421 protein-coding genes, 2 pseudogenes and 2 riboswitches (2 of these 425 cut by a window edge) are annotated in these 461,373 nt (G+C 47.7%); of the genes and pseudogenes, 316 read left to right on the top strand and 107 right to left on the bottom strand.

Going from position 1 to position 461,373, the window contains the following annotated elements; genetic code table 11:
* The 3 genes from ABTV53_RS27935 to ABTV53_RS27925 form a co-directional block, all read left to right on the top strand.
* Positions 1–292, top strand: the 3' portion of a protein-coding gene (locus ABTV53_RS27935) for a winged helix-turn-helix transcriptional regulator (protein WP_017691613.1). Its footprint begins 104 nt before the window's first position; only the last 292 of its 396 coding nucleotides appear in the window; its start codon lies off the left edge, out of view; its stop codon occupies positions 290–292.
* Complete coding sequence (locus ABTV53_RS27930; RefSeq protein ID WP_017691614.1) at positions 289–966, top strand: TIGR00266 family protein; 678 nt, start codon at positions 289–291, stop codon at positions 964–966. The genes ABTV53_RS27935 and ABTV53_RS27930 overlap by 4 nt, the downstream gene beginning before the upstream one ends.
* A 131-nt stretch (positions 967–1,097) precedes the next feature.
* Positions 1,098–1,559: a MarR family winged helix-turn-helix transcriptional regulator gene (locus ABTV53_RS27925; protein ID WP_433748822.1), complete on the top strand. Its 462-nt coding sequence runs from the start codon at positions 1,098–1,100 to the stop codon at positions 1,557–1,559.
* A 147-nt stretch (positions 1,560–1,706) separates the two neighbouring features.
* On the opposite strand, the gene ABTV53_RS27920 is transcribed toward ABTV53_RS27925, so the two are convergent.
* A complete protein-coding gene (locus ABTV53_RS27920) occupies positions 1,707–2,681 on the bottom strand; it encodes an aldo/keto reductase (RefSeq protein ID WP_433748819.1) in 975 nt (324 codons plus the stop codon).
* A 111-nt stretch (positions 2,682–2,792) separates the two neighbouring features.
* On the opposite strand from ABTV53_RS27920, the gene ABTV53_RS27915 reads away from it, so the two are divergent.
* Positions 2,793–3,836, top strand: coding sequence for an LCP family protein (locus ABTV53_RS27915; protein WP_433748817.1), 1,044 nt, complete (start codon positions 2,793–2,795; stop codon positions 3,834–3,836).
* 263 nt (positions 3,837–4,099) lie between these two features.
* Positions 4,100–6,688, top strand: coding sequence for a DUF2339 domain-containing protein (locus ABTV53_RS27910; RefSeq protein ID WP_433748814.1), 2,589 nt, complete (start codon positions 4,100–4,102; stop codon positions 6,686–6,688).
* A 138-nt stretch (positions 6,689–6,826) separates the two neighbouring features.
* On the opposite strand, the gene ABTV53_RS27905 is transcribed toward ABTV53_RS27910, so the two are convergent.
* Both ABTV53_RS27905 and ABTV53_RS27900 read right to left on the bottom strand, forming a co-directional pair.
* Positions 6,827–7,153, bottom strand: coding sequence for a hypothetical protein (locus ABTV53_RS27905; RefSeq protein WP_433748811.1), 327 nt, complete (start codon positions 7,151–7,153; stop codon positions 6,827–6,829).
* A 46-nt stretch (positions 7,154–7,199) separates the two neighbouring features.
* A complete protein-coding gene (locus tag ABTV53_RS27900; protein WP_433748808.1) occupies positions 7,200–7,736 on the bottom strand; it encodes an SMI1/KNR4 family protein in 537 nt (178 codons plus the stop codon).
* Positions 7,737–8,475: 739 nt separating this feature from the next.
* Between ABTV53_RS27900 and ABTV53_RS27895 the strand changes: the two genes are divergently transcribed.
* The 4 genes from ABTV53_RS27895 (at position 8,476) to ABTV53_RS27880 (ending at position 9,962) form a co-directional block, all read left to right on the top strand.
* Positions 8,476–8,871, top strand: a complete 396-nt coding sequence (locus tag ABTV53_RS27895) for a sigma-70 family RNA polymerase sigma factor (RefSeq protein WP_433748805.1) — start codon at positions 8,476–8,478, stop codon at positions 8,869–8,871.
* A gap of 3 nt (positions 8,872–8,874) precedes the next feature.
* Complete coding sequence (locus ABTV53_RS27890; protein WP_433748802.1) at positions 8,875–9,030, top strand: YvrJ family protein; 156 nt, start codon at positions 8,875–8,877, stop codon at positions 9,028–9,030.
* Positions 9,031–9,034: 4 nt separating this feature from the next.
* Positions 9,035–9,232: a helix-turn-helix domain-containing protein gene (locus ABTV53_RS27885; protein WP_433748800.1), complete on the top strand. Its 198-nt coding sequence runs from the start codon at positions 9,035–9,037 to the stop codon at positions 9,230–9,232.
* A gap of 97 nt (positions 9,233–9,329) precedes the next feature.
* A complete protein-coding gene (locus ABTV53_RS27880; protein ID WP_433748798.1) occupies positions 9,330–9,962 on the top strand; it encodes a hypothetical protein in 633 nt (210 codons plus the stop codon).
* A 50-nt stretch (positions 9,963–10,012) separates the two neighbouring features.
* On the opposite strand, the gene ABTV53_RS27875 is transcribed toward ABTV53_RS27880, so the two are convergent.
* Positions 10,013–10,396, bottom strand: coding sequence for a hypothetical protein (locus ABTV53_RS27875; RefSeq protein ID WP_433748795.1), 384 nt, complete (start codon positions 10,394–10,396; stop codon positions 10,013–10,015).
* 488 nt (positions 10,397–10,884) lie between these two features.
* On the opposite strand from ABTV53_RS27875, the gene ABTV53_RS27870 reads away from it, so the two are divergent.
* The gene (locus tag ABTV53_RS27870) at positions 10,885–11,145 is read left to right on the top strand and encodes a hypothetical protein (RefSeq protein ID WP_433748792.1); all 261 of its coding nucleotides are present in this window, start codon (positions 10,885–10,887) and stop codon (positions 11,143–11,145) included.
* A 404-nt stretch (positions 11,146–11,549) separates the two neighbouring features.
* Here ABTV53_RS27870 and ABTV53_RS27865 read toward each other — a convergent pair whose 3' ends face one another.
* Both ABTV53_RS27865 and ABTV53_RS27860 read right to left on the bottom strand, forming a co-directional pair.
* Positions 11,550–12,293, bottom strand: a complete 744-nt coding sequence (locus tag ABTV53_RS27865; protein ID WP_433748789.1) for a hypothetical protein — start codon at positions 12,291–12,293, stop codon at positions 11,550–11,552.
* Between the two features lie 359 nt (positions 12,294–12,652).
* Complete coding sequence (locus tag ABTV53_RS27860) at positions 12,653–12,808, bottom strand: hypothetical protein (RefSeq protein WP_017691624.1); 156 nt, start codon at positions 12,806–12,808, stop codon at positions 12,653–12,655.
* Between the two features lie 231 nt (positions 12,809–13,039).
* On the opposite strand from ABTV53_RS27860, the gene ABTV53_RS27855 reads away from it, so the two are divergent.
* The gene (locus ABTV53_RS27855; protein ID WP_433748785.1) at positions 13,040–13,711 is read left to right on the top strand and encodes an FHA domain-containing protein; all 672 of its coding nucleotides are present in this window, start codon (positions 13,040–13,042) and stop codon (positions 13,709–13,711) included.
* A gap of 26 nt (positions 13,712–13,737) precedes the next feature.
* The gene (locus ABTV53_RS27850; RefSeq protein WP_433748782.1) at positions 13,738–14,316 is read left to right on the top strand and encodes a class I SAM-dependent methyltransferase; all 579 of its coding nucleotides are present in this window, start codon (positions 13,738–13,740) and stop codon (positions 14,314–14,316) included.
* Positions 14,317–14,452: 136 nt separating this feature from the next.
* Here ABTV53_RS27850 and ABTV53_RS27845 read toward each other — a convergent pair whose 3' ends face one another.
* The 4 genes from ABTV53_RS27845 to ABTV53_RS27830 form a co-directional block, all read right to left on the bottom strand.
* Positions 14,453–18,460, bottom strand: a complete 4,008-nt coding sequence (locus ABTV53_RS27845) for an S-layer homology domain-containing protein (protein ID WP_433748780.1) — start codon at positions 18,458–18,460, stop codon at positions 14,453–14,455.
* A 340-nt stretch (positions 18,461–18,800) separates the two neighbouring features.
* A complete protein-coding gene (locus ABTV53_RS27840) occupies positions 18,801–21,110 on the bottom strand; it encodes a carbohydrate-binding domain-containing protein (RefSeq protein WP_433748777.1) in 2,310 nt (769 codons plus the stop codon).
* Positions 21,111–21,137: 27 nt separating this feature from the next.
* Complete coding sequence (locus ABTV53_RS27835; RefSeq protein WP_100528189.1) at positions 21,138–21,818, bottom strand: DUF4956 domain-containing protein; 681 nt, start codon at positions 21,816–21,818, stop codon at positions 21,138–21,140.
* On the bottom strand, positions 21,811–22,629 hold the full coding sequence (locus tag ABTV53_RS27830; protein WP_433748774.1) for a polyphosphate polymerase domain-containing protein: 819 nt from the start codon (positions 22,627–22,629) through the stop codon (positions 21,811–21,813). Before ABTV53_RS27830 ends, ABTV53_RS27835 begins: the two co-directional genes overlap by 8 nt.
* Before the next feature lie 254 nt (positions 22,630–22,883).
* On the opposite strand from ABTV53_RS27830, the gene ABTV53_RS27825 reads away from it, so the two are divergent.
* The 3 genes from ABTV53_RS27825 (at position 22,884) to ABTV53_RS27815 (ending at position 25,390) form a co-directional block, all read left to right on the top strand.
* A complete protein-coding gene (locus ABTV53_RS27825; protein ID WP_150365220.1) occupies positions 22,884–23,561 on the top strand; it encodes a response regulator transcription factor in 678 nt (225 codons plus the stop codon).
* Positions 23,561–24,919, top strand: coding sequence for a sensor histidine kinase (locus ABTV53_RS27820; protein WP_433748771.1), 1,359 nt, complete (start codon positions 23,561–23,563; stop codon positions 24,917–24,919). Before ABTV53_RS27825 ends, ABTV53_RS27820 begins: the two co-directional genes overlap by 1 nt.
* A 216-nt stretch (positions 24,920–25,135) precedes the next feature.
* Positions 25,136–25,390, top strand: coding sequence for a hypothetical protein (locus ABTV53_RS27815; protein WP_124116914.1), 255 nt, complete (start codon positions 25,136–25,138; stop codon positions 25,388–25,390).
* 255 nt (positions 25,391–25,645) lie between these two features.
* Here ABTV53_RS27815 and ABTV53_RS27810 read toward each other — a convergent pair whose 3' ends face one another.
* Positions 25,646–26,413, bottom strand: coding sequence for an SDR family NAD(P)-dependent oxidoreductase (locus ABTV53_RS27810; protein ID WP_076332059.1), 768 nt, complete (start codon positions 26,411–26,413; stop codon positions 25,646–25,648).
* A gap of 195 nt (positions 26,414–26,608) precedes the next feature.
* On the opposite strand from ABTV53_RS27810, the gene ABTV53_RS27805 reads away from it, so the two are divergent.
* On the top strand, positions 26,609–27,247 hold the full coding sequence (locus ABTV53_RS27805; RefSeq protein WP_433748767.1) for a TetR/AcrR family transcriptional regulator: 639 nt from the start codon (positions 26,609–26,611) through the stop codon (positions 27,245–27,247).
* Positions 27,248–27,256: 9 nt separating this feature from the next.
* Here ABTV53_RS27805 and cobA read toward each other — a convergent pair whose 3' ends face one another.
* Genes cobA through nirB form a run of 4 tightly spaced genes read right to left on the bottom strand, consistent with a single transcriptional unit; the run spans position 27,257 to position 31,718 of the window.
* A complete protein-coding gene (gene cobA, locus ABTV53_RS27800; RefSeq protein WP_433748764.1) occupies positions 27,257–28,027 on the bottom strand; it encodes a uroporphyrinogen-III C-methyltransferase in 771 nt (256 codons plus the stop codon).
* Positions 28,024–28,905, bottom strand: coding sequence for a formate/nitrite transporter family protein (locus tag ABTV53_RS27795; RefSeq protein ID WP_433748762.1), 882 nt, complete (start codon positions 28,903–28,905; stop codon positions 28,024–28,026). The genes cobA and ABTV53_RS27795 overlap by 4 nt, the downstream gene beginning before the upstream one ends.
* Before the next feature lie 37 nt (positions 28,906–28,942).
* The gene (gene nirD / locus ABTV53_RS27790) at positions 28,943–29,260 is read right to left on the bottom strand and encodes a nitrite reductase small subunit NirD (protein ID WP_433748760.1); all 318 of its coding nucleotides are present in this window, start codon (positions 29,258–29,260) and stop codon (positions 28,943–28,945) included.
* A gap of 16 nt (positions 29,261–29,276) precedes the next feature.
* Positions 29,277–31,718 carry a nitrite reductase large subunit NirB gene (gene nirB / locus ABTV53_RS27785; protein WP_433748757.1) on the bottom strand — a complete coding sequence of 814 codons (2,442 nt, stop codon included), beginning with the start codon at positions 31,716–31,718 and terminating at the stop codon, positions 29,277–29,279.
* A gap of 587 nt (positions 31,719–32,305) precedes the next feature.
* On the opposite strand from nirB, the gene ABTV53_RS27780 reads away from it, so the two are divergent.
* Positions 32,306–32,899, top strand: coding sequence for an ANTAR domain-containing response regulator (locus ABTV53_RS27780; RefSeq protein ID WP_433748754.1), 594 nt, complete (start codon positions 32,306–32,308; stop codon positions 32,897–32,899).
* An 18-nt stretch (positions 32,900–32,917) separates the two neighbouring features.
* On the top strand, positions 32,918–33,994 hold the full coding sequence (locus ABTV53_RS27775) for an anthranilate phosphoribosyltransferase (protein WP_433748751.1): 1,077 nt from the start codon (positions 32,918–32,920) through the stop codon (positions 33,992–33,994).
* Between the two features lie 35 nt (positions 33,995–34,029).
* Here ABTV53_RS27775 and ABTV53_RS27770 read toward each other — a convergent pair whose 3' ends face one another.
* A complete protein-coding gene (locus tag ABTV53_RS27770) occupies positions 34,030–34,542 on the bottom strand; it encodes an acyl-CoA thioesterase (protein ID WP_124116913.1) in 513 nt (170 codons plus the stop codon).
* A gap of 135 nt (positions 34,543–34,677) precedes the next feature.
* Positions 34,678–35,301: an acetate uptake transporter gene (locus ABTV53_RS27765; protein ID WP_221819949.1), complete on the bottom strand. Its 624-nt coding sequence runs from the start codon at positions 35,299–35,301 to the stop codon at positions 34,678–34,680.
* Between the two features lie 435 nt (positions 35,302–35,736).
* Here ABTV53_RS27765 and ABTV53_RS27760 point away from each other — a divergent pair, with 435 nt between their 5' ends.
* Entirely contained in the window at positions 35,737–35,913 is a 177-nt protein-coding gene (locus ABTV53_RS27760; protein ID WP_433748748.1) for an aspartyl-phosphate phosphatase Spo0E family protein, read from the top strand.
* Positions 35,914–36,086: 173 nt separating this feature from the next.
* Here ABTV53_RS27760 and ABTV53_RS27755 read toward each other — a convergent pair whose 3' ends face one another.
* Positions 36,087–37,016 (bottom strand): response regulator, encoded by a 930-nt coding sequence (locus ABTV53_RS27755; protein WP_433754358.1) that lies wholly within the window; start codon positions 37,014–37,016, stop codon positions 36,087–36,089.
* A 331-nt stretch (positions 37,017–37,347) separates the two neighbouring features.
* On the opposite strand from ABTV53_RS27755, the gene ABTV53_RS27750 reads away from it, so the two are divergent.
* Positions 37,348–38,784, top strand: a complete 1,437-nt coding sequence (locus ABTV53_RS27750) for an alanine/glycine:cation symporter family protein (protein ID WP_433748746.1) — start codon at positions 37,348–37,350, stop codon at positions 38,782–38,784.
* Positions 38,785–38,879: 95 nt separating this feature from the next.
* Here the strand turns inward: ABTV53_RS27750 and ABTV53_RS27745 are convergent, their stop codons facing one another.
* Positions 38,880–39,338, bottom strand: a complete 459-nt coding sequence (locus ABTV53_RS27745) for a methyl-accepting chemotaxis protein (RefSeq protein ID WP_433754357.1) — start codon at positions 39,336–39,338, stop codon at positions 38,880–38,882.
* Positions 39,339–40,002: 664 nt separating this feature from the next.
* Between ABTV53_RS27745 and ABTV53_RS27740 the strand changes: the two genes are divergently transcribed.
* Positions 40,003–40,695, top strand: coding sequence for a Crp/Fnr family transcriptional regulator (locus ABTV53_RS27740; protein WP_433748743.1), 693 nt, complete (start codon positions 40,003–40,005; stop codon positions 40,693–40,695).
* 146 nt (positions 40,696–40,841) lie between these two features.
* Here ABTV53_RS27740 and pepT read toward each other — a convergent pair whose 3' ends face one another.
* Positions 40,842–42,080, bottom strand: coding sequence for a peptidase T (gene pepT / locus ABTV53_RS27735; RefSeq protein ID WP_433748741.1), 1,239 nt, complete (start codon positions 42,078–42,080; stop codon positions 40,842–40,844).
* 317 nt (positions 42,081–42,397) lie between these two features.
* On the opposite strand from pepT, the gene ABTV53_RS27730 reads away from it, so the two are divergent.
* Together ABTV53_RS27730 and ABTV53_RS27725 are read left to right on the top strand one after the other, a co-directional pair.
* On the top strand, positions 42,398–42,589 hold the full coding sequence (locus tag ABTV53_RS27730; RefSeq protein WP_017691642.1) for a tautomerase family protein: 192 nt from the start codon (positions 42,398–42,400) through the stop codon (positions 42,587–42,589).
* Positions 42,590–42,638: 49 nt separating this feature from the next.
* Positions 42,639–43,673, top strand: a complete 1,035-nt coding sequence (locus ABTV53_RS27725; protein ID WP_433748738.1) for an NADH:flavin oxidoreductase/NADH oxidase — start codon at positions 42,639–42,641, stop codon at positions 43,671–43,673.
* Between the two features lie 277 nt (positions 43,674–43,950).
* On the opposite strand, the gene ABTV53_RS27720 is transcribed toward ABTV53_RS27725, so the two are convergent.
* Positions 43,951–44,718 (bottom strand): class I SAM-dependent methyltransferase, encoded by a 768-nt coding sequence (locus ABTV53_RS27720; protein WP_433748735.1) that lies wholly within the window; start codon positions 44,716–44,718, stop codon positions 43,951–43,953.
* A gap of 225 nt (positions 44,719–44,943) precedes the next feature.
* Between ABTV53_RS27720 and ABTV53_RS27715 the strand changes: the two genes are divergently transcribed.
* The 9 genes from ABTV53_RS27715 (at position 44,944) to ABTV53_RS27675 (ending at position 57,507) form a co-directional block, all read left to right on the top strand.
* Positions 44,944–45,372, top strand: a complete 429-nt coding sequence (locus ABTV53_RS27715; RefSeq protein ID WP_433748732.1) for an SRPBCC family protein — start codon at positions 44,944–44,946, stop codon at positions 45,370–45,372.
* 247 nt (positions 45,373–45,619) lie between these two features.
* Positions 45,620–48,721 carry an ATP-binding protein gene (locus tag ABTV53_RS27710; protein WP_433748729.1) on the top strand — a complete coding sequence of 1,034 codons (3,102 nt, stop codon included), beginning with the start codon at positions 45,620–45,622 and terminating at the stop codon, positions 48,719–48,721.
* 102 nt (positions 48,722–48,823) lie between these two features.
* Positions 48,824–49,987 (top strand): response regulator, encoded by a 1,164-nt coding sequence (locus ABTV53_RS27705; protein ID WP_433748726.1) that lies wholly within the window; start codon positions 48,824–48,826, stop codon positions 49,985–49,987.
* 27 nt (positions 49,988–50,014) lie between these two features.
* Positions 50,015–51,364 carry a cryptochrome/photolyase family protein gene (locus ABTV53_RS27700; RefSeq protein WP_433748723.1) on the top strand — a complete coding sequence of 450 codons (1,350 nt, stop codon included), beginning with the start codon at positions 50,015–50,017 and terminating at the stop codon, positions 51,362–51,364.
* Between the two features lie 158 nt (positions 51,365–51,522).
* On the top strand, positions 51,523–52,005 hold the full coding sequence (locus tag ABTV53_RS27695) for a GyrI-like domain-containing protein (RefSeq protein WP_433748720.1): 483 nt from the start codon (positions 51,523–51,525) through the stop codon (positions 52,003–52,005).
* A 218-nt stretch (positions 52,006–52,223) separates the two neighbouring features.
* Positions 52,224–53,399, top strand: coding sequence for an acyltransferase (locus ABTV53_RS27690; protein ID WP_433748717.1), 1,176 nt, complete (start codon positions 52,224–52,226; stop codon positions 53,397–53,399).
* Between the two features lie 378 nt (positions 53,400–53,777).
* Positions 53,778–55,421 carry an HNH endonuclease gene (locus ABTV53_RS27685; protein ID WP_433748714.1) on the top strand — a complete coding sequence of 548 codons (1,644 nt, stop codon included), beginning with the start codon at positions 53,778–53,780 and terminating at the stop codon, positions 55,419–55,421.
* A gap of 276 nt (positions 55,422–55,697) precedes the next feature.
* Complete coding sequence (locus ABTV53_RS27680; RefSeq protein WP_433748711.1) at positions 55,698–56,357, top strand: TVP38/TMEM64 family protein; 660 nt, start codon at positions 55,698–55,700, stop codon at positions 56,355–56,357.
* A gap of 70 nt (positions 56,358–56,427) precedes the next feature.
* Positions 56,428–57,507, top strand: a complete 1,080-nt coding sequence (locus ABTV53_RS27675) for a DUF1835 domain-containing protein (protein WP_433748708.1) — start codon at positions 56,428–56,430, stop codon at positions 57,505–57,507.
* A 275-nt stretch (positions 57,508–57,782) separates the two neighbouring features.
* On the opposite strand, the gene ABTV53_RS27670 is transcribed toward ABTV53_RS27675, so the two are convergent.
* Positions 57,783–58,301, bottom strand: coding sequence for a cupin domain-containing protein (locus tag ABTV53_RS27670; protein WP_433748705.1), 519 nt, complete (start codon positions 58,299–58,301; stop codon positions 57,783–57,785).
* Positions 58,302–58,454: 153 nt separating this feature from the next.
* Between ABTV53_RS27670 and ABTV53_RS27665 the strand changes: the two genes are divergently transcribed.
* On the top strand, positions 58,455–59,456 hold the full coding sequence (locus ABTV53_RS27665; RefSeq protein WP_433748702.1) for an NAD-dependent epimerase/dehydratase family protein: 1,002 nt from the start codon (positions 58,455–58,457) through the stop codon (positions 59,454–59,456).
* 164 nt (positions 59,457–59,620) lie between these two features.
* On the opposite strand, the gene ABTV53_RS27660 is transcribed toward ABTV53_RS27665, so the two are convergent.
* The gene (locus ABTV53_RS27660; protein ID WP_433748699.1) at positions 59,621–59,794 is read right to left on the bottom strand and encodes a CsbD family protein; all 174 of its coding nucleotides are present in this window, start codon (positions 59,792–59,794) and stop codon (positions 59,621–59,623) included.
* A 192-nt stretch (positions 59,795–59,986) separates the two neighbouring features.
* On the opposite strand from ABTV53_RS27660, the gene ABTV53_RS27655 reads away from it, so the two are divergent.
* The 13 genes from ABTV53_RS27655 (at position 59,987) to ABTV53_RS27595 (ending at position 74,810) form a co-directional block, all read left to right on the top strand.
* Complete coding sequence (locus tag ABTV53_RS27655) at positions 59,987–60,919, top strand: hypothetical protein (RefSeq protein WP_433748697.1); 933 nt, start codon at positions 59,987–59,989, stop codon at positions 60,917–60,919.
* A 41-nt stretch (positions 60,920–60,960) separates the two neighbouring features.
* Complete coding sequence (locus tag ABTV53_RS27650) at positions 60,961–62,754, top strand: RNA polymerase sigma factor (protein WP_433748695.1); 1,794 nt, start codon at positions 60,961–60,963, stop codon at positions 62,752–62,754.
* A gap of 681 nt (positions 62,755–63,435) precedes the next feature.
* Positions 63,436–63,882 (top strand): DUF1641 domain-containing protein, encoded by a 447-nt coding sequence (locus ABTV53_RS27645; RefSeq protein WP_278297689.1) that lies wholly within the window; start codon positions 63,436–63,438, stop codon positions 63,880–63,882.
* A gap of 24 nt (positions 63,883–63,906) precedes the next feature.
* Positions 63,907–65,088: an NAD(P)/FAD-dependent oxidoreductase gene (locus tag ABTV53_RS27640; RefSeq protein WP_421896665.1), complete on the top strand. Its 1,182-nt coding sequence runs from the start codon at positions 63,907–63,909 to the stop codon at positions 65,086–65,088.
* A gap of 318 nt (positions 65,089–65,406) precedes the next feature.
* A complete protein-coding gene (locus ABTV53_RS27635) occupies positions 65,407–66,051 on the top strand; it encodes an SDR family oxidoreductase (RefSeq protein ID WP_433748690.1) in 645 nt (214 codons plus the stop codon).
* Between the two features lie 55 nt (positions 66,052–66,106).
* Positions 66,107–66,862, top strand: coding sequence for a response regulator transcription factor (locus ABTV53_RS27630; RefSeq protein WP_433748687.1), 756 nt, complete (start codon positions 66,107–66,109; stop codon positions 66,860–66,862).
* Entirely contained in the window at positions 66,859–68,235 is a 1,377-nt protein-coding gene (locus ABTV53_RS27625) for an ATP-binding protein (RefSeq protein ID WP_433748684.1), read from the top strand. Before ABTV53_RS27630 ends, ABTV53_RS27625 begins: the two co-directional genes overlap by 4 nt.
* A 326-nt stretch (positions 68,236–68,561) precedes the next feature.
* Positions 68,562–69,362, top strand: a complete 801-nt coding sequence (locus ABTV53_RS27620) for a PepSY domain-containing protein (protein ID WP_433748681.1) — start codon at positions 68,562–68,564, stop codon at positions 69,360–69,362.
* 252 nt (positions 69,363–69,614) lie between these two features.
* Entirely contained in the window at positions 69,615–70,250 is a 636-nt protein-coding gene (locus tag ABTV53_RS27615) for a PepSY domain-containing protein (RefSeq protein WP_433748678.1), read from the top strand.
* 135 nt (positions 70,251–70,385) lie between these two features.
* On the top strand, positions 70,386–70,577 hold the full coding sequence (locus tag ABTV53_RS27610; RefSeq protein ID WP_091035743.1) for a hypothetical protein: 192 nt from the start codon (positions 70,386–70,388) through the stop codon (positions 70,575–70,577).
* A gap of 35 nt (positions 70,578–70,612) precedes the next feature.
* Positions 70,613–72,121, top strand: coding sequence for an RICIN domain-containing protein (locus tag ABTV53_RS27605; RefSeq protein WP_433748675.1), 1,509 nt, complete (start codon positions 70,613–70,615; stop codon positions 72,119–72,121).
* A 234-nt stretch (positions 72,122–72,355) separates the two neighbouring features.
* Positions 72,356–73,141 carry an ABC transporter ATP-binding protein gene (locus ABTV53_RS27600; RefSeq protein ID WP_433748672.1) on the top strand — a complete coding sequence of 262 codons (786 nt, stop codon included), beginning with the start codon at positions 72,356–72,358 and terminating at the stop codon, positions 73,139–73,141.
* A gap of 1 nt (position 73,142) precedes the next feature.
* Positions 73,143–74,810 (top strand): hypothetical protein, encoded by a 1,668-nt coding sequence (locus tag ABTV53_RS27595; RefSeq protein WP_433748669.1) that lies wholly within the window; start codon positions 73,143–73,145, stop codon positions 74,808–74,810.
* Between the two features lie 225 nt (positions 74,811–75,035).
* On the opposite strand, the gene ABTV53_RS27590 is transcribed toward ABTV53_RS27595, so the two are convergent.
* Positions 75,036–76,253, bottom strand: coding sequence for a Leu/Phe/Val dehydrogenase (locus ABTV53_RS27590; RefSeq protein ID WP_433748666.1), 1,218 nt, complete (start codon positions 76,251–76,253; stop codon positions 75,036–75,038).
* A gap of 346 nt (positions 76,254–76,599) precedes the next feature.
* On the opposite strand from ABTV53_RS27590, the gene ABTV53_RS27585 reads away from it, so the two are divergent.
* Positions 76,600–77,115: a DUF2179 domain-containing protein gene (locus tag ABTV53_RS27585; protein ID WP_091012544.1), complete on the top strand. Its 516-nt coding sequence runs from the start codon at positions 76,600–76,602 to the stop codon at positions 77,113–77,115.
* A 289-nt stretch (positions 77,116–77,404) separates the two neighbouring features.
* Positions 77,405–78,832 (top strand): hypothetical protein, encoded by a 1,428-nt coding sequence (locus tag ABTV53_RS27580; RefSeq protein WP_433748661.1) that lies wholly within the window; start codon positions 77,405–77,407, stop codon positions 78,830–78,832.
* 160 nt (positions 78,833–78,992) lie between these two features.
* Here ABTV53_RS27580 and ABTV53_RS27575 read toward each other — a convergent pair whose 3' ends face one another.
* From ABTV53_RS27575 to ABTV53_RS27565, 3 genes are all read right to left on the bottom strand, one after another.
* Positions 78,993–80,048 (bottom strand): substrate-binding domain-containing protein, encoded by a 1,056-nt coding sequence (locus ABTV53_RS27575; RefSeq protein ID WP_421896698.1) that lies wholly within the window; start codon positions 80,046–80,048, stop codon positions 78,993–78,995.
* Positions 80,049–80,188: 140 nt separating this feature from the next.
* Positions 80,189–81,373, bottom strand: a complete 1,185-nt coding sequence (locus ABTV53_RS27570; RefSeq protein ID WP_433748658.1) for a glycoside hydrolase family 130 protein — start codon at positions 81,371–81,373, stop codon at positions 80,189–80,191.
* Positions 81,370–82,560 (bottom strand): AGE family epimerase/isomerase, encoded by a 1,191-nt coding sequence (locus ABTV53_RS27565; RefSeq protein ID WP_433748656.1) that lies wholly within the window; start codon positions 82,558–82,560, stop codon positions 81,370–81,372. Before ABTV53_RS27565 ends, ABTV53_RS27570 begins: the two co-directional genes overlap by 4 nt.
* 224 nt (positions 82,561–82,784) lie before the next feature.
* Between ABTV53_RS27565 and ABTV53_RS27560 the strand changes: the two genes are divergently transcribed.
* The 10 genes from ABTV53_RS27560 to nikE all read left to right on the top strand — a co-directional run bounded on the left by ABTV53_RS27560 (position 82,785) and on the right by nikE (position 93,563).
* A complete protein-coding gene (locus tag ABTV53_RS27560) occupies positions 82,785–84,098 on the top strand; it encodes an ABC transporter substrate-binding protein (RefSeq protein ID WP_433748653.1) in 1,314 nt (437 codons plus the stop codon).
* A 184-nt stretch (positions 84,099–84,282) separates the two neighbouring features.
* Positions 84,283–85,170 carry a carbohydrate ABC transporter permease gene (locus tag ABTV53_RS27555; protein ID WP_433748650.1) on the top strand — a complete coding sequence of 296 codons (888 nt, stop codon included), beginning with the start codon at positions 84,283–84,285 and terminating at the stop codon, positions 85,168–85,170.
* A 2-nt stretch (positions 85,171–85,172) separates the two neighbouring features.
* A complete protein-coding gene (locus tag ABTV53_RS27550) occupies positions 85,173–86,006 on the top strand; it encodes a carbohydrate ABC transporter permease (protein WP_047840860.1) in 834 nt (277 codons plus the stop codon).
* 22 nt (positions 86,007–86,028) lie between these two features.
* The gene (locus tag ABTV53_RS27545) at positions 86,029–87,066 is read left to right on the top strand and encodes a glycoside hydrolase family 130 protein (RefSeq protein ID WP_433748646.1); all 1,038 of its coding nucleotides are present in this window, start codon (positions 86,029–86,031) and stop codon (positions 87,064–87,066) included.
* Between the two features lie 5 nt (positions 87,067–87,071).
* Positions 87,072–88,013, top strand: a complete 942-nt coding sequence (locus tag ABTV53_RS27540) for a glycoside hydrolase family 113 (protein WP_433754356.1) — start codon at positions 87,072–87,074, stop codon at positions 88,011–88,013.
* Between the two features lie 263 nt (positions 88,014–88,276).
* On the top strand, positions 88,277–89,905 hold the full coding sequence (gene nikA, locus ABTV53_RS27535) for a nickel ABC transporter substrate-binding protein (RefSeq protein ID WP_433748643.1): 1,629 nt from the start codon (positions 88,277–88,279) through the stop codon (positions 89,903–89,905).
* A 76-nt stretch (positions 89,906–89,981) separates the two neighbouring features.
* The gene (gene nikB / locus ABTV53_RS27530) at positions 89,982–90,926 is read left to right on the top strand and encodes a nickel ABC transporter permease subunit NikB (protein ID WP_433748640.1); all 945 of its coding nucleotides are present in this window, start codon (positions 89,982–89,984) and stop codon (positions 90,924–90,926) included.
* Positions 90,923–91,783 (top strand): nickel ABC transporter permease subunit NikC, encoded by an 861-nt coding sequence (gene nikC, locus ABTV53_RS27525; protein WP_433748637.1) that lies wholly within the window; start codon positions 90,923–90,925, stop codon positions 91,781–91,783. Before nikB ends, nikC begins: the two co-directional genes overlap by 4 nt.
* A gap of 8 nt (positions 91,784–91,791) precedes the next feature.
* On the top strand, positions 91,792–92,598 hold the full coding sequence (gene nikD, locus ABTV53_RS27520) for a nickel import ATP-binding protein NikD (protein ID WP_433748635.1): 807 nt from the start codon (positions 91,792–91,794) through the stop codon (positions 92,596–92,598).
* 158 nt (positions 92,599–92,756) lie between these two features.
* Positions 92,757–93,563 (top strand): nickel import ATP-binding protein NikE, encoded by an 807-nt coding sequence (nikE, locus tag ABTV53_RS27515; RefSeq protein WP_433748632.1) that lies wholly within the window; start codon positions 92,757–92,759, stop codon positions 93,561–93,563.
* A gap of 328 nt (positions 93,564–93,891) precedes the next feature.
* Here nikE and ABTV53_RS27510 read toward each other — a convergent pair whose 3' ends face one another.
* Complete coding sequence (locus tag ABTV53_RS27510) at positions 93,892–94,470, bottom strand: NAD(P)H-dependent oxidoreductase (RefSeq protein ID WP_433748629.1); 579 nt, start codon at positions 94,468–94,470, stop codon at positions 93,892–93,894.
* Positions 94,471–94,653: 183 nt separating this feature from the next.
* Positions 94,654–95,244: a TetR/AcrR family transcriptional regulator gene (locus ABTV53_RS27505; RefSeq protein ID WP_421896732.1), complete on the bottom strand. Its 591-nt coding sequence runs from the start codon at positions 95,242–95,244 to the stop codon at positions 94,654–94,656.
* A gap of 172 nt (positions 95,245–95,416) precedes the next feature.
* Here ABTV53_RS27505 and ABTV53_RS27500 point away from each other — a divergent pair, with 172 nt between their 5' ends.
* From ABTV53_RS27500 to ABTV53_RS27420, 17 genes are all read left to right on the top strand, one after another.
* The gene (locus ABTV53_RS27500) at positions 95,417–96,388 is read left to right on the top strand and encodes a phosphotransferase family protein (RefSeq protein WP_433748626.1); all 972 of its coding nucleotides are present in this window, start codon (positions 95,417–95,419) and stop codon (positions 96,386–96,388) included.
* 18 nt (positions 96,389–96,406) lie between these two features.
* Positions 96,407–97,405 (top strand): glycosyltransferase, encoded by a 999-nt coding sequence (locus ABTV53_RS27495; RefSeq protein ID WP_421896738.1) that lies wholly within the window; start codon positions 96,407–96,409, stop codon positions 97,403–97,405.
* A gap of 299 nt (positions 97,406–97,704) precedes the next feature.
* The gene (locus ABTV53_RS27490) at positions 97,705–99,732 is read left to right on the top strand and encodes a BglG family transcription antiterminator (RefSeq protein ID WP_433748623.1); all 2,028 of its coding nucleotides are present in this window, start codon (positions 97,705–97,707) and stop codon (positions 99,730–99,732) included.
* Positions 99,695–100,159 (top strand): PTS sugar transporter subunit IIA, encoded by a 465-nt coding sequence (locus ABTV53_RS27485; protein WP_421896745.1) that lies wholly within the window; start codon positions 99,695–99,697, stop codon positions 100,157–100,159. Before ABTV53_RS27490 ends, ABTV53_RS27485 begins: the two co-directional genes overlap by 38 nt.
* A 58-nt stretch (positions 100,160–100,217) precedes the next feature.
* Positions 100,218–100,535, top strand: a complete 318-nt coding sequence (locus ABTV53_RS27480; protein ID WP_192271675.1) for a PTS fructose transporter subunit IIB — start codon at positions 100,218–100,220, stop codon at positions 100,533–100,535.
* A gap of 16 nt (positions 100,536–100,551) precedes the next feature.
* Entirely contained in the window at positions 100,552–101,643 is a 1,092-nt protein-coding gene (locus ABTV53_RS27475; RefSeq protein ID WP_433748618.1) for a PTS fructose transporter subunit IIC, read from the top strand.
* Positions 101,644–101,703: 60 nt separating this feature from the next.
* Entirely contained in the window at positions 101,704–102,612 is a 909-nt protein-coding gene (locus ABTV53_RS27470; protein WP_421896751.1) for a ketose-bisphosphate aldolase, read from the top strand.
* A gap of 190 nt (positions 102,613–102,802) precedes the next feature.
* Complete coding sequence (locus ABTV53_RS27465) at positions 102,803–103,087, top strand: hypothetical protein (RefSeq protein ID WP_433748614.1); 285 nt, start codon at positions 102,803–102,805, stop codon at positions 103,085–103,087.
* Positions 103,088–103,200: 113 nt separating this feature from the next.
* Positions 103,201–103,359: a hypothetical protein gene (locus ABTV53_RS27460; RefSeq protein ID WP_433748612.1), complete on the top strand. Its 159-nt coding sequence runs from the start codon at positions 103,201–103,203 to the stop codon at positions 103,357–103,359.
* A gap of 100 nt (positions 103,360–103,459) precedes the next feature.
* Complete coding sequence (gene abc-f, locus ABTV53_RS27455; protein ID WP_433748610.1) at positions 103,460–105,409, top strand: ribosomal protection-like ABC-F family protein; 1,950 nt, start codon at positions 103,460–103,462, stop codon at positions 105,407–105,409.
* 495 nt (positions 105,410–105,904) lie between these two features.
* On the top strand, positions 105,905–106,372 hold the full coding sequence (locus ABTV53_RS27450; RefSeq protein WP_433748608.1) for a hypothetical protein: 468 nt from the start codon (positions 105,905–105,907) through the stop codon (positions 106,370–106,372).
* A complete protein-coding gene (locus ABTV53_RS27445) occupies positions 106,372–106,656 on the top strand; it encodes a hypothetical protein (RefSeq protein WP_433748605.1) in 285 nt (94 codons plus the stop codon). Before ABTV53_RS27450 ends, ABTV53_RS27445 begins: the two co-directional genes overlap by 1 nt.
* 4 nt (positions 106,657–106,660) lie before the next feature.
* Complete coding sequence (locus ABTV53_RS27440; RefSeq protein ID WP_433748603.1) at positions 106,661–108,064, top strand: glutathionylspermidine synthase family protein; 1,404 nt, start codon at positions 106,661–106,663, stop codon at positions 108,062–108,064.
* The gene (locus ABTV53_RS27435) at positions 108,046–108,450 is read left to right on the top strand and encodes a DUF350 domain-containing protein (protein WP_433748600.1); all 405 of its coding nucleotides are present in this window, start codon (positions 108,046–108,048) and stop codon (positions 108,448–108,450) included. Before ABTV53_RS27440 ends, ABTV53_RS27435 begins: the two co-directional genes overlap by 19 nt.
* Before the next feature lie 57 nt (positions 108,451–108,507).
* Positions 108,508–109,455, top strand: coding sequence for a nucleoside hydrolase (locus ABTV53_RS27430; protein WP_433748599.1), 948 nt, complete (start codon positions 108,508–108,510; stop codon positions 109,453–109,455).
* Positions 109,456–109,614: 159 nt separating this feature from the next.
* Positions 109,615–109,944 (top strand): PadR family transcriptional regulator, encoded by a 330-nt coding sequence (locus tag ABTV53_RS27425; RefSeq protein ID WP_105600351.1) that lies wholly within the window; start codon positions 109,615–109,617, stop codon positions 109,942–109,944.
* A 6-nt stretch (positions 109,945–109,950) separates the two neighbouring features.
* Entirely contained in the window at positions 109,951–110,928 is a 978-nt protein-coding gene (locus tag ABTV53_RS27420; RefSeq protein ID WP_433748595.1) for a permease prefix domain 1-containing protein, read from the top strand.
* A gap of 80 nt (positions 110,929–111,008) precedes the next feature.
* Here ABTV53_RS27420 and ABTV53_RS27415 read toward each other — a convergent pair whose 3' ends face one another.
* Entirely contained in the window at positions 111,009–111,527 is a 519-nt protein-coding gene (locus ABTV53_RS27415) for a heme-degrading domain-containing protein (RefSeq protein ID WP_433748592.1), read from the bottom strand.
* A 179-nt stretch (positions 111,528–111,706) separates the two neighbouring features.
* Between ABTV53_RS27415 and lspA the strand changes: the two genes are divergently transcribed.
* The 14 genes from lspA (at position 111,707) to ABTV53_RS27345 (ending at position 128,189) form a co-directional block, all read left to right on the top strand.
* The gene (gene lspA, locus ABTV53_RS27410) at positions 111,707–112,198 is read left to right on the top strand and encodes a signal peptidase II (protein WP_076333791.1); all 492 of its coding nucleotides are present in this window, start codon (positions 111,707–111,709) and stop codon (positions 112,196–112,198) included.
* 308 nt (positions 112,199–112,506) lie between these two features.
* Complete coding sequence (locus ABTV53_RS27405; protein ID WP_433754355.1) at positions 112,507–113,697, top strand: ABC transporter substrate-binding protein; 1,191 nt, start codon at positions 112,507–112,509, stop codon at positions 113,695–113,697.
* Between the two features lie 24 nt (positions 113,698–113,721).
* Positions 113,722–114,588, top strand: coding sequence for a carbohydrate ABC transporter permease (locus ABTV53_RS27400; protein ID WP_036606633.1), 867 nt, complete (start codon positions 113,722–113,724; stop codon positions 114,586–114,588).
* Positions 114,588–115,415 (top strand): carbohydrate ABC transporter permease, encoded by an 828-nt coding sequence (locus tag ABTV53_RS27395; protein ID WP_339180415.1) that lies wholly within the window; start codon positions 114,588–114,590, stop codon positions 115,413–115,415. Before ABTV53_RS27400 ends, ABTV53_RS27395 begins: the two co-directional genes overlap by 1 nt.
* Before the next feature lie 566 nt (positions 115,416–115,981).
* Positions 115,982–117,745 (top strand): cache domain-containing sensor histidine kinase, encoded by a 1,764-nt coding sequence (locus tag ABTV53_RS27390; protein ID WP_433748587.1) that lies wholly within the window; start codon positions 115,982–115,984, stop codon positions 117,743–117,745.
* The gene (locus ABTV53_RS27385) at positions 117,735–118,529 is read left to right on the top strand and encodes a response regulator transcription factor (RefSeq protein ID WP_433748584.1); all 795 of its coding nucleotides are present in this window, start codon (positions 117,735–117,737) and stop codon (positions 118,527–118,529) included. Before ABTV53_RS27390 ends, ABTV53_RS27385 begins: the two co-directional genes overlap by 11 nt.
* Before the next feature lie 115 nt (positions 118,530–118,644).
* Positions 118,645–119,964: an extracellular solute-binding protein gene (locus ABTV53_RS27380; protein WP_433748581.1), complete on the top strand. Its 1,320-nt coding sequence runs from the start codon at positions 118,645–118,647 to the stop codon at positions 119,962–119,964.
* A gap of 38 nt (positions 119,965–120,002) precedes the next feature.
* Positions 120,003–120,884, top strand: a complete 882-nt coding sequence (locus ABTV53_RS27375) for a carbohydrate ABC transporter permease (RefSeq protein ID WP_307541414.1) — start codon at positions 120,003–120,005, stop codon at positions 120,882–120,884.
* A 48-nt stretch (positions 120,885–120,932) separates the two neighbouring features.
* Positions 120,933–121,796 carry a carbohydrate ABC transporter permease gene (locus ABTV53_RS27370; protein WP_433754354.1) on the top strand — a complete coding sequence of 288 codons (864 nt, stop codon included), beginning with the start codon at positions 120,933–120,935 and terminating at the stop codon, positions 121,794–121,796.
* A 236-nt stretch (positions 121,797–122,032) separates the two neighbouring features.
* Positions 122,033–123,439, top strand: a complete 1,407-nt coding sequence (locus ABTV53_RS27365; protein ID WP_433748577.1) for an MATE family efflux transporter — start codon at positions 122,033–122,035, stop codon at positions 123,437–123,439.
* Between the two features lie 193 nt (positions 123,440–123,632).
* On the top strand, positions 123,633–124,550 hold the full coding sequence (locus ABTV53_RS27360; RefSeq protein ID WP_433754353.1) for a helix-turn-helix transcriptional regulator: 918 nt from the start codon (positions 123,633–123,635) through the stop codon (positions 124,548–124,550).
* Positions 124,551–124,800: 250 nt separating this feature from the next.
* Complete coding sequence (locus ABTV53_RS27355; protein WP_433748575.1) at positions 124,801–125,511, top strand: response regulator transcription factor; 711 nt, start codon at positions 124,801–124,803, stop codon at positions 125,509–125,511.
* Complete coding sequence (locus ABTV53_RS27350; protein WP_433748572.1) at positions 125,508–127,022, top strand: ATP-binding protein; 1,515 nt, start codon at positions 125,508–125,510, stop codon at positions 127,020–127,022. Before ABTV53_RS27355 ends, ABTV53_RS27350 begins: the two co-directional genes overlap by 4 nt.
* 57 nt (positions 127,023–127,079) lie before the next feature.
* The gene (locus ABTV53_RS27345) at positions 127,080–128,189 is read left to right on the top strand and encodes a hypothetical protein (RefSeq protein WP_433748569.1); all 1,110 of its coding nucleotides are present in this window, start codon (positions 127,080–127,082) and stop codon (positions 128,187–128,189) included.
* Positions 128,190–128,241: 52 nt separating this feature from the next.
* Here ABTV53_RS27345 and ABTV53_RS27340 read toward each other — a convergent pair whose 3' ends face one another.
* Positions 128,242–131,445: an InlB B-repeat-containing protein gene (locus ABTV53_RS27340; RefSeq protein WP_433748566.1), complete on the bottom strand. Its 3,204-nt coding sequence runs from the start codon at positions 131,443–131,445 to the stop codon at positions 128,242–128,244.
* Positions 131,446–131,860: 415 nt separating this feature from the next.
* Between ABTV53_RS27340 and ABTV53_RS27335 the strand changes: the two genes are divergently transcribed.
* From ABTV53_RS27335 to ABTV53_RS27305, 7 genes are all read left to right on the top strand, one after another.
* The gene (locus ABTV53_RS27335) at positions 131,861–132,748 is read left to right on the top strand and encodes a rhodanese-related sulfurtransferase (RefSeq protein WP_062836769.1); all 888 of its coding nucleotides are present in this window, start codon (positions 131,861–131,863) and stop codon (positions 132,746–132,748) included.
* A 12-nt stretch (positions 132,749–132,760) separates the two neighbouring features.
* Positions 132,761–133,408 (top strand): helix-turn-helix transcriptional regulator, encoded by a 648-nt coding sequence (locus ABTV53_RS27330; protein WP_433748563.1) that lies wholly within the window; start codon positions 132,761–132,763, stop codon positions 133,406–133,408.
* 417 nt (positions 133,409–133,825) lie between these two features.
* On the top strand, positions 133,826–134,875 hold the full coding sequence (locus ABTV53_RS27325) for an ABC transporter substrate-binding protein (protein WP_433748560.1): 1,050 nt from the start codon (positions 133,826–133,828) through the stop codon (positions 134,873–134,875).
* A 271-nt stretch (positions 134,876–135,146) separates the two neighbouring features.
* Positions 135,147–136,007 carry an ABC transporter permease gene (locus ABTV53_RS27320; protein WP_047841071.1) on the top strand — a complete coding sequence of 287 codons (861 nt, stop codon included), beginning with the start codon at positions 135,147–135,149 and terminating at the stop codon, positions 136,005–136,007.
* Positions 136,008–136,009: 2 nt separating this feature from the next.
* Positions 136,010–136,804, top strand: a complete 795-nt coding sequence (locus ABTV53_RS27315) for an ABC transporter ATP-binding protein (RefSeq protein WP_433748557.1) — start codon at positions 136,010–136,012, stop codon at positions 136,802–136,804.
* A gap of 197 nt (positions 136,805–137,001) precedes the next feature.
* Entirely contained in the window at positions 137,002–138,180 is a 1,179-nt protein-coding gene (locus ABTV53_RS27310) for a winged helix-turn-helix domain-containing protein (RefSeq protein ID WP_433748555.1), read from the top strand.
* A gap of 69 nt (positions 138,181–138,249) precedes the next feature.
* On the top strand, positions 138,250–139,596 hold the full coding sequence (locus ABTV53_RS27305) for an MFS transporter (protein WP_433748553.1): 1,347 nt from the start codon (positions 138,250–138,252) through the stop codon (positions 139,594–139,596).
* Between the two features lie 131 nt (positions 139,597–139,727).
* Here the strand turns inward: ABTV53_RS27305 and ABTV53_RS27300 are convergent, their stop codons facing one another.
* Genes ABTV53_RS27300 through ABTV53_RS27285 form a run of 4 tightly spaced genes read right to left on the bottom strand, consistent with a single transcriptional unit; the run spans position 139,728 to position 142,773 of the window.
* Entirely contained in the window at positions 139,728–140,399 is a 672-nt protein-coding gene (locus tag ABTV53_RS27300) for a class I SAM-dependent methyltransferase (protein ID WP_433748550.1), read from the bottom strand.
* On the bottom strand, positions 140,396–140,974 hold the full coding sequence (locus ABTV53_RS27295) for a glycosyltransferase (protein WP_433748547.1): 579 nt from the start codon (positions 140,972–140,974) through the stop codon (positions 140,396–140,398). Before ABTV53_RS27295 ends, ABTV53_RS27300 begins: the two co-directional genes overlap by 4 nt.
* Position 140,975: 1 nt before the next feature.
* Positions 140,976–141,971 (bottom strand): glycosyltransferase, encoded by a 996-nt coding sequence (locus ABTV53_RS27290; protein ID WP_433748545.1) that lies wholly within the window; start codon positions 141,969–141,971, stop codon positions 140,976–140,978.
* Positions 141,946–142,773, bottom strand: coding sequence for a hypothetical protein (locus ABTV53_RS27285; RefSeq protein WP_433748543.1), 828 nt, complete (start codon positions 142,771–142,773; stop codon positions 141,946–141,948). Before ABTV53_RS27285 ends, ABTV53_RS27290 begins: the two co-directional genes overlap by 26 nt.
* A 382-nt stretch (positions 142,774–143,155) precedes the next feature.
* Here ABTV53_RS27285 and ABTV53_RS27280 point away from each other — a divergent pair, with 382 nt between their 5' ends.
* From ABTV53_RS27280 to cydC, 4 genes are read left to right on the top strand one after another with little or no spacing between them, the layout of a single operon-like run.
* A complete protein-coding gene (locus tag ABTV53_RS27280) occupies positions 143,156–144,571 on the top strand; it encodes a cytochrome ubiquinol oxidase subunit I (protein WP_433748540.1) in 1,416 nt (471 codons plus the stop codon).
* On the top strand, positions 144,516–145,571 hold the full coding sequence (gene cydB / locus ABTV53_RS27275) for a cytochrome d ubiquinol oxidase subunit II (protein ID WP_433748537.1): 1,056 nt from the start codon (positions 144,516–144,518) through the stop codon (positions 145,569–145,571). Before ABTV53_RS27280 ends, cydB begins: the two co-directional genes overlap by 56 nt.
* 1 nt (position 145,572) lies before the next feature.
* Positions 145,573–147,483, top strand: a complete 1,911-nt coding sequence (gene cydD / locus ABTV53_RS27270; protein ID WP_433748533.1) for a thiol reductant ABC exporter subunit CydD — start codon at positions 145,573–145,575, stop codon at positions 147,481–147,483.
* 1 nt (position 147,484) lies between these two features.
* Positions 147,485–149,332 carry a thiol reductant ABC exporter subunit CydC gene (gene cydC, locus ABTV53_RS27265; RefSeq protein WP_433748530.1) on the top strand — a complete coding sequence of 616 codons (1,848 nt, stop codon included), beginning with the start codon at positions 147,485–147,487 and terminating at the stop codon, positions 149,330–149,332.
* Between the two features lie 392 nt (positions 149,333–149,724).
* Here the strand turns inward: cydC and ABTV53_RS27260 are convergent, their stop codons facing one another.
* Positions 149,725–150,756 carry a LacI family DNA-binding transcriptional regulator gene (locus ABTV53_RS27260; RefSeq protein ID WP_433748528.1) on the bottom strand — a complete coding sequence of 344 codons (1,032 nt, stop codon included), beginning with the start codon at positions 150,754–150,756 and terminating at the stop codon, positions 149,725–149,727.
* A 484-nt stretch (positions 150,757–151,240) separates the two neighbouring features.
* On the opposite strand from ABTV53_RS27260, the gene ABTV53_RS27255 reads away from it, so the two are divergent.
* From ABTV53_RS27255 to ABTV53_RS27245, 3 genes are all read left to right on the top strand, one after another.
* Entirely contained in the window at positions 151,241–152,584 is a 1,344-nt protein-coding gene (locus tag ABTV53_RS27255) for an ABC transporter substrate-binding protein (RefSeq protein WP_433748525.1), read from the top strand.
* A 138-nt stretch (positions 152,585–152,722) separates the two neighbouring features.
* The gene (locus tag ABTV53_RS27250; protein WP_433748522.1) at positions 152,723–153,616 is read left to right on the top strand and encodes a carbohydrate ABC transporter permease; all 894 of its coding nucleotides are present in this window, start codon (positions 152,723–152,725) and stop codon (positions 153,614–153,616) included.
* Positions 153,616–154,434 carry a carbohydrate ABC transporter permease gene (locus ABTV53_RS27245; protein WP_433748519.1) on the top strand — a complete coding sequence of 273 codons (819 nt, stop codon included), beginning with the start codon at positions 153,616–153,618 and terminating at the stop codon, positions 154,432–154,434. Before ABTV53_RS27250 ends, ABTV53_RS27245 begins: the two co-directional genes overlap by 1 nt.
* A 121-nt stretch (positions 154,435–154,555) precedes the next feature.
* Here ABTV53_RS27245 and ABTV53_RS27240 read toward each other — a convergent pair whose 3' ends face one another.
* The 3 genes from ABTV53_RS27240 to ABTV53_RS27230 all read right to left on the bottom strand — a co-directional run bounded on the left by ABTV53_RS27240 (position 154,556) and on the right by ABTV53_RS27230 (position 156,931).
* Positions 154,556–155,515, bottom strand: coding sequence for an MraY family glycosyltransferase (locus ABTV53_RS27240; RefSeq protein ID WP_433754352.1), 960 nt, complete (start codon positions 155,513–155,515; stop codon positions 154,556–154,558).
* 118 nt (positions 155,516–155,633) lie between these two features.
* A complete protein-coding gene (locus tag ABTV53_RS27235) occupies positions 155,634–156,449 on the bottom strand; it encodes a hypothetical protein (protein ID WP_433748516.1) in 816 nt (271 codons plus the stop codon).
* A 143-nt stretch (positions 156,450–156,592) separates the two neighbouring features.
* Positions 156,593–156,931 carry an ArsR/SmtB family transcription factor gene (locus ABTV53_RS27230; protein WP_433748513.1) on the bottom strand — a complete coding sequence of 113 codons (339 nt, stop codon included), beginning with the start codon at positions 156,929–156,931 and terminating at the stop codon, positions 156,593–156,595.
* A gap of 392 nt (positions 156,932–157,323) precedes the next feature.
* On the opposite strand from ABTV53_RS27230, the gene ABTV53_RS27225 reads away from it, so the two are divergent.
* Positions 157,324–157,713, top strand: a complete 390-nt coding sequence (locus ABTV53_RS27225) for a nuclear transport factor 2 family protein (RefSeq protein ID WP_433748510.1) — start codon at positions 157,324–157,326, stop codon at positions 157,711–157,713.
* Between the two features lie 795 nt (positions 157,714–158,508).
* On the opposite strand, the gene gntK is transcribed toward ABTV53_RS27225, so the two are convergent.
* From gntK to ABTV53_RS27205, 4 genes are all read right to left on the bottom strand, one after another.
* The gene (gene gntK / locus ABTV53_RS27220; protein ID WP_433748508.1) at positions 158,509–160,059 is read right to left on the bottom strand and encodes a gluconokinase; all 1,551 of its coding nucleotides are present in this window, start codon (positions 160,057–160,059) and stop codon (positions 158,509–158,511) included.
* A gap of 289 nt (positions 160,060–160,348) precedes the next feature.
* Entirely contained in the window at positions 160,349–161,176 is an 828-nt protein-coding gene (locus ABTV53_RS27215; protein WP_036612996.1) for a carbohydrate ABC transporter permease, read from the bottom strand.
* A gap of 20 nt (positions 161,177–161,196) precedes the next feature.
* Positions 161,197–162,063: a carbohydrate ABC transporter permease gene (locus ABTV53_RS27210; protein ID WP_091013252.1), complete on the bottom strand. Its 867-nt coding sequence runs from the start codon at positions 162,061–162,063 to the stop codon at positions 161,197–161,199.
* A gap of 128 nt (positions 162,064–162,191) precedes the next feature.
* On the bottom strand, positions 162,192–163,466 hold the full coding sequence (locus ABTV53_RS27205; RefSeq protein WP_433748504.1) for an ABC transporter substrate-binding protein: 1,275 nt from the start codon (positions 163,464–163,466) through the stop codon (positions 162,192–162,194).
* A gap of 281 nt (positions 163,467–163,747) precedes the next feature.
* Here ABTV53_RS27205 and ABTV53_RS27200 point away from each other — a divergent pair, with 281 nt between their 5' ends.
* The 5 genes from ABTV53_RS27200 to ABTV53_RS27180 all read left to right on the top strand — a co-directional run bounded on the left by ABTV53_RS27200 (position 163,748) and on the right by ABTV53_RS27180 (position 170,076).
* Entirely contained in the window at positions 163,748–164,515 is a 768-nt protein-coding gene (locus tag ABTV53_RS27200; RefSeq protein WP_433748501.1) for a GTP cyclohydrolase II, read from the top strand.
* 190 nt (positions 164,516–164,705) lie between these two features.
* A complete protein-coding gene (locus ABTV53_RS27195; RefSeq protein ID WP_433748498.1) occupies positions 164,706–165,275 on the top strand; it encodes a glycerol-3-phosphate responsive antiterminator in 570 nt (189 codons plus the stop codon).
* Between the two features lie 25 nt (positions 165,276–165,300).
* On the top strand, positions 165,301–166,788 hold the full coding sequence (glpK, locus tag ABTV53_RS27190) for a glycerol kinase GlpK (RefSeq protein ID WP_433748495.1): 1,488 nt from the start codon (positions 165,301–165,303) through the stop codon (positions 166,786–166,788).
* A 556-nt stretch (positions 166,789–167,344) separates the two neighbouring features.
* Positions 167,345–169,003, top strand: coding sequence for a glycerol-3-phosphate dehydrogenase/oxidase (locus tag ABTV53_RS27185; protein ID WP_433748493.1), 1,659 nt, complete (start codon positions 167,345–167,347; stop codon positions 169,001–169,003).
* Positions 169,004–169,071: 68 nt separating this feature from the next.
* Positions 169,072–170,076: a Gfo/Idh/MocA family protein gene (locus tag ABTV53_RS27180; RefSeq protein ID WP_433748490.1), complete on the top strand. Its 1,005-nt coding sequence runs from the start codon at positions 169,072–169,074 to the stop codon at positions 170,074–170,076.
* 107 nt (positions 170,077–170,183) lie between these two features.
* On the opposite strand, the gene ABTV53_RS27175 is transcribed toward ABTV53_RS27180, so the two are convergent.
* Positions 170,184–170,483 (bottom strand): winged helix-turn-helix transcriptional regulator, encoded by a 300-nt coding sequence (locus ABTV53_RS27175; RefSeq protein ID WP_026081419.1) that lies wholly within the window; start codon positions 170,481–170,483, stop codon positions 170,184–170,186.
* Between the two features lie 430 nt (positions 170,484–170,913).
* Between ABTV53_RS27175 and ABTV53_RS27170 the strand changes: the two genes are divergently transcribed.
* Positions 170,914–171,294 (top strand): DoxX family protein, encoded by a 381-nt coding sequence (locus tag ABTV53_RS27170; RefSeq protein ID WP_433748487.1) that lies wholly within the window; start codon positions 170,914–170,916, stop codon positions 171,292–171,294.
* A 48-nt stretch (positions 171,295–171,342) separates the two neighbouring features.
* Here the strand turns inward: ABTV53_RS27170 and ABTV53_RS27165 are convergent.
* From ABTV53_RS27165 to ABTV53_RS27145, 5 genes and pseudogenes are all read right to left on the bottom strand, one after another.
* A pseudogene (locus ABTV53_RS27165) lies at positions 171,343–172,182 on the bottom strand (DNA alkylation repair protein).
* Between the two features lie 81 nt (positions 172,183–172,263).
* Entirely contained in the window at positions 172,264–172,959 is a 696-nt protein-coding gene (locus ABTV53_RS27160; protein WP_433748484.1) for a Crp/Fnr family transcriptional regulator, read from the bottom strand.
* A 125-nt stretch (positions 172,960–173,084) separates the two neighbouring features.
* Entirely contained in the window at positions 173,085–173,603 is a 519-nt protein-coding gene (locus tag ABTV53_RS27155; protein ID WP_433748481.1) for an AbrB/MazE/SpoVT family DNA-binding domain-containing protein, read from the bottom strand.
* A gap of 105 nt (positions 173,604–173,708) precedes the next feature.
* Positions 173,709–174,389, bottom strand: a complete 681-nt coding sequence (locus ABTV53_RS27150; protein WP_124116664.1) for an LrgB family protein — start codon at positions 174,387–174,389, stop codon at positions 173,709–173,711.
* Positions 174,386–174,757 carry a CidA/LrgA family protein gene (locus tag ABTV53_RS27145; RefSeq protein ID WP_433748477.1) on the bottom strand — a complete coding sequence of 124 codons (372 nt, stop codon included), beginning with the start codon at positions 174,755–174,757 and terminating at the stop codon, positions 174,386–174,388. The genes ABTV53_RS27150 and ABTV53_RS27145 overlap by 4 nt, the downstream gene beginning before the upstream one ends.
* A 155-nt stretch (positions 174,758–174,912) precedes the next feature.
* Here ABTV53_RS27145 and cidR point away from each other — a divergent pair, with 155 nt between their 5' ends.
* The 5 genes from cidR (at position 174,913) to ABTV53_RS27120 (ending at position 179,027) form a co-directional block, all read left to right on the top strand.
* Complete coding sequence (gene cidR / locus ABTV53_RS27140) at positions 174,913–175,797, top strand: cidABC operon transcriptional activator CidR (RefSeq protein ID WP_433748474.1); 885 nt, start codon at positions 174,913–174,915, stop codon at positions 175,795–175,797.
* Positions 175,798–175,908: 111 nt separating this feature from the next.
* The gene (locus ABTV53_RS27135; RefSeq protein ID WP_433748471.1) at positions 175,909–176,766 is read left to right on the top strand and encodes a carbon-nitrogen hydrolase family protein; all 858 of its coding nucleotides are present in this window, start codon (positions 175,909–175,911) and stop codon (positions 176,764–176,766) included.
* An 81-nt stretch (positions 176,767–176,847) separates the two neighbouring features.
* On the top strand, positions 176,848–177,522 hold the full coding sequence (locus ABTV53_RS27130; RefSeq protein WP_433748468.1) for a GNAT family N-acetyltransferase: 675 nt from the start codon (positions 176,848–176,850) through the stop codon (positions 177,520–177,522).
* A gap of 126 nt (positions 177,523–177,648) precedes the next feature.
* The gene (locus ABTV53_RS27125; RefSeq protein ID WP_433748465.1) at positions 177,649–178,320 is read left to right on the top strand and encodes a GNAT family N-acetyltransferase; all 672 of its coding nucleotides are present in this window, start codon (positions 177,649–177,651) and stop codon (positions 178,318–178,320) included.
* A gap of 155 nt (positions 178,321–178,475) precedes the next feature.
* On the top strand, positions 178,476–179,027 hold the full coding sequence (locus ABTV53_RS27120; protein WP_433748462.1) for a hypothetical protein: 552 nt from the start codon (positions 178,476–178,478) through the stop codon (positions 179,025–179,027).
* A gap of 97 nt (positions 179,028–179,124) precedes the next feature.
* Here the strand turns inward: ABTV53_RS27120 and ABTV53_RS27115 are convergent, their stop codons facing one another.
* The 4 genes from ABTV53_RS27115 to ABTV53_RS27100 all read right to left on the bottom strand — a co-directional run bounded on the left by ABTV53_RS27115 (position 179,125) and on the right by ABTV53_RS27100 (position 182,382).
* A complete protein-coding gene (locus ABTV53_RS27115; RefSeq protein ID WP_433748460.1) occupies positions 179,125–181,107 on the bottom strand; it encodes an LTA synthase family protein in 1,983 nt (660 codons plus the stop codon).
* A 168-nt stretch (positions 181,108–181,275) separates the two neighbouring features.
* Positions 181,276–181,773 carry an antibiotic biosynthesis monooxygenase family protein gene (locus tag ABTV53_RS27110; RefSeq protein WP_076253722.1) on the bottom strand — a complete coding sequence of 166 codons (498 nt, stop codon included), beginning with the start codon at positions 181,771–181,773 and terminating at the stop codon, positions 181,276–181,278.
* Between the two features lie 92 nt (positions 181,774–181,865).
* The gene (locus tag ABTV53_RS27105) at positions 181,866–182,180 is read right to left on the bottom strand and encodes a hypothetical protein (RefSeq protein ID WP_433748457.1); all 315 of its coding nucleotides are present in this window, start codon (positions 182,178–182,180) and stop codon (positions 181,866–181,868) included.
* Positions 182,170–182,382, bottom strand: a complete 213-nt coding sequence (locus tag ABTV53_RS27100) for a helix-turn-helix transcriptional regulator (RefSeq protein WP_036612923.1) — start codon at positions 182,380–182,382, stop codon at positions 182,170–182,172. The genes ABTV53_RS27105 and ABTV53_RS27100 overlap by 11 nt, the downstream gene beginning before the upstream one ends.
* Positions 182,383–182,550: 168 nt before the next feature.
* Between ABTV53_RS27100 and ABTV53_RS27095 the strand changes: the two genes are divergently transcribed.
* From ABTV53_RS27095 to ABTV53_RS27085, 3 genes are all read left to right on the top strand, one after another.
* Positions 182,551–184,863, top strand: coding sequence for an ATP-dependent DNA helicase (locus ABTV53_RS27095; RefSeq protein ID WP_433748453.1), 2,313 nt, complete (start codon positions 182,551–182,553; stop codon positions 184,861–184,863).
* A gap of 269 nt (positions 184,864–185,132) precedes the next feature.
* Positions 185,133–186,614, top strand: coding sequence for an alpha-amylase (locus ABTV53_RS27090; protein WP_433748451.1), 1,482 nt, complete (start codon positions 185,133–185,135; stop codon positions 186,612–186,614).
* Between the two features lie 212 nt (positions 186,615–186,826).
* The gene (locus tag ABTV53_RS27085; protein ID WP_433748448.1) at positions 186,827–187,459 is read left to right on the top strand and encodes a hypothetical protein; all 633 of its coding nucleotides are present in this window, start codon (positions 186,827–186,829) and stop codon (positions 187,457–187,459) included.
* 73 nt (positions 187,460–187,532) lie between these two features.
* On the opposite strand, the gene ABTV53_RS27080 is transcribed toward ABTV53_RS27085, so the two are convergent.
* Positions 187,533–188,276, bottom strand: coding sequence for an MBL fold metallo-hydrolase (locus tag ABTV53_RS27080; RefSeq protein ID WP_433748445.1), 744 nt, complete (start codon positions 188,274–188,276; stop codon positions 187,533–187,535).
* Positions 188,277–188,479: 203 nt separating this feature from the next.
* Between ABTV53_RS27080 and uxaC the strand changes: the two genes are divergently transcribed.
* From uxaC to ABTV53_RS27055, 5 genes are all read left to right on the top strand, one after another.
* The gene (gene uxaC / locus ABTV53_RS27075) at positions 188,480–189,925 is read left to right on the top strand and encodes a glucuronate isomerase (RefSeq protein ID WP_433748442.1); all 1,446 of its coding nucleotides are present in this window, start codon (positions 188,480–188,482) and stop codon (positions 189,923–189,925) included.
* 411 nt (positions 189,926–190,336) lie between these two features.
* The gene (locus ABTV53_RS27070; RefSeq protein ID WP_433748438.1) at positions 190,337–190,879 is read left to right on the top strand and encodes a MarR family winged helix-turn-helix transcriptional regulator; all 543 of its coding nucleotides are present in this window, start codon (positions 190,337–190,339) and stop codon (positions 190,877–190,879) included.
* On the top strand, positions 190,876–192,603 hold the full coding sequence (locus ABTV53_RS27065) for an ABC transporter ATP-binding protein (protein ID WP_433748435.1): 1,728 nt from the start codon (positions 190,876–190,878) through the stop codon (positions 192,601–192,603). The genes ABTV53_RS27070 and ABTV53_RS27065 overlap by 4 nt, the downstream gene beginning before the upstream one ends.
* Positions 192,600–194,477, top strand: coding sequence for an ABC transporter ATP-binding protein (locus tag ABTV53_RS27060; RefSeq protein WP_433748432.1), 1,878 nt, complete (start codon positions 192,600–192,602; stop codon positions 194,475–194,477). The genes ABTV53_RS27065 and ABTV53_RS27060 overlap by 4 nt, the downstream gene beginning before the upstream one ends.
* Positions 194,478–194,841: 364 nt before the next feature.
* Entirely contained in the window at positions 194,842–195,360 is a 519-nt protein-coding gene (locus ABTV53_RS27055; protein ID WP_433748429.1) for a hypothetical protein, read from the top strand.
* A gap of 59 nt (positions 195,361–195,419) precedes the next feature.
* On the opposite strand, the gene ABTV53_RS27050 is transcribed toward ABTV53_RS27055, so the two are convergent.
* Complete coding sequence (locus ABTV53_RS27050) at positions 195,420–196,001, bottom strand: hypothetical protein (RefSeq protein ID WP_433748426.1); 582 nt, start codon at positions 195,999–196,001, stop codon at positions 195,420–195,422.
* A 540-nt stretch (positions 196,002–196,541) separates the two neighbouring features.
* Between ABTV53_RS27050 and ABTV53_RS27045 the strand changes: the two genes are divergently transcribed.
* Positions 196,542–197,438, top strand: coding sequence for a diacylglycerol/lipid kinase family protein (locus ABTV53_RS27045; RefSeq protein WP_433748424.1), 897 nt, complete (start codon positions 196,542–196,544; stop codon positions 197,436–197,438).
* Positions 197,439–197,478: 40 nt separating this feature from the next.
* Here the strand turns inward: ABTV53_RS27045 and ABTV53_RS27040 are convergent, their stop codons facing one another.
* Complete coding sequence (locus ABTV53_RS27040) at positions 197,479–198,069, bottom strand: GNAT family N-acetyltransferase (protein WP_433748422.1); 591 nt, start codon at positions 198,067–198,069, stop codon at positions 197,479–197,481.
* A gap of 24 nt (positions 198,070–198,093) precedes the next feature.
* The gene (locus tag ABTV53_RS27035) at positions 198,094–198,720 is read right to left on the bottom strand and encodes a TetR/AcrR family transcriptional regulator (protein WP_433748420.1); all 627 of its coding nucleotides are present in this window, start codon (positions 198,718–198,720) and stop codon (positions 198,094–198,096) included.
* A 177-nt stretch (positions 198,721–198,897) separates the two neighbouring features.
* On the opposite strand from ABTV53_RS27035, the gene ABTV53_RS27030 reads away from it, so the two are divergent.
* Positions 198,898–201,129 (top strand): MMPL family transporter, encoded by a 2,232-nt coding sequence (locus ABTV53_RS27030; RefSeq protein WP_433748418.1) that lies wholly within the window; start codon positions 198,898–198,900, stop codon positions 201,127–201,129.
* Between the two features lie 269 nt (positions 201,130–201,398).
* Positions 201,399–202,352, top strand: coding sequence for a nucleoside hydrolase (locus ABTV53_RS27025; protein WP_315937438.1), 954 nt, complete (start codon positions 201,399–201,401; stop codon positions 202,350–202,352).
* 202 nt (positions 202,353–202,554) lie between these two features.
* Here the strand turns inward: ABTV53_RS27025 and ABTV53_RS27020 are convergent, their stop codons facing one another.
* The 3 genes from ABTV53_RS27020 to ABTV53_RS27010 form a co-directional block, all read right to left on the bottom strand.
* Complete coding sequence (locus ABTV53_RS27020) at positions 202,555–204,273, bottom strand: methyl-accepting chemotaxis protein (RefSeq protein ID WP_433748415.1); 1,719 nt, start codon at positions 204,271–204,273, stop codon at positions 202,555–202,557.
* Between the two features lie 203 nt (positions 204,274–204,476).
* On the bottom strand, positions 204,477–205,223 hold the full coding sequence (locus ABTV53_RS27015; protein ID WP_433748413.1) for a DUF3105 domain-containing protein: 747 nt from the start codon (positions 205,221–205,223) through the stop codon (positions 204,477–204,479).
* A 321-nt stretch (positions 205,224–205,544) separates the two neighbouring features.
* Positions 205,545–206,462 (bottom strand): hypothetical protein, encoded by a 918-nt coding sequence (locus ABTV53_RS27010; RefSeq protein ID WP_433748411.1) that lies wholly within the window; start codon positions 206,460–206,462, stop codon positions 205,545–205,547.
* Between the two features lie 374 nt (positions 206,463–206,836).
* Between ABTV53_RS27010 and ABTV53_RS27005 the strand changes: the two genes are divergently transcribed.
* The 9 genes from ABTV53_RS27005 (at position 206,837) to ABTV53_RS26965 (ending at position 217,650) form a co-directional block, all read left to right on the top strand.
* Complete coding sequence (locus tag ABTV53_RS27005; protein ID WP_017691786.1) at positions 206,837–207,181, top strand: Na-translocating system protein MpsC family protein; 345 nt, start codon at positions 206,837–206,839, stop codon at positions 207,179–207,181.
* A 485-nt stretch (positions 207,182–207,666) separates the two neighbouring features.
* Positions 207,667–208,737: an ABC transporter substrate-binding protein gene (locus tag ABTV53_RS27000; protein WP_433754351.1), complete on the top strand. Its 1,071-nt coding sequence runs from the start codon at positions 207,667–207,669 to the stop codon at positions 208,735–208,737.
* 306 nt (positions 208,738–209,043) lie between these two features.
* Positions 209,044–209,982, top strand: coding sequence for a nucleoside hydrolase (locus ABTV53_RS26995; RefSeq protein ID WP_433748409.1), 939 nt, complete (start codon positions 209,044–209,046; stop codon positions 209,980–209,982).
* Between the two features lie 279 nt (positions 209,983–210,261).
* On the top strand, positions 210,262–211,083 hold the full coding sequence (locus ABTV53_RS26990) for an ABC transporter permease (RefSeq protein ID WP_036612869.1): 822 nt from the start codon (positions 210,262–210,264) through the stop codon (positions 211,081–211,083).
* A 4-nt stretch (positions 211,084–211,087) separates the two neighbouring features.
* On the top strand, positions 211,088–211,879 hold the full coding sequence (locus ABTV53_RS26985) for an ABC transporter permease (protein WP_017691790.1): 792 nt from the start codon (positions 211,088–211,090) through the stop codon (positions 211,877–211,879).
* Between the two features lie 18 nt (positions 211,880–211,897).
* On the top strand, positions 211,898–212,956 hold the full coding sequence (locus tag ABTV53_RS26980; protein WP_433748407.1) for an ABC transporter ATP-binding protein: 1,059 nt from the start codon (positions 211,898–211,900) through the stop codon (positions 212,954–212,956).
* 175 nt (positions 212,957–213,131) lie between these two features.
* Positions 213,132–214,871 carry an adenine deaminase gene (locus tag ABTV53_RS26975; RefSeq protein WP_433748405.1) on the top strand — a complete coding sequence of 580 codons (1,740 nt, stop codon included), beginning with the start codon at positions 213,132–213,134 and terminating at the stop codon, positions 214,869–214,871.
* 691 nt (positions 214,872–215,562) lie between these two features.
* Positions 215,563–216,321: a hypothetical protein gene (locus tag ABTV53_RS26970; protein WP_433748402.1), complete on the top strand. Its 759-nt coding sequence runs from the start codon at positions 215,563–215,565 to the stop codon at positions 216,319–216,321.
* Between the two features lie 588 nt (positions 216,322–216,909).
* The gene (locus ABTV53_RS26965; RefSeq protein WP_433748400.1) at positions 216,910–217,650 is read left to right on the top strand and encodes an HAD family hydrolase; all 741 of its coding nucleotides are present in this window, start codon (positions 216,910–216,912) and stop codon (positions 217,648–217,650) included.
* A gap of 97 nt (positions 217,651–217,747) precedes the next feature.
* Here ABTV53_RS26965 and ABTV53_RS26960 read toward each other — a convergent pair whose 3' ends face one another.
* Positions 217,748–218,098 carry a cupin gene (locus ABTV53_RS26960; RefSeq protein ID WP_433748397.1) on the bottom strand — a complete coding sequence of 117 codons (351 nt, stop codon included), beginning with the start codon at positions 218,096–218,098 and terminating at the stop codon, positions 217,748–217,750.
* Between the two features lie 363 nt (positions 218,099–218,461).
* Here ABTV53_RS26960 and ABTV53_RS26955 point away from each other — a divergent pair, with 363 nt between their 5' ends.
* Both ABTV53_RS26955 and ABTV53_RS26950 read left to right on the top strand, forming a co-directional pair.
* A complete protein-coding gene (locus ABTV53_RS26955) occupies positions 218,462–218,941 on the top strand; it encodes a Dps family protein (RefSeq protein WP_433748395.1) in 480 nt (159 codons plus the stop codon).
* Positions 218,942–219,068: 127 nt separating this feature from the next.
* Positions 219,069–220,280: a nitric oxide synthase oxygenase gene (locus tag ABTV53_RS26950; RefSeq protein ID WP_433754350.1), complete on the top strand. Its 1,212-nt coding sequence runs from the start codon at positions 219,069–219,071 to the stop codon at positions 220,278–220,280.
* Positions 220,281–220,318: 38 nt separating this feature from the next.
* Here the strand turns inward: ABTV53_RS26950 and ABTV53_RS26945 are convergent, their stop codons facing one another.
* Positions 220,319–221,557 (bottom strand): MFS transporter, encoded by a 1,239-nt coding sequence (locus ABTV53_RS26945; RefSeq protein WP_433748392.1) that lies wholly within the window; start codon positions 221,555–221,557, stop codon positions 220,319–220,321.
* Between the two features lie 255 nt (positions 221,558–221,812).
* On the opposite strand from ABTV53_RS26945, the gene ABTV53_RS26940 reads away from it, so the two are divergent.
* The 4 genes from ABTV53_RS26940 to ABTV53_RS26925 are packed head-to-tail and all read left to right on the top strand — an operon-like array spanning position 221,813 to position 225,599.
* Complete coding sequence (locus tag ABTV53_RS26940; RefSeq protein WP_124116634.1) at positions 221,813–222,922, top strand: ABC transporter ATP-binding protein; 1,110 nt, start codon at positions 221,813–221,815, stop codon at positions 222,920–222,922.
* Positions 222,912–223,745, top strand: coding sequence for an ABC transporter permease (locus ABTV53_RS26935; RefSeq protein WP_433748388.1), 834 nt, complete (start codon positions 222,912–222,914; stop codon positions 223,743–223,745). Before ABTV53_RS26940 ends, ABTV53_RS26935 begins: the two co-directional genes overlap by 11 nt.
* A complete protein-coding gene (locus ABTV53_RS26930; RefSeq protein ID WP_215077886.1) occupies positions 223,720–224,529 on the top strand; it encodes an ABC transporter permease in 810 nt (269 codons plus the stop codon). Before ABTV53_RS26935 ends, ABTV53_RS26930 begins: the two co-directional genes overlap by 26 nt.
* Complete coding sequence (locus tag ABTV53_RS26925) at positions 224,526–225,599, top strand: ABC transporter substrate-binding protein (RefSeq protein ID WP_433748384.1); 1,074 nt, start codon at positions 224,526–224,528, stop codon at positions 225,597–225,599. Before ABTV53_RS26930 ends, ABTV53_RS26925 begins: the two co-directional genes overlap by 4 nt.
* Positions 225,600–225,899: 300 nt before the next feature.
* Here ABTV53_RS26925 and ABTV53_RS26920 read toward each other — a convergent pair whose 3' ends face one another.
* From ABTV53_RS26920 to ABTV53_RS26900, 5 genes are all read right to left on the bottom strand, one after another.
* Positions 225,900–226,400, bottom strand: a complete 501-nt coding sequence (locus tag ABTV53_RS26920; RefSeq protein WP_221825597.1) for a hypothetical protein — start codon at positions 226,398–226,400, stop codon at positions 225,900–225,902.
* Positions 226,401–226,655: 255 nt separating this feature from the next.
* Positions 226,656–227,657: a cation diffusion facilitator family transporter gene (locus tag ABTV53_RS26915; RefSeq protein WP_433748380.1), complete on the bottom strand. Its 1,002-nt coding sequence runs from the start codon at positions 227,655–227,657 to the stop codon at positions 226,656–226,658.
* 143 nt (positions 227,658–227,800) lie between these two features.
* A complete protein-coding gene (locus ABTV53_RS26910) occupies positions 227,801–228,397 on the bottom strand; it encodes an SMI1/KNR4 family protein (RefSeq protein WP_433748377.1) in 597 nt (198 codons plus the stop codon).
* A 258-nt stretch (positions 228,398–228,655) separates the two neighbouring features.
* Positions 228,656–229,426, bottom strand: coding sequence for a DODA-type extradiol aromatic ring-opening family dioxygenase (locus ABTV53_RS26905; RefSeq protein WP_433748374.1), 771 nt, complete (start codon positions 229,424–229,426; stop codon positions 228,656–228,658).
* Entirely contained in the window at positions 229,426–230,112 is a 687-nt protein-coding gene (locus ABTV53_RS26900) for an alpha/beta hydrolase (protein ID WP_433748371.1), read from the bottom strand. Before ABTV53_RS26900 ends, ABTV53_RS26905 begins: the two co-directional genes overlap by 1 nt.
* 227 nt (positions 230,113–230,339) lie before the next feature.
* On the opposite strand from ABTV53_RS26900, the gene ABTV53_RS26895 reads away from it, so the two are divergent.
* Both ABTV53_RS26895 and ABTV53_RS26890 read left to right on the top strand, forming a co-directional pair.
* On the top strand, positions 230,340–230,705 hold the full coding sequence (locus tag ABTV53_RS26895; protein ID WP_433748368.1) for a glyoxalase superfamily protein: 366 nt from the start codon (positions 230,340–230,342) through the stop codon (positions 230,703–230,705).
* Between the two features lie 66 nt (positions 230,706–230,771).
* Entirely contained in the window at positions 230,772–231,311 is a 540-nt protein-coding gene (locus ABTV53_RS26890) for a helix-turn-helix domain-containing protein (RefSeq protein ID WP_433748365.1), read from the top strand.
* Positions 231,312–231,469: 158 nt separating this feature from the next.
* Here ABTV53_RS26890 and ABTV53_RS26885 read toward each other — a convergent pair whose 3' ends face one another.
* The 5 genes from ABTV53_RS26885 to ABTV53_RS26865 all read right to left on the bottom strand — a co-directional run bounded on the left by ABTV53_RS26885 (position 231,470) and on the right by ABTV53_RS26865 (position 235,924).
* Complete coding sequence (locus tag ABTV53_RS26885) at positions 231,470–232,189, bottom strand: 3-ketoacyl-ACP reductase (RefSeq protein WP_133386164.1); 720 nt, start codon at positions 232,187–232,189, stop codon at positions 231,470–231,472.
* Between the two features lie 77 nt (positions 232,190–232,266).
* Complete coding sequence (locus tag ABTV53_RS26880) at positions 232,267–233,166, bottom strand: DUF4097 family beta strand repeat-containing protein (protein WP_433748362.1); 900 nt, start codon at positions 233,164–233,166, stop codon at positions 232,267–232,269.
* Positions 233,163–233,756: a DUF1700 domain-containing protein gene (locus tag ABTV53_RS26875; protein WP_433748360.1), complete on the bottom strand. Its 594-nt coding sequence runs from the start codon at positions 233,754–233,756 to the stop codon at positions 233,163–233,165. The genes ABTV53_RS26880 and ABTV53_RS26875 overlap by 4 nt, the downstream gene beginning before the upstream one ends.
* Positions 233,749–234,078: a PadR family transcriptional regulator gene (locus ABTV53_RS26870; RefSeq protein WP_091036026.1), complete on the bottom strand. Its 330-nt coding sequence runs from the start codon at positions 234,076–234,078 to the stop codon at positions 233,749–233,751. Before ABTV53_RS26870 ends, ABTV53_RS26875 begins: the two co-directional genes overlap by 8 nt.
* 301 nt (positions 234,079–234,379) lie before the next feature.
* Positions 234,380–235,924 (bottom strand): FAD-dependent oxidoreductase, encoded by a 1,545-nt coding sequence (locus tag ABTV53_RS26865; RefSeq protein WP_433748357.1) that lies wholly within the window; start codon positions 235,922–235,924, stop codon positions 234,380–234,382.
* 369 nt (positions 235,925–236,293) lie between these two features.
* Here ABTV53_RS26865 and ABTV53_RS26860 point away from each other — a divergent pair, with 369 nt between their 5' ends.
* Positions 236,294–239,116: a glycoside hydrolase family 3 C-terminal domain-containing protein gene (locus ABTV53_RS26860; RefSeq protein WP_433748354.1), complete on the top strand. Its 2,823-nt coding sequence runs from the start codon at positions 236,294–236,296 to the stop codon at positions 239,114–239,116.
* 95 nt (positions 239,117–239,211) lie between these two features.
* Here ABTV53_RS26860 and ABTV53_RS26855 read toward each other — a convergent pair whose 3' ends face one another.
* The 3 genes from ABTV53_RS26855 to ABTV53_RS26845 all read right to left on the bottom strand — a co-directional run bounded on the left by ABTV53_RS26855 (position 239,212) and on the right by ABTV53_RS26845 (position 242,702).
* Positions 239,212–240,051 (bottom strand): methyl-accepting chemotaxis protein, encoded by an 840-nt coding sequence (locus ABTV53_RS26855; RefSeq protein ID WP_433748352.1) that lies wholly within the window; start codon positions 240,049–240,051, stop codon positions 239,212–239,214.
* A 183-nt stretch (positions 240,052–240,234) separates the two neighbouring features.
* A complete protein-coding gene (gene nrdG, locus ABTV53_RS26850; protein WP_433748349.1) occupies positions 240,235–240,744 on the bottom strand; it encodes an anaerobic ribonucleoside-triphosphate reductase activating protein in 510 nt (169 codons plus the stop codon).
* Positions 240,741–242,702, bottom strand: coding sequence for an anaerobic ribonucleoside triphosphate reductase (locus tag ABTV53_RS26845; RefSeq protein ID WP_433748346.1), 1,962 nt, complete (start codon positions 242,700–242,702; stop codon positions 240,741–240,743). Before ABTV53_RS26845 ends, nrdG begins: the two co-directional genes overlap by 4 nt.
* 482 nt (positions 242,703–243,184) lie before the next feature.
* Here ABTV53_RS26845 and ABTV53_RS26840 point away from each other — a divergent pair, with 482 nt between their 5' ends.
* Positions 243,185–244,822 (top strand): histidine kinase dimerization/phospho-acceptor domain-containing protein, encoded by a 1,638-nt coding sequence (locus ABTV53_RS26840; protein WP_433748343.1) that lies wholly within the window; start codon positions 243,185–243,187, stop codon positions 244,820–244,822.
* A 264-nt stretch (positions 244,823–245,086) separates the two neighbouring features.
* On the opposite strand, the gene ABTV53_RS26835 is transcribed toward ABTV53_RS26840, so the two are convergent.
* On the bottom strand, positions 245,087–246,304 hold the full coding sequence (locus ABTV53_RS26835; protein ID WP_433748340.1) for a tyrosine-type recombinase/integrase: 1,218 nt from the start codon (positions 246,302–246,304) through the stop codon (positions 245,087–245,089).
* 75 nt (positions 246,305–246,379) lie between these two features.
* Positions 246,380–246,922: a hypothetical protein gene (locus tag ABTV53_RS26830; RefSeq protein ID WP_433748337.1), complete on the bottom strand. Its 543-nt coding sequence runs from the start codon at positions 246,920–246,922 to the stop codon at positions 246,380–246,382.
* A gap of 165 nt (positions 246,923–247,087) precedes the next feature.
* On the opposite strand from ABTV53_RS26830, the gene ABTV53_RS26825 reads away from it, so the two are divergent.
* Positions 247,088–247,426: a LytTR family transcriptional regulator DNA-binding domain-containing protein gene (locus tag ABTV53_RS26825; RefSeq protein ID WP_433748334.1), complete on the top strand. Its 339-nt coding sequence runs from the start codon at positions 247,088–247,090 to the stop codon at positions 247,424–247,426.
* Positions 247,427–247,612: 186 nt separating this feature from the next.
* On the opposite strand, the gene ABTV53_RS26820 is transcribed toward ABTV53_RS26825, so the two are convergent.
* Both ABTV53_RS26820 and ABTV53_RS26815 read right to left on the bottom strand, forming a co-directional pair.
* Positions 247,613–247,828 carry a helix-turn-helix domain-containing protein gene (locus ABTV53_RS26820; protein WP_091016073.1) on the bottom strand — a complete coding sequence of 72 codons (216 nt, stop codon included), beginning with the start codon at positions 247,826–247,828 and terminating at the stop codon, positions 247,613–247,615.
* A 199-nt stretch (positions 247,829–248,027) separates the two neighbouring features.
* Positions 248,028–248,396, bottom strand: a complete 369-nt coding sequence (locus ABTV53_RS26815) for a helix-turn-helix domain-containing protein (RefSeq protein WP_433748331.1) — start codon at positions 248,394–248,396, stop codon at positions 248,028–248,030.
* Between the two features lie 156 nt (positions 248,397–248,552).
* On the opposite strand from ABTV53_RS26815, the gene ABTV53_RS26810 reads away from it, so the two are divergent.
* From ABTV53_RS26810 to ABTV53_RS26550, 53 genes are all read left to right on the top strand, one after another.
* Positions 248,553–248,786: a helix-turn-helix domain-containing protein gene (locus ABTV53_RS26810; protein ID WP_433748328.1), complete on the top strand. Its 234-nt coding sequence runs from the start codon at positions 248,553–248,555 to the stop codon at positions 248,784–248,786.
* A gap of 14 nt (positions 248,787–248,800) precedes the next feature.
* Positions 248,801–249,592 (top strand): phage antirepressor KilAC domain-containing protein, encoded by a 792-nt coding sequence (locus ABTV53_RS26805; RefSeq protein ID WP_433748325.1) that lies wholly within the window; start codon positions 248,801–248,803, stop codon positions 249,590–249,592.
* Positions 249,593–249,669: 77 nt separating this feature from the next.
* Positions 249,670–249,909 carry a helix-turn-helix domain-containing protein gene (locus tag ABTV53_RS26800; RefSeq protein WP_433748323.1) on the top strand — a complete coding sequence of 80 codons (240 nt, stop codon included), beginning with the start codon at positions 249,670–249,672 and terminating at the stop codon, positions 249,907–249,909.
* Positions 249,902–250,120 (top strand): hypothetical protein, encoded by a 219-nt coding sequence (locus tag ABTV53_RS26795; RefSeq protein ID WP_433748320.1) that lies wholly within the window; start codon positions 249,902–249,904, stop codon positions 250,118–250,120. The genes ABTV53_RS26800 and ABTV53_RS26795 overlap by 8 nt, the downstream gene beginning before the upstream one ends.
* Positions 250,110–250,340, top strand: a complete 231-nt coding sequence (locus ABTV53_RS26790) for a hypothetical protein (protein WP_433748317.1) — start codon at positions 250,110–250,112, stop codon at positions 250,338–250,340. Before ABTV53_RS26795 ends, ABTV53_RS26790 begins: the two co-directional genes overlap by 11 nt.
* Before the next feature lie 84 nt (positions 250,341–250,424).
* Positions 250,425–250,607: a hypothetical protein gene (locus ABTV53_RS26785; protein ID WP_433748314.1), complete on the top strand. Its 183-nt coding sequence runs from the start codon at positions 250,425–250,427 to the stop codon at positions 250,605–250,607.
* Between the two features lie 32 nt (positions 250,608–250,639).
* A complete protein-coding gene (locus ABTV53_RS26780; protein ID WP_211081005.1) occupies positions 250,640–250,873 on the top strand; it encodes a hypothetical protein in 234 nt (77 codons plus the stop codon).
* Positions 250,860–251,762, top strand: coding sequence for an AAA family ATPase (locus ABTV53_RS26775; RefSeq protein ID WP_433748311.1), 903 nt, complete (start codon positions 250,860–250,862; stop codon positions 251,760–251,762). The genes ABTV53_RS26780 and ABTV53_RS26775 overlap by 14 nt, the downstream gene beginning before the upstream one ends.
* 1 nt (position 251,763) lies before the next feature.
* Entirely contained in the window at positions 251,764–252,153 is a 390-nt protein-coding gene (gene ssb / locus ABTV53_RS26770) for a single-stranded DNA-binding protein (RefSeq protein WP_433748308.1), read from the top strand.
* 84 nt (positions 252,154–252,237) lie between these two features.
* Entirely contained in the window at positions 252,238–252,639 is a 402-nt protein-coding gene (locus ABTV53_RS26765) for a hypothetical protein (RefSeq protein ID WP_433748305.1), read from the top strand.
* 3 nt (positions 252,640–252,642) lie between these two features.
* Positions 252,643–253,044: a hypothetical protein gene (locus ABTV53_RS26760; RefSeq protein WP_433748302.1), complete on the top strand. Its 402-nt coding sequence runs from the start codon at positions 252,643–252,645 to the stop codon at positions 253,042–253,044.
* Between the two features lie 34 nt (positions 253,045–253,078).
* Complete coding sequence (locus tag ABTV53_RS26755) at positions 253,079–253,444, top strand: hypothetical protein (RefSeq protein WP_433748300.1); 366 nt, start codon at positions 253,079–253,081, stop codon at positions 253,442–253,444.
* 76 nt (positions 253,445–253,520) lie between these two features.
* Entirely contained in the window at positions 253,521–253,694 is a 174-nt protein-coding gene (locus ABTV53_RS26750) for a hypothetical protein (RefSeq protein ID WP_433748297.1), read from the top strand.
* Positions 253,669–254,208, top strand: a complete 540-nt coding sequence (locus ABTV53_RS26745) for a hypothetical protein (protein ID WP_433748294.1) — start codon at positions 253,669–253,671, stop codon at positions 254,206–254,208. Before ABTV53_RS26750 ends, ABTV53_RS26745 begins: the two co-directional genes overlap by 26 nt.
* A 48-nt stretch (positions 254,209–254,256) precedes the next feature.
* On the top strand, positions 254,257–254,430 hold the full coding sequence (locus tag ABTV53_RS26740; protein ID WP_433748291.1) for a hypothetical protein: 174 nt from the start codon (positions 254,257–254,259) through the stop codon (positions 254,428–254,430).
* 35 nt (positions 254,431–254,465) lie between these two features.
* Complete coding sequence (locus ABTV53_RS26735; protein ID WP_433748289.1) at positions 254,466–254,597, top strand: hypothetical protein; 132 nt, start codon at positions 254,466–254,468, stop codon at positions 254,595–254,597.
* Positions 254,598–254,628: 31 nt separating this feature from the next.
* The gene (locus ABTV53_RS26730) at positions 254,629–254,949 is read left to right on the top strand and encodes a hypothetical protein (RefSeq protein WP_433748286.1); all 321 of its coding nucleotides are present in this window, start codon (positions 254,629–254,631) and stop codon (positions 254,947–254,949) included.
* Between the two features lie 16 nt (positions 254,950–254,965).
* Positions 254,966–255,328: a hypothetical protein gene (locus ABTV53_RS26725; RefSeq protein ID WP_433748283.1), complete on the top strand. Its 363-nt coding sequence runs from the start codon at positions 254,966–254,968 to the stop codon at positions 255,326–255,328.
* Entirely contained in the window at positions 255,325–255,798 is a 474-nt protein-coding gene (locus ABTV53_RS26720; RefSeq protein ID WP_433748280.1) for an ASCH domain-containing protein, read from the top strand. Before ABTV53_RS26725 ends, ABTV53_RS26720 begins: the two co-directional genes overlap by 4 nt.
* A 36-nt stretch (positions 255,799–255,834) precedes the next feature.
* Positions 255,835–256,011 (top strand): hypothetical protein, encoded by a 177-nt coding sequence (locus tag ABTV53_RS26715; RefSeq protein WP_433748278.1) that lies wholly within the window; start codon positions 255,835–255,837, stop codon positions 256,009–256,011.
* Entirely contained in the window at positions 256,012–256,374 is a 363-nt protein-coding gene (locus ABTV53_RS26710) for a BC1872 family protein (RefSeq protein WP_433748275.1), read from the top strand.
* A gap of 11 nt (positions 256,375–256,385) precedes the next feature.
* Positions 256,386–256,556, top strand: coding sequence for a hypothetical protein (locus ABTV53_RS26705; RefSeq protein WP_433748272.1), 171 nt, complete (start codon positions 256,386–256,388; stop codon positions 256,554–256,556).
* Between the two features lie 87 nt (positions 256,557–256,643).
* Positions 256,644–257,051: a YopX family protein gene (locus tag ABTV53_RS26700; RefSeq protein ID WP_433748270.1), complete on the top strand. Its 408-nt coding sequence runs from the start codon at positions 256,644–256,646 to the stop codon at positions 257,049–257,051.
* Positions 257,038–257,274: a hypothetical protein gene (locus ABTV53_RS26695; protein WP_433748267.1), complete on the top strand. Its 237-nt coding sequence runs from the start codon at positions 257,038–257,040 to the stop codon at positions 257,272–257,274. The genes ABTV53_RS26700 and ABTV53_RS26695 overlap by 14 nt, the downstream gene beginning before the upstream one ends.
* Positions 257,275–257,476: 202 nt before the next feature.
* Positions 257,477–257,812, top strand: coding sequence for a hypothetical protein (locus tag ABTV53_RS26690; protein WP_433748264.1), 336 nt, complete (start codon positions 257,477–257,479; stop codon positions 257,810–257,812).
* Positions 257,802–257,999: a hypothetical protein gene (locus tag ABTV53_RS26685; RefSeq protein WP_433748261.1), complete on the top strand. Its 198-nt coding sequence runs from the start codon at positions 257,802–257,804 to the stop codon at positions 257,997–257,999. Before ABTV53_RS26690 ends, ABTV53_RS26685 begins: the two co-directional genes overlap by 11 nt.
* A 5-nt stretch (positions 258,000–258,004) precedes the next feature.
* Complete coding sequence (locus ABTV53_RS26680) at positions 258,005–258,811, top strand: DnaD domain-containing protein (protein ID WP_433748258.1); 807 nt, start codon at positions 258,005–258,007, stop codon at positions 258,809–258,811.
* A complete protein-coding gene (locus ABTV53_RS26675) occupies positions 258,726–259,544 on the top strand; it encodes an ATP-binding protein (RefSeq protein ID WP_433748255.1) in 819 nt (272 codons plus the stop codon). Before ABTV53_RS26680 ends, ABTV53_RS26675 begins: the two co-directional genes overlap by 86 nt.
* A 198-nt stretch (positions 259,545–259,742) precedes the next feature.
* Positions 259,743–259,949, top strand: coding sequence for a hypothetical protein (locus ABTV53_RS26670; RefSeq protein WP_433748252.1), 207 nt, complete (start codon positions 259,743–259,745; stop codon positions 259,947–259,949).
* Positions 259,946–260,308, top strand: coding sequence for a DUF1064 domain-containing protein (locus ABTV53_RS26665; RefSeq protein ID WP_339182864.1), 363 nt, complete (start codon positions 259,946–259,948; stop codon positions 260,306–260,308). Before ABTV53_RS26670 ends, ABTV53_RS26665 begins: the two co-directional genes overlap by 4 nt.
* A 503-nt stretch (positions 260,309–260,811) precedes the next feature.
* Positions 260,812–261,888 carry a hypothetical protein gene (locus ABTV53_RS26660; protein ID WP_433748249.1) on the top strand — a complete coding sequence of 359 codons (1,077 nt, stop codon included), beginning with the start codon at positions 260,812–260,814 and terminating at the stop codon, positions 261,886–261,888.
* A 98-nt stretch (positions 261,889–261,986) separates the two neighbouring features.
* Complete coding sequence (locus ABTV53_RS26655) at positions 261,987–262,190, top strand: hypothetical protein (protein WP_433748246.1); 204 nt, start codon at positions 261,987–261,989, stop codon at positions 262,188–262,190.
* The gene (locus ABTV53_RS26650; RefSeq protein WP_433748243.1) at positions 262,150–262,608 is read left to right on the top strand and encodes a sigma factor-like helix-turn-helix DNA-binding protein; all 459 of its coding nucleotides are present in this window, start codon (positions 262,150–262,152) and stop codon (positions 262,606–262,608) included. Before ABTV53_RS26655 ends, ABTV53_RS26650 begins: the two co-directional genes overlap by 41 nt.
* A gap of 334 nt (positions 262,609–262,942) precedes the next feature.
* On the top strand, positions 262,943–263,101 hold the full coding sequence (locus ABTV53_RS26645) for a DUF3797 domain-containing protein (RefSeq protein WP_433748240.1): 159 nt from the start codon (positions 262,943–262,945) through the stop codon (positions 263,099–263,101).
* 17 nt (positions 263,102–263,118) lie between these two features.
* Positions 263,119–263,511: a terminase small subunit gene (locus ABTV53_RS26640; RefSeq protein ID WP_433748237.1), complete on the top strand. Its 393-nt coding sequence runs from the start codon at positions 263,119–263,121 to the stop codon at positions 263,509–263,511.
* On the top strand, positions 263,498–264,976 hold the full coding sequence (locus ABTV53_RS26635; RefSeq protein WP_433748234.1) for a PBSX family phage terminase large subunit: 1,479 nt from the start codon (positions 263,498–263,500) through the stop codon (positions 264,974–264,976). Before ABTV53_RS26640 ends, ABTV53_RS26635 begins: the two co-directional genes overlap by 14 nt.
* Complete coding sequence (locus ABTV53_RS26630; protein WP_433748232.1) at positions 264,970–265,161, top strand: hypothetical protein; 192 nt, start codon at positions 264,970–264,972, stop codon at positions 265,159–265,161. The genes ABTV53_RS26635 and ABTV53_RS26630 overlap by 7 nt, the downstream gene beginning before the upstream one ends.
* On the top strand, positions 265,161–266,927 hold the full coding sequence (locus ABTV53_RS26625) for a portal protein (RefSeq protein ID WP_433748230.1): 1,767 nt from the start codon (positions 265,161–265,163) through the stop codon (positions 266,925–266,927). The genes ABTV53_RS26630 and ABTV53_RS26625 overlap by 1 nt, the downstream gene beginning before the upstream one ends.
* A 65-nt stretch (positions 266,928–266,992) precedes the next feature.
* Positions 266,993–267,349 carry a hypothetical protein gene (locus ABTV53_RS26620; protein WP_433748227.1) on the top strand — a complete coding sequence of 119 codons (357 nt, stop codon included), beginning with the start codon at positions 266,993–266,995 and terminating at the stop codon, positions 267,347–267,349.
* Positions 267,350–267,430: 81 nt separating this feature from the next.
* Positions 267,431–268,219 carry a hypothetical protein gene (locus tag ABTV53_RS26615; RefSeq protein WP_433748225.1) on the top strand — a complete coding sequence of 263 codons (789 nt, stop codon included), beginning with the start codon at positions 267,431–267,433 and terminating at the stop codon, positions 268,217–268,219.
* 14 nt (positions 268,220–268,233) lie between these two features.
* The gene (locus ABTV53_RS26610; RefSeq protein ID WP_433748222.1) at positions 268,234–269,208 is read left to right on the top strand and encodes a N4-gp56 family major capsid protein; all 975 of its coding nucleotides are present in this window, start codon (positions 268,234–268,236) and stop codon (positions 269,206–269,208) included.
* 44 nt (positions 269,209–269,252) lie between these two features.
* Positions 269,253–269,582, top strand: a complete 330-nt coding sequence (locus tag ABTV53_RS26605) for a hypothetical protein (protein WP_433748220.1) — start codon at positions 269,253–269,255, stop codon at positions 269,580–269,582.
* A gap of 43 nt (positions 269,583–269,625) precedes the next feature.
* Positions 269,626–270,210: a hypothetical protein gene (locus ABTV53_RS26600; RefSeq protein ID WP_433748217.1), complete on the top strand. Its 585-nt coding sequence runs from the start codon at positions 269,626–269,628 to the stop codon at positions 270,208–270,210.
* Positions 270,207–271,250: a hypothetical protein gene (locus ABTV53_RS26595; RefSeq protein WP_433748215.1), complete on the top strand. Its 1,044-nt coding sequence runs from the start codon at positions 270,207–270,209 to the stop codon at positions 271,248–271,250. The genes ABTV53_RS26600 and ABTV53_RS26595 overlap by 4 nt, the downstream gene beginning before the upstream one ends.
* Positions 271,251–272,150: 900 nt before the next feature.
* Entirely contained in the window at positions 272,151–273,539 is a 1,389-nt protein-coding gene (locus ABTV53_RS26590) for a hypothetical protein (RefSeq protein ID WP_433748212.1), read from the top strand.
* Entirely contained in the window at positions 273,539–274,456 is a 918-nt protein-coding gene (locus tag ABTV53_RS26585; protein WP_433748209.1) for a hypothetical protein, read from the top strand. The genes ABTV53_RS26590 and ABTV53_RS26585 overlap by 1 nt, the downstream gene beginning before the upstream one ends.
* A gap of 47 nt (positions 274,457–274,503) precedes the next feature.
* Positions 274,504–275,133: a hypothetical protein gene (locus tag ABTV53_RS26580; protein WP_433748206.1), complete on the top strand. Its 630-nt coding sequence runs from the start codon at positions 274,504–274,506 to the stop codon at positions 275,131–275,133.
* 57 nt (positions 275,134–275,190) lie between these two features.
* Entirely contained in the window at positions 275,191–276,948 is a 1,758-nt protein-coding gene (locus tag ABTV53_RS26575; protein WP_433748203.1) for a hypothetical protein, read from the top strand.
* A 59-nt stretch (positions 276,949–277,007) separates the two neighbouring features.
* Positions 277,008–277,343 (top strand): transglycosylase SLT domain-containing protein, encoded by a 336-nt coding sequence (locus ABTV53_RS26570; protein WP_339306557.1) that lies wholly within the window; start codon positions 277,008–277,010, stop codon positions 277,341–277,343.
* A gap of 12 nt (positions 277,344–277,355) precedes the next feature.
* Complete coding sequence (locus tag ABTV53_RS26565) at positions 277,356–281,807, top strand: LPD38 domain-containing protein (RefSeq protein ID WP_433748200.1); 4,452 nt, start codon at positions 277,356–277,358, stop codon at positions 281,805–281,807.
* A gap of 233 nt (positions 281,808–282,040) precedes the next feature.
* Positions 282,041–283,282 carry an N-acetylmuramoyl-L-alanine amidase gene (locus ABTV53_RS26560; RefSeq protein ID WP_433748197.1) on the top strand — a complete coding sequence of 414 codons (1,242 nt, stop codon included), beginning with the start codon at positions 282,041–282,043 and terminating at the stop codon, positions 283,280–283,282.
* Between the two features lie 12 nt (positions 283,283–283,294).
* Positions 283,295–283,666: a phage holin, LLH family gene (locus tag ABTV53_RS26555; protein ID WP_339306563.1), complete on the top strand. Its 372-nt coding sequence runs from the start codon at positions 283,295–283,297 to the stop codon at positions 283,664–283,666.
* A 219-nt stretch (positions 283,667–283,885) separates the two neighbouring features.
* A complete protein-coding gene (locus tag ABTV53_RS26550) occupies positions 283,886–284,809 on the top strand; it encodes an aldo/keto reductase family protein (protein WP_433748194.1) in 924 nt (307 codons plus the stop codon).
* A 123-nt stretch (positions 284,810–284,932) separates the two neighbouring features.
* Here the strand turns inward: ABTV53_RS26550 and ABTV53_RS26545 are convergent, their stop codons facing one another.
* On the bottom strand, positions 284,933–286,045 hold the full coding sequence (locus ABTV53_RS26545; protein WP_433748191.1) for a GGDEF domain-containing protein: 1,113 nt from the start codon (positions 286,043–286,045) through the stop codon (positions 284,933–284,935).
* Between the two features lie 272 nt (positions 286,046–286,317).
* Between ABTV53_RS26545 and ABTV53_RS26540 the strand changes: the two genes are divergently transcribed.
* The 31 genes from ABTV53_RS26540 to ABTV53_RS26390 all read left to right on the top strand — a co-directional run bounded on the left by ABTV53_RS26540 (position 286,318) and on the right by ABTV53_RS26390 (position 318,927).
* Positions 286,318–286,713, top strand: a complete 396-nt coding sequence (locus ABTV53_RS26540) for a Fur family transcriptional regulator (RefSeq protein ID WP_036612807.1) — start codon at positions 286,318–286,320, stop codon at positions 286,711–286,713.
* Complete coding sequence (locus tag ABTV53_RS26535; RefSeq protein ID WP_433748188.1) at positions 286,689–287,495, top strand: winged helix-turn-helix domain-containing protein; 807 nt, start codon at positions 286,689–286,691, stop codon at positions 287,493–287,495. The genes ABTV53_RS26540 and ABTV53_RS26535 overlap by 25 nt, the downstream gene beginning before the upstream one ends.
* 224 nt (positions 287,496–287,719) lie before the next feature.
* The gene (locus ABTV53_RS26530) at positions 287,720–289,183 is read left to right on the top strand and encodes a catalase (RefSeq protein ID WP_433754349.1); all 1,464 of its coding nucleotides are present in this window, start codon (positions 287,720–287,722) and stop codon (positions 289,181–289,183) included.
* Between the two features lie 208 nt (positions 289,184–289,391).
* Complete coding sequence (locus ABTV53_RS26525) at positions 289,392–289,808, top strand: BlaI/MecI/CopY family transcriptional regulator (protein WP_017691824.1); 417 nt, start codon at positions 289,392–289,394, stop codon at positions 289,806–289,808.
* Between the two features lies 1 nt (position 289,809).
* Positions 289,810–290,670 carry a M56 family metallopeptidase gene (locus tag ABTV53_RS26520; protein WP_433748184.1) on the top strand — a complete coding sequence of 287 codons (861 nt, stop codon included), beginning with the start codon at positions 289,810–289,812 and terminating at the stop codon, positions 290,668–290,670.
* Positions 290,671–290,729: 59 nt separating this feature from the next.
* Positions 290,730–291,143 (top strand): DoxX family protein, encoded by a 414-nt coding sequence (locus tag ABTV53_RS26515; protein ID WP_433748181.1) that lies wholly within the window; start codon positions 290,730–290,732, stop codon positions 291,141–291,143.
* Between the two features lie 200 nt (positions 291,144–291,343).
* Complete coding sequence (locus ABTV53_RS26510; RefSeq protein WP_433748178.1) at positions 291,344–292,045, top strand: pirin family protein; 702 nt, start codon at positions 291,344–291,346, stop codon at positions 292,043–292,045.
* Between the two features lie 44 nt (positions 292,046–292,089).
* Complete coding sequence (locus ABTV53_RS26505) at positions 292,090–292,425, top strand: hypothetical protein (protein WP_433748175.1); 336 nt, start codon at positions 292,090–292,092, stop codon at positions 292,423–292,425.
* Between the two features lie 247 nt (positions 292,426–292,672).
* Positions 292,673–293,626 carry an ABC transporter permease gene (locus tag ABTV53_RS26500; RefSeq protein ID WP_433748173.1) on the top strand — a complete coding sequence of 318 codons (954 nt, stop codon included), beginning with the start codon at positions 292,673–292,675 and terminating at the stop codon, positions 293,624–293,626.
* Positions 293,623–294,591, top strand: a complete 969-nt coding sequence (locus ABTV53_RS26495; RefSeq protein ID WP_433748170.1) for an iron chelate uptake ABC transporter family permease subunit — start codon at positions 293,623–293,625, stop codon at positions 294,589–294,591. The genes ABTV53_RS26500 and ABTV53_RS26495 overlap by 4 nt, the downstream gene beginning before the upstream one ends.
* Positions 294,585–295,343 carry an iron ABC transporter ATP-binding protein gene (locus tag ABTV53_RS26490; RefSeq protein ID WP_091036066.1) on the top strand — a complete coding sequence of 253 codons (759 nt, stop codon included), beginning with the start codon at positions 294,585–294,587 and terminating at the stop codon, positions 295,341–295,343. The genes ABTV53_RS26495 and ABTV53_RS26490 overlap by 7 nt, the downstream gene beginning before the upstream one ends.
* 42 nt (positions 295,344–295,385) lie before the next feature.
* A complete protein-coding gene (locus ABTV53_RS26485) occupies positions 295,386–296,372 on the top strand; it encodes a siderophore ABC transporter substrate-binding protein (RefSeq protein ID WP_433748167.1) in 987 nt (328 codons plus the stop codon).
* Between the two features lie 179 nt (positions 296,373–296,551).
* Positions 296,552–298,147: a spore germination protein gene (locus tag ABTV53_RS26480; protein WP_433748165.1), complete on the top strand. Its 1,596-nt coding sequence runs from the start codon at positions 296,552–296,554 to the stop codon at positions 298,145–298,147.
* A 4-nt stretch (positions 298,148–298,151) separates the two neighbouring features.
* On the top strand, positions 298,152–299,351 hold the full coding sequence (locus ABTV53_RS26475; protein WP_433748163.1) for a Ger(x)C family spore germination protein: 1,200 nt from the start codon (positions 298,152–298,154) through the stop codon (positions 299,349–299,351).
* Positions 299,344–299,565 (top strand): hypothetical protein, encoded by a 222-nt coding sequence (locus ABTV53_RS26470; RefSeq protein ID WP_433748161.1) that lies wholly within the window; start codon positions 299,344–299,346, stop codon positions 299,563–299,565. Before ABTV53_RS26475 ends, ABTV53_RS26470 begins: the two co-directional genes overlap by 8 nt.
* Before the next feature lie 55 nt (positions 299,566–299,620).
* A complete protein-coding gene (locus tag ABTV53_RS26465) occupies positions 299,621–300,760 on the top strand; it encodes a GerAB/ArcD/ProY family transporter (RefSeq protein ID WP_433748158.1) in 1,140 nt (379 codons plus the stop codon).
* Positions 300,761–300,892: 132 nt separating this feature from the next.
* Complete coding sequence (locus tag ABTV53_RS26460; RefSeq protein ID WP_433748156.1) at positions 300,893–301,729, top strand: uroporphyrinogen-III synthase; 837 nt, start codon at positions 300,893–300,895, stop codon at positions 301,727–301,729.
* A gap of 199 nt (positions 301,730–301,928) precedes the next feature.
* Positions 301,929–302,118: riboswitch (cobalamin riboswitch) on the top strand.
* A gap of 402 nt (positions 302,119–302,520) precedes the next feature.
* Positions 302,521–304,452 (top strand): precorrin-3B C(17)-methyltransferase, encoded by a 1,932-nt coding sequence (gene cobJ / locus ABTV53_RS26455; RefSeq protein ID WP_433748153.1) that lies wholly within the window; start codon positions 302,521–302,523, stop codon positions 304,450–304,452.
* A gap of 210 nt (positions 304,453–304,662) precedes the next feature.
* Positions 304,663–305,940 (top strand): sirohydrochlorin chelatase, encoded by a 1,278-nt coding sequence (locus tag ABTV53_RS26450; protein WP_433748151.1) that lies wholly within the window; start codon positions 304,663–304,665, stop codon positions 305,938–305,940.
* The gene (gene cobK / locus ABTV53_RS26445) at positions 305,937–306,707 is read left to right on the top strand and encodes a precorrin-6A reductase (protein ID WP_433748148.1); all 771 of its coding nucleotides are present in this window, start codon (positions 305,937–305,939) and stop codon (positions 306,705–306,707) included. The genes ABTV53_RS26450 and cobK overlap by 4 nt, the downstream gene beginning before the upstream one ends.
* Before the next feature lie 71 nt (positions 306,708–306,778).
* Entirely contained in the window at positions 306,779–307,426 is a 648-nt protein-coding gene (locus ABTV53_RS26440; protein ID WP_278297837.1) for a precorrin-8X methylmutase, read from the top strand.
* Between the two features lie 998 nt (positions 307,427–308,424).
* The gene (locus ABTV53_RS26435) at positions 308,425–309,561 is read left to right on the top strand and encodes a cobalt-precorrin-5B (C(1))-methyltransferase (protein ID WP_433748144.1); all 1,137 of its coding nucleotides are present in this window, start codon (positions 308,425–308,427) and stop codon (positions 309,559–309,561) included.
* A complete protein-coding gene (cbiE, locus tag ABTV53_RS26430; RefSeq protein ID WP_433748142.1) occupies positions 309,524–310,807 on the top strand; it encodes a precorrin-6y C5,15-methyltransferase (decarboxylating) subunit CbiE in 1,284 nt (427 codons plus the stop codon). Before ABTV53_RS26435 ends, cbiE begins: the two co-directional genes overlap by 38 nt.
* Before the next feature lie 107 nt (positions 310,808–310,914).
* The gene (gene cobI, locus ABTV53_RS26425) at positions 310,915–311,634 is read left to right on the top strand and encodes a precorrin-2 C(20)-methyltransferase (protein ID WP_433748139.1); all 720 of its coding nucleotides are present in this window, start codon (positions 310,915–310,917) and stop codon (positions 311,632–311,634) included.
* Positions 311,631–312,428, top strand: coding sequence for a precorrin-4 C(11)-methyltransferase (gene cobM, locus ABTV53_RS26420; protein WP_145324589.1), 798 nt, complete (start codon positions 311,631–311,633; stop codon positions 312,426–312,428). Before cobI ends, cobM begins: the two co-directional genes overlap by 4 nt.
* Positions 312,421–313,509: a cobalt-precorrin 5A hydrolase gene (locus ABTV53_RS26415; RefSeq protein ID WP_433748136.1), complete on the top strand. Its 1,089-nt coding sequence runs from the start codon at positions 312,421–312,423 to the stop codon at positions 313,507–313,509. Before cobM ends, ABTV53_RS26415 begins: the two co-directional genes overlap by 8 nt.
* A 138-nt stretch (positions 313,510–313,647) precedes the next feature.
* Positions 313,648–315,219 carry a cobyrinate a,c-diamide synthase gene (locus ABTV53_RS26410; RefSeq protein ID WP_433748134.1) on the top strand — a complete coding sequence of 524 codons (1,572 nt, stop codon included), beginning with the start codon at positions 313,648–313,650 and terminating at the stop codon, positions 315,217–315,219.
* A 178-nt stretch (positions 315,220–315,397) separates the two neighbouring features.
* Positions 315,398–316,120, top strand: coding sequence for an SDR family oxidoreductase (locus ABTV53_RS26405; RefSeq protein WP_433748131.1), 723 nt, complete (start codon positions 315,398–315,400; stop codon positions 316,118–316,120).
* A gap of 44 nt (positions 316,121–316,164) precedes the next feature.
* A complete protein-coding gene (locus tag ABTV53_RS26400) occupies positions 316,165–316,803 on the top strand; it encodes a ThuA domain-containing protein (protein WP_433748128.1) in 639 nt (212 codons plus the stop codon).
* A gap of 72 nt (positions 316,804–316,875) precedes the next feature.
* Positions 316,876–317,256 carry a phasin family protein gene (locus ABTV53_RS26395; protein WP_433748125.1) on the top strand — a complete coding sequence of 127 codons (381 nt, stop codon included), beginning with the start codon at positions 316,876–316,878 and terminating at the stop codon, positions 317,254–317,256.
* On the top strand, positions 317,257–318,927 hold the full coding sequence (locus ABTV53_RS26390; RefSeq protein ID WP_433748123.1) for an ABC1 kinase family protein: 1,671 nt from the start codon (positions 317,257–317,259) through the stop codon (positions 318,925–318,927). It abuts the gene before it with no gap.
* A 61-nt stretch (positions 318,928–318,988) separates the two neighbouring features.
* Here ABTV53_RS26390 and ABTV53_RS26385 read toward each other — a convergent pair whose 3' ends face one another.
* On the bottom strand, positions 318,989–319,615 hold the full coding sequence (locus ABTV53_RS26385; protein ID WP_433748120.1) for a response regulator transcription factor: 627 nt from the start codon (positions 319,613–319,615) through the stop codon (positions 318,989–318,991).
* Positions 319,616–319,780: 165 nt separating this feature from the next.
* Between ABTV53_RS26385 and ABTV53_RS26380 the strand changes: the two genes are divergently transcribed.
* From ABTV53_RS26380 to ABTV53_RS26335, 10 genes are all read left to right on the top strand, one after another.
* A complete protein-coding gene (locus ABTV53_RS26380) occupies positions 319,781–319,897 on the top strand; it encodes a lariocidin family lasso peptide (RefSeq protein ID WP_433748117.1) in 117 nt (38 codons plus the stop codon).
* 96 nt (positions 319,898–319,993) lie between these two features.
* Entirely contained in the window at positions 319,994–320,263 is a 270-nt protein-coding gene (locus ABTV53_RS26375) for a PqqD family peptide modification chaperone (RefSeq protein ID WP_076214942.1), read from the top strand.
* The gene (locus tag ABTV53_RS26370) at positions 320,260–320,724 is read left to right on the top strand and encodes a lasso peptide biosynthesis B2 protein (RefSeq protein WP_433748113.1); all 465 of its coding nucleotides are present in this window, start codon (positions 320,260–320,262) and stop codon (positions 320,722–320,724) included. The genes ABTV53_RS26375 and ABTV53_RS26370 overlap by 4 nt, the downstream gene beginning before the upstream one ends.
* Positions 320,721–322,727 carry an asparagine synthase-related protein gene (locus ABTV53_RS26365; protein ID WP_433748110.1) on the top strand — a complete coding sequence of 669 codons (2,007 nt, stop codon included), beginning with the start codon at positions 320,721–320,723 and terminating at the stop codon, positions 322,725–322,727. Before ABTV53_RS26370 ends, ABTV53_RS26365 begins: the two co-directional genes overlap by 4 nt.
* A gap of 46 nt (positions 322,728–322,773) precedes the next feature.
* A complete protein-coding gene (locus tag ABTV53_RS26360; RefSeq protein ID WP_433748108.1) occupies positions 322,774–324,723 on the top strand; it encodes an ABC transporter ATP-binding protein in 1,950 nt (649 codons plus the stop codon).
* Positions 324,720–326,525 (top strand): ABC transporter ATP-binding protein, encoded by a 1,806-nt coding sequence (locus ABTV53_RS26355; protein WP_433748105.1) that lies wholly within the window; start codon positions 324,720–324,722, stop codon positions 326,523–326,525. The genes ABTV53_RS26360 and ABTV53_RS26355 overlap by 4 nt, the downstream gene beginning before the upstream one ends.
* 14 nt (positions 326,526–326,539) lie before the next feature.
* Positions 326,540–327,001, top strand: a complete 462-nt coding sequence (locus tag ABTV53_RS26350; protein WP_433748103.1) for a GNAT family N-acetyltransferase — start codon at positions 326,540–326,542, stop codon at positions 326,999–327,001.
* A 23-nt stretch (positions 327,002–327,024) separates the two neighbouring features.
* Entirely contained in the window at positions 327,025–328,239 is a 1,215-nt protein-coding gene (locus ABTV53_RS26345; protein ID WP_433748101.1) for a clostripain-related cysteine peptidase, read from the top strand.
* A gap of 660 nt (positions 328,240–328,899) precedes the next feature.
* Positions 328,900–330,351 (top strand): SulP family inorganic anion transporter, encoded by a 1,452-nt coding sequence (locus ABTV53_RS26340; RefSeq protein WP_433748098.1) that lies wholly within the window; start codon positions 328,900–328,902, stop codon positions 330,349–330,351.
* 449 nt (positions 330,352–330,800) lie between these two features.
* Entirely contained in the window at positions 330,801–332,390 is a 1,590-nt protein-coding gene (locus ABTV53_RS26335) for a DEAD/DEAH box helicase (RefSeq protein ID WP_433748095.1), read from the top strand.
* A gap of 109 nt (positions 332,391–332,499) precedes the next feature.
* On the opposite strand, the gene ABTV53_RS26330 is transcribed toward ABTV53_RS26335, so the two are convergent.
* Together ABTV53_RS26330 and ABTV53_RS26325 are read right to left on the bottom strand one after the other, a co-directional pair.
* Positions 332,500–332,706 (bottom strand): hypothetical protein, encoded by a 207-nt coding sequence (locus ABTV53_RS26330; RefSeq protein WP_433748092.1) that lies wholly within the window; start codon positions 332,704–332,706, stop codon positions 332,500–332,502.
* Between the two features lie 177 nt (positions 332,707–332,883).
* The gene (locus ABTV53_RS26325; RefSeq protein ID WP_433748090.1) at positions 332,884–333,816 is read right to left on the bottom strand and encodes a hypothetical protein; all 933 of its coding nucleotides are present in this window, start codon (positions 333,814–333,816) and stop codon (positions 332,884–332,886) included.
* A 408-nt stretch (positions 333,817–334,224) separates the two neighbouring features.
* On the opposite strand from ABTV53_RS26325, the gene ABTV53_RS26320 reads away from it, so the two are divergent.
* From ABTV53_RS26320 to ABTV53_RS26275, 10 genes are all read left to right on the top strand, one after another.
* Positions 334,225–336,018 carry a vWA domain-containing protein gene (locus tag ABTV53_RS26320; RefSeq protein ID WP_433748087.1) on the top strand — a complete coding sequence of 598 codons (1,794 nt, stop codon included), beginning with the start codon at positions 334,225–334,227 and terminating at the stop codon, positions 336,016–336,018.
* Positions 336,019–336,296: 278 nt separating this feature from the next.
* Positions 336,297–339,686, top strand: a complete 3,390-nt coding sequence (locus tag ABTV53_RS26315) for a tubulin-like doman-containing protein (RefSeq protein WP_433748085.1) — start codon at positions 336,297–336,299, stop codon at positions 339,684–339,686.
* A gap of 14 nt (positions 339,687–339,700) precedes the next feature.
* Complete coding sequence (locus ABTV53_RS26310; protein ID WP_433748082.1) at positions 339,701–342,136, top strand: transcription initiation factor TFIID; 2,436 nt, start codon at positions 339,701–339,703, stop codon at positions 342,134–342,136.
* Positions 342,137–342,221: 85 nt separating this feature from the next.
* The gene (locus ABTV53_RS26305; RefSeq protein WP_433748080.1) at positions 342,222–343,505 is read left to right on the top strand and encodes a vWA domain-containing protein; all 1,284 of its coding nucleotides are present in this window, start codon (positions 342,222–342,224) and stop codon (positions 343,503–343,505) included.
* A gap of 19 nt (positions 343,506–343,524) precedes the next feature.
* Positions 343,525–344,172: a beta-mannanase gene (locus ABTV53_RS26300; RefSeq protein ID WP_433748077.1), complete on the top strand. Its 648-nt coding sequence runs from the start codon at positions 343,525–343,527 to the stop codon at positions 344,170–344,172.
* 242 nt (positions 344,173–344,414) lie between these two features.
* Complete coding sequence (locus tag ABTV53_RS26295; protein ID WP_433748075.1) at positions 344,415–345,674, top strand: TRAFAC clade GTPase domain-containing protein; 1,260 nt, start codon at positions 344,415–344,417, stop codon at positions 345,672–345,674.
* A complete protein-coding gene (locus tag ABTV53_RS26290) occupies positions 345,671–348,838 on the top strand; it encodes a hypothetical protein (protein WP_433748073.1) in 3,168 nt (1,055 codons plus the stop codon). The genes ABTV53_RS26295 and ABTV53_RS26290 overlap by 4 nt, the downstream gene beginning before the upstream one ends.
* A gap of 487 nt (positions 348,839–349,325) precedes the next feature.
* Positions 349,326–350,210, top strand: coding sequence for an ABC transporter ATP-binding protein (locus tag ABTV53_RS26285; protein ID WP_433748071.1), 885 nt, complete (start codon positions 349,326–349,328; stop codon positions 350,208–350,210).
* 240 nt (positions 350,211–350,450) lie between these two features.
* A complete protein-coding gene (locus tag ABTV53_RS26280) occupies positions 350,451–350,930 on the top strand; it encodes a glutathione peroxidase (RefSeq protein WP_062836886.1) in 480 nt (159 codons plus the stop codon).
* Between the two features lie 475 nt (positions 350,931–351,405).
* Complete coding sequence (locus ABTV53_RS26275; RefSeq protein WP_433748067.1) at positions 351,406–352,767, top strand: FAD-dependent oxidoreductase; 1,362 nt, start codon at positions 351,406–351,408, stop codon at positions 352,765–352,767.
* A 151-nt stretch (positions 352,768–352,918) separates the two neighbouring features.
* Here the strand turns inward: ABTV53_RS26275 and ABTV53_RS26270 are convergent, their stop codons facing one another.
* Positions 352,919–353,767, bottom strand: a complete 849-nt coding sequence (locus tag ABTV53_RS26270) for a hypothetical protein (RefSeq protein ID WP_433748065.1) — start codon at positions 353,765–353,767, stop codon at positions 352,919–352,921.
* Between the two features lie 243 nt (positions 353,768–354,010).
* On the opposite strand from ABTV53_RS26270, the gene ABTV53_RS26265 reads away from it, so the two are divergent.
* The 10 genes from ABTV53_RS26265 to ABTV53_RS26220 all read left to right on the top strand — a co-directional run bounded on the left by ABTV53_RS26265 (position 354,011) and on the right by ABTV53_RS26220 (position 368,694).
* The gene (locus ABTV53_RS26265) at positions 354,011–354,862 is read left to right on the top strand and encodes a formate/nitrite transporter family protein (protein WP_433748062.1); all 852 of its coding nucleotides are present in this window, start codon (positions 354,011–354,013) and stop codon (positions 354,860–354,862) included.
* 444 nt (positions 354,863–355,306) lie between these two features.
* Positions 355,307–357,370, top strand: coding sequence for a molybdopterin-containing oxidoreductase family protein (locus ABTV53_RS26260; RefSeq protein WP_433748060.1), 2,064 nt, complete (start codon positions 355,307–355,309; stop codon positions 357,368–357,370).
* A gap of 192 nt (positions 357,371–357,562) precedes the next feature.
* The gene (locus tag ABTV53_RS26255; RefSeq protein WP_433754348.1) at positions 357,563–358,786 is read left to right on the top strand and encodes an MFS transporter; all 1,224 of its coding nucleotides are present in this window, start codon (positions 357,563–357,565) and stop codon (positions 358,784–358,786) included.
* Positions 358,787–358,996: 210 nt separating this feature from the next.
* Positions 358,997–359,911, top strand: coding sequence for a class I SAM-dependent methyltransferase (locus ABTV53_RS26250; RefSeq protein WP_433748058.1), 915 nt, complete (start codon positions 358,997–358,999; stop codon positions 359,909–359,911).
* Between the two features lie 272 nt (positions 359,912–360,183).
* Entirely contained in the window at positions 360,184–361,731 is a 1,548-nt protein-coding gene (locus tag ABTV53_RS26245) for a response regulator transcription factor (RefSeq protein ID WP_433748055.1), read from the top strand.
* A 284-nt stretch (positions 361,732–362,015) separates the two neighbouring features.
* Positions 362,016–362,981: an ABC transporter permease gene (locus ABTV53_RS26240; RefSeq protein WP_433748053.1), complete on the top strand. Its 966-nt coding sequence runs from the start codon at positions 362,016–362,018 to the stop codon at positions 362,979–362,981.
* A 15-nt stretch (positions 362,982–362,996) separates the two neighbouring features.
* Positions 362,997–363,866, top strand: coding sequence for a carbohydrate ABC transporter permease (locus ABTV53_RS26235; protein WP_113052959.1), 870 nt, complete (start codon positions 362,997–362,999; stop codon positions 363,864–363,866).
* 27 nt (positions 363,867–363,893) lie between these two features.
* Positions 363,894–365,543, top strand: a complete 1,650-nt coding sequence (locus ABTV53_RS26230; protein WP_433748048.1) for an ABC transporter substrate-binding protein — start codon at positions 363,894–363,896, stop codon at positions 365,541–365,543.
* A 92-nt stretch (positions 365,544–365,635) separates the two neighbouring features.
* Positions 365,636–367,393: a histidine kinase gene (locus ABTV53_RS26225; RefSeq protein WP_433748046.1), complete on the top strand. Its 1,758-nt coding sequence runs from the start codon at positions 365,636–365,638 to the stop codon at positions 367,391–367,393.
* Positions 367,390–368,694, top strand: coding sequence for an ABC transporter substrate-binding protein (locus tag ABTV53_RS26220; RefSeq protein ID WP_433748043.1), 1,305 nt, complete (start codon positions 367,390–367,392; stop codon positions 368,692–368,694). Before ABTV53_RS26225 ends, ABTV53_RS26220 begins: the two co-directional genes overlap by 4 nt.
* A gap of 105 nt (positions 368,695–368,799) precedes the next feature.
* On the opposite strand, the gene ABTV53_RS26215 is transcribed toward ABTV53_RS26220, so the two are convergent.
* Positions 368,800–369,828 (bottom strand): ABC transporter substrate-binding protein, encoded by a 1,029-nt coding sequence (locus tag ABTV53_RS26215; protein WP_433748040.1) that lies wholly within the window; start codon positions 369,826–369,828, stop codon positions 368,800–368,802.
* A gap of 86 nt (positions 369,829–369,914) precedes the next feature.
* Complete coding sequence (locus tag ABTV53_RS26210) at positions 369,915–371,561, bottom strand: ABC transporter substrate-binding protein (protein ID WP_433748037.1); 1,647 nt, start codon at positions 371,559–371,561, stop codon at positions 369,915–369,917.
* Positions 371,562–372,091: 530 nt separating this feature from the next.
* Here ABTV53_RS26210 and ABTV53_RS26205 point away from each other — a divergent pair.
* Positions 372,092–373,081, top strand: coding sequence for a LacI family DNA-binding transcriptional regulator (locus tag ABTV53_RS26205; protein WP_433748034.1), 990 nt, complete (start codon positions 372,092–372,094; stop codon positions 373,079–373,081).
* Positions 373,082–373,247: 166 nt separating this feature from the next.
* Positions 373,248–376,640, top strand: coding sequence for a GH36-type glycosyl hydrolase domain-containing protein (locus ABTV53_RS26200; RefSeq protein ID WP_433748032.1), 3,393 nt, complete (start codon positions 373,248–373,250; stop codon positions 376,638–376,640).
* Between the two features lie 83 nt (positions 376,641–376,723).
* On the opposite strand, the gene ABTV53_RS26195 is transcribed toward ABTV53_RS26200, so the two are convergent.
* A complete protein-coding gene (locus tag ABTV53_RS26195) occupies positions 376,724–377,929 on the bottom strand; it encodes a methyltransferase domain-containing protein (protein ID WP_433748030.1) in 1,206 nt (401 codons plus the stop codon).
* 263 nt (positions 377,930–378,192) lie between these two features.
* Between ABTV53_RS26195 and ABTV53_RS26190 the strand changes: the two genes are divergently transcribed.
* Together ABTV53_RS26190 and ABTV53_RS26185 are read left to right on the top strand one after the other, a co-directional pair.
* Complete coding sequence (locus tag ABTV53_RS26190) at positions 378,193–378,693, top strand: N-acetyltransferase family protein (protein WP_433748027.1); 501 nt, start codon at positions 378,193–378,195, stop codon at positions 378,691–378,693.
* A 27-nt stretch (positions 378,694–378,720) separates the two neighbouring features.
* Positions 378,721–379,509 (top strand): SDR family oxidoreductase, encoded by a 789-nt coding sequence (locus ABTV53_RS26185; RefSeq protein WP_433748024.1) that lies wholly within the window; start codon positions 378,721–378,723, stop codon positions 379,507–379,509.
* A 113-nt stretch (positions 379,510–379,622) separates the two neighbouring features.
* Here ABTV53_RS26185 and ABTV53_RS26180 read toward each other — a convergent pair whose 3' ends face one another.
* Both ABTV53_RS26180 and ABTV53_RS26175 read right to left on the bottom strand, forming a co-directional pair.
* Positions 379,623–380,171, bottom strand: a complete 549-nt coding sequence (locus ABTV53_RS26180; RefSeq protein ID WP_145324523.1) for a GNAT family N-acetyltransferase — start codon at positions 380,169–380,171, stop codon at positions 379,623–379,625.
* A 48-nt stretch (positions 380,172–380,219) separates the two neighbouring features.
* Positions 380,220–380,462: a DUF2164 domain-containing protein gene (locus tag ABTV53_RS26175; protein ID WP_244988428.1), complete on the bottom strand. Its 243-nt coding sequence runs from the start codon at positions 380,460–380,462 to the stop codon at positions 380,220–380,222.
* A gap of 279 nt (positions 380,463–380,741) precedes the next feature.
* Between ABTV53_RS26175 and ABTV53_RS26170 the strand changes: the two genes are divergently transcribed.
* Complete coding sequence (locus ABTV53_RS26170) at positions 380,742–382,475, top strand: glutamine--tRNA ligase/YqeY domain fusion protein (RefSeq protein ID WP_433748020.1); 1,734 nt, start codon at positions 380,742–380,744, stop codon at positions 382,473–382,475.
* Positions 382,476–383,156: 681 nt separating this feature from the next.
* On the opposite strand, the gene ABTV53_RS26165 is transcribed toward ABTV53_RS26170, so the two are convergent.
* The gene (locus ABTV53_RS26165; protein WP_433748017.1) at positions 383,157–384,350 is read right to left on the bottom strand and encodes an MFS transporter; all 1,194 of its coding nucleotides are present in this window, start codon (positions 384,348–384,350) and stop codon (positions 383,157–383,159) included.
* Between the two features lie 162 nt (positions 384,351–384,512).
* Between ABTV53_RS26165 and mobA the strand changes: the two genes are divergently transcribed.
* A complete protein-coding gene (mobA, locus tag ABTV53_RS26160) occupies positions 384,513–385,142 on the top strand; it encodes a molybdenum cofactor guanylyltransferase (RefSeq protein ID WP_433748014.1) in 630 nt (209 codons plus the stop codon).
* Here the strand turns inward: mobA and ABTV53_RS26155 are convergent.
* The gene (locus ABTV53_RS26155) at positions 385,112–386,086 is read right to left on the bottom strand and encodes an AraC family transcriptional regulator (protein WP_433748011.1); all 975 of its coding nucleotides are present in this window, start codon (positions 386,084–386,086) and stop codon (positions 385,112–385,114) included. The two genes, mobA and ABTV53_RS26155, sit on opposite strands and share 31 nt — an antisense overlap.
* 246 nt (positions 386,087–386,332) lie before the next feature.
* On the opposite strand from ABTV53_RS26155, the gene ABTV53_RS26150 reads away from it, so the two are divergent.
* From ABTV53_RS26150 to ABTV53_RS26125, 6 genes are all read left to right on the top strand, one after another.
* Positions 386,333–388,336: a beta-galactosidase gene (locus tag ABTV53_RS26150; protein ID WP_433748009.1), complete on the top strand. Its 2,004-nt coding sequence runs from the start codon at positions 386,333–386,335 to the stop codon at positions 388,334–388,336.
* 345 nt (positions 388,337–388,681) lie between these two features.
* Entirely contained in the window at positions 388,682–390,472 is a 1,791-nt protein-coding gene (locus ABTV53_RS26145) for a sensor histidine kinase (protein ID WP_433748006.1), read from the top strand.
* The gene (locus ABTV53_RS26140; protein WP_433748003.1) at positions 390,469–391,551 is read left to right on the top strand and encodes a response regulator transcription factor; all 1,083 of its coding nucleotides are present in this window, start codon (positions 390,469–390,471) and stop codon (positions 391,549–391,551) included. The genes ABTV53_RS26145 and ABTV53_RS26140 overlap by 4 nt, the downstream gene beginning before the upstream one ends.
* A 172-nt stretch (positions 391,552–391,723) precedes the next feature.
* A complete protein-coding gene (locus ABTV53_RS26135) occupies positions 391,724–393,004 on the top strand; it encodes an ABC transporter substrate-binding protein (RefSeq protein ID WP_433748000.1) in 1,281 nt (426 codons plus the stop codon).
* A 180-nt stretch (positions 393,005–393,184) separates the two neighbouring features.
* Positions 393,185–394,069, top strand: a complete 885-nt coding sequence (locus tag ABTV53_RS26130; RefSeq protein WP_433747998.1) for a carbohydrate ABC transporter permease — start codon at positions 393,185–393,187, stop codon at positions 394,067–394,069.
* Positions 394,066–394,893: a carbohydrate ABC transporter permease gene (locus tag ABTV53_RS26125; RefSeq protein WP_062836914.1), complete on the top strand. Its 828-nt coding sequence runs from the start codon at positions 394,066–394,068 to the stop codon at positions 394,891–394,893. The genes ABTV53_RS26130 and ABTV53_RS26125 overlap by 4 nt, the downstream gene beginning before the upstream one ends.
* 158 nt (positions 394,894–395,051) lie before the next feature.
* On the opposite strand, the gene ABTV53_RS26120 is transcribed toward ABTV53_RS26125, so the two are convergent.
* Positions 395,052–396,545 carry a PLP-dependent aminotransferase family protein gene (locus ABTV53_RS26120; RefSeq protein WP_433747995.1) on the bottom strand — a complete coding sequence of 498 codons (1,494 nt, stop codon included), beginning with the start codon at positions 396,543–396,545 and terminating at the stop codon, positions 395,052–395,054.
* A gap of 323 nt (positions 396,546–396,868) precedes the next feature.
* On the opposite strand from ABTV53_RS26120, the gene ABTV53_RS26115 reads away from it, so the two are divergent.
* Entirely contained in the window at positions 396,869–397,477 is a 609-nt protein-coding gene (locus tag ABTV53_RS26115) for a LysE/ArgO family amino acid transporter (RefSeq protein WP_433747992.1), read from the top strand.
* A 197-nt stretch (positions 397,478–397,674) separates the two neighbouring features.
* Here the strand turns inward: ABTV53_RS26115 and ABTV53_RS26110 are convergent, their stop codons facing one another.
* From ABTV53_RS26110 to ABTV53_RS26100, 3 genes are all read right to left on the bottom strand, one after another.
* Complete coding sequence (locus ABTV53_RS26110) at positions 397,675–398,511, bottom strand: methyl-accepting chemotaxis protein (RefSeq protein WP_433747989.1); 837 nt, start codon at positions 398,509–398,511, stop codon at positions 397,675–397,677.
* 211 nt (positions 398,512–398,722) lie between these two features.
* Positions 398,723–399,724: a GTP 3',8-cyclase MoaA gene (gene moaA / locus ABTV53_RS26105; protein ID WP_433747987.1), complete on the bottom strand. Its 1,002-nt coding sequence runs from the start codon at positions 399,722–399,724 to the stop codon at positions 398,723–398,725.
* A 303-nt stretch (positions 399,725–400,027) separates the two neighbouring features.
* On the bottom strand, positions 400,028–402,253 hold the full coding sequence (locus tag ABTV53_RS26100; RefSeq protein ID WP_433747985.1) for a methyl-accepting chemotaxis protein: 2,226 nt from the start codon (positions 402,251–402,253) through the stop codon (positions 400,028–400,030).
* A 521-nt stretch (positions 402,254–402,774) separates the two neighbouring features.
* Between ABTV53_RS26100 and ABTV53_RS26095 the strand changes: the two genes are divergently transcribed.
* The 11 genes from ABTV53_RS26095 (at position 402,775) to ABTV53_RS26045 (ending at position 414,557) form a co-directional block, all read left to right on the top strand.
* Positions 402,775–403,599 carry an ABC transporter ATP-binding protein gene (locus tag ABTV53_RS26095; protein ID WP_433747982.1) on the top strand — a complete coding sequence of 275 codons (825 nt, stop codon included), beginning with the start codon at positions 402,775–402,777 and terminating at the stop codon, positions 403,597–403,599.
* The gene (locus ABTV53_RS26090) at positions 403,580–404,392 is read left to right on the top strand and encodes an ABC transporter permease (protein WP_433747979.1); all 813 of its coding nucleotides are present in this window, start codon (positions 403,580–403,582) and stop codon (positions 404,390–404,392) included. The genes ABTV53_RS26095 and ABTV53_RS26090 overlap by 20 nt, the downstream gene beginning before the upstream one ends.
* Positions 404,389–405,327, top strand: a complete 939-nt coding sequence (locus ABTV53_RS26085) for an ABC transporter permease (RefSeq protein ID WP_433747976.1) — start codon at positions 404,389–404,391, stop codon at positions 405,325–405,327. The genes ABTV53_RS26090 and ABTV53_RS26085 overlap by 4 nt, the downstream gene beginning before the upstream one ends.
* A gap of 100 nt (positions 405,328–405,427) precedes the next feature.
* A complete protein-coding gene (locus ABTV53_RS26080; protein WP_433747974.1) occupies positions 405,428–406,492 on the top strand; it encodes an ABC transporter substrate-binding protein in 1,065 nt (354 codons plus the stop codon).
* 19 nt (positions 406,493–406,511) lie between these two features.
* Complete coding sequence (locus ABTV53_RS26075) at positions 406,512–407,885, top strand: aspartate aminotransferase family protein (RefSeq protein WP_433747971.1); 1,374 nt, start codon at positions 406,512–406,514, stop codon at positions 407,883–407,885.
* Positions 407,886–407,917: 32 nt separating this feature from the next.
* Positions 407,918–409,207 (top strand): M20 family metallo-hydrolase, encoded by a 1,290-nt coding sequence (locus ABTV53_RS26070; protein ID WP_433747969.1) that lies wholly within the window; start codon positions 407,918–407,920, stop codon positions 409,205–409,207.
* Positions 409,208–409,211: 4 nt separating this feature from the next.
* Positions 409,212–410,093 (top strand): nitrilase-related carbon-nitrogen hydrolase, encoded by an 882-nt coding sequence (locus ABTV53_RS26065; RefSeq protein ID WP_433747966.1) that lies wholly within the window; start codon positions 409,212–409,214, stop codon positions 410,091–410,093.
* 50 nt (positions 410,094–410,143) lie between these two features.
* Complete coding sequence (locus tag ABTV53_RS26060; RefSeq protein ID WP_433754347.1) at positions 410,144–411,511, top strand: NAD(P)-dependent oxidoreductase; 1,368 nt, start codon at positions 410,144–410,146, stop codon at positions 411,509–411,511.
* Between the two features lie 72 nt (positions 411,512–411,583).
* Positions 411,584–412,879 (top strand): NAD-dependent dihydropyrimidine dehydrogenase subunit PreA, encoded by a 1,296-nt coding sequence (gene preA, locus ABTV53_RS26055; protein WP_062836927.1) that lies wholly within the window; start codon positions 411,584–411,586, stop codon positions 412,877–412,879.
* Positions 412,876–414,321, top strand: a complete 1,446-nt coding sequence (hydA, locus tag ABTV53_RS26050; RefSeq protein ID WP_433747962.1) for a dihydropyrimidinase — start codon at positions 412,876–412,878, stop codon at positions 414,319–414,321. The genes preA and hydA overlap by 4 nt, the downstream gene beginning before the upstream one ends.
* Positions 414,321–414,557 carry a hypothetical protein gene (locus tag ABTV53_RS26045; protein ID WP_421894170.1) on the top strand — a complete coding sequence of 79 codons (237 nt, stop codon included), beginning with the start codon at positions 414,321–414,323 and terminating at the stop codon, positions 414,555–414,557. The genes hydA and ABTV53_RS26045 overlap by 1 nt, the downstream gene beginning before the upstream one ends.
* Positions 414,558–414,597: 40 nt before the next feature.
* On the opposite strand, the gene ABTV53_RS26040 is transcribed toward ABTV53_RS26045, so the two are convergent.
* From ABTV53_RS26040 to ABTV53_RS26005, 8 genes are all read right to left on the bottom strand, one after another.
* Positions 414,598–416,274, bottom strand: a complete 1,677-nt coding sequence (locus ABTV53_RS26040) for a PucR family transcriptional regulator (RefSeq protein WP_433747959.1) — start codon at positions 416,272–416,274, stop codon at positions 414,598–414,600.
* Positions 416,275–416,613: 339 nt separating this feature from the next.
* Positions 416,614–419,868 carry an efflux RND transporter permease subunit gene (locus ABTV53_RS26035; RefSeq protein WP_433747956.1) on the bottom strand — a complete coding sequence of 1,085 codons (3,255 nt, stop codon included), beginning with the start codon at positions 419,866–419,868 and terminating at the stop codon, positions 416,614–416,616.
* A gap of 33 nt (positions 419,869–419,901) precedes the next feature.
* Positions 419,902–420,849: a TetR/AcrR family transcriptional regulator gene (locus ABTV53_RS26030; protein ID WP_433747953.1), complete on the bottom strand. Its 948-nt coding sequence runs from the start codon at positions 420,847–420,849 to the stop codon at positions 419,902–419,904.
* 212 nt (positions 420,850–421,061) lie between these two features.
* Complete coding sequence (locus ABTV53_RS26025; RefSeq protein ID WP_339238245.1) at positions 421,062–421,196, bottom strand: hypothetical protein; 135 nt, start codon at positions 421,194–421,196, stop codon at positions 421,062–421,064.
* 336 nt (positions 421,197–421,532) lie between these two features.
* Positions 421,533–421,847 (bottom strand): DMT family transporter, encoded by a 315-nt coding sequence (locus ABTV53_RS26020; protein WP_017691901.1) that lies wholly within the window; start codon positions 421,845–421,847, stop codon positions 421,533–421,535.
* Positions 421,847–422,188, bottom strand: a complete 342-nt coding sequence (locus tag ABTV53_RS26015; protein ID WP_433747950.1) for a DMT family transporter — start codon at positions 422,186–422,188, stop codon at positions 421,847–421,849. Before ABTV53_RS26015 ends, ABTV53_RS26020 begins: the two co-directional genes overlap by 1 nt.
* Positions 422,185–422,808, bottom strand: coding sequence for a TetR/AcrR family transcriptional regulator (locus tag ABTV53_RS26010; protein ID WP_433747947.1), 624 nt, complete (start codon positions 422,806–422,808; stop codon positions 422,185–422,187). Before ABTV53_RS26010 ends, ABTV53_RS26015 begins: the two co-directional genes overlap by 4 nt.
* A 126-nt stretch (positions 422,809–422,934) precedes the next feature.
* The gene (locus ABTV53_RS26005) at positions 422,935–424,410 is read right to left on the bottom strand and encodes a phospholipase D family protein (protein ID WP_433747945.1); all 1,476 of its coding nucleotides are present in this window, start codon (positions 424,408–424,410) and stop codon (positions 422,935–422,937) included.
* Positions 424,411–424,677: 267 nt separating this feature from the next.
* On the opposite strand from ABTV53_RS26005, the gene ABTV53_RS26000 reads away from it, so the two are divergent.
* From ABTV53_RS26000 to fni, 9 genes are all read left to right on the top strand, one after another.
* A complete protein-coding gene (locus ABTV53_RS26000; RefSeq protein WP_433747942.1) occupies positions 424,678–425,625 on the top strand; it encodes a MerR family transcriptional regulator in 948 nt (315 codons plus the stop codon).
* Between the two features lie 266 nt (positions 425,626–425,891).
* Complete coding sequence (locus tag ABTV53_RS25995; RefSeq protein ID WP_433747939.1) at positions 425,892–427,442, top strand: phytoene desaturase family protein; 1,551 nt, start codon at positions 425,892–425,894, stop codon at positions 427,440–427,442.
* Positions 427,439–428,902 (top strand): phytoene desaturase family protein, encoded by a 1,464-nt coding sequence (locus ABTV53_RS25990; protein ID WP_433747937.1) that lies wholly within the window; start codon positions 427,439–427,441, stop codon positions 428,900–428,902. The genes ABTV53_RS25995 and ABTV53_RS25990 overlap by 4 nt, the downstream gene beginning before the upstream one ends.
* On the top strand, positions 428,899–429,771 hold the full coding sequence (locus ABTV53_RS25985; protein WP_421894201.1) for a phytoene/squalene synthase family protein: 873 nt from the start codon (positions 428,899–428,901) through the stop codon (positions 429,769–429,771). The genes ABTV53_RS25990 and ABTV53_RS25985 overlap by 4 nt, the downstream gene beginning before the upstream one ends.
* Positions 429,771–430,538, top strand: coding sequence for a carotenoid biosynthesis protein (locus tag ABTV53_RS25980; RefSeq protein ID WP_433747934.1), 768 nt, complete (start codon positions 429,771–429,773; stop codon positions 430,536–430,538). Before ABTV53_RS25985 ends, ABTV53_RS25980 begins: the two co-directional genes overlap by 1 nt.
* Positions 430,507–431,268 (top strand): lysophospholipid acyltransferase family protein, encoded by a 762-nt coding sequence (locus tag ABTV53_RS25975; RefSeq protein WP_433747931.1) that lies wholly within the window; start codon positions 430,507–430,509, stop codon positions 431,266–431,268. Before ABTV53_RS25980 ends, ABTV53_RS25975 begins: the two co-directional genes overlap by 32 nt.
* 1 nt (position 431,269) lies before the next feature.
* Positions 431,270–432,418, top strand: coding sequence for a glycosyltransferase (locus ABTV53_RS25970; protein WP_433747928.1), 1,149 nt, complete (start codon positions 431,270–431,272; stop codon positions 432,416–432,418).
* A complete protein-coding gene (locus ABTV53_RS25965; protein ID WP_433747925.1) occupies positions 432,415–433,896 on the top strand; it encodes a phytoene desaturase family protein in 1,482 nt (493 codons plus the stop codon). Before ABTV53_RS25970 ends, ABTV53_RS25965 begins: the two co-directional genes overlap by 4 nt.
* 219 nt (positions 433,897–434,115) lie before the next feature.
* The gene (fni, locus tag ABTV53_RS25960; protein WP_433747922.1) at positions 434,116–435,183 is read left to right on the top strand and encodes a type 2 isopentenyl-diphosphate Delta-isomerase; all 1,068 of its coding nucleotides are present in this window, start codon (positions 434,116–434,118) and stop codon (positions 435,181–435,183) included.
* A gap of 611 nt (positions 435,184–435,794) precedes the next feature.
* Here the strand turns inward: fni and ABTV53_RS25955 are convergent.
* Both ABTV53_RS25955 and ABTV53_RS25950 read right to left on the bottom strand, forming a co-directional pair.
* A pseudogene (locus ABTV53_RS25955) lies at positions 435,795–437,212 on the bottom strand (IS1182 family transposase).
* Positions 437,213–437,547: 335 nt separating this feature from the next.
* Positions 437,548–438,033 (bottom strand): hypothetical protein, encoded by a 486-nt coding sequence (locus ABTV53_RS25950; protein ID WP_133386110.1) that lies wholly within the window; start codon positions 438,031–438,033, stop codon positions 437,548–437,550.
* Positions 438,034–438,318: 285 nt separating this feature from the next.
* On the opposite strand from ABTV53_RS25950, the gene ABTV53_RS25945 reads away from it, so the two are divergent.
* Entirely contained in the window at positions 438,319–439,587 is a 1,269-nt protein-coding gene (locus ABTV53_RS25945; RefSeq protein ID WP_339179951.1) for a hypothetical protein, read from the top strand.
* A 396-nt stretch (positions 439,588–439,983) separates the two neighbouring features.
* Here the strand turns inward: ABTV53_RS25945 and ABTV53_RS25940 are convergent, their stop codons facing one another.
* Positions 439,984–440,220, bottom strand: a complete 237-nt coding sequence (locus tag ABTV53_RS25940; RefSeq protein ID WP_076253622.1) for a helix-turn-helix domain-containing protein — start codon at positions 440,218–440,220, stop codon at positions 439,984–439,986.
* 242 nt (positions 440,221–440,462) lie between these two features.
* Here ABTV53_RS25940 and ABTV53_RS25935 point away from each other — a divergent pair, with 242 nt between their 5' ends.
* From ABTV53_RS25935 to ABTV53_RS25920, 4 genes are all read left to right on the top strand, one after another.
* Complete coding sequence (locus ABTV53_RS25935; protein WP_307415874.1) at positions 440,463–440,819, top strand: hypothetical protein; 357 nt, start codon at positions 440,463–440,465, stop codon at positions 440,817–440,819.
* A 314-nt stretch (positions 440,820–441,133) separates the two neighbouring features.
* A complete protein-coding gene (locus ABTV53_RS25930; protein WP_433747918.1) occupies positions 441,134–442,336 on the top strand; it encodes a transcriptional regulator in 1,203 nt (400 codons plus the stop codon).
* 6 nt (positions 442,337–442,342) lie between these two features.
* Entirely contained in the window at positions 442,343–442,480 is a 138-nt protein-coding gene (locus tag ABTV53_RS25925) for a hypothetical protein (RefSeq protein WP_307415876.1), read from the top strand.
* A 147-nt stretch (positions 442,481–442,627) separates the two neighbouring features.
* Positions 442,628–442,798: an aspartyl-phosphate phosphatase Spo0E family protein gene (locus tag ABTV53_RS25920; RefSeq protein WP_433747915.1), complete on the top strand. Its 171-nt coding sequence runs from the start codon at positions 442,628–442,630 to the stop codon at positions 442,796–442,798.
* An 82-nt stretch (positions 442,799–442,880) separates the two neighbouring features.
* Here ABTV53_RS25920 and ABTV53_RS25915 read toward each other — a convergent pair whose 3' ends face one another.
* Positions 442,881–443,315 carry a hypothetical protein gene (locus tag ABTV53_RS25915; protein ID WP_433747912.1) on the bottom strand — a complete coding sequence of 145 codons (435 nt, stop codon included), beginning with the start codon at positions 443,313–443,315 and terminating at the stop codon, positions 442,881–442,883.
* Positions 443,316–443,528: 213 nt separating this feature from the next.
* Here ABTV53_RS25915 and ABTV53_RS25910 point away from each other — a divergent pair, with 213 nt between their 5' ends.
* From ABTV53_RS25910 to atpB, 18 genes are all read left to right on the top strand, one after another.
* Positions 443,529–443,999 (top strand): GNAT family N-acetyltransferase, encoded by a 471-nt coding sequence (locus ABTV53_RS25910; RefSeq protein ID WP_433747909.1) that lies wholly within the window; start codon positions 443,529–443,531, stop codon positions 443,997–443,999.
* A 121-nt stretch (positions 444,000–444,120) separates the two neighbouring features.
* Complete coding sequence (gene ychF / locus ABTV53_RS25905; RefSeq protein WP_076332544.1) at positions 444,121–445,221, top strand: redox-regulated ATPase YchF; 1,101 nt, start codon at positions 444,121–444,123, stop codon at positions 445,219–445,221.
* Positions 445,222–445,388: 167 nt separating this feature from the next.
* The gene (locus ABTV53_RS25900; protein ID WP_433747906.1) at positions 445,389–445,988 is read left to right on the top strand and encodes an SUKH-4 family immunity protein; all 600 of its coding nucleotides are present in this window, start codon (positions 445,389–445,391) and stop codon (positions 445,986–445,988) included.
* Positions 445,989–446,374: 386 nt separating this feature from the next.
* Positions 446,375–447,442 carry a peptide chain release factor 1 gene (gene prfA, locus ABTV53_RS25895; protein WP_091036276.1) on the top strand — a complete coding sequence of 356 codons (1,068 nt, stop codon included), beginning with the start codon at positions 446,375–446,377 and terminating at the stop codon, positions 447,440–447,442.
* A gap of 24 nt (positions 447,443–447,466) precedes the next feature.
* A complete protein-coding gene (gene prmC / locus ABTV53_RS25890; protein WP_433754346.1) occupies positions 447,467–448,351 on the top strand; it encodes a peptide chain release factor N(5)-glutamine methyltransferase in 885 nt (294 codons plus the stop codon).
* Between the two features lie 85 nt (positions 448,352–448,436).
* Positions 448,437–449,657, top strand: a complete 1,221-nt coding sequence (locus tag ABTV53_RS25885; RefSeq protein WP_433747903.1) for an FtsW/RodA/SpoVE family cell cycle protein — start codon at positions 448,437–448,439, stop codon at positions 449,655–449,657.
* 306 nt (positions 449,658–449,963) lie between these two features.
* Entirely contained in the window at positions 449,964–451,181 is a 1,218-nt protein-coding gene (locus tag ABTV53_RS25880; RefSeq protein WP_433747901.1) for an FtsW/RodA/SpoVE family cell cycle protein, read from the top strand.
* Positions 451,182–451,444: 263 nt separating this feature from the next.
* Positions 451,445–452,104 carry a stage II sporulation protein R gene (gene spoIIR / locus ABTV53_RS25875; protein ID WP_433747898.1) on the top strand — a complete coding sequence of 220 codons (660 nt, stop codon included), beginning with the start codon at positions 451,445–451,447 and terminating at the stop codon, positions 452,102–452,104.
* A gap of 293 nt (positions 452,105–452,397) precedes the next feature.
* Positions 452,398–453,597, top strand: coding sequence for an L-threonylcarbamoyladenylate synthase (locus ABTV53_RS25870; protein WP_433754345.1), 1,200 nt, complete (start codon positions 452,398–452,400; stop codon positions 453,595–453,597).
* A 212-nt stretch (positions 453,598–453,809) separates the two neighbouring features.
* Positions 453,810–454,370: a manganese efflux pump MntP gene (locus tag ABTV53_RS25865; protein WP_433747896.1), complete on the top strand. Its 561-nt coding sequence runs from the start codon at positions 453,810–453,812 to the stop codon at positions 454,368–454,370.
* 57 nt (positions 454,371–454,427) lie between these two features.
* Entirely contained in the window at positions 454,428–455,000 is a 573-nt protein-coding gene (locus tag ABTV53_RS25860; protein WP_433747893.1) for a low molecular weight protein arginine phosphatase, read from the top strand.
* A gap of 92 nt (positions 455,001–455,092) precedes the next feature.
* A riboswitch (ZMP/ZTP riboswitch) is annotated at positions 455,093–455,174 on the top strand.
* Between the two features lie 141 nt (positions 455,175–455,315).
* Positions 455,316–455,912, top strand: coding sequence for a TIGR01440 family protein (locus ABTV53_RS25855; protein WP_433747890.1), 597 nt, complete (start codon positions 455,316–455,318; stop codon positions 455,910–455,912).
* 272 nt (positions 455,913–456,184) lie between these two features.
* Positions 456,185–457,432: a serine hydroxymethyltransferase gene (glyA, locus tag ABTV53_RS25850; protein ID WP_165980299.1), complete on the top strand. Its 1,248-nt coding sequence runs from the start codon at positions 456,185–456,187 to the stop codon at positions 457,430–457,432.
* A gap of 429 nt (positions 457,433–457,861) precedes the next feature.
* Entirely contained in the window at positions 457,862–458,491 is a 630-nt protein-coding gene (upp, locus tag ABTV53_RS25845) for a uracil phosphoribosyltransferase (protein WP_017691929.1), read from the top strand.
* A 50-nt stretch (positions 458,492–458,541) separates the two neighbouring features.
* A complete protein-coding gene (gene wecB, locus ABTV53_RS25840; protein WP_433747888.1) occupies positions 458,542–459,699 on the top strand; it encodes a non-hydrolyzing UDP-N-acetylglucosamine 2-epimerase in 1,158 nt (385 codons plus the stop codon).
* Positions 459,700–459,885: 186 nt separating this feature from the next.
* Complete coding sequence (locus tag ABTV53_RS25835; RefSeq protein WP_017691931.1) at positions 459,886–460,140, top strand: AtpZ/AtpI family protein; 255 nt, start codon at positions 459,886–459,888, stop codon at positions 460,138–460,140.
* Positions 460,133–460,510, top strand: a complete 378-nt coding sequence (locus tag ABTV53_RS25830) for an ATP synthase subunit I (protein WP_062836961.1) — start codon at positions 460,133–460,135, stop codon at positions 460,508–460,510. The genes ABTV53_RS25835 and ABTV53_RS25830 overlap by 8 nt, the downstream gene beginning before the upstream one ends.
* 45 nt (positions 460,511–460,555) lie before the next feature.
* A protein-coding gene (gene atpB / locus ABTV53_RS25825; RefSeq protein ID WP_433747884.1) for a F0F1 ATP synthase subunit A crosses the window boundary here: on the top strand, positions 460,556–461,373 show its 5' portion. The gene runs 1 nt beyond the window's last position; the window shows 818 of its 819 coding nt (coding positions 1–818); it begins with the start codon at positions 460,556–460,558; its stop codon straddles the right edge of the window (only 2 of its three bases are visible, at positions 461,372–461,373).

Here is a 461,373-nt window from a genome sequence, read left to right as displayed (position 1 = left end):
AACCAGTGATCTCAAGCGTATTATGCCCGCAATTACACAGAAAATGTTAACACAGCAATTGAGAGAGCTCGAAAACGACGGGATCGTAAACCGAATTGTATACAATCAGGTCCCTCCCAAAGTAGAATACGAATTGAGTGATTACGGAAGAAGTCTTGAACCAATTCTCAATGCGCTCTGTAATTGGGGAGATCAACATATTGTGAAGGAATACGGAGACAAATCAGCAGTGCTTGAAGACAATGGGCTCAATGATTTTAACTCAGACAATAGGGAGCTGGTGCAACCGTGAACTATGAGATTTTATATGATGGTGCTTTTGCGATGCTCAAGGTACATTTGCAGCGGGGAGAGCGGTTCAAGGCCGAGAGTGGTGCGATGGTATCCATGACTCCTACGGTTGAACTGAAGGGTTCAGCAGAAGGCGGGATGTTTGCCGGGTTTGGTCGGATGCTGAGCGGGGAGAAGTTTTTCTTTCAGGAACTGACGGCTGCTGGCGGATCGGCAGAGATTCTGCTCTCACCTTCAAGCATGGGCGATGTAGAGGCTGTTGAACTGGACGGTTCCTATTCACTCTATGTGCAGAAAGACGGATTTCTGGCAGGAACCGAGGGCATCCAGGTGAATACCAAAATGCAAAACCTGAAGAAGGGTCTCTTTTCGGGAGAAGGTTTCTTCATAATTGAGATCAGCGGACGTGGAACCGTATTTCTGTCTTCCTATGGTGCCATCCATGCGATTAATCTGGCAGCAGGTGAAGAAATGATCGTGGATAATGCCCATTTGGTGGCATGGCCCCATTATGTAGATTACCGTATTGAGAAAGCTTCACAGGGCTGGTTATCCAGTGTTACAAGTGGAGAAGGCTTGGTATGTCGGTTCCGGGGAGAAGGAACGATTCTTATACAGAGCCGCAATCCGCAAGGATTCGGACAATGGGTGAAGCAGTTTATCCCTGCGCGCTAATTCATTTTTGGAGAAAAGACACAGAGTTGCAACGGATGTGTTTCCATCATCGTTATATGAATAATGGATTTACTTCATTGACTGGTGGGTACTAATCCGTTGCATAAGGTCGCACATCATGGAGGTATGAGATGAAAAGCTCACGGTATAAAAACGCACAAGATAGCCCGGGATATCTGTTATGGCAGGTTACATCCATGTGGCAAAAGGAAGTACGTCGGGTACTGGAGCCACTCGAATTAACACAACCCCAATTTGTATTGTTGCACGCTTGTTTATGGCTCAATGAACACGATGAGGAAGGTAAAGGCGTAACTCAGGTTCAAATTGCTCAGTTTGCCAAGGTGGATGTTAATGTGACTTCTCAGGTTCTGCGTGCTCTTGAAAAGAGAGGATTGATTACCCGCGCTCGTCATCAGACGGATACACGTGCCAATATTATTACAACCACGGAAGAAGGCACCCGATTGGCCATTGAAGGAATTCATCTGTGTGAGGAGTCGGACAAGGCATTCTTCGAAACTTTGGATGATCGCAAGGAAGAATATATGGAGATCATGCAAGAGTTTCTGCGCCAAAAAACAGAGAGCTGATCCATAATATATCTTTTTTTAATTTATTAAACTACAGAATGTAGTGGAAATGGAAGTATATATTATTATCACTAATAATTATAGCAAATCTGCAAAATACAAATAGACCTCCTGACTTCATCTTGTCAGGAGGTCTATTTCGGTTGCTCAATCAATTCGGTAGGACGCAAATGGCTCACGGCGACGGAAAGAGTCACTGATCTGATCCAGTTCGCTCAACAGCTCATCAGGCAGAGACATGTCCAGACTAGCCAGATTATGTTCCAACTGATCGGTGTGTGTAGCGCCAACAATGACTGTGGATACAGCCGGTCGTGTCAGTAACCATGCGAGGGACAGCACACTCGGTGAGCATCCATATGCAGCAGCTTTTGCGCTTACTTGTTCACTCAGTTGGATGTTATGCTCCAGCAGAAAACGGTTGAAGGATGGATCGGTATCAGCTCTGGAACCGGAGGGTACGCCGGTCTGCCCGTTATATTTACCTGTCAGAATACCACCTGCCAGTGGGAAATACGGGATAATGCCTACACCCTGATCGAGACACATCGGTACCAGTTCCAGTTCGGGCGTACGGTCTGCCAGGGAGTAGCTGGTTTGGGTGGAGATGTAGCGCACATAACCTTGCTGTTCACTAATGCCCAGAGCTTTCATCAGCTCCCAGGCTGCGTAGTTGGAGGCGCCGATGTAACGGACTTTGCCGGAAGTGACCATATCGTCCAGCGTACGGAGTGTCTCATCCAGCGGTGTATGCGGATCAAAGGTATGGATCTGGTACAGATCCACATAATCCGTTTGCAGACGCCGCAGGCTATGTTCCAGCTCTTGTTGCAGATGGTAGCGGGAGGAACCCCGCCCATGAGGACCATCATGCCGGGGTAATCCGGCCTTGGTCGCAAGCACCGCGTTTTCCCGTCGACCTGTGAGAGCCTGTCCAATGATACGTTCCGATTCCGTGCCTGCGTAGATATTGGCGGTATCGATAAAGTTGATGCCCTGATCCATCGCTGCATGAATAATGCGGGTAGATGCTGCTTCATCCGCGCGTTTGCCAAACGCATTGGTGCCAAGCCCCAGTGCCGACACACGCAAACCACTATTCCCCAAACGTCGATATTTCATCAGTCATCGCTCCTTTTCTGTAAACCTTGGTAATGCAGATTATAACGTAATCTATTGAAAACGTGTTATTAATATAGTTAAATGAATGAAGAAACCGTTATCAAAGGAGATATGATGGAAAACAGTGCTGCACATTTAACGAGACGGAAGCCTAAGAAACCGAAGAAGAAGTTGAAAAAGCCATTGATCATCACCCTAAGTGTGCTACTTGTGTTGGGGGGACTCGGATTTATTTATCAAAAGCAACTCGTCGTGTTTGCTTTTAATATGTTCGCCTCCGGTACGGTGAAGGAAGCCTTGGATGACTCCTATAAACCAGCTGGCGATAAGGATGCCCCTGTCGTGGAACATACCGACCCATTCTCGCTGCTGTTACTGGGTATCGATCAACGCGACAACGAGCCAAGCCGTTCGGATACCATCATCTATTCCGTCGTGCGTCCAGAAGACAATAAAGTGTTGCTGCTGTCCATTCCGCGTGATTCCTATACCGAGATTGTCGGTCGGGATGTGAAGTCGAAGATCAACTCAGCGTATGCCCACGGTGAAGCCAAGATGGCGATGGATACGGTGGAGAATTTGCTGGGGAACAAAGTAGATTTCTATGCCGCAATTAATTTTAACGGGCTCAAGGATATTGTTGATGCGGTGGGCGGTGTTGAACTGCCGATCAAGAAGAACATCGAGAATAAATCAAAAGCGCATGAGAAACTGTTCGTTGAAGCCAACAAACCGATCTATAGCGGCGAAGAGGCGCTTGGCTATGTGCGTTACCGGGAGGACTCCGATTTCAATCGTACGATGCGTCACCGGATTTTCCTAAGTGCCTTCATGAATCGTGCGCTGGAGGTCAAAAATCTGACCAAGATCCCGGACGTCATCCAGATTGCGGGATCGAATTTTACAACCAACATGACTTCGGACTTCATCGTGAAGTTTGCCGAGTCCTTATATATGAAAGACAGTGCACCTACGATCAGCAACTATATGCTGAAGGGGGAAGGTGCAACGCGCAGTGGGACATGGTACTACGATCTGTCGGAGGACGATCTGCAATATGTCCGTGGCATGATCGCCAGTTGGCTGGACCCCGATGCAACCGAGATTATTGAACCGGAGTCAGCGGACCAGGCAGATACACCGGATGCGGCATAAGCATCCATTCTTGTGCAGGAGAAGCATGCGTATCTCTCCAACTCCTCAAACGGAACAAAGGTTGTACCAGGTGTATCTGTAAATGCGCATGTGTCTGTGTAAGAATAAAAGTCCGGAGAAGCGTTGTTTCCCGGCTTTTTTGCGTTTGAGATCCCTTCTGATGAAATATTGCATAGATATATCTAATGTTTAAAGCTCTTTTTATGGCATACATATAGTAAAATACAGGGAAAAGATTAAACATCAACCAACGGAGGAAGCTCATGAAGGAGTTTAAGGATCGGCTTCACCAAGTTCAGGAGCAGCAGAAGCAATTGGCAAAGGAGTATCACGCCTTGCTCCAGGAATACCAGTCGGATGACCTGATCGTTAAGAATGAACAACTGCAGGAACAGTATGAAGCACACAAACTCAAGCTAAGACAGCTTGAACTTCGCTCGCGCAAGATGGAAGAAGAGAATGCGCGTCTTCGCATGGCGTTATCTGAACAGATGCTGGATGAGAAGCTGAATCTGATCCGGGTATCCCGGGAGAAGATGGAGACCTATTTTCAAGGGAAAACAGCGGTACATAATGATCGAATGGCATTCCATGAACATCGAACCAAATCCAATCTGAACGCGCTGTACAACCAGGCAGCACAGGAGTGGCAAGAGGATTCCCACGAGGTGAAGGAAAGGATTTCTTACCTTGCCGCAGAGGTGAATGAGCGCATTGAATCGCACAAGCGGGCCGTACGGGAGAGAGAAGAGGCTCTACGTGGGCACATGGAGCGTGGATATGAGCAGATGGTGGAGGAGGGATTGAGCGAAGAGACCATTCAGCGTCGGATCAAGCAGAATCGCATGGAGATGAAGATTGGACTTAGCTGGATCAACAAAGTAGCCATCCTGCTCCTCATTCTGGGGGTTGGAGCAGCGTTCCAATACTCGTACTCAACCTGGTTTAATGACGAGATGAAGAGCGGAGCCTTTTTCCTGCTTGGTGCTCTGATGCTGGCTGGAGGAGAGTGGCTGTTCCGACGCAAAAAGCAGACGTTTGCGATGGGGCTGCTCGGCGGCGGGATCTCCGTGTTGTTCGGCTCCGTCTTCTATAGTTACTTTTTACTGCATATTATAGGGTTATATACGGGACTTGCCCTGTCTGTATTGGTATCGGCAATCTCCGTATTGTTGTCCCTGAGGTATCAGTCGAAGACCATCTGTTCATTGGGTCTGGTAGGCGGATATCTTCCGTTATTCTCATATATGTTTTCGTTCGGGCTTGAGGGCCCTGCTGTCTATGTAGCCATGATCTATCTGCTGCTCTTAAACGGTATTATTGTGTTCATTTCGTTTGGCAAACGGTGGCCGGTTGTGCACTATATCAGTTTTCTGTTCAACACACCGTCCATGCTCATCCTCTTGTGGCTGTCGCCAAGTGAGAAGATTGGCATGTTGTATTCCATTGTGACGTTTGCATTATATCTGGGCATTACACTGGCATATCCGTTCAAACACCGGAGGAAGTTAACCTGGTGGGATTTCGCTCTGCTCGCCATGAATACGAGCATCAGCTGTCTGATGTTATACGTGTTATTTGATGTGGCGAATTGGAATGATGCTCAGGGCTTGTTGGCTTTGATCTTCTGTCTGGTGTATCTGGGCCTCGCACGATTCGTCCAGCGCAATATGGCTCAGGAAAAACAGACGATTCTACTCTTTTATGTCACTTCCCTGACTTTCGCCATTCTGATTATTCCGTTCCAGTTTGGGGCCAAGTGGTTATCGATGGGCTGGTTAATTGAAGGGGTTCTGTTGGTTACGCTTGGACATCTGAAACGACTCAAGTCGGTGGAACGTGCCGGATGGGGCATCGTGCTGCTATGTTTAACCACTTTTGTGTACTATGATCTGCTGACGCTACTCTTCATCGGGGAACGTTCTTACTTTATGTTAAAATACTCCAGCATCACGCTGGGAACCTTGCTGATTACACTGTATTATGCCTGGGCAGTTCACAGCAGCTCATCTTCCAGAGAGAGATTCAAATACAGCCAACTGGAGCAGGGCTTCCTAAACGGATTCAAGTATGTGACACTTGCCAATCTGTGGTTATACGTGCTGTATGAATCAAATGAATTGTATACCAGAGTTGTGGATGGGACGTTCCTGTTATACATGTTCTACAAGTTGCTCATGTTTGCAGCGCTGACCATTGCATTGGCCTATGGATTGAGCAAAGTGAAGTTGTTGCGTGATCAATACGTACAGATGTATACGACCTTCTTGCATGCCATTGGTTGCTGTATTGCACTGGCTGTCACCTTAACCATGCCAGCGCTTCAGACGGAAGTTCAGCAGCATACAGCGGCGGAGATTGTTGGATTGCTGGTGCTAATTATCTTTAACGTAGGGGTATTCTTTGCAGGAAGGGATCTGCTGATTGCCGGCATCCGCGGGCAGTTCAAGAGCATTGAATGGTACCCGGTGATCGCAGGGGTATACCTGTTAGGGGTCATCACCGTATTCTTGACGATCCAGTTCCAGTGGGGTGATGTGGGGCTGATGTTCAGTCTGATCTATCTGCTGCTGGCGATTCTCTATATTGCCTATGGATTCCGTAGAAAATATGTCATGATTCGGCGTCTGGGCCTGGGCCTAACGTTGTTCGCCACGGGTAAGATGGTGTTTTATGATGTGGGAATGCTCACCTCGGGCAGCAAAATCTTTGCCTACTTCAGCTTCGGCGTACTATTGCTTGGGATCTCTTACCTGTATCAGAAGGTGTCCAGCCGGATGGAAGAAATACAATCCAGAGAGACAGCGAAGCCTGACGACGAACCGAATGTGCCTGAGGAAGACCAAGATTGATGTAATGTAATGATTCTACTTCCAGTCCATGATGTGTTGGGGCGGTTTGAACTGGCGTTATTGCTGGTGTATGTTTTCAATTGAACTAAATGGAAGGCCTCTGGGAGTGTTTCAAATCCAGAGGCCTTCCACAATTCTTTACTCCTTGTTCTTAATTTCTTCGACGACTTGAATGCCTTTTGCTTTTCCATTAAGATATCCTTGCTCATAGTAGTCTATGCCATCAGGGGTTATAGTTACTGCAACTGCCTCCGGATCATTCTCTACGGGTTGTGCAACGATATATCCTCTGTCTAGCAGATATGAGATTGCCCTGTACTTTTCTATGTTTTCCTTTTGGTAGAATCTATTTTTCGGTAAAAGCATCGCGGGATTTTCAGTAAACCAAGCTGAATATATTTGCTCCGTAATATCGTACCTTTCTTGTATCCTCTCCTTAATTTGAATCTCTCTTTCATCGAGCATACTCACACCTCCGGAAATTAAAGTGTCTATCTTAAAGGGGACACTTTTAATAGCAGCCTAACTGAAGAAAATTTCTTTTATTCTTCAAAGCACGTTCTGTCTTCCAATACCAGAACTTCTCGCCCTGAGAGATTATAAACCGTTCTAACCATGTCTCAAAGTTACTGTAAAAAGATCCGGTATGTTCAACAGAATATAAACTCTCACAAAGCAACAGATATTGCTCATCACCTGAACTCCAACGCTCTAAATCAATTAGGATTCGATCATCAAGAATATTGGCGACCACAATCTTATTATCTGATGCTTCATTGTAATGTATAACATCTTGGGCTGAATATAAGAGGCTCTCCCCGCCATATTCGGGGTCTTCGAACAAGGAGGCTCCATTACATAATTGTAAAAAGCTTATGTAATCTGGAGGCAATGCAACAGAAAAATACTCGTAAAGTTCCTTTAATTTATCTTTGGATGCACCAGGTTTGAATCTATTTATAACAGTCGTTTTCCCAGTAGGAGCAAGTATTTCAATACGACCTTCATTTTGGTCAGCCCAATCTTTAAAGTCTTTGAATAAATTCATATGAATTTCTCCTTCTAAAAAAACTGACTTTACAAAAGTTTGTAAAGTCAGTTTATCATATTCAGTTTAACCTCACCGAACTAATACATCGTTCGGGATACCTTCTTAGTACAGACGACGGGTTTTACCTTCTTTTACATTTAAAATCCTTTGCACTATAGCTTTACACCCACCAACGCTCGTCCTGTTGTTTCACGTTGGATGCCCCGAAATGAATAAATCAAGTGACTTGATGGTTTCGTTTGGTTCTAACATTCGAGTGGATTGTACTCCTGTGACATTGTCATAACTTAATAAGTACTGCACTTCTTCAATTTGATTTTTACGTGTATTCTTTAGTATCTATTCCAATTCATATATGGCTTATAGCAGTACGACCGAAATCGAGACGAAACTCTACACATTAATTGTGATGAGACAGAAATCCTTTTGCCACAATTGTTGGGAGGGAATAATGTCTTTATACCTGATTCGGTAGTCGAACTGGCTGCCTACTTAGTAGTCTGGGTGGTTGAGAGACAAATCTATATGCTCGTACTCTAAAAGGTAAATAATGAAATTAATTGTCAATTATATGGATTTTTAAAGAAAATATGGATTTAATTTCATTGAATATAACGTCATCAATGTTAAGATATAGGAACACTTGTTCTTTATTTTGGAAAATGGTTGTAAAAAACTATTTCATTTCTCTTTATTAAGTAGGAGCAATCTCTTCATTAGGAAAGGGGGGCTTATATTGAATAAGTATGATGAGGTAAATCGTCGTTTTATCAAGTATATGGCCAATCTTATTCACTATAACTCTATCAATTATGACAAAAAGAGACGATTGAAAGACAGCCGATTCTCGCTGACGCTAGACAACGATGAAAACCTAGAATCAGCCTTACTCACTGTTTATGATTCAGAATCTGTGCCACCAAGTTTAAAAGATCACATTACGGATCACTCGCTTTATCAAGCTTATGACTCCCTGTCAGCACAACAACAACAGATTTTATCTCTTGCTTACATACAAACACTAAATGACAAGGAAATAGCCAAAATATTAGGAGTATCCCAACAAAATGTCTCGAAACACCGCTTAAAAGCTCTAACTAAATTGCGTAGCTTAATAACGGAAGGAGGATGAATTATGATGGAGGGTGACATTGCTACTTTTATTGCTAATTTAGGTTTCCCGATAGCAATTACTTTGTATCTACTTATTCGTTTTGAGAAAAAGATATCTGATTTAAGCGAAGCCATTAATAGCTTGAAGAATGAAATACAAAAAAACGTAAAGCGGTGATTTTATGTTTGCCGAACTTTTAGTACAAGCACAGCAACACCACGATCAGGAAGCAACACTACATATCTTAGAATCTTTCGTGCCAAAGATCAAAGCCTCTTTACGACAAGTACCCGCTGATTATCAAGATGATCTAAGACAGGAACTCTATGTCAAAATGATTGAGGTGATACAAACTTTTGATATTAGTGCATTGAAATAAAATTTGGAGAGTGGTTGTAAAATCAAAGGCTCATTTCTCTTTATATAGAGAGACGCCGGTGATCCACAAAAAACTTAACTTAATGGAGGTAATATTTATGGCTTGTGTATCAAACATCAACACTTTTGTGAATGGTTCTATCACCTACAACGGAACACGGTATGACACAATCGCTCTTGCAAAATGGGTATCTTATCAGAGTTGGAGAAAAAGTGGAGGGAAAAACGGCCTGCCTGTTGCTTTGATCATTGCTCAATGGGGATTTGAGCACGGCTGGGATCTCCCAGATCTACGAGCTACTCTAAACCCAGCTTTTCAACGCAGTGCATGTGAATACAGTGGGACATATGACAATACCAGACCTTCTGGCAGAAATCTAGTTTTCAATTCGCTTAAAGATGGGTTCTCAGCCTATGCCAAACTTCTGATTGAAGGGTATATGCATGTGCGATATGCATATTCTGATGCAGGTGGAAATACTCTAGGCATAAACGCAGCTGTGAAGGCTTTGAAGCTTGGCTATTATACTGACTATTCAGGGCCAGCTACGTCCTACTGCTCAACTCAATCATATGCATTGAAGAGCAACGCTACTAAACGTATTTGGGCGGAAGACCCCTATAATGGTATGGAAAGTACAATCACAGGTTCGGGAAATACTTGTCTTAATACGCTTATCTATATTCAAAAAACAGATCCAAATGTATACGGGTTACCTAATCTGTATTAATCCTTAAAATTGAAAAAAGATGCACTACCCCCTGGTGGTAGTGCATCTTACTATTCTGTTACGAATTGTTTACTGTCTTTATTAAAGGTATATTCTGTGGTTAATGTATCACCCTGTCCTTCTGTATTTTTCGTGGTTACGACCAGCTTTTCGCTTTTATTAACGGGAGTACTAACTTTTTCATAATTGATAGTATCCTGAACTTTTTCAGCATTTTTAAAAGTGATTGCAAATGCTTCTCCACTTTTTTTATCAATGCCAAAAGCATAAGAATTATACCCTCTTGAAGCTGTGTATTCAGGAGTGAGCAAGAAAACGTCCATTGCTTCAAAACTGATTTTCTCGAAGGAAATAGGTTGGTCAGAAGGTTGAATAAAAACAAGATCCTGTAATTCTTTTAATTCTTTTTTATCCTCATTATGTTTGTAAATCACGGAGTAATTACCTTGATAAAAGAAGTCACCTTCTTGCCCTAGAACACTTGGTGTAGTAACATGTCCAATCGCTTCTTTTCCTTCTGAAACAACATATAACTCACCATTATCTGTATCTATCCGGGCTCGAACGGTCGGGTTTTCTTGATTGGTATCAATCTTAACTACATTAGCATAAGGCGAATCGGGAGTTTGACTTTCAATTTCGTCTCTCTTATCCGTCTCCGTCGATGTATTTCCTGTTTGATCAATAGGTTTTTCTGAACTTTCAGATCCACATCCAGATAATAAAATACTTACTGCAACTATGGAACTTAGGACAACTGAATACTTCTTAAAAATTAAAACCGCTTCCCTTCTAAATGTTAGTATATTTTACAAAGATTATTATACATCATATATAACCCATAAAAGTTGATAGCATGTCATTTATTCCTTAAAAATTAGTAACTTATGAATCACACTACCAACATAAAGGAGCGATTACATTGGTTTGTCAAAATTATTTATTAAAAAGCATACAAGCTGTACACAAAGCGGTCATGACGTATTCCAATTGTATTTGTACAGATGAGGGAGATGACACTAAACAGAAGGAGCAGGAAACTTTCCAAAAGTTTGGTTTAGAATTGTCTACCCAATTAGCTACGCTTCGTAATATGTATATTGAAAAATTTGGTGTTGATCCTATTACTGGAAGACCTCAAGAAATACTATTACCTTGTAGTTGCCAAGATAACATTCAATAACATTAAAGGGCGTTACTGGAATTATGCGGTGCGTCCTTTAATATCATTCCCTTCTAATCACAAACAGCAAAACGCCCAAGTGAAGTTCATTTCGCAAACCAGGAAACGAAAAAAGGTACTCCCCGATAATCCAGGAGCGCCCTATCTCATGCTCAGTTATAGATGATTGGAGCTTTCATCCACGATAGCTCATTGTAGTCATAATGAAATGGGATGCGAAGAAACACGCTTGAGAATAAATGTTGTTCAATCCAACGTATGATCTCTTCTCGCACAATGGCCTTCTCCCAATGATGTTCAATAAAGATATAATCAAAGAACGCTATCCGAATTTTTGTTGAAATGTGTTCAATTCTATTTGAACACCTGGACGACTGTAGGAAGTAATAATGGTCAGCCTTTTTTTATTTTTCAATAGGTTTAACTTCAATTAAATCAGCAAGAAATTCATTCTTGGCAATATCAAATTTGTATGTGATATTGAAATCACATACATATGTGGGAGATAAACCTACAGATCCTCCAAGGTTCAATTTTATTTTTTGATTCTCCAATGAATAAATATTTACACCACCAAAAGCAAGGCTGTCTTGCTTGTAATCCGACGCTGGATCAAACCCATAATTGAAATCATATTCTTTTCCTTGTGCTTTAACGGAGATCGTTAGTGTACCGTCGCCCTTTTTAGCAACATGCGTCTCAATCTGATTAGCAACAATCTCCTCATAGCTTTGGACTTTAATTTCGCTTAAATCCTCGGCACTAACGACATGAATATCATAATTGTTTAATTCTGTACCTCGCCCAGTCTGGATGATAACTACGGCTTCTTCTTTTCCATCGCCTGTAACATCCGTATAAATTACCTGCGGGGGAGTTCCAGTATCAACAGGGACATTCCAAGAAAAGTCTTTTTTATTACCGTTAACGTCCAGTGTTACCCCATCGGTTTTTGTATAAAATTTAACCCTTTCATCCTCAGAAGATCCCAGCAATTTCGCATCCGTATCTTGCACCGGCTGTGTTGTTACTTGTTTACTGGGAGACTCACCCGAACCTTGCATAACCGATGCGGGATTACCTGATCCACCACATCCTGAAAGAAAAACGATACATAACAACATCAATACACCAATCTCTTTTTTCACCTATGATCTCCTTTCGTAGACCTAGCAGAAATTATATCAAAGAAAATGAAACCATGAAAAGGCGCTCCTCGATAATCCAGAAGCATCTAACAGAAATCTACTTGCAAGTGGTCTATACTCTACCCCTTAACACCGTGATTAAATGGAGAAATTGTTGGGTTGAAAGGTGGAGAGGAAACCAAAATCACAAAACTAAAAAATGTCACCAGCACAAATGGCTGAAATCCATCTGCGTGCCGGGCTGCTGTGACCAGCAATCTGGGGCCTTATTGAATTGTTTTAATTTGGATTCGATGCCATAGCCTATTATGACATTCGTGAAACGTTTTGCGTGGAGATCACGTTATAATAGAGTAGACTTAGGGCTGGATCTTCATTTGTAACCATGAGGTTTCGGCAGCCGATGTGCCTTTCAGTGATTCTCCGCCATCATCGTTCATACGGGAGAGCACGGTTAATGTCATGGACAAGGCGAAGGCGAGCAGTACGTATATGAAAATGTTTTTTTTGTTCATAGGAAGGTACCTCTCTTGTTGAATAAGCTAAAGTAGACATCCGGCCGTCATGAGAAAAAAAGCACAACGTCTGGTATAGTAGAGTAAGTAGAACCAAACATAAATCGTTCCTGTATACCACTATATTGATGTATAGCGGTGCAAACAATGGAACAAATCTGATGAACTTATCATTATTGCTTCAAGTTATGTTTATAGAGATCGAGTGATCGTTGAAGGTGGGAGAATAACATGCGGGAGACGGCAAAAATCGTCATTCGTACGCCAGGGCAGGAAAGTGACGGCTCGTTCGCTTATGTAAGCCAGGGTCGCTCCATTACGGTGGGACGTTACACAGGCGGTGGTGAATTGGACTTATCTGTCTATAATCAGATGATATCGAAGCGGCATTGCCGCATTCATTATGATGTACAGCAACAGCTATGGATCGAGGATCTGGATAGCAAAAATGGAACCGAACTGAACGGGCAGCGCCTCGTTCCCTATGAGAAATATCCGTTTGGCGAAAGAGACAGCCTGACGCTCGTCAACGGTTTGATTCAGCTTCGCGCTGAAGGGGATCTTGGAGAGACAAGGGAATATCGGGTGTCGGATCTGCTGGGTGAGGGCGTACGCTTGCAGGATCACCTGCAAACCGTGCAGATCGGTGAAGTGGAGATTCCGCTGTCCAAGAAGGAATATCAGTTGTTCAAGCTGCTGTATAGTCAACTGGACCATTTTGTGACAAGGGAACAGATTGTGGCTCAGGTGTGGCCGGAGCGGAGCATGTTGGACAGTGAAGCGGTAGGGATCGACGAGATTAACTCGCTCATCTATCGGACGAATCGCAAGCTGGGTGTACATTTTACCATCAAGTCCGTTTATAAAAAGGGTGTATATATGAAGTCTCATGTGCCGGAATGAATGAGTGATAACAAAGGGATGAGTTCATGTTCATCATGTACCTGATTCCATGGCTGATTGCCGTGGTGACATTGATAGGTGTCATATCCATCGTACTCGTCAGTTGGAAAAACGGAATTTCCCCGATGCCCACATCCGGCCGTGTCAGGCAGGTGGTCATTCAAGAGGTGAACCGTATACCCGGGTACGGTGATGTGCTTGAAGCAGGTTCCGGATGGGGCACACTGGGGCTGGATGTTGTAAGGCACTGTCCTGGTAAGAGGCTAACTGGGATTGAGAATTCAGTCATTCCCTTATGGTCATCCCAAATAATTGCCTATCTCAGTGTTCGCTTACGTCGAGCGAAGGGGGAAAAGCACTCTCTCAAGGGCAGGCTGCGCTTCATGCGCGGGGATATCTACACCAGTTCCTATGAACATGCAGACTGCGTAATCTGTTATCTGTACCCTGGAGCGATGACCCGGCTTCTGGACAAGTTCAGTCGGGAGCTTCCGCCGGGCGCCAAGGTGATTAGTGTCTGTTTTGCGCTGCCGGGTAAGGAACCGCTACGTACCATCACCTGCCGTGATGCCCTGCGAACGAAGGTGTATGTGTATGCTTTTTGATGAAAGAAAGCATAAACAAAATAATCATAATCAAGGTTACTTTGGTTTTACAAAGAATCTTGGTTAATGAACCATTTTATTTTGCAAAAAAAGAAGCAACGAGTGATGAACTCGTCGCTTCTTTTCTGTTTGATTCTTAGGGTTGTTTCGTTACTTGAATGTAATCAAAATCGGGTATCAACGCACCAGCTTTATCCGTCATTTGTGCTTTGTCTTCTTGATTCAATTTTACATATTTTAGCTGGATGTTATTCCCCCGATCTACAGCTTGTTTGAATTTCCAGGAGTATTGATCATCGAGATTAATATAGAGTTGATTCTTTGAATTCCAATTGAGTGATAGGATATAACCACGAAGTTTAAATTCTTCGCCGTCCACATTCAATGCCAAACCATCAGCTGTACCGGATGAATTGTTCAACTGGAAACCTTCCGCAAAGGATAAAAGAACTTTACCGCTCGATTGAGAATAAGTTGCTGTTGGAGTTCCTGAATCAGGAAGTTGAGCAATTGATCCATATACTAGCTCTGCTGGATAGGCATCCTTGGCCCAATCTGTTATTCCATTCGTATTAAACTTAATCTCACCATCTCCCTCGGCGAGTGGAGTGTCGAATTTAAGGGTATACGTCATCTCGGTTGAACCGTAGCTGTATCTAACCATGTCCGGGTAGTAATTCTCATTTGCAATCTGAACTGTAAAACGAGACTTTAACGTATCGAAATTAATACTAGGATTCTCGTAGGGATCCCAGCCCGGTTCAAGTTTAGCCAATAGTGTGCGGCGATCTGAACTTAATGTAGCCGAAGTGAATTTTGGACTAAGTGATACGATAGAGTTATTCGTGTAACTTAACGCTTCATTTCTGGCATCGCTGATATCCTTTATGGCTGAGCCGTTATAACTTACCTTTAGATTAGCTAAGTCACCTTCGGTAATACCACTGACACTCAGCTTCACGTAAGCTGGCTGCATTCCTGATGCTTTAGTAGAGTTAACTATGCTTACGGACTGCACCTGACCTTTACTTAATGAAAAATCTTGTGCAGTAGGAACACTGTCAGGGTCGAGTTTCTCATTGTAATAGATATAGATAGAATCCAGTGCATCATTAATGTACTTGCTAGAAACTACAGGTGGTTGAGTATCCAAACTGTCCAGAACCGCTTTATCAAATTGAATTCTGGTCACTGCCTTAGAGGTATAATTTTTAGTCGAATCCACAATTGCGAATTCTACCTTTGCCTCTGAATTGTTAGTATCGGTAATGTTGACCCCGGTATCAAAATCCTGAACTTCATTCACTTGATCCGCACCTAATTGGAAGTATGGCCATGAATTCACATAAATAATGATATCTTCGCCAGAATGTCCCCCGATAACTGATTTTACATTAGATTTAAATGATCCATTGATAACATTGACAACCATATAAACTTCGGCAGATGAATTCAGAGCATATTTAACATGAATTGTTCCGTTTTTAACATACGCTTGAGGATAGCCCTCTACAAAATATGGATCAATAAATCCGTCAATTATCACCTGATCTGTTCCGATTGCTCTGACTGTTAAATCGTATTCATGTGTGCCAATAGCGTTACCGCTAAGTGCTGCCTTCAATTTTACAAATTTATCTTCATTTTCGTTTCTTTTAACTTCGCCACTGTTAGTAATTGTTGTTTCATCATTTGATGACCAGTCGATGTAAACGCCGGGATAGGCATCAAGAGCAGAAGGTAATGACAGGTTCCCTACAATATTGTTCTTGTTCGAATTCGATCCTAGGAAGATCTTTTCCAGTTCGGCAAAGACTTCTTCTGCGCTTACTAGTTTCTGAACAGGTCCGAAAGCTGCACTGAGTGCAGAGCCGCTCACTTGAATTTCATCCGCTGAAACGTACACCCGAATATATTTACCGCTGTTAGCTTCCGTTATAGTATAGGTGGACAATGTTGCTTCGTTGATTGCATTGTACGGCCCGTTTTCATAATCAGACTGATACCATTGATAAGAGATTTCTTCATTATCAGGTAAGCCTGCATATTCAACTGTTCCTGTAGTCAACTCAGATCCAATGGTGATATCTCCTGTTATGTTTCCAATAGAGTTTACGGTAACTGTCCCGTTAGGTCGATATATCACTGTCATTGACGTATCCGAATAGCCCTCTTGCGAGATAATTAAATTATGTTTTTCAATACGTTCAGGTTGATTCACGTTCAGCTTCAACAGAAAACTGCTTTCGTTCTCTTGTTTAAGCCCAACCCCAAACTCAGGATTGTACATCCGACCATCCAGTGTCACTTCTACATCAGAAACATTAGTTAGTGGGTGGCCGCTTGCATCAACTAATGAAACTACAGTATAAACGGATGAGGTGACAGTTCCTTGTAAAGGTTGCAAAGCAGTAACGGCGACGTCATAATGATGAGATTTAATCATCGAACTGCCTGCATTAACAATGGAGATGTTTTCGCTATTCTCCTTTGTTTCATTATCAATTTCAGTGTCATCATTAGCCGTTATTTGATCGTATTTAGACAGTTGGATGTCTAGAGTAGGCTTTGTTACGGTGACGGTAGTAGCGGAAGTGAATCCTCCGTCAACCGTCGTCGCGATAATGGTTGCTTCTCCCGCGCGCAGAGCGGTAACTAAACCAGCATCGGATACATTGACAACATCAGAACTATCTTCAGCTATTTTCCAAATAACTTTGGAGTTGGTAGCATTCTGTGGTGTTACTGCTGCAGAAAGCTGCTGAGTTTGACCAGTTACCAGAGAAATAGAAGCTGGGGAAACATTGACACCTGTCACAGCAATAGTATGGTTGCCACTGCCGGGTGTAGATCCACCTGAATTGCCTGAGTTACCCGAATTACCGCCAGTTCCACTTCCTGTTGATCCTGAATTTGTACTTGGTGTCGTTGTACCGACAGGTGATATAGGTGCTGTACCATTAACTAATACACTGGATTGACCGGAGGTTTTATTAATGTTGACATTACCCGTGATCCTTGTGTCTGCTTCAGCAGTAAATTCCTTGATTGAACCAGTTGCTGTAATTTGAACATTTGGAGCATGATTTACTACTTTGTTAAAATTACCATCCAGTTTAATTTCTTGGCCTGCCAAAAGATCAGCAGGGATTTCGATGGTTTCGAAACCTCCGCCAGTAAGGTCCTTCGTAACAACTAATGCACCACTCTCCAGGAAAGTTAAAGAAACGGATGTGTTGCCTGTTGCCAATATACGTACTCGTCCATTGTATTTATTAACAACAAGAGCTCCTTGTACGTCTACATTATTAAAGATAATGGAATGTTCGCCACCACCTTGGACATGGACGTTTCCTTTAATTATCACGTTATCCAAAGTGACTTCGCCTTCCCCGACACCTTGGGTCAGATATAAGTCGCCCGAGATCGTCATATCTTTCAGAGTTACATCTGGCGTATTAACCACAACGTTACCTTGCACATCATTTGAATATGTTCCCTTTGTAGTAATAAGGGTTTGGATCAGGCGATCAAACAAAGTAACAGCTTCCGCACGAGTAAGACTCTCTTGTGGATTGAATGAACCGTCAGGTCTTCCGCTAATGACGGATACGGATACTAATTTTTGTACTGAATCTTTTGCCCATTCAGCGATCTTATCACTATCGTTAAACGTGACAGGGTTTTGACTATCTTTGGTTTGGAAAGCAGCAACCATGAGTACCGCTGCTTCTTGGCGTGTAATCGTTTGGTTAGGCAATGCCTTTCCATCAATACCATTCAATACTCCTGCTTTATTCAGCTTAACCATGGCGTCGTAATACCATTGCTCTGCAGTTAAATCCGAGAAATTATTGCTACCTTGTTCTATGTATTTCATAATACTGTTGATCATCTTGGAGAACTCGGCTCTTGTCACCGGCGCATTGGGTCTGAAATTACCGTTGTACCCTTGGATAATGCCATAACCGTTCCACTCTTCAATAGCTTGTTGACCCCAGTGCCCTGAAACGTCTTTCAATGTGCTTGCTGTTTCTTCAGGCAAATTACTGTTTGTCGCACCAAAAGCAGGTACTGCACTTGACAAAAGCATAGCAATAGCCAGACCTGTGCTAACCACTTTTTTTGAAAATGTTTTCCTCATTACATGTACTCCTTCGTTAATAAATGAATTGGATAAATCTAAGAGTTTCTTTCTAAAATCTAAAGATGTAGTTCAAGTGTCCTGGTTCTAATCTCCTTAAAAATTACTATCATGTAGTAAAAAAGACATAATTATTTTATATTATCTCGTTACTTAACTAAAAACAATAGAAACCTAATAATATTTTCTAATCCTTGTAGTTTGTTCCGAACATGGGGGTTCCAATTAGTTAAAAAACCAGTACTTAAATGACATCTAATGTCATTTTAAGTACTGGTTAATTGATAAGCTGGGTACTCTGGGCAAGACATGACATGAACACTCAGCTTATTCATTTCAGTTATTTTGCAGAATCGGTAGTGTCTGTGCTCTCGGAGGTTGTACCGGATTGCGTCCGATTTCTACCGCCTCCGAAGCCGCCTTGACCACGACCTCCTCCCGAACCACCCATACCTGAATTGGCTGTAGTTACACCAGATTCATTGACCCAAGTCACATTACTAGTGGATTGGAAGGCAACCACTTGAGTTCCACCACTATAGGTACCGTCTGTGTAGAGTCCATCCACCGCTTTACCTGTAGACGTACCACCGGAGTAAATCACGTATGAACCATCTTTTGCAAGATCCGGTGAGCTGACAACCACGGTTTGATACTCTTTTGCCGGAGCGAATGTCAGAATGTTGTTGCCTTCGCTATCTTGTACATGGACAAGTGTTCCAGCTTTTTGGGTTTCAGGGAATGTCATCACAATGGTGTTTTGCGTAGATGCATCGGATGTTCCTTGTGCCATACCAGAGCTGCCAGCAGCCACGAGGTATCCACCGCTGATTTCAAATGTGCCATCATAATCCAATGCTCCGTTGCCGCTATCCGTCGGTCCGTTCACAATAACCGTTCCGCCAGTCATGTTAATGGAACCATTGGAGTCCAGTCCGTCACCACCTGCGTTCACCGTAAGTGTACCGCCATTAATGTGGAACTCGTTATTGCTCGCTGCTCCCATACCGCCCGGTCCACGACCTTGCTGAGTAACATCTGTACCTTGGGATGCCTGATCGGTAGTTGATGTTGTACCTGTCGTTTCAGTTACAGAGATGTTGGATGTCGTAGAAGCATCAGTTGCTGTAGTAGCGCTATCTGTACTTGCCGCTGTATTCGCAGCTGTTTCCGTCTCGCCACCTGCAGCATTAACGCCATCATCGGATGCTGTTACATCCACATCCCCATCATTCAGGGTAATGATTGCCCCTTCAAGTCCCTCATAACTCTTCGCAATGGTGATGGCTCCACCGTTAATCGTCAGCGCCTGATCGGCATGAATGCCATCATCACCAGATTCAATGCTGAATGTTCCATCGTTAACTGTCACGTTATTGTTGCTGTGCAGGGAATCATCCATGGAATCAATGGTATACGTACCGCCATTCACCGTAAGATCTGTACCTGCTTTAAGTGCTTTAGCACTTGTGGACTCGGTCGCTGTTGATGCAGTGTCCGCATCGGCATTGGTATCGGTATCTGTATTCGTAGTTGCTGTTGTATTGGCAGAGCTGGATGCTGCGCCGTTCGTAGTAGCACCTGCATTGGTCCCGCTGTTATTAGGCATCTCCGGCATATCCGCAGGAGGTTCGCCATCTGGTGGTGTGCCCATATCGGTTGGAGGTGTTCCGCCACCCCATCCACCGCCACCGCCGCCAAACGGACCTTCTTCGACTTTGGCTGGTGCATTGGCGCTACCACCGGCAGTTACAATGTTGTATGTGCCGCCATCCGTAACCAGTGCGGTTTCGGCTTGAATACCGTCATTGCCACTCTGAATATCGAAGGTACCTCCTGCGATCGCAACAAAGCCTTTGGTGGTATCCGTGTCATTGGTCGATTTGATGCCGTCACCTTCGGCTTCAATGGTAAACGTACCCGCTTGGATAGCGACCATGTCTTTACCTTTGATGCCGTCATCGGCTGCTTTGACACTGATGTTACCGCTAATGATCTTCAGATCATCCTTGCTTGTAATCCCTTCATTATAGTTACCTGTGACAGTCAATTGACCTGCACCGTTGAACGTAAGATCCGCTTTGCTGAAGATCGCAGCATCCGGCTCGTCTGTCGTAGCATCGGCGTACACATATGTTTTACCATCGGAAACAGTATTATTGGTTCCTTTTTCGAGCGTAATGACGGCTTTACCGGCTTTTTGAATATAGATCGCTGCACTGTCATTATCATGGATGGTAGCTCCGTTTAATACGAGATGTACGGTGCCCTTATCAGCCACATTGACCACAATCTGGCCATCGGTTAGCTCACCGCTAAGTACATAAGTACCCGCTTCAGTGATGGTGACTGAGCCATTGGCTGCTTTGGCGCCCGAACCGGTTACCGTTGCCGTTGTGCCGTTCAGCTTAATCGCTGTGGAATCTGCCTCACTCCAGCTAATGTTGGTATCGTCCGCATCCAGAGAGACCAGATCCGCGTATTTTACAGAAGTTTGCTCGCTGACCGATACCGTTTTGGTTGTTCCTGTCGTTGATGTTGCGGCATTGGCGGTTGTGCTTGTCGTTGCTGGTGAACTGCATGCTGCGAGCAGGCTGGTAATTATGGCGATGGACCACAGTTTGCTGCCTGTTATCATGTTTTTCTTCATATAGATCGTTCCCTTCGAGTTATAAAATTAATATTCCGTTGTTGGACTCATGGTTAATGAGATATCCAGGTTGCCGTTCCGTGTACGAATCGCATCAAGGAATTCCTTTTGGCTAACACTTTCGTGAATGGTTACACTGTAGACCAGCTCATAGAGACTGCCGAGTTCGGTCGTTCTGATTTTTTTCAGATCAAAGGGTACGTTGAATGTATGGAACACTTCATTGAGTGCTTCTTCATAGCTCAAGTTCTCAGGGATGGTGACTTTCAGCGTTTTCAGCTGACTCTTCTTGCCGCCGAAGTTGAAGCGACTCAGTACAAACATCAGTACACACAGGATAATGGTGAACAGCACCGCGTATCCAAAAGCGCCTACACCGCAGGCAAGACCGGAAGCCATCGTGAACAATACGTAAGCAATGTCTTTTGGATCACCAGGTGCACTGCGGAAACGAATGATCGAGAAGGCACCTGCCAAGCTGAATGCTCGAGCGATGTTGCTGCCGATAAGCAGGATGATGATGGCAACAATGACGGGCAGGACAACCATCGTTAAGGTGAAGCTCTGAGAGTATGTGCTTTGGTTAGTTTTCATGTAGGTAAGGCTGATGATTAACCCCAGAATGATGGCAAGACCAATAGTAATGACTGCGTTGTTAAACGTCAGGTTGGTATCGGTTAAGGCTGAACTGAATAGGGAATCAAGCATATAGGACACGCTCTCTTTCTATAATTGTTTTATTTTGTTCTATGGATGGGTTGAAATCGGTGCCTGGTACAAGAATACGCTCTGACTGGTAATTCAGGTTGGTTGTTCTCACCAAACGTCTGAACTCGTTGCCGTATTTCGAAAATCCGGTGCGGTATAGACCATGCTCACAGAGCAGTTGCGACAGCCACAGCGGAACGGTTTTCTCGGCTTTCACTTCCATCAGCCACCTTCCGTCCTTCACCAGCGGTTCACCGTAATCTCCCTGTTCCAGCTTCAGATCGTATCTGCGGCTGCGAATGTTGGTGTCAAAGGTAATGCGGAGATCCCGGCTGTTCTTGTCGAAGAGCGCTTTGCGTTCATACGCCAGATATACTTTCGGTTCAAGATCGTAGAGGCGAAGGAAATATTTGATCTCCTCCACAACCTGTTTGTTCATGTAATCCGCCAGCTCCGGTGCCTGTCCCGAACGAACAAATTCGTAGGCTTCATCCAGCTTTAAGGCGGTTCTGCGTTTGTTCACCAGGCCAAAAACTTTCTTTTTGATCTCCAGATACACTTTGGCGTTCTCTTCAGGTACTCCATAAGCCCGCAGTCTCAGCTTCTCCTTGTATTTTGGTTTGGAGAGACTGGCGCGAATCAGCGAATCCTGTGGAGTGTCGAAGTACAGGTTGCTGATGGAGTAATACTCATGTTTCTTGTTGTAGGCATCCAGTTCCATGTATTTCAGCAGGTCGTTGTAGAAATGTGCGTACTGCTCATCCGTCAGAAGATACTTGCTCTCATATCGGTTGAATACTTCAATAGCCATGTGGAACTCATTCCTTTCGTTGGTGGGTTGTATGTTTTGTAGCATCGTGTATTGCTTCCATGTCTGTATCTTAGAGCCCCAACCTTGAATGAATCTTAAATGATTTTACATTGCGTCAACATTTTTTTACCTTCCTATAATAGTTCGCATGCACAAAATGAATTAAGATTGATTCAAGGTTTAATTGATAGAATAGGTGATATCATAAAGAGTTTAATGAAGACGAATAATTCAAGCAGAGGGATGAATAGAGCATGAGAATATTAATTGCGGAAGATGAGGTTCATTTGGCAGAGGCTGTATCGCAGATTTTGAAAAAAAACAACTACTCCGTGGACATGGTCCACGATGGCAGATCAGGATTGGATTATGCGCAGAGCGGCATCTACGACCTGTTACTGCTCGACATCATGATGCCGGAGATGGACGGGATTACCGTCCTGAAGAAACTCCGCAGTGAGGGCAATCATACACCGGTCATTCTGCTTACGGCCAAAGGTGAACTCTCGGACAAAGTTACAGGCCTCGATTATGGTGCCGATGATTATATCGCTAAGCCCTTCGCCACAGAGGAATTGCTGGCCCGAATTCGTGCAGCCTTAAGGCGGAAGGGCGAAGTTGTTCCGGAGGACGGACTGAAATTCGGCGACATGGAGCTGAACACAACTCAGTTGAAGCTGAGCGTTCAGGGTAAGGAGATCAAGCTAAATCTGAAGGAGAATGAACTGCTGGAGCTGTTAATTGCCCGCAAACAGGCGATTACGTCCAAAGAGCAGATTATTGAGAAGTTATGGGGATTCGATTCGGAAGTGGAATATAACAATGTGGAGGTGTACATCTCGTTTTTGCGCAAAAAATTAACCTTCCTGAACTCGGCTGTCCGCATTAACACCATTCGGGGTGTGGGCTATGTACTTGAGGTGACATCCTGATGTTCAAGAAACTTCGAAATCGATTCCTGATCGTGAATCTGGTGTCCATCTCCATTATGATGCTGGTGGCATTTGCGACGATCTATACGATTACGTATCAGAATGTGCAACGGGAGACGAATATGGAGTTATTCAAGGTGTCTGATTTCTATCATAGTCCTTACAATTCATCCAAGATGCCGCGCGGGGAAGGTGGGGGGATGGGGACGGGTTCTGGATCAGGTGCTAGTACAGGTGCTTCAGGTTCCAGTTCAGATTCGCTACCTTCCAATGCCATGAGTGGTAACAATGAAGGACCCGGTGGAGACCCCAATGCACCTCCGGCACGTTCCGTTTCGTTCATGATCAAGACGGATGATCAGTGGAAGATTAAGGAGACGCATTCCCGATTTGATATGGAAGATACCTTCTACACTGAGGCTCTGCAAAAGGTTGACCAGAATAAAGTTGGTGATTCGGAACGGCAGACGGGACAATTTGCACTGGATGGGACGAACTGGGCCTATGTAGTTGATCCGAGCGGTGACGGGCATATGATCGTATTCATTGATGTGACGGCACAACAGGGCATTCTGACGAATCTGATCTATACATTTGCTGTTGTGGGATTAATCATGTTGATTGTGATCTACTTCTTGAGCCGTTATTTTGCGAATCGCTCCATTGCACCGGTCAGGGAAGCGTTTGAGAAGCAAAAACAATTCATTGGAGATGCTTCACATGAGCTGAAGACACCTCTGGCGATCATTAATACCAATGCCGACGTACTGCTTGCGAATCAGGAGGATACGATAGCAAATCAGGCGAAGTGGCTGCACTATATCAAGTCGGAAACCGAGCGCATGACCGGACTTACGAATGATCTGCTCTATCTGACACAGATGGACGATTCACGCTCCACGATGATTCATGCGAAGTTTAATATGAGCGATGCGGTAGAGAGTATTATTTTGCCGATGGAAGCCGTTATTTTTGAGAAAAATATCTCCCTCGATTACAACATTGAGCCGAATCTTACGGTACATGGGAACAGTGAGCAGATCAAACAGGTTATTCTGATCCTGCTCGATAATGCGGTGAAGTATTCCGGTCCTAAAGGGTCCGTGAACGTTACGCTCCAGAAACAGAATAATGATGTCATGCTGGCCGTGTCCAACACAGGGGAAGGCATTGCACCGGAACATCTGGATCGGATCTTCGATCGATTCTATCGTACGGATTCGTCCAGAGCCCGCACACATGGTGGACATGGTCTGGGGCTCGCGATTGCTCGGTCCATTGTGGATCAGCACAAAGGAGAGATTTACGCCCGAAGTGTGGTCGGAGAGGGTGCCACATTTTACGTGCGGTTGTCGTAGGGGCGGAGTGATGCGTTGGCGTAGAGTTGGATGAAGAGTTAGAGTATAGAGCGGGAGTGAGGGGATCAAAACTCTCAACTCGCTACCGCTCTCTAATCATTCGTTAGGCATAAGTTCTGCCTGTATTGGGTTAACCTATGCTACAATGGCAACAGTATGTATGAATCAAGGAGATGAACTGACGTGGCAGAAGCAAACGCAATTAATGAACAAGAAATGATGCAATATATTGCAGATAAAACGAAGGCAAGTCAGGCGAACATCGCTCTTGTGCTGAAGCATGAGCAGGCGTACATCAACAAGGCACACGAAAATGCCAAAGGTAACGATGTGGATATTGACGGCGATGATCTGGCGGACTACATCCTTAGTCGCAAAGATGTGAAGCTCGATGAGTTGACCGTAGAAAGCATTTTGGATGCTGAGATGGACTACTTGATGGACAAGGGCCACGCGGGATACGTCGATTAAGTTGAGTGTAGGTTATTCTCTGGATTTCAGGACTTTTTGTGTGAGTGATCACAAGCGCAACGGCGAGGCGTTATATGGCTGTTCCAAAAGTAACATTTCATATGTGCAGCCTTCAGCATGCTAAGTCTAAGTATCGTACTGTAAAAAAGACCTCAACTCCACGTTACTGTGGTGTTGAGGCCTTTTTTTAGATTGTAGTGACCAGGCATCCCTTGGGGGACACTTGTCGGTATAACTCCTACAGTTTACAGCTTCTTATTGACCCATCATGCCGCCATCTACGGTGTAGAGGGAAGCTGTTACATAGGATGCTTCTTCGGACAACAGGAAGTTCATCACCGCAGCGACTTCTTCCGGTTCACCGTAACGGCCCATTGGAATGGCAGATACCGTAGCAGATTGATAATCTTCCACATTACCGGAATTTGCTTCAATCTGACGCATCATACGGGTATTGATTGTGCCTGGCAATACAGCGTTCACCCGAATATTGTAAGGTGCCAGTTCATTCGCAGCGGTACGTGTGAGACCAACTACGGCATGTTTGGACATAATATATGGAGATACGGCAGGTGCACCCATCAGACCCGCAAGGGAAGAGGTATTTAGAATCGCACCGGATTTTTGTTTTTTCATAACGGGAATGACATTTTGCAGACCCAGGAACACGCCACGAATGTTGACGTTATACACGGTGTCGAGTGCTTCAACACTCAGGTCTTCGATCAGTCCTGTTGGGCCTTCAATCCCGGCATTGTTGGCAAAATAATCGATTCGGCCAAACGCATCCAGTGCTTTTTGCACATAGTTTTTCACGTCTGCTTCCTGGGATACGTTTGCTTTTACAGCAATGACGTGCTCTTTGTCGAGGTTCAGATCGGTGATCGTTTGCTGGATGGCTTCTTCATTCAGGTCGACCAGTACCAGATTGATTTTGCGCTCTGCGAGCCGGCGTGCCAATTCTTTACCGATGCCTCCGGCTGCTCCTGTAATAACGGCTGTATGTGTATAAGATGTACTCATGATTAATCCACTCCTTATTCATTATTGGCAGGTATTTCTTAAAAAAAGTTTCAACCTGTCGTCTATCTTTCCTGTCTCAATGTTAAGATATACATAGCCATGTGACAATAATCATTGACAGCGCATATGTCAGCTATCGGACAGTGATGTAAGCGGTGTTCATTTAGTTTACAATAATGAACAAAGGAGGCGAGAATGTTGATCACCCAACATCCTCAGGACCGGAGAGCACGAAGAACGCAGGATGCCATCATCGCTGCGGCAGTTTCTTTGATATTGGAAAAAGGAGCGGATGCCCTCACAATCCGGGATATTACGGAGCGGGCGGATTATAACCGCGGAACCTTCTATTTACATTTTCCCGGCAAACCGGAGTTGTTGCAGTTCATTCTGGATGATTTCATGCAGGGTGTGGGGCGTGCTTATGCAGAACCATACGCACAGCTCAAAGAAGTGGATATGACTGCATTGCTGCCATCCACGATGCCTGTATTCGAATATATTGAAGCCCATCAGGATATTTTCCGAGCATTAATAACGATGCATTCGGATATGGGTTCCCGGCTGTGCAATATGTTTAGAACGTATCTAACCGAAGATTTTGTATTGGTGACCGAAGATAGTGAGTGGACGATTAATTACGACATCATGTTAAGTTATCTGGTATCTGCTACGGTGGGCGTGATTATGCATTGGGCGGAGATTGGATTCAAATATTCTGCGCATTATATGGGAGAGCAGCTTACGGCACTGATTAACATCAAACCGACCCGTCTGCTGATTGAACCAGGGCAGAAGGGTCGGACGATTCACGAGCGTATGCTGTTGGATTAAAGTGAAGGATTATCCGGTCATGGAGGCATTAGCGGCCTGTTGCATCTGAAGCAGCTGTTCGCGAATCAGGACCGACTCTCCGATCATGATTAATGCCGGATTATTCACTTGATGTGACAGGGCGAGGGAGTGCAGTTCGGCAAGTGTGCCGGTAATAATCCGTTCCTCCGAAGTGGTTCCCCGTTCGATTAGAGCCGCAGGGGTGTGTCCACATTTCCCATGGTGAAACAATTCATGTTGAATCAGGGGGAGTTGGCTAATGCCCATGTAGATGACCAGTGTGTCCACACTATGAGCAAGTAAATCCCAGCGAACCGATGATACACTTCCGTCACTGCCGGTTCCCGTGACACATGCGAAGGATGATGCAATCCCACGATGGGTTAACGGAATAAGGGAGGAAGCGGATGTGCCTACAGCCGAAGTGATACCAGGAATGATTTCAAATGGAATCCCTGCTTCCGCCAGCACAAGCGCTTCTTCACCACCACGGCCAAAGATAAACGGATCACCACCCTTGAGTCGTACGACTTGTTTGCCTTCCGCTGCATGTGTAGCCAGCATCCGTCCAATCATTTCCTGACTCATGGAGTGCAGGCCTGGAGCCTTGCCGCAGTAGATGCGGAGTGCTCCTTCGCGAGCCTCAACGAGCAATTGATCATTCACAAGCCGATCATACATAATGACATCTGCGGACTGAATACGTTTCAGGGCTTTTACCGTAATCAGATCCGGATCTCCAGGACCAGCGCCAACAATACTAACCAGGCCCCGGCTCATGATCGTGTCCCCAGTTTGGGTGCAGCATCGGAACGTGCTAATCCTGAACGACCACCCTGAATGGCTGCCAGTTTGGACGAGAGCTTCACTGGATTTCCCCAGTGGTGTGCAGCATATAGACCAAGGCCTGTAAATATAGCTCCGCCAATGAGGTTACCCACCAACACCGGGATCTGATTCCACAGCCACCAGTCAGCGAGACTGACCTGTGCACCGAGCATCATGCCTGCCGGAATGACAAACATATTAACCACAGCATGTTCAAAGCCTTGGGCGAAAAATATCGTAATGGGCAGCCACATCGCTACGATTTTACCCAGTGTAGAAGTGGACGTCATTGCCATCACTGCCCCGAGTGTGACCATCCAGTTACATAGAATGGCTTTGATGAGGACCAGAACAATGCCAGCCCCACCCAAGTGCTGGTACCCCAGGGTCTTGGTTTCACTGGTTTGGATCAGCGTTTGAATTAGAGGGTTGCTCATATCCGTACCCATCTTGGTAATGGTCAAGCCGTATAACAGAGCATAGAATGCACATCCGAGCAGATGCCCCGTGATCACCCAAAAAAAATTTCGGAGCATATCCATCCATGTAATTCTACGTTTCATCACTGCGAGTGGAAGCATCGCAAAGTTTCCTGTCACCAAATCAAGACCCAGCAGAATAATGATGACAAATCCAGCCGGGAATATCAGTGCACCTGCCAAACCAACGGAAGTTTGAGATACAGCGGTATATGCCAGTGTGGTTGCAAAGGCAAGGATAGCTCCCGACAGAAAACCGCGGATCAGCATCTGTACCCGGTTCATTCTGGCTTTGCTCTCACCAGCTTCGACCATCGATTGCAGCACTTCTGCAGGTTTAACAAAATCCATAGCGCACGCCTCCTTGATGTCAGGGTATTTCTAGCCTTTAACCCGCAATTGTGATGTAAATTTCTCCGCTGTGGTCGTCCACTTCGGTTTTGTAGGTATTCAAGCAGCCTTCGTCCGGCTCATGTACCTTACCGTTACGCAAATCAATCTTCCAATCATGCAAAGGACAATGAACCGCTGTCCCGCACACCATGCCCTCCGACAGCTTGCCGCCCTTGTGAGGGCAGCGATTCTCGACGGCGTGCAGACTGCCGTCGCTCAGTTTGAAAACCGCAATTTCGGTATCCTGTACCAGGAAGGTCCGTGCTCCCTTTTCATCAATATCCGCAAGGTGTCCAATCCGGAATTTGTTCATGGCTGTTCCTCCTCTTCTAGTGGGTTACCGGCTCGGCACCGGACAGTGGGGTGAAGTTTTTACGCAATTTCTCGTCTTGAATGATTTCTTTCCAAGGATCGACGGTGTGACCCAGTGTAACTTCCAGACGTTCAACCAGAGCGAGACGTACATCCCGATCCGCCAATGCTTCCTTCACATGATCCAGACCTACCCGTTCAATCCATGCCGCTGTTCTCTCATTCCATTTTGCATTCTCTCTATAGTATTGCAGGTAAGAGTAAGTCCACTCTTCCACTTCCGCATCGGTCTTCACCGTACAGAGCAACTCGGCTGCACGAACCTTGACTCCGGCGTTACCGCCAACATGAATCTCCCAAGCGCCATCAATGGCGACAACACCCAGATCCTTGATGGTCGCTTCAGCACAGTTCCTCGGACATCCCGAGACAGCGAGTTTCACTTTGGCCGGAGCAACCATCTTGTCGAGTTTCTTCTCCAGTCGAATACCCATTTCAATGGAATCCTGTGTGCCGAATCGGCAGAACGTATTACCTACACAAGTCTTCACCGTACGCAGCGCCTTGCCATAACCAAAACCGGAAGGCATATCGAGCTCTTCCCAGATCTTCGGCAGGTTCTCCTTCTGTACACCGAGCAGATCGAGTCGTTGTCCACCCGTGAATTTCACCAAGGGCACATCGTATTTTGCAGCGACTGTTGCAATCTTGATCAATTCAGCTGGAGAAGTCACTCCGCCATAGATCCGTGGAATAACGGAGTAGGTACCGTCCTTCTGGATATTGGCGTGATAACGTTCATTGGTGAATTTGGATACACGCTCATCTGTGTATTCAGCCGGCCAGATCATACCGAGATAATAGTTGAGGGAAGGACGGCACTTGGAGCAGCCTTCCGGTTCATTCCAACCGAGAACATTCATGACTTCCTTCACACTCTTGAGCCCCATTTCCTTGATCTGAGCAACAATCTCTTCCCGATCATAGGATGTGCAGCCACAGATGCCTTCTTTGGTCTGTTCGCCTACATTATCACCGGCATAATACGTGAGCAGGTTTTCGATAATGGGTTTGCATCCACCGCAAGAAGCGGAAGCTTTGGTACAGGACTTGATTGCACCGAGCGTATTACAGCCTTTATTCAGAACAGCGTCCCCGATGGAAGCTTTGGTAACACCGTTACAACCACAGACGATCTCATCATCCGGCATACTTGCCATGCGTTCTGCAACAGATGGACCCGAGCCTGAACCGCCGGAAGGTACACCGAGCAAAATTTCTTTCTCGCGACCACTGATGTTCTCACCACTCTTAATGAGGGAAAATAGCGATGCGCCATCTGTGGTATCCCCGAATAATACAGCTCCGATCAGCTGTCCGTCTTTGATCACCATCTTTTTGTATATACCATCGACATCATCCTGGATACGAATGCTGCGAGTGTCCGCAGCGTCTTTGAATTGTCCGGCAGAGAATACGTCAACACCGGATACTTTCAGCTTGGTAGACGTGACTGAACCTTCGTATCCTTCGGTTGCTGCGCCAGCCAGGCGTTTCGCGAGCACCATACCTTGTTCATATAATGGAGCAACCAGTCCGTAAGCAATGCCACGGTGTTCTGCACATTCGCCGACGGCAGAGATGCCAGGGATGCTGGTATGCATATAATCATCTACAATGACACCACGATTTACATCGAGGCCGCTATTCCGAGCGAGTTCAATCTGAGGGCGAATCCCGACAGCCATGACAACCAGATCTGCTTCAAGTACCGTTTGATCGGTGAAACGAATGGCTTTCACTCGATGTTTGCCTGTGATTTCTTCGGTATGTTTGTTCAAAAGGAACTTCATGCCTTGCTCTTCAAGCTCACGCTGGAGCATCAGTCCTGCCGGCAAATCCAGGTTCCGGTCCATCAGATGACCGTTAATATGGATGACCGTGACGTCCATGCCCAGATTGAGCAGCCCCCGAGCTGCTTCCAGTCCAAGCAATCCGCCTCCAATGACGGCAGCTTTGCGATACTTTTGTGATGCTGCCATCATGGTCTCACAGTCTTTGATATCACGGAAGCCGATCACGCCTTCTTTATTAGCGCCGGGAAGCGGGAGGATGAACGCTTGTGAACCGGTTGCCATAATCAGCTCATCATAGGCTGCGCGTACACCATTTTGAGATACAACTTCCTTGCGCTTGGTATCGATCTGAACAACCGGGTCCCCCGGGTACACCCGAATGCCGTTATCTTCGTACCAGCTCCACTCATTAATTACGATATCTTCGATGGATGTTCCGCCAGCCAGTACAGAAGATAACATGATCCGGTTGTAGTTGGGATGCGGCTCTGCGCCAAAGACTGTAATTTCATAAGCGTGTGGAGCAAGCTTAAGGATATGTTCGATTGTGCGGATTCCCGCCATGCCATTGCCGACCAGCACCAGTTTTTTCGTTGTACTCATTATGATTAGCCCCCTTAGGTCCATTCTGCAACTGCCTCAAAACCTTTTCTCTAAAATCGAAAAAGCCTGTTATGCCTCGGAGGACTGCGCATATACATACGCATCCCTTGCTCCGAGATTGCAAAACAGGCTTCATTGCCGTTTCAACCAGCTACGCCGTTGTAACTGTGATCGATTCAAATATGGAGTTGTTATGGCTTAACTATAAAAGATCGATCTCGCCATGTCAAGATAGTTAACATAAAAAAGTATTTGAAATTTAAAGTTAATTATGTTTACATGAGTTTATTGGAATAACGAATGGACGACGATGTTTTACGAGTATATCTTTATAGATTGAAGGATTTAGATAAAGTTAGAACGAAGGATACGATAAATACTGTAGAAAAGGTGCCATGGTCACTGTTTCACCCTTTTTTAGTGCAGGATGGCGAGACATGAAATGCTTATCAACATGTTGAATCAGAACGTATAATCGTGACCATTTGGTTTTTGTCAGGTAACATGACATATTTATCGCTTTCATGTATTAATGTATTAAATGTTGTGGACTCTGACTATACGTAATAGGGAGGGATTGATCCATCATGCGATCTTTATTGGTCATCCGTGTACAACCAACGATAGCTGCCTCATCCGATGCAATCCCTCTGACACCGGAGAGGCTGCTGGGAGCAAACGGGTACCATGTACAGGTGGCGGGCAATGAAGCGGAAGCGGTGAAGCTGGCTCGTGCGGCCGAAGCGTCCATTTTGCATCTGTCACTGGCTGATGTGGAGTACTGGGTGAACTGCCTGGGAAAGGGAAAGTCGGATTCAGCGCTGCTTTGGTGGTGCGCGCCAGATACAGCCTCTTCCTCCGCAGAATCCTGCGAGGTCGAAACCTCATTTGATGGGATACTTACTCCATCCATGACCGGACCCGAGATTCACTGGACTCTTCACTTTGCAGCCCGGCGCTACATGGAACGCAAACAGTGGGAGCAGGAACGAAAGCAGCTGCAATCCAGGCTGGAGGATCGGAAGTGGATTGATATGGCGAAGGCTATCCTTAGTGATTTGAAGCAGATCTCGGAGGCCGAAGCCTATGACCTGTTACGCAAGAAAGCGATGGATGAACGCAAACGGATGGTCGATGTAGCCACAGCGATTGTGAAGGCCCATCAACTGCTCCAGTCTTAATTGGAAGGAGGATTCTCCATGGATATGTCTCAGATACTCCGAGAGGTCGGACGTGGGAAACGAGGCTCGCGTGATCTAAATTATACAGAGGCACTGACCGTAGCAGAGAAAATCCTGAAACAGGAGGTTTCCCCTGCCCAGACGGCTGCGTTTCTTATGGCTGAACGTATGAAAATGGAAAACGTCGAGGAACTGGAAGCTTTTGTTCATGCTTGTCGTAACAGTGCGGAACGTTTCTCCATATTTCAGGATGGATTGGACTGTGCGGGTCCTTATGATGGACGGACAAAGTCGTTCATGGCCACGTTTCCGGTTGCGTTTGTACTCGCGGCGGCCGGGTTGCCTGTGACTCTGCACGGGAGTGATCCTTTACCGCCCAAGTGGGGCGTTACGCTGTCAGTTCTGTTAAAGGAAGCAGGAATAGATACGGGTAAGATGGATCGGGAAGATGCCCGAGGTGCTGCGTTGCGTTCAGGTGTCATGTACGTATCCTCCGAGGAGTGGTGTGGGCCTCTTCGCAAGCTTCGTCCGTTACGGGAAGAGCTGGGATTCCGCACAGTGCTGAACACAGCAGAGAAACTCATTGATTATAACCATTCACCGTATCTGGTGTTTGGTGTGTTTCATAATACCTTTCTGGATCGGATTGCGAAGCTGCTCACCCGGTTTAACTATCGCCGTGCTTATGTGGTACAGGGGATGGAAGGTTCTGAGGATCTGTATATTGATCGGCCAACCCGCGTATACGCCGTGGAAGATGGTGATATGAAGCTAGAATTGGTTGATCCTGCAGCCTATGAATTGGATATGCCCGTGCCGGAACTGGTCTGGACGGCTGCGAAGCAGCTTGAAGTGGCGGAAAGTGTATTAAGCGGTGACGGTCATATTGCTTTTGTGAATCAGGTCTTGTTAAATGGAGGATTCCGCTTGTACGCAGCGGGGCGTGTTAATTCCATCGAAGAGGGCATATACACTTGCCAGGGGTTGTTGGAGAGTGGTGCAGCGTATCGTATCTATCAACAGTGGTGTGTCTCCATGGGCGGCGAACTGCCGGATAATAGAGCGATGTCCATCTATCCGGCATCGTCCAGATAAGCCTTGGTTCAAGCTTGTGATTGTTTAGTGTGTTCTTACTCCCAAGGATAAGTAACGGTCAGGAAGTCGGCGAATTTTTTGCTCTCTTCCCGCCGCCTTTTCCGCATGGCCGCCCGATCCGGAGCGGTCTCGTATAGTTTCTTCTCTTCTTCGGTCTCCGGGATGATACGAGGTACAATCAGTTTGCGATTATTTTCGTCCAAGGCCACAAAGGTCAGAAATGCAGTCGCCGCAATTTTTTTCTCTCCGGTCTTCAGATCCTCGCGAATCACCTTCACAAAAATCTCCATGGAACTGCGTCCGGTCCAGGACGCGAACGATTCCAGCGTAACGGAATCCGTTGGGTTAATCGGGTACAGGAAATCGACCGAGTCGGTTGAAGCCGTTACGGTATTGACCCGGCATAGCTTGGAAGCGGCGATGGATGCGATATCATCGATGTAGGACATCAGCTTGCCGCCGAATAGCGTATTATGATTGTTGACATCGGTTGGGAACACCCGTGCCGTCTTGAAACAACGTGTTTCGCGTACATATTTTTTCTCCACCTGATCCATCTCCGTAGGTTTCGGTATCTCTCTCATGTTTTTTCCTCCTTACAGTATGGCTGCTGTGACTTGAAGTTGGACTGCATAAAAAACCGCCAGGCGCGGACCGGCGCGCTGGCGGTTTACTGCTGTATATTAAGCCTTGGGCTTGAAAATGCCGGACGGTTTGCCAATAGGTAAGAACGCATAACCGAAGTGAGCGTTCAGTACCGAAGCACCTGTACCGTACAGGGACACAATTCCGATCGCCAGTTCAGCGTATGCTGCAATGGTGTGGAAAATGTGAGGAGCTACGCCGAAAGCGTCAAAGGTCAAGCCAAGGAACAGGAAGTCAATCAGAATGAAGATGATCAGCAATACTTTATTCGCTTCAATCGCACCGATTGTCATGAACAGGGTGAATACGAGGTATCCGGCAAAAGCAAATCCGAGCTGCTTGCCATCGGCCTGTTCGGCAAGCGTGGAGCCAAATACGCCCATTTTGATCATCCAGTTGGCAGCCATGGCGAACCAGAAGAATGCGTACGCGCCAAAAGCAGTTGTGCCAAAGGTATTGTTGCGTTTGGAATCTTGAATACATGCGAATAACTGGGCGAAGGCACCCAGGAAGATCGCCCAAGGAATAGCGTAGCTAAGTCCATCTGTAATGCCAAGCTTTTGGGAAGAAGCGACCAGGGTTACGATAGCCAACCCAAATAATCCCATTGCGCTGGGATCGGCGTTAACAATTTTGACTTTAGTCTGTGAATCGGTCTGCATGGTGATGATAAGCCTCCAATAATATCAAATCAGGATCTATGGCCGTCGTTGGCCGTCCTCTAAATTACATCATTTGTATCCGCCGGGTCCGGACACACACATCGCCCTATTGTACCTGAATGACCCCATTATGGAAAGGGATTTTATTACCTTTTGAACCAATAGACTTTTTGTTTTTTCAATATACACATTTATGACACAATCCGTTTTTGCCGTGAATGATGAGACCAGACGCTAGAATAAAGCCCTCGATAATACCACTAAAATTGCGTCATATCAGCCATTTTCGGATAAGCTCTTGTGTGATAAAATAATCTTTATCAAAATTTGGAGAAGAATACAAAACATCCTTGTCTCCTATGCCATATGTTAATCCAACTATAGATTGACAGGAAAAACTAAAATGGTTCACAGAATAAGGAGGTATCAGGGGTCATGGTTATGAGTTTGGATTTGAAAAATAAAATAGAGAAGGCCAGACATAACCTTCATATGCTGGTAGAGCATAACAAGGGTGGTCTTGGGCATCCCGATGTGATTCGGCAGTCTATGGCATTGGACGAATTGATTAATGAGTATAACCGAATTAGCCGAAAACATTCACGGGTTTGAACCCGAAGCGATTTTGATTATATATACAGAACGAATCACATAGATTGTAACGCTTGATCGTACAGACGGGTATGAATATCGCCGAAATGGATAGCCTCAGTTGAGAAGGAGGTATTCTACCGGCGTAATATTCAGCCCGTTTGTTTTTTGCAAAATATCAATTATCTATCTGTCTAATGCAGCAATCGTTTGGATTCCAGATATAGGACCTGTACGAACTTTTTCGTATTAATTCGGGTCTGGGACAGGGAAGGCTCCACATTGTTTTGCAGCTCCAGCATTTTCTTGCGAATTTCGGTGAAATCGAAAAATTTGGATGCATAGTTCTCGAACTTGGGATGTGTATAATCTGTTAATCCGAGAGAAACCACATGGCTCAGTGTCTGGAAGATGGCTCTGCGAACGCGCTGTTCCGATGCCTTGATCTCCTTGTTCACCTCTGCGAGTGAGGCACTCTCTCCCAATTTACGTATCGCTACATTCTGGAAGATGTCTTTGAGGGATGGGAACGTATAAGGGGACAGTTTATGTTCATCTGTCTCTATCTGCTCCAGATATTCCAGCATGTCCAGCAGATCCCTGCTGCCCGCTTCACCGATCATGCCCATCTCGGACAGCAGGAAATGTCCTGCTGTCGTAATGGTTTTGTCCGGAACCGGAGCTGGGGTACGTTCGATAGAATTCAAACCGGACAATCCCTGCAATGTCCGCTGAATATCTGCGATGGATTGCTGCATCCGGAGCCTTTCGCTCACCAGTCGCAGAACAGATAGAATCTCCAACCGGTTAATCGGCTTCGTAATATAATATTCAATGCCTAGTGAATAGGCTTCTCCGATCATATTTTTCGACTCGATCTGGGAGATCATGACGATCTTGCCCTCAAACCTGCCTTCAAGCGCCCGCACAGTCTGAATCCCGTCTCGTTGTGGCATCAGCAGATCAATCAGCAGGATATCCACCTTATGCAGTTCCAGCAGTTCCGCGTGAATATGCGCTCCATCCTCAGCTTCCCCGGCAATATCACCAAGGCCTTCATCCTCAATAATATCCATCAACATGGAACGAACGCCAGGATCATCATCCACGATAAAATAACGCATGTCAGTCATTCCCTTTCTCTGCGAATGGTGTGATTGATAAATCTATGGTTAAGGCGGTTAACACCGCCATGAACTCTCGTTCCAGTGTAATCGTTCCTTTCCTTCTTGCATAGAACCTGATATGTCAGGTTAAATGACAATGATTGGGCGATAAAAGCCCATTTTTAAAATAAATGTATAAATTGCATGTAGGTATCTGTCGATTTCCGTAGATGCCCTTGTAGTATAAGTAACATCCCGAAGTCGGGGGCTAGTGTTGTGGCAGAATGGTACAAACTTTTCACGTGACTCATCTCTGTACTTGAAATTCACCATAAAAAGGGGCATACCGATGGAGCAAACAATACAAGATATTGTCGGCATTTTCAATGATTTTCTATGGTCCAAAGTGTTAATTATACTATTGGTAGTATGTGGTATATACTTCACCACCAAGACTCGATTCATGCAATTCCGCATGATTGGAGATATGGTAAAGGTGCTTCTAGAGCCGAAAAGCAAGGAACCAGGCAAAATTTCTCCTTTTCAGGCGTTCTGTATTAGTATGGCGGCTCGTGTAGGTACAGGGAATATTACCGGTATCGCACTGGCTATCGCACTGGGTGGACCTGGTGCTATATTCTGGATGTGGATCATTGCAATTATCGGTTCAGCCTCCAGTTTTGTGGAGAGCACGCTCGCTCAGATCTATAAAGTGAAGGATAAGGGTGGATTCCGCGGGGGTCCGGCATATTATATGGAACGTGGGTTGGGCAAACGCTGGATGGGGATATTATTTGCCATTCTCATTACACTTTCATTCGGTTTGGTCTTTAATGCGGTGCAATCCAACACGATTACCGTTGCATTTGAGAACTCATTTGGCACGGATCGGTTAACGATGGGTATCATTATGGCTGTGATATTTGCAGGAATTATCATGGGCGGTGTCAAACGGATTGCAAAAGCATCGGAATACATCGTTGTTGTACTGGCTGTATTGTACATTGGGGTAGCGGCTTTTGTGGTGCTGACGAATATTACCCAGCTTCCGGCCATGATTGCGTTGATCGTCAAAAATGCCTTCGGCATCGAACAGGTTGCTGGCGGAACGTTAGGCGCTGCGCTAATGAACGGTGTGAAACGCGGATTGTTCTCCAATGAAGCGGGAATGGGTAGCGCTCCGAATGCTGCTGCAACGGCGGATACAACACATCCGGTGAAACAGGGACTTATTCAGGCGTTTGGTGTGCTGACAGATACGTTAGTGATATGTACAAGTACAGCCATGATTATTTTGCTATCCGGGGTATACAAAGGTTCCAATCTGGGCGGCATTGAATTAACTCAGGCTGCATTAAGTGTACATGTTGGTTCATGGGCATCTGGATTCCTGGCGGTTATGGTGTTCCTGTTTGCCTTCAGTACACTAATCGGAAATTATTACTATGGAGAAACCAACATTGAGTTTATCAAATCCAACAAAGTTTGGCTGTGGGTATACCGCATATGTGTTATTGCGATGGTGCTGTTTGGTGCGGTAGCCAAAGTGCAGCTGGTATGGGATTTGGCTGACCTGTTCATGGGGCTCATGGTGGTGGTGAACCTGATTGCAATTCTGATGCTGTCCAAGGTGACTTTCGAAGCGTTGAAGGACTATAAAAAACAGAAGGCTGAAGGACGTGATCCCGTCTTTACCCGGGACCGGATTCATATTCCAGGTGAAGTGGAATGCTGGCAGTCGGAAGAAGAAGTTATTGGAGATAAATCAATACATGTAGCCAATTAAGGTTTATCTGAATGTAGTTGGTTATATAAAATGGGCACAACAAACAACAGGACTTGGATTATCCATCATGGGCAACCCGAGTCCTGTTTGTTGCATTACTTTTTAACCGAATAGCTGATCAGTTGTTCGGACAGAGCTTTCATTCGCTCCCCTGTTTCATTAAGCTGCTCAATCACATCCGTAAAGGATGATACAAGCGTTGCTTGTTCCTGTGAAGAGGCTGCAATCTGGGCGACTTCAACTTCCATCTGTTTGATGACCTGTTGTACATCTCTCAGACTGGTGTCAATATCACTTGTAGCCTGTTTGGCATCCACAGAGAGTTTGCGTACTTCCGAAGCCACTACACCGAAGCCGGCACCAGCTTCACCAACACGAGCGGCTTCAATAGCAGCATTAAGGCCAAGCAAGTTGGTTTGTTCAGAGATTTCACGAATGAATCCGGCTACCTTGTTGATTTGGGAAGAGTTCTGAACAGCAAGTCTTGTGTTCTGCAAGATCTGTTCACTGGTTGCTTGCAATTCTTCAGCATGAGCGGCGACATGCTGCACCATATCAACGAGGTTACCATTGATGGTTTGATTTTCTTGTATAATGTCTTCAAGCTGGTTCTGGTTGGATTGGTCGTAAGATACACAGAAAACAGCAACAACGTTCTGGTTATCATCAAAGATCGGAATGTTCAGGGTATCGAGTTCAATACCAAAAACCTCCTTGGGGATCGTGGAGAGACTGGCTTCTCTTCCGTTTTTCAAGACGGCGAAGTTTTGGAATGAGTCCAAGAGCGCCATTCCTTTTTCAAAACCAAGGTCAAACTTATCGGTGGTAATAACCTCCAATACCTTTTCGTGATCATATACAGTTAAACTGGCTGGTTCTCTAAGAATCTTACTGATATAAGGCATTACTTTAAGCAGGGCATCTACAACGTTCATGGAAGAGGACCATCCTTTCAATATTTGAATGTAATATATTTAACGATCTATGGAATGCTCTATCTTTCATCGGACAGGAAGTGCGTTTCGTGAACGGCATTTTGCATGAAAGAATGAACATTTTATGATTAAATTTTAAAATATTTCCCATGTTAACTGATTTACTGGATATAAGTGTTAGTTGTAACTATTTTTATATCAGGATATTTGTACGAATGTATATGAATTATGGGACATATGTCCCTTTGTGTACGGTATATACGACAACGGAGGGGAAGTCGGAATGAAAGAAATCATGGACTTTGGACTTGTGCGGCAACTCGCCCGTGAGAATGGGTTGGATCAGGTGCTGGATGAGTGTGCACTTGCTGAGTTGCGACTACTTGAGGCTGTAAAGGGCGAGATGATCTGTGCCAAAGGTGAGCGACCCGAGCGATTGTATTTTCTCGTGCAGGGCAAGCTCAAGATCTATACCACCCTGCCTAACGGGAAGTCTCTGTTGCTTCGTTTCAGTACACCACTTGCACTCGTGGGAGATTTGGAACTGGTGAATGGCAAGGAGGCTATGAATACGGTAGAGTCGGTGAGCAAAAGCCTGTTGCTGGGTATCAGCTATCGTTCTCTCCAGAATACGTATGCAGGGAACCCTAAATTTCTGCATTTTATGCTGAGTCAGGTTACACACAAATTGTATACCTTCTCCAACCTGTCGAGTCTGAATATGTTATATCCGGTCGAGAGCCGATTTGCCAGCTATCTGTTGTCCACAATGGGCCAGGACGAGCCCTCATCGGAAGAGATCCAGACCTCCAAGCTCACCGAACTGGCGGATATGCTGGGCACGAGCTATAGACATCTTAATAGAGTTGTTCAAGATCTGTGTAATCGTGATATTATTCGCAAAGTGCAGCGAAAGCTAGTGATCTGTGATCTGGAACAGTTGCGTGTCATCGCAGGGGGCAATATATATGAGTGATGGCATTTTAAAATAAAGACCAAGCCTGCATATCTAAGCGACATGACGCGGCACAATATAATACAATACGGCACAAAAAAAGAGCACCCTCCCGAATATACCAAGCGGTGCTCTTTGTGCTCTTTGTGCACTGCACGTCAAGTGAATCAGATATCTCCGCGCTGCTCGAACAATTGAGCGATCTCTACAATGACACGTGTTGCCTTCACCATATTGTCTACCGATACATATTCGAATTTGCCATGGTAGTTCTCGCCGCCAGTGAAGATATTTGGTGTTGGCATGCCCATATAGGATAGCTGGGAACCATCTGTTCCTCCCCGGATGGGACGAATAACAGGTTCGATATCCAGTCGGGTCATGGCTTCATGAGCAATGTCGACGATCTGGCGGACGGGTTCAATTTTCTCGCGCATGTTATAGTACTGGTCACTCAACTCAACTGTAATGCTTTTCTCTCCATACTTGGTCTTTAGTTCGTTCGCGATCTGGAGCAGATTTGTTTTGCGCTCTTCAAACTTCTCCCGATTGAAATCACGGATGATGTAACTCATCTTAGTCAGTTCAACGTCACCCTCCAGAGACAACAGATGGTAGAAACCATCATAACCGTCCGTGAATTCAGGAGCTTCCTCCACAGGCAGGCGTCGATTCAATTCCATCGCAATTTTCAAAGAATTCACCATCTTATCCTTCGCTGTTCCGGGATGTACATTGGTGCCTCGTACGGTAATTTTGGCGGCTGCTGCATTAAAGCTCTCGTATTCCAGCTCGCCAAGTGGTCCGCCATCAACCGTGTACGCATATTTGGCACCAAAAGCAGCTACATCGAACTTGTGCGGTCCACGGCCAATCTCTTCATCCGGGGTAAAAGCAACCCGAATCGTACCGTGTTTCACTTCCGGGTGTTCAATCAGATAGGCCATCGCGGTCATAATCTCGGCAATGCCTGCCTTATTATCTGCACCAAGCAACGTTGTACCATCGGTTGTGATCAGGGTATGGCCTTTATACTCGTGCAGTTCCGGGAAATCCTTGTTGGACAGTACTACATCCAGTTCCGAGTTCAGCACAATGTCAGCACCGTCATAGTTATCGATCACCTGTGGTTTTACATTTTTGCCAGTAAAGTCGGTCGCTGTATCGAGGTGAGCCAGGAAACCAATGACGGGAACATCCTTGTCGGTATTGGATGGCAGTGTAGCCATGACATAACCGTTCTCATCCATCGTTACATCTTGCAGACCAATGGAGGTACACTCTTCAACGAGCAGTTTGCCCAAGGCCAGTTGGCCGGGTGTGGAAGGGCATGTCTCGCTATTTTCATCGGATTGGGTATCCATCTGAACATAAGTACTCAGTCTTTGAATTAATATATCTTTCATATATAACCTCTCCCTAGCTTGAGTAGTATATAAGTTGAGCTACTTGTCTTACACTGATCCACTACGAGGCCAGAATAACCTTCTGATCGCTGTTATCGTGTAACCGTTAGTCACAACTTATGTAAATTGGGTACAGTAATTATTGTGGTTCTCTACGGTTATCATATCATGTTTTGCAGTCATTTCCAGAATGGGGCAGAGCTGAAATATGAGGATGACTAGGTATCAAAAAGGGTACTAGGTCACAAAAATGTACGTACTTGTATTTTTATAACTGAGGTTCATAATAAATGATGAAGAAAGGATGAGTCCTAGACATGCCATTTATTACTGTTAAGGTATTGGAAGGCAAGTCGGTTGAGCAGAAACGTCAGTTGATTGAACGTATGACTCAGGTGGCTTGTGAGACACTGGATGTTGATCCGAGCAAAGTCTTTATCTTCATTGAGGATTTGGAGAAGGACAATTACGGCAAGAACGGAAAACTGTTTTCGGACTTAGACAAATAAAGTAAGGCTTCATATATATCATGATCATGGAACAGGAGATGTAACATCAATGACTGAACAATTATTTTCCCCTTATCAATTCAAGAGTCTGCAATTAAATAACCGTGTCGTCATGGCACCGATGTGCCAATATTCTGTCACTGCGAAGGATGGCATTCCAAACGATTGGCATCAGGTTCACTATGTGAGCCGTGCGGTTGGAGGAACAGGGTTGATTGTAATCGAGATGACCGATGTAGATCCGGATGGACGTATTACCGATAATGACTTGGGTATATGGTCAGATGAGCATGTACCTGCCTTCACCAAACTTGTGGATGGAATCCATGCTTACGGCTCCAAAGTAGCTATTCAGATCGCGCATGCGGGACGAAAAGCGGAGGATGCTCCGCAGCCGGTTGCCCCATCGGTAGTTACATTCCCTGGAGAAAAGTACAAGGAACCACGTGCGTTAAGTACGGAAGAGGTAGAAGCCATGGTGCAGAAGTTTGCAGACGGTGTTCGCCGCGCAGTAAAGGCTGGAGTGGATACCATTGAGCTGCACGGTGCACATGGATACCTGATCCACCAGTTCCATTCCCCGCTGATGAACCATCGTGAGGATGGATATGGGCAGGATCTGTCCCGTTTTGGCGTTGAGATCATTCGTGCAGTGAAAAAAGAAATGCCAGCAGATATGCCGCTAATTATGCGGATTTCGGCTGTAGAATACGCGGATGGTGGATACGACATCGACCACACGATCAATATTGCTCGTGCCTACCAAGAGGCAGGCGTGGACATGTTCCATATCAGTTCAGGTGGTGAAGGACCTTCCGGTCAGCGGAAACCGGGGAACTATCCGGGGTATCAGGTACCATTTGCCCGTCGCTTCCGTGAGGAACTGAACGTTCCTGTCATCGCAGTGGGTATGCTGGAGGATGCAGCATTGGCTCAGGCGGTGATTGGAAACGGTGATGCGGATCTGGTTGCCGTTGGCAGAGGCATGCTGCGTGATCCGTACTGGGCGAACCATGCGGCGCTGGAGCTGGGTGTCAGCAAGGATCAAGCTGCCATTGCGGAGCAATATTCTCGTGGATACTAATTTGCTATGAATCCTATTTAAACTTGCCACTCCGATGACAGAACAGCCTTCCGATCGCTGTTATCCTCAGATTTTTTGATTCACTTTTCCAAAGGTGAAAATCTGAGGATAAAGGCGAACGCGTTGCTTCTTCAGGCTATTTCTGCCCTCTGCGTTCTCGTGTAAATGTTCATTGCAAATCCTATATAGTAAAAAAATCAGGCCACAGCATGGTTAAAACCTCATGCTGTGGCCTGATTTTGTATGATGAGAAACATGTAGACTAATTTACTGATTACTACGCTCTTCGAGTTGCTTCATAGACGAATTTTTGATTCGACTGTGTAGGTGGCTGATCCGGGTTAAAGTCGGCGTATACTTTGATGTCAGAGAAACCAATGTTTTCGAGAATTAGGCGTAACTCTTCTATGCCGTACCAACGTAAAGTGAGATGTTGCAGCTCCGTAGCAACAAGAGAACCCTGATGCCATTGTTCGTAGCGGATCAGACTCAATTTGTACTGTTGAAGAAGGTTCACTTCAATGGTTTTCACTTCTACGGTGATCGTATCACCATCGGGTAATGAAACAATTGATGTTTCTACAGAAGAGGGTTGTGTCACATCGGGCAGAAACAGATCAAACACGAGCTTGCCGCCAGGTTCTAAATGCTGAAATAGATTACGTAATACGTTAATCGACGCCTGTCTGTCCTGGATAAGGAGCAGAGAACCTCCAGGAATGATAATTGTTTCGTATCGATACGGAAGGTCAAGCTTCTCCAGATTGGCAACAAACAGCTCAGGCACGGGCAATGCCCGCTCGGTGCAACGAGAACGGCAAGAGTCAATCATATAGGTTGAATAATCAAGTCCATCCACCTTCAGGCCTGCTTCAAGCAAAGGAATGAGCATTCGGCCTGAACCAGACATGGCTTCAAGAATCCGTCCTTTGCAGCCTTGAAGATAATGCCGATAGAATTCAATATCTCCTCCCAATGAGTGTCCCACGGGTTTGGTTAAATCATAAACGGCGGTGCATAATGGACCGTAATAACTGAAAGACATGGTATAGGTATCCCCCACATTTCAATGTAATGAATTGCAAACGTGGAAGGGAATACGTTAAGATTATCCCTTCCGGCAACGGTTGGAATTGGATTTTTCAGAGCAGACTATCATAGGAATCACGCACCTTTTTGGAATATATTTCAATTATAGGGTGGGTACAAACAGAGGTCAACTTCTATTCGGGTAGTTATACGAAATGAAATGTATAAGGAGGTGATTCGAATGGATTCATCATCAAGTTCATCAAGTGCACTGCCAGATATCCGGCAGGAGCTTGTGCTCCATGCACCTGTAGAGAAGGTGTGGGAGATGGTTTCAACCGCGCAAGGACTGGAGGCTTGGTTCATGCCAGGCAATCTGGAACCCGTGGAAGGTCACGAGTTTATATTGGAAGCAGGCCCCTTCGGCCAATCACCATGTCAGGTGACCGAAGTTCTTCCCCTGCACAAGCTGTCATTCCGCTGGGGTAAGGACTGGACGTTGACGTTCCAAATCAATGAACAGCCCGAAGGTACGGGTTTCACACTGATTCACAGCGGTTGGGATGCGGATAAACTAACTGAGTTTGGACAGGCACATGCGATCGTGCGGGAACGTATGGAACAAGGATGGGCCGGAATCGTTCAGAAGCTTGCCCAAGTTGTTAAATAAGCTTATTCATTCCATCAACCCCAGGACCTCCCGCCCGTTCATTCGGGTGAACAGCGGCCTGGGGTTCGTTGCTGTACCAAACCAAGATCCGGCGGAAAGAGACAGAAAACCTTCAAATTATAACGATAATGACCAATTATGATACGGAATCTATTTTCGTGAGCACCAGAAACGTGTAACATGTTTATAGCAATAAATTCGACAAAATTGGACGTCTCTCGCCCTTGTGGATGGAAGGAATATATAGATGAGAAAACACTGGATTATGCTGACCCTAAGTTTCATATGCATTGTCATTTTTCCGCTGGGCTGGATTGCCCAGACGTTAATTAGCGAGCGGGGTAATCCCCAAGCTATGGATGGAAAAATTGACCTGACCCAATGGGACTTTGATCGCAAGGGTGCAGCGTCTCTAAAGGGTGTCTGGGATTTCTACCCTGGACAGTTGCTGAGCCCGGCAGATATTGAAGCGGGTGTATCCGGTCGCATGCCATTGCCCGCTTCGTCTGGCACTCAGGTTCCGGCCCGATGGAACAAATCTCTGGGGCAAGCACATGGGTATGGAACCTATCATGTGCAAGTCCAACTTACACCCCGAACGATGAAAAACGATTATGGTATACGCACGCAGAATATACGCATGGCTCACCGGGTATTTATCGATGGTAAAGAGATTGGGGGCAAAGGCCTGCCAGGAAAGACCAAGGCGACAGATATACAATTAAATCTGCCCTTTACAGGATTCACTTCCATTGAGGGCAGCACGGCTGACATTATCATTCAAGTATCGAATTATAGTTACTCGTCTGGGGGCATTGTAGCGCCCATTTTGTTTGGAGACGAGCATAGTATTCTGAAAAGCCAGCAACAAGATTGGCTCAGGGATCTGATGGCCTTATTCGGTTTTATCTTGCCTGCCGCCTTTTTTCTACTTTTGTTCAGATTACGACGTACGGAGAAAGAACTTCGTTTTCTCGGATTATTCAGCCTTTCCGGTGCAGTATACGCTCTGACACATGGGGAGAAGTTACTGGGTACGTTTTTACCGTTCCTGACCAATAATGAGATACTTCGGATTCAGCTCCTTAGTTCAGCCTTTGCCTATTACTTTTTGCTTCGGTATATGGATGCCCGTGTGCCAGGAGCAGTTCATCAGTGGTTTGTTCGTCTGGCTGTCGTGTTAATCGTTACCCAGACCATTGTGGGTCTCACGCTTCCTCCGACGTTTTTCTCGTCTCTTGAGCTTCCCATGGTACTGATCTCGCTTGTTGTCATGTTCTATGCGCTGCGTGCCATGTTCTATTGGTTGAAAGGACGGCCGATTGACAGCCACTTTGCACTGGTGAGCATGATGAGCATACTCATGGTTGTAGTATTGCATACGCTCGGTGCATTCACTACCCTAGACACAGCGTTCTTTGCGCTGATTGAACTTTTATTATTTGTCATTGCCCAGATGATTGTGACCGCCATCCGTTTCGCACAATCATTCCGCGACGTGGAAGCCCTGTCGGAGCGATTGCTTGCCATTGACAGTCTCAAGGACGAGTTCATGGCGAACACATCGCATGAGCTGCGAACTCCCCTGCACGGCATCATTAATATTGCGCAATCGATGCTGGAAGGGGCAGCTGGAGCGGTCACACCCAAGCAAGCCAAAAATCTGTCCATGATTACTTCAACCGGCAAGCGCCTTTCACTGCTGGTTAACGACATTTTGGATTTTTCCAAATTAAAAAATAGTGAGATTGAGTTGAAACGGGTGGCTGTCGATCTGGAATCCGTTGCTCGTACTGTGGTTGAAGTCTCGGGTTTCACGTTTGAGGACAAACCGGTTATATTGATTCAGCAATGGCCCCAGTCGTTGCCACTTGTTGAGGCAGACGAAGATCGTCTCCGACAAGTTCTGTATAACTTGCTGGGTAACGCCTATAAGTACACTGAGCAGGGCGAGATTCGTTTGTACGCCAGTGTTGAAGGGGATTGGGTGAAGGTATCGGTCGCTGATACAGGGGTAGGCATTGCCTTGGACAAACAAGAGGATATCTTCCAGGCGTATGAGCAGAGTAACGGCACAATTGAGCGATTGAATAATGGAACCGGAACCGGACTGGGTCTGAGTATTACGCGAAAACTCGTTGAGCTTGGCGGTGGTGAGATCTGGGTTGAATCGGAGCCGGGGCAAGGTTCCACCTTTCATTTCACCCTGCCTGTTATGAAGTTGCCGCTGCTGCAAACTCATTCGAAACCAGCTGCCGCCAGATATGTTGCTGCACAGGGGGCAGGGGCGAAGGAGCTTGTGACAAGAGAGTCAGATGAGCAGGATGATCTTACAGAAGCGGAGCACACGATTCTGATTGTAGACGATGACCCCGTCAATCGACAGGTATTGCTTAACCTGTTATCAACGGAACGGTATCGTGTGATTGCAGCCGACAGCGGGTCCACTGCATTGAAACTCCGTGAGGAGTTCCCGTCCATTGATCTTGTTATTACGGACTGGATGATGCCTAAAATGTCCGGGCTTGAGTTATGTCGCAAACTGCGCGAGCATAGTTCCCTCTCAGAGTTACCGATTCTGATGCTGACCGCCCGCGGGTTGCCTGAGGATATCAAACACGGATTCCAGGCGGGAGCCAATGACTTCCTGAGCAAACCGGTGGATGCTGGCGAATTACGTGCCAGAGTTCGGACGTTAATTGAGATGCGGAGTTCTGTGCAGGAGGCTATTCGGACGGAAATGGCCTTTTTGCAGGCCCAGATCAAGCCGCACTTTCTATATAATGCACTCAATGTCATTATCGCGACCTGTGCAGTGAATCCGGACAAAGCAACCGATCTGCTGATTGAACTGAGTCATTACCTGCGTGGAAGTTTTGACTTCCAGAACAGGGAGCAGCTTGTTCCTTTGACCAAAGAGCTGGAATTGGTGGAGTCTTATGTGCATCTGGAACAGGCGAGATTTGAGGAAAGACTGGTGGTTGAGTATGAGGTGGAATCGGATGTGCATCTGTATCTGCCACCTCTCAGTATTCAGCCGCTTGTGGAGAATGCCATTCGCCACGGCGTGATGGAGCGGGCAGTCGGGGGGACAGTTCGTCTTAGGATTTTCAAAGAGAGCGAGCATGTGGTCGTACAGGTTCAGGATGATGGCGTAGGTATCCCTCCTGAACGTATGGCTCAGGTCAAGTCTGGGAACACCGAGGGTCCTGGAGGTGTCGGGCTGCAAAATATAAACCGTCGCCTGATATCTCTCTATGGTCAAGGACTGGAGATTCATAGCCATGTGGGTAAAGGAACGCAGATCCGCTTCCGTATCCCTGTGGAAAAGGTGGATTATGCCAAATAGTGTGCCGAGTTAAGCAATTATGGTTAACAGACTAATAAGCGGATGCCGAAAAATCGGCATTCATTCTAATTGAATCTTTCATGGCAGGAGGCTGGAAGAACGGTGAGAGCCATTGTGATCGATGATGAGAAGCCGGCGCAGCTTCATCTGGAGCGTCTACTGCGAACGGACGGACGAATTACACCCGTGCAATGTTTTTCAACAGCTCGTGATGGCCTTCATTTTCTGGCAAGGGAACGTGTAGATGTTGTATTTTTGGACATTGGAATGCCGGAGATGAATGGCCTGGAAGCGGCTGAATATATACAGCAATTGGATCAGAGTATTCGTATCATCTTTGTTACGGCTTATGCGGACCATGCGGTTGAGGCATTTGAGCTGCATGCACTGGATTATGTGCTTAAACCGGTAAGCTCCGCACGATTGGCCAAAACCATTGATCGAATTGCGGGCACCATGTCATACACTTCCCAGGTTGCAGCCACCGCCGAGGTACAGGAATCGGAGCCTGTCTCTGTGGAGCTGGATACCGAAGTTCCGGTGCTGCTTACGTTCAAACATCTGGATATTTACAAAAGCTTGGATCTGGGTGCCGAGAAACATAAGTGGCGCATAACCAAAGCACAGGAACTGTTTGCTTTTTTGTTTCATCACCGGGAAGAGTGGGTAAGCAAAGAGATTCTGCTGGATAAGCTGTGGGGTGATGTCCCCCAGGAAAAGGGGTTAACCCATCTACATACTTCCGTGTACCAGATTCGGAAGCTGCTTAAGGAATGGAACATGACCGGCAAGCTGGAGTACAATATGAACCGCTATCGTCTGTTATCAGGCAATCTGGTAAGTGATGTGGATCAATTTGAAAAAGCCATGGTCTACAACGTCATCACATCTGACAATGTCGGTGACTTGAGGCACATGATTCCACTTTATCGTGGCGATTATCTGGAAGAGCATGATTATCGTTGGGCACAGGCCAAAGCAAGGGAACTCAGACGCAAGTATACAGGGCTGGTTATGGATATCGCGAGATGGGATATGATGCATGGCCGTAGCAAGGAAGCGATTGAGCAATTAACGATATTGCAGGAACGGGAGCCTTATTCGGAAGAAATCTGCCGACTCATGATGGAAGTGTATGCATCCATGGATGATCAGCAAGGCATACTTCGTTTATATCAGTCATTTACATTGACCCTGAATGAGGATCTGGGACATCAGCCAGAGCCGGAAACAAGCAGGTTATATCAGAGCCTGACGGATAAATAAACGTAAGCTCAGACAGGAGGGTGGGGCATGAAACTTTTCATACACCGCAAAGACTTGCGTACGGATGACCTGGCCGCATTCGATTATTTGCGGCATCATCAAGAAGAGAGTGTACATGTTCTCATCTATGATTCATTTCTACTGCGTCAAGGACGAGAGAAGGAACACAGCGGTGTGAATTTTAGACAGCATGCAGCGGCATTAGGCAGGCAGTATCTTGAAGCCAAACAAAAGCTGCATGTTGCTTATGGAAAACCGGCTGAAGTGGTTGATTACATCCTGAACCAATTCAAAGGCGAGATGAACGAGGTTGTGGTCCATCGGGACATGACGCCATATGCAATCGAGCGGGACAGGGCCATACGCAAAATCAGCGAGGCACACGAGGTTACATTCACACAATTAACGGATCATCTGCTGATGGATCTGAATGGATTTGCTCATTTCACAGGCAAGTCGGAGCCTTATAAAGTATTTGCAGCTTTCCATCGGCGGTGGGTGGAATTCATGAATGAACATCCCAACCCTCCTTCGGCAACAACGGTTGCAGAGTTGAAGGTGAGTGATCGTCAGATTGATTGGCCGGATGCAATGCAGGTACCTCAGGAGTTGCTGGAGGGCAGTGGTTCGAAGGATGAGGACCCGCATCTGCTGTTGCAGCAATTCTTATCGGATCGAATTGCTGAATATGGGGATCATCGGGATGAATATGAGGCTTACGAGCCGAGTCATCTTAGCTCATATGTAGCGGTGGGAGCCGTGTCGATCCGCAAGATGCACGATGCGGCGAGTCTCACAGCGGATGCTGGGGAATGGATCAGGCAGCTATGTTTTCGCGACTTCTATCTGTATCGGGCGGTCTATGAGAGTCACTATTTTACATATGAAAAGGTGTATGATCTCTCGCCCCTCCATGACGGTCATTTTGAACGGTGGTGCAGGGCGGAGACAGGTATTCCGATTATTGATGCAGCCATGACGGAACTGAATGAAACCGGACATATGCCGAACCGGTTGCGAATTCTCACGGCGATGTTTCTCACCAAAAACCTGCAATGCCCGTTCACCTGGGGTGAAGCCTATTTCAGGCGCAAGCTGAGTGACTATGATAATATTCAGAACCGGGGGAACTGGCTATGGTGTGCTTCGCTTGGCGAGAATGCAGCTCCGTATTTTCGCGTAAACAATCCGGTAACGCAATCCGAGAAATATGATCCGCAAGGTGATTATATTCGCAAGTGGTTGCCTGAATTGAAAGATTTGCACAGTAAGGACATCCATCAGCCGCGCAAGGATGCCATTGTGGATCTGAAGGCATCGAGACAGGCGGCGATTGACGTGTATAAACAGATTCTGGCGAGTCGTGGGAAGGATTAATTTTCATTCCAGAATGCCTGATGATTGCCCCCCTTTAATATAAAAGGGGTTTTTAAATTTTTTAACAGCATCCCCCAGAATTATAGTGTAAAATAGAGTAATAAAAGGGTTTTAATTACACATTTAAACTGTAAACGATGAAAGGATGTGTTTGAGGGATGGAACATATCAATTCTTCAATGAAAGTACATAAAGAAGCCTTAAGTGCGATTGGGCTAAAATGGGAGGGGACCTTTGAGGAAGCTGGAGCAGGAGGTATCCGTGTGGTACAAACAGAATTCAAGCGTCGTCTGCATGAAATCACAGATCTGCTACACCCTCAGGAACTTCTGGGGTTATCCTATCACATGACAGATACCGGATTCATTCATTATGTTGCGGTTCAGGTCAACGAAAGCGGGGCACAGGTGATTCCGAAAGATATGGAACGAATCGATATCCCGTCTCAGGACTATGCATGTTGCAGGCATGTCAAAGGACAAGCTGTAGAGTCTTCCTATAATGGCATCTACAACTGGATAGAGGAGCAGGGGCTTAAGGTGTCGGGAGGGCCTCTAACACACTATGAAGTATATCCTATGGATCAGGATCCATATGAGCCGGAACCCGAGTTTACCATATTCATCCCGCTGAACCAGTAAAAATTGAGATAAAAATCTTGATGTTGCTCAGACCGCATGCTCGCGGTCTTTTTTTACATATATAGACATGAAAATAGTGTGAAATGTGATGAAAATTTAGGAATTATTAAGAAATTGGACTACCCTTCTTAAGCAATATGGCTTTTAATAGATAGAGAGCTTTAATGTATTAAGTCATATCTGACATATTGACGAACACATGAAGGAGAAACGTGAACATGAGTGAAACACTGAAAAGAGAGCGAATTCCAGAGCTGAATCTGGTACGTGCCATGGCAATTATCGGCGTACTGTGCGTGCATTCCACGTCTTATGCGACGGTAGACATGACAGGCTCAGGCTACTACTGGCTGTACAACTTTATTAATATTTTTATGAAATATGGTACGCCAACCTTTATTTTTATGAGCAGCTTTGTACTGTTCTATAACTATTATTCCCGTCCGCTGGACAAGAAACTTGTGAGTAACTTTTACAAGAAAAGATTTGTGTATATTTTACTTCCGTACTTCCTGTTTTCATTGATGTATTTTGTTTTGCTGCATTTCACGCATTATCAGGGCCGACCTTTCGGCGAATCGGCAGCAAGCTTCATCACAAAATTGTTCACAGGTAAGGCTTATACACATCTGTACTTTGTATTTATTAACATGCAATTCTATCTGTTATTCCCATTGGTATTATGGCTGCTCAAAAAGTATCCTTCCGTGGTGAAATGGTCTGTTCCGATTGGACTATTGATTCAATGGGCATTCATCGTAAGTAATAAATATGGATTCCAGGTACCCAACAAGGGAAGCTGGGCTTTCTCGTATTTTTCCTATTTCATGCTGGGGGCATTCATCGGGGTGTATTTCCCTAAAATCAAGCAATGGTTCGTCATCAGTCGGGCCAATGCTACCAAAGGACGCGTAGCTTCATGGATTCTGCTCTGGGCGGTGTGGATCATTGCCGGACTTGGCCATGTGTATATCTATTATCTGCTGCGTCTGAAGATCGCAACGTATAACACACTGTGGTATGAATTCTTCTGGAATGTGCATACCTTCGCTTGTGCGCTGGTACTTATCCAGATTGCCTATTTGCTCTATCGCAAAGGACCATCACTGATTGTGAAGCCGCTAAACCGGCTTGGAGCTCTGTCGTTTGGGATCTATCTGATACATCCCTTCTTCCTGCTGGTGTATCGTGAATTTCCACCGCAAACAGGAGTCTCCTGGTTAGTGCACCTGTGGTATGCCGGAGGATTCGGGGTAGCTCTGATCGCTTCGTGGATTGTCGTTGGATTGACGGCAAGGTTCATTCCATATGCATGGGTCATCTTTGGCAATCTGCCAAAACCCAAACCACGTCTGGCCCCGCAACAGAACTCGGGCCAACTGGACGTTCGTTAAGATGTATTTCCAACACAGGAATAATAAACCGTTTCTTGGTCGACCTTAGGGGAGAACAGGGAGCGGTTTTTTGCATACACAGATGTAAATGATATGGGGAACGATTGTTTCTTTTTCATTGTTGAGGGGTAATCATAAGGCGAAACGATAATACATTATGCATAACAGGATTAAGGTGAATATAATGACAACATGCGAAAAATGCGGGAGACCGATGCAAGATATATTGGAATATGTGGAACACATTCTTCACGAATGCAGTGAACAGACACAGGAGTACAACTCGAAAGATTATCAGGCCTATGGGCATGAGGGTGTTCACGAGCAGATGTGATACAATAGAAAGAAACCGGATTCATACGGAACCGAGGTGACAACATGGAGACGGGTCCAGCCCCTTTCCGGCAAGGAAAGACGGAACAAGAAGCGCGACTGAGCAAAACATGCATGTATTGCGGACAGCAGCGGCCGATGTCCGAATTCCGGCGCAGAACCGGAAAGCGGGCAGGTCCCGGAGCCAGACGTGGAGCCTGCAGCAGCTGTCGTAAGCTTGGTGGACAGGCTGATCACGAGGCCGGTTCAAGTGTGAGCAGGCGAACGAAAGAGCGGACGGAGCGTCAGCGGGATGGCTTGGAGACACGTGCTGTTACTGCCAGACCCTCTGCAGCTGCAAGAAATGAGGCAGGTCGTACCTCTCATGGTATAGAGCAGGGATCTGCTACGGTGTCTGAGGCTGACAGAATTCTGGTGTCTCAACCGTCAGTAGACTCGAATTCTTCGAATGACGATGAACATGCTGACTTGGTGACTTCTTCACCCTCTTCTTCGGGTATTCGCAAGAAGAGGAGAAGACGCAGGAAGAGCAAGCGGATAGAGGGAATGAAAGGTAATGAGCAGAAAGAGACAAGTCTGGAGCGTGATGGTTTGGCAGGTGAGGTAGTAACTGATCCGGCTGAGCCACAGCCAGGCGAGCACTGGCTTGGGCAAGGACATTCGCAGGGCCATGCATCTGCGAATGCGAGGGACAGTGCACAGCGGGCTGGCGCGCAAGTGGCCGCTGCAGTGCAGGCCGCCGAGCAGACTACGGCGGCCAAAGCGCTGCTGCCGGCTGAGCCGCAAGGCCCGGCAGCAGAGCCCATGGCTGCGGATCAACCGACCGCAGCCAAACGCAAGCGCAAGCGGCGCCGCAAGCGTGCTGGCGCGCTCGCGCCCGGCGCAGGGCAGGCCCGTAGCATCGCTGCTGAGGAGGCCCATGCGCCGGCACTGGGCGACCGTGGCGATGCCACCACGGTCGCTGCACCTACGGCGGCGGAGGCACAGCTAGCCGCCACCGGGCGCAAGCCTGGGCAAGCGCCGGGGGCTGCTGCGGAGGCAGGGCCTCCTGCGCCCGTGCGCCAGCCTGGATCGCCAGCGTCCAAGCCGCGCCAGGCGCGCAAGGAGCGTGCGCCCAAGGCGAACGGCGAAGACGCTGCCCGCGGTACATCCGGGCAGCGACCCGCGCATGCCAGCCGCAGCCACGTGGCTGGCACGGATGGTCGCCCCCGCCGCCAGACCCCGTCGGCCCCGGTCGCTATCGACCCGGAAGATCCGGCTTCGCTCCGGACCAACCGGCAAGGCATGGTACGGATGCGCGGCAAGACGGACAAGGGCAGGCGTTGGCATCAGGAAGTGGACATGGAGCTTGCCGTCACGCTGGTGAAGGAAAAAGCCGCTGTGGTGGTCAATCGGTACACGATTCGCCGATTGTTCAGCAACAAGGATTTCAAGCGGTATATTTTAACCCGGGATGACAACACTTGTTACTTCTGTGGATCGTATGGAGATACGATTGACCATCTGCTGCCGCGTGCCAAAGGTGGACACACCACTCCGCTCAACTGTGTCTGCGCCTGTAATCTGTGCAACCAGTCCAAAGCAGCGATGGATGCCGAAGAGTTCATGCGTTCAGGTATTCCCGAATGGAATGCTGCCCATCAGGCAGAATTGATTGAACTGGAAATGCAGGAAGCGCAGCTGGAATAAGGATAATATGCCCCCAAAGATGAAATCGGGGTTTGGATATAAAGATCACACCAAGACCACAAGAGGTCGAGGTGTGCTTTTTGCATTTAATCATGATTCCGGTGGGACGTTAGTTCAACGTGCAATAATTTCTTCAAATTGACAACGGTGTTCATCGAAGATGTACGTTATACTGGGAGGGAGTTGCTAAAGAAGCTTCATCATCCATAAGGCTGATGAAATGTATAGTGAACATCAAACCTGAGAATGTAGACTGTATAGATTGGATGGATGCAGATGACACCGGCAGCATTGGACATTATGTCATATATTACGGAAGAAAATATTCGTTTCTGGCTGGAAAAGTTCCGCTCTCTGGGCCCGTTACCGGGAATTTTGCTTACGTTTATGAAATCATTTGTGCCGCCACTGCCAACGCTGTTGATTGTGGGTGTGAACGGTGCGGTATACGGTCTGTGGGCAGGTTTCCTATATTCATGGATTGGCATGGTCATCGGTTGTACCGTTACGTTTCTGATTGTACGAGAGATCGGGAAATCGGCTTTTGTAGAGCGATGGGCACGCAAACCTCGTGTGCAACGCAGTATGGTATGGATTCGAAGGAATGCATTCAGTTATGTTTTTCTGCTGAGCATCTTCCCGGTAGGTCCGTTCGTCATTATTAATGTGGCAGCAGGTATCGCGCGAATGCGATTGTTATCCTTCCTGCTTGCGGTGGGCTGTGGTAAAGCGATCATGATCTTCTCTGTTACGTATATCGGTTCCAATGTGGAACAATTTCTGGAGCATCCTGTACGCTGGATAGGCGTACTGCTCTTCATAGCGGTATCCCTGTGGGCAAGCCGCAAACTGGAGCGACACTTTACCCGGTCATCGTCAGATGGTGTAGATCTACATGATCTGAATCAACCCGCGGGAAAATCGATTTCCTCATAAATGTAAGAGATATCAGTGCGCGGATAACTGATCTCTAATAATGCTGACGAGGACAGGAAGGAGGATCATCATGATTGAGGATATCTATGCTTTCAGCCGAATGTTAAATCGCATGAATGAAAATGAACTTCGTTCATTGTTGCGTGTGCTCTACATGAGATCAGAAATTGTGGTAAAGCGGCAAGAAGAACAAGGCGAAAAGGTGGATTTTGCGGGAATGATGCAATCACTTTTTAGAGATATGGACACACCTGTGGATCTGGGACAACTTGAGGTGCAAACTCTGGAAGAGGTCGACAAGCCAAATGAAATTCATATTACGTTTGGAGAATCCCCTCTGAGCAGTTTGAAAATGGGATTGAGCACATCGCCCAGTCAGGAAAAACGGAGCTTTTCCTCCATGGATGATAATTATGCTGTGGGTCCGTTAGGTGATCTGACCCTTCGTGCAGAATTAAAGCGCAGGCATCTCTGGCTAACCGAACGAATGTGTCTCAGTGACCGTGAAGCATATGGCATGAATGAACTGGAATCATTATTAGAGTTGAACGCCACAATACAGTCCTTTGATTCCAAGACATCAATCATTATCTGGTATGCGAATAATGCACGTGAGAAGACGGGACTGCTCTACGCCATGCATCTATTGCGGAGCAGCGAAAATCGCATATATCTGATCGAAACGAGTGGCCTATACCAGCAATTATTCAATAGACCCGACGTTCAATATGATGTGCTCCACACAGGTGAGATTCTTCCGGAAAAGCTTCTGGCGATGTGGCAAGTCTGCTCTGAGCAAGAGCCGCTGTCCAAGCAAGAACGCCTGCAACTGGAACAGGATTGGCTGGAACTTTCGGCGCAGCCTGGGCTATTACGTATGATGGAGAATGGCGTGATTCGGAGTTTGTCTGAAGATGCGTTGGACGAGTACATCATGGAGAAGGTGAGGGAACTAACACCAAACTGGGAGCCAGGAAAATATATCCGAGCAGCTCGTATCGTGGGTGAAGTGATTGGTACGAGCAGCCAGCATATAAGTGATGTCTTCGTGGAGTATCGACTACGGCAACTGGTGCTGCAGGGCCAACTTGAAATGGATGGAAAGCCACTTGCAATGAGGTATTACAGTGTTCGGCTTGCGGAGCACTGAAAGGGACTGAGGCTGAATTGCACAGATAGAAAACAAACGACAAGATCGCAAAGTTTGAAAGACGTAAGACATGAGCACTTTCATCCTTATACAGGAAGATGATCACGAAGTATCTCCGATACTAGGCTGTTCAGAATTACAATCAAATCAGACTGTTCCATCGGTGAGTAACTCCTACATGTCCGGGGAACAGTCTATTTGTTTCTCGTTAAGTACTGAACCAACTTCTCCTGTGCATTGTCCAATAACGATCTTCTTCATTATCTTCATGTCTATTATGATTTCTTCCCATTCCAGATTTCCATTAGCGGTCCGTGCTGCCCATAGACGGGATCGGTATCCGGGATCGGAACCTCTCGGATTTCCTGAAGAGCTTTGGCATGATCGCCTTCTTCACCTGTGCGCGTGTTGTAGCTCATACCGCCCGGGTAGGCACCCGCAATACGAAAGTCAGTGCTGGCCTCCAGACGTTTATGTCCTGTTCCAGCAGGAAGTACAACAACGTCGCCTGTCTGAAGGTATACTTTCTGTCCGTTTTCCCCGCCTAGAATCAGCTTCACGAATCCACTCACCACAGCAAGAGCCTCATGAGCATTACTATGATAATGATGATAATTGAACACACCATTCAACCAGCTATTTCCCCATCCATGACGGTTCAGCAATGATTCTGCATGAAGAGCCTCTTCTGCCCATACGTTCTTATACAAAAGCACAGGCAGGGTCGGATGATTGGGAATTACACCATTATCCTGAAGGAATAACGTCTCTATGTCCTTTTTTCGTTCATTCATCTCATATCACCTCATTATAAATTACCCGATAACCTCAAGAACGAACAAAAAACAATTGTAAAATGATACAAAATGTATCATTTTAAGGTTATACTCAGTACATAAACTCTCTTCAGGTGCACTCGTTGTATAAATCGCAAGGGGGAATCGTGTGTGAACATTGTTATTACAGGGGCTTCTGGATTTGTGGGATTTAATCTGTCACAGTATTTGGCGCAAAAGGGGCATCGAATTACCCTTCTGGATCGGGATGATTATTGTCAGAGGCTTGCTCACGTCTCTCCTCTGCATGAGATGCCGTTCATCTGTTGTAATCTTGCCTCAGGCCGGATCCAACTGCCTTCTGGAACAGATTACATTATTCATCTGGCAGCCATGCCACACGTGGATTATTCTTATCATCAGCCAGGGGAGGTATTCCGTAATAATACCCTCAGTACTCAAGCTATTCTGCAATATGCTACCGAACATCACATCCCTGTCTTGCTGGCATCATCTGTTGAAGTGTATGGCGGCGATTGGGGCAGAGTCTATCATGAATCAGATCCGTATGCGCCTGTCTCCCCTTATGCTGCATCCAAAGTCGCCTGTGAAATGCTTGCTCACTCCTACGCTCAATGTTATCAGCTTCCAGTCAAACTCTTTCGCTTGACCAACCTCTATGGTCCATGGCAATTACCAGACCGTATTATTCCTCGAAACTTCGGTCGGATGCTGGATGGACTGCCTCTGGATATCCAGGGTTCGGCAGTACGTGATTTCTTGTATGTAGATGATGCTCTACGGGCCATTGAACAGATCATGCTGAAAGGTAAAGACGGACAGGTCTACAACATATCAACAGGGCTTGGAACAACCATGCAGGAGATCGGGGAGATATTGAAACCGATGGATCGATCCTTAGCTGCTGTAGAGATTCGGGAGCAAGAACCAACCCAGTCCAGAGGTTCCAGTCTGGTAGTACATTCAGGAAGATTGCGAGCGGAATTGGGATGGTTACCGCAAACCACGTTGGATAAGGGATTGGAAAAAACCTTCCGTTGGTACCAGGCTCATCCTGAATGGGTGAGACAGTTCAGCCGTGAATATCATACAACAAGAGAGACGCGCAATTTCATTATTGATATGGCAAGGTACTCAGTTCCAGCAGTATAGAACGCAAAAAAAAGCCAGGGAAGGGTGTATTGAGTAACACCTTCCTTGGCTTTTTTGCGCCTCCATCTCATTTTCGGATTTCATCCGAACACGGACGGTTAGGCTATTTTATAACAATCTATTGCACGAAATCCTCGTGCTGTTTGACCTCACATTAGAAGGATCTAGTGATCTTTTTTGACGTCGGCAATTTTATCCTGTACAGCACCTTTGGCTTTGTCTTTCTTACCCTCAGCCTGAAGGGATCTGTTGTTGGTTGCATTACCGATCTGATCCTTCACTTCGCCTTTGGCTTTGTTAACGCCTGCTTTGATTTTATCGCCAGTTGAATTACTCATATCGAACATCTCCTTCGTATCTGGTGTAGTCCTTATTAACCGGGATGTCCGCATTCTAAACGTTCACTATTTCATGGCGGTCAGAAATTTGTTCTGGATATTCTGTCAGAAATGATCTGTACGAAGAGTCAGTATAAATATAGGCAGTGCTTAATTGCGTGCTCCATTAAAGAAATGAGAGGATGTTATGATATGAGTAATTATATTGGAAATGGTGCGTATTGCTACGCCAATTCAGCTTCAATGCTGCTGTCGTCCATTGGAGAAAAGATAGATCCCGGTCTGCTTGAAACCATCGGTGGCTTTTCCATGGGAGCTTTCCGCACGCAGGAAGACCTTCTTTTTTTTGATAACTGTACCTCAAGTCCTGATCTGGCCATCAGCAAAGCGATGAGCATTCTAGGATTTAGTGTGCGCGAAAGTATGCAATCACGGGGTACGGAGATGCCTGTAGATGAGCTAAGAGAGGCTTTGAAGCAAGGTCCTGTAATGATGGGTCCGCTGGATATGGGCAAACTCGCCTACAATCCCAACTCTCCCAATCTGGGTGGTTGCGATCATTATGTAGTGGCGCTCAATATGAAGGGCGATGAAATATGCCTGCATGACCCAGCCGGATTCCCCAATGTCCTCCTGACACTGGATAAACTTGAGGAAGCATGGAAGTCTGAATTCCCATGGAGTAGCGGTGTGTATCGACGATGGTGGAGTCCTGAACGTATTGAACATCCTGATCTGGAGGAGATTAACCGCAGGGCTTTTACTTGGTTCAAATCAACCCTTACAGAACAGACCCATGATATTGCTGCACAGGAAGGACGAACCGGAGCTTCAGCCATTCTGCATAAGGCGGAACAGGTTCGTGCTGGAGCAATCGATGGTAATGAGTGGGCTCATTATGTGTATTTTGCTCTGCCGGTAGGCGCGCGTCGTGCCCATGATTATGGTTTGTTTTTTAACACAATCCATCCTGACCTTTCTGCATTGAAATACGCACAATCTCGCCAATTCGGGGAATGCCAATCCCGTCTTGTCTCCCGGAACTGGGAGGCTGCTGCGACAATCATGGTGGCACTTGCTGAGACGGAAGCCATGATCGAAGCTGCTATTTTGAAGCTGGAGTAATTGAAGTGAAGCGAGGTTATGAGAAAGGGGGATACATACACATGGATGAATTAGCTGACAATCGCCATATCAGGCCAGGGGAAGACGAGACATTCGAGAATCGGCAACAGGAGTCGGACATTGCGCTTGTCATGCAAGCCCAGACCGGGGATGCAGAGGCTTTTGGTGAGCTGATTCACCGTTACCGTGGGCAATTGTTCCGTTATGTGCGAGCACTTACACATGATTCTTATCTCGCAGAAGACATTTTACAGGATGGGCTTATTCGTGCATTCATTCATATTAGACAGCTTCAGAATGCTGGCCGTTTTATGGCCTGGATACAGCGCATTGTGCGTAACCAGGCGTACTCGCATATGCAGCGCCAAAAGCAGCAGCGGGAACAACATTTTTCTTCGTTCCTTGCATTTGGAGCCGATGACGCTTCATGGAGTGAACAAGACTCGCTCGACATGACGCTGAATCATCTTTTGAATGACACCGATCGGAGATCACAGGATACAGGCTATGATCCGTATCAAGCTGTTGCTCAGCAGGAAATGAGGAATAATCTTCACAGGCTGTTGGGTTGTCTGAATGAAAGAGAACAACAGGTTTTCACATCATATTGGATGGAGCAGCTATCACCTCAAGAAATGGCGAACAAATTCAATCTGACAATTGCCAATGTGTATCAAGTTCTGTCCCGTTCACGTAAAAAAGTGTCTCAGCTTCATATTCATTTATCTGTAGATGAAATGCTGGCGGAGTGGAATTCACTCGGGCAAAATCGAGTGACTCTGGAGGAGCCCCTTTCGTTTCGGGTTCCCCAAACCTGGAACTCGGCAGCAGCATCCATTCACGAGATGTTAGGCTATATGGGTCCATCTCCGTCTCTCCCCATGGTTATGGGAATGAGTGGACTTTCTTTTCGTCTGACCATCCTGCCTCAGGACATACATATCGCTGGACCCACCGCCTATAACTTCAAAGAAGTGCTTACCAGAGGATTGCAACATATGGGTTATCGTTCCCATGCGGTTGAGGCTTTGGCAAGCGAAGCGGGACTTAATGCCAATCTGGTCGACCCTTCGATGCTAGAGGAGAAAGCAAAGGGGAAAAGGTTGCTTAATCCAAGGATTGTTCGGGCCCTCTCCCTGATACGTTACTCCATTCATCGAGGAATTCCCGCTGTCGTGTGGGACTTGAATATTCCCGAATTCGGGTTGATCTATGGCTATGATGATGCAGCCCGGACCTTATACGGTACCGATTTCATTAAATCAGGAACAATTTCCTATGATCATGTAGGGCGGGGTGTGAATCAGGAAGTATTTGTGCTGGCAGCGGAAGCAGATGGCATGATACGAGAAATGAACTTGCACGCGGCACTGACAGCTGTTTTGGCTCATTATCGTGGGGAGGAGCCGTATACATTGCCGAACACAGTCAGTGGTGTGGCTGCCTATGCCGTCTGGAGAGAAGCCCTAGTATATAGACAGGTAGAACCGAACGGTCACGCCTATAACATTGCCGTTTTGTGGGATGCCAGACATTATGCAAGTGAGTTTTTCAAAGAACTTTCTCTAAAGTGGGCTTCGACTCCCCGCTATTCCAGCTTGATTCCATTCTGTCTTCGGGCGGAAGAGTTATATCGAAACATGTCTCAAAAGTTAAATATACTCTCGGAATTATTTCCTTTTCCAGATGGAGGACTGCCTAATGATAAGCTTCATGCCGATCAGGCTATCTCGATACTTTTGGAGGTGGAGGAATTGGAGCGAGCTGCCATCGTTGCAATAAAAGAGTTGCTTGAAGAAATGGATCGGCATTCCCTCGAAATAGTTATGGTGTGACCTAAATGATCTAATCGGGCGAATAGTAAAGCAAATATCAGGAGGCAGGACGATTCGTCAGGCCTTCTTTGTGTCTTTTTTGCTTTCATGCCAGAATAGGTTCATACTTGAACAAGATAATGATGTCATTTCAGGAATAAGGCTGCACCCCTAGCTGCATAATAACGATAGTGACCAATTTCGTTGCGCGAGATTATTGAATTTGGAAAACAATTCCTGTAAATATCGATAAACCAATTCTTCCTTGTGTACATATCGCACATCTGGTCATATGTGATCTTGTCTTAATACCACATGTGGTAGGAATACGGATCTTGGACAGGAAGATCGGCAACGTTAGCTTGCCTGCATGGGTTGACAAAAAAATCGATTTTGTTACAATGTTCACAATATCTTCACAAGTGTAAAAAATTTCTTTTTCATGTTCATGTGTAAGAGGTGTAATATAAGGGTATAGAGTTCGGTTTCGGCCTGCTTGTCGTTTTGTGCGTCAACACATGTTGTCCGCAATAGATCCAAGATACAATGCATGAGGTGAGAGTGGCCCTGAGCTACGCTTATCCTATTGTGTGAAATTTGGTACATTTAAATGTATTCGATGTATTTTGTGGTTCGGCTCTGCTTGACAGGCATCATGAAAGTCGCGGACTTCTATCCCAAAGTAAAGGAGGACTTTCTCTTATGTCACAATCGCCTACTCAACAAGAGGTGCCGGTTACAGAAGGTGCCGACGTTTCCCAACGCCAGTCCTTGGATGTACTGGATCAACTGATGAAGCCTGAGGTTCAGGAGTCTTTAACCGTTCTGGTGGAGAACCTGCCTAAATTGGCTGAAATGGTTACTGCTATGACGAAAGCTTATGACTTTGCACAAAGTGTAGCAACAGACAAAGTTCTGATCAGCGACACAATGAGCGCAATGGGCGAGTTCGCTAAGCCTGTTGTAGACAAAGCTAAAGGTGTAGCTTCTGCTGCCATCGAAGCCAATGACCGTGCGCAAACAGAGCAAACTTCAGTTGGCTTGTTCGCTATGCTGAAAATGCTCAAAGATCCAAACGTACAACAATCGCTTCGTTTTGCTCAATCTTTCCTGAGCATTCTGAACGAGCGTCAACAACAGAAACGTTAAGACTTAGAAGAACGGAGGATGGATATGTCGAAGCAAATTTTGATCTTGGGTGGAGGATACGGCGGTCTGTTGACAGCATTGACTGCACGTCAATACTTGTCTCCGGAAGAAGCGACAATTACTGTCGTGAACCGTTACCCTACACACCAAATTATCACGGAACTGCACCGTCTTGCAGCAGGAAGCATTGCTGAACAAGCAGTTGCTCTTCCGCTCGAAAAATTGCTGCGTGGCAAAAACGTGAACCTGAAAATCGATACGGTGGATACAATCAAGCCGGACGAGAAAAAAGTTCTGATGACCAGCGGCTCCACTTACTCTTACGATGCACTCGTTGTTGCCCTGGGTAGCGAAACAGCTTACTTCGGAATTCCGGGACTGCAAGAGTACAGCTTCACGCTGAAATCGGTTAGTGATGCAAACCGCATTCGTGCACACGTTGATGCACGTCTGGATGCATACAAAAAATCCGGCAACAAAGCAGACGCAACGTTTGTTATTGGTGGCGGCGGCTTGACAGGTATTGAACTTGTCGGCGAATTCGTTGATCTTCTTCCAGCTGCATGTAAAGAGAAAGGTATCGATTTCAACGATATCTCTCTGTACACTGTTGAAGCAGGTCCTTCCATCCTGGCTGGTTTCCCGCCAGAGCTGGTTGATCGTGCGAAATCAAGTCTTGAGAAACGTGGCGTTAACTTCATCGTTGGCGTAGCGATTACCGAGATGAAAGAAAATGAAGTTATGCTGAAAGACGGCAGCTCCATCCCTACGAATACCCTCGTATGGACTGGTGGCGTTCAAGGTAACGCAGTTGTTGCTAACAGCGGAATTGAAGTGGATCGCGGCCGTGCGAAAGTTACGGAAGTTCTGCAATCCACTTCTCACAAAGACGTGTTTGTTGCTGGTGACAGCGCAGTGGTCTTCCCTAGCGAAGGCGCTCGTCCTTACCCTCCAACAGCACAATTGGCTTGGCAAATGGGTGAAACCATTGGTCACAACCTGGGCGTAATGTTCAAAGGTGGCGCAATGGAATCCTTCACACCAGTATTCTCCGGTACGCTGGGAAGTCTGGGTCGTAAAGATGCTGTCGGCATGATCGGTGGCAACCAGACTCGTCTGAAAGGTCTGCCTGCAACCATGATGAAAGAAGCTAGTAACATCCGTTACCTGGCTCATATTCACGGTTTGTTCGCACTGGCTTACTAATCTTCATGCCATTCAAGGGCGCCCATTTGGGCGTCTTTTTTGGTTGTCACGATTACAAAGAATCACAGATATTCAGATGGGAAAAAGGTGCGGCAGAAGTGGCCGATGTGAGGTCACGTATAATCCACATGGGGTATATGACATATTAATAGGACAATGGAAAACTTCTCATTTCATAGATGTACTGAACGGGCATGAACATGAAGCCGGCGCTTAGAAGCGCCGGCTTTCGTTTAAATTATAGATGAGCATCTATATATATTTAAGGAACGGATGGCTGCAACAAGTGGTCCGTTCAACCGAGAGGAGAAATGACGTATGAACGTTTTAGTTATAGGAGCAAATGGGCAAATCGGCAAGGTGGTGGTGGAGCAGTTGGTACAGGAAGGCCAGCATAAGGTAACGGCCATGATCCGCAAACCCGAGCAGGCAGACGCACTGAAGGAACTCGGTGCCGATGTGGTGATTGGAGATCTGGAAGGTAGTGTTGAGGACTTGGCTGAAGCCATGAAGGATCATAATGCCATAGTATTTACAGCGGGCTCTGGCGGATCTACGGGTCAGGACAAAACCCTGTTGATTGATCTCGATGGAGCAGTGAAAACGATGGAGGCGGCAGAGCAGCAAGGCATTTCCAGGTATATTCTGGTCAGTGCATATGGCGCAGATCAACGGGAGAAATGGTCAGAGTCCATTAAGCCTTATTATGTGGCCAAGCATTACGCAGATCGTGCCTTGTTTGCAAGTGATCTGAATTACACGATTATCCGTCCAGGTGGTCTGAAGAATGAACCGGGCACGGGCAAGATTGCAGTTGGAACCGATCTGGAACCGGGTAGCATCCCGCGTGAAGATGTGGCCCGCGTCATCGTGGCTTCTTTGCAGAAAGAGAAGACGTACCGGATGGCCTTTGATCTGATTGCCGGGGATCAGCCCGTTGAACATGCCTTGGGCAAACTGTAGATGTTATTGTAAGATAACGGGAGAATGAAATGATGGGGATGAGGGGGAGCGCTGCATGAACGAAGCCGTGCTGGTCATAGAGGATGAGCCCAAAATAGCACGTCTGCTTGAACTGGAATTACAGTATGAGGGATATCAGGTAGGCAAGGCGGGGAGTGGAACAGAAGGACTGGAGAAGTATGGGGAAGGTCAGTGGGATCTGATTCTGCTTGATGTGATGCTGCCTGGTCTGAGTGGCATTGAAGTGTTGCGCCGAGTTCGGGCCAAGGATGCTACAGTTCCGATTATTATGCTCACCGCCAAAGATTCCGTGGAAGACAAGGTATCCGGCCTGGATCTCGGAGCCAATGACTACATCACCAAGCCGTTCCAGATTGAAGAGTTGCTTGCCAGAGTTCGGGCCGCATTGCGGCTTAGTGCAGTGGCGTCTGTTGTTTCTTCCGCTTCTTCGTCTACACCTGCTGATACAGGCAATGACTCGTCTGGTCATCAGGATGAAGCTAGTGCAGGCTGGTTGACGGCTGCCGGCTTGAAACTGAATGAAGGAACGCGAGAGGTATCGCGAGATGGCGTAGCCATTGAACTTACGCCACGTGAGTTCGATCTGCTGGTGTATCTGCTGCAAAATCAACGTCAGGTGCTCAGTCGTGACCAGATTGTGCAGGCCGTGTGGGGATACGATTATTATGGAGATACCAATGTGGTGGATGTGTATATCCGTTATGTGCGCAAAAAGGTGGATAACGGATTCACACCGCCCTTAATACATACCGTACGGGGCGTAGGTTACGTCCTGAAGGAACAGTCATGAGCCTGCGCAGTAAAATCTACGGATATTCGTCTGTATTATTTGCTGTGCTGTTAATCGCGGTGAACCTGTCGGTCTACATCGTGTTTGAACGGATGTCGATTGATAACGAGGTTAATCGGGTGGAAGCGGAAGCGGAGTCTATTGTCAAAGGAGTGCGTCAGTCTGCCGGCTCCATTCCGCCGGACGACTTGCTGCGGGCCTACGCCCCTGTGAACGGCATGCTTCGGATCGTCAATGAAGACGGCACCAGTTCACCGGTGACGACAACAGCAGCTTCCGAACAGCTAAGCAAGCTGCCCTATAAGTACGAAAGTGAGAAGAAATCAGAGTATACCCAAGTTGAACAGATTGGTTACGTGTGGGTATCAGTCCCGGTTATCTGGCCAGATGGCGAGGTAGTGAACGTGCAGGTCACCGAGAGCATTGCAGAGACGGAGAATCGTCTGTCCGTACTTCGTACCGTGCTTGTGGCAGTCACCATTATTGCTCTTATTCCAGCCATCATCTCTAGCCGGATTCTGGCGAACCGGATGACCAGACCGATTCAGCAGATGACACGCACAATGGGTGACATTCAGTCCAGCGGCCAATTCAAGCGTCTTTCACTGGAGGGAGGATCGAAGGATGAGCTAAAAACGATGGGACAGACGTTTAACCGGATGATGGATCTGCTTGAATCCAACTTTGAACGACAGGAGCGATTCGTATCCGATGCATCTCATGAACTCAAAACACCGCTGACCATTATTGAGAGCTATGCCAGTCTGCTACAGCGGCGAGGAAAAGAGCGGCCTGAAGTATTCGATGAAGCGGTGGAAGCGATTCTGTCCGAATCGGTTCGCATGCGGGAGATGACCGAGCAACTGCTACTGCTCGCGAAGCAGCCAGAGCAGTGGAATGTACAGTTGGAGCGTGTGGACATTACGAGACTTGCAACAGAATCCACACGTGCGTTTCGCGAAGCCTATCACCGCGAAGTCCGGTGTGAAGATCCGGGTCCAATCTGGGCGATCAGTGATGAGAGCAAGCTGAAGCAGCTTTTGTTTATTTTGCTGGATAATGCCCGGAAGTATAGTGAGGATGCAGTTGAAGTGAAGCTGGAGGTCAAGGGACAAGAGTGCTGTATTCAGATTGTGGATTCCGGAATTGGCATGCGGGAGGACGAGCTGGAGAAGGTATTTGATCGATTCTACCGGGTTGATCCGGCCAGAACACGCAGCTTGGGCGCAAGCGGTTCGGGTCTGGGATTGTCACTTGCCAAAGAGCTTGCAGGAGCAGTTGGAGCAAGAATCGAACTGACCAGTACCGAGGGTGAAGGAACCGAGGCTTCCATTATTTTGCCATTATCGGCTCAGAACGGACCGCTCTCATGAAATTCTCATTCTTCTCTTATATACTATATAAACTGAACTAAAGATTGTTCACACTGACACTACGATGACAGAACAACCTTCCAATCGCTGTTATCCCCAGATTTTTCGATTCCCTTTCTCAAGGGGAAAATCCGGGGATAGCGTATGCTTCCGATGTAGCTTTCTTTCAGAAAGCTTGTAGCTTCGCTTTTTCAGGTATTTTCTGTCCTCTCCGTTACTGTGTAAAAGATTAGTTCAATTTATCTAGTAACCATCGGAATTAAACTCAGACCGAATAATACAGCAGATGAACTCGGGCTATGGGAGAGCTATAAGGGGGAAATGGAATGACAGAGCATGAGCAGCGACCACCGGAAATGAAACGGCAAGAGCAGAGGGACAGTGGTTGGGCGAAATCGAGAAGAACACTTTGGTGGGGTTCGGGGCTTCTCATTGTGCTGATTGTGGCAGCAGTTGTCTGGTGGAAGCCTTGGCAATCGACTGGTGCGGTACTTACGGCAGATGCGGCAGCCCAATCGGTGCTGGATCAATATCCGGGCGAGATTGTGAATTCCACGTTGAAAGACGGGACGTATATCATGCAGCTCCGTTCGGAGACCGGACTGTATGATGTGCAGGTGGATGCTGTCACGGCTGCCGTGAATTCCATCAAGCGGCTGGAGTCGAACCCACAAGCGGAAGAGAAGACGTTATGGAGCCGCGAGCAGATCAAGACGGCGGTGTTAAAACAACACACGGATAACCAATTGGTCTCGCTTGAACTTGTCGAGCAGCAAGGCAGTCCGGTATACACCGCGGTTGTGAAGGCGAAGGATAACAGCCGTGAAGAACTCACGATTGACCCATATACGGGAGAGACGATATCTTCCAAAACAATCGCAGCGCCGACAACTGAACCACCAAAGGATGATCCCAAGCCTCAGTTTCTGAGTGAGAAACAAGCCAAGCAGAAGGCACTTGCGGAGGTCCCGGGGGAAGTGGACGACATCGAACTGCGTGGAACCAACAGCGGGAATCCGTATTATCTGGTGGAAATTGATCTGGAGGATGGCCGGGAGGCTATTGTGCAGGTGAATGCCATCTCGGGAGCCATTCGTTCCGTAACCTGGGATGAAGACGAGGATTAACTTTTGCTATGGAAAGAGAGCGATTGAATATAACTTTAACTCGTTGGACAGATGATTCCTAATGTGGAGTCATCTTTTTCATTTGTTTTAAATACATGTTTTTGAATACATACATTATGAACAACAGTTAAAGTTAAATGAGCATTCTCTTCATTTTCTCATCAAATTCTAATCTAACTCTCGCTGATCTCTCATTCCTGCAGGTTATTCTATAGATGTAGACGAGAAAGAGAACAACAAACGAGGAGATGAATGATGATGATGAACAAACATAAACTATGGATTGGCAGCTTGTCAGCAGCGGTATTACTTGGTGGATCGGCCGTAGCGGCTAGCGGAAATGTGAACGGACAATCGGTGCAAACGACACCATCGTCAACAACACAATCCGTAACACAGAATCAGAACAGCACAGGCAAAATGCTGAATGCATCCCAAGCAAAAGCATTGGCCTTGAAAGCGGCGGATGGTAAAGTGGATGACGTCGATCTGGAGCGTAGAAACGGCCAAACGTTCTATGAAGTTGAGATCGACAGAAAAGGAACCAATGATGTTGTCGTTCGTCTGGATGCTTATACAGGCAAAATTCTTGCGGTCGTGAATGATGAAGACTACGATGATGACGACGATTATAAAGATAATGTGACAGGCAACACATCTAACAACTCTGCTTCCAAGCAGGTCAAATTGACGGCATCCCAAGCTTCAAACATTGCGCTGAAACAAGTTACGGGTGGTAAAGTAACCAAAGTCGAGCTGGATCATGATGATGGTCGCTATGTGTATGAGATCGAACTGAGAACCGCTCAAGGTGAAGCAGATGTAGATATCGATGCCAACACAGGTAAAGTGTTATCGTTCGACCAGGATTTTGACGACCAAGACTAAGCAATAAGGGCGAGAGTACGCCTATAAAACATCATATAAAAACCTGCCTATCAACAGCCGCACACAGCTAGAGATCGTTACATCATGGAGGGGCAGGGCAGGTATAGCAGAGGACGCTTCGGGGGAAGCGTCTTTTTGCTGTTGATGAAGAGAATGGAGTATGAAATTGTACATCTTCCGCCGGATTGTTCACTATCCGAGCAGGAACGTGGCGGATACAATCGGAATCAAGGAGGTGAATGCCCAGCCAATCTTGCCAAGAATTCTATTGCTAAAATGCATCATCGATCGGAGGCAGATGAGACATATCGATTTTATTTTATGTAAGCGCTTCACGAAAAAACATGGAGGTGCATTACGATATGGCTATGAACGATGGATGGTTGAAAAAGAATACACATTCACGTCGCTTTACCCGCCGCTTAAGTTATTTGCTTGTGTTGGTTTTGGCGCTGCAATCAATAGGTATGCTGCTCGCACCCGGACCGAATGCTTCAGCTGCTCCGCTTAGTGTAACGAACGGGGTACAGTTCAAGGATACCAATGGCAATGTCGTTCATGCTCATGGGGGCGGGATGATCAAGGCAAATGGGTATTATTACTGGTTTGGGGAGAATCGCAACCCGAATGGAACGTTCAAGGCGGTATCGGTGTATCGTTCATCGGATCTGAAGAACTGGGAGTATCGCAATGATGTGCTCACCAGCAGCTCGGCAACGGAGCTAAATATCTCCAACATTGAACGCCCGAAGGTTATCTACAACAGTGCTACCGGCAAATATGTGCTGTGGATGCACAAGGAGAATGGTCTGGATTATGGCGAGGCCAGAGTGGCCGTAGCTACTTCTAATACGGTTGATGGCAACTACACGTATGTGGGCAGCTATCGTCCACTTGGGTATGATTCCAGAGACATGACGGTGTACAACGATAACGGAACCGCTTATCTGATCTCCGCGACACGAGTGAATGCAGATCTGAATATATATAAGCTGACCCCGGATTTCCTCGGTGTGGAATCCCTTGTCACAACACTGTGGCCCGGACAATATCGAGAAGCGCCTGCCCTATTCAAAAAAGACGGCGTCTACTTCCTGATCACCTCGGGTGCGACCGGCTGGAATCCGAATCAGGCGAAATATGCGACAGCCTCCAGCATTACAGGCACATGGAGCGGTCTCAGCAACTTTGGAGACAGTACAACGTATGGTTCTCAATCGACATATGTCGTTCCGGTAGAAGGTTCACAGACAACCTCCTATCTCTACATGGGTGATCGCTGGGCTGGAGCGTGGAGTGGGCCTGTGCAAGATTCCAAGTATGTCTGGCTGCCACTTTCATTCCCAAGCGCAACCAGTCTGGCGATGAATTGGGCCAGTAGTATTACGATTGATACAGCAACAGGGACTGTGACCGGAGTGAGTACACCGGATGTCTGGGACCCAAATGCTTCATATCAGCTGATTAGCCGTAAAAGCAACAAGTTGCTAAATGTCATCGGGGGTTCTTCCGCCAACGGTGCGGATTTGGAGCAGCGAGCAGATGGGGGAACAACAAGTCAACAGTGGCAGATTACCGATGCGGGTGGCGGTTATGTCAAAATCATCAACCGTTCCAGCGGTAAGCTAATCGGTGTGGAGAATGGTGCCACCACTGATGGGGCTGTCATTGAACAGTGGAATGATGGAGGGTGGGCCAGCCAGCAATGGCAGCTCGTCCATGTAGGTGGTGGTTATTATAAACTGAAAAACCGCAGTACAGGCAAGGTCTTGGACATCTCCGGTCAATCTTTGGCAGATGGTGCTGCGGCCATCCAGTGGACGGATAATGGGGGTACGAATCAGCATTTTCAGATTGTTAAGGTGCAGTAAGACGTTTTAAATATTATAAAATAAGGTTCAACATAAAGTGGAAGCCCCTGTCTCTTACCATAAGGTGGGACAGGGGCTTTGTGATGTATTAGAGCTTGTTACGTGATGCTCTTACTCGAAAGGGATATCCAGTTGATGGCTCATATCGTGACCTATTTCCGATCATTACCATCCCAATCTGTGGTAAACTAGTAGAATTGTAGAAAAAGATAGAGACAGGAGCTGGATAACGAAGTGAGTGAACAACAAGTGCTATCCATTGAAAGCTTACGTATGAGATACAACGGACGTTATGTGCTGAACGGCATCGATCTGGAAGTGAATCGCGGTGAGATGATTGGATATATTGGTCCGAATGGGGCTGGCAAAAGTACAACGGTTAAGATTTTACTCGGGCTGGTTGAAGGATATGTAGGCACGGTGCGAATCTTTGATAAAGATATTGCGGATGGGGATGTAGAGTATAAGCGCAGAATCGGTTATGTTCCGGAGGTCGCGGAATTGTACGAACAATTAACGCCTGCGGAGTATCTGACTTTTACGGGGGAGTTATACGGCATGTCCTATGAAGATGCAGATTACAAAGCCAAGCTATTGATGGATTGTTTTGGACTGGAAAAATCATATCATTCCCGCATTGCATCCTTTTCTAAAGGTATGCGTCAGAAAGTGCTGTTAATCTCTGCGCTGCTGCATGACCCGGATCTGCTATTTCTGGATGAACCACTCAGCGGATTGGATGCCAATAGTGTGATGGTGGTCAAAGAGATTTTGTCACAATTGTCAGCCAAAGGCACAACGATCTTCTATTCGTCACACATCATGGATGTGGTGGAGAAGATCAGCAGTCGAATTGTACTGATCGCTGAAGGACGCGTGGTGGCAGACGGTACGTTCAAGCAGCTCCAACAGCAGTCCATGGAAGGGACGTTGGAGGAAGTATTTAATCAATTGACAGGCTTCAATGAGCACAAAGCCATTGCGGAGCGATTTGTATCGATTGTGCAGGAGGTGTACTGATATGGAGGAATCCTCCGACTTCCGCACACTCAAGATTCTGGATCGCTTTCGTCCGATCATCGCCAGAACAGGGGCGGATTATGATGTGCTTCGCCTGATTTTGCGGGTGAAATTCCAGATGGATCAACGCAGAGTACCTACCATTTTGTCCAACAATTCAGGAAAAAAAGAGCGCAAGGAAGGGAATCAGTTTCTTCGTTCCCTGTGGTTGTATGGATTAATGGGACTGATGATGGTCCCCTTCATCGTCTGGGATACGGGGCATTTCATGCTTCAGATGGGTCTTGTGTTTGGCATCTTAATGTTTATGATCATGACGTCCATGATCTCGGATTTTTCCTCCGTACTGCTGGACATTCGGGATCGTAATATTATTATGACCAAGCCCGTTAATGGACGAACGGTGGGGATGGCCCGAGCCATCCATGCGGGCGTATATCTGCTACTGCTGACGGGTTCATTAACCGGTATACCGTTAATTGCCGCGTTGGTGACACATGGGATCGGATTTTTTTTGATCTTCCTCGTGGATCTGATTCTGATCAATATGCTGATTCTGGTGACAACGTCCCTGATCTATCTGTTCATGATGAAGTTTCTGGATGGTGAGAAGCTGAAGGATATGATCAATATGGTACAGATCCTGCTTTCCGTGGGGATTGCGATCGGTTATCAGCTGGTGATTCGTTCGTTCAGCATTATTGATTTTGGGATGGTATTTACCCCGGCTTGGTGGCAGTTGCTGCTGCCTCCGTTATGGTATGCGGCTGTCTATGAATGGTTATTCGCGGGCGGTGGGAATGTGTGGATCTATACGTTCACAGCACTGGCAGTCTTGGTTCCGGTGGTAAGTCTGATCATATATGTGAAGCTTACGCCTTCCTTTGAGTTGTATTTGGAAAAAATGGCACATTCGGGTCAGTCCTCCGGACGCAGACGAGGAAGATGGGATCGGTTGATCTCCAAGGTGGTCAGTCGTTCCAGAGAGGAGCAAGCTTGCTTCCGTTTGTCAGCCAGCATGATGCGCAATGAACGGGAATTCAAGCTGAAGGTGTATCCATCGCTTGGTTTATCATTTGTTTTGCCTTATATATTTTGGTTTACCCAATTGCAATCCTCCACCTGGGCGGAGTTCAGGCAAAGTTCGTTTGTATACACCTTTTATATCGTGCTGATGCTGGTTGTTACGGTTGTGGTTATGCTGAAATTTTCAGGGCAATACAAGGCGTTCTGGACCTTTCGGGCTGCACCGATGGCGAATGATAGCGCGTTATACAAAGGCGCTCTGAAGGCGTTCTTGTGCAATATGTTCCTGCCTATATTTCTGGCAAATGCCGTTCTGTTTACCTGGACATTCGGATTACGGATACTGCCAGATATTGCGATCATCTTGTTGACGGCGACCGCGCTTGTCCCGCTGGCAGGCAAGTTATTGCTGCGTAAGCCGCCGTTCTCCCAATCCTTCAGTATGGCGCAGCAAAGTGATGGCTGGTATGTATTTGCCGCCCTCCCTGTGCTTGCCATGTTATGGGGAGTCCATGTCTTTTTCCGTTCCGTGTCAGGGGGCGTGTGGATCTATGGTGCGCTACTGATTGTGGCGAATGTGTTGTTATGGACGCTGCTGTTTCGGGAGAAGAAGACAGCAGGTGAGAGGTCGGTTGCAGTTTGAGAATAGATTAGTAGAGTAAGAGCGCTACACGATAAGAGAGGGTAAAAGAGCTAACCTGGACGCTGCTGTCGGGCTTAGCTCTTTTTGATAGGTGATGCTACAAACTAGGCACAATAGCTTCTCTGTGATTCGTTAGATATTAGATTCATGCTAAAAGGGGCAAATAACGTGTATCAGGTTCGTTAAAATGAAGTGGAGCAGTGGAGGCTCTCAGGAGGGAGAACCCTATTTTTTATAGCCTAATCGAAGGATGGATTCCGCTAACCGATCGGCAGCATCGGCTGTGGAGATCGCAGATTGCGCAGCTTCTGCGTATACTTTGCTTAGTGTGCCTGCAATCCCCGCCACCTTTTGGCGGATCAGGTCAGGCCCGGCGCCTTCCAGCTCGTAGGCGGTGGAGATGATTCCGCCTGCGCCCAGCACATAATCAGGCGCGTACAGAATGCCGCGCGCCTGCATGCGGCCTGCAACCAGCTGTCGTTCACTCAGCTGGTTGTTGGCCGCCCCGGCAACGATGGAGCAGCGCAGCTCCTCCACCGTTGCCGGGGTCAGTACGCCCCCTAGGGCACAGGGGGCGAAGACCTTGCAGTCAGCGGCGTGGATATGGGCCGGATCGGCCGGAATGGCGCCGCTGAACTGCACAAGGGCACGTTGTACACGATCCGGTACAACGTCTGCCACAATGAGCCGTGCCCCGGCTGCATGCAGGTAACGGCACAGGGCATACCCGACCTTGCCCAGTCCCTGGACGGCAACGAGAATGCCCTGCAAAGATGCAATGCCTTGCTGGCGCAGCGAGGTCACAATGCCGATGTGTACGCCGTAGGCGGTCATCTCGGCAGTGAAGTCATCCTGCGCCCCAAGTGATCCGGTGGTGTCCGTCACATGTGCGGTCTCCAATTGGATCTGGTCCATGTCTGTCGCCGTGGTACCCAGATCAAGACCGGTCACGTATCGTCCGTTCAGCCGCTCCAGACAACGACCCAGTGCGCGAAAGCGCTGCGCTCGCCTGCATACGTCCGTATCCAAGATTATATCTATACGATCAGCAACCTCATCAGCGACGACTTCCCGTTCCGTGGCAACGCCCTTTTGCTGCTGCTCTACCCCTAGATCTCCAGCGACCTGCTCAGCACTTTGAGATCCGCAACCATCCTCATCCGGTTTTGCATTCTTCACAAAAGGCACATTCCATATGACCACCTTCCCGCCGCCATAGGGCAGTCCAGAGATTGCATTTTTGTACGTCATGCCTTTGGCAAGCTTCACAGCATCCCGAACAGCTTCTTCCTCGGACGCGTACGTCCAGTAGCGGCATCCGCCGAGCGCAGGTCCAAGAGCCGTGCTATGAATGGCAATGACTGCTCTCAATCCACTAGCTGCATCATGACAAAAAATAATTTCCTCCATGCCTTCCCGCTCCATCTCCTGCCATAGCTGCATGACGGTACCCCCTTTTTTTTTTGACCCATCCATCCTGGTTCTGACCTGATATCCTGTGCCAGCGTGCTTGGCTTTATGATGATACAGCATATTCAAAGACCCCCGTTTTCGACCCTGGGACCTCCGCCGGGTTGATAATCGGTACAAACGGTTCTATAATTGCAGTTCCGGCATGCCAGAGAGCAGAAAATGCCTACGAATTTACATCCAACCGTTTAGAATGAGGGTATAACGTCCAATGATGGAGATAGAGCGAACGTACAGGAAGCATAAATGAAACGAAATCGTCGAGTAGATGCAGCAAAGGGCCAATTCCGTTGTGAAGGCCAGGAAAGAGGGATTGTGATTGTTTAAAATATTGGTATTTATCTTTTTGATCCAGATTGTGTACGTATCGGCTTATACACTCCGGATGATTCTGACACTCAAAGGACAGAAATATATCGCCGCATTGATCAGCATGGGTGAGATTGTGATCTATGTGCTCGGCCTGAATCTGGTGCTCAAATATCTGACCCAGCCTTCTGCCTTAATCGTGTATGCGGTGGGATACGGACTAGGTGTGTTGCTCGGAGCCTGGATTGAAGAAAAGATTGCACTCGGTTACGTTACCGTTAAAGTCATCTGTAACCAGATGGGAAGCAATGTTGCGAATGCCCTGCGGGATAAAGGATACGGTGTTACTGCATGGGTGGGCAGTGGACGTGATGGAGATCGGCTTGTGATGGAGATTCTGGCAAAACGTAAAAACCAGAAGCTGCTCTATCAGACGATTCTCAGCCTGGATCCCAAAGCATTTGTCATTACCGTGGAGCCCAAACAGTTCCATGGCGGCTTCTGGACACGTTCCATCAAAAAGTAAAATCGAGCAGGTCTGCAGCAGATGCAGTCCTGCTTTTTTGGTTCCGTTTCATGCCGCATCTTTTTGCTACCGCGATATATCCCTGAAACTTTACTCCCCAGGTTAACTCCGTACGATTCAAAGTTGTTTACAGTACAAACCCTATCTACATCAGCATTTCCACCTGAATGTGAGATAGGGATTATTGTTGTAATCGCTTACAACATTTACATTGAGGACATGTCCTTCGTAACCTGTCATGGCAGCGCTGGACGATTGTAATCATCTTATTTCGGGAGGAATGAGTTCTATGAAAACTAAAATTCGAAGCTGGTGCAGCACAGCCTTGGCTCTAACGTTGGGGCTAACATTATTGTCCGGACCGGCAAGTGTGCAGGCAGCGGGTAACGCAGACTACAATCTTACAGGCTTCTCCCAAGGGAACATGGGCGGCGGCATCATTAGCGAATCAAACACAGCCACGTATAAGAAAGTGTATAATGCGACCGATCTGGCAATGGCGCTGAAAAAGAACTCCGGTGTCAAAGTCGTTGAGATCATGAACGATCTGAATCTGGGATGGAATGAAATTCCGAGTGCAGCGCAGACTTCTCCTTTTGCCAAGCATAATGATGCACTGACACATCCCGTATTAAAACAGACCGGTGTCAGCAAGCTCACGATTGACGGTTTCAATGGACTCACGATTTTCTCAGCCAACGGTTCCAAAATCAAACACGCTGCGATCAGCGTGAAACGAAGCTCCAACGTGATCATCCGCAACCTGGAATTTGATGAGTTATGGGAATGGGATGAATCCACCAAAGGTGATTACGACAAGAATGACTGGGATTACATCACCCTGGAGGAGAGCAGCAACGTATGGATTGATCACTGCACATTTAATAAAGCCTATGACGGACTTATCGATTCGAAAAAAGGAACCAGCGGCGTGACCATCTCCTGGTCCCTCTTCAAAGGGGATGACGGCAGCTCGAACAGCTGGGTTACCCAGCAGATTAATGAGTTGGAAGCAAACAAGGCTTCCTATCCCATGTATAACTATCTGCGCAGCAGTGCCGTAGGTCTTAGCAAAGCCGATATTATCGCCATCTCTGGACCACAAAAGAAAGGGCATCTGGTCGGTTCGACCAGCCTGGAATCGGCTAACGCCAACCTGTCCATGACGCTCCACCATAACTTGTACAAGGATATTCAGGACCGGATGCCACGCCTGCGTGGAGGCAACGCACATGCGTACAACATCGTGATGGATGCAACAGGGGCACGTGCCGCTAAGGCCAAAATTACAACGGCAATGGCAACAGCGATTGCGTCCAAAGGTTATAAGTTCGATATCATTGGCAATGGGGCGATCTCTACGGAGAGCGGAGCTGTATTGGTTGAAAAATCAGTCATTAAGGACGTGCTGTATCCTGTTCGTAACAATCAGACCGATCCGGCAGACCCAACCTATACCGGCAAAATCAGAGTGACCGATACGATGTATTCTTTGGATGGCAGCTCCTTCCGGGGCAGCAGTGATACGTCCGGCAGTCCGCTGGCGCCAATCCCGGCCGTGGTAAAATCGTTCTCCTGGAACGGCTTCTCAACACTTCCTTACAGCTATACCACAGATGATCCATCCACGTTGAATGCACGCCTCACGGCTTCCAATGGCGCGGGTTCAGGTAAACTGACCTGGTCCAAGGACAATTGGTTGAAGACGAGTTATTAAGTATCCGTGTAATCCGGTTTTGGGGCAGAGGGAGTACTCTTTACCGTTTGTATTTCCGTAACGATTCCGGGTTCCAGTTAAGAGGGTTGACTTTCGGGTATAACAAATAGTGCTCCTGCAGCCTTGATGGCCGGGAGCACTATTTTTATCCATTCAATGATCAATTGGGCACAGAACCTACCGAGTCACGATAGATGATATTACCTTTCACATGTACACGGCCGAAACTGCGGTTTGGGTTGTCGACCTTTTTGAGCATCGACTGGACCGCCGTCCGCGCCATCTGTTCCACATCCACTTCGACGGTTGTCAGCTTGGGATCGGAGAGCATGGCATAGATATCATTATCAAAACCAACAACAGAGCATTGGCCAGGTACCTGAATATCCATGGAAGTCAGTTTCTGGACGAGCAGATGAGCGACCTGATCACAGTTGCATACAAAGGCCGTTGGCAGCTGCTCCGGCAGATCAATCTCAATAAACGTACCTCGTTCATCCCGATCATTCAGAACCAGATCCGGATTCATCGGCAACCGATGTTCCAGCAAGGATTTGTAATACCCGAGGAATCGGTCCTGAATGCTGCTTGTGGAATACAGGTTCCCTACATAAGCAATGTTGCGGTGGCCCTGCTGAACCAGAACGTTCGTCAGCTCATAGGCAGCGTAGAAGTTATCGGTAACAACGGAATCAATGTCCGAATGTTCATCGTAGAAGTCGAGAAACATTTTGGGAACTTCCATCGATCGCACCAGTTCAATATACTCTTTGCTGATCTGTCCGAGCACGATGAAACCATCGACCTTGTTGTCGCTGTACAGCTTGGGCAGTGTTAATTCCTCTTCATCCTCCACATTCAGAATATGTAGAATACCGTAGTAGCCCTGTTCCTCCAGATGTTTCGTAATGCGCTGGAACACGCGTACATAGAACGACTGCGTAGGTCCGGTAAAACGCTCCGGGATAATTACACCAATATTATGGGTTAAGCCTTCCTTCATCGAACGGGCAGCGGCATTATACCTATAGCCCATTTGGGCAGCAAGCACTTTAATTTTTTCCTTTAATTCGCCACTCACGCCATCTTTATCATTCAATGCTTTCGAGACGGTCACACTGCTGACCCCGAGCCTGTCGGCGATATCCCGCATGGTGATATTGTTCTTCAGTATGGTCGCCTCCTTCAAGCCGGTATGGGCACAATGTGCTGTCATTATGATGAGTGCTTTCCTCCAACATAATAACAATCCATATCAGTATACATCGTTACCCACTTGGAATAAAGGCATTCGGGCTGTTGTTTGGCTAATTTTCAGCACATTGCAGGTTTCCCTGGGAGAACGCTCTACCGATGTTACGTTAATTGTTTCTGGAGAAGCTTCTCATTCTGTTCAATCAGCTGACCCCGCTGGCTGGCACAGTCCAGGGAACGATACGGATCGGACGGTGTATTAAACGTATAATCGACCAGTTTCTCCAGGGTGGTTGTTGCCACATGACAGCGGGTATCACTGGATGCGTAATAGATAAAGACTTCTTCCTTCTCATTGACCACAGCACCGTTGCAGAAAATAACATTGGACACATCGCCTACACGCTCGTCGTCATAAGGGGCAATGAAGTGGCCGCCCGGCTTGGCAATTACGCGCGCGGGATCATTCAGATCCGTTGCGAAAGTGTATAACACATAACGCAGTCCTGCTGCGGTGTTCCGAACCCCGTGAGCAATGTGAATCCAGCCACGATCCGTCTTGAGCGGAGCAGGGCCTTGGCCGTTTTTGACTTCGTAAACCGTATGATATTGCCGTTCATCAATAACTGTCTCTTCATGAATGACCGGGTTCAAGATATCCTCACACAGACCAAAGGCGATACCGCCGCCGCTGCCAGTCGAGATGAATCCGTCCTGTGGACGGGTGTAGAAGGCATACTTTCCATCCACGAATTCCGGGTGTAATACGACATTGCGCTGTTGAGGGGAATTCGTTGTGATGTTGGGCAACCGTTCCCAGCTTGTGAGATCTCGTGTCCGAACCAGTCCTGCCTGTGCCACTGCGCTGGATGTATCAAATGCCGGAGCCTCCGGGTCTTTGCGTTCCGAGCAATAGATGCCATAGATCCAGCCGTCTTCATGTTGAACGAGCCGCATGTCATACTGATTGGTTTCATCCGCATCGATATCATCCCAGACCAATGGTTTACCCGTGAAACGGAACCCGTCAATTCCATTGTCACTCTCCGCAAGCGCAAAGATCGATTTACGATCCAATCCTTCCGTACGAATGACCATGATGTATTTGCCATTAAAATAGATGGCTCCCGGATTCAACGTTGCGTTAATGCCCAGGCGTTCCATAAAATGCGGGTTGGTTGTCTCATCCAGATCGAATCTCCAATGCAGCGGCACATGATGGCGAGTGATTACCGGATATTGATACCGTTCATACACGCCATTGTAGAAGGAAGAATTGATCTTATTGGGGCGGGTAAGCAACTGCTCCTGTTTCTCTAGTAACTCCTTGTATTTCGGGTGTATCATTCTGATCCCATCCTCTCGATTAGTTCAATACAGAATCTGCTATTGTGATACGGGCATTTCCACGGTCCGGCAATTTCTCTCTGATCCGGTGTGCCGTTCCCGTCAACCGACCAGTACCATTCTCCGCCAGCGCGCTGGTCAATGATGTTTTCTTTTGTGTAGGTCCACAGGCGTTTCACTCTCTCCAGAAACAGTGGATCACCTGTGCGCTGATATGCGTTATAGAAGCCAACCATTGCCTCCGCCTGAACCCACCAAATTCGCTTCTCATCGATATGTTCACCTTCTTGTTCATTGAGCAGGGAACCATCGGCATTCACGGCCATATTGGAGATGTTATACGCAATATCGGTTACCATCGCCGCATACTTCGGATGTTGTTCCATCCCCAGAACTTTCAGTGCTTCGTCAATCAGCCAGCTGGCTTCAATGTCATGTCCGAACGAGCGCAGGTCAATGATGGATTCCCATTGTTTGTTGAAAAATACCCCGAGAAACATGGTGTCTTGGTCATACACCCGTTCATATAGAATGCCGAGCAGGCGTTCCAGCGCCGTCTTCACTTGTTGATCTGGCCACACGCGATAAAGCGTGGTGTAGGCCTCTAATACATGGATATGCGTATTCATGGTGTAATCCGCAATTACCCCGTTTTCGCTCAGCATTTCATTGGGTTGTTCCTTCCATGTGCGATCAAATTGTTCCTTATATGCAGGTAGCGTGGCATTCAGACCTTTGTCCTCAATGAGAGCAAAAAGCGTTTTCGCAAGTTCCAATGCAGAAGCATCTCCGGTCGCGCGATAGTACTCACTGAGTGAATACACGCCAAATGATTGCGTATACACATGTTTGCTCGTGTCCAGCGCTTCACCTCTGTAATCTACCATCCAGTACATACCGCCATATTCGGTATCCATCACATGATCTGCGAGAAAACGATAGGCGTGCTCCGCGTGATCGCGCCATCTTTCGTTTCCGGTAACCCGATACGCTGCTGCAAAAGACCAGAGTTGCCGTGCCGTGGCGATCCCGCCTTTGGGTGCCTGTGGATTCACCTGAAGATCATTGCCCACCCAGCCGTAGAACCCACCGTGGGTTGTATCCATGAGGTTGGACCAGAAGGGTAAAATCCGCTTCTCCCAATGCGCCTTAATTTCAGATTGGAGTTGGGATGTTGTTGTATTCATAAGTGAGCGCTCCTTCAAAATAGTGCATCAATCTAATTAAATTAAGTTATCGGTAACTTTACTAAACAATATTAGTGCTCTGAAAAACAGATGTCAACGAAATACATCGCAATTTTTCTTGTTAGGTTATAAATAAATGAATTGACAGGTAAGCGTTACCATAATAGAATTCATTTTGTAACCTTAACGATAACTTAATTAACTTAAGAGAGGGGTCGAAACAATTGAGAAAAAACAAAGGTTGGATGATGTTGCTGACGATGCTGCTCATCACTTCACTACTTGCTGCATGTTCATCCGGAGGTGGATCTTCGCAGGCAGGAGAGGAGATCAGCACAGATCCGGCAGATATCAAAGGTGAAATCACTGTTCTGACGCAACGGACAGATATTGTGGATACCGTGTTCAAAGACTACGCGGCGGAGTTCAATAAGGAATACCCGGATGTCAAAGTAAACTTCCAGGCACTGGCCGACTATGAAGGACAAGTGAAGATCCGTATGAGCACCAAGGATTATGGTGACGTACTGATGATCCCCACCAGTGTTCCGATCACGGATATCCCGGACTTTTTCGAGCCGCTTGGCACGTACGATGAACTGAAAGACAAATACACCGCCATTGAGGAACGCATGGTGGATGGTCAAGTGTATGGTATTCCTACCGTCATCACATTCTCCGGAATTATCTATAACAAACAGGTCTTCAAAGACGCAGGCATTATGGAAGTTCCGAAAACACCGGAGCAATTCCAGGCGGCGCTTCAGTTGATCAAAGACAATACGGATGCCGTTCCGCTCTATACCAACTACGCATCCGGTTGGGCATTAACCCAATGGGAAGCGGATCTGCCAACCGTTGCAGGTAGTGTGGATTACGTTAATGTGGACCAACCAAACACAGATGATAACTTTGTGCCGGGTCAGCCGCACTATGAACTGTACAAAGTGCTCTATGATGCAGCCAAGAATGGTCTGATTGAGAAAGACCCAACAACCACCGACTGGGAAAGCTCCAAAGCGGATCTGGCCAAAGGCAAAATTGCTACAATGGCACTTGGTTCTTGGGCGATCACACAGATCCAGGACATGACAGATACACCTGACGACATTGGATTCCTTCCTTTTCCTACGAATGCAAGCGAGGTTGTGGTACCACTTTCCGCTGACTATAACATCGGCATGAACGTGAACAGCGAGAACAAACCTGCTGCCAAAGCCTGGATTGACTGGTTCCTGGCGAAATCGAACTACGCAGTTGAACAAGGCGGCGGTATGGATGCAGACAAAAACGCGGAATTGCCACCGATTTTGGATCAATATAAAGACGTTAAATTCTCCACACTCACGCCTGCCAAAGAAGGTCAGGAAGGTCTGGTCGACAAGATCGATAACGAAGGTGAAATTGGCCTCTGGCAGCCTGACTTCAAGAAACGCATTATCGAGGCAGGTATTGGGAACCGCAAGGAATCGTATGACGACATCATGAAAGATCTGAACGATAAGTGGGTAAAAGCACGAGCAGAACTCACGAAATAATTGGATTAACGTAAATGGATCAGGTGATGAATGGACTGCGGGAGCATGGAGAAATCCATGTTGGGGGCATGGGGTTTCAAAAGTATGATGCCGAATGCCTTCCCCGGCAGTTGTTCTACCGAATTTTCCTGGACGGGAGTCTTTCGATATATAGGCGGGGGAACCGCTTGGAGGTGTGGAGAGCATGAAGTACTTAAAACTTTCGAATTGGGGCTACTCAGCGCAACGCATATTTATCATCTGTGCCTTCTCAATTATTCCGCTGGTGTTGCTGTTCACGTTTGCATACTTACCTGTCATCAACATGTTCAAATACAGTTTCACCGATTGGAACGGATATAGTAAAAGGTTCGATTATGTTGGGTTTGAGAACTACACGCGCATTTTTAGTGATCCCGAATACTTCAAAGTATTTATTGTCAGCTTGTACTACTTCGTGGCTACGTTTGTGCAGATGGGGTTGGCACTCTACTTTGCCACCATTCTGAGTTTCAAAGTCCGGGGCAAAAACTTTTTCAAAGGCATATTGTTTTTCCCTTATTTGCTGAATGGTGTAGCCATCGGTTTTATCTTCCTCTTTTTCTTCAAACCGGACGGCACACTTGATATGCTCATTCATGCTGTAGGTCTTGGGCAATATACGCAGCTCTGGCTCGGTAATCCGAATATTATCAATGTGTCGCTTGCAGGCGCATCGGTATGGAGGTACATGGGCTTCAACTTTATCATTTTCCTGGGTGCGATCTCTTCCATTCCGAAGGATGTGTATGAAGCATCGGATATTGACGGTGCCAATCGCTGGCAGCAATTCCGCCATATCATTCTGCCGAGTATTACGCGCATTCTGCAGCTCAACCTGATCTTGGCGATTAGCGGCGCAATTAGTGCGTTCGATATTCCATATATCATGACCGATGGTTCCAACGGCAGTATGACATTTGTAATCCAGACGGTTCATTTGGCGTTTAAATATGGCAAGCTGGGACTGGCATCCGCCATGGCTGTGGTGCTGCTCTTGATCGTTATTCTCGTTACGCTCGTTCAGCGCGTCACCATGAAAGGGGAGGAATAAACATGACACAATTGAAATACACCCTTGCGAGCGTGGTGAAATATGCTTCCCTGGTGCTTGCGGCGTTTATCGCGCTGTTACCCATTGTGGTTATCCTGTTTGCCTCTCTCAAAACCAATGCGGAATACGCTACCAGCAGTCCGCTTGCCCCACCCGCCAACTGGCTGAACTTTGCGAATTATACGAAGGCCTTTGTGGATGGCAACATGCTGGTCGGTTTCAAAAATACGATTATTATCCTGATCATCTCCATTATTGGTGCAACCTTAACCGGTTCCATGATCGCGTATGTGCTGGATCGTTTCAAATTCAAAGGCAAGAAAATCATGGTCGCGGCATTCCTGCTCGCTACCCTGATTCCAAGTGTTACGACACAGGTCGCCACATTCCAGATCATCAACGCGCTCGACCTGTTCAACACACGCTGGGCAGCCATCGTGATGTACCTGGGTACAGATATCATCGCGGTTTATATCTTCCTGCAGTTCCTTGGCTCCATCTCCAGTGCATTGGATGAATCCGCCATGCTGGACGGCGCGTCGTACTTCACGATCTACTGGAAAATCATTCTGCCATTGCTGAAACCGGCCATTGTAACGGTCATTATCGTGAAGGGTGTGAACATCTATAACGACTTCTACACACCGTTCTTGTACATGCCAAAGACCGATCTACAGGTCATATCCACCGCCTTGTTCAAATTCAAGGGACCTTTTGGATCGCAGTGGGAAGTCATCAGCGCCGGCATCATGATTGCCATTATTCCAACCATGATCATCTTTTTGTTGTTACAGAAGTACATCTACAATGGCTTCGCGCAAGGTTCAGTTAAATAAAATCCGAAGGGAGAAATGAAAAATGTCAGTTGCCGAAACGACAAACGTACACATTGTTGGGGATGCTTTGCCGAATATGCCATGGGAAGCCAAACCGGAGGGAACGGAAGGCCCGGTATGGAGACACTCGGCGAATCCGGTGGTTCCGCGTAACCCGGTCAAGGGTGTTGCCCGTATTTTCAACAGTGCTGTTATACCGTATGAAGGAAAATTCATTGGTGTATTCCGCGCCGAAACCGTTAATGGCCGTCCACACCTTCACATGGGTGCAAGCGAAGATGGTCTGGAGTGGACAATTGAAGAAGAGCGCATTGCATTTGTGGATGAAAATGGCGATCCGTTTATGCCGAACTATGCGTACGATCCACGTTTGGTCAAAGTCGAAAACACGTATTACATCATCTGGTGTACAGACTTCTATGGCGCAGCACTGGGCCTGGCCAAAACAGAAGACTTCAAAACATTTGTCCGTCTCGAAAATCCAATGCTGCCGTTCAACCGTAATGGCGTATTGTTCCCGCGTAAAATCAACGATAACTATGTGATGTTGTCCAGACCGAGCGACAGTGGACATACCCCATTCGGAGACATTTTCCTGAGTGAAAGCCCGGATCTCGTGTATTGGGGCAAGCACCGTCATGTAATGAGCAAAGGAGGTCAGGGCTGGTGGCAATCGGTCAAAATTGGCGGCGGGCCCGCTCCAATCGAAACGTCCGAAGGCTGGCTAATGTTCTACCACGGCGTCACTGGAACCTGTAACGGTTTGGTATATAGCATGGGTGCGGTCATTCTGGATCTAGATGAACCCTCCAAAGTAAAATATCGTTCCTCCAACTTTGTGCTGACACCGGAAAAATGGTACGAGGAGCAAGGCTTCGTTGATAACGTTATCTTCCCATGCGCAACGTTGCATGATGCAGAAACTGGGCATATCGCCATCTATTACGGCGCTGCCGACACGTATGTGGGCGTGGCTTACACGACCGTCGAAGAGATCGTAAACTATGTGATCGAGACGGACGAAGTCATTGCAGGAGATCACGAGGAAGGCAAGCTGTAATGCACATGGAGTACATCAAGGGATTTACATTTGGTTGGATGAGTGGCAGGGGAGACTTCCGCAAGCCGGATGCGAAGGAGTCCTTGCGCCTGATGGCTGAACGCACAGGCAGTTCACATGTTATTTTTGCACTGGCTGCACATCAGGACCATCCGCAGGCGGTAGAGGTCAAGTATCGGGGTGAACATCTGGTCGAGGATGACGAACTGGTCGACATGATTCGTTACGCCCGGGCACTCGGGCTGCGTGTCATTCTGAAACCAACCGTCAACTGCACCGACGGCACATGGCGAGCACACATTAACTTTTTTGATATCGATGTGCCTTGTGAGCCGAAGTGGAAGGATTGGTTCCGCAGCTACACGGCATTTCAGAAGCATTATGCAGCAATTGCAGAGCAGGAAAAGTGTGAAATGTTCATCCTAGGCTGTGAGATGGTGCAATCCGAGCGTCGGGATCAGGAGTGGCGCGAGGTGATCGCTGGTGTGCGTGAAGTGTACACTGGACTGGTGTCATACAACACGGACAAATACCAGGAAGATCATGTGAAATGGTGGGATGCTGTGGACGTGATCTCTTCCAGTGGTTACTATCCGATGGGAGATTGGGAGGCACAGCTGGATCGAATCGAGCAGGCAATTGCTCCTTATGGCAAACCCTTTTTCTTCGCAGAAGCTGGTTGTCCTAGCCGCAGCGGGTCAGCTCAGGTACCGAATGACTGGGGACTGGAAGGCGAAGTGAGTGCTGAGGAACAAGAGCGTTTCTATTTGGCCATGTTCGGGCATGTCAGTCAGCGTAAATGGGTACGCGGATTCGGTCTGTGGGACTGGAGTGCACATCTACACGCTGAGAAGGATGCGCTGATTGACGACGGATACGGGGTGTATGGTAAGCCAGCGGAGAAGGTGATTCGTCGGTTCTATGAGAGCGTCGCTGTAGAAGTTTAAATGAGAAATAAGAAGGCATATGTATTTTCGTGATTTCCATGCTGTGAACAAGGAATAGCAGATTATTGTGGAACTTATTTTTGCAGTTGCGATTCATATTCAGGTCGAGAGGCTCTTCCTCCTACAGGAAGGGCTTTTTTGGCATATTTAGTAGTGATGCATACAATGTCGAATTATATTGACAAAAGGAGGTCTCCTGCCTATTCTTAATGGATGAATATGAGAATCATTATCATGAAATAGAGAAAAGGGGTTCAACATCCATGTCTGTACAACATCGCAAATCTTCGGCTATTACACTGGCAACTATGCTCTTGTTGTTATTGGTTATTGTGGGCTGCAGCAATACAGGAGATGAATCCTCATCTGCTGCTTCGGATCAAACATCTACTAAGTCGATTACGATGTCATGGCCACGTGATATCGGTACAATGAATCCGCATACGTACAATCCTTCGCAATTATTTGCCCAATCCATGCTCTATGAGCCGCTGATCAGTTACCAGAAGGACGGAAAACTGGAACCTGCCCTGGCAGAATCATGGACGATCTCCGATGACGGCAAAGTATATACATTCAAGCTTCGCCAAGGTGTGAAATTCTCAGATGGTACGCCATTTAATGCCGAGATTGTGAAAAAGAATTTTGATGCTGTTATGAAAAATAAAGATACACATAGCTGGCTGGGCATTGTAGGTGTGCTCGACAAGACGGAGGTTGTGGACGACCAGACTTTCCGACTGACACTTACAGAGCCGTATTATCCGGTTCTTCAGGATTTGTCGGTGGTTCGTCCTTTCCGCTTCCTGGGTGAAGCCGGATTCCCGGATGACGGAGACACCTCCCAAGGCATCAAAGAGCCGGTTGGAACAGGCCCGTGGATGCTGGCTGATTACAAGCAGGACGAATATGCTGTTTTCAAACGCAACCCTAACTATTGGGGAACAGCACCGAAGGTGGACCAAATTACGGTCAAAATTATTCCTGACGGTGAAACCCGTGTACTTGCTTTTGAAAAAGGCGATCTCGACCTGATCTACGGTGAAGGTGTAATCAGTCTGGATGCATTCCAACAGCTGCGTGACAACGATGAATATGTGACCCAATTGTCTGATCCGGTGGGTACTCGCAGCTTGCTGCTGAACTCTTCCAATCCAAAGCTGTCCGATGTCAGGGTACGGATGGCGCTACAGCAAGGGTTTAACAAACAGGCGATGGTTGAGGGGGTTACTTCCGGTTTGGAGGAACCAGCCGATACCGTATTGTCCAAAAACTATCCGTACACCAATGTTGACCTGGAACCGATCACGTATGACGTGGAGAAATCCAAAGCATTACTGGATGAAGCGGGCTGGAATCTGCCGGCTGGTGGCACGGTTCGTGAGAAAGACGGGCAGCAGCTTGATTTTGAGATGATTTTTGATAAAACGGACCCGATTCAAAAAGCGATGGCGGAGACCATTCAGGCGGAATGGAGCGAGCTTGGGGTTAAAGTGAACCTCACTGGACTGGAACTGACGGTACAGATCAAACGTTTGAAAGCCAATGATTTCGACCTGTATTTCTGGTATAACTACGGTGCTCCGTATGATCCACATTCCTTCATTAACGTTGTGGCGAGCCCTGGATTCGGGATTTCTGAAACCCTGAGTGCGTTGCCGATGAAAAAGGAACTGGATGATCAGGTGCATGCAGCCCTGTCATCTACAGACGAGACAAAACGCCAGGAGTTATATGGCTCTATCCTGAAGACACTTCAGGAGCAATCGGCGATTGTACCGATCTCTTATATCAAGAAAACGGCTGTATATCAGAAGAAAATTTCCAACTTTATTTTCCCGGCGAATCGTGATGAAAATCCGTTTGTAGGCATTGAATTGGGCAACCAATAAGTAGTAAAGACTTTAATTTCGAAAGTAATAAGGCCCTGGTAAGGCCATGTAGCTTGATAAAAGGGAGGAACGTTTGGTGATCGGTTATATTGGTAAACGAATGATCGCGATCATTCCTATCGTTTTTATCGCTACACTTGTGACCTTTGCGCTTATTCATATCTCACCGGTTGATCCGGCAGAGGCTTATCTGACAGCAGCTCATATCTATCCAACACCGGAGCTGCTTGCGCAAAAGCGGCATGAATTCGGTCTGGATCAACCCTTGTTAACCCAATATGCGCATACGATTCAGAAGATTGCCAAGCTCGACTTCGGCACTTCGTATCTCACCAATAAACCCGTATGGGATGAAGTGAAATTAAGGCTTCCGGCTACGGCCGAACTGGCCTTATGGAGTATATTGTTATCGGTCCTGGTGAGTATTCCTTTGGGAATACTGGCGGCTGTATATAAGAATAGCTGGATTGACATGGTCAGCCGTGCAATTTCCTATTTTGGAGCATCTATTCCGCAATTCTGGCTTGGTTATCTGCTGATCTTCTTTTTCTCAGTGAAATTGGACTGGCTCCCTGTGGAGGGGCGTGGATCGTGGGAGAATCTGGTTCTGCCTACGATTACACTCTCCCTGATTCTTATTGCGATCTATACCCGATTATTGCGTTCCAGTGTACTGGAGCAATTACAGGAGACCTATGTACAGTACGCAAGAACACGCGGAATCCGTGAACGAGTCATCATGCTCAAGCATGTCCTGAAGATCGCCATATCGCCCCTCATTACGGGGATGGGGATGAGTATGGGCAAGCTGCTCACAGGCACCATTATTGTGGAGCAGGTGTTTTCCTGGCCTGGGTTCGGACGATACTTTGTTGATGCAATATTTAACCGGGATATTCCCGTGATTCAATGTTATGTCTTCCTCGCGGCATGCCTGTTCATCGTATGCAATCTGCTCGTTGATCTGGTGCAGCTCTATATGGATCCACGGATTTCAGCGAAAGGACGGGCAGAACATTGATAAACAAATGGCGTGCGGTATTTAAAGGACAGAGAGCCATCCAGATCTGCTCGGTGATCATATTGCTTTTCTTCGTGATCGCGTTACTAGCTCCATGGATTGCTCCTCATGACCCTGTGAAGGTGAATCTGTTGCAGAAGCTGGCGAGCCCCTCGCTTGAGCATTGGCTGGGAACGGATCATCTGGGACGCGACAATCTCACTAGGCTGATGTACGGCGCGCGGGTGTCACTTGGATTTGCTACCCTGATCTTTCTGTCTTCATTGCTCATTGGCGTCATTGTGGGTTCGATCTCCGGTTATCTTGGTGGCTGGGTGGACAGTCTGTTGATGCGTTTGTGCGAAGGCATTATGGCGTTTCCGAATCTGGTGCTGGTGCTCGGTATTGTGGGGATTTTTGGTCCAGGTCTGATGCAGGTGCTCCTAGCCCTCATGATGGTACAGTGGGTGCATTATGCACGCATCTGCCGGAATATGGTCGTAAGTCTGAAGGAACGGAACTTCATCGCGGCGGCGCGGATTAGCGGCTCTTCTTCGTGGACGATTATTCGCAAACATATCATCCCCAACGTACAGCGTCCGATCGTTGTCATGGGCACTTTGGAGATGGGTTGGGCGATTATGGATATATCCGCGTTGTCCTTCCTGGGACTCGGTATTCAACCACCCAATGCAGAGTGGGGCGCCATGATCCATGAAGGAACGGGTTACATTCGCAGTCATCCAGAGCTGATGATCTACCCGGGTACATTGATTCTGCTGGTCGTCATTACGTTCAACATCTTGGGAGAAGCGTTATCCGAGCGTTATGGCATTGCAAAAGGTAGTGGTTCGGAATCGAAGGCATATAAGGGGTGAACGTAACGATGGATGATGCAGCGAAGGTACTCGAAGTTCGTGGTCTGCAAGTGAATCTTAGAACAGCAGAGGGTTCAGTCCCGTTACTGGAACCCATTGATTTTGAATTGAAAAAAGGTCGTGTCTTCGGTCTGGTCGGCGAGAGCGGCAGCGGCAAGACTGTTACATGTAACGCACTGCTCCATCTACTTGATCCGCGCAGGATGGAGGTATCAGGCAGTATCCGTCTGAATGGACGCGAGCTGGGTTCGTTGTCAGGCGAGGAGATGCGGCGCATCCGTGGCAAGGACATCGGATTTATTATGCAGAATCCGATGAATGCTTTTACACCCGTATACACGATTGGGTCTCAATTTATTGAAACTTTGCGTACGCATACGGGAATGTCCAAAGCAGCGGCAAGAGAGCTGGCCATTGCTGCCTTGGCAGATATGAATTTACCCGAACCGGCCAAGCTGATGAAGCGATATCCATTTCAACTGAGTGGCGGTATGTTGCAGCGGGTGATGATCGCCATATCGATGTGCCTGCGACCAGCCCTGGTGATTGCTGATGAACCAACAACGGCGCTGGATGTTGTGAATCAGTTGAAGGTGCTTCAGGAATTGGATCGGCTACGTACGGAATATGGCACATCCATCTTGCTCATCTCGCATGATCTGGGCGTGATCTCACAAATGGCGGATGAAGTCGCAGTCATGCAGAAGGGACGAATTGTGGAGCAGGCAGATGTGTACCAACTGTTCGATCACCCGCAGCATGAGTATACCCGGATGTTGTTAAATGCCAGACCTGGTATGTCTTTGGGACGATAGCGAATGACAGATGAGATGAATCGTTCAGTGAATGTATGTGTAGAGCCGTTATGAATTGTATTTTGAGTGGGTAGGCGTAGGGGTGGAATGGACATGGTGATGTGTAATTTCTTCTTCGGAGATTACTTCTGCCAAGTACAAGAGAGGAGGATGACCTGATGCTTCAGGTACGTGAAGTAAGCCATAGCTATGGCAAACGTAATTGGCTGGATCGTTCGGGAGCACGTCCTCCTGTGCTGGCAGACATTTCACTTACGATTGAAAAGGGTGTATGTCTGGGACTGCTGGGCACGAGCGGGGCAGGTAAAAGTACCTTGGGTAAAATCATACTTGGTCTGGAGAAGCCCAGCCAGGGTCAGGTTTTATTTCAAGGACAGGATATCTACCGCTCCAGCAAATCCGTGCTCAAGGGATTACGACGTGATCTGCAGGTCGTGTTTCAAGACTGTTACTCGGCTGTGAATCCGCTTATGACTGCTGCGCAGATCATCGGTGAGCCACTGGATAATTACGAGCGATTTTCGGCAAAAGAACAACTTCGTGTGGTCGGACAACTGCTTGAGCAGGTTGGGCTTACACCTGAGGATGGGAGCAAGCTTCCGCACCAGTTCAGCGGTGGGCAATTACAGCGAGTTAACATCGCACGAGCCATTGCGCTCAAGCCCAAGTTAATCGTACTGGACGAATCGATCAGCAGCCTGGATATGGTGCACCAGACGCAAATCCTGTCCTTACTGGCAGAGCTAAGAGCGTCCTACGGGTTGTCGTACCTTTTTATCACGCATGATATTCGGGCCGCCATGACCATCTGTGACCGCATTGCGGTAATGGATCAGGGAAGGCTGGTCTATAGCGGAGATGCGGGGGAAGCGGTCATGGAGTCGGATCATCCAGCTGTGCGGCAGTTGGTTACAGCTATTTTGCCTGAGCATCCATCGGGTCGTATTTCGTTTAAACCTCAGTGAAGTTATTCCGGTGCAAACCAGTGGAAAACTGCCAAATGATGTACAGATTGAGGAAATAAGACTTCTACGATTCGTTAGACCATAATGAATGCTAAAAGGGCTGTCCCCTACATCTTGAACAAGACGTAGGGGACAGCCCTTTTTTTGTAACTGGGATTAGGCACATTTTCTGCTTTCTGATATAAATTAAACTAAAATTACAATTGCGCTTCGCGAAAAACAGGACTACCTCTGAATTACGCATATCCCCAGATCTTTGATTTAACTTACAAGGTGAACATCTGGAGAGAAGCATTTACTTCCGATGAAGGCTTCTTGCAGAAATCTTTTACCCCATCTTCCGCCCAAGCTGTTCAATCTTATCCAACCAATTCTTTCTCTGTTCATCTGACTTCTTACCTACTTGATCTACAGTTGTTATCCGAACAGGTTTGATGCCGGTGAGTGCAAATGTGGAGATTTTCATCATTTTATGTGCGGGCTCACCCTGGAACCATTTGAAGTACCAACTCGGACCATCCATCGTGGTGATCATGCGAGCGGTGCGGCCTTTGAGCAGTTGATCCGGGAAAGGTTTTCCTTTTTGATACTTGAAGGCGTAACCTGGCATGAAGATTCGGTCAACAAAACCTTTCAGCAGGGCTGGTGGTCCTCCCCACCAGATTGGGAACACCCATACGAGATGCTCAGCCCACTTAATCAATTCTTGGGCTTGCAGCAAATCCGGTTCGAGTGGAAGTTTATTGCGATATCCTCCCTCCAGATTCATGTTGAACGTCAGTTCGTTCAGGGTGATCATGCGAACGTCGGCGCCGGCTTGAACCGCACCTTTACGGTAAGCCTCGGCGATTGCGCCGTTATAACTTGGGGAAACGGGGTTGCCTTGAATAATTAATATTTTCTTCATTGGAGATGACACTTCCTGACTATTTTAGTTAATGAACACTAACCTCATGTGCAAAAAGAAAAGGTCACGTGTGACCTGGTAATCCATTCGTATTGATGGTATGTTGACGATTCTCTTTTTATAACGTGCAACTCTGAACCTTTTTTGGAATTTGCGTGGGCGAATGGCTTCCCATCTCCATTGTTACTCCTGAGGTACGTTTCCCAACATCGATGCAAGTCGGTGAACCGTCTCCCCAGTGTAAGGTACCAACAGCTCCGGCAGTTCACCTTGCATACTGGAGACCGCCATGCGTGTAATTGCACCGATCACCAGAACGCCTGTGAGCCGTGAATCCTGCTGAGGCAGTTCACCCCGCAAGATTCCCTGATCGATCAGATCCATTAACGCATCCAATGGCTGACGGTAATCCTCGCTGCTTCCAGCTTCAATAAATATTTCATGATTCTGTGAAATCAGCAGCAGCCCGTAGGGATCTTCATCATGCAGATGGAGAACCTCGGTAACCAGTTGCTTGAAGCGTTCCAGCACCGGACCTTCCTGTCGAACATATCCGTCAATCAGTGAAGTATAGTCGACGCAGTATTGGGTGAAGGCTTCCAGTGCAACGGCATCTTTGTTTTTAAAATGTTTGTAGATCGCCGCATCGGTTACTCCGGCGGCGTCACCGATCTCTTTGACGGATATGCCGTCAACGCCTTTGGTTGCGAACAAGCGCATCGCCGCTTGTAGGATATCTTTCTTTTTGCTATCCACATGAGATTTGTTCTTCATGATTGTATAGTAAGTGATTACTAACCAAAATGCAACAAGCAATTTTGAAACGTTAAATTGCGACACTGAATAAGCGCTTACGAACAAAGCTTGCAGGCTTGAGAGAGGCAACGTATGATGAATAGAAATCAACATCGGAGCCGCAGGAAGAACGAAACGGATGGTGGATAGCGTGAAAGAAAAGATGGATGCATACAGCTGGGTGACACCCAAAGGAATGCTGAATGATCACTATATAACAAGCCGCGAACAGTTGTATCAAGGAATGAACGGACGATATGTGGAGCGATTCACTGTTCCTACTGGTGGAAGTTATATTTTTAAACCACTGACGAATCCTGCACAGCATGGACGGGAACGATGGATGTACGAGCGTGTAATGTCAGGCCTGCCACCGATTTATCCGCAGCTCATTGCAGCGTCGGATCTTACCACTGACCCGGCACAGAGCTGGATGATCTACGAGGATCTGGGGCAACTGATGCATGATTCACAAGAAGAGACAATGCTTGGGGTAGCGGTACATATGGCAACGTGGCATGCGTTGTCTGTTACGGATTGGAGCGAGCTGCCTCGCGTGGGCCAGAAACCGTCCATTCGCACGATGTTGGATGAGTTGCAAATGCATAAACAATCTACCATTGATCTATTGTCCAGGCTGGATATGCAGTTGTCTTCATCGGATTGGGACAAAATTACCATGTTGATCCTCACAGCTGAGGAAGAACTTCCTACCGTTCTGTGCCATGGAGACTTGCATCCCGGTAATCTGGCGGAAGTGGACGGCAGACTGGTCGTCTTGGACTGGGAGCATGCCCATCTGAATACACCGCTGTGGGATGTAGTCCATCTGGTGGATCTCTCACATCCGCTGTTTCCCAGAACGGTTACGCCTGCTTTGCGAGAGCGGGTTATAGATGTGTATCTGGACAAGCTGGGGAGCCTTGGCGTACAGATTGAACGGGTTTCTTTTGCGGAATGGTACAACGCCTATGCTATTGTATTCTCACTCTGGATGCTGCGTTTGATTGATGGTGATCTGAGAAGCGAGGAATGTGTGTGGCCGAAGGAACAACTGCGTAACCAATGGCACGAGACGACAGCGACGCTGGAACAGTGTATGAAGCAGATGAGTGAGGAATAGAAATGAGGGGTGAGAAGCTTGCGTAAAGTCGGACTTGTTATGCGTAAAATTCAATTCACAGAAGCACAGGGGCCACGCGTATTTGCGGATCGACTGAAGCAGATTGGTCTGGAGCTGGGGGTGGATATTGTGTTCATCTCGCCGGAACGTCATGTCAGCGGATACGACTGGTTGCCGGGTTATGAGCATGAGAAAGGTGACTTGGTGAACTACGATATCGTGCTGGACCAGATTCATAGCCAACATATAGAGCATGTCATCTACACCGTATCCGGGTTCACGTTTTTGAAGATGTTCTTACCAAAGAGTGTATTGTTCCCGCACAGTTTCCCCGATCCCGCGCTGACGGGATATGAGATGATGAAGCCTTTTTATACGATGGTGGATAAAGCCATTGTGCAGACCGAGTTTTTGAAAACAGAACTGGGCCGCAATTTTGGTGTACATGACGTGAACGTCATCCCGATTGGCTTTAGCGAAGAGCTGGCGAATCGGCACTATGACCCGAGCCAGGTCGTGCATAATCGGGTGCTCTGGATCGGTCGGGATGAGGCGAACCGTCGCCCTGATCTAGTTTTGGAGTACGCCCGGCAGAACCCGGACAAGGAAGTGTACATGGTATTCGGCGGCGTGCGCTATAAGGAAACCATGAAGAAGTATGACATTCCTGCCAACGTGAAGCTGAAGTTTGCGCTCACACAGGATGAGATCTTTACGTTGATGAATTCTGCGAAGGTGTATTGGAACTGTTCGGCCTTTGATACGTTTGCGATGCCGCTGACCGAAGCGATGGCGATGGGCAAAATGGTCGTGAAGCCGGAGCATGCCTGCTACGGTCACATTCGATCCACGCATGCCTTTGCAGGCAATGAGGACAATTGGTTCGAACTGGTGAACATGGCTGCGGCTGCGCCGCGCAGTGTTTCGGAAGACAACCGCGAGTATGCGTTTGGTGCCTTTTCGCGCACGAGGATGAAGGAAGGATACCGGAACTTTTTCTCAGATTGGTTGAAGTGATTCGATATGTATGCAGATATAACCGGCTTGAGGTTATGGTAGATCAACTTGAGCAATAAGGGTAGGACGAGCAACGATTACACATTCAGTTGGTGGATCGAAAACAGAGACAAAAAGGCTTCTAATCGGGTAGGCAATCCGATCAGAAGCCTTTTTGTTATCCCTAAATCAACGGGCGTTCTGATAGCGATCAACAGGGGGGTATATTATTTTGACCCGAATGAAATGGACATATTTTAGTATTTAACAAAAAAAATACGAGTGTTATGCTGTGAGCGTAAGGAAGGAGTGATCCTCAAATGAAAGCGCTATCTCCGAGAGAATATCAGATTTTGCATTTTCTATTGGAGCGTAGGGATTTCGTTCCGGTCAAAGAAATAGCCGGTCACATGAACTGGTCGGAAAAAACGATTTACAGGGAACTAAACGCCTTGGAACACAATTTGCATATTCGCGGAATTCGCCTCGAACGGAAGCCGGGAAGAGGTATTGCGCTGGCTTTAACCCAGGAACAGACGATGGAGCTGAGGAGAACGCAATGGACTTCGGGAAAAAGGGTGGTGACAACCCTTTCCGTAGAGGCGAGGAGAATCAAAATATTGACGAATTTATTATATGATTCTCCTGAGGAAACCTCGATTAACAAGCTGTCAGAAGAATACTTTATTGGCAAGGCATCGATTGTGAATGATCTCAAGGCCATTGAAGAACGAATTGAACCCTTTCAGCTCCGACTGGAAAAAAGCCAGCTCGGTACCCGTCTGATCGGTTCAGAGATTAACATTCGCAAAGCCATGGCTTCTCTCATTAATGAACTTGTGAGTGAAGAACGGGCGGGAGAACAAGAGGATGAATCTCGGATTGATGGTAACACACTCGTTGAGTTGATAGAACATTTTGGCTGCGATTCAGTTCAAGGGATCCAACGTATTCTGGAAGAAACCGAGCAGCAATTAGGATATACCATAGGTGATCCCTATTACATCAACCTGCTGACTCACCTGCTGATTTGTATCCGCAGACTGAAGAGTGGCAAGGTCATTCGATTGGCTGACGGCATTCCTGATCATCCCATAACTGACCCTCATGTACATTCCATCGCAAAAGCCATGGCCCAACAAATCAGTGAGCTATGCGGATTGGAATTACCCAGTGAAGAGATCTATTTCATCTATCAATATCTGATTTCATCAGGCATGAGTGTTCCGTCCCTTAATCTTGAGTTGTCAGGTCTGATGGACAAGGTTTGTCCAGAGTCTAAAGCGATGGTCAAGGAATTAATTCAGACTGTATCCAGGATGATCCGGCGTGATCTCACAACAGATGAACAATTGTACAAGGGTCTGATCATCCATTTCAAACCGATGCTGAATCGTCTTAAATACAACATTTCCATTCATAATCCTCTGCTGGAGGATATACGTGAGGCGTATGCCGAGATTTTCTCTCTGGTCCGTTTGGGGATGCTGCCCATGGCCCAAGCCTGCGGATTGAATTCGTTTAGTGATGATGAGATAAGTTACCTGGTCCTTTATTTTCAGGCATCCATTGAGAAAAGCAGTAAAAAGAAAAGAGTTATTCTGGTCTGTTCCACTGGAATAGGGACATCTCATTTGCTGAAAAGCCGGATCAATCGTTCATTTCCCGAATGGGAAGTCGTTGATGTCATTTCGACAAGCTGGTTCAAGCGTATGGAGGATTGGACGGACATTGATCTGATTATATCAACCGTGAAACTGGAGCATCATGACTTGCCAGTTGTGTATGTCTCGGCGCTATTAAATGACACGGATGTCAGCTTAATAAAAGCGAAGTTTAACGAGGAGAGGTTGAATCAACATCAAAGCAGGGTGTTTTCGTTTCCACTGCTCAGGGCGTACTTCCACCCATCTTATGTACAGATTGAAACAAATACGAAGGAACAATATACAGAAGGTACAGCATCCCGTCTGAAGCTGTTTGCATCCATACTCCAACACGTAGGCGCTAATCTGGAGAACCGGACATTTGCCGAGGCTAAGCTGAATAACCATTTGTCGGTTTTCCTGATCCGCAGTGATGTGAACATCAATCCCATCGTCGGTTTTAATGTCATTCAAGGGGAACCGAGCAATTGCAGATTGGAAATTGTAATCGCTTTCTTAAATGATGGACCACTAACTGAATTATTGATAGAAATACAAAGCTTGTTGATGTGCAGGCGCATGTATGAACAGATCATGAGAGTAACTACACCACAAGAGCTTTTCGAGATATTACAGTCCAAGCACGATCAGGAGGAGGACCATTATGGATATAACCAAGATTATCAACGAACGGTTGATTAAGCTGGATCTACAAGCACGAACCAAGGATGAAGCCATCGAGGAATTGGCGGATCTGCTTGCAAAGGAAGGCGCCCTTTCCTCCAAAGAAGAGTTTATCAAAGACGTCTATTTAAGAGAAGAAGAGGGTCAGACTGGCCTGGAGAACCACGTTGCGATCCCTCATGGCAAATCGGCGGCCGTCCTCAAGACCTCCCTCACCATCGGACGAACCGAGCACCCCCTTGAATGGGAGACCCTGGACGGCAAACCTGTCCATGTCGTTATTCTGTTTGCTGTACGGCTTGTAGACCGAAATACAACCCACATGAAGCTGTTGGTCCAAGTTGCGAGTATGCTGGCAGATGAAGAGGTGCTGGAACGTTTGATGCATGAGTCGGACTCGGCCCAAATTATGGAGCTCTTTGCTAGCAGAGAGAGCGTATCGTAGAACATGGCAATTCAGGAATTTTAATATGGAGCACAATACATCATTTGGAGGGATTCTGATGAACATTGTAGCCGTAGCCGCGTGCACTGCTGGTATTGCCCACACGTATATTGCCAAGGAAAAATTGATCAAAGGTGCTAAAGCGCGTGGTCATGAGATTAAAGTAGAGACTCAAGGCACCATAGGAACAGAAAACGAGCTCTCTAGGGAAGAGATCAGGGCAGCTGATGTTGTCATTGTGGCTGCAGATATCAAAATCGGTGGAGAAGAAAGGTTCAAAGGCAAACGGATCATTCGAGTCAAAACCGAGACGGTCATTAAAGCCCCAATTAAATTCATTGAAAAGGTGGAGCAGTCTTTAGGGGTATCCTCATAACAAGGGAGGCAGGGCGATGAGCGCAAAATCCAATCACGCAGGTTCAGTCATCAAAGGTCACCTGTTAACAGGCATTTCCTATATGATTCCTTTGATCGTTGCTTCAGGGCTGTGTATCGCGCTGGGACAAATTCTGGGAGGGGCCGATGTGGGCAAGGCGGAAGGTACCATTCCGTATATGATTAACCAGATCGGCGGTTGGGGCATGGGGCTGGTTGTCCCTTTAATTTGCGCAGCGATTGCTTATTCGATCTCGGACCGTCCCGGAATTGCTCCAGGATTAATTGTTGGTTTCATATGCAGTCAGATTCAAGCGGGGTTCATTGGTGGGATGCTGGGCGGATTTCTGGTGGGTTATGTCGTACTCGGTATCCGTAGATATGTGAAGCTGCCAAAGTCCATGCAAGGATTAATGCCTGTTCTCGTTATTCCGTTTCTGGCTACATTGATCTCTGGTTTAGGTATCTTTCTTGTCATTGGTCAGCCAATTGTCTGGTTACAGGACAGTCTTACCCAGGTGCTTGAATCGATGCAGGGGGGGTCCAAATTTGTTTTAGGTGCCATTCTGGGCTTGATGGCCACCTTTGACTTCGGAGGACCTGTGAATAAAACGATGTCACTGTTTGCCGATGGGATGTTAGTCCAAGGTATCTATGGGCCTGAGGCTGTCAAGTTTGTCGGCTCCATTATTCCACCATTGGGGATTACCCTATCGTATTTCCTGACGAGAAACAAATATACGGCAGCAGAAAAAGAATCGTTAAAGGCTGCATTCCCGATGGGAATCTGCATGGTCACGGAGGGTGTCATTCCGATTGCGGCAAGGGATCTGATCCGGGTGGTGACTTCCTGTGTCATCGGCTCAGCGGTAGCTGGTGGATTGATTATGATCTGGGGCGTTGAGGCTCCGGTGCCACACGGGGGATTATTCGTTGTACCCCTTTTCACCCATCCATGGCTGTTTATGTTGTCTCTTCTCATTGGAACCGGAATCTGCGGTGTAACCTTATCTTTATTGAAGAAGCCAGTTACGGCGATGGATGAAGAATTCGACGATACCGAAGACGAAAGTGTAACCTTCGATGACATTGTGTTCAAAGTGGAGTAATACTCGCCATATAGATAGCGCTTACAATTTAATTAAACTCATCTAAAGGAGATGTGTCTCATGTTGATTACGATGAAGGAACTGCTTAAAGTAGCCAAGGAACACCAATTCGCGGTGGGAGCGTTTAACGTGGCAGACAGTACATTTTTGAGAGCTGTGATTGAGGAGGCGGAGCACTCCAATTCCCCGGCCATCATCGCCATTCACCCGACGGAGCTTGAATTTTTGACGGATGAATTTTTCGCATATGCCAGCCAGCGTGCACATGCCAGCCATGTTCCACTGGTGATCCATCTTGATCATGGTGGGTCCATTGCTGATATCATCCGGGCGATCAAGTGTGGATTTACTTCTGTCATGATTGACGGTTCTCTGCTCCCTTATGAAGACAATGTGACTATTACTAAACAGGCGGTGGAGCTTGCACACGCCGTCGGCGTATCTGTTGAGGGGGAATTGGGGACGATTGGACAGACCGGTAATTCTATCGAGGGCGGTGTATCTGTAGTAACTTACACGAATCCGGCTCAGGCGGAGGACTTTGTGGCACGTACGGGAATCGATACATTGGCGGTGGCCATCGGTACAGCCCATGGCATATATCCCAAACATATTAAACCGGAGTTGCAAATGGATATTCTGAGAGAAATCAATCAATTGGTAGACATCCCTCTCGTTCTGCACGGGGGATCTGCCAATCCTGATCAGGAGGTCTCCGACTCCGTTCAGTTGGGGATATGTAAAATCAATATTTCCAGCGATATGAAACATGCATACTTCAAAAAAGCTCGTGAAATTCTAAGCACCACGGAATTATGGGACCCAAATGCCATTTACCCAGACTGCATTGTTGAGGCTCAAAATGTCATTCGTTATAAAATGAATCTGTTCAATTCCGCGGGCAAGGCAAACTTGTATAAAGGGCTGCGTTATGAGCAACGTCAGGCTGAAAGTGTGAGCCTTTACTAAGCCTGCTGGCGGGGCAAAGCACCATACGAACGATTCGCATTTCATCCCTCGGAGCCTTCCTGAAGCCCACCATTCCCGAATTTTATTTATCGTGAATGGTGGGCTTCATTATGTGATAAACTCTACACGTATCAGAATGCCTGGCGTCAATGTACATTCGGAGAATGTGTAAAGAAGGAGGGGAGTATGAGTGAAAGGCCTTATTATATTGACACTCCTTATTTGGGTCGCATTAATGATGATTGAATGGCTTATCTACCGGTTACAAGGACGGCGAATGACGTGGGTACAATATATATTGCCATGTGTGGCCTTGCTCGGCGGTGCCGTTGTAATCATGATCAGCATCGATATGGGCGGGTGGAACGGCATCGGATACGCCCTGCTCGGCGTATCGCTGGGTACCGCGGGAATGTTAACACTCATTACGGTGGCGATCAGGGATGTGGTGCTTCGGCGACGGGACAGGAATTAAGCGGAAGAATGAAACCTCTGTACTGTAAGATTGAATCAGGCGATGGGATGGTTGCAGGAATGCATTCGTCTGTGATATATTGACATTAATTATGACAAGGGAGGTGAAGACAGGTGAATCACGAGATGCTTAACAACCGTATTAGCCAGCTACCGATTGCTATGGCTGGCATTGTTCATACTTTTCTGATCAACGGGAGAAGTCTGTCCAATTTTGAATATACGGAAGTTAACATTTGCGAGAAGATGCCTGCCTTGACCTCATTCGGATGATAAGCGATATTGCTTGAATTCTGAAGGGCCGCGGAGCTAACCTCCTGTGGCTCTTTTTGTGTTGCGGTCAGGATCTTCCAACTATAGGAGGAACCTTATTATGATGATGATTAGCGCGCAACAACTGACTCAATACCACGGAGCACATCTGGTGCTGGACGGCATTACGTTTGAAATTATGGAGGGCGACAAGGTCGCTCTGATCGGCCGCAACGGAAGCGGCAAGACCACACTTATGCGCCTGATGGCAAGACTGAACAAGCCGGATGAAGGGCAATTGATGATAAAGAAAGATACACGACTGGGATATGTGGCTCAGGTTCCAGAAGGATTGGATGACCATACCGTACTGGATGTACTGAGTCTTGGATTCAAGGAGCTTATGATATGTCGCACGCAAATGAAGGAAATGGAGCAGCAGATGTCCGATCCAGCATGTGCAGCAGACCCTAATCAATTGGAGCGCTTGTTGAAGCGTTACGCGGTACTGCAAGACCAGTTTGAGCGTGAGGGTGGATACGAAATGGATGCCCGGATCGATCAGGTGGCAGACGGTCTGGATATCGCCAAGGCACACTATGGTTGGCGCTTCGGTTCCTTGTCCGGTGGGGAGCAGACTCGGGTGGTGCTGGCTTCACAGCTAATTGTAAGACCCGATCTGTTATTGCTGGATGAGCCGACAAACCATCTTGATCTGGAGCGGGTCGAGTGGCTGGAAGGATTTTTACGAGAATATCCCGGCACCATTGTCCTGATCTCGCATGATCGCTATTTTTTGGATCGGGTCGTGAATCGAACACTGGAGCTGGAGGATGGAGAAGCGGAAACGTCTGCTGGCGGTTATACGGAATATATGAAAGTGAAGGAACAACGGCTGTTGCAGCAATTCGAGGAGTTCAAGGAGCAACAGAAGGTTATCAAAAAAATGAAGGAAACGATCCGACAGCTGGAGGAATGGGGTCGTGTGGGTGGCAATGAAAAGTTCTTCCGCCGGGCCGCTTCCATGCGCAAGGCGCTGGAGCGGATGGAACAGGTGAAGCGTCCTGTACTGGAGCGTCGCAATGCCGAGTTCGATGTGCGTCCTACGGATCGAACGGGTAAACGGGTAGCGGTATTGGAACAGGTCGAGAAAAGCTATGGTGAGCGTGAAATCCTGCGCGGAATCTCGGGTCTGCTGGAATATGGAGATAAAATTGCACTCATTGGCCGCAATGGCTCAGGCAAGACGACCCTGTTCAAGCTGTTGCTTGGAGACGAGCAACCCAATACAGGCAAGTTGGAGTGGGGGGCACGTGTGGAGGTGGGGTATCTGGCTCAACAGGAGGAACCCACGAATCCGAAGCTGAACGTACTTGAGTACTTCCGTCTGGAAGCCGGCGTGGAGGAAGGCGAAGCTCGCGGAATTCTGGCCCGATATCTGTTCTATGGAGCGGATGTATTCCGCTCAGTGGGACAGTTATCCGGTGGGGAGTGGACGCGCCTGCGTTTGGCTCTGCTGGTGCAGCGCAAACCCAATGTGCTGCTGCTCGATGAGCCGACCAACCATCTGGATGTCGCATCCAGAGAAGCGCTGGAAGAGTCGTTGGTTGATTTTGAAGGAACCGTACTTGCCATCTCGCATGATCGGTACTTCGTCAATCGTCTCGCTTCCCGTGTATGGGAACTGGAGGAGGGACAGCTGACCGCTTATCTGGGAGACTATGAGGCGTATCGCGAGAAGAAGCTTGAATTGCAAGCTCGTGCGGCGGCGAAAGGTCAGGCTACAGCAGGAGTGGGCGTTAGTCGTGATTATGAAGCTTCTACTGAATCAGGCAAGGCGTTGACTCCTTCGGCAGCAGCTGCATCGAATCATAGAAGTGGCAATGGCAACAAACAGTCTGCGGAGAAGCTGGAACAGACGTTGGCACGTCTTGAGGTACAGATTCAGGCACTGGATCAACAACTGGAAACGGTGCAGAACAATCCGCTTGAACTGGAACAAGTCTGGAATGATCGCGAGCAATTGTCCGCTAAATACAATGATGTATTGGCACAGTGGGCTGAGTTATAAGTCAGAATGGCATGAGCATAAGATTGAACAAGCGAGGTCGGAGAGTCTTCTCCGGCCTTTTACAAATGGAGTTTTGTAACTAAATATAGATAAACTAATCATTTCGATCTGTATCTATATAGGTTGAAATAATCATTTACATGATAACGGAGAGGACAGAAAAAACCTGAAAAAGCGAAGCTAAAAGCTTTCTGGAAGAAAGCTGCATCGGAAGCATACGCTTCGCCGTTATCCCCGGATTTTCTCCTTCGGAAAAGGGAATCAAAAAATCTGGGGATAACAGCGATTGGAAGGTTATTCTGTCATCGTAGTATCAGTGTAAATAATCTTTAATTCAATTTATATAGCCTTAGTTGAAGTAAGCAGCTAAAGGATTTATGAAATTGATTCATTAGTGTAACTTTTTTCCTCCACATGCGTTAAATACGTTTGTATGAATTGAAACGGCTCACCTAAGAGCTCGCAAAAAGGGAGGTTATCGGTATCTATTATTCATTGACGTATCGGATTTGGTCGGATGATCGACAGGCGGAGACAGGGGTGCTGGAACAGACTTCAGTCACACGCGATGAATTGTTCATGCGCAAATTGGTGGATGCCACCTTGGTGAAAAACAAACTCTGGGCACATCTGTCTAATGAATGCCAGGATGGGCGCGAACATGCAGTATATGTAACGGCGTATGAGCAACAGATGCCGGATGATTACGGTGCAGCCATTGCGGATGCTGCGCTGGCGATGTGCAAAATGTCTTCCATGTACAGCGCAGAGTATATGTTGTGGAATGGAAGTTCATTTCAGGAGTTGGAACTGACAGCGTCGTCTACTTATACGATGGAGCTTGCCGAGCAACTGCTGGACCATTACATGGTTCGTGCTGGCAAGACGTATGAGTTCCTGTATTCCGTGCTGGATGCGGATCGCAAGAAAGTGTTGTTTTATATGAAAGAGGTGGATCTGTGATGAGTGACCAAGAGCGGGGGCAAGCATTGAAACCTGGATCAAAAGCAAAGCTGGTTGCTTTTTCCCTGATGCTGGCGGTTCCTGCCGTGTTATCCGGTTGTGGCAGCAACAATGATGAATGTGACCCGGAGTATGATACCGGATGTGAATATGATTCCAGCAGTGGGCATTATTACTACGGTGGGTCGTCGTATCGAAGCAACAAGGATATTAACAGCTCCTATAGCAAATCCAAGTCCAAATCAAGCGGCTTCGGTAGCTTCTTCCGCAGTTCGGGAGGATAACCGGATGAGGCAAGTGGTTCAACTGCCGTTAAGTCACGAAGAGGTATTTCAGGGCGAAGCGGAACAACAGATTCCATATCATCGAATGTACGGGAAGCAGTATTGTGTGCCTGCATTGACGGTTTATTCTCCCTCGGAGGTACAAGAGCTGCGTGCGGCAGCGGAGGCGGTAGACGGCATTTACTGTAAAGTGATGCGATTTATCCAGCAATATATGCCGGATTCTTTTTTGGAGCATCAGTTAGGTATCCATCCGGGACTTATTCCGGCGGCACGTATGGAGATGGTGACTGGAGGCATTACCCGCCAGGACTGGATTATTGGAGAAGCTGGGCCGAAGTGTATTGAAAATAATACGGACACTCCAACCGGCATACCGGAGGCTGCTGCATTGGAAAATATCCTGGTCGGTCTTGCTGAGGATCCTACGCTAACTGCGCCATCTGCCGGGATGGATACACGTATTCGGGAGTGTTTCAGGATATGGCTCGAATTCTATGCAAACCAAGGATTGCAGGGGCCGGTGACATTCACTTCTTTTGGCGAACATGTCGAAGATCGAACGAATACGGAATACCTGATGAAACGTTGTCAGGAAGCTGGATACGATGTTTTCTATGCCCCACTGGAGGAACTGGAGATTGTTCCCGGGGAGGCGCTGTACCATCAGGGTCGGGAGATTAACTTGCTATACCGCCTCTATCCACTGGAGTATCTGATCGATGATCGGGATGAGACGACAGGGGTGGACATTGGTGCTGCGCTGCTTGATCTGGTACGAGAGGGACGATTGGGCCTGATGAATCCCGCTCAGCATGTACTGATGCAGAGCAAAGGCTTCATGGCGGCAATCTGGTCACTCTACGAGCGTAACGAACAGACCCCGGAATATTGCGGGTTTACCCTCTTTGATGAAGCAGAAATGGATGTGATTTCCCGATATCTGCTACCAACCTATTTTTCGGCTGATCCTTTTGAACTGAACGCCATGCCATATGTAGCCAAAAGCTATTGGGGGCGTGAAGGCAGAGGAACTCTTTTGCTGGATGGAGGAACGGACATTGCCTCTGGGAAGCAGGATATAGAGTATCGCCTGAACGAGGAGTTAGAAACGAATCTTGCAACTGGGGAAACAGATGAGGATGAGGAGATTGCGGCCTATTATAATAACCAGCCCAAAATCTATCAGCAGCTGGTTCCGATGGAACAGGCCGTGATTGAGACGGAAGATGGAGCGTACAGCGGTTATCTGCTTACAGGAGTGTTTGTTATCGGTGGGCGATTGGCAGGAGTACTGCCTCGGATCGGGGAGAAAGTAACCGGAGATATGGCCTATTATTGCGCGGCTACGGTTCGTGAACGGATGAATGATGAGGAGGAGAAGAAGGAATGGAGAACTTGGGATTGAACTTGCTGAATGTTGTGGTGGGTATAGGCATTCTGCTGGTGGTATTGGTATGTGGATATTTCGCGTTTAGCAAATTGACCCGGTATAACGATAGTGAGGAAATCGCCAAAGGTAACGAGGCGGCAGGCATATATATGGGTAGCAAACTGCTGGGACTCTGTATTATTGTCGGAATGGTATCATTCTCTACGCACTCGTGGCTGGATATGCTGCTGTGGTCGGCGCTGGGCATCATTATTCTGTGTCTGGTCTATATTATATTTGACTTCCTCACGCCCAAAATGCGAGTTTGCGAAGAAATCGCAAGAGGCAATATGGCGGTGGCACAATTGCTGCGTTCGATTATCATCGGCGTTTCCATCGTCATCGGTACATTTTTGATGTAAAATAAGACATAGTGTTTTATAGGATGAATTAATAAACGGAAGAAGGAGCGCGGCATCATGAGAAGAGTCATCATCGATACAGATACAGCAGGAGACGATACGATTGCGATCCTGACGGCATTGCATCACTTTCAGGTGGAAGGCATCACCATTACGGGAGGTAACGTTCAATTCGACCAGGAGGTTGAAAATGCCCTGTACACGGTACAGGTTGCTGGACATGGCGGTAAAGTGCCTGTATATAAAGGTTGCGAGCGTCCGCTAATGGCTTACGGTAAAGCTCAGCACCGTACAGTGGAAGACGTGCATGGCGATGATGGCATGGGTGGCGCGCATTTCCCGAAGGCGGATCAGCGTCCCGAGAGCGGGCATGCGGTTGATTTTATCATTGAGAAGGTGCATGCACATCCGGGTGAAATTGAGCTCTTGGCAATTGCTCCGCTGACCAACATTGCAATGGCAATTCAGAAGGACCCCACGATTATTTCGGAGATTGCTCACCTGTATATCATGGGCGGAACGAATAATGCACTGGGCAATATCACACCGGCGGCGGAGTATAACTTCTACGTGGACCCGGAAGCAGCGAAAATTGTACTGCATGCCGGCATTCCGATCACAATGGTTGGCTGGGAGATGTGTACGCAATATTCGGTGATGGACGATGATGACCATGCAGAGATTGCGGCTCTCGGTACATCTGGTGCTGATTTCTTCACCGCTATTAACAAAGTCGTTATGCAGTTCAACAAGTCGGTACATAAACTCCATGGCACCACTCATCCGGATACGTTGCTGATGGCTGTTGCGGCAGATGAATCCATCATGACCAAGTCAGGTCAATATTATGTGGATGTGGAAGCGGCAGGAGAACTGACACGTGGATACAGTGTGGTTGATATCAATGGACGTTTTGGCAAAGAGCCGAATGTACGTGTATGTGAAGCCATTGATCGGCCCAAGTTCAAATCCATGTTGCTCGATGTTCTCTCAGCGATTCAATAAACGCAGTAATTAATCTGCAGGAAAAATAAAAAATCCGCACCTTTCCCAGGTACGGATTTTTTATTGCCCATTTTTGGAATAACTACTTCACCTGTCGTAGTAAGTTGTGCTATACTTCAACTACTACGACAGATGAAGTAACGAGGAGGAGTATCTTTTGTGATCAGCAGTGACGTTATACGTGGCTACAATGATACGCTGATCCTCTACATGCTGCTTGAAGGGGAGTCGTACGGCTACGAGATTTCCAAGAACATCAGACAGCTGACAGAGGAAAAGTACGTCATGAAGGAAACGACATTATACTCGGCCTTCACCCGATTGGAGAAGAACGGTTATATTCAATCGTTTTACCTGGATGAGAATAGTTTGGGGAAGCGTCGTACCTATTACCGGATTACGCCGCCCGGCCTCGACTATTACAGAGAAAAGTGTGAGGAATGGAAGGTTACGCAGGAGGTTGTTAATCTATTTATCAGGGAGTTGTGACGGAACATGGAGACAATTATGGTTTATCTGGAGAACATGTTTGTTGGTCTGCCGAAGACACCTGAGGTGGAACATCTGAAGCAGGAGCTCCTTTCGGGGATGGAAGATAAGTACCTGGAATTGAAGCGAGAAGGCAAGTCGGAGAATGAAGCCATCGGTATTGTGATCTCAGAATTCGGTAACATAGAGGAGTTAACAGCCGAACTCGGTATTCAGCCAGTCAGCCCGGAAGAGACAGTACCTGTGTTAACGGAAGAAGAGATTTACGCATATACCACTGCGAAAAGAAATGCTGGATTTTGGATTGGACTGGGTGTTTTATTGTGCGCGTCAGGTGTGGCATTTCTAATTTTCATGGATGCCTTATTTGAGAACTATGCCATTTCAGCTGCAAACCGTTCGGTGGAAACGGGCGCTGTACTAGGCCTGATCGGCATGTTCGTATTGATTGCCATTGCGGTAAGCATGTTCATATACAGCGGTATGAAGCTGGAACGCTTCAATTATATGGAGAAGGGCTTCCAGCTTCCTTATACACTTAAAATGAGTATTCAGCATAGTCGGGAGAGCTTTGCTCTGACTTATCGTATAGCCATCATTACGGGTGTCTGCCTTTGCATTCTGTCTCCTGTGTTTATTTTCGCAGCCTCTTCTATCAATGATAACTACGCCTCTTATGGTGTATCTGCCTTTATGGTCATGGCTGGGGTAGGAGTATTCCTGTTTGTATATTACGGTAATATTCAGGGGGCTTACACAAACTTGCTGGAGAAGCACCAGTTGACGGTAGAGAAGAAGCAGGAGGTCAAGGTTGTGAGAGCCGTGGAAGCGATTGTATGGCCGCTGGCGACAGCCATCTTCTTGTTCACAGGCTTTGTATATCAACGGTGGGATATCAATTGGGCCATATTTCCGATTACCGGTATTCTCTCCGGCAGCTTTAGCAATGTGTACCATATTATGAAAAGCAAAAATTCGTCCTGAGCACGCTGCTTTGGATAGTAAAGCCCACCTGATCTACTATATAGATCAGGTGGGCTTTTTTATACGTTAATCTAACCTTGCTACAACAAAAATGAGCGAATGCCTGTCGTGACCAGATCATGGTCTTCTTCATCAGGCAAACCCGATACTGTAATGGTGCCGACTTGTCCTTCATTTTCCAGAATCAGCGGGAAAGCGCCACCAGCCAGGACATAATCAGAAGCAGGCAGGTTGAAGTTGTGCTCAAGTGTCTGATTCTCGTTTCTTAGCCGTAGGGCCGTATGCCAGGAGCTGGAAGAAAAATGGTTCACTACATTGTTCTTGCGGCGAATCCAGTCTTCGTTGTCGGGATGAGTGCCTTCCATGGCGTGCAAAAAGAGACGGTGTCCCTTCAGGGCAATGTCGATGGTCACGGCTTGGGAACGACGCTTCGCTTCTTCAACCAGATGAAGGCCAAGGTTAAGCGCCGTTTCAGAATCAAATGTAGCAAATACCAAGTCCTTTTCTTCCTGCTGCATTTCCTTTAATCTTTCGGTCATGGTCAGGTTCAAATTACAGGCAGCCCCTTTACATATATGATTGATGTCTACATTCGACATGAATAGGTTTAGTACCTCCCCAATGCGGACTGGACGATGTTAGTGGATGTTACAGGTGTGGTTAAAGATCGCTCATTTGGAGACCGTACATCGGCTGTGTTAAAGTGAAGGGAACCTAATATACAAAACTCTTAAAGTTAAAATAATTTATCGCCTCAGTAGGCAGGAGGAGAAGCAGGATGCTGTTTTATTTTGTAGCACTACTGGTGACTTTGGTGGATCAGGGAACCAAGATTGCAGTGAGGATGTATATGGAAGTTGGCGACGTGATGAGACTGGGTGACTCTGGTATGCAGTTACAACATTACGAGAACAGTGGAATGGCGGGCAGTCTGTTTCAGGGGAACGCGCGTCTGTTCGGTGTGATCGCTGTTCTGTTCATCGCGGGCATGCTGTATTACCGGAGTAAAGGGGAGATTCGCGGATTCTGGATGCAAGCTGGCGCAGGTTTTATGGTCGGTGGGGCTCTAGGAAATGCGATCGATCGATTTATCTATGCGAGGGTAACGGATTTTCTCGTCTTTCCGTCAGGGCGTGGTATCTTGAATCTCGCTGATGTCGCAATTAACATCGGTGTGGTCATGATCATCATCGGTATGTTAATTCGTGCATATCAGAGTTATCGGGCCAAGCGTTTACGCAATGCTTTGCCAAAAGTTGAGCGTTCGTGACACGTGGATAAAAGCTTTACAGTAGCTGAATATAAGTTTAATAAGAGAGGGACATTGGATATCATCCAGTGTCTTTTGTTATGCCAATTTCGGTCCATGGGAAGAACTGCCTTGATTCAATTTTACCGAAACCGTTTTAGAAATAATAGAGACCTGTATAGTCAACGCTCATAGTATGAATTGGTGGAAGGATTAACCAAATGGTTATTTCACCACCTGAATGGGTAAATCTTTACGTATAAAGCTGAGGGAGGTACAACATGAGAACAACACTTACCAAGGCTCTCGGGACAATGTTGCTATGTGGAATGATGGCTGTACTTCTATCTTCGTGTACCAGTGGAGATAGCGCGAATGGCAAAGTGCAGATTGAATTTTTCCAGAACAAGCCTGAAGCCAAAACAACCTTTGATGAATTAATTAAAACGTTCAACGCAGAGCATGATGATATTCAGGTGACACAGGTGAATCCACCCGATGCGGAGACGGTGTTGAAGACACGTGTCGTCAAAAATGATATCCCTGATATTATGGCCATGGGTGCAACGGATACGTATTCAATCCTCGCCCAGAGTGATATTTTTACCAATCTGACAGACAGTTCACTGCTCAAGACGATTGATCCGAACTACATACAAATGCTGAAGGATCTCACAGGCATGGACGAAGTGACGGGTATTCCTTACGCAACCAATGCAAACGGCATCATGTACAACAAAACGCTGTTTAAGGAAATGGGATTGGACGTACCCAAGACGTGGGATGAACTCATTGCGACTGCCCAAAAGATTATAGATGCAGGTGAGATTCCATTTTACTTCACATACAAGGATGACTGGCAGACAAGCCTGCCGTTCAATGCCTTGGCCTCCAACCTGGTCGGTATTGATTTCTATCAGGAGCGGCGTGATAACAAAGTGACGTTCAAGGAGAAATACCGCGAGGTGGCTGAGAAGCAGCTGGAGCTCATGAAGTATGGTCACAGCGATAACTTTGGTAAAGCTTATTCGGACGGTAACCGTGCCTTCGCTAACGGTGAAGCTTTCATGTACATCCAGGGAACCTGGGCCATCTCGGAGATTCGCAAAGCGAACCCAAATGTAGACATCGGTTTCTTCCCCTTCCCAACGGGCAACAATGCAAGCAAGATCAAGCTGGTGAACGGGATCGACTCCCTGTTTACCATTGCGGCGGACACGCCTAATCGCGAGCAGGCAGAGACGTTTATTGCGTTTCTGTTGGAGCCTGAAAATATCGGAAGATACATTGACGAACAGACGCTGTTCTCTGCGGTCGAAGATGTAAAGCAGGATGATCCTGCGGTACAGGAATTGATGCCTTATATCGAGCAGGGCAAGGTTGTTGACTTTCCCGATCACTATATTCCGGCTGCGGTGCAGCTGAATTCCATCGTACAGTCCTTTTTGCAGAACCAAAACATCGACAACTATCTAGATACACTCGACAAAGAATGGGACAAGGTAGCCAATCGGCGCTAAGTCTTGTCTGAAGGAGGATGGAACATGAACAAGCGTATCGCACCTTATTACTGGATGACGGTTCCGGCGGTAGTATTGTTCTTCGTATTTATGACACTGCCGGCCCTCCAGGGCATCTATTATTCATTTACGAATTATAACGGATTCGGGAAAGAGTATGACTTTGTTGGCTTCAAAAACTATTTCAACTTATTCCAAGATGACAACGTGGGTAACGCCTACTGGTTTACGTTCAAATTCGCGATCGTTGTGACGATCCTGACCAATATCCTGAGCCTGCTCATTGCACTCGGGCTGAATGCCAAGATCAAGTTCCGTAACTTTTTCCGCGGCATCTATTTCCTGCCCAATATTCTGAGTGTGCTGATCGTAGGTTACATATTTAACTACCTGTTCTCCAACGTATTCCCGATCTGGGGACAAAATCTGGGCATCAACGCACTCTCTACGAACATACTTGGTAGCGAGAGTCTGGCCTGGATCGGTATCGTCATTGTTGCCGTATGGCAATCCGTGGCCCTGAATACGATTCTGTATTTGGCTGGTCTGCAAACGATACCAACGACGCTGTACGAGGCATCCAACCTCGACGGTGCAGGCAAATGGCGTGAATTCTGGAGTATTACCTTCCCGCTTATTGCCCCGTTCTTCACCATTAATATGGTGCTGGCAATGAAAAACTCGCTTATGGTCTTTGACCAAATCGTAGCCTTGACCAACGGTGGTCCAGGACGGGCGACACAGTCCATCTCCCATCTGATCTACACCGGAGGATTCGAAGGCGGCGAATATGCATATCAATCTGCGAACTCGGTTATTTACTTCATCGTTATTGCGGTGATTTCAATTCTGCAAATCCGGTTCCTGCAAAGAAGGGAGATGGATCTGTAATGAGAAGCCGTACACGAATTAATTGGCTCGTTATGCTGCTCGTTGTGCTGGGCACCCTGTTTATCCTGTTCCCATTGTATATGACCGTTACGATTGCTTTGAAAAACCCGGAACAGATGGCCCAATCGGTCTTTGCCATTCCAACAACGCTTCACTGGGAGAATTTCGCGAGGGCCATTGACATGACGAACTTCTTCCAATCATTCCGTAACAGTGCGATCGTTACCGCATCAACTGTGCTCTTAACATTGCTCAGTAACTCGATGGTGGCCTATGCCATTGCGCGGAATATGGAGAAACGCAAGTTTTTCAAAGGGCTGTATTATTACTTTGTCAGCGCGATGTTCATCCCGTTCCCGATCATCATGCTGCCGATTGTGAAGCTGACTGCATCCCTGGAGATGACGAATCTGGTAGGTCTGATCCTGCTGCACACGGTCTATGGCCTGGCATTCAACGTATTTGTGTACGTGGGATACATCCGGTCCATTCCGGTAGCGCTGGAGGAAGCGGCGTTTGTGGATGGAGCGACAACTTGGGGCACGTTCTGGAGAATCATTTTCCCGCTCATGGCACCCATCAGTGCCACGGTTGGTATTCTGACCTGTCTGTCGACGTACAACGACTTCTTGCTGCCACTCATTATTATCAGTGATCCGGGACAGTACACGCTGCCGCTGGTACAGTATGTATTCCAAGGACAGTTCAATACCGAGTTTAACCTGGCATTTGCATCCTACCTGCTCGCGCTGCTGCCGATGATTATCATTTACCTGTTCGCACAGAAGTGGATCATCAACGGAGTTACGCAAGGGTCTGTGAAATAACTGAAAAGGTGCTAAAGAAAAGAATGTATGTGAAGGAATATGAACGAAGAGAGGTGGACTCTAAGAGTCCCCTCTCTTTTTTTTGATCTTTGTCATATGACGTTTGGGAACTGTCAGAAGGATTGATTAACCTGTAAATCTATGCTATTTTTTAGTCGTTAGTTTAATCGATAAACAAAGACTAAAAGAGAAGAAGATTGAGTTTTATTATGCAAGCGCTTTAACTATATAAATTGAACTAAACATTTGCACGAGAACGGAGAGGGCAGAAATAACCTGAAAAAGCGGAGCTAAAAGCTTTCTGAAAGAAAGCTGCATCGGAAGCATATGCTTCGCCTTTATCACCGGATTTTCCCCTTTAACAAGGGAATCAAAAAATCTGGGGATAACAGCGATTGGAAGGTTATTCTGTCATCGTAGTGGCTAGTGTAAATATTCTTTCGTTCATTTTATATAGAAAAACTGAATACGTGGATAAATCCGGCATCGTTTGTACCCAGTCCTCAAGAGCACGGGCGTAAGGTGGTGGATTCTTTTACATGCAAAATGAGAGGAGAATGGGGAAGTTGCACGGGAAAATAGGACATTTTAACTCACTTCGCAATCAGATCTTCATTGGTTTCGTTATGGTGATGCTTGTTGTTCTGCTGCTCGCAGGCATATCAGCCTATGATCGGGTGGCCGCTTTGCTGAAAAGCAATGCGGAGAAACATATTCATCAAACCGCCGTCCAAGCCAGTGGCAGATTGGATGCACTCATTGCACAAGTGAATTCGCTGACCGCCCAGGTGGCGGATGATTCATATGTGCAACGCCTGCTTAGTGATGAAAAGCAAGGCAACCCGGCAACCTTTAATCAGCGTCAAGCCCTCTTGCAGATTGCAGGCAGTTATCAGTCTTTTATCAATGGTGCGCAAAGTATGGAGATTTACACAACGGGTTACCATCGCATCTTCCCTATGGATGACCGATCCCTCGATCTTAGAGTGGAACGCAGCTGGATAACCAAGGCGGATGAAGGAAAAGGCAGACTGGTGTGGGCAGGTGATGATCCTGAAGACCCGGGAGTCCTTCTGGCTATTCGACGCATTAACCTGCTGGAACATTCCTTTGAGCATGGAGGCTATATTGTGGTGCGGATGCAACGCAGTTTCTTTCAACTCAATGATTCGAATGGGGCAGATGGTTCGCAGGACTCCATCATGCTCCTGGATGGGGCAGGCGAAGTGGTGACTTCCGATCTGGAGATTAATCTCGATCCAAAAGCCATATTGGACAGCGGATCAGTCGTCCACAACGGGGAGGAATCCTATATCGTCGTCCGTCAAAAATCGGAGTTAACGGGATGGACACTTGCTGTACTGACTCCACTGGGGGAGACAACAGAAGGTGTATCCATTCTAAGGACGGCGCTGCTCGTCTCGGGAATGATTGGTGTTGTTCTGTTCCTTATCATGTCCTTCTTCCTGTCGACGATGATTACACGTCCGCTCATACGTCTGATGCGGGCCATGCGCAGTGCACAGCCGGGAGCCATGAGGCCTAATCTAATGGTCAGTTCTACGATGGAGATCAACGAACTCAACAACGTATATAACCAGATGGTCTACAGGCAGAACGAATTGACCCGTGTGGTTCATGAGAAGGAAGTCATGCAGTCCCGGGCCGAGCTGAAGGCGTTGCAGTCTCAGATTAATCCCCATTTTCTATTCAACACACTGGAAGCGTTCTATTGGTCCCTTGAGGAGAAGGGAGACGAGGAGATGGCGCGTATGGTTGTGGCGATGTCCCGATTATTCCGCTACACGATCTCCAGTTCACAGCAGGATGAATGGGTTACGATTGCCGACGAGCTGGAACACGCAGAGCAGTATCTTCGAATTATGCAGATGCGGTTGGGAGATCGAATGCAATGGGAGATTCAGCTGAGCGATGCAGTTCGTCAGATCCCCATTCCGAAACTGCTTATACAGCCCTTGGTGGAAAATGCGATCCTCCATGGCATTGAAAGTAAACTGGGACCGGGAAAGATGAGCATTCATGTGGATGCTTCGACCGAGAAAAACCTGGTTTGTATTGAGGTTCGGGATGATGGTCCCGGTATGGATGAATTACGGCTTCAATCTGTCATTGATGCTTTACATGGTGGTCCCGCTGTATCCAACAAGGGGTCAGGCGTAGGTCTGATCAACGTACATCGACGGCTGAAGCTCTACTTTGGCAGCCAACTTGGCGAACGGTGCAAACTCTCCTTAACAAGTAAGGTTGGGGAAGGGACCGTCATTTGCTTTGAGATTCCCATGGGAACGGAGGGTGCATATGATTCATGACAAAACAATTCTTATTGTTGATGATGAGCCACGTACAAGAGAGGGTATTCGCAAGACACTGGAGGGGTGGTCGGCAGGACGAAATCACATCCGGACTGCGGAAAGTGGTGCTCAGGCTGTGGAATGGCTCAGGAAACAGCCAGCAGATCTGTTGATAACGGACGTTCGCATGCCGGAAATCTCCGGGTTATCTCTGATCGAAGCCATTCAGCATTTTTCGAACAAGCCAGTTGTGCTGATTATGTCAGGACATGCCGATTTTCAGTACGCCCAACAGGCTATTAAGCTGGGTGTCGTGGAGTATATGTTGAAACCGATTGATAAGGAACAGTTGCTTCAGACCGTCGAGAAAGCCCTAAAGTTCAGCGAACAACAGCGACGCATTCAAACGATGCAGGAACTGGTGGACCCCAAGTTGCTGGATGTTAAGGAGCGCGGGGAACAGAGACTCAATAGCCAGATCAGTGAAGCTTTGACCTATGTGGATGCTCATCTGGGTGACCATGTGACCATGCGTGAAATCGCTGATTTACTTCATCTAAACTCAAGTTACTTCAGTGTGTTGTTCAAGGAACAGATTGGCATCAATTTTAGTGAATACCTTACCCGCAAACGCATTCAACGCGCGAAGGAGTTGCTTGTGCAGACGACCATGCCGATCTCGGAAATTGCGGAACAGGTGGGTTATCAGACGGATAAGTATTTTATCACGGTATTTAAAAGTCTGGAGGGGCTTAGCCCAAGCAAGTATCGTCATTCCTTAACTGTACGAGGTAACGAATAACCTCAAAAAAGTGGAGTTTTACCAAATAATCCTAGCCTTATGGGGATGTGAGGCTCATGCTACAATTTGGTTAAAGCGGTTACATTAACCGAAAAAAACCAAGGGGGTTGGGATAATGAGCAAAAAGACGATGGCCATGCTTCTGTCATGGACGCTGGTTCTCGCCGTAATTTTATCCGGATGTAACAGTTCAGGTTCGGATCAGGAGGGTGAAGCGGGCAGCAACGGCACAGATGGGAAAGTAACCCTCAAATTCATGCACCTCTGGCCAGCGGGCAGTTCCGCACAGCAAAACAAACTGGTCAACGATATCATCAAGCAGTATCAGACAGATCATCCGAATGTGACCATCAAGCAGGAAGTGCTGGAGAATGAACAGTACAAGAACAAGCTGAAAATTTTGTCTGCATCCAATGAACTTCCCGATGTGGGTGTAACTTGGGCTGCCGGATTTCTGGAGCCTTATGTAAAGGGCAATCTGTTTGCGCCGTTGGATGATGTGCTTAGCGGCTCGCTTGGCGACAAATTCATAGCCGGAACAACCGAAGCCTATGCGATTGGCGGCAAAACGTATGCACTGCCTATCGAGTTAAATATCTCCCCCATTTATTATAACAAAGCCATTTTTGCGAAATATAACTTGCAGCCGCCAACAACGTACGATGAATTCCTGAGTGTGCTGAAGACACTGACCGAGAACGGTGAGGTTCCGATCGCACTGGGCAATAAAGACCGCTGGACTGGCTCACTCTGGTATATGTATCTGGCGAATCGGTTAGGTGGAGAAGCATTGGAAAAGGCCATCAATGGATCCGGCAAATTCGATGATCCTGCTCTGACTCAAGCTGCTGCCGAGGTACAAAAGCTGGTGGATATGAATGTCTTCAACAAAGGCTTTAACGGGTTGTCCAACGATGAGGGCAAATCCGAATTCATGAACGAAAAAGCTGCCATGTATCTGATGGGCACCTGGGAACTGCCGAACTTCACAACCAACCCGGACATTCCCCAGGAATTCAAGGACAAGATCGGATTTTTCAAATTCCCGACGATTGAAGGCGGCAAGAGCGATATTAACAGTTGGGTAGGCGGTCCAGGCGTAGGGTTGTTCGTGGCCCAGAATTCCAAAGTGAAGGAAGAAGCGCAGAAGTTCGTGCAATACTTTGTGGAAAAATGGGGTGAGAGTTCGGTTACCGAAGCAGGCGTCATCCCGGCAACCAAAGTGGATACTGCAGCAGTACAACTGCCACAGCTCTACATCGATCTGCTGAACGAATTGAATCAGGCCAGCAGTCTCACACTCTTTGCAGACGTGCAGATGAAACCGGCAGCCGCTCAGGCACATCTGGACATGATTCAGGCGTTGTTTGGCAAAGCAGTGACACCGGAGGACTTTGTGAAGAATCATCAGGCTGCGATTGATAAAGGCAATTGACGTACACGCGTTTGAACGCTTGAAGGGAGGATAATGTGATGGACAAAGTCATGTCCAACCGTCTCGTTGCTGCGTTGTACGTGCTTCCTGCACTGCTTCTGCTGCTGGTCTTGGTTTACATCCCGATCGTGCTCACCGGGTATTATGGGTTGATGCAATGGGACGGGATCGGTGCAATGACCTTTATAGGATTGGATAATTACGCCAGACTGCTTCAGGACGGAACATTCTGGCAGAGTGCAAATCATACCTTTCTGCTTGCTTTGTTCTCGGCGCTGAGTCTGATCGGTTATCTGATGATTGCTTTGGTGCTGTCAGGCAAGATCAAGGGTGCCAACCTGTTCCGCAAAATATATTTGATCCCGATGCTGCTATCTTCGGTCGCAATCGCCCAGTTATGGCTGAAAATCTACCATCCCAGCAATGGTGTACTGAACACCTTTCTGGAGGCGATCGGCTTCAGCAATCCGCCAGCCTGGCTGGCGGAGCCATCCCTGGTGCTGTATGCCCTGTTCGTACCGATTCTGTGGCAGTATGCAGGTTTCTATATTTTGATCTATTATGCGGCCCTCAAAAACATTCCGGAATCTCTGGTGGAAGCAGCCCGGATTGATGGGGCAAGTCCTTGGCAGATCGCTTTTCGAATCAAGCTGCCGCTGATTACAGAAGTCATCAAGGTGACCGTTGTACTGGCTGTGGTAGGCTCACTCAAGTATTTCGATCTCATCTACGTGATGACCGATGGCGGACCGAATGGCTCCAGCGAAGTGATGGCCTCCTATATGTATCGTCAGGCGTTCCGTAGCTTCGACTTTGGTTACGGCAGTGCTGTAGGTTTCTTCCTGCTCTTGATCTGTCTGTTTGTTACCTGGCTGCTTCGCAAAGCGACGGCATCCAAAGATACGATCCAGTATTCCTGACGAAATGAAAGGAGGTCCATCCCGGTGAAGACAGATACGGCCGTTAGATTGCCAACTTACCCGGGGACAGGCCGAGGTTCGGCATGGTTAAGGAGATTCGGATATGTTCTGCTGTATTTCCTCTTGTCCCTGGTCGCTTTGCTACAAATTTTACCCTTGGTATGGCTGCTGTTGTTCTCGCTTAAAAATAATCAGGAAGTATTCGACATGGCGCCGTTTTCCCTTCCTGCTACTCCGCGTTGGGAAAACTATGTCAAGGTATGGACAGAGGGAAACATCAGCTTATACTTCTTCAACAGTGTATGGATTACGGTAGTCTCGGTGGTGTTCACCGTGCTGTTTGCCAGTCTCGTGACCTTTGCCATTACACGTATGCGCTGGAAGGGTCGCTCGTTGGTATTGGGGTTATTCATGGTAGGTCTCATGATCCCTGTGCACTCCACGTTGATTCCGCTGTTCAGCTTGTTCCTGAAGCTTCATCTCACAGATCATCCTTTGTCAGTCATCTTGTCTTATATTGCATTTAACATGCCAATTACCATTATGATTCTACTCGGATTCTACTACGCGCTTCCTCGGGAAGTGGAAGAAGCCGCAGTGATGGATGGTTGCTCCGTGCATCGGATTTTCTTCCGGATCGTGCTGCCGATGACGTCTTCGGTCATCGCCACAACGGCGATCATCAACATGATCTATAACTGGAATGAATTCATCTTTGTGAATACGTTCATCAGCACGGATTCGTACAAGACCCTGACCGTTGGGGTACAGAACTTTATCGGTCAATATACAACGGATTGGGGAGCGATTGGTGCGACGCTGATGATTAGTATTTTGCCGATCCTGATTGCTTTTCTCATCTTGAGTAATCGAATTGTGGAGGGCATTGCTGCGGGTTCTCTTAAAGGTTAAAAGGTTGAGGGTCCAAGGTCCTTCCATTACTTGCTTAAAAGCGAGTTGGGAGGGGCCTTTTTTGTCTTCTAAAACCTCGGGCAGGCGTACGGAAACAGGGCTTGATGAAAACGCTGAAAATACCTATTTATGGAATTGCAAAAAACTTTCAACTATTTTCGCAAAACTACTGCATTTTCAAACCACCTGTGCTAACATACCCTAAGAATTACAGCCCACATGGGAAAGGTGAGAAAATGACAGCAATATCCTCAACCAAAGAGTCTCTTCGTTCTGATGCCAAGGATCTGAATCTGATTCGACTGACATGGCCTATTTTCCTGGAACTCTTCTTGTTTATGTTGATGGGGAGCGTGGATACGCTCATGCTCAGCTCGGTATCCGATAATGCGGTATCTGGCGTTGGAGCAGCCAATCAGATTATTTCTATCGCTATCCTTGTATTGGAAGTCATTGGACATGGTGCCGCGATTGTAGTCGCACAATATATCGGATCGAAAAAGTTAAGTGAAGCAGCACAAGTGACAGGTAATGCAATTACGCTGAATCTTATTGTGGGGCTGGTCCTAAGCGGAATCTTCCTCCTGTTCGGAGGACATTTGCTAACCCTTCTGAATATTCAAGGCGAAATTTACGATTTTGCCCGTTCGTATATAAATATCGTCGGTGGCGGGATCTTTCTCCAGGCACTCATTAATGCGCTGGCTGCGACGATCCGTACACATGGTTACACCAAAGAAACGATGTATGTTGCTGTATTCATGAACGTGATTCACGTTGTTGGTAACTATGCATTGATCTTTGGACACTTCGGCCTGCCGAAGCTTGGGGTGGAAGGGGCAGCAATCTCCACGGTGGGAAGCCGGTTTATCTGCCTGCTGATCTTCTTCTGGTTGTTGTATCGTGTGAGCGAGGTGCGGGTGGATTTCGAATACTACATTAAGTTGTCCAAACACTTTATTGGCAAAATTTTGCGGATTGGCATTCCGTCTGCGATGGAATCCATGGTGTATCATTCCTGCCAGCTTGTGTTCACGCTGTATGTGACCTATCTGGGCGCAGAAGCCATGGCAACCAAGCAGTATGCGGGTAATATCTCCAGCTATATCTACTTGTTCAGCATGGCGATTGGTATGGGGACATCCATCATTGTAGGCCGGCTTGTGGGTGCGCGGCGCAAAGACGATGCGTACAAACGTGTTTTTGACAGTGTAAAATGGGCACTTCTGGCTACGGTCATCATTGATGTGATCATCATTCTGTTCCGTGTGCCGCTAATGAGCATATTTACGGATAATCCGGAAATTATCAAGTTGGGCGCTCAAGTAATTTTGCTCAGTCTTTTGCTCGAAACCGGGCGTACCTGCAATATTGTGATTATAGGTTCCTTGCGTGCGGCAGGGGATGCAAAGTTCCCGGTCTACATGGGTCTGATCTCCATGGTCTGCATGAGTCTGCCACTGGGATATCTGCTTATTTTCCAGCTTCATCTGGGACTCGCTGGTGTGTGGCTTGCCATTGCGGCGGATGAGTGGACCCGCGCTGTTATTATGTTCTTCCGCTGGAAGAGCAGAGCTTGGGAGAAACATGAACTGGTGGAGCATGATGAAGAGGTTGGAGCACAGCCGGTACCGGCTGTCTGACGAATAGATAAATGAACCTGCTGTAGAAAGTGGCTTTACAGTAGCCATAGGGCAGCAGTTTCCCAGAAGAGTCAATTACGGAAAGGATTCCATCCGTGATTGGCTCTTTTTGTTTCTCCGGCAGAGGTAAGCAGAAATAAAGATAGCAGAAATGATCAAAACGGCGGTTACATCATTCACGTATAGTAAGGATATGGAAGGGGGCTTACCTCAGTTGAGCCGTTACCGTGCAATGATTCAGCAAAGTTTGTTCTATATTGAAACCCATCTGCATGAAGAGATCGGGCTGGAAGAAGTGGCATCCGAGGCGTTGTTGTCACCCTATCATTATCATCGGGTTTTCCGCAATGAGGTGGGTATGACTGTGGTGGATTATATCCGGAACCGACGGATGAGTCTGGCATCCACAGCCCTGCGATCCACGGATGCAGGCATTCTGGACATTTCCCTGGCATGTGGATTTGAAAGTCAGGAAGCCTTCACTCGTGCATTTCGCAAATTATATGGCATGCCACCAGGACGTTTCCGCAAATTGTTCGATCTGAAATTATTCGAAGGAAGAACCAGAGGAGGAGAAGTACAGATGAATCAGACGTCAACGATTACAGGTTGGATGTTAACCGGAAGTCATCCGCAAAATTATGAGATGGGCATTGATCCTGCCGAAGTGCATCAGGGGAAAGCTTCAGGATATTTGAAGGCAGTTACGCCGCTGGAGCCTAACGAGTTCGCAACGATGATGCAACAGTTCAGAGCGGACAAGTATGTAGGGAAGCGGATGAAGTTATCGGGATTTGTGAAGACCGAGCGTGTGGAGGCGTTCTGCGGACTATGGATGCGTGTGGATAATAACGTTCATGATGTACTTCAATTTGATAACATGCACGATCGGCCAATTACAGGTACCCAGCCATGGAATCAATACAACATTGTGCTAGATGTGCCGGAGGGCAGCGCGGTCATTTCATTCGGGGTTATTTTGAACGGCAAAGGAAAAGTGTGGGTCGACACCTTCCGCTTCGAGGAGGTTGATCTGAACACACCGCTGACACATATGGAGCCAGAGTACGAGATGTCGGACGAGCCGCTCAATCTGTCATTTGAGGAGTAAATGCAGAAGAGGGACTTAAACGGCTGACTTAAACAGTACATGAATCGGAATCAATAGATCAAGGGCTGATCCAATTGCGGGTTGGCTCTTTTTGTTGCCTTTGGGGTATAAAGAAAGTAGAGCCAAGACTAAGCTGAGAGGATGCAAGCTTCTCATGCAAATTGCAAACTCATCCATAGCCAACGAACCTAGATCTTGCTAACATAGACCCATAAACCAACTCATGACATAGATAAAGAGGATGAATCCCATGAATAAAAAAGTGCTCGTGGTGGATGACGAATCAAGTATCGTCAGTGCCATTGCTTACGCGCTGCGGCGCGAAGGATATGAAGTTGAGACCGCGAGTGACGGCGAAGAGGCCTTGGTTAAGGTCGCATCGTTTCACCCGCAGGTCATGATTCTGGACGTGATGATGCCCAGGCTCGATGGATATGGCGTATGCCGCAGGCTGGAAGACCGGGAGGATATCGGCATTATTTTGCTGACCGTCAAAAATGATATCGTGGATAAGATCGTTGGCCTGGAAATGGGCGCCGATGATTACATGACCAAGCCATTCGAGATCCGTGAACTGCTCGCAAGGGTGAAAGCGCTCATGCGACGTGTCGAGAAGAGCACTCCACCACCGGATGATACGAAGAATCAGGCGATCGTGAATGGCACACTGCGCATTCATGTTGCTCACCGCACGGTGACCGTGAATGAGGGGAAGCTGGATCTGACACCGAAAGAGTTCGACCTGCTGACCATTCTCATGTCCAATCCTGAGCGTGTGTACACGCGAGACGATCTGCTCGATCGGGTCTGGGGCATGGAGTATGCGGGTGGGACACGAACCGTGGATATTCATATTCAGCGTTTGCGCAAAAAAATCGGAGATACGGATCAGCAAAAATTGCAGACGGTATATGGGATTGGCTACAAAGCCTCGGCACCTGAACCAGGCGGGGCCATATGAGAGTCAGCATCAAGCTGAAGTTCAGTGTTTTTCTGGCAGCCTTGCTTATCCTGACGGTGGTTGTACTTAGTTCACTGGTCCTGCGCGGTATTGAACGCAATCAGCAGTCACAGATTGAAGGTATTTTATCGCAGCAGACACGGCTGGTGAATCTGAATGTGCGACAGTCTTACTACACCGAGTCCGTTCATCTGGATCAGGACGTTTTTTTACAGCGAAATGGACGCAGGCTGGCACAGGAACTGTCTAACTCTACCGGATTGCCAATTGCACTCTATAACATGACAGGCCAGCAGGTGGGAGCATCCTTCGCCTCCGGCGAGAGTGAACTCGTACAGGAAACGCTGGACTATGCGCTGCAAAATAAAATAGCTTATCATGAGCAGGGCGAGACCCTGCTCTATGCCGCACCACTGGATGGTCCGGATGGACAGATGGGCGCCGTATGGATACAATATCCGGTCCAGAGCTACCATGAATTCTATACTCGCATCCTTCAATTGTTCTTATGGGCAGGAATTACCGTGGTTGCGCTGAGCTTCATATTAGGCTATCTGTTCTACAATCGGTTTGCCGTTGCGATTACCCGGCTGAAGAGGTCCGCAGATTCCATTCGGGAAGGGAGCTACATTACGGAGTCTCCTGTAAGGCGCAAGGATGAATTGGGAGAGCTGGGGCAGGGCATTTATTATATGAGTACATCCATTCAGCAAAATATCACAGCCATGCATGCGGAGCAGCAGAAGCTGCAACTGGCGATAGAGAAGCTTCAGGCGCTGGAACAGCAGCAGAAACAATATATCGGTAACATCAGCCATGAGTTCAAGACACCACTAACGTCGATCAAAGCTTATGTGGAGTTGCTCGACATGTATAAGGATGATCCGCAACTGCTTGATGATGCCACGAGTAACATTGCCAAAGAAACGGAGCGGCTGTACGAGATGGTGGAGAAAGTATTGCATTTATCTGCCCTGGAGAAGTACGACTTCGAGAACCAGGCCGAGGACCTAGAGGTCAGTGCTCTGCTGGAGGATGCCTGTGCCCGGATGCGTGGGAAAGCGGAGAAGTTCGCGCTGAACATGGAACTGGATCTGGAACCTGCGGTGATCCACAGTGATCAGGAGAGTCTGATGCATATTTTCATCAATATGTTGGATAATGCCATCAAATATAACGTTCCGGATGGTGTGATCCGGGTGAAGAGCGAGCTGCGGATGCAGGAGCGTCAAGCGGTCATTCGCATCTATAATTCGGGTACGCCGATTCCGGCAGAGGCGCGAGAGAAGATTTTTGAACCTTTTTACACCGTGAACAAAGACAGAGCCAGAAAAACCGGCGGAACTGGACTGGGGCTATCTCTCGTGAAGCAGTTTGTTGAAAAACAGGGCGGTACAATCACCTTACTGCCAAGCATTTCGGAGGATTCTAAGAACGGAGAAGGTGTGACATTCCAACTCGTATTTCCTTTGGCTGATGCAAGTTTACAAGTTCGAAACAAGTCTGAATAACTTTGGAAGTATGCGATGTGTATGCTTGGTCTATAGCAAGAGAAACCAGGGGGGACCATGATGAATTGGAAACAAGCAGCTTTGGGCACGTTGGGGGCCATTGCCCTGCTAACAGCAGCAGCCTGCGGAGGAACAACAGAGCCGGGGGGCAACACGCAAGGCGGGAAAACGGGCACCGATATTACGGTAAAAGATAATACCAACACGTCCGTGTACCAGAGCTTCAAGCTGGAGAAAATTGATAAACTTCCAAATATGCGCGGGATTGCATGGCTAAGTGAAGAACAGATCGTAACGGATAAGGAAAATATAACGATGAAACCGGTTAGTGTGGAAGGGGAGGAGCGGTATCCGCACAATCTGTACATGTATGACCTGAGTAAAGGTACAGACACGCCGCTCAAGGAAAGTGAAGTCAGCCTGGGTGCACCGCTTGTATCACCGGACGGTCAGTACCTGTTCTATCGGGAGCCAGAGGAAAGTACAGGTAAAGGTTACATTCTGAACTTGCATAACGGGGAGACAACCCCTGCTGGTAAGGAGGATGGCTTCATCCAAGAGGGTGCATGGCTGGATAATGAACATGTCGTTTTCCCCAATATGAAGGGTGATCTGATCTCGGCAAGTGTGGACGGTACAACCAAGGTGCTGGTGGAGACAGGCAAATTCAATGTACGTAGCATCAAGGTTTCGAATGGTACCATCTATTATATTACAGGGGAAGACGGCCAGTTGAATGCATACGACGTGCAGACGGGTGACGTAAAACAGGTACTGAAAAGTGTGGAGTGGGTCATTCCTTCTAATGATGGAACAAGACTTGCGATTGTGAAAAGAACGGCGGATACCAAACGGGCACTGGTGCTCACCGATCTGCAAGGCAATGAGAAGGCCACACTTGCCAGAGGCACACAGATTTTCGGTACAAGCTGGTCGGGGGATGATTCCAAGATTGCATACACCATCAATTCTGAGAATGATAATGAGAAAGGGCTGTTTGTCTCCAACACGGAGTCGGCAGAACAGTTCCAGATCTCGGCGGATATGGACAACGCGTCTGACCCACTCGCCTGGAGCCCGGCAGGCAATAAAATCTTGTTATCACAGGCGGTATTGGAGAACGAATTGTATCACTTCGTAACCTCGGTCATTACGATCTCGGAATAAAACAATCAGAAAAGCCTGTTCCCGGAAGGAACAGGCTTTTAGATAATATACACTAATGTTTTGCGTTCAACAGTAGTTTGACCGCTTCTGCACGTGTGGTTTTATCACTTGGAGCAAAGGTATTCAGCCCTTTACCGTTCAGCATCCTAGCTTTTTGCATGCCAGCGACAGCTGCTTTGGCCCAAAGTGGAATCTGTGCGTCGTCTGCAAAGGTTGAGCTTGTGCCAGTTATCGCTTTTAATTGAAGCGCACGGGCTACGAGGACAGCCATCTCGGCACGGGTTACAGCGTCATTGGGGCGGAAAGCCCCCTCAGTGTCCCCCTGAATAAACCCTGCTTGCACGGCACGGGCTACAGCAGACTGCGCCCAAGCTCCTATTTGTGCATGATCGGTAAAAGATATTGCCGCTTCTGTGTATTCTGTATTCAGTGTATTCATTAGCATCACCGTAAATTCAGCACGCGTAACGGATGCATTAGGCTTGAATGACCCATCGGAGAATCCACTCACGATACCTTCACGGACGGCTTCCTGAATGAAATCTTCCGCCCAGTGCCCGTCGATATCGCTAAACGCAATCTCTGCTGGCGCCTTGGGTTGTTCAACCGCAAAAACAGCAAATTTGGTGAAATGGTCTACGTCTACGTTGACTTGATTGTCATGAATTGAAGCTTCTCCCGCAGAGATCCACAATTTATTTTGTTCATCAAAGTAGAATAGCCCAGCCTGGTGATTGGTTGGCAAGCTTGATGTATCAAAAGTCAGATTCAAGGTTACGTATTTATTGAAGTTCTGTTGAACATTCTTAAGTAACTCATATACCGGGCTGATTAGTTTAGTCTGATTAGTTAGCAAGTCCGAAGAATCTGTAATCTGGTCAATCGTGATCTTCATTTCTTGATTAGTTGCTCCAGCCGGGATGGTTACTGTAATGCCATCGCCCAAACTCACTTGCCCAGCCTGCCCCGCAGCAAGTGTTAAACGTCCATTCGTGGTCGAATGGGTTATGGTATTAGGCGGCGAAGGGGTAATGCTCGACCCGTTGTTATTCTGGTTACCTGAGCCGCCGCTGCTGTTACCACCACTCCCACCTGACGGTGGCGTGGAATTAACACTCCATTTGGCATATAAGGTCAGATCAGCTGTAATCACTGTTTGAGCAAAGTTGAATGGCGTCTTCAACTCGGGGTCTGTATACCAACCTGCAAACGTATAGCCGGAACGGCTCGGCGAAGCAGGCGCTGAAAGTTTCTTTTCGTATTCAACAGCTATATCGGACACTGTGGATCCTCCAAGTGTATTGAAAGTTACCGTATATGTGTTTGGTGCCCATTTTGCATACAATGTGGTGTCCTGGACAATCGGTGCAGTATTTATGTCAAATGGCGTACTCAGTTCAGGTTCATGGTACCAGCCGGCAAAAGTGTGCCCTGCTTTGGTTGGAACTTCAGGAGCTGTCACCAACTCACCATATGGGATCGTCTGATCAGCAACGAATGAACCACCATTAGGATCGAAATTAACAGTATAGGAGTTAACCGTCCATTTCGCATACAGAGTGATATCAGCGGTAACGGTGGTATTGCCGAAATCAAAAGCCTGACTCAGACCTGAATCGGTATACCATCCAGCAAAGGTGTATCCTGCTTTAGTTGGAACTGCTGGAACAATAACCTTGTCACCGTAAGACACCGTTTGTTCGTTTACTTCAGAACCGCCGTTACTATTAAAGTTGATCGTTCGAGGCGTATAAAAGCTGAAATGCAGGGTTGTGGTATTGCCCGCACTATCGGTAACAATCAGTGCATATTCTCCTTCAGATTGAACCGTTTCTCCGCTGCTGAAGGGTGAACCGTTCAGAGTGGCTGTTCCTTCATTAAAAGTGATTGTTGGGCTTTCATTGTATTTTCCATTATCAGTGACACCCAATACAACAGGAGCTGCTGTATCAATGGAAAAATTCAACGTTGTACTGCCAATACTGTTAGTTACCACCAATGTATAAACCCCGTCAGCCGTAACTGTAGTGCCATTTGTGAATGCAGCACCATTCAAAAATGCGGTACCACTATTAAATGTAGGTGTTACCGTTTGATTATATATTCCACCGTCAGATATGCCGTTGACTATAGGAGGAGTGGTTTGCTCAATCGTTATGGTCACTGACACCGGAATACTTGTACCCCATGGATTGCTGGCACTATAGGTAAAGCTGTCGCTACCCACATAATTGGCGTTCGGAGTATAAGTAAATGCCCCGTTAGCATTCATTACCAATGTTCCGTTCATCGGCCCACTTTTCAAAATAGCAGTAGAACCGTCGCTATCATTGGAAAGCACGCCTGGTGAAGACTCAGCCAAAGTGGAGTTTTGATTCGTGGTATAGGTGTCTTCGATTGCTTCCGGAAGCTGCCCACCGTCCAAGTTGGGGAACACTCCTGCGTTAGCAACATAATAAACCAAGTTGGATTGGCTGCTGTTCAAATCAGGTACTTTAAATTCGGTCGAACCATTGCCGCCAAACTTGGTGCCCAATAGACTGAATAAGGGCTGATTACCGTTGGTGGTGAGTGTCGTACCATTCGCTAATATCCAATTGTTCGTCGAAAGATTAACGAGCATAGGAATGATCTCGCCAATGAACTCGTTACCTGTACCATTCTCGGCATGGCTGGTTGGGTTCGTAAATATAGCGTAATGTACACCATTCATCTCTGGGAGGTTAGGCAACTTGAATTCATCCGAGTTGTCTGATCCGTAGGTTGTACCAATCATTTCATATAGATCCGAATATACGGAGGTATTAACGCTCTGCCCTTCAGCAGTTAACCAACCTGTGGGAGAGAAGAAATATGGAAATAGGCGAACCTCGCCTAACACAGCATTTCGGGTGTATAAAACATCGGGGTCTCGGGAAGGGAATACACCATTCATAGCTATGTAATAGCCCATCCCTTCTGATGCAGCATTGGTAAGGTTAGGTAAGGCAAATGTTGATTTTCCGTCACCGCCATATTTATTGCCTAGCAACGAGTAGAGGGCTGTATTTTGGGTTAAAGAGAGCGTCTGTCCTCTGGCGGGCATCCATCCTGTGGGCACCGCTCTGTAAGGGAATAATCTGATCTCACCAAGGTAGGGATCTGCGGCTGCGGCATGCGCTTGTTGTACTATGCTGATATTATTCCATAAACCACTTAGTCCGATCAGGAATACCAACCATATGATGCTTACTTTCCTGAATAGTGTTAAACTCAAGATCTCATCCCCATTTTCCATTTAAATATGTTACGTTATGCTTATTCCTGATCCTCCTTATCTGTCTAATTCACAGTGGTAAGCCATATAATGATGAGCATAGTTTAATGGATATGAGAGCAAAAATGAATACGATTTTAGTTCAAATTCGAAATATTTTTTTGGATTTTCCAGAGACAAATCATTTATGGTTGAAATGTTCCATATCTTTCATCCCTTTCTATACATTTATATTGACTAAGCTATTCCGCTTCCGATAAACTAGAATGCAGGAATAAAAGTCGAATGTCAGACAGCAGTTCGAGACGATGTTTCGGGCGGCTGTTTATTTTCTTTTTAACAGTAAGGGTGCAATGTAGTCGTCTTGCCGGATGATCCGGCTAATAACAACATGGAATAGGAACAGGTGATATACATGTGTAACAGCGCGTACCGCGTGCTTTTATATTATAAGTTCGTGAAGATTGAAGACCCTGAGACATTTACACAAGAGCATCTGCAATACTGCAAGGACCTCGGTGTGAAAGGACGTATTCTGATCGCATCCGAAGGCATTAACGGCACGGTATCCGGAACGCCTGAACAGACAGAACAGTACATGAAAGACATGCATGCCAACCCGCTGTTCAGCGACATGGTGTTCAAGATTGATGATGTGGAAGAGCATGCGTTCAAAAAAATCTTTGTTCGTCACAAAGCAGAGTTGGTTACGTTCCGCGTGGACGAAGATCTGGATCCAAATGTGATTAGCGGCAAACGCCTTTCACCGAAAGAGTTCCATGAGCATCTGCAACGTGATGACGTCATCGTTATCGATGGCCGCAATGACTACGAATACGAAATTGGTCATTTCCGCGGGGCCATTCGTCCAGATGTTGAGTCGTTCCGTGAGTTTCCGGAGTGGATTCGCGAGAACCTGGGCGACATGAAAGATAAAACCATTATTACTTACTGCACGGGTGGCATTCGCTGTGAGAAGCTGACCGGTTTCATGATTAATGAAGGATTCCAGGACGTAGCTCAATTGGACGGCGGTATTGTCACGTACGGTAAAGATCCGGAAGTACAAGGCCATTTGTTCGATGGCAAGTGTTACGTGTTTGACGAGCGAATCTCTGTACCAATTAACCGGACAGACGAGGATATTGTCATTGCAAGCTGTTATCACTGTGGAACGACACATGACCGATATATTAATTGTCCAACCTGCAACCTGCAGCACGTAAGCTGTGAGGATTGCGAAGAGACGCATAACCGCTTTTGCTCGGATGCCTGCCGGGAGGCAGCACCGGTACACGCATAAGCAGGAGAGCAGGTGCTGATCGTGAAGCGCGAAGAGGAACGAACGACGCGTGAACGGATTTTGTTCATGCTGAAGCAGCAAGGTACATTGACCGCGAGGGAAATTACAGCTGATCTGGGTCTGACCGGGATGGCCATTCGCCGTCATCTGACGGCACTGGAGCAGGACGGCTGGATCGAGGTTCGGGAGGCCCGGGCTACGGCCGGACGTCCGTCCTCGGTGTACCAATTGACGGTACGCGGGGACAGCTTTTTCCCAAAATCATATTCGTCTCTTACGCTGGAACTGCTTGACGAATTGTCTGACTCAGCCGGGAGTGGTGTGGTGGATGCATTGTTCGAGAGTCGCCGTGACAAGCTGCTTCGCAGCGGATTGCCACAGATGGAGGGCCAGGATCTGGCCGGACGGGTGGAGGAACTCGCGCGAATCCAGAATGCCAACGGATATATGGCGGATGCGTCCAGAGAAGAAGATGGAACCTACGTTATTACGGAAATGAACTGCCCGATTGTACAAGTTGCGAGTGTATACAAGCAGGCTTGCCGCTGTGAACTGGAACTGTTTCGCTCACTGCTTCAAGCCGAGGTGGAACGTACCGAATGTTATGCCGATGGCGGCAAAAGGTGCAAATATGAGATTCGCGAAGCGTCGGGGAACTAGTAGGTTTATACACAAGAGATTGTTTCGATTCGTCGAAATAGTCTCTTTTTTTTGAACCTCTACTGAGCTGAAAGCAATCCAGCAAGAAAAATAAGCTATCTGTATTAGGCTACTCACATAACATGTGGGTTGCCTTTTTTGATCTTATGTAATGTTTTCTGTCACAATCATAAGATGAAAGTAAACTGGAAGCGGTTCAACCATTGACGGATATCGGGACGCCCCTTAATATTAGGGGAACAATAAAACACCAACACGGGTCATGGACTTCAGTCGCATGAGAAAAGTCTATATTTGTCTGCTTTTGTCGATCAAAGCAACAATGCGTTGAAGCGTTTGTTTTGTCCTGCCCTATCGTGTCAATGGAATAGCGATAAGGGTAACCACATTTTATAAGATGAAGAGGGGTACTCACACATGAAAAAGAAATTTTGGATGTCACTGATGATGGCTGCTTCAATGATCGTTGCGGCAGGTTGCGGAAATAATAGCGGTACAGGCACGGAATCCGAAGGATCGGGGAGTACGTCAGGTGGAGGCAGCGAGGAAAAATCATACCAGATTGCCATCTCCCAGATTGTTGAACATCCATCTCTGGATGCTACACGCGAAGGGTTCATCGCAGCCCTGAAGGATGCGGGCATTGAAGAGAACAAGAACCTCAAAATCGATTACAATAACGCGCAAGGTGATTCGACGAATAACCTGTCCATTGCACAGAAAATCTCGGGAGATTCCAAAAATGATCTTGTGCTCGGAATCGCAACACCATCTGCGCTGGCTCTGGCTCAGCAAGTGAAGGACAAACCATTGCTGTTCGCGGCGGTGACAGACCCACTGGGTGCCAAACTGGTAACCGATATGGACAAGCCGGGCGGCAATGTTACAGGTGCATCCGACACGAACCCGGAGGCTATCGTGCAATTGGCTGACTTTATCGCCAAAAACCTGCCGGATGTAAAAACGGTAGGCTTGGTCATTAACGAAGGTGAACCGAATGCGGTGGTGATGGCAGATAACGCAGAAAAAGCACTCGCAACACATAATATCAAGCTGGTGAAAGCACCGGTTACGAATACATCTGAAGTAAAACAGGCAACGGATTCTCTTGTTGGAAAAGTAGACGCCTTCTACATCACACTCGATAATTCTGTCGTGAGTGCGGTGGATACGATCATTCAAACGGCGAACAGCAATAAAATTCCATTCTTCTCCAGTGATCGGGATACCGTTGAAAAAGGAGCTTTCGCAACGGTAGGCTTCAAATATTATGATCATGGATATCAGGTGGGTGAGATGGCTGCGGACATTCTGAAAAATGGTACCAAACCTGGTGATATGAAAGTCACTGTTCCAGACAAACTGGATCTGATCCTGAACCTGAAAGCAGCGGAAGCCCAAGGCATCACGGTTACGGATGAGATGAAGGCGGAAGTAAAAGACCAGGAAAACAACATTATTCAATAGAATCAATTCATAATACCTTTAGCTACTTCAATCAAGGGTAGATATAGATCAAAACGATTCAATTTGTCTATATCTAGTTACAGAAACAATAACTTAATGAGTTATGAGATTGATTCAATAATCTGACCGGAGTATAATCCGGCAGTATGGATGCGAGGCGAACGTGCAACGGGTTCGCCTCATTCTTTTCGATAGACAGGGAGGAAGTAGCGTGAGTATAAGCTGGAATTCAATTGAAGGAGCAATCGAGCTGGGACTTTTATATGCACTGATGGCTCTCGGTGTATATATTACGTTCCGCATACTCGATTTTCCTGACCTTACCGTAGACGGAAGTTTTACAACAGGAGGCGCAATCGCGGCGGTTATGATCTCCAATGACTTCTCTCCTTGGCTTGCCTGTTTGGCGGCAATGGCTGGCGGCATGGTGGCCGGGGCTTGTACAGGTCTGCTTCATACCAAAGGCAAAATCAACGGATTGTTATCTGGGATTTTGATGATGATCGCACTCTACTCCATTAATATGCGTATTCTTGGCGCACCGAATAAATCCATTATGGGCATGGACAATCCATTCTCAGGTGAGCATGTCATGGTACTTATTATTATTGTCGTGCTGGTGTTTAAAATCATGCTGGATCTATTCATGAAAACAGATGTTGGACTGGCGCTCCGCGCGACAGGGGATAACAAACGCATGATTCGCAGCTTTGGTGCAAATACCGATGTGACTACGATTGTAGGTGTCAGCTTATCCAATGGTTTGGTTGCACTGTCTGGTGCATTCATTGCACAGCAATCAGGTTTTGCAGATATCACGATGGGTATTGGTATGATCGTCATTGGGCTGGCTTCGGTGATTATCGGTGAAGCTATTCTTGGTGCAAGAACGGTATTCTGGGCCACACTTGCAGCGATCGTTGGTTCGATTATTTACCGGATTGTGGTTGCGCTTGCCCTACAAGTCGAATGGTTTGATACATCTGATCTGAAGTTGATCACCGCGGTGATCGTCATCATTGCCCTTGTATTCCCAACGATGCAGCGCTCCATGAAGCAGCGAAGTCTGGCTCGCAAACGAACAGAAGAGTTGATGCGATCCGGGGGTCAACAGGCGAAGGGAGGTATGTGAGCATGCTGGAGATTACGCAAGTAACCAAGCTGTTCAACCCAGGCACAACGGATGAAAAGACCGCGCTGGTCGGTGTGAATCTGACGATGAATCCGGGAGACTTTGTGACGGTGATTGGCAGTAACGGAGCCGGAAAATCCACGCTGATGAACATTATCTCGGGTGTGATGAAGCCGGACATGGGTGATGTGTTGATCAATGACCGCTCCATTAAAAACCTGCCGGAGCATAAACGCAGCAGCTGGATTGGCCGGGTGTTTCAGGACCCGATGGCAGGAACAGCACCACATATGTCCATTGAAGAAAATATGGCGATGGCATACAAACGTGGTAAAGCACGCGGACTGGGCTTCGGAGTCACCCGAGCCAGACGGGAGATTTTCAACACGCAACTGGAGAAGCTGGGTATTGGACTTGAGAAGCGGCCGAATGCAAAAGTGGGTCTCTTGTCTGGCGGGGAGCGGCAGGCACTCAGTCTGTTGATGGCTACGTTTACCCAGCCGCAGATTTTGTTATTGGATGAGCATACGGCAGCCCTTGACCCTTCACGTGCCGAACTGATCACGGAACTGACGGAGACACTTGTGCGAGAGATGAGACTGACTACCCTGATGGTGACGCACAATATGGAGCAGGCCATTCGTCTGGGTAACCGTCTGATCATGATGGACAAAGGCCGAATTATTCTGGATGTCAGCGAAGAGCGCAAGCGTACGTTGACTGTACCTGAGTTGCTTGGTGAATTTGAGCGGATTAGCGGCAAAAAAATGGCAGATGATCGTGTCGTGCTAGGTTAAGACAAGGGAATAATTGTTGGAAGAACAGATATACGTAGCATGATCCACAATCTAAGCCAACTATAAGATAGACGATAAAAACCTTTTGCGTTCTCGCAAAGGGTTTTTATGGTATGTTGAACACGTTGAAGAGAAAAAATGGAATGAGTCTATACTATTTCGGATTAGCGCATTATACATAGTAGGAGGAACCTGACATGTCTTTGCAATTGGATGAAGGGACATATACGGTCACACGGCGAACGGAGTCCATTCGGCTGCTCGCCAAGGAATTTGCACTGCTGCATTTTCTGTATGATAACAAGGAAAAAGCCTTCACCCGCAGCCAACTGCTGGATCGGGTATGGCCGCTGGAATATCCGGTTGAACGCACCGTGGATGATCATATCTATCGCCTGCGCAAGAAATTGAAACGCTGGGACGAGATCAGTTTGGATACGGTACGGGGCTATGGATACCGGCTTGCTGTTCATGAGAACAAATCCGCTCTACCTGCCAGCCCCTCTGCTCAGGACCCGGAAATGCAGGAGGTCATTCACGGATTACTTCGTAAATATCACTTGTTTGGGCAGGGAAATGCCATACAGACCCTTGTTCAACAGCAGGAAGCGCTTGGCATTCAGATTGTCCCGTATTATCAGTTATATATTCATTTTATACAGGGAGATCTGGAGTGGCTGAGTACAACCAACGATATTGATTTTGAAGAACGTGTATACTGGTTATTAATTTTTGTCCATTCGCTAATAGAACCATCCGAAAGCTTACCCTTGTATGAGCAGGCATTGAATTCATCTGCATTATCTGCCGATCAGCTTCGGGAGCTCCGCATTCTGAATATCGTTGAAGTCTATGTAGAGGTCGGCCAGTATCAACGCGCCAAGGCACAGCTGGAAGAAACATATCGTGTAATAGAGACTGACGAGCTGAAGAATTTCAGAATGCCTGTAGCACTTGCTGCGTTGTATGTGGAGCTCCGGGGTGGCAGTGGTGAAGCGGTCGAAGCTCAGATGGCAGTCCTACGGTCCGGATTGAAGGATACCCCGTATCTGCGAGAAATTGGACGTTTTCAAGTGATGGAGGGATTATGGTTGCTTCGGCAAGGACGAGTTCGTGAAGCGGAACTTAGAATGGATGATGGTCTGGACGTATTGAAGATGTCGCTGAACGCACCGCTGTATCTGAATGCCGCTTATCAGATTCTCCTATTCCTGGATCATCATCGAATTGAAGGCAGAATTCGCAGTAAGTATCGCCAAGTGTATGCAGAAATCGGAAAAAGTTACGGTGTTCCCTTATATGGACAACAAATTGTGGATGAAATACGTAACTTTTTATCCCCTATCTCCCCATCCTCTGATCTTCCTCTGATATAACGCCCTTATGATTACAGCCAAGGAATATACAGACTGCTAACGGCTGTAATCAAGGGAGGAAGTACACGTATGACCGTCATTTCAAATGAATCCACATCCAATGAACCCACCGAATCACCTGCGTCACCTGTGGAATCTTCCAAAAGCTTATGGACCAATCTTCGGTATGTCCGCATGTTTATCGCATACTCGCTGGCTACGTTTGGAGATTGGTTCGATGCACTCGCCATCCAGGTGATGGTGGCCTACCGATGGGGTGCCGATCCGTTGATTATTGCACTTATTCCTGTATGTATGGCTGTCCCGGGTATACTGCTGGGCTCCGTTGCAGGTGCACTGGCTGATCGACTTCACAAAGTGAGGATCATGATGCTGTGTGATGTGATTACGGTTGCCCTGACCATTGCCATTCTGTTTGCGCCAAGCCCGATATGGTTGCTTCCACTGCTTGCCCTGCGGGCCATGATGAATGTATTCCATGTTCCAGCCCAGCAGGCGTTAACCCGCCAGGTGGTGGCAGAGGAGCATCTGTTTCAGGCATCGTCCCTAAACGGTTTTGTGAGCCAGTGTTCGAAAGTGGCGGGACCTCTTCTGGGCGCAGTCATTTTGGCCTTTTTTTCACCACAGATCTGTATTGTCATTAATGCCTGTACCCGTCTATTGTCGGGGGCAGTGTTGTGGCCCTTACGGCGGTTGGTGGAGAAGTCGGAGTCCGTAGAATCAGACGGAAGTGTTGTTGATATAAAGGAGGGATCGGAATCCTTGTTCTCCCAATGGAAGCAAGGCTGGCATTTTATACGGAGCAGTCGCACCGTGCTGAGTACGATTTGGTTCGGCTGTTTTGGACTCATGGCCATTCTGATGATTGATTATCAGTTTACGACCCTGTTTCGGGAGATCAAGCCCGGTAATGAATCACTGCTCGGCTGGTTGGGCTCTTCGGCAGGAGCCGGAGCGGTAGTCATCATTTTATTGTTAAATCGCTTGCCGAGAATCGGGTATGGGTGGGGGCTAGGTGGAGGATATCTGTTCATCGGGGCCGGAATTGCTGCATTAGGGTGGATTGGCCCACAAACACCTGAAATTTGGGTCATTATCTGGGGGCTCTGTATTGGGCTGGGTAATGGACTCTTTATGGTAACACTGAATTATTTGTTGCAAAAGGAGACCCCTCCTGCCTATGTAGGGCGCGTCTTCGGCATTCAAAATTCACTATCCAGTGTTGTACTTGTCGTAGCCCCACTTGCAGGTGGAGCGCTCATTCGAGTTGCAGGGCCGAGCCCCACGTTTCAATATATCGGTCTGGCTACGCTGGTGATTGGTCTTGCCGGCATTCTGCTAAATCGCATCTTGTGGGAGGAAAAACAGCCTCTCATATCTCAAGCAAAAGAGACTATTCCACAGGAATCGGTCTGATAGCCTTGTCCGGACAACATTTTAGATCATCATTGCATCTACAATATAACAAACAGCCGCTTTCGGTACTCATCCGAAGGCAGCTGTTTGCACATTGCATTGTTCAGCATCCATTCTCAACCCAATCAAACTCAACCCTTGCATATCACCGCTCGAAAACAGCGGATCGGCGTGCCGTACATGTCAGACCAGATGGCATCGTCCGGTTCTTCCACATTCAGTTTATCTTCAATGGTTAATCCGGTGACAGCCATGATCGTCTCCAGCAGATCAGGCCGCATCTCGGGCACATCGAAGGTAGCGATCAACTGTCCGTTTGGTTTAAGCACCCGAGCGAATTCCCGAAACGCCCGCAGCATTGTGCCCGTATCCAGATGTTCCAATACAGAGATACAGAATACCCGATCAAACTTGCCCGACTCGTACGGAAGCTGTGCCAGATTGGCCTTTGCACGGTGCAATCGGTCGAGCGTTGATTCCGGCAGATCCTGGGCGGCCTGCTCGCCAAAATCAGAAGCAATATCCAGTCTTATCGCCTCTTCAGACAAAATGCGTTCATCCCAGTCGCAGGCGTGAACCTCGCGGCAGTGTTCGGCAAGCCAGAATTTGAACGGATGGGAGATGCCGCAGGCTGCATCAAGGACAACATCATCTGGACGTGCAAACCGCCGGGCCCATTCATATTCGTAGGGACGGCTCCACCATGCCGGATGCAGGGGGAAGACCAATGTGTCCGTTTTAGGGTCACTTTGCCGAATATATCTTGAAACCATGAATTCCGTTGCCTTGGGCGTATCCATCATCCCCGAATTCCCTCCTTCAATCCTGTCTCTGCCAAAAAAGATTCCAACACCGTGCTCCACCGGCTCCGCCATCTGGCAAGATCATAGGACAGTGCAGTCTCGCGCGCATAGATTCCCAGTCGTTCTCGCTCGGCCCGATCCTGTACAAGACGTACCAGAGCGGCGGTTAGTTCCTGCTCACCAGGAGGTACCAATAGCCCGTTAAACCCATCCTGAATCAGATCAGGATCCCAATTAATGCCGTGACAGATGCCAAGACTGCCAGGTTTGTAGGTGATGGGCTGCCACAGACAGCTGGCATAGATCACGGGGCCACGCGCGGCGGCTGCCATCCGGTCAAAGGCTTCCGGTACATTATCCATGTCGTACGAATAACCAAATACGTCAATCTGCTCCGTCCGAGTCTGAAAAGCTTCAAAATAAGAGAGCTGATGAACTTCGGGAATATGCCCGAGTCCACGGATGACACTGCACAGATCCAGAATGTAGCGTTCCAGTCCACCTCCAAATACACGGCCGAATTCCCGGTTATACCCGTCGGTGAAACTATGCGTCAGAATACTCACCACGCCCATCTCACGGTCCCTCCTTCCAGGGAATCAGGCGAGGTTCCGGATCGAGAATAGACTCGTAATGTGCAAGATTGCCCCACTCACCGCTAGGATCAATGCGCTTGTAACGCAAATATTTACGAACCCGGTCCTCCAGACTACCTGCCCAGCCGAGATGCTGAACCTTCAGTTCCGTACTGACTCCAGGCAACACGGTGCAAGACATGGGAAGACGCGGGACGTGATGATTCTGTTGAGGATAAAAATAAGGATATCCAGGCATATACCGTACAAGTGAAGCAGTATGCCGCTTGTGCAGACACCAAAGATCATCTTCCCGGTAGTGGGTTCGGCCACCCCACATATCGTAGAATCGGAATGCAAACCAGTCTGCATACTCCTGATTAATCAGCGTGCGTATGGCTTTCTTGGCCTCTGTGCTGTACAGCTCATCCGCATCAACCGAGAGCAACCAGTCGGGACGTGTTCCCGCCGCCGCTTGCCATAAGGTGTTGCGAAGTCGCCATTCCTCGGCGAACAGCGGTTTCTCCAATACCTCCAGACGGACCACCTTCGGGTAGGCTTTGCATAGATCCGGGGTTCCGTCTGTGCTGGCATCGTCTACAATCACGATCTCATCCACGAACTCGCTCAGATCATGCAATACTTCTTCAAGGTATCGGCCGCGTTCATTGCGAACCTGGAGCATCGCGGTCAGCTTGTTGCCTTTGGTTTTGCGGACCCGACGGATGGAGAAGGGTTCTTTGAATACACTTGTTTCCTCTTGTGTTACAGCAGTATTCTGTTCTTCCTGACCTTGTGAATTACCCCAGTGATGCACTTGGCTTCGGATGTCCTGCGTTGGTTGTGCATGATCCGGGGTGTGATCGCCATTTCCCAATGCGTCTGTATGTGTTCGATCAACTGTTTCCATGGGCGTGCAAGTGGTTTCGGTTCGGATATCCCTGTGCACCATTGGCCCATTCAACTGTTGTCTACACTTCTTCGGGTCCAGCATCATGGCACCTCCCCAAGCAATTGCTGTACAGCATGATCCAACAGCTCCAGCTCCACAATCCGGGCCAGCGCATCTTCATCCTCCAGTGCTGTCTCAAGGAAATGTCGAACGGCCCCGTGCCGTTCCCCTCGCAGTGCCAGCGCACTTCCCGATAATTGCTCATAATCCCGGCGACTGGCATCATCCTGAATATCGACTGCATGCACCAGAGCCAGTGCCTCTTCCACACGTCCAGTCTCCTGGTAGATGCGGAATTGCCAATGTCTCGCGGTTTCTCCGCCAAGTTTTGCAGGCTACCCGCAGGTGCAGGGTCTTCTCCGCCCAGCCAGATAACACGTACGCCTTGGAATAACAGCTTCATATAACGTGTTTCGGAGGATGTGCCTACCAGATCGGCGATGCCGACCAGTTTGGAAAAACTGCTCTCCCATAGCGGAGATTCTGCTTCGTTTCCAGCAGGCTCAGGGAGCAGGGCAATACATAGCTCAGGCTCCAGCGAAGCTGTAGCCATTAGCCAGTAGGGATGGGCGACTACGGCTACGGTGCGAGGTTCCAGCAATAGCTGCTCGGCTTCAGGGAGGGAGATGACGGTAATGACCGGAGGTACATCTTCTGTTTTCGTCAGGCTACTGACATAGTAGACCTCTCCCTCGACCGACAGCAGTGCAGCAACATCGGGATAGGGAAAGGATGACCAGCCTCCTTTGCGAGGGAAGAGAACATACCGGACAGGGGGCTGTGTTGTACTGGCCTTATCCAGGCTGGCTTCGGCGTCTTCACCTGGTAACGGCGCAGGTTTTTCCATGAATCGTTCACCTCACCTTGACTGTAATATGGAGCGTCCTTCTCTATGCATGTGCTTCATGCTTCCCCTTTATATGTAAAGCCCTCACGGCACTTCGCATGATATGCCTGAGACTAACATATGGGCGTTCCGTCCCAAACATGAATATCTTCCATGAATACATGAGGTTGAAGGCTGTGGTAATAGGTTGAATTTTATCTTTTGTGTGACCGAGGTCACTTTTTTTTGCTCTATAGACCAAGATTGTGATAATTATCACATGTATAAAATAGGTAATCTGGCACAATACGTTCATCAACGTATTTGGCGGACAGACAGCGAAGGTGCAGCTTCAATGCCAAATACGCATACTGCGAAGTGAACAGAAAGAAGGGGTAACGGTATGGATCCGATTATGTTATCGCGTATCCAATATGCACTTACAACGATTTTCCATTTCTTTTTTGTCCCGCTATCCATCGGTCTTGTACTGTTGGTTGCGATCATGGAGACGTTGTACGTTGTTAAGGGTAAGGAGATTTACAAAACGATGGCCAAGTTCTGGGGCAAGCTATTCCTGATTAACTTTGCCGTCGGGGTTGTCACAGGTATTCTGCAAGAGTTCCAGTTCGGCATGAACTGGTCAGAGTACTCTCGGTTTGTAGGGGACGTATTCGGTGCGCCACTGGCTGTTGAAGCGTTACTCGCGTTTTTTATGGAGTCTACATTTATTGGGTTGTGGATATTCGGATGGGATCGTTTGTCCAAAAAAGTGCATCTGGCCTGCATCTGGCTGGTGTTTGTCGGCACATTCCTGTCCGCGCTGTGGATTCTGGCAGCCAATTCATTCATGCAGCATCCCGTCGGCTTTGAGATAAATAACGGCCGAGCCGAGATGAATGATTTCCTGGCACTGATCACGAATGGTCAACTTCTCGTTGAGTTTCCGCATACGATTTTTGGGGCATTAATGACAGGGGCTTTCGTCGTAACCGGGATCAGTGCTTACAAATTAATGAAGAAGCAGGATGTGGAGATCTTCCGCAAGTCGTTTAATATCGCGATCATTATCGCTCTTGTTTCCTCATTTGGTGTAGCTTTCTCTGGACATTTCCAGGCGCAATATCTGGTGGAGACACAGCCGATGAAGATGGCAGCCAGTGAAGGCACATGGACGACAACGGAAGATCCGGCGCCATGGACGGTGGTCGCTTTTATTGATCCGGATAAACAGGAGAATACCGGTGAGATCAAAATCCCCGGATTGCTCAGTTACCTGTCCTACAGTAAATTCTCCGGCAGTGTCAAAGGCATGAAGGAGCTTCAGGCCGAGTATGAACAGACGTATGGACCGGGGGATTACATTCCACCAGTACGGACCACGTTCTGGAGTTTCCGCATCATGATTGCAGCGGGTGGTCTGATGATTGTGCTGGCTCTGTACGGTACGTTTCTCGCCATGCGCAAGAAGCTGGAGGTCGCTGGGAAGTGGTTTATGCGTCTGATGGTGTTTGCCATATCCTTGCCGTTTATCGCCAATACATCAGGTTGGATCATGACTGAGGTTGGAAGGCAGCCATGGACGGTATTTGGCTATATGACCACCGAAGCCGGGGTCTCGCCGAACGTATCCGCAGGAATGATTTTGTTCTCAACCATCGCTTTTACCGCCGCGTATACGGTTCTCGGAATCGTGATGGTATACCTGTTCGTACGTGAGATCAAGGCAGGGCCATATGCGGTCGATAAGCCGGAAGATCACGATGAATCGGCCGATCCGTTCGGCGTGGATGGAGGTTATTCCGTTGTCACTAAGTGAGTTGTGGTTTTTGCTGATTGCCGTATTGTTTGTGGGATTCTTCTTTTTGGAAGGTTTTGATTTTGGTGTGGGGATGTCCACAGGTATCATTGCCAAAACAGACCGTGAACGCCGGACTCTGATCAACTCGATCGGTCCGTTCTGGGATGGCAACGAAGTATGGTTAATTACGGCAGGTGGAGCGATGTTTGCTGCCTTTCCGCACTGGTATGCGACGTTGTTCAGTGGTTTTTACCTGCCACTTGTGGTGGTGTTGCTCGCCTTGATTGGTCGCGGAGTTGCTTTCGAATTCCGCAGTAAAATGAAACAGCAGCGCTGGCGTAAAACATGGGACATCATCATTGTGGTCTCCAGTGCGCTCTTGCCGTTCCTGTTTGGCGTGGTCTTTGCCACGCTGATGAAGGGGCTGCCCATTGATGGGGAGATGCAGTTACGTGCAGGATTCTTGGATATCGTTAACCCGTACACCGTGATTGGTGGCTTGAGCGTAACGCTGCTGTGTCTGGTTCATGGATTGTTGTTTGCATCACTACGAACAGTGGGGGAACTCCGAGAGCGTGCCTTGAAAACAGCGCAAAAATTGATGTTGCCGCTGGCTGCACTGCTTGCCGTGTATGCGATAATGACGTATTTCATGACCGATGTGTTCGCCGTTCGCGGCTGGGCATTGTGGATCATGGTTGTACTTGGTGCAGTTTCGCTTGCGCTTGCGGCCTACTTCGTTCGTCAGAAGCGTGAAGGTTGGGCTTTTGGTATGACAGGTGCTGTGATTGCAATTTCGTTTGCCTCGGTATTTATCGGTCTGTTCCCAAGGGTCATGGTAAGTTCGTTTGGTTCTGCATTTGACCTAACCGTATACAATGCGGCATCAGGTGCTTATTCATTGAAAGTAATGACGATTGTGGCGTGCACATTGCTGCCGTTTGTTCTTGGCTACCAGATCTGGAGTTATTATATCTTCCGCAAACGTCTGAACGAGCAGCACCACCTGGAGTACTGATATGGGACGGGGGCTGCTGAAGCTGCCGGGCATCCGGCCTGTACTCGCGCTGGCATCAGCGCTGGTACTGCTACAGGCGATGACAATCATGATGCAAGCCAAATGGCTGGCACAGGCCATCACGGCATTGTTTGAAGGCTCATCCGTAACGGAGCAGTACCCGGTACTGCTGCTGTTCCTGGCTGCTTTTGCCGCCCGCTACGCCCTATCCTTCTGGTTACAACTCGTGACATCACGATATGCGGAGAGGACAGGGACCGATCTGCGCAGACAGATGGTGGAGCAGTGGTTCAGGCTTGGACCGCGTTATGCCAAGACGGAGGGAACAGGCCATCTGGTCACTCTGGCACGAGAGGGAACAGCCCAATACAAGACGTATCTGGAACTATTCATTCCTCGCATGCTGGGCATGGGGTTCACCCCCATCCTCATTATGCTGTATGTGTTCAAGCTGGATCTGATGTCCGGGGTTATTCTGATGCTGACACTACCGATCCTGATCGTATTCATGATTCTGATTGGTCTCGCTACACAGCGCAAGATAGACGGGCAATTCCGATCCTACAAAGCGCTCGCGAATCATTTTGTTGATACTTTGCGAGGGCTGGAGACGCTAAAGACATTGGGACAAAGCAAAACACACGAAGGGTCGATTGTGCGGGTCAGTCAGCGGTATCGGAAAGCGACGATGTCTACCCTGCGCATGGCCTTTCTTTCTTCGTTTGCACTCGACTTCTTCACCATGCTGTCCGTTGCTTCCGTGGCGGTTGGTCTGGGATTACGTCTGACGGAGGGGCATATACTGCTTGGTCCTGCGCTGACGGTATTGATTCTGGCACCTGAATATTTCCTGCCTGTACGTATGCTCGGCGCTGATTACCATGCCACATTGGATGGCAAAGAAGCAGGAGCAGCCATTAATCAGGTGATTGAACGGGGGAAAGCCGCCGAACAGAAACAGAAAGAAGCCTATGCAAATGTTGTTGCACATCCGGTTACGGCAAAGGACGAAGCTGGATCTACACCATCATTATCTTCGTCTTCGGGTAAAAGGAAAGCCGGCACTTCCACCATACGTGTCGTGTTAAATGATAAAACGGCTGAGGGACATCTTGACCCTGCTTTTACTACTTCTGATCTTGGTTCTTCCTCTTCCTCGGTGTTCTCTTGGCATGAGAATAGCAGATTGGCACTAACGGATGTACAGGTACGACATGATGATGAAGGTCCTTATTCGCTAAAGGATGTCACATTTCAGATCACAGGTCTTGGCAAAATCGGTATTATCGGTGCCAGCGGAGCAGGCAAGTCCACGTTAATTGATGTATTGGCTGGTTTCCAATTGCCGACATCGGGTCAAGTGCTCGCTAACGGCCAGCCGGTTACACTGGATATGCTCGAATCCTGGCGAAGACAGACGGCTGCTATCCCGCAGCATCCGTATATCTTTAGTGGAAGTCTGGCCGATAACGTTCGCTTCTACATGACGGAGGCTTCGGATGCGGAGGTGGCCAAGGCCATTAACGCAGCTGGATTAACCAAGCTATTGTCCTCATTATCCGGTGGGCTGCATGAGCTTATTGGGGCTGGCGGCAGACAGCTCAGTGGTGGGCAGGAGCAACGGGTGGCGCTGGCAAGAGCCTTGCTTAGTAAACGAAACATCCTGCTGCTTGATGAACCGACCGCACATCTGGATGTGGAAACAGAGTATGAACTGAAACAGACGATGCTGCCGCTGTTTGAAGGCAAACTTGTATTTTTGGCTACCCATCGTCTGCACTGGATGCCACACATGGATCGGATTATTGTTATGGATGGCGGCACGGTGGCAGAGACGGGAACGCATCAGGAACTGCTCGCAAGGCAAGGCGTATATTATCAGATGATTCAGGCTCAGATGGAGGCGATATAAAATGAAGTCCGGATATGAACATATGGAGAAGGTCCGTAACGAAAAAGAAAAAAATAGCTGGATCGCTCCGTATGTGGCACAGTACCGCTGGAGATTCATTCTGGTCATTGCGCTGGGCACATGCGCTGCTTTATGTGCGGTATTGTTGCTGTTTACCTCCGGATTTCTGATCTCCAAGTCTGCGCTGCGTCCTGAAAATATTCTGATGGTGTATGTACCTATTGTTGGGGTACGTGCATTTGGGATATTCCGCGCCGTGTTTCGATATATCGAACGACTGGCAGGACATGATGCCGTACTGCGTGTGTTGGCCGATCAACGGGTGAAGTTATATCGCATTCTGGAGCCACAGGCCCTGTTCCTGCGCTCTCGTATGCAGACCGGAGATGTGCTTGGAGCACTAGCCGATGATGTGGAGCGGCTGCAGGATATCTATCTGCGTACCGTTTTTCCCGCTGTTACAGCGCTTGTGATGTACGGTGGGGCTGTGATTGCTTTTGGCGGTGTTGATCTGGGATTTGCGGTGTGGATGGGCTTGTATATGTTATTTCTCGTTGCCGTGTTACCTGCGATCTCCCTGAAAGTGACGTGGAAATGGCGGGTACGGCTGAAAAAGGAAAACAGCAGGTTGTATACCCGTCTGACCGACGGTGTACTTGGACTGGGAGATTGGCTTGCAAGTGGACGAGCAGCGGAATTTGTGCAGCAGCAGGAAGAGACGGAAGAACAGGCCGACGCGGTTCGCCGCAAGTTGCGGAGATGGACACGCTGGCGTGATCTGATGGCCCAGTGTGTCATTGGCCTGATGGTAGTATCAGTTACAGTATGGGCCGGAAGTGCCGCTTCTGTCGGACAATTGCCTGCCGTGATGATTGCTGCTTTTGTGCTGGTGTTATTCCCGCTTACGGAATCAATTCTGCCAGTAGGGGATGCTGTGGAGCATCTGCCCCAGTACCGGGAATCGCTGGACCGCTTGAAACAGCTGGAAGGGAAAGAGCATCTTCCAGTGCAGAGTGGGACGGATGATATCCCGGACAGACGAATTCGTCTCCGCATCCCGCCCAAACTAAGAGCAGACATCGAGATCAATCGTGTGAGTTACCGCTATGCATCTGATGATACTTATGCCGTACAGGATGTTTCCCTTCACCTGCCACAGGGCAAACGTCTAGCCATCCTTGGACGAAGCGGCGGCGGCAAATCTACCTTGTTGAAGCTGATTCAGGGGGCCTTGCTTCCGTCTGCGGGGAACGTTCTGATCAATGATTTGCCTGTGCAGACCCTCGGCGAAAGTGTGCCTGATGTCATCGCAGTGCTGAATCAGAGTCCTCACCTGTTCGACACCACGGTAGCCAATAATTTACGGATTGGTCGTCCACATGCAACGGATGAGGAGATTCGCCAGGTGGCCGCTCAAGTCGGTTTATCCGATCTGATCGAATCCTTGCCGCAGGGATACGATACGCCGATGCTGGAGACGGGTCTGCGTTTCTCCGGTGGGGAAAGACAACGAATTGCACTGGCCCGAGTCCTGCTCAGGGAGACACCTGTTGTGATATTTGATGAACCAACCGTGGGGCTTGATCCCGTGACGGAACGTGAACTGATGCGCACCATTCTGGACAGCTTGCAAGGCAAAACGATGATCTGGGTCACTCATCACCTGATTGGTGCGGAACAGATGGATGAACTTATTTTTATGGAAAATGGAAAGATTGCCATGCAGGGTTCTCACGAACAATTGCTGGCTGGGGAAGAGCGATACCGCCGTCTCATTGAACTTGATCGGCCGGGATGGTCTGACTTGCAGACAGTAGAGGGCAAGCTGCCTACTGCCGCTTCCAGATAGCAGGAACTTTCTCGGCAAATGGAAGCGAATAACGTGTCTCAGGTTCATTAAAACAAAATAACACGAACAAGGGATGTCCCCTGTCATATTCATGACTTATGGGACATCCCCTTTTCGCTTCCTGGTGTGGACTAAATAAATTGAACTAAAGAATATTTACACTTGCCACTCCGATGACAGAACAACACTCTGATCGCTGTTATCCCCAGATTTTTTATATTCGGCTTTACAAAGGAGAAAATCTGGTGATAAAGGCGAACGCTCCACTTCTTCAGGTTATTTCTGTCCTCTACGTTCTCGTGTAAATGTTTAGTTCAATTTATATAGTATTAAAAATCGCTACGTCTATGATGTGAATTGATCTGCAACAGCCAGTCCCAAAGACTTAACACTCAGATTTCCTGTGCCAGCAGCATGGCTGTGCCGCAGGATTGACGCACAACCAGTTCCGGCTCTACTTTAATGCAACGATTATCCATTTGTTTGTTCATCAGATCGAACAGAATCATGGCAGCAAGGCGTCCAATTTTGTCCGTATCCTGCTTGACGGTTGTGAGCGGTGGATCGGTATAACGGCAAGCTTCGATATCGTCACAACCTGCCACAGCTATATCTTCTGGAATGCGTAACCCCACTTCCTTAAAGGCGCGAATAGCTCCAAAGGCAAGTAGATCTGTGGCTGCAAACACGGCACGTGGCAGAGTCTTGCAGGCAAGCATTTTCTTAGCCGCTTCGTATCCATCCGCTGCGCCATAATCTTTGCTGTATACAACCCACTCGGGCTTTTCATCAAGACTAAACTGATTTAGTGAACGTTTGAAAGCCATCTCTCTCTGTTGCATCACAAGAGAGGCGCGCTCCAGCCCGATAAAACCAACATCTCGATAACCGTTCATATAAAATTGTTCTACAACTTTGGTTGAGATCTTATCGTTATCGGACATGATGTAACAGGAGCTTTGTCCTGTTAGCTCGATATCTATTCCGATACAAGGAATCGGGCTGGCATCCAGGTCGAATATGCTGCTCTCGACCTCATCCCCCGCAATAATAATACAGCCATCCACTTGAAAATACTTGGATCTCGCCAAGTAGTCCTCACCCTGCTCCAGAAACTTCTCATTTGAGAAGAAGAGTAGATCGTATCCAAGCAAGCCAATTTGTTTCTTAAACGCATTGATAACCTGTACGAAGAAAGGGTGACTGAAATCCACGTTCAGCTTCCCTGCAAACACAACGCCAACGAGGCTGGATTTTTTTGTCGCCAGCGTTTTGGCTGAAGAAGATGGACGATAGCCTGTCTCTTCCATAATTTTAAGCACACGCTGGCGCGTTTCCTCGCTGATATCTGGATAGTTATTGATAATCTTGGACACCGTGGCTACAGATACGCCGGCTAAGCTCGCTATCGTTTTGATATTCATAAACATCCCTCGGATTCCTAAACCAGTTTCGTAAACTGGGGCTGTATCGGTTTTTTTCACTTTCTTGCAAGTATTCTATGCTACAAAGACTGGAGAGTCAACAGAAGAAAGGAGGGAATCACACTTGAAATAATATGCATCCATCGGTTTGAAGCGATCAAGGAGGTTTGTTGCGAAAATAAAGACTAGTTTCAGCTCATAATCTTAATTGTTTTACAGATTTTGATTCCGTTTAAAGGGAATACCGGGTTATCTGGGGTTGTACATGAAATTACGTCATGTGCTGTGTTTCGTAACTTTCGTAAAGGAAAACTTGATTTCAACGTATACAGCAATAAATAAAGCTTTTATCAAACGGGTTGGAGCATGGAAATCAAAAAAACAAAATCACTATTTACAAAATAAAGATCTGAAGTCATAATAAGGGTGGAATTAACGAAACTGATTTCGTAGATTTAATTCAAAAATATGGGGGACAACGAAAATGAAGAAAATGACTTTAGCCATTGTACTTGTAACCGCTTTATTATGTGTGCTCGCCGCTTGTAGTAACAGCTCTTCGGAATCAGAAGGAACTCAGGCTACAGACAGTAGCAAAAAAGTTACCTTGAAGATCATTCACTGGCAGCAAGAGAATATTAACAACTACATCAAAGCGTTTAATACGAAATTTGAAGCGAAATATCCGGACGTAAAGGTGGAGTATACTACGGTTCCGGCAGACGCGACTTACGATCAGTTGATGCAAACACGGATGAACGCCGGAAGTAATGGGGACGTGGATATCATTCCACTCAAATCAAGCTTTGTAGGCGCTCCGCAGGAATGGTCCAGTGGTGCTGCTGATCCGATGTGGAAGCAATGGATCGATGCCGGGTTAATCAGTGATCTGTCTGATCAATCTTTTATCAAAAACTACAATGAAGCGGATGTACAGAACGCAATGACGTATAACGATAAGGTGTACGGTGTAAACATGGGCAAGGTGGCATTCACAGGACTGTTCTACAATAAGGAACTCTTCGCAAAATATAATCTGGAAATCCCTACAACCTGGGATGAATTGCAACATGTTATCAAAGTGTTCAAAGACAATGGTGTCGAAGCGCTGGGTCTGGCGGGTAAAGATGTATGGCCAATAGGTCTTGCGGTGCAAGGGCTTCAGGCTTCTATTCATGAAGATCAGCTTGCTTATATCAAAGGTCTATGGACTGGTGAAACCAAGCTGACTGATCCGGTTCAACTTGAAGTCTTGCAGAAATCTCAGGATCTGATGAACAATGCAATGCCTGGTTTCATGGGTATTGACTACGGAACATTGCCCAGTTTGTTCGCTACAGGCAAGGTGGCTATGATTGCTGACGGCACTTGGGATGCAACAACAATTCAAATGGCCAACCCTGATCTGAAGTTTGGATATTTCCCAATTCCAGGTAGCAATGATGCAGCCAAGAACAAAAATCTGGCGGGTAAATACGATATGACCTGGATGGTGGTGGATAACTCACCGAACAAGGATTACGCAATGAAATGGCTTGATATGTTATCAGAGAAAGAGAACTACACGGAATTTGTGAATGCAGCCGGCTTCCTGCCAACACAGCCTGATGTGGAGATGACAAGTGAGTTTATCCAAGGCATTCAGCCTTACCTGGAGGACTTTAAACTTTCTTGGGATCAGTTGTTCATTAACCGTCAGAATGTAGGACAGTACATTTCGGAGGCCAGCGTTCACGCAGAGATGCTCAAGCCAGCCGGACCGATTGCAACACCGGAAGAGCTTGCAGGTAAATCCCAAGCGGACTGGGATGCTGCTGCTCCAAAGTAATTCATAATCATTCATATTCATGGCACAAGTTGGCCGTATGCGCCGGAATAGCGCTCGGGTCTGAGCCTTCAGGCCAGACAAGGCTGTTATTCCGGTTTTCTTATGTCTTGGTTTTACCCCATGAAAGGTGTGAGGACGATGTATCCGTTTGGGAAAGGTAAGGCAAGACTGATTCCTTATCTGTATTTGAGCATTCCGTTGTTGCTTTATGTTGTGTTTGGCTTCGGTCCATCACTTGTGACGATACTGTTTTCGTTTACAGATGCTACTGGTGTTCGGGGCCAGGAATGGAGCTTTATCGGCTTTGAAAACTATAAAACATTTTTTGGTGCATCCAATGCTGGAGATCGAATGGATGCTATTGGGCGATCCTTATACTTTGCGTTTGCTGTTGTGATCATACAAAATGCAGTGGGTTTGTTTATAGCAATTTTGATCAATAAAAAACTTAGAGGCGATAAATTATATCGCGCAGTATTCTTTTTGCCAGTGGTGCTGGGGGTTACTGTGTCTGGACTCATTTGGCAACTCGTTGCAAATCCGCTGGGCGGACCGGCCCAGTCCTTTCTGAATTTCTTTGGTACCCGTTCCAACTTTTTTGGCGATTATAATATCGCCTTTGAATTGATTATTTTTGTTCAGATCTGGATGTACATGGGTTACTCCATGACGATTTTTCTTGCAGGTCTGCAGTCCATTCCGAGCGATCTGTATGAGGCGGGTTACATGGATGGTGCTTCGGGGTGGAAAGCATTTACGAACATTACATTCCCCATGATTGCTCCTGCATTCACGGTTAATATGCTCTTGTCTATCATAGGGGCATTGCAAACCTTTGATATTATCTATGTACTTACAGGCGGAAAGTTCAATACAACGACGCTTGCGTTTGATGTTTATGCTACGGCATTTGGCACAGGAACGGCTGATTACGGTTTGGCTTCTGCTGTTGCGATGATTCAGTTCCTCTTTGTATTTACCATATCGATGGTCGCTTTATTTTATCTTCGCAGAAGAGAGGTGGAAGCGTAATGAAACAGAGCCAAACGTCCAGAATGGTCAGCTATGTCATCGTTCTGCTCATGCTTGCGATGTACGTTTTCCCTCTGTTCTATCTCTTCAATGTATCCATGAAGACACAGACAGAGTATCTGCTCGATCCTGTAGCTCTTACCGAAGGGATCCGGCTTGAGAACTTTTCCGAAGCATGGAACAAAGGGAACTTTTCTCAGTATATGTGGAACAGTGTGCTCTATACAGGGATGTCCACCCTGCTGACGTTGATTTTATCTATATTTGCTGCGTTCCCGCTCGCACGCAGATATGTTAAATTCAGCACAATCATTTATATTTTCTTTCTGATTTCCATGTACCTTCCCAACCCGCTCATTCCGCAATTTTCCCTGATCAATAATTTGGGTCTCTACAACACCCAAATCGGGTACATCTTATTGAAAACGACGGGTACGGGCATTGCATTTCTCATGTTTGTGGGTTATATCAAATCAATATCGCGTGAACTGGATGAGGCCTCTGCCATGGACGGGTGCGGGTATACAAGATATCTGTTCACCATCCTTGTTCCGTTAATGAAACCGATCCTGGCAACAGGTATTATTCTTACCGCGATTGGTGTATGGAATGATATTATCGGGCCGACCATTTATTTATCTGATCCGAATTATCAGCCGGTAACCAAAGGGCTCTTTACATTTTATGGACAGTACATGAACAACTGGCCGCTGCTCGCCTGTGGCATTCTGATTGTTACCTTGCCACTGGTTGTCCTGTATGTTACTTTGCAACGTTTCATTGTTGGAGGTGCTATGGCAGGGGCTGTTAAATCGTAAGTTAGAATCACTCCGCTTTAACTGAAACGGAAAAAGGCAAGCGATCCAAAAAAACCATCATAAGAAAGCCACCCTCAACGTAATGAAGGTGGCTTCTATTATTTTCATCGTTATTTTGGTTTTATAACTCCACTAACATCAGAATAATGGAGGATAGACACAGACATGTGCTGACGAGATACAGTACACCCACCACCTGATTTTGATTCAATCCGGCACGCAGCAACCGATAATGTGCTTGACTTGCATCGGCCTGATAGATCGCTTTACCTTGAATGAAACGTTTGATAACGACAAAGATGTTGTCGAAAATCGGTACACCCAGCGCCAGAATCGGAATGAACATGGACAACATGGTTGCTTGTTTGAATGCACCATCCAGAGCGATAACCGCCAGAATGAAGCCAAGGAACGTAGCGCCTGCATCACCCATGAACACTTTGGCAGGAGCTTTGTTGTACTTCAGATAACCAATCGTTACACCGACCAGAATGATCGACATGAGTGCGGAATCACTTTGACCTTTGGCAAGCGCCACGATGAACAGGGTAATTGCCGAGATGGCCGATAATCCGCCAGCCAGTCCGTCCATGCCGTCCGAGAAGTTGATGACGGTTGTCACCCCGAAGATCCACAGGATCGTGAGAATGAATTGCAGCCAGATCGGAAGCATGACATATTCCGCATTGAAGGGATTCACGAATCCGGTGAACGCAATGCCAGAAGCAAATACGAGTACTGCCGCAGAGACTTGTACGAGCATTTTGGGCAGGGCAGGAAAATCTTTGCCTTTTGTTTTGTACCAGTCGTCAACGGTACCAATCGTTAAGAGAAGCATACCACCAGCGACCAGAGCCGCCGTTTCCCAAGTAATTTCTTTGGTCAGAGCAATGTATGTCAGGAAAAATCCAGTAAATATTGCGTAACTCGCCGTGAGCGGGATCGGCTGCCTGTGCAGCTTACGCTCCACATCCGCCCGAGGCTTGTCCACAAAATCGAGCCGGTGAGCCAGTCGACCAAGCGGCGGAATAAGCAAAACCACGACAGCAAAAGACACTATAAAAGCCAGTATGTATACCATAAACTCGCTTGTTTCACTCCCATCTACCCATTTCCCCTTATTATACGAGTTAAACAGGAAATCTGTCGATGTCATTATTGTAACCAGACGTAAGCAAAGGTGAGCAACAATTCAGGTTTTATCGGATTTGAGGAAGATAGGAGCCGAAATAATGATTTACAGTTTCTGCATGATATCCATCATCACCTTGCCAGGTTGCTGCAAAGACAAAATCGCCGGAACCGCCTTTGCTTTTCCTCGGTTTGTCCCCGGGAACCAGTATGCCGGCTGCCGTCCAGATTTCCAGCAGGGCATCCCGTTCCTGTTTGCTGGAAGGCAAGATATCTTTCCACTTTTTCTCGAGTGAACGAGCGCTGTCTTTGGGATCTTCCGTCTGAGCTGCTTCAAGCAGATTGATAAGGATAGCTTGATCTTCAGGGGTTACTTCATAATTTGTATCGTTGTCCTGTAGCAGTATTTCGAGATCCATCAGACAGTAGAGTAACCAGCCATGACGCACGCCGCCCCACTTGATCCGTTCGAAATTCAGCACGTTCAAGTCGACATTGAAATATTCTTTGTCTGACTGTAAGCGCAGGAAATTGCAATCGCCGCAGGCACTGGTGTTGGCATGAAGAGCGGGTCGTTCCGCATAGGTATGCAAAGGCATGTTCGAAGTTAAAGCAAAGCTGGATAATGCGCTGCGCAGATGGACTTTTTTGGTGGACAGACTATGTAAAAAGGCCGTAACTACCCGCTCCTTGAGCGAGTCATCCTGATGCATGTCGTATAGACGCTGAACCATCTCGTCATGCGTAATCGTGAGTGGGTCGAACATAACGCCTTTGCTTTTGGCATACTCAAATTCATCTCCGGAGAAGGGTGGAGAAGTTGTTTTCCAACCGCCACCTCCCCAGAACGTGCTCAGCAGTATCTTTGCCGCTTTTTTGTCCATATGATTAGCCTCCATTAAGAGAATTTCGATCATGATTCTGGTGATAAAGGCGAAGCTTATGCTTTCGAAGTAGCTTTCTTGCAGAAAGCTTTTAGCTCCGCTTCTTCAGGTTATTTCTGCCCTCTACGTTCTTTTCTAAAGGGTTAGTTCAATTTATCTGTGGCCTGTGTTACGTATTCCTCGGTTGAATTCAGAATCATCTCGACGAGGCCTGGGAAACGCCTGTTTAGCTCTTCCTTTCGTAGGGAATAAAAGTGCTGTTTACCTTCAATGCGCGGCTGAATCACGCCAGCTTCACGTAAAATTTTGATGTGATGGGACAACGTGGATTTGGAAATATGGTCTACTTCGAAGGCGGAACAGTTTTTCTCGCCAGAGCTGGCCAGACAGTGTGCAATTTTCATGCGGATCGGATCACCGAGTGCGTTGCAGACCGTGGTCAGCTTCAGCTCCGAAGCCATAGGTATCGTTGGAGTTCTCATATCTAAGACGTTAGCATATTCGGCTTTCTCTTTCAATGTTTGAAAAAAATCGAACTATAGAAGTTGAACTGTAACTATTACACTTGTTTACTCCGATTGCAGTACCATCTTTCGATCGCTCTTATCCCCAGATTTTTTAAATTCTCTTTGTCCAAAGGGAAAATCCGGTGATAGCGTATGCTTCCGATGTAGCTTTCTTTCAGAAAGCTTTTAAGCGAACGCTTCGCTTCTTCAGATTGGTTCTGCACTCTCCGTTTTAGTGTAAAAGTTGGTCTCAACTTATATATTTCTTGCGGGCAGTATAGAGAGTGTGTTACATTTCTGTTCAGTTAGTTCGAAAATATTCGAACTGAAAGATTGGAAAATGGCTTTTTATTTTAGGAGGAATATGAATGAGTACTATAAGTACCGCTACACTGTTAAACAACTATTTCCGTTTATTTGATGCTTCACGTACAGATGAGCGCGCCATGCAGGATTTATTGTCCCTGTTTACACCGGACGCAGAGATTGTACTTAATGGTACCAGCAGATCAGGGTTTGATGATTTTATGAAAGCTTTCTACGAATACAATAAGGATGTAAAACATATGTGGGACGGGTGGGTGCAGCAGCCTGACGGCAGCTACCAAACGAACTGGGCAGTATGCGGACAAGCGGCGGACGGAACAGTATACGCCAAAGCAGGCATTGATATCGCGCGTGTGAATGAGGCGGGGCAGATCGTGTATCTGGAGAATCTACAGGCCGATCAGAATGCGTTCAGCAAGTATAATCAGTAATTAAAATCTAGGATTTCAGTTCTATAGTTGTTAGAAATCTGAATCAATAAAAGATAGGAAACCTTAACTCCACTGTTTTTTCATGCTGTGGGGTTTTGTTATACCCAACATGCTCAATCATTCTTTTTAGGGTAATGTTTTTCGAACAAAGGCTGATGATCTCGTTAAGCTAATAGATAGTAAGACACCATATACTCGAGACATCGATGTGGAGTTGGGATTATCTTTTATTTTCAAAGACATCCAATTGGCTTTGTGGAGACCTAGCGTGATGACCGAAGAAATGTTGAATTCAGTTGAGTTTCTGACTGAGTTTACGCCAGGAAATCAGGAACTGGAAAAGAGATTTTCTATTTTAGGACGGTTGCTGTGGCGGCTCCTGGATACTTTAATAGAACATAAAGGGAAGCTACAAGTATACTGAGAGATAAATTTGATCCAATCTAAATAGAGTTTATATAGTCTGTGCATGAAAAAAAGCCCATTCCCATATGGACATAACCATGGCGAGGTGGGCCTCTTTAACTTACGGCATCTCGTATTCATTCTAACGAACTGTACACACGCTATTGGAGGGTATTTGGAGAAAATAATTTTCTAACGAATCACAAACACGTTATTAGGCTCCATTTTCAGTTCTTGTGCAGGTTTTTACCCATGTAAGCCGATATAAGGTGGCTCAGGTTCGTTAGATTTTGAAACCATGCTAAAAGCTGCAAATAAGGTGTCTATGATTCGTTAGCCTATGCCGGTTCGACTCTTTGACTCTCCGACATGTAACATCCCGCGCGCTCCCTATCCATGCATCGTCTTGTTCTGAAAAGCAGCGATATCCGCATACTCCTCTTCAAACTTACGGGAGATGCGGATGAAGATTGGCAGCAGTTCACGGTACACGCGGACACTGTCCGGGTCCGGCTGGTGCCGATGCGTCGATCCGATCATGCCGGAGACGGCACTCAGGGAATCGATGCGCCCAAGGGCGTATAAGCCCAGTACGGCTGCGCCGAGACAGGAGCTTTCAATACTTTCGGGAATGATGACATCCTGATCGAAAATATCGGCCATCATCTGCCGCCATAGCTCGGAGCGGGCGAAGCCGCCAGTCGCCTGGATTTTTTTCGGGCGTCCGATCTTTTCTTCAATCGCTAACATAACCGTGTACAGGTTGAACAATACACCTTCGAGGGCAGCGCGAATCATATGTTCTTTCTTATGATGCAGCGTCAGGCCGAAGAACGAGCCGCGTGCGTTCGGATTCCAGAGCGGAGCCCGCTCACCTGTCATGTACGGATGGAATAAGAGGCCTTCTGAACCTGGAGGTACATTTTCGGCAACACGAGTGAGCACTTCATACGGATCAATACCAAGTCGCTTCGCGGTCTCCACCTCGGAAGCCGCAAACTCGTCCCGAATCCAGCGGAAAATAACACCGCCATTGTTCACGGGTCCGCCAATGACCCATGCATTCTCGGTGAGTGCATAACAAAAGAAACGTCCTTTCGGATCGGTCACCGGTTTATCTACGACCGTACGAATAGCTCCACTGGTGCCAATGGTCACGGCCACGACGCCTGGATCAATAGCGTTAACGCCCAGATTGGACAGCACGCCATCACTGGCCCCGATAACAAACGGTGTGGTGAACGCAATGCCCATCTCCTTGGCGTACTCCGGGTGCAATCCATGTTTGAGCACATGTGTGGTCGGTACCAATCGAGACAGGTGTTCCGGTGTAATGCCCGCCACATGGAGGGCTTCTGCATCCCAGTCGAGTTTTTCCAGATTCATGAGTCCGGTGGCGGAGGCCATGGAGTGGTCGATGACGTATTCAGAAAATAATTTATAGAAAACATATTCTTTCATGGATATGAATTTGTGCGTCTGTCTGAACAGTTCCGGTTGATCCCGGGTGAGCCACATGATCTTGGTGAGTGGGGACATTGGATGAATCGGCGTGCCTGTTCTCAGATAGATTTCGTGACCATTCATCTCCGATTTGAGTACTTCGGTCCACTCAGCACTGCGATTATCTGCCCATGTCATGGCTCGCATCAGCGGTTTACCGTGTTGATCGACAGGCAGAATGCTGTGCATGGCCGAACTGAAGGATACAAACAGGATGTCTTCTGGTTTAACTCCGGCATTGGAGGTAGCCTGTTTAACCGATGTAATGACTGCTTTGAAAATATCTTCCGCATCCTGCTCCGCAATCGCAGGTGTGGGAGTGTGCAACGGATAATCGGCACTGCCTTGAGCCACAATGGTTCCATTCTGTTCGAACAAGACGGCCTTGGTGGAGGTCGTGCCGATATCTACGCCGATCATATAGGGTGAAGAAGCCATTTTGTCATCCCTCTTTCTTGAATATATAAGTGAATGAATGCTGTTACACGTTCACACTTCGGGTACAGAAAGCCTTCCGCTCGCGTAAATGCGAAGCATATGCTTTCGAAGTAGCTTTCCTTTAGAAAGCTTTTAATTCCATTTCTTCAGGCTCTTTCTGTCCCCTCCGCACACGTGGCGCTATTCATCCAACTTATATGGCATCTGTTATTTCATCTATAGATAAGAATATCAGACTTGAGGGATGGATCAAAATGGATCAGACCATGCTCATCGCTTTTACACATCATCAATCCTTCACGGCTCCTGCGGCGATATCCGAGATAAACTGGCGGCTGATGAACAGGAACATCACGATGAGCGGAATGACGGCAAGCAACGTACCTGCGATGACCATCGCATAGTCTGTGTTATACAGTCCGTTTAATTGAGACAACGCAATCTGCAACGTGTATTTGCGTTCATCCGTCAGGACGATCAAAGGCCACAGATAATCATTCCATACCCCGATAAAGGTGAACGCTCCGAGGAAAGCAAAGGCAGGACGCAGGATCGGCAGTGCCACATTCCAATAGAGCCGGAAAAAATTACAGCCGTCGATGCGGCCTGCATCCAGCAGATCATTCGGGATGGACTCTGTCGCGTACTGACGAATCCAGAAGATGCCGAAGGCATTAACCATGCCTGGAATAATGAGGGCTTTGAAGGAACCGACCCAGCCGAACGTAGCCATGAGCACAAAGGAAGGCACCAGTGACAGTTGAGAAGGTACCATCATGGTCGCAAGCAGCAGGATGAAGAGCCACTTTTTGCCGGGAAATTCAAACTTCGCAAACGCAAAACCCGCCAGTGAGTCAAAAAACAGGACAAGAATGGTCACGAGGCCAGACACAAACAATGTATTCAGAAAGGCGCCCCAGAAATCAATCTGCTGTAATACCCGCGTAATATTATTCCATAGCTCACCCCCGAACCAGAGCTGCGGCGGGAACTTGTAGATATCGGACGTTGTCCGGGTAGACATTACAATCAGCCAATAGAACGGGAACATGGAGATGAGCATGCCCCCGATAAGACCGGTATACAACACCAGCGATTTGAGGTGTTTGGTCGCCATGTGCGCTCCCCCTTATCACATCAGGATGATTTGCCTTGAACAAGCTTCCAGTTCACAATCGAGAACAGGGCGATAATGAGGAACATGCCCCAACCAACGGCAGCGCCATAGCCGAAGTAATTGTTAATGAAGGATTCACGGTAGAGGTACAGTACAATTGTCATGCCTGCTGCACCTGCGCCACCATCATTGCCGACCAATACTTGCGGCTCGGTGAACAGCTGCATACCGCCAATGGTTGACGTAATGACCGTAAACAGAATTACAGGGCGCAGCATCGGAATCGTAATTCGAAAAAAGGACTGTATCGCTGATGCGCCGTCAATCTTGGCTGCTTCGTATAATGTCTGAGGGATACTCTGTAATCCGGCCAGATAGATGACCGCGTTATATCCTGTCCAGCGCCAGACGACCATGGAGGAGATGGCAACTTTGATGCCCCATGGTGCATTCAGCCACTCCACAACCGGTAACCCGACCGACTGCAACAGATAGTTGAGAAAGCCATAATTGTTGGCAAACAAGGCACCGAAGATAATGGCTACCGCTACGATGGATGTGACATTCGGCAGGAAATAACCGACCCGAAACAGGGTACGGAACTTCACAAATGGTGCATGTAATAGAAAGGCAATAATCAGGGCGAAGAAGAGCATTGGAATCGTTGAATAGATCCAGATCATGAACGTGTTGCCCACGGCTTGCCAGAACTCGGCGTCAGTCAGCATGTATTTGAAGTTGTTGAACCCGTTGTACGTCATGACACCAATGCCATCCCATTTATGAAAAGCCAGATAGAGTGAGAACCCGATTGGGAACAGCCCAAATACCGCAAACAAAATATAAAACGGCGATATTGCAACATAGAGTGCACGATGCTCCCACATTCTCACCCATAGCGACTTCTGCCGATCCAGATCAGGTCTTTCATTTGCGGGATCGGGCGTAAGACGAGGTTCAGTTACAGCCATATGAATTCCTCCTTTGCGGATAACGAAACCACACGCTCTTCAGGTTAACGCTGCAATTCCCGCTCGACGCGGTGTACCGTATCTGTCCAGACCTGCTGTGGATTGGCATTTTGCTTCGCGACATCATTCAGCCGCCGGGTGATAATGTTGTGTACGGATGGGTATCTTTCACCAAAGAAAGCATCCGGCACATCCTGTGCCGATTCGGCAAATACAGGCCCTGTCGCCTGTCCGCCGAAGAAGGGTTCTTTTTCTTTCATAGCTGGATCATTAAACACACCCGGTGCAGAAGGGAACAGGTTCAATGTCTGATATTGCTCCAGTTGATTTTCGGGGCTTTGCAGCCAGCGAACTAGTTCAAAGGCTTCCTGAGGATGTTCACTCGACTTCAGGATGGACAGGAATGATCCCCCGTTATTTCCATCTCCCCCTGGCGCCCGAGCAACCCGCCATTTCCCGGATGTATCCGGAGCGGCTTCCTGGAGCACTTGCTTCATCCAGACAGCACCCACGAACGAGGCAATTTCGCCATTATTCATCGCTGCGTTCCACCCCGGAGTCCAGCCGTCAGCATTGGCAAGTAGGCCCTTCTCCTTGAAAGCAATGGATGTATCCCAGCTTGTTCGTACGAGAGCAGAATCCATGCCGATGAATGAACCATCCGGACGGAAATAACGTTCAGCTCCTTGGGATAACACTTGATTGTAAACGCTTCCAATGTTATCGGTCAGAAATACCTTGCCTCCGAATTTTTCTTTGATCTTCTCTCCGGCAGCAGCATAAGCATCCCAGCTGTTAATCTGACGTGTAACGTCTTCAGGATCAGACGGCAGTCCGGCCTCCTTGAACAGATCTTCTCGGTAGAAGAGGGCTGTCGGTCCGGTATCCATGGGGAAACCGATCATCTGTCCACTTGGCGTAACGCCTTGCTTCCATTTCCACGGCAGATATTGGTCTTCGATATCTCCTGCGCCAAGATCATACAGATTATAGAAACGGTCCTCACTGGGGAATAGCTCCATGATCCAGTCGTTCAATGCCACAATGTCGGGTTCACCTGAGCGTGCAGCGAGAGTTGTTTTGAGTTTTGCTTTAAAATCACCGCCGATTTTCTGAGCTGTCAGTTCAATATTGGGGAACTTTTCCTTAGCCCTGGCAATCAACTTATCATCAATGGAACGGTTCCAGTACCACAATGTAAGCGTTACCTTTTTGTTGTTCGCTGAATCGTCCTGTCCGGACCAGACGGAGCATCCGCTTATAAGCAGGACACAGACCATCAGTATGGCTGTCCAGCATGTTCTTTTCCGGCGGATCATGTGCATAACCCCCTCATCGTTAAGTTCGAGGCATGAAGTGCTTTGGACTACAACATTAGTGTATGAGCAGTTTATAAACTCATACCCAATATTCCTGAAATGAAACACATATTTGTGTCGGTTGCGTAACATAATTTTAGTAGTTACTTTAAAAATAAAAGTTACTTGACACTTTATAATTTTTATTCTAAACTAACTTACATAAAGTAACTAATGATGATGAGAATAATATAGATACGTACTATATAATATCCAAGTTGGCCTATACAGGAGGAACGACAATGATCAATTCACATATTATTCAACTGCTTGCCCCCAAAATTCAGACTTTTCCGAGTGGAAAAGAGTTCATATACCTCGTAGGGCCGATTAAGCTCCCGGTAAACCTCGATGGAGAGACCAAGACATTCCAGTGGTACAGCTGGATGAAGTCAGACAAAGCGATGGAGAGCGGGGAGTTGATTGAATCCCTTGCTGAGGCTGAGCTGGCAGAGCGTCAACAATCCAGTGTTCTGGTGTATGGTGACTTTGCTGACGCACAAGAAGCACTGATCCGGATGCACAGCATCTGTCATACAGGCGACATCTTTGGCAGCAAACGCTGTGATTGCGGCTTCCAATTGGAGCAGTCCATGAAAATGATCGCCGCTCACGGAGCAGGTGCGCTGTTCTATCTTGCGAACCATGAGGGACGTGGCATCGGTCTGTTCAGCAAAGCGATGGCGTACATTTTGCAAGAAGAAGGTCTGGATACGGTAGATGCGAACTTGCAGCTCGGATTCACAGACGATGCTCGTAATTATGACGATGCAATTGCTGTGTTACGTGCGCTTCGCTTCGCACCGGTTACCCTGATCACCAACAATCCACGGAAGCTGGCTGCCTTGCAGGAAGCGGGATTGAATGTGGGCGGACGTGTTCCGCTGTGGGGGGATCGTTCTGCATTCAACGAGAAATATTTGCAAACGAAAGTGAACCGTTCAGGTCACTTGGCAGAGAGTGATGGTTGGGCTGGAGCAGAAACGTTGCTTCCGCATGCGCAGGCTTAATCCTTATTCATAGACGTATACAATTAGCTGATTAGTCGTTGCAGTACTCTCCGTTATGGAGAAGTACAGCAGCGGCTATTTTTGTGAACATACTACGTAACGCTCAGATCTTCTGAATCACGAATGGCTTGCCGTTCTCACTGGACGGAATATACAATATAGTCATCTGATGAATGCGGGAGGAACGAAGGTGCCATTTGAGGGACAACGTATATTGCCGGCTGCCAAGAGCATGAAGCAGTTTGAAGCGATGATTGAAGGCCCTTATACGTATGGGGTGATGCTGGAAACCCATATTGCACAGCTTCAGAGTGTAATGGACGAGGCGCGGCGGTATGACAAAAAGATACTTTTGCATGCAGATCTGGTACAGGGATTGAAAAATGATGAGTATGCGGCAGAGTACCTGTGTCAGCACATTCGCCCGGCAGGGCTGATCTCTACACGAGCAAGTGTTATTCAAAAGGCGAAGCAAAAGGGCATTACAGCGATTCAACGTATTTTTCTGCTGGATACCCATGCACTGGAGAAAAGTTATCTCTTGCTCGCCAAAACCCAACCTGATTATATTGAAGTATTACCTGGCGTCATTCCGCATATTATTGCGGAAGTGTCTGTGCGTACAGGCATACCCATTATTGCGGGGGGATTGATCCGTTCACCGGAAGAGGTTGAACTTGCGCTTGGCGTCGGGGCTACGGCAGTGACCACATCCAATGCAGATTTGATACGACACTTCGAGAAATCGCTTATACCGTAAAAAACCACAATAGGAGGTTGTCTGTATGGAAAAGTATATATTGGCTCTGGATCAGGGAACGACAAGCTCCCGAGCAATTCTGTTTAACCGTGGCGGAGAGATTGTGCACATTGCACAGCAGGAATTCCCCCAGTATTTCCCCAAACCGGGCTGGGTAGAGCAGAATGCCAACGAAATCTGGAGTTCCATCCTTGCCGTGATGGCTTCATGTCTGGCAGAGAGCGGAATCAAACCTGTCCAGATTGCCGGAATTGGAATTACGAATCAGCGGGAGACCGTTGTGGTATGGGACAAAGAAACAGGCAGACCCATCTATAATGCAGTGGTATGGCAATCCAGACAGACCGCAGACATCTGTGAAGAATTGAAGACACAGGGACTGGGGGACCTTTTCCGCCGCAAAACAGGATTACTGATCGATCCCTACTTCTCGGGAACAAAGGTGAAGTGGATTCTGGATCATGTCCCTGGTGCCCGTGAGCGGGGAGAGAAGGGGGAATTGCTGTTTGGCACAATAGATAGCTGGCTGATCTGGAAACTGAGCGGGGGCACACACGTCACGGATATATCCAATGCCTCACGTACCTTGATGTATAACATCTATGATCTGCAATGGGATGATGAATTGCTGGATATTCTGGACATTCCCAAGGCCATGCTGCCGGAGGTGAAAGGTTCCTCCGAGGTGTATGCACACACGACCGACTATCATTTCTTCGGTCATCGGATTCCGATTGCGGGGGCAGCAGGAGATCAGCAGGCGGCGATGTTTGGTCAGGGATGTTACACCAAGGGCAGTATGAAAAATACATATGGTACCGGTTGTTTCATGCTCATGAATACGGGCGAGAACCCGGTACAATCGGATCACGGACTCATTACGACGATTGCCTGGGGAATGAATGGCAAGGTTGAATATGCGCTCGAAGGCAGCATTTTTGTAGCAGGTTCAGCGGTTCAGTGGCTGCGTGACGGATTAAGAATGCTTCGCTCTTCCAAAGATAGCGAGGATTACGCCTCACGTGTACTTTCGACAGACGGCGTTTATATGGTACCTGCATTTGTGGGACTGGGCAGTCCGTATTGGGATAGTGATGTTAAGGGGGCGGTGTTTGGCCTGACCCGAGGCACGACGAAGGAACACTTTATCCGTGCTACGCTGGAGGCGTTGGCGTATCAGACCAGAGATGTACTGGAGGCCATGGAATCCGACTCGGGTATTCCCGTGCATGCTCTGCGTGTGGATGGAGGAGCGGCGGCCAATGATTTCCTCATGCAATTCCAGAGTGATATTCTGGGCATTCCTGTTGAACGCCCAACGGTGAATGAAACGACTGCATTGGGAGCGGCTTATCTGGCAGGACTCGCGGTAGGATACTGGAAGAGTGCGGATGAATTGACGAATCATGAAAATACGGAGCGTGTCTTCCATCCTGTTATGGCTGAGCAACAACGGACAGAACTATACGCAGGCTGGAAGCGTGCAGTGAACGCAGCGATGGCTTTTAAATAAGCATTTTTCATAAATCCCCTGAGCGTCTTGCAATCAGAAAATATAGATCGAAATGATTTTGTTTGTCTATACACTGGTTGGATCAGGATGCTTCTTCCTGTCCAACTTTTGTACCCGTCAGCGGGATGATTCGAATTATGAAAAATACTGAAGTAAAGGAATGAAATGAATATTCCTTGGTGTGGGTATTTGTGCTTTTTAACTAAACATATGTTATAAATGATATTTACTGGTGGAAAATGATGCATGATTTACAGGGCTATTCTTCCTGGAGAAGACAAAACGTATACCCACTATAAGGAAAAAAACAAGGTTAGTGGATTCAATTGAAATTCCACCCTTTGGCAGAACAACTTTTTGAATTTTTTTTGAATAATGTGTCAAATCAGGACTTCACGCCGTCAAAAATCTGTGATAGGATAAAGGCACAAGTTAAAAAATGATGTCTGGAGATCGGGAGGGACCACGTGCCGCTCAGCAATTGCTGAGCGAATGACGTGGTCCTTTTTTTTGTTTTTTTACGGAAACATTAAGGAAATCAATGGGAGGTTCAAAAATGACAGCAACGTTCTCGTCAGCACACCGGACCGAATATTTGCAAAACATGGCGAATGCACATTTTGACGTATTAATTATTGGCGGTGGGATTACAGGCGCAGGGATTGCATTGGATGCGGCTTCGCGTGGATTGAAGACGGCGCTTGTAGAAATGCAGGATTTTGCAGCAGGTACATCCAGTCGTTCGACTAAACTTGTCCATGGTGGATTGCGTTATTTGAAGCAATATGAAGTGAAAATGGTTGCTGAGGTAGGACGGGAGCGAGCTGTAGTATACGAGAATGGGCCACATGTGACAACACCGGAACCGATGTTGTTACCGATCTATACGGCAGGCACGTTCGGCCGCTTCAGCACATCCATTGGACTGATGGTGTATGACCGGCTCGCCGGTGTGAAACGCAGTGAACGGCGCCAAATGTTGAATGCTGGAGCGGTGTCAGATAGTGAACCTTTATTACGCAAGCAGGGGTTGTTGGGTGGTGGACTCTATGTGGAGTACCGGACTGACGATGCCAGGCTCACCATAGAAGTCATGAAAGAAGCTGTCAAACGTGGAGCACAGGCAGTGAACTACGTCAAGGCGAAAGGTTTCCTGAAGGAGAATGGCAAGATTACAGCTATTGAAGCCATGGATCAGATCAATGGGCAGACCTATACGCTGAAAGCAAGCAAGGTGATCAACGCTTCCGGTCCATGGGTGGACGGTCTGCGGGAATTGGATGGTTCGCGCCAGGGGAAAACGCTGCAAATGACCAAAGGCATTCATTTGGTCTTTGATGGTAAACGATTCCCATTGAGGCAGGCCGTCTATTTTGATACACCAGATGGTCGAATGGTGTTTGCTGTCCCACGTGATGGCAAAACCTATGTAGGCACAACCGACACCGTATATCAGGATGATCCTGCACACCCGCAAATTTCCGACTCGGATCGCGATTATGTGATTGATGCAGTTAATGGCATGTTTCCAGATGTACACATTGGTACCGAGGACGTGGAATCCGGATGGGCGGGTGTGCGTCCACTAATTCATGAGGAAGGCAAGAATCCTTCCGAAATTTCACGTAAAGATGAAGTCTGGGTCTCTGATTCCAATCTGATTACAATTGCCGGGGGCAAGTTAACCGGATACCGTAAAATGGCCGAGATGGTCGTTGATCTGGTCGCACGCCAGATGGAGCAGGAGAGTGGGCATTCCATAGGCCCTTGTGTAACGAAGAAGATGCCCATCTCCGGCGGTGATGTAGGGGGTTCGGCTGGATTTGTATCGTATGCGGAGCGCAAGATCAAGGACGGTGTCGCCCTCGGGCTTGCTCGACCTGCTGCGGAGCGGCTGGTTCGCACGTATGGTTCCAATGTGGAGGCACTATATGAGCGAATTCCCGATCCACGCACCAAGTACGAGCTTCATGGCATGCCACAGGAGCTATTGCTGATGCTACGTTATGCGATTGATGAAGAGATGGCTGTAACCCCGTCTGACTTTTTGGTACGAAGAACAGGTGATTTATTCTTCCGTATTGATGAAGTTCGTCGTTATAAAGCAGCGGTTATCTCGTATATGGCAGGTCATTTGCACTGGTCGGAAGAGCAAGTGGTCAAGCATACACAGGAACTGGATCAGCTGTTGCTGGAAGCATCAGGCAAAATCTGAGGCAGGATTTCAAGGTCGAGAGTCGAATGGAACATGTAAGCGTGTAACATAGAGAGGGGATTACATCCATGACATTACAGATCGGAATCATTGGAACAGGCTGGTTCAGTAAGGTACACGCGGATATTCTCGCACGGATGGAGGGTGTTCGTGTCGCGAGTGTCTGTGGAACATCGTTGGAAAAGGCAGAGGCTATGGCCTCCGTCTATGATGCTGTTGGTTACGGGGAACTTGAACATATGCTGGATGGTGAGAAGCTGGATGCGGTGTATATCTGTGTGCCTCCGATGTCTCACGGATCGATTGAGTCCGAATTAATCCGCCGCGGTATTCCATTCCTGGTGGAGAAACCTTTGAGCACCGGAATGGATGTTCCGCGTCAGGTATTGGATCAGGTGCAAAAGAGCGGATTGTTAACCTCTGTCGGATACCATTTCCGTTATCAGGAGGCTGCGCAGGTCCTGCAGCAAGCGATGAAAGAACAGACGGTTGGCATGGCCCTTGGCCGCTGGATGGGTGGAATGCCAGGGGTCGCCTGGTGGCGGCGTCAGGACGGTTCAGGAGGACAATTCGTCGAGCAGACTACACATATTGTAGACTTGCTTCGGTATTGTGCAGGAGAAGTTACCGAGGTATATGCTGTAGCAGCTCAGCGAAGCATGCATGAGAAGCATGAGCATGTCAGTGTTGCCGATGTGGCGAATGTAACGCTTAAGCTGGAAAGTGGAGCGATTGCAAGTATCGCGAATACATGTCTGTTGCCAGACGGAGAGGGCGGCGCAGGGCTCCAGTTCTACACGGATGCAGGTGTGTGGGATTGGACGCCGGAACGTTTGCTTCTGCCAAGTGCGGCAACACATGCGATGGCAGGCCTGGAGATTCCGGCAGGACATAATCCATACGAGCGTGAGAATGAAGCATTCATTCACGCCCTGCGTACGGGAGACCGTTCACGAATTCTGTCCGATTATGCGGATGCCTGCCGTACACAGGAGATTACAACGGCGGCACTGGCATCGGCAGATTCAGGTCTGCCTGTACAGCTTCAGCCTTCAAAGAATCTCTCTCATTAATAATAGTTGAACGTAATATAAATACGCCTGAATCGGCAACTGATCGGCAGATCAGCCTGATTCAGGCGTATTTGTGTGGGAGTAGAGAGTATTGAGCAGCAACTCAATTACTCGGATTTCTGCTGTTTCAACCAGTCGGAAGACCAGCTGTAGATCTGATCAATGACAGGTTCAATGGCTCTGCCTTTAGGTGTTAATTCATATTCTACACGGGGAGGTATCTCGGGAAACATATGCCGGGTTACGATACCTTCCGTCTCCATTTCCTTCAATCGCTCCGATAAAAGTCGTCCACTGATCGCCATCTCTGCTTCAAGCTCTGTAAACCGTTTGGGTCCGGACAACAGTTGGTACATGATTAACAGTACCCACTTCTTGCCTATGATGTCTATGGCCTGGGTGATCATACAGGGACTTGGTGCTTTTACTTTTCTCAGCTTCAACGTGTTCACCTCGATTCATGATCATTTTCTTCGCAGTTGTATATGAAAGGACATGATTTCTGCCGCTCTAAGAGTGGTAGGACATTCAGGTAAATGAAATGAGGGTTACTACAAAATATACTGTAACATACCTTTTGTATGTATTATACATCATATAGTGGAAAATTACTTGAAGAAATTATATTATTATTATATACTAACTTCACAAAAGTAAGTTGGTGATAAATAATACGTATAATATGAACGCGTACTATTCTGAATCGAACTGGGCTGAACGGTTGAAAACAGAGTGACCTTTGGGAACTTTTACATAGATTCTTTTTTTTTTACAATGTGCAGCAAAAATAATCATTACATAGTAGGAACACACAATTTGTTATAGGAGGATCTACATATGAACAAGATTTTGGGTTACGTTTTTCTGGTTGTGTTAGCAGGTGTCTTCGTCATGACGGGGTTTAACAAGATTAGTGGAGCAGACATGATGATTCAGACCTTCGAGAGTTTCTCTTATCCAACATGGACCATGTATCTGCTCGGTGCCGCGGAGTTGCTTAGTGCAGTGGGACTGCTGATTACACGGACTCGCATCTTGGCTTCTGGCATACTGACATTCATTCTGATTGGGGCCGTAGGAAGTCATCTGATCTATGCACAATATGCTGCTGTTCCGTTCCCGGCTGTGTTATTAGTGGCTAACATTATTGTTCTGGTTGTGGGCATGCGCAGATTGGAAGCGGAAGAAGAAGGCCAGATGGACGCGATTCAGGCGTAAGTGTTATACAGAAGATGACCACTGCCAGTGAGCGGCAGTCATCTTTTTTTATGAAAGACTTCGCGTGGCACGTGTAACGATTCGCCGCGTATGTTGGGTATCCGACTGCTGAATCCAAGTGGCACAGACCTGCCGCACCCACTCTGGATTCGTCTTGCTGGCATCGTTCAACCAGTTGCTCACCGAATCCTGTACATACTTATGGGCATCGGATTTCACCGCGTCCAGCAAGGGGAGAGCCATGGCCGGGTTTTCTTTTAACTCCGGAATATGTTTGGCCCAGACGCCGCGAGGCCTGATGGATTCTATGGCAAACCGACGGATCAGTGGGTCAGGGTCAACGCTTCATGGAATCAAATCGTGCAAAGCTGAGGATAATTCGGCAGAGATGGACTCCCGTACAGCCATCCAGGCAATTTCTCGTACCCCAAAGTGAGGATCTGCTGCAAAGGGCCGAATATGTTCCAACTTTTCAGTCAGGTTCAGACCGGAATCCAGCCCAATGATATAAGCCGCCCAGCAGCGAACACTGTCTGAACGATGCTCTGCAATGGAACGAAAGAGATTCGTTTGTTCATTGATTGTTAGACGTTTCAACAGATTAAGCCATTGCATGGCTATGGCCGGGATGATTTTCATGATCCGCTGCTCATCCATCTGTGTTAACTGCTGTGTAATTGCGCTGGTTTCGGCATCCATTCCCCATTCATGGGTAACCTTCTGAAAAAGAGAAACATGATCTACAGCCAGCCACTCGGTCAAATTGACCGATTCGATATGACCTGCTTGTAGCCCATTGCGGATATGCTCAGGGATTTCCGTTGCTTTACGGACACCTTTGCGAAGAAGAATGTCTTTAGGGATAAACAGATCTGACTTAGCATCCATCGGTATACTCCTCCTTGGTTGTAGTATCATGAGTTATACAATACAACTTGCCGGAGAATAGGGATGTAAGGCATCTTACAACTACAACTGGGCAGTGATTCTGCGGAGAGTAACGATTTCGTCACGATGAAGGGCGACTGATTTGAATCCGGTACGAATCCGGCCTGCTTTTGCTAACTCTTGCATGACAATCGTAACCGATTCTCGTGTGGCTCCTGCCATCCATGCAATCTCCTGATGGGTAAGTGCGAGTTGAATCCGGCAATACTCATCTTCTTCGATCCATCCCATCTGTTCAGCCAGCCGGAAGAGATTATGTATCACCTTTTCATGCAGGTTTCCGAGCGCGAGCGTCTGTGTCAACTCGCTCATTCTTTTGATCCGCTCGCTTAGTACGTTCATCAGTCTCATCATAAATTCCGGATGTTCAATCAGAAACTGTTCAAAACGTTGTTTGTTCATCAGGCAAATATCACATACCTCCATCGTTTCGATATAAACGGCACGTGTTCCGAGCGAGATTCCGTTCATTTCTCCAAATACGTTACCTTCCGTCAACATATCGAGCGTGAACTGCTTGCCCTCCGGGTTCAATGTATATAAACGTACCTTTCCCCGTTTCACAAAATAGAAACCTTCTGTAAACGTATCCGGTGTCTGGATCTGTCTGTTTTTGGGTATGGTCGTAATGGAAGTCATCCCATCCATTTCAATCAGGTCTGCCTCGGACAAGGAGGACATGAGGTCGAATTGTGATAAATACAGAATTTTATCCATAGTACTCCTCTCCATTACAATATGAATATAAAAAAAGAAGAACCCACGAAAAACAACGGGTTCTCTTGCAGCTGGACTTCCTGAGTCGGAAGGTCTTCTACAATAAATGATCGATACTATTCTGATTATAGTAACTTTTTTAACTGAGAGACGCGTCCTTGGCTAATGCCAAGCTTTTCCGCAATTTGCTGTTGAGACAAACCAGGATTCTGTTCAACAATTTCTTTCATCTGTTGCAGCATGCGTGCCGTCTTCGGCCGCAGGTCCGGATATTCTTGGTTGTCAGCTGTGGTCCCTTCTTCCCTAGCGGGAAATGAGACTGAGGCGGATTTGGTAGCAGGACGCTCCACGGGTGCAGGAGCCTGTTTGTTCTGAGGTATGAACCAGTCGGGAGAGTCATCCGGGTTTTTTAATTGGATTGCACAAGTCCGGCAGATGAATTGTTCTTTGAAATACATTTCCGTATCTACATCACCGCAAAAAATACATAATGTTGATTTGTACTTTCTTAAAATCAACTCTTTCCCTTCAATGAAAAACTCAAGCGGATCGCCGATATGGATTTCCATCGTATCCCGCATTTCTTTGGGAAGGACAATTCGTCCAAGACGGTCCAGAGATCTCTTCATTCCGGTTCTTTTCATCGCATCTCCCCCGCAATATTCACAATTAAAACCTGTCTTTATTGTAAGGAAGAAAGGGCTTTAATACAACAATAATATTTCAAAAAAGTGGAATAATTCCATCTATTATGGGAAAATAAGTTTGGAAAGGACAGGTGCAACGGCTAAAGTGAATAATGCAGCGAGCACCATGGAGATGCTGGATATGGTTCCTGTCAGGGAACTCAGTTCAAATGCCTTGGATGTCCCTGTGCCATGGGCACCGGTTCCAAACAGTGTGCCTCGTGCAATCTCACCATCGATGCGCAGCATTTTGACAATCGAAGGTCCCATAATCACCCCGAGCAGGCCTGTCATAATAACAAAAACAGCTGTCACTGCGGGAATGCCGCCGATTGTAGCGGATACGTTCATGGCAATTGGGGTGGTAATCGATCTTGGGATCAGACTATGAATGAGACCGGAATCCAGGCGCAACCATTTAGCGAGCAGGGCAGAAGAGAGTACTGCAACGACCGAGCCGGTCATGACACTGAAGACAATCTCGGAGATATGTTTTTTGAGTACATGGAAAAAGGTATAGAGTGGTACGGCAAAAGCTACGGTGGCCGGTTGGAGAAGCAGACTCAGCCACTTGCCACCACTGCTATACGTGGTATAATCCGTTCCCGTTGCAAGCAATATGCCAACAACAAGAAGCGGCGTAATGAGCAGTGGAGACAGATATACTTTTGGTAGATTACGATACATTCGTTTGGCAACCCCATAGATCCCGACGGTTAACAGCAGGCAGAGAAATCCAATCATCCGGTGTGACGCTCCTTTCGTTTCGCAATTCGTGTAGCCACCAGTCCTGTACAGGACATGACCAAAAATGTACTAAGCAGTACTATGAATAAAATCTGCAGACCGTCATGCTCCAGCATGGGCATATAGTTCATAATGCCAACGGCTGATGGAATAAAAAATAACAATAGTTCACCGAGTAGCCAGGCAGCTCCAACTTCAATCCAGCGCAGCTTCACGACACGGGTCTGAAGCAGAATGAATAACACGACCATACCGAGTATTGAACCCGGTACAGGAATATGGAGAGTACGGGCCAACAGGTCCATGAGCAGTGAAAAAACCATTAAGAGCGCAACCTGTGCAATACCGAGGCCCCACTTTTTCACTTCAATCCCTCCTTATATCATCAACGTAATCGTTTAAGTTATTTTGAAAATGTTTCATTTGATATCATAAATTTTACATGGCATTCTTTCATGAGTAAAATGCATATTAAGAATGTTTACTATTCCATTTATCTATGAGGGGTGGAAACCAAGCGATGGATATCCGCCATTTGCAATATTTTCTGGAAGTCGCCCGGCAGGAGAGCTTCACAAAAGCCGCCGAGGTTCTGTACATCACCCAGCCTACGATCAGCAAGACGGTCAAGAGTCTTGAAGAGGAATTGGGTATCACGTTATTGGACCGTTATGGCAAAAAGGTGGAACTAACGGATGCAGGCCATGTGTTTTTTCGGCAGGCACTTGAGATTGAAAAATCATTCCGCAGTCTCTCGTCCGAATTGGACGATCTGATGAACTTGAAGAAAGGCCATTTGCGGATCGGCTTACCGCCGATGGTGGGGTCCAGCTTTTTCCCCATGATCATCGGCGAATTTCACAAAGCTTACCCGCAGGTGACCATTCAGCTATTTGAGGATGGTGCCAAAAAAGTGGAGGCCGATGTGATCAGCGGTGCACTGGATATTGGCGTTGCCGTACTGCCAACCGTGGATGAGCTGTTGGATCATTTTGTGTTTGTCAAAGAGAAGCTGAACCTGCTTGTACACCCTTCACATCCACTTGCGGGGAAAGAAGCGGTTGCGCTGCATGAATTGGAAAACGACGCCTTTGTGCTGTTTCGAGAAGATTTTGCATTGCATGACCGGATTATTGTGGCCTGTCAACATGCCGGGTTCCAGCCCCGTGTGGTATATGAAAGCTCCCAGTGGGATCTGCTCAGTGCGATGGTTGCCGCCAACCTGGGTGTAGCTTTACTGCCGGAGACGATCTGTCGTGAGGTGGACCATATGCGCGTGCGCATTATACCCGTGGTGGAACCGGTGATTCCATGGCAGCTCGGTATGATCTGGCGGAAGGATCGTTATTTGTCTTTTGCCACGAGAGAGTGGATTGGATTCACACAGTCGATGTTGGGTGAGTAAGAAAGCGATCGGAAGGTTATCCTGTCATTGAATTGCCCAGTGTAAATACTCTTTTGTTGACCCCGGATCGTTGTTACAATGGAAGCATAATAATGGTGGAGGTGTACGAACATGAAACTGCGGGTATCCGCTGTACAATACCAATTGCACACAATCAGCTCGTTTGAGCAGTTCGCCGCTCAGGCTGAGCATTACATACGGACAGCGAGTGAATACGGAACCGAATTTGTGCTGTTCCCGGAATTTTTCACAACGCAATTAATGTCCATTGGGGACGAACAAGGCCATGCACTGACCATTGAGGATCTGCCAAACTTTACGGAGCAATATGAAAAACTGTTCACATCACTTGCTGCCCAATATGGTATGCACGTTATCGGGGGAACCCATGTCATTCGACGTGAAGGGAAGCTGTATAATACAGCCCATCTGTTCTACCCGGATGGTCGTATCGCGCGTCAGGACAAGATTCACATTACACCAACCGAAGTACAGGAATGGAATATGGCTCCCGGAGATGGACTCGAGGTGTTCGACACCGATAAAGGCCGTATTGCCATGCTGACCTGTTACGATATTGAGTTCCCGGAAATTGTGCGGATGGCCAAAGCCAAAGGTGCTGATGTGATTTTCTGTCCTTCCTGCACGGACGATCGTCACGGATTCTACCGTGTACGGTATACGAGTCATGCCCGCGCGGTGGAGAATCAGGTGTACGTTGTGTTAACCGGAACAGTGGGCAACCTGCCAACCGTTGATTTCATGCGTGCTAACTATGGACAGGCAGCGATTATTACGCCAAATGATATTCCGTTCCCGCCACGTGGCATTCTGGCCGAGGGTGAGATTAACAACGATATGATCGTGACCGCCGATCTGGATCTGGACTTGTTGTATGAGGTACGCGAACGTGGATCGGTAACGACCTGGCGTGACCGCCGTACTGATCTATATACCGATTGGGAGTAGGCAACTCCGTTATATAAACGAACAGGATACAGGAACATTTAACAGAATTCATTTGTCAGTGGAGAGGGGCGACCCGGCAACATGTATACCAAAGAAATGCTGATCACAGACCCGGAGCGAAGTGGCAAAAGGGTAAAAGCAGTCGTCCGCAATTATGCTACAGCCGACTTTGAGGAACTCATTCGCATTCAGGCAGAGAGTTTCCCTCCTCCTTATCCGGAAGAGCTGCTTTGGAGTCACGAGCAACTCACAAGTCATGTGCAGCATTACCCGGAGGGTGCTATCTGCATTGAAGTCGATGGAGAGTTGGCTGGCTCAATGACTTCGCTACGAATGCAGTGGGACTCTGCACATCCAGCAAGTCATACTTGGGCCGAAGTAACGGATGACGGCTATATTCGTAACCACCAGCCAGATGGCAACACGCTGTATATTGTGGATCTCTGTGTTCGTCCAAAGTACCGCAAATGGGGACTGGCTCAGTTGATGATGCAGGCGATGTACCACCTTGTCATCGCTCAGGGGATGGATCGGTTACTAGGTGCTGGTAGAATGCCGGGTTATCATCTGGTTGCAGACCAACTGTCTGCGCAGGAATATCTTGATCAGGTAGCAGTGGGAGAGAGGCGTGACCCGGTGATATCGTTCTTGCTTCGCTGTGGCCGCATGCCTGTTGGTGTGACCGCAGACTATCTGGACGATGAGGAATCCTGCAATTATGCTGCCTTGATGGAGTGGCGGAACCCATTTCGATAAAGGTTGCTCCCTTGACTTTCAAGCCGCAGAAATTATAGAGGTTACAATTACAGCTTAAACCCAATTTGAACGAGTTTTATACACGAATGATTAAGATACACATCCAAAACAAGGAGGCATACATGCATGGAATTCACACGTATTACATCCATTAAAGATCCATTGTTTGCCCAAATGCACAAGTTGATGCAGGAAATCTTCCCACGGGAAGAAGTGCTGGACTTCCCCCTGTGGGAAGAACCGCTGGAAGATCCGGGTATTCGGGTGTTTGTGGCTGTCCATGAAGGACAGGTCGTTGGCGCGACAGAGTATCGTTATTACGAGGATTGGAATGTAGCCATGACGGACTTTACGATTATTGGGCGTGAAGGTCTGGGGATCGGCAGTTTCCTGGCGAATCACCGCAAGCGTGATCTGCAGAAGCTGGCTGCGGCGAGCGGCAAAGAATTGTTCGGCATGTTTGCCGAAATCTATAACCCTTATCTGAGTCAGGATCATGAGTTTGGCGGGATCAAGCCGATGGACCCGTATGTACGTCGTGAAGTATTGTCTCATCTCGGATACCAGCGTCTGGACTTCCCATATGTTCATCCATCCTGGCAAGGGGACGGGGAAGCGGTTGGCGGATTGGATCTGTGCTTCATGCCAGGTGATGAGTCGCTTGGTGAACTGCCAGCCAGTCTGGTGGCTGATTTCCTGAATCGATATTATGCGGTGTTACCAAACAAACCACAGGAATGGCTTGCCATGGTAGAGCAATTGACTGCTCGTAAGTCGGTTGCATTATTGCCGTTGTAATCATATGAAAGACCCGAGCCTGGACTAACAGGGTTCGGGTCTTTGTTGTTTATTTTTCAGAATAAACAAGATAGTATTTTCTTTTTCATGGGATATGTTACCATAAATTTGGAAGATATATGTTTCTATTCACTTTTTATTAAGGAGGGGATTAGATGAGAAAAAGCAGAATCTTGTTAATATCGATGCTCGCTTTATTTTTAACAGCCTGCAGTTTAAGTGACGATGCTTCACTACCAGATGTACAGGAAAGGGAACGCAAGGATGCCATAAATACCGAACAAATGCGGAAGGAAAATGAACTGCTGAAGGAGCAGGTACGGAACAACCAGAAGGAAAAAGATGCAAAAGAGCAGGAAGATGTAGAAAGTTTAAGAGAAACACTGAACATAACGTTTAAACTGATGGCGGCGATGCAATCCAATAACTATACATATCTTGAATCGGTGTCTTCTCCGAACATAGAAATATCGCAACAGAACAATATCATTATTTCGAAACTGGAACAGGGGGATTACGAAGTACCTTTTCTGCAGAACGTTAGCCTGAACAATTTGGAGTACCGTGGATTTAATCCGCTGGATTCAGATCGTGTCATTTTACATATGGCTATAATATGGTCTGATGGAAACACTGCATTGGATCTTTATTACATTCGTTCCGAGGAAGGCAACTGGCTCTTTGATGGTCTGCTCACGAATGGATAGGCCACTAGTCTGGTTCAGTAAAATAAATAGCGACCGTCCCTGGATGTTAAGGAGGAAGGTCGCCACATAGATGAGTTCGAGTAAAAAGATTTAATGTTTACTTCGTGTCATTTCGATCCGGCAGCTGGCTCAAATAACTGTTGGATAAGTGTGCAAGATCCAATGCCCGATCATACTGTTCCTTCGTTATAAATTGTGAAGAAGATAACTCACTGTTATTGGGGGTGGTCAATGCTGGAGGTACCTTGTCCGCCGAAATCTGCGGCGTCTCGTCTGAAGGGACACCGTTCAGTTGTTGCCCGGCGTTCTGTCTGCCCGCATCAGCTAGGGAATAATGCGTCCCATCCCCGTATCCTTTCGCCGGAATGAAGAGAGAAGCATCGTTCAGCACCGACCCGGAAGGAAGGTAATATCGTTCGGGTAGCAGATTTCCGCCTTCACGCAGCAAATCCTGTCCGAAATGTAATTGGTCCTCCAATGATACACCGGTGAGTCCCGCAATCGTTGGCAGAATGTCCACCTGACCTCCGATCTGTTCCAGTTGCACACCCGGGGTAACGCCGGGGGCCGAGATCATGAGTGGAATATTAATCATATCTGCTGATGTGTAGTCCCGACCATACAACTCTTTCATGATGACTTTGTCTTCCCGATCCAGTGAATAGATGGGGAGACCCAGGTGATCCCCATACACAACGAACAGACTATTATCCCATAATCCCCGTTCCTTCAATCCCGCAATCAACTGTCCAACTTCCTGATCTGCATAGTGCTGTGATATGAGATAATCCCCCGGCAACGTATCCTTGTAACGCTCTGGCAGCGACAGCTTTACTTTGTTTTCAGGCAAAGTGTACGGGTGGTGGGCTGACATGGATATGATATGGGCATAGAAGGGATCGCCCGAAGACTGCATGGATTCCAGTTCATCCAGTGTTTTGGAATATAGGACTTCATCCGAGGCCGAAAAGGCGATAGAGTCCTGTGTGCCGAAATAATCAATATCATAATACTGGTCGAATCCAAGTGCCTTGTATAACTGATCCCGATTCCAGAATCGAACATCATTCGTATGGAATGTGGCTGTTTGATACCCGTTTGCTGACATCAACTTGGGTAGACTCGGCAGCGCTTTATCCGCATACACAGTTGTTGCTGCCCCGTTCGGCGGGGTGTAGAACGACGTATTCACAACAAATTCTGCATCGGATGTATTTCCCTGTCCCACTTGCTGATAAAAGTTCGGAAAATACAGGCTCTGTCTAGCCAATTCATTCAGGTTGGGCGTGATCTCCTGTCCATCCACCTTTAATCCAATCAGAAAGTTCTGAAAAGATTCCAATTGGAGCATGATCACGTTACGTCCTCTGGCTGCACCCTGCTCCACAATCGCAGGAAGTTCGGTCGTTTGCTTCAACTGGTCGATGTCAGCCTGATCAATGTGAGCAATGGGCACAAGTTCATCAGGTCGATCCAGGATCGTATACGCCTCGTAACCGAGGATGCCCATCTGTTCTGCTTGTGTAAGCTCACTCATGCTGGCCCGATTGGGATAGATGTTGAGCATGCACAGGATCATGGACAGGGTCAGAATGACCGAAGCAACCCGTCTTCTGGCACGTCGTTCAAGCGGAATGCGGTTCGGGCGTTCTGTACTCCCGAGTTTGATCCGACGACGAATGAGTATCCCCCCAATGATCAGCACGTCTGCAAAAATAAACAAATAATAGGGATCAAGCAAAGAGAACATGCTGCTCTTGACCGAAGTCACCTGATTTACCTGTGCCAACGCGTGATAGTTAACGATTACGCCATAATATTTGTAGTACATGATGGCTGCAAAGAAAATCCCTGAGAGAACCAAATTCATGGCAAGGTACATCCACATCCGCCGTTTGGCAGCAAACCACTCAATTAGACAGAAGCCGATCCAGATGAGTGGCAATTCGGTCAGTAGAGGTTTCCAGACAGGGATGTCATCGAAGATAACGATCCAGGCCAGTGAGCTTTTGATCATCATGATGATGGTAAAGAATATAAAGGGTCCGCTTAGAAATCGGGTGAGTGAACTGCGTGACAAGGTACCGCCTTCCCTTCCGAAGTTTCATTTAACAAGTATTATCCTATCTCAGCATGGCTGTGTCAAAAATGTAAGCCTCAACAATGGACGGCAAAAAACCTCTTCCACGCAGGAAGAGGTGTGAAAAAATATGGGTTACTGCGATAAAGCCAGATGTGACCCACTCCGTTATTCTATAGTGTACGTTGTGACGTAAGAAGGTCTGGGGAACATGGTAGGCTTCTGTGCAGTCAGCCCTTCGCTTGTACTGCGATTTCGGTGAGCGTGACTATATGCTTGGGATTCCTGCCAGCCTTTGAAATGTTCTTCCGACTGCCATAGTGTAAGTACGACATATGTGTCATCCTTCAGAGGACGAAGCACACGAATACCGACAAAGCCAGGCTCGTCTTCTACCTTGCGGGCACGGTTCTTAAACCGTTCTTCGAAGTCGTTACGACCATCCTCTGTGACAGGGATATTGTTGAGTACAGCGTAACCTCCGCCAGTCCAGGAGCCTGCGGCATCGAAAGCTTCATATGCGGCTATTTTATCATCAGACTCGATATTCATCAGGCGTTCTGCGGATTCAATCGCCAGACGCACATGCTCTTCGCTTCGCAAAGTCAGATGCGGGTATGCAGCAAGTGCATCCGGAATCGGTGAAGGAACCAAATAGATATACATAGAAGCTGCCTCCTCATTAAGTACATTCTATTTCAAGATAGCATATGGGATTGTGCGAGTCCAATCGGTTTCATGTGTATCGGACAGGTGGGCTAATTCCGAGCTGAGTAGTATAGGTTTGCCGCAATAGAAGATAAACAATGAATGACAAACACTGCAGTAATAATGAAAAAGGAAAGCGATATCCCGTCTAGCATAACTACGAGGATCCAAGCCAGAACAAGACTGATAGTGGTCGCATTCCAGGAGAAGGCTTTTGCTCTCGTGATACAATAGAGGTACCGCTCATCCAGTCCGTTGTGCTTTTTTGCAATCAACCTTGTGAAAAAAATAATGAGTATTGCAATTAACAAACCAGCTACAATTCCACCGATCCCGATGATCCGATTCAGTAATTCAGAACTCAATATTCTCATCTCCTTCAAAAATAAATAATTCCTCGATCTGACAGCCAAATAATTGGGCAAGCTTGTGAGCAAGCACAAGAGAAGGTTTGTACTTTCCGGATTCCAACGATATGATGGTCTGCCTGGAGACCTTTAGCCGTTGAGACAGTTCTTCCTGTGTGATGTGCATATGTATTCGTTTGTCTCTGATTAGATTTTGCAAGTATACCCTCCCATAAGTAAAGTTTGCTTTACGTAAAGTCAACTTTACTTATGCAACGATGTGATGTCAATCTCTATTTATAATATTTTCCACTTCTTCGAGGTGGTGCTGTGTCCAAAACATATTTCATGATAAAGTATAGTCACTACAAACAGAACGGGTGATCGTATGACAACAACAATTCGGATATCGGTTAGACCTTTGGTGGAGTATGTGTACCGCAGTGGCAGCATACGTCCAGGGTTCCGGACCAATGCATCGATGCAGGAGGGGACTCGAATCCATCAGCGCGTACAGAAGGAGTACACGGAAGAGGATTTAAAAGAGATTGTGCTCGAAGCTGAGATCCAACATGGGGATCTGACCTATGTGGTGGAGGGCCGATGTGATGGCCTGATCCGGTTGGAGGGTCAGTTGACGGTGGATGAGATCAAATCGACTGCGGGCAATCTGGATGATCTGGGTGAGGGGCTTCCCGTGCATTGGGCACAGGCCATGATGTATGCCTACATGTACGCCGTTCAGCAGGATGAACCACGCATGCAAGTGCAGTTGACGTATGTGCATTCGGTAACCCATGAAGAAAGACGGTTTCGCCGAATGGCAGAACGAGAGGAACTGGAGCAGTTTGCGGCAGAAGTGATTTCCGGTTATGCGCCGTATGCGGAGATGATTGCTGCGTATGAAGAAGAGCGAGATATCAGTGTGCGAGAGCTGCCCTTTCCTTTTCGCAAATACAGGGAGGGGCAGCGGAAGCTGGCAGGAGCCGTATACAAAACAATCCGTGAGGGTCAGGGATTGATGGCCAAAGCACCAACAGGCATTGGTAAAACGATGTCCGTGCTGTTTCCCACGGTCAAAGCGATTGGCGAAGGCGAAGCGAGTCGATTGTTCTATCTGACCGCGAGGACGACGACGCGGGTGGCGGCAGAAGAAGCTTTTGCCCGGATGCAATCGGAAGGATTGAAGATGCACGTGATCAGTCTGACCGCGAAGGACAAGATCTGTTTTAAGGAAGAGGAAGCTTGTGATACGGGACAATGCGGCATGTGTGAAGGGTATTATGACCGTATTAACGGGGCCGTGCTGGACATGCTGGAACATGAGACGTTGATGATACGTCCGGTCATTGAGCAGTATGCGCGCAAACATCGGGTGTGTCCGTTTGAGTTTTCACTGGATGCGGCGTATGCAGCCGATGCGGTGATCTGCGATTATAACTATATTTTCGATCCGAGGATCTCTCTGAAACGCATGTTGGAGGAGCAGAAACGCAAGACGGTGTTACTGGTGGACGAGGCTCATAATCTGGTCGATCGTGGCCGAATGATGTTTTCCGCCGAGCTGGAGAAGGCTGTGTTCCTTGATGTGAAAAGAGAGTTCCAGTCGCTGGACAGCGGTGTGCCTGCTGCCAAAGCCATTGTTGACTACACCGGGGCCATTGATAAGTATCTGATTACCCTTCGGAAAAACGGTGGAGAAGAAGGGAAGATCATCCAGCAGGAAGCACCGGAGGAACTGATTGAACGGCTGGAGCCTTTTGTCATGGTCGCGGAGCAATGTCTTGTTGAAGGTGGTTCGGGGAATGCCGAGACGGATCAGCTGCTGCTGGATGCCTACTTCACGGCACAGAATTTCCTGCGTATTGCCAAGCTGTATGATGAACGTTTTATTACGTATGCAGAGTGCGTTCGAAGTGAAGTGAGAGTGAAGTTATTCTGTCTCGATCCTTCGGTACTGCTTCGTCAGACGGCCAAAGGATTCCGCTCCCTCATTCATTTTTCGGCCACATTGTCACCCCTTCGTTATTATCGGGATATGCTGGGTGCAGAGGAAGAGGATTATACATTGCAGATTCCATCACCATTTCAGCGTGAACAATTGGATGTGAGACTCCTGCCCTTATCCGTGCGTTATAAGGATCGGGAGCAATCCCGGCGACCCATTGCGGAGATGCTGCAACAGCTGGTAAGTGAATGGCCGCGCAGCAATCTGATGGTGTTCTTCCCTTCCTATCCCTATATGCGAGAGATCTATGAAACCTATGCACAGCTTCCAAGTGAAGCGGATACGGTTATACAAAAGCAAGGCATGAACGAACTGGAACGGGAGCAGTTTCTGGATGGATTCCAACCCAATCCTGAACGAACACGATTGGTATTTGCCGTCATGGGTGGTGTATTCTCGGAGGGTGTCGATCTGCCGGGAGATCGCTTGAATGGTGTCGTAGTGGTAGGTGCGGGGCTGCCGCAGATTGGCCTGGAGAACAACGTATTACGTGATTACTATGATCGGACAGGACGCAACGGATTCAATTATGCCTATATTTTTCCGGGTATGAACAAGGTGCTGCAGGCGGGTGGACGGCTGATTCGGACGGAGGAAGACAGGGGCGTGCTGGTGCTGGTCGACGATCGTTTTATCCAGGAACCTTATCGTTCCCTACTGCCAGAGGAGTGGCGGGATTATAAACGAATTTGATGAATGAACTACGGATGAAATGATCCATGTATATAAGTTGAACTAATCATTTACACGATAACAGCGATTAGAAGGTTATTCTGTCATCGTAGTGTCAGTGTAAATAATCTTTAGTTCAACTTATATAACATTTTTCTCACATTTCTTTCCTTTACATGATTGAAAGGTAGGGTGAAAGGGTTATAACTTGGTTAGCAACGAACGAACAACGGCGATTACCCTATCCGTTCCGCGGTCCGCTTCGAAAGCAATCAAGGAGGTCGGTTATAATGAAGAGAAATCATACCATGATGCAGTTTTTTGAATGGCACCTGGCTGCAGACGGAGATCATTGGAAGCGACTGGCTGAAATGGCCCCGGAACTGAAAGCCAAAGGCATTGACTCGGTATGGGTACCCCCCGTAACCAAAGCAGTGTCAGCAGAAGATACAGGTTATGGTGTATATGATCTGTACGATCTGGGCGAATTTGATCAAAAGGGTACCGTACGGACCAAATATGGCACCAAGCAGGAACTGGTGGAGGCCATTGCCGAGTGTCAGAAGAATGGAATTGCCGTCTATGTGGATCTGGTCATGAATCACAAGGCTGGAGCAGATGAGACGGAAGTTTTCAAAGTGATTGAGGTTGATCCCAATGATCGAACGAAGGAGATTTCCAAACCGTTTGAGATTGAGGGCTGGACCAAATTCACATTCCCGGGTCGCGGGGATCAATACTCCTCCTTTAAGTGGAGCTCTGAACATTTCAACGGTACAGACTTTGACGCCAAGGGAGAACGAACAGGTGTATTCCGCATCGCAGGAGAGAATAAAAAATGGAATGAGAATGTCGATGATGAGTTTGGCAACTATGACTATCTGATGTTCGCCAATATAGATTATAACCACCCGGATGTCCGGCGCGAGATGATCGATTGGGGGAAATGGCTGATCGATACCCTCCAGTGTGGTGGGTTCCGGCTGGATGCGATTAAGCATATCAACCACGAATTCATCAAGGAGTTCGCAGCAGAGATGATACGCAAACGCGGTCAGGATTTCTACATCGTAGGTGAGTTCTGGAATTCAAACCTGGATGCATGTCGTGAATTCCTTGATACGGTAGACTATCAGATCGACCTGTTTGATGTGTCTCTTCACTACAAGTTGCATGAGGCTTCGCTTGCAGGTAGAGACTTTGATCTCTCCAAAATTTTTGATGATACCTTGGTGCAGACCCATCCTACACATGCGGTAACTTTTGTAGATAATCATGACTCCCAACCTCATGAAGCGTTGGAATCATGGGTTGGAGACTGGTTTAAGCCGAGCGCTTATGCGTTGACGCTATTACGTCGTGACGGTTATCCGGTTGTATTTTACGGGGATTATTATGGCATTGGTGGACCTGAACCTGTGGATGGCAAAAAAGAGATTCTGGACATTCTGCTGTCTGCCCGCTGCAACAAGGCATATGGAGAGCAGGAAGATTACTTCGATCACGCGAACACGATTGGCTGGGTGCGTCGCGGCGTAGAGGAAATCGAAGGTTCCGGTTGTGCGGTGGTCATCTCCAACGGGGATGACGGTGAGAAGAAAATGTTCATCGGAGAGCATCGTGCTGGTGAAGTCTGGGTGGATCTGACGAACAGCTGTGATGATCAGATTACCATTGAGGAAGACGGCTGGGCCACCTTCCATGTATGTGGTGGAGGCGTTTCGGTATGGGCTCTGCCCGAGCAGAATGAGGACTGCGCTGACGCAGAGTAAGGGCATGTGCCAGGCAGGATAAGAAAAGAGATACTGATCGATATGAGAATGGTATATCGTTTGATAATCCACCTGAACAGGGGAGCAAGTGCTCCGATGTTCAGGTTTTTTTGCATTTTTCTATGTATGAGTTCGGTTTCATGTCTTACTACATGGTACAATAATCCAAATATAGTGCGTTTCATACAGAGGATTGGAGAAGGAGGGATGACATGAGCCCGAAAAGTGAGTTGAACCGTTTCTTCCCGTTGGTCACGTATTTATTTATAATAGCCCTGTGTCTAGGAGCTTGCGGTTTTGGAACAAATGAGGGACCGGGGGGCGAACCGAAGCGAACGGATAAGTATACATATAATTCGGAGCGTAGAGATCTGAATGAGCGGGTTACGAAGCGACCAGAATCGTTTCAGGGACATTCACCAGATAAGTATAGCCTGACGGCAACAGTCGATGTGAGTCATGTATCCGGAGTTGACAGGATTTCTTATGAGATTTTGGTAAACGGGGCTCGGGTGCCCATGGTGAATGTTATTCAATCTTTCACCCTCGATCCCGAGATGATGAATCGAATCGATGCCGGAGAGCTATTTCATTCCAATGTGAGCAATACATACGAGATAAGCCTGGAGCCGGATAAGGAACCGCTTGGGTTAAGTTTGGGCAGGAATTATATTTTGAAGCCGAAGGTAGAGATCGACAGCGATGTTATCCAGCGTTATGCAGATATGTATATCAAAATTTCCTATGGGCCGAATGATCAGCGAACGGAAGATTATTTTCATATCCAGGCCGAGCCGTCTCTGAGAACGATTGATTATATGAAGTCATGGGAGAACGAAGAGTAGAAGAAGGCAGCACCCACTCGTTCCGTATGAGGAACCTGAGTAGACGCTGCCTATGTGTTGGATCTACGTTTACCTATTCCAGTTCAAAGGATTCCAGCGTACCGATCATCCGCAGATCATGTTCGCGGTTGAACTGTTTCCGTTTGTCCGCATTCGCGTACTCATCATGATAATGCATTAAGACGGTTTTTTGTCTGACTTCGGCAGGCAGTTGCTCCAGATCTTTCAGGGAGGTATGAGATTTGATCACCAGATCATGCATGTGACATTCATGGAAAATCAGCTGCACATCAGCGGCAACTTGCTCCACCCGTTCCTGATCGAGTGTACTGTCCGCACTGTAATAGAAGTAAGGTTTGGCGAGTAGTCCATTGCTGACCATACCGGGCACATGCTGCGTTCGAAACGTCTCGAACGTCACACCGCCCAGCTCGAATGTGCCTCCATCAGGCAGGGGAACGACATCATAGTAATCGCTTATGGTCCGTTCACCATCCGTTGTGTAGCGCATGCCGGGGGCTAGAATGTTCCAGAGAGGGTCTACCAATTGTTCGTGGATGAACAGACGGGGTTTGCGGTCACCCACAATGTGGGCGTAATAACCCAACATCTGTACACCGTTAATATGATCCTCATGCAGGTGGGTAATAAAGACGTTGTGAATATCGGTCATGGGGAATCCATATTCCTTGAGTGCTTTGGCATTTGATTCCGGAAAATCAATGACCAGATGCGTGTCTTCGAATTCAGCCAACATACTATTATGGTGCTGCTCCACGCTGAACATATCTCCTGTGCCGAGAAAGGTAATTTTCATTCCATTTCATCTCCTTGTGTGGTCTTCAGATCAGCATCCTTGCGTTAAATCCAGTATACCTTGTAAAAGAATATATGCCTAAATCAACCTTTTTTGATAACGCTATCATTTTATATTGAACTTTGATGGCAAACAGTGTAGCGTAAAGATGGGAAGTGAACCCATATGAACGTAAACTCACCTAAAGGGAGCGTGCGAGGCGAATGAAATCTTTTCTGGATGAACAATTTCTACTGCACAATGAAACGGCGGTCAAGTTATATGAGGGCTATGCCAAAGACATGCCGATTATTGACTATCATTGCCACCTCAGTCCTCAGGAGATCTACGAGAACAAAACCTTCGGCAATCTTACAGAAGCCTGGTTATACGGTGATCACTATAAGTGGCGCCTCATGCGCGCGAACGGAATTGAAGAGCAATATGTGACCGGAGGCGAAGGAGTGACCGATTACGATCGCTTCCTGGCATACGCCAAAACGGTACCCATGATGATCGGTAATCCGCTGTACGCCTGGTCTCATCTGGAATTACAACGATATTTCGGTGTTTACGAAGTATTAAATGAGACAAGTGCGCCTGCCATCTGGGAAAAAGTAAATGCCAAACTGAACAGTGACGGATTCGGTGCACGTGATCTGATTACCAAATCCAATGTCACTGTTGTATGCACAACCGATGATCCAACCGATTCTCTGGAGTATCATCTGAAGATTCAGGAGATTGAAGGTTTTGATACCGCCGTATTGCCATCCTTCCGTCCAGATAAAGGACTCGAATTGAACCGCGATACCTTTACCGAATGGGTGGGCAAGCTGTCGCAGGCATCGGGCAACGCGATTTCCGATTATGAGTCTTTCCTTGCTGCATTGGAGTCCCGTGTGGAATTCTTCCATTCCGTCGGTGGCAGAGTCTCTGACCATGCACTGGATTATGTTCCTTATGGAGTAGCTACACGCGAAGAAGCGTCTGCAATTTTTGCAAAGGCCCTTGCAGGTCAGAAGGTAACGCGTGAGGAAGAGGACAAGTACAAGACCGTGACGCTGACGTTCCTCGGCAAACTGTATGCAGAGCGAGGCTGGGTCATGCAGTTCCACATTAATGCAGCCCGTAACAACAATACGCGGATGTTTGCCAAGCTTGGGCCGGATACCGGTTACGATGCCGTGAATGATACGCCGTTGTCGTCAGCGATGATTGGATTGCTCGACGCTTTGGAACAGCAGCAGGCATTACCCAAAACGATTCTGTATTCGCTGAATCCAAGGGATAATGAAGTGCTGGCAGCGATCATCGGCAGCTTCCAGAGCGGAGGCATTCCAGGCAAAATCCAGCTTGGTGCAGCATGGTGGTTCAATGATACGAAAGATGGCATGATCGCTCAGATGAAGGCACTGGCGAATGTGGGTCTGCTCAGCCGATTTGTCGGTATGCTAACCGATTCACGCAGCTTCCTGTCGTACACCCGGCATGAGTATTTCCGCCGTCTGGTCTGCAACCTCATTGGTGAATGGGCTGAACTGGGCGAAGCACCGCAGGATATGGAGTTGCTCGGTCAGATCGTACAGGGCATCGCCTACAACAATGCAAAAGAATATTTCCCGTTTGCCTCCGTGCTTACAACGGTCTCTGCTTCAAAGTCGTCATAGGTGATAGGTGATGCGTGATGCTCAACAAGTTCATCTAATTATGCAATAAAAGAGGCTATCTTGTTTCTTTCATTCCATCGGTATACCAATGCTCCCATTTCGTACCCCGGGTCTCCATATACCGGCGTATCAGATGGGAGCTTTTTTGTGGGTTTCATTCCTGATATTGCACATATTAACTATAGCCAGCTCCATTGACGGCATAATGACAAAACCCATAATCAAGCGCGTGTATGCTCTTGATTATCGGTTTATATCGGTTATTTTTAGATGTTTGACATTGGCTTCTTACGATAATATACTTAGTAAACCTAATTAATTGTGTATCTATTTAATTGTACTGCTATTTAATAGATGTCCTATGATGTTGGATGTCTATGTATTGATAAAGAATAGAAGGAGGAATCCATTATGACTGATATAGACCCGGTCGCTCAGAAGCTTTTGTACTCCATTATGCAGTTTAATAAAGGCAAATGGAGGCAACATAAGCCTCATGGGCGCAATCACAATGAAATTATGGTGCTGGCTTGTTTGCTACATGGTACGCATCCGGGAGAACGGCTGGATTGGCGGGATAATCCGCCAGATTTTGAGAGAGAGCTGAATGGGAGTCGCCCAGGGCTAAAAGTATCGGAAATCAGTGCGTTACTACGGGTGAAATCACCAACAATAACCCCGGTTATTCGTGGGCTAGAGGATGAAGGGCTGGTGGAACGAACCATGGACCCGAAGGATCGCCGTGCTGTGCGTATAACCATTACAGAGGCAGGGCGGAACATTATACGGGCGGCGCATGAGGAGCGCATGCAAACGTTCAACCAGCTCGTCGAGCATTTGGGTGAGGAAGAAAGCATTCAATTGACGGAGTTGTTGACCAAGGTATATACCTTTTTTGATACAGTGGTTTTCCAACAGACGGAGACGTCCACACAAGGAGATGATACGCCATGATGAAACTGTTTCGCATGCTGAAGCCTTACCGAATACCAATTATCTTCATTCTGGTTCTGGTACTGTTTCAGTCGCTTGCTGAATTGTACTTGCCTACGCTAATGGCAGATATCGTGAATTACGGCATCATTAAAGGAGATATCCCGTATATTTGGCAGATTGGTGGATGGATGTTGGTCATCGCGATTGGTGGAACAGCGTGTTCCGTGATCGCCAGTTACCTCTCATCCCGCACAGCGGGTGGATTTGCCAAACAACTTCGTAGCAGAGTATTCCGTCATGTGGAGAACTTCTCGCTTCAAGAGTTTGATAAGATGGGTACTGCCTCACTGATTACGCGTACGACGAATGATATCACGCAGGTGCAGAACGTACTTACGATGATGCTGCGCATGATGATTATGGCTCCGCTCATGTGTATCGGGGGTATTTTCATGGCGGTATCACAGGACGCCAAATTATCTACGATTTTCCTGGTCGTGCTTCCTGTACTGGGCGGAGCCATTGCGCTGATTGGTTCCAAGGGTTTACCTTTGTTCAAAACCATTCAGAAAAAGCTGGACCGACTCAACCTGGTGCTGCGTGAGCAGTTAACAGGGATTCGGGTCGTGCGTTCCTTTAACCGCGGCGAGCATGAGCGCGTGCGCTTTAACGGGGCCAACACGGAACTGAGAGATTCTTCGATCAAAGTTAATGTGCTCATGGCAACCATCATGCCGGTGATGATGCTGGTTATGAACTTTTCGATGATTGCCATTCTTTATTTTGGTGGAATGCGGATCGACAGCGGCAATATGAACATCGGTGCACTGATTGCCTTCATTCAATATGCCATGCAAATCATGTTCTCACTGATTATGGTTTCCATGATCTTTGTCATGATTCCAAGAGCTTCAGCATCGGCAGAACGGATCAACGAAGTGCTTGATATGCAGCCGGATCTTAGCAATCCCGAGCAGCCTCTTGGCATGAAATCTATGCAGGGTATGATCGAGTTTGAACATGTAACCTTCCGTTATCCGGGCGCAGAGAATCCAGCGTTGTCCGATATCTCCTTCACAGCTCGCTCAGGTGAAACAACAGCCATCATTGGCGGTACGGGTTCTGGGAAATCAACATTACTCAGCCTTATTCCACGATTCTATGATGTGACCGAAGGCAGTGTTCGGGTCAATGGTACGGATGTGCGTGAACTTCGGCAGGAAGATCTGCGTTCCAAAATTGGCTTTGTACCACAAAAGGCAGTCCTCTTCACAGGTACAATTACGGAGAATATCCGTCACGGGAAAGACGATGCCACAATGGATGAAGTTGTTCATGCGGCTCGTACGGCTCAGGCAGAGAACTTCATTACCGAGATGAAAGATGGATATGACAGCCTAATCGCACAAGGGGGTAACAACGTGTCTGGTGGACAAAAGCAACGTCTGTCCATCGCTCGCGCACTTGTTCGCCGTCCGGAAGTCTATATCTTTGATGACAGTTTCTCTGCTCTTGATTTCAAAACGGATGCTAAACTTCGTGCTGCGCTGAAGTCCGAAACGACAGAAGCGGCTGTGCTGATTGTTGCCCAGCGCGTAAGTACGGTAATGGATGCCGATCGCATTCTGGTCATGGATGAGGGACGAATTGTCGGTTCAGGAACACATAAGGAGCTGCTGGAGCACAATGAAGTGTATCGCGAGATTGTATCCTCCCAGCTGACAGAGGAGGAGATCGCATGAGTGAAAATACAAAACACAAGGCGCCTCGTCCCCATGGTGGGCCGGGTCCAGGTCCTGGAATGGGCATGCGACCTCCTGCTGAGAAAGCCAAAGATTTCAAAGGCACACTGCGGCGTTTGATTCGTTATCTCCAGCCCCATAGTTCTCGTCTGTTAGGTGTGCTGGTTGCTGCCATACTGAGTACCGTATTCAGTATCATCAGTCCTAAGATCATGGCCGAAGGTACAGATATTCTCAGCCAAGGCGCCATTGCCATCCTTCAGGGTGTACAGGGAGCCGGGATTGATTTTCCTGCATTGATGAAAGTATTATACCTGCTTGGTGGACTCTATCTGTTCAGTGCTGCATTTATGTATGTTCAGCAATACCTTATGGCCGGTGTGGCCCAACGTGTTGTGTATGACATGCGTGAGCAGATCAGTGCGAAGGTTGGACGCCTGCCTTTGAAATATTTTGACTCTCGCACGACTGGGGAGACACTTAGCCGTGCCACGAATGACGTGGACAACATCAGTAATACCCTTCAGCAAAGTTTGGCACAGTTCATTACGTCGATCGTCACGATTGTCGGCGTAATCATCATGATGCTGACGATTAGTCCATGGATGACGCTGATCACGATTTTGACGCTGCCACTCAGTGTCGTTGTTGTCATGCTAGTCGCTTCCCGTTCGCAAAAACACTTTGCGGGTCAACAGAAATCCCTTGGGGAACTGAATGGTCATGTCGAAGAGATGTATACGGGACACAAGGTTGTCAAAGCATTTGGACGTGAAGAACAATCGGTACAGCAATTCGAGAAGGTCAATGAAGAGTTGTATGAATCCGGTTGGAAGGCCCAGTTTATCTCCGGTATTATTATGCCGCTCATGAGTTTTGTCGGTAACCTGGGTTATGTACTGATCTGTGTGGTTGGTGGGATTTTCGTTACACGCGGATCTATCTCCATCGGGGATATTCTGGCCTTCACGCAGTACTCCCGTCAATTCACACAACCGATTAACCAGATTGCTAATATCTCTAATATCATTCAATCGACGATTGCTTCGGCGGAACGTGTATTCGAGTTGCTGGATGAAGAGGAAGAAGTTCCGGAGTCCAAACAACCCGTGCAATTACAGCAGCCCAAAGGTGCGGTTGCGTTCCAAGGTGTTAATTTTGGATATAAAGAAAATGAACTGCTCATTCACAACATGAACATTGATGTAAAACCGGGACAGACGGTAGCCATTGTTGGACCAACGGGAGCCGGTAAAACAACCCTGATCAACCTGTTAATGCGTTTCTACGAAATTCAGGATGGTCGGATTACGATTGACGGTGCCGAGATCAAGGACATGGAGCGTGGCAAGCTGCGCAGTCTGTTCGGTATGGTGCTTCAGGATACCTGGTTGTTCAACGGAACGATTCGGGACAATATCGCCTATGGTCGAGAAGGTTCTACGGAAGAGGATGTAATCAAGGCAGCCGTTGCAGCACATGCGGATCACTTTATTCGTACACTGCCTGATGGTTATGATACGGTGCTGAATGAAGAAGCATCGAACATCTCACAAGGGCAGAAACAGTTGCTCACGATTGCGAGAGCGATCCTGGCGAACCCGGCTATTCTCATTCTGGATGAAGCGACGAGTAGCGTGGATACACGGACCGAAGTGTTTATCCAGAAAGCCATGAATGATCTGATGAAGGATCGCACGAGCTTTGTCATTGCACACCGATTGTCCACCATTCGCGGGGCCGATCTGATTCTGGTGATGGATCATGGTAATGTGATTGAACAGGGTAATCATGATGAATTGATGGCGCGTCAAGGTTTCTACGCGGATCTGTACAATAGTCAGTTTGCGGAGCAACAACCGCAGGCGATTTAAGTTTCGAACTAGCATTTCACATGCATTTGATTTTAGGTTAGAATTTGAAATTCGACCACAATCATTGTGTGGAATGCTGGTTATATGAATTAGGAATAATACAAAAAAAATCTAGAAAATGAGAATGATTTATTGTATTTCTAACCGTTTGGTGCTAAACTATATATGTAATGTTGTTGCTGATCCGTATGCAACTAAAAAGATAACGGATGTGTAAATGTTGTTGCTGATCCGTATGCAACTAAAAGATAACGGATGTGTAAATGTTGTTGCTAATCCGTATGCAACTAAAAGATAACGGATGTGTAAATAGGAGGAGCAGGATTTTTCCTGCTCCTTTTTTCAATTACTTGGGGGAGTACACATGGAATTTAAAGTATATAAACTTAAACAAGAATTTCACTCCATTTGTGATTGGAGAGAGTACAAAATTTCAATTAATGAACAAAGACCAGGCCTGTTACTAGTTCTTGAAGATGAACAATTTCCTGATTCCTTATGTTGTATTCCTATTTCAAAGGATGATGATAAACATAATAAATACAAGCAATTAATGATTTCAAAACCTACTAATGTTCATCCTATTAAGATGAATCAATATGACAATTACCTGTTGATTCAGAATATGTTCTATGTAAGAAAAGAATTTATTGGTGATCCATTTACAGTAAAACAAGTACATATTGAAATTAAGAACTCGGCTGAACGCGAAGTCATTATGAAAAAAGTTAAAAAGATGAATGCACTTATAAAATCAGGCAAGTTACCATATTTTGTACCGCGTAAAGAAGTACATGATATACAAATAAACTACCTTGAAAATAAACGGCATTGTTCTTTAGATATCCAAAAGGAAATACATATCACTTTAAATAATAGTTAGCAGTTCTTGTTTGAGATGAAGAAGCTCCTGTGCGGACAGTCGCACAGGAGCTTTTGCGTTTATCGATCCTTCGCAGGTTCATCTGTGCTGTTACTGGAAAGTGTTTTCACTTCCACCTTTGTATCATCGGTAGCTTCCTCCAGTGCAGACGGAGCGGGTTCACCCGGGATCAATTCGCGCTGCTCAATCATGCGTTTGACAACTTCATAACAGTCATCCACATGTTTGTTACCTACATATCTCATGGCTGTGAAGCTGAGTGCGGCAGCCAGTCCCTGTCCAGCAAAAGGGACAAATTTGGCGACCGATTTGGTAGCTACGCGTACGCCGACTCTTTTCAGAACCTGTACAACCAGCTCCTTCGTCACCATACGGCCGATAATCTTGCTTCCGATGGACATGACGAATCCGTAGATCATGGATTTGGTCTCGGGGTCCATGCCATCCAGCTGTTTTTGGGATAATCCGAATTTATTATTAATGGCAGGCAACAGCTGCATCAGCATCCCCACATCAGCCAGTACATCTGTACCAGGCAGCGGAACGAGTGTTGTACCAGCGGAAGCGGTAGCTCTTTTGCGAACCATGGTACGGCATTCCTTGCGAACTTGCTCCAATTGTTCCAACGTTGCCGGAATCATAGGGAATCCCTCCATTCGTATATGGTATAGATATAACCGTTTTGAATCGATTTGAATGGGTTCTCACCAGCAAAATTTGCAGCCTTATGACATAAGGTGTGGAGAATCCCTTTTTCTCATGCATAGATCTGGTTAAAGAAGGAATTGGTTAGTTAGATAAACGATTTATCTAAATAGTTGAACTATACATTTACACGATAACGTAGAGGACAGAAATAATCTGAAGAAGCGAAGTGTTCGCCTAAAAGCTTTCTGCAAGAAAGCTACATCGGAAGCATACGCTTATCCCCATATTTTCGCCTTTGCAAATTAAATCAGAAAAATCTGGGGATAACAGCGATCGGAAGGTTATTCTGTCATCGGAGTGGTATGTGTGAATATTCTTAGTTGAACTTATATAGCTAATACGAGTGAGTGACGATTAGGATGCATATCTGGTTGGGGAACCTATGTAAAATGATAAGTGCTTAGCGCAGGGCTTGTTTACGGCTTCAACCTTTATGGGTAAAGGTTAACAAGCATTGGAATGGAGGAAGAGGGATGGAGTTTAACAAAGCGTTGTTAATTCATCATCATCATTCGGGCAAGGCCAATCGTGAGAATACAGTGGGCCTTGTGGCGGGTGTGCTGGCTCCCGCTGTCCATGAACTCGTCATTGTGCGCACGGACGAACCGGGTGAGGGAGAGAAGCTGTGTCGTGAGCGTGGGGAACAATTCGATGTAGTGTTTATCCTGGGTGGGGATGGCACAGTGCATGAATGTGTAAATGGATTAGCCGATCTGCAACATCCTCCGTTGATTGGCATTTTGCCTGGAGGCACGTGTAATGACTTTGCGCGTTCGCTCGGTATTTCGCCGGATGCAGAGAGTGCGGCACAAGAAATGCTGGCAGGTCGGGTGGTGTCCATTGATGTTGGACGAGCTAACGACCGGGTGTTCACCAACTTTTTTGGCATTGGTTTAATCAGTGATGCATCACAGAATATTAACGAGAATCTGAAAGGCGCGCTGGGTAAGTTGAGTTATTTTATTAGCACCTTGCAGACGATTAGTCATACGGAGCCGTTTCGTTATCAACTGGAAGCAGATGGAAAAGAGATGGAAGGCGAAGCGGTGATGATCTACGCAGCCAACGGCCGTTTTCTGGGGACGAATGCCCTACCTTTTGCACCCGATGCGTTGCAGGATGGCGAACTGGACGTGCTCATTATTCATGAGACAGGTATCCCGCTGCTGCGAGAGATACTATCGCACAAGCCGGAGGGAGAATGGCAACCTCAGAGCGAGAGCATCTCATACTTCAAGGCATCTACTTTAAAAGTGAACACAGACGCGCCCATGTCAGCTGACACGGATGGAGAATTATATATGAAGACACCCGCCGAGCTATCGGTGCTGACGGGTCATCTGAAGTTTCTAACCGGGGAGGTGTACTGAATCCCCGGTTTTTTGGTTTTGATTTTAGCTGATCGGAAACCTAATCATTCTCTGTATGATCTTTCATATGACGTTGTCTGAACTCGTCCTCCAGCATGCTCATCTGAACGGCATCATGATATTGGTGATTATAGAACAAGACATCCCGCTTCACACCCTCGCGCTGAAATCCAAGCTTCTCATACGTGCGGATAGCTCGCTCGTTGAAGGCGTACACTTCAAGCTCGATTCGATGCAAGTTACAGATGCCGAAGCCGTAGTCCAGCATAAGCAGCAAAGCCTCGCTACCGTAGCCTTTTCCTTGATGCTCCACCTGATCGATGGCAACACGGATATGTGCACTGCGATTCTTGGCATGCATGTCCATCAGGACGACATCTCCGATGATCTGGTCATTTTCCTGTAAAGCAATCAGTAACATGAGTCTGGAGTCATCCTGTGCTGCGTTTTCAACATAACGTTCAACCTGAGCACGTGTGAAACTGTTCTGTGTTCCCGTCAGCCTACGCATCTCGGCATCAAACAGGCCAGGGAAGTAAGCATCCACATCTGTCATCTCGAAAGGACGCAGGTATATGCGCGACGTTTCCAACAGACGCGGGATGCGTGGGGAAGGTTTTGAATGTGACATGGTTGTTTCCTCCTATCATGGTCTTTAGTTCCGCTTAACCGCTCCATCCAGAAATAGCCCCACCAGTTCCCGAGCAAGTTCCTCGATGCTGCCGTCATTCATGTTGCGTACATCTTCGCGGTTCGCGAGCATGAGCAGTGACGTAAACGCATGGGCAAGCAGCATGGGGCTCCCGACCCGAAAATAACCATTGTCCATCTCCTGCTGGAAATGGGTAGCAAGTACTTCAAAGATGCGAACCTCGGCTTCCCGAATCTGGGCGAGTTGCTCTGTATTCAGATGTTTCTCGGCTTCTCGCATCATGGTCTCCGTCTCAATATGGGAGTGCTGCATCTTCGCTTGCGCAACCTTGATCAGCCGCTCTTGTAATGTGCCAGTTTCATCCAGGCGGAGTGAAGTCTGCTGCATGCTCATCGTCATTATGCGGGTAATGGCAACGGTGAACAGATCGGCTTTGCTGGTGAAGTGATAATAGATCGATGCTTTGGTTACGTTGCATAATGAAGCGATTTGCTGGAGAGAAACGGGTTCATATCCATATTCCATAAACAGACGTGACGCGGTCATCAATATGTTGGTTTGCACAGATGCCTGATCGGCACCCGTTTTGGGTCTGCCCGGTGACCGGGGAATGTTCGTTTTTTTACTCATAGGTACATACCTCTTTACGTATTTAATCGCTTGTTAGACGTGTTCACAAAAATAAGCATTGCATAATTAACCTTCCGGTATATATAATTAACTCGATTATACTATGACCCGTGGTTCATTACTACACCATCACATAAATAGGGCTTCATAGAAACAGAATAGGGAGATGAAGAGACAATGCAGGAAGGTTCGGGTTACGGTCGCTGGGTTGCCGGCAAACGAAGCAAATGGATTACGCTGTTGGTATGGATCATTATCGCCGTTGTGCTTGGCATGGTATGGCCTGCTGTAGGTGATCGTGAAACCAATAACGCACAGGATCTGAGTGAATCCAAACCATCAGTTCAGGCAGCTGCACTTGCCGAGAAGGAATTTCCTGGTGGTGAAGGATTGCCCGCGCTGATTGTATGGCGTCAAGCCGGTGGTCTGACGGATGAGCAGATTCAGAACATTCAGGCATTAACGGAGCGACTGGATCAAGATCCGGTAGAACAACAGCAGTCCGTTGTGCCACTCTATCAATTGCCACCACAGGCATTGAAAGGCCAGCTTTCGGAAGACGGAAGCACCCTGGTTATGCCGCTCTTCTTCAATGAAGGTGCTGATGCAGAACAATTAGAGCAAGGCATTGAAGCACTTGAGCAAAAAACACAAGACATCTTCGGGGTTAACCCGTTCGATGTAGCTATAGATGATGCCAATACACTGATTGCCCGGGTAACAGGGCCAGTAGGCATATCCATTGACGCGAGCGGACTATTCACCTCCGCCGATGTATCCTTGCTAATCGCTACGGTTGTACTGGTATTAGTGCTGTTGCTGTTGATCTATCGCTCGCCAGTGCTGGCGATTATCCCAATCATTGCGGTTGGATTCGCATATATGGTGACCAGTCCGATTCTCGGATTCATGGCGGATCAAGGCTGGATTACGGTAGACGCACAATCCATCTCAATCATGACTGTATTGTTATTTGGAGCAGGAACGGACTACTGCCTGTTCATGATCTCCAGATACCGTCAAATTCTCTATCATGAGCCGGACAAAAAGAAAGCCATCTTCCAGGCCATTACCGGATCTTCCGGCGCCATTGCCATGAGTGGATTCACGGTCGTTGCGGCACTATTGGTGCTGTTGCTGGCTGAATACGGTGCATATCATCGCTTTGCCGTACCATTCAGTCTGTCCATCTTTATCATGTTTATTGCAAGTCTGACGCTGGTACCGGCGCTCCTCGCGATCTTCGGTCGGGGTTCATTCTATCCATTCGTACCCCGTACACATGAGATGGAAGTGGAACGTGCCAAGAAAAAAGGCAAACCGGCTCCGGCCCCACGCAAAATCAAGGAAAGCTGGATTGGCCGTGTTGTAGTAACGAAGCCATGGACTGTCCTTGCGATTACCTTGGTATTGCTGGGTGGACTGGCGGTATTCTCTACTCAGGTTAAATTCACGTATGATCTGTTGTCTTCCTTCCCGGAGGATGTACCTTCCCGTGAAGGCTTTACCGTCATCGGCGAACAGTTCTCCCAAGGGGAGCTGGCTCCAGTCAAAGTGATCGTTGATGCCGAAGGCAAAGAAACGGATCTGAAGCAGCGTCTCGAATCGCTGGATTACATTAGCAAAGTAGGCGATGCCCAGCAGGGCGCTGAGAATGCCAACATTACCGCCTTTGATGTGGAATTCAATCTGAATCCATATTCCATGGAGGCGATGCAGCATATTCCGGATCTGCGGGCTACTGCGGAACAGGCGCTCCAAGATGCTGGTGTAGCTAATGTGGACAGTCAGGTCTGGATCGATGGTCAGACGGCTGAACAATATGATATTGAAGTCGCAGGAGAGCGGGATGCCAAGATCATTATTCCAGTGGTCATCGGCATGATTACATTGTTGCTGCTATTATACTTGCGTTCAGTTGTGGCTACGGCGTATCTGATTGCAACGGTTGTTCTGTCGTATTTCTCTGCACTGGGTCTGGGTTGGATCATCATTCACTACGGACTTGGCGCAGATGCCATTCAGGGAGCAATTCCGCTCTACTCCTTCGTATTCCTCGTGGCACTGGGTGAGGACTACAACATCTTCATGATCTCAAGCATCTGGCAGAAACGCAAAACGATGCCGCTCCGTCAAGCCATCAAAGAAGGTGTTGGCGAAACAGGTTCCGTGATTACCTCTGCGGGTCTGATTCTGGCAGGAACATTTGCGGTACTTGCAACCTTGCCGATTCAGGTGTTGGTGCAGTTTGGTATTATCACAGCTGTAGGTGTGATGCTGGATACCTTCCTGGTTCGTCCGTTCATGGTGCCAGCGATTACAACATTGTTGGGCAAATGGGCTTTCTGGCCAGGCAAGTATGTTCCGATTGCTGAGAAGAATGAGGAGAAACAGAACCAGTCCGTGTAATGCATGGATTGGTGAAATGGACCGCGGGGCTTCAAGCCTGCTGTCCATTTCTTTATTTTCCGAACCATGATGACCTCTACCAGTTGTCCTCCTGAGATGGAATGGTGGATCTGTAAAATATCCGCAGGATGAGGCGTGATCCTTGTTTTCTTTGCGTAGGGAAGGTTTACGTAGCCAAGGGTTATGGGACATAATAGAGGAAGCGTCGGCCTTGGGCAGACGATAGAATTAACAACAATGGGACAACCAGGGGAAGGATGAAAGCAAGCATGACGAACCAACTTAATGTGTATTTTAACCATGACGGCGGCGTGGATGACCTCGTATCGCTGTTCATGCTTCTGCAAATGGACAATGTACATGTAACCGGTGTATCGGTTATTCCGGCAGACGGATATCTGGAGCCAGCAACAGATGCCAGCCGTAAAATTATCGATCGTTTCGGTACATATTCCGTAGAGGTATCCAAATCCAACTCCAGAGGGAAAAATCCATTTCCTCCAGCGTGGAGGCTGCATTCCTTCTATGTAGATGCACTTCCTGTACTGAACGAATCCGGCAAAATGGAAGCACCACTCTCTGCTGTTCCGGCACACCAGCATCTAATTGAGAAAGTGCGCAATACCGAAGGCAAAACGTTACTCCTGTTCACAGGCCCACTGACTGACCTTGCGCGTGCACTGGACGAAGCACCAGACATTGAAGAGAAAATCGACAAGCTGGTATGGATGGGTGGCACATTCGAGCGTGGTAACGTAGAAGAGCCTGAACATGACGGTACAGCCGAGTGGAACGTATTCTGGGACCCGGAAGCGGCTTATCGTGTGTGGCAGAGCGGCATCCAAATCGATCTGGTTGCACTGGAAAGCACCAACAAAGTACCTCTGACTCCAGCCGTTCGTAACCGCTGGGCAGCAGAGCGCCGCTTTGAAGGTGTGGACTTCCTGGGTAACTGTTACGCAGGTTGTCCGCCACTGGTGTACAGTGAGACAAATTCCACATATTATCTATGGGATGTGCTGACAACGGCTTCCGTTGGACGCGAGGACATCGTGAAGAAGAAAACCGTCAACTGTATTGTCATCCCGGATGGTCCTAGCCAGGGCCGCACGGTGGAGCAAGCAGACGGACGTCCAGTACAACTGGTGTATGATACCGATCCGGAAGCGTTCTTTACGTACATGACGGATTTGGGTAAAAAAGCTGCTCCGCAGCGCTACTAATTCAGGCAGCCTTAGGGCTTGCCAACCTTAAAGGTACAACAAAAAATAAAGCCGCAGGCAGTGGTCTGGATATGGGGTTAAACCCCATATTCCCGTCCCTGCCGTGCGGCTTTTTGTTTTGGGCTGACTTATATAGTTCTGTCATCGAAGTGGTATGTGTCAATATTCTTTAGTTCAATCTATCTAACAAAATAGCTGCCCGCTATATTTTAAATCGACCAATCAATCCGTTCAGCTCACTGGACAGTACCCGGAGAGATTCTGCGGATGCACGCATCTCATCCATAGATTGCAACTGGCTTCCAGTAGCGTGCGACACCTGTTGGATACTGGAAGAGGACTCGCGCGAGATATGTTCCATATCCTCCACGGAAGCGGATACTTCTTCTGCACTGGCAGACAATTGCTCGGATGCTGCGGATACTTCATGCAGACGTTCATTGATCGTCTCAATCCCGGTATGAATGGATGTGAATGAACGGCCTGCCTCCTGAACAACAGCGAGACCGGACTGTACGGCAGATGTGCTTGCTGACATATGTTCTGACAATAGGGAAGTCTGACGTGTCATCTCGGCGATCAGTTCGGTGACATGCTGGGACGATTGCTCTGATTCCCCCGCAAGTTTGCGAACCTCTGAGGCAACCACTGCAAACCCGCTGCCATACTCTCCTGCACGAGCCGCTTCAATACTCGCATTAAGGGCGAGCAGATTGGTCTGTGAAGCGATGCCTTTCATCAGATGTGCGACCGATTCAATTTTACCTGAGTACTGCTCCAGCTGAGAGGTGGAGGCCACCATCTGCACATTCGCTTGATGAATTTTGTCCATGCTGTCTATTGCTGTATTGATGTTGGCTTGACCTTGCACAGCGTTATTGGTCGTTTCCTGTGATACATCCGCGACCATAGAAGAAGAATTCGCGATATGCTGCATGCTGCGCGTAATCTCTTCCATGGCTATGGTAACTTCGCCTGCTCGTGCCACCTGTTCGGCAGCTCCACTGGCTGTATGATGGGTATGTTCGGCAATACGCTGACTAGCTTCGGCGGTTGCCTGCGAGTGTTTCGATACACCTTCTGCGGCTTGCAGCAGAGAATCGGAACTTTGACGGATGCCCGTCATGACATCCCTGGTACCTGTAACCAGATATTTGAACTCGGAAGCGAGCTGTCCCACCTCGTCCTTGCGGCTAAGTTCAACGTTAACGGTCAGGTCACCTTTGCCAACTTCGGTAATCAACTTCTTCAACTTCACCAATGGACGGGTCAAGTAGTGGGCGAATCCATACACCAGCAAGACACTGAGCAGCACAATAGCCAAGGCTGTCCAGATCATGGTCATCCGGTTGCGTGACATCAGTTCATAGACCGCAGTGGAGTCCAGATCCGCACCGACCAGCCCCAATACTTTCCCGTCATCTCCATGGATCGGCACATACGCAGTAATGGTAGCGCCATATTCATCCTGTGTGAGTTCGCCCCGAATAGGTTCATTCTGTTCAAAAGCTTGCAACATTCCTTCATAATGGGTCTCTTCTGCGGAACCGTAAGGGGAGAAATCATCTTCTGCCACATCGGCAGCAGCCCCATCCACAACATAAAAATATGTATTTGTTCCATTTTCTTCGCGTGTACCAAGTGTGTACAGATACTTGAGCCCATTGGCCTCGCGCAGTTGACTGAGCTGCTCACGTAATGTGCCATAATACGCAGTCTCGTTCTGTCCGGTACTGAGTGGTGCATACAGAGAGGTGTCAATCAATGCAGCTGCCCGTTCAGCCACAGCCTGTGCCTGCATCCCCATGGATTGCTCAACCAGTTGAGCCGATGAACGGTACATGGTAATGCCAAGAACCGCACCCGCGGCCAGCATCAGACAGGAAAAAAATAAAAAGATCCGCATAAACAAACTGTTCATTGGTAAAAGTGTTCCCCCTTGATCTGTTGGATGAATCGTCTCTTTGTCTCTTTAGATGGTGCTTGTCGCTTCTTTGGTTCGTATGTATTGTATATCAGTTGTACAGTTTTCTACTTGAAATATCGGCATCCGGGCGATAAAGAATTAGCCCCCGAGTCAATTTGATTCGGGAGCTAACTACGTTTCAATCCTATAGGGTGTCATTACATCGTTCCGCCGCTCTGGCGAATAGAGGCAGGAATCTTTTCGGGTCCCTGATTAATATATTTATTGATAAAAGTACCTACTTTAGCATCGTCGAATTGGTCGAGCTTCATCGTTTTGGTCCAAGCGGTTACGACGACTTCACTGCCTGCGGGAATGTCCTTGTTGGGCACGGCCAGAATACCTGCTCCGGCTTCGCGGAATTTGGCTAGGTATTTCAGATGCTCCTTCAAATCCTCGCTTGCGTTCTCACGATAATAGATGATGATATCCCCGTGCTCCAGATTGTGTACCAGGTAATTATAACCCGGGAAGTCGGTGTAAAATCCAAACTTGATATCATGCGGATTATGCGGCCCTGAAGTTGGAATTGTCATCTCATACTGAATGGGGTTCTCTGTATGGTCTGCCCCATAATATTTATCGTCAGTCACATCAATTGTAGAATTGGCGTTCAGATCGGCTACATCATATTTTGCCCCTGCGCCCTGCATGAAGAACAGACCAAGCATAACAATCGACACAGCCATCATTACATGTGCAGCCAGCCGGAGGGACCGACTTTTTTTGTGGATGTCCGCCCGTTCTTTCTTTTTCATGTGGCCCAGGATTTTGCCCTGTGTACGTGATGCCCAGATATAGGCGGCGATGGAGAACAGTAACACGATTGTACCTATAATGAGCCAAAGGTAGGAGGTGCCTGCTTCGTGCTCCATTTGCATATGATTCATATGAGTCATGTCCATAGAGAGTTCCTCTGCTTTCTTCGTAAAATGAGAGATCATTACACTACATATCGTAGTGTTATTGGCAATGGTGAATTATCTCATGACGTAACGGGCGTTGCTGGATTGGTTTGTTACGTAAATAAGAACATACTTATTGCACTACACATTATAGTGTATGACACATGCTCAGCGCAACGCTGTCTTAGAAAACATAAAAAAGACCTTCCCGGCGGGAGCAGGGAAAGCCTAGTATGAATCTAAAGATTCAGAAAAATTTATATTCATTGGAATAGCCATTTATACGAAAACGTAAATCAGCTTTATTCCAGCTGAACTACTTTACAGACGGCCAAACGGCGACAACATCAATCTGATCAGTCCGATAATAACCTCACCCAACAATCGATACAGAATAAAGAATACGACCACATTGGCGATGAGTACACTGTACATACTGTCGATGGCTGCTTTGGTCCGATTCAGTGGATATTGGAATAGTACCGAGTTCAGAGCGACAAATATGATGATATACGAGACCACAAGCAAGGCGATCGCGATGGAATACGAGATGATAATAAACAGATTCGCCAGAACAAGGGATACGACAGCAGGAACAAGCAATGTACCGAACTGGGCGACCAGTGTTTTGGGACGGAAGGTTAGTTTCTCAATTTTCAGAATAGCGTACATCAGAGCAATTGAGACAATCAGGATAATGACGGTGAACAACAGCGGCCGGATAAATCCACTAATGAACAAGCCGTCCATGCCTATGCGACTAAAGGTAATTAAGAAGTATGTAGAAGATAGAATTGCAATCAGCGCCATCGTTAGCCATCCGTTTAGTGAATGCTGGTCGCCAACGGTTTTCATCGTCTGATAAGGACGGGCTAATACACTGAGGAAGTAGGACAGATACTGTTTGCTTACTTCTTTGGCTTGCTGAACTTTCTCATTCTGCACAATATTATTCCACTGATTGGAGCTGTTGTCTCCTGCAGAAGCATGGTCGTTGGTGCCTGTTGATTCTGTTGTCTGTTGTTTCTGAGTAGAGACGGATGGTGTGTTGTGTCGAACGGGTGCCTCGGAAGATGTGTTCTGCGTACTGGACCAGCGAGTATATTCGGGTTCGGAAGCAGCAGCAGATTCCGGGTTCTTTACAAGAGAGGGTGAAGAGGTAGTTTGCGTTAGATTAGTTCCGCACCTCTCGCAAAACTGGGCATCTCCATTTTCATGATTACATACTGGACATTGCATGGGTTAAGCCTCCAATTTCTAGAAAATAAAAACATGTCAACATTGTGTCTCATTTTAACGGTTGTTGACGAAGTTTGTCTATGTTTCGCAGGAATTTATACCCTTTTAGGGAAAGTTGAAACGAAGTCTCGAACACGCTGTATTAAAACGTAGTTTAGAAGTAACAATAGTATAGGACTTACATGCAGGCATATTAATGTAAATTTACTGTGGTTTAAGACGAATTGTTTTTGGAGGTAAATGTCTTATCGTTCGCTTCTGCGTGTGATTTACATGTTAAGTATATCTTTTGGGTTGCTCATTTCAGAAAATTTATGTATAATCAATCGTGTTAACACGTCGAATGTACGGTAGTAAGAGATGTGGGTGAGTTCATGGAACTACTGGACAGCAATGAGAGCAAGAAGAAGATGTGCCAGTATTATAACGAAATCTCGAAGGAACTGTTCGGATTTGGCACCACTCTCCTGAGAGTGACCATTGACCAGAACATTGTGACCTTCTACGCGAAGCACCGACGTTCACCGCGCTCTGACGCCCTGGAAGGGGAGGCCCCCGGCTTAAAGCTGGAAGTGGACTTCCGCATGTCTGTCTTATATAAGAAGAAATTCCGGGAGAAGCTCGAGCAACACATGGGTTTGCCAATTGAAGCTATATTGCGGGATTACGATGCTTCCACTCAGTGGGCGATCACGAATGTGATTCTGGAACAGGCCTAGGATGGATCGGCAGGATAGATTCTTGTTGAAGCATACGAAGGTTATGGCCCGGATTCATGATCAGGTTCCGTACAATTTCATATGATGGCGTCTGTCTTCGGATTGATTCTGAAGCAGAAACCGATGATGTACCGGCAGCGGGTGTCGCTTTCCTTTGTTTACGAAGAAAAGTGTTCTTGTTTATACAAGAATGCTTTTCTTTTTGTTTTTTAAGTCGAACTAGCCCTGTATAACACATCATATTCTTCGAAAATCAGAAAGACCTTTCAATCGCTGTTATCCCCAGATTTCTTTTATTCCCTTATCTAAGGGAGAAATCTTGTGATAGCGTATGCTTCCGAAGTAGCTTTCTTTCAGAAAGCTTTTGGGCGAACACTTCGTTTCTCCAGGTTCTTTCTGTTTTCTACGTAAGATGTGTTATCAAGCTAGTTCAACTTATTGGTTGGGTTGTTAAAACACATATATCAGGGGGAATCAGGATCATGATGAAAAAGTGGATTAGCGGTTTGGCAGCAGTGGCAATGACATCGGTATTACTTGCAGGTTGTGGCAGCAGCACAGAGGATGCAGCAGGCGGATCAGGCAGTGGAGGAACGGCAGCTACCAAATTGGTTATCTCCACGTGGGGCTTCTCGGAAGATTTCTTCAATGAATCCGTATTTGGTCCCTTTGAAAAAGAACATAATGTGGACATCGTGCTTGAAGTCGGCAATAACGCTGAGCGTCTGAACAAAATTCGTCAAGGTACATCAAATGTCGATGTCATCTACCTGTCTGACTACTATGCACAACAGGGTATCGATGAAGGTTTGTTTGAAAAAATCGACCGCTCCAAAATTCCGAATGTAAATGACATTTATGATATTGCCAAAGCCCCGCTTGGTGAAGATTATGGCCCGGCCTACACGGTTGGACAGCTCGGAATCGCCTATAACCCGGACCTCGTTTCCAAAGAAGTGACTTCATGGAGTGACCTGTGGGACCCGGCGTTCGAGGGTAACCTGACCATCCCGAATATTACGGCAACAGCCGGCCCAATGGTTGTGGATGCAGCTTCCCGTGTAGCTGGTAATGATACGTTTAATGAAGATGCGGCATTTGCTGAACTGAAAAAACTGAGCGGCAATGTGGTGAAATTCTATAGCCAAACGTCCGAGTTCGTGAACATGTTCTCCCAGGAAGAGATTGCAGGCGGACCGATCATGGAAATGTATTTCAAAGATCTGAAAGCAGCCGTGCCTGATGCGAAGTTTGTTACACCGAGCGAAGGTGCATATGCCGTGATGAACACGATCAATGTCGTGAAGGGCAGCAAAAACAAAGAGCTGGCTGAAGAGTTCATCAACTGGCAGCTTAGCCAGGATGTACAAGCCAAATCTGCTAAAGCCAAAGTCGATTCCCCGGTAAATACCAAGGTTGAACTGACTGCTGAAGAAGCAGAAGGCGTAACGTACGGCGCTGAAGTTGTTGAGAAGCTGAACAAGCTGGATATGGAATTCGTAAATCAACAGGTTAAAGGCTGGACAGATCGCTGGAACCGTGAGATTGCACAATAAAAACAAGTAACCGACTAAATAGTTATCTTTGATCTATATAGTTTAACTAAACTTTTTACACGAGAACGGAGAGGGCAGAAATAACGTGAAGAAGCGAAGCGCTCGCCTAAAAGCTTTCTGAAAGAAAGCTGCTTCGGAAGCATACACTATTCCCGGATTTTCCCTTTGAAGAAGGGGTTCAAAAAAATCTGGGGATAACAGCGATCGGAAGGTTATTCTGTCATCGGAGTGGTAAGTGTAAATATTCTTTAGTTCAACTTATCATTTGCAGCAAGCAACCAATCACGCTATAGGAGTTGAGAACGGATGAGTGAAGCGCGTAATCGCATCATTCTGGATGTGGACACGGGGATTGACGATGCACTGGCGATTTTGCTGGCCGTCAAAAGCCGGAAGCTGGACATCCTCGGCATTACCACAGTCTGTGGGAACGTATCACTCCAGCAGGCAACAGAGAATACATGCAAAATTCTTGAACTCGCGGGTGCACCAGATATTCCAGTGATTGCCGGAGCAGCTGGACCACTCACTCGCAAGTCGCATTATGAACATCGGGTACATGGACAGGACGGATTGGGCGGTGCGCTGCCTGATCCGGCAGTGTCCAAGCAAGCTGAGGACGGTTTTGCGCCGGACTTTATCGTGGAGCAAGCCAAGTTATATCCAGGTGAACTGACATTGATCATGACCGCACCATTAACGAACCTGGCACTCGCGCTGATGAAGTGTCCTGAATTGCCTTCTTTATTGAAGGAAGTCATCTTCATGGGTGGCGTGGTTCGCGGACATGGCAACATTACACCGACAGCCGAGTACAACACCTACGCTGATCCAGAGGCTGCACGCATCGTATTGCATGCAGGCATCGAGAAGCTTACTCAAGTCGGACTGGATGTAACCCGTCAAACATTGCTGAATGAAGCAACTATTGAACGTCTCACTGATCCTGCACTGCGCGCGTACGTGGCTCAGAGCACGGAGATTTACATCAACCGTTATGAACAAATGAACGGCGTCCGCGCTTGCGCGTTACATGATCCACTAGCCGTAGGCATTGCCCTTGCCCCTGAACTGGTTGGACGCAAATCGTATTACGTGGATGTCGAAACCGCCAGCCGCCTGTGCGATGGGCAGATGGTATGCGACTTCCAAAACCGTTTGGGCGAACAACCCAACACCCTCGTCTGCGAAACCGTAGACGCAGAAAGCTTCCTTGAACTGTTTATCAACGCGTTAAATGCGTAGCTATGATCTTTACGGCATTCGGGTTCAATTTTAATATCAATCCTTACGTAATTCGCTGCTAGTGGAGGGGACGAAATCGATTCTGAAGAAGCGAAGCGTTCGCCTTTATCCTTGGATTTTTCCTTCTATTAAGAAGGAGATCAAGAAAATCCAAGGATAACAGCGATCGTAAGAACGATTCGTAACCGGAACGGCTGATGCGATGAACGTGTATATTTTTTGAAATGTGCGCCAGTGAAACGTGTGAATAAAACCATTTTAAAAGTCAGGAGTATCGCGATGAAGAAATCAGTAATCTACTGGCTATTGCTGCCGGGATTCGTGTTTTTGGCGGCATTTATGATCATTCCGATTGTCCTGACGATCGGATCGACGTTTTTCCAGGAAAACTCCTTCACGTTTGAAGGATACATGCATTTTTTCAGAGACCCATACTTTTTGAAAATATTGCTTACGACGCTGCAAGTCAGCGTGGTCACCACCATCGTCTGTGTGGTGCTCGGATTCCCGACAGCTTATTATATTTCGCAGAAAGCGCCGCGCCGCAAAGGCATTTTGCTGGCACTGGCAATCTTCCCGCTGCTGACGAGCCCGGTCGTGCGCTCGTTCAGCTGGATGATTATCCTTGGACGCAAAGGTCTGATCAATAACACCCTTGTTGGCCTGGGCATCGTGGACAAGCCGCTGGATATTCTGTACACACCGGCAGCGATGATGATTGGTCTGACGCACCTGTTCCTGCCACTGATGATTATCTCTCTGGTGGGAGTGCTTGAGAACATTGACGGTGACCTGCTCAAAGCAGCACAAAGTCTGGGCGCATCGCGCATTACGGCATTCCGCCGGGTGGTGTTCCCACTGGCTGTGCCAGGACTTGTGATTGGAGCCGTGCTTGTCTTTGTCGGAAGCCTGACGGCATATACCACACCTGCCCTCCTTGGAGGAAAACAGCGTGTAATTGCTACGTTCCTGTATCAGAACGCCATGACCCTCAACGACTGGTATCTGGCCTCGGTTGTTGCCGCGATTATGATTGTCATTACATTTGTCGTCGTCGGTGTCATGAACAAAATGGCCAAAACTTTAAATCCGAAGGGGTAGACATATGCGGGAGAAACATATCGGGCTGGGCCTGTTCAGTCTGCTGGTCTTTATCTTTCTGCTGGGCCCGCTTCTGATCATATCGGTCACTTCGTTTGAACCGGGAACGGTACTCAAATTTCCGCCGGAAGGGTTCTCCTTCCGCTGGTATGAGAATATTTTCAACACAGGCGGTTTCCTCCGCACGTTCCAGACGTCCATCATCATTTCCTTGCTGGGGAACCTGTTGGCACTGGTGCTCGGGGTTCCGGCTGCGTATGCACTCAGTCGTTACGATTTCAAAGGAAAGTCCGTGCTGAACGCACTGTTCCTGTCCCCAGTACTGATCCCGGGAATCGTGCTTGGTTTTACATTGATGAAATATCTGATCGTCATCTACCATCTGCCGATGTATCTCGGACTCTTGATCGGTCATACGATTATCATGCTTCCATTTATCATTCGGGTTATCGCGTCGAGTCTGTCGAGCTTTGACTTTGCCGTGGAAGAAGCAGCGCTGAGTCTTGGTGCGGGACGGGTAAGAACGTTCTTCACGATCGTGCTTCCTAACATCCGCTCAGGAATTATCGCCGCGGTATTGATTGCCTTCCTGGAGTCCTTCAACAACGTGGACATTTCGGTATTCATGACCGGACCAGGGGTAAGCACATTGCCGATCCAGATGCTGACGTATGTGGAGAATTATTTTGACCCAACGATTGCAGCGATTTCTGTGCTCTTGATGGTACTGACCGGACTCTTAATGTTCGTGATCGAACGGATCATGGGCGGATTTTCATACTTTACTAAACGTTAATTGGAGGCGCAGAACGCTATGGCATTGCTGACATTAGACCACGTATCCGTGGCATACGATAAGCAGACAATCCTGAAGGATTTTCAGTTGGAGCTGGAAAAAGGTAAACTGCTCTCCCTGCTCGGACCGAGCGGTTGCGGCAAAACAACTACGCTGCGCCTCATCGCCGGATTTCTGGAAGCATCACAGGGCAAGTTTATGTTCGGCGGCAAGGATTATACGAAGGTTCCGGCGAACAAGCGGAACTTCGGATTTGTATTTCAGAGTTATGCGCTATTCCCGCATCTGTCTGTCTATGATAACGTGGCCTTTGGGCTGCGGATGCGCAAGGTGAAAGACAAGGATATCACTTCCCGTGTGATGCGAATCCTGGAAGTGGTTAACCTGAATGGATTTGAGAAACGTTTTCCACAAGAACTGTCCGGTGGACAGCGTCAGCGTGTGGCGATTGCTCGTGCATTGGTGATTGAGCCTGACTTGCTCTTGTTCGACGAACCGCTCAGTAACCTGGATGCCAACCTGCGCCTGAACATGCGGGTGGAGATTCGCCGAATTCAGCAAGAGCTGGGCATTACAACGCTGTATGTCTCTCATGACCAGGAAGAGTGCTTCTCAATCTCGGATCAGGTAGCGATTATGAACAAAGGTGTGGTTGAGCAGCTCGACCGCCCGGAAACCATTTTCAAATATCCGGCAACGGAGTTTGTAGCACGGTTTATCGGGTTCCATAATTTCATTGAATTTGCGGAGCGTAGTGATGCAGGTGAAGTCATCACATTACATGCGGGTGGCCGCATGTTTACAGCAACGGCACATCCCGGAACAGCACGTCCCGGTGCACGTAAAGGCGCGATTCGCCCGGATGATCTGATTGTTAGTGGAGATACTTCTGCGGATGTGGTGAACGCTTTGCCAGGGATTATCAAAGTCAGCACCTATCTGGGACGCAGCTATCAGTATGTAATTGAGACGGAACTGGGTGACTTTACAGCAAATCAGGAGATGGAAACACCGTATCTTAGCGGGCAGCGTGTAAGTCTGATTTTCCCACAGGACAAGCTTGTGCTGGTGGAGTAGTCGTGAATGTAGGGAATAGCTATACGAAATAAGAGCAGCAAAGAAGGCAATTCATGCAATGATTCCGGACGAGGGCAGTGGTGCGCAGCCATGTGCAGTGCATCAGATTAAGGTGCAGGTTCATTGTCCGGTTCGGATCGCGGTGAAATGCTTGTGAAGAAGGAGATTATGCCCCATGCGTGCAGATCAACTAATTGTGAATGTACATGTGTATAACAGTTATTATAAAAGGTTTGAATTGAACAACGTCGCTGTGTTGGGCGGCAGATTCCTGTATGTTGGACCCGGCGGGCCGGAGATGATTCAGGCAGACGAAGTCATCGATGCGCGGGGCAGATATATGATTCCTGGCTTGATCGATATCCATCTGCATATCGAAAGTACGATGGTGACACCGGAAACCTTTTCCCATGGTCTGATTGGCTGCGGGGTAACGTCCATTGTCGCAGAACCGCATGAGATGGCGAATGTGTTCGGGCTGGAAGGTGTGCAGGAGATGATGGCTGCGAGTCGGGAGACGACGGTGGACATGTTCTATGCGATCCCAAGTTCCGTTCCGGCAACCCCGATGGAGACGACGGGTGGTTCGATTGAAATCGAAGATATGGACGTGCTGCTCGCGACTGGCGAAATTATCTGTCTGGGTGAAATCATGAATTATGTCGATGTCATCCGTGATCCGGAGTGCAAGACCAACCAGATTTTGAAGCATATTCGCAAAAACTATCCGGATCTCGTGATCGAAGGGCATACACCGAAACTGCTTGGACTCGATCTGCATCAACTGATCTACGCAGGTATCGATTCAGATCATACCCATCAGAGCATTGAGGGATTACAGGCGCGGATTGCGGCAGGCATGTTTATTGAAATTCAGGAGAAATCAATGACCCCGGAAGTCATGGAGTACCTGATTCAACATGATGTGGCACAGCATTTCTGCTTCGTAACGGATGATGTAATGCCGGATTCACTGGTGGAGCGCGGGCATCTAGATCATATCGTGCGCAAGGCAATTCAGATGGGCATGCGTCCGGAAGATGCGATCTACGCAGCAACGTCTACCCCTGCTTCCCGGATGAAAATGACCGATCGCGGCAGCGTTGCTCCAGGCAAAGTGGCCGACTATGTGCTGGTATCCAACTTGGAGGATCTCTCCATTGATCAGGTGTACAAAAATGGACGCAAAGCTTATGACGACTACGAACCGTATAAGCAGGAACGGATCACCGGGCAGTTTCCACCTCACTTCTATAAGAGCGTACAGTTGGAGAAGTTGGGCGCACCAGACTTTGCAATTCATGTGTCAGATCCGAAAGTCAGTGGATCAGGGGTTGATCTCGCTAATGAAGGTGAGCACCAATGCCGTGTCATGATGGTCAAGGATGGTTCTACTTTTGTAGAAGAACATATTGCACCGGTCCAATCATCGGATGGCGAATTGTTATGGGAAGAAAGTGGATATGCGCAGATTGCGACCTTTGAACGTTATGGCGTGAACGGCAATCGTGCACATGGTCTGATCGGTGGAGACACCATCAAGCGTGGCGCCATTGCAACGACATATTCACACGACAATCACAACCTGCTGGTTGTGGGACGCAATCGCGAAGATATGATATTGGCAGCTAACACCGTAATTTCGAGCCAGGGTGGATTCTGTGTTGTGGAAGATGGCAAGGTGTTGTCCCATCTGGAACTTCCTGTAGGTGGCATTTTGACGGAAGAACCGCTTGCGGTAGTTTCTCATCAAGTGAAGGAGTTACGTGCAGCTATGCTGTCTCTAGGGTATGTTCATTACAACCCAATCATGTCGCTTAGTACGCACTCCCTTGCGGTAAGTCCGGCGCTGAAAATTACGGACCATGGCCTGATTGATGTGAATGCAGGTAAGGTTGTATCGTTAGTAATCTAATTAGAATACACACATTCTGTGATGTTCCTCCAATTAAATTAGATTGTAGAGTGAAATTTAAGCCTTTGACGGATAAAACTATAAGGTTTCAATAAAATAAAAAGGCATGCGTACATTACTCCTATCAGGGTACAGGACGTATGCCTTTTTGAATTCATTACGTGATTGCTCATCTCTTCTGTTGAAAAGTAGGTAGCCTGTCAAAGAAAGATTTAATGAGTTGGATTCATTGCTTGCAATTCTTCTATTGAAAATCCCGTCAATTCGGAAATCGATCCAAATCCGTATCTTTGGCAATCATTTTAGAAGCTACGTTAGATTTGACAGTTTACGGCGATATGGTCAGCTCAGTCGTGTGAAAAGGTGTTCCGGTTTTATGCCGGATTGTTGCCCGTCGTTGGACTTTAGACGTGATATATTTGTATTGTGGAAATCGGGCAAGAATGAAACGCACAGCTGCAATAGCGGCATATGACTGGGGCATTCCTCTTCTTGCCCTTCTTTCTTAAATACGGTTACTAAATGCAAATTGTGAACATATAATGGATATATGAATATATAATTGTAAATTATATGTAAAATTTATATGAAAAGCATTGTTCAATTAGGATAATTATGGAACAATTGTAATTGATCGTTTCGATCAAAAAAATTTGCGGAGGTGGTAGTATTGTCTAGGACAAGGAAGTTCTTGTCAGTAGCATTGAGTCTGGTTCTCTTACTAACGATTGTTGGTTTTCAGCAAGCGAGGGCAGCAGAAGCTACAGTTGATGAACAAGAGACAAATGTGGTGGTTCCTGATGAACTTCTTATTAAAACATCAGAAGGAGTCAAGGGAATTGAAATTAAAACTCCTGACGGAAAAGTAGAAGTCAAAAGGGCTATCGTTACAGAGTATGTTCCTGTTAACTCGACTGCTTATTTGCTAGCTACTGGCCAAGATCCAATTGAAAACAAACTAATCAAAGTGGTGGATGTTACTTACCTTGATGAAGCAAAGAATGACGACTGGAAACATGAAGTAGCACCTGCTGCAATCGGTGACTTATATGCTAAAAATCCGAGCGCTGAATATGCAACAGTTAACCCTAACTATGTAGTTGCTTCTGTAGAAGAGACCGGAAGTTCTGGCGGTACATTAACACTTTCTCAATCGGTGACGGTTGGTAACTCCTTTAATGCTAGCATAGGTATCAGCGCATCAGTTGTGTCTGCAACTGTTGGTTATAACGTATCTCAAAGCTGGACATCAACAGCGTCCTTCAGTGAGAGCATCGCGAAAGACAATCACAAGACAGTGATTAATGCTTACAATCGTTACATGACAAGACACTTTGAAGTTTGGAAGAAGGGACTTTTCTCTGATAGTTTGCAAACTCACAGTGCTTCAGATCGTCATGTTGGTTTCAGATTTGATGTACTCCGAATTCCTGGATATCCAAGTATGTAATGAAATAGTGACTAATTTAAAGGAAACGACGGGTTTGTACTGTATTATCGGTACTCACCCGTTTTCTGTTCCTTGACCCGCATTTGGTAGTTTCATTAAAATGGTCTTGTTCTTCCTTTATAGTTACATAGTACGTATGCATTTAAAGCAAAGAGAGCAGCGTTGTGCTGCGGATGATACTGATGCAATTTTTTAAAAGCGTCACACGAATCGCCAAAAATTGTTATTAGTAAAGATATTATAATCTATATAAAAAAATCAATAGGTTTAGTTATGAATTCTGGTTTATGCCAAGCCCTGATTTTCATCTTAGTTAACTTAAATTTGACTTTCGGTAATTTTTTATATGCATCGTAAAGAGAATCAACAGTCTAATATTGCAACTTTCTGATTTTCCTGTTAGGACTTAGTTTGTCAATGGTTTCATAGAAATTTCAAAAAACCATAATATCAACCACGGATAGGAGGAAAATAACATTCAATATTAATGCAAATAACTTCATGAAATTAACAACTCTCTAGTTTATTTAAATATAACTAGAATATACTCGTATTATTTGATGAGGTAAAAGGAGGGGATATCAACTCATGTTTTCCAATAAACATGATGCTAAAACCATATTTTTCGACGTAGATGATACCTTATATGATCACTTGCAGCCGCTTCGTGATGCGTTGCAGGACGTTCTCGGCCTGCCGGATGATTTCCCTTATGCTGAGGCCTACCACCGTTTTCGCTATTATAGTGACTGGTTGTCTGCACAAGAAGATCTGTCTGCTGTACCGGAGCCGGATGCGGTGGAGAGAATGCGCCGTCGAAGGTTTGAGTTGACGATGGAGGAGTTTGGACTCCCCCTACAATCGGGACAGGCTGAAGAACTGCAAGCTCAGTATCTGAGCAGACAGTTTGAGATTGTGCCTTTTGAAGGAGCATATGAGTTGATTAGAAGGCTTCAGGCAGAGGGCCATACTGTTGGTCTAATCACCAATGGAGAAGGAGAGCATCAGCGCCGCAAGCTTGAAGCACTGGATGTGCTCAGCCTCGTGGAAGAGCATCTGATTTTCATCTCCGGTATGACTGGTTATGCCAAGCCAGATCGCAGGTTGTTTGAATATGTGAGTAAGCAGTCCGGGACAGCTCCCCGTTCCAGCTATTACATTGGAGACTCGTGGCGTAATGATGTGGTAGGTGCAGTGGATGCAGGCTGGACAGTTATATGGTTTAATCATCGGGAGGCGCAATCGGAGTCTGATCATCAGCCTCATTTTGTAGCGTCGAGCTATGAAGAAATCAGTCGTATTCTGACTTTTGAGGTTGTCCGAGTTTAAGGAGACATATGTTGAAAGGAGCAGTCCTGTTACCGTTTTAGGTGCAGGTCTGCTTATTGGTGTTTAAAGAAAGACTTCATTTCTTACGTTATACCTTCTATAAAGGCATTAATAATGAGATGTCTAACTCTTCGCTTTCAATTACAATGGCCATGAGTCCAGCTTCTGTTTTGGTTTCGTGCCATTCATGTTTATCCCAGAGTACGGCTTCCCCACAATGCATTTTAATGTATTCATTTGCTTCGCCTCTAACCCAACCTTCTCCACTTACGATTAAAAGCAGTTGAGGAACCACAGCTTGGTGATAACCTACTACTCCACCCTCAGGCAAGTGCATACATCCGATCTGAGCTGTTTTGTCGGTCTGCGTAATACGTGACATGATGAAATTAGAATCAAATTTGGTAATCTTTTTCCCTGACTCTTCTTTAAATTGAAATATCCTCATGTTTACCTCCGCAATCGTGACTAAGTTAACTTCCTGTAACGATAATTGTCTTTAATATGAGTATCATCTCATCTTATCCATACAATTGATGGCAACCCAATCAGATGAGTTTATCATAGCTCCAATAGGTCGGGGGAGAATTTGCTTAAAATCATTTTGTTACCTGCCTGTGCCGTCGTTTCTATGAAGCTGTACTTCATGGAATCTTCATTTACAAGACAGTGCAAAAGCCTTCCCAAACAGTGTATACGATGTTATAATTAAAACAAGATTTAGATTAAGTCTAAATTAAAATGATGAATCAAAGCAACGCCATAACAATCATTTAAATTCTATTTTTATATTCGAGAGGGGATAAATTCCATGAGCACAATCCAAACTAGAAACAACACTTTTGCTAACAACGCCACAGCACTTCAAGAGGTCCTGAACCGTCAGATCGCAGGTTGGTCCGTACTATACACGAAACTGCATAACTTCCACTGGTATGTCCAAGGGCCACATTTCTTCACACTGCATGCCAAATTCGAAGAACTGTACAACTTGGTTACGGCAAATATGGACGAAGTTGCAGAACGTTTGCTGGCTATGGGTGGACGTCCGGTGGCTACGATGGCTGAACAGCTGCGTCTGTCTCCAATTGAAGAGGCACAAGGCCCGTTGTCTGCTGAGCGTATGGTAGAGTCGGTGGTTGCTGATCTGCGTACCATGGTGGAAGTGATTCATCAAGGTATTCACGAAGCGGGAGAAGCAGAAGATAACGCAACAGAAGATATGTTAATTGGATTCACCGCTGCGCTGGATAAAGAGGTCTGGATGTTAAACGCATTTCTGGGCAAATAAGCAAAGTTACCCTTCATCCTGACAACGATATGTAGAGTCCGTGAACAAAGTGCCCGTTCGCTTACAAATCCAGTGCGCTTGCCGTATAATGATGGCATCCAAGATGTACAGAATGGTGGAATGAATGATGCGGTCAGACCTGGAACAATTGCAGGAAGAAGCTGAACGGTTTATATATACATGTTATGAAGAGCTGGGCCATTCGCGTGAAGACGCGCAGGCCCGGCTTGTTGCTGTTATGGAGGAGATCGAAGTAACGGGTACCTATGTGCATACCACAGAAGAATTGGAGCAGGGTTGCAAAATGGCCTGGCGGAACAGCAACCGATGCATCGGGCGGCTGTTCTGGGATAAATTGCGGATTGTGGATGCCCGTCATGCCGATACGGCAGGAACGGCAGCGGATGCTGTGTTGAATCATATTCATGTGGCATCCAACGGTGGTAAAGTCATTCCGATGATTACGATCCTTCCTCCGGATGGACCAAATGGAGCTCCGGTACGTGTCTGGAATCATCAGCTCATTCGTTATGCAGGATATGAGACAGAGCAAGGCATTATTGGAGATCCTGCTTCCGTGGAGTTGACCAAGGCGGCTATGTCCCTTGGCTGGCAGGGGGCAGGTAGCCCCTATGATGTGTTACCGCTCATTATTCAGGCGCAAGGACAAGTCCCAGAGTGGTATGTTGTACCCGAAGAAGAGATTGTGGAAGTGATGATCGAACACCCGGAGCGGGATGAGATTGCCGATCTGGGCATGCGTTGGTACGGCGTTCCGATGATTGCCGATATGCGTCTGGAGATTGGCGGTATATCCTACCCGGCAGCACCGTTTAATGGTTGGTATATGGGTACCGAGATTGGCGCCCGTAATCTGGCAGATACGTTCCGGTATAACAAGCTGCCTGCAGTGGCGGCAGCCTTGGGGTTGAATACGTCAAGTGAAACGACATTGTGGAAGGACCGGGCGTTGGTGGAGTTGAATGTCGCGGTCCTGCATTCGTTTAAGAAAGCAGGCGTGAGCATTGTGGATCACCACACAGCGGCAGCGCAATTTGCGATGTTTGAACAGCGGGAAGAGAAGGCTGGGCGTGAGCTGACCGGGGATTGGGTGTGGCTGATTCCGCCAGTCTCCCCGGCAACGACGCATATTTTCCACAGCTCGTATCGCAATGAGATTGTGAAGCCGAACTTTTTCCATCAGGATCAGGCGTATACGCTGAAAGATGGCGTGGCATCTGCCGCAGAGCTGCGAAGCAGCGAGCAGCAGAATGCACAGGTAGATCATCCCCAGCCACAAGCCGGAGATGAACCAATGAAATGCCCGTTTGCACATTAAATTGTGCAGACGGGTTATTTTTTGTGATCCTTTTTTTATCAAACGAAGGGCTCCCCCTCTTTCAATCGGTACCGACTGCGCATCATACCCTGAACGCCAATGGCTGCCGCGATCAGTACCAGATTGAACACAAACACGGAGTACAGCGAACCAACCTCCATAAGCAACGCGGCAACCAGTGGAGATACGATGGAGCCGATCTCGGCCGCAGAGACAATGTTGCCTATGACAGAGCTTCGGCTCTCGTCCGGGATGTGATCCCCAATATGAGCAAAGAACGAATCCATATAACATGCACCGCCAACCCCGCCAATCAGCATGCCAACGTAGACCCATAGATGGGAGGACGTACTTAGAAATACAGCAACTTCGATTCCGATCAGGAACATGCCGAGCATGCACAGCAACAGACGATCCCCCATCCGGTCAGAGAGATAACCAACAAATGGGGCAGCGGCAAGCGTAGAAATGCCGGATACAGTGAAAGCGAGACTGGTGGCAAAGGAGTCCCAATGCATGATGTGAGCCGCATACAGTGCGAAGTAGGTGAGAAACACCGCATAGGCGCTCATCTCCAGAAAATGTACTGTACCGTAGCCGAGAAGCTGTTGACGCTGGGTGAGTTCTGTAGTTGGGTTAATCGTTATGGAGTCGGGAGCTTGATTGGATTGGGAGATATCCGTACCTTGCGTATGTAGTGCATCAGATGTTGTTGAAAGTAGAGGAGGTGCCGCCGTCTTCATTCCCATCGCAGCGACCACGGCCATCAGACAACATAACGTAACAAGCAGAAAAGGAACGGACAACGGCCAGTGTAGCGCGAGCCAGCCACTGATGACCGGACCGAGCACCATGCCGCCACCTTCACTGCTGCTGATATACCCATTGTACAGGCCGCGGTTGTCTACATTACCCCCATCCCCGATGATGGAACGCACGACTACGGTAAGTCCGGTGGAAGCCAGCCCTTGCAGCAGTCGGAGCAGGCCGAACAACTCCGCAGCAGAAGACACCGCGAAGCCACCCATGCAGACAGCGAGCAGTACCAGCATGAAGATGAGAGCACGTTTACCCCCGAGTTTCTTATAAACTGCCGCAGCAGGAATGCCACCAATCACTTTCCCGACATAAAAGAGCGCAAAAATAACCCCCATCATCCAGCCGGACAGGCCGAATTCCTCAATATATAAAGGGAACAGAGGCAGGATCATGAATCCGCCCATCTGACTTAGGAAACAGATCGTCATCAGCAAGGGCAGGTTACGACGAATATCCAAGAGCGAAGACTCCTCTCACACATAAAATGGAATCCAAAACGTGCTTCATTTCCCAAAGGATTGCGTAGATATCGACATATACCCGTAATGTATGCAGGATTCTTGAAAATAAGAAGAAAATGACACGCGGTGTTTACATCAAAACCGTTGCGGATATACCTGAATCATATATAATAGATGGGTTATCTATAAGGATGCAGAACGAAAGTGTACAGAATAAAGAGGTACCTCAAGTATAAGGGGGCGATGTAGAGCATGTCAGAACAACAACCGATTATCCGCTTCGAAGCGGTGACTCAGCAATACGATCAGGATGAAGCCGTATTGAAGGCAGTCAGCTTTGAGATTGAGCGGGGTAAATTTTATACGCTTCTTGGGCCATCGGGCTGCGGGAAAACAACGATATTGCGGCTGATTGCCGGTTTTGCGGAGCCGACACAGGGCAGTATTTATTTTAATGGTGCGCTCATCAACCGGGTGCCAGCCCATCAGCGGCAGGTGAATACCGTATTTCAGGATTACGCGTTATTTCCACATTTGAATGTATTTGAGAACGTGGCTTTTGGTTTGCGGATCAAAAAGATGAAAACAGCTGAAATTCGCAGCAAAGTGTTGGAAGCCCTCAAATTCGTCAATCTTTCGGGCTATGAGAACCGTGAAATTGGTGAAATGTCCGGTGGACAACGACAACGTGTTGCGATTGCACGTGCCATTGTGAACGAACCCGAAATTCTGCTGCTGGACGAGCCTTTGTCTGCACTCGATCTGAAGCTGCGGACTGAGATGCAGTATGAGCTGCGCGAGTTGCAACAGCGACTGGGCATTACGTTTATCTTTGTTACGCATGATCAGGAAGAGGCCTTGGCGATGTCGGATGAGATCTTTGTCCTGAATGGCGGTGTGATTCAACAGAGCGGTACGCCGAACGATATCTATGATGAGCCGATTAACCGTTTTGTGGCGGACTTTATCGGAGAATCGAACATTGTATCGGGCAGAATGAAGCAGGACTTTGTGGTGGAATTTGCTGGCGCACAGCACGAGTGTGTCGATCAGGGTCTCCAGCCGGACGAGCCGGTAGAGATTGTCATTCGCCCAGAGGATCTGGAGATTACAACTGAAGAACAAGGCAAGTTGAAGGTCAATGTAGACTCCCAGTTATTCCGCGGGGTGCATTACGAGATCTCCACATACGACGATGCGGGCAATGAGTGGCTGGTTCATTCAACCAAGAAAGCCGTTGTCGGTGCGCGGATTGGACTGTATTTTGACCCGGAAGCTGTACACGTCATGCGCTTTAACGAGACCGAAGAAGAGTTCGACAAACGACTTGAAGCCTACCAAGAGGCCGCTCATGCAGACTAAGGCCAGCACACGCAATGCGTATCTGATTCCATATGTATTATGGATGGTGTTGTTTGTTGTGGCGCCGGTTCTGCTGGTCATCTATTATTCGTTCTTCGATGTGGAGGGTAACTTTACGTTTGACAACTACGCCCGATTCTTCACGCCGGTGTACTTGCAGATGACGCTCAGTTCGTTCTGGTATGCATTTCTGATTACGGCGTTCTCACTGCTGATCTCGTATCCAACGGCGTATATGCTGACCCGGACGAAGCACAAGCAGCTGTGGTTGCTGTTGATCATTCTGCCAAGCTGGATCAATCTCTTGTTAAAAGCGTATGCCTTCATCGGCCTGTTTGGAACGTACGGTTTGACCAACTCCCTGCTTGAAGTTGTGGGTATTGGTACACAGCAGATATTGTTCACCGACTTCAGCTTTATCTTTGTCTCGGTGTACATCTTCATTCCATTCATGATTCTGCCGATCTTCAATGCGCTGGAAGAGATGAATCCATCGTTGATCTACGCGGCTCGGGATCTGGGAGCCTCATCTTGGCTGACGTTCCGCCGGGTTATCTTTCCGCTGACAATTAGCGGGGTGAAATCAGGCTGTCAGGCTGTATTTATTCCTGCGCTGTCTCTGTTCATGATTACCCGCCTCATTGCGGGAAACCGTGTAATTACGCTGGGAACTGCGATTGAACAGCATTTTCTCGTCACCCAGGACTGGGGGATGGGTTCTACGATTGCCGTCTTTTTGATTATTGCGATGGCGATTATTATGTTCCTGACCGGATCAGGCAAGAAGGAGGTGCGTAATGGGAAGAAACGGAAAGCTGTCTAACGTCTATCTGGCCGTTGTATTCGCCATCCTGTACGCACCCATTGCGTATCTGATCTTCTACTCCTTCAATAGTGGCGGTCATATGCGCAGCTTCGAAGGATTCACGCTTGAATGGTACAGAGAGGTGTTCGCCGATACACGGCTGCTCATCATTGTGCTGAATACATTTATCATTGCGTTGCTGTCATCGGCCATCTCAACGATCCTTGGTGTAGCAGGAGCACTGGCGATCTACCATGTACGTCGCAAACGGACCAGGAACACGCTTCTGTCACTCAACAACGTGCTGATCGTCAGTCCCGATGTCATCATTGGTGCGTCATTCCTGATTCTATTCACCATGATTGGCATCAAACTGGGCTTCACCTCGGTTCTGTTATCTCATATCGCATTCAGCGTACCCATTGTCGTGATTATGGTCCTGCCGAAGCTGCAGGAGATGAGTCCAACACTGATGGATGCGGCGCGTGATCTGGGTGCTGGCTCATGGCAGATTCTGACGCGTGTAGTGCTGCCATACGTGAAACCCGGTATTTTTGCCGGATTCTTCATGGCCTTGACGTACTCGCTGGATGATTTTGCAGTAACCTTCTTTGTCACGGGTAATGGATACTCCACGCTCTCGGTAGAGATATACTCCAGAGCAAGGCAGGGTGTTTCGTTGTCCATCAATGCATTGTCTACCCTGTTATTCCTGCTCACGGTGCTGCTGGTGGTCGGATATTACTTCATTAACCGCCGTGCAACACGGATACCACCTGGAGGAAAGGGGCTGCGTCCATGAAGCAACTGGTACGGACATTTGCGCTTGTTTTTGTGGCCGCCTTTGCTCTTATGATCCTGGCTTCGTATCTGAACAAGAGTCAGGGGTATTCTGGCGGCAACACACTGACCATCTATAACTGGGGCGATTATATCGACCCCGATCTGCTCAAGGAGTTTGAGGACGAGACAGGCATTAAGGTCATCTATCAGACGTTTGACTCCAATGAAGCGATGCTGACCAAGATTGAGCAGGGCGGTACGACGTTTGATGTGGCGATTCCTTCCGAATATGCGATTAGCAAAATGAAAGAAGAAGACCTGCTCGTGCCACTCGATCATAACAAATTAACCAACCTGGACAACATTGATCCGCGATTCATGGACTTGTCCTTTGATGAAGGCAACAACTACTCCATTCCGTATTTCTGGGGCACGGTGGGGATTGTATACAATCCTGAACTGGTGGACGGGTTGACGTTTGATAGCTGGAATGACCTGTGGGACCCACGTTTGAAAAATCAAATCCTGCTCCTTGATGGCGCACGTGAAGTCATTGGCATGGGATTGAACAGTCTCGGGTATTCCCTGAACGATACCAACGAAGATCATCTGCAGGAAGCGCTGAAGAAGCTGTCAACATTAACACCGAACGTCAGAGCAATTGTGGGTGACGAGATCAAGATGCTGCTTGCGAACGAGGAAGCGGCAGTTGGACTTGTATGGTCCGGGGATGCATCCGAGATTATGGATGAGAACGACAAGCTGGATTACATGGTGCCGGAAGAAGGCTCGAACCTCTGGTTCGATAACATGGTTATTCCGAAGACGGCGAGTAATATTGAAGGGGCACACCAGTTTATCAACTTCATGCTGGACCCGGATCATGCCGCTCGCAATGCGGAGTATGTCGGGTATTCCACTCCGAACGCTGAGGCCCTTAAGCTGCTGCCAGAGGACATCTCGGAGGATGAACGTTTCTATCCAGACGAGACACTGACAGGCAAGCTGGAGGTCTACGATAATCTGGGCAAAAAAATGCTCTCGCATTATAACGACCTGTTCCTGGAGTTTAAAATGCACAGTAAATAACCGCCAATAGCGTGTACACAGTTCATTAGATTCTGTAAAAAAGACAAAACGGGTTGTTGCTCGTCATTTCATTTGAATGACGAGCAACAACCCATTTTTTATTACCTACTTCAGAGCAAAAGCGCAGGTTATGTTTTTTCGTGCACACGTTAACGGAGGGGACAGAACAAACGAAGGAAGCGGAGCGTTCGCCTTTATCACCAGATTTCCCATTTCAGATGGGATTCAAAAAAATCCGGGGATAACAGCGATCCGAAGTTGTTCTGTCACCGCAGTGATCAAGTGGAAACGAATAAAGGGTTACATACGCTTTTTGCGACCCACCATGATCCACGCCCCACCCATAATCAGAACAATTGCCACGAACGGTTGGATAAAGCTCAAGCTGCTCAGCATCGTGCCAATCGACATCACAGCGAAGAACAGCAACGATATAACCGTTAGAATATTGATGGGGATCAGCAACCATTTGTTCCGACCACCGAACCAATACAATTCGAATAGTCCAACAGCAACAGCCAAGATGAAGCCCGGCCACATCGTACCCCAGTTGTTAAACAGCATAGCGATTTGACAGACAATACCAACCGTGAGCAACAACCCACCGGGAACCAGCAGTCCTACCCCTCTGCCAATCATGGAGAAGTACAGCCAGTGGAAGAAAAGCCCGAGTGGAATCACGAATAATGTGGGCCAGAAGTTCGCAAAGATCGTACCCGGACCGAGTGAACCTCCCTGGTTCAAAATCAGGTACACGCCCAGCAAAATGAGAACAGGCGCAAGGATCGTACGTTTAGCCATAATATCTCTCCTTCTCAATACAAAATCAATTTTCCGAACAGTTGTATGTAGAGCAATTACTTTCGTTATTCACAGCATACCATGAACTGGAAAAGTTAATCCTCCGTCTTTGGAGTTAAAGTGAACCTAGACCAAAGTCTAGGTAAACATTTTTGGGAAACTAGCTCTCTGAAGATAAGCGTATAGTTGAACATACTAAAAACCCACTCTGTTGAAGAGTGGGTTCTGTCATTTTTTCATCAAAAGCGAAGTTCGTTATTTCACCACATCTGAATGTTTCTTGCCCCAGCTGTTCACACCGTCATCCTCAATGATGGAGATGGCTGCGTCCGCGATGTCGGGGTTTGTCATCAACTTCTCCTGAATACGGAACTTGATGTCATCCGCATCAGCCAGGCTGAGTCCTTTGGTCAACTCAATCAGACCTTCCACATGATAATAACGGCCTTCCTGAATAATACGCATCATCTGAATGTCAGCAACGTGTGGGTCTGCCAGAATGGTTTGGGACACTTTGTCCTCAATATCCTGGGGAGCCGCTACCCCGATCAATCCGATCATATTATCGTAACCGACACGGAAGGCGACAGCGATCATCAGACATCCAATGATCGTCGTCACGATCCCATCAAGCAATGCAAAATTGGTCAGGGCAATAACCACGACAGAGATTAATGCAAGCAGGGCACCAAGTACAGCGACAACATCTTCGTAGAATACGAGACGGGTTGGTGGCGCAGCACGGCCAACGTTTTTGATGGCAGCAGGGACCAAGGCAAATCCGGCGGCTTTGGGTGCGCGTGCTTCTTTTAGAATTTCCTTCATGGCTTTGATCAGAATGGCCCCATCAATCAGAATGTTCAAGATGAGCACACCGATGTTAATCCAGAGCCCCCCTGAATGGCCCGCAGGATGCTGGAGCAGGTGAATCCCCTCATGAATGGTCTCATAGGCCATAATCGTCACGACAATCACGGCGATCATGCAGAAAATGTTAATGACCCGTCCGAATCCGGTCGGGAAGCGGCGTGTAGGTTTTTTCTCGGACAACACACTTCCGACAAAGACAAACCCTTGGTTAATGGCATCAGCGAGTGAATGCATCGCCGAAGCGAACATGGCGCCACTGCCACTGAATAGGAAGGCTCCCCCTTTGCACACCGCAAGAACCGCATTACCTGCCATCGCTACGGCGGAAGATGTGTTTCCTTTTTTGACGAGAGACATAAAGCTCTCAGACTTCGGTTGTTCAGCCACTTCGGTTGTTCCTCCCAGATCAATGTATTAGGTGTAGAAAAGGCAGTTTATCTATACAGCATGTGCATTTCCACTAAATGTTATTATAACCGCTTTGACATATCCCATCATTATGCAAAAAAGGTCATATCACCATGTGCAACTCAGTACTCGATAGCCTCCAGTGCACGTAAATTCCGGTTGGACTGCTCCAACAGTTCCGTAAACGTCCCAGCGACATAATATACAAAATCCGGGTCATGCACATACATAATAATCTGCCCAACTGTTCCTTGCTCTGTCGGATCAAAGTCGAACATCAGATACAGCGAACCGCCTCCAAGCTTGCCAAACGTAACCCATTTCTTTTGAAAAAGGTAAGGTTTGATTCGGGGATCAAGCTCACGGATCTCTTCTTCGGTAAAATAATCATCCATGCGGTTCTCCACCAGCGTGGACTGCTCCTGTTGAATCTTTTCCAGGGATAACAGATAAAATGGTTCGGATTCCTTTCCATCCTCAAGGCTTGGATACAAGACGTGAAAGGCATAACCGCTCCCATTTTTACGTTTATAAAACGCACGAAAATCAGCAGGCAATCGAATACCTTGTTCACGCTCGAATGCGTCAAGCTGCTCATCCGTCACGCCTTCAAACTCGCGATATGCGGTGAGCAGCTCCCGGTTTTCCTCATCCTGTACCTTCTCCTCCAGCAACATATCCAGTTCATCCATCAATCCATATATACGCTGTTCTGGCATCCAATTCCCTCCGTATGAGCTATTCAGATAATATGGTGAGTGATATGCGAGTAAACTGTGCCTGATTTCACCTCATATTATAGTTATAATCCGGAAAAGCACACAAGAAACCGGAGTCCTTGCTTTACATACTACAATGGTCTCATTATTCAAAGGCGGTAACAACAAATAAAGCGTGAGCAACAGGGGAACCACCTGTAACTCACGCTAGTTATTTATCTACTATATAAGTGAAACTAACCTTTCACAAAGTCCTCTTTAATCAAACTTCCAACAGGACAAGCTCAGGTTGCCATACTGATAGGCTTTGAACAGGAGTGATGATCGCTTGTTCTGATCTCCCGCACCCATGGCGAGTAACAGCGGTACAAAATGCTCCGGCGTAGGCACGGCGGCTTGAGCTGAAGGTGCCAGTGTATCATAGGAGAAGAGAGACTCCGTGTCCCAACTCACCAGCTTGTCCTGCAGCCAGTTATCGAACTCGGATGCCCACGGGTCAACGCCGTTACTTTCCCAGTTCAAACGACGTAGATTGTGAACGGTTCCGCCGCTGCCAATGACGAGAATGTCTTGCTCACGCAAGGAAGCGAGCGCCTGTCCGACCTGATATTGCTGCTCACCTGTCAGATAGCGATTCACAGACAGAGCAACTACGGGGATATCCGCATCTGGGTAGAGCAGGCGCAGAACAACCCAAGCCCCGTGATCCAGGCCACGAACATCATCCGTTTGTACCGGAATCCCAGACTCTGCAAATAAACGCTCCACTTCGGCTGTGGTCTCTGCCTGTCCTTGAGCCGGATATTTGATCTGATACAGCTCGGGCTGGAAACCGCCGAAATCATAGATAGTTTCGTAATGGGTTACCGAGGATACAAGCTGAGTTGTGGATTCCCAGTGAGCTGAGAACAATATGATGGCTTTAGGTTTTGGCAGTTCCTGTCCAAGTTTCTGCAAAAATTCGGTGTAGGCATTCTCCTCCAGTGCCAGTGATGGGGCACCGTGAGCAATAAACAGGGATGGCATCATTATGAATTCAGTCCTTTCAGATCTTCGTTCAGGTCTTCGGTAGTCAGATTCGCGTCCTTCCGAAGCCATTGTTGGAATTGTTGATATAGATCGGGGGTCACCTGATGCCCACCGTTGTAAGGTACATATGTGACGTGATCGGTATATTGACGGAAGAAATCGGCGTTATCTTCGCCCAGTTGCAGCGGGAATAGATGATCCTGATCCCCATGGGAGATGAACACGGACAGCTCCGAATCGGGTTGCAGCTTGTACTCGTCTTTCACAAATAGCGGGATGTACCCACTCATCGCTACAATGCCTTTAATGGCATCTCCCATAATCAGCGATAAAGTCATCGCCATAATGGCGCCTTGGCTGAATCCGGCGATATAACGCCGCGTGGGATCAATAGCATATTTGGCAGACAGATCCACAATTAATTGTTGTAGTCCCAGCACGGAGGCATCATACAATTCACGGATGGGATTGCCAATGCTTTTAATCTGAAAATAAGCATAACCACTACCCTGAACGATAGGCCCGCGAATGGCGACAATAATGAAATCAGACTGCAGGGGCTCCATCAAACGAAGCATATCCTGTTCATCCGATCCCATGCCATGTAAGGCGAAAATCACGGGATAACGTTGATTTGGATTGTAGTGAGACGGTAATCGGACTTCATGTATATAAGGAGAATTCATTAAAAGCACCACCTGATGAGGATTGAGTGAAAATATTGATCTGACGATAAAGTTCACTAATATGAAATAAATATTCCTATTTATGAACAAAATTTATCATGCTTTCATTGTAGGGTCAACATTTTTTTTGTATGATGAATATATGTTATGTATAAGAAACCTTGATTGTAATTATTAGATAAGCCGCTGAGAATGATTCATATCTTATTCCCGAGGACGTGATCAGGATGTTAAAGAGTATCGTGCCTATTTTGAGAATATTTGATGAAAATAAAGCTAGAGAGTTCTACCTTGAATACCTGGGTTTCCAATTGGACTGGGAACATCGATTCGAACCGGATATGCCCTTATATATGCAGGTTTCGCTTGATTCCATCGTGATTCATCTGTCCGAACATCATGGAGATTGTACACCTGGAGCTGCCTTGCGGGTGGAGACGGACAATGTGGATGCGTTACGGGATAGACTTCTTTTGCAAAAGTACACATATTCCAGACCGGGTATCGAGGAAACACCTTGGAATTCAAGGGAAATGACTGTGACGGATCCGTTTGGCAATCGAATTATATTTGTTGAGGCAAGCGCCGAATAGATAACCTGAGTAGCTAAGCTTACGTCTGGTGTCTTATATAGATCAATAGAAGGGGAGGGACGCCATATGGATATTGGCTTGGCTATTCGTACGATCCGCAAACAGAAACAGATTACGATCATGCAGATGTGTGAGGGGACCGGTTTGTCCAAAGGTTTTATCAGCAACGTGGAAAATAACAAAACATCACCTTCCATTGCTACGCTTGAAAGTATTGCGGATTATCTGGAAGTGCCACTTCCCTATTTGCTGCTGACACCGGAGCAACGGATGAACGTGGTACGCAAGAACGAGCGCAAGGAAACGACAGCTGGAAGTGGACAGATCAAAGTGCAGCAGCTTACCGCTAAAGGTGCAATGCGCATGTCCATTGTAGAATTGCCTCCAGGCGCATCGACAGGGGTTAGCAAACATGCCGGGGAGGAAAGCCATCTGGTGTTACAGGGAAAGATTCGTGCGGAGCAATGCGAAGATGTGGAAGTTCTTGAAGTAGGTGATTCGTTTACCTGGAATGCGATAGTGCCCCATGAAGTGACTAATATTGGGGAGGAGACTGCGGTGGTGCTCATTGCGGTGTCCAAGGAATTAGGTTTGGATCATTTGTAGAATTAAAAAAAGGACGGCTTCCAAGTCATGAACATGCGAACATGCATACATGTACAATGGGAACGTCCTTTTTCATATTTCTAACGAACTGAGCGAGGCTTATACGATGATTCTAAGCAGACATTGAGAATTCGTTAGAAAGGTCAGAAGCACTCTATCTATTGTGGATTCGTTGTCCAGATGCCTGCAGCTTTAACGAATACGCGGTCAGACAGCTTGAGCGTTGCGAGTGCAAGTTCAGCTACATCTTCCGCTTGCATCATGCGATCTTCGTCGCCAATTTTCAGTCCGGCATTGGTCGCAAGCTCCGTATTAACGGTGCTTGGAGTCAGCGCCGTCACACGAATGTTGGACTTGCGTACTTCCTGCATCAGGGATTCGGTCATGCCAAGTAGCGCAAATTTGGATGCGCAGTATGCCGAACCTGTAGCGAATCCGCGCTCACCTGCAGTGGAAGCGATATTGATGATGCTGCCGCTGCTTTCCTTAATCATGCTTGGAAGAACAGCGCGTGTGACGTAATATGTACCCATAACGTTAACATGCAGGATGCGTTCCCACTCTTCCGGGTCCATATCCAGCAGGGTGCCAAAACTTGCGATACCTGCATTATTGATCAGAATATCCACCGCACCGAGTTCCATCTCAATGGCTGCTACAGCGGCTTCCGCCTGTGTGCGATCCGAGATATCTGCTACGGCACTGGTTACTTTTACACCATATTCTTGACTAAGAGATTGCTGAAGAGCCTGAAGATCCGAAGCGGTACGTGCGATAAGTCCAAGGTGCACACCTTCTTTGGCAAGTGCTTCAGCGATCGCACGGCCGATACCTTTACCGGCACCTGTGATGACAGCTGTTTTATTTTTAAGTTCCATGTGGGTAATTCCTCCTTAGAAATGGTCTGGCATCTGATTATACTATATTACCCACAGTTCGGAAATTTGCTTCATCACTATTTGGTAATCTCGATGCTGCCAGAGGAGGTACGGGCCTTGATCACTTCCCGGCTCACCATTGGCGATTCAGGTATCTCTACATCTCCGGAAGTAGCCTTAGCGTCATAAATTCCGTCAAAATCAGGTGCAGCTTGAATGAATATATCTCCTGATGTTCCAGACGCATTAATCGGGGCGGAATGAGACTGTTCAATATGAATGCTACCCGAAGTGAATTGAACATCTGCTGCGCCGTTTAATTCAGTGATCTCAATATCTCCTGATTTAATCTTACTGTTTACTTGACCAACTACCTGATCAGCAGTAAGACTTCCGGATGTCTGTTTCACGGTCATGTCTCCATTAATCATGGAAGCGGTAATGTCACCAGAAGTTAGAGCCAACTCAATCTTGGAAGCTTTGATGTTTTCCAGACGTATGGAACCTGAGGTGTTATTCAGCTCAAGCTGATTGGCACTCAGATCCGTTAGATCCCAGTCACTTGAAGAGGAGTACAGTTTAACCTCATTTAATTGGTGTCCTTCAGGCAGAGCAACCGTTATTTTGGAGTCTTGATCATTCCAATACAGGGTGAAAAGTTGCAATCGTTCACGTTCTGTCTGAGACAGTTGGAATGTGCCGTTGGATAAAGTGGCCTGTTTGAAGCTGTTGACTACGGCAGGGTCCCATTTGCCATCCACTTCAATATAACCATTGGAATCCGGGCTTACGACAAATTCAATATCTGCACTGAAATTAGCATGGATAATCATGTTTTGTAATTCATCTGCTTTGAAATCCCATCTTTTGGAATAATGTTCTCGTTCATCCCCGAACTGAACGCCATAGATGGATGTTCCAAGCAAACCTATTCCGATACAGATCACGGCGACCGCAAGCCATTTCTTGGTGCTCATGCGGAAACATCTCCTTTCATCGTGTTTTTATTCCATTGAATGTATTGTAGAGTGATATTTTTGAAGGCTCTGTAAACGTACTTCGATGCAATGGCAAAACAAATGCCGACACCGAATACGCCAATCGCAACGAAAATTTCTGCTTTATCGAGTTGGCCAAGGAATACGAAGTCCACCACTGCTGCCACAGGAGCCAAGACCAGCAAGGATAGGCTGGCGAGCGTAAGCCATACTGACCATAGAGTAAGACCAAGTGGAATGCCAAGCATCAGATTCAGGAATAACAGGCCGATGGCTGTGAAAAAGTTGCGAGTGGCTCTGGTGCTGTTTCTAGGTGACCGCATTTCACGATACGTCGGTGCATAGAACGCATCTGAACCCGGCGTATGAATGTCATAACGATCACCAAGTGCTTCCTTGGCGATCTCTTCCGGGTGTCCCAGTTCGCGAGCAATCTCTTCCTCCAGTCGGCCTTCTCTTAATCCAAGCTCGAAATGTTGTTCATAGTCGGCGAGCAACTCAGCCCGTTCGAGTGGGTCCATCGGCCGTAGATGAATTTCCATGGCTTTCATAAATTGTTGTCTATTCATTAGGGGTTCCTTCCTCAATCAGATTTGCGACATTGCGCACAAATTCATTCCATTCTGTCGTCAGTGCCGTCATGTAGTCGCGACCTGTATCGGACAGTCGGTAATACTTGCGGGGCGGTCCTTCCGTTGATTCTTGCAGATAGGTGGTGCAGTAACCGTCATTGACAAGTCGGCGAAGCAAGGGATACAGTGCACCTTCAGCAACTTCAATATGTTTGGAGACCGCCTGAGCCAGTTCGTAGCCATACCGATCCTGGCGGTTAATTAATACCAGGACGCACAGCTCCAATACCCCTTTTTTGAACTGGATGTTCACATTCACACAGGTTCCTCCTAAGTAGCTTCATTTATCGCTAGTGTATATTGTTCAGTAGTGGTGAAACCATCATAGCATTCAGTACTGTTTATTGCAAGGTAGTGACTTTAAAATAGTTCCGTATCACGATTTATCGATAATATGTTCGTTTGATCTTTGATGTTCAGTTGAAGCTGCTGTTGTTAAGCTATAATTCAGCATACGAAAAAACCGGATCGGTTACTTCCGTCTGGAGGCGGATTCCGATCCGGTCTGAGAGATGAACTTTTGGTTCTGCGATTTACACATTACAATCCCTGCACGTTAGTTACTCTTGTGCGTCCAGAATTTTAAGATCTTCCACAGCAGGACCTTCAATCACATGGCCTGCATAATCGAAGCGGGAACCATGACATGGGCAATCCCATGAACGCTCTCCTTTGTTCCATTCGACTTCGCACCCCAAGTGAGTGCAGGTGGTATCCACCAGGAACAGCTTGCCACTGGTGTCCTTGTAGGCGCCAGCACGTTTGCCGTTATGACGAACGACGGCTCCTTCGTCTTCGCCAATATCGCTAACCTTTTTGTGCACAATGCCTACTTTGCCAGAGATTAATTCCTTGGCTACATTCATATTCTCCACAATAAAGTGCTTCATGCCAGGATCAGCTTTGAATCTTGCCGGATCGAATACAGCGGCATGAGGATTATCACGTCCAGTGATGCGATCCGCAAGAAGGTGTCCTGCCATCGTGCCAGTCGTCATCCCCCATTTGGCAAACCCGGTGGCTACATAGACACGTTCATGTCTTCCGGTAATCGGTCCAATGTAAGGCACCTTGTCAATGGAGATCAAATCCTGGGCTGACCAGCGAAAAGGAATGTTGCGGATGCCAAATGTCTCCGCTGCGAACTGCTCCAGGTGTTCATAATGACCGAAGGTGCAGATGCCTTGTCCGGTTTTGTGATTTTCTCCCCCGAAGAGAATGAGTTCTTTTCCATCATGAAGGACAGGACGTAGGGATCGGTACGGTGTATCGTCCGAGATGTACATGCCGCCCGCATAAGGTTTCTCCGGTTCGACTAATACAGCGTAGGATCGTTCGGCGTGTAATCGTGTGAAATAAAATCCGGGATCATAGACGGGGAAATGAGAAGCCACGACAATATGTTCCGCTGTTACGGATGGACCGTCTCCATAAGTTCTGACATGCAGGGAAGCATCCTCCTCCACATCGGTTACGGTGGTGTGCTCATAGATACGCACCCCTTGTTTCACAGCGGAATCGAGCAAGTAGTGCAGATAGGCCAGCGGATCAAAGCGTGCCTGACCCGGCATGCGAATACCTGCCCTGGCGGGAACGGGAATAGGGAGCGGGTCTACCCACTCACCAGGAATATTGAGTTTGCCATAGGCGGTCAGTTCGATTTCCAGTTTTTTGATGTTTTCCTCCGATTGAATATAGACGTAGGCATCTTCCTCTGCCCACTGGCAATCAATCTGTTTTTCCTGCACCAGATTGCGCATCCATTTGGCAGCATCGGCATTGCCTTCATAATACATCCGGGCCTGTTCTTGTCCGAAGTGATGCATGATTTCATCGAATATGACACCATGCTGTGCAGATACCTTGGCCGTGGTATGGCCGGTCGTACCATCCAGTACTTTTCCAGCCTCCAGCACGACCACACGCATACCCGTCTGGGCCAGCAAATAGGCTGTAGTAATGCCTGCAATGCCTGCACCGATGATTGCCACATCAGCGGTAATATCTTCTGTCAGTTTCGGATAGCTATCGAATGCATGCGTCGCACGCCACAGTGATTCCGGGACCGGGGGCAGACCTGTCTTTGGCTGCTGATTGTCGCTCATTGTTCTTCCTCCTTAATCATCTTCAATCTATCAGAATGGGATGTTGTTCAGCGCATGTCGTTGTGCTCTTATTCATGATTACCACACTGTGCCAGGAAAAAACGGTGCTGTTCAGATTTTGCAGGGGGGATGTTCACAATTTCCTGCACAGAACCTCTATTTTTTTTGTTAAACATGCTATATGATAAGATTATCGAAACCGTTTTAGGTTTTAAAAAGGAGATAGAGTTATATAGCTGTAAACGTTGATTATAAAAGGATTAATTTATTCATTGGAAGAAAAATTCATCTGAATTAACCCCCACTTTTTTATAATTTATGTATTCGCTATCATTTTAATAAACTACCGATAACCAAAGGAGATTCCATATGACGACCAACCAAACAAAATATCCGTTTCAAGATACAGCACTAGCGTTAGACACCCGTGTGAAGGACCTTGTATCTCGCTTGACGGAAGATGAAAAAATTGAATCCATGCTGCAATATCAGCCGGCAGTAGACCGCTTGGGTGTGCCTGCATACAAACACGGTACAGAAGCGGCCCACGGCTTGGCCTGGCTTGGAGAAGCAACATCTTTCCCACAACCGGTGGGGCTGGCATGCACATGGGATGCGGATCTGATGAAGGAGATTGGCTCCGTGCTTGGAGACGAGGCACGTGTATTTTATAAACGCAATCCGGCAGTGAATGGTCTTACGCTGTGGGCACCTACAGTGGATATGGAGCGTGACCCGCGCTGGGGACGAAATGAAGAGGCGTATGGTGAAGATCCGGAACTGACAGCCGAGCTGACGACAGCATTGGTCAAAGGAATTCAGGGCGACCATCCCAAGTATTACAAAGCGGTCGCTACCTTGAAGCATTTCCTCGCTAACAATAACGAAGTGGATCGCGGAAGCGGTTCATCCAGCATCGATCCGCGCAACATGCGTGAGTATTATCTGAAGGCGTTCGAGAAGCCATTCAAAGAAGGCGGTGCACAGTCCATGATGACTGCGTACAACTCCATTAATGGTACGCCAGCGTTGTTACATCCATTTGTGAACGAGATTGTCAAAGGTGAATGGGGCATGGATGGTTTCATTGTCAGTGATGCAGGCGACGTAATGGGCATCAAGAACGATCATAAATACTATGATTCCCATACACCAGGTACGGTAGAGTCTGTTAAAGCCGGAATTGATAGCATTACCGATGATGCAGAGCTGTCCAAACAGGCACTGCGTGAAGGATTGGAACAAGGTACACTCACCATGGATGACATCGACAAGGCGCTATTCAATACGTTCCGTGTCCGTTTCCGCCTGGGCGAGTTTGATCCGGAAGAAGGTGATCCTTACGCTGCTATTGGTGAAGAGTCCATGATGACGGAGAAAGCAAAAAAACTGTCGCTCAGAGCTGCGAGAGAACAAGTGGTACTGCTCAAAAATGACAAAGGCACACTCCCACTGGACAAAACAAAAGCTGGTAAAGTGGCTGTGATTGGTCAATTGGGCGGAACGGTCTATCGTGACTGGTATGCAGGCACCATGCCGTATAACGTATCCCCGCTTGAAGCGATCCGTGGCAAAGTGGGCAGCGATAAAGTAGCATTCAAGGATGGCAATGATCGCATTACGTTAACTTCCGTAGCCAATGGGAAGCAGATTGGTCTGGCGGATGGTGAGAAGTCACCTATTATTGCTTCGGGAGAAGCGGAGACGTTTATGGTGTCCGACTGGGGCTTCGGAAGTTATACCTTGCAGGCGGAAAGCAACGGCAAATATCTGACCACAGATGAAGAGACCGTAACGGCTTCCGCAGATGAAGTGTACGGCTGGTTCGTGAAGGAAGTATTCCACCTGTTGCCACAACAGGATGGTAGTGTAGGTCTCACCACATGGAATGGCAAAACGGTAACTGCACCTAATGGTGGAAACGATGCATTTGCAGTGTCCGAAGAACTGAAGTCTTTTGGTGCCACAGAGACATTCAAGCAGGATGTGGTTGTGAATGGACTTGAGGAAGCGGTAGCTGCTGCCAAGGCTGCGGAAACGGCAATTGTCTTTGTTGGTAACAATCCGCTTATCAATGGTAAAGAAGAGATTGACCGTCCAAGTCTGGATCTCGCCGAATCCCAGCAACGTCTGGTTGAGGCGGTTTATGCCGCAAACCCGAACACGGTAGTCGTTATCGTGGGTAGTTATCCGTTTACATCCAACTGGGTTCAGGAGAACATCCCGGCGGTATTGTATACTTCGCACGCAGGACAGGAACTGGGTAACGCAGTAGCTGATGTATTGTATGGCGACTATGCACCAGCAGGCCGTCTGAACATGACGTGGGTACAATCGGCAGCTCAACTGACCGACATCAAGGATTACGATATCATTCAATCCGGTCGGACATATCAATATTTTGAAGGTAATGTATTGTATCCGTTTGGACATGGTCTGACGTATGCAACGTTTAAATACAGCAATTTGGAACTTAGCCCAACTCAAGTGGGTACAGAGGGCAGCGTTACGGTAACTGTAGATGTAACCAATACCGGTTCAATTGCCAGTGACGAGGTTGTACAGTTGTACGTTCGTGCAGGCAAATCCCGGGTGAAACGTCCACTCAAAACGTTAAAAGGATTCCGGCGTCTTCATATCGAAGCGGGAGCTACAGTGAAAGTCAGCTTCACCTTGCCTGTTCAGGAACTGGCAATCTGGGATGTGACTCGTGATCGGTATGTTGTGGAAAGTGGAACTTATTCCATCATGGTTGCCAAGTCATCCTCCGATGTTCAGCTGGTTGCAGACCTGACGGTAGAAGGAGAGACGATCCCAGCTCGTAATCTGGGCGTGGCTACCCGTGCCGAGAATTATGATGCTTACCTGGGTGTTGACCTGGATGAGAGCAAAGAGGGCGGAAGTGCTGTCCGTGTAGTTGGAGAGCAAGGATGGATTGCTTTCAAGGATGCCGATCTGGGTAGTGGAGCAGCAGCAATTGAAGCGCGTGTCTCCGCAGAGCCAGCAGGCGCTGTGTTGGAAGTGCGACTTGGCTCACCGGAGGGTACGCTCGCAGGACGTGTGGAACTGGCACAAGGTGAGGCCCAGCAGTGGTCCACCGTTACGGCTGAACTCACGGGTGCATCAGGTGCGCAGGATGTATACATTGTGCTGTCCGCAGGTGTACGCATCAGCCACTTCGAGATTCGTTAAGTCAAATAGCTCATGAAAAGGCCTCCGAAGGCATTCGGAGGCTTTTGTTTGTTGTTTTCTATGAAACGCATTTTTTATTTCCATCAAACGTATTTTTATTTACCGTCAAACGTAATCATTTTTTGCACAAATTGCTTCAATTGTTTGTTGGTTTCATTCAGTTGCTCAATTGTGCTCATAAAATTGTTTACGAGTTCAGCCTGCTCTTGGGAGCTTGCAGTGATCTCACCCAGTTCATTCTCCATGCCTTGAATGGATTGCCGGACCGAGAGAAGAGAATCTTCAATCCGGGCCGTTGCTTCCTTGGTATCGACAGACAGTTTGCGAATCTCTTTGGCTACTACGCCGAAACCTGCACCTGCTTCACCTACACGAGCCGCTTCAATGGCTGCATTTAAGCCGAGCAGATTGGTTTGTTCGGAGATTTCACGAATGAAGCTGGCAACCTGAGTTACATTGCCTGATTTCTGTACGGCTTGTTTGGAGTTGTTCCGAATCTCTTCGGTTGTGGCACTGAGTTCCTCGGAGTGCGCGGCTACATGCTGTACACTGTCAATTAACTGGTTGGTCAGATTTTCGGTTGCATCCATGAGCTGTTGCAGCTGATCCTGGTCATCCATACTGTAGAGCAGGTTGAACAGGGCGATGACTTCACCTTTCTCATTTTTAATGGGAATAAAAGCTACGTCAAAAGGAACACCGAATAAATCTTTAGGGTAGTGATCAAATCGTTTGACTGTACCGCCGTTAAGATCAGCAAAATTTCGATTTTCATCCAATAGAGGGTCGCCGGGTTGATAATTCAGTTGCTTTAACGATGCCCCTGCTGAGAAATATAAGAATTTTTCATGATCAATAACGGAGAGGGTTACATCCTGACGAATCGTATCTCGAAAGAAAGGCATACATGTAATTAATGCTTGAACAATATCCATATAGAAGATGATTCCTCCCTGGTTACCTTATGTAAACGGTTAAATTTTAAATGCTAACTTAATAACTACCTATATTATATATCGTCATGCAATAGAGAAGAAAATAGAGAGAATGGATAAAACTCATTTCTTAAAGAAGACCAATATACGCCAAAAAGACACGAGTCCGCTGGGGACCCGTGCCTACAGCATACTGAGCTGCATTGTAACGATGGTTCGAGTGGCTAGTGTTGCACTGACATCAATCAAACGTTGATTCCGACTGCCGCGGAAGGGAAGGGAGACATCACGTTCAGCTTCAACGTATCGCCCGTCGATAATGACGTCGCACAAGCGGGCAAGTTCAGCTCTTGCAGGATCGGTGACCAGCTCCTCATATTCGAACCCCGTATAAGCCCATACCGTCAGATCAGGACGTGCAGCGCGAAGCTGCTGAACCCAGGACGTACATTCTGCAGCCGAGAAAAAGGGATCACCACCACACAACGTAACGCCATCGAGCAACGGATGGGTCGTCACTTCATGCAGAATCTGCTGCTGCCGCTCCTCTGTAAAGGGTTCACCCGCTCGAAAGCTCCATGAATCCGGGCTGAAGCAGCCCGGACAGGCGTGTCGGCATCCGCTGATGAACAACACGGCGCGCAGGCCTGTCCCTTCATTGACCGATTCCGGGATGTATCCATACAGATTCACCGGTGTTTCACCCGATCCCGCACTTCGGCCTGCTTCGCAGCATTGAAGCGTACTTTGTAATCTCCAGTCAGATAGCCCGTTACGCGGCGTAACCGTTGGAAGTGTACATGGTTCTCGTGGGCTTCACAGCCTGGGCATACATCCCCGATGACACCTTCATAACCACATGCAGGGCAGCGATCAATCGGATGATTAATGGAGAAATAGCCGATATCCTGCGCCAGTGCATACTGTACAATTCGAAGGAAAGCTGCGGTGTTTGCCCGAACGTTTCCATCAAGCTCTACATAGGAGATTGCACCCGCATTACATAACGTATGGAACGGGGCCTCCAGTTCAATCTTCCGATAAGCTGGAAGGGTATGATAGACCGGGATATGGAATGAATTCGTATAATACTCCCGATCATTAACTCCAGCAAGGAGGCCATAACGCTCTCTGTCAATCTTCGTGAATTTGCCGGACAATCCTTCAGCAGGTGTGGCAAACAGTGTGATATTCAAGTTATGCTGCTCACTCATCCGATCACAGAACTCTCTCATGGTCCGAATAATGTTGAGCGCTTCGCGATGTACATGAGGGTCTTGCCCATGATGGCGCCCATACAGAGCTGTCATACATTCAGCGAGACCGATAAAACCAAGAGATAACGTTCCATGCTTTAATAGATCGGCAACGGGCTCGTTCGGTGCAAGTTGTTCTCCACCTTCCCATACACCCTCCCGCATCATGAAGTCCGATGCCTTGGCAGGCTGTGCTGTCTGAATTCGGTAGCGGTGCAGCAGGCCGGAAGCGGCATTATGCATAACTGACTCCAAAGCAGTGTAGAAACCGGCCCGGTCAGCAACAGCTCTGTCACCTTGGCAGATACCAAACCGGATGCCCAGCTTGACGAGGTTAATGGTGTTGAAGGACAGATTACCTTTACCACTTTGACGATTGCGACCAAACCGATCGGCCAGTGTACGTGTACGGCATCCCATGGTGGCGATGATCGTATCCGGATCTTCCGGATGATAGAAGGGCAGATTGAAGGAGGCATCCACATTGACAAAGTTGGGATACATCCGCCGGGATGAACAGGTGACTGCGAGACGGAACAAGTCATAGTTCGGCTCGCCTTGAGCCTGATTGATCCCCTGTTTACATTGGAAAATATGTTGAGGGAACACGGGGGTCTCTCCGTTGCCCAGGCCACGAATGGTCGCTTCCAGCAACGAACGTGATACCAACCGTCCTTCAGCAGAAGTACATAATCCATAGTTTAGTGAAGTGAATGGAATCTGCCCACCTGCCCGGCTGCTCATCGTATTCAGGTTATGAATCAGTGATTCAGCAGCTTGTCCTGTCTCCAGTTCAGTCTCTTCACAGGCGAAGGCATATGCGCGTGGGCACTGATTCTTCGCTTCGATGCTGTCCAGATAAAGCTGTTCATCCTCAAGCAGGATATGTTCACCAAAGAGGCGTTGTCCTTTGCGATAATGTTTGCGGAACGATCGCTGTACATAAGGGGCCAAATCCCAGTCAATCTTATTGGCCGATACACCGCCATATTGACTGTTTTGCTGGGATTGGAAGATGATCGCAACCAGGGCCATGGCAGACATGATCGTCTGAGGTGTGCGAACCGATCCGTTGCCTGTATTGAAACCCGCAGCAAGGAGACGGTCAAACGGGATAAAGATGCAGTTGGTCGTTCCAAGTGCATACTGATCCAGATCGTGTACATACAGATCCCCGTTCTCCACAGCTTGGGCAAGTTCTTCCGGCAACACATGACGCAGAGCATGCCACTTGGCGGTCTCCGAACCGAGCCTGCTCATCTTGCCGCTGAAGGAGTCCCCGTTCAGATTTGCATTTTCTCTCAGCGTATCGGCGTCTTCGGCGCCAATAATTCGTCTTCCCAGGTCGGATAATAGATCGGATGCCGGTGGAGTGGCATACTCAAGCATGTTCATGTAAGGTTCCTCCTAAAATGATTTTGTGTTTCACTTAATTCACGTTAAATACTATATGTAGATTCATATTATCCATTTATAAACTATATGTGGTTTTTTGGGTGTGATAATGGTCACATAACTTATTGGACAAAGTGGACTTCCCTTAAATTGCTGCGGATAAAGGTTTCCAAAGTCTGAGTAGAAGCGTATAATTTCAAGTTATTCTGCAAGGATAATATTGAAGTTGGGCAAGATGGACTTTAATCAAGCTGAAAAGGCGATTTGCAAACCATTTTCCGTTATTAAACCATCAGTTCAAGACCTGCTTTTTTCCAAAAATGGGCTATCGGCAGGCAGTATGATTCTCTTTTACTTCTACGGTGTTAATCATATAAGTATAGATTGTGACAGCTATTCGGATTCATGATGAACCCTTGTATGTGGATTAAACATTCTGATATACAGATTTGAAAGTGCAGCTAAGACAAAAGGGGTGGATCATGGGGACGGCAGAAGGCATTACGAGAGGCTTCTATGAAGATATAAAGGAAGCTGCAGCCCATATCGTAGACGTACTGAGTGGTATATTAAAGGTCAATACCATATTTGTTGCTACGAATGACGGTTTGACGAATGTCATTCTGGAGGCATTTAATCGTAAGGAAGAGTTGATTGTAAAAGGTAGCGAACTTCCATTTGAAGAGTCTTATTGCAGCTTGGTATTAAGGGATAAAAATGAAACCCTCACAATTCAGGATACATGTGAACATCCGATGACACGATACATGGATGTTACTAGCGGACTCGGCAATCGCTTTTTCGTGGGCGTGCCCATTATGAGAAGATCGGGCGAAACATTTGGTACCATCTGTCTGATGGATGACCCTGGTTACGTGATCAGCGAAACCGATATGAAGACACTGAATGCGATGGCTGTATTCCTGGGCTATGTTGTTGATCTGGAAAGCACCTTGCATGTTCAAGAGCGGAAATTGAGTGATTCGGAACAAATGCAAGAACAGCTCCAGGCAGAGAAAGAACGTGCCGAATCCGAGGCCATGACCAAAACGCAGATGTTGAAGCTGATGAGTCACGAGATTCGCAATCCCTTAAACGGTATTTTGGGACTGACAGATCTGATGCGCACACCGGATATGCCCGAGGAGCAGTCCGAATATGTGAACATGATTGAGACAAGCGGCAATATTTTGCTTTCTCTGCTGAATAACATGATGAATTTCAACATTAATGAAGCAGGTAAAACGGTTATCCATGATGATCCGTTTGATCTGGTAGGCACCATCGAGAATACCGTATATCTCTATGCCGGTATTGCGACGGGCAAGAACATTGAGCTGGGATTAAATCTTGAACTGAATGTATCTCAAGTGTTTGTAGGCGATGAAGTCAAGATCGGACAGTTGCTTGCACACGTCATTCAATATGCTCTCGATTCAACGCGTGAAGGTTCGGTTCTGATCACAGCAGTGGTGAATGGAGAAGAATTGGAGGAGACCGGGACACTTCTGCTCAAGGTGAAGTACACGGGTCAGATGTTATCGGACAAGAAGACACCAAGCTTTAACAGCCAAGATGAAAATTTGAATATCCAAAAACTGATTGGAAGCAATCTGGGTTTGGCTGTAAGCCAAAATCTTGCCATTCTCATGCATGGCCGTATTCAGGTGAGCAGTGTGCAGGAAAATGAGACGGAATTCAATATTTCCCTTCCGTTACGCAGATACTGGGAGTTACCTCAACTCGCAAGTGTTCAGCAAAGGTTAAAAGGCAGAAAGGTTCTGCTTGTCAAAGACCCTGACATTCTGCAAGGTGTCTCTTCCCTGATGCGCAGGTGGGAGATGGATGTACACATGACCCCAGGTTTGACATTAGCGCATGATTGGATCAAGGAAGGACTCAAGCCGGATGTAGCCGTTGTGGATATGGGCCTTCTGGAGGGCGGAGCAGTTGATTTTGTACATGAGCTGAAGCAGCGAACTGAGAATCTGCCTGTCCTTGTCCTTATTCCTTATGGTATGCACATTGAATTGCACGAAGCAGAAGCCTTTGATGCTGTTCTGACCAAGCCGGTTAGACAGGCTGATCTGTTGAACGCATTGAGTATTACTCTGCCTTAAATCATGATCAAATGATACATCTTTATTTGGCGCACCTGGAAATAGGTGCGCTTCTTTGCATTTTCCATTTTCTGAGCCAAAGCCCTTTTCATCCGAGCTGGTTACGTTACAATAGAATATGAACTTCATCTTCATAACCAATAGAGGAGGATATGCAATCAATGGATTATCGCAGATTACCTTGAACAGCCAATAATCCGTTGATATATAAGGCTTTTATCGTGGTTCGAATGCCTAAGGGTAACATTTGGGTAACATCGGTACTCATTTTATGCTTTTCATGAGCGCACTGAACTTCGAACTGGTATCCTTTTTCCTACTCTTTGTCACATGCAAGTATACCGTTTCTGTTGTCGTATCATCTTTATGACCCAAGCGATCCATGATCTCATGTAATTCGGCTCCGGCTTCAGCGAGTAGTGAAGTGTGCGTATGACGTAAAGAGTGCGGGGTCAGATTCTCATCCAAGTTACACAGCTTTAGCAGCCGGTTCATTCTCCAATTGATAAACTGATGCATTTCCGGGTATCCAGGCGTTCTGGAAGCCTTGGCAATCACAAAGTCCCTATCGTGATACGTGTCCCTGAATCGCATCTTTGTTTCGCTCTGTTGCTTCTTGTGAACTCTTAAAACATCGATCACTTCTGGTGCTACGTTGATCGTTCGGCGCGAAGTTGCTGTCTTGGGCGTTAAGAGCGTATAATCGGTTGCGTTATTCTTAGGGTTGTACAGTGTTTTCGTGATGGAGATCTCATGGTTATCGAAGTCTATATCTTTCCATTTGAGCGCGCACAGTTCGCCAGCACGCATGCCTGTATACGATAGTAGGGTGAAAATCACATAATCACGTTCAAGCCCTTTCACTTCAGCCGTATCCAGGAACAGCTTCAATTCCTCTTTTTCTAAATACTTCACACCCTCTTCTGCGGACTCCAGATCCTCCACCGTATCCTGTTTCTTTGGTATATATGAGAATTCAGTGGGATCTTTCTTAATTACATTCATTTCAATGGCTTTCTTAAAGATCATCTTCCCCGTACGATGTGTTCCGACCAAGGTGTTATGCTCATATCTGTTTTCGGATTTCATGGAGTACAGCATTTCTTGGTATATGTTTAGTGTGATGTCCTTCATTTTGTAGAAGCGTAAATACTTCAACAGTCGATTGATTTCTGTTTTCCTCAGGTCAACCGTGCTTATTTTCACCTTGCCTGATCCACCGTATGCTTTAATCCAAGTTGACGCAAATTCCTCAAAGCCAATATCTTTCTCTTCTACGTATGTGCCTTGCTTCAATTCAATTAATAGATTGGCAGCGTGCAGCTCAGCTTCGGCCTTTGTCGCGAATCCGCCTTTCTTTTTCTGTTTCCGTCTACCATTGACCGGATTGATCCCCACGTCGATCATGTATGACCATGTGGCGCTACACTTACACTTCTTCGTGGTGCACTTGCAATGCGGCTTGTAAAAGTGTCCTTTCATGGATGCCGACTCCTTTCGACGTTTTAATTGGATTGTAATCGAAGTGATAGAAAAAAGCACCCAGGTAGGGTGCCGTTACTCGAGATTTAAGTTATTGCCTCTATTCTCCCATCCACTTACTTTACCATCTTCAAACTTAACCACAGAAAATCCATAGTTCCATGTTTCAAACGGGCCAACTTTAGAAACTGAATCAGCCGTCCCCATGCTTTCTTCGACTTCTTCCATGGTAGATCCCTTTCTGAAACTCTTAATCTCTGCTTGCTGAATATTTTCTTGCTCTATTTCAACAACCGCAGCTTGAGTGGCATCATCTTTTAATGCTTGAATATCATCACTGATACTCTCCAAGACTTTGTCACGTACTTCATCAGAGAGAGAGTCAACCCGTATCATGATTTCATCTTTGTATGCTTGCATTTCTTTTGCAGCAGATTCGTACTGCCCGCTTTTTACCCATCCTTCGGAGGTGAGTATCTTTGTCTCACCAGTAAATCTATTGATCATTACGGGCTTATTTTGATCAAGTTTATCGTATTTGTATATAGTTGGGTATACGAATAACCCAAAAAGAACTATTGATACTGGAACCAATAAATAGAGTATGTACTTTTTCATTTCTATTCTCCTCGTTTAACTCCGCATCGGCTGCGGTAATGGTTCTATATATGTAAGCTAGCCTATTATATCATTTCCCGTTATTTCCTTGGTATATTTTGCCCGATGTTTCCATGTCTTTCTTCCATTAGTATAGATGAATAGCATCTAGAGAGGGGAACATCATTGGATATTATCGGAGTTAAAATGTACGGCAGACAGGACGATGATTCAGATTTCGTTCTGTTTAACTTGGAGAAAGACGTAAATTTTATTGAACCTCTACAAATGACATCTAATTCTGCAAAAACATTAGCGTTCCATACCGCGTGCGGTTCATACATTGCGATACATCTTATGCGAGATGCAAAACAGGCTTATAAGCAGTATGGGTTTGATGCATTCGACAGTTCAACCATAGTAAATCTTGATCGTATTGAGAGAACTGAGAATGTAGATAATGGCGGGATTGTCTATTTTAAAGATGGATCACACGTTAAAGTTCGAAAAGTATTTAAGAAATAACCGTGTCAAGCACCCTTTAACCCCATTGAAGGTGCTAAATTACTCCAAGATTCGACAACATGTGACATCTCATGTCTGGTATATTTATATCAACCAGTGGGTGGAGGGCAGATCAGTGCAGTGTTCTGTATCTGTAAGTACCAGTAAGTTGGTACTTTTACCCGAGAGTAGCATTCCGCTACTCTGCTACCGCCATTCCCAAACCCAAAGATCATCGATCTTGCAATCAAGATGATAAGCAATCAACGCAGCCCGTTGGATCGAGATATTATTCATTCGCAAGTGTACAATATCAGATATCCGCTGTTTGCCTAGGCCTGTACGATCTGCTAACCATTGTTGATTCTTACCGATACGTTTGAGTAACACGGGAATACGACAGCGGACGGGTACTAACTCCATCACACTGCCACCTTATTAAATTTTTTTACCTAGAAATACGAACATACGTTCAGAAACTAGTTTTATGTGGTAATATTACAATACAACACACACGGCTGCAGAAAACACAAAGGGGTTGTACACATGGACGAGCAGTTGTTAAAGTCGGCAAAAGTCATCATTACCGAAAAAGATCTATCCGTTTCAGAACAGTACATTGTTAATCGTTTTTCTGAGTTGATTTCTTCATCTTTGCAAGATTGTTTATTAGATCGCGTACAGCCGACTCAACAACTGGATCGTCGCGAAGACTAACCTTAAATTCCGCTTCCGCTTCCCTTATAACTTTTGAGATAATTTCTTCAGGGAGGGTGTACTCGCCCTCTTTTTCATCCCTTCCGTTCAACCAATCCAACGAAACTTCATATAAATCTGCAAGTTTTTTCAGCGTCTCGGTGTCGGGATCTCTATAACTTCTCTCGTAACCGGATATAGCACCATTTGATACGCCTAACTTATTGGCGACCTCCTGTTGCGTGAGTCTCTTGTTTTCTCGTGCTTTCTTCAGTTTCGATCCCAAGTCACTCAATTTACATCCTCCTTTTCATCTATAAATATAACAACATTAAGCGCTCCGCATAACAAATTAAGCGATAAGCTAAATAAAGTGTTGACTAAGCGAAACGCTTAGTGTATATTTGGTTCATAAGGTAAGCGAAACGCTTAATCAACGGGAGGTGAGCACATGAACCCAGTTGTGAAAAACATCGAGAGCATTCGCAAACAAAAACGAATGACGATGAAAGAAATTGCTGACTACTGCGGCAAAACAATTCCTTGGTATGCAGACATCGCAAAGGGTAGACGCAGAATCTATCTTGATGACATGCTACTTATCGCAGAGGCTATGAAAGAAGATCCATCCATTTTTTTTGCTTCACAACTAAGCGTAACGCTTAATGTAAAAAAAACAGCTTAAAGGAGCGAATTGCCATGAATGATGTTCAAGTATTTAACCACCCAATGTTTGGGGAACTTCCTACTCTGGTTGTAGAGGGAACAGAATGGTTCGGTGCAACTGATGCAGCTTCTGCTCTTTCCTTTTCAGATCCCCATAAAGCCATTAACAACCACGTAGATGAGGATGACTCGACGATCCATCCAGTCATCGATTCTCTTGGAAGAAAACAGAATAAAAAATTCATAAACGAGTCTGGCCTGTACAATCTCATCTTTGGCGCAGCCAAACAAAGTAATAACCCTGAAATAAAATCCAAAGCAAAGAAGTATAAAGGTTGGGTAACGAGTGAAGTTCTCCCATCCATCAGAAAGCACGGAGCATACATGACAGAGAGCACCATCGAAAGAATGGTCAACGACCCAGACTTCTTAATAAAACTTGGCGAGACGCTTAAAGCGGAACAAGAAGCACGCCGGGCGTTGGAACAAAAAATACAACTCGATCAACCTAAAGTACTTTTCGCAGATTCCCTTCAAGCATCAAGTGACTGCATCCTGATCGCGAACCTCGCCAAAATACTGAAACAAAACGGCGTGAACACAGGACAAAACAGGCTGTACCAATGGATGCGAGAAAACGGATACCTCGGTAAACGTGGTGAACACTGGAACATGCCAACCCAGCGTGCGATGGATCTTAAACTCTTCGAAGTTAAAACAACAGTCATGAATCGTCCGGACAAAGATCCAAGAACAACAAAAACAACTGTAGTGACAGGACGTGGACAAATGTACTTCCTCGATAAACTGAAAACCGGAGCATAAGTAAACACAACATGCAGATATGTATGTAAAGACAAGCCCTATATATTGTACACAAAATATCTAAAGGTGGCGAGAACATGATATCAAGATACACACCAAAAGAAGATTTGCCAGAAGTACTAACACCGCAAGAAATCGCTGATTACATGGGAGTCACAAGATTGACGGTGTACCGCCTGATTCAGATACCAAACGACAAAGGTGGCATTCCATTCTTCTCAGTCGGTGTATCCAAACATTCATCTAAGCGAGTGGTAAAGAAAGACTTCCTACGCTGGCTTGAAAAACAAACAGAAAGAGGTGTTATGCATGCCTAACTTAAAGCTGATTGGAGCAAAGAAAGATAACGTTATCCCGATCGTCAGCCCGGCTACAACATGTGGTTGTAATAGACCAGCAGAGTATGAAGTGTACGAAGGGCGAACACGGCAAGGGCATTGCTTAAGCTGCATGCTTGAAGCAGTAGACAACAAACATGCTGTTTCCGTGAGAAAGATTGGTGGAGGAGGATACGACGATGCCAGCTGAACTTACTGAATTCAGAGTGGTTACCGCAGCGGGGCGGATATTTGGATGGAATGCCTTTGATTACGAGGACTTGTTTCGCAGCATGCAAGCCCGTGGACACACACCAGTGTACGCCAAGCCTCTGTCAGAGTATGAAGCCGAGATAGCAAATAGAGAAGAACAGGAACGCCTACATCATGAGTTGCAACAGGCAATTGAGGAGGAAAGAAAGACAGCGTGAAACAACAGACATTCAAGAGTGTGGATGACATCCTACGGCATTACGGGTGGGAGGCTTCTATTAAGGTAGTGGAGGTGAGAAAGGATGAAAGTTCCGCCAACAAATCGAAATCACTTCCTGCAGATGGCGAAGATTGCAAGCGAGAGAGGAACACTGACGGAGACACTGAAACGGGTGTACCTGATGAACTACGTCAAAGCCGTTAAACGAGAAAAGGCCGCCGTAGCAGCGGCAGCCTTGGAAAGTCAGATAAGAAATTACATTTGACAACATTATAGCAAATGGAGAGGTGAATATCAATGATCAAGCGATATAAATACGTACCAAAGCATAGAGAAGATGAACATTACTTGGATCAATACGGTCAACCTGTTCAAAGCTTCATGAAAGCGATCAAGTTTTACACGAACGATGATGACTATGCTGAATGGCTGTTGGGTAGATATGGTCCTGCAAATCCTCAAAATTACTTTCCTTCTCCAATAGAGATCACATACAAAGAATTGGAGGTAGATGTAGATGCTAATTCGTAAAGCGCAGCGGAAGGTAACGAAGGCGCGCATCGGCATGACAGGCCCAAGCGGTTCGGGTAAGACGCTGTCAGCGCTACTCATGTCATATGGGATGACGGGTGACTGGGAGAAGATTGGGCTGGTGGACACAGAGAACCGGAGTGCTGATCTGTACGCGGAGACGATGAAGGCAGGCGTGCACATACCAGAGTTTCCGAAGATCGACTTGGACCCACCATATACAACGGAAAAGTACATTGAAGCGATCAAAGCATTCGAGGACTACGGTGTGGATGTCATCATCATCGACTCTCTATCACATGCATGGGCCGGAGAAGGCGGACTACTGGAACAGAAGGACACGATGTCCAAAAGCAAAAACAGCTTTGCAGCATGGGGTGAGTTGACACCAAAGCAAAACAAGATGGTGGAATCGATCCTGAAATCAAAATGCCACATCTTCGTGACGATGCGATCTAAGACGGAATATGTGCTGGAAGCGAACGACAAGGGTAAGCAGGTGCCGCGGAAGATTGGCATGGCTCCGGTACAGCGTGATGGGTTGGAGTATGAATTCACATTGGTCATGGACTTGACCGCTGACCACATAGCAACCGTTTCTAAGGACCGTACAGGGTTGTTTGATGGACAATACATCACACCATCGGTTGATAGTGGTATACAGCTTCTGGAGTGGTTGGAATCTGGTGAGAAATTGGTTAGCGAGGAAACCAAGGCAACGATCATGGAGAAATGGGCACAACTCGGCTTTGAACCCGACTTAGTAGATGCACAAACACGGAAATTATTCGGTTCGCCGCTGGTGAACATCACTGATAAGCAGGGCAAGGAACTGATCGAAACGTTGAACGATAAATTACAGCCGGCAGAGACCGGAGAAGGAGTTTAGTATGCTGAACCGCTCAATTCTAATCGGACGCCTGACACGTGATCCTGAACTACGATACACACCCGCTGGAGTGGCTGTAACTCAATTTACACTCGCGGTGGACAGACCGTTTTCCAATAACGGAGAGAAGGAAGCGGACTTCATCCCAGTTGTTACTTGGCGGCAGCTGGCTGAGACATGCGCTAACTACCTCCGCAAAGGCCGCTTGTGTGCTGTAGAGGGCCGCATACAGGTACGGAACTACGAGAACAACGAAGGCAAGCGTGTGTACGTGACTGAGGTTATAGCGGACAATGTGCGGTTCTTAGAGCGAGGAGAGCAGCAAGAGAGCACGCAGAGCAGAGATGAAGGCAAGCCAATCGATATCGCTGACGACGACCTTCCATTCTAATGAGATACCAAGACACCCTATTCTACGACGACGGCAGCCCCATCATCCCAGTAACAGACGGACCATTCGGAGAGGAGACTCACTATGCTGGCACGCAAAGAGAAGAATATCATGCCCTGGCGGATGAACCTGTTCAACCACCACAACCGGAAAGAGCAGCCTAAGACGAAGAGAGAGCGCAACACGGACCCGGAATACATGACGAAGGAAAAGGTACGTCAGGCGGTAATCGAGCGTGAGGGAGGGAACTGGTGCGTCCTGAGTGGCGTACCGGGACCCGGACTGCATCTGCACCGCATCGTGTATGGATCGCAAGGCGGCAAATACGAGGTAGACAACTGCATCTTACTGAGCAAACAAATGCATGACTTGGTACACAGCAGCAAGAAAACATGGATGCCCATATTACAGGACCATGTACGCTGCATGAAGCTAGGCATGCCGGAGAAATCACCAATACAACGCATAACCCACAGGGAGGAATAGAAGATGAGAAGTAATTATCGAAGCTACGATGATCCGGAGCCGTGCCCTTACTGCGGAGATGACTGCCATGCTGACTTTGTAGATGTAGGAGTTGGAATGGTTCAGTGTGGACCATACCATTGCGAAAGCTGTGGAGCGAGCGAGATTGGTCCTGAACTTAGTGATTGGTATGTAGGTGAGCGCGATGAATACGGAAGAGTCATTAACCCAGAACGCAAGGACGGAGTGCCTATTCTGAGAGATGGTCACCCATTTTCAGAAGTAGAGCTTGAAAAGGGATGGTATGACCCTAACAAAAAGAAAATTTCACCTTATGCAAACACCATTAACGGTGTGTTGGTTGACCATAAAACAGCTAAGACGGCTTATGACTTAGGGATTTTAGATGAAAAGAATCTATTTTAACCCACCAATAAACCATCTAAGGGAGGATACACCCATGCAAGATAAAGTGAAATTGACGAAAGAACAAGCTGAAGCAGTTGTGTATGTAACCGACAATTACAACGGTCAAGAAAATCCCTTGGAGTACATCGCAGGCACTCACGCAATAGAGCCTGAATCTTGGGATGATCCCCACACAAGTCCGCTAAGATATATGCCGTTGGACACGTTAATTCGAGCTTTGTACATCGGATATGAGGTAGAAATGACGGAAGAGGAACAGTTATTTAAAGCATATGAAGAATGTCCGGTCGTGAATGGTGGCAGATGGGCACAAAGCGAAAATATAGCAGCGTTCCGCGATGGGATGACTACAGCATTAAACATTGTTGGGAAGAGAATATGGGGCATAAACGAATAGCTCACCCCACCGGGGATAACAGAGGAAGGGAGACAAGACACACTCCCGACCATACCAAAGAGGAAGGGGAAGAGACATGAATACACGTTGGGATATTTACGAATGTGAGTGTGGTCTTGGTTACGCGATCCGGCAGGAAGTAAACAACGAAATCGAAGAACCTGCTTGCCCATATTGTGGTGGAACGAATGCAAGACTGATCCAGTTAAAGGACGGTGAACGCATTGAGTCAACTGGAGCTAATAGATAAATCGGTCGTTTCCAAACCATCCACGGACTGGATCGGAGCAGATGCCAAAGTGTTGGAGATGCAGAAACATCCAAATTTCGCAGTCGGTGATCTGGTCGCATATAAGATAGTCCCATCCATATATGATTCAACCAAAGTATTGGTGTACGACTGCATCAGCAAGGATCGAGGGAAAAAGAAAAACCCATTTCACTACGGGAATATTCATCATACCTTAACTGGCGGATTGTACGATGCCATTGATCGCGAATATCAATTAGGAAACCCTGGTTGGTGGATGCTTAACAAGCCATCAAAAGACCCATACGGTCAATGGCGTCCGTGGATCTGGAAAAATGAAACTGTCAAAAAAGAATTCTTGGAATGGCATGCTGATCATTTCTACGGCTGGACAAAGGAAAAGTGGAAAGAGAAAGGTCACACGTGGAAAAGAGAAGATAGGCAGATCGAGCAGGAAGCGGAACCTTTACTGGTTATCGAGAAAGAGGAAATAGAGCAATTAACACTATTTTGAGAGGAAGGGAATACCCTCCCTTCCCACCACACAAAGGAGCGGATAGACATGAATAAACACGTGATCGAGGTAAGCGAGGAACATGCTAAAAAAGTCGGGCTTGTAATGGAGAAAATGGCCGCAGCAGGAATAGACATCACACGGAGCGAGGCAGCCGAACATTGCATCGATTGGGCACACGAGTTGTTGTTCGAAAAAGGAATGAAAATCCGCAAGAAATAATGAGGGCTAGGCCCACCAAAGGAGAGATAACACACATGAGCAAAACGAATGAATTCGATGACCGGAAATTGTTGCGTGAGATTGGGTACGAGGAAAGCCTACTCGAAACCATGTCGGACGAAGATTGTGCTGCAGAAGTGAATGAGTTGAAAAATACTGCTGATTGAGGCTCCGGCCTCTAACCAAGGAGGGATATACATGGACTATAAGAAATTCACGGAAGATTTGAAAGCCGCACACAAGGCCGCACAAGAAGCGACAGAGGGCATGCAGGACGGCGGCACAGCGAATATGGATAAAGTGTTCATCCGATTGCCAAGAGCGCGGGAAACCAAGGTTCTGGAAGCGATAAAGGAAGCTGGATTGTATTGCAGAGGTAAGCGGCGTTGGATCGGAGACGGATACATGATCACAGTTAGCGGAGCACAGGGCTATGTCAGGGAAAAGTCAGTCACCGTATTTGCGGCTGAGATGGACAAAAGAGGGTACGAGATTATGCCGTATCGCCAAATGGATTAGGGGAGGAAGAACAGTCATGAGTATGCAACAGTTGAAAGAAACGATGGAGTTACTGCACAAGGGTGGAGCAGTTCCTTTGAATGTGGTGGAGGCGGTCAATGATCTGCTGGAAAAAGTAGGACAGCAACCGGAATTGTGGGAGTGCCCGGGATGCGGATTCACCTACGATGCTTGTCACGAAGATATCGACCCAGCAACGGGTGAGGGAAACGGGAATCACACTTGTCCGCTATGCGAGTTAATTGATGTTGATCGTGAACAAGACCGGCTACGCAAGGCGCTTGGAGATGCACTCAAGCTAATGGACAAAAAGTTTTACGGGATGGCACACAAGAATCTGGTGGAGGCTTTGGGTCAGGAAGGAGAGGGGAACCAATGAAGGCTATAACGATACATCAGCCTTGGGCGAGTTTGATAGCGATTGGCGCAAAGCGCTTCGAAACTCGCGGCTGGAAGACGAACTACCGTGGCCCAATTGCGATCCATGCTGCAAAAAAAGATCCTCGTGAAGTCATGCTCTCCTTAGATCTTGAAATACAAAAAGCGATATTTGCCGCATTCTATGATCATTTTGGAATACCAGCAGGTGCTTTGGGAAAGATGCCGACCGGGGTTGTGGTGGCAACGGCTGAGTTAACCAATTGCTTTCAATCAGTGGACACATGGACGGATGGTTACGAGCTGGAAGGCAAGAAATTGTTATGGTCTCCTGAATGTGATTTTGGAGACTTCACGCCAGGTCGGTACGCATGGGAAATGTCAGATGTTAAACGTCTTGAAGAACCAATAGCAGCTAAAGGACAGCAAGGCCTATGGAATTGGGATGAAACGAATAAAATCGTGGGTTGAGGCTCCGGCCTCTCCCTACTAAGGAGGATATAACACATGCCAAGACTGATTGATGCTGACAAGCTATTGAAATGGATCGAAGAGTCTCCAGAAGCTGAGGGTTTTTGGGGTTATGGGAATCAAGTACTTGAAGCAACAGCAGCATTTGATAATCTCACCGAGGCAATCGAGACAGGCGTTTTTAATTCAGATCAACCGAGGGAGGATATATAGATGACACAAACAGCGTTGAGTCGGGAGCAAGTGATAACGATGGAGGTTAGACCGAAACTAGATGCTCTCGTTGCACAGCATGTTATGGGCTGGCACAAAGGGGATTCATGGGGCGGAATGTACTGGGAGGATTCAGATAAATGTTGCCGATATGAAATTTTAGTTTTCAAACCTTCATTACACACCAGCATGGCATGGCGAGTAGAAGAGAGAATTGTGGAACTGAGGTTACAGGCTAAATATTGCGTAGCATTAAAACAGGTTGTGATCGGCACAGGCGAGTACGTTGGAATGTTTGATTATATCCACGCAACTCCGGCACAACGTTGCAAAGCCGCGTTATTGGCTGTACTGGACATATAGGAGGGATAGACGTGAAATTACTACACATCGACAATGGACAAGCGAAGAAGCTTGGGCAAATTATTGAAATGTTATCTGAAAAAGGATTCGAATCTATCAACCGTAGCGAAGCGATTGGACATTGCATCGACTTCACTTATGAAATGATGAAAAAGCATGGATCGAAGCTAGAACGTAAGTAATTGGCCGAAGGCGTCCGATGCGACCGAAATACTAAGCGAAGCGAGGCCGGATAAGGTCTGGTCTCCCCAAATAGGAGGATATACAAGATGCGTGAGATTAAATTCGCAGCATTTCTAACGGAACACTGCCAGATGAGTAAAACATTCACTATCGAAGATTTAATTGAAATGGGTTCTAATCCTTTCAATGGAAACGTGAAGTGGTTGCAATATACAGGCTTCCATGATGAATCAGGCGACCAAGTTGAGGTGTTTGAAAGTGATATCGTCGAATTGGAATATGAAGGCGAAACTCACATTTGTGAAGTGAAGTATGAGGGCAGCGGATTCATGTTTGTCGCTGATTCCTTGCCTGACGGATACCTTTGGGCATCTGAAGTGATTGAATTTGATGGATCATACTGCTGGGCAGAAGGCGTTAGGGTTGTCGGAAATGCACACTCACGTCAAGGGTTGGCTCCCAAGGAAGGAGCGGAACAACATGAAACAGATTAAGGCGAGATGCATAGATGGCTTCCAAGAGTTTAATCAAGGCCAATTAACTTGTGAAGTCAATGACGGTGAGGAACTGGTCGCGGAGCTGCATGAGGAATCAGAAGAATATTTTTCAACTGACAGCAAGGGTAGAGAAGTATATGTAGGATGCTTGGACATGAACGGGACACTTGAACTGGACGATTGTTTTGAATTGGTTGAGGAAGGAGCGGATACAGAATGATAGAGTGGCGTAAATGGAACACAGATGATGAGCCAGAAATAAACAAGCGTTGTCTAGTTATGCGGAGATCGAGTGCGTTTCCAGTAGTGGCTTATTATCAAAATGAGAGTAATCAAGGAAATAAATTTATCGCTTTGGGTGGGTACACAGTGATGGATGTAACTCACTGGAGCCCTATCAACCTACCTGGGGAGGAAGAAGCATGAAACTGATAGATGCAGATAAGCTGCTGGAGTGGCTAGCAGAGAAATCTTCACATCTCGGAAGCGATGAGAGATTGAACGCATTCGAGGAAGTACAGGATAACATAGGGTCCGGTGAGTTTAATCCTGATATAAAGCCCGGAGACAAAGTCAATGTGGTAGATGAAATTCAATTCCCGTTCTTGAAAAATGTGAAGGTGGATAATATCCAATGGCATAGAGGCGGATGGTACGCGAAGCTCAGGTTCACAGATGAGTTATATACGATTCCATTATCTCGTTGCCGGAAGGTTAGGGAGTCTATACCCAAGGAGGATACAAAGGATGGCAGCTAACAACGATTTGATACGACTCGAATTGGCACTGTGGGAAGCGACGATGGAACAGGCTGCAATCAATCTTGAGCACGCAATTAAGTTTGATGATCGAGGATCGATTGATTTCAACGAGGAACTGATCAGGTGGGCACGGATCAAAATTGCTGAGATCGAGGATTACTTGGATATACAAAAAGGAGCGTGAGCACATTGGCAGTATACCGACAGATACAAGTCTCCTTCTGGCAGGACCCGTTTGTTATCAGCCTGACACCAGAGGAGAAATATTTCTACCTGTACCTCATGACCAACTCAAAAACGACCCAATGCGGCATATATGAGCTGCCGAAAAGAATCGTTGAGTTTGAGACAGGTTACCACCGCGAGACAGTGGACAAGCTTCTGGAGCGTTTCGTGCAGTACGGCAAGGTACTCTATAACGATCATACACAGGAAATCATGTTGGTCAACTGGTTGAAGTACAACTCTATCAAAAGTCCGAAGGTTCGGATGTGTGTCGAGAAAGAGTTGCAATCCATAAAAAATACCGACTATTTATACCGTTTCGGAAGACTATGCAAGGACTATGGATACCCTATCCCTACCCTATCCATAGACTTGGGGGAAGAAGAAGAAAAAGAAGAAGAAAAAACAGGGCGATTTTCGGCCGCCACTACTGACGAATCTATCATGGGAACTTATACAAAAGTATTCGGTGGATTGAACATGAACGGACTCATCTCTGAATTTGTCATAAACCTGAAAAAGAAGAACTACGACGAGTCCTTTATAACGGAATTGATGTTGGAAACAGGCGAAAGCAGTTCGCAACCCAACTTGAAACTAATGCAAGCTATCGCTGAGCGTTGGATCAAAGAAGGTATATACAGTCGCCGGCAGTCGAAGGAACAAAAGGAACGGAGGGTAAAACATGCACAGTCTCAAGGACACTTTGAAAAAGGAATTCAACCTGGAGGAAATTCGGCAGAGAGCGAGTTCGCTTTCCTCGATCGCTAAAACTGGGCATGAACCTGAAAAATATCGTTGTGACAAATGCAAAGACCTGGGCGGCCGCATCCAGCGTGTTGCCCTGAGTGATAAACCATTTGATTACATGGACAAATGGGAAGATTGCACCTGCATCAGAGAGCGGATGATTGAACGGCTGATGGGATCAAGCAAAATCACTGAAGAATTCCAGCAGAAGACATTCCACAACTTTGAAGAAGAAGGGCGGCCTGAACTCATTAAGACGGCTTACCAGAAAGCTGGAGCATACGCCAAGAATTTCTTCGACATTCGTAGCACGCGGAAGAACAGCCTAGCTCTATTGGGGCGGCCAGGCAGCGGGAAGACGCATTTGGCTATGGCCGTGTGCAATTACCTGTTAAAAAAGGGAGTCGGCGTCCACTACTTTCCTTGGGTCGAAGGTTTCAACGAGATCAAGGACAATCTCGACACGCTGGACACAAGAATCCGGCAACTGCAGCAGGCCGAGGTGTTATTTATCGACGACATGTACAAGGGACGCCAGAAACCGACTGACTTCCAAGCAGAGCAGAGTTTCGCAATCGTCAATTATCGCTATCTGAACAATCTGCCTATGCTAATCAGCTCAGAACGGACCATATCAGGCATATGTGAGATCGACGAGGCGTTGGGCAGTCGGATTAACGAGATGTGCCGGGACTACAAAGTGGTGATAAAGGGTGGAATTGAGCTGAATTATAGATTGCGATCGGAGGATTAACACCGTGAAACAACCAATCGACGACTACGACCTGATGGACCAAGACTGGGAAGAATTTATGCGCAGGGGCCGAGAGGCCTTTGCAGACGAAGATATCGAGGAGGAAGCAGCATGAGAAAGAAACACTGGACAGCAGGCGGGCAGATCAAGGAGCGTAAGCCAACACGCAAGGGACGGCAGAAGGGAGAGTAGTACAAGATGTACGTGAAGACCAAGGTGGAACCGGGACCGGACTTAATCCTGCAGAGTTTGGATGTGCCGCTGAGCAAGGCGCAGTCAGACAAAATTATGGAGTTGTACGATTACGGTTGGCTCCGGTCAGACATTGCGAAGGAAGTAGGCGTACCCAAGACACGAGTAAATCATGAACTGATCATAAAACGGAGAGGAGGTGGTGCAGCTTGAGGGGCAACAAGTACGGCGCAAAGAAAACGGTCAAGGATGGAATTGAATTCGCTAGCAAGATGGAGGCCGAGCGATACAGGATGCTGATGTTACTCGAACGTGCTGGTGAAATAAGTGAGCTGACCTTACAACCGGCATTTGTGTTGGTAGAGCCATTCACAAAGATGGGCAAAAAGAAGCGAGGAATCAAATACACAGCAGACTTCATGTACAAGGAGAATGGACAAGTCATCGTGGAGGATGTAAAGGGATTTGCGGCACGGGACTTTTCGCTGAGAAAGACGCTATTCGATGTGAGAAACCCAGATATCATTTTGCGGTTGGTGACCAAAACCGATGGAAGGTGGAAAGTGAAATGATTGGACGGTACGTACACGTGGGAGACGGATGGGTGCTCCTCGACGAATCTGGGGCGTGTAGAGGGCGTTTACTAGAATTGGACATACAAATACTAGGATCAGCGCAAAAACGTCTCTATGAGCCAACAGGGTGGTTTAAAATGGATGGGTGGAAAGTTGGATCTACTGAACGGAAGGGAGCGTAACATGCTCAGACTGAGACAATACTTTTGCAAACATGATTATCGACATATTGCAGCTCATCGTTCAACATCTCAAAACCTATGGCAATGTGATAAGTGTGCGGTGTTTTACATCCAGCATTGGCAAATAGGAGTTGGCTACAAAACAAGACATCCAAACATAAACGGATGGATTGTCAAAGATCATGGAAAGTCAAATGTGACATGTTGCAGATAAACCACAAAATATTGTGTAAAACGGCGAAAAAAGTACTTTATAACCACAAAATGTGCTATAATAAGATATATCATTATTACTATCGGAAAACGGGGTGTATGTAGGTGGAAAAGCAAGAACGTATTGAACAATTACGGTATGAGTTGAACATCGAAAGACAGCGTGGGGCTATGGCGGATGCAGGTAAAATCGAGGATATTGAGCGTCAACTCGCTGAGTTGGAACAGGAAAACGTCGAGGAAAGCCAGCAAAAAGTAGCCTACCTGATGGACAACATGGATCTGGACGGAATGTCAATGCGCGATATGTTCAAGAACGAAACGCCTGAAGCAGCAGAAGCGGCATATCAGTTCTTGAGAATCGCCGTACAGAACACCATGCTGCAACGTGATGAGGAATGGATGGCAAGAATCAAGACTTTGGAAGAGCGTCTTGCCATGGAGACAGCGGCTAAAGATGTTGCAGTAGCTAAAGCGGATGAAATGGGCGAGAAGAATACTGAATTGGTCATACAAATTCGTGATGCCAAAGGATTGCTGGAGGATGCAGAGAGTAAACGCGATGCAGCAGCAGGGCAATTGGAAGAAGCGAAGGCGGAGATTTCTCGCTTGACTAGCCATGTAGACGATCTGCGGCAGCAAATTGCAGTTGGTGCAGTGAATATGGCTAAAGTAATTGATCCAGCTGATGCGCTGGCGCATTACAAAGAGCAGAAACGAATTGCGGAAGAAGAGAAGAGACTTGCAGAAGCAGCAAGAGAAGCGGCGAAACCGGCTATCTATGATGTTGAATGGGGAGACGCTAAGAAGTCATTCTATACCGCTAAACTGGCTGCAACGGATGAAGAGATTAAAATCCCTTACCTGACAAAAGGTGCATACCGGGAGGTGAGCGCCGAAGAGGCGCCGCAATTTCGAATCAGAGCCGAAGAATCCCAACGTGCTGATGAGGATCTGGCACGGACTAACGACATGGAAGAGGGCAGCGAACTAACGCCTCCCACTTGGCAGTTTCCAGAAGGGGACGAAGCCACGCAAGAAAGCACAGGACACGAGCTGGCTCAAGGAGACGTGGCAGGAAGTGCTGATCCGGAGACAGAGGGGCCTCCAACGCGAGCAGAATTTGAGGAACTCAAAAGACGCGTGAGTGCGTTGGAGACGCCACAAGCTGAAGTAGCATGATATACCACCGCAAAGCAGAAACTGTGAGGGCGATCCAGATAACGGATTGCTCTCCGGCAACTGTTGCAAGGGTGAGAGAATTCACAGGTGGTCACGTATTGAAGGGGCGGTTCATCCAGGCAGCACAGCCCTACATCAGCGTCGTTGTAGATAACAGACACCTCAAGGTGCTGGAAGGACAATGGTTGGTGCACTCACCTGAAAAGGGATGGAGAGTATACCGGCATCATGAATTTATCCAAGAGTATGAGGAGGGAGAACATGGACAACAATCAGGTGATCAAGTTGCTGACGGACTATAGATCATACAAGTTTGCGTTAAACAATCTTGGTGGAATGATGATAGACAGCGAGATGCAGTGGATGTTCAAGATGGGCATATACGACGAACGAGTCAGATCTCGTTTGAGCAACCAAGACAGGACGAGCGATCAAGGTCGATACTCTCGTATCGTCACGTTGTTGGAATCGGCAGTGGACTTTGTATTGAGCGACGATCAGAAGACAATCATCCAACTCAAGTACATGGAACGCAACAAGCTGAACCTGAGCGAGATTGCAGATAGGCTGCATAAAGACCGCAAGACGGTATCAACCCAACACAAGAAGGCCATCAACAGCCTGTGCAAAGCAATGGTGCCACTCAAACAGGATTACATGGAGATCACCAACCTTGATCACATGTTCGATCCGGAGTGGGTGTACAAGGAACCAGCGTGATTCCCCATTTTTTACCCACGAATTACGCATTATTTCCCACAAATTCCCCATCGGAAGTGATAAAATAATATCATAAGGAACATCTGATAAGCGCCGATAGCTGTATGCGCAGTCGTCGTTTACAACGTTCCTTCCTTGCATGCCAAAACTGAATGCGACCGTAACGCATGGGGCCAGCTCCCCGCACGATTGAGTGCAACATTACGGATAGAGAGTGACGGTCAAGCGCCGTTGCTCTTTTTGTTTTTGCCGAAGGCCATCGAGTCCGACCGAATCACCCAGCGACAGCGGGGGCCGTATAGGGTTGGGTCATTAAGAGGAGGGATAACACATAGTGAAGTTGACGAGAACGATAGCGTTGATGGAACAATATGAGAAATGTCCTAAATGCGGCAGCTCTTATGTAGCACACGGTGAAGGTAAGTTGATCGTGGAAGACACAAAATTCCATCGCAGTTGTAAGTGTGGGTGGGAAGTTACAATCGAGGAGTAGAGAGGAAGGTGATACCCATGGCATTGTCAGAAAAGCAAATGAATTTCGTTAACGAGTACATGAAGGACATGAACGGAACAGCCGCTTATCTGCGTGCCGGGTACAAATGTACCGAGGAGGCCGCAAGACGTGCAGCAAGCCGATTGTTGACAAATGTTGACGTAATGTCCGAAATCGGACAAAGAACGGACAAAATGCAGGAAGAATCGGGTATGAGTGTCCAATGGGTGCTAGACAGGTATAAGGACATTATCATGAACAACCTGACAGAAGACCCTGCTGTGGCTAAAGGAGCATTGGACAGCGTGGCTAAACACTATGGTATGTTCAAGGACAAAGTGGAACATAGTGGTGAACTGAGTTTCAAAGTTACATTGCCGAAAGGGTTTGGTGACGATGCCGACGATTAACATCGATTTAACCGAGCTGCCGAACCTGACGAATGATCGATTCTATCCGCTCTATACGAATACGGATCGGTACTTGGTGCTCATGGGTGGCGGCGGTTCGGGTAAGTCGGTGTTCACGGCTCAGAAGATCCTGCTACGTATGGTAACTGAGCAGAAGCACCGCATATTAGTATTGCGTAAGGTAGCCAAGACGCTGCGTGAATCCGTGTTTATGGAGCTAAAGAATGCGATATACCGTTGGGGACTGGAGAAGCTGTTCAAGATCCCGAAGGGCACGAGCTCAGAACTGCATATCAGTTGCGTGAATGGGAATGAGATCCTGTTTGCTGGGCTGGACGATGTAGAGAAGCTGAAGTCTATCTCGGGCGTTACTAGCGTGTGGATGGAGGAAGCAAGCGAGTGTTCACCCGAGGACTTCCGACAACTGGACATTCGTCTCCGGGGCAGGACACAGAACTACAAACAGATGATGATCACCTTTAACCCAATTGACATTAACCACTGGCTCAAGAAGGAGTTCTTCGACCAGCCAAAGCCAAACGCCACGACGATACACAGTACTTACAAGAACAACAAGTTCCTGGACGATGAAGCTATCGCGGTGCTGGAGGCATTTAAGGAAACTGACCCATACTTCTATCAGGTGTACGCGCTTGGTGAATGGGGTGTGCTTGGTAAAACCATATTCAACGCTCAGAAAGTATCTGAACGTATCTCATACCTTCGTGACCATGACCCATTGGTGCAACGAGGGTATTTTGTTTACGAGAAGGATTCAGCAGATAAGATCATCGACAGCACAATCAAGTGGATTGCCACAGAGGACGGGTACATCAAGGTGTTTGAGCGACCGCAGTCCTACATCCCATATGTGCTTGGCGGTGATACCGCAGGTGATGGATCAGATAACTTTGTTGGTCAGGTCATTAATAATGTGACAGGCAAGCAGGTTGCGGTGTACAAGAATCAGTTTGACGAGGATCTGTACGCTGAGCAGATGTATTGCCTGGGCAAGCATTACAACAATGCACTGGTAAGCATTGAAACCAACTTCAGCAGCCATCCAGTCAAGGTGCTTTCACGACTGGGCTACACGAACCAATACGTCAGAGAGCGTGAGGACACGTTTACAGGTTCTGTGGTTAAAGCCTATGGATTTGTCACAGGCAAGCTCACAAGGCCGTCAGCCATCGCCGAGTTGGTCACAGTGGTGCGTGAGTCGGTAGAGTGCATTAACGACATCGACACGCTGAATGAGATGCTTACCTTTGTTCGTAGTGAGAAGGGCAGACCACAAGCGCAGGAAGGCGCACACGATGACTTGATCATGGCGCTGGCAATAGCGTATTACAGCCGAGGACAGCAGGATGACAAGGTGCTGCAGAAGGCAATAGAAGCAACCGTGACCCCGTTCCCATTCCGGACGGACACAGAAAGCACAGGAGGTGGATATCTGGAATGGTAGACGATGCGATCAAACTTGGTGAGCTGCTGAAGTTGCCTAACCTTGAGCAAGAGACGATTACGCTAATCAACGGCAAGATGCGTGAAATGATTGGTGACATCAAACCTCTGACACCAGCACAGAAACAAGATATTCAGAGTCTGATGGACGAATGGACAGGCGGTAAACAGGGAGGTGAGCAATAGTGAAGGACACAACGCTGGATAAGCTGGCAGGTGAGATGGATAAACAGTACCGAGATGGGCTGTCATACAAGCGCCGGATGGGATTCCTGGACAAATGGCCTGAGTACGAGCGATTCAAAGCTGGTGACCAGTGGCCGGCGGCTACACAGCGCACCAAGCACTTACCACGTCCGGTATTCAACGTGATTAAGATGATCGAGACACACAAGGTTGCCACGGTCATGAGTGAGCAGATCAAGATGGTGTACAGTGCGCAGGAGATCGTCGAGGACAATCAGATGGACGTGGATGTCGGCGAACTGTTCAGCCGTTATTCAGAGGCAACCTGGGAGCGTATCAAGCAGGATGAGCTCAACGAGGAAGCGCTGGACATTGCAGCCAACACAGGCACGTGCGTATTGCATTACTACTGGGACAGCGGCGTTAAAGGTGGTAAGGCATATCCTTGGATCGGAGAGATGGAGGGTGAGGTACTTGATCCTATCAACGTATTCTTTGGTAATCCCCAGCAACGCAATGTTCAGAAGCAAAACTACATCATTATCAGTAGTCGCGAGTTGGTATCCAGTGTTAAAGATTACGCCAAGAACAATGGAGTCAGTCAAGCGATGCTTGGTCAGATCAAACCGGACAAGGAGACGACAGATCAGGGGTATGACATGGCGAAGGTGGAGCTCAACGACACCAGTAAGGTAATTGTGCTCACCAAGTACTGGAAGGAAGACGGCAAGATCATGTTCGCCAAGACTTGTTGTGGTATCACCCTCAAAAAGCCAACAGACACAGGCCTCAGCCGCTATCCTGTCGCAGTCATGCAGTGGGAGAGACGGAAGAAGTCTATTTTTGGTATCGGTGACACAGAAGGATTGATCCCGAATCAGAAGGCAGTCAATATGCTGGTAGCTATGCAGATCCTGTCTGTTCAACTCACAGGCTGGCCGAAGATGGTGTACAAGTCCCAAGCCATCGACCCGAGCAAAGTCACCAATGCACCGGGTGAGATGATCGAGGACCGTATGCCGCCAGGACAGGGTGACGGTGTAAAGTACCTCAATCCGGGAGCAATCAGTTCCAGTGCTGCCAACTTGGTCGAGGCTATCCTTGGTTACACCCGGCAGATGACTGGAGCAGACGAAGCGGCCACGGGGTCAGCACCATCCGCTCAGTTGAATGCCACGGCAATCATGCTCTTACAGAAGGCTGCTGCTATCCCGATTGAGTCCATTAAGCGACGGTTCTACCGTCTTATCGAGGATGTGGGGAGGATCTGGGAGGACTTCTTCAAGGTCAAGTACAATCTACCGCGTCAGGTGAAGCTACAAGACGATGACGGTGAAGAGTACGCAACGATGTTTGATGGTTCGCAATACCAGGACACTGAGCTTAACCTGAAAATCGACGTAGGCCCAAGCTCCACGTACTCTGAATCCCTAGTACTCAGCAGCTTAAACGATGCACTCAACCGCGGAAACATCACATATGAGCAGTTCCTGAAGTTTGCACCACGCAATGTCGTACCGTTCCGGGATCGCTTGATGAAGGAACTGGAAGAGAAGAAGGGCATTGTGGGCGTGATCGAGCAGATGATTGCTACCATGCAGCCGCAAGAACAAGAAATGTTCTCTAGCATGCCGCCTGAACAGCAATTACAGCTCATTCAACAGGTCATGATGCAGCAACAACCGCAACAAGGTATGCCACAATCACCGTCAATGCAAACTGAACTACCTGCACCACAGGCCATGGCGCCTATGGGAGTCTATTAGGGGAGGTGAGACGGGTCCATTGGTTTTCAGGGGGAAGAAACTCTACAAAACAGGAGGTTCTTACAATGGCAAAGGTAAACGTACAGCCCGAAGGACAGACGAATGGTGACCAAATGACGCAGTTTACAGAGGTTGCATGGAAAAAGTCGGCCACATATTCATTTGATGTGAAGCAGGATCACTTTTATTTGCTCAACCAAGGCAATGAAGTGGTCGAGGTGAAGGTCGGAGGACAGACGCGGACCATTGATCCAGGTGAATCATGGGGCGAGGAATTGGAATATAACAGCTTCAGCGTGAAGGCATTGACCGATGATGACGACACAGGCGCACAGTTCCATACGATTGCCACGGTATACGGTATCCCGGGTCTCGACCGCATCAAGGGACTGCAAGACGATTTAAATAACGCGAATAAGTAAAACAACGGGCTTCTGCTGAGACTGCAGGGGCCCTTTCTATATACAATTTTGCTCCTACCATAGAGCAGGGAGGTTTCACCCATGGAAGAACTCGCCAACCATAGCGAAGAAGTAGTACAAGAAACGGTCGAGCAAGTGGCCGATCAGCAAGTTGACACACAAACAGAAGGGCAAGATTCCCCGCCACAGGAAGAGCCCAGAGGCATAAAGGTCAAGTACAACAAGGAAGAACGCTTTGTGCCAGAGGATGAGGTACCAACGTGGATTCAGAAAGGCTTGAACTACGATAAGGTGTCCGAAAAAGCCCAGCAAGCCGAGCGTTACCAACAAATGCTTGATCGCACAGCAAAATATTACGGATTCAACGACCCGGATTCCTACATCCAAGCACTGGAACAAGCTGAAATGGAGCAAAAAATTCAGGAAGAGGCCGAGAAACTGGGCGTTGGCGAAAATGTCATCCGTGATCACCTACAACCGCTGAACCAGAAGGTCAGTGAGTACGAAAAGCAACTGAATGAGTTGAGGGAAGCAGACCTGGTCCGCAAGGTAGAGTCGCAGATCCAAAGCATGGAGAACGACACAGCCAACTTCCCGGACTTTGGCAAATACAAAAACGATGTAATCAACATGGCTGCATCCAACGGTTATTCACTTGACGTGGCTTACAAGATCGTTACATACGACGAGCGCGTCAACACAGCCCGGGCGCAAGCCGAACAAGAGGCAATACGGAAACTACAACAAAACGCGGATAGCTCAACCGGTTCTCTCGGTGCTGATGCGCCTGACCCACAAGGTGGATACCTTGGTATGACTCCGGCAGAGCGTAAAGCATTCAGGGACAACAGGCGGGGCCGCGCAATCTAAGGAGATGACTATTCATGCCAACATTAGTACAAGGATATAACCCAACCACAGGCGTAAACGCACTGACAGCAGAACAAGCGGAGTTTTACCAGGACGAGTTGCTGGAACGCTTGATTCCAGAACTGCAATGGACCAAATTTGGCGAGAAGAACAAGAACATTCCGAAGCGTAAAGGTGCAACAACAAGCTTCCGCCGCCTGAACTCTCTGGATGTGAACACCACAGCATTGACTGAGGGCGTAACACCAGATGGTGTGAATCTGGACATCGTGAAAATTACAGCGGTCATCCAAGAGTATGGTGCTTGGACAAAGATCTCTGACTTCATCGACATGACAGGACTTGATCCACTGTTGCAAGAGGCATCCGGTTTGATGGGGGAAAACGCGGGTGAATCGATCGATACCATCGTTCGTGATGTGGTAGCTGCTGGTACGAATGTGTTCTATGCAAATGGTAAGGCTTCCCGTAGCGCATTGCTGTCAGCCGACAAGATCACGGCATTGGACATCCTGAAGGTACGCCGTACCATGAAGCGTAACAAGGTTAAGCCGATCCGCTTGCCTAACGGTGGTTCTGGGTACGTGGCAATGGTTCACCCTGACGTTGCGCTGGACATCATGCAACTGCAAGAGTGGAAGGATCAGAACACATACGTGGACACCAAGAACCGTGAGGAAGGCACCTTGGGCAAGATGTACGGCATCTACTTCATGGAGGTAGATAACGGCGTTAAATACGCTTCTGGTTCGGCTGGTGCACCTGCTGCCAATGATGCATACGCTACAATCTTCCTTGGTCGCGGTGCTTACGGACTGCCGGACATCGAAGGTTCCATGAAGCCTGAGATCATCGTACACCCTGCCGGTTCTGGTGGTGTAGCTGACCCACTCAACCAGTTCAACACCGTCGCTTGGAAATGTGCGTTTGCCACTGTGCGTCTGCAAGAGTTGGCTATCGTTCGTTACGAGTCTGGCGCAACTGTATAACATATGGAGCCTTCGGGCTCCTTTTAATTTGAGGAGGAAACGAAATGGCAGCGAAAGAAGCAGAGAAAACACCAGAACAAATGCAAATGGAAGAGAAAGCATATGAGCGTCAAGCAGCAGAAGCAGAGAGAAGCGTACTGGAACAGCTGAAGGCCATGCCTAAAGTGAATATTCTGATCCCTGATGACCCTACGAACCCGGATGACAAGGTACTACCAATCGGATTTAACGGTGTAATCTACACGGTGCCACGCGGTAAACCAGTAGAAGTACCACAGGCTATCGCAGAAATCTACAATTATTCCTACACGATGACACGTGAAGTTAACCAACGCATCGAAAACAGCACCAAGAAGGAAATCAAAGGCATGTGACAAGGCCCCATAGGGGCTTTTTCCTGTTTGAAGGAGTGATAACGTGAAACTACAGGAGATCTTGGAAGAGATTAGTGAGAAATACCCGCATAGCCTGTCCAATGATAGTGTGATCCGGAAGATTAACCAGGTGCAGAACGAACTGTTTCGTACCACAGCAAAGATAAAAACCATGGCTATCTACCACTTGAAAGAAGGGATATTCGCCTACACATTGCCTTTCCCTCGTACATCGTTGTCGGATGTGGTCGTGCAGGGACGGGAATACATGTACCAGGACAGTAAGAAGTCAGCGAACGAACCATTCTACTATTTTGTCGGGTCTAACGGTCTTGGTATCTTCCCAACACCTGATAAGGACGTCGAGAATGGACTGTCACTGTTTTATTACAGGTACCCAAACCAATTGGTTTCTACTGATCTGAACGCTGTTCCTGAGCTTGATCAGGACTTTCACAGCCTGCTGATCTACGGGACACTGGTGCAGATTGCAGAGAACTACAGTGATGTGGCGATGGTGAATAACTTTGCATCGCGGTATAACGGGCTCATGACCGAATTCAAGAAGGCTGATGATGAAACCCCGGACTACCCTGTTATTGAAGATGTTATGGGGGTGTGGCAATGACACAATCATCAGAAAAAATTTCACAACAATATATTGACGGTGGTGTTATCCCTGCCGATTTAACCGGGCAAGAATCCGTTAGTAAAACGTATGTAGATACTCAACTATCAGCTAGAGACGTAAATATCTCAGCTGCCGCAAGCGCTGCAAATGCTGCCCAAAACGACATTAATAGCCATACTAATAACTCAGGAATACACGTTACGCCTGAAAATAAAGCGAATTGGGAGAGTAAAGCACCAGGGACGGTGCAAAATACTATAAATTCGCACATTGCGGATTCGGTAGCTCATCTAACAGCAAATGAACATATGAAATTAACAGGTATACAGCCCGGGGCAGAGGTAAACCAAAATGCCTTTTCAAAGGTAAATGACATTCCAGCATCGTCAAAAACCGACACGGTTACCATTAAAGGCGGAGTGGGGATCGCTGTAACCAGTAATCCCAATAGTAAAGAAGTAGAAATCACAGCAACTGGATCCTCAACGCCAGGTGCGCATGGATCCAGTCATGCAGAATACGGAGCAGACCCCATCCCTGTTGCAACCGAAACAGATGGAGGTATCATGAGCGCTGCCGATAAAAAGTCCCACAACAACATGGCAGATCCACCACGCGCAAAATATACGACTGCGACAGCAAAGCCCTTGCCCTATGTAACTTGGACAACTCCGAATTGGGATACGAAGAACTTTGATACAAACAGTTTTGTATCTCAAGGGAACAATGGTGAGATTGTCATTAATGAAGCCGGAACATATCTGATTCAGGCAAATATTAGTTTTAGTGCGAATCCAATTGGATTTCGCAATATCTTGTTTGAAAAAAACGGGAGCTATCTTGCATATCAAACCAATAACGCTAAAAATGATTCTGGGCAAATACCATCCATACGAAGTTCGCTCAGCGCCTTAGAGCAGTGCGAGGCAGGTGATGTCATCAAAATTTCTTGCTACCAAGATGCTGGAGCGTCGGAAGTTATGAATATTAACGCATTTAGCACATTCTCCATCATCAAAGTAGCAGGATTTTCTTAACTAAAGTTTATCCGCATGATCGGCTCTATGTTCCAACGCAGTTGAACAAGCTCAACAATAAATACTTTATCGTGGATTGCTATCATCACCGTATCATCTATTCGGATAACATTAATACCGATATTGCCAACTGGACAGAAATTGACTATGAGTTTGCAGGACCGCACAGCATAGCTAGTGATGGTGATATCTACGTAGTAGATAATGCTGGATGTCATGAAGTTTTAGTATTCAATTCAAGTTTTAGGCGAATACAAACCATTCCTAACGTCGGCTATCGTCCGCATAAGACTATATATGCCAACGGGCGATTTTATGTTATGTCATCCCAAACGCAAACCATTTACTGTTACCAGAAATTGAACGGGATTCTTGTAGAGGAGTACCATAAAACGCTACCGTTTCTGGATAATTCTTATTGCAGATCTATTAAAATAATTGATGGTTACATGTACTTTGTATCTGGTTCTAATCAGATATTTGTGACGAACTACATCAGCGGTAATTTTGAAGTGATTAATTCGTATACTACGCCGAATGAGTTCACTGGATTAGTGGATATTGAGAAGTACAATAATGAAATTTACTTAACATCCATGGGAGACGCTCGGTATTCTATCAGCCCCAATATTGCTAGGTCTGCAAGTCTTGCTGAGTTGTCACAAGGGAATTTCACAAGCATATACACGAATTTATCCTTAGTAGATTCACCATATTTCATGGAAGTCATGGACAGTAATCTATATTTCACAGAAGTCGGGGAAGTTCGTAATTCAGTTCTAGCAATGTATGGAAACAACAATCTTGAAGTTTACCATAGATATACTGGGTTACTCCCCGGTTCGATAAAACGCCGAGAGACATACCCGAGATAAAACATTCGAGAAGGTGAGGTGAAATATGAATCCGTGGACTTCTAAACCGAACAGAGGCAAACAGTCGATCTTTACCCTTGCTGATGGGATCAACCAAGCAGTTGAGTCAGTAGAGATTAAAGATAGCCAATGTGTAACATCAATGAATGTGGACTCTGCGATATACCCAACGCTGCAAGTAGTGGAGGGATGCTCTCTTTTAAGCCAGCACGCAGGGTATATTAACCATATAACCAAGTTTAAAGGTGAATGGTACTGCGGGAACGAAACTGGAGTGTACAAACTTTCTGGAGCGTCTTGGGTAGGGGTGTATGAATACAGCTATCCAAACCCGGAAAGATTGTGGGACTCCGCTATGTTTTTTGATGGAAGCAAGTTGTATTTTTTAGATGGAGCACTCCCATTGCAGCAGTACGATGGGGCTTCGCTTACAACCGTCAGTAACGCGCCAGCTAAAAGTTCATTTCTTACAACTCATGCAAACAGGTTCTACTTGACAAGTACGAATGATAATCTACTATCGTATTCTGGTCTTCGCGATGCTACTGATTGGACGAGCACAAATAAATACACAGGCACCGGAAAGATTACAGTGGAGACACCAGACGGTGAGAAACCTACAGGATTAAGCCAATTTTCAAATCATGTACTGTTATTTAAAAAATATACCATGCACAAATTGTTCGGAGAGGATAGCGTCAACTTTAGTATGACACAACCGTACGGTGTGGGTTGTATATCAGATCGATCAATTGTAAGCACACGCGATTCACTATACTGGCTTGGACCGGATGGGTTTTACGATTACATGGGAGGGGCGGCGCCAGTCAAAATTAGCGAGCCGATCAAACCATATATTGATTCGATAAATATGAATTACGCACGCCACTGTTGTTCTGGCACAGATGGACGTTTTATCTATCTGTCTTTGGTTACAGGTGCAAGTACATTGCCCAATGTGACGTTGAAATATGATATACAAGGCGGGAGATGGTGGCCCGTTAACTTTGTAGCCACGTCTTATTTCCTTGATGGTCAAGATCTATACTTTGGTACAGCCGATGGCAAAATAATGAAGATGGGTGGAGACACAATAAATGGCATGCCAGTTGATTGGTATGTGGTAACGAAGCCGTATAGTGTTGATGAAACAGCCCGTGGAGCTATTCACAAACTATGGATTGTGGCTGATATTGAAGGCGGATCTTCTTTTGTGGTTGAATACGCAGGTGGTACGGAAGGCGGGGCGTGGACACAGGTATATTCATCTAGCTTCAATAGTGGACGTATTGAAAGCATTCGAATACCGGTTATTGTAAGGACGCCTGAATTCTGGTACAGATTAAAATTATCAGGTTCTGGAAGAATGAAATTGCACAGGATCATTAAAGAAGTGACAAGGAGGGGATCCTAATGGCAAACGTCCAGTTGCCAACCGTTAATACTGGCGAAACGGACACAACTGAGTTGGTCAAGCAACTCCTGAATGCATATATCATGCTTACGGAGGAATTAACCTTCCTACTTAACAACTTGGATACACGGAATGTTAACGAGTTGAATGCCGATATAATCAATGCCGGAACAATCAATGCTGCGTTGGTTACCATCAAGAGTGAGCTTCAAGATGGTGCTTACATCGCGATTGATGGACAGGGCATGAAAATTAACGATGGAACACAGGACACCTTCAAAGCGGATATTAACGGACAAGTCAACATGACCGGTGCGACGGTCAAGAATAGCTTAAGTTCAGGATACATCCAAATGAGCGACCAAGGCTTGGTAATCAATGATGGTACGAAGGATACGTTCAAAGCGGACATCAATGGACAAGTGACCATGACAGGGGCCAAGGTGCAGAGTTCGGAGAACGGGTATCCGAGGGTGGAGATGAATCCAGATCAGAACTTGGTCGGAGCATATTCGGCAGCGAATAACTATCTGACGATTCAAGCATTGGGAGGATCTGATCAATCTCCGCAGGTACTTATTGCTGCGCCCAACGCAAATATGTTCATGTACGTCGCTGGTCTAACATCATTTCTTGGCACCACAGGTGCGAATTTATCACTGACATCCAACAGAAATGTATACATCACACCAGGCAATAACATCTATGATGTAATTGTTCCTTTTGACCAGTTCAAAGATGACGATAGCGGACGTACTTTGTATCAGGAATTACTCGGAAAGGCCCGGTCTGGATCCCAAACAGGATCATCTCCTGCGTACAACGGAGGCATACCAATAGGGACAGTACTACAGACAGCAGGTGGAGGAACGGTTACTTGGACTGGGATACCTTCACATTCACATACCCAAAACTAGCAATATATGCTATGATGTTGGCAAAATCTAACACAGGGGTGTGTGCAATGAAAAAGCATCTTAAGAATCTCGGATTGGTGCTCAGTGGTGTGGTGCTTGGCGTTGCGGTTTCTTTCTCGGGAGAAATCAGTGCAGCAACTTCTAAATTGCTTGGTGGTAAAGTTGGTAAGGTCATGACGGTGTCATTGGATGATAAAAAGATCGGGGATGCGCCAGTGATCGGCGGTACAAGCTACGTACCAGTACGAACGGCAGCAAATGAACTGGGATTGGAGGTTGCGGTGGAAGGCAACGAAATTAAACTGACCAGTCCAGAAGAAGTAACTGAATCAGGAGAAGTTACTGTACCTTCAAACGAAGATCTGGCCCAGAAAGCTAAAGAAGAACAAGCCGAACTAGATCTACAAGCCGAAGAGCTAAATGCGAAGAACGCAAAAATCAGAGAACTTGAACAAAAAGTAGAGACTGCGAAGAGATCCATTAGCAGTTCAAAGAAAGACATTGAATCAGTACAAAAAATGCTTGATGACGCAAAAGCCATGGCTACCGCTGGAAACAAGGCTTTCGAATCAGTAGCTAAAAGTTATGAAGAAGATATTGCAACATCAGAAAAATATATTGTAGAGCAAGAAAAAGTGCTCACTGGACTAGAAGCACAACTGGCCGCACTTAAATAATCCATACCAAAAGGGACTCCAATAGGGGTCCTTTTTCTATTGCAAAGGAGTGAGAACATGATCCAGACCACAGGTACCGTGGTAACGCCCAAGAAGAAGCAGAATCAACTTGCCGCACCTGTAGCAGCTGTACAAGGAATGGTTACTCCAAAGCCTACACCAACCGTGTCCACCTTAACCACTCCAGGAATGGGCAACGGTGGAGCCAACTACAACACAGGCGACCAAGCCATGAAGCTGCAGATAGCGCAGAATCAAGCAAAGATTGGCACTGATGCAGGGTACAAGGACAACGAAATCTCTCGAGCGTTACAGGTCATACAGAACCGTCAGGCGCAAGGGCAGGACACATCGGCACAGCAAAAGTACCTGACAACGAACCTTGGGTACAAACCACCCGGAGCAGCAGCAACAACGCCTAATCCGACCGCTGTAAATACACCAAGCGCGAATACCCAAATGAACAATACCCAACAGGGTATGGATCTACTGAGCCAGATGAAAGCTATCGCCAACCGAGAGCAATCACAGTTTTCGTATGACCCGAACGCCGATCCGCTCTATCAGGCGGCGTTGAAACGTGCACAGTCCAACATTGATAGCGGCAACTCAGCAACACAGGCCGAACTTAATCGTCGTGGTATTCTGAACAGCACTATTACCAGCGACCGGATGTCTGAACTGGCAGCACAAGAGATGGGCCGCGTAGAGACGGACGTCATGCCATCACTGATGCAACAGGCATACCAGCAGTACATGGATCAGGAAGCGTTGAAACAACAGCAGTTCGGTAACCTTGGTGCACTGTCACAAAGCTACTTGGGTGAGGATCAGCGTCAGTTTGGTAACCGTGTAACCGAGGGTGAACTGACTGGTAACTACATGCCAGAGGGTGCACAGAATGCGATTAACAGCATCCTTCAACTGAAACAACAGGCAGAGGCCAAGGGGATCACGGCACAAGAGCGTGCGAAACTGAGTGCTCAGGCTGATGGGTACAGGGCGCAGTTGCTGTCTATGGGTATTGATCCATCTCAGTATGCATCAGGTGTCAATTACAATACAGCACGCACCAACAACGCTGGTATCAGAACCTTGGGCGGACAGACGATGGATCTTAACAACAAACAGGCTAACCTTGGCGCAGCCGCTACGTACATGGATGCAACTGGTCGGGTGGTTACACCGCAAAGCGATTGGAGTGGATTCGCGCGCCAAGCGGCTAACCCGAACGCAGCACTCACCATGGCTGGTCAAAATCAAGCATACAATCAGGGCATGCAAAACCGACAACAAGACTTCGTGGAAGGTCAACAAGGTATCGACAACGCATTCCGCGCAGAACAATTTGCATATGCCAAAGCTCGTGACGCTGTGGCAGATAGCCAATGGAGCCAGCAATTTAACCAAAACGCTACTCAATTCGGTCTCAATTATGCACTCAGTCAATTGCAGCAACAGGACGACAGCGCTTATCGTAACGCAATGCTGGGTATTAGCCAGGATGAAAACTCTCGCGCATGGCTTGGACTGGGCAGCACACAACCGGCTGAGTATAGCGGCATGAACGCCAACCAAGTGCTGAGTGCGTTACAGTCACAATACATCGACCCAACCACTGAGAAGTACGCTCCGCCTAAAGACGCAGCGACCCGAGAACAGATCTATCAGCAAGTCGCTGGATACGGTTTGCCACAAGGTCAGGATGATCAGGTCATGTTGTCCATGGGACTGACTACGAAAGAGATTCAGGAATTCGATAAGAAGTACATTCAACCATCAGCTGGCACGGGAGCGGCAGCTGCGGGAAAGTAGCCAGCCCCACATCCAATGGGACTGGTGGGGCCCTTTCCTACAATAATTATTACAAAGCAGTGAAGGACGCAAAGGCCAACCCGAATAACTACGCCACAGCAAGCGCGGCGGTCAGCAACGCTATCAAAGCATTGGGATACCCTGATAGCTGGTTACAACCCGCGCTTGAGTTGGTAGCCAGGGAATCCAGTTTCAACTCGAATGCGAAGAATCCTAAATCTTCCGCGGCCGGGTTATTTCAGTTTCTGGATAGCACCCGTAAGAATTATGGCGGCAGCTCAGTAAACTGGAGCGATCCAAATCAGCAAGCGTTACAAGGCTTGAAATATGTAAAAGATCGCTATGGCGACCCGGTTAAAGCACTGCAATTCTGGGATAAAAACAAGTGGTATTAAGGAGGTAGGCGCATGGCGACAAGGCTTGAACAGTTTTCGGAGGATCAACGCAAGAAGGCAATGCAAATACGTGAATCAGCAATGAACGGAACGCTCAGTTTACAACAGCCAAGCGCGCCAATTAACCCGCGAACACAGGCGGTTCAGAATTATTTCGCCAGTCAAAAGTCCATGAACGACCTGAAATCAGCCTTGCCGCCTGCGCTCACTCAACCCGGTTCAGACATTTATATGAATTCGACGTTGGGCAGATCGCTTGCAGGTAATCCGCAGGCAATTCAGACATACCAACAGGCTACGGGTATTAACCCAACGCCTATTCCGCCACAGCCAAGTCAGTATGAGATCAACAAGCAAAAGATTGCGGACAGTGCGGCCAAGAGTAGATTCGCTGAATTTGTATCTCCATTTTCCAACCTGATGAACGATATCACCTACGGTAACCCCGTGGGTGGTTTCGTTACTCGGGCAGTCGGTACAGGTGGCGGTATGTTGCTTGGCACGCCTTCGATGGCTCCTGGTTCAACTGGAAACGCTACAGCGGATAGAGTGGCCGACATCACGGGTATTGCCGGAGGCGTGCTTGGCGCAGGATTCAACCCTGCTGGTGGCGGAAACTTGATCACTGCTCCATGGCGTGCAGCCAATGGATTGATGGCAACACGCGCCGGGAACACTCTGACGAATGTGGTCGGTGGCGGTATTGGTAAGGTGCTACCTCGCATTAGCCCGAACACAGCAAACAGAGTGGCAGAAACGGCCATGCGTGGCGCTGCTACTGGCGCTGTAAGTAACACCGCAATGGGTCTGATCCAAGGCCAGAACAGCAATAGCGACGTGCTAAGAAACGCCGCTCTGGGCGCTGGATTGGGTGCAGCAGGTGATTTACTCGTGGCAGGAATTGGAGTTGGCTTGCGTAATGCGTTGACTAAACTCAAAGGCAACAACGGCGTGCGGCAGGCAGAGGAAATCTTGGCGCTACCTCTTGGCCGTGGTGATGAACGGTTGAGTGCAGCGCAGAGACGTGGTCAGACTGCTGCAGGGAACGACCCAATCGTGAATCCATCCAACTGGACACCTGAACCACTCGGACTACCAGCAGGTCAACTGGCTGCGCCTACGACTGGGCGGTTGGCACAGGTGGGGAATGTATACCGTCAGAAGTTTGAAAACCTGATGCGTGTAGCAAATGAAACTCAATTTACGCCAGGCCGGGAAGCAGAAGAGTTGGAAGGATTATGGGCGTCTATGGCTGATCGGAGTGATCCGGGATTATCGGAACTGATTGACCGTGCATATGCTACAACTAAACGTGAGATCACACCAGATCTGATGCAACGTGCACGTGCTAATCAAGCACAAAGAGACGTGTACGGCGTACCGCTCCCAGTGAAGAGTCTGGATGATCGGATGCCACGTCCAACTGTTGCTGACGATGCTAAGGTCACGCAAGAACGATTGACATTTGACCGCCCTGCAAGAAACGGCGAACCAGAGGTTATTAATCCCGGTGGTAACTCAGTCAATCCACGTACAGAAGCGGTTAAACGATATCAAGCGGAACAAGGGATGATCCCGACAACGGGAGCTGGACAGGCATCAGATAGTTTCTTAACCAGTCGACCTGGGCGTGTAGTTGAGCCATCTCCAGCGCAACGAGTGGATGATGTGATTCCAGAAGCTACACCTGATGCGCCGTTAAACTATGCTGATGACTACCAATCAGCAGCCAATGCCACAAAGCAGAACTGGTTTACAAATCTGTTTGGTAATGGTGGCGTGGGGATCTCTCCATTTGGTAACAACCGTAGAGTTGGCCGGAATCCTATCAGCACTGAGGACCAGATTGTCGGCAGCAACATTAAACGCGATGCCCAAGGAACCATAGAGCAAGTGCAGGCAGCGACACGAGCGGCTTACCAGAACACGGTTGATTATTTGTCACCGTTGAAAAAAATTAGCAAGAAGGCGTATGAAGAATCTATCGATGCAAGTCGTGCAAACAACATTGCAAATACAATCATTAATGACAAATTTGTGAATGCCCAAGGCGAGGTTATCGGTGAGAGCTTGAAAGAAATATTCGATAAGGTACCACGCGGCCAAACGAATAAATTCATCGACTTCTTAGTCCAACGTCATGCAGTAACACGTATGAAGCGCGGCGAAAGAGTGTATGCAGAGAATTTGCAAATGACTCCAAGGAAGCTACAGCAACAGATGGATCAGCTACTCGCACGAAATCCAGAGTTTGAAAATATCGCGAAGGATTGGGATAGATTCAACGAAAACATGCTGAAAGTGTTCGGCGTGGATGAGGGATTGATCTCACCTGAAATGTTCAATGTCATGCGTCAAAAGAATCCGAATTACGTGCCAATGATGCGACAATTCAAGCTGTCAGAGAAGTTTGCTCAGCCATTTACCATGAAGCAGAGCAACGCTTTCTCTGGGCAAAAGGCACCAATCAAAGAAGTAAGTCCAACCGGTTCAGTACGTAATATCGTTGACCCACGCCGTTCGATTATCGAATCCACGGGCGCATGGGTTAATGCCTCAATGCGGAACCGAGTCATGCAGTCTTTGGTTGATGCTGTGCGTGCCGATCCTAAATCATTCAAGGGTATAGCCGAGATTGTTCAGGCTCCAAAAGGACAACCGAACTTGCGCCAAGTCCTGTCAGACGGAGATCAGCTTGATTTTATGAACATGCTGAATGACGATTTTAATAAGCTGTTCAACCGTACACGATTGGATGAAGATAACGTGATTAGAGCGATGTACAAAGGCGAACCGGTTTATCTGAAAATACACGATCCTGAATCTGTTAAAGCCTTGTCCGGTATGGGCGCAGAGGTTTCTAACGTTGTACTGGATACCATCGGCAAGTTGAGTACGGCCACTAAGTACTCGGCAACCGGTCCATTCGCGCCAATGTTTGCAGTCAAAGGGTTCTTTATGGATACGCCACAAGCGCTGATCCAATCCAAGAATCCAGCGATGCATATGGTTGATTTGGGACATGCATTGATCAGCTCCATTGCAGACACACTGCCGAAAGGTACTCCAGGAGTCGAAAGTCTCCGGTCACTGGCACAAGAGTATCGCCGTGTAGGTGGAGGGTATTCCGCTATCTTGCGTGGAGACAGAGGTCTAAAAAGAGGCGTATCACAGATGAACAGAGATCCGTTGTTGTCACCTCAGAATATTGCTAAGACAACCGGAAAGGCAGTAGCTGCGCCATTTAAAGCACTGGCTAAATTCGGTGATGTCGGTGAGAACGTTAACCGGATAGCGGCGTACAAGGGCGAACTCAGACGCAGAGGAAATGATAGAACGCCAGAAAACATCACAGCGGCACTCAATGAATCCCGAGAGATTACAACAAACTTTAGCCGCCGTGGTGACATTTCTACTCAAGTAGAGAAGTTTGTTCCGTATTCAAACGCGGCTATGCAAGGGTTGCGCAGATTTGTTTCTCAGTGGAAGAACCATCCGGTTAAGACAGCTGCATTGGTGTTTGGATCGATAATGATTCCAAAAGCGTTGGAACTGGCTAACCATTATGGTGATCCAGACTATGAGCAACTGCCAGCTAGGGAGAAGTACAGAAACCTGATTCTGAGCAAGCGTGAAGATGGCAAGTTCAACAAAGTTCCAATCCCGATGGAGTACGGCGCTCTGGGCGCTCTGTTTGCAGACATATTGGAATCAGTCTATTACGAAGACCCACAAGCGTTTAAGGGATCAGCAGAAGCCTTGGTAAATGCGTTCACACCACCGCAATTGTCTGGTGTAGTGGCGCCGCTCACAAGAGGTGAGGGACTTGGTGAAATGATCGTTGGTGGACTAAACTCCACGGTAGCAGCTCCATTCGTCGCTACTGCTGCCAATATCGACTATGCAGGTCGACCAATTGAGTCAGGCGCTCTGGAAGGTAACTCGCCAGTGAATCGTTATGACGAGCGTACATCAAAAGTGGCCATCGAATTAGCTCAGTATCTCAAAATGTCACCGAAGAAAATTGATTACCTGATCCGTTCATACGGTGGCGACCCAGCCAGATTGTTGCTACCATTGACCTCAGACGCTGGACAAGGTGATATTAAAGGGACGCTGCTGAAAAGCTTTATTGTTGATCCGCAGTTTTCTAACACGTTGTCTGCTGACTACTACGACTACAAGGAAAAAGTAGCTCAGGCCGAAAAAGATTATAAAGATGGCAAAGCAGAGTTACCATCATGGTATGACCAACGCATGACGGATATGATTACAACAACCCGAGCTGGTTCATACAATAAACGTTTGTCATTGCTGAGCAAACAAAAGCGTGAAATTCAAGCGAATAAAGATCTGACCGCTCAGCAGAAGACGGATCAACTGCGAGAGGTGCAGTACAAAATCAATGACATTTACATGACAGTCAATCAAGCCATGGAAGAAGCCGGAATTCCTTTGAAATGATGGTTTATTCCCGTGTTAGATGTGGTAAAATAGAGATACACCACGTAACAGCATACACCCGTTAGGACCCAGGGAAAGCATCCCGGGTCCTTTTACTATTTGAGGTGATTATATGATTGAAATGGACGAAGACGAGTACCAGGAATCTGTTGTGTCAGACGAAACCCTACACCTCGTATCAATATTTTGCGGACCAGAAGTAAGAGATAAACTGCTCTATCGGAGAGTGGACGATGTACGACTTCATAGTGGATTTGATTCACACCTTATTCAAGAACGGCCTGACCCTAAGCTCATTGGGTGCGGTCGTTTTTTTGATCCTAAAACAGCGAAAAATGAAGGCTCAGCTGCGGAAGTTCCTGCCTTGGATGTTCCAGGATGACAACGAAATTAAGGCGTACATGGCGAACCAAATCGTCATCATGCGTAATCAGGAGATCATTATGAGAGGAATGGGATTGGAGCCATGGACTGCGACTATTTCAAGCGAAAAACCGCAAGCTACAGCGAGTCTATCAAGCAGATTTTACTTATCATCCTGGGCGATTACTACTTATGCCCTGCTTGCAAACAAATACACCATACGGAGGTACTCAAAGATGGCCAAAAAACGAATAGTCATTGACGCTGGACACGGAAATCAGGACCCGGGAGCGATCGGGCCAACAGGCAAGAAGGAGAAAGACTTCAACTTGACCATGGCAATAAAACTGGATGCTCTGTTGAAAGGTAATCCGAACCTGCAAGTGAGCCTGACACGCCGTACTGACGTGTTCTTGGAACTCAAGGAACGTGTAAGTGTAGCCAACAAGATGCCAGCAGATCTGTTTATCTCCATTCATGCCAACGCTGCATCATCTTCTGCCAACGGTACAGAGACATTCTACAACCGCACCACAAGCGCGCCACTGGCCGGAGTGCTTCAACGCCACATGCTGGCAGCTACAGGGTTCAAGGATCGCGGTGCAAGGTATGGCAACTTTGCAGTAATCCGTGACACCAAGATGGACGCGGTACTGCTAGAGGTTGGGTTCATTAGCAATCCGGAAGAAGAGAAGAAACTGTTCGACGATGACTTCCAGAACCGTGTTGCCTTGGCGATTGCTCAAGGGATTTGTGAGTACCTGGGCGTACCGTTTGATATTCAAGCACCTGTTCTGCCCGGACAGGAACCGGTTAAAGTCACTCCGTACCCAGAAATGAGCGTTACCGTCCATACGGCTGCCGGTTCAACATACACCGGATACAACGTTAAGGGAACAACATGGGTACCATCCAGACCGATCGGTGAGTTGATTGGTGGTCGCATTGGCTACATCAAGGGCAAGGTGACAATCAACGGTGAAGCGGTAGAGACGATGAACATAGATGGTGTGGGATACGTGACAGCCCGGGACCTGACGAAACTGTTGGACGCACGTATCTTCTGGGACAAAGAGTCCCGTAACAAAGTAGAAATCTATCCTAAAAATTAAGGAGTGAGTGACATGGAAGACATTATGGTAAACGCCAAGCCTTATATTGATACGATTGTAAATGCTCTGTTTGGTCTGGTTGCGATTGTAATCATCGGCGCTATTAATGTAATTAAAGTTAAAGCGAAGGCATACTACGAGGCGAAAACAACAACTGAAGACCGCGATAAGCTCCACAAAATTGGCGCTGAAGCGTTCGCATGGGCTGAGACAATCTACAAGACATACGAAGGTGATCGGAAACTGAGTGAAGCGTACACTTATGCGAGTGAGAAACTTGCGGCGCTGGGCATTTCCGTTACTGGTGATGAGATCAGAGCATCCATTGAAAAAGCATATATCGACTACAAAGCTAAAAAGGCTGGTGGAAAGATTGCCAGCTAAGAGGAGAGGCCCTGCTATGACGGCAGGGTCTTTTTGCTTTGGGTAACGTCGGGGTAACGATAGGGTAACATAATCAGTTAACCAAATTTTTTAAGGTGATATACATGATACAGTTTGGAGGTGTAGAAAACCCTTGATGGCACCCAATTGTTGATACTTTGTGAATAATTAAAAACAACATGATAAACATAGTACAGATGGGGCGCATAATATCGCAGATTGGGTGGAAGCGGACTGAAAGTAAGCGAAATCAGCCTGGGAAGCTGGCTGACGTACGGAGGGTATGTGGAACGTGAGAATGCGGTGAAATCAATTGAAACTGCATTCGATGAAGGCATTAACTTTTTTGATACAGCCAATGTATATGAACGGGGTGCAGCAGAAGAACTGCTGGGACAGACGCTCAAAGCGTATTCCCGTGACTCTTATGTACTTGCAACCAAAGTATTTGGCAAAATGGGTGATGGTCCGAATGACCAGGGGCTGTCGCGTAAACATATCAAGGAGCAATGTGAAGCCAGCTTAAAGCGCCTAGGCGTTGAGTATGTGGATATCTACTATTGCCACCGTTATCATACCGAAACACCAATCGAAGAAACACTCCGTGCACTGGATGATCTGGTGCGTCAGGGCAAAGTGTTATATGTAGGCGTCAGCCAGTGGACTGCGGCTCAGATGGAAGATGCATTGGGTACAGCAGACCGTCTGCTTCTGGATCGTATTGTGGTCAATCAGCCGGTGTACAACATGTTTGACCGTTATATCGAAAATGAGATTATCCCGCTCGGCGAGCGTAAAGGCATCGGACAAGTCGTATACTCCCCGCTTGCTCAAGGTTTATTGACCGGGAAGTATACGTCCGTTTCCGATATCCCGGAGAATAGCCGTGCGGCTAAGCTAGGATGGGATGAAGGAAAGATCAATGCGGATCGTATCGGGAAAGTTCGTCAACTGATTGAAGTGGCGGACAAGCTCGATCTGAAGGTTGGCCAACTGGCCCTGGCCTGGATTCTGCGCCAGAACAATGTATCCAGTGCACTTGTAGGGGCAAGTCGTCCCGAGCAGGTCAAAGAGAATGCAGCTGCATCTGGCGTGAAGCTGGATGCTGCCATTGTCGAGGAGATTGAGAGCATCCTTGCTTGATCTTCATTAGCACACAAGCTAAGATGATATGCAATAATCCATAAAGCAAGGGATGTCCTGTCCGCCTGAATAGGCGAACGAGACATCCCTTTTTTTGATCACGTTGAACGGTTAGATCCCATTTTAAAGTGTAAGAGGCAAGGAACGAAAAGGTAAGGTGCACACACGGTTACGCCCTGTATTCTTGGCTTCGTATAAAGCGCGGTCGGCCTGTTCGAAGAAGTCGTCATCGTCATGAGTATCACAATGATCCGGATATACGGCTACACCAATAGAGATGGTCAGACGTGTCGTTTGGCCGTCGGGCAGAGCAAAATGATATTTCTCTACCGCCTGCCGGATAGATTCAGCAGTAGCCATTGCCTGACGGTTTCCACAGTCGAGCAAGAGAATGGCGAATTCTTCCCCACCGTTTCGTGACACAATATCGGCAGACCGTGCATGCTCAACGAGCAGTTGTCCAAGTTGCTTCAGGACCGCATCGCCGGCAGAATGACCATAGGTGTCGTTTACTTTTTTGAACCGGTCAATATCAATGGCAAGCAAGGACAGCTTTTGTTGGTCATCACGGGCACGCTGAAGTTCCAGTTGAAGTGATTTTTCGAACTGTCGTCGATTGCCAAGATTGGTAAGATGATCGGTAGATGCTCTTCTCTCCAAAAGAAATAACATCTCATTCGATTTATTGATGAATTCTGCGATGATATAGATAAATATTCCACCGACGAAGGAAATGGTCATTTGTAAAGGATATACCTGCATTAATGAATTCATGCTGTCTGTATTCAACATAAGGATGATAAAGATTAATGTTATGCCAAGCAGATTCATTGTAATTATTTTGGTCAGTCTGGACCAGGGAGCATAGGCGAAGTATACACCGGATAGTCCGATCAGAGTCATGACAAATCCTGCATCTATGGCAGAGGATGATAAGCCGAACATCAGAATACGAAGGACGGAGATCACAAGTCCCGTAACGACCGAAGCCATTCCTCCCAGATATACTGCTGCGGTAACGATGGCCAGATGCCGTAGATCTACAATTGTAGTTTCGTTCAGAGGGAAGGAATAGTTCATGAGAACTGTGCCATATATGCCGAATAATAAGCCGCCGATCAACTGAACACGTAATGAGGGAAAAGGCAATCGGATACTATAGAACTTGGCGATGATCCCGGACACATACATAAACGTAATCATGACACAGATATTAATAAAAAAAGTGCTAAACAACCGACATTCCCCCTTTTTACGCACATCCCTATATTTTATCTGAAAAGTGGTGCTGTAGCGAACCATATTATCCCAAAAATATGAGGGGATTGCTGGGAAAGATGTTTTATTTGCATATACAGGATATTAGAGTGATATTGACTTCAATATACAATAAGATTTATACTTAATCTAAATCAAAATGTATTCCTTCTTTTGGGGAAGACCATCATAAGTAGAAGATCAGTGTCTGATTTCATATAAAATGGATCAATAATAAAGGAGAAATGGTTGTGAGAACTTTAAATCTGACGATACAACGGCAAGCGGTATATGATGTGGTGCGCCATTCGGAGGATCATCCGACAGCTGCTGATGTTATGAATCGACTCGTGGAACAAGGATATAATCTGGCCTATGGTACAGTGTATAATTCACTTCGTTATCTGACGGACAAAGAATTGATACGGGAACTTAAACTCGGAGAGACAGCAAGCCGATACGATGCCCGTATGGATGATCATCAGCACATTATGTGTGAAGTGTGCGGCAAAGTGGACGAGGTGATGACAGAGGTTCCTCCACAATGGATGAAACAGGTGGCTGAAGAAACCGGATATGCAATCGATCATGCTCATGTGGTCTTTGGAGGTGTCTGCGGGGAATGCAGAAACAAACGGATCAAGTGAAAATAAAATTGCCTGGCCGCCGTTTACCCCTTAGGGTTAAACCAGCCTTGTCCGATGCAACACCGCTCGTGGACAATTGTCCGGTTACACGGCGTGTGATTCTGATCAGCCCGATGCCTGGGCAGGTTCATGAACTGGTAAAGGCCTTAACGGATAGCTGCTTCGATGTATTGGTATTTCATCGCTGGGAACCGGATCTGCATGAACGTCTTGTCTTCGATCTGTTAATCTATGACTTGTCCGTTGCCGGAACGATCGATGCATTTGCCGGTATTAGCAGCCGATTGAATCGTGAGGCTGAGCATACAACCCCTTGTCTGTATCTGGTCGGTGAGAAGATGATCGGCAGCGCGAGTGGACCGATGCTTCAGGAGGAATTGCTGGTGTGGCCTGCACGTCCGCAGGAAGCTCTTTACCGGGTGCAGCGTATGATCGGCAACAGTCCTGCTATGCCCAAACGTGGATTTTTGCCTGAGGAAGGGCACCGTATCGGATTTAAAGATCTGTGGCTTGATCGTGAAAGGATGAGTGTGCAGCGCGATAATAACCGGATTCATCTAACCAAGACCGAATATGATCTGTTACTCAAGCTGATTGATGCCAAAGGCGCAGTGATTTCCCGTGAGGAGATGCTCAGCGATATCTGGGAGACAGACTTTACGGGTGGGAGTAATGTGGTCGATGTTCATATCAAAAGCTTGCGCAAAAAATTGGGCGACAACGCGTCTTCGCCTCAATATATCGTAACAGTAAGAGGAGTGGGCTACCGCCTGGCGGATTAGTCCGCTTTTTTTTGTTGCTTTAAAAACATGTTCATCGTTCATTCATGAAGTGTTGAAGAACCTCATCTTAATCTCATGTGAACCTCATGCAAAAGTAGAGTGGGACATGTTAGAATCAATTTAACAGTTAGATCAAGTCTAAATGTATATTTAATTCGAAGCCGAATATGATTTTAATAGTAGATAGATAACAGCCGTGAGACCCATTAGAGGAGGACGACATGATGACAGAACGTATGACAACCAATCAGGGAGCACCTGTAGGTGATAACCAGAACTCCCGTACAGCAGGCAGAAGAGGACCGACACTGCTTGAGGACTACCATCTTATTGAAAAAATTGCCCACTTTGACCGTGAACGTATTCCAGAAAGAGTCGTACATGCGAGAGGTGCCGGTGCTCATGGTGTATTCACGCTGGAGCAAAGCATGAAGGCTTATACAACAGCGGACTTCCTGCAAGATCCGGGTACGGAGACGGATGTACTGGTTCGTTTCTCAACCGTTATTCACGGTACAGGATCACCAGAGACTGCACGAGACCCGCGTGGATTTGCCGTCAAATTCTACACGCGTGAAGGCAACTATGATCTCGTCGGCAACCATCTGCCCGTGTTCTTCATTCGTGATGCGATGAAGTTTCCTGATATGGTTCACTCTCTGAAGCCAGCTCCGGATACGAACATTCAGGACCCCGCCCGATATTGGGACTTCATGACCCTCTCACCGGAATCAACGCATATGATGACCTGGTTGTTCTCAGATCTGGGCACACCGGCAAGTTATCGGGAGATGGATGGATTCGGCGTACATGCGTTCAAATGGATGAATGCACAGGGGCAGGTTCACTATGTGAAATATAAGTGGGAGTCTGCTCAAGGCGTTCGGGGCTTCTCTCGTCAGGAAGCTGCCGAAGTACAGGGGCAAGACTTTAACCATGCTACCCGGGACCTGCATGAACATATCAAGAACGGGCAGTACCCGCAGTGGAAGCTTCAGGTACAGCTGTTGAAGCCTGAGCAGATGGATGATTTTGCTTTTGATCCGCTCGACCCAACCAAAACCTGGCCTGAAGATGTATTGCCATTCCATACGGTGGGCACCATGACCCTGAATCGGAATCCGCAGAACTTCTTTGCTGAAGTGGAGCAGGCTGCCTTTTCTCCTAGTGCGCTTGTACCTGGGATTGAGCCTTCCGAAGACAAATTGCTGCAAGGACGCTTATTCTCTTATCCGGACACACAGCGGCACCGGCTTGGAACGAACTATTTGCAAATTCCGGTGAATTGCCCATACGCACCTGTTCGTAATCATCAGCGTGATGGACTTATGAATGTGAATCAGGACCCATCTCCGGTGAACTATGAACCGAACAGTGCCGGAAATAGCCCACAGGAGGATCCGGCATACCGGGATAGTCAGGTTCCGTTGCAAGGGCATGTTACTCGTGAGAAAATTGAGAAAACGGATGATTACACACAGGCAGGCGAACTTTTCCGTTCATTCACCCCTGTAGAGCAGCAGCATTTGCTGGACAATCTGATCAATGACCTCAAGGGAGTATCTGTCGATATTCAGATGCGTGCCCTGTGCCACTTCTTCCGGGCGGATGGACAGCTTGGCGGACGTTTGGCTCATGGACTTGGTGTGGATATTTCTGCACATATGCCGTCACAGGACGGAAAATAAACCATAGTATGACGATGTTCTCACAACATCATATGGACTGATATTCGTTGAAGACCGGGAAAACCGTGAACGTGCGGAATTTCCCGGTCTTTAACCTTTTTACTGAAATGGAAAACAAATTTACAAATCATTTACATAAAATAGCTGACATAGAGGTTGACTTCTCATTTGTTGGCACTACAATGGGTAGTGTGAGGGGTGTCAGAAAATGAGAATACACAATTTCAAAGTGGGTGAGCGTGGGCTCAACCGATTTTTCGGTCCGCTGGAGGCCAAGATCATGGACATTTTATGGGCCCGTCCTGGCAGTAGCATCCGTGAAGTGCAGACCGCACTTGAACAAGACAAAGATGTCAACTTTAATACAGTCATGACCGTGATGAATCGGCTCGTAGACAAGGGACTTCTCGGAAAGTCACAAAAGGGCAGAACATCTTTGTACCAACCGGTACAGAGTAAGGAGGAGTTTATGAACGACCAATCCAAGGAACTGTCACATGAATTGGTGGATGAATTCGGAGCTTTGGCATTGAATCATATGCTGGATGCGCTGGACGAAGCAGATGCGGGTCTGATTGAACGCCTGGAACAGAAGATCAAACAATGGAAAAAGGATAGCGATTAAGATGTGGAAGACCCGCTCGAAACTTTTGTTTACCGTCGGGTTTGGCATTCCGTTACTCGTGTTCATACAGATGTTCATGTACGCGATGTACAAAATTTTTGGCTGGGATATCCCGTTTAACCTGCTCTGGCTCTGCAATCATTGGATGAGTCGACTGGGTTGGTTATCCGTGGGACATTTCCTGCTGGCACTGGTCTTGCTGACATTTGCCGGAACAGGCTGGTTGCTAACAGTGCGTATGATCAAAACCAGGGCAGCCGTACGTAAACTCCGCTCCATGGAGATGCGTGCATTGTCCCGCGAATTGGAGTCCAGGTATTATCATCTCGGACAGCCCGGATTCATTGTGGTGGACAAGCATTCTCCGGTTGCATTTACCATTGGTCTATGGAGACCCTGTATTGTACTTTCCACTGGGTTATTGGACATGCTTGATGCGGAAGAGGAAGTAGCGGTTGTCTATCATGAAGTACACCATCTGTGGCACCGTGACCCTCTGAAGACGACGTTACTGTCGGTATTTGCAATCATAATGCCATATATTCCCGTCTTGAAGCATACTTCAAAGCAATATCATATCGTTAGAGAAATTCTGGCAGACAATGAGGCCATTGAACGCACAGGCAATGTGGCAGGTATTGGCAGTGCACTGCTCAAGCTGCTCCGTGCTTGTCCTGAACCTTGGGAGGCCAGAGAACTGACCGTTCAATCCTCATTTGCGGATACGTCGGTGAATGTCCGAATTTCACGTCTGCTTGACCCGGAACAGGACGTGACGCTGAGATTGCCACGGTATGCTGTTCTGATGTCGGCTACCGTTTTTCTATTGCTGTCTGTCTTGTTTGTCTGGTCCATTGGATGAATCAACTTAGCTAAATGTGAGTTCGAATATGTCGAATATAACGAGGAAGGAAGATGAACATGAATAATAAAAGTGTAGAGATTGGACTGCTTTTCTCCAGGATTATGATCGGTTTGATCTTTGTATTGCACGGCTGGAGTAAATTCGAAGGTGGAATCAGTGGTACGGTAGGATTTTTCGAAAGTATTGGTATTCCCGGATTTCTTGCCTCTGTTGTAGCGATTATTGAGTTGGTAGGTGGTGCAGCGATGATTCTGGGACTGGGGACACGCGTATTTGCTGCCCTGTTTGTTATCGTTATGGGTGGCGTTCTGCTTACAGCCAAAGCGGGTGAGCCGTTCATGAGTGGTACCGAATTCGATTACCTGCTGCTGGCGGGTTCCCTGACACTGCTCTTCACAGGAAGCCGCTTTCTGGCCGTTGATTATCTGTTCTCCAGACAGGGGAATGCTCGCCAGAATATGAGTGCTTGATTCAATTCACGTTTGTTAAAAAATAATAAAGTGCAGGATTAGTCCTGTAACGAGGTTCTTTATTGGCCAGGCCGGTTCGGGAATTGTATTTGCGAACCGGGCTGATCGGTAGAGAACTTTTTTCGCTTGGACGACATGGCTGAGGTTTGTTAAAATGAGAATAAGTATGCTACTAAGAAAAAATAAGGAGGATGCATTTTATGATAAACGTCATTCCATCCGATGCCCGCTCCAGCTTCGATCGAGGCTGGCTTCGTGGGAGTCACAGCTTTTCTTTCGGGGAATACCAAGACCCGGAGAATACGGCGTTTGGACCGATGCGGGTAGCGAACGACGATGTGATTGCGCCTGGACGCGGTTTTGGAGCTCACCCACATAGTGATATGGAGATTGTATCCATCGTACTTAATGGCAAGCTACGACATGAAGATAACCTGGGTAATGTAGCCGTTACAGGCTTTGGTGGTATCCAGCGGATGTCAGCAGGCAGTGGCATGATTCATACCGAGCATAATGCATCCGATAGCGAAGAAGTACGTTTGCTACAGCTCTGGTTCATGCCGCATACGAGAGGGTTGCAACCCTCGTATGAGACCACATCTTTTGATCCAGCGGCACTGGCAGGAGCACTCGTACCCATTGTGTCCCCGGATGGGGGACCAAGAGTTGCGACCATTCATCAGGATATGACGATCTATCTTGGCCGCTTAGCCAAAGACGAAGCGTTAACCTTCCATCAGGATACGGGCCGCAGGATGTACATTTTCTCCATCGAAGGTAAACTGGGATTGGATGGGGAGTACCAGTTGAACGAAGGTGACACGGCTCGTGTGGAACAGCGGAATTCAATCGAGCTGCAAGCACACGAAGATACGTTCTACATGATGATTGATCTGCCGTAGATGGCTGATGAAATGAACTCCAAGATGAAGGAGGATATACACGTATGGCGCAACAGGAATGGTTTATGGTCAAACATGCAGTGACCGGGCGAGGATTGGCCAATAGCAAAACAGATTCCCTGTCCTATCGATTCCAACAGGAGGGTCCAGGTTTCATATTTTCTTTGACGGGTCTGGACGAACGGACTGTTGAACAGATCATGGAGCTTAGACAGGAACTGAACGTATTTCGTTTCGTGCAACGCAAGGATCAGCCCCTTTTGAAGCACTGGTACTACGTAGATGGTGAACGGGTAGTATATGACAGGGAGAGTCACACGTTAAGCATCTATGCGAAGTCCGAGATTCGCTATGTGCCAGAAGACTATTTCGCAGATTAACCACACAATATATTAAATATCAAGCCTTCCATGTGGAAGGCTTTTTTCCTTATATATTATTAATCTTATAGTATATGTATTTCAGGTTGTTTCATGAAATTTAAAGAAAAAGAGCAATCGAAGGTTGACATAATGAATTTAATATCGATATAATTCCTTTAATTGATAATGAGTATCAATATCAAATGATGCGAGGTAGAGCAACTACACATGTTTTACGGCGATCGGTAAGGGGATTAGTAGAGAGATGAAGTTAGGTTATATGTTGATCGTATTGGCTGTATTGTCTATCGTATACCTATTTATTGGCAATTCAGACATTTCACCATTGGATATATTTCATTTGTCCCCGGTCCAGCTACAGGTATTACAAGTTAGCCGTTTTCCCCGCCTGATCAGCATCCTTTTCGCCGGGATCAGCATGAGTGTAATCGGACTGATTATGCAGCAGCTGACACGCAATCGATTCGTTTCCCCAACAACAGCAGGCACGATGGACTCAGCCAGATTGGGCATTCTTGTCACGTTAATGTGGTTTCCGGGAGCATCCCCTCTGCAAAAAATGTTGGTCGCTTTTGCCTTTGCTCTGGCGGGAACACTGATTTTCATGCGAATTCTGGAGAAAGTCAAGTTCAAGGATACGATATATATCGCTCTGCTCGGTCTTATGTTTGGTAACATCGTAAGCTCCGTCACAACATTTTTTGCTTACAAAAATGATCTGATCCAGAATATCTCGTCTTGGCTGCAGGGTGACTTCTCTACCATCATGAAAGGACGTTATGAACTGATCTATATCAGCATCCCGTTGCTCATTATTGTGTACCTGTTTGCTAATCGTTTTACACTTGCAGGTATGGGCGAAGACTTTTCAACCAACCTTGGACTGGCATATCGACGAGTTGTGAATATCGGCTTGATTCTGGTAGCGATGGTTTCAGCGGTTGTGATTATTACCGTAGGTACGATTCCGTTTCTGGGCCTTGTCGTGCCCAATATCGTAACACTCTACAAAGGGGATAACTTGCGTGATACGTTACCTCATACGGCCGTGCTTGGTGCGATTTTCGTTTTGGTCTGCGATATTCTGGGGCAATTAGTGATTTATCCTTATCAACTTTCGATCAGTCTGACGGTGGGAGTTGTGGGAAGTGGATTATTCCTGTATTTACTGCTTCGAAGAAAGGCTTATGGATCATGAGAATGAAATATACGGCGAATACATGGAAGTTTGTCTTGTTCATTGCAGCGGCAGTGCTGCTGATTGGCATATTTCTGGTCATTCAATCGGGAGGCAACTGGGATTACATATTGCCGCGAAGAGGGAAAAAGATTCTTGCCATTGTACTGACAGGTGCCTGCATCGCGTACTCTACGGCGATTTTCCAAACGATAACCAACAATCGAATTCTGACTCCTGGCATCATGGGCCTCGATTCCTTGTATATGCTGTTTCAGACGTTTGCCGTGTTTGTGTTTGGAAGCACACATATCAGCTTTGTGAACAAAAACCTTAATTTTGCAATATCTGTCCTGCTCATGACGTTGTTTGCTCTACTACTGCATCAGTTCATGTTCCGTAGGGAACAGGGACGTAATATTTATCTGTTGCTGCTGGTGGGTCTGATTCTGGGCACGCTCTTCCAGAGTATGTCTTCCTTCATGGAGGTACTGATCGACCCCAATGAGTTCCTTGTGCTGCAGGGCAAGATGTTTGCGAGCTTTAACAATGTGAATACGGATCTGCTGATCATCTCGATCGCTGCAATTATGCTGATCCTGCTGTACGCGCAAAAGTTTACCAAATATCTCGATGTACTGTCCCTCGGCAAAGATCACGCAGTGAATCTCGGGGTGGATTACGACTACATTGTAAAGAGGCTTCTGCTGGTAGTGATGGTTCTGGTTTCGATCTCCACCGCGCTGGTGGGTCCAATTATGTTTTTGGGGTTGCTGGTCGTGAATCTGGCGCATCAGGTGTTCCGGACACATCGGCATAAAGTGCTGATCTGGGGTTCGGTCATGATCGCAGTAGTTGCATTGGTTGGTGGACAGCTCATTGTAGAGCGGGTGTTTACATTTGCAACTACAGTAAGTGTCATTATTAACTTTATAGGCGGCGTGTACTTCATCTATTTACTGCTAAAGGAGAATAAGTCGTGGTAGAAGTCAGAAATGTTACCAAACAATACGGCGGCGTCCGGGTAGTGGATGACGTATCACTGAATATTGCCAAAGGGAAGATTACATCATTTATTGGTCCAAATGGAGCAGGGAAAAGTACGCTTTTATCCATGATTACCAGGCTAATCAGCAAGGATACAGGACAAGTCCTGATTGAAGGGCGCGAGATTGAAAGCTGGAAGAACAAGGACTTGTCGCGCAAAATATCAGTCCTCAAACAGTCGAATCACATCAATATTCGGTTAACTGTGGAGGATCTTGTGGCTTTTGGCCGGTTCCCGTATTCACAAGGAAGGCTCACACCAGAGGATCAACAGTGGATTCAGGAGGCCATTGACTATATGGAACTGGCCCCATTCCGCAAGAAGTATCTGGATGAACTGAGTGGCGGACAGCGGCAGCGGGCATATATCGCCATGGTGATTGCCCAGAACACCGAGTATATTTTGCTGGATGAACCTTTGAATAACCTAGATATGAAACATTCTGTTCAGATTATGAAGGTGCTGCGCAGAATGGTGGATGAACTCGGCAAAACGATTGTCATTGTCATTCATGACATCAATTTTGCCTCCTGTTACTCCGACTATATTGTTGCGCTCAAGGATGGACGCGTAGTAAAAGAAGGTAAGACGGAAGACATCATCGATACGGATGTATTGCAGAGCGTCTATGACATGCACATCCCTGTGCAATGGATCGATGGACGTAAGATTTGTGTATATTTTGCGTGAGTGAGAAGGAAGTCAAATATAGAGAGCGAGAGGTGTCTATACATGAAAAAGGGTTGGTTGTTTACGTTATTCGTGGTGTTGTCCGTTGTCCTGGCAGCTTGTGGTGGAAATAAGGCAGCGGATAATACAGGTGCAAGCAGTGGCACAGGATCAGAAGCTGCTGCACCAGCAGATCAAGCAAGTGAAGAAATGGTCGTCAAACATAAACTGGGTGAAACAACCGTCAAGAAAAATCCAGAGAAGGTCGTTGTCTTTGACTACGGTGTACTGGATTCACTGGATCAACTGGGCGTAGAAGTTGCAGGTGTTCCGCAGGAAGGCGTACCTCCTTATCTGGACAAGTATAATGATGCGAAGTACACCAATGTTGGTGGCCTGAAAGAAGCTGATTTTGAGAAAGTCAATGCGATGAAACCAGATCTGATCATCATCTCGGGAAGACTCCAGGATTCGTATGAAGAACTGAGTGAGATTGCACCAACCATATATATGGCGGTAGATACGGCAGATTACATGAATTCTCTGACCAGTAACGTGAAGACACTCGGGGACATCTTCGGTAAAGAAAAAGAAGCAGAAGAAGCCATCGCATCGATCGAAACATCCGTTAAGGCACTACATGACAAAGTAACGGCTGCAGGTAAAAATGCGCTAATCGTCCTGACGAACGAAGGCAAACTGAGCGCATATGGTGCCGGCTCCCGTTTTGGCGTTATTCATGACGTATTTGGTTTTACGCCGTCAGATGCGAACATTGAAGTATCCACACATGGGCAGAGCGTTTCGTTTGAATATGTCATGGAACAGAACCCGGATTACCTCTTTGTCGTTGATCGCAGTGCAGTGGTTGCAGGTAACGGTGAGGCATCCCCCGCAAAACAGGTGATCGAGAACGACTTGGTGAAAAATACAACAGCATATAAAGAAGGACATATTGTTTATCTTGATCCGAATTACTGGTACTTGTCTGGCGGTGGATTGGAATCCATTCAAGAAATGATTAAAGAAGTGGACGCAAGCATCAACTAAAGCGAATGCACAGCAGTGCATGTGTTGGATCAACTGGAGCGGTCTCTGTTAAATACAGAGGCCTTTTTGCTGTCTGAAAACTCAGAGAATTGAATCGTAATTTTGCAAAAAAGACCACATAATTCCCAGCTGTCTGGCACAAGCTACCTTGTATAAAAACAAGAACGGAGGGGCGGCATATGGCGGACAAAACATCCGGGAAAGACAAGTCCCGACAACCGGGACGAGCTTCAGAAGAGAAAAAACATATCCCTTTGGGACTGCCGTCCCCGCCTTTTCTGCGGCAGCCGATTAGTGCAGTACATGACACTCAGATTCAAGCGGTAAAAGAGATTTTCTCCGATTGCTCGGATGTGGTTTTTCGCAACGTCATGATTACGCCGGAAGTGAAAGGACTTCTCGTCTATATTGAAGGTATTGTCAATTCGGCTGATATCCAGGAACACATGCTGCGTCCGATTATTCGTGGGCTGGTGCAGCAGCGTACAGATGAACCTGATGTTCCACTGGATGATACAACCGTTGAGCTAACACAGGTGAAGCGCGTTAACACCTGGGCTGCCGCGGCTGAAGGAGTGCTGGCATCCTCCGCGCTTCTGGTGATCGATGGAAGTAGCGAAGGCTGGATGTTTAACGTCAAAGGTGGCGTCAGACGCGGGGTGGAGGAACCTCAGACGGAATCCGTAATTCGGGGACCACGGGAGGGATTTACCGAAACACTGCGCGTGAATACGGCTTTACTGCGGTTCAAGCTGAAAACTCCCTCTCTCAAGATGGTAAGTATGACACTAGGCACAGAAACCAAAACCGATATTGTTCTGACCTATATGGAGGATATTGCTGATCCGAAGTTGATCCGGGACGTGAAGAAACGTCTGGAAAAAATAAAGATCGATGGCATTCTGGAGACGGGTTATATCGAGGAATTAATTGAAGACCACCCGTATTCTCCATTCCCACAGATGCACTATTCGGAGCGCCCGGATACAGTAGCAGGTAACTTGCTGGAAGGGCGATTTGCCATTTTGGTAGACGGCACTCCTTTTGCGTTAATTGCTCCTGTCACGATGTGGCAGATGCTACAGGCCAGTGAGGATTACTATGAACGATTCTTCATCAGTAATCTGTTGCGTTGGATACGGTTTCTGTTCGTAGCTATTGCACTTTTCCTTCCAGCGCTGTATATCGCCATTACCACATTTCATCAGGACATGTTGCCTACCACGCTGATTCTGAGTATTGCCGGTGCACGGGAAGCCATCCCTTTTCCGGCTTTGGTGGAAGCCCTCATCATGGAGCTATCGTTCGAAGCCCTCCGTGAAGCGGGGGTCAGGTTACCGAAAACAGTTGGTCAAGCAGTCAGTATTCTCGGTGCGCTCGTAATCGGGCAGGCCGCAGTTCAGGCGGGGATTGTGTCCGCACCGATGGTTATTATCGTATCCATGACAGGTATAGCTTCCTTTACAATTCCGCGGTTTAACTTTGCGATCACCGTACGTCTATTGCGATTTCCGATCATGTTATTGGCGGGTATGCTTGGATTGTATGGCATTGTGATTGGTTTGGTTCTGATCTCGGTGCATCTGACACAGATGACTTCGTTTGGTGTACCTTATCTGTCAGGTCTTAGCCCGTACAGTAAGACTGATACCAAGGATATTCTCATTCGTGTGCCGTGGTGGAAAATGATCAATCGTCCTTCTACGGTTCAGGATAACCAGAAACGGATGAAAGACAAGATCAATGGTTCCCCTGAAGCTGAGGAAGGGTGGTGAACCCATGCAGTTCATATATAAGTACCGGGCAGTTATAGCTCTGTTGTTATGTACTTCGCTCATTTCCGGTTGCTGGGATCGAGAGGAAATTAACGATATTGCCTTCGTAATTGGCATAGCTGTGGATAAAGAAGAGGAGAATTACAGATCCAGTCTGCAAATCGCTCTTCCTGGCCAATCCGGTTCTACCGGCAGTGAAGGAGGCGGAGGAGGCACAAGCGGTAATAAATCCTGGTTCATGTTGTCCAATACAGCAAAAACTTTTCGCGGAACATCTCTTGAAGGGCAAAAAGCCTTGTCCCGCAGGCTGTATTACGCTCATCGCCGTACACTGCTGATTGGTGAGGAATTGGCGAGGGAGGGGGTTGCTCCCATGCTGGATTTGTTGACACGATATCCGCTCAATCGTTTCTCGGCACTGCCCGTCATCACCAGAGGAGAAGCATATAAGGTAATGGACACGGATGCACCTATTGAGAAGTTCCCCTCCGAGATGGTGCGGGAACTGTGTTTCTTGAACATGCGTAACCCACGCTCACTCAAAACGTTCATTGATGCCATTCTAAGTGCAGGTGTAGATCCTTTCTTGCCCATAGCTTCAGTTGAAGAAAATGTACCGAAGAACTGGAAGGACGCCAAAACAAATATCAAGCTGGATGGATTGGCCATTTTTAAAAAAGACAAGTTGGTAGGCATGATTGACAAGGCCCCCGCTGATGCCCTGATTCTCGCTATGGGGGAAGCCAATGCGCCAGAAGTTATGGTCAAGGCTCCGCGCGGAGAAGGAGATATATTCATCAAGCTGAACGAGAACAATTCTTCACTGCACCCCAGTGTCAAGAATGACAAGGTTAGTGTGACCGTTCAATTGTACGCCAAAGGCGTGGTAGTAGATAATGAATCAAATTACGGTGATCTGCGGGAAAAAGAGATTATAAAATTAAATGACGCGATCCACCAAAAAATAAAAGAGGATATCGTTGAAGGGGTTCGGTTAATACAGCAAAAATATCATGCCGATATTCTCGGGATTGGTCGGTCGATCCATCAACACTTGCCTAAAGAGTGGGACAAAATGAAGGATCGATGGGATGATATCTATCCTGATGTTGAGGTGAACGTTATCCCGCACGTCATTATTGAAAATGTAGGGATAGTCAATAAACCGATCGGTGTGATGGAGGAGGATATCGTACATGATTAAGCCACTTTTGTTCACCTATCTGGGGATGGTCATCATCGTCATTGTGATGGATTTCAGACATCTGAAGCAAGCGGCGGTCATTAATCGCTGGTTATCCTATGGCTTGATTGCATTAGGAACAGGCCTTTGGATCTATGTAACCCATTTAAGTAAAACCTTTTTTGTAGCGATATGGATCAGCCATGTCATCGAGCGATTCTTACCGCTACCATAGGTACGGACTAGAAATGGTGCGGAGTACAGGTTGAATGATAGAAAGGAGGTATGGCATGAATCAAAGTGTAACTTCTCGACAGATTGTACTACTCGTGCTACTGCTCAGTATTACGGGCACGTTGATTCAACCCCATGCACAGGCCATTTATTATGCCGAACAACATGCATATCTATCGTATGTGCCAGTTGTTCTCGTGATGATTATATCCATGTGGATGGTAAGCCGGATTCAGCGGAGATTTCCGAATCAGGATCTATTTGAGGCGCTTGCCGATCGGTTCCCCTTTATGGGAAGGCTCGCAGGCGTAATGTACATTTTGTTTTTTTTCTTCATATTCGCCAGAGATATCCGATTAATTGGTGATTATGTAAGTATAACCTTGTTAGAAACAACGCCGATATCCATTGTTGTATTGTCACTCATTATTATGGCGGTATTTATCGTCAGAGGTGGGCTTGGTTCGTTGATCGGAATGTCAGAGCTATATGTTACCCTGTTCCTGTTGAACTCTATCATTGTGCCTTTCATGCTTATTCAGCAGTTGAATATGGATAATCTGATGCCCTATTTTCATGTTGATACAGCAGGTGTAGGCAAAGGGAGTTGGTACATATTTTCTTTTTATGGAGAGATGATCGCCTTACCTTTTGTCGTCAAGGGCAGTGATTTTCGTTTCAAGCCTGTGTTATGGGGCATCATTATCTCGGGATTGCTGATGATGCTAATTATAGTGGAAACTATCACTTCGATTGGTGTGCCCATCGCCTCCAGACTGGTATACCCTTCGTATGAGCTTGCAAGGCAGTTGCAAATTAGTGATTTTCTGGATCGGTTTGATCTGGCGCTAGCAGCTGCAACCCTGCCTACCATGATTACCAAAATTGCATTTGATCTGTATTTTGTCTGTTGGGGACTGAAGCGAATGATTCCGAACGTTTCGGGAAAGGTCATGACAGGTCCGGTGGCACTGTTAGGCTTTGTCTGTGCATTCTGGTTTTTCAGAAACGCCATTCAGCTTTATCGTTTTACCAGGGAATGGACTTGGATCGCCATTGTTTTTGAAGTACTGTTCCCTATGGTGCTGTTTCTTTTCCTTCGTCCACGTAAACGGGGACAAGAATCCACTGCTTCGGAAAAGAACGGGGAGAAAAGAAGGCAGGATCCTCATGGTGGAGAACTCCAGCCTTCCTGATACATTCCATCAAAAATCTTTATAGAAGAACGGGCAAAAAGAGGGTAAGCACAGTTTCCCTTCATAGAAGTACCCTGTATACTGTAGTCAGACTGAGATGAACATTCGGCTGAACTAACGGGGGGAACATGAATGGCTCAACATTTGGCAGGCGTACGTGTAGCATTGACAGGACCACGAAAGTCGAAAGAAATGTCCTTACTGGTTGAAAAAATGGGTGGAGTCCCGCTTGTGCGACCGGCACAGGGAACGGTATTTCTGGATGACCGGAATATCAGGGACGGGCTGGTATCGTGGATCTCGGACCCGCCGGACTGGGCGGTATTGACCACGGGCATGGGATTGGACGCGTTATTTGAAATGGCCGAGGATATGGAAGTGGCGGGACAGTTGCTGGATGCGCTGTCGGAGTCCTCGATTGCGGCGAGAGGTTACAAGACAGTGAATGCACTGAAAAAGCGCAAGTTAACACCGCTAGTACGGGACGATGATGGCAGTACGGACGGGCTTATTCGTGAATTTGCCCCGCATGATCTCACAGGGAAAAAGGTCATGTTGCAGCTTCACGGGGAGACAGCTCCCAAACTCGTTGCATGGTTGGAAGAACAAGGTGCGATCGTCAGACAAGTGCTTCCTTACCGCCATGTACCGCCAGAAGAGACGGAGCTGGAACAGCTTTTGACTGAAATTGTACAGCACGAGGTAGATGCTGTTGCTTTTACAAGTGGACCGCAGGTCCGATTCCTGGCGCAATATGCAGCATCGCAGAATAAGCTCGAACCGATGCTGGAAGCTTTCAGACAAGGTGTAATCCCTGCGTCTGTGGGTAAAGTGACGGCAAATTCGATGCGAGAAGAAGGCATCGAGGCGCTGGTGATTCCGGAGGAAGAAAAGATGGGAGCGCTCATCGTTGAACTTGGACGTTACTTCGCTGCGGGTCATGCGGATAAGGTTCGTGGCCGTCAATAAAGGTTGATAAGTGAGCAGAAACGAACTCAATTCGTTGGTTGTTGGATGTTTATAACGAATGGGATATGCATAGGTTATTTCGGGTTCTGATCCGATTTTAGGATCAGGACTTTTTTCTGTTATGTCTGATAATAGAAGAATGGGTAAGTATCATAAGCATGGACATTATTTCCTGCACGGTGTTATTATGAAAACAATATTGAATGAAAACAAGCAAGGTGCTCTTGCGTAAAGCGAGAGGTAACAGGGAATCGGGTGAAAGTCCCGAGCGGTCCCGCCACTGTAATGGTGAAGCCCTTTTTGATCCAAGTCACTCGCATAGCCGGGGAAGACAGAAAAGGAAGCTGATGATCCAGAGCCAGGAGACCTACCTTGCATGTGTCACCGAACCCTTCGCGGAAAGGAATGGTGTACGAAGAATCAGGAATTGGGCGAACAAGCGGTTCGCCCGGCTGGCCCCCTTGGGCCACATAGTCACAGGATTACCCTCCGGGAGTCTGGGACTGTGTTCTTGAGTGTACGTACATGCGTATCCCATCCGTTATAAGGATGGGATTTTTTTGTTTTTATATGAACGATATATCCCTACGATCCCCAGTGTTGTGTCGGGAAATTGAAGGTAGAGGAATAGATCAGACTGATCATGCAGTTGGTTTATAAGAACCGGGTTGGATGATCTGAGTTAACAGAGCTATGAATTGAACACGCTTAACAGTTGGGGAGAAGGTCGGCATAGCCGTCCTTCTTCACTGTTTAATCCGTACGACAAGTGTGATGAAGGAGGAGAAGCAATGCAAGGTCAAGGCAAGCTGCTAATTATCGGGTTTGGTCCGGGAGCAATGGAACATATCACGAAGCGGGCACTCGAAGCACTTCAGGAGAGCGAGGTTATTATCGGATACAACACCTATGTGGATCTGATTCGCCCTCTGTTGAGCGGGCAAGCGATTGTGCGCACGGGTATGACGGAGGAAGTAAGTCGTGCACAAGAAGCGGTCAGACAGGCGGAGATGGGCAAAATTGTTGCCGTCATTTCCAGTGGTGACGCAGGCGTATATGGTATGGCAGGTCTGGTATACGAGGTGCTGATGGAGCAAGGATGGAAGCCTGATACCGGTGTTGCTGTCGAAGTTATTCCGGGCGTGTCGGCCATTCAGTCCTGTGCATCACTGCTGGGTGCCCCTGTCATGCATGATGCATGTACGATCAGCCTCAGTGATCACCTCACGCCGTGGGAGACCATTATTCGCAGGGTCGAAGCCGCAGCGTCCGCTGATTTTGTCATTGCCCTGTACAATCCACGCAGTGGACGGCGCACACGCCAGATCGTGGAGACACAGGAAATGATTCTGCGTTACCGTGACCCACAGACCCCGGTAGGTCTGGTGAAAAGTGCATATCGTGAGCGTCAGGACGTTGTCATGACCACACTGGAGGATATGCTGAATCATGATATCGGCATGCTGACGACTGTGATTATCGGCAATTCCTCGACCATGATGTACGAAGGACTCATGGTCACCCCGCGCGGCTATCAGCGGAAATATACGCTGAACACCGCGGAACAGTCGCTCAGACCCCATGAGCGACTGCGCACCGAAGCCGAGCCATGGTCGCTCGGCGCAAGGGACGCCCGCGCTGCCGCCTCCGGCGAGGCAGCGGGCGAGAGCGCGGCCAGCCATGCATTGGCCGCGCAGCCACAGGCGGAGCCAGCCCTGCGCGGCGCAAGCGCCGGAGCGGGCACGGCTCCGCAAGGGCAGCTGCCCGCTGGCGCAGGGGCGGCTGCCGCTATGCCTGCGGCAAGCCCGGCGAGCGGCGCTGGCACCGCCGTGCTTGCCGGCGAGCGACCTGCACCCGTTGCGGCAGAGGCCGCTCCGGGCCAGGTCGCAGAAGCGCCCCGCGCTGGCGCAGCTGAGCTCGCCGCCGAGGCGCTGACACGGCTCGCGGCAGGCGGCGCGCTCGCGGGCGAATCGGCGAGCCGCTGGCTGGACGCAACAGCGCCGAGCCGAACGGCAAGTGCGCCGCAGGCTGCGACCGCAGCAGCGGTACGCACTGCGCCCGAGCCTGGGCGCAAGGCGCCGCTGTTCGAAGTCGGCGTGTCGCCCGGCGTGGGCAACAAAAAATTCACCGCAGCCCAGATGGCGCTGCTGGCGCAGTGTGCAAGTGAAGACGGCGAACTGGAGTACACGCCGGAGCACCAGATTATTCTGAGAGTGCCGACATTTGAACCGGACTCGCTGGTTGAAGAGCTGCGTGCAGCGAATTTTATCGTTGTACCGATTGGCGATGTCATCAAGGTGAAGGCCTGTGACTTCTGCAATATGGAGAAGGACGATGCTGTTCCGATGGCTAACCATTTACAGGCCGTGATTGGCGGACTGGGTGCACCGAAAGAAACGAGTGTGGCGCTGAATGGCTGCGGTATGGCATGTTACGGGGCCGTGCTGGAGGATATCGGCATCGTGTATCGCAAAGGCGCATACGACCTGTTCCTCGGTGGCAAGAAATTCGGCCGCAATGCTCATCCTGCACAGCCCGTAGCAGAGGGAATTCCGGGTGACCAGATTGGTGGAATTGTGGAACGAATTGTGGCGGATTACAAGGAAAAGGGCCATCCGAATGAGCGATTCCACAAGTTCTTCAAACGAGTCGGCGTAATTCAGGGCTTCCGCCATGTGGACGCACCGGTCACGGTGGAAGTAGACCCGATCTGTGGTGACTAATTCCATACTAATTCCGTACTAATGCCTGACTAAGCCTTGAATAAGCAATAATTATGTCCTTGACTGAGTCATCTTCTTCGGGGAGGCGTGGTGAGTAACTTGTCAGAGCGTATCTAGTCGTTTGCAATATTCGCTGAATTTCAGCTGACATAGATGGATTGATTATGAAAAGTCTGATCTGCGGGTCAGACGGGGGAGGAATAACAAAAGATGGATGCAATATTGTTGGTGGGACACGGGAGCCGTGATCCCGAGGGGAACCGGGAGTTGAAGGAGTTTGCACATGAGGTAGCAGCGAAGGCACCGGATAATACGTTGGTGGAGACCTGTTTTCTGGAGTTAACGAGACCAAGTATTGCTGAAGGTGTTACCGCTTGTGTGGATCGGGGAGCAACACGTGTCGTGTTGGTGCCGATCATTTTGTTTGCTGCCGGTCATGCCAAGATTGATATTCCTAACGCCATTGACCGCGCCAAGGCACGTTATCCGCAGGTGGAATTCGTATATGGTCGTCCCATCGGTGTCCATGAGAAAGTCGTTCAGATTATGCAGACCCGTCTGCAAGAAGCACAACCTGTACTTGTCGCATCCCAAGGCGGTGCAGCAGTAGCGGCTCCACCTGCTCCGGTGACGGATGAAGAGACTGCCGTCCTGGTGCTTGGACGGGGAAGCAGTGACCCGGATGCCAACAGTGACTTTTTCAAAATGACCCGGATGTTATGGGAGAAACTGCCGTACAAGTGGACGGAAAGCAGCTTTATCGGCGTGACTCAGCCCTCATTCCCGGATGGATTAGAGCGCTGTCTCTTGCTGGGTGCAAAGAAAATCATCATCATGCCTTACTTCCTGTTCACAGGTGTACTGATCAAGCGCATTGATGAAATGACTGCGGAATTTGCAGCGGCACATCCAGACATTCAGGTTGAGGTTGGCGGATATTTTGGCTTCCACCCGAAGCTGGTTGAACTGGTACTGGAGCGAGCCCATGAGGGTTTATACGGACGTGTAACAGCCAATTGTGACAACTGTCAATTCAGATTGGAAGCTGCCAAACATCATCATCACCATCATGATCACGACCATGGGCATGACCACGATCATCACCATGATCACGACCACGACCATCATCACGATCATGGACATGAGCACAGTCACGACCACCATCATGAACACAGCCATGCGCACAACCACGATCATTCGGACCATGATCACTCGCATCATCATGATGAGCATAACCATCAGCACGTATATGCACAAGATGACCATACACATAAGTATGACCACGCTCATGATCACTCGCATACAGCCGTCGATCGTCAAGCATCACTCGATTATCACCATGATCACGATGAAGAGTTGCATCATACGCATCATGAGCACGAAGGAAATCGGAACAACCCGGATGACGCGGAAGGAATCGCACAAGAAGCGGCTTCTCCCGATCAGTCACAGGTTGCAGCAACTTCGGAGCAGGTGAATCGTCCATGATCTTCATGTTGTGTGGTACGAGTGATGCCAGGGAACTCGCTTTACAGATTCAGCAGCAAGGTACAGACGTGCTGACTTCTGTTGTAACCGACAGTGCGGCAAATAGCCTGACAGAAGCCGGGTTACCTGTTCGGACAGGTCGTTTGACTGTGGAAGCCATGGTGGAACTTGTGCGTGAAAAAGGTAGCTGTGCCATTGTGGATGCAAGTCATCCGTTTGCCGAAGAAGCACATGCCAATGCGATGGAAGCAGCCAAACAGGCCGGCATTCCATATATTCGCTATGAGCGCACGGGCCTGGCATACGATGATCATGCGTTGCTGCATGTCGTATCTTCCTACGATGAAGCGGCACTCAAGGCCAAAGAATTGAAGGGCTCCGTTATGCTGACGACAGGTAGCAAAACGTTACAGACTTTCACCAAGCACCTGCTCGGTGATCCGGACATTCGTCTCGTTGCCCGCATGCTTCCACGTCTCGATAATATGGAGAAATGCGGTGAACTTGGCGTTGAACAGCGCAATATTATTGCGATGCAGGGACCATTTTCCCGCGAAATGAATGAAGCCTTGTACAAGCACTATGCGACGACGGTAATGGTTACCAAGGAGAGCGGCAAGACCGGAGCAGTGGATGAGAAAATCCAATCTGCACTCGAACTGGGCATTCATGTCGTGTTGATTTCACGCCCCGAGGCTGAATTTGGAACGGTGTTTGACCATTTCGAAGGTGTACTGGATGAGTTGAAGCGTGTATTGGTGCAGTAGAGCACCCCAATAGTCTTAATTTGAATAATGAATTTTTGAATGACACCACTACTTGAAGGAGTGAAACGCACATGGATTTCAAAACGGAATTTAAACCGTTGACCGTACAACCGCAGGAGATTGAGGGCAAAAGCTTTGAGATGATCACGGAGGAACTGGGTGAGCATCCTTTCACGGCTGAGCAATATCCAGTGGTACAGCGTGTCATTCACGCCTCGGCTGACTTCGAATTGGGACGCAGCATGGTGTTCCACCCGGATGCCATTCAAGCAGGAATTGCAGCGCTTCGCGCCGGACAATCCGTCATCGCTGACGTACAGATGATTCAGGCTGGCGTAAGCAAGGATCGCATTCGCGGTTTTGGCGGAGATGTGCATGTACATATTTCCGATCCCGATGTGATGGAGGAAGCCAAGCGCTTGAACACCACTCGCGCAATTATCTCGACGCGTAAAGCGAATCAATTATACGAAGGCGGAATTTATGCCATTGGTAACGCCCCAACCGCTTTGCTGGAACTGATCCGTCTGGTCAAAGAAGGCGAAGCCAAACCGGGTCTGATCATCGGTATGCCGGTTGGATTCGTATCCGCAGCAGAATCCAAAGACGAGCTGCGCAAACTCGACATCCCGTTTATCACCAATATTGGCCGCAAAGGCGGAAGCACCATCGTCGTAGCCGCCCTGAACGCCATCTCCCTGATGGCAGTGAAGGCGTAGTCGTTCTAAGTAAAAGCCACAGGTTACTAGAGGCAATCGTGACGCACGCGAGCGTTAGCGATCTTAACGGGCTTTAACGAATCTTAACAAACCTCAACGAGTGTTAACGAATCTCACAGGCCTTATTATGCGGATTATCATCCGTTTCATATTTTAACGAACCTGAGTAACGCTATTCCGGTAAAACACGCCAAAAAGTGGCGAAAGCAACGTCTTTCTATTGAAATAACGTCTTTACGATTCGTTACAATTTTCGTTTGTGGAATTTGGCAGCAATAAGCTCCCCTCGATTCGTTAAAAATGTAGATTTCATCAACAAGCATTCATTCTAATCGCATGACTGAAACGGATTGCACAGGTAAGCTCAATTCACCGTCATAAGTTGGTCAAACGACAAGTATCACCCACTTTCAAAAAGAACAGTAGACGCTCAAGCGCAAAACCGCGTAACTACATTCCATGCCAAGTCCTACTGGATGGAATGATCAGTTACCACAAAATAAACCTCAGGGCATTGTTTGACCCAAGAGGTGGCATTACGCACTGTGCCAGGTGGATACAGGAGCAGGTAGGAGCGAGGGGACACCGGAATCATAAGACTGATCCGGCCCCGTAGCGGTCACCCAAAGGTAGAAGACTACACAAGCGCAAAACCCCGTAACTACATTCCATGCCAAGTCCTACTGGCATGGAATGATCAGTTACCCCAAATAAACCTCAGGGCATTGTTTAGCCCAAGAGGTGTCATTATGCCAGGTGGATGCAGACGCAGGTAGCAGCGAAGGGGACGGAATCGATTCTGAAGAAGCGGAGCGGTCGCCTTTGTCTCCGGATTTCTCCCTTTTGGAAAAGGGAATCAAAGAAATCTGGAGACAACAGCGATCATAAGAACGATCCGTACCCGTAGCGGCCACCCAAGCACCAAAGTCCACCCACGTACGCAGCGTAATGCCACCTCATTTAAACTAGCTAATTAAAGGACGGGAGGTTCAAACCCCATGATAGGCGGCAATACACCAGACCCCGACAAACCCATGCGTTCCGGCTTCACCACAGGTGCGTGTGCCACAGCCGTTGCCAAAGGGGCCACGCAGCTCCTGTTAACAGGTATGATTCCGGCGCAGGCCGTGGTTTCATTGCCGGCGGGCTTTGACCACTCGTTCGAACTGATCGAGCAGGAATTGACCGATGGCGTAGCAACCTGTGCCACGATCAAAGACGCCGGGGATGACCCGGACGCCACGCATCGGGCGAAGATCATCGCACATGTGTCGTGGCGGGACGAGCCGGGCATGGAACTGGATGGAGGCATCGGCGTAGGCCGGGTCACGAAGCCCGGACTGCCCGTGCCTGTAGGCGAAGCGGCAATTAATCCCGTTCCGCGCCGCATGATTACCGAAGCTGTCACCCAGGTGCTCGCCGAACACGGCACAGCCAGAGGCGTGCGGGTTGTGATCAGCGTGCCGGACGGCGAAGAGATGGCGAAGAAGACACTGAATTCCCGTCTGGGCATTCTGGGCGGCATCTCTATTTTAGGTACACGCGGCGTGGTCGTTCCGTTCTCCACCTCTGCCTACAGAGCGAGTGTGGTACAAGCGATTTCCGTTGCTCAGGCATCCGGTTGTGAACATATTGTGCTGACCACGGGCGGCAGTAGTGAGAAATACGCCATGAAGATGATGCCCGATCTGCCAGAGGAAGCTTTTATCCAGATGGGTGACTTTGTCGGCTTTGCGATCAAACACGGTAAACGGTTGGGCATGAAACATATCACTCTGGTCGGGATGCCAGGCAAATTTGCCAAAGTGGCTCAAGGCGTTATGATGGTGCACTCCAAGAGTGCGCCGGTGGATTTTGGATTTCTTGCGTCCGTGGCCCGCGAGACCGGAGCCGGAGATGAACTGGCGCAAGCGATCGAGGAAGCCAACACGGCAACTCAGGTGGCGGATATGATGACTGAAGCGGGGTACTTGCCCTATTTTGAAAAGTTATGTACATATGCTTGCCAGCACTGTTTGGAACATGCCGGAGGCGGCGTGACGGTGGAAGTGGTATTGGTCACGATGAAAGGAATGGAACTGGGGAGGGCGAAAATCAGTGAACTCGAAGACAGCAACTGGAGCAAAGAATCGTAAAATCTGCATTATTGGCGTGGGTGAAGAAGGCGCGGCAGGATTGACAACGGATAGCCTGAATCTCATTCAGGAGGCAGATGTACTCGTTGGCGGAGAGCGCCAGCTGGAGTACTTCCCCGCATTTGCAGGTAAACGGTTAGCGATTAAGAGCGGTTTAAGCGATCTTGTTGTGAAAATAAAAGCGTTACAGGCTACACACAACGTTGTTGTGCTTGCCTCGGGTGACCCGCTGTTCTACGGCATCGCCGGGTATTTAGCGCGCCAAATCGGCCCGGATCAATTGGAGATCCGGCCTAATCTCAGTTCGCTGCAGCTGGCATTTGCCCAGCTTGGCGAGAGCTGGCACGATGCCGTGCTCGAAAGCGTGCACGGTCGCCCGCTCAAAGGCCTCGCACAGCGCATCGATGGCAAAGCCAAAATTGCGCTGCTCACGGACGAGCACAACAGCCCCGCTGCGATCGGGGCGTATCTGCAACAGTTCGGCATGACGGAGTATGATGCCTACGTTGCCGAGAATCTGGGCGGGGCAGACGAGTGTGCCCGCCATTACACCCTGGACGAGCTGGCGGCAGCAGAATGCAGCCCGCTGAACGTCGTGATTTTGCTGCGCCGCAAGGATGCACCCGCGCCGCGCAAAGGCTTCGGGTTTGCAGATGAGGAATTCCATCAGCGCAAACCCGAAAAGGGCCTCATCACCAAGCGTGAAGTCCGCGCGTTCAGCTTGTCCGAGCTGAAACTGGGCGAGGACAGCATCGTGTGGGATATCGGCGCAGGTTCAGGCTCGGTGGCGGTGGAGTGCACGCGGCTGGCGCCGCGGGGCCAGGTCTTCGCCATCGAGAAGAACGAAGGTGACCTCGTGAACATCGAGGCCAACCGGATCAAATTCCGGACAGACTTCACCGTCCTTCATGCCAAAGCTCCAGCGGGGCTGGACGAACTACCCGATCCGGATGCGGTGTTCATTGGCGGCAGCGGCGGCGAGCTCGGCCAGCTGATCGCCCTGTGTGCGTCCCGGCTGCGCCCCGAGGGACGCCTCGTTGTGAATGCAGCGACGATAGAGACGCTGCATGACAGCATGAAGGCGATGCGCGAAGCGGGCATGGACGCCTCCGTAACGTTACTACAGACGGCGCGCAGCAAGCCGATCCTGAACATGACCCGTTTTGACGGATTGAATCCGATCTACGTAATTACTGGACAGTATATCGCAGCAAAAGAAGCGGAAACAGCGAACGGCGCAGAGTAGTTTGGCCAGGAACGAAGAAGGGGGAGAGCAGCATTAGCACAACAACAGCAAGCACAACTGGAAACACAGCGTGGGGAAACACTTACGCAGAACCACTGGAAAATAAATTGTACGATCACAAAGCCATCGGTACGTTGTATGGCGTGGGTGTCGGGCCGGGAGACCCGGAGCTGATTACGGTAAAAGCATACCGGATGATTCGCGAATGCCCGGTGGTCGCATATCCCAAGAAACGTAAAGGCGGTAAATCCTACGCCCACGAGATCGTGGAACTGTATGTGAACCCGGAAGAGAAAGAGATGCTCGGCCTGATCTTCCCGATGACCAAGGACCCGGTTGTGCTTGAACGTGAGTGGGGCAAGACCGTTGAAGCATGCTGGGGTGCCCTCAAGGAGGGCAAGGATGTGGCTTTTGTAACCGAGGGTGACCCGAACCTGTATAGCACATTTATTCATTTGGCACGGCTGATGCGAGAACTGCATCCTGAAGTGCCGATTAGTTCGATTCCAGGCATCTCATCCGTGTTGGGTGCAGCGGCAGCGCTGGATATTCATCTGGCAGACGGAGACGAGCAGGTGGGCATTATTCCGGCTACGGCAGATAAAGAAGCGATGCGGCAGGCGATCGAGCACCACGATACGATTGTATTTATCAAAGTGGCGAAGGTGCTTGACCCGATGTTGGAATTGCTGGACGAGATGGGACTCGGCGGCAAAGCTTCGGTCGTTACCAAAGTCACTTCTCCATATGAACTCGTCTGGCGTGATGCCCGTGAACTGAAAGGGCAGGAGCTGGAATATTTAAGCCTGATGGTGGTGAGCAAATGAAGACATTGGAAGCGAAAGTCTATATCGTAGGCGCAGGCCCTGGTGACCCGGAACTGATTACGGTGAAGGGTTCGAACATTTTAAAGAGTGCGGATATGGTCCTGTATACGGATTCCCTCGTGAACGATGAACTGATTGCCACCGCGAAGCCCGAAGCAGAAGTGCTGCAGAGCTCTGGCATGGATCTGGAGCGTCAGGTTGAGCTGATGTGTGAAGCCACTCGTGCGGGTCGCAGTGTAGCTCGTGTGCACACGGGTGATCCAGCGATGTACGGCGCAATTCTGGAACAAATGGTATTGCTGAAACAGCAGGGCGTGGAATATGAGATCATTCCGGGTGTGAGTTCGGTCTTTGCTTCGGCCGCTGCGCTGGGTGCTGAACTTACTGTACCAGAACTGACGCAGACCGTAATTCTGACGCGTGCAGAAGGTCGTACACCTGTACCTGAACGGGAGAAGCTGCGTGATCTCGCATCCCATCACTGTACGGTGGCGCTCTTCCTGAGTGCAACTTTGGCGAAAAAAGTCGTGGTTGAATTCCTCGCCGCAGGCTGGAGCGAAGATACGCCGGTTGCAGTTGTGCAGCGTGCGACATGGCCTGACCAGAAAATTGTACGGACCACGCTTGCCAATCTGGCAGCGGATCTGCGTGCCGCTGGTATTACAATGCATGCGATGATTCTGGCAGGCTGGGCACTTGACCCGGATCTCGTGAACCGGGATGCTCACCGTTCCAAGCTGTATGATAAATCCTTCACCCATGGCTATCGCAAGGGAGTGAAGTCCGGTGAGTAATCCGTTTGCCGCCGTTGCCATTACGAAGCATGGTGTGGAGATGGTGCGTAATCTGGCTGGGCAGTTCCAAGGCACGGACGTATATTATATGAGCAAGTTTGCTCGTGGCGATGAAGAGCAGTTGGGTTATGAGCTGTTCGAAGGTTCAGTGAAGCTGATTTTGCCTGATTTGTTCAAACGATATAATGGCATCATTCTTTTCATCTCCCTGGGGGCAGTTGTGCGGATGATTGCTCCGATTCTGGTGGACAAAAAAGTCGATCCTGCCGTACTGGTCATTGATGACCGCGGCGAAAATGTCATCAGCGTGCTGTCTGGTCATCTAGGCGGTGCCAATGAGTTGACACGCCAGGTCGCGGAAGTACTGGGCGCACGTGCCGTCATCACGACAGCTTCAGACGTGCAGGGCACCATTCCGGTGGACATGTTTGGCCGGGAACTGGGTTGGATCGTGGACAGCTTCGACAAGGCGACACCTGTCAGTGCGGCTGTTGTCAACGAAGAGCCTGTAGCTCTCATTCAGGAGACGGGGGAGCGGAACTGGTGGAGATATAACAAACCCGTGCCGGATCATATCCGTGTCTTCAACAGCCTGGAGGAAACGGAATCCTTCCCGTTCAACGCTGCGCTGGTCGTCAGTGACCGCCTGCTTTCGGCAGAAGAAGAGGAACGTTTTCTCAGCAACGGGGTACTGTATCGTCCGAAAAGCCTCGTGCTTGGCATGGGCTGTAATCGCGGCACATCTATCGAGGAATTGGAGCAGGAAGTCCTTGCTACCTTGGAAGAGTTATCCCTTTCCGTGAAGAGCGTGCGCAACATTGCCACAATTGATCTGAAAAAAGATGAAGAAGGCCTATTGGCCCTCTGCGCCAAATATGGCTGGGAACTGGTGACCTATACCCCTGCGGAACTGAATACAGTGAAGCTTGCGAATCCATCCGAGACGGTATTCAAATATACCGGAGCGTATGGTGTAAGTGAACCTGCGGCGTTGCTCTCCTCCGGTGCCGATCATTGGCTGCTAGAGAAGAAAAAGAGCGGTAATCTGACGATCTCCGTAGCACGCGTTTCATTTGAGTAGAGATATGCATGAAGTGAATCTATTTTACACAGGAACTGCGATGACAGAACAACCTAATGAATAAAGAGTGTGCTTTAATTTTGACCGCATCGCTATATGATGCGGTTTTGTTATCTCGAAGAAAAGGTGGAAATGACAATGACCATTTCAGATCGTAACACCAGACCCCGACTGATCATTGCTGGCACCGGGAGTGGTGCAGGGAAAACGACAGTAACCTTGGGACTGATGAGAGCACTCGCCCAGCGTGGTTTGAGTGTACAGGGGTTCAAATGCGGCCCGGATTATATTGATCCGACATACCATACCGCTGTCACGGGCAGACCATCCCGCAATTTGGATGCATGGATGACATCGCCAGAGTATGTGAGAGATACGTTTGAGAAGGCATCATCCGGACATGATATTTCCATTATCGAGGGCGTTATGGGCCTCTACGACGGCAAAGATCCGCTCAGCAATACAGGTTCAACTGCAGAGATTGCTCTGGTCACGCAAACCCCTGTGATCCTGGTTGTGGATGTACGCAGCATGGCTCGCAGTGCGGCCGCGATTGTCCTGGGTTTTCAACAGCTGGAGCCTGAATTAAATATTGCCGGAGTGATCGTTAATCGTTGCGGAAGTGCAGGTCATCATACCATTGTGAAAAAAGCCATTGAGCAGATGTGCGGCATTCCGGTGGTTGGCTGGCTGAAGCGGGACGAGGACATGTCCATCCCGGAGAGACATCTGGGACTGGTACCTGCCATCGAGCGCGGTGAACTGGAGCCCTTATTCCAACGTGCAGCCGATGTTCTCATGGAAGGCACCGATCTGGATCTTCTGCTGGATCTGGCAGCAAGCGCCCCACCTTTCAAACGACAAGATGTGAGCTTTGCAGAGGCAAATACAGATTCTGTCCATTCGTTTGGCGGACCAGAAGCTACAACAGTTGAAGGTATTGCCCATGCGATAAGTACAGTATATACTTCATCTCCTGCGGATCAGGACTTACAATACGATTCACATTCCAATTCAGTGATCAACGTTAATAATCGACATGTATCATATACGGTACAGCCTGTCATTGCCGTTGCGCGCGATGCGGCATTTAATTTCTATTATCCCGATAATTTGGAATTGCTCGAAGCAGCCGGGGCCAGATTACATTACTTCAGTCCGCTCGCTGGCGAAGGCATTCCTACGGATGTGGATGGCATCTATTTGGGTGGTGGGTTTCCCGAGGAATTTGCAGCAGAGATTGCTGGTAACCAAGGGTTCTTGAAAGGACTTCGACAGGCAGCACAATCCAACATGCCTTTATTTGCCGAGTGTGGTGGTTACATGGTGCTCGGGGAAACGTTGACCGACCGTGAGGGCGCTACTTTCGACATGGCGGGCATTATCCCCGCACAGGTGCAGATGCAGAAGAAGCGCGCTGCGCTTGGCTACCGTGAAGCAAGTAGCGTTCGGGATTCCTTTTTGCTGAAAAAGGGTGAAGTACTTCGGGGTCATGAATTTCATTATTCTACGATGACTTATCGTGACGAAGAGACGATCCCTTATGCGTATGAGACCAAGGGGTTGCGTGGCTTGAAGCAAGAGGGATATGCCGCAGGAAACATCGTGGCCGGGTATACACACGTTCATCTGGGCTCTTACCCGGCTGCCGCACGAAGATGGGTGGAACATTGTTTAGCCTATCGGCAGGAGCGATATATGCAGAGATAATAGCAGCTATTTATAGCTCAAATAGATAGCTCAATTCAATAAGCAAAATGGCTCTAATCTTGCTTTTACCTCATGAGTCTTTGGTCGTGAAGTTGGCGATCCGATTCTGAATTAAAGGTTTTCAGATGAATATGTGGAATGAGTTAAAGACAGAATCATTATGCGAGGGAGGGACATCATGATGAGAACCGTATGTGTAACGGGAGCTGCCCGGGGATTGGGACTCGCTTTGACGGCACAGATGCTGAAGAGAGGTTATCTTGTGTATGCGGCCGGTCTGGACGTGGAAGATTCCGAGGGGATTCGTATGCTTGCAGAAGGATATCCTGACCATCTGCGTGCCATCGAACTGGATATCGCGGACGACCTGTCGGTAGCTCTGTTTACGGAGACATTGAAGCTGGATACGAATCATTTGGATATGCTGATCAATAATGCGGCTATACTAGGGAGTATTACGGATCATATCCGCGGGCCGTTGAATATGGCGGAGATGGCTGAAGTATTTAATGTGAACACCTTAGGTACACTGCGTGTGACTCATTCCGTGTTACCCCTCCTTCTTCAAGGACAGATCAAGCTGATTGTTGATATCTCTTCCGAGGCTGGAAGTATAGAGCAGTGCAGTCGGGATGGGTGGTACGCCTATTGTATGTCCAAAGCTGCTTTGAACATGCAGGCCCGTCTTGTGCACAATGGTCTGAAGGAAGAAGGCGGACAAGTGATGCTTGTGCATCCCGGTTGGGTACAGAGTTATATGCGGGGCGAATTGGATGCTTCTGCGGATCTCACGCCCGAGCAATCTGCACAGCATATCGCAGTACTTATCGACCGCCATGAACAATTTAAAGGAGATCAGCCCGCATATGTGGACTACAAGGGAGAGAAACTCCCCTGGTAGTTGGTTTTTATACAGTGAGGTGAACAAGAAAGGAGATTGATTGAATGGATCAACGTAAAAAAGCATTGCTACTAGGCGATTATACACATCCGGACTGGCACCCGCTTCAGGGTGTGGATGCGGAGATTAGCCGAATTTTCCATGATACGATGACTGTGCAGTGCAGTGAGAATCGGAATATGCTGCTGCAAGAAAATATAACCGGGTTTGATGTATGTATCTCATACATGGACGATTGGAAGGGTAAAGTCTCTCCACAGCAGACAGCAGGTTTGTTGTCCTATGTGAGTAATGGAGGTGGGCTGGTCATTATACATAACGGCATTTCGCTCCAAAATCGTTATGAACTCAAACAGATGATCGGTGCCAAGTTCCTGCATCATCCGGCGTATGCACCGCTTGATTTCACTGTAACGGCGGAAAGCCATCCCGTGACGGAGGGCATTTCGAATTTCACAATGGAAGAAGAACCGTATCAGTTCGAGTTTGGTTCTTTTGCCGAAACGAAGATATTGCTGGAATATCAATCCGAAGAGGGACCAAAGCCTGCGGTTTGGGCTCATCGATATGGTGTTGGGCGTATTGTTTATCTGATGCCGGGTCACCATGTGCCGTCTTTTGCACACGAAACGTACCGGAAGTTACTGCTGCAAGCAGGCAAATGGGCTGCGCGTTACGTCTGATCCGACGGACATTTTTGCATGCGAAGTATAAGGAGTATAATATAGAGATCAACGAAGAGGAGGATGACAAAAATGAGCGATTTGTTCAAAAAGGCGATCTCGTTAGGGCTTGGTCTTACTGTCGTAAGCAAAGAAAAAATTGAGAAAACCGTGGATGATTTGGTCAAGCGCGGGGAACTTGCGCCCGGTGAATCCAAAGCTTTGGTTGAACGTCTGCTGGAACGGGGCGATGAAGAGCAGGGCCAGTTCAAGAGAGTAATTCAGGAACAGGTCAAGCGAGTGCTTCAGGAAGCTGGTGTGGCATCCGAAAGTGATGTAACCAGTCTGGAACAGCGCGTTGCTGTCCTGGAGAAAAAACTTGCCGAACTGGGCCAATCACCACAACTTCAACCTGATGAATCCCCGGCTCCACTTGAAGTTCCTCCTCCTCTCAAAGGAAACGAGATCGAGTAGATGGCCGTGCGAATCAAACATGTCGGCAGATACCGTGAAATTGCCATGGCGCTCGTGCGTCATGGCTTCGGTTATATGGTCGAGGAGCTGGGCTTGTTCCAGTTGCTGGCTCTGCCCAGACGGTGGATGTCGCGTGAAGCACACACCACCAAAACGCTGAGTGAACGCATCAGGCTTGTGCTGCAGGAGCTGGGGCCGGCTTTCGTCAAGCTGGGGCAACTCGCAAGCACAAGGGCAGATCTATTGCCTGAGTCTGTCATTCGTGAGCTGGTGAAGTTGCAGGATCAGGTCCCGCCGTTCTCTTCCGAGACGGCAAGGGGTATTTTGGAACAGGAATTGGATACACCGCTGGAGGAGATCTTTTCCCGGTTCGAGGATACTCCTGTAGCTGCGGCCAGCATTGGTCAGGTGCATCTGGGCAAACTTCGAAGCGGTGAATCGGTAGCCATCAAGATTCAGCGGCCGGGTATATCGCGTATTGTGCAGCGTGACCTGGATATTTTGCGTGAGCTGACTGCCATGGCCGAGAAGCGCTGGGATTGGGTGAAGCAATATCAGATTCCGCAGATGGTCGAAGAGTATGCTCAGGCACTGATGGCTGAGCTGGATTATACGGTCGAAGGCCGAAATACGGAAAAGATTGCACAGCAATACCAACAGGATAACAAGGTGAAAATCCCGACAATTTACTGGGATCATACGTCTTCACGTGTGCTGACTATGGAGTATATCGAAGGGATCAAGCTTAATGATCGTGATGAATTGGTCAGACGTGGCCATGATCTGAACAATATTGCTGAGCGGTTGGTGGACTCATTATTGAATCAGATATTTATTCATGGGTTCTTTCACGCTGACCCACATCCGGGCAATCTGATGGTATTGAAGGATGGACGTCTTGCCTTCATAGACTTCGGCATGGTGGGCAGCCTGAGCGATGAGATGAAACAGCAGCTTGCTTCGCTCATTATTGGGTTAATGCGCAAAGATACGGACAGTATGATCCGGGCCATTGAGAAGCTCGGTATGATGCCGGATGACATGGATCTGCGGGGGCTTCATGTGGATTTGGACAAGTTACGTACCAAATATTACGATATTCCCTTTTCCAAGATTAGTGTGGGACAGGCGTTGAACGACTTGTTCGGCGTAGCCCAGAGACATCGTGTGGTGATGCCGGCTGATATTCTGCTGCTCGGTAAATCGTTACTAACGATGGAAGGTGTAATCGAACATCTCGATCCTTCCCTGAGCATCGTAGATATGGCCGAACCGTTTGGCCGAAAGCTGATCAAGGAACGTTTTAGCGCCGGAAGAATTAAGAATCGACTGTTCCGTAGTGCGGCCGATATGGCGGAGAGTGTCATTGGGTTGCCAGGGCAGTTAAGGCAGTTATCATCCATTATTAGCAAAGGCAAGCTGAGACTGGAGATCAGCGTCCCTGAACTGGATGCACTCATGCGCAGAATGGACCAGATTAGTAATCGGCTGTCCTTCAGTATTGTGTTACTTGCTTTTTGTATCATCATGGTTGGTTTGATTATCGGTTCGTCGATCAGTCATCAGTCCACAATGCTGTGGGATATTCCGGTCATTGAGATTGGTTTCCTGGTGGCGATTCTGATGGTGGCTTTCCTGCTCTATTCGATATTCAAATCAGGAAGATTCTAAAATAACAACAAGACCCGCAAAGAGACCTTTTTAAAGGATCTTTGCGGGTTTTGCTTTGTGCTTATATCAATTTAAGAATCTTGCATTTGTGAACGGCATATGTTCTGGAGCTGACCCTCAGTTTTTTATAAACACGTCCCAAGTGATATTCGACATTTCGAGTAGACATGAAAAGAGACTCCGCGATTTGTTTATTGGTTTCGCCTTTAGCCACCTGTTGTAGCAATTTTATTTCGAACTCTGTCAGCACAGTTTCAGGAGCATTAAAGGAAGCTGTCGGAGTGAAAACCGCTTTAAGGAAATCCAGGGAAAAGACCACCGCTTCTTCCATGCACATGGAAATGCTTGTGAGCACCTGCTGAGCTGAAAAAGACTTGTCGATAAATCCGCGAATGCCTGCCTGTACCGACATTTGAAACAGCTGAATCATATCCTCCTGGGAATAGAAGAGCATGATTCTTGCATCAGGAATGATCTCCAGTGTTTTGGTTGCCAGTTCAATTCCGTTAAGGTCCGGCATAGACAAGTCATACAGGTAAAGGTCTATCGCATTGGCCTGTTCTTTTATGAAGTCTAGCGTTTCAAGGGCTGAATGAAGTACGGTTACCTTCATGTTGTTTTGTTCCAAAATGAGCTTCATTCCACAGGTAAATGCTTTATGATCGTCTACCAGAATTACGTTCAGCATGATATGCACCTCGTATGTATTATTTTCTTTCGGACCACAAAATAACCGTAACAAGCGGATTTGTGGAATCTTGGCGGGTTTTGGGGATTGATTGCGGTTAAAACCCATTATTTCTATGATATATTAAAAATGTAATATATTTCAAGTTGAGAGGTGGTGAAATATATGCGTAAAGTTCAAGTGGCTCCTTTGAAGAGTTATGGTGCATTCCTGACAGTAACTCTCTCCAAGAAAAGTAAGCCGGGAGATGGTAAAAACGGCCGTGGAGTAAAACGTGGTTAATTTCAAAGGCATTATATGTTCACCAGAGAGGGCCTTTCGGCTCTCTCTAGTCATTTCCATATACTATATATTACCTTGCAGAGAGGGGTAGCAGGCATGAAAATTGCCCGAAGCGAGGAAACCGCCACGACGTCATTAAGCGAGGAATGTATCGTGCTGGATATCAATAACGGCGAATATTTTGGACTTGAAGGCGCGTTGATGGAGCTGTGGCTGGAACTGGAGACTGGGACAAGGGAATTCGACCAAATTCTGAGTAAATGGAAAAGTGAATTTGATCAATCCGAGGCTGAATTAACCGATATTCTGCAAAACGCAATTCAGGAACTTTGGGCTAAAAATCTGGTCAAGGTCGATGCCTCATGAGCAAGTCGATCCCTGTCCATAACAAGGTTTATTTCACCACGGTCCATGCTTTTGTCCGCCTGTTACTGCTGGAGAAGGATTTTGTAGATGCTTATGAAAAAATTGCAATACATATGTATCCGCTTCATGTAAGCGCAGGACGAAGGGAAGCGAATCGGATCGAGACGGCCGAATTGTGCAGACTTGGTCAGATGATGTATGAAATGGATGAAAATGATCATCTCATCACCTCGTGTGTTTCCATAGCTATGACAGTTCAGGCCATTTTGTTTAGTGCTGGCTATGAGAGTGACTTGTTGATCGGTGTGAAAAAGATAGATGAAAAATTGTTTTCACATGCATGGGTGCGTTTGGAAGACGGTCGGACTATTGACCCCAATCATAAAGGAAATGATTTGAAGGTGTTGAAAACATATAATATGAGCGAATATGCCGAGAGGTGGGTGCTATCTCTGGGATGAAGATATGGATTGCTATGCAGGGCCAAAATCAAAATATTTGGTTAGAATGGATGGATTCAATTAAAAGGTGGGCAAGGGTTACCGGTGTGGATGTATATACGGACGACACGTTCCATTTAGCAACGCTCTCCTATGGTTACGGACCGCAGGTTTCCAGTTCCTTCACGGATGTCCATCTTGATTTTCCCATCATTCTGGATGGCTGGGCAAGCGGCGAACTGCAAGCTCATGCCGACGATTTCCCGTCCCTTTCATCTTATCAGCAGGAGCAGGCTTACCGCCTGCTGCAAGAGAAACCTGAATATCACTTATGCAAGTCCCAAGGGGAATTTACACTGGTGTACTGGAACCAGAAACGAAGCAGCTTAATTGTTGCTACCGACAGCTATGCAACCCGACCTGTTTATTATTGGATTAGCCCAAGAAATGAATGGTTTGTTGCCAACGATCTACGTGTGCTTTTGCTGCTTCAGGATATTCCTTTTGAGGTTGATAAAGACGTGTGCCGAATGTATCCAACTTCAGGCTTTGCGGTGGGGGAGAACGGACTGGAGGAGCGCACTTTTTTTAAAGGCATTCGCAAGCTGCCCACGGCCTCCATTGCCTGGTGGAACAATCATCAGGTGAAAGTGCAAAGCTACTGGGGAATGCGGGAACTGACAAGCAGGCCACAGCTCACGGAGGATGCTGCCCCTCAATTTCGTCAATTGCTGAAGCAGGTGACCCTGGAACGTTTTAATGGTAGCAAACGAATTGTTGAACTGAGCGGAGGACTCGACTCGGCTGCGGTTGTAGCAGCCGCCATTGCCAGCGGGAACCGAGAGCAGGTTCTGGCTGTCAACATATCTTTTGCCGAGCCGGATATGATGCCAAGCCATGATAAGGATCTCGTCAAAAAAATGATGAAGGATCTGCGCATTCCCGGCCTGATCATTCATGCGGACGCCACGGCGAGAATACCAAATGCCGAAATTGGCAGGGACCCGCTATGGTTCGTGGATGGTCCAGATCCCCGAGCCAATTCGCTTGTGAACGAAACATTTACGGTGCTTGCTCGGCAATTTCGAACTGCTGCCGTTTTGACGGGTGAAGGCGGAGACTTCATATATAGCGGTGAGGCTGCTGTCATTGATTCCTATTTTCGGCAAAAGCGCTATCGGGAAGGCATTCGTCAGCTCCGAAAATGGACTGGCAATCGAGCGGGCCCCATGCTGAAAAGGGGCTTCCAATATGGTTTGGCGCCATTCATTCCTTATATTGGAGAAAAATTGTACTATAAGCTGTTATGGTCGGATACGGAGTACGACTTGCCAGAATTTTTTACAAACGAACATCTCTTGAGAGAACGGCAGATGAATGCGGGGGAGGTTCATCGATACCGAAAAAGCAGGCCACTAAATTACTGGGGAAAGCGTTATCATTATGACTTTCTGTGGCCACGTGCAAGATACATGGACTCTGTAAGTGTTACCTTGCCTGCATATCATCCGTTTCTGGACCGTCGCATGATCGAATTCTCATTCTCGGTTCCGCCGGAGCAGCATTATGATCTCTTGAAGGGGGAGCAAGACAGCTATGCTGGTTCCAAGCTGCTGCTTCGAAAAGCATTCACAGATATCTTGCCTTCGTATGTCTATAACAGGTCGTCCAAAACAACCTATGCCCATATGGCCAGAAAAAGCTTTTTGAACGATCGCAAGCATATTTTGCAATTGTTCGCGAGCGGACAGCGTGTGCTTGTTACGGAACTTGGGATTATTGACCAGAAAACGTGGTGGAAACACTTGGTCGCCATGGCAATCCGTTCGGAGGACCCGAATAATGATCTGGGCATGGGTTACCAATATATGCGCTCTGTTATCGACTTGGAGATTTGGCTACAGGAGATGAGCCGGGGCAAAGAACATGTGCTCAACCGCTCCAGGCCGGCTCCGGCAAGGCTGCTCGGAGATATCGAGGAGGTTAATCTGAATGAGAAGAAACCTATGTATTTTCATGCCTGATTCAGGGCCATTTCAATCATAAAGGTGCAGACGAATGGAGAAACACATGGCTGATCATGAAGGACGGTGCAGCAGAGCAGAACGAACATGGCAAACAACCCATTTACTCGTGCGAATGTTATGGAAATCCGGTCCGGTGTTAACCGTGCTTATCGTATTGTTCATATTCATTGAGGGGGCTGTTCCAGCACTTCAGCTCTATGCTTCTAAACAAATTATCGATGGAATTGCGCCAAACGGTTCAGAATCATACGCGGCGCAGTGGGCTATTGTCTATGCTTGTAGCCTGGTTTTGCTCAGCCTCGTGAACGCCGCGCAAACCTGGCTTAAAATGCTGCTATCGGAGCGATCTATCATTACTGTGAATAGCGTTTTGCTGGATGCTTTTGAACGTATTCCCGGCATGCGCTTTTTTGAAGAGGAGGAACACCGAAACCGGCTGGAAGCGTTGCGGGATCGTTCCAATTGGCTGCCAGCACAGCTCCTGAATTTCAGCGCGAATTTGTGCACATCTATTTTTTCGACGATTGGTATTATTATGCTGATTGCAGCGCTCTCTCCGATGCTGTCCATTATTCTGGTGCTGTCAACAGCTCCTTTTGCGTTTATGCAGAACCGTTACAACGAGATGGAATGGCAGTATGCCAAAGAATATGCAGTTACAAGAAGAAGATTGGATTATACTCGAAGCCTAATGATTAGTCGGCGTGCCGCCAAGGAAATTCGCCTGTTTGGTTTGGGCAGGCATTTCCATAACATCTATCAACACACGTTTGCTCGGCTGTATGAACAGTTTCGAATGATCCAGGCCAAAAGCGCAAAAGGAACGGTTTTCACCGGTCTTTTTTCGGGTATGGTGGCAGGAGGAGCATACTTTTGGGTAGTAAGTCAATCTGGATCGGGCTCGATTTCGCTGGGGGATATTGCTCTGTATTTAGGGGCTGTGTTTCAATTGTCTGTTTCATTAAGAGAGATTGCCAAGGAAGGGGCAGACACGATTGATATCTGGAGAATGGGAAATGATTTCGTCTTATTTATGAATGCAGAGGAAGATATCCGGATGCCTTCACATCCCGTTCCAGTGAATGCTGGCCCCCTATCTATAGAATTCAAGGGAGTAAGCTTCAAGTATCCTTATCAGGAACAGGAGAGTGCTGCTTCCGAGGAAACAGCTGATGATTTCGACCTGGAACTGGACAATGAGGAGATTGATGACGAATACGAGGACGAAGTCCACGATTATGATGAGGATGTTAATGAGAGTGAAGATAAACGTTCCCCCTGGGTCCTTGACCATATCAGTTTCAGCATATCTCCCGGGGAGCGCATCGCGATTGTTGGCGCCAATGGGTCGGGTAAAACAACACTTGTCAAGCTGTTGTGCCGCTTCTATGAGTTCTGCAAAGGCGAGATTAAAATCAACGGTGTGGATATTCGCTCGTTTGATGTCAGGGAGCTGAGAGAGCATATCTCGGTTGTTTTTCAGGAATTCGGAAAATACGAGTTATCCCTGCGCGAGAACATTATGATAGGCAGCATGAACGCAAAACTGAGCGACAGGGAGATAAATCAGGTACTTCAAGATTCAAGGCTGGACCAGATCGTTTCGGCGCTGCCTCATGGAACCGAAACCCTCTTGGGCCCCGAATGGGGAGGTACTGATTTCTCGGGTGGACAATGGCAACGCGTGGCGTTAGCCAGAGCGATGGTTCGTCAAGCAGGTCTGGTCATTCTGGATGAACCGGCTGCTTCTCTTGACATTCGGGCTGAATATGAGATTTTCAATCAGTTCCAAAAAATGACTAAAGGTAAAACGGTGATCATGATCTCTCATCGGTTCAGCACGGTTAAACTAGCAGATCGAATACTTGTCCTGAAAAATGGTTGTATTGTGGAAGAAGGTAGCCATGAGGCCTTAATGTGCAAAAATGGGGAGTATGCCACCATGTTCCGTTTGCAGGGAAAATCTTTTCAAGAGGAGGAGCATATCCAGTGATAGCATTGCGACGAATCACAGCCAGGCGACGACAGATGGCTTCCTCCGTTTTGTTTGGACTGTCCTTGTTATGGACATGCTCGCCAGTAAAAGTGTGTACCGTTTTTGCCATTAAAGTGCTTGAGGCATTACTTGGTCCGCTGCTTGTGTGGCTGAGTGCCCAGATCATTGACAGATTGGCTGAACAGCCGTTTGTTCTTGCATCATGGGATGCGCTGGCTTGGATGGTGCTGTTGTATATTGGGCTAACATTAGCTGTGGATGCCCTCCAACCCGTATCAGAGATGCACAAACGCCTGTTGACTGCAAAACTTCAAGCACATATTGATGAGTTGTTGATCAGCAAAGCAATGTCGATTCCGGATATTGCTCCTTTTGAAAAGGCAGGCTTCCATACAAAAACTCGGGTTATTCAATATAACGAATACTTCGTTACAATGTGGTTAACGATTATTTCTCAGACCATCGGAGGACTGGTCGTGATTGCAGCCGGGAGTATAATGATTGGAACGATCGCTCCCTGGGCCCCGATTGTCTTGCTGGCGTTGGTCGTTCCCAAGCTGTATTGGGAAGCAAAGCTCAACAACGCAACCTTTGAAGGACGCGAGGAAGTCCAGGAATTAAGGCGGCGTGCTGAGTATTACGCTGGTACGCCGCTCAGGCCTGAAACAGCCGGAGAGCTTAAGGTATTTGGTCTTGTTCCTTTTTTTAAGGAGAGATATCTGAACACGTCACGAGAGCTTCTGCTTACACTTTCAGCCGACCAACGGAAACTGGCTCTCCATCAATTATTGTGGTCTGTACTCCAGTCGCTGGCCGCTGGTCTCATCATTATATATCTAGTTGGACATGCGCTTTCCGGCCACTTCACAGCAGGGGACATCTTTTTATTTATTGGCGCCACTATTCAGTTGAATGAGGGAATGAATGAATTGTTTGCAGCTTTTGCGATCGGTCCTAGAGAAGCCAGACATCTGGAGAAGATTCGTTCTTTTCTCTATAGCGAGAATGAAATGAAGTCAGGCCCATGCCCTCCGGCGGTGTCCGTCAAAGAGGGCTTCCGGCTGGAAGGGGTCCGTTTCCGGTATGATGAAACCAAGGTTGTGCTGGATATCCCAGAGCTTATCATCCCTGCTGGAAAAGTGACCGTGTTGGTCGGTGAAAACGGGTCAGGCAAAAGCACGCTTGTCAAACTGCTCCTGCGCTTCTTTGATCCTAATGAAGGAGTGGTGTGTTACAACGGTATTCCGCTGGGCGAGTATGATATTGCTGCCTATCGGACACAGGCTACAGCCGTATTCCAGGATTTTGTGCGCTATGAAATGAATCTTCGGGACAATATTGGACTAGGTAATCTTGCGGCTGTTAACGAGCAAAGGATAATCGAAAGAGCTGCCAAGCTGGGCGGAGCAGACGAATTTATCCACAAGCTGGGGCAAAAATATGATACACAGCTAGGCAGGCTATTCGGAGGCAGAAGCCTTTCAGGAGGAGAATGGCAGCGGATTGCATTATCCCGTGCCTTTATGAGAGAGGATGTTGCCGGATTGCTGATCATGGACGAACCTTCTTCTGCGCTTGATGTGTTCATGGAGGAAGACGTGTTCCAACGAATGCGGGATTTAATGAAAAACAAGACGGTGGTCATCGTCTCGCATCGGTTGAGCACTGCACGACACGCAGATTATGTAGTCTATATGGAACAGGGCAGAATCATGGAGACGGGAACTCATAATCAATTGCTGGTGAATGGGGCAGGGTATGCCGAACTGTACAATATGCAGGCTCAAAAATACAGATAAAGAGGTGAGATGAAATGAGCGTGATTGACAATTTACGACCGTTTACGGTAAGAGATCTGGCGATGCTGGAGGAGTGGTTTAAGGATGCAGAGGTTCATCGGCGCTTGGAGGGAATGCTTCCTTTAGACGAGTGGCATCAGCACGTGGAGCAGCATCCTGGTTATGACGTGTGGGTAGCGTTCTCGGAGGGTAAAGCCGTAGGTGTAATTATGATTGAGCAGGAGGAGCAGAATACGGGAAGCATTGCCATTGTTGTCGATCCGTCGGTTCGAGGCAGGGGCTACGGCAGAGCAGTGGTTGGAAAAGCTATGCAGCTTCCCAAACTGGAAACGATCCATAAATGGTACGCCGGAATTGAAGCCGACAACACTGCTTGTTTGAAGTGTTTTCAGTCTATTGGTTTTGTACTGGAGAACGAAGCTCCCGATGAAGATGGATATTTTTCTTTATGGCATATCGCTAATATTAAAGTGTAGAGCGGAAACAAGGAGGGATGGCAATGAAAAGAACAATACAGCTGTTTGTGTTCATTCTGCTTGTCTCGTTTCTTCCTATATCTGAACTAAAAGCATCCGATCGGCAGGCTGATTACACCTTTCTCATCTATATGATTGGTTCAGATATGGAAAGTGATTTTCATATGGCAAGCGATGACTTGAAGGAAATGATGAGTGTCGGCTCTTCCAGCAATGTAAATGTTGTTGTTCAGACAGGAGGGGCCCGAAGCTGGGACCATTCGTCCATTGATTCCGGTCTGAATCAACGATGGCGTGTGGAAAAGGGGAGGTTGGCCCTTCTGGATAACGTAGGCTCGCAAAATATGGATACATCCGATTCCCTTACAGATTTCATTCGCTGGGGAACCCGTGAATATCCAGCTCGGAAACATGTGCTTATGTTCTGGGGGCACGGTCTTGGGCCGATCGATGGATATGGCGGCGACGAGCACTATGGCAATAAAAAAATGAGCTTGACCGAGCTTCAAAAAGGAATTGGACACGCCTATAACGAAACGGGAATTAAATTTGAACTCATTGGCTTCGATAATTGCAAAATGGCAAGTGTGGAGGTGGCCTATGCACTTAGGAACTATGGGGAATATATGCTTGCCTCTGTCGATTACACGAATCAGAATGGGTGGGATTATACAAAAATGCTGGAGGCAGTTCAAGAAAAGCCCGGGATTTCCACCCTTGAGTTGGGCAGAACTATTGCTCAAGGATATCTGGAACAGTCGAAGGAAAACGGCGAAGAGGAGGACCTTCAGCAATCGATCATTCGACTGGATCGGATGGAAGAGGTTATGAGGGCAGTCGAGTCATTCAGCAAAAGATTGTTAAAGCCCCAAGCTATGACAAAGGCAATAAGTCATTTGAGAAAAGCACGGGATCAATCCGAGGATTATGCGGACGAAGCCGATTTGGTGGATCTTGCTGATTTGTTTACCTTGATCGGCAAAAGAATGAAAGCAGAGACAGAGGCGGACCGCGTCAAAAAAACAATTCAAAAAGCGGTTGTTTATAACATGAAGTCTCCTGAACACCCCAAGGGAGAAGGAATGAGCATTTATTTTCCGAGCAAGGATGTCTATCGCTTTACCGAAAAGGCCAATATGTACCGAAAACTGGAATTCAGCTCGAGCTATAAGGCTTTCATTACTGAATATTCGACATTGTTGTCACGTCGGCCCCAAAATACTCCAAACCAAAAGTGAACGTTGTTATATGAAACTGAAGTTAAGGAAGCAACGAAGCAGGAATGACGATGCAAGCAATGGAGCCTGTGTGAAACCAGCAGCACATAATCAGTGATGAAGAGAGAGAGCTTCTTCTACCTTTCTTGTTGGCATGGTTGGTGACTCTTCCATGTTACCAAACAAGCGAGGTTTTTTGTTTATGAAATCTACAAGGGTGAATAACTAACATCCTCGCTGATATATCCTGCAATGGGAACTGCCTGGTATTATTTTGTTTAAAATAGAGTATTTTTGAGTAAATTAACGAAAAAATTAGAATTAAAGAGGTATGCTATTATTCTTTCAGCTTAATGGTGTTAGTACATATTACATCCTATAGTTATAATAATAGGCCAGTACATTAACGGACCCAGTTTTTCTGAGAGGGGAAAACTATAGGTGTCATGCTCTGTTCATGGCGCCCTGAAGGCAAGAAAAAGAAAACGGATTTGGACGGAAGCAAGCGAGACACATAGAAACGGATGGGGCATTGGAAACCACGATTAGATGAATTTTGCGAACAGCATTCTGCTATTTGTGCTGTCTGTTGTAATGTAATGGGTGAATGATGAACCGTATCGTTACCCATCAGGTGATAAGACAAATTGAGATGACACGTAGGAGGAACGGCAAGAACATATGAATACTTTAAAACAACAATGGTTTGGCAACATTCGCGGAGACGTGCTGGCAGGCATTACAGTAGCGCTGGCGTTAATTCCGGAAGCCATTGCGTTCTCCATCATTGCAGGTGTCGATCCGATGGTGGGATTGTACGCTTCGATTACGATTGCGATTGTGATCTCAATTGCTGGTGGAAGACCAGGCATGATCTCGGCGGCAACAGGTGCCATGGCGGTACTGATGGTTGGACTCGTCAAGGATTATGGTGTGGAATATCTTTTTGCGGCTACGATATTGACGGGAGTTATTCAGTTTATTTTGGGGATATTCAAGGTTGGGAAATTTATTACGTTTGTGCCTCATTCGGTACTGACCGGATTCGTGAACGCACTGGCTATACTCATCTTTATGGCGCAGTTGACTCATTTCACAGGAGCGAACTGGATCATGTATGCGATGGTGGCGGGTACGCTGGCGATCATTTATATTTTGCCACGTTTTTTCAAAGCTGCCCCATCTCCATTGATTGCAATCATTGTGATGACGATTATTACGGTGGTATTTCATCTGGACGTGAAAACAGTCGGTCAAATGGGCAATCTGACTAGTACCCTGCCGATGTTCCACTTGCCTAATATCGCGTGGACTTGGGACACGCTGATGATCTTACTGCCCTATTCATTTACTCTGGCACTGGTTGGTTTACTGGAATCACTGCTAACCGCAACCATTGTTGATGAGATGACCGAGACCAAGAGTAGCAAGAATCGCGAGGTACGTGGTCAGGGGATTGCAAACTTTATTAACGGGTTGTTCGGTGGTATGGCGGGTTGCGCGATGATCGGGCAGTCAGTCATTAATGTGAAGTCTGGCGGACGTGGAAGATTATCGACGTTTACTGCGGGTGCGTTTCTAGCCATCCTGTTGTTGCTGCTTAGCGGAGTGGTGAAACAGGTTCCGATGGGTGCGCTCGTTGGTGTAATGTTTATGGTGTGTATCGGAACATTCGACTGGAGTTCCATCAAAAATATTGCCCGTGTGCCACGTGCGGAAGCCTTTGTCATGATCGTGACGGTGGCGATTGTGGTCTATACCCACGATCTGTCGATCGGGGTCATGGTCGGCGTTGTGCTCAGTGTGCTGCATTTTGGCTGGAAACAGACCAAGATCCGCGTACAGGCGAGCCAGGAACAAGGGCAGAAAGTATACCGGGTCCACGGACCATTCTTCTTCGGTTCATCTTCCCACTTCGTGGATAAGTTTGATGCAGAGGCTGATCCGAAGGAGATCACTATTGATTTCGGCGGTTCGCATATCTGGGACAATACAGCGGTTGTGGCTATTGGCAAAGTGAAGTTCAAATACGCGAAGCTGGGTAAAACCGTGCACCTGCGCGGGTTGAACGAGGAGAGCTCTCGAATTCTTGAACGGAGTGGATTTGCCACAGCTGGAGGGCACGGTTCGTAACTTGGTTGGAACGAAGTAAACAACGAATAGATAACATAAAAAGATACTTTTTAATCAGCGGTGCACTTTTTCCGGAAATCGGGGTGAGGGCGTCGCTGTTTTTTTATTAGAGCCTGAGGCATGCTAGGTCATATCCACATCATCAGCAACCTGAAGGCAGATCTAGAGTCTCTTACTAAACCGACTTAAAGTCACTTGGTCGATACAAGTTACGCTGATCTTGGAATTTTGTGCTACAAGTTAGGGTGTAACGCTGTATCCCCTTTTGTTTTGCTTGACTAACGTGTAAACTACAGGGTATGGAGAAGAAGAGCAACGAGTGGATTGCTTTTTAAAAAATTCATTTCATAATCATGATTGATATAAGGAAAGCTAGTCTTGATTGCAGATACTGATACTGAGTCATTATGAAATGGACTTATCTAAATGAATATACAGAGGTGTAACGATTGGCAAACTTTGAACAACTGGGCATTCGCCCGGAATGGTGCGAGATCCTGAAACATCAGGGCATCGCGGTGCCGACTCCGGTACAGGAGCGTTCGATTCCGGTACTGCTGGGTGGACGCGATATTATCGCTGAGGCACAGACAGGAACAGGGAAAACGCTGGCATTTTTACTGCCGATTATTCAGAAAATTAACGTATCCGACCGTTCGCCGCAAGCGCTGATTATCGCGCCTACGCGTGAGCTTGCGCTACAAATTACGGAAGAAGCGAAGAAACTCACTGCTAACGACGATAAACTGCATGTACTTGCCGTATACGGCGGGCAGGATGTGGACAAGCAACTGCGTAAATTGCAGAACGGTACCCAGATCGTTATTGGTACACCGGGGCGTCTTCTGGATCACCTGCGCCGTGGCACGTTGAAGCTTGATAATGTGAAAAAACTGGTGCTGGATGAAGCCGACCAAATGTTGCACATGGGCTTCCTGGACGATGTGGAGACGATTCTTAGTGAGCTGCCACACAAACGCCAAACGATGCTGTTCTCAGCAACGATGCCGAAGGGTATTCGTAATCTGGCGAAGACCTATATGAAAGATCCGGAAGATGTGAAGGTATCTTCCCAATCTGTTATTCCAATCAAGCAGATTCGTCAGCAAGTGCTCGAATGTACGGATCGCGGTAAATTAGAAGCACTTCGCGGCATGATTGATACGTATCGCCCATACTTGGCGATCATTTTCTGCCGGACCAAGCGTCGTGCATCCAAGCTGAACCAAGATCTGCGTGAAGCAGGTTATGCAAGTGATGAACTTCATGGAGATCTATCCCAATCCAAGCGTGAGAACGTAATGAAAGCGTTCCGCGATGCCAAACTGCAAGTGCTCGTTGCTACAGATGTAGCTGCACGTGGACTTGATGTTGAAGGCGTAACGCATGTATTTAACTACGATATGCCGCATGATGCGGAAAGTTATATTCATCGGATTGGTCGTACGGGACGTGCAGGGGGTACAGGTCTTGCTGTAACGTTTGCAACAGAGCACGACAGACCGGAACTTGCACGTATTGAACAAGGTATCGACCAGAAGCTGTCCCGTATCCAGTGGACGAGCGAAGGTCCAATTGCTTCAACTGGAGCAGCTAGACGTTCCATCAACAGTCAAGGGGATGACGAACGTTCAGGCGGACGCTCTTCCGGAACAGGCAGTGCCCGTCGCGGTGCAGGCCGTAACGACCGCAGAGATGGCGGACGTGGGGGTCGTGGTTCCCGCGGTGGCGAAGGTGGACGCAGCGGTGGTCGTAGCGGCGGCCGCAGTGGAGACGAGCGCAGCGCAAGCCGTGGTTCTGCGCGCAGCAGCGACAGCAGTCGCGGTGCAGCAGGTCAAGGTGGCCGCAGCAGTAGCCGCGGTGCGAGCCAAGGCGGACGCAATGCAGGTCGCAGTGGCGATGAGCGCAGCAACGGCTGGGCTGGCCGTAGTGCCGACAAGCGCACCTCCGGGCGCAGCAGTGAAGGTTCTCGCCGTCCGGAATCCGCAGGACGCGGACCGGCGAAGGGCGACCGTCGCGAATCTCGTCGCGGACGGTAAAGCTTTTGACGCAAGCGGCGATATAGCCGTACTTGCGCAGGCATCACGCCATGCCACAGCGTTTGGCATGGCACATATGAGAGGGTTCGGGTACGGATGTACCGAACCCTCAGATCAAGGGTCGCGACGGAACCACGTCGCGGCCCTTTTTCAACAGGACGGATGATTGTTTCCGCTTATTCTTTTTGTCATCTGCGAGTGCCTGTTTGCGCGCCTGCTTGATTCCATGAAAGATGCCATTTAGGTATTCCCCATCTAGTTTTTCTTTTTGTCCGTGTACTGCGCATAGCACTTGGCAGGCTTCCATAAAATTCAAAACACCTCATCCTAGACCTAAGGATGGGGTGTTTTTGGCTGAATTCTTATATCATTAGAAGCATAACCTTCGATCTGTGGTGCTGACGTGCATGCAGGGGTGGATGAAATTGCACTCGTCTATATACAGGGAATGAGTTTGCACTTTACTACGTTTTTCGTTCTCAATGTATCATCCCTACAGCTGAACATCTGCGTACTGATCCCGATATTTCTCGTTATACACCCGGCCTACCGACTCCGCCAGCCCCCCGCGTGCCTTGCTTGGATAGCGTTCAATCGTATGATAGAGCCGCATGAATCGATCCTTGGGCATAAAGCGGGCGTAGCGGGTAATAAGACTAGGGAATAACTCAATATATTTACTCTTGCGCACGGCAGCAGCAGCTACGGCTGTAAGAATCTGAATTCCGTTGTGGAGCTGTAAAATGTTCACTTCATAGGTCGCGATATAACGAATTGCGTCTTCCCGGATCAATTCCGGCTTAAGTCGTGCAATCTCACCGATATATTCAGCCAGCAGCCGCTCGAAACTGTGTAACAGCAAGGGCTTGAGCTGCAGATCCATATCACTGCGCAGGACAAAGGATTGTAATAGCGCAACCTGTTGCAGTCGAATCCGGTCATTGTAGACGAGTGAGCCGATCTCGCGGAGCATCTCATAGGCGAGTGCTTCATCCTGCTTGCGGGCTTCGGCGACCAGAGCCCAGTTGCGGTTAATGCCCTGGCGGATGAGTTCCTCATCTTGCTCCAACATGCGCTTCAACTCGCGCTGCTGTTCTACCTCGAATGAACGTTTCTGCATGAAGATCAGTAAGGCCAGAAGCAGCAAGGAAACGCTGGCTGCCGCCATGGTCTGATCTATGGTTTCACCAAAATAGGTGGCCGCTGCACCGAACAAGATCGTAATGAACAGGTCGCGTGCAATTCGGCGTTTCACTCGGGAAGTTGCCTTCGCCTGAACGGAGTTCAGTGTACCCCGGCCACAGGCCGTGCACTCCTCTTCCCACAGGCAGGTATACTGTCCACAACGGGTGCAGACTTGCAACTTTTCATAGGCATGGGTCGTTCGTTGAAATGGTCGTATGGATACAACTAGTTTAGTACTCATGCTCAATCACGCTCACCATTCAGAATAGTGTAGAGGGTACGATCCGTGTCTTCGCGGGAGACCGGTTTCCGCCGATGAAGCTGAAGTGAAATTACCTTTATAATGACAAAAAGAAACAATATGGCGAGGCATCCGTATGTAACCATAATCCGTTCCCTTCTATGGCTTGGTGAACAAGCGCTGTTATATTGCAGTTTGCTGGCAATAACTATATCATATTTCCATAGTTGGTACTTTTGTGCCAGTGACAGGCGTGAAATCGTCGATTTTTGTCAGTCATTACAAAACTGTAACTCAAGATAGGGGTGCTTTTCAGAAATTATTAGTAGACTGTTAAGATTTCCTTAAGGCTTGACGCCTATAATAAACTATTCCCATTTTAATCTCAAACGTGAAGGAGTACACCCAATGCTGCGGACACGCAAAATACGCTGGCTCAGCGGGACGATGGTTCTGCTGGCTATTCTAACGCTACTGCTACCTCAAGCGTTGCTGCCACAAGCTGCAGCGGCTCAGGCACAGACGAGCGGAATCGATGCGGTACTTGTAGCCGATGTAAGTAACTCGATGAATACAAGTGACCGTGACAAGATCAGTAATGAAGCCATGAAAATGTTTATTGATATGTTGCCCGTCCAGGGGGACAAGGTAGGAATTGTTGCTTATACCGATCAGGTGGAGCGGGAAAAAGCAATGCTTACGATTCAGTCCGATGCGGACAAGAGCAGCCTGAAGGATTTTATTGATCAGCTCGGCCGGGGGCCATATACCGATGTTTCTGTAGGTGTTACCGAAGCCGTAAATATACTGAATCATGGTGCAGACCCATCCCACTCGCCGATGATCGTGCTGCTGGCGGATGGCAACAATGACTTTAACAAAACCAAAGGTCGTACACAGGCACAATCCGACGCTGATCTGGCGAAAGCCGTGAAGGAAGCACAGGATCAGGGCATCCCGGTGTATACAATTGGACTAAACGCCGATGGCAAGTTGAACAAGGATGCACTCGCCGATCTGGCCCAGCAGACCGGAGGTAAATCATTCATTACCGATACGCCGGATGATCTGCCACAGATTCTGAGTGAGATTTTCGCCGATCATGCCAAACTGAATGTGGTGAAGCTGCCCTCTGTAACGGGAAACGGCAGTTATCAGGAAGTTACCGTGAACGTGCCGAATGACAGTGTATTGGAAGCAAACATTTCGATCATGTCCTCGAAGCCGGTGGAAGTGCAATTGATGGACCCTTCCGGACAAGCCGTGGACCTGAACTCGGATGCAGCCAAGCTCTCGACATCGAAGAGTTATTCGCTCGTGAAGCTGTTGAAACCCCAAGAGGGAGACTGGAAACTTCGGGTAAAAGGGGCTCCGAAAGACAGCATCGATATCAACCTGTTATTCAACTATGATCTTCAACTCGTTGTGGACCCAATTAAGACCAAGTCCTATACCAAAGGGGACAAGGTTGATCTTGCAGCCAAACTGGAGAATGGCGGTCAGCCACTTCAGGATAATGATCTGTATACAGATATGAAGGCCACGCTGGTTGTGAAAGATGTAGATACAGGTAAAAGCGAGGAACAACCGCTGGAAAACACAGGTTCTGGTTTTGCCGGAACATTTGAAGTACCGGACAATCATAACTATGAATTGATCATCCGTGCGGAAGAAGACAGTTTCTACCGTGAAAGTGCGCCAATCACGATCAACGCAAGCGGAGCAGCGGGAAGTGGAACTCAACCAACAACGTCAGGCGGTGAACAGGACAAGCCGTTTCCTTGGTTACCTGTCATCCTGGGTGTTATAGCTCTGATTGTGATCGGTGTTGGTGCCTGGTTCCTGATGGGCTGGTTGAAACGCAAAAATCGGGGATTTGTAGGTCAGATGATTGTTGAGATTCGTGATGAGAACACGGGCGACAAGTCATATCCACAATATAAAAAGCTGGTATCCTTCCGCGGCAGATTCCATCTGCATCAGTTATTGCAACTGGACCCGGAGCTGAAGGAAACTGAAAAATATGTATTTACCCCCAGCAATGGGGATCGAATTATCATTCGTAACACCGCAGGCGGTACGTTGGAGAAATCCGGTCGTGCAGTTGATGCAAGCTCAGGCGTTGAACTGAAGAACGGTGACCGACTGAGCATCCCGCTGCAACAGGCGGACAAAACGATTCTAATCGAGTACTTGGTGTGAAGGTTTATTTGGTTTAAAAGGAATGCAATTTTAGGTTGGGTATAATTGTTTACACGAGAACGGAGAGGACAGAGAAAACCTGAAGAAGCGAAGCGTTCGCCTAAAAGCTTTCTGAAAGAAAGCTACATCGGAAGCATACGCTATCCTCAGATTTTTCCCTTTAGAAAAGGGAACCAAAAAAATCTGAGGATAACAGCGATCGGAAGGTTGTTCTGTCATCGGAGTGGCAAGTGTAATGAGCCTATAGCCCAACTGGTTTAAATAAAGGAGGACAACGAATGAAACCGATTGTTAGAGAACATATTCAGCAACTGGATGTATCACTTGGCGGAGGGATTGTCAGTGAGAAGATCCGGGTCGATACGATTGATAACCCCATTCTGATTATCGGTCTGGGAGGAACAGGTATTGATGCACTGCTACGCCTTAAATATCAGATCAACCGTCGTTTCAAGCTGCCACAGGATCCGGTATCCAAGAAAAAAATGGACAAGCCGGACAATGTGGAGTTTCTGGCTTTTGAGACGAACGAACAGGATCGCGCCAAAAAGTATAAAGGAATCGGACTCGATCCGATCAATGAATTCGTATTGCTGTCCAACGCCGAGATTGGCGGACTGCTTCAGAACCGCAGCGTTTTGGAGCCGTACATTACGGACTGGCTGTCTCCGGAACTGAGCATCACGGACGGCATGAATGGCGCAGCAGGTGTGCGTCAGGCTGGACGTTTGCTGCTGTTCACGAAGATTAATCAGGTTGTACAGGCCATCGACAAAAAGATCAAAACCTTGTCCGTAGGCACCAACAAAAAACTGATGGTGTTCCTGCTGACAGGTCTGTCCGGTGGTACAGGCAGCGGCTGTTTCCTCGATATTTCCTATATCGTGCGCGGCATTATCGAACGGGATCACGGCTCTGCCGGGATTGACCGCGTGAATACGCTGGGATATCTGTTCACGCCAGACGTGAACCTGTCCAACAAAAGCTTGAGCGAACACACGCGCGAATACATTCGCAAGAACGGATATGCGGCGCTCAAAGAGCTGGATTACTGGATGAACGTGGATAGCCGTGGTGAGCGGTTTACACAGAAATACGGCAATATTTTAACCGTCAACTCACCTCTGCCGCCATTTAACCTGTGTCATCTGATCTCTGCGACGAATACCGAAGGCAAATTGCTGGAGAACGCCTACGATTACTGCATGAACGTCACAGCTGAGAACATTACCAACTTCATGGCAAGTGAGGAGAAGCAGTCAGGTGAAGAGTTCGCGATCCATGACTATATCAGCAACATTCGGACCAACATTGCACAGATGAACAAGGTGTACCCGGCCAACTATGATTACAACATCATCGGTGCCTCTTCGGCTGTACTGCCAATCGAAGAGATGACCACGTATCTGGCGTATCGCATGTTCGACAAAATGAACACCATGTTCTCCAAAGCACCGAACCAGGAGGATACCGAGAAGTTTGCCCGCAAGCTGGGCATTGATCTCGAAAGTGTGGTCAAGTCCTTTGAAGCGCGCGTGCCAGAGCCGCTGCCTGGTTATCAGAACAGCGAGCGCTTATCCTATGGCAACGTGGTGAAATCACAGGTTGTAAATATGGACACCGAACTGGAACAGAACTTCCTGGCGCGTGCCCGTGAAGAATATATCAAGGCGAAGAAACAGCTGCCGGGCGAGATTGCCGGTCAGTTCACCGAACAGATCCGGCGTATGTTTTTGCACCCCGAACAAGGTCCGTTCTATGTCTCCCGTCTGATTTATACGGAAAAAGGTTTCTGTGTACTGAAGATGATTCAGTCGTACATCGAAACCCTGCGAGAGAATGCCTTCCGCATTCCGCGTGATATTGAAGCGGCTCAGGAGCAGTCCGAAGAGAAACTGGGCGATGCGAAGAGTGCTTTTGTCTCCAAAGAGAAGAAAAAGAATGCTTATATTGAAGCAAAAATTCATGAGTACTGGCTGCACGCCGACGTGGAACGCAACGATCAGATGATCGAGTTCTATGAAGATCTGTATGAATTGCTGAACCAGGAGAACAGCCGCATTTATAACGTATTTACCGAAACGCTGAACGCCCTTAGCTCGATATTCGCGAAGAACGGTGATCTGCTGACACGCGGCGAAGAGCAAGCCGATCACAAAGGCAACAAAACATATTACTGGAACGTCGTAAGTGTACCGGATATCGTCAGTGTGGTGGACGGGCTGTTGGATAAGCGCGATACAGATGATCTAATCCGCGACTTCTCCCGTGAATTGCTGGAAAACTCCAGCCAATGGGTGAAAGAAAACGAGATTGATATCGTCAGCTCCATTTCGGACTTCCTGAGTGAGAAATTCGGTGATCTGATTACCCGTTCCATGGAAGATTTCCTGGTGATCAAATACGGTCAGGATGAGTCGGTTGAGAAATTCGTGGAACGTTTCATTGCCGGCAAGCTGGATGATGAGGCCGTTCCGGTGTTCAATCTGAGCAACAGTACAGGCAGTCTGCATTTCCCTTCATGGGGATTTGTATCGGTACCTGCACAGGCGCCGGGCATTCTGAAAGGGATTCGCAATTATCAGAACAATGCGGTAGGTAAATCTCATTTTACCGTTAAGGAAAGTGAAGTGCGTAACCGGATCTTCTGGCTGAATACTCGCAACGGGGTACCACTCTTTGTGTATACACCGCTCAAGGTATATGAGGAAAGTTATGAACGTACCATTTTGGACAAAGAAGGCATTGGTCGTCACTTGGTGCAAACGGAGAAAAACAACTGGACCTATCTGCCATCCCCGATTCCGGAGAAATCATGGGGAGATGTTTACGAGAATGCCCGCGTGAAACAGTACAACGCCCGTGTACGTAGCGAATTCGAGCAGGCGCTCGGATACAACATCGTGACAGCCAAATCCATTGATGAGAATACAAGTAACCGGTATGCGATTGTGACGACAGAAGCGTTTGACCTGTCTGCCAAACTGGGAGCCTACGATATGCGTCTGACGTCCACCACGCCGAACCTTGGCGAAGTGAAGCGGGCCGTGATGGAGCTGAAACGTCTGCAATCCGAAGGGTTGCCGCGTGTAGGGGTTAAGGATATTTTCGGCAGTATTAATGAAGATATGGCCAAAGAAAACCTGGTACGCTCCCCGCAGCTGATCGCACGTGTACGTGAGGAACTGGCGAAGATGAATGCCATCTCGGCCAAAGTTGTCGAACTCGAAGGCATTCTTGCTCAGTACCAGGACGAAGAGCAGTGGTATGACCGCTTCATCGAAGCGTTATATACCGACACTATCGTCAAAAAAGGTGCGCTCTACGTCTATGACCGTGATCCGGAAGAGGACGCTTGGGAGCCGTTCGCGAATCTGATGAAGAGCCGTAACTTTGCCGAGTATGAAGTGTTTGGCAACTTCCGCGGCCTGGCAGAAAAAGACCGCAGTACACTGCTGCGCAAAGCCTCCCGTCGGGATAATGATCTTACAGCTTCTGAGGATATCACCCCACTGCTGACAAAGCTGGATGATCTGGCTGCGCTGTTCATGGAATCACGTGATCGTCTGGAATATGAGCGTGTAGAACTGGCTAACGGAGAAGACATCTATCAGTTCTACAGAACGATGTCGTCCAAGCTGAACGACATTCGCAGAAGGCTGAAGTAAGGGTGGCGGCCGGGATGGAGTTCAATTCGAACAATACCCTGAAGCGTGATCTGGAGAAGTATGCAACACGGTATGCAATAGAGCAGGAGCGTCAAGGCAGCCTGGGTGATGGGCGCAGCAGTATCCATTACCCGGCGCTGTTCCTGTTTGTGGGTGATCTGGTGGCACCTGCCGTGTCTGCCGTGCAGGAGATCAATCGGCTGAAATGGGATAACGGGGACGGTGTGGTCTACATTCAGATTGGTACAGAAGATCAGGAAACGGGTCCGGGTGAAACGAAGAATGGTGGCTCGGCTGATGATGGTCAGGTGACTCGTCACCGCTTGCCTTTGTCCGCTGGGCAGACGGAGCGACCGTCCAAAACACGGCGTAAGGATGTACATCGCAGTTTCCACGAATCGGATCAGGCTCTCTTTGACCTGAATCGTACGCTTCGGCGGGTCAGTAACCGAATTGCCGAATATGGACGGCTGTACTCGTCATTTGATCGGATTTACGTTACGGTGGTAACCAGAGCCGATGATCCATTGAATGTGTTGTTGCCAGAGCTCACCAAGCTGACGGAGATCATTTTGTCCCAAGCCTTCAAGTCGGTGCAAACGGATCTGCATGTATTGGTCAGCGAGATGGAACAGGTGGATTCTTTCGGGTATGCCAGCGCAGCAGGCCTTGCTTTCCTACGGGAGCTGGATTATATGCAGTCGCTGGACTACACGTTCAGCGGTAATCTGTTGGTGACGGAGGATGGGATCTCCATTCCCGTTACACATCACGCGTCACCGTTGTTTGATCTGGTATATCTGTTGTCCGACAAAAATGAGCGTGGAACCGGCGTTCCCGGTGGCTGGATCGAAAATGCCGAGATCATTTGCCGGATCTGCCTGTTGAAGAACAGGAAGCAGGATGGGAATCGCTTGGGTACCGTTTCAAGCACGGGAGCGAACACGTACAACAATACATCCTTTAAAAACAATATTCGTACCACCTCTAATCAGCATGGTTATGCAAGTGCGGGTTTTGCCGAGATCAGGCGGCCAAACAAGCCGATTGCACTGGCGGTGTTATATCACATGTATCGGTATCTGCTCGCACGCATGCGGCAGGAGCCGGATTGGAGCATTAAGGACAAGCTTGCTTTCTTCGGATTGGACGCGGCCTCGGTGGAACGCAAAGTCGAAGGCCTGCTGCCCGATGAAGATCTGGTTAGTGGCATGAGCGGCATCATGACGCATAACCTCAGTTTCTCTGATCTGAAGCCGCTCTCACTTCGTGAAGCGGAGAGAGCGTTGTTTGGACAAGGAGCCGAAGCGTACTTCCGCGATAACGTCGTTCGTCTTGTGGAGGAACGTGTGCGCGAGCGCAGCTCTGGCGGTTCCCTGCGCCGTCAGGCCGAACAGTCCCGAGGGCAGCATCCAGAGGTTGGGTACTTCCAGTGGGCAGCCTGGAGTGGGAGTGAGTCTGGCAGTGTACGTGAAGCACTGCTTGGACTGATTCGGGATAAATCGATGCAGCTTGAATCGGCACGTGCCCTGCTGGAGCAACGTCAGCAAGAGCGAGTGGAAGATCAGTCGTTCAAACGAGCGTTGTTCCGTGATAAGCAGAATGTACGCAATCTGATTGACTGCATGCTGGAGCGAGTGTATGTACCGAAGGTAGAATTGCTGCGACTGGAAAATGAATTACATCTGCTGCGCATCTACGATACGGAGATGGAAGAGCTCCACCGTTATAGTCGGCACGTCACAGCAGCACTTGAAGCACTGGAACGCACACTGCGAGAGACGGCTGCCCAAAGTATCGCCGCTGCGGATGAATACATCGGTCAGAACGTGATGGAGTACTACGGCAAAGTGACGGAAGAGCTAATCATCGACCTGGAAGCCAAGCGCGGACGGGATGTATGGTTTGAGGACCGTTACATGGGAGATATGAACCGGCTTGCCACAGAAGGCGATGACCGTCTGCTGAAACGGCTGATGGAGGTATGTCACTCGTTGCTGCTTACAGCCGAGCCGTTGCGGTTACCATTTGAAGAAGAGCTGTTGCAGCGGGCCAACGTTACGATTGCTTACGGAGATAAAGACGTATTAACCCGGGATGATCTGTTCCGCAGGTTGTACCACACGCTGGAGGATCAGGCGGTTGTTCGGGTACGGGTATTCGATTATACGCAGGAACATCGGTATGAAGAGAAGTATTTCTTTGGTGACCATCATAGTGCTTTTATGGACTACGCGGCACATGCCGAAGAGACGTCACGCATCTACAAGCTGGGTGTGGTGTACGAAGAACGCAGCAGTGGTGTGGAGAAGCTGAATCTGATGGGAGGTTTCCATCTGGAGGATCTCATGGTGTATCGGAACGGCAAGGTATATTATGACTCGTACACGGAGAATGGTTATGAACTTCACCCCGCAGGTCTGGTGGAAAAGTTGTCACCCATTCGTTAAGACGCCGGCGGTGTCATGACACCCTGCTACAATTTTGTATTAACTCAGCCTGCTTACGGCTGGTTTGGAAAGGATGCATGCACACATGCAGCGAAAAATTAATCTTCTCCTGGTCCTGTTCAGCCTGATTGGCGGAGCGGTGGGCTTTGCGGCAGGAGAAATCATGCTGCGTCAATGGCTTGGGGAGATGCCACGTCTGTTGCTGATGGGATTGTACTTTGGCGTACTGGCGTTGAGCGTTGGATTGTTCTGTTTGATCGCAGAGATGATCTCACCCAAGCTGAATGGTGCTTCATGGAAGCTCCGGTATCTGGGACTGTCGTGGAAATTGCTTGTTCCAGCAACACTCGCTCTGTTGTTTGTTGTTGGACTCGGCCTGCAATTGCTGTATCAGATCAATCCGGGCGGTGTGAAGCAAGTAAAAGATATTATACTGATGATCGACAACTCGGGCAGCATGAGCGAGACAGATCCGGATAACGGACGCTTTGAAGCAGCCAAGACACTGATCAGTCAAATGGAGAGTGACAAACAGGTAGCTGTCATTACGTTTGATGACCAGCCGCAGTTATTGCAACCGTTTATTGCGCTCGATAGTGAAGCGGCCAAGAATGAGGTTTATGGCAAAATCGATGGTATTGTCACGACTTCGGGCGGCACCAATTTTGATGCCGTGCTGCGGGAAGGCATGGAACAGATTCAGGGCAAACAGGACCCGAAACGTGGTACGGTCGTCATCTTGTTATCCGATGGCTTCAGTGAAGCGGATACGGCCGATATTTTGTCCCAATATGCGAGTGAACAGATATCGATCAATACGGTTGGCTTGAGCCTGGTGGACCCATCAGGTACGGATCTGCTGCGTAATATTGCCCAACAAACGGGTGGGATGTACTATGATGTACCGGATTCCGGTGGTCTGAATCTGGCATTCCAGCAGATCTACGATACGATTGATGAACGGACGCTGGTGACGGAGCGTACAGGCATGATGGAGCATAGCGTTTATCTGGCGATTTTCCGTGTCTTTGCCGTGTTGCTGATTGGCGTAGCACTGGGGGTATCCCTTGGACTCGTATTCGATAATCGTCATCTCGCGCTCAGCTTTGGTATTGGCGGTGCGGTATCGGGTCTACTGGCAGGGTTACTGCTGGAATGGGGCCTCGACGGTTCGAACGTGGGGGATACCTTCGTACGACTTGGTGCGATGCTCATCTTATCTGGCGTATTGACCCTCTTCTCCTGGATTGTTCCGATCAAGGAGAACACGCCGCGGAAGAGCAGGGGTCGCCGTGAAGCTGGCGGCGGAACTTCTTCAGCCGAAGGATTCGGTCAGAGAGCAAGAGATTCACGCAGCAAAGGATTCTAACGTCGGGAGGTCAATGGAAATGCGGTTTACGGATGCAGACCCTTCGACACCCTTGATTCGAAAACTGACACTTGCGGTGGACGAAGGGCGTTGTACACTTCGCTGGCTCTGGCCCGAACGGGTTGAAGCTGTATATGTGGAACGGCTGGAGCTGGATATGATGAACGATGATCGTACCGGGGAAGAGCCTGCACAGGGCAAGCTGAAGCTGTACACGAGAGAGGAATATAAGGCGAGCAATGGTTACACGGATCGGATCACGGGTTTTGGTGCCATCAAGTACACGGTGTATGTGTGTCAGATGCAGGAAGACGGGCCCGTGCTGATCCGTCAGCGAGACGAGGACAACGTGGTGATTGCAAGCGCAGGAAAGGCGGATATCCGCTTTTCCATTCGCTACAAGAGCGGTTTTTTTCAGAAACGAAAAAGTGTATTGATCACCGTCACAGCGGAAGTACCTGTTCCAAAGGAAGCCCTCTGTTATGTTCGCAAGCAGGGCGGGGTCCCGCTGAATAAGGAAGATGGTACGGTGTATCCTTTTGTGAGTGATTTTGCTCCCGGAAGAAATGAGATGCCGCCCGTTGAAGTCGCCAAGGATGATCATGTGCGATTATTCTTCACGGACGGACCGAAATATGGAGCCGCCTATAGATTAATATCAGACTAGATCGTTAGGCTAATTTGTTACACAGAAACGGAGAGGACAGAAATAACCTGAAAAAGCGAAGCGTTCGCCTAAAAGCTTTCTGAAAGAAAGCTGCATCAGAAGCATACGCTTATCACCAGATTTTCCCTTTTAGAAAAGGGGATCAAAAAAATCTGGGGATAACAGCGATTTGAAGGTTAATCTGTCATCGTAGTGCGAGTGTAAATCACCTTAGTCTGACTGATCAGGGGAGGGGAGTGGCTATGAGCTTTTTTAGTCGGTTTTTGAAGAGACAACAGCCGGAGGAACGCCCGCTGTTTTACGATATTGTATGCCCTTATTGTTTCAGCAAGTTTTCACCGGAAGAGGTGGTGTTCCGCGCCGCCCATCACCGCGATGATGATGAGGACTACGCACTCGGGGAAGATGCGAAGTTGAATCGATATCGCGAAAGATTCGGACTCGATACGGTATTTGATATGGAGGCCGTATTGGCTCCGCATGATGTACCGGAGGAACATCGGATTTATTCCGATAACATCGTGATGGGTCTTAACGATCGTTATGGTGTCGTTACACGTCGCCGGTTGTGTCCAGAGTGTCATAACGAGCTGCCTGTTACGGCGGGTAAAGCACCGAGCAATATCATTTCCATTATCGGTGCATCCCAGGTGGGGAAATCCGTCTACATGACTTCATTAATTCATACATTGCAGCATTATACGGCCGATCATTTTGACGCGGCCTGCATGCCACTGAATGCGGAGATCAGCCGCCGGTTCCGTGCGGATTATGAAGAACCGTTGTTCGAACGGGGCGATCTGCTGGATTCCACCCAAAAGGAGAAGCTGCAGGAGCCGTTTATCTTCCAATTTGTGTTCAAGGACGAAGATAAAGCACCGCTGACGCTGGTGTTCTTTGACGTTGCAGGTGAAGGTATGGTGGAGCAGGATTATCTCGGACTTCACGGGCAGCACATCAAGAACTCTGCAGGTATCCTGTTCATGGTGGACCCACTTCAGATTCGTTCGATTCGGGACAAAATTCGTATTAACCTCGGCAACGAGCCGGGAGAGTGGACACCACGATATGATGAGCCGCGCGATGTGGTGCTGACGATGTTTGGAGATTTTATTGCGTATCAGGACAAAGCCAAGACGAATATTCCAACAGCCGTGGTGCTCACGAAAAGCGACATGCTGCATTCCCTCAAGGATGAAGAGGGGGATTATATCAAATCCAACAGCAATGTGTTCCGCAACATGGTGCACCGCGATTGGTTCGACCTAACCGAGTTCGAGAATATTGACGGGGAAATCCGCCGTTTTATCGAGAAGGTGGACCGTCCGTTCAAAGGTACGATGGATGTGTACTTCAAGGATACAGCTTATTTCGCAGTATCTGCGCTGGGCAGCAATCCGGTGGATATGAAATTGCAGGGTGTGGTTAGCCCGATTCGTGTGGATGAACCCTTCCTGTGGCTGCTGTACAAGCTGAAGTACATTGAGGGGAGAGTGGGATGATGCGTTCTTCCGTAACCCCGCCCATTGAACAACAGTTGTATACCCGAGAGCGGCGCGGGGTGTTTCGCACAACAGAGGGGTTCGATACGGTTGCGGCATCGCCGGGACTGGACCCTTCTTTTATCAAAAAAGTGCTTCACCCCTACTGTGTCTATGACGCTCCAGCGGAGCTGACGGGCCGTAGCGAGAAGGACGAGACGAAGTTTCCGGCGTCCATTCACCTGCTTCATCTGGAGAGTGGAGAGACGATTCTTGGGCAAAATGTGTACCAAGCTGCGGATTTCACCGGGCTGCGCAGTGCCTTTTTCGCACATAATTACGTCTTGTCTCCCGAACGCTCGGAAGAGCAGATGAAGCAAGGCGGCTGGCTGGATGCCGTATTCGCCACGTCCTATGACATCGAACAAGGTACAGTATTGCCTACGCTTGCTGAATTGCCTATATCACCTGGAAGCGGACAGGGCGCGGCAAGAGGTGAGGGTGAGGGATGGACTCAAACTGGCGCCAGTCTGGGTGCAGATCCATCACCAACCCAAGTGCTGAGCGCCTTGAAGATGAACGAAGTGCTGTTCAAGCGCCTGCTCTATGCGGTAATGCAGTCAGTAGCGACACGCAGAAAAGTATACATTGCGCTGGACCTTCCCGCAGAGGAAGTGACCGCAGGAGCCAAAGGGTTGTTACGTTTGCTCTACATAGCGTTACCATACGCATTCCGGCGGCAACTGGGATTCATGACATTTGCCAAGGAGCCACAGGCCAAGAAGGGCATTCACGTTCAGTTTGTAGAGCGCGGGACGTTGCGTCCGAAAGACCGGAATACGGAGAAGGATTTCACCTTTGATCTGGTATCCGGCAGAGTGACACATGCGGATGCATCTGTGGCGAAGTTACCTTATGCGGAATTCGCCTGGGCCTTACTGCAGGAACCTGGTGCAGCGGATGCGTTTTATACATTTGCGGATGAAATGTTGTCCGGCATGGAGCCTGGACGGGAGCTTTCCATTGAAGCCTATGGCGAACTCTCGGTGTTTTATGCTCTTGAACAAGGCATGGAAGACCTGTATCTGGATAACAAAAGCCATGTCCTTAGTGGTTTGCTAAGCTATCTGAAGCCGGAAGGTGGAGCACAGCAGCGTTCGCGTCTAAACGAGCTGTTCCTGACCTTGCTCAGCCGGGAGCTGGACAGCGTGAAGCGTGAGAATGTACCCGAAGAAGCTGTCGCGGCTCGTATTGCAGAATACTTCCGTGTTGCCGCGTCCGTGGTGCAATCCCGGATTGTGGACTATTTCATCTACGGTGTGAATAATGCCCGCGCCCAGAAGCGTATGCGTGCTGTGCAGGAATTGTATGCTGTGCTGGATCAGGATCCGGAGCTGAATCGGGCTTTCTTTGATAAAGTGCTGGCCAATGAATCGCTTAGCAAGCTGTTGTTCGAGCCTTATCTGGACAATCAGCTGAAACGCACGGAATCGGCAGCGAACGTTGTGGAAGTGATCCGAAGATGGGTTACGTCCCATCCATCTGCGATCCACTACAGCTTCTTGCAGGAGCGGACAGCCAATGAGCTGCATGAACGGTTGTGTTCTGCGCCTAATCCGGTACAGTCTGCGAATGAAGCACTCCAACGGGTTAGTGTGCTCGATAGGGTATCTGTGGAAGGTACTTATGATACAGGCATTACGGCACGAATTGGTCAGACTGAATCTTCAGCCCGCCCTAATCGGAAAGGGGAGTCTCCGTCTGCCAGTCAAGATCTGGCATATCAGGGGGAGTTAACCCGCCTTGCAGACAAGCTCGCTTATGTCATTAACCTGTTTATGATTCAGGATCTGGATCTGGAACGGGTTAACCGTGAACAACTGTTAAGCATTGATATTTTGCAGCATGACAATGAGGTTCGGGATTGGGCGGCACGTCAGGGCTCTGATGTATCGACTCGAACGAACATGATGTTGGCTGCGAGAGCTTGGCTTAGTGGCGAGGGGAACGAAGAAGAGGCATTGGAGGCGCTCTCCCTGGCAGAACGCAATGAACTTCAACGCTGGACGCGCCGCTGGCTTGCCGAAGAATTACAGACTAAACCGGGGATTGCGGCCTATGAAGCTTTGCCGATGGCTTTTTATCGGGGAGGAAGCGGTAGTAACCGGTTGGATTATTCTGGCCTGATTGAATTCATCCGTACCAATGCAAGTCGTGCTGAAGGTCTGTATCCATTCTTCGAATGGTCAGGAGATCAACGAATGTTTGTCCGGGGGGCCAATGCGCATAAAGGATACGCAGATGCCATCGTGGCGTATTTCAAGGCCCATGACCGTGAAGCATTCAAGTCGAAGTCGGCGTTCAAACCGTATTACGTGAGAGCCAGCAAGACAATGAAGCCGGTCTATGACCGTGCGAAGACGGAATTGTCCTCTCCACTGGTACGGATGCTAACGGGTAAAAGGAAGAATCTGTTTGGATTACTCCTTTTGATCCTGGTTCTGGGTATTGCTGGCGGTACATATGCATGGATGAAAAATTCTGTAGAGCCGCCAGTGGCATCTCCTCCATCTACTCAGGAGCCTCTCATACCGACAGAACCCGAGGTACAGATCGCGGAGCAGATTGCTTATTTGATTCCTGCGAGCGAACAGGAGGGTGCCCAATCACCTGCAAAGCTGGTGATCCGTTTCCGGAACGATACGGGAAGCACTGAGTATAAGCAAGGCAAACTTCAATTGACAATGAAAGATGGCAGTACTCAGGAGCTGGATACTACAGGCAAGTGGGAGAGTTTTAATCGGAATGAAGAGCCGGATACCCAAGATCCTCCCGATAGCAGTTCAGGAAGTACGGACGGGGCAGCAGCGGGAGACGTGGAGAACACAGAGCAAACGGAGGGTGGCAGTCAGCAGGTGGATCCTTCAACATCGGATGATTCCACTTCAGATCCTGCTACCGATACAACAATGGATACAGGCTCGACTTCGCCTGACACATCCGTATCCAATGAAGAGGATGCAACCACTTCTGCCCAGATGTCTATTGAAGAGGTAGATCGTCTCTATCCGTATGGATTGCAGATCGATCTTCCAGCAGATCTTGATACCGAGAGTATTGCCGGTGTGCAGAGTACTCAGGGCGGGATGACTGTAATCCAATTGATGCCTCAGCCGAAACTGTAAGTTATTTTATATAAGCATATTGCATAGATTCATTGAGTACCTTTTCATCAATTATTGAATATGCTGACTTCATATCTTATTAAACGAGCGTATGTGAGATGACCTTGGACTTTAGATTTCAAGGTCATCTTTTTTTGATCCACAACCCGGATGCAGCAATCACAGGACAAAAAAATAAGCATTCACAATTCTGACACAAAATTAGCGATTCAATAGTTCGAGAGAAGAGCAGAAGTGATGAAATGCGCGTGCTGAATGAGAAAAGCTCTCATATGTATTTGTAAATAAGCACTCCAATGTGCTTAAAAAGGTCCGAATAAGGCTTGGAACAAGCAGAAGAGTTGCATTTTCTTGTTGACAAATGATAATGATTATCAGTATCTTTAGTGTATAAGATATTTGCGTCGGAAATACACAGAATTACAATTTCGTTTTCGTTGTCATAGCCGGATTACATAACCGGGATAAATGAGAGAGGGATGATCGCATGTTTCGTCTGGAGACGACCAAGCTGGATATCGCTTATGAGGAAAGACTAATTGTAGAGGATCTGAATATTCAGATTCCCCAAGGGAAAATTACAGCACTTGTTGGAGCCAATGGATCAGGGAAGTCAACCATCCTGAAAACGATGGCACGCATTATGGCACCAAAAGCAGGTAATGTATTACTCGACGGGAAGTCCATCCATAAACAGTCCACGCGTGAAGTTGCCAAGCAGCTTGCGATTTTGCCACAGAATCCAACAGCTCCAGAAGGACTTACCGTTACTGAACTGGTATCGTATGGTCGTTTTCCTTATCAAAAAGGATTTGGCTCCATGCGTGCAGAAGACAAGCGCATGATTGAATGGGCTATTGAAGTGACTGGCATGACAGAATTCCACGATCGTCCGATTGATCAACTGTCCGGTGGACAGCGTCAACGTGCCTGGATTGCCATGGCACTTGCTCAGGAGACGGATATCCTGTTCCTGGACGAGCCGACTACGTTCCTGGATATGGCTCACCAGCTCGAAGTATTGCAATTACTGGAGCAACTGAATGCCACAGCCAACCGTACCATTGTTATGGTTGTGCATGACTTGAATCATGCTTCCCGTTATGCACATCACATGATTGGTATCAAAAAAGGTAAAGCCATTGCTCATGGTTCACCTGTGGAAGTCATGAACTCGGATGTGCTTCGTGAAGTATTCAACATTGAAGCAGATATCGTGATTGATCCTCGTTCCGGTGTACCGCTCTGCTTGCCATACGCTCTTGCAGGCGAACGTCAGCAATCGAAGGCGCCAGAGCAGATGGTCATGAACAGTGCTATGGTTCATGCTGGAGTACGGACTGAACCACGTGTTCAAGCGACAGGAAGTTAACGAAATGGGCCATACGTGGTCCTCACATTATAGAATGAAGCCGCTGTGTGCTATTGCACGCGGCTCTTTTTGCATTCATGGCGATTTTGCAACTCATGGGAGCAAAGGGGACGGGTAGACCCGAGATTTGGTAATCTCATCGGATCAGGTCTATAATAATAGGACAGGCTGTGGGTTCATTGATTATGCCAACGTGCTCGCAACAGCCCAAACCAACATATGTCATGGGAGGAATCAGTCATGTCCGTATATTCATATCAGGCGGTAACCACCGCTAACCAAGAAGTCTCACTGGATCTGTATCAAGGTAAGGTATTGGTCATTGCCAATACAGCGAGCAAGTGTGGGCTGACCCCGCAATACGGTGAATTGCAAAAGCTCTATGATCGTTATCGCGATCAAGGCTTGGTTGTACTGGGTTTCCCTTGTAACCAGTTTGGAGGGCAGGAGCCAGGCACAAGTGAGGAAGCGGAATCATTTTGCCAGATTAACTATGGCGTGAATTTCCCGGTGTTTGCCAAGGTAGATGTGAATGGTGAGGAAACTCATCCCCTGTTCCAATACCTGAAGGAGCAACAACCTGGTGTAGGTGAAACAAGTGACATCCAATGGAACTTCACCAAGTTCCTTGTTAACCGTGAAGGTGAAGTGGTAGGTCGTGTTGAACCGAAAGAATCACCAGAGACAATGATTGCAGATATCGAGAAATTGCTCGGTTAAACCATAAACGTTTGAGAAGCCTGTCCTTGCATGTGCAAGGATAGGCTTCTTTGCGTAGAAAGGCACATCTTCATCGACATTATAGAAACGGTACCCACTTCCTGCATCCGGTTCAAAATATACGGGTCCTTGCCGGTTATACTTGGTTCCATTCTCTCACACCGTATCGGACCAACGCAGAGCCCCTCTGGCGGCTTGTTCAATTCGCGGAAGCCATTGGATAGCATAAACCGACTCAAATCCGGGGACAATGAAATCAATAAAATGAAGGGAAGAAAGGCTTAAATACAGCGAAAAGACCTCTTTCGACAAACTTTTTTTGCACAACCTATTGCAATGTGAAAAAGATCACATTATAATGAGTGTATAAAGTGAAATAAATCACATATACAGTTTCGAACGAGAAGTGAAATATTTCACAACTAAAATAACTTTATATTCAAACTCATTTATATATTTCGAGGAGGAACTTTTAATGAAAATCGCAGTTATCGGATGTACACACGCAGGGACCGCAGCCATCGTAAATACCGCCAAATTGTACCCGGATGCTACCATCACGGTGTATGAGCGCAATGACAATATCTCCTTCCTATCTTGTGGCATTGCGCTCTACGTAGGTGGAGTTGTGAAAGACCCTGACGGCTTGTTCTATTCTTCGCCTAATCAACTGGCAGATCTCGGTGTTGAGACCAAGATGCTTCATGAAGTTACAGCAGTTGATGCCAAGGGTCATACTCTTCAGGCTAAAAACCTGCAAACCGGGGAAGAATTTGAAGATACGTTTGACAAACTGATCGTGACAACGGGGTCATGGCCTGTCGTTCCGAAGCTTGAAGGCATTGAGATGGACAACGTTCTGCTATGCAAAAACTACAATCATTCCAACACGATTATCGAAAAAGCTAAAGATGCGAAACGCGTTACTGTTGTAGGAGCCGGATATATCGGCGTTGAATTGGTTGAGGCGTTCCAGATGAACGGCAAGGAAGTTACCCTGATTGACAGTGTGGATCGGATTTTGAACAAATACCTGGACCCTGAATTCACGGATGCGATCGAAGATACGCTGACTGGACGCGGCATCAAGCTGGCTCTCGGTCAAACGGTACAGAAGTTTACTGGAGAGAATGGTAAAGTGACCAAGGTAATCACGTCCAAAGGGGAGTTCGAAACCGATCTGGTTATTCTGTGCATTGGTTTCCGTCCCAATACCGAGCTGCTCAAAGGCCAAGTGGATATGCTGCCAAACGGCGCAATCATCGTGGATAAATATATGCAAACCAGTCAAAAAGACGTCTTCGCTGCAGGTGACAGCTGTGCTATTCATTACAACCCTACAGGCAAAGCATCTTACATCCCACTCGCGACTAACGCCGTGCGGATGGGTACACTCGTAGCCCGTAACCTGGTTCGTCCTACGACACCGTATTTGGGTACACAAGGAACATCGGGTATCAAAATTTATGAGCAAAATATCGCGGGTACTGGGATGACTGAAACGTCTGCTGCTGACGAAGGTCTGATCGTGGAGTCGGTAGTACTGGAAGACAGCTATCGTCCGGAGTTCATGCCAACGGCGGAGAAACTGTTGCTCAAAGTGGTATATGAGCAGGCTACTCGTCGGATCGTTGGAGCACAGGTGATGTCTCAGGTTGATCTGACCCAATCGATTAATACGATCTCGGTCTGCATCCAAAACAACATGACCGTAGATGAGCTGGCCTTCATCGACTTCTTCTTCCAGCCACATTACAACAAACCATGGAACTTCCTGAACACGGCGGGTCTGCAAGCACTGCCACCAGTAGAAGTAAAAGCACCAGCAATGGTGTAAGGAAGAAGTAATGGTTATTACCGAATATGAAAAAAGACACACAAATAAAAGGCTGGCGAGTGATTCGCCAGCCTTTTGTTTAATTGATATTTCTAATACGTTTAGGATTATAGGATCAATGATTATTTTTCATTCTTCGAACCTATAGATTTTATAGCTCATTGGTATTTTCAGCAGATGTTCCCCAAGCTTGTCCGCTCATGAGGTCTCCACCTGCTCGATAGGAGACCTCATACTTTCCACCTCTAACGCCTTGAGGGAAATCGGTATAGCTTCTCCAATCCAAAGTGCCTCCAGCAGGAACGGAATCTTCAATATAATATTTGTCAGAAGAGATGTGTTTCATTGTTACTGTGATTGTTTTTGTTCCTGTGTTCTTGACAAAGATTTTAACATGTCCATAGCCTGCCTGAACATTAAAATTCGAGAGGGCATTAGTACCACCCAAAACCGTATTAAAAAGCGGGTCTATTGCCATTGGCGTGATGATTTGGTCAGGTTCTTCTACAGTAATCGGAGTTACGGGTTGATTAACGTTTGGAATTCTGTCCGTTTTTTGATCGAATGAAGCAGAGGCGGCAGATACGGATGCGGCCTGTAGCTCATTATTATTTTTAGCAGATATCCCCCAAGCTTCTCCACTCATGTTGTTTCCACTAGCACGATAAGTTATCGTGTATTTGCCGCTCTTAACTCCTTGTGGAGTATCTGTGAAGCTCCTCCAATCCAGAGTATCACCGGGAGCTATATATTTACTAATGTATTCTTTTCTTGAATCATTATGTACCATTACTGCTCTAATTGTATGTTGCCCAGAGTTGTTAATATAGACTTTGACGTGACTAAATCCTCCTGCGACATTTAAATTAGTGGACACAGTCTTCCCACCCAAAGCAGTCTCAAAAAGAGGATCGGTTTTTTGATCGGATGAAGCAGAGGCGGCAGATACGGATACGGCTAGTAATAAGGACAAAATTGATAATAAAAATACTTTTTTCATATATAGTAGATCTCCTTATCTGTATTGGACATACATAGTAATTGTACTATAAATGTACAAAAAATAAATATTTTTTCCATTGAAATCTCTTATTTTATATCAAAAATTCAACCATGAAGAGTTCACCTCCATACTTTGTGATAAAAGTAACAAACCTGCCGATATCTTCACGTTACAATGAACTTATCAACAAAACCCATGAAATGAATTTGTTCATGAACCATGAAGGAGAGGATGAATGATATGGCAGCAAAAACACCTCTTGAGGTTGCACAATATACGGCGCAAACAGGCATGAAGAAGGCTCAATATCCGGTGTCTTCTGTCTTGGTACTCAGTTTTCTGGCAGGGGCATTTATTGCGCTGGGGTTTCTGCTGGATATTCGGGTGATTGCTTCTGCCCCGGCAGAGTGGGGGAGTCTGGTCAATCTGATTGGAGCGGCAGTGTTCCCGGTGGGACTAATTATGGTGCTCATTGGTGGTGGAGAGCTGCTGACAGGGAATATGATGGCTGTTCCGCTCGCTACGATCGCACGCAAGCTGTCGATAGGTAGCATGGTGAAGAATCTTACATTCGTAACGATAGGTAACTTTCTTGGAGCAATCTTTGTCGCGTACGCGTTTGGACATGTGCTTGGTCTGACCGGAGAGGGAGTATATCTGGCGAAAGTGGTGGATATGGCTGGACACAAGCTGCATGATGGCTTCCTACAGGCGTTTATCTCTGGCATCGGCTGTAACTGGTTAGTGGCGCTGGCCGTGTGGCTATCTTATGCATCGGATACGATGAGTGGCAAGGTACTGGGCATTTGGTTTCCAACGATGGCATTTGTGGCCATTGGATTCCAGCACGTTGTGGCCAATATGTTCCTCATCCCGGCGGCAATCTTTGAAGGACATTTTTCATGGGGCCAATATGTGATGAATTTCATTCCGGTATGGCTCGGGAATCTGACTGGAGGTGCTCTGTTTGTAGCTGCAGCCTATTGGGTGGTGTACCTGCGCCAAGCTGAGCCGAAAGTGAAACCAGAGGTAGCAACGTCGGCCGAACCTGTGGAGACGGATGCTAGAGTGATGTTGAGCAAGCAGGCGTAGCGGAATATAGCACTACAATGCATGACTCGATACACGTACATCATGTACACATAGAAGAGAAGACGATTCTGATCTTACTCGTTTCATGGCAAATATGCTGTGACGGAGAAGGTCGGGATCGTTTTTTGTGTGGTGTTCTTATGGATTTTAACGCAAAGCAAATTCGCCATGACAAGGTTCGGGGGAACGAAACCTGTTCATGGCGAATTTCGGGAGTGGTCCATGATATGGCATGAGGAGGAAGTGGGGAAACACTAGCCTAATGCCTTATTTTTAATTTACCCCTGAATTCTGAAGTTGAATCAAACGACCAAACATTTTTTTGAAAATATTTTAAAGGCGCTATAGCGACGAATATGAAGCAAAAACATACTGTTCTCTTTACGTGATAACCTCGAAGAAGATATGATATAGGGATAGCTTTTAAAGAGGGGGAGCCATACGATGATCGATCAGGAGAATGGGGTATTTGCAGCGGTATGCCCGCTCGATTGTCCAGACACTTGTGGTCTGTTACTACATAAAGAGAACGGCAAAATTGTGAAGGTGGCAGGCAATCCGGATCATCCGATAACGAAGGGGGCCATCTGTAATAAAGTTAGAAATATGACGGAGCGGGTGTATCACCCCGAGCGTCTGCAATATCCAATGAGACGTGTTGGAGCCAAGGGTGAAGGCAAGTTCGAACGAATCAGTTGGGATGAAGCGATTCGCGAGATTACGACCCAATTCACGGCATTGTCCGAGACCTACGGGCCTGAGAGTATCCTGCCCTACAGCTTCTACGGTAACATGGGCATTCTTGGTGTAGACGGCATGGATCGACGTTTCTTTAATGCGCTAGGTGCGAGTGTGCTGGAGCAGACCATCTGTAATGCGGCCGGGAATACAGGTTGGAAATATACGATGGGCGCCAACCATGGAACGGTGCCGGAAGATACGGAGCATGCGGATCTGATTCTGGTATGGGGCGGGAATATCGTCAGTACGAATATGCATCAGGTCGTTTTGGCGGAGAAAGCCCGCAAGAAAGGCGCCAAGATTGTCGTAATCGATGTTCATCGTAATCGTACGGCCCAATGGGGCGACTGGTTTATTCCGCTTTACCCTGGCACAGACAGTGCACTGGCGCTGGGTTTGATGCATGTGCTGTTCGAACGTGGACTGACGGATGAAGCGTTTATGCAAAGGTATACGGTGGGCCATGAGGCACTGCGTGATCATGTCCGCAGCTATACCCCTGAACGCGTTGCACGCATTACGGGCGTGCCGGAAGAGACGATTGTGGAGCTGGCCGAACTATACGGCAACGCACAGGCAGCTCATATTCACATCGGCAATGGCCTCCAGCACCATGATAATGGGGGTATGAACGTGCGTAGCGTAGCTTGTCTGCCTGCCATTACAGGGCAATGGCTGAAGCAAGGCGGTGGTGCCGTGCGTACCAATAGCTACGCGAGCACGAATAGCGATGCGCTGGAGCGTCCGGAGCTGCGGCAGAATACGGAGCCGCGAGTGGTGAATATGAACCGGATTGGTGAAGCGCTGCTGGAAGCGGAGCAGCCGATCCGGGCCATGATGGTCTACTGCAGCAACCCACTGGTGGTGGCACCGGATACGGAACGAGTGGAGCGAGGTTTTGCAAGGGAAGATCTGTTCACGGTTGTACATGATCTGTTCATGACGGATACAGCGAGATATGCAGATATCGTATTGCCGGCCACATCTTCATTTGAAGCGACGGACCTGTATGCCTCCTATTGGCATCAGTATGTTCATCTGCAAGAGCCGGTGATTGCACCGATTGGGGAGAGCAAGAGCAATGTGGAATTGTTTTCCCTGCTTGGGCAGGCCATGGGGTACGATCCTGCAATCTTCGGAGAAACGCCGGAACAGATGATTAAGGACGCACTCCAGAATACAGGCAATCCTTACATGAATGGAGTTACGTTGGAAGGACTGAAGGAACATCGATTCGTGAAGCTGGATATGACGCCACATGCTGCATTTCTGGATCAGCTGCCCACACCTTCAGGCAAAATTGAATTATATTCGGAGACGATGGAACAGCGAGGGCTTCAGCCGCTCCCTACCTATAGCGCTCTGGTTGAAGGCTATGATGGCGAAAATCCGGCTGGACCTGCCGATACCTATCCATTGATGTTCCTGTCACCGCCAAACCATAATTTCTTGAACTCCACCTTTGGCAATTCAGCCAAACACCAGCGTTTGGAAAAGATGCCTCTGTTACAAATACATCCAGAGGATGCTGCCCGCAGAAACGTGGAGGATGGAGATGCAGTGGTCGTATGGAATGATCGTGGGCGTATTGAACTTACCGCCAAGGTCAGTGAAGCCATGCTGCCGGGAACCGTCATCAGCCAAGGCTTATGGTGGGATGGTGATGGGAAGAAGCAGCGGGCAAACTCGCTCACGTCCAATCGGTTGTCGGACATGGGCAACGGGGCTACATTCTTCTCAGCCACTGTCGAAGTGAAGCGTCAATGAGTGTGCTTGCAGCATGACTTTTTTGAGGTAAGATGAACAAAGGCTAGAATTTGAGCAGGATTAAAGAGCAATAGATGTGACACATCATAAAACCTTCGCTCTGGCTGGTTATAGTCATGCCGTCAGGGCAAAGGTCTATTTTTTATGGCTATTTGTTTGTGCAGAGGTACTAAGGAGAATGAATTAACGATGATGAGATGGCTGGATAACTATCCAAAAGAAGTGAGAGTATTTTTACTGGCAAGTTTAGTTAATGCAACAGGCAGTGCCTTGATGTGGCCGCTGACCACGATGTATGTGTTTGATGAGCTAGGACGGACGATGGCTAACGCGGGTTTTGTAATCCTCATTCAGTCCCTGGGTGGTATCTTTGGACAACTGCTTGGAGGTTCGTTATATCACCGGGTGGGCGTGAAGAAGCTGATCATTGGCTCACTGGCGCTTAATGCGTTAGGTTTGTTTGCGTTGCCCTGGATTAGCGCGTATTGGGTCGTATTTATATGTGCCATGGGCTGGATTGGTCTGTTCAGTTCATTGTCCCTGCCAGCGATTCAGGCCTTTATTGGATTCCGGTTTGCGGAGCGACGTGGGGAATTATTCAATATCATCTATGTAGCGAACAATATCGGGGTGGCGATTGGTACGGCGCTGAGTGGTTTTCTGGCTGACTTTTCCTATCACCTCAGCTTTGTACTGAACGGAGTGACCTCAGCCGGATTTGCGATATTCTTCTGGTATTACTTGTCGCGGGTTGAACCAGATCAGGGGGAAGTGCATCTGACCAAACGCAAAACCGTTACCGATGGGCCGGGCGTCTGGGCACTGCTGGGCAATACCCGGTTATATCTGTTCATGAGCTTGGGCGTGCTGTTCCTGTTATTCGGCAATTCCATCTGGAACACAGGTGTGTCGCCGTACATCATTTCTGAGGGTATGGAAAAAAGAATGTACGGTCTGCTCTGGACCCTGAACGGGGTGCTGATCTTTCTGGGACAACCTTTTACCAGCTGGGTGAAACGGACCATGGCCCGTACCTCCACTGCCCAGATGACCGCGAGTGCGGTATTCTATGGCATGGCCTACATTGTCATGATTACCATGTACAGCTATCCAGGCATGGTTCTTGCCATGGTACTGGCCACGTTTGGAGAGATGTTGATCTCCCCTGCAACACCTGCCTTCATATCGGAGCATGCAGGCAGGGCGGCCCCCTTTTACATCGGGATATCGGGTGGGATCGGTGCGGTTGGTCGGGTTATCGGGCCCTATGCCATGGGAGTCATGTATGACAAGCAAGGGCTTATTCCTGTAGCGTGGCTGGCAACGGGCACAGCCGCAATTGCCGTACTGGGTTTTGTGCTGCATGCGGTGTTGAACCGTAATCGTGAAGTGAAGGAGTATGGGATGGATACGTAGCCTTTTGGGGCTGAACCGTATGATGAAGTGAGAGGACAGGTTAGAGTGGAGGGGAAAAGAAAGCTACTTTAATCTGTCAGATCATCCCGTTGATTTATATTGACAAAAAAAACTTTTTATGCTATAATTTACATATTAGCATATTCCGTATATACTAAGGTTCTCTTGGCCAGGGGGAATCTTATTTTTGTTTGTACGGGAGGATGAAATATGAAGCAAAATGAGTCAAGCATTACATCCTTGATTTCGGCTTTTGGTCGATCTTACCATTGCCAATATGATACACCTCTTATTTTCAATGATTTTATAGCCAGTGCGCTTATCACTCCTCAAGAGTTTTCGGATATCAGCAATAACATGGTTAGAGGCATTCATTTTTTCAACCCGGATATGGCTCACCAGCTCAAGGAAGACCCGGAAAAGGTTCTAAAATGGATTACCCAGGTACAGCTATCTCCAATTACTCTGGCTCGGGCCGCTTACTGTGAGCATGTACTTTTGCATGAAGTCGCGTTGGGATTGAAGCAGGTAGTCATTCTTGGCGCCGGAATGGATACGTTTGCTTGGAGGCATCCGGATTTGGAGGACACGCTGGATATCATTGAAGTGGATTATCCGGCTACACAGCAATTCAAGAAGGAGCGGCTGAATCAGGCCGATCTGACTATTCCGGACAATCTTCACTTTGTACCCATGGATTTTACGCATGAGCTTTCGAATGACAGCTTGACTCTTGAAGGGTTGAAGAAACGGAAGACGTTGGCTAGTCTCTTGGGTGTTTCGTATTATTTGCCCAAAAAGGATCTGTTTAACGTGATTCGTCATGTGTTTGCGAACCTGCCAACCGGAAGCTCTATAGTTCTGGATTATGCAGATGAGCACCTTTTTGAGGAAAAAGGAATGTTTAATCGGGTTGAAAATATGGTTAAATTGGCTGCAATGGGTGGTGAGCCGATGAAATCCGGGTACGCATATGCGGAGATGGAGGCCTTGCTTGATGAAGCGGGACTGCTGATCTATGAGCATCTGACTCCGGAGGCGATTCAGGAACAGTTTTTCCAGGAGCGAACCGATCATCTAAGGGCATTTGAAACGATACATTTCATTCACGCGGTAAAAAAATAAATCGATCCGGGCATGCATAGTCACTTATATAGCCCGCATTTGCATAACAACGACCAACCTTCACCCTGTGGCAGGGTGAGGGTTGTTTGGTTTGAACCAAGGATTAACGTAGATCATGATTCGGTAGCCAATAACTTCGCATGTGATACAAATGTTTAGAAATCAGACTTGTTAGAGTGCAATTCCATGTCATTCCATGCGCTCCCCTCTATTTGTGCATAATGCTCATATAATAGAATGGATCGGGTGAAAGGCAGGGGGGAATGCATACGATGTACAAGGTTTTGTTGGTCGATGATGAATTTATGATCTCGGACGGAATCTCCAGTGTTGTGAACTGGTCCCGCTTAGGAACAGAACTGATTGGTATTGCTCAAGATGGATTGGAAGCGCTTGCGAAGATCGAGATGCAACGCCCTGATATCATCATCTCGGACATTCGCATGCCGGGAATGGATGGCTTACAGCTGGTTGAAGCTGTGGCAGAGAAGTATCAGCATATCTCATTCATCATGCTCACGGGTTTCACCGAATTCGAATATGCGAAGACCGCCATGCAGTATGGGGTGAAGCATTATTTGCTCAAGCCCTGCAGCGAGGAGCATCTTGTACAGGCTATCAGTGAACTGGTCAGTGAGAAGCGGGAGTTAACCGATCAGGAGCGTTTTGTACAGTCGATCCAATATAATCTGGAGCGTGTACTGCCGCATGCCAAGGAATATTTTCTGAAGGAACTGGTCACGAACAGAACATACGGCGTCAAGGAATGGAAGTATTTCGAGGAGTTATTCGATGTACAGTTTCAGGACCAGCGTGTGCGAGTGCTGCTGGTGGAGATTGAGGGGGATCATGAGTATTTGCACTTGTTCGCGGTCAAGAACATTGCCGAGGATATTTTTCATAATCCAATCTTAAGTGCCACGGTTGGGGGGCATGTGTTACTAATCATGGAGGACAAGTTATCTGAAACGCAGTTGTTCCATAATATCGATGAGATTCGCGCCACATTTACCCGATATTATCATGATGATCTCACGATTGCGCTGAGCGAGCCAGGAGATCTTTCTCAGGTACGCCATTTGTACATGCAGACGCTGGTCTATCTCAATTACCGCTTTTACCTCGGTGAGGGCAGTCTTATTATGGAGCGGGATATCTACTCTCCCGGGGAGCATAGTCTTCCTGAATTCGAATACGATCCGGAGCGGATGGTTACTGCAATCAAGGCGGGACACTGGCAGGAAGTTGGAACAGAGCTGAACCGGATGTTTCAGCTGCTTGCCAGCTTGCGATACGATATATCTCAAACGAAGTCCTATCTTATTCAGATGTTTATGGAGATGATTCGACTCAGTGGCTCTGCCGAGATGAAAAGGTATATGGACCAATTGCCAGGAATGATTGAATCCAGCACGCTGCATTCTTTTCAACAGTTTCTGCTTGCCGTCGCCAAAGAAATCACCCTGCGCCGCTACGAACAACACCGCTCCAGACAATCGCAGATGGTAGGCCGTGTGAAACAGTTGGTAGAGAAACGCTACAGGGACGAGACGCTGACACTCCAGTCCATTGCCGGGGAAATATACATGAATCCAGACTACATCGGCAAAATGTTCAAAAAAGAAACTGGTGAGAAATTTACGAACTATGTGGTAAGCTACCGCATTCGCAAAGCGTTGGAGCTTCTGGAGCAGGACGGTAACTGCACTGTATCCTGGCTTGCCGAGCAGACGGGGTTTGGTGCCAACTGGCCTTATTTCAGCAAAATGTTTAAGAAATACACGGGCTTCTCCCCTTCCGAGTATAAAAAAGTACCCTAGGCCAGCGTTTCTGTCGCTTCTATAGCATTGAACTAAACATTTACACGAATCGGAGTGGCAAGTGTAAATATACTTTAGCTCGATTTATATAGATAGCAACCTCTATATTCGATCTGCGATCGTGCCCTGTGTGCCATTCATCGGCAACAGGGTCTTTTTTTGTCGGACGGAACTCGGTTTTGAACATGCATTTAACGGAAATGAGCATGGGAAGAAAAGGCGCTCGATTCTATCATTAGAAGTGTCAAGTGAATGAATGAACATCGAGAGTGGAGGTTGAGTGGATGGAGCTGAAGCGAAGCCGGGGGATCGGACCTGGGCGTTTGAAGCCAGCTGGCAAATGGAGTTCGGTGAAAAAGGAGCTTGTACGAAACAGATACGTGTATCTGATGCTCGTTCCTGTTGTAGCCTACTATCTGATTTTCAGCTATGGACCGATGTACGGGCTGCTGATGGCATTTCAGGAATCCTACAGCCCGGTCAAAGGAATCTTGGCAGGCGAATGGGTCGGATATGACAATTTCACGATGTTTTTCGAAAGTTATTATTTCTGGCGACTGATTAAGAACACGCTGATTTTGAGTTTTTACAGCATTGTGTTTGGTTTTCCGGCTCCAATCATCCTGGCCTTGTTACTGAACGAAGTCCGTAAAAAGTGGTTCAGAAGTACGGTGCAGACAATCAGTTACATGCCGCATTTCATCTCGGTTGTCGTTGTGGTTGGAATGTTGAAAACGTTCTCATCCCTGGATGGCGGACTGTTTAATGTCATTCGTGACTTTTTCGATCTGCAGCCAATCATGTTCCTGGCGGAGAAGGATATGTTCCGTCCGATGTATATTCTGTCCAACATATGGCAGGGTGCAGGGTGGGCCTCAATTATCTTTTTGGCGGCACTCAGTGGCATTGATCCACAGTTGTATGAGGCTTCCAAAATTGACGGTGCAGGCCGCTGGAGACAGCTGTTACATATTACACTTCCGGGCATCATGCCAACAATTGTGATCATGTTAATTCTGCGCATGGGGGCGGTCATGAACGCTGATTTTCAGAAAATATTGCTGATGCAAACGGCTCCGACCTATGAGACATCAGATGTCATCTCCACCTTTGTTTATCGATCCGGTATTTTGGAAGGGAACTATACGTATTCAACCGCCATCGGACTATTTAACGGTGTCATTAATTTCGCACTGCTCATTATCGCGAATGCGATCAGCAGAAAGCTTAACTCAACCAGTCTCTGGTAATTGGAAGGTGAAGCGATGAAACAGTCTATAGGGGAACGACTTTTTGATGTATTCAATACACTGCTGCTCCTGGTGATCATGATTTTATGCTTTTACCCGATGCTGTACGTGTTCAATTCTTCCATCAGCGATCCGGATCAGATGTTGCGTTCCCGGTCACTCATGCTCATTCCTGAAGGTTTCCAGCTGGGAGCATACAAGTCAGTATTTCAGGATACGCGCATCTATACGGGTTACATGAACACCTTGTTCTATGTTGTGGTGGGTACAGCCATCAATCTGCTCATGACTTCGCTGGCAGCCTATGGGTTATCACGCAGTGATCTGATGGGCAGAAAAACGTTGATGAAATTAATTACGTTCACGATGTTTTTTGGCGGGGGCATGATCCCGACTTTTCTGCTGATTCAGAATCTGGGCATGGTGGATACCCGTTTCGCGCTTATTATTCCGGGTGCCATCAGTACATTCTATTTCCTTATTATGAAAACAAACTTTGAGGGCATTCCGATCAGTCTGATCGAATCGGCGAAGCTTGATGGTGCCAATGACTTTCTGATTTTGTTCCGAATCGTACTGCCTTTGTCAAAGCCAATCCTGGCGGTCATGATGCTGTATTATGCAGTTGACCATTGGAATGATTATGTCGGGCCGATGCTCTATCTGCGCAGTCAGGAGTTATATCCGATCCAGATTATTATGCGGGATATTCTGATCAGCAGCAGTACGGAGGCCATGGGCGCTGGCGCTGATACGGGCTTCGCCATTGGAGAGAACATCAAATATGCAACCATCATTATCTCTACCCTGCCTATTATGCTGGTATATCCGTTCATCCAACGTTATTTTGTTCAGGGCGCTCTAATCGGTGCTGTGAAACAATAAAAAATGTATCCTATGGAGGCGAATTGTGTGAAAAAAAGAATGGGGTCTATCTTGTTGTCATCGCTACTTACAATGTCTTTACTGGCGGGCTGTACGGGGGATAAGGAGCCAGGTAACGCAGAACCGGCGGAGGAAACAGAACCTGCGGTTCAGGCATTAACGGAGATTCCGTTACCGATTACAAATGAGCCATTTACTATTGACTACTGGCGCGCCAATGACGCCAAACTGACAGCTTCTTTGAACAACTTTGGCGATATGGCCGCTTACAAGGAAAAGGAGAAGCTGACGGGCATCCAGGTGAAGTTCACACATCCACCGCTTGGACAACAGCGTGACCAGTTCAATCTTCTGATCTCCACGAAGGAGCTTCCGGATGTCATATATTACAACTGGGCAGATGCGGTTGGCGGTCCTGAAAAAATGATCAAGGACGGACGAATCATCCGGTTGAATGAATTGATCGACAGTTATGCACCGAACTTGAAGCGGATCATAGAATCTGATCCGGATGTGAAAAAGCAGATTGCACTCGATGATGGCACAATCTATATGTTCCCGCTACTCAAGCTGGATGCATTGAAGCTGAATGCCACATCCGGATTAATTATGCGTCAGGATTGGCTGGATCAATTAAACCTTGAGGTACCCACCAACATCGATGAGTGGTATACGGTACTCAAGGCATTCAAGGAACAGGACCCTAACGGCAATGGCAAGCCAGATGAGCTGCCATTCACCGGTAACTGGGGACCAGGCAACCTGACCAAACTCCATGATTTTGCGGCGGCCTTTGGTGTCATTGGTGGTTTTCAGATGAATGGAGACAAGGTGGAGTTCGGACCGATTCAGCCGGGTTACCGTGATTTCCTGGAGACCATGGCCAAGTGGTACAAGGAAGGGCTGATTGATCCCGAGATCATGACCAATGACGGTAAAGCGTTCGACTATAAGGTCACCAGCAATCTGGCAGGCGCATATCAAGGCGGTGTATTCAGTGGTATGGGGAAATACTTCAATCTGATGAGAGACACCGATCCGAACTTTAACGTAACCGGTGTACCGTGGCCCGTATCACCGGATGGAACTTCTTACGCTACCTTCAATCTGGAGAATAAGGTATTAAGTTATGGTGAGGCCATAACGGCTTCTGCGGACGAAGACAAATTGAAATATATTGTACAGTGGATGGACTATAACTATAGCGAAGAGGGCAGTGATCTGTTCAACTTCGGTATTGAAAATGACAGCTACGTTCGTGACGGGCAAGGTGTGAAGTTCACAGATACCATTATTGATAATCCGAACGGTCTGACGTACGACCAGGCGCTGGCGTCCTATGCCTTGTCCATCATGGACGGTCCAATCAATCAGGATAGCCGTTACCTGGATGCCTTATTATTTGACGACGGACAGCGTGCGGCGAATGCGGAATGGATGAAAGCAAGCTCGGCTTTAACACTTCCCCCAATTCGTTTGTCCACAGAAGAGGTGACCACAAGTACGTCCATCATGAGCCAGGTGAATACGTATTTGAATGAGACGATGACAGCCATCATTAGCGGGCAGAAGCCAATCACCGAATTTGACACGATGACCGAAACCATCAAGAGCATGGACATTGAACGGGCCATTGAGGTTCATCAGGCAGCCTATGACCGATATCAGTCCAAATAGTAGGTGAGAAATGGAGCGCTAAAACTTTGGGAAAACCTTCCTGCATGTGATATACCTAGTAGTATCACGTGGTTCAAAGGAGCGCTTTGGTCATGACAGCCTACCGTAAACTCAGCATCAAAATGAAAATGTTTCTGATGATCATGGTCATGATGGCATTTATCATCATCCTGGCTTTTGGGTCCTTGTACTATACGTATTCGGTGTATGACAAACAGCTGTTTGATAAGTCATCCCGTCTACTGAACCTTTCCTCGTCTACAGTGGATGTTGAACTTCAAAAGTTGGAAGCGTTATCATTAAACATGATCTCAGATATGCAGATTCAAAGGGCTTTGAAGTCATTGCTGGATGACGATAGCGCATATTCAAGCTTTATTGAACGGAAGAAGATCACGGATCGGTTATGGGAGCATATTAGTGGGGCTGCACGATATGTGCAGTCCGTTCATCTGATTGATTCCAAGGGGAGAGTGAATAAATATGGTGAAACACTAACTGTATCCCCTGAAAAATATGATCGGATGATTGAGGCGGCGGAGCAGGCTAATGGTGCAGTACGCTGGCTGTACCCGGATGACGATGACCCGATGCTGGTTATGGTGCGTCAGGTGCGAGCCTACGAACCGATGACCCTGGAACCGGTAGGCATACTGTTTCTGCGTATTCATATTGAGCGACTCGTTGAGGAGTATGCGGGCATGGATAGCCGGGACAGTGACATTATTTTAAAAGCAGGCAGTGAGGTGGTCTATCCTTATCGCCAGCTTCCAGATGCGGTGTCCGCGGGACTGAATCCTCTTCCAGGCAGTGGGGGATATGAGATCAAAAATATGGATGGGAGGGAGATATTCCTTTCCCAGAAAAAATCCGCCTACACCGGCTGGGTTTATTATAATATGGCCTCTTATGATGAGATTTTTGAACGTATTATATGGTTGAAAAATAGTTTGATTGTCGTATATCTTATCGCCATTCTGGTTGTCCTCGCGCTTGGTATGGTGTTCGCTCGCAGTCTGACAAGGCCGATCAGGCAGCTCATCAGTCAGATGAAGGAGGTTCAGTATGGGGATCTGGAGAATATGGATGCCAATCTGTCCATTCCAACACACCAGCACATGGATGAACTGGGGTTATTACAGCGTACGTATCGAATGATGATTACACATATTAATACATTGATCAAAGAAAATTATGCAAGCCAGCTGGTTATTAAAGAAACAGAGTTTAAGGCGCTGCAGGCGCAGATCAATCCCCACTTTTTGTATAATGCGCTGGATTCCATTCATTGGCTCGCCAAAAAGAACAGGCAGGAACAAATCTCCAGTATGGTGCTGTCACTCGGATATTTGCTGCGTTCCTCCATCAGCTTCAAGCAAAATATCATTACCATTGCCGAAGAGTTGGAGATCGTCAACCACTATATCACCATTCAGACCTACCGTTTCCGGCAGCGGCTGGATTTCCGTATGGATGTGCCTGCTCCTTACCTGGGGTGTGCGATTCCCAAGTTGACTCTACAGCCGCTACTGGAGAATGCCATTCAATATGGATTGGAGCCACAGGTTGGATCATGTCTGATTCGAGTGTATGCAGAGATTTCAGGTGGCATGCTAGCTCTTATCGTGGAGGATCACGGTCCCGGCATGGAACACGAATATGTGGAACAGGTGCTGCGCGGTGAAGTGAAAACCAGAGGCACAGGTATTGGTCTATTGAATATCAGGGAGCGGGTACGTCTGGCTTTTGGCGAAGAATATGATGTTCTGCTGGAGAGCAGGCCGGGGCTTGGAACGAGAGTAACGGTGCTGCTGCCACCCCCATCACCAGGTAAGGAGGATAGGCCATGAGAAGATTATTGCGATCCATAGGCATGATCTGTCTTCTGCTGACTCTTCCTAGCTGCGTGAACCAGTTGGATCAAAGGCCAGGCATGATTGTGGAAGAAGAGCCGATAACGCTGCGAATCGCTTGGTGGGGTGGGGAGTTTCGCAACAATGCAACGATCGCAGTTATCGATCTGTATGAGAAGTTGAACCCACATGTAAACATTGAATACGAATATAGCAGTTTCAACGAATACTGGAGAAAACTTGCCCCACATGCAGCTGGCAATGCATTGCCCGACATTATCCAGATGGACATCTCCTATCTGTCCCAGTACAGTTCGCTGCAACTGTTGGAGGATATGACGCCGTACATGCAGAGCGGACTGATTGACACGACAGATATTGAGAAGCAACAGCTGGAGAGTGGTAGCCTGAATGGAAAAACCTATGGTCTCAGTTTGGGGGTTAACGCCATGCTTAGCATTTATGATCCGGAAGTGTTGAAGGCCAATGCTATTGAATTGCCAACGGATACGTGGACATGGGCGGATTTTGATCGGATGGGTGAGCAATTGCTCGGGAAAGGCATCTATCTGGGAACCTATTTCACGCCGGAACAGTTTTTCGCGTATTACTTGAGACAGTACGGTTCCAAGCTGTACGCCGAGGATGGCAGAAGGTTGGGTTATGAGGATGATGGATTGTTTATTGATTACTTTGGCAGGATGCAGCAGCTCGCGGAAGAGAAGCTTATTTTTGCACCGGATATCTGGACATCCGACATTGGCAAACCCGACAACGACCCGTTTTATCTGGGAGAGGCTCTATTTAGCTGGGGGTATTCCAACCAATTTATCAGCACTACTCAGCGTTATGGCAAACCCTTAACCATATCCTCGATGCCTGGGCCAAACAGCCAGGAGGGGTTGTTTTTGAAGCCAGGCATGTTTTTCTCCATGGCGGGCAATTCCAGGCATAAGGAGGAGGCGGCCAAGTTCATCAGCTTTTTCGTGAATGATTTGGATGCCAATCTGTTACTCAAAGGGGAGCGGGGGGTGCCTGTCTCATCCCGTGTCAAAGAGCGGATGAAGCTGGTGGTTGAACCGGAGCTGGCGCAGGTGTTTGATTATATTGATTGGGTTGCCGATCATAGCAGCCAGATGGACCCGCCTGATCCTGTAGGTGCACCCGAGGTCACTGCGGTGCTGCGTGAGTTGTATGATCTGCTGTTGTTTGGCAAAGTTACGCCAGAGCAGGCGGCAAAGGATTTTCGTGAGCGGGCGAATGCCATTCTGGGTGGGAAGTTATATAAATTGAACTAAAGGTTCTAAGATCATGGACCAATTAAGCCCTCCTCAATCTCAATATGACACAAATGCCCGAGCAGGCTAAATCAGCCTGTCCGGACACCTGTATTCATGCTTATGTTATTTGCGGTTTTGCTCGGCACGTTCTACGATCATATCGGCAAATTCTTCAGCCTGACCTTGAATTGCAATCGGGTCGAAGTACCAGTAACGGTCTTCCAGCAATTCGTACACCTGATTGTTTTTCACAGCCGGCAGAGATTGCCAAATGGAGTCACCCTGGTAATTTTTATTGTTCTCTCCAACGGTCAAGAAGATATGATCCCCTGCATAATCACCAACGACTTCACGCGAGATTTCTTTCCATTGGGTATCGCCCATCAGTTCTTTTTTGGTTATTTCGAGTGGAGCAAGTTCCAAAGCGCGGTATACGGCCTGTCCTCCTCGACCAAAATTGTCTCCATATCCATAATAACTCTTGTCGGAAACTTCAAGGATGGAGAAGGTTTCCTCCGGTTTAATGACGGCTTTCACCTTGGCACGAGCGGATTCAATCCGTTTATCATACGTTTTCAGCCAAGCTTCGGCTGCTTCGGATTTGTTCATCAGCTCTCCGAATCCCCGGATTTCTTCGTGTACATTCGTGAATGTACCATAAGGGATGACTACGGTAGGTGCGATTTTTTGATAACTCTCAATTTCGCTGGCCTGGTCAGAGTAGGTAATGATGAGATCCGGGTTCAAGGAAATGACCTTCTCCATGGATACCGCTGCCCGATCACCGATACTCTCTATGCCCGCCACCTGATCGGCATAGAACGGGTTTTCCAAAAAGTATTGAACAGCACCAACGGGCTTCAAACCCAGTGCGAGCAGATCACTTACGTACATATCGGTAACGATTCGTTTCGGTTCAGCCGGAATTTCAACATCCCCGCTTAATGACTTGTAGATTCGTGTAGCATTTGAATTATCTGCACCGGACGACGTGTCTGTGTTCGTCTCGGAAGAGGCGGATGTCGTTTCGGCTCCCGCTGCTGATGTCTGTTCAGTGGCAGTCGAGCTCGTTCCGCTGCTACAAGCAGCCAGAATCATAATGATGGCGAGCATAAGCAGCAAGCCGGGAAAGCGTTTTTCTGCAGCAAACATATTCTTGTTCCCCCTATGTGTAATCAATAATGATTATTATTCTCATTAATAACATAGAGGAAGATGTCAGTTTTGTACATGGACAACTATGATGTCAGGTGATGCATGATATGCTGCAATTGCTCCATAACGGACAAAGGATCAAATCCGTAGAACATGTCGGCATCAATCTCGTATACACGTCCTTCTTGGACGGCGTGTAGGGTGGCATAGGATTCCTGATTCAGCAAGTCGTCCAATCGTTCTCGCTTGGCAGGTTCCTCAGGGAAGGCGACAAACATGTGATCTGCCGCATATAAGTGAATCTCGGACAACGGGACATGAATGTACCCCGTGAGTAACTGTCCGTCCTGCTCCATTCGTGATGGTGGAGCGAAGCCCAGCGATTGATACAGCACATGAGAAGCTCTGCCCCAGCCATGACCATAGATATAAGCGCCATCCTCTCCAATCATAAATATGCAAACGGCGGACCCGCGTGTCCCTTCCATCCATTGATCCAACGTATGATTGGCTTCTTGTTCAAGTTGAAAATAACGATTTAATAATGCCTGTGCATTGGACTCAAGCCCGGTAATTCGGCCCAAATGAAGAAGCTGCTCCTGCCAATCGAGTTCCTCAAAGGGCATCAGAATGGTCGGTGCGATCAGACGTAGTTCATCGGAAGCGGGATGTGGTGCATACCCGATAATGACATCGGGCTGAACGTTTGCAATCAGATTCGTATGTTTAACCAGCTCATATTCGGAATGTTGCTGAAATTGTTCATGACCATCATGACCATGTTCACCACGTTTTTCTTCCATCCAGCTGGCTACGGCGCCCATGTGGGGAGTGTGGCCCAATGCCAGAAGTGAGGCCGTATAATTGTAAGTCAAAGATACAATCTTCTTGGGCATTTTCCGGTAGTGTGTCGGTGCTGATCCAACCAACTGTTTGAATTTGCGGCTCAGATAGAAAGTGTCTCTATAGCCTGTCAATTGTGCAATTTCCTGTAGCGTATGGTTCGAGAACAGCAGATGTTCCTGAGCCATCCTGATTCTGAGACGGGTCACATATTCAACAAACGTAAGACCTGTATGCTTCTTGAACTCCCGTGAAAAATGCTCGGGACTCACATTTGCATCCCGTGCCAATTGTTCGCGGGTTAACGGATGGGTATACATCTGATGGATATGTCTAAGCACGATATCGTGCCAGGAGTGATCTTCATGAGCAGAATGAACCACATGATCTTGCATGGTGTCCAGTATTTCATAGAAAAGCATATGTGGCTTGAAGGGGCTGGAATCATGGCCCTCCGAACTGGCTTGAACCAGCTCAACTGCCTTGTCCGTGAGATTGCGGCTCACAATGGGTGCTGGTATCCCGAACGGCCAGAACAGCTGTTCATTTTCAGTGGAATCAAACGCAATAGCAATGCCCTGTATTGGCGACAGGGAGCCGCGCTTGTTCTCGTGCTGAAGCAGGTTTCCGGCTTGCCGAACAACGGCGGAGCCTGCATTTAATGTCAATTTTCCCTCGGCACTAATTATCCTGGCCTGACCAGCAGTAACGACGTAAAGTACATGAAGTGTGCTCCACAATTCATCTATGCGGGAGAAGGCCTCGCGGTCGTGAAGCTGCACCAGATGACACAGCTTGAACAGGGCAACGGGTACAGACTGAATCTTCTGCAAGGAAATGGAGCGGGACAGCGATTTTTGATGATACGTGGGCTTGGAAATATTCATTAGATAACGGTCTCCTTACATAAGCCGGCAGGGTCATTATTCGTCTTATGCCCTTGGTATACTGGCGTAATTCTCGGATCTCAACTATTATGCAGTATATACTATAAATGAATTGACGTGGATGGACAGAATGGACAAATCAACTTTTTCTGTGAAAAATATATAAAGTGGTTGAAATCGCTATCAACACCGACTATAATGAAAATGTCGAAACGTTTCAATATTGCGTTTACTGCCAGTTTCACTGTATTAGGCACGAACTGTTTATAGAGCGCCAGATTGAAAGACGTGTCATGACCATCACTAATGGTATGGATTGGAACGGGACGCATTCAACCGTGGCCCCATAAGGATGGGAACGAGGATTTTTTTTGAGAACACCTCGAAACGTTTCGATTGACATCCATCGCTATGATATGTATAAAGATTAATAAACGATAATGAAGGATTTAGTGGTTGTTCTAACCATGTATCGTATAAAATGTAGATAACCTTAGAATTTGTTTTAGTTTAGAAGGAGCGCACGTGGAATGGCAACGATTAAGGATGTGGCAAAGCTGGCAGGTGTAGCACTCTCGACGGCTTCCTATGCGCTGAGCGGGGATAGCAAGGTTAGTGCCAAGACCAAGGCTAAAGTGCTTGAGGCAGCACGAGAATTGAATTACCGCAAGAACGGCTTTGCCATGGACCTGAAGCGGAGCCGGACGAACACGATCGCTTTGATCCTTACCGATCTGTCGGGCCCGTATTACTCGGAGTTGATCCGTAGTGTACAGGATGTAGCACTTGCAAACGGGTATGACCTGATTGCTTGCAGCTCCATGGGTGGACGGGATTCAACGGCAGTGCGATTTTTGCGTGAAAAAAGAGTAGATGGAGCCATCATCCTGGCGCATAACATTCATGATGATATTCTGGTGGAATCTGCCGGTCCTCGCTTTCCGATCATTGTGATGGACCGTCAGCTGTCGAGTGATCATCTGGTAAATGTGCTGGTGGATGGAGAGCAGGGCGGTTATCTCGCTACACAATATCTGATCCAGGCTGGTCATCAGAAGATTGCTTATATCAGTGGCCCATCCAACTCGTATGACAATGCGCTCCGTTACCAAGGCTATCTGCGAGCGATGCGGGAAGCGGGACTTGAAGAAAAGTCCAAATGGCGTCTGAACGGCAACTTTGTGCGTGAGGGCGGATACAGTGCAACCAAAATGATGATCATGCAGGGTGAGCTTCCCTCAGCGGTATTTTACGGTAACGATGAGATGGCGATTGGTGGCCTGAAGGCATTGGAAGAGCGTGGTATATCGGTGCCAAATGATATCTCCGTAATCGGATTTGATGATATTCAGTTGTCGGAGTATGTTCGTCCACCGCTGACAACGATACGCCAGCCGAAGCATGAAGCCGGATCGCTCGCCGGACATCTGTTATTCCAGATGCTCAATGGGGAAGCGGTTGACCCCTCATATACGTTAACGATTAATATGATCGAGCGCAGCTCTGTACGTTCGGTTTAAACTGAGTCTTTAATTGAAGAACTACCTTTATGCAGAAGTGAAAGTTAAATGAAGGGGTTATCGTCCAGACGGGCTGTTAAAGGCCGGTTTGAAGAGGCCCCTATTCTTTTTCAAGTTTATCGAAACGTTTCGATTCTATTCTATACTAATTCAAGGAGTGAACCTTATGACAACGATGATTAATGAACCGATCCGGTTGAATGCCGGGGAGTTATCCTTTACCTTTTTGAACAGTGGCGACTTATACCAGGCTACTTCTGGTACAACGATGTTGAACCAGTTGCTCAGCAACCAGATTGATGGATCTCTCAATAACCTGTACCTGCGTGTACACGACGGAGAGAAAATCAGCTCGTTCCCATTGCTCGGTGTACGTTCGAACAGCAAGGTGATTACAAGCAAAGCGCAGTCCAGCAACCAGTTGATCTGGGAGGGTACGGTCCAGCTCGAAGGCAGTGAACAGGGCATTGGCTACCAGGTCGTATTTACGGCTACACCGCAAGGTGTCTGGTTCTGGGATGTGAAGCTCACAGGACAACAACAAAACGTAGACGTGGTATATGGACAGGATGTGGGTCTTGCTGATCCAGGGGCGGTACGCAGCAATGAAGCATATCTGTCACAATACATTGATCATACGGTGTTTGAAGATGAAGCGAAAGGTTATGTGGTATGTTCCCGTCAAAACCAGCCTCAGGGCGGTGCATTTCCGTATATGCAACAGGGTTCCCTGACGAAAGCTATCGGTTACTCCACAGACGGATTCCAATTCTTTGGTCTGTCATACAAGGAAACCAATCAACCAGAGAGCTTGAATCGCCCAACGCTGGCGAATGAGACATATCAGTACGAATTTGCCTACACGGCATTGCAATCTGAATTGCTCAATCTGAACGGAGAAGCTCAGGTGGTCTTCTACGGACTGGCGAAGCCTAATCATGCCGAAGGAATCTCTGCACTGGAATTCGGAGATGAAATTACAGCAGCATGGAATGAAGTGCAGGCTCAGTCTGTGGACCATGGCGACACGTTGGAACAGGTGAAACTGTCCTCCTTCCTGTGTGACCCACTGGTTACGCTAGACCTGACACCAGATGAGATTCATGATCTGTTCCCTGATCGTCATCAGGAAGAGCGTAGCGGTGAGGAACTGTTGTCCTTCTTCACAGGCAGCTACGAACATATCGTTCTGAAAGCAAAAGAATTGCTTGTAGAGCGTCCGCACGGTCACATTCTGATGAGTGGTGGCAACGTGCAACTTGGGGCACAGGTTATTACAACAACATCGTATATGTACGGTATTTTCAACTCACAGCTCGTTATTGGGAACACCAATTTTAATAAAATGATCAGTAATGCCCGCAATGCCTTGAACGTGCCGAAGACGGCTGGACAACGCATCTATGTGGAAATGGACGGGCAATATCGTCTGCTGACGATGCCATCCCTGTTCGAGATTGGCTTCAACTACGCACGCTGGATCTACAAAACCGAATCCGACACGATCATCGTGACCAATTACACAGGGGCACATACGACAGAAGTAAGCATGAATGTACGCTCCACAAGTGGCAAGGCATACCGTTACCTGGTAACGAACCAGATTACGATGAATGTGAATGAATACGAGTATCCGCTGCATATGACGCAGGATGGCGATACTTTGATCTTCAAAGCGGACCCACAAGCGATTAGTGCTGGAACGTATCCGGATCTGCAATACCGTATGTCGGTGGATGGTGCGACTGTAAATGTAGGTGACGAAACGCTGCTGGCAAGTGGTATCCGCAGTGGTTCCGCATCGCTCGTTACACTTAGTCTGGAAGCGAGTGCTGAATGGACGCTGAAGGTACAAGGGGTATTGGAAGGTCAAGCGGATAGCGGAGCGGCAGCAGGTTCAAGTCTGACGTTTGAAGAGGAAGTACAGGCATATCGCGAGTTCTTCGCAGGTGTGATGAACGGGTTCCGTTTGTCCCGTGGAGAAGGTCAGCGTGCAGAGGATCTGTTCAAAGTAAACGCGCTGGCTTGGTGGTACACCCACAACATGTTGGTTCACTACTCCGTGCCTCACGGTTTGGAACAGTATGGCGGCGCGGCTTGGGGTACACGGGATGTGTGCCAAGGTCCGGTAGAGTACTTTATGGCAACGCAAAAATATGAGCAAGTTCGCGATATCATCAAAATGGTCTATACTCACCAATATGAAGATGATGGCAACTGGCCGCAATGGTTCATGTTTGATAAATACTTTGCGATTCAACAGGAAGAGAGTCATGGTGACATCATCGTATGGCCGCTGAAAGTGCTGGCGGATTACCTGACAGCGACTCGCGATTATGCAATCCTGGATGAGAAAGTACCTTATACCGTTAAACATAGCTTTGGGTTCACGGAAGAGACGGCAACGGTACTGGATCACGCGAAAAAAGAGATCGAATATATCCGTTCGCACTTCCTGCACGATACGTTCCTGTCTTCTTACGGAGATGGCGACTGGGATGATACGCTCCAGCCAGCCAATGCACAGCTCAAGCAGTACATGGTGAGCAGTTGGACGGTGGCGTTGACGTATCAATCCGTGAATGTGCTCTCGCAAGCGCTGAAATTCAAGGATGCGGACTTTGCACAGGAGCTTGACGTACTCGCACAAGGCATTCGTGAGGACTTTAACCGTTACATGCTGGGCACAGATGTGATTCCAGGCTTTGTGTACATGGAAGAAGCCGACCAAGCGAAGCTGATGCTTCATCCAACGGATACAGAGACAGGCATTCAATATCGCCTGTTGCCAATGACGCGCAGCATGATCGGTGAATTGTTGAATGCAGAGCAAGCAGAATCGCATTATGCATTGATCCGTGAACAGTTCCTGTGCCCGGATGGCGTGCGTCTAATGAATCGTCCGGCTCAATATGCTGGCGGCGTAAGCACACACTTCAAACGTGCAGAGCAAGCATCCAACTTCGGACGTGAGATTGGTTTGCAATATGTGCACGCCCATATCCGTTACGTGGAAGCGATGGCGAAGCTCGGTAAGACAGATCAGGTGTGGAATGGTCTCGCGATGATCAACCCGGTTGGGATCGGCGAGGTTGTACCTAACGCGGAGATTCGCCAAGCGAACTCGTACTTCAGTAGTTCGGACGGCAAGTTCAATACACGTTACGAGGCACAGGAACATTTTGACCAGCTTCGTAAAGGGACTGTACAGGTGAAAGGCGGATGGAGAATCTACTCCAGCGGCCCTGGAATCTACATGAACCAGCTGATCTCCAACGCGCTTGGCATTCGTCAAGAGGGCGGCGATCTGGTCATTGACCCGGTATTACCGACTGAGCTGAACGGCATGCAATTCGAATTCGAGTATGCAGGTGAGCCGGTGACGTTCATCTATCACTTGAACGAAGGTGCTGTGAGCCGTGTAGCGGTGAACGGCAAGGACATTCGCACCGAGCGTACAGCGAACCGTTACCGTCAGGGCGGGGTAAGCATCTCACTGGATGAGTTCAGACAGGCACGCAGTGAAACTGAGCGTACGGTTGTTGATATTTATATGTAATTTCGTAGCATGATGTACACCAAGGTCATCCTCCTTTCTTGAAGGCGGGATGGCCTTTTTGGCATATGCTCATGATGGATCGGTCATCGCAACGGAACCGCCAGCAACGTGTGCAACAGCTCATTATGCCGTACATGCTTTGTTACGTAGCCCTGTTGCTCCAGCCAGCCGCATAACTCACTCAGCAGAGGGAAGTGACGTTCGCGCAAGGCACGCAGCTGTTCTTCGTGTCCTGATAACTCAGCTTCATGGACATACGCCTCGCGGTGAGCAGCATCGACAAACATCAGATCGGTTAGACCGATACGTCCGCGCGAGGTTAGAACTCGCTGCATCTCCTGTAAGGCCAGTAGTTGCTGATCTGGACTCAGATGATGGAAGGCGAAGCTGGACACAACAAAGTCAAAGGATTGATCGGCAAAAGGCAGAGCCAGAAAATTACCAAGTTTCACATGCATCTCGGGATATTTGGTACGACATCTGCGAAGCATCTCTCGGGACTGGTCGATTGCAGTCATGTCTGCGCCTTGTTGTAGCAGTCTCCCAGCCAGATTACCCGTACCTGTACCGATATCAAGTCCTTTTTCGCCTGGGGCGGGCGAGATCCATTGAGCCGTCTGTTCCAGCCCCTCATCATAGTTGTGATACAGATAAAAGGAAGATTGTAACGTATCATTGGAATCACTCGACGTGGACTCATCTGCATTATGATATGGATGTGAAACTAAATTCTCATCGTTTATAGGCGAGACGTTGTCCGAACGATGCCTGTCCTCTGAGTTGGTTTGTCCTTGTCCAGTACTGACTCTGCTTTCTACCTGCACTCGCTGATCGTGGATGGCTGCCTGAGTGTCATAATTCCACCGATCATGCCAGTTCTGGCGTGCTTCGCGCAGGCGACGCGCACTGTCTGCGAGATCGTGCAGATGGCTGACATCCAGCGGCCCATCCTGACGATTCAGGTCAATCATGCGTTGGGTTGTATCCATCATCCGTTTCAGTTCAATCCATTGGGCATACATGACGGCCTGTTGCAGCTCCAGGTATTCTTCCAGCCGCTGCTGGTTCCCCTGATCAATCTCTCCGAGCGCGTGTGTAATATCCTGCAGGGACATGCCTATCTCACGCAGCGCAGCAATGGTCTGAAGCCGCCAGATATCATTTTCTGTGTATGCGCGATACCCATTAGTGGTCTGTTTGGCGGGTAGAATTAATCCTTTTTCCTCATAAAAGCGAATGGCTCTCGCCGATATACCGAGCCTGCTTGCTGCCTCTTTGATATTCATCATGTATCCCCTCCTTATCGAATCAGTATAAACCATGACGTTACGGCAAGGTTAAGTGTTTATTTCATTTCATTATGCGAAAAGGTTCAATCCCGGGTGGAATTTTAGTCAAAGGTGTGGCTATGCTACAATATATGAACAAAGAAATTTAAAAAGTGAAGCGAACGAACGATATATTCCAAGTCTCTTAACACTCTTGATTTTCTAAACTTTCCCAACGTTGTAAGTACAGCGTGGTCGACTATAGCACGAAAGGTTGAATCATTATGCTTACCAGCCATACATTTACGATTCGTCCATCCGAGATTAAGGATGCATCCCAGCTAATGGAGTTGGACACCTTGGTATGGGACCAATACACCTCTCCTGCACCGATGCAGTGGCGTTCACGACAGCGATACCTACAGCATTGCCCGCCAGGCAGTCAATTGATTGCCGTACAGGGAGAGCGGGTATGTGGTTATGTGGGCTTTCAGCCAGCCACAGGTATGCCTGTTAACCGTCATGTCTACGAGATTCATATTGCAGTTCATCCTCATGATCGGCGTTGTGGCATTGCTACAGCTTTGATGGAGGCCATCAAGCAGCATGCGGCCCAACAAGGCATTCGCAAGCTCAGGTTGCGCGTGCTATCCAGCAACCCGGGAGCGATTACGTTTTATACCCAGTGTGGATTTGTGACAGAAGGCAGGTTGGTATCCGAGTTTTATATCGGCGGCAAATATGTGGACGATATTCTTATGGGTTATTTTATTCAGACCAAATAGAAACGTAGCTGAGAAGGAGGAACAACGATGGAGATGGGACTTCAAGGTAAAAAAGCACTGGTGCTGGCTTCCAGCCGTGGGCTGGGCAAAGCGGTAGCTGCTCAATTGGCGGCAGAAGGTGCTGACGTCATGCTTGCCAGCCGGAGTGAAGAAAAGCTCGCAGCTGTGAAGCAGGAGCTTCTGGCGTTTGGTGGTGGCGGACGTGTGGAATATTGTGCAACGGATGTGACACGCAAGGAAGATATTGAGGCTTTGATTCACAAGACAGCGGAGTTGTTTGAGCAGATTGATATTCTGGTGAACAACTCGGGTGGCCCACCGTCGGGTTCATTCGAGTCACTGACCGATGAGGATTGGGAACGTGCATTTGAATTAAATGTACTCAGTTATGTAAGGCTGATTCGGGGTGCACTTCCTTATATGAAAGAACGCGGAGGACACATTGTGAATATCGCTTCAACTTCGGTGAAGCAGCCCATTCCGGGTCTGGTGCTATCCAACACGTTCAGAACCGGCGTTTTCGGATTGGCGAAGACCTTGTCTCAGGAGCTGGCTCCATACGGTATTTTGATCAACACGGTGGCGCCAGGACGCATTGCAACAGACCGTATTCGTGAACTGGATGCAGCACGGGCTGAACAGAACGGAATCAGTGAGGAAGAAGTGTCTGACCAGTTCCGTAAAGAGATTCCACTCGGCCGTTATGGTCAACCGGAAGAGTTCGCCAAAGCAGTGGTATTCCTGTTATCCGGGGCCAATACGTACATTACCGGCACCTCATTGATCGTGGACGGTGGTATGGTACGAGCCCTATAAAAGTCATGGATACAATAAAATACCCTCTGTCACCACATGCCGTGGAGATAGAGGGTATTCCTGTTATTCTGATATGATGGGAGAGATCACTCCCGATTCATTATGTAGGCAAATTAGCGCAAAAGTTCCCATTCATGCTGAAGCATGCCATATACTGCATGGTTCACGTAACCTTTAGGCAGCTTCTCTGCCTGACGAATGACACCCTCGAGGACGAATCCGAGTCTTTCAGGGATGGCGCGACTCCGTTTGTTGTTTGTTGCCGAGCGAATCTCGACGCGATTCAGATCCAGGGTTACCAGTGCATAATCGACCAGAACGCGACAAGCACTTGTCATCAAGCCTTGACCTTCGAAGCCTTTTCCGAGCCAGTATCCGATGCTCACCGAGCGGTTGGTCCAGTTAATCTCTTGGAATCCGATGACGCCTGCAAGATCCCCTTTTAACCATACTCCGGCGGTGAATCCGCCATTTTCAGCACCTTGTTTTAATGCGTTGGTAATGAAGTTTGAGGTGTGTTCCACTTCTGTCACATGATCCACCCACGGCAACCAATGTCTCAGTTGATCCCGCGAACGATCCGTCAGTTCAAACAGCGGTTTGGTATGTTCCATGGCCAGCGGCCGGAGTTCGGTATATTCATCCAATGAATAGGTAAACATGAATGCAACCTTCTTTCTTTGTATAGTATAGGTTTATTTTGTAGTGGATTAACGGGAAGTCTTGGGTAACTTTTGCTCCAGTGCAAACAGGTCTTCTTCCATCGAGGCCATGCGTTGATTAACCGTTGTGCGTGCGTCACGGAGTGCCTGATTATATATGTAGGGAGCGAGCTGTGTCATGAACAGGTCGAGGACACCCCAAGCGGCCAGATCACCCAGTTCTTCGCCACGTTCCTCTTCGAAATACGACTGGATGGTGCGAATGGCTTCATCCTGCTGTTCTTTGGTCAGTTTAAGCGAATTTAATGGAATGGGAAACCCTCCCTTTAATTTGTTTTTACTATCATGCTACATGATTCGAGCGAACCCGTCAAAATGGTTTTGGGCCTATTTATTCATGGCTGATCCTGACTTTGGTGCCTTCTTTATTGAACTCCTCCCCCGTTAAAGGTATATTTAAATGAAACGCGTACGAAACTTTCCAAGAAAATAGATTTTTTCAGGAAATGACTTCGTTATCAAGGAATTATAGCCGGAATTGTTGCAATTCCCGAAAGCTCCAATCCATTCATGAAAGGTTTGATACCTGTGGACAATCGTACAACCCCACCTAACTTTATCAAAAATATTATTACCGAAGATCTCCGGTCTGGGAAAGTCCAGGAAGTTATTACCCGATTTCCTCCGGAACCGAACGGTTATCTGCATATTGGTCATGCCAAGGCGATCTGGATCAACTTTACGCTGGGCGGCGAATTTGGCGGCAAAACGAATCTGCGCTTTGATGACACGAACCCGGTCAAGGAAGATGTGGAGTACGTTCAATCGATTCAGGAAGATGTGAAATGGCTCGGATACGAGTGGAACGAGAAACGTTTTGCCTCGGATTATTTTGATGAGATGTACAACCGTGCTGTCTTGTTGATTAAAAAAGGAAAAGCCTACATCGACGACCAAAGCGCCGACGAAATTCGTGCAATGCGTGGAACGCTGACGGAGCCGGGCAAGAACAGCCCGTACCGTGATCGTTCCGTGGAAGAGAATCTCGACCTGTTCACACGTATGCGTGCAGGCGAATTCCAGAATGGAGAGAAAGTGCTGCGTGCCAAGATCGATATGTCTGCACCGAATATCAATCTGCGCGATCCGGTGATTTACCGGATTTCACATGCACACCATCATAATACGGGCGACAAATGGTGTATCTATCCGATGTACGCTTTTGCTCACCCGCTCGAAGATGCCATTGAAGGTGTAACACATTCCCTCTGTTCTTTGGAGTTCGAGGATCAACGCCCGTTCTATGATTGGGTTATCGCCGAATGTGAGATGGAGAGTAAGCCGCGTCAATACGAATTTGGCCGCCTGAACCTGTCCCAGATGGTGACCAGCAAGCGGAAGCTGAAACTTCTTGTGGACGAAGGCCATGTGGATGGTTGGGATGATCCGCGTATGCCGACAATTTCGGGTCTGCGCCGCCGAGGATATACACCGGAAGCCATTCGTGATTTCGTATTTGAGACAGGCATTTCCAAGAGCCAAGGGGTCATCGACCTGCAAACGCTGGAGCACTTTGTACGTGAAGACTTGAAACTGAAAGCTCCACGCACGATGGCTGTCCTGCACCCGCTCAAAGTGGTTATTACCAACTACCCGGAAGGGCAAGTGGAATGGCTTGAAGCAGAGAACAATGTGGAGAATCCGGAGATGGGCAATCGCCAAATTCCGTTCTCTCGTGAGATTTATATTGAACAAGATGATTTCATGGAAAATCCACCGAACAAATACTTCCGTTTGTTCCCTGGCAACGAAGTTCGTCTGAAACATGCATACTTCATCAAATGTAACGATGTGATCAAGGATGCAGAAGGCAATGTGACTGAGATTCATTGTACTTATGATGTAGAGACGAAGAGTGGCAGTGGATTCACAGGCCGTAAAGTTAAAGGCACGATCCACTGGGTAGAAGCGACTCAAGCGGTACCTGCTGAATTCCGTCTGTATGAGCCTTTGATCCTGGATGAAGCACCGGAAGCTGAGGTGGAAGTGGCTGTAGCTGGGGCTGAAACTGAGGTTGTGGAAGAGCAACCGGAGAAAACGTTCCTGGATCAACTGAACCCGAACTCCCTTGAAGTTGTTCACGGGTATGTGGAACAAGAGATGAAGGAAGCGAACGCTCAGGACAAGTTCCAATTCTTCCGTCACGGTTACTTCAGTGTAGATCCGAAACATTCCGAGCCAGGTCGTCCGGTATTTAACCGGGTTGTATCCCTGAAAAGCTCATTCCAACTGCCGAAGGCATAAGGCTAATGGATGAATTTAGGGTCTGTTTATCAGCGTGCTGGTAAGTAGCCAAGTTATAAGTAAAGGAAGGGCATCCTTCGTCATGATCATGGCGAAGGATGCCCTTTTGTTTTTCTGGATCTAGCCAGGTCCAGTTTTAGACTTAGTAATACAATTCCGCATAAACATAAACATAAACATAAACATGAACATGAGCTGAAACATATATGTGCATATGAGGCAAGAATCTAACGAACCGAAGACACGTTATTCAAGTGTATTTGAACGTTCCAGCAACGTAACGAATCGTAGACACCTTATTTCCTCGTTCGGTCTGTCTTTTTTTGATGTTTAGCGTCTTTTATGCGAAATAACGTGTCTGAGATTCCTTAGCTTTAGAAATTCGTGAAATTGCTGCAAATAAGGCGCCTAAGATTCGTTAGGAGCAACAAACCTTAGACACCTTTCTCTTTACTACTACTATCCATAATCTTTTGTTTGAATGTTTGAACGTTAATTTACACGATAACGGAGAGGACAGAAATAACCTGAAGAAGCGGAGCGTGCGCCTTTATCCCCGGATTTTACCCTTTGAAAAGGAATCAAAAAATCCGGGGATAACAGCGATCGGAAGGGTATTCTGTCATCGTAGTGCTCTTGTGTAAATCAATCATCAATCTTTCAACTTTTTCTAACAAAAGATTATCTGTCCTCATCCATATTGCCCATCTCCGTCAACACAACCGGCTGATAGCCGTTACGACGGTTCGACAACCACATGATGCTGAATCCGACAGCGCCAATGAGCGAGAAGAATACACCAACGCTATACATGATTTCCGCACCGAAGCTTTGGAACAACCAGCCGCCGAACAGACCCGCAATAACCCCTGAGAGACCGCCCCAGGCCATTGTATACACCGCTTGACCGGAGGAACGGTAAGGTCTTGGAATGAATAGCATGGTCAGTTGTGTACCTACATAGAAGTACCCACCGAACGTAATGGAGTGCATCAGCTGAATGAATACAATCTCCATCGGGTTGCTGGCCAGTGCCATGAGCTGCCAGCGCAGTGCAAACAGCACACTGATCAGAATGAGAGATGCCAGGAGCATGCTCATTTTGCGTTTGAGCAAGCGGTCGAGCAACAGGAATACGCCGACTTCGAGAATGGATGAGGTGAAGATGGCCCAGCCGACCATCTGTTTGTCGCCACCCATCTCTACAATATATAGCGACATAAATGTACTGTTCATCGCATTGGGCACCGATACGAGTACACCCAGGCCGATAAATGTCATAAAATACGGATTGAACATGACTTTGCCAAACCGCCGAAAAGTAACCACGGGTGTATCCGAAGCGATCGGCTGTCTGGGTAGAAATACGGATAATACAAAGGCGGTGGCAATCATGCACGCAAATATAATGGATACACTGCCGATACCAAAACGGTCAATCAGTGGTCCGGCTGCGACGGCAGTCAGCGCCCAACCGAGTGAACCCCAGAGCCGGAATGACCCGAATTTCTGGGTTGTACCATCGATATACCCGAGAATCAGGCTATTGGTTTGAGCAAATAATGGGCTTTGAAAAAAATAAAAGAAAATCATGGCTACATAGATCCATGTATAAGTGGGCGCGTAGAATACACCCTGGGCGAGCACAAATGTGCCTCCCATCATAATCATCAGAATGATGCGAATGTTGCGAGATTTATCGCTCCAGAAGCCCCAGAACGGGTTGGCGAACAAGGATACAAAGGGTCCAATCGCCATGAGACTGCCAATCTCCAGTTTGGTCATGCCAATCTCTTGCAGGTAAAGCTGCAGGAATCCGGCGAAGATCGAGATGGCTCCATATATGAAAAAGTTATATAGTTTCAGAGAAACCAATGAGGGATTGCCTCTTGAAGGTGCAGGTCTGTCCAATTAAGCCATTCCTTTCAAATGCATATTGTTCAATGTATCATTTGTTGAAAGGGGATTCAATCTATAGAAAATGTTGATCGATTAATATAACATGCCCATATCGTTACCAGGAGGGAGCAAGATGACATGAACACGCGTGAATGGACAGGCATCATATTGGCAGGAGGTTTATCCAGCCGCATGGGGACCAACAAGGCCATGCTGGAACTGAACGGTTCCCTTGTACTGCAACATGTCACGAAGGCCATGAGCCCCGCAGTATCCCGTATCATCGTGGCTGCCGGACCCAATGTGACAACCTACGGTGCAATGGGCTACGAGTGCGTTCAGGATCTCTATCCAGGGAAGGGGCCACTCGCCGGTCTTCATGCGGCACTGGAAGCTTCGGATACAGAATGGAATCTGATCTGCGCCTGTGATATGCCGCTCCTGCAAACGTCTTTCTTTGATGGAATGAAAAAGCTGGCCGAGTCGCATGATTCTTATTCTGCCGTCGTTCCACGCGTGGATGGACATGTCCACCCTCTTGCAGGGGCTTATCACAAGCGAGTGCTCCCTGATCTGGAGGAGCGTCTGAACCAGGATCATCTTCGAGTCATCCGATGGCTTGAAGAGATCGGTTGCCGTTATGTCGAAGCGGAAGAGCTTGAGAGAGCGGGTGTTCATCAAGTAGCGATGCAAATGAGTAATATGAACACGCCAGAAGAGTACGAACGTATCCGTAATCAAGATTCTGGACTCGATTCCGATCTGTAGGATACAGGATCATCTGATGTATCTGCATGATGATTGCGATATTGCAGCGGGCTTTGGCCTGTCCAACGTTTGAATTGTCTGCTGAAATGGGACAGATGGGTGTAGCCGAGCTTCCATGCAATTTCCCCGAGCGACAGCTCTGGCTGTTCGATCAGTACTTTGGCCTCCTGCAACTTCAAGCTGGAAAGGTAAGCTCTGGGGGATCGCCCGTACACCTTGCGAAAGACCTGTAGACCATATCCCGGGCTGATGCCAAACGAGGATATAATCTGCTCTACTTTGACCGTGGATACACTGCTTTCCTTGGTTCGAAGCTGGGCATGAAATGCCTGCTTGATTGCCTCCGCTATCGCTCCCGCATAATGCATGGCTGTTGGAGCTGGTGCATGTGAAGCAGCAACGGAAGTGGTGGACTCCGGTTCATTGTCAGTGGCTTGGGACAACAGGGCGAACAGTTCAAACATGCGGGCCTGCATGATCATTTTGTCAGTCGATGTGTAGGCCCCAGATACGTTAATCATCCCCATCCAACTCTCCAGCACAACGCGCATCTTCCTGTTATATTCCGTACCTGCTGCGTAGATTCGGCTGTGCTGTGACATCAGCTTCAGGGTGAAGACTGGATCATCCACATTAAAATGAGCGCTAAAATATGTCATGCCTTTCATGGATACACATCGATTCGTATGTTTGAACCCGGGAGGAATGAGAAGAATGGAACCTTCCTCCACGGTATAGGTATAACCATGAATCACACTCTCCTGCGTACCTTCGATGATCAACATAATCTCAAAGCCCGGATGTGATTCCTCCGGCATCGCCCATCCATATGGAACTTGTTGGCTGTGCGCGCCATAGAATTTGATGTTACAGTCGATAATAGGCAGCCAGTGAGCCAGCGTATGGTGAGGCATTTCTCGGAGCTGTGATCGGATATCCATCATATTCACCTCGGAAAAGGGTAAAAACAACTTGCCTTATACAATCGGCACCCGTAGTATACTTCATTATAATCAGTTTAACGCAAGCATGGATAATCCATGGAACGCCATCAGCGTTTGAAGTGGTTGTTGAACAATCCAAGTTCTTCGACTGATAATAATGTAAACGCTACCATTATGAATTGGAAGATGTCAACTCTTGCACACGTCAAGAACATTATATTTTCCACTTAAAAAGGAGCTTAAATCATGGACAAATTATTATATGGTGTAGCCTACTATGATGAATATATGCCTTATGAAAGATTGGACAAGGATATTCAGATGATGAAGGATGCAGGCATTAACGTGGTCCGTATTGCAGAATCCACCTGGAGTACTCATGAACCGCAGAATGGCATATTTGATTTCTCTTCCGTAGACCGTGTGCTGGATGCCATGCATGAAGCAGGGATTCAGGTCATCGTTGGAACACCAACGTATGCTGTTCCAACGTGGATGGTCAAGGAACATCCGGACGTGCTGGCTATCACCGCACAAGGGCCTGGCAAATATGGTGCAAGACAGATCATGGATATTACCCATCCAACCTATCTATTCTATGCCGAGCGGATCATCCGCAAGTTGATATCCAGGGTAAGCACACACCCAGCGGTAATCGCTTATCAGACGGATAATGAGACGAAGCATTACAATACCGCAGGCGATAATGTACAACTGCAATTTGTCAAATATATGCGGAACAAGTTCAGCTCCCTCGACGAGTTGAACAAGGAATTTGGCCTCGACTACTGGAGCAATCGGATCAATAGCTGGGAGGACTTCCCGTCTGTGATAGGAACGATCAACGGCAGTCTTGGCGCTGAATTTGCCAAATTCCAGCGACAGCTGGTAACCAACTTTTTGGCTTGGCAAGTGGGGATCGTGAATGAATACAAACAGGAAGGACAGTTTGTTACCCAGAACTTTGACTTCGATTGGCGTGGGTATTCCTACGGCATTCAAGGGGATGTGGATCATTTTGCCGCATCGAAACCTTTTGACATCACCAGTGTGGACATCTATCATCCTTCTCAGGATGATCTGACTGGCATTGAGATTTCATTCGGCGGGGATGTGGCACGTTCGACCAAACAATCGAATTATCTGGTACTGGAGACCGAAGCACAGGCGTTCTGGCATTGGGTTCCCTATCCGGGTCAGCTGCGTTTGCAGGCATTCAGTCATCTGGCATCCGGTGCGAACATGGTCGCCTACTGGCACTGGCATTCGTTGCACAATTCGTTTGAGACGTATTGGAAAGGATTGCTCAGTCATGACTTTGAACCGAATCCGGTGTACAACGAAGCGAAGACCATTGGCAGGGATTTTGCCCGTCTAAGTCCAAAGCTCGTTAATCTGAAGAAAAAGAATCGGGTGGCTGTGCTGTTCAGCAATGAGGCGCTGACATCAATCAAGTGGTTTGGGTTTAACTTCACCAGTGACAAGAATTATAATGATGTGGTGCGCTGGATGTACGATGAATTATATAAAATGAATATTGGCTGTGACCTGATCGACCCGTCTGTTGAGAGTTATGCGGCGTATGATGTGCTCGTTGTACCTGCTTTGTATGCTGCTTCGGATGCGTTGCTGGAAAAGTTAAATCAATTCGTAGAGGATGGCGGACATATCGTCTACTCGTTCAAAAGCGGATTCGCAAATGAGCATATCAAGGTACGCTCTACCCGCCAGCCTGGCCTGATCAGTGAGGCATGCGGGATCAGCTATAACCTTTTTGTAGAACCGAAGCATGTGTCGCTACGCGATGATCCATTTGGGGTTGGTGAAGAGCAAAATCAGATCCATACCTGGATGGAATTAATTACACCGACAACTGCTGAAGTACTCGCTTGGTATGATCATCCACATTGGGGTGAATATGCGGCAATTACCCAGAATGCCTATGGAAAAGGCAAAGCAACCTATGTCGGTTGTTACACCAGTTCTGCGGTGATCCGTAAGGTGTTCGAGCGTGTGATGAAGGAAGCAGGCGTATGGGGAGCCGATCAGGAACTGGCTTTTCCGATCATTGTGAAGACTGGTGTGAACGATCAGGGAAGTACAGTTTGCTACTATTTCAATTATGCGGATGAGGCAACATCCTTCGTGAATGCCTATGGGGAAGGGACCGAACTTCTGGCTGGAACACCAATCGCTGCGGGAGAGAAGATCGAACTGGAGCCATGGGGCATACGGATTATTGAACAATAATAGGAAATAATAGAGTAGGCAAGGAATGTTGCACTATAAATTTACACAAAAACGGAGATGAGAGAAATAACCTAACGAAGCGAAGCTAAAGCTTTCTGAAAGAAAGCTGCATCGGAAGCATACACCCCGCCTTTATCCCCGGATTTTCCCCTTAGAAAAGGGAATCAAAAAATCCGGTGATAACAGCGATCAGAGGGTTGTTCTGACCACGTAGTGATCTCGTGTAACCATTCATTCTATTGTATAACGTGATATTTTAACATTGCCAAACGAATATAAAGACCAAAGCGCCCTCAGCTTCCATGCTGGGGCGTTTGTCTATTTTAGCTCAGGAGTGGATGCGCTGTGTTTACTGAATGTTATCGGAAGCTGACAGATCCTTTCAAACGCAGCATTCGTAATAAATTGATTCTTACCATGACGCTGCTGGCTGTTCTACCCGTCATTGCCATGACCGCGATGGCAGCCGAGAATACCCGCTCTTCCATGGAAGAGGAGGTTATGGAGACCAACCGAGCCAATATGAACTGGGCCTCCATCTATCTGGGAGAACAGTTCGCTCGCATGAACAATATCATCTATTCCATTCAGATCAGTGACGAATTGCATCAATATCTTGCGCTGAACCAGGAAGCACCGGCAGCCAGCCGATTCGATGAACAAAAGGCCATGTTCAATATGTTGAACAGTGTATACTATTCTGCCGGCAATTATGTATTTGGCGTTGAGCTGTATCTGAAGGAATTGGACACCTTGTTCACCTTCAACTCCATGGATTCTCGCATCAAAGCGGTATCGGAAATACCGGAAGGATATCATGAGCTTTTTGCACAACATAAAGATTTTACAATTATCAATGATCCGGACGATCCGCAAAAGTTTCACATGACTCGCAGCATGAACCGCTTCGAGGATCAGGCACAGATCGGCGCCATCAGTCTGGAGGTCAAGTGGGCTGAGTTCAATCAGACCCTGGAGCTGCTGGATAGCAGGGGGGATTATGGGGTATACATTGCTGACAGCGCGGGCAGTCCCGTCTATCAGCCAAACCAGGAGATTCAGCCATCGGCGGAAGCCCTGGAGAAACTGGCAGGCACGAAAGAAAGTTCGGGCTTCATCCGTACGGCCAAGGAATACGTATTCTATCATTCCATTGAGCCGTCAGGACTGCGTGTGATCAAGATTGTACCTGCCCATGTCATTAATGAGAGTGCCTTGGAAACGATGAAATACGGACTGGTTGTGGGTGGCTTGGCAACCCTCATTTCTATTGCAATCGCTGCGCTCGTGGCCTGGCGTACATCGAAGCCCATTGTCAGACTGGCGAATTCCATGAAGGGTATCCAGTTAATCAAGGACAGGGAAGTGGTACGAAGCGGCCGGGTGGATGAGATTGGCCTGCTGGAGAAAAATCTGCACGGAATGGCTAGCCGTATTCGGGAACATATCCGCGACAATTACCTGATGAATCTGGAGAAGCAGACGGCCGAGCTCAAAGCACTGCAATCCCAGATCCATCCGCATTTCCTGCAAAATACGTTGCAGATGATTGGCGGCATGGTCTACTCGCAAAAACCGGCAGACAGTTATAAGGTCATTCGAGCCTTGAGCGAGATGTTTCGTTATATTGTGCGAGCGCCGGATGGACTTGTCCCTTTACAGTCTGAACTCGATCAGTTGGAACATTATATGCTCATTCAGAAGCAGCGTTTTGGCGGCAAGCTTGAATATACACTGGAGATTACCGGAGAACTTCGGGAGTGTTATATTCCCAAGTTGTCTCTGCAACCGATTGTGGAGAATGCATTTTTGCATGGTCTCGAGAAGAAACAGGGCGAGTGGAAGCTGGGCATTGAAATCATCTGTGAACCTGGAGAGGTAATCATTCGAATTCGTGATAACGGCGTGGGTATGGATGCTGAGAAACTAGCGGAGATGCAGTCCAGACTGGAACGGCTCACCTGGCAGGCAGATCGGGTATGGAGTTCAGGTACAAGTATTGGACTAGTCAATGCGGCCTCACGAATGGTCATGCATTTTGGACCTGAATATGGAATGGACATGGAAAGTGAATACGGACAGGGGACAAGCGTTACGGTACGAATTCCCTGCAATAGAGGAGGCGAAGCCTTGTGAACAAGGAACTGTATAGAGTGCTGCTGGTGGACGATGAACCGTGGAACCGGGACATATTGCGCAACCTGGGAGATTGGAATGAACTTGGCATGACCGTTGCTGGTGAGGCAGAGGATGGTGAGCAGGCTATACAACTGGTCAAGCAGCATCAGCCTCACATTATCATTACGGACATGCGCATGCCCGGCACAGACGGTGTGGAACTGCTACAGACGCTGAGCGGACAGTATCCACAGATCAAGGTGATCGTGGTGAGCGGGTATGATGACTTCAATTATGCCAAACATGCGATCCGTCATCGGGCTGCAGATTATCTGCTCAAACCGGTGAATCCGGATGAACTGAATGGTGTGCTGGCCAAATGTGCAAGAGAATTGGAAAAGGTTGAATCTGCGCCTGAATCATGGGAGGCATACCCCTCTTCGTTCGCTAGTGAGTTCTCCCTGTTCCAACAGCAGGCCCGTCTTAGGTTTAATGACCTGAACGGTCAGAGTCTACGTGAATGGTTCCAGCAATTGCAGCAGAAGCTGGAACGATGCGAGATCCAAAGTCCCCGGCAGCTTGGACGAGTAGCCTATGAACTACAGGCCTTGCTGGATGAGTTGTGTGTCTCCAATGGTTTGTACGAGCGGCCTGAAACCACGGCGTTACCTCCTTCAACAGCGCTGGCTTCCATCGAATCCACAATCGATTGGATATCCGCACCGTACTACCAGGCTTTGGAGCAACTGATTGCGCAGCGCAAATTCAAGAACAAGCTGAACCTGGAGGAAGTGAAGCAATACATGGAGCAGCACTGTATGGAGATGATCACGCTGGAGCAGCTCGCCCAGATCTTTTTTGTCAGCAAGGAATACCTCAGCAAGGTCTTCAAGAAAGAGTACGATGTGAACGTGACCGACTATGTTGTCCAATTACGTATGACGAGAGCGAAAGAGTGGGTAATGGACGAACAGATTCCATTCAAGCATATTGCCGAGATGGCGGGTTATGAAGATGTGTCCTACTTCTATCGGGTATTCAAGAAACATTTCGGAGTTTCCCCAGGGGAGATGAGAAAGGGACAACCTCGTATGTGAGGCAATTCAGACAGGAGCACGGAATAAGCCGTTCGAGAGAGCATTTGCGGCTGGATTAAGGTTTAAAATAATCCAATACACAAGTCTAATTTTGTCCAATGAAGCGCTTTCATTTTCTGATATATAATGAGCCTATGAAAGACAAACCAGTCACACCGGGAGGTCATAAGAGATGAAAGTATGGAAAAGCGTAGCAAGTGCGGTACTGGTCAGTGTTCTGCTCGCAGGTTGCGGCTCCAATGCAGGAACGGACAATGGGCAGGAGGAATCTGCATCAGGCAGCACGGTGTCACTCAAAGTATTCATTGCACAACCTCGGCTGAAAGAACATTACGATAAATATATAGAACAGTTCAAAGCCAAGGAAAAAGCAGAGAAAAATATTGAGGTGAACGTGCAACTGGAGATGCCGCCAGCGGACAATGCACCGCAGATTCTGAAGACAAGACTCGCCTCCAATGATGCACCGGATGTGTTCGCCCTGCATGCAGTCAATGAGATCCCACCATTCAGTAAAGCCGGTTATCTGGAAGACCTGTCGGATCAACCTTTTGTCGACAAATTACTGGATTCGGTGAAACCTTCCGTAACCAATGCGGAAGGCAAAGTCGTAGCTGTTCCATTGGAAACGTTATCATGGGGCTATCTGTACAACAAGGATATCTTCGAAGAGCAAGGGCTGGAAGTACCAACGACGTTAACAGAAATGAAGGCGGTCGTGGAGAAACTGAAAGCAGCCAACATCACACCATTTGAACTGTCCTACAAAGAATCCTGGATTCCGCAATTATTCCTGCCACTCACCGTTGGGGCATTAACGCAGTCGGAGCACAAAGACTTCATCGACAAGATGAATCAGGATCAGGGCTCCTTCTCGGATATGAAAGCGTTGTTCGATGTCTTCGATCTGGTAAATGCGAATGGAACGGACAAAGCGCTGGAAGTGGGCGGAGATGATGGTTCAGCAGCCTTTGCATCAGGAAGTGCCGCGATGTGGATTCAGGGACCATGGTTTGCCGAAACCATTCTGAAGTCCAACCCGGACTTGAACTTTGGTGTAGCACCAATGCCGATCAATGACAATCCGGATGATACCAAAATCAATCTGAGTACCTCTACATCATTGGCAGTATCGTCATCCAGCAAGAATAAAGAAGTGGCACTCGACTTCGTAAACTACATTCTCGATGACAAGGATTCAAGTGCATTCTACGAAGCACTCAAGTTCAATCCGGTTGCCAAGATCCATGACTTCAAGAGCTTCCCATGGGTAGACGATGCCCAGAAATATGTGAGTGAAGGAAAAGCCTATCAGGACCCATCCATCCCGCAAGCGGTGAAAGACGAATCGGGCAAAGCGTTGCAAGGCTACTACTCGGGGCAATTAAATCAACAGCAGGTTATCGATGCACTCGACAAAGCGTGGAAATCGTACAACAAAGTCAACAAGTAAGGAGTTGCGAGGAATGTAGTACCCGCTTTTGTTGGCAAAATCTCAACGGTTTTGGGGTTTTGTCAACAAATAGGCGGTACTTTATTTCGTCGCAGTCTCCAAGCAGATGATACGTCAGGCAGAACGTTCTTCGTTCCCTCGTTTACGATCATCCGCTTCGAGTGAAAAGGGGGAGAACCAATGGCTACGAATGTGTTCAAGAAGTATCTGTCACTGCTCGCGTTCACTGCGCCTGCCTTTGTCATCTATGCGATTTTCCTGCTGTACCCTACGTTTAGCGGCATGTTCTACAGTCTGACGGATTGGAACGGGCTCAATCGGGATTACAGCTTTATCGGTCTGGGCAACTTCGTGGAATTGTTCAAAGAAGATCCGGACTTTCTGAACTCCCTGTGGTTCACGATGAAATATGTAATATTTATGCTCATTCTGCAAAATGGAATTGCCTTGCTGCTCGCCGTGTTGATTGAATCACGGACGCGCAGCAAAGGGCTCTTCCGGACCCTGTTCTTCATGCCTAACATGATCAGTACGATCATTAGTGCCTTCATGTGGACATTCATCTTTTCTCAGGTGCTGCCACAGCTCGCACAGAAACTGGCCGTCTCGTTCCTGGATCAGCAATGGCTGGGAGATCCGAAGTTTTCATTTTACTCCATTCTGATCGTATCGCTCTGGAACGGCGTGGGGTATATGATGATCATCTATCTTGCCGCCCTTCAAGGTGTGCCAAAAAGTCTCAAGGAAGCGGCTGTTATTGATGGAGCCAATGCATTCCAGGTACTGCGCAATGTAGTGTTGCCGATGATTACTCATGCTGTGACGATCTGTTTCTTCCTGACGTTGAACGGAGCATTCAAGGTGTTCGAAGTGGTGTATGGACTGACGGGTGGTGGACCGGGCCGTGCGACGCAGGTTATCACGATGAATATCTATGAAGAAGCGTTCTCCAACAACTTCAGATACGGTTATGCGAGTGCCAAATCGGTTGTGCTGTTCATCATCGTACTCATCTTCACACTCATCCAGATCACCGTCATGAAGAAGAAAGAGGTGGAAGCATGAGGATGCAACGACTGAACAGTTATCTGATTCGACTGCTGCTGATTCTGGGTTCTCTCGTGGCCATGCTGCCGATCTACATGGCGGTGGTGAACTCTTTTAAAACCCAAGGTGAGATGTTCCAATCCTTTATCGCGCTGCCGACGACGCTTCACTGGGAGAATTATTCGGACGCGTTTAATAAAATCAATCTGTTGGGCAGTTCGATGAACTCGGCGATTGTATCCTTTCTGGGGATCGGTGGTATCGTCTTCTGTGCCTCACTGGCGGGATACAAGCTGTCACGTACCTCTGGTCGATTGAGCAACCTGATCTTCTTCCTGTTTGTGGCATCCATGCTGGTGCCGTTCCATTCGATCATGATTCCACTGACACGGGTAGCCAAAGGCATGGGTGTACAAGGAAGCACGTACGGATTGGCCTTGATCTATATCGGGCTTGGTGTGAACATGGCCATCTTCCTCTATCACGGGTTTGTGAAGTCCATCCCGCGGGAATTGGAGGAATCGGCTCAGATTGATGGATGTAATGAGTTCCAGACGTTCTTCCAGATTATCTTCCCGCTCTTGCTTCCGATCACAGTCACCATCGCGATTCTGGACTTCCTGTGGATCTGGAATGACTTCTTGTTGCCACTGCTCATGTTGACCGATGTGAACCGCTATACGCTGATTCTGTCCACGAACATGTTGTTTGGTGAATATAACAAGGAATGGCCGTTGATTCTGTCCTCCCTGGTACTGACTGCGATTCCGGTTATTCTAATCTATGCTTTCTTCCAGAAGTTCATCATGGAGGGGATTGCAGAGGGTGCGGTTAAAGGGTAAAACATTCAAAGTATTCCTGCAGCACAGATGGTATCTGTCCGTTTCTGTTATCTGACCAAACTTACGATACTTATGCGAATAGCCTTGATCTAAAGGACATGGTCCTTTCAGGTCAAGGCTGTTTTTTTGGTTGCCAAGTCTGGAACCTGCATTCGAACTCAGGAGCCAGCATCCATGAGCTTGTGTACAGCCTCTACGAGGCATTGTAGTCCATGCTCCATCTCCTCAGGAGTAGCATAGGCGTAAGACAGCCGAATATGACTTGCATCCAGCCGGTCATATAGGTAGCCCGGGTGGATAAGCACATCCTGCTCCAGACAGGTATGGAACAATTGGCGGATAGAGAGAGGGGATACGGTGAATTGCAGCCAGATGTAAAATCCACCAGCGGGTATTTCCCAATCCGCAATTCCCTGGAAGTGACGTTGAAGCAACTCCAGCATAATATCTCTGCGTCTGCGTAACTGAGGGCGAATGCGCTCCATATGTTCTGCATGATATCCTTCTGCGAACCACAAGGCCGCGGCTTCTTGCGCGAGTGAGCTGGTACCATAATCGGTCTGCATCTTGATATCTGCGAGCCGGCGAATGACCGGCTCTGGTCCGACAAGCCATCCGAGGCGCAGCCCGGGACTGACGGCCTTTGACAGGGTGCCCATATGCAGCACCCGTCCTTCCTGGTCACTTGCTTTTAGCGATGACGGAGGAGGTTTATCCAGCCACAGATCACAATAGGCGGCATCCTCCAGTATGGAGATGCCCATTGTTCGAGCGGTGGTCATCAGTTCTTCCCGGCGCCGATCACTCATCACAGAGCCGGTGGGATTGTGAAAGCTCGGGATCGTATAGAGAAGCGAGATGTGGTCTTGATCTTTTACATGCTGCGCTGCGCCCTCCAGACGTGCAATATGCAGGCCTTCGTCATCCATCGGAATCCCGCTCATTTTCAATCCTGCCGATTGAAAGGCGTGAATCGAATAGAGATACGATGGTTTTTCCAGCAGAACGGCTGATCCGCGAGGGAGAAGTCCGACCGAAATCAAGTGCAGGGCCTGAAGAGAGCCGGATACAATCAGTATGGAATCTGGAGAAGCCTGAATGCCAATTGTCTGCAAATGGACGGACAAAGCCTCACGAAGCTCCAGGCTTCCTTGAGGTTCCAGGTAGTTCAGTGTACGAGAACGAAGGGACAGTGAGCGCAGAATGTCATTAAAAGCATCGTGAGGCATCAGCTCTGGGGCAAGCTCCCCTGTACCAAGACGGATGATGCCGGGCCTGAATTCAGCCTGATTAATCTGCTGAATCTCGGGCAGGTTGGGATAATACCAGCCCTCCTCGATGGCCTCATTCCAGTTGGGCATTGCTCCATGAGCCATGCCATGCCAACCGGAGCCGGAAATATAAGTTCCCCCACCATGTCTGCCTTCAAGCAGTCCCGCTGCGGCCAGATTATCAAGGGCAGTGACCAATGTACTGCGGTTCACCCCCATGGATTCAGCCCATATTCGCTGTGAAGGGAGACGGTAGCCTGCCGACCATTCACCTGTTGTGATTTTCTGGCGGATATAGGCTTCAATCTGGCGATATAAAGGCAGGTCGAGAGAAGGATTCGGCTTCCATCCCATGTGTAGTCGAGAATCAGAACGTTCCATGACAGGCAGAATCACCTCTGTTTAAATTTACACTTGGTACTTCGATGGCGGAACAACCTTCCGATCGCTGTTATCCCCAGATTTTAAAATTGCTCTTATAAAGGTGAAAATCTGGGGATAAAGGCGAGGAGTATGCTTCCGATGCAGCTTTCTTTCAGAAAGCTTTTAGCTTCGCTTCTTCAGGTTATTTCTGCCCTCTCCGTTAAAGTGTAAATTTTTATTTTTAACTATAACATTTGGTTGGGTCTAATGCCATCCAAGTGGTTGGTTACGTCAGCCCTCATCTGTCCTACTATGGAATACAGAGAGAAGGGGGAAGAACGATGGAGGTTGTTATTCACGCAGTGATTCTGGCGTTTGGCCTGATCTTGCCACTGGGTGTGCAGAATGTATTTATTTTTAATCAGGGCATGAGCCAGAGGCGTTATATACATGCGTTGCCTGCTGTAATAACGGCAGGAGTCAGTGATACGTTGTTAATCGGGGCAGCCGTTGGAGGGGTATCGCTTATTTTGCTGCAATGGCCAGTGCTGGCGAATGTGTTGTATGCCGCAGGAAGTTTGTTTTTACTGTATATGGCATGGAGTATCTGGAGGTCGTCCGAATCTGTGGAAGGTCCGCAGACGGTTATGTCAGCGGGGCGACAGATTGCGTTCGCTGGATCGGTATCTCTACTCAATCCCCATGCGCTGCTGGACACGGTTGCCGTGATTGGCACCAGTTCACTTCAGTATGAAGGGGTGGAGCGTATTTATTTTGCCCTGACAGCCGCAGTTGTGTCATGGGTATGGTTCTTTGGACTTGCAGGTGCGGGCAGAGTAATTGGGAGAACGGATCGAACTGGACGTATCAGTCTGGTGTTCAATCGATTGTCCGCTGTGGTCATGGTCGGGCTGGCGTGTATGATGCTGTGGAAGCTTATCGCTGAATAGAAGACTGTGGTGTGGCTCATCTTGTAAAAATAAAGAAACTCCCTATGACGTTAATCGCGGGAGTTCAATGTGAGTGTTAATCTGGAAATTGCATGGCCTGTTGATCCAGTTATGGAGTCCGAGTTGGAATATGTAGTGATCGATAATGCATCGGGATTATTCAATATCTGGACGACCATCTGAGTCATCGTACGAATTTATTCTGCCTTCAGCAGCATGGATTCAATAAACAATTTCAGATCACGGCTTACACTGTTCAACTGATCAATGACCTCGCTGAACTCGGTTACTAGTACAGCCTGTTGGCTGCTGGACTGTGAGATGGAGGTGATCTCTTGTTGCATCTGCTGGATGGAATGCTGAACATCCTTCAAGGAACGTTCGATATTCACTGTAGCTTCTTTAGTGCCCGTAGAAAGTTTACGCACTTCAGATGCAACAACGCTGAATCCGGTGCCTGCTTCGCCTGCTCGGGCTGCTTCGATAGCCGCATTCAGGCCGAGTAGATTGGTCTGTTCCGAGATTTCACGGATGAATGCAGCGACTTTGTTTACTTCGCCTGAGTTCTGCACAGCCATGCGGGTATTATCCAAAATCTGCGTGGAAGAGGCCGTCAATTGCTCGGATTGGGCCGCTACCGTCTGTACCATATCGGTTAATTTTCCGCTGATCCCGCCGATCAATTCAGTGAAGTACTCCAGTTTCTCCTCATTCTGAAGAGAGAAACCAATGGCGAGTGTGCCCACAATATTCCCTTGCTCATCCCGAAGAGGGGTGGCCGCGGAGTTGATGGATGTGCCATAGAATTTCGCATCAATTCGGTTCGCTGAAGTTTCTCCGTGTATAAGTGCCCGGCGGAGTGTAGGGTCATCGAGGGAAACGGGGTCTCCTGCCTTGATGCCCAGATCGAGCTCGTTGCTGGGAACATAATACCAAAACTTCTCGGTATCGGTTACAGCAATCATGATATCGTGTTCTTTCAGCATAATTTTAAAATACGGACTTGCTGCAACGAGTGCTTCAACGATGTTCAATAAGGTTCAGCTCCTATAATGTATGTGCATATCATCCAGATGTATTGTATATACATCGTCAGAATTATGGGAATCTTGAAGACCCAACAAGGGCAATAAGATATATTAATTAAATTTTTAATAAATGAAACAGGAGGATTGCGTATTTTCAGAAATTTATGAAAATATGACAAAAAAGCAGGCGAGAACAATCAAGTTCTCGTCTGCTTTATTATCCGCCAATCTGGGACATGCGTCGTACAGTCGGCGTATGAGATTGCATTTTTTGTTCCAAAGCCAGAGCCATTTCATGATTCTTCGGTTTCATACCCAGTGCTTTGAGGAAGAGTGCCGCCATGGCATCCGGATCGTCCACGAAACGGCGAACATTATACTCATCCGACCAGTACAGACAGGCTTTGATATGTCCGTCAGCGGTCAACCGAAGTCGGTTGCAATTATCACAGAAGTGATCGCTCACGGGATGAATCAATCCGAATGTGCCTTCGGAGCCCACAATTTTCATATTGCGTGATGGGCCATTACCCGCAGGGCCTGTTGTATTTTCTACCGTCCAGCCTGCTTCAGCGCATACATCTGTCACGGCTTCCAGCGGCAAATAAGATTTGCGCCATGAATCCGAAGCGTGTCCAATCGGCATATATTCAATAAAACGCACATGAAGAGGTTGATCCATCGTCATGGCAATGAAATCCTTGATCTCATCATCGTTGATACCCTTCATCAGCACGACATTCAGCTTAATCGGAGCAAGGCCAGCGGCTGTTGCAGCTTCAATGCCTTTCAGTACCTTGTTCACATCCCCGCCCCGGGTAATCATGGAGAAACGATCAGCGCGCAGGGAATCCAGACTGATGTTAATCCGGTTCAAACCAGCGTCCTTCAATGCTTGAGCTTGCTTATCCAGTAGAAGAGCGTTGGTCGTCAGTGCAATATCGTCAATCCCGTCAATCGCTGAGATCATGCCGACGAGCTTATACAGATCCTTGCGCACCAGCGGTTCGCCCCCGGTGAGCCGAACTTTACGCATGCCCATCGGAGCGAGCACCTTCAGCACCTGTGCGATCTCTTCATAGCTCATAATCTCATCATGTGGAGCAAACTCCATGCCCTCCGCAGGCATGCAATACACACAGCGTAAATTACAGCGGTCCGTAACAGAAATACGGATGTAGTCATGTATTCGGCCAAATGAATCCTGAAGCAATTCCATGCAGACCACCCTTTCATCGGTTCAGATTGGAAATCTTCTAGAGGTTGTTCAAAAAGCCCGCTTTTGATTACGAAGGATGCCTACAGGCATCATCAGCATCGAATATGGAATTCAGCCGAAATCTCCGTTGCTCACGTAGCTCCATCTACGCTCCGCTACTCCATTTCTAGCTTCATCCCATCTTCTTGGTACTGAAAACCGGTCTTTTTGAACACTCACTTCTATTATAAATGATACGACAATTTCAAAAGGAACAGTTGCATCAAATTTTAGCTATTTCTCCAATCCGCGTCAATGATGACGTCAGATGACAGCATTTTTGGCAGGCTGGTTTAGATGGAATTGTCCCACGAGTTGCTGCAGGAAGACCGTAATGGCTTCCACGTTTTGCGACGAATGCTGAACTTGCAGCATATCACGAATCAGCTCCATCATCTCAGCCTCCACCTCTGCAGAAGTAGCCCGGTTTTGATGGCTGATTGCAGCAATATTCTCCATCAGCATAACCACTTGATCCACGACTTGTGTGCGCTCGGTTTCTTCAGCGGTAGCATTTTGCAAAAGTTGCGAAGCGGCCTGCACCAGTGTTGTTCCTTCAGCCAGAACCTGATCTCCCTCTGTAATTAACTGGGACGCAGCTCCTGCTGCAGCTGAGATTCGGTCCAGGATTTGATGAATGTTTTCCGTAGAAGAACGGGATAAATCAGCCAGCTTACGAATTTCCCCTGCCACAACCGAGAAGCCCTGGCCATGTTCGCCCACGCGTGCAGCTTCAATGGTAGCATTCAGAGCCAGCAGGTTGGTCTGAGCCGAAATCTCATCAATGACAGCCAGTGCACGGTATATCTCTTTCATGGTATCCATGAAAGACAAGATCGTACGGTTGGTATCGGATACCGCTCCTGAGATTTGGGTCATTTTGTCGCCGATTCGTTCCACTTCCTGCTGGGCCACGCCGATCTGTTCGGTTGCAGTGGTCTCCAGTTGGTGCAGCGTTATGCGCATGTGGTCGGCAGCGATCTTGGCTTGATCGAGATCTTCCAGTTGGGTACGGATAGCCTGAATCATCGAACCTAGCTTGTAGTTCACACGCTCAGTCGTACCCTGGGTTGTCTCTGTTGAGGTTCGCATCTGAACCTGATTATCCATTACGTCTACCGTGGCAAGTTGTACCTTCAGCATAATGCCTTCCAGAGAATCAATCATGTTATTGATCCACTTGGCCAGTTCACCCGATTCGTCTTGGGCAAAAGCAGACGTGTCCAGGCGCTTGGTCAGATCACCCCTGCCTTCGGCGTTAATTCGAATAAATCGACTTATTCGACGCAAGTCTTCATGAACCCGTCGATATTGGCTGCGATGCAGCTGTAATGCAGTGAAAAATCCGAATAACATATTAAAAGCCGCCATTGCTGCCGCACTCCACCCACTACCAGTGAGAGCATAGACGAGCGCGGCTCCTGCAACACCTGACAAGATCGTGAAGAAACTGTGCTGTTTGAACTGGCGCCAGCCGATGCTTCGTATCCGATACACTTCCTCCAGATCCCCTTCACACATCATTCCCCAGAGATCGGGACAGTGTGGCAGCTGGAAGGTGATGCCTTTACCGATGACAGAGATATGGCGGTAATCCGAGTAGCCGGGAAAGGCAACAAACAGATTGGAACCATTCTGAATGGTGTTAGCTACACCGGGGTGCAGTTCTCCGGTCGACGGATCAGTAAACATAAGCTCCAGCTCGGTATGTTCTTTAACGGAAACGATGCCCCAATCAGTGGTGACACCATCTTTCAGATTTTCTCCATGTGTAAAGGTACGATCTTCGAAGCGGCTTCTGGACAAGGCAGTGCCGGGCTGTAGATGGGGTCGTAATGTTGACTCAGCCATAAAGAGATAGTTGTCACCCGAATCGGGATAGATATGGCCTGACTCCCGCTGAATCAGGTCACCGAGGACATCTCCGGGAACACGGCTGCATAATGAACCAACATATCGACCTTCCTGTAGAATGGGGTTGATAAACAGCAAGGTGATATTATCGTGAAAGGCGGACGAGCGTGGACCAATATCCAACGTCAGTGGATCGGAATAAGGACCATACAAGCATTTTTTTCCATGACGATCTGCTCTGGAGTATTTCAATCCTGGTCCAATTAAAGCTTCGTGATCTTCATAGATCTGTCCAACATGTTTCTTGTATGTAGAGAATACCACCTGATTCTGTTCGTTCAACATAAATAGCTCCGTACTGTCAACGGCTCGAATATAACTGGATTGAAACCATGCATCTAGTTTGCTACGTTGCTGTGTACCTTCTAATACATCCTGTAATGGAACGGACTGTATCTGTTGAAGCAATCGATCCAGGTGATTCCATTGTTCATCTGCCCAGTCCATCATAAGCTGCCGCCGTGTTTCGGCAATTCCTTCAAAAATCTGTTCTACATCTTCCTTTATATGTGCGTTCAACCGATACGCTCGCCAGAGCGGCAATCCTTTTCTCCATCCCAGCCAATCAAACATCATAACCACCCCGATTTCTGGATTTGAAAGCTTCGTTCTACTGATCTTTGGATAGACCTACATATGTGGTTTTCAAAGTGATATATGACAAAGGAAGCCAGCCTGCGTGGTGATTGATCCGGAATTAGTGATACCGCCTTCATCATTCAGGAGCCATGACACGTGGAGGTGGAGCCCTTGTACGTCTATTCAATCTTTATACAAGAAAATGGACAAGAATACGAGGGCATATGTCATATTTTCCGAATATTTATTCAATAAATACAAATGATCGTGCGTTTGTTGTTAAGTGAAATGCATGTTAGCTATCTACGAAGAAAACTCACATGTATGGATCTGAGAATCCGTCTCATTTTACATTGTGTAACATGAACAGGCCCATACTCAAAACATACTGTATAATGTAATCCCCGCCCAAAGCGATATAGTATTATCTAACAAGCAAAACCTGTTACGTTCGTGTATATAAACCTCCCATTCAGCCTTGTGTGCCATGAAAATAACTTCCACAAAGGAGAATGCCCATGTCCTCCGCACCCTCAGCTACAGTCCCTGAAGCCTGCCATATTGATGTAGATCATGTGTCCGTTGTCTTTGGCACAGGTACACAACAAGTCACTGCTTTGTCGGATGTTACATTCCAGATCGAGTCCAATGAGTTTGTCTCTCTGCTGGGCCCTTCCGGCTGTGGCAAGTCGACCTTGCTCCGGTTAGTGGGTGATCTGCTTCAGCCCACCTCAGGCACCGTTCGCATTGCGGGTCAGGAGCCTGAGCGGGCTCGAATACAGCGACAGTTCGGTATTGTCTTCCAGACACCAGCCCTGTTCGATTGGCGCACCGTTCGTCACAATGTGGAATTGCCCTTGGAACTGCTGGGTACCCGCCGGAAGGAGTGCCGCCGCATTAGCAGTGAACTGCTTGAAATGGTAGGGCTAACCCGCTTCGCCGACCATTATCCATGGCAGCTCAGTGGAGGCATGCAGCAACGGGTCTCCATTGCGCGTGCCCTTGCGCTTGATCCACCATTGCTGCTCATGGATGAACCCTTCTCGGCCCTGGACGAATTCACCAAAGAAAAGCTTCAATTGGAGCTGCTTGAGATCAAACGCTCGACAGGCAAGACCTTCCTCTTTGTCACACACAGTATCCCCGAAGCCGTATTTCTGTCCGACCGGATCATCGTACTTTCGGCGCATCCGGGGCAGGTGCATTCCATTCATTCCGTCAATCTGCCTTCTGAACGTCATGGTGAACTTAGAGAAACCGAAGCTTACTATAACATGATCACGACTATTCGCAATTGCTTTTACGAGGAGCGTGATGAATCTCATGTCCCTGCGATTCCTTAAACCAGGATATCGATCCTGGGTCTTCATTTGGATTATGGCCGTATTGGTGCTGTGGGAAGGAATCGCCTGGATGCTGCAACTGTTCCTGTCACCCCAGCAGGCGGCGTCTCGTCTTCCTTATCTGCACGATGTCCTGGCAGCCTTGTTTCGTTACTCGGGTACGCTGGCAGAGCAGGGGGCTGTCACTTTTGGCAATGCCGCCATTGGTTTTACAGGGGGAACGCTGCTCGGCCTGGGTCTGGCTCTGCTCATGAGCGCGGCTGTCTGGCTGGAGCGCACATTATCGCCATATGTAGTCTCCTCACAGATGGTTCCGGTTATTGGTCTTGCACCCATTGTGTACGGCATTATCCACAACGCGGAGTGGGCCCGAATTGTCATGGCGGCGTATGTAACCTTCTTCCCGATCATTATCCATACGTTAAAAGGATTAAAAAGTGCAGCACCAGAGCATCTGGAGCTGATGCGTTCCTGCGGGGCTTCACTGACCGCGCGATATATCAAATGTCTGCTGCCCTCAGCACTGCCGGGACTTTTTTCCGGATTGAAAATAGCTGCTCCGCTGGCGGTGACCTCCTCTATCGTTGTGGAATTGATGGGCGCTCCCGACGGACTCGGCGTTCTGATGGTCAGTTCGTTATATTACGGTCATGCCCAAGCTGGCATGTTCTGGGCCACCATCATGCTTAGCATTGGCATTGGCTTGATCTCGTATCTGGCCATCAGTCTGGCTGAACGTTGGCTAACCCCCTGGCAGCCTGAATTTAGGGCCAAAGGAGGCGATGGCACGTGAGTGAAGGGAGAGTGATGCAGCGGAAGCGGGACGAAGGTGTGGCAATTGCTGCGATCAATGGCGCGGCTGCACCCCTCACGGGTTCACAGATGACCTCTGCTCCCGGATCGGAAATTCATGGACAACAGGGACAAGCCGAAAAGGCCAGCTCGGGCACTGGCGTTCGCGGGCGCTCGATTGTACTGAGCATGCTTCCCTGGGGTGCAGGTGTGATGTTTCTCGCTCTCTGGCAGCTCAGGTTGTTTCACTGGATATTCTCGCTGGAAAGCTACCAACTTCCTGTACCTTCCGCGATTGCGGCATCCATTCAGGAAAATGCCAATATGCTCTTTCGTTATGCGATGTACAGCGGAACCGAAATGCTGGGAGGTTTCTTGCTCGGCTCACTGCTCGGCGCTCTGGCAGCAGCAGGTGCATCGTTCTTTCCAACAAGCGGCAGGGCGGCAGTTACGGTTCTGTCAGCACTGAATGCTGTTCCAATCGTGGCTCTTGCCCCGATTATGAACAATTGGTTCGGTGACGGGATCTGGTCACGTATTGCAGTCATCACCGTCATTACGATGGCGGCTATGGCGGTCAGCCTGTTTAAGGGGTTGACTTCCATTCAGCCGCAGTACAGTGATCTGCTGAGTGGCCTTGCCGCGAGCAGGATGCAGTTTTTTTGGAAGCTGAGACTGCCTCACGCCATACCTTCCCTCTTTGCGGGTCTGAAAATCAACATGTCGACCAGTATTATCGGGGCCATTGTGGGTGAATTTTTCATCGCCTCACAAGGGCTGGGGTACTTGCTCTCGGATCAGATTCGACTGGCGAACATGCCCTTGGCCTGGTCCTGCATTGTCATCGCTGCCGCGCTCGGTATTGTGTTGTATGAAGCGGTTGTCCTGGCAGAAAAACGACTCATTCCGTGGAATCGTGCACGCACAGATCCATAACGTACATCAGGATAGCAACCATAGATTGATAGAGCTGGTGAAGTAGAGCCTCACACTACCTAATTGAAAAATCGTATATACACAGGGGGTTGTTCTGTCCATGTACAAAACGTTGAAGTTGGGTCTGTTGGTCATGGTTATGTTGGTGGTTACGGTGCTGAGCGCATGTTCTACGAAGTCCGAGCCGGCTACTGAGCCTGTTGCTGCAAGTTCAGGAGGGGCGGGCGAAGCAGATCAACCCTTAACCAAAGTGAAAATTCAACTGAAATGGGTGCCGCAGGCTCAGTTTGCCGGGATTTACGCAGCGAAGGAAAAAGGTTTTTTTGCAGATGAAGGCATTGATGCCGAGATTATTCCAGGTGGGCCGGATATCGTGATTGAGCAGCAGGTGGTCAATGGCGCGGCCGATGTGGGGATCACGGGGGTAGACAGTCTTTTGGTCAGCCGGGATAACGGTCTGCCGCTCGTCTCGCTCGCCCAGATCTCACAGAAAAGCAGTTATCGCTTGATTGCCAAGAAGTCCCTGGGTATCACCGATCCCGCTCAGATGAAAGGCAAGAAGGTCAGTACCTGGTTCGGCAGTCAGCAGTTTCAGGTTCTCGCGTTTATGGAGAAGAACGGCCTGGATCCAAAGAAAGACATTGAACTGGTGAAGCAGGGGTTCACGATGGATCAGTTTTTCAACGATCAGGTAGATGTGGCGACGGCAACGATCTATAACGAATATCACGTGGTGCTGGAAAGTGGAACAAAAGAATCCGATCTGGATGTGTTCAACATTGAAGATGCCGGTGTTGGCATGCTGGAGGATACGCTGATTGCCAAGAAAGATTGGGTAGACAGTAATCGTGAGCTGGCGGTTAAAGTGACTCGTGCCATTCTGAAAGGCTGGAATTATGCCATCGACAATCAGGAGGAGACAGTGGATATCGTGATGAGTAATGTGACGGAGGGCAGCACCACCCGTGAACATCAGGTCACGATGCTGGAAGAGATTGCAAAGCTGATTCGCCCGGAAGGATTTACGGAGCAGCAAGTTGGCAGTTTTGTAGATGAGTCATTTACCCGAACTGCGGATATTGCTCTGAACTATGGACTAATCAAAAAAGCCGCCAACCTGGATGAAGCGCTGGAGAAAAGCATCTATGAAGAAGCGGTGAAATAAGCGTTGAGGAGGATGACGAATGAGTTCTGTAGATCAGCAGCCGCAGCCGCTTGGCGGTACGAAGGAAGAATGGCTGGAGAAGGATCGTAAATACGTATGGCATCACATCTCGCCTCATAACGATCATCCGATGATTGCGGTAAGCGGGGAGGGCAGCTGGATCACTGATCAGGATGGCACACGTTATCTGGATGCGATGTCTGGACTTTGGTGTGTGAATGTGGGGCATGGCCGTGAGGAGATTGCGAGGAGTGCCTACGAACAGATGAAAGCCCTCGCTTATGTACCGATGACGCAGAGTCATGAACCGGCGATTTTGCTGGCGGAGAAGCTGAATGAATGGCTGGAGGGGGAGTATCGAATATTCTTCTCCAACTCGGGTTCAGATGCGAATGAGGTGGCTTTCAAAATAGCCCGTCAGTATCACCATCAGAATGGTGAGCCTACTCGGCACAAATTCATCTCCCGTCACCGTGCCTATCACGGCAACTCCATGGGTGCGCTGGGCGCGACCGGGCAAGCCGCCCGCAAGATCAAGTACGAGCCGCTCGGCGTAGGCTTCTCTCATGTTCCGCCACCGTATTGTTATCGCTGTCCGTTTGGACGGAACATAGATGGATGCGGACTCGAGTGCGCATCCATCTATGAAGAGGTGATTCGTTGGGAAGGTCCTGAGACGGTTGCCGCAGTAATTATGGAGCCGGTGATTACAGGGGGCGGCATGATTGTGCCCCCGCCGGATTATATGCGGACCGTGCAAGAGATCTGTCAGCGCTATGGCGTGCTGCTCATTGTCGATGAGGTCATCTGTGGTTTTGGCCGCTCGGGGCAGAAGTTTGGTCATCAGAATTATGGTGTACAGCCAGACATTGTGACGATGGCAAAAGGCATGACCAGTGCGTATTCGCCGCTATCAGCAACGGCTGTGAGAGCCGATCTGTATGACACGTTCCGGGAACCCGGGCCGGATGCCCATTTTCGCCACGTAAACACATTTGGTGGCAATCCGGTGTCCTGCCGGGTGGCACTGGCGAATCTGGAGATTCTGGAACGAGAGAATCTGGTCAGCCGCGCGGAGGAACTGGGTTATCTGCTTCGTGAGAAGCTGGAACCTTTGCTAGAGCTGTCCATTGTGGGGGATATCCGTTCATTCGGATTCGCCTGTGGGGTGGAATTGATTGAAGCAGACGGGTCTCCTGCAGAAGCGGATAAAGTGATGAAGGTACTCGCCAGTTGTAAAAGGGACGGTATTCTGATTGGCAAGAACGGTGATAGCGTGCCAGGGTTTGCAAACATTTTGACGATCTCCCCACCGTTTGTCACCAATGAGGATGAGTTGGATCTGATCGCTGGAAGTTTACTCGTTGCACTACGTAGTCTGGACGCAGGTTAATACGATAAATATGTGCAAGGAGGTAAGGGACGATGCAGACCACAACAGGCACACTCATTAATCAGCTTCGGCTGAATGAACGAATTGAGCAGTTGTCACGTATTGGCCGAATCGCAGAGACGGGTGTCTGCCGACTTGCCCTGACCCCGGAAGATATGGACGGCATCATACAGGTTCGTCTCTGGATGGAAAAGGTCGGTCTGACGACTCGACTTGATGCCTTCGGCAATCTGATTGGTCGTCTGGAAGGTGTGGATCAGGCCCTGCCGATCCTTATGATTGGTTCCCATATCGACTCTCAGCCCTATGGCGGACGATATGATGGAGCGATTGGTGTGCTTGGCGCACTCGAAGCGGTGCAATGCCTGATCGAAAATGGCATTCAGCCCCGTATGCCAATTGAGGTGATTGCTTTTTGCGATGAGGAGGGTTCCCGTTTTAATAAAGGCCTGTTCGGCTCACGTGGCATAACCGGTCAGTTGGAAGAAGGCGAACTGGATCGACAGGATAAAAACGGAGTGACCCGCCGTGAGGCGCTGGAAGCCTTTGGTTGTTCTCCTTCGGATTTTGAAGAAGCGATCTATCCGCCAGGTTCCATAGGCAGTTATCTGGAGCTGCACATTGAGCAGGGGCCGGTACTGGAAGCATTGAATGCTCCTGTGGGTCTGGTGACGGGCATTTCGGGCCCGCTATGGCTCACGGTGACGATGAAAGGGATGGCGGGTCATGCCGGCTCCGTTCCGATGGCAATGCGGCATGATGCTTTGGCAGGCAGCGCCAAAGTCATTTCTGCTTTTGACGATATGGTGAGAGAAGACCCGGAAGCTCCAACTGTAGGTACGGTGGGAAGTCTGAGGGTGTTTCCAGATTCGCGGAATATCATCCCGGAGGAAGTCAGCTTCACAGTGGATTTGCGAGACATGGAGATGGAGCGCAGGAACCGGCTTGAAGCTCGATTGATGAACATTTTGGATGACGTGAGTTCCCGTTATGGTCTAACGTATTCGCTGACAGAGGATACGAACAGTGAGCCGCGGTATTGTGCAGAGCCAATCATGTCGGTGATTCGTTCATCCGCGGAAGAGATCGGGGTTCCTTTGCCAGAACTGATGAGTGGTCCGTTCCATGATGCGTTAGCCCTTTCTTTTGTATGTGATTATGGCATGATTTTTGTCCGCAGCAAGGACGGCATCAGTCATCATCCCAGTGAATATTCCACCCCCGAGGATATTGGATTGGGTACGGAAGTGTTGTATCGCACCATTCGGAGGATGTGCAGTGGAGAGAATGAACCAACCATTTTACCTGAGGAGGCGTTGTGACGTTATGGCCAAAATCAGTATCGGATTAATCCAGGCTTCTCATGAGATTGAAGGTTCGGCTCCCGTTGAGGTTCACAAAGAAGCTGCGGTTCAGAAACACATTGCGCTGGTTCGAGAAGCGGCTGCACGAGGGGCGAAGATCATCGGGTTGCAGGAAGTATTCTATGGACCTTACTTTTGCACAGAGCAAAATCCCAGATGGTATGCATCCGCTGAACCGGTGCCGGAAGGACCTACGACCAAGCTTTTTCAGGAGCTGGCGAAGGAGCTTGCGGTGGTGATTATTTTGCCGGTGTACGAGGTGGAGGGCGTTGCTTCGTATTACAATACGGCGGCCGTCATTGATGCAGATGGTTCATATCTGGGCAAATATCGCAAACATCACATCCCGCATGTGGAAGCAGGTGAGGGTACGAACGGGTTCTGGGAAAAGTATTATTTCAAACCAGGGAACCTCGGGTTTCCAGTATTTGATACGGCTTATGCCAGAGTTGGCGTGTACATCTGTTATGACCGTCATTTCCCGGAAGGGGCACGATTGCTCGGATTGGCGGGGGCAGAGATTGTGTTCAATCCATCCGCTACAGTTGCGGGTACATCGGAATATCTGTGGAAACTGGAACAGCCTGCTCATGCGGTAGCTAACGGCTATTATGTTGCAGCCATTAACCGGGTTGGCGTGGAAGCGCCGTGGAATATGGGTGAATTTTATGGGCAGTCGTATCTGGTGGACCCGCGAGGCAGAATGGTAGCCATCGGCAGCCGTGATCAGGATGAGGTTGTCATTGGCGAGATGGATACGGAGATGATTCGTGAGGTACGTAATGTATGGCAATTCTATCGGGATCGCAGACCGGAAACGTACGAACATCTGGTTAGTCTGTAAAAGTGGCTGGAAGCTAGTACGAATCATTCTCCAGGAGGTGCATGACATTGATGAACAGCTCAGGAACAACGTTATCCGATTATGGGTGGGAGAGTCGTTTTGCCGAGATGAAACCCGCCATGACAGGGAAGGAAGCGATGGAGGAGTCAAACCGCTGTCTGTACTGTTACGATGCACCTTGTATCAAGGCCTGTCCAACCGACATCAACATCCCTTCTTTTATTAGCAAAATATCCACAGGGCACCTGAAAGGTTCGGCCCGCACCATTATGGATGCGAATCCGGTTGGAGCCAGCTGCGCACGTGTCTGTCCCACAGAGGAACTGTGTGAAGGCGCATGTGTGCTGAACGAATCGTCAAAACCGATTCGAATTGGTGACTTGCAGCGTTATGCCACTGATTGGGCACGGACGAAGAATGAGCCGTTGTTCCAAGCGGCACCTGCCAATGGGAGAACCGTCGCTGTTGTGGGAGCAGGGCCAGCGGGACTGTCGGCGGCACGTGAATTGGGGCGCGCAGGGTATGAGGTGACGATCTATGAAGCCAAACCCAAAGGCGGCGGGCTGAATACGTATGGCATAGTATCTTTCCGTCTGCCCGAATCGGTTGCGCTATGGGAAGTGGAGCAGGTGGAAGCACTTGGTGTGCAGATCCGTTACGGGGTACGCATTGGTGTGGATATTCCTGCTACGCAGTTGCTGGAGCAGCATGAAGCGGTCATTCTGGCCTGTGGCATGGGCTCAGTACCCATGTTGGGCATTGAAGGGGAGACACTGGAAGGTGTCTATGATGCGATTGAACTGGTGGAGTCTACCAAGCAGGGGGTTCCGCCCGCGCTGAATGGTCTGAAGGTCGCCGTGATTGGCGCGGGCAATACGGCGGTAGATGCAGCAACTTGTTCCGTACGTCTGGGTGCAGAGCGGGTGCAAATGTTATATCGGCGCGGGGAAAGCCACATGACGGCATATGCGTTTGAATATACGTTTGCCAAGCAGGAGGGTGTGGAGTTCCGCTGGTTTACGATGCCGCAGCGTATTATCGGAGACGAGAAAGGTCGGGTTCAGGCTGTGGAATGTGTGAAAATGGAGCTAATTACCCCGCCTGGTGGTGGGCGCGCGTTGCCTGTACCTGTCGAGGAATCGGAGTTCATGATTGAATGTGATACGGTCATCCGGGCGATTGGACAGCAGCGGTTATTACCCTTAATCGAAGCGTTTGGTCTGCGTCACCACTGGGGCGTCGTTGAGATCGAACCGCATACGTACCGTACCTCACACCCTCAGATCTATGCGGCAGGAGACGTTATATTTGGTCAGGGTCAGGGTGAGGCGATGGTTGTCTCGGCTGCACAGCAGGGTAAGCTCGCTGCTGCGGCAGTCATGAAGGCATTGCCTGGACAGGAGGAAGAGACGGCGTGAGTTGTGAGGGGAACAAGGTACGGAGTGTCCAGTGTAACTAGTGAGTTCAAACAACACCAAGGAGGGATCGTTATGGCTGACTTATCCATTAATCTGGCAGGTATTCGATCACCCAATCCGTTCTGGCTGGCTTCTGCCCCACCAACCAATACGGGATATCAGGTCCAGCGTGCGTTCGAGGCGGGCTGGGGCGGTGCAGTGTGGAAGACGCTGGGCGAACCAATTATCAATACATCCTCCCGTTTCGCGGCGGTCCATTTTGGTGGGCAGCGGGTGGCGGGGTTTAACAATATTGAATTGATATCCGATCGTCCGCTGGAAGTGAATCTGCGAGAGATTGCCGAGACCAAGAAGCGCTTCCCGGATCGTGCGGTTGTGGCATCACTGATGGTGGAGCCTACGCGGGAGAAGTGGCATGAGATTGTGAAAAAGGTGGAAGCCGTCGGTGTGGATGGCTTGGAGCTGAACTTTGGCTGCCCGCATGGCATGGCTGAACGTGGTATGGGAGCGGCCTCTGGTCAGCAGCCTGACCTGGTCGAACTCCAGACGATGTGGGTGAAGGAAGTGGCGACCACACCGGTGATCGTGAAGCTCACGCCGAATATCACGGATATTACGGCGACCGCCCGGGCAGCTGTACGTGGCGGCGCGGATGCGATCTCCCTGATCAATACGATTAACTCCCTGGCAGGTGTGGATCTGGATTCGTGGAATACCGTGCCCCATGTGGGCGGCAAAGGAGCGCATGGTGGATACTGTGGCCCAGCGGTGAAGCCAATTGCACTGAACATGGTTGCTGAGTGCGCACGTAATCCGGAGGTGGGTGTGCCGATCTCAGGTATTGGCGGCATATCCGACTGGCGGGATACCGCAGAGTTTCTGCTCATGGGCGCTACAGGGGTGCAGGTATGTACCGCAGCGATGCATCATGGATTCCGTATTGTGGAGGACATGATTGATGGGCTGAACGATTATTTGGACGAAAAGGGTCTAAGCAGTGTAGCAGAACTGGTAGGTCAGACGGTTCCGCGTTACTCGGATTGGGGCAATCTCGATCTGAACTACAAAGTGGTCGCTCGCATCAACCGCGATGTCTGCATCAATTGCAACAAATGCCATATTGCTTGTGAGGACACCTCGCATCAGTGTATTGATATGTTGACCGACCCGTCCGGTTCCTATCTGGAAGTAGTGGAAGAAGATTGTGTTGGATGTAATCTGTGTTCAATCGTTTGCCCGGTGGATGGGGCGATTGAGATGGTTGAGCTTGTACCTGAGCAGGAACCTGTAACCTGGAATGAACGTCAGTCTGCGATTGCCATGCTGCAATCCGTTAGAGATCAATCAACCAAGGAGGCGATATCATGAATACCCGCAAATTGATTCGTAACGGTGTTTTGGTGACAGCGTCAGATACCTTTGAAGCAGATATTTTGATCGAAAAGGGTAAAATCACACAGATTGGCATCGGACTGGTGCCTGACGAACGAACGGAAATGGTGGATGCAGCGGGGTGTTACGTCATTCCGGGTGGTATCGACCCGCATACGCATCTGGATATGCCCTTCGGTGGAACGGTAACGGCGGATGATTTTGCGACGGGAACGACAGCAGCAGCCTTTGGTGGTACAACAACGATCATTGATTTCTGCCTGACACAAAAAGGCCGTCCATTAATCGAATCCCTCCAGGAGTGGCATGCCAAAGCCGAGGGGAAAGCCGCCATTGACTACGGCTTCCATCTGATGATCGGCGAGATGAATGATCAGGTGCTGGAAGAATTGCCGCAAATCATTGAAGAGGAGGGGGTGTCATCGTTCAAGGTGTTCATGGCGTACAAAAATCAGTTCCAGGCCGACGACGGGATTCTCTTCCAGACGTTGCAGAAGGCAAAAGAGTACGGCGCACTCGTCATGGTTCATGCCGAGAACGGGGATGTCATTGATCTATTGGTTCGACAGGCGTTAGCCGAAGGGCGCACGGAGCCAATCCACCATGCGCTGACTCGTCCATCCATGCTGGAGGGAGAAGCGACGGGCCGGGCGGCCCGACTGGCTGCACTTGCAGATTCACAGCTGTATGTGGTGCATGTAACCTGTGCAGAAGCGGTGGAGCAGATCGCGCGCATGCGTGAAATGGGCTATCGGATCTGGGGGGAAACCTGTCCTCAATATCTGACATTGGATCAGTCGATTATGGATCAGCCGGATTTTGAGGGTGCAAAGTATGTCTGGTCACCACCGCTACGGGAAGCATCTCATCAGGAAGCGTTGTGGAACGCGCTGAAAAGTGGCCAACTGCAAACCATTGGCTCCGATCATTGTTCGTTTAATTTCAAAGGCCAGAAGGACCTGGGCAAGGATGATTTTAGCAAAATCCCGAACGGGGGGCCTGTCATCGAAGATCGCCTCAGCATTCTGTATTCGGAAGGTGTAGTCAAGGGGCGGATTACGCTCAATCAATGGGTCGATCTATGTTCGACAAGAGCGAGCAAGTTGTTTGGATTATTTCCGCAGAAAGGCACTCTGGCTGTAGGAACAGATGCGGATATCGTTATTTTTGACCCATCTGTATACAGGGTAATCTCGGCAGATACGCATCATATGAATGTCGATTACAGTGCATTTGAAGGTATGTCGGTACAGGGGTGTCCGGTGACGGTATTGTGCCGCGGGGAGTATGTCATCCGAGATCGGCAGTATGCCGGAACAGCGGGAGCAGGCCAATATGTGAAGCGCAACAAATATGATGCAGGTGCACCCATACCGATGAAACAGCCTGTGACGGCAGTGAATGGAGGGAGAAGCTGATGTCGGATCATGATGTGTTTGAGGCCGAGAGGATCGCCATCGAGCGAATGGTTGCACAGGGGTATCGGATCTATGCGGTCCGGGAACATCTGGAGGGTGCTCACGTCATATGGGGGCACCCGGATCTTCCCGAAGAGAAACAAGAGCAATACGTGGGCACGGCGTCTGGACGGAAGTGGTTCAGTCATATCCTGATTCGCCAGCTTCAGGAGCAGCGGGGAGCTGGAATAGCATAGAACTGTGAGGTGAGGACAGAGCACAAGAGTAAAGTTCCTCTCACCCTAGGGGGCCATTAACGTACTCGTACGCATAGATCGCTAATTCAATTGCAACCCTTTTCTCAGGGAGGATATAGTCCTCTCCCAAAAGGGCTTCGATTTTGTCCAAACGGTGATATAGCGTCTGTCTAACGATATATAGCGCGGTGGCCGTTTCTTGCTTGGAGCAGCATAGGACCAAATATTGTTTGAGCGTACGCAGCAACTGACCTCCTTTCTCCATATCGTAACGGATGAGCGGCCCCAGATATTCTTCGATGAAATCATTCAGATTACCACTCTGCTTCATGCTGGCTATAATACGGTAGCAATGAAGGTTACTGTAAAAGGGCTGCTGCATCTCGCCGATGTCCTTCTGAATCCGAAGTGTCTCCTTCGCGGAATCCAGGCTATCCTTGAGTCGTGAGAGATCCGCGCAGCTATGACCAATACCGAACATGCCTGAGAAGAGGCAGTGGGTCTGTTCCTGCTCGTGCTGCTGCAGCTGTTCAATGCAGCGCCAGAGACTGCTTTTACGCTGAGATCCAGGTAGTGGGTCGAGAATGATAAGAATGATCTGGTGATTCAGAACGGTGCTGTAGAGGGTGAAGTTCTCCCGAGCGAACACGGAACGGGCGACGATGTTGCGTTGGATCAATAATTTCTGAAGTTTGAGGCTGTCTGTATATGCGGGGTTACTGTCGAATAAAATAATCGTGGCTTTGCTCGTTGCGAGAAGGGGATTAACGGCGGATACATATTCATGAATTTCCTTCGTGGAGTGATGTCCGTTAAGCCAGTCAATGACCCACATATCTTCCTTGTAGCGGCGTTTCTCTTCCATGTATTTGGTTCGCATCCAGTCCTGGGCAATCGCAGCCGCGCAGCGTTCCAGTGCCTGGATGACGAATTCATCCGAAGGTTTGATTGGTATATTTGAATCGTGATCCGGCAATTTTTGGTGCATGAGTACAAGATCCGCAAAGGTGTAGTCCAACGCCTGAACAGGCATGCTGATCACATCCAATGTGCTCTCCGTGTATGCTTTTAACGCTGTACGATCCTCCCCCTCCGAATGTCTTCGCTGCGAAAACCAATCTTGCCTACGAGTCTCTAACTCCTCTGGAGGACAATAGGGAACACGACTTGCTTCTCCTTCAAATGGGTATAACGCCACGGCACATCCGGTTGTTCGTGACAATAATCGAAGCAAAGGTTGTACGCCATCTCCATTCAGGAGAAGTTGGTTAAAGGAGGTGGTGAGGTGATCAAGTTCGGCGATCATCCGCTGATGGCTGCGAATCAAGGTAAAATGAAGATCTTGCGTAATATCGATATATCGGACTTGTTCGTGGAACCAGATCAAGGGGAAATCCGCTGCGACTGCGATTTCCTTCATGGCACCGAGCTGCGACCTTGTGTGATCCCCCAATTCCATACAGAGTCCGGCAGCCCCGCGTGCAATTAACTGACGCAGGAAAGACAGACCTTGCTGCTCACCTTCCTGCCAGCCAATGCCTGTCGTCAGCACCAATTCCCCGCCATTGAGCAGGTCCCCTACCTCAGGCACCTCCATAATATGAACCCAGCGAACATACCGCTCCAGCGCACGATCACTGGCCAGAACCTCTGCCTTGCGAAACACGGGACGTTTTAACATGTCTCTGACTTGAATATGTAGCGTTGTCTCCCCCACACAACCACCGTCCTTCCCCAATCACATGTGATCTATCTGGAGTCTGGAATCCGTCAACTTGCATAATTAATCCATATTATAAGTCGATTTACAGCAGATGGGCTGAAATCTCACGTTCATTTGTTTTAAATGACAATCCAGACCATTGTTTTTGTGATTTTGATTAAATGAATTATTTATAATGTCAGTTTATATCTCGTGTAAACTCACATAAAAAAGCCCCTTACCATCCCATCGGAATTCAATCATTCCAATAAGTGCTAAGGGGCGAGAGGTTAGAACGTATAGTCTGTATCTAAGTTGTACTCGAACCGTTATATAAGAACGACTCTCTACTTGTTAATCTTCGATTCTTTTCTTTTTAAATTTCATCAGGAACTCATACACAATCGGTACGATAACCAGTGTGAGCAGCGTGGAGCTGATCAGACCGCCGATTACGGTGATTCCGAGTCCTTTGGAGATGATACCCGCACTTTCTTCGAGACCCGTTACGAGTGGCAACAGGGCACCGATCGTTGCGAGAGCTGTCATCAGAATTGGACGCAGACGAGTTGCACCGGCTTCCAGCAAGGCTTCACGGGTAGGCATCCCCTCTTTTTCCTTGTGAATAACACGGTCGATCAACACGATGGCGTTGGTGACCACGATCCCGATGAGCATCAGTCCACCCATCATGGCGGAGACGTCAAGCGTACCCCCAGCGATGAACAAACCTACCATAATACCAATCACCGTAAATGGCAGGGAGAACAGGATTGCAAATGGTGCCAATCCGCCGCCGAATGTAACAACGAGCACGAAGTATACAATGGCGATGGCTGCCAGCATGGCGAGACCCAGTTGAGTAAACGTATCATTAATTTGTTCGGTTGTACCGCCGAATTTCACCTCAACGCCATCAGGCAGATCCAGTTTGTCGATCTCAGCCTGTAAGTTACTCGAGGCTTTCGTTACATCCGAAGCCAGGATGTTGGCTGTAACTTGTACAACAACCTTACCATCAATTTGCATGATGGAGTTCGGGGACGTACCTTCTTCCACTTTGGCAACATCTTTGATCGGTACTTCAATGCCAAGCGGTGAAGTGACGGTTTCATTCTCAATCTCTTTAATGCTGCTGAATGATTTGTTGTCTGTCTCTACATATACTTTGTACGTTTTGTTATCAATATCGACTTCCGTAAGCACAGGACGTTCCCGTACCGGGCTGAGCGTCATAGCCAGTTGGCCTGCAGTCAGGCCCAGGGAACTCAATTTCTCCTGATCTGCCACGAGCGTATACTGCCCGTAGGTGTCAGCGAGTGTTGTATCTGCTTTTTCAAAATTATCCTTATCCGCTTCAACCAGTTTCAGAATTTCGTCTGATACAGGTTTGAGTTGCTCTACATTATCGCCATAGATGGACAGGCTCAAGCCACTGCCACCCAAACCGCCGGACATGTCGAGCTCATTCCAGGTTCCTACGGTAACTTCCTTCTTCAGACCTTCGACAAGCTGTTCTTTCACTTGAGTAAAGTTCTTCGTATCTTCGTTATATTCAATATAGAATAGCGCTGAGTTTCCGCCACCGCCACCCATACTGCTCAGTGGGTTCGTGCCGCCAATGGAATATTGCATTTTCTCCAGACCCGGTTGTTTCAGCAACCACTTCTCGGCCACGAGTGCTTCTTTTTCTACATCTTCACGCAAAGATCCGGTTTGTGGACTGTACGTAATGGTCACATATTTATCTTGTTGTTCCGGCAAGAAGCTTGCACCGATGAACGGGTACAGGAACAAACTTCCGACCAGCAGGATCACTGCAATACTGACCGTGATGAGTTTGTGAGACAGTGTCCAGTTCAGCAGGCGTTTGTAACCTTCAGCCATTTTGCCTGGTTTTTCTTCGTGATTCTGTTTGTTCTTCAACCCTTTACGGAACAGGGTATGCGCAAGCATCGGTACAATGGTAATGGCGACAAGCAGGGATGCTAGCAAGGCGAATACCATGGTCAGTGCAAATGGCATGAATAGCTCACCGACCATACCGCTTACCAATGCCAGTGGCAGGAATACAGCAATGGTTACGATGGTGGAGGAAAGAATGGGAATGAACATCTCGCGCGTTGCTTCGCGGACCAGTTCACGGCCTTTCAGTCTCTCTCCTTTGAGTGTTAATCGGCGGTAGATGTTCTCGATAACAACGATGGAGTCATCGACAACCCGTCCGATGGCAACCGTCATGGCACCCAGCGTCATCATGTTCAGGGTGATGTCCATCATATTGAGCGCAGTCAATGCCATGAGCAAGGAGAGCGGGATCGAGATAATGGAGATAATGGTTGAACGGATATTACGCAGGAATAACAGGATGATCAGGATGGCAAACAAAGCGCCAAAAACGGCTTTGCCCAGCATCGTGTTCACCGAGTCCTGAATGGGCTTACCTTGGTCAAGCAGTACAGTCAAATCAGCATTTTTGAACTGCGTTTGCAAATCTTCCGCTTTGTCTTTGACTGCGTTGACGACATCAACCGTGTTGGCATCGTTGGATTTTACAATGGAAATACCGATCGATTCCTTGCCGTCTGTCCGGGAAATGGATTCCGCTTGACCGATGACTTCGATCTTGGCAATTTCACTTAGTTTTACAGTTGGAATGCCAGGTGAATTGGCAGCACCTGAAGGACTACCTGCACTGGCGTTACCGCCAGCAGCTTGACCTGTGGACTGGTCTGTTCCTTGTGCAGAGCCAGGAGTGGCACCTTGACCTGCTTGGCCAGCTGCCGAGGATTCACCAGTTGGTGCTCCAGAGCTTTGTGCAGCTGCGCCTGAACCATTGCCTGTGGAAGCACCGGCACCGCCGGGTACAACTGGAATGGCAAGGTTTTTCAGATCATCGATGTCGACGATGTTTCCGTCCACGACAACGGCCTTCTGGGATTTATCCAGTTCAAACAGTCCAAGAGGCACACGGATGGAGGAACCTTGAACGATGCCGTTTACCGTATCTTCCGTTAGGCCCAGCTCGGCCATTTTGGCTTGGTCGAACTTCAGTTGAACTTCTTTCACATATTGACCTGACACCTGAACCTGAGCTACACCATCAATATCTTCGAGTGCAGGCTGAATATCCGATTCAACCAGTCGTGTCAATTGTTCCAGGTCACCGCCGTCCTTGTCGGACAGGCTCAGAGATACAACCGGGAAAGAGTTAATGCTGAACTTGGAAATGGTCGGCTTCTGCACACTGTCAGGCAATTGAACTTCATTCAATGCCTCGCGAACGGTTGCCGTTGCGTTGGTTAGATCTGTTCCATAATCAAATTCGAGTGTGATCGATGCTGCATTCTCCATGGAAGTGGAGGTCACCGTCTTCACGCCATCTACATTACGTAGTTTTACTTCCAGCGGCTTCGTGACATCCTCAACAATTCCCTCCGGTGCAGCCCCCGGATCAATGGCAGTGACATTCAGAAACGGTACGTTGATGTTCGGGATCGTCTCTTGTTTCATCGTCAATCCGCTGTACAAACCTGCGAATGAGATGATGATTGTCAGAATCCAGATCGCAAACTTGTTGTTCAGTGAAAAATTAATAATACCTTTCATACGATGGTTTCTTCTCCTCTCTGTTTCTCCTGTTTATGTGTGTGACGAGTCAGCAGGGATGAACCGGCTATACATGGCATCCAAAATATGCTGAAGCTCGGAGTGCAAGGCTTGAATGGCAGTTACGTTCTCCAGATTGTGCATCATGCCCAGAATAATGGCACGCCGCGGCGTGAATTCCATCATCTCCTGCCTGAGAATGGCAATGGTTTCAAGTGCATCATTCTTTGGTTGCCCGGCAGGCAGTTCGGAGGCAGCAATATCCTGCATTTGCTTGATGATATGGATAGGATGCCGCATCACCGTGGAATCCGGTTGGGCCTCGGTAATCCAGGCAGGCCAGTCCTCCAAAGGAATCAAGGGCAAAGGTCGCTGCTTAAGGAATCCGTGCGCTGCGTAGTCCATCATTTGCAGTAAATTGGTTGCCATTTTGGTAACGGTCAGAGACGGCATCTCTGTAAACCAGATTTTGACGTAGGAGAGGAACAGCCCTTGTATCAGCAAAATAAGGTCAATCGTATAAGGTTCAATCTCCGATCCGTACTGCTCCTCCAGCTTATCCTTAAACCAATGTAAGGTACGAACTTCCAGATCTCTTTGCAGCGGATGGCATTGTTCCTTGCGTTGCTGTTCATCATCCATCATCATGCTGCGCATCTGTACTCGCAAAAATTCCTTGAGCTCGGCAACATGGATCAACAGTGTCTCAATCTGCTTGTGAAGACGTTCACGCGAGGTAAGGCTGGTTTCATGCTCAATCTGTGTCATCTCGTCCATGAGCGTGTACATGCAGTACTCCAGCGTACTGGCTTCTAATTCCTCTTTGGATTTGAACATGATGTAGAGGCTGCCTTTGGACATCCCGCATAATTCTGCAATCTCTTGCATGGATGTTGCAGCACTGCCTTTGGATGAAAATAGCTTGAGTGCTGTAGTAATGATGAGTTTTTTCTTCTCATTCATCTCATGTATAGGGTTCATTAACGATACATTCACCTCATCAGGGAACTTGTGAGTTCTTGAATTGACTATAAGGTCAAACCAAGTATAAACGATCTGGTTAAAGGAATTCAAATGGGAGTAAATTGGAAAATTAATATGGAGGAAAGAGGATGATCAAAGGGAAAAAGAACAACATGTAACAAGGTGTAGCCTGTATGTACGATTGAGTGTTGCTATCAAGAACGTTTAAGTTAGGCTCCTCCAGTGAAGGCGTACAAGGCGAGTATAATAATGGCGACTAGCGCGATGAGATAGAAGATAGCCATGCCGATCAGCAGGGCATACCCAGTATAAGAGCCAAAGCGTGCCAATAATTTTTTCAACATTACACCCTCCTTTCTTACGTAGCAGTGTATAGGGAGGTTCCCTATTTCTATCATATCCGAAAAAAGACGACTTCCTGATCGAAGTCGCCTTTTTTATTTTACTAAATTTAATAGATATCCTAATGGAAGCTAAGAAGTACACGATAACGGAGATTGCAGAACCAACTTGAAGAAACGGAGTGTTCGCCTAAAAGCTTTCTGTAAGAAAGCTACTCCGGAAGCATATGCTATCACCGGATTTATCCCTCTTCAAAGGAAATCAAAGAAATCTGGGGATAACAGCGATCGGAAAGTGGTACTGCAATCGGAGTTATAAAGTGTAATTCAGTTGTTCCGTTACGTGATCAGTTTCAGACCAACAGCTGCCACCAAAATCATCGCGATAAACAAGATGCGCTTCGCTTCTTTCCGTTCGCCGAAGAGGAACATGCCTGTTAACGTACTACCGACTGTCCCGATCCCGGTCCACACGGCATACGCTGTGCCCATGGGAATGGACGTCATGGCGTAGGACAACAACGAGAAGCTGAACACAAACGACACCAGCATCAGTACGATGTATGGCCATCCTTTCTTGGTGGAAGCACCATTAATACCGATTACGCCGAAAATTTCACATATCCCTGCACCTACAATCGCCATCCAAGCCATTATACTGCACCTCCTTTGGCTTCTTGCTGATCCGTAACCAGTTTCAGTCCGATTACGCCGCAGAGCAGCAGCCCGATGAGCAATACTTTGGCCAAGCGGAACGGCTCACCAAACAGGACCAATTCCGTAAGGACGGTACCCGCCGTACCAATTCCCGTAAAGACGGCATACACCGTACCCACAGGCAGTCTTTTGGAAGCGGCAATGATCAGTCCAAAGCTGATCACGATGGCAATCCCCGTCAAAGTCCACTCCAAGGCATTCGAGGCATGTTTCAGCCCGCTTACCCAGACAATCTCAATAATTCCACCGATAAATACATATAACCAGTTGCGATTCATGATGTTGAATCTCCTTCCGGCACAACGCTTTGTGCCTCTTCCTTCAAATGATGAATGCCATGCCAAAAGACAGGCCAGGATGCTTCCAATCGTCTCTTGTACCGACGTGAGCTTCCATAGATAATCTCCACGGTAATGCCGTCGAGCAACGTCATAAATGCAATGGCGGCTTGTTCTGCGGGAATGGTTGGGATATCTCCAATACGGATTGCCCTTTGCAGCAGACGATTCAGTGCACGTTCCATGCCATCGATAAAGGGATACACTTGATCCATCACTTCGCCATACAGAGAAAGGGGGGGGTAAAAACAATTGCGCAGCATCAAACGAGCCGAAGCATGGGCATAGTATTCTTGTTCGAACCAGATCAACAAGCCTTTCAGCCTCTGCTCCAATGGCAGATCCGCATGATCACGGAAATATTCCAGTGTGTGCCGTTTTACCTCATGAAATGCAAAGGCCAGTGTGTGTAAAAACAAGTCATCCTTGCAGCTGAAATGCGCATATATGGACGGTTTTTTAATCCCGACTTCATCAGCAATAGCTCTCAGAGAAGCTCCCTCATAGCCATCTCTCGCAAAATGGAACAGGGCTGCATCTCGAATGGATTGGGCAGTCATTCTATCACCTTCCTAACGGTCGTTAGGTAATTATATTTTCACACTTCACATCGGCTGTCAAGATGAAAATATCCGTCTGCACAATAGAGTACAGACGGATATGACAGGTGTGAATGTGGTTTCTGATCAAAAGGTTGTAAAACCGAGAATCAGTTGCAGCTTATATAGGATACCTTTCAAAAACGTTGTCTTCTCTTGGAACTCTTCCAGGTCTAGTGTGAACTCCGCATCATCATTATTCCAAATGCGCTCAAAATAATTCGCGATATCGCGCGTGAACTTATTGTCTGGAGGTGAAGCAACCCATAGATCATTCTCCAGATTGTAGTCATTCAAGTTTCTTGGTGTGAAGTTGGTTGAGCCACCGAGGACAATATGATCTCCGGTTGCTTTGGCAAGATAGATCATCTTGGTATGGTATTGCTCCTTGGTGGTGTTATACCAGCGGATCTGAATTTTACCGTCGGATTTATCATGCAATTCGGCGGCAACAGGACGGTTCGGGATGCCGATCTTTTCCTGACCAAAGGCATTTTCATTTGGATCCAGTACAAGCCGGATCTCGGTTCCTCGTTTTGCGGCTTCCAGCAGGGCTTCCACTACTTTTGGAGAGGCCACATAGAACATGCCCATCCATAAGGTGTCACCTTTGCCAGCCTGATTGATCTCATGGAGTACAGCGTCATTCACTTTGCCTTCAGTCAAATAGCGAATTCGTAGGTCTCCCGTGTTTGAATCTGTGGAAGGTGCTCTGTAGGTCGGAACCTGGCCTCCGCCTGAGATGTCGAGAACAGCTTGCTCTGACTGAAGAATATCGCCAATGATTGGGCCTGTTACTTCAAATGCAATGTTCGAGTGGTAGGCACTCGCATCATGAATATTGCCAGAAGAGACAATTGCCGTCTTCTCACTGACAACAACTTTGCGATGATTTGCCTTCACATTGAGCAGCTTGAGATAGGAACGCACAGTGACATCCGGACCATCCGTGGCCATCAGGTTTTTGATCCAGCCATCTCCGGACTGCCCGAACCATTGGAAAAAGGTCCGCCAGACCGCAGAGTATACCGGAGTTGAATCACGCAAAGGGTCCACGTCCGTGATGATCACATGAATGCCTGCTTGTGTGAATTGTTCCAGCAGCGGATTGGGTGCTGAGTTATAGTTGGTATTTACTTCATCTGTAATAAACCAGATGTCCATATCAGGATGTTGATTTTTTTTGGCAACCAGCGCTTCGGTGAATTCAGTACTCACGGGAGGAAAGTTCTGCCCCTTGTGCTGATAATTATTGAACAGGAACATATCCACCAGGACAAACTGCTCTGCTTCCTCCACAATTTGCATCATGCGTTGGAAGATCTGTTGTTCGTGCTCCATCTGTCCGTCGGAGGAAGGATAAGTGAGGTCATACAGGAACTCGACTTGATCCACACGATACTCCGGACTTTCGTATGAAATGCCCGTTGGTAAAGGTTTATAAGTCTGATAGAGCATGACTGCGATGAGCCATAGGACTAATAGGACCAGCCCTGTTCGTATGTATGGAAATTTGCCGCGTGAAGACTTGCGGTTGGATGTATGGCGGCGTAATGAGACCAACGGTGGACTCCCCCTTCTCTACTTGCTGACTTCTATTACCACACGGATGATCACGTTGACGCAGGATAACCCCATAGAATAACGAATGTAGCCGAATAGTACATATAGCATAATTGGCAGGATGTAATCGACAGGTGTCTGAGCGTTGTGTATAATGAGTGTATTATTTTTGTAGAATGTTAGGGTTTTCATATGCCTGACAAGGACGGGGAATCAGTGATATAACCTGTGAAATCTGGACATTTAGGAAAGAAAGTGGGTAATAAGGTGTATTCCATCAAACAAGTCGCAGCCATGCTCGATATCAGGGCGGTAACCATCCGGGCTTGGGAGAATCGGTATAATGCGGTCACCCCTGAGCGGACGGAATCGGGTTATCGAATGTATACCGAAGAGAATGTTGAGGATCTGCGCTGGTTGAAAGAACAGGTAGAGCTGCATCAGACCAATATTTCGGAAGCGGTACGGATGTTGAAAGAAAACAAATTAAACCCACCCGAGGTGGCTGCGCCTATTCCGATCATGGCTCCGGTGCCTTCAATGGAAGAAGCATACGAACGCATGGCAGATCAGATCTATGACTCGCTCTACAACTTTCAGGGTGAACGTGCCAATGGTTTGATTGATTTTGGTTTCACCATGTATGGGTACGACTCGATGTTCTATCATGTGCTGGTGCCCATACTGGTTCGGGTTGGAGATGCATGGGAGCAAGGCAGGGCTTCGGTGGCTCAGGAACACTTCATGACTCAGCTGATTTCACAGCGGTTTTATCAGTTTTTCCATCTGTTCCCGATCTATCCGCATCTGCCCAAAGTTCTGGCGTTGTGTCCGGAAGGGGAGCATCATCAGGTCGGGTTGCTGCTGTTCTCTCTTTTTATGCGTAAAAATGGAGCAGAAGTATTGTATCTCGGTGCGAACACGCCGGAAGAAGGCATTTTCCCGATTATCCGGGAGCAAAAGATTAAGTTGGTCTGTCTTTCGATCACAAGTCCGGGGCTGCTTGAACGGTGCGATCAACTTATAGAGCGGATTAAAAATGAATTTCCACATATTCGCTTCGTACTTGGTGGGAAGGGCTATGAGCGTGCAGAACATGCTCGTTACCCGCAATGGATTATGCCGGAGAGTTCTGCGGATTGGCAGTCGTGGATGGAGCGTGAGTATCTCTCCGAGCGACCACCGGGTGCAAGGTTCGGACAGGCCAATAATTAAACATAATCTTAAATCACAATGAATAAGCTAGTGTGTACAGGACATCCTTTGACGAAAGTGATCAAGGGATGTTTTTTGTGTTTATATATGGATTGGTAGAGTAATTTGACCCGTTGGTCATTTTTTGGTTTACAAGGTCGTATAATATTTGTATTATATTTGTATAATGTTTTTGCTGTTACCCGCTTGAAGTGTTCTCAGGCGGTTTAATAATAGGTTAGGGGCTAGAGAACTATAGGAATTCCCTACATAGAAAGGTGAGTGGCATGATACCGAATCAACAACGCAAACGTGCAGCTGTTATTGGCGCAGGTCCGGGTGGACTTGCAGCAGCGATGTTATTGTCCGGTCAGGGGTACGAGGTAGATGTGTATGAGAAACAGCCAGTCATCGGGGGGCGTTCTGCCAGATTGGAACTGGGTGAATATCGATTCGACCGGGGCGCTACATTTTTGATGATGCCTCAACTGATTGAAGAGATGTTCGACGTGGTAGGACGCAAGTTATCCGATTATGTGCATATGAAAGAGTTGACCCCGCTGTATGCCCTGAACTTTGGAGACAAGGTGTTCACGCCTTCTCGTAATCGGGAAGATACAGCTGCACAGATTAAGGAATTGTTTCCGGGCAATGAGGACAATTACCTTCGGTTCATGCAAGAAGAGGAAGTGAAGTTTGGCAAAGTCATGCCTTTGCTCCGTCGTCCTTTTGGCAAGCTGACTGACTATTTACGCAAGGATGCGGTAACAGCTCTACCCAAGCTTGATGTCCACAATACAGTCTATGGAATCTTGTCCCGCTATTTTACAGATGAGCGTCTACGCTGGGCATTTACATTCCAATCCAAATATCTTGGCATGTCTGCCTGGGATTGTCCGGGTACCTTTACCATATTATCGTTTATTGAGCATCACTACGGATTGTTCCACCCCATTGGCGGCGTGAATCGGATCTTCCAAGCCATGGCCGATGTCGTGGAAGAATACGGAGGACGAATACATACTTCCACCCCGGTGAAACAGGTCATCGTTCGCAATGGTCGTGCAGAAGGTGTGTTGCTTGAGAACGGTGAACGCATCGAAGCCGACCATGTGGTGGTGAACGCCGACTTTGCACATGCGGTGAATCATCTGTTCGAACCGGGCGTACTTAAGAAATATACCCCTGAGAAAATGAAACGCAAAAAGTATTCCTGCTCTACAGCAATGCTGTATCTGGGTGTGGATGGTGAGGTGGACCTGCCGCATCACTCGATCTATTTTCCCGAGGACTACCGGTTGAACGTTGATGAGATTACGAAGCATAAAATGTTATCAGCCGATCCATCTCTATATATTCATAACCCTTCCAGACTTGATTCGACGCTGGCACCGGAAGGGAAATCGGCTCTATATGTTCTCATGCCTACGCCTAACCTAACCGCAGACATTGATTGGGATGCAGAGCGGGAGAATGTGCAGGAGGCCATGATGAAACGCATGGAAGGCATTCCTGAACTGGCCGACATTCGTAGCCGAATTGAAGAATGTATGCTGTTCACTCCACTCGATTGGGAGACTGAACTGGATGTGTATCGCGGAGCAACGTTTAATATGGCACATAATCTGGGTCAGATGATGTACCTGCGTCCCCATAACGAGTTTGAAGAGTTGAAAAGTGTATGGCTGGTAGGCGGCGGAACACATCCGGGCAGCGGGTTGCCGACGATCTTCGAATCGGCACGGATCAGTGTGAGACTGATTCAGGAAGAGGACGCGCGCACACGCTCCAAACCTTCCTCGTATGTGAAGACGGCAGAAGCTGGAGGACATTCATGAAGCGGGCCGCTATTGTAGGCGCAGGGATTGGCGGACTTACTTCTGCACTGTTATTGAACCGTCAGGGATGGGATGTCACCGTGTATGAACGGGGTTCCCGCGTTGGCGGACGAATTGGGTATGAGCAGGAAGGGGAGTACCGGATCGATCAGGGGCCAACCATTGTGCTTCTGCCTGAGATGTTACTTGGTATATTGGAGGAAGCAGGCGTAGATCGTTCGAAGATTGAGTTGCTTCGCTGTGATCCGCTATACAGAGTGCACTACCACAGTGGTCGGGTCATGACCAAGATGACGTCACGTGAAGAGCAGACGGCGGAGATTGAACGTTTGTTCCCGGGAGAGAGCCGGGGATTCACACGATTCATGAAAGATATGGACACGTTGTTTCCGGCAGGCCGCGCAGCGTTTCTGGAAAGGGCTTTTCCGCGCAAAAGGGATTTCTTCACACCATCACTCATATCACTCATGGGCAGATTGCGTGCACACAAAAGTGTCCGGAAAGCGGTAGGCGATTATTTTCAGCATGAGGAATTGCTTGACGCGTACTCGTTACAAAGTCTATACATCGGTGGATCACCGTTCGGGACACCAGGCATCTATTCCCTGCTTCCCTATGCAGAGCATGAATATGGGATCTGGATGGTCAAAGGCGGATATGCAGCATTGCCGGCCATTTTGGAACAGGAACTGATAGCGCGTGGTGGACGGGTCGTGTTGAATGCGGAAGTTACCGGGCTCACGATTAAAAATGGTGTATGTGAAGGTATAGAAACGGCAGCAGGCGCAGAAAATGTGGATGCAGTTATCTACAATGGTGATTTCCCCCATCTGTCAGGTTTGCTTGGACAGTCACCAGAGGTAGCGCGCAAAAGAAAGCCGTATCGTCCCTCCTCCGGATGTGTATTGCTCTATGTGGGCGTAGACAAAACCTGGGAAGACGCAACGACGCACCAGTTCTTCCTGCCACCGAGTCTTGAAGGCAGTTTACAGGAAGTGTTTAATCAGCGAAGCATTCCGGCAAAGTCGTCATTTTACGTATTTAATCCGGTCGCATTGGATGAAACTGCAGCCCCTCAAGGGCAGAGTGTATTATATTTCCTCATTCCGGTGCCCGATGCTCAAGGTGTCGACTGGGACCAAGAGAGCGAAGCATTGGCAGAACGGGTACTGGAAGAAGCGGAGCAACGTGGATTCCCGGGACTTCGTGCAGCGATCAAGTGGAAAAAGGTGCGTACACCCGCTGACGCAGAGCGAGACGGACTCTATGGGGGCGGAAGCTTCGGAATTGCGCCAGTATTGTTCCAGTCCGGTGTCTATCGGCCACAACCCAAACCATTCCCCAATATACAGGGATTATATGCCGCAGGAGCATCTGTACATCCTGGAGGCGGAGTGCCAATTGTGATGCAGAGTGCACGTATGGCTGTCAATCAACTCATGAAGGAGATGGGAACATGAATGAAGCGATTTTGAGCAGGTGTGAAGAATTGATGCAAAAGGGTTCTTCCTCTTTTTATCAGGCTTTTAGAGGGCTGCCTAGTCCACGTCGGGAAGCGGTATATGTCATTTATGCTTTCTGCCGCATGATTGATGACAGTGTGGATGAACCGGAACAATCGGCTTATACGATTCACGAGATCCATGACTTATTTGATCGTCTGGATGAAGCGGAAGGACACTTTATCTGGCCAGCACTGAGATGGTTGTTCAGCAGTTTCCCTCATCTGGATAAGGGACCATTCTTCCGTCAGATGGAAGGTCAGCTCACGGATCTTAAAGTGACGCATTATGCAACGATGCAGGAACTGGAGCATTATTGTTATCTGGTAGCGGGCACTGTAGGCGAGATGTTGTTGCCTGTATTGCGGGATGACAACGGCGCGGAAGTAGCCGTAAACGGGATCGCGTTGGGTAAAGGGATGCAGATCGTTAATATTATTCGGGATGTTGGTGAAGATCGGGCCAGAGTGCGCCGGTATGTTCCGCTGGAAATCATGGAGAAGCATGGTTACTCCGAGCAAGATTTTGAAGACGGGGTCGTGGACGAACGTTTTATTGCCATTATTCATGAATTAAAAGCTGCAGCATTGAACTGGTTCCGTATTGGCATGGACCGTCTGGATACGTACCCAACGGAAAGTGCGTTTTCCATCGAGCTGGCGGCAGCCTTTTACTCCACCATTCTCCACGCGGTTGAACGCAACGACTATGACGTATATACCAAACGGGCATATGTTAGTGATGAATTGAAACTGGAGATGCTGGGTGCGATTATGAAACGTTACCCGATGCTGGCCTATCAAGCCTCCCGAACGGCGGTATCCTGATGATCCAGTGGCTCTACTGGGCGTGGTATGTCATTGGAGCAACCTTGATGCTGACAATCGGCGTGCCGGACGTGTTGTCCTTTTCCAATGGTTTATTCTTAATTTTCTATGCGTTGTATGTGCTGGATCTGATCTATCAGGGGCGTAATCGGACAGGTCTGTCCGACCAGTCAGTCATCTGGATGAAACCCGGACTCTGGATTTCTTCCGTAATTATCTGGCTGGGAGGCATGGGCGTGGAGTGGGTAGGGGTTCATACGCATTGGCCTTTTGGTGAGTATGCCTACTCTGACTTCTTCGGAATACATCTGTTCAGTGTACCAGTTACGCTAGGGTTTGCCTGGATCGCAGTGGTTGGTAACTCGGCACTGTTAAGTGGTGGTGGTTCAACCTGGACTGGCAAATTGCTTCGAGCAGTGAAGACCGGGTTCTGGGCGATTGTACTCGATCTGGTACTTGATCCTGTTGCACATGCGAGAGGATTCTGGGAGTGGCAGGCTCCAGGTGGATTCTACGGTGTTCCGTGGACCAATTACATAAGCTGGTTTATCATGGGTGCATTCCTGTCCCTCTTCCTTCCGGCCATGCCTAATGACCGTAGCTCATTACTGCGTGCAAAATGGCTGTATCAGCTGTTTATTCTCCTGTTCGGCCTGCTTGCCCTAAAGGAAGGGATTACGGGCAGCTTTATCATCGCCATTGCTGGTGTGCTTCTTGCCGAAGGGAGCTGGCTCTATGATTCGCGCCGTAAAATCAAAACCGTTTAATCGTATTTTTGCCTTATACAATCATTATTATCTGCTGCGTCGGCGCTTCCGCTCCTTCACGCTCACGGGTTCACTGGACCCGCAGGCGGACATCAGGGACAACTCCCCGATTGATCCGGCTCGTCCGGTGATCTACTTCATGAACCACAGCTCCTGGTGGGACGGTCTGCTGCTCTATCATGCGGCCAGGCAGACATCGCGGGGGGATCATTATGTGATGATGGAGGAGCAGCAGCTTCAGCAATATGCTTTTTTTCGTAAATTGGGTGCGTATTCGATCAATAAGGAGAGTGCGTCCGGTATTCGGACCTCTCTACAGTACACCAGTGAATTATTGGATTCAGGCAAAAGGGTATGGATTTTTCCGCAAGGAGAAATTCTGCATCAGGAGGCCAGACCGATTCGGTTCCGTCCAGGCATCGGGTTGTTGCTTCGACGTTCCCCAAATGCCATCGCCGTACCCGTAACCTTGTGCCATGGGATGGTCCAGCATGATCTGCCGGAAATATCGATGCAGGCAGGCCCGCCTGTGATAGAAGACTGGAAAGCGTTGAAGAGTGAAGAGATTGCCTCCAGACTCGGCCTTATGTTGGAAAAGCAGTTAGACGATCACAGATCAGCGCTTGTACGGATGGGGCAGGGAAGTTTGCCAGATGCGCTTCCGCTAATTCGTCATGTACGTTCAACAAGTGAAAAATACGATGCCACGCGAAAGCGGGTGAACCGTTAGGATGAATGCATCTGAAATATTCTGGATTGTGCTTACATGCATACTGGGCATACAGTTGCTGTTCGCTCTATGGAACGTCTCCTGTCTGCCCAAAGTACGTTCATCCCGACCAGACAGGATACAACCACCAGACCTGCTGGTCTCGGTACTGATTCCGGCCAGAAATGAAAGACTACATATCAAAGGATGTCTTGAAAGTGTACTCGCGAGTAATACAACGGGATTCCGGATGGAAGTGCTGGTGCTGGATGATCGCTCCGAAGATGAGACAGCAGCCATGGTACAAGCGATTGCGGATCGGGATGTGCGTGTGCGTCTATTGCATGGTGTTGATCTTCCCGAGGGCTGGATGGGGAAATCCCATGCGTGTCACAGGCTGGTTCAGGAAGCCGAGGGAGAATGGTATATGTTCGTGGATGCGGATGTGCGTCTGGAGCCAAGTGCCATTCGGCAGACTCTCGCGGCAGGATGTGAGCAGAGCGGGGGGCTGGTAACGGGTTTTCCTTATCAGGTAACAAAGACATGGATGGAGAAGCTTGTAGTGCCCATGATGGTCTTCACCATCATCAGTCATCTGCCCATTTTCATGATCCGCAGATCATCCAGTCCGATGTTTGTGGCCGCTACGGGGGCTTTTTTGCTGATTCATCGCTTCAGTTACGAGGCTTCCGGCGGTCATGCTGCCATTCAGGCACATCTGGTGGATGACATGAGTCTTGCCAAAGCGGTTAAACGTGCAGGTCATCCGGTGATGCTGACCGACGTGCATGACGTCACCAATACCCGCATGTATCAGAACGGGGCAGAAGTATGGAACGGATATAAAAAAAACATGTATGAAGGTATGGGGCGCAAAGACGTACTGCTGCTTGGCACGATGTTGATGTATACACTAATGTATATTGTGCCTCCGCTGGGCTTGATTATTGGACTCATGACGGGTAGTTTGGTGCCCATGCTGTATGGACTGATAGGAACATTACTAGGTATGGCTGTGAAAAGAGTAGCGGATCATGCTGGCGGACAACCCTGGTGGCTTGCATTTCTGCAACCGGTCAGCATGGCCTGTGTCATTGCCATTGGACTTGCTTCCTGGCAGGCAGGCCGTTCCGGCAAGGGGTATGTATGGAAAGGTAGGCGGTACAGTTGAGAGGTAACGTCATTATAATCGGTGCAGGATTCGGAGGTCTGTCGTGTGCGATAAGACTGGCTTCACAAGGGGTGCAGGTGACCATTCTGGAAAGGCAGCAACACGTAGGTGGCAAGCTGCAGCAGATTGAGCGGGACGGGTATCATTTTGACCGGGGACCAAGCACGATCACGATGCCATCCACCTTTCGTTCCGTCTTCGACCATGCGGGTGTAACAATGGAAGATTACGTACAGCTATATGAGTTAGAGCCGCGCACACGTAATGTATTTGCAGATGGCACAGTGGTAGATTTGTCAGGTGATCGCGGGTGGATGAAAGAGCAGATCGCGGCGTACAGTCCAGAGGATGCGGCTCGTTATGATGCATTTATGGATGAGTCTGCTGCACTGTATGCGGAAGCCAATCGTCATTTTCTCGGTAAGTTGCTGCTGTCTCCTTCTGACAAATACAATCTCCAAATGCTGCGCAGCCTGCTCCGTGTGCGGCCAACGGTGAAGCTGGATAAGCTGCTGCGTTCGTATTTCCAGCATCCGCATACGCTGGCTATGTTCGGACGGTACGCGACCTATGTGGGATCATCGCCGTATCAATCGCCTTCGATCTTTGCCATGATGGGGCATGTGGAAGCAGAGGTGGGCATCTACGGAGTTAAAGGTGGAACCTATCAACTGATCGAAGGCATGACTCGTCTGGCACAGGAAAAAGGCGTGCAGATCATTACCTGCATAGAGGTCCGGCAGATTGTTGTTCGGAATGGCAAAGTGGCTGGCGTCGATACGGATCAAGGCTTCCGCGAAGCTGATCAGGTGGTTGCCAATGGCGATGTGCTTAGCGTGAATCGACTGCTGCTCGCACCGGAACATCGGAAAGAGATGAGCGATGCCCGCATACGGAAGTATGAGCCATCCATTTCGGGATTTGTGACGCTGGCGGGTGTGCGAAGACAATATGATGCACTGCTGCACCATACGGTGTTTTTCCCGGAACGTTATGAACCGGAGTTTGACCATATTTTCCTTGATCGCAAAATGCCCGACGACCCCACGATCTACATCTGTTATTCCGGTTATTCGGAAGCAGGCATGGCTCCGGCGGGAGCCAGCAATCTGTTCATTCTGGTTAATGCCCCCTACTTGTCGGATTCATGGAATTGGGAGCAGCAGACGGAACGATACGGTGCATTTGTACTGGAACAATTGGCAGCGCGGGGAATTACCGGGTTGAACCAATCGGATGTGCTGATCCGATACACGCCGCGAGATATCGAACGGGATACATTGGCGCATCAAGGATCGATCTACGGTATCTCGTCCAATTCCGTGAAACAGACCTTCATGCGACCGGGCAACCGAAGCAGAGATGTACAAGGACTTTGGTATGTTGGCGGAACAACGCATCCAGGCGGCGGCACACCGATTGTGACGTTGTCCGGGCAGCTTGTTGGTGAGCGACTGGCATCGGAAATTTTGAGATAAGTAGGCATAAGATCGTGGTGCTCCGAGATTTAAGTGAGACATTATGTGTCGGGGCATCCTTTCCATAGCTGGTTTGGAACGTTATACTGGATAGAGTTGAGCTGTAATGCTTATTTACTAAATGTTGTGTCTTTTATACAAAAGACTTATATACATAAAAGCTAGGAACAGGCAGGTTATCCTGTCGATCCGCACGATTCTCACATAGGAGGTCTCATCATGAATGAACAAGAGCGAGCCGGCGAACGGCTGCTTCCCGAAGTGGCTACGGGAGAACGGAAGCTGGAGCACGTGCGCCTCTGTCTTGAGGAGAATGTGGCAGGAGAAGGGGTAACCAGCGGCATGGAGCGGTATGCGTTTCGTCATCACCCACTGCCGGAACTGGATTTTGAAGAGGTGCATCTGGAGACTTCGTTTATTGGCAAAAAAGTGCGCACACCCTTACTCATCAGTTCGATGACGGGTGGAAGCAAAACAACGGGCGCCATCAATGAGCGCCTCGCACGAGTAGCAAACGCCAGAGGCTGGGCGCTCGGCGTAGGTTCGATCCGGGCTGCCGTGGAACAGCCGGAACTGGCGAGTACCTTCGATGTACGGCGCTGGGCACCGGACATCCCGGTCATTGCCAACCTGGGCGCGGTGCAGCTGAACTATGGTTTCACAACAGCTGATTTCCAGCGTGCGGTAGATATTGCGGGTGCGGACATGCTCGTACTTCATCTGAACACGTTGCAGGAAGTCTTTCAGCCGGAAGGCAATACCAACTTCAGCGGCTTATATCAACGGATTGAGAACTTGTGTCGTGAGCTAGATGTACCTGTTGGCGTAAAAGAAGTAGGTTTTGGCATCGATGGCGTAACGGCTCAACGCCTATATGAAGCGGGTGTCGCGTTCATTGATGTAGCCGGAGCAGGGGGCACAAGCTGGGTACAGGTGGAGAAGTACCGCAACAATAACCCGGTACGCCGGGCGGCTGCGGAAGCTTTTGCCGACTGGGGCATTCCCACAGCGGAGTGTATTCAGGAAGTACGAGCGCTGAATCCTACTGGTGCCCTGATCGGCAGCGGTGGACTGTACACTGGCGTGGATGCGGCCAAAGCCCTCGCGCTTGGCGCGGACCTGGCTGGTTTTGGCCGATCTCTGCTCGAATCCGCAGTCGCTTCCGATGATGCGCTGAATGAGCGCCTGGAACAGGTGGAATTCGAGTTGCGTACCGTGATGTTTGGCATTGGCGCAGGTAGGATTGAGGATCTGAAGCAGACATCACGTCTGGTGGAACGGCGGTAGAGTGAGGGTGGAAATGCAGGTGCGAACCCCAAGCTCACATGATTTCCTTGGGGGATTCGCACCTCGAATTTTGTCGAAAACATCGTTTTCGTGACCTTTTGGCAACACATGTGTTCGTTGAAGGATGTTTTTTATCACAAACTTTTCTGTAATTTGGTATAATGATTGAGAATACGTGATAATGTTTGAATTTGATGACTTTATTACGTATTTTTTCGCAGTCGCACTCCGTGGAGTGCGTGGATTGAAGTCATGCCGAACGGGATTTCAAACGCCAGACCAGTGCGTGGATTGAAATTCCTCGTTTCAACTCTGTTTGTGTCATCTATATTTGGTTCTGTATATGGGGTGCCAAATATAATCAAATCCTTACAAAGTCTTGTCTATCTCATGCTTTAGCATGGATAAGTACGTAAGACTTTTTTTGTTTTAATACAATTTAGAAGTTATGAGAATACAAAAAATCCGTCCAAAGAAAAATGAGGCCACTGAAGAACTTTACTTTTTCAAGTAGTGGATAACGTTTAGCCAAAAAAGAAGACATTTACACCCAAGTATTGGGAGTGATGTCTTCTTTTTTTGGCATTATTCGCTTGTGTTCTCTGTTCTCCTTACTCTGCTAACTTCAATATTCGTTTTAAATTTACAGCAAATATGGCCATTGCACCTTGTAATTGCATGCCAAGTAAACCCGAGGATGTGGCTATATCATACCCGTGTCTATGCTTAAGTTCACTGTTCTTCGCTTCAATTTTGTAACGCTCTTTGGATTTCTTATTGAAATATTCTGTTTCTTGAAATGCCATTTGTTTGGAATGTTCTTCCGATTTTATCGAAACGGAATATGTCTTGCTTTTCGCACCTTCTTTGTAGCAACCTCCCTTCAGTGCACAACGCACACATCGCTCTACATCAAAATAATAAGTATCTGTTTGGTTTTTACCGATACTTTTCTTGCCTTGCCGAGCCTTGTGGACGGCCATATGCCCAGTTGGACACACATACAACCCTGCATCCTTGTTAAACAGAAACTCATCTTCCTTTTTACGGTTTCCTTGCGTAATCAGTGGCTTCAATTTCGCTACAAGTGCAATTTCATTTTTGTGGGTGTATACAATATTATCCCTCTCGGAATAAGCTGCGTCTCCAATGACGGTCTTCACCTGCATGCCAGCCGCTTTGATTTATTTGATTAATTCCTGTAATTGTTTTTCATCATTCTTCTCTCCTGTTGTGATAACGGCCGCTGTAATGATCCGCTCCTCAGTCATGGCCAGGTGTGTTTTGTATCCAAAGAAAGCAGAGTCTGCGCTCTTGTGTCCCACTCGTGCGTCGGGGTCTGCTGCCAGGCGAAGTTGCTCGACGTCATCTGAGATCGTTTCTTTCAGCAGGTTCAGAGGCTCTAGAATTTTCGGTACTTGTGCGATCCCAGATTCGGTTTCAACGAAAGTGACAAGCTTCTGGCAATACTCTATTTCATCTTCGAGCTTTTTGCTTGTTGGTTTTGGCTGATTCATCCAAGGTATATATCGCTTTGCGCAACTTCCGCGCACGGTCTTGTAGAATGTCTTGCGGTGACTTCTGGTTGTAGCGCGCTTTTGTATGCGTAGCATCGACGATAATGGCAGGGCTCTTCACAATACTCTGCTCGATCGCAAGCGTCACCGTTTTACCAATGAGCATATCTTTCAATCGCAATTTCCGGAATTTGGTCAGAGAGCTGGAGTCAATAACAGAATCTTCCGGTGCCATACCGAGAAAATATTTAAACGACATGTCATACTTCGAGCGTTCAACGATGTCTACGTCAGACAGTTCAAAGATCGCTTTGAGCAGTAAATATTTAAACATGCGAATAGGATCAATGGCGTTACGTCCATTGTCCAAACAATATTTCGCTTCGAGTTCTTCATAAATGAAAGTAAAGTCCACGAGCTCTGATTTGACGGAGCATATTGTCCTTCGGAACGACGATGTCATACAGTACCGCATAAGGACTCAGGACTAAAGTTTGTTGTTGTCGAATCACCTGCTCTCACCTACTTTTCATGATAACTCAATTTTTCTTGAAAAACTGTACCTTTTTCTAAATTAGAACTTTTTCAGTGGCCTCAAGAAAAATGGATGGATTTTTTATGTTTCTCTTTAAAAGTGAGAAAGCGTTACGCTCCGTTGACAATGTTTAGCACAGTTTGTTTTTTTACCCATCATCATCCGGTATGTACGCTAACACATCTGAAAGAGTAAAGTCATTTCCTATCATTTCCTGCAGATTGTTCAAAAAACTAAATACAGGAATCAGACAGATGATTGGGGTGACCTAGCCGAATGCAAAAGCGGAATCCGCTTTTTGTCAGTATTTTTTTACTTTGCAGTTAATGAAGCAGGGGCGGAGGTTAATTCGATATCTTTCCATTGACCGTCAATTTGTGCCCTAAACTTTGCACGAACTACCAAAGTATATGTCCCAGGAGTTTTTAACTCTAGTACATTTTGTGGCGAAGGTACATACTCACTACCATCATAACTATAACTGCCCCCCGATTTGATGGATGTGCTGATTCCAATACCATTTACTATCGAATTTTCTGTTCCAAGATCTATAGCCTTCTCTTTTTCATCAAAAAGAGTATAGGTAAACATATTTACTCCATGCTCCAATTGAATCGTATCTGTACCTTTATTCCGTAAGAAGGCCTCTACATTAAACGGTTCATTAATTTTGACCTCAGTTGGTGCATCTACATCCAGAAGGAAAAGCGGCTTATTATTCGCTTCGTTAAATGAACAGCCTGAAATAACGAATAGGAGCAAAGGGGCGATCAACTTCAGCATACCCGCAGTTTTCATCTTTAACAGCCTCCGATCGATTAGTTGATATATATTTGACGCTATATTCAGTAAGGATGTTGCAATACGATCGCGCAGATCTTCAATTGTTTTATTCATTACTAACCAGCTGACGGTCAGAGCGGAAAGTATATAAAACACATTTTATACCATTTTTTGTATTTTATGGAACATTTTGCTTGGAAGCAACGTTATTAAAAGTATACCTGGAAAAAAGTTGAGGTATGTGTTGTACCCCTGCTGCATATCCAGGAAATTTTTTGTTGAAAAGGAGTTGGTTTAAGAATGAAAAGAAAGCTGATCTCAATTGCTACAACGTTTACCATGTCAATAATGCTTTTATCTTCTTCAGCTTTTGCAAATGGTCCTGAACTTGGGGGGGGGCCGAATCCTGCTTCAAATCATTTTGAAATACCCATTGATGCCGGACCTGCTCCAGTTAATACAGTAGCGGTAGCTCAGGATTCCGAGGGTAAGGAGTTTTCCCTGGCACAGAATGATCGTGTCCAATTGCAGGAATACATTGCTGCTAACTTTAAAGATGCTTATGCTGGAGCGTATACCGAAGAAGATGGAACCAATGTAATACTTCTAACTAGCGAAAGCAAAGCTAAAAGCCTTGCGGGTAATAACCTCGAAACAGTGCTGAAGAGTAAAAGCAAAAAGACAGATAAACTGAAATTCAAATATGTAAAGTACAGCGAAAATGAACTTTACGAGGGAAAGGAAAAAATATTTAAAAATGCGGAATCTTTAGACCTTGAAGCCGTGGGAATCGATACCACACAGAATAAAGTCAATGTTTACATTACGCAAGAGAATTTAGATAGCAAAAAGGACGAGATTGTAAGCAACTATTTAAATGAAGATATGATTAATTGGATAGTTGGCGATGTTGAAATTAAAGACAATGCTTATGATTTATTCCCAGGTGAACGTATTGAAAGATACGTTGATGGAAATTCCTGGGGAGTGTGTAGTCTTGGTTTTAATGGAAGAGCGAGTGGAAATGATGTTGGTGTGACTGCAGGACACTGTTCAAACGGCACATACTATGATTTGTCAGATGGATCAGCTTCTATTGGTACAATGTCAAATGCAAATAATAGCTCAAGTTCGAGCTATGATGCTGGTTTTGTGAAATATGTATCAGGAGTGAAGCCAAGTGTATTCCTTAACGGAAGTACAATGACCGTTGGTACTACTGATTATTCCGGGGCGTATAGACAAGTCGGTGATTACGTTAAAATTCATGCTACTTCTAAAGGTGGTACGGGTACTTCCCTTTTGAAAGTAATAGATTCTGATCTAAGTATTCCTGGAAACCCAATGCATTTAGTGAGAACTGAGTACGGTGGGCTAATCGGTGGTGATAGTGGAGGCTTGGTGTATTCCATCGCAAACAATGGAGTAAAAAGTTATGCTCGCGTAGAAGGGATTTATAAAGGGAATTATCTTTATAATGGTACAAAGACAGGAGAAGTTTTTTCGAAATATAGTTATGTCTATGATGGTTTAGGAATGTCAGGGGTTTATACGGATAACAGTTATTAAGCAACGAATTACAGAGTATAGTCATTGAGTGTTTGGTATAACCATAGATCGTAATCAGAAGCTTAGTATTAACTAAGCTTCTTTTTTTGTGCGCCATGCATGGCGATTAACTAGGCGGAGAAAGTCCGCTGTGGGGGTTTGTAGTTACAAACCACGTATTGAGAGCATGAATTGAAATACTTTTGACTGGGTTACCATGAAGTTTCCTCCCGTAGTCAGAGTGCCATAATGTGAACTCGTACTTAGCCGTACTAAACATGGCTAAATACGGGTTCACATTTATCAGGAGTCAGTAACAATACAAAAATCCGTCCAAAGTAAAAATGGACGGATTTTTTTGATTTTCTTTAAAAGTGACATTTCGCTCCATTGAGAATGTTTGTCCAGTTTGTTTTTTTATCCCTTGTGATCATCCGGTATGTACTCTAACACATCGTTAAGAGTGTAGTCATTTCCTGTCAGTGCCCGTAGAGTGTTCACGATATTATTCAAGGTATCTAAATCAAGCCTTTTCGTTTTTCCTTCGCACAAATCATAGATAAGGTTCGGTCTAACTTTTGCTTCTCTAGCCAGTGCATTTTTAGTGACGCTGGCTGCATCTAAAGTGTCGCCCAATCTTATTTTTATAGACATAGCCAATTCCACCTTTCACTTTAATGATAACCTAACGTTAAATGTTTTAAAATAATCACTTGACGTTTATCGTTAAACGTTATAAAGTTTGGGTATATTATCAATAGACGTTAAACTTTTGGCGTTAAATTGTTTGTGGTTTAAAATCAAAATCAATAATGTTTTAAATTTACCTAATGGTTATTTCTCATAATGATTATGAATAATGAGTCTCATTCTTTTTAAGGGAGGGCAATAGTGTCATGAAAATCTCAAACCATTTTGAACGTGCTTTGTTAATCCTCGACACCTTTGACCAAGATCGAGAAATGTATATTTACCAAGGTTATGTCATGAATGAGCGCTATATCATTTATGTAGATGAAGGTACGTTATGGCTTCGGCATGTACAGAGAGTTACACATATAGATCATTTATATATTGATGGAGATACTGGAGGGTTAGTCCTGGCTGAGCATATCACAGGAAATGCAAGAGAGATGCTAGAGTCAATCGTGGACAGATTGAGTGGTATGGATGCGATGACATTTCTCACGGATGTCTTATTGTGGACTCCCGACCGTGTGGATATGAATTTGATGCTTGATCGCATACTATGACAAGGCTCTCCAGCCCTCTTACAGGCTATTTTTTACAACATTTTAAGCAAAGCAGATAAATATCTTTATAATAAAAGTAAATTATTTACAAGTAAAATATTGATATTAAATTCAAAAATATAGTATTATTTAATTGACCATTGCTTAATTTTGCTTGGAAAGGTGGTGTACCTTTGAACTCAGTAGCCACAATACGTGATCATTTAGCAGACTATTTAAAAACGAATCATATGACACTCAATCAATTCTCTGAGGTATCGGGAATTAACTCAGGGACGTTGAGTGGTACGCTGAACGGGCTGCGTCCCATAGGCATGCAGCAGTTGGATCGACTAACTGCCGGGATGGGTTTAACAGAGGGTTACTTCTATGAATTATACATAAATGAGTGTTTTGTACATACAAGCCCGGATTGGCGAAGACTTGGGCCTTTTTTATACCGTTGTGCCGAACTCGGCAAGATCGATTATATGGAAGAAGCGGTTAATCTAATTATGGATAATCTTTCCTATGCACCGCTTTTGTTCGAGTTGGCTGAACAGTTATATCGTGAAGGGAAGTTTGAAGCGGCCAAGCCCTTGTACCTTTGTGTAGCTGAGGGTGAGAAAATGCAACATTCTGAACGGTTGGCTCTAAGTCAGTATCGTTTGTTCACAATCGGGCTTTCCAAGGATCAGATGAGCAATCTTGCACTGGCTACTCATTTTGAATTTTTTGTAGTTCGGCTGGACGAGCCTTACCAGCTTGATGGATTGAATGATTTGATGAATGTGTATGCTTCACTGCGCCGATGGGATAAGGTGAGGGACCTTGCTGATCAGTTAAAATTAAAAGCAATGATCCATTATGAATTAGGGGTAACATCTGAAGAGCCCGAGGCTAAACCCAAAAAGCAGATTGTTTTTTACGTTTTGTACGCATATTTAGCGCTTGGAGAAGCTTGTTTCTACTATGAAGAATATGAAAAGGCACTTCAATATGTCTCGTTGTACACCGATTATAGCTGGGTAAATAATCCGAGCGACGAGGAAAATGTTGTTATTCGTCAGTTCGAAGAATGGGCAGAAGGCAACCGTTATCTATATAAATTAATGTCAGGCAAAACAGAGGTTATCCCAAGTTATATGAACTACATCTCGGAGAGAGAGAACGAAATTTTTCCTGCTTTATGTGCAATTGTGAATGCGGCAAATCGGTTTGATATCAACATTGATTCAGTTCTTGAAGCATATGACGCGTATTTCATGTACCAAGAACAGAGTAGCCGTATTGGGAAAATCAGCGAGCAATTTACGAATGATCAATATGGTACTTTGCTTGTGGGCCTAGGTACATACTATTTAAAACATCAAGATTATAACAGAGGATTTGAGTTGATTCTTAACGGTTTGGATTTTGTAATTAAAATTAAGAATAAAGATGGTGTTCTAGAGTGTATAAAAATATTTGAAGAATTTCGGTGTTTTGCAGTTGAAGAAGCTAAACTACGATATAAAAAAATGATTCGGGAGGTTTGATGACGAATGAAGATGAAATTGGCAGTATTGATAGTTACATGCAGTATCGCAGTAGGCGTAGTTGTTCCTATAACTCAACCCATCCCCGTTGAAAAAGACCGTCCAGTGATCATGACAACTAATGGCCATGGCATGGGAAGTTAACCAGCGTTTCTTAAATTAATATGAGCTGCTCCCTCAAGTAGAATGGTGAATTGTCTACTTTGAAGGGAGCTTTTTCGTGTTGGAGTTCACCTGATTTCCTACTAATTAGCAGAATGGACTAGAATGTTACAACAGGGAGGGGTGAATATGGATTGTGGTGAGCTCAAGTTGCAGATCGAAGCAGCGAGACAAAGGCTCTATCAACTCAAGGTGGACTATGGAGATCTGCTTTATCCTCATGTTATACAGCAATCTATGGTCCTGGATGATCTAATTAATCAATACAATCAGGTTAAAATAAAAAAGCCGATTGGATAATTCAATCGACTTTGGGCGAGAAACTTTGGCGGGTCGCTCGCCCATATATTTTAACATAAGTCCACAGAGCGAAGTATCGTTATTACATACATTCCTCTTTCACAGTGACATTCTCATTGGTTACAGTGACGTATGAATTGCCCGACAAGTATTCCGTATAACCGCAAACCGTTTTGTTATAGGTTTTTCCACGACTGTCCGTGAACGCCAAGGAGACAACCCCCTCCCCGGCAAGTTTCAGCTGCGGGGCGAATTTCACGTTTGCTCCGCTGGGAATGTTCTTATCGAATACGTAGGAGGAGCCACTCTCATTGTTGTTTAACGAGTTGTCGCCTTGGACCAGGCTAGCCTGAATATTGGTGAGGTCATAGTCAGACTGATTGTGGATCGTGATCCTCAGGTGGCGAAAGGGATCGATTGCATTCAGCAAGCTCCTATAGGCGATGATGCCTATGACGATTATAATAGTGGACAAGATAATCATCTTCTTTTTGGAGAATCGACGACGTGTGTTCAATATGATCCACTCCTTTCCTATGAGGTATAAACGATGGGAAGAGATCAAAAGTTATAGATAAAATGGATACATATGAAAATTGAAGTTCAAATCGTCAGAATTACTTCATGCGCCAAGCAGGAGAACAGGATACAATAAGATACTAGCAGTGCAAAAAGGACTGCACAGGGATACTACATAATGTTGATCACTCGAAACAAGGAGGGGAATAAATTGAAACTTTCTTCAATGAATCAGGAAGATTATGTGAGTTTTCGCATTCGATCGATTAAGGATTTTGCACAGGAAAAAGTAGAAGCGGGCACTTGGGCGGAGGAAGAGGCGCAGCAACTGGCGGAGGAATCTTATGAACGTTATCTGCCAGAAGGCTTGAACACACCCGGAGCGTATCTCTACAATCTGGTGCATCCTGTGGACGGCAATGTGGGGTATATCTGGTTTAACATCACGGATAATCGTCGTGGCAAAGATGCATTTTTGCTAGACATTGTGGTTGAAGAAGCACACCGCGGTAAAGGGTATGGAACAGAGACGATGCAGGCGCTGGAACAGACGGCCTTGAGTCTTGGCGTGGATCGCATTGGTTTGCATGTGTTTGGACATAATGTGCGGGCGAGCAGCCTGTATCGCAAGATGGGATATGAGGTAACGGATCTGACGATGTACAAGGAAATCAAAGGTTAAACCAATAGCGGATGGGACGCTGGTCGAATTGGCGAAGTTCCTTGATGCCTTGAGGTTTGTCATATATAATGTATAGGATTATCCATACCGAACAAGTAATCAATGAGGAGTTGTCATATACATGGCTTTGAAAGCAGGAATTGTAGGGCTTCCGAACGTCGGAAAATCTACGTTGTTTAACGCAATTACACAAGCAGGTGCCGAATCGGCAAACTATCCGTTCTGTACGATTGACCCTAACGTGGGGATCGTTGAAGTACCCGATGAGCGTTTGGACAAACTGACAGAACTTGTTGTACCTAAGAAAACAGTTCCAACGGCGTTTGAGTTTGTAGATATCGCTGGTCTTGTTCGTGGTGCGAGCAAAGGCGAAGGTCTGGGTAACAAGTTCCTTGCCCACATTCGTGAAGTAGATGCCATTGTACACGTGGTACGTTGCTTTGTAGATGAGAACATCACACACGTCGATGGCAAAATTGACCCGGTAAGCGATATCCAGACGATCAATCTGGAGCTGATCCTGGCCGATATCGAGAGTGTTGAGAAGAAAATCGATCGCTCCAAGAAAAACATGAAGGGCGGCAACAAGTCTGCCTCTCAAGAAGTAGAAGTATTGGAGAGAGTGAAGGCTGTTCTGTATGATGACAAGCCGGCACGCAGCATGGAACTTACCGATGACGAGCTTTTGATTATACGCGATCTGCACTTGCTCACTCTAAAGCCTGTTCTGTACGCAGCCAATGTAGCTGAGGACGAAATCGGCGACGTAGCAAACAATGCTTACGTGCAAAAAGTAAGAGAATTCGCAGCTGCTGAAAATGCAGAAGTGGTGCCGATCAGTGCGAAGGTTGAAGAAGAGATTTCTGAGCTGGAAGGCGAAGATAAACAAATGTTCCTGGAAGAGCTCGGTATTGAGGATTCCGGTCTGAACCTGTTGATCAAAGCAGCCTACAAATTGCTCGGTCTGTACACATACTTCACAGCAGGTGTGCAGGAAGTTCGTGCTTGGACAATCCGTAAGGGTACCAAAGCACCTGGCGCAGCGGGTGTCATTCACACCGACTTCGAACGTGGATTCATCCGGGCAGAAGTTGTTTCCTACGACGATCTGGTTGCAGCGGGTTCCATGAACGGTGCCAAAGAGCGCGGACAACTTCGTCTTGAAGGTAAAGAGTACGTTGTCAACGACGGCGACGTTATGCACTTCCGCTTCAACGTATAAAATCAATTCAATCTACAATTAGATATAATGTTAATCAAAAGTCCTGTTGTCTTCCCGTGAAGACAACAGGACTTTTGTTATATTCTGATCGTTCCGCATACTTTAATTTTGCTGGATTGTTTGCCAGCGGTGGATATAATAAAAATGAGGAAGCAGAAGGAGGCGGAATGATGGAGAATCAGAATACAGTTCGATACGACCGATCGCTTGTGGAAGCTGCGCAATTGCCGCAAGAGACACGGGACCTGTTACTTCTGTCCGGATTACCTCAGTTCCATATGAATCAGGAAGCTCTCATGGGCATTCATTTTGAAGCAAGGACGGATCAGGGTCTCATTCGCACGAAAGATGGACGTAAAACCATGTTTCCTATCGGTTATGAATGGGATGAAATCACCGCATTGTTGGGCCTTGAAGCGGATACGGGGTTGCTCTACACGCTGAATGTTCATACCGGTGAGTATGGTGTAATAAACTCCAGTTTGAGCCTGTTTCTTACATTTCTAAAAAAGTATGATGCATTTGTCAACGAATATTCCAGGTCATATGAGCCGAGTGTGATGACGCTGGAGCAAGCCCAAGCCAAGTTGGCTGCTTTTCGGCGAGGTGAAGTTACACCTCCTGCGCAGAAATATTCACCACAAGCTAGGAAGAAAGCAATCAAGCAGCTACGGTTGTTTTATACGGATAGTGATCCGGCGAGTGTTGCAAAAGAGGATACGTGGTGGAGTGTTGTGCTTGAACAGTTGGAGGACGAGATATTATAGCGGAATGATATCATGTTTCGCTTTTATGATATAAAGCAATATTGGTTGTCTGTCGGATGAACTTTTGCTATCCAGAAGCATAAGAATATGCTATAATTAAGAGTCGTATACCTAGGTTGAATGTCACACTCGTCTTAATGAGTTAAAGCGGGTTTGATACCGGGTACGCGATTTCTTTTATATAACTTAAAAGTAAAGGATTTGATGACGTTGTAGCGATGTTATACGTCGATCATACATGAATGTGAATACATGCTGCGGTCAGGGGATTCAATGAGAATCCTGTGCGTTGTGGAATATAGATTATAGATGCAATTAATGATGAATTGAAATATTAATTGAGAATGTGATGTGTTTGGACAAAATAATGCGTGAGGTGACTATACATGTTGGATAAATTACAGGCGTTAGCCGACCGTTATGACAAATTGAGCGAGCTTTTGTGTGACCCGGATGTGGCAAGTGACAACAAAAAGCTGCGGGAATACTCCAAAGAACAATCCGATCTGCAACCAACTTATGAAGCGTACAATGAATATAAACAGGTAAGTCAGGATCTCGAAGCTGCGAAGGAAATGCAGGGGGAGAAACTGGATGATGAGATGCGCGAAATGGTCAAAATGGAAATTGACGAACTGAGCACTCGCCAGAAGGAACTGGACGAATTGATCCGTGTACTCATGCTGCCAAAAGATCCCAATGACGACAAGAACGTTATTGTGGAGATTCGCGGAGCAGCTGGTGGAGATGAAGCAGCATTGTTTGCGGCAGATCTGTATCGGATGTACACACGTTATGCAGATGCACAAGGCTGGCGTGTAGAGCTGATGGATGTTAACACCAATGATCTCGGTGGATTCAAAGAGGTTGTTTTCCTGATTAACGGACGTGGCGCTTACAGCAAAATGAAATACGAAAGCGGCGCACACCGTGTGCAGCGTATCCCAACAACCGAATCGGGCGGACGTATCCATACGTCAACTTCAACGGTTGCGGTTATGCCTGAAGCCGAAGATTTTGATATCGAAATTCATGACAAAGACATCCGTGTGGATACGTTCTGTTCCAGTGGTGCCGGTGGACAATCGGTTAATACGACAAAATCCGCAGTACGGGTAACACACGTTCCAACGGGTATCGTGGCGACGTGTCAGGATGGAAAGTCACAGAACTCCAACAAGGAAAAAGCGTTGCAGGTTCTGCGTACACGTATCTTCGATATGAAACGTATGGAAGAAGAAGCAAAGATCTCTGTTGAACGGAAGAGCAAAGTGGGAACGGGTGACCGCAGTGAGCGAATTCGTACGTATAACTTCCCGCAAAGCCGTGTGACGGATCACCGTATTGGCCTGACAATGCATAAGTTGGACCAGGTGATGAACGGAGAGATTGAAGATATTTTGTCTGCACTGACCATTGCTCAGCAGACTGAGATGATGGATAGAGGAGAATAATCTGTGACCCGCGCGCAGTTTGTCATGACGCCGGAACAGAGCTGTCGGGAAGCCTTCGTGGAGGCTTCCTCTTTTTTGGAGAAGTGCAGCGTGTACGAGCCGCAAAACAATGCCCGGCTGCTGTTGGAACATGTACTCGGCGTCTATGGCGCCCAGTACTACATGATGCAGCCGGAGCCTTTTCCCAGCGAGCATCGCAGCCGCTGGGAGGACGCCGTCACGCGCAAGGCTGCGGGTGAGCCGGCGCAATACATTATCGGCAGCCAGGAATTCTATGGGCTGCCGTTCGAGGTCACGCCGGCCGTGCTGATCCCGCGGCCGGAGACCGAGCTGTTGGTCGAGGCGGTGCTGCGCGAAGCCGACCGTGTGTTTCCTGACGGCGCTCCGCTCGCCGTCGATATTGGCACGGGCAGTGGTGCCATCGCGGTGACGATGGCTTCACTACGCCCGCGCTGGCAGGTCGGCGCCGGGGATCTCTCGGCGGCCGCCCTGCAAGTGGCCGCGCGGAATGCGGCCGCGAACGGGGTACAGATCGACTTCCGTGAAGGCGATCTGCTGGCCCCGTTCGCCGGGGCTCGGGTGGACATCCTGGTGTCCAACCCGCCATACATCCCGGCGGCAGATATCGCCGGGTTACAGCAAGAGGTGCGCGATCATGAGCCGCGCATGGCACTGGACGGCGGTCCGGACGGGCTTGCACCGTACCGTATCATGCTGGAGCAACTGGCGCTGCTGCCTGCACCGCCGCAGATCATTGGTTTTGAACTAGGCCAGGGGCAGGCTCGCGACATCGCGGATCTGCTTGAATCGGCGGGACATTGGCTGGAAATCATCATTGTACCGGACCTTGCCGGAATCGAGCGGCATGTCCTGGGTGTTCGTGCTTCGGAACAGGTGACGAAAATGTAAGGTTCCGCGGGTTTTCTTTTTCCCGTGAAATCCTCTACAATGAGATATACCGAAGATTTCTGAATGCTTGGGGGAACATAATTACATGCTGCACAAATTTAAAAAGATAGACTATTCTATCGTGTTTATACTTGTTATTCTGATGGTTATCAGTATTCTGTCCATTTACAGTACAACGTTTGGTCGTCCGAAGCTGGAGGGACTCCCAAAAAGTGCGGTGATCTTTTATATTTTGGGCTTCGTCGTCTTTTTTGGGATGTCGATGATCAACTATAAATTCATAATCAAAAACTATTTATATATCTATGGTGTGGGTATGCTGCTGCTCATTTTCGTAATGTTCTTTGGTAAAGAGTATTACGGTGCAAAAGGCTGGCTGTCCATCTTCGGGGTCAGTTTGCAGCCTGCTGAGTTGTTTAAGTTATGCCTGATTGTGTTTTTATCGGCCTTTTTGGCTCGAAAGAAAAATCGTCCGCTCTATTTCGGACGTGATGTTATTCCGATCTCACTCTGTGTTTTGCCGCCATTACTACTCGTATTGCTCCAAAATGACTTGGGAAATGCGTTGAGTTATGTTGTCATTCTTGTGGGCCTTTTATGGATTGGCAACATTAAATTTACGCATGCCCTCATTGGTTTTATTATTGCTGTGGCTGCTTTTATCGGTGGTACACAGGCATATATTCATTATCATGATGAGATTGTAAAATTCCTGAATGACATTGGACGTTCGCACTGGGCGGATCGTTTTGACCCATGGCTTGTACCGGAGTTGACCTCAAGAGATGTACTCTGGCAGACGTATAATGCAAAGCTTGCGATTGGTTCTGGCGGTATTACGGGCAAAGGCTATATGGAAGGCACAACGATTCAGTCGAATCGGGTGCCGCTGGCCTATGCTGACTCCATCTTTGTGCAGATTGGGGAAGAATTTGGTTTCATCGGTGCTTCGGTACTGCTTCTCCTGTACTTTATCCTGATTCACAGGCTGGTGCTGATTGCACTGGAGTGTAAGGATCGCGCGGGGCCTTATCTCATTGTTGGGATTATAGCGATGCTGCTCTACCAGATCTTTGTCAATATTGGTCCATTCATTGGCCTGATGCCATTGACAGGGATTACGCTGCCGTTTATCAGTTCGGGTGGTACCTCCATCATGATCAACATGATCAGCATGGGTCTTGTGATGAGTATTAAGGTCCACACGGAAGAGAACGAGGATATTCTTGGCTCTGCGGAACAACCGAGTATTACCGATCTGGTGATGAAATTGCTAAGACGCAAGCCATCCCAGCAGGAGCAATGACGTTCTCGGAATTAAAAAATCTGGGATAACAGCGTTGGGAAGTTTATTCTGTCATCTTAGTGTTAGTATTAATAATCCTTAGTTTAACTTATATAACTACAGAACCCTGGAACAGATCAGCCCTATTCACTTAGGGATGAATGTTTCGGGGTTTTTATTTTTTACGGTGGGAGACAGGCCGCTGATTTGTTTGATATTCATCCTGAAGCAATCTGATTTCCATTTTATCATCCAATTATATACAATGGAAATATTGAGTTTAATTGGAAATCGTAGAATGCTAGATTCAGGGGGATGGACGGAGTCATGTTGAGAATGTTGAAAAAGATGGATGGTGTGATTCTCTTCATCATGCTGTTGCTCATGATTATTAGTGTATTTGCAATTTACAGCGGAACGCAAACAGATGCTCATCTGGCGAGTCACCATGTCAAAACGATTTATTTCTATGTGGCTGGATTCATTGCGGTACTTGTCATCGGGCTTGTGAATTACAAGTTATACGTGAATTATGCGTTTTATTTGTATGGGTTTGGAATTATACTGCTGATTCTCGCTAATGTCCTGGGCAGTTCGATCAATAATGCCAACGGTTGGCTGAAGCTTGGGGAATTTTCTTTTCAACCGGCAGAGCTGTTCAAGATGATTTTGATTCTGTTCCTTGCTCATTTAATTGTGAAGAGACAACGAGGCACGCTGCAATTTTGGAGAGATATTGTGCCGATTGGCTGCTGGGCGTTTATTCCATTTGCTCTGGTTATGGCTCAGAATGATCTGGGCAATGCATTGGGGTATGTGGTGATTCTGGCTGCGGTATTCTGGATCGGCAATATGAGACTGAAGCATGTATTAATTGTGCTGACGATTGTGGGAGTGACCTTCTTTGGCTTTGTTAAAGCCTATACGTTCTACCATGATGAAGTATTTACTTTTCTTGAAAAGATAAAAAGGGAGCATTGGGCGGAGCGAATTGATCCCTGGCTTGTGCCCGAAAAGGCTACCTCCAAAGCGTCCTGGCATACAAAAAATGCGGGTTTAGCCATTGGTTCAGGAAGCATCATCGGCAAAGGTTATTTGCAAGGAACATCCGTTCAGAGTGGACGAGTCCCCTATACATACTCCGATTCCATTTTTGTCGTGATCGCAGAGGAGTTTGGCTTTGTCGGTGCATCCGTACTGATTCTGTTGTACTTTATTCTGATTCAACGTATGGTGTGGATTGCTCTGAGTTGCAGAGATCGCGCGGGACCCGTCATCATTGTAGGTATTATCGGAATGTTGTTGTATCAGGTATTTGAGAATGTAGGGGCTTTCCTCGGCTTGATGCCACTCACAGGTATTACGTTACCGTTCATCAGTTACGGTGGCACCTCTTTGCTCATTAATATGGCTTGTATTGGAGTGGTCATGAGCATTAAGTTGTACGGGCAAGAAGAGGAGGATGAACTTCTCATGGGGGAGCAGCCGCCCCGGTTATCGGAACGTTTATGGAGTATGCTCAAGAAAGAGAAAAGTGCTGTGTAACTGCTGAAATAGTTTAATGAAAAGCACAGTGGTGGAGCGACTAACGTGATTGTTCATTGTTCATAAGGATAACGAGGTTGATTTGCCCTGTAACCAGGTGCGGATCAGCCTTTTTTAACATGACTGGTGAGCGTATGTATATCATAGAATCGATTTAGTAGATTTATTGTATATGCTAGGTTTACTTCCGTCTCTCCCGGGCATACTGATAGACATGAGAGAGTTGCTGGTCGCGTGATCAGAGAGCCGAGGGGGAGAACGGAATGAGCAGACGAATTGTAAAACAAATTGGACTTATTATTGTATGTCTTATGATGATGATCATGATGTGGGAAGGTCAGAAAACGGATGCAGCTGTGGCGGCCGCAGCAATTCCTGAACAATCCATTCGCTTGCGTATTCTAGCAAACTCGGATGCACCGGGAGATCAATTGGTGAAACGGGAGATCCGGGATGCTGTTGTTGCTCAGATGGGCGATTGGGTAGCCGAACTGGAGAATCCGCAAAGTCTGGATGAAGCGCGCCAGGTCATTCGTGAGCATCTGTCCGAGATTGAGAATAGAGTAGGAGAAGAGCTGGAGAGTCGTGGCTTGCATTATGCATACAAGGTGGAGTTGGGTTCTGTTCCGTTCCCGACCAAACTATATGGGGGTACCGTTTATCCTGCCGGAGATTATGAAGCGGTTCGGATCACGCTGGGCGAAGGCAAAGGTCAGAACTGGTGGTGTGTGTTGTTCCCCCCGCTGTGTTTCATTGATGCAGGGACCGGGGATGCACTGGCGAAACCTTCAACGGTATCGGCTGCAGCGGCTGAACCTGGAGATGCCGAGGCATCTGTTCAGGGGGATACACCGGAAGCGAGATTCTTTCTGTGGGATATGGCTGTGAAACTGTGGAGTTGGATAACTGGATTGTTCGTATAACAACGTATATATACTATCAATAAGGGCGACTTCGATTCAGGAGGCTGCCCTTTACATATGAACTGGTAGCGAAGTTACAGGGCGACTCATGCTTGGAGCGAAGTGTGAAGGGCATCCGAGGCGGGACAGGTATGTTATAATTACTTATATTGAATATGGATATTGAAGCGAAGTAAACGAGATGTGCATGGAGTGTAAGGTGTATTTCTTACGTGCACAAGCAACCTATTATGAAGTTTAGGAATGATGGATATATGAATAGAGAGAATGAGCAAGTGCAATTCATCCCAGAAATGGGAAATGACATGGAGGTTCATGACAAGGGAACTCCAGCAGAGATGGTCACAGCCAATTGGGATGTGCGCGTTTTGGTGAACGCTGATCATCATCATGAATTGGGTAATATTGAATTAGCGGATGTGAAAAAGGGGAGCGCCCATCAAAGGGCGCTCGACGACTTGCAGGCGGCCGCAGCCTGCCTTCGTCAAGGTCAGACGGTGGCCTTTCCGACCGAGACGGTCTACGGCCTGGGTGCTGATGCGCGTAGCACAGCAGCCGTGGAGGCTGTATTTGTCGCCAAAGGCCGACCTTCTGACAATCCACTGATTGTGCATATCGCGCACCGTGACCAGTTGGATGCTCTTGTCACGGAAGTGAACGTGACAGCGGAAGCGCTGATGGCGGCCTTCTGGCCGGGACCGCTGACGCTGGTGCTGCCGGTTAGGCCGGGGGCGGTGTCACCGCGTGTCACCGCCGGTCTGGACACGGTGGCCGTGCGCATGCCCGATCATCCGGTGGCCTTGCAGTTGATCGCGGCGGCAGCATGCCCTGTGGCTGCGCCAAGCGCCAACCGCTCCGGGCGGCCAAGCCCGACACTCGCGTCTCATGTACGCGAGGATCTGGATGGCCGCATCGGCGGCATCGTGGACGGCGGCCCCACCGGGGTGGGCGTCGAGTCCACAGTGGTGCAGGTCGGTGACGAAGGTATCGTCACCATCCTGCGCCCTGGCGGCATTACGGCGGAACAGCTGTCCGCCGTTGCCGCCCGTGTCGCCACGGACCCCGCGCTACTCGCGGAGGGGGCCGTTGGCGTGGGAAGCCCGGCGCCGCGCTCGCCGGGCATGAAGTACACGCACTACGCACCCGCAGGGGCGCTGTGCGTGGTGGAGGGGCCGCCCGCAGCGGTGGCGGCCTGGATCAGCGCCGCCCTCGCAGAGGCGGCGCAGCGCGGAGAGCGCACCGCGGTGCTGGCATTCGCCGAGCACGCGGAGCAGTACCGCGCCGATGCCGTGTTCTCGCTGGGCGACGCCAGCGAGCTTGAGGAAGCAGCGCGCCGGCTATACGCCGCGCTGCGCAGCTGCGATGAGCAAGGCGCCACATATATTGTGGCAGAAGCCTGCTCACGCGAAGGGCTGGGAGCAGCCGTCATGAATCGGCTGCTCAAGGCTGCAGGGAACCAACTCATACAAGTTGGCAACCAGCAACCCTCATAACCTCTCCTGATCATACAGTCAGGAGAGCTGCGCACTCTTTTTCAAAACAATCAATGAACCATCATAACCACCATATCCACTGGCACGCCAATCCAACTTTATGCACCATGGGCATCGAGTAGATCCGTCGCCGTTTGCCTTTCATCGGTCATGTTTAGGTCCTTGTCCGCATATCGTGTACAAGAACCTTTACGTGACTTGGGGGTATGGGGATGTGGGATGTGTCTGCCCATGTAGGGCAGTTGGTAACCATTTTGATCATGGCTGTTGCGCTTGGCCTCGATGCGTTCTCACTCGGGATCGGAATTGGCATGAAGGGCATTCGGCTGCGGGATGTATTGCGAATCAGTATTGTAACGGCGCTATTTCATATCATCATGCCGCTCATCGGCATGTATATGGGCAAATACGTCAGCTCCCTGCTCGGTGACATTACGACGTATGCGGCAGGTGGATTACTTGTTCTGTTGGGTGCTCATATGATTATGAATGCATTCCGTGAAGGCGATACCAAGCTGGTGGACCACCGTTCCCTGCTCGGCGTTGTGCTGTTCTCCCTCAGTGTAAGTGTGGATTCGTTCTCCGTTGGCGTTTCCTTAGGGATGTTTAGCAGTGATCTGATTTTAACCGTACTTGCTTTCGGTTTGTGTGGCGGGGTGATGTCGGTTATGGGTCTGCTATTAGGCCGTCGGGTGAGCCAGAATCTCGGGGATTACGGCGAAGCTATTGGTGGCGCAATCTTGCTTGCGTTTGGACTTTTGTTTATATTTTAAAATAAAACTTGAGATATCATATCATTCGCACATATGTAAAATGGGGAGGCTAACACAATGAAACATATTTTATTCGTATGTACAGGAAATACGTGCCGCAGCCCCATGGCAGAGGGGCTTTTGCGCAAACTGGCATCGGAGCGCGGCATTCAGGTAGAGGTTCGCTCCGCAGGTGTGGCAGCAACGTCGGGTATGCCAATCTCTCGTCATGCGGAAGCGGTTTTGAGAGATCATAACGTCGAGGGTCCACCTCATTCCACACAACTTAGCTCCAATCTGGTAGGTTGGGCCGATCTGGTTCTTACATTAACACGAAGTCATAAGCAGCATGTCATGCAGGTTTTTCCCGATTCAGTCCACAAAACCTATACATTGAAAGAATATGTGGAGGATGATGAACAGGTATTAAGTGATGTTCAGGAGTTGGACAGCCTGTTTGCAACGCTGGAGATGAAACGTGCCCTTGGGCAAGAGATCCTGCCATCGGAGCGTGAGCGAGCTATTGAGATTAGACAACGAATTCCAAGTTTCGACATCTCCGATCCGTTTGGGGGAAGTCGTGATGATTACAATATAGCTGCAGCTGAGATTCGGACGGCATTGGACCGGCTTTTGGATAAGCTGGGATAAATCTGATCCTGCGGGACAGGTTATATAGGACATGTGATGTAAATTAACCGTTGATTTTAGCCGCGGGTTGTTTTATGATGAAGGGGAAAACAGGGATCCGGTGTAACTGGCGACGAAGTGGGCATAACCACGATGGAGCACCGGAACAAACGGCCGGTCGCCTGGGCAAAAGAGCACTTCTGCGTTACCCGCAGACTGCTCTTTTTTTCGTCTTTCATCTGATTATTCGCTATAATAGGTCCTGAGATGCCGTGCAAGAATACGAAGGACAGCCAAGAGACAGCGGGCATGATTTTATCGGGAGGCGATGATAGGATGACTATAGAGTTAGATTCGGAACAACCCGGATTGCAGGAACAGACCGCATCCATTCTGCATGAACTGGCGCTTGCAGGACAGCTTGGGCCTGGACAGATCGTTGTGATCGGTACAAGCACAAGTGAAGTCGCAGGCGCGCGGATTGGTACGAGTGGTGCCATTGAAGTGGCGCAGCAGCTTCTTGCGGGTATACGCGAAGTGCAGGAGGAATTCGGTTTTGACACGGTATTCCAATGTTGTGAGCATTTGAACCGTGCGCTGGTCATGGAACGTTCTGTGCTTACTCGTCTTGGATTGACCGAGGTTGGTGCAGTACCCGTGCCCAAGGCCGGAGGTTCAATGGCATCCGCAGCATATCGTTCGCTGACCGATCCATGCCTGGCTGAACATGTGCAGGCCCATGCGGGACTGGACATTGGGGAGACGATGATTGGGATGCATCTCCGGCATGTAGCCGTACCCTATCGTACAGCGCTCCGTTATGTTGGAGATGCACGTGTAACCACAGCGTTGACTCGTCCGAAGTTGATTGGCGGCGAACGCGCGGTGTATCGTATGGAAGAACAACAACCAGATTCGACATTTTGTGACTGATATCTTCAACCAATATAAAGCTAAATTTAGACTTTACACGAAAACGAAGAGTGCAACACCAATCTGAAGAAGCGAAGCGTTCGTCTGAAAGCTTTCCGAAGGAAAGCTACATCGGAAGCATACGCTATCCCCGGATTTTCCCCTTATTATAAGGGAGTTCAGAGAAATCCGGGGATAACAGCGATCGGAAGATGGTGATGCAATCGAAGTCAGGAGTGTAACCACTGTAGTTTAACTTTATAACTTCACTTATAACTGGGAGGAATTTAATCATGGAACAATTGCGCAAGAATGACCCGGCAGTACTGGAAGCGATGAATCTTGAACTGAAACGTCAACAGAACAACATCGAACTGATTGCATCCGAGAACATCGTAAGTGAAGCAGTAATCGAAGCATTGGGATCTGTTCTGACCAACAAATACGCTGAAGGATATCCAGGCAAACGTTACTATGGCGGTTGTGAGCATGTGGACATCGTTGAAGACATCGCGCGCGATCGTGCAAAAGAATTGTTCGGAGCAGAACACGTGAATGTTCAACCTCACTCCGGCGCACAAGCGAACATGGCAGTATATCTTGCAGCGTTGAAACCTGGTGATACTGTGCTTGGTATGAACCTTGCCCATGGTGGACACCTCACACACGGTAGCCCGGTTAACGCATCTGGTTTGCTGTACAACTTTGTAGCATACGGTGTACAGGAAGATACATTCCTGATTGATTATGATGAAGTACGCAAAGCGGCTTTCAAACACCGCCCTCGTTTGATCGTTGCAGGTGCAAGTGCATATCCGCGTACCATTGATTTTGAAAAGCTGGCTTCCATCGCCAATGATGTAGGCGCTTTGTTCATGGTGGACATGGCTCATATCGCAGGACTGGTTGCTGCTGGTTTGCATCCAAACCCGGTTCCACATGCGCATTTCGTAACAACAACAACACACAAAACGCTGCGTGGACCTCGTGGAGGTATGATTCTGTGCCGCAAAGCATGGGCAGCAGCGATTGATAAAGCGGTATTCCCTGGTTCCCAAGGTGGACCTCTGATGCACGTGATCGCTTCCAAAGCGGTAGCATTCGGAGAAGCTTTGCAACCTTCGTTCAAAACATATGCACAGAACGTTGTGAAAAACGCACAGGTTCTGGCTGAAACACTGATCGCTGAAGGATTGAACATCGTATCTGGTGGTACAGATAACCACTTGATGCTGATCGACACACGCAGTGTAAACATCACAGGTAAGGAAGCTGAGCATGTGCTTGATTCCATCGGCATTACCGTGAACAAAAATGCAATTCCATTCGACCCGACAAGCCCGTTTGTGACGAGCGGTATTCGAATTGGTACACCTGCTGCAACTTCCCGTGGCATGAACGAAGAAGCGATGGTAGCGATCGGTAAGATCATTGCCAAAACGCTGAAAAATCCAAAAGATACAGCGAAGCTGGATGAAGCTCGTGCAGAAGTGACTGCCCTGACAGACCAATTCCCGCTGTATACCGACCTTAAATACTAAAAAACTTTGCTTATGGTGTTTGTATTTGAGATGTTCTTAAAATGGGATACAAAAAAACGAAGCAGACAGAATGAGACCGCAGAAGCGAAGCGTTCGCCTTTATCCCCGGATTTTTCCCTTGTTAAAAGGAGAATAAAAAAAATCTGGGGATAACATCGATCGAAGGATCATTCTGTAGGCGGAGTGCTATTGTATTCATCATTTTCATTTTCTCAATGACATAACAGCAGGAGCAAAACAGGACCGGATGGATCATTTTCCGGTCCTGTTTTTTATAGGATTCGGTATTCTGTAATGATTGGGTGCCCTTTGATGGTGTAATTCGTTGTTGGTGATGATATAATATACAGGATTTATCGAGCCCATGAATGGTGGCTAGGTATATTTGGAAATGCTGAACATGAAGAACTTACCGGAGGGACAAATTAGATGGGAAAATTAGTAATATGTGATCACCCTTTGATTCAACACAAACTGACGTTTATACGCGACATGCGTACGAATACGAAAGATTTTCGTGAATTGGTGGATGAAGTGGCAACGTTGATGGCTTATGAGATTACAAGAGATGTTGAACTGGAGACGATTGATGTACAGACACCTGTAGCTGCAACACAAGGTAAAGTCATCTCTGGACGCATGCTCGGATTGGTGCCGATTCTCCGTGCAGGACTCGGAATGCTGGATGGCGTTGTGAAATTGTTGCCAGCCGCAAAAGTTGGACATGTTGGTCTGTTCCGTGACCCGGAAACACTGCAACCGGTAGAGTACTACACCAAACTGCCTACAGACGTGACGGAGCGTCAATTGATTGTAATTGATCCGATGCTGGCGACTGGCGGTTCGGCAATTGCAGCCATTGACGTGCTCAAAAAACGCGGCTGTACCCAAATCAAAATGATGAACCTGGTAGCAGCACCGGAAGGCGTTAAAGCTGTACAGGATGCACATCCCGATGTGGACATCTATGTAGCAGCATTGGACGACCGTCTGGATGATCATGGTTATATCGTTCCAGGGCTTGGAGATGCAGGAGACCGTCTATACGGCACTAAATAAGCATATCGCATGCTTGTAATCGGAACTTATAGAAAAGGGGCTTTGCTCGAATGTCCAACAAAATTAAAGTCATGACGATCTTCGGGGTGCGTCCGGAAGCCATCAAGATGGCTCCGCTTATTTTGGAATTGCAAAAACACCCTGAGTCTATTGAATCTATTGTTTGCGTAACTGCGCAGCATCGCCAGATGTTGGATCAGGTACTTGAAGTTTTCGACATTCATCCCGATTATGATCTGGATGTAATGAAAGACCGCCAGACATTGAATGAGATTACAATTCGTGTCCTTGGCGGTCTGGAGCCGGTGTTAGCGGAAGCTAAACCGGATATTGTACTGGTTCACGGAGATACATTGACTACCTTTGTAGCGAGTTATGCAGCATTTTTGCAACAGATTCAGGTAGGACATGTGGAAGCAGGACTTCGGACGTGGAACAAGCTGTCTCCATATCCAGAAGAGATGAACCGTCAGCTGACAGGAGTACTGGCTGATCTACATTTTGCGCCTACGGACTGGTCTTCTTCCAATCTTGCCAAAGAAAATAAATCGGAGTCTAGTACGTACGTCACAGGCAACACGGTAACAGATGTGTTTCAATATACAGTACGGGAGGACTACACACACCCGGTACTTGATTGGGCCCAAGGCAAACGCCTTGTGCTGATGACAGCTCATCGCCGTGAATCTCAAGGCGAGCCTCACCGCAACATTTTCCAGGCCGTCAAACGGATTGCCGACGAATTTGAAGATATTGCCATCGTGTACCCGGTGCATCCAAGTCCTGCTGTGAAGGAGCCGGCTCACGCGATTTTGGGGAATCATCCCCGTATTCAATTAATTGATCCACTAGACGTGGTGGATTTGCATAACTTTTACCCGCATACTCACTTGATTTTGACCGATTCAGGCGGTTTGCAGGAAGAAGCACCTTCGTTTGGTGTGCCTGTGCTCGTATTGCGCGATACAACAGAACGCCCGGAAGGTATTGAAGCCGGAACGCTGGAACTGGTAGGTACCGAAGAGGAACGTGTGTATGAACGGACCAAAGCTCTGCTTACAGACCAAACCCTGTATGCAAGCATGAGTCAGGCTGCCAATCCATACGGTGATGGACATGCTTCGGAAAGAATTGTCAATGCGATTTTGCACCATTTCGGTGTAAATAGTGAGCGTCCGGAATCATTTCACAGAAAATTCAAAAAATAATACATTTTTTCTGACGGATTTATAAAGGGCATAGCATACAGTTAAACTGTACGGTTTACGCGGGTTTATGGGCTTTGAGGGTCTGTATTCCCGTCGTTTTCCCCTTTAAAACGCTAAAATCATTCAATTGACAAAGGCTCTCATCATTCAGTAAAATTAACTGGGATTGCAAGGGTGGCGTGGAAAATGGCCGATTCGAACAAACCAAATTCATCCCGTAACCATGACGATAATGTATGGAAAGCGATGGGGCTCGTGACAGCTTTTGGGATCGAGATTGCCATTCTCGCTGTTGCCGGATATTACGCTGGCTCCTGGTTGGACAAGACCATCGGAGGTAACGGAATATGGATCGCCGTAAGCGTTCTCTTTTTTCTTGCGGCAGGCGGTGTAAGCATCTACTTTATCGCGAAAAAAATCATGGGGGAAAGTGATGAGTGAACTAACCAGATACCGCAGATCGATGACTGTTTTCATCATGTACTTTCTTATGATTTGTTTTCTCGCAGCGGCCTTTATGCCACGTGTGGAGACAATTGCTTTGGGACTGGCCCTCGGTACAGGAATTAGCTGGATCAATGCATTTTACTTGGGCTACAAAGTAAGGAAAATGTCTGATGATGCGGCAGAGGGTAACTTGAAGCGTGTGAACCTGGGATTTTTGACAAGAGCGGCACTCGCTGTGCTCGGTATATTCATATCGATGCGCTTTCCGCAGTACTTCAATACATATGCGGTTGCAGGCGGTCTCGTCATTGCACAATTTTCCTTACTGATTATAGGGATTGTCCATTCCCGCAGAGCAGAATGATGTTAAGGGCTGTAGCTTTCAAGTCGAGAAAGGGGTGAGAAAAATATGCATGAAGCTCCAATTATTATGCTTGGCGGATTTCGACTGGATCTATCGGTTCTGTTGATGCTGGTAGTTACAGGTGCCCTTGTTTTTATTTTTGCTGTACTGGCAACACGGAGATTATCCGTTGAAAATCCCGGCAAGCTGCAAAATTTTATGGAGTGGGCAGTAGAATTCGTCCGCAATCTGATTTCCAGCACAATGGATATGAAGAAAGGTAAACATTTTATCTCTCTCGCTCTTTCCATGATCATGTTCATTTTTGTAGGAAACATGCTCGGACTTCCATTCCAAGCAGTAACTGCAGTGGACAGTGCAGAACATGCGCAAGTGTTCGGTCAGCCGATTGTTACCGCGGTGGAGGCGTTTGAAAAAGCGCATGCCAAGGATCCTGAAGCACACCCACACGTTGAACTGGCCTGGTGGAAATCACCAACAGCCGACTTGTCTGTAACGATGGGACTTGCTCTCGTAGCGTTCCTTGTATCTCATGGACTTGGATTGTTCCGTAACACCAAAGGATATCTCCAGCATTACCTGAAGCCATTCGCCTTGTTCTTGCCAATCAACTTGATTGAGACGGCATCCAAGCTGTTGACACACGGTATGCGTCTATTCGCGAATATCTTCGCGGGTGAGGTACTGATCGCAACGATCCTGAAACTGACCACATTTAAAGTGTTTGGTGCTATTGCAGCGATTCCGCTACTTATGGTCTGGCAAGGCTTTAGTATCTTTATCGGCGCGATCCAGGCATTTGTGTTTGTTATCTTGATGATGGTGTACATTTCACAGAGCATCGAGACGCACGACGAGCATTA

Source organism: Paenibacillus amylolyticus (genome assembly GCF_050990605.1).
Classification (GTDB): Bacteria; Bacillota; Bacilli; order Paenibacillales; family Paenibacillaceae; genus Paenibacillus; species Paenibacillus amylolyticus_H.
Note: the sequence above shows the minus strand (reverse complement) of the source record. Positions and strands in the feature narration are given on the sequence as shown.

What these genes read in the sequence shown, in the direction of transcription:
- ABTV53_RS27925 (WP_433748822.1), top strand. Translation starts at nt 1,098, where the DNA reads ATGAAAAGCTCACGGTATAAAAACGCACAAGATAGCCCGGGATATCTG.
- ABTV53_RS27920 (WP_433748819.1), bottom strand. Translation starts at nt 2,681, where the DNA reads ATGAAATATCGACGTTTGGGGAATAGTGGTTTGCGTGTGTCGGCACTG.
- ABTV53_RS27915 (WP_433748817.1), top strand. Translation starts at nt 2,793, where the DNA reads ATGATGGAAAACAGTGCTGCACATTTAACGAGACGGAAGCCTAAGAAA.
- ABTV53_RS27910 (WP_433748814.1), top strand. Translation starts at nt 4,100, where the DNA reads ATGAAGGAGTTTAAGGATCGGCTTCACCAAGTTCAGGAGCAGCAGAAG.
- ABTV53_RS27905 (WP_433748811.1), bottom strand. Translation starts at nt 7,153, where the DNA reads ATGCTCGATGAAAGAGAGATTCAAATTAAGGAGAGGATACAAGAAAGG.
- ABTV53_RS27900 (WP_433748808.1), bottom strand. Translation starts at nt 7,736, where the DNA reads ATGAATTTATTCAAAGACTTTAAAGATTGGGCTGACCAAAATGAAGGT.
- ABTV53_RS27890 (WP_433748802.1), top strand. Translation starts at nt 8,875, where the DNA reads ATGATGGAGGGTGACATTGCTACTTTTATTGCTAATTTAGGTTTCCCG.
- ABTV53_RS27885 (WP_433748800.1), top strand. Translation starts at nt 9,035, where the DNA reads ATGTTTGCCGAACTTTTAGTACAAGCACAGCAACACCACGATCAGGAA.
- ABTV53_RS27880 (WP_433748798.1), top strand. Translation starts at nt 9,330, where the DNA reads ATGGCTTGTGTATCAAACATCAACACTTTTGTGAATGGTTCTATCACC.
- ABTV53_RS27860 (WP_017691624.1), bottom strand. Translation starts at nt 12,808, where the DNA reads ATGAACAAAAAAAACATTTTCATATACGTACTGCTCGCCTTCGCCTTG.
- ABTV53_RS27855 (WP_433748785.1), top strand. Translation starts at nt 13,040, where the DNA reads ATGCGGGAGACGGCAAAAATCGTCATTCGTACGCCAGGGCAGGAAAGT.
- ABTV53_RS27850 (WP_433748782.1), top strand. Translation starts at nt 13,738, where the DNA reads ATGTTCATCATGTACCTGATTCCATGGCTGATTGCCGTGGTGACATTG.
- ABTV53_RS27845 (WP_433748780.1), bottom strand. Translation starts at nt 18,460, where the DNA reads ATGAGGAAAACATTTTCAAAAAAAGTGGTTAGCACAGGTCTGGCTATT.
- ABTV53_RS27840 (WP_433748777.1), bottom strand. Translation starts at nt 21,110, where the DNA reads ATGAAGAAAAACATGATAACAGGCAGCAAACTGTGGTCCATCGCCATA.
- ABTV53_RS27835 (WP_100528189.1), bottom strand. Translation starts at nt 21,818, where the DNA reads ATGCTTGATTCCCTATTCAGTTCAGCCTTAACCGATACCAACCTGACG.
- ABTV53_RS27830 (WP_433748774.1), bottom strand. Translation starts at nt 22,629, where the DNA reads ATGGCTATTGAAGTATTCAACCGATATGAGAGCAAGTATCTTCTGACG.
- ABTV53_RS27825 (WP_150365220.1), top strand. Translation starts at nt 22,884, where the DNA reads ATGAGAATATTAATTGCGGAAGATGAGGTTCATTTGGCAGAGGCTGTA.
- ABTV53_RS27820 (WP_433748771.1), top strand. Translation starts at nt 23,561, where the DNA reads ATGTTCAAGAAACTTCGAAATCGATTCCTGATCGTGAATCTGGTGTCC.
- ABTV53_RS27815 (WP_124116914.1), top strand. Translation starts at nt 25,136, where the DNA reads ATGATGCAATATATTGCAGATAAAACGAAGGCAAGTCAGGCGAACATC.
- ABTV53_RS27810 (WP_076332059.1), bottom strand. Translation starts at nt 26,413, where the DNA reads ATGAGTACATCTTATACACATACAGCCGTTATTACAGGAGCAGCCGGA.
- ABTV53_RS27805 (WP_433748767.1), top strand. Translation starts at nt 26,609, where the DNA reads ATGTTGATCACCCAACATCCTCAGGACCGGAGAGCACGAAGAACGCAG.
- cobA (WP_433748764.1), bottom strand. Translation starts at nt 28,027, where the DNA reads ATGAGCCGGGGCCTGGTTAGTATTGTTGGCGCTGGTCCTGGAGATCCG.
- ABTV53_RS27795 (WP_433748762.1), bottom strand. Translation starts at nt 28,905, where the DNA reads ATGGATTTTGTTAAACCTGCAGAAGTGCTGCAATCGATGGTCGAAGCT.
- nirD (WP_433748760.1), bottom strand. Translation starts at nt 29,260, where the DNA reads ATGAACAAATTCCGGATTGGACACCTTGCGGATATTGATGAAAAGGGA.
- nirB (WP_433748757.1), bottom strand. Translation starts at nt 31,718, where the DNA reads ATGAGTACAACGAAAAAACTGGTGCTGGTCGGCAATGGCATGGCGGGA.
- ABTV53_RS27780 (WP_433748754.1), top strand. Translation starts at nt 32,306, where the DNA reads ATGCGATCTTTATTGGTCATCCGTGTACAACCAACGATAGCTGCCTCA.
- ABTV53_RS27775 (WP_433748751.1), top strand. Translation starts at nt 32,918, where the DNA reads ATGGATATGTCTCAGATACTCCGAGAGGTCGGACGTGGGAAACGAGGC.
- ABTV53_RS27765 (WP_221819949.1), bottom strand. Translation starts at nt 35,301, where the DNA reads ATGCAGACCGATTCACAGACTAAAGTCAAAATTGTTAACGCCGATCCC.
- ABTV53_RS27760 (WP_433748748.1), top strand. Translation starts at nt 35,737, where the DNA reads ATGGTTATGAGTTTGGATTTGAAAAATAAAATAGAGAAGGCCAGACAT.
- ABTV53_RS27755 (WP_433754358.1), bottom strand. Translation starts at nt 37,016, where the DNA reads ATGCGTTATTTTATCGTGGATGATGATCCTGGCGTTCGTTCCATGTTG.
- ABTV53_RS27750 (WP_433748746.1), top strand. Translation starts at nt 37,348, where the DNA reads ATGGAGCAAACAATACAAGATATTGTCGGCATTTTCAATGATTTTCTA.
- ABTV53_RS27745 (WP_433754357.1), bottom strand. Translation starts at nt 39,338, where the DNA reads ATGGTGCAGCATGTCGCCGCTCATGCTGAAGAATTGCAAGCAACCAGT.
- ABTV53_RS27740 (WP_433748743.1), top strand. Translation starts at nt 40,003, where the DNA reads ATGAAAGAAATCATGGACTTTGGACTTGTGCGGCAACTCGCCCGTGAG.
- pepT (WP_433748741.1), bottom strand. Translation starts at nt 42,080, where the DNA reads ATGAAAGATATATTAATTCAAAGACTGAGTACTTATGTTCAGATGGAT.
- ABTV53_RS27730 (WP_017691642.1), top strand. Translation starts at nt 42,398, where the DNA reads ATGCCATTTATTACTGTTAAGGTATTGGAAGGCAAGTCGGTTGAGCAG.
- ABTV53_RS27725 (WP_433748738.1), top strand. Translation starts at nt 42,639, where the DNA reads ATGACTGAACAATTATTTTCCCCTTATCAATTCAAGAGTCTGCAATTA.
- ABTV53_RS27720 (WP_433748735.1), bottom strand. Translation starts at nt 44,718, where the DNA reads ATGTCTTTCAGTTATTACGGTCCATTATGCACCGCCGTTTATGATTTA.
- ABTV53_RS27715 (WP_433748732.1), top strand. Translation starts at nt 44,944, where the DNA reads ATGGATTCATCATCAAGTTCATCAAGTGCACTGCCAGATATCCGGCAG.
- ABTV53_RS27710 (WP_433748729.1), top strand. Translation starts at nt 45,620, where the DNA reads ATGAGAAAACACTGGATTATGCTGACCCTAAGTTTCATATGCATTGTC.
- ABTV53_RS27700 (WP_433748723.1), top strand. Translation starts at nt 50,015, where the DNA reads ATGAAACTTTTCATACACCGCAAAGACTTGCGTACGGATGACCTGGCC.
- ABTV53_RS27695 (WP_433748720.1), top strand. Translation starts at nt 51,523, where the DNA reads ATGGAACATATCAATTCTTCAATGAAAGTACATAAAGAAGCCTTAAGT.
- ABTV53_RS27690 (WP_433748717.1), top strand. Translation starts at nt 52,224, where the DNA reads ATGAGTGAAACACTGAAAAGAGAGCGAATTCCAGAGCTGAATCTGGTA.
- ABTV53_RS27685 (WP_433748714.1), top strand. Translation starts at nt 53,778, where the DNA reads ATGGAGACGGGTCCAGCCCCTTTCCGGCAAGGAAAGACGGAACAAGAA.
- ABTV53_RS27680 (WP_433748711.1), top strand. Translation starts at nt 55,698, where the DNA reads ATGACACCGGCAGCATTGGACATTATGTCATATATTACGGAAGAAAAT.
- ABTV53_RS27675 (WP_433748708.1), top strand. Translation starts at nt 56,428, where the DNA reads ATGATTGAGGATATCTATGCTTTCAGCCGAATGTTAAATCGCATGAAT.
- ABTV53_RS27670 (WP_433748705.1), bottom strand. Translation starts at nt 58,301, where the DNA reads ATGAATGAACGAAAAAAGGACATAGAGACGTTATTCCTTCAGGATAAT.
- ABTV53_RS27660 (WP_433748699.1), bottom strand. Translation starts at nt 59,794, where the DNA reads ATGAGTAATTCAACTGGCGATAAAATCAAAGCAGGCGTTAACAAAGCC.
- ABTV53_RS27655 (WP_433748697.1), top strand. Translation starts at nt 59,987, where the DNA reads ATGAGTAATTATATTGGAAATGGTGCGTATTGCTACGCCAATTCAGCT.
- ABTV53_RS27650 (WP_433748695.1), top strand. Translation starts at nt 60,961, where the DNA reads ATGGATGAATTAGCTGACAATCGCCATATCAGGCCAGGGGAAGACGAG.
- ABTV53_RS27645 (WP_278297689.1), top strand. Translation starts at nt 63,436, where the DNA reads ATGTCACAATCGCCTACTCAACAAGAGGTGCCGGTTACAGAAGGTGCC.
- ABTV53_RS27640 (WP_421896665.1), top strand. Translation starts at nt 63,907, where the DNA reads ATGTCGAAGCAAATTTTGATCTTGGGTGGAGGATACGGCGGTCTGTTG.
- ABTV53_RS27635 (WP_433748690.1), top strand. Translation starts at nt 65,407, where the DNA reads ATGAACGTTTTAGTTATAGGAGCAAATGGGCAAATCGGCAAGGTGGTG.
- ABTV53_RS27630 (WP_433748687.1), top strand. Translation starts at nt 66,107, where the DNA reads ATGAACGAAGCCGTGCTGGTCATAGAGGATGAGCCCAAAATAGCACGT.
- ABTV53_RS27625 (WP_433748684.1), top strand. Translation starts at nt 66,859, where the DNA reads ATGAGCCTGCGCAGTAAAATCTACGGATATTCGTCTGTATTATTTGCT.
- ABTV53_RS27620 (WP_433748681.1), top strand. Translation starts at nt 68,562, where the DNA reads ATGACAGAGCATGAGCAGCGACCACCGGAAATGAAACGGCAAGAGCAG.
- ABTV53_RS27615 (WP_433748678.1), top strand. Translation starts at nt 69,615, where the DNA reads ATGATGATGATGAACAAACATAAACTATGGATTGGCAGCTTGTCAGCA.
- ABTV53_RS27605 (WP_433748675.1), top strand. Translation starts at nt 70,613, where the DNA reads ATGGCTATGAACGATGGATGGTTGAAAAAGAATACACATTCACGTCGC.
- ABTV53_RS27595 (WP_433748669.1), top strand. Translation starts at nt 73,143, where the DNA reads ATGGAGGAATCCTCCGACTTCCGCACACTCAAGATTCTGGATCGCTTT.
- ABTV53_RS27590 (WP_433748666.1), bottom strand. Translation starts at nt 76,253, where the DNA reads ATGCAGCTATGGCAGGAGATGGAGCGGGAAGGCATGGAGGAAATTATT.
- ABTV53_RS27580 (WP_433748661.1), top strand. Translation starts at nt 77,405, where the DNA reads ATGAAAACTAAAATTCGAAGCTGGTGCAGCACAGCCTTGGCTCTAACG.
- ABTV53_RS27575 (WP_421896698.1), bottom strand. Translation starts at nt 80,048, where the DNA reads ATGACAGCACATTGTGCCCATACCGGCTTGAAGGAGGCGACCATACTG.
- ABTV53_RS27570 (WP_433748658.1), bottom strand. Translation starts at nt 81,373, where the DNA reads ATGATACACCCGAAATACAAGGAGTTACTAGAGAAACAGGAGCAGTTG.
- ABTV53_RS27565 (WP_433748656.1), bottom strand. Translation starts at nt 82,560, where the DNA reads ATGAATACAACAACATCCCAACTCCAATCTGAAATTAAGGCGCATTGG.
- ABTV53_RS27555 (WP_433748650.1), top strand. Translation starts at nt 84,283, where the DNA reads ATGAAGTACTTAAAACTTTCGAATTGGGGCTACTCAGCGCAACGCATA.
- ABTV53_RS27550 (WP_047840860.1), top strand. Translation starts at nt 85,173, where the DNA reads ATGACACAATTGAAATACACCCTTGCGAGCGTGGTGAAATATGCTTCC.
- ABTV53_RS27545 (WP_433748646.1), top strand. Translation starts at nt 86,029, where the DNA reads ATGTCAGTTGCCGAAACGACAAACGTACACATTGTTGGGGATGCTTTG.
- ABTV53_RS27540 (WP_433754356.1), top strand. Translation starts at nt 87,072, where the DNA reads ATGGAGTACATCAAGGGATTTACATTTGGTTGGATGAGTGGCAGGGGA.
- nikA (WP_433748643.1), top strand. Translation starts at nt 88,277, where the DNA reads ATGTCTGTACAACATCGCAAATCTTCGGCTATTACACTGGCAACTATG.
- nikD (WP_433748635.1), top strand. Translation starts at nt 91,792, where the DNA reads ATGGATGATGCAGCGAAGGTACTCGAAGTTCGTGGTCTGCAAGTGAAT.
- nikE (WP_433748632.1), top strand. Translation starts at nt 92,757, where the DNA reads ATGCTTCAGGTACGTGAAGTAAGCCATAGCTATGGCAAACGTAATTGG.
- ABTV53_RS27510 (WP_433748629.1), bottom strand. Translation starts at nt 94,470, where the DNA reads ATGAAGAAAATATTAATTATTCAAGGCAACCCCGTTTCCCCAAGTTAT.
- ABTV53_RS27505 (WP_421896732.1), bottom strand. Translation starts at nt 95,244, where the DNA reads ATGAAGAACAAATCTCATGTGGATAGCAAAAAGAAAGATATCCTACAA.
- ABTV53_RS27490 (WP_433748623.1), top strand. Translation starts at nt 97,705, where the DNA reads ATGAAAGCGCTATCTCCGAGAGAATATCAGATTTTGCATTTTCTATTG.
- ABTV53_RS27485 (WP_421896745.1), top strand. Translation starts at nt 99,695, where the DNA reads ATGGATATAACCAAGATTATCAACGAACGGTTGATTAAGCTGGATCTA.
- ABTV53_RS27480 (WP_192271675.1), top strand. Translation starts at nt 100,218, where the DNA reads ATGAACATTGTAGCCGTAGCCGCGTGCACTGCTGGTATTGCCCACACG.
- ABTV53_RS27475 (WP_433748618.1), top strand. Translation starts at nt 100,552, where the DNA reads ATGAGCGCAAAATCCAATCACGCAGGTTCAGTCATCAAAGGTCACCTG.
- ABTV53_RS27470 (WP_421896751.1), top strand. Translation starts at nt 101,704, where the DNA reads ATGTTGATTACGATGAAGGAACTGCTTAAAGTAGCCAAGGAACACCAA.
- abc-f (WP_433748610.1), top strand. Translation starts at nt 103,460, where the DNA reads ATGATGATGATTAGCGCGCAACAACTGACTCAATACCACGGAGCACAT.
- ABTV53_RS27445 (WP_433748605.1), top strand. Translation starts at nt 106,372, where the DNA reads ATGAGTGACCAAGAGCGGGGGCAAGCATTGAAACCTGGATCAAAAGCA.
- ABTV53_RS27440 (WP_433748603.1), top strand. Translation starts at nt 106,661, where the DNA reads ATGAGGCAAGTGGTTCAACTGCCGTTAAGTCACGAAGAGGTATTTCAG.
- ABTV53_RS27435 (WP_433748600.1), top strand. Translation starts at nt 108,046, where the DNA reads ATGGAGAACTTGGGATTGAACTTGCTGAATGTTGTGGTGGGTATAGGC.
- ABTV53_RS27430 (WP_433748599.1), top strand. Translation starts at nt 108,508, where the DNA reads ATGAGAAGAGTCATCATCGATACAGATACAGCAGGAGACGATACGATT.
- ABTV53_RS27420 (WP_433748595.1), top strand. Translation starts at nt 109,951, where the DNA reads ATGGAGACAATTATGGTTTATCTGGAGAACATGTTTGTTGGTCTGCCG.
- ABTV53_RS27415 (WP_433748592.1), bottom strand. Translation starts at nt 111,527, where the DNA reads ATGTCGAATGTAGACATCAATCATATATGTAAAGGGGCTGCCTGTAAT.
- lspA (WP_076333791.1), top strand. Translation starts at nt 111,707, where the DNA reads ATGCTGTTTTATTTTGTAGCACTACTGGTGACTTTGGTGGATCAGGGA.
- ABTV53_RS27405 (WP_433754355.1), top strand. Translation starts at nt 112,507, where the DNA reads ATGATGGCTGTACTTCTATCTTCGTGTACCAGTGGAGATAGCGCGAAT.
- ABTV53_RS27400 (WP_036606633.1), top strand. Translation starts at nt 113,722, where the DNA reads ATGAACAAGCGTATCGCACCTTATTACTGGATGACGGTTCCGGCGGTA.
- ABTV53_RS27395 (WP_339180415.1), top strand. Translation starts at nt 114,588, where the DNA reads ATGAGAAGCCGTACACGAATTAATTGGCTCGTTATGCTGCTCGTTGTG.
- ABTV53_RS27385 (WP_433748584.1), top strand. Translation starts at nt 117,735, where the DNA reads ATGATTCATGACAAAACAATTCTTATTGTTGATGATGAGCCACGTACA.
- ABTV53_RS27380 (WP_433748581.1), top strand. Translation starts at nt 118,645, where the DNA reads ATGAGCAAAAAGACGATGGCCATGCTTCTGTCATGGACGCTGGTTCTC.
- ABTV53_RS27375 (WP_307541414.1), top strand. Translation starts at nt 120,003, where the DNA reads ATGGACAAAGTCATGTCCAACCGTCTCGTTGCTGCGTTGTACGTGCTT.
- ABTV53_RS27365 (WP_433748577.1), top strand. Translation starts at nt 122,033, where the DNA reads ATGACAGCAATATCCTCAACCAAAGAGTCTCTTCGTTCTGATGCCAAG.
- ABTV53_RS27360 (WP_433754353.1), top strand. Translation starts at nt 123,633, where the DNA reads ATGGAAGGGGGCTTACCTCAGTTGAGCCGTTACCGTGCAATGATTCAG.
- ABTV53_RS27355 (WP_433748575.1), top strand. Translation starts at nt 124,801, where the DNA reads ATGAATAAAAAAGTGCTCGTGGTGGATGACGAATCAAGTATCGTCAGT.
- ABTV53_RS27350 (WP_433748572.1), top strand. Translation starts at nt 125,508, where the DNA reads ATGAGAGTCAGCATCAAGCTGAAGTTCAGTGTTTTTCTGGCAGCCTTG.
- ABTV53_RS27345 (WP_433748569.1), top strand. Translation starts at nt 127,080, where the DNA reads ATGATGAATTGGAAACAAGCAGCTTTGGGCACGTTGGGGGCCATTGCC.
- ABTV53_RS27335 (WP_062836769.1), top strand. Translation starts at nt 131,861, where the DNA reads ATGTGTAACAGCGCGTACCGCGTGCTTTTATATTATAAGTTCGTGAAG.
- ABTV53_RS27325 (WP_433748560.1), top strand. Translation starts at nt 133,826, where the DNA reads ATGAAAAAGAAATTTTGGATGTCACTGATGATGGCTGCTTCAATGATC.
- ABTV53_RS27320 (WP_047841071.1), top strand. Translation starts at nt 135,147, where the DNA reads ATGGCTCTCGGTGTATATATTACGTTCCGCATACTCGATTTTCCTGAC.
- ABTV53_RS27315 (WP_433748557.1), top strand. Translation starts at nt 136,010, where the DNA reads ATGCTGGAGATTACGCAAGTAACCAAGCTGTTCAACCCAGGCACAACG.
- ABTV53_RS27310 (WP_433748555.1), top strand. Translation starts at nt 137,002, where the DNA reads ATGTCTTTGCAATTGGATGAAGGGACATATACGGTCACACGGCGAACG.
- ABTV53_RS27305 (WP_433748553.1), top strand. Translation starts at nt 138,250, where the DNA reads ATGACCGTCATTTCAAATGAATCCACATCCAATGAACCCACCGAATCA.
- ABTV53_RS27300 (WP_433748550.1), bottom strand. Translation starts at nt 140,399, where the DNA reads ATGATGGATACGCCCAAGGCAACGGAATTCATGGTTTCAAGATATATT.
- ABTV53_RS27295 (WP_433748547.1), bottom strand. Translation starts at nt 140,974, where the DNA reads ATGGGCGTGGTGAGTATTCTGACGCATAGTTTCACCGACGGGTATAAC.
- ABTV53_RS27290 (WP_433748545.1), bottom strand. Translation starts at nt 141,971, where the DNA reads ATGATGCTGGACCCGAAGAAGTGTAGACAACAGTTGAATGGGCCAATG.
- ABTV53_RS27285 (WP_433748543.1), bottom strand. Translation starts at nt 142,773, where the DNA reads ATGGAAAAACCTGCGCCGTTACCAGGTGAAGACGCCGAAGCCAGCCTG.
- ABTV53_RS27280 (WP_433748540.1), top strand. Translation starts at nt 143,156, where the DNA reads ATGGATCCGATTATGTTATCGCGTATCCAATATGCACTTACAACGATT.
- cydB (WP_433748537.1), top strand. Translation starts at nt 144,516, where the DNA reads ATGAATCGGCCGATCCGTTCGGCGTGGATGGAGGTTATTCCGTTGTCA.
- cydD (WP_433748533.1), top strand. Translation starts at nt 145,573, where the DNA reads ATGGGACGGGGGCTGCTGAAGCTGCCGGGCATCCGGCCTGTACTCGCG.
- cydC (WP_433748530.1), top strand. Translation starts at nt 147,485, where the DNA reads ATGAAGTCCGGATATGAACATATGGAGAAGGTCCGTAACGAAAAAGAA.
- ABTV53_RS27260 (WP_433748528.1), bottom strand. Translation starts at nt 150,756, where the DNA reads ATGAATATCAAAACGATAGCGAGCTTAGCCGGCGTATCTGTAGCCACG.
- ABTV53_RS27255 (WP_433748525.1), top strand. Translation starts at nt 151,241, where the DNA reads ATGAAGAAAATGACTTTAGCCATTGTACTTGTAACCGCTTTATTATGT.
- ABTV53_RS27250 (WP_433748522.1), top strand. Translation starts at nt 152,723, where the DNA reads ATGTATCCGTTTGGGAAAGGTAAGGCAAGACTGATTCCTTATCTGTAT.
- ABTV53_RS27245 (WP_433748519.1), top strand. Translation starts at nt 153,616, where the DNA reads ATGAAACAGAGCCAAACGTCCAGAATGGTCAGCTATGTCATCGTTCTG.
- ABTV53_RS27240 (WP_433754352.1), bottom strand. Translation starts at nt 155,515, where the DNA reads ATGGTATACATACTGGCTTTTATAGTGTCTTTTGCTGTCGTGGTTTTG.
- ABTV53_RS27235 (WP_433748516.1), bottom strand. Translation starts at nt 156,449, where the DNA reads ATGGACAAAAAAGCGGCAAAGATACTGCTGAGCACGTTCTGGGGAGGT.
- ABTV53_RS27230 (WP_433748513.1), bottom strand. Translation starts at nt 156,931, where the DNA reads ATGAGAACTCCAACGATACCTATGGCTTCGGAGCTGAAGCTGACCACG.
- ABTV53_RS27225 (WP_433748510.1), top strand. Translation starts at nt 157,324, where the DNA reads ATGAGTACTATAAGTACCGCTACACTGTTAAACAACTATTTCCGTTTA.
- gntK (WP_433748508.1), bottom strand. Translation starts at nt 160,059, where the DNA reads ATGGCTTCTTCACCCTATATGATCGGCGTAGATATCGGCACGACCTCC.
- ABTV53_RS27215 (WP_036612996.1), bottom strand. Translation starts at nt 161,176, where the DNA reads ATGGCGACCAAACACCTCAAATCGCTGGTGTTGTATACCGGTCTTATC.
- ABTV53_RS27210 (WP_091013252.1), bottom strand. Translation starts at nt 162,063, where the DNA reads ATGTGGGAGCATCGTGCACTCTATGTTGCAATATCGCCGTTTTATATT.
- ABTV53_RS27205 (WP_433748504.1), bottom strand. Translation starts at nt 163,466, where the DNA reads ATGATCCGCCGGAAAAGAACATGCTGGACAGCCATACTGATGGTCTGT.
- ABTV53_RS27200 (WP_433748501.1), top strand. Translation starts at nt 163,748, where the DNA reads ATGATCAATTCACATATTATTCAACTGCTTGCCCCCAAAATTCAGACT.
- glpK (WP_433748495.1), top strand. Translation starts at nt 165,301, where the DNA reads ATGGAAAAGTATATATTGGCTCTGGATCAGGGAACGACAAGCTCCCGA.
- ABTV53_RS27185 (WP_433748493.1), top strand. Translation starts at nt 167,345, where the DNA reads ATGACAGCAACGTTCTCGTCAGCACACCGGACCGAATATTTGCAAAAC.
- ABTV53_RS27180 (WP_433748490.1), top strand. Translation starts at nt 169,072, where the DNA reads ATGACATTACAGATCGGAATCATTGGAACAGGCTGGTTCAGTAAGGTA.
- ABTV53_RS27175 (WP_026081419.1), bottom strand. Translation starts at nt 170,483, where the DNA reads ATGATCACCCAGGCCATAGACATCATAGGCAAGAAGTGGGTACTGTTA.
- ABTV53_RS27170 (WP_433748487.1), top strand. Translation starts at nt 170,914, where the DNA reads ATGAACAAGATTTTGGGTTACGTTTTTCTGGTTGTGTTAGCAGGTGTC.
- ABTV53_RS27160 (WP_433748484.1), bottom strand. Translation starts at nt 172,959, where the DNA reads ATGGATAAAATTCTGTATTTATCACAATTCGACCTCATGTCCTCCTTG.
- ABTV53_RS27155 (WP_433748481.1), bottom strand. Translation starts at nt 173,603, where the DNA reads ATGAAAAGAACCGGAATGAAGAGATCTCTGGACCGTCTTGGACGAATT.
- ABTV53_RS27150 (WP_124116664.1), bottom strand. Translation starts at nt 174,389, where the DNA reads ATGATTGGATTTCTCTGCCTGCTGTTAACCGTCGGGATCTATGGGGTT.
- cidR (WP_433748474.1), top strand. Translation starts at nt 174,913, where the DNA reads ATGGATATCCGCCATTTGCAATATTTTCTGGAAGTCGCCCGGCAGGAG.
- ABTV53_RS27135 (WP_433748471.1), top strand. Translation starts at nt 175,909, where the DNA reads ATGAAACTGCGGGTATCCGCTGTACAATACCAATTGCACACAATCAGC.
- ABTV53_RS27130 (WP_433748468.1), top strand. Translation starts at nt 176,848, where the DNA reads ATGTATACCAAAGAAATGCTGATCACAGACCCGGAGCGAAGTGGCAAA.
- ABTV53_RS27125 (WP_433748465.1), top strand. Translation starts at nt 177,649, where the DNA reads ATGGAATTCACACGTATTACATCCATTAAAGATCCATTGTTTGCCCAA.
- ABTV53_RS27120 (WP_433748462.1), top strand. Translation starts at nt 178,476, where the DNA reads ATGAGAAAAAGCAGAATCTTGTTAATATCGATGCTCGCTTTATTTTTA.
- ABTV53_RS27110 (WP_076253722.1), bottom strand. Translation starts at nt 181,773, where the DNA reads ATGTATATCTATTTGGTTCCTTCACCGATTCCGGATGCACTTGCTGCA.
- ABTV53_RS27095 (WP_433748453.1), top strand. Translation starts at nt 182,551, where the DNA reads ATGACAACAACAATTCGGATATCGGTTAGACCTTTGGTGGAGTATGTG.
- ABTV53_RS27090 (WP_433748451.1), top strand. Translation starts at nt 185,133, where the DNA reads ATGAAGAGAAATCATACCATGATGCAGTTTTTTGAATGGCACCTGGCT.
- ABTV53_RS27085 (WP_433748448.1), top strand. Translation starts at nt 186,827, where the DNA reads ATGAGCCCGAAAAGTGAGTTGAACCGTTTCTTCCCGTTGGTCACGTAT.
- ABTV53_RS27080 (WP_433748445.1), bottom strand. Translation starts at nt 188,276, where the DNA reads ATGAAAATTACCTTTCTCGGCACAGGAGATATGTTCAGCGTGGAGCAG.
- uxaC (WP_433748442.1), top strand. Translation starts at nt 188,480, where the DNA reads ATGAAATCTTTTCTGGATGAACAATTTCTACTGCACAATGAAACGGCG.
- ABTV53_RS27070 (WP_433748438.1), top strand. Translation starts at nt 190,337, where the DNA reads ATGACTGATATAGACCCGGTCGCTCAGAAGCTTTTGTACTCCATTATG.
- ABTV53_RS27065 (WP_433748435.1), top strand. Translation starts at nt 190,876, where the DNA reads ATGATGAAACTGTTTCGCATGCTGAAGCCTTACCGAATACCAATTATC.
- ABTV53_RS27060 (WP_433748432.1), top strand. Translation starts at nt 192,600, where the DNA reads ATGAGTGAAAATACAAAACACAAGGCGCCTCGTCCCCATGGTGGGCCG.
- ABTV53_RS27055 (WP_433748429.1), top strand. Translation starts at nt 194,842, where the DNA reads ATGGAATTTAAAGTATATAAACTTAAACAAGAATTTCACTCCATTTGT.
- ABTV53_RS27050 (WP_433748426.1), bottom strand. Translation starts at nt 196,001, where the DNA reads ATGATTCCGGCAACGTTGGAACAATTGGAGCAAGTTCGCAAGGAATGC.
- ABTV53_RS27045 (WP_433748424.1), top strand. Translation starts at nt 196,542, where the DNA reads ATGGAGTTTAACAAAGCGTTGTTAATTCATCATCATCATTCGGGCAAG.
- ABTV53_RS27040 (WP_433748422.1), bottom strand. Translation starts at nt 198,069, where the DNA reads ATGTCACATTCAAAACCTTCCCCACGCATCCCGCGTCTGTTGGAAACG.
- ABTV53_RS27035 (WP_433748420.1), bottom strand. Translation starts at nt 198,720, where the DNA reads ATGAGTAAAAAAACGAACATTCCCCGGTCACCGGGCAGACCCAAAACG.
- ABTV53_RS27030 (WP_433748418.1), top strand. Translation starts at nt 198,898, where the DNA reads ATGCAGGAAGGTTCGGGTTACGGTCGCTGGGTTGCCGGCAAACGAAGC.
- ABTV53_RS27025 (WP_315937438.1), top strand. Translation starts at nt 201,399, where the DNA reads ATGACGAACCAACTTAATGTGTATTTTAACCATGACGGCGGCGTGGAT.
- ABTV53_RS27020 (WP_433748415.1), bottom strand. Translation starts at nt 204,273, where the DNA reads ATGAACAGTTTGTTTATGCGGATCTTTTTATTTTTTTCCTGTCTGATG.
- ABTV53_RS27015 (WP_433748413.1), bottom strand. Translation starts at nt 205,223, where the DNA reads ATGGACATGACTCATATGAATCATATGCAAATGGAGCACGAAGCAGGC.
- ABTV53_RS27010 (WP_433748411.1), bottom strand. Translation starts at nt 206,462, where the DNA reads ATGCAATGTCCAGTATGTAATCATGAAAATGGAGATGCCCAGTTTTGC.
- ABTV53_RS27005 (WP_017691786.1), top strand. Translation starts at nt 206,837, where the DNA reads ATGGAACTACTGGACAGCAATGAGAGCAAGAAGAAGATGTGCCAGTAT.
- ABTV53_RS27000 (WP_433754351.1), top strand. Translation starts at nt 207,667, where the DNA reads ATGAAAAAGTGGATTAGCGGTTTGGCAGCAGTGGCAATGACATCGGTA.
- ABTV53_RS26995 (WP_433748409.1), top strand. Translation starts at nt 209,044, where the DNA reads ATGAGTGAAGCGCGTAATCGCATCATTCTGGATGTGGACACGGGGATT.
- ABTV53_RS26990 (WP_036612869.1), top strand. Translation starts at nt 210,262, where the DNA reads ATGAAGAAATCAGTAATCTACTGGCTATTGCTGCCGGGATTCGTGTTT.
- ABTV53_RS26985 (WP_017691790.1), top strand. Translation starts at nt 211,088, where the DNA reads ATGCGGGAGAAACATATCGGGCTGGGCCTGTTCAGTCTGCTGGTCTTT.
- ABTV53_RS26980 (WP_433748407.1), top strand. Translation starts at nt 211,898, where the DNA reads ATGGCATTGCTGACATTAGACCACGTATCCGTGGCATACGATAAGCAG.
- ABTV53_RS26975 (WP_433748405.1), top strand. Translation starts at nt 213,132, where the DNA reads ATGCGTGCAGATCAACTAATTGTGAATGTACATGTGTATAACAGTTAT.
- ABTV53_RS26965 (WP_433748400.1), top strand. Translation starts at nt 216,910, where the DNA reads ATGTTTTCCAATAAACATGATGCTAAAACCATATTTTTCGACGTAGAT.
- ABTV53_RS26960 (WP_433748397.1), bottom strand. Translation starts at nt 218,098, where the DNA reads ATGAGGATATTTCAATTTAAAGAAGAGTCAGGGAAAAAGATTACCAAA.
- ABTV53_RS26955 (WP_433748395.1), top strand. Translation starts at nt 218,462, where the DNA reads ATGAGCACAATCCAAACTAGAAACAACACTTTTGCTAACAACGCCACA.
- ABTV53_RS26950 (WP_433754350.1), top strand. Translation starts at nt 219,069, where the DNA reads ATGCGGTCAGACCTGGAACAATTGCAGGAAGAAGCTGAACGGTTTATA.
- ABTV53_RS26940 (WP_124116634.1), top strand. Translation starts at nt 221,813, where the DNA reads ATGTCAGAACAACAACCGATTATCCGCTTCGAAGCGGTGACTCAGCAA.
- ABTV53_RS26935 (WP_433748388.1), top strand. Translation starts at nt 222,912, where the DNA reads ATGCAGACTAAGGCCAGCACACGCAATGCGTATCTGATTCCATATGTA.
- ABTV53_RS26930 (WP_215077886.1), top strand. Translation starts at nt 223,720, where the DNA reads ATGGGAAGAAACGGAAAGCTGTCTAACGTCTATCTGGCCGTTGTATTC.
- ABTV53_RS26925 (WP_433748384.1), top strand. Translation starts at nt 224,526, where the DNA reads ATGAAGCAACTGGTACGGACATTTGCGCTTGTTTTTGTGGCCGCCTTT.
- ABTV53_RS26920 (WP_221825597.1), bottom strand. Translation starts at nt 226,400, where the DNA reads ATGGCTAAACGTACGATCCTTGCGCCTGTTCTCATTTTGCTGGGCGTG.
- ABTV53_RS26910 (WP_433748377.1), bottom strand. Translation starts at nt 228,397, where the DNA reads ATGCCAGAACAGCGTATATATGGATTGATGGATGAACTGGATATGTTG.
- ABTV53_RS26905 (WP_433748374.1), bottom strand. Translation starts at nt 229,426, where the DNA reads ATGATGCCATCCCTGTTTATTGCTCACGGTGCCCCATCACTGGCACTG.
- ABTV53_RS26900 (WP_433748371.1), bottom strand. Translation starts at nt 230,112, where the DNA reads ATGAATTCTCCTTATATACATGAAGTCCGATTACCGTCTCACTACAAT.
- ABTV53_RS26895 (WP_433748368.1), top strand. Translation starts at nt 230,340, where the DNA reads ATGTTAAAGAGTATCGTGCCTATTTTGAGAATATTTGATGAAAATAAA.
- ABTV53_RS26890 (WP_433748365.1), top strand. Translation starts at nt 230,772, where the DNA reads ATGGATATTGGCTTGGCTATTCGTACGATCCGCAAACAGAAACAGATT.
- ABTV53_RS26885 (WP_133386164.1), bottom strand. Translation starts at nt 232,189, where the DNA reads ATGGAACTTAAAAATAAAACAGCTGTCATCACAGGTGCCGGTAAAGGT.
- ABTV53_RS26880 (WP_433748362.1), bottom strand. Translation starts at nt 233,166, where the DNA reads ATGAGCACCAAGAAATGGCTTGCGGTCGCCGTGATCTGTATCGGAATA.
- ABTV53_RS26875 (WP_433748360.1), bottom strand. Translation starts at nt 233,756, where the DNA reads ATGAATAGACAACAATTTATGAAAGCCATGGAAATTCATCTACGGCCG.
- ABTV53_RS26865 (WP_433748357.1), bottom strand. Translation starts at nt 235,924, where the DNA reads ATGAGCGACAATCAGCAGCCAAAGACAGGTCTGCCCCCGGTCCCGGAA.
- ABTV53_RS26860 (WP_433748354.1), top strand. Translation starts at nt 236,294, where the DNA reads ATGACGACCAACCAAACAAAATATCCGTTTCAAGATACAGCACTAGCG.
- ABTV53_RS26855 (WP_433748352.1), bottom strand. Translation starts at nt 240,051, where the DNA reads ATGGATATTGTTCAAGCATTAATTACATGTATGCCTTTCTTTCGAGAT.
- ABTV53_RS26845 (WP_433748346.1), bottom strand. Translation starts at nt 242,702, where the DNA reads ATGAACATGCTTGAGTATGCCACTCCACCGGCATCCGATCTATTATCC.
- ABTV53_RS26840 (WP_433748343.1), top strand. Translation starts at nt 243,185, where the DNA reads ATGGGGACGGCAGAAGGCATTACGAGAGGCTTCTATGAAGATATAAAG.
- ABTV53_RS26835 (WP_433748340.1), bottom strand. Translation starts at nt 246,304, where the DNA reads ATGAAAGGACACTTTTACAAGCCGCATTGCAAGTGCACCACGAAGAAG.
- ABTV53_RS26830 (WP_433748337.1), bottom strand. Translation starts at nt 246,922, where the DNA reads ATGAAAAAGTACATACTCTATTTATTGGTTCCAGTATCAATAGTTCTT.
- ABTV53_RS26820 (WP_091016073.1), bottom strand. Translation starts at nt 247,828, where the DNA reads ATGGAGTTAGTACCCGTCCGCTGTCGTATTCCCGTGTTACTCAAACGT.
- ABTV53_RS26810 (WP_433748328.1), top strand. Translation starts at nt 248,553, where the DNA reads ATGAACCCAGTTGTGAAAAACATCGAGAGCATTCGCAAACAAAAACGA.
- ABTV53_RS26805 (WP_433748325.1), top strand. Translation starts at nt 248,801, where the DNA reads ATGAATGATGTTCAAGTATTTAACCACCCAATGTTTGGGGAACTTCCT.
- ABTV53_RS26800 (WP_433748323.1), top strand. Translation starts at nt 249,670, where the DNA reads ATGATATCAAGATACACACCAAAAGAAGATTTGCCAGAAGTACTAACA.
- ABTV53_RS26795 (WP_433748320.1), top strand. Translation starts at nt 249,902, where the DNA reads ATGCCTAACTTAAAGCTGATTGGAGCAAAGAAAGATAACGTTATCCCG.
- ABTV53_RS26790 (WP_433748317.1), top strand. Translation starts at nt 250,110, where the DNA reads ATGCCAGCTGAACTTACTGAATTCAGAGTGGTTACCGCAGCGGGGCGG.
- ABTV53_RS26785 (WP_433748314.1), top strand. Translation starts at nt 250,425, where the DNA reads ATGAAAGTTCCGCCAACAAATCGAAATCACTTCCTGCAGATGGCGAAG.
- ABTV53_RS26780 (WP_211081005.1), top strand. Translation starts at nt 250,640, where the DNA reads ATGATCAAGCGATATAAATACGTACCAAAGCATAGAGAAGATGAACAT.
- ABTV53_RS26775 (WP_433748311.1), top strand. Translation starts at nt 250,860, where the DNA reads ATGCTAATTCGTAAAGCGCAGCGGAAGGTAACGAAGGCGCGCATCGGC.
- ssb (WP_433748308.1), top strand. Translation starts at nt 251,764, where the DNA reads ATGCTGAACCGCTCAATTCTAATCGGACGCCTGACACGTGATCCTGAA.
- ABTV53_RS26765 (WP_433748305.1), top strand. Translation starts at nt 252,238, where the DNA reads ATGCTGGCACGCAAAGAGAAGAATATCATGCCCTGGCGGATGAACCTG.
- ABTV53_RS26760 (WP_433748302.1), top strand. Translation starts at nt 252,643, where the DNA reads ATGAGAAGTAATTATCGAAGCTACGATGATCCGGAGCCGTGCCCTTAC.
- ABTV53_RS26755 (WP_433748300.1), top strand. Translation starts at nt 253,079, where the DNA reads ATGCAAGATAAAGTGAAATTGACGAAAGAACAAGCTGAAGCAGTTGTG.
- ABTV53_RS26750 (WP_433748297.1), top strand. Translation starts at nt 253,521, where the DNA reads ATGAATACACGTTGGGATATTTACGAATGTGAGTGTGGTCTTGGTTAC.
- ABTV53_RS26740 (WP_433748291.1), top strand. Translation starts at nt 254,257, where the DNA reads ATGAATAAACACGTGATCGAGGTAAGCGAGGAACATGCTAAAAAAGTC.
- ABTV53_RS26735 (WP_433748289.1), top strand. Translation starts at nt 254,466, where the DNA reads ATGAGCAAAACGAATGAATTCGATGACCGGAAATTGTTGCGTGAGATT.
- ABTV53_RS26730 (WP_433748286.1), top strand. Translation starts at nt 254,629, where the DNA reads ATGGACTATAAGAAATTCACGGAAGATTTGAAAGCCGCACACAAGGCC.
- ABTV53_RS26725 (WP_433748283.1), top strand. Translation starts at nt 254,966, where the DNA reads ATGAGTATGCAACAGTTGAAAGAAACGATGGAGTTACTGCACAAGGGT.
- ABTV53_RS26720 (WP_433748280.1), top strand. Translation starts at nt 255,325, where the DNA reads ATGAAGGCTATAACGATACATCAGCCTTGGGCGAGTTTGATAGCGATT.
- ABTV53_RS26715 (WP_433748278.1), top strand. Translation starts at nt 255,835, where the DNA reads ATGCCAAGACTGATTGATGCTGACAAGCTATTGAAATGGATCGAAGAG.
- ABTV53_RS26710 (WP_433748275.1), top strand. Translation starts at nt 256,012, where the DNA reads ATGACACAAACAGCGTTGAGTCGGGAGCAAGTGATAACGATGGAGGTT.
- ABTV53_RS26700 (WP_433748270.1), top strand. Translation starts at nt 256,644, where the DNA reads ATGCGTGAGATTAAATTCGCAGCATTTCTAACGGAACACTGCCAGATG.
- ABTV53_RS26695 (WP_433748267.1), top strand. Translation starts at nt 257,038, where the DNA reads ATGAAACAGATTAAGGCGAGATGCATAGATGGCTTCCAAGAGTTTAAT.
- ABTV53_RS26690 (WP_433748264.1), top strand. Translation starts at nt 257,477, where the DNA reads ATGAAACTGATAGATGCAGATAAGCTGCTGGAGTGGCTAGCAGAGAAA.
- ABTV53_RS26685 (WP_433748261.1), top strand. Translation starts at nt 257,802, where the DNA reads ATGGCAGCTAACAACGATTTGATACGACTCGAATTGGCACTGTGGGAA.
- ABTV53_RS26675 (WP_433748255.1), top strand. Translation starts at nt 258,726, where the DNA reads ATGCACAGTCTCAAGGACACTTTGAAAAAGGAATTCAACCTGGAGGAA.
- ABTV53_RS26670 (WP_433748252.1), top strand. Translation starts at nt 259,743, where the DNA reads ATGTACGTGAAGACCAAGGTGGAACCGGGACCGGACTTAATCCTGCAG.
- ABTV53_RS26650 (WP_433748243.1), top strand. Translation starts at nt 262,150, where the DNA reads ATGGACAACAATCAGGTGATCAAGTTGCTGACGGACTATAGATCATAC.
- ABTV53_RS26640 (WP_433748237.1), top strand. Translation starts at nt 263,119, where the DNA reads ATGGCATTGTCAGAAAAGCAAATGAATTTCGTTAACGAGTACATGAAG.
- ABTV53_RS26635 (WP_433748234.1), top strand. Translation starts at nt 263,498, where the DNA reads ATGCCGACGATTAACATCGATTTAACCGAGCTGCCGAACCTGACGAAT.
- ABTV53_RS26630 (WP_433748232.1), top strand. Translation starts at nt 264,970, where the DNA reads ATGGTAGACGATGCGATCAAACTTGGTGAGCTGCTGAAGTTGCCTAAC.
- ABTV53_RS26620 (WP_433748227.1), top strand. Translation starts at nt 266,993, where the DNA reads ATGGCAAAGGTAAACGTACAGCCCGAAGGACAGACGAATGGTGACCAA.
- ABTV53_RS26615 (WP_433748225.1), top strand. Translation starts at nt 267,431, where the DNA reads ATGGAAGAACTCGCCAACCATAGCGAAGAAGTAGTACAAGAAACGGTC.
- ABTV53_RS26610 (WP_433748222.1), top strand. Translation starts at nt 268,234, where the DNA reads ATGCCAACATTAGTACAAGGATATAACCCAACCACAGGCGTAAACGCA.
- ABTV53_RS26605 (WP_433748220.1), top strand. Translation starts at nt 269,253, where the DNA reads ATGGCAGCGAAAGAAGCAGAGAAAACACCAGAACAAATGCAAATGGAA.
- ABTV53_RS26595 (WP_433748215.1), top strand. Translation starts at nt 270,207, where the DNA reads ATGACACAATCATCAGAAAAAATTTCACAACAATATATTGACGGTGGT.
- ABTV53_RS26590 (WP_433748212.1), top strand. Translation starts at nt 272,151, where the DNA reads ATGAATCCGTGGACTTCTAAACCGAACAGAGGCAAACAGTCGATCTTT.
- ABTV53_RS26585 (WP_433748209.1), top strand. Translation starts at nt 273,539, where the DNA reads ATGGCAAACGTCCAGTTGCCAACCGTTAATACTGGCGAAACGGACACA.
- ABTV53_RS26580 (WP_433748206.1), top strand. Translation starts at nt 274,504, where the DNA reads ATGAAAAAGCATCTTAAGAATCTCGGATTGGTGCTCAGTGGTGTGGTG.
- ABTV53_RS26575 (WP_433748203.1), top strand. Translation starts at nt 275,191, where the DNA reads ATGATCCAGACCACAGGTACCGTGGTAACGCCCAAGAAGAAGCAGAAT.
- ABTV53_RS26565 (WP_433748200.1), top strand. Translation starts at nt 277,356, where the DNA reads ATGGCGACAAGGCTTGAACAGTTTTCGGAGGATCAACGCAAGAAGGCA.
- ABTV53_RS26560 (WP_433748197.1), top strand. Translation starts at nt 282,041, where the DNA reads ATGTACGACTTCATAGTGGATTTGATTCACACCTTATTCAAGAACGGC.
- ABTV53_RS26555 (WP_339306563.1), top strand. Translation starts at nt 283,295, where the DNA reads ATGGAAGACATTATGGTAAACGCCAAGCCTTATATTGATACGATTGTA.
- ABTV53_RS26535 (WP_433748188.1), top strand. Translation starts at nt 286,689, where the DNA reads ATGCAGAAACAAACGGATCAAGTGAAAATAAAATTGCCTGGCCGCCGT.
- ABTV53_RS26530 (WP_433754349.1), top strand. Translation starts at nt 287,720, where the DNA reads ATGACAGAACGTATGACAACCAATCAGGGAGCACCTGTAGGTGATAAC.
- ABTV53_RS26525 (WP_017691824.1), top strand. Translation starts at nt 289,392, where the DNA reads ATGAGAATACACAATTTCAAAGTGGGTGAGCGTGGGCTCAACCGATTT.
- ABTV53_RS26520 (WP_433748184.1), top strand. Translation starts at nt 289,810, where the DNA reads ATGTGGAAGACCCGCTCGAAACTTTTGTTTACCGTCGGGTTTGGCATT.
- ABTV53_RS26515 (WP_433748181.1), top strand. Translation starts at nt 290,730, where the DNA reads ATGAATAATAAAAGTGTAGAGATTGGACTGCTTTTCTCCAGGATTATG.
- ABTV53_RS26510 (WP_433748178.1), top strand. Translation starts at nt 291,344, where the DNA reads ATGATAAACGTCATTCCATCCGATGCCCGCTCCAGCTTCGATCGAGGC.
- ABTV53_RS26505 (WP_433748175.1), top strand. Translation starts at nt 292,090, where the DNA reads ATGGCGCAACAGGAATGGTTTATGGTCAAACATGCAGTGACCGGGCGA.
- ABTV53_RS26500 (WP_433748173.1), top strand. Translation starts at nt 292,673, where the DNA reads ATGAAGTTAGGTTATATGTTGATCGTATTGGCTGTATTGTCTATCGTA.
- ABTV53_RS26495 (WP_433748170.1), top strand. Translation starts at nt 293,623, where the DNA reads ATGAGAATGAAATATACGGCGAATACATGGAAGTTTGTCTTGTTCATT.
- ABTV53_RS26485 (WP_433748167.1), top strand. Translation starts at nt 295,386, where the DNA reads ATGAAAAAGGGTTGGTTGTTTACGTTATTCGTGGTGTTGTCCGTTGTC.
- ABTV53_RS26480 (WP_433748165.1), top strand. Translation starts at nt 296,552, where the DNA reads ATGGCGGACAAAACATCCGGGAAAGACAAGTCCCGACAACCGGGACGA.
- ABTV53_RS26475 (WP_433748163.1), top strand. Translation starts at nt 298,152, where the DNA reads ATGCAGTTCATATATAAGTACCGGGCAGTTATAGCTCTGTTGTTATGT.
- ABTV53_RS26470 (WP_433748161.1), top strand. Translation starts at nt 299,344, where the DNA reads ATGATTAAGCCACTTTTGTTCACCTATCTGGGGATGGTCATCATCGTC.
- ABTV53_RS26465 (WP_433748158.1), top strand. Translation starts at nt 299,621, where the DNA reads ATGAATCAAAGTGTAACTTCTCGACAGATTGTACTACTCGTGCTACTG.
- ABTV53_RS26460 (WP_433748156.1), top strand. Translation starts at nt 300,893, where the DNA reads ATGGCTCAACATTTGGCAGGCGTACGTGTAGCATTGACAGGACCACGA.
- cobJ (WP_433748153.1), top strand. Translation starts at nt 302,521, where the DNA reads ATGCAAGGTCAAGGCAAGCTGCTAATTATCGGGTTTGGTCCGGGAGCA.
- ABTV53_RS26450 (WP_433748151.1), top strand. Translation starts at nt 304,663, where the DNA reads ATGGATGCAATATTGTTGGTGGGACACGGGAGCCGTGATCCCGAGGGG.
- cobK (WP_433748148.1), top strand. Translation starts at nt 305,937, where the DNA reads ATGATCTTCATGTTGTGTGGTACGAGTGATGCCAGGGAACTCGCTTTA.
- ABTV53_RS26440 (WP_278297837.1), top strand. Translation starts at nt 306,779, where the DNA reads ATGGATTTCAAAACGGAATTTAAACCGTTGACCGTACAACCGCAGGAG.
- ABTV53_RS26435 (WP_433748144.1), top strand. Translation starts at nt 308,425, where the DNA reads ATGATAGGCGGCAATACACCAGACCCCGACAAACCCATGCGTTCCGGC.
- cobM (WP_145324589.1), top strand. Translation starts at nt 311,631, where the DNA reads ATGAAGACATTGGAAGCGAAAGTCTATATCGTAGGCGCAGGCCCTGGT.
- ABTV53_RS26410 (WP_433748134.1), top strand. Translation starts at nt 313,648, where the DNA reads ATGACCATTTCAGATCGTAACACCAGACCCCGACTGATCATTGCTGGC.
- ABTV53_RS26405 (WP_433748131.1), top strand. Translation starts at nt 315,398, where the DNA reads ATGATGAGAACCGTATGTGTAACGGGAGCTGCCCGGGGATTGGGACTC.
- ABTV53_RS26400 (WP_433748128.1), top strand. Translation starts at nt 316,165, where the DNA reads ATGGATCAACGTAAAAAAGCATTGCTACTAGGCGATTATACACATCCG.
- ABTV53_RS26395 (WP_433748125.1), top strand. Translation starts at nt 316,876, where the DNA reads ATGAGCGATTTGTTCAAAAAGGCGATCTCGTTAGGGCTTGGTCTTACT.
- ABTV53_RS26390 (WP_433748123.1), top strand. Translation starts at nt 317,257, where the DNA reads ATGGCCGTGCGAATCAAACATGTCGGCAGATACCGTGAAATTGCCATG.
- ABTV53_RS26385 (WP_433748120.1), bottom strand. Translation starts at nt 319,615, where the DNA reads ATGCTGAACGTAATTCTGGTAGACGATCATAAAGCATTTACCTGTGGA.
- ABTV53_RS26380 (WP_433748117.1), top strand. Translation starts at nt 319,781, where the DNA reads ATGCGTAAAGTTCAAGTGGCTCCTTTGAAGAGTTATGGTGCATTCCTG.
- ABTV53_RS26375 (WP_076214942.1), top strand. Translation starts at nt 319,994, where the DNA reads ATGAAAATTGCCCGAAGCGAGGAAACCGCCACGACGTCATTAAGCGAG.
- ABTV53_RS26370 (WP_433748113.1), top strand. Translation starts at nt 320,260, where the DNA reads ATGAGCAAGTCGATCCCTGTCCATAACAAGGTTTATTTCACCACGGTC.
- ABTV53_RS26365 (WP_433748110.1), top strand. Translation starts at nt 320,721, where the DNA reads ATGAAGATATGGATTGCTATGCAGGGCCAAAATCAAAATATTTGGTTA.
- ABTV53_RS26360 (WP_433748108.1), top strand. Translation starts at nt 322,774, where the DNA reads ATGGCTGATCATGAAGGACGGTGCAGCAGAGCAGAACGAACATGGCAA.
- ABTV53_RS26350 (WP_433748103.1), top strand. Translation starts at nt 326,540, where the DNA reads ATGAGCGTGATTGACAATTTACGACCGTTTACGGTAAGAGATCTGGCG.
- ABTV53_RS26345 (WP_433748101.1), top strand. Translation starts at nt 327,025, where the DNA reads ATGAAAAGAACAATACAGCTGTTTGTGTTCATTCTGCTTGTCTCGTTT.
- ABTV53_RS26340 (WP_433748098.1), top strand. Translation starts at nt 328,900, where the DNA reads ATGAATACTTTAAAACAACAATGGTTTGGCAACATTCGCGGAGACGTG.
- ABTV53_RS26325 (WP_433748090.1), bottom strand. Translation starts at nt 333,816, where the DNA reads ATGAGTACTAAACTAGTTGTATCCATACGACCATTTCAACGAACGACC.
- ABTV53_RS26320 (WP_433748087.1), top strand. Translation starts at nt 334,225, where the DNA reads ATGCTGCGGACACGCAAAATACGCTGGCTCAGCGGGACGATGGTTCTG.
- ABTV53_RS26315 (WP_433748085.1), top strand. Translation starts at nt 336,297, where the DNA reads ATGAAACCGATTGTTAGAGAACATATTCAGCAACTGGATGTATCACTT.
- ABTV53_RS26310 (WP_433748082.1), top strand. Translation starts at nt 339,701, where the DNA reads ATGGAGTTCAATTCGAACAATACCCTGAAGCGTGATCTGGAGAAGTAT.
- ABTV53_RS26305 (WP_433748080.1), top strand. Translation starts at nt 342,222, where the DNA reads ATGCAGCGAAAAATTAATCTTCTCCTGGTCCTGTTCAGCCTGATTGGC.
- ABTV53_RS26300 (WP_433748077.1), top strand. Translation starts at nt 343,525, where the DNA reads ATGCGGTTTACGGATGCAGACCCTTCGACACCCTTGATTCGAAAACTG.
- ABTV53_RS26295 (WP_433748075.1), top strand. Translation starts at nt 344,415, where the DNA reads ATGAGCTTTTTTAGTCGGTTTTTGAAGAGACAACAGCCGGAGGAACGC.
- ABTV53_RS26290 (WP_433748073.1), top strand. Translation starts at nt 345,671, where the DNA reads ATGATGCGTTCTTCCGTAACCCCGCCCATTGAACAACAGTTGTATACC.
- ABTV53_RS26285 (WP_433748071.1), top strand. Translation starts at nt 349,326, where the DNA reads ATGTTTCGTCTGGAGACGACCAAGCTGGATATCGCTTATGAGGAAAGA.
- ABTV53_RS26280 (WP_062836886.1), top strand. Translation starts at nt 350,451, where the DNA reads ATGTCCGTATATTCATATCAGGCGGTAACCACCGCTAACCAAGAAGTC.
- ABTV53_RS26275 (WP_433748067.1), top strand. Translation starts at nt 351,406, where the DNA reads ATGAAAATCGCAGTTATCGGATGTACACACGCAGGGACCGCAGCCATC.
- ABTV53_RS26270 (WP_433748065.1), bottom strand. Translation starts at nt 353,767, where the DNA reads ATGAAAAAAGTATTTTTATTATCAATTTTGTCCTTATTACTAGCCGTA.
- ABTV53_RS26265 (WP_433748062.1), top strand. Translation starts at nt 354,011, where the DNA reads ATGGCAGCAAAAACACCTCTTGAGGTTGCACAATATACGGCGCAAACA.
- ABTV53_RS26260 (WP_433748060.1), top strand. Translation starts at nt 355,307, where the DNA reads ATGATCGATCAGGAGAATGGGGTATTTGCAGCGGTATGCCCGCTCGAT.
- ABTV53_RS26255 (WP_433754348.1), top strand. Translation starts at nt 357,563, where the DNA reads ATGAGATGGCTGGATAACTATCCAAAAGAAGTGAGAGTATTTTTACTG.
- ABTV53_RS26250 (WP_433748058.1), top strand. Translation starts at nt 358,997, where the DNA reads ATGAAGCAAAATGAGTCAAGCATTACATCCTTGATTTCGGCTTTTGGT.
- ABTV53_RS26245 (WP_433748055.1), top strand. Translation starts at nt 360,184, where the DNA reads ATGTACAAGGTTTTGTTGGTCGATGATGAATTTATGATCTCGGACGGA.
- ABTV53_RS26240 (WP_433748053.1), top strand. Translation starts at nt 362,016, where the DNA reads ATGGAGCTGAAGCGAAGCCGGGGGATCGGACCTGGGCGTTTGAAGCCA.
- ABTV53_RS26235 (WP_113052959.1), top strand. Translation starts at nt 362,997, where the DNA reads ATGAAACAGTCTATAGGGGAACGACTTTTTGATGTATTCAATACACTG.
- ABTV53_RS26225 (WP_433748046.1), top strand. Translation starts at nt 365,636, where the DNA reads ATGACAGCCTACCGTAAACTCAGCATCAAAATGAAAATGTTTCTGATG.
- ABTV53_RS26220 (WP_433748043.1), top strand. Translation starts at nt 367,390, where the DNA reads ATGAGAAGATTATTGCGATCCATAGGCATGATCTGTCTTCTGCTGACT.
- ABTV53_RS26215 (WP_433748040.1), bottom strand. Translation starts at nt 369,828, where the DNA reads ATGTTTGCTGCAGAAAAACGCTTTCCCGGCTTGCTGCTTATGCTCGCC.
- ABTV53_RS26210 (WP_433748037.1), bottom strand. Translation starts at nt 371,561, where the DNA reads ATGAATATTTCCAAGCCCACGTATCATCAAAAATCGCTGTCCCGCTCC.
- ABTV53_RS26205 (WP_433748034.1), top strand. Translation starts at nt 372,092, where the DNA reads ATGGCAACGATTAAGGATGTGGCAAAGCTGGCAGGTGTAGCACTCTCG.
- ABTV53_RS26200 (WP_433748032.1), top strand. Translation starts at nt 373,248, where the DNA reads ATGACAACGATGATTAATGAACCGATCCGGTTGAATGCCGGGGAGTTA.
- ABTV53_RS26195 (WP_433748030.1), bottom strand. Translation starts at nt 377,929, where the DNA reads ATGATGAATATCAAAGAGGCAGCAAGCAGGCTCGGTATATCGGCGAGA.
- ABTV53_RS26190 (WP_433748027.1), top strand. Translation starts at nt 378,193, where the DNA reads ATGCTTACCAGCCATACATTTACGATTCGTCCATCCGAGATTAAGGAT.
- ABTV53_RS26185 (WP_433748024.1), top strand. Translation starts at nt 378,721, where the DNA reads ATGGAGATGGGACTTCAAGGTAAAAAAGCACTGGTGCTGGCTTCCAGC.
- ABTV53_RS26180 (WP_145324523.1), bottom strand. Translation starts at nt 380,171, where the DNA reads ATGTTTACCTATTCATTGGATGAATATACCGAACTCCGGCCGCTGGCC.
- ABTV53_RS26170 (WP_433748020.1), top strand. Translation starts at nt 380,742, where the DNA reads ATGAAAGGTTTGATACCTGTGGACAATCGTACAACCCCACCTAACTTT.
- mobA (WP_433748014.1), top strand. Translation starts at nt 384,513, where the DNA reads ATGAACACGCGTGAATGGACAGGCATCATATTGGCAGGAGGTTTATCC.
- ABTV53_RS26155 (WP_433748011.1), bottom strand. Translation starts at nt 386,086, where the DNA reads ATGATGGATATCCGATCACAGCTCCGAGAAATGCCTCACCATACGCTG.
- ABTV53_RS26150 (WP_433748009.1), top strand. Translation starts at nt 386,333, where the DNA reads ATGGACAAATTATTATATGGTGTAGCCTACTATGATGAATATATGCCT.
- ABTV53_RS26135 (WP_433748000.1), top strand. Translation starts at nt 391,724, where the DNA reads ATGAAAGTATGGAAAAGCGTAGCAAGTGCGGTACTGGTCAGTGTTCTG.
- ABTV53_RS26130 (WP_433747998.1), top strand. Translation starts at nt 393,185, where the DNA reads ATGGCTACGAATGTGTTCAAGAAGTATCTGTCACTGCTCGCGTTCACT.
- ABTV53_RS26125 (WP_062836914.1), top strand. Translation starts at nt 394,066, where the DNA reads ATGAGGATGCAACGACTGAACAGTTATCTGATTCGACTGCTGCTGATT.
- ABTV53_RS26120 (WP_433747995.1), bottom strand. Translation starts at nt 396,545, where the DNA reads ATGGAACGTTCTGATTCTCGACTACACATGGGATGGAAGCCGAATCCT.
- ABTV53_RS26115 (WP_433747992.1), top strand. Translation starts at nt 396,869, where the DNA reads ATGGAGGTTGTTATTCACGCAGTGATTCTGGCGTTTGGCCTGATCTTG.
- moaA (WP_433747987.1), bottom strand. Translation starts at nt 399,724, where the DNA reads ATGGAATTGCTTCAGGATTCATTTGGCCGAATACATGACTACATCCGT.
- ABTV53_RS26100 (WP_433747985.1), bottom strand. Translation starts at nt 402,253, where the DNA reads ATGATGTTTGATTGGCTGGGATGGAGAAAAGGATTGCCGCTCTGGCGA.
- ABTV53_RS26095 (WP_433747982.1), top strand. Translation starts at nt 402,775, where the DNA reads ATGTCCTCCGCACCCTCAGCTACAGTCCCTGAAGCCTGCCATATTGAT.
- ABTV53_RS26090 (WP_433747979.1), top strand. Translation starts at nt 403,580, where the DNA reads ATGTCCCTGCGATTCCTTAAACCAGGATATCGATCCTGGGTCTTCATT.
- ABTV53_RS26080 (WP_433747974.1), top strand. Translation starts at nt 405,428, where the DNA reads ATGTACAAAACGTTGAAGTTGGGTCTGTTGGTCATGGTTATGTTGGTG.
- ABTV53_RS26075 (WP_433747971.1), top strand. Translation starts at nt 406,512, where the DNA reads ATGAGTTCTGTAGATCAGCAGCCGCAGCCGCTTGGCGGTACGAAGGAA.
- ABTV53_RS26070 (WP_433747969.1), top strand. Translation starts at nt 407,918, where the DNA reads ATGCAGACCACAACAGGCACACTCATTAATCAGCTTCGGCTGAATGAA.
- ABTV53_RS26065 (WP_433747966.1), top strand. Translation starts at nt 409,212, where the DNA reads ATGGCCAAAATCAGTATCGGATTAATCCAGGCTTCTCATGAGATTGAA.
- ABTV53_RS26060 (WP_433754347.1), top strand. Translation starts at nt 410,144, where the DNA reads ATGAACAGCTCAGGAACAACGTTATCCGATTATGGGTGGGAGAGTCGT.
- preA (WP_062836927.1), top strand. Translation starts at nt 411,584, where the DNA reads ATGGCTGACTTATCCATTAATCTGGCAGGTATTCGATCACCCAATCCG.
- hydA (WP_433747962.1), top strand. Translation starts at nt 412,876, where the DNA reads ATGAATACCCGCAAATTGATTCGTAACGGTGTTTTGGTGACAGCGTCA.
- ABTV53_RS26045 (WP_421894170.1), top strand. Translation starts at nt 414,321, where the DNA reads ATGTCGGATCATGATGTGTTTGAGGCCGAGAGGATCGCCATCGAGCGA.
- ABTV53_RS26035 (WP_433747956.1), bottom strand. Translation starts at nt 419,868, where the DNA reads ATGAAAGGTATTATTAATTTTTCACTGAACAACAAGTTTGCGATCTGG.
- ABTV53_RS26030 (WP_433747953.1), bottom strand. Translation starts at nt 420,849, where the DNA reads ATGAACCCTATACATGAGATGAATGAGAAGAAAAAACTCATCATTACT.
- ABTV53_RS26025 (WP_339238245.1), bottom strand. Translation starts at nt 421,196, where the DNA reads ATGTTGAAAAAATTATTGGCACGCTTTGGCTCTTATACTGGGTATGCC.
- ABTV53_RS26020 (WP_017691901.1), bottom strand. Translation starts at nt 421,847, where the DNA reads ATGGCTTGGATGGCGATTGTAGGTGCAGGGATATGTGAAATTTTCGGC.
- ABTV53_RS26015 (WP_433747950.1), bottom strand. Translation starts at nt 422,188, where the DNA reads ATGAATCGCAACTGGTTATATGTATTTATCGGTGGAATTATTGAGATT.
- ABTV53_RS26010 (WP_433747947.1), bottom strand. Translation starts at nt 422,808, where the DNA reads ATGACTGCCCAATCCATTCGAGATGCAGCCCTGTTCCATTTTGCGAGA.
- ABTV53_RS25995 (WP_433747939.1), top strand. Translation starts at nt 425,892, where the DNA reads ATGATACCGAATCAACAACGCAAACGTGCAGCTGTTATTGGCGCAGGT.
- ABTV53_RS25990 (WP_433747937.1), top strand. Translation starts at nt 427,439, where the DNA reads ATGAAGCGGGCCGCTATTGTAGGCGCAGGGATTGGCGGACTTACTTCT.
- ABTV53_RS25985 (WP_421894201.1), top strand. Translation starts at nt 428,899, where the DNA reads ATGAATGAAGCGATTTTGAGCAGGTGTGAAGAATTGATGCAAAAGGGT.
- ABTV53_RS25980 (WP_433747934.1), top strand. Translation starts at nt 429,771, where the DNA reads ATGATCCAGTGGCTCTACTGGGCGTGGTATGTCATTGGAGCAACCTTG.
- ABTV53_RS25975 (WP_433747931.1), top strand. Translation starts at nt 430,507, where the DNA reads ATGATTCGCGCCGTAAAATCAAAACCGTTTAATCGTATTTTTGCCTTA.
- ABTV53_RS25970 (WP_433747928.1), top strand. Translation starts at nt 431,270, where the DNA reads ATGAATGCATCTGAAATATTCTGGATTGTGCTTACATGCATACTGGGC.
- fni (WP_433747922.1), top strand. Translation starts at nt 434,116, where the DNA reads ATGAATGAACAAGAGCGAGCCGGCGAACGGCTGCTTCCCGAAGTGGCT.
- ABTV53_RS25950 (WP_133386110.1), bottom strand. Translation starts at nt 438,033, where the DNA reads ATGAAAACTGCGGGTATGCTGAAGTTGATCGCCCCTTTGCTCCTATTC.
- ABTV53_RS25945 (WP_339179951.1), top strand. Translation starts at nt 438,319, where the DNA reads ATGAAAAGAAAGCTGATCTCAATTGCTACAACGTTTACCATGTCAATA.
- ABTV53_RS25940 (WP_076253622.1), bottom strand. Translation starts at nt 440,220, where the DNA reads ATGTCTATAAAAATAAGATTGGGCGACACTTTAGATGCAGCCAGCGTC.
- ABTV53_RS25935 (WP_307415874.1), top strand. Translation starts at nt 440,463, where the DNA reads ATGAAAATCTCAAACCATTTTGAACGTGCTTTGTTAATCCTCGACACC.
- ABTV53_RS25930 (WP_433747918.1), top strand. Translation starts at nt 441,134, where the DNA reads ATGCAGCAGTTGGATCGACTAACTGCCGGGATGGGTTTAACAGAGGGT.
- ABTV53_RS25925 (WP_307415876.1), top strand. Translation starts at nt 442,343, where the DNA reads ATGAAGATGAAATTGGCAGTATTGATAGTTACATGCAGTATCGCAGTA.
- ABTV53_RS25920 (WP_433747915.1), top strand. Translation starts at nt 442,628, where the DNA reads ATGGATTGTGGTGAGCTCAAGTTGCAGATCGAAGCAGCGAGACAAAGG.
- ychF (WP_076332544.1), top strand. Translation starts at nt 444,121, where the DNA reads ATGGCTTTGAAAGCAGGAATTGTAGGGCTTCCGAACGTCGGAAAATCT.
- ABTV53_RS25900 (WP_433747906.1), top strand. Translation starts at nt 445,389, where the DNA reads ATGATGGAGAATCAGAATACAGTTCGATACGACCGATCGCTTGTGGAA.
- prfA (WP_091036276.1), top strand. Translation starts at nt 446,375, where the DNA reads ATGTTGGATAAATTACAGGCGTTAGCCGACCGTTATGACAAATTGAGC.
- prmC (WP_433754346.1), top strand. Translation starts at nt 447,467, where the DNA reads ATGACGCCGGAACAGAGCTGTCGGGAAGCCTTCGTGGAGGCTTCCTCT.
- ABTV53_RS25885 (WP_433747903.1), top strand. Translation starts at nt 448,437, where the DNA reads ATGCTGCACAAATTTAAAAAGATAGACTATTCTATCGTGTTTATACTT.
- ABTV53_RS25880 (WP_433747901.1), top strand. Translation starts at nt 449,964, where the DNA reads ATGTTGAGAATGTTGAAAAAGATGGATGGTGTGATTCTCTTCATCATG.
- spoIIR (WP_433747898.1), top strand. Translation starts at nt 451,445, where the DNA reads ATGAGCAGACGAATTGTAAAACAAATTGGACTTATTATTGTATGTCTT.
- ABTV53_RS25870 (WP_433754345.1), top strand. Translation starts at nt 452,398, where the DNA reads ATGGGAAATGACATGGAGGTTCATGACAAGGGAACTCCAGCAGAGATG.
- ABTV53_RS25865 (WP_433747896.1), top strand. Translation starts at nt 453,810, where the DNA reads ATGTGGGATGTGTCTGCCCATGTAGGGCAGTTGGTAACCATTTTGATC.
- ABTV53_RS25860 (WP_433747893.1), top strand. Translation starts at nt 454,428, where the DNA reads ATGAAACATATTTTATTCGTATGTACAGGAAATACGTGCCGCAGCCCC.
- ABTV53_RS25855 (WP_433747890.1), top strand. Translation starts at nt 455,316, where the DNA reads ATGACTATAGAGTTAGATTCGGAACAACCCGGATTGCAGGAACAGACC.
- glyA (WP_165980299.1), top strand. Translation starts at nt 456,185, where the DNA reads ATGGAACAATTGCGCAAGAATGACCCGGCAGTACTGGAAGCGATGAAT.
- upp (WP_017691929.1), top strand. Translation starts at nt 457,862, where the DNA reads ATGGGAAAATTAGTAATATGTGATCACCCTTTGATTCAACACAAACTG.
- wecB (WP_433747888.1), top strand. Translation starts at nt 458,542, where the DNA reads ATGTCCAACAAAATTAAAGTCATGACGATCTTCGGGGTGCGTCCGGAA.
- ABTV53_RS25835 (WP_017691931.1), top strand. Translation starts at nt 459,886, where the DNA reads ATGGCCGATTCGAACAAACCAAATTCATCCCGTAACCATGACGATAAT.
- ABTV53_RS25830 (WP_062836961.1), top strand. Translation starts at nt 460,133, where the DNA reads ATGAGTGAACTAACCAGATACCGCAGATCGATGACTGTTTTCATCATG.